The following is a 458092-nucleotide window of genomic DNA, read 5'->3' on the forward strand; positions in this document are numbered from 1 at the left end:
GACACCGACCGTGCGAGGTGTTCAGAGCGGGGCGCCGCATACAGCTCGGCAGTGAGGCTGGCGGGCTGGCGGGCTGGCGGGCTGGCGGGCTGGCGGGCTGGCGGGCTGGCGGGCTGGCGGCCAACCTAGCCCGGGCAGACCGCCTCAGCTCGGCGCCCGCTCGGACCGGCGGCCAACCCGGCCCAGGCAGATCGCCTCAGCCCAGCAGCCCGCTCAGCCCAGCCCGGCGCCCGCTCGGACCGGCAGTCAGCCCAGCCCAGGCAGACCGCCTCAGCCCAGAGGCCACCTCGGACCGACGGTCAGCACAGCCCCGGCAGCCGGCTCGACCCAGCAGCCCACTCAGCCCAGCCCAGCGCCCAGCTCAGCCCAGCGGCCAGCTCAGCCCAGGCAGACCGCCTCAGCCCGGCGCCCGCTCGGACCGGCAGGCCCGCTCAGCCGAACGGCCGGCCCGGACCGACGGTCAGCACAACCCCGGCAGCCCGCTCGGCCCGGAGGCCGGCTCGACCCGGCCGTGTTCATCCGGTGGGCCCCAGGCCCAGCCGCGTCACCACCTCCGCGTCGGCGAGGGCACGCGCGGCCTCTCTCGCCTCGGGCGCGTTCGTGGCGGAGAGTGCTGCTTCGGCGATGGCCTGGCAGCGGGCGAGGGTGTGGTGGCGGAGGGCGTGGCGGACGGCGGGGAGGGCGGGGGCGGACATGGAGAGGCTGGTGATGCCCATGCCGGTGAGGGCCAGGGCCATCAGGGGGTCGGCCGCTGATTCGCCGCAGACGCCTACCGGTTTGCCCGTCGAGTGGCCGGCGCGGGCGGTCGTGGCGGCGAGGGCGAGGACGGCGGGCTGCCAGGGGTCGAGGAGGTCCGCGAGTTCGCCGCGGAGGCGGTCGGTGGCCATCGTGTACTGGGCGAGGTCGTTGGTGCCGAGGGACACGAAGTCGACCTCGGCGAGGATCGCCGCCGCCTGGAGCGCGGCGGCCGGTACCTCGATCATCACGCCGACGGTCCGGATGCCGTGGGCGCGGGCGAGCCGGGCGAACGTCCGGGCCTCGGCGGGTGTGGCGATCATCGGCGCCATCACCCAGACACGGGACTGTTCCGCCGCCGGCAGCGCCCGGGTGGCCTCGCCGAGCGCCGCGAGCTGTTCCTCCAGCAGCTGGGGGTGCGTGCGGACGAGCCGGTAGCCGCGTACGCCCAGCGCCGGGTTGTCCTCGTCGTCGTGGGCGGCGAACGCGAGGGGTTTGTCGGCGCCCGCGTCGAGGGTGCGGATCACGGTCTTCGCGCCGGCGGTCGCGGCCAGGGCCCGGGTGTAATGCGGGAGTTGCCGCTCGCGTGGGGGCGCGGTCGCGGCGTCCAGGAAGAGCACCTCGGTGCGGAAGAGTCCGACGCCCTCGACGGCGGCGGCGTCGAGCTGCTCGATCTCGTGCGGGGTGCCGACGTTGGCGAGCAGCGGCACGGGGTGGCCGTCCGCCGTCGCACCCGGCGCGGTGTCCTCGGCGAGGAGGCGTTCGGTCTCGGCCCTGCGGTGGACCGCCTCGGTGAGGGCGCGGTCCGGGTCCGGGGTGACGGTGCCGTTCGCGGCGTCGACGGCGACGAGGGTCCCCTCGGGGATCAGGGTCGCGCCGGTGGCGCGGACGACGCAGGGGATGCCGAGCTGCCGCGCGATGATCGCGGTGTGCCCGGTGGGGCCGCCCGCCTCTGTGACGAGGGCGGCGACCTGTTCCAGGTCGAGGGCGGCGGTGTCGGCCGGCGAGAGGTCGGCGGCGCACACCACGGACCGCTCCCGCAGGGGCGGCAGTCCGGGGGCGGGGTGTCCGAGGAGGCGTGCGACGACGTGGTCGCGGACGCTGCGCAGGTCGGTGGAGCGTTCGGCGAACAGTCCACCGGCGGCGGTGAGCATCGCGACGACCTCGCCGACCGCCTCGTCCACGGCGGCTGCCGGGCCCTGGCCGTTCTCGATCCGGGCGCGCACCATGTCGGCGAGTTCGGGGTCGGCGGCCATGTCGGCCGTCGCGGCGAGCACCTCGCCGAGTGCGCCCGGTGCGGCGGCGGCCCGCTCGGCGAACTCGCCGGCCACCTCCGTCAGTGCCGTCAGTGCGGCGGCGATCGCCTCGGGGCCGTCCGCCGGGCCGGCGAGCCGGTGTGCTTCCGGTGGGAGGGCTGGGGCGGGGCGGACCAGGGCGAGCGGGGCGATGACGGCGGTGCGGCCGACGCCGATGCCGGACACGGTCCTCGGCGGGTGGGGGGCGGTGCCCATCACCGCTCGTCGAGTTCGGTGGCGAGCAGGGCGGCGAGGTGGTCGAGCGAGGGCCCGGCCGTCTCGTCGTCGGAGGCGAGGATCACGGTCTCGCCCTCCTGGAGGCCGAGGCTCATCAGCATGAGGGTGCTCTTCGCCGGTACCGGGTTCCCGTCCGGTCTGCGGATGCTGACCGGGAGGCCGGCCGTGGCGGCGGCGCGCGCGAAGGCCGCCGCGGGGCGGGCGTGCAGGCCCTGGGAACACAGGACGGTGGCGTGTCGCTCCGGCATTCCTGACTCCTTCTGTCTCTCGTTCGGTGGGGAATTCCGTGGGTGATATCGACGATTTCTCAGGCCGTCATGGAGGGGACCGGGATCGGCGGGACGAATCCCACGTCGAGGACCGCTGTGCGGTTATCGGTGATCTCGACGGTCGTCACACTGCAATTGCCCAGTCCGGCGCGGCCGTCGTGTCCGAGGTGCGCGAGGTAGGTGACGAGGGTGACGCCGTGGCTGACGACGAGGACGTCACCCTCCGGATGGGTGCGTACGATCCGTGCGAACGTGCCGGTGACGCGGGCGAGGTAGTCGGCGGCGGGTTCTCCGCCCGGCAGACCGGGGTGCGTTCCGTCGATCACACTCGCAAAGAACGTGTGCGGGTCGACCTGTCCGTACAGCTCCGGTTCCGGCCGGGCCTCCAGCTCGCCGAACGAGTACTCCCGCAGTCCGTCGTCCGTCCGCAGGGGCAGGCCGTCGTGGTGGCGGAGGATCTCCCGCGCGGTGGCCGTCGTCCGGCCGGACGGGCTGGACCAGGCGGCCGTCAGCTCGATCCCGGCCAAGTGGGCGGCGGTCGCGCGCAGTTGGGGACGGCCGTCGTCGGCCAGCGGTGAGTCGCACCAGCCCTGGAGGCGGCCGGCGGCGTTGTACTCGGTGCGGGCGTGGCGTACGAGGTGGAGTCTCATGAGCGCGCGCCGGCCGGCTCGGGGGTCGTGACCTGCCGGCGTATCCCGTCCAGGGCCGTCATCACCGCGACGCTCTCGTCCAGCGGCATGAGCGGGCTCTCCAGGGCGCCCTCCCGGATGCGGCGTTCGACTTCGAGGGCCTGGAAGTGCAGGCCCCGGCCGGGGAAGGCCGGCGGTTCGAAGCGGCGTACGGGAACGCCGGGGCGGCCCGCGTCGTAGACCGTGAACCCGGTGGAGGTGAACCAGTAGGGGGCGATGTCGATCCAGCCGTCGGTGCCGACGAGGGCGGCGCCGTTCGGGCCGGGGGTGTCCATGGCGGTGAGGGTGGTGGAGGTGCGGCCCTGTCCGTGGCGCATCAGGACGGACGCCCGGGTGTCGACGCCGGCCGGTGTCGTGGCGCCCTCGGCGGTGATCTCGTGGGGTGCGCCCAGGAGGTGGAAGGCGAGCGAAATGCCGTACACGCCGAGGTCCGCGACGGCTCCGCCGCCGAGCGTGGGGTCGTGGTGGCGGCCGGTCGGGGAGTCGTCCAGTTTCTGGAAGTGGTGGGTGACGACGCCGCGCAGCTCGCCGATCGTGCCGCGGGCGAGTTCGGCGCGGAGCTCGGCGGCAGTGGGCAGGAAGCGGGTCCACATCGCCTCCATCGCGAACACCGAGCGGCGGCGGGCGGCGTCCACGACCCGCCGTGCCGAGGGCGCGTCGGAGGTGAACGACTTCTCGACGAGCACCGCCTTGCCCGCCTCGATCGCGAGGACGGCCTGGTCGGCGTGGAAGGGCTGGGGGGTGGCGATGTACACGGCGTCCACGCCGGGGTCGTCGACGAGCCGCTCGTAGGACCCGTGGGAGACGGGAACGCCTCTCTCGCGGGCGAAGCGCGCCGCGCGGTCCGGGTCGCGTGCCGCCACCGCCGTCACCCGCAGGCCGGCGGCGAGGAGGTCGTCGGCGAAGACCCGGGCGATCTTGCCCGCGCCGAGGATTCCCCAGCGAATCCCGTCCGTTCGCATACACAACTCCTCGCTGCCGTTCGACCGGGTCCGGGCAACAAAAAAGACCCGGGCGCGGCTGTCGTACGACAGCTCGTCCCAGGTCTCGCCCGGCTCACACCGGTAACAATCCGTGAACCGCACCGTAACGTCGGGGCGCGCGGGGCGTCAACAGGCAGACGTGCCCGAAAACGGTCTTGCGCGATCTATGGACAGGGAATAGCCCGGGGTCTACTGTCTCGCCCCAAGGCGTACCTCGGTACCCCTTTTCGAAGCTGGGATTGTTACTGGGCCGCAGGCAAGACCCGAGCTGAGATCCGCTGTTCCTGCCGTTCACCGGTGTTCTCCGGTGTTCACAGGAACGGCATTCAGGATCTCGGCTCGGGTCTTTTTGTTTTCAGGAGGAGCCGTGGCAACGGGCAGCAAGTACGAAGTGATCGCCGAAGACGTCCTGCGGGGAGTCGGCGGCAAGGAGAACGTCAGATCCGTCGCGCACTGCGCGACGCGGCTGCGTTTCGTCCTCGACGACCGTTCCAAGGTCGACAAGGAGGCCGTCGAGTCGACGCGCGGTGTGATCGCCGTAGTCGAGGCGGGCGGTCAGTTCCAGGTCGTCGTCGGCAACACGGTCGGCAATGTGTACGAGGTGCTCGTGGAGCGCGGCGTCCCCGAGGCGGGCGGCGGCTCGGCCAAGGGTTTCCTCCCCCGGGCGATGGAGCTGGTCACCAGCATCTTCACCCCGTTCCTTTGGACCCTGGCGGCGGTCGGACTGCTGAAGGCGCTCCTCGCGGTGGTCGTCGAGTTCAGTCCCTCGTTCAAGGGGACGTCGACGTACGCCATCTGGTTCACGGCCGCCGACGCCGCGTTCCAGTTCCTGCCGGTGATGCTGGCGGTGACCGCCGCGAAGCGGTTCAAGGCGAACCAGTTCACGGCGATGGGGATCGCCGGCTCGCTCATCTACTCCGCGACGATCGCCGTCGTCCCCGGCGCGGACGGCACTGCGCAGACGCTTCTGGCGTTCGACCAGGCGGGGGGACAGCTGACGTTCCTGGGTGTCCCGGTCGTCATGGGTACCTATCTGTCCTCCGTGATCCCGATCATCATCGCGGTGTATGTGCAGTCGCGCATCGAGCGGTGGCTGGAGCGGGTGATCCCGACCGTGGTGCGCAACTTCACGGTTCCGCTGGTCACCCTCGCGGTCGTGGTCCCGGCCGTGTTCCTGGCCATCGGACCGGTCGCGAGCTGGGTCGGTGAGGGTGTCTCCTCGGGGGTCGAGCGCCTGTGGGACCTGGCTCCCTGGGCGGCGGGCGGGGTGTTCGGCGGCCTGTGGCAGGTCCTGGTCATCTTCGGTCTGCACTGGGCGTTCGTCCCCGTCATGGCGCAGGAGATCTCCTCCAACGGTCACTCCGTGCTGATCGGCGCGGTGTTCCCGGCGGTGCTGGCCCAGGGGGCGGCGACCTTCGCGGTCTTCCTGCGGACCCGCAACCGCGACCTCAAGGCCGTGGCGGGTCCGGCCGGCCTCTCCGCGTTCGTGTCCGGCATCACCGAGCCGGCGATCTACGGCGTCACCCTGCGCCTGAAGCGGCCCTTCGTGTTCGCGTCCATCGGCGGCGCGGTGGGCGGCGCGATCGCGGCGGCGGGGAACTCGGGGGCGGACGGCTTCGTCGCGCCCGGCGCGCTCACCCTCGCCTCGACGCTGGGCGTCGGCAGCTTCGCCCTCCAGCTGACCGGCTGTGCGATCGCCGTGGCCATCGGCTTCGTCCTCACACTCGTCCTGGGCTTCAAGGACCTGCCCGAGACGCCGGGGACAGCGGCCGGCGACAGCCCCGAGGCCAGGTCCGGGCAGGCGGCGGACGACGGCTCGGTGACCCTCACGGCGCCGGTCGCCGGCCGGGTGATCCCGCTGTCCGAGGTCCCCGACAAGGTCTTCGCGTCCGGCGCGATGGGCTCGGGCCTCGCGGTGATCCCCTCCGAGGGCAAGGTCCACGCGCCCATCGGCGGGACCCTCGTCAGCGTCATGCCGCACGCCTTCGGCATCCGCAGCGACGCCGGCGTGGAGGTGCTCGTGCACATCGGCCTCAACACCGTCGAGCTCAAGGGCCGGGGGTTCACCCCGGCGGTCGTCCAGGGCCAGCGGGTGGAGGCGGGCGACCTGCTCACGGACGTCGACCTGAAGACGATCACCGACGCTGGCTACGACCCGCTGACCGTCCTGATCGTGACCGACGCGGCCGGCCACTCCGCGGTGGTGCCGACCGCCACCGGCGAGGTCCGGGCCCGGCACGCCGCCCTCGACCTGATCGGCTGACCACCTCCCTCACCCCCGGAGAGAACACATGACCGGCCCCACCCCCCTGCCCTTCCCCGAGACCTTCCTGTGGGGCGGCGCGACCGCCGCCAACCAGATCGAGGGCGCCCACGACGCCGACGGCAAGGGCCTGTCCATCCAGGACGTCCTGCCCAAGGGCCTGATGGCACCGCGGACCTCCCGCCCCACCCCCGACAACCTCAAGCTGGAGGGCATCGACTTCTACCACCGCTACGCCGAGGACATCGCGCTCCTCGCGGAGATGGGCTTCAAGGTCTTCCGCTTCTCCATCGCCTGGAGCCGGATCTTCCCCAACGGCGACGACGAACTCCCCAACGAGGCCGGTCTCGCCTTCTACGACCGGGTCCTCGACGAGCTGGAGAAGCACGGCATCGAGCCGCTCGTCACCATCTCCCACTACGAGACGCCCCTGGCCCTCGCGGAGAAGTACAACGGCTGGACCAGCCGGAAGATGATCGGCTTCTACGAGCGCTACGTCCGTGTCCTGTTCGACCGCTACGGCCGGCGCGTCAAGTACTGGCTGACCTTCAACGAGATCAACTCGCTCCTGCACTTCCCGATCATCGGCGGCGCGATCCTCACCCCGCCCGAGGAACTCTCCCGCCAGGACCTCTTCCAGGCCATCCACCACGAACTGGTCGCCAGCGCCCTCGCCACCCGCATCGCGCACGAGACGATGCCGGACGCGCGGGTCGGCTGCATGATCCTCGCCATCCCCGTCTACCCGCTCACCCCCGACCCAGCCGACGTGCAGGCCGTGCTGGACGCCGACCACGCCAACCTCCTCTTCGGCGACGTACACGTACGCGGCACGTATCCGGGCTACGCGCTGCGGCACATGCGGGAGAACGGCATCGAGCTGGACATCACCGACGAGGACCGCGAGATCCTCAGGAACACCGTCGACTTCGTGTCGTTCAGCTACTACATGAGCGTCTGCGAGACCGCCGACCCCGAGCGGCGGCAGACGGGCGAGGGCAACATCATCGGCGGGGTCAGCAACCCGGCGCTGCGGGCCAGCGAGTGGGGCTGGCAGATCGACCCGGCCGGCCTCAGGATCGTCCTCAACCAGTTCTGGGACCGGTGGCAGAAGCCGCTGTTCATCGTCGAGAACGGGCTGGGCGCCAGGGACGAGCTGGTCGAGGCCGACGGCGTGCCCACGGTCCACGACGACTACCGCATCGCCTACCTCAACGACCATCTGGTGCAGGTCGGGGAGGCGATCGACGACGGCGTCGACGTCCTCGGCTACACCCCGTGGGGCTGCATCGACCTCGTCAGCGCGAGCACCGCGCAGATGAGCAAGCGATACGGCTTCGTGTACGTCGACCGCGACGACGACGGCGAGGGCACCCTCGCCCGGCACCGCAAGAAGTCGTTCCACTGGTACGCCGACGTCATCCGGACCAACGGCGCGAGCCTGGACCGGGGCGACGGGAGACTCTGACCCCGGCAACCCCCGTGGCCGTGCCGGGAAAGGGGACTATTGTTCTCCTTCCGGCGCGGCCAGATAGGACTCACGCAACGATGCGCGTCAAGAAGGTGTTCAACAACAACGTCGTCCTCGGCGTTGACGAGCACGGCGCCGAGACCGTTCTCATGGGCCGGGGGCTCGGCTTCCAGGTCAGGCCGGGGGACGGGCTGGACGCCGGCAGGATCGAGCGGCACTTCGTCCCGCAGGCCATGCCCGCCGAGCGGCTCGCCGCGCTGGCCGCAGCGATCCCCCTCGACGAGATCGAGGTGATGGAGGAGGTCGTGGCCGACGCCCGGGAGCGGCTGGGCGCGGACATCAGCGAGCACGTCCTGCTGCCGCTGGCCGACCACGTCCACCTGGCGCTGGCCCGGGCCCGCGTGGGAACCCAGATCGAGTACCCGCTCAAGTGGGAGATCGAGAACCTGTACCCGGCGGAGGCCGCCACCGGCAGGGCCGCCCTCGACATCATCGAACGGCGCCTCGGGGTCCGCCTCGACGGGGACGAGGCGCTCCCCCTCGCCCTGCACTTCGTCAACGCCCAGATCGGCTCCGGCTCCGGCGGAATCGCTGCGACGATGCAGATGACGCAGTGGCTGCGGGTCGCCCTCGAAACGATCGGCGAGCGCCACGGCGTCGAGATCGACCAGCACTCCCTCGCCGCCGCCCGCTTCATCACCCACCTGCGCTACCTCTTCCTGCGCGCCCGGGACGGCAAGCCGACCCCGGAGGTGGGCGACGGCATCGGCGAGGCCGTCCGCCAGGCCAAGCCCCTCCAGTACGCCACCGCCGAACGCCTCGCGCACAAGATGGAGGAGATGTTCGCCTGGACCGTCGGCCGCGAGGAGATCCTCTACCTCGCCCTGCACGTCAGCCGGCTGACGGCACGCGACGACTCGACGGAGGACACCCGTGCCGACACCTAGCGACGACGCCGAGACGGCGGCGGCACTTCTGCGCGCCGTCGGCGGCCGGGAGAACGTCACCGGCCTGACCCACTGCTTCGTCCGGCTCCGCTTCCGACTCCGCGACCCTGCGGCGGCGGACGTCGAGACCCTCACCGCACACCCCGTCGTCGCGTACGCCACCTGGCAGCTCGACGAACTCCACATCGCCCCACGCCGCGGCCTCTTCCGCCTCTACGAGGAACTGGAGAACCTCCTCGGCGAGCCGGCCCCGGACTGAGGCACGGGTGTCCGGGGCCGCCACCCGCGCCGCTACGGTACGGCGACCTCGATGACCTGGCCGTCCGTCGTGGCGACGGCACTGCTGCTGCTCAGGGCGTCGTAGCAGCCGTGGACGGCACGCCGATGATGACGGAGTCCGCGTGCCACGAGGGGTCCCCGACGCCGATCGTGATCCGCAGGGTCACCGTCACGTCGTCGGCCCGGGTGGCCGACGAGCGGCGGCGACGGTGGCGGTCCGCTTCGTACGGAACATGTGTGGCTCCTTCTCAGTTGTGGGGCCCGGGTTGCGCACACACGGCTGTCATATCTTTCAACAAACTTCGTCACAACAGCCTCGAATCCGAATGACGGACCGTCAACTCACTCTGACTGAAAGACAGTTGCTCAGAACGAATGCCAGAGCGCCACGGCCAACTGGGCGTCGATCGCCTCCATCGTCGTCAGGTAGCCGTCGCCGATGCGGTAGTGGGGGGTGACGTGGTTGCGGGTCGACTGGAGTGCGGCGATGGACAGGCCGGACCAGTTGTTCTCGAAGTCCACGGCGTTCACGTTGAGGAACGGGCCGCCGCCGGTCGGCCGGTTGCTGCTGATGACCGACGATGTGCCCGTGGTGTAGGACTGGCTGTTACGGATCGCGTCGCTGACGCGGTTCGCGATGAAGTCGAACCGGGCACCTTCGGCGAACGCCTGCGTCAGGATCAGCAGCGCCCGTGCCTGGTCCCGGCCCGCCGAGGTGTAGCGCGCGCTGCCCAGCTCGCGGATCGAGCCCTGGATGGTGGTCAGGGAGATGCCCAGGCTGTCGCGGCTGATGGCGGCGTGCCTCTCCATCCCGTTGTAGTTGACCCAGTCGTCGAGTTCGTTGGCGCGGGCGCCCGCGTAGGTGCTGGGCCCCTCGCCGAGCCGGTAGTACTGGTTCGTGGCGTCGTTGCGCCAGCCGACGATGTACAGGTTCCTCGCGTTGAAGACCAGCGTGACGCTGTTGTGCTCGTCCATGACCAGGGAGACCGGGAAGTAGTCGTCCACATTGCGGGCGAGGGTGATGCCGCCGTAGAGCGGAGTGCCGTTCACCCGCCGGCGGAGGTCGTCGATGATCCTGTCGTAGCGGTGGGCGATCTCCGAGTGGACACCGGTCGCCATCTCGTAGCTGACGCCGTCGGTCGGTGTGGTCGCGGAAGCCAGTTTGACGTCGTCGCCGAGCGAGGTGTGCGGCGCCTGGGAGAGACCGGTGACGGCGAGCGCGCCGACGAGTACGGCCGGGATGACGGTTCTGGGGCGGATCTTGCCCAGGACGGAGGATCGGGACATGGCGCTGTACTCCTGTGGTGTGGGTGGGGATGGTGTGGTGCGGGTCCGTCAGAGGGTCGAGCGCAGGTGGCTGACCGTGACGAAGTGGAAGCCCTGGGCCGTGAGGACGCGCAGGATCTCGGGGACGGCGGCGACCGAGGTGGGGTGGATGTCGTGCATCAGGACGACGTCGTTGCGTTCGGCCTTGCCGATGACGGTCCGCGCGACCTTCGTGGCGTCGCGGTACTTCCAGTCCTCGGTGTCGACGTCCCACAGCACGGGCGACAGCGTGGTCGCGGCCTTCACGTGGGCGTCGACGGCGCCGTAGGGCGGGCGGAAGACGGTGGGCTCCTTGCCAGTGGCGGCCTTGATGGCGGCGCTGGTCCGGTTGAGCTGGTAGGCGATCTGCTCGGAGGTGAGCTTGGTGAGGTCGGGGTGGCTCCAGGAGTGGTTGCCGACCTCGTGCCCGGCGCGGGCCTCGGCGCGCACCAGGTCGGGGTGGGCGGCGACGTTCTGGCCGACGGTGAAGAAGGTCGCGCGGGCCTTGTACTGCGCGAGATGGGTCAGCAGGGTCCCGGTCTCCGGGACGGCCGGGCCGTCGTCGAAGGTCAGCGCGATGCACTTCACCTGCGCGCAGTCGGTGTCGTCGTCGCCGGATGCGGTGTGGGTGGGGACGGCCGGCTCGGGGGTGTGCGTGGCGCCGAGGTCGAGCGTGCTGCTCGGCGTCCCGGTCTGCCGCTGGACGCGCGCGCCGAACGCGGACAGCCAGGGCGTGACCGTCGCGCTGGGCAGGACGACGACGTAGACCCCGGCGGCCGGGACGCCGACGTCACCGCGGTCGAAGGTCAGCCGCAGTCCCCCGTTGGCGGTGAACTCCATGTCGTCGAGTACGGCGGCCCGCTCGGCCTGGTCGGCGAACGTGCTGTCGAGCGCGGTGCCGTCCACCCCGTCCCGCCCCTTGAGCCGGCTCTCGACCTCGGTGAGAAAGGCGTCCCGGGAGGCGTCGGCGATGAGCCCGAGGGCCGTCCGGTAGGCGCCGGCCTTCCCGTCGTACCAGTACGTCGCGCTCGACAGCCCGGAGCCGGCGGCGCTGGTGTCCTGGGTGGTGAGCCGGACGCCGAGGACGTCGCCGGAGGCGACCAGGAAATGGAGGCTGATGTTGAACTCGGGGCCCTCCGCGCCGGACGCGCACCCGGCGGAGCGGAACGTGGCCAGGCGCCGCTCCACGTCCTTCTTCATCACGGCCGTCATCGCCTCGGCGCCCGGCACCTCCGGGTAGCTCGTCGCGAACGCGCAGGACTGCTGCTCGCTGCTGTCGCTGACGATCCTCAGGCCCTTGATCTTCGACGGGTCGACGACATGGACGGAGCCGGCGGTGGCGGCGGACGCGGACTCCGCGGCGGAGGACCTCACGTCCGGGACACCGGACGAGCAGGCCGCCGTCAGCGAGAGGGCGCCGATCAGCAGGACCGACGGGACGAGGGAGTGAGTGCGCATGGGACCAGAACCTGAGGGAGGAGTGGGGCCGACGTCACCGGCGGGGTGAATCGGTTGTTCTGGTCAGGACTGTGCAGGTCGGAGACGTTTTTCAGCGACGGGAGCAGACCCCTGAAAAATCGGGGCGGCGGGCGTTCCCCGCCGAGCACCGGTGGTTCGCCCGCCCGTTCAGCACAGTTTCCGGTACGGCGCGTCGGGGACGTACGTCCGCCACTGGGCCTCGCTGAGCCCGCCGCCGGTGCGGGCGCAGATGGTGTGGATGGCCTGCTTCGGGGCGAGGGGGAGATGCCACAGGGGGACGTGGGGGCTGGTCGCGTAGAGAGTTGCGGTGTCCGGGGTGAAGGCGAGGGAGGTGATGCCGTCGCCGGGTGTGGGCTGGTCGCCGCCGAGGGGCTGGCCCCCGGCGGTGTCCCACAGCCGCAGGGTTCCGCCGCTGCCGCCGACGGCGAGGGTGGCGCCGTCGGCCGAGAAGGCGAGCGCCTTCACCGCTTCCGGCTCGCCCTGGGAGACCGTGTCGGCGGTGCCGGTGAGCGCGCCCGTGCGGTCGCGCAGGCCGCCGTCCCAGAAGGTGACGTGCCCGGTGCCGTCGCCGACGGCCAGCAGGGTGCCGTCCGGGCTGAACGCCAGGGCGGTCACGTCGCGCCCGTCGGCGAGCGCGCGTCCCGTGACCTTCGCGGAGTCCGGGTCGGCGTACTGGCCGTCCGAGCCGACGACCAGGTCTCCGTCCGGCCGCACGGCGAGGGTCTGGCCGGAGAGACCGCGCAGGGTGGCCGTCTGACGGCGGCGCCGGACGTCCCACACCTCCGTCATGTGGTCGTCCGTGGAGGCGCGGGCGACCAGCAGGGTCCGGCCGCCCGGCCCGAGGGCGAGCGCGGTCGCGGGGCGGTCGGCGGCACCGGAGGTGTCCAGGACCGTACGCGCCTTGTGCGCCCGGACGTCCCACACGGTGAGGCGCAGGCGCAGCGAGCCGTGCGCGGAGTACGTGTCGGCGACGGCCAGCTCCCGTCCCTCCGGGCTGAAGGCGAGGAGCGGGACCTCCCCGCCGGACTGGCCCGGCAGGGTGCCGAGGGAGCTGTGGGCGAGGACCGCGCCGGTGCGGGTGGAGAGCAGATCGAAGCGGTAGCCGTCGCCGGAGCGGGCGAGGGTGGCGAGCGTGGCGCCGTCCGGGCTCAGCACGCCGGAGTCGGTGGCGGCGGAGTGCCAGGGGGCGCCGAGCGAGTCGGCCAGGTCGAGGGTGTGGACGGTGGCGCCGTCCAGGTAGCGCAGCAGGTGCCGCCCGCCCGGGTCCCAGGTCAGGCCGGCGGTGTCGGCCCCGGCGAGGGGCTGCCGGAAGATCTGGGTGCCGCCGGTGGCCAGGCGCCACACGGCGAGTTCGCGGCCGTCGGAGGTGGCGAGGAACTCGCCGTCCGGGGAGAGGCCGGCCTCGGTGAAGCCGGCGTCCTGGGCGCTGGCGAACTCGTCGAGCGTGCGCCCGCCGCGGACGTCCCACACCCGGACCGTCGTGCCGTAGACGGCGGCGAGCCGCTTGCCGTCCGCGCTGAAGCGGAGCTGGCGGGTGCCGTTGTCGGCGCCCGAGCCGGTGCCGCACAGCAAGCGGTCGGTCTTCTCCCAGTCGCCGGTGAGGCGTTTTCCGCGGGCCGTGTCCCAGAGTTGGAGCGGGCCGTCGGCGGGGCAGAGGGCGAGCAGCCGGCCGCCGGGGCCGACGGCCGCCGCAGAGAGGGTGCGCGGGAGGCCGGTGGTGAAGAGGGTCTCGCCGTCGGACGTGCGGTGAAGCCGGACCGTGCCCGGCCCGTCCACCGGCCCGGTGAGGTAGGCGCTCCCGTCGGGCGCGCTGCTCTGGAGGGCCGTGCCGCCCAGTTCGGCGGCGGAGGCGTCGCGGGGGAGGTTCCACAGTTTCTCGGCGCCGTCGGGTCCGATGACGTCGAGGTAGGCGGAGCCGGGGCCCGCGCCGGCCACCTCGGTGCCGGTCGGCAGGCGGTGGGTGGCCGTGGCCCGGTGGGCGGCCACGTTCCACAGGGTCACCGTGGCGCCGTCGACGCTGAGCAGGGTCCGGCCGCCGTCGGTGAGGAAGCGCCGGACGTCGTTGCTGGAGCGGGGGTCGGTGAAGGCGTCGCGCTGCGGCTGGGCCAGGGCGCCGAGCAGGGCCGAGCGGGACTCGGTGAGGGGGGCGATCCGCCAGGCCGCGACCCCGAGCAGGGCGGCGGTGCGGGGGTCGGTGGAGCGCAGTCCGTCGGCGACGGCGGCCACGCGGCGGGCGGCGGCCTTCGCGGCCTCCTCCTGGCTCACCCGGTCGCGCTCCCAGGCGATCAGACCGGCGACCAGTGCCAGCACGAGCACCGCGGACAGACCCACGATCAGGGAGCGGGTCCGGCGCAGCGTGCGGTTCTCTGCCTGGCGCTCGGTCTCGCGGGCGGCGAGGGAGGCGGTGAGGAAGGATCGTTCGGCGGGGGTGAGGTCGTCGTCGGGCGCGGGAGCGGTGCCGCTGCCCGGCACGGGGACGGTGAGGTCGCCGTCGGGCGCAGGCGCGGTGCCGCTGCCCGGCACGGGGACAGTGAGGTCGTCGTCCGGCGCAGGCGCGGTGCCGTCGCCCGGGGCGAGCGCGGTGAGGTCGTCGTCCGGCGGAAGGGCGAACAGTTCCTCCGCGCGGGCCAGCCGTGCGCCCCGGTACAGCGCGCCGGGGTCGTGTGCGAGGTCCGCCCAGCCGCGTGCCGCCTCGCCGAGGCCGCGCTGGGCGCGCAGCCGGTCCCGGTCCTCCTCGATCCAGCCGGTGAGCCGGGGCCAGCCGGTGATCAGCGCCTCGTGGGCGAGTTCCACGGTGTCGCCGTCGAGGGTGACGAGGCGGGCGTCGGCGAGGTGCTCCAGTACTTCGGGCGCCCCGTCGCCGAGTTCGGCCCGGGAGGCGGGGCGACGTGTGTCGGCCGTGCCGTCTCCGGGCGCGATCAGCCGGAGCAGGATGCGGCGCGCGGTGCGGGCCCGGTCCGGCGGGAGTTCGCCGTACACGTGCTCGGCGGTGGCCGCGATCGCGCCCTGTACGCCGCCCGTCTCCTCGTACGCCGCCAGGGTCAGCAGCCGGGCCCGGCGGCGGCGCCAGGTCTCCAGGAGGGCGTGGGAGAGCATGGGGAGGGCGCCGGGGCGGTCGACGACCTCGTCGACGACGCGTGAAGTGAGCGCGCGTTCCACGTTCAGGCCGGCTGTGGCGGCCGGGCCGGTGATGACCTCGCGCAGTTCGTCCCGGGTCATCGGCCCGACCAGCAGACTGGCCCGGCAGACCGCGTCGGCCAGGTCGCGGTGGCCGGCGCAGTGGCCGTAGAAGTCGCCCCGGACCGCGATCACGACCCGCAGGCGGCTCTCCGGGCGGCGGGAGGCGAGGAGGAGGTCGAGGAACCGGTCGCGTTCCCCGCGGTCCGAGCAGAGGGTGAACAGCTCCTCGAACTGGTCGACGATCACCCAGGTGTCGAGGTCGCCGTCGCGCGGGACGAGCGCCTTCTCGTGGGCGGACGCCGGCCGCTCCCCCGGGGTGAGCACGCGGATCACGGCGGGCCGCCGGTCGCCCTCCTCCTGCCGCAGCCGGGGGATGAGCCCCGCCCTCAGCAGGGACGACTTGCCGCTCCCGGACGGTCCGAACACCGCCGCGAACCGGTGTCCGCGCACCAGCTCCACCGCCTCCGAGACCAGCGCGTCCCGGCCGAAGAACAGGTCGCTGTCGTCCGCCTCGAAGCGGGCCAGCCCCCGGTAGGGCGGCCGTTCGTCCGGCGCGGGCTCCCTCAGCAGCGCGTCCGTGTCCCGCCAGCGCCGCTCCCATTCCTCCGGGTCGGCGTCCAGCGCCTCGGCGTACGCCCGCACCACCGCCAGCGACGGCAACTGCTCGCCGGCGGCGGCCTGCGACATCGCGGTGATGGAGTACCCGGCGCGCCCGGCCATCTCCCGGTACGGCGGTTTCCCCGCCTTCTCGCGGAGTTCGCGCAGCTCGTACGCGAACCGCTGCACGGGCCCGGCACCGGGGTCGACCGGCTTCTCACGTCGTCCCACGAATGCCTTCCCGGTGTCCGAGGCCAGCTTTGAAACGCTTCAGGAGCGAGCTGCCGCCCAAGGTACGTTTCCGGCCGATCCCCTCGCAATTCGCGTCCGCATGATGTGCCGGGGAGGGGTGGACACCCTTATTAACACCCGGGTCGGCGGCGGGGTGAGGTCAGGTGGAAATCCGGATTGTCCGGCGGGGACGGGGACACGGACGCTTCGGGGCGAGCACTTTCACTTTGCCGAAGGGAACTGTTGTGTCGACCGAAGCACGGGGCGGACTCCCCCGCCGATCGATCCTGGCCGCCATGGTGGCCGCCGGCGTCGTGACGGGCGCGGGCGGACTGGTGCTGGCCGGCGCGCGCAGCGCCGTGGCCGCGCAGGGCGCGGACATCAGCTGGCAGATCACCAGCGAGCCCGCCGACGCCCGGGTGCAGTACGCCACCCTGATCAACGGCATCCGCCAGGCGGTCTCCGACCACCGGGTGCGGCCGGACGGCGGGCGGCCCGTCGACGTCACCGCGAGCGACGGGACGAACCAGTTCATCACCGTCGACCTCCAGGCGGAGGACCGGCCGGAGTTCCTGCGGCTCTTCGTGCGCCGCTCGGACGCCTACATCCTGGGGTTCCGGCCGGGTGCCACGAACGGCGAGGGCACCGTGCAGCTGGCCGACGCCTTCTTCACCCTCGAAGCGGGCGTGCAGTTGCCGGGCGCCACCGCCACCAACACCCAGACCCGTTTCAACGGGCACGCGAGCTACAGCAGTCTGCCCACCCGCAACGGCATGCAGATCTCGCCCACCTCCCTCAACAACGCGGTGCTGACCCTGCACAACGCCTCCACGGTCAAGATGGACGACGCCGAACCGGCGCTCCTCCAGCTGATCGTGGCGCTCGCCGAGGGCGCGCGGTTCCGGGAGCAGGCGGCCGAGACCGCGACGGCCTTCGGCCGGGGTCTGCCGTTCACCGTCACCCCCCAGCACATGGACCGGCAGAACAACTGGGCCAGGGCGAGCACCGCCCTCCTCGGCGCGATCGCGCTGGGGGAGGCGGTCCTGACGCCCGAGATCGAGATCGGCGAGGTCGTCTACGCGACCGTGCGCGCCCTCACGGCCCTGCTCATGCTGGCCCACCACTCGGGCAAGAACACCCGGGGGCGGGGTCTCGCGGAGGGCACCACGTCCTTCGTCGCGGCCGACGGGACCGGTGACCACCGGACCGTGCAGTCCGCGATCGACGCCGCTCCGTCGGGCGGGAGCCCGTACACCGTGTTCGTGGACAAGGGCGACTACCACGAGGTGATCACGGTCCCCGCGAACCGGCGGTGGCTGACGCTCATGGGGGTCACCGGCGTCGCCGAGGACGTCGTCGTCCACAACACGAGGGCGCACGGCATGCTGAAGCCGGACGGCACCCAGTGGGGCACCGAGGGGAGTGCCGTCGCCACGTTCAAGGCGCCCGACCTGACCGTGCGGGACCTGACGGTGTCCAACACGTTCGACCCGGTGGCGCATCCGGAGGTCGACGAGTTCGAGACGCAGGCGGTCGCGGTGGCCGCCAAGGGCGACCGGCAGGTGTACCGCAACGTCCGGATACTCGGCCGTCAGGACACCCTGCTGGTGAAGGGGGAGACGCCGACGACCGAGGCCCGGCAGTACTTCGTCGAGTGCTTCATCCGGGGCAGCGTCGACTTCGTCTTCGGCAACGCCACGGCGGTGATCGACCGCTCCACCCTGCACATGCTGCCCTGGCCCGGCGGCACGATCCTGGCGCCGAACACCGACTCCCGGAAGAAGTACGGCATCCTCGTCACGGGCTGCACGATCGCCTCGACCGCGCTGCCGAGGACGATGTACCTCGGCCGCCCGTGGCACAACGCGCCCGAGGTCCAGCCGCAGGCGGTGGTCCGCGACACGCTCGTGGCGGGGGCCGTCAACGACCCCCAGCCCTGGACCGACATGACGCCGGACTACCACTGGTCGCAGGCCCGGTTCAGGGAGTTCGACAACTCGGGCCTGGGAGCCGGTCAGGGGGCGAACGCGCCCAAGCTGACCGCCGCCGAGGCCGCCGACCACACGGCGGAGAAGTACCTGGCCGGCTCCGACCGCTGGAACCCGCTCGCCGGCAACGGGGTGGGGGGTATCGGCTGACCTGCTACATGCCGCGCACCTCGTTCGTCGTCCACCAGATCGCCAGCTGGGTGCGGCGGGCGAGGCCGAGTTTGGCGCGGATGTTGTCGATGTGGCCCTCGACCGTGCGGGCGGAGAGGACGAGTTCGGCGGCGATCTGGCGGTTGGTCATCCCCTCGGCGACGAGGGCGGCCACCTGCCGTTCCCGGGCGGTGAGGCGTTTGAGTGCCGGTGGGAGGTCCGGGGAGAGACCGTGGCGGACGGCTCGCTCCGGGCTGTCGCACAGGCCCCGGCTCTCCTCGAACAGCTTCGTGTAGACGGCCGGGCCCAGGGCGGCGACGGTGTCCTCGACACAGCGGGCGTGGTCCTCGGCCATCCTCGGCCCGAACGCGGAGAGGGAGCTGCCGGCGTCGTGCCAGAGGGCGGCGGCGGCACCGAGCAGCCCGGCGGCGCGTTCGTGGCCGCCGCGCTCGGCGGTGGCCCAGGCGAGGAGTTCCAGCATCCGGGCGACCATCGCGTGGTCGTTGAAGCCCCGCATGCACTCCAGCGCCGCCCTGGCCCGCTCCTCGGTCGCCGCGCTCTCCCCACGGGACCAGGCCGCGTGCCCCAGGGCGAGGAGGACCTATGCGCGCCCCCACCGCTCGCCGTTCGCCTCGGCGGCGGCGATCAGCCGCTCCCCCGTCTCCGTCGCCCGGGGGTCCCCGGCGTACGCCTGGACGCAGGCCAGCGAGAGCAGCCAGGACGCGGCCTCGCGTTCGTCGCCCAGCTCCGTCACGGCGCCGAGCGCCTCCTCGTAGCGGGCGATGCTCTCCGCCAACTCGCCCCGGTAGTGCGCCGACACGCCCCGGAAGCCGCTCACCTGGGCCCGTGTCCAGGGGTCGGCCAGCCGTTCGGCGAGTGCGGCGGCCTCGTGCAGGAAGCGGTCGGCCGCCGCGAGGTCGCCCTGCGTCTGCGCCAGCCAGGTCGCGGTGAACAGCGCCCGCACGCGGGCCGGGGTGGGTTCGGGGGCGGCGGACAGGGCGCGGTCGAGCTGGGTGCGGCCCTCGTCGAGGAAGCCGCCCACGAACCAGTGCCAGCTCAGCGCGGCGGCCAGCGCGCACCGGGCCTGCGGGTCGGCGCCGGGGGTCAGGGCGGCGAGCAGGTTCGGGTGTTCGGCGCGCAGCAGGGCCAGGTTCTCGGCCTGGTCGGCGCCGTACCAGTGGCGGTCGATGCGCCGGGCGAGGGCGAGGAAGTACGCCTGGTGCCGGTGGACCAGCTCACTCTCCTCCCCGGACTCCGCGAGCCGCTCCCGGCCGTGGCGCCGGATGGTCTCCAGCAGCCGGTGGCGCGGCAGTCCGTCGACCTCGCAGGTCAGGACGACGGACTGGGCGACGAGCCGGTCGAGGAGGTCCGGCACCTCCGCGCGGTCGATGCCGCCCTCGGGGCCGGGGCCGGCGCAGACGTGTTCGGCGGCCTCCAGGTCGAAGCCGCCCGCGAAGACCGTCAGCCGGTTCCAGAGCAGCCGTTCGGCGGGGGTGCACAGTTCGTGGCTCCAGACGATGGTCCCGCGCAGCGTGCTCTGGTGCGGCGGCCTCGTCGGGCAGCCGCCGGAGAGCAGCGCGAAGCGGTTCTCCAGCCGGTCGGCCACCTGGGTCACCGTGAGGGTGCGCAGCCGGGACGCGGCGAGTTCGATGGCCAGCGGCAGTCCGTCCAGACCGGCGCACAGGCGGGTGACCTCCGCCCGGTTCGCGTCGGTGACCCGGAAGCCGGGACGTACGGCGCCGGCGCGCTCCTCCAGGAGGGTGGCCGCGTGTTCGGGGGGCATCGGCGGGACGGTGTACACGTACTCGCCCGTGAGGGCCAGGTTCCGGCGGCTCGTCGCGAGGACGCGGAGTCCGGGGGCGGCCCGCAGCAGGGTCTGGGCGAGGCGGGCGCAGTCGTCGGCGAGGTGTTCGCAGTTGTCGAGGACGATCAGGGCGCGCCGGTCGGCGAGGTGGCGTGCGAGCCGTTCCGTGACGGGCCGCATGCCCTGCTCCGGCATCCGCAGGGTGGTCGCGACGATCTCCTCCAGGGCGGCGGGCTCCCGCAGCGGGGCCAGGTCGACGAACCACACGCCGTCCTCGAACACCCCGCCGACCTGGCCGGCCACCTCCAGCGCCAGGCGCGTCTTGCCGATCCCGCCCGCTCCGGTGAGCGTCACCAGGCGGTACGTCTCCAGCAGCCCGGTGACCTCGTCGGCCTGCCGCCGGCCGCCGACGTAGCTGGTGAACGCGGCGGGGAGGTTTCCTGGCGGCGCCGTCCCGGTCGTCTCACTGTTCCCCGCATACGGACCGAAGGTCATGCGCGGGCCCGGACGGGGAGGACGATCGCGGAGGGGTGTTCCGGGTCGTGGTGGACGCTCTGGTCGGCGGCGCGCAGGACCGTGGCGGTGGCGTGGGGTTCGCCGGTGCCGGGGTTGCGGGCGTAGCGGGGGAAGGCGCCGCTGGAGACCTGGACGCGGATGCGGTGGCCGCGCCTGAAGAGGTGGGCGGTGGGCCACAGTTGGACGGTGACGGCCCGCGTCCCGTCCGCGTCGGTGAGGCTGACCAGCCCGTCGCAGACGTTGCGGGAGCGGCCCCCGGGGTCGACGTCGCAGAGGCGGACGAAGACGTCGGCGTGGGGGAGGCTGGAGCGGAAGAAGATCTCGGCGTCGACCTCTCCGATGATCTCCACGTCCTCGTCGAGGGCGGGGGTGGTGTAGGTCAGGACGTCCGGGCGGGCCTCCAGCGCGGTGTTGTCGGCACGGCCGCCGCCCGTGAGCATCCGGACGCCGCCGACGGCCGGGGTGGGGTCCGCGGGGTCGTAGCGGTAGCGGTCGGGCTCGGAGGCGGCCGGGGGTTCACCGGCGAGTCCGCCGCCCGGCTGGAGGTGGAAGCGCGTCGGTTCGTAGCCCTTGGGCGGCCAGGTGTCGGCGTCGCGCCACGCCTCCTCGCCGGTGACGTAGAGCCGGACCGGGGCCCGCTGCGGCGGCTCGACGCCGCGGGCGTGGGCGAGACCGAAGGCGACCGTCTCGTCGATCGCCCCGTTGTCCAGGCCGCTGTGGGTCCACGGGCCGATCGTCAGGCGGGCCGGGCGTCCCGCGTCCTGGAGGCTGCGGAAGTCGCGCAGCTGGGCGGGGAGGAAGATGTCGTACCAGCCGGCGATCGAGCTGACCGGTACCGTCACCGCGGCCACCCGGTCCCGGTGGTCGCAGCCGTCCCAGCGCGGGGAGTCGGCGTCGTGGGCGAGGATGTCCTGGATGATCTGGCTGCGCTCGCCGATCGCGGCCGTGTCGGCGCGGTCCAGCGGAAGCGTCCTGAGCGCCCGCCCCGTCCTCCGGGTCTGGAACGGCATGCGCAGGACGGCGCCGCGCCGCTCCTGGGTGCCGATGAGCGCGCCCCACACGACCGGCGTCTCCAGCGAGAACCCGTCCGCTCGCAGGAACTCCATCGCCAGCGTCGACGCCGTGAACTGCGGGATCATCGCCTTGACCTGCGGCGGCAGCCGGTCGGCGACGGCCCACTGGACGTAGCCGAGGTAGCTGGGCCCGCACAGCACGACCGCGTCGCCGCACCAGGGCTGGGCCACCAGCCAGTCGAGGGTGGCGAGCCCGTCCTCGCGTTCCTGCCGCATCGGGTCGAAGTCGCCGCCGGAGCCGAACGTGCCGCGCGTGCTCTGCAACAGCACCTGGAAGCCGCGCTCCGCCAGGGGCCTCGCCTGGAGGGCGGCGAGCATGCCGCGCCGACCGTAGGGGCAGCGCAGGAGGGCGGTGGGCAGGCCCTCTCCCCCGGTGCGCGGCGCCCAGCGGTCCGCCAGCAGTTCCACGCCGTCGGGCATCGGCACGCGCAGCTCACGCTGGACGACGAGATCCCTCGTCAGCGGCTCGGACAGCTTCATCCTGCGCTGGAGCAGGGAGTTGATCAGGTTCACCGGGCGTGCCTTCTTTCTGCGGGGTGCCGCCGGGAGGGAACTTCAGTGCGGGAGCGGTGAACTCGGCGACACGGAACAGCCTGTCGACCAGTCCTTCCACGTCGAGGGGGTCGGGTCCGTCGACCACCCAGGCGGTGACCAGCGCGCTCGCTCCGCCCGTCAGGTACTGGGCGAGGTCCTCGGCCGTACGCGCGTCGAGATCCGGGTACAGGCTCCTGACCGAGGTGTGGTTCAGCGCGTCGAAGAACGCGTGGAGCGTCCGGTTCATCGCGTACGCGCACGCCCCGGTCAGCATCGGGCGGTAGAACCGCCGGTGGCGCGCGAAGTGCCGGGCCATGTCCAGGGCCTGGGGGCGCAGGGACGCGGGGAAGTCCTCGCCCGTCCCTGACGGCACCTCACGTTCCAGCAGGTCGCGGGCCGCCTCGGTGAAGAGCCGCTCGCGGTCGCCGAAGTGCATGTACAGCAGCTTGCGGCTGACGTCGGCCGCCTCCGTGAGGTCCGTGACGGGGACGGACGTGGTCCCCCGCTCGGACACCAGCCGCACCGCCGCGCCCATCAGGGCCGCGCGTGAACGCTGGACCCTGCGGTCCTGGGGCTTGGACGGGGGGACGGAGGGTGTCGCCTTCGGGTCATCCACACGGCGATAGTACACACCTGTACCCAAAGGTACAGATGTAGAACAGTGTGGATCGCTCGCAACGCCGAACCCTGAAGGCCCTCAAGTTTTCGTACGGATTCGACAAATCCCAGCAATCATTTATTGATTCAACTATTCCCTCGGAGTTCATGGACACGCGTCACCTGACTTCGTAATCTCGAAACGCGGAAGAAGAGATTCTTCCGGCCGTCGACCGACCCACACGGAGGTAGTCAAGTGACGCAGATCACGCACGCCGAACCGTTGATGCTGGGAAGTCTGGAAACGCCGAGGATCACGCCGGTCGGCGCCCTCGACGACGAGCAGGGAATCGACGGAATGGGCCTGGAGAGCCAGTCCCCCAAGCCGTTGATGGCGATCATCTACAACGGTATCTGACCTCCTAGAGGTCGCGAGAAAGGCTGGCACCGATATTTCTCCGGTGCCAGCTTCCGCCGGTCTCTGTTTTTCCGGGTGCCCCGTCGAGAGGGAGAACCAGAACATGCCGAGGCGAATATGGGTGGCGGAGGGCGTCGCGAGCGACGGGGACGTGTACGGGCGCGCCCTGCACGGGCCGGACGGACGCGGCGCGGGCGGAGCTGCCGCCGAGCCGGGGGTGCGGCGCGGAGCGGGGACGATCCTCAAGAGCCATCTCGGCGACATCCCGTCCTGCCCCTGCCTGGCCGCACTGATGCCGGACGCGCGCCCGCCCGCCCCGGACGGCCCGCCCACCCCCGATGGTCTGCGCGCCCCCGACGGTCTGCGCGCCCCCGACGGCCTGCACGTCCCGCAGACCCCGCCCACCCCGCAGACTCTGCCGGCGCCGGAGGCCCTGCCGACCTCGCAGACCCTGCCGGCCCCGGAGGCCGTCGATGTCTGAGACGAGCCTGCGCGAGGGCGCCGAGGCCAATTTACGGGCGGTGTTCGGCGGCGCCGACGGCTGTTTCCTCACCGACGACCCGGGCCTCGCCGCATGGCTGACGGAACACGGACTGCGGGCGTCGACCTTCGCCGGGGTGCTCTCCGGCCGGCAGGCCCCACCGCCCCGCGCCGTCGCCGTCCCCCTGGACTACCGGCGCCTTCCGTCCCGGCTCGCACTGCGGGACATCCTCTCCGCGAGCAGCGTCCTGTGGATGTCCCTGGCGTCCTTCTCCGGGGACCCGGAGACCGCCCGGTACGCCATCGAGAAATTCTCCGAGATCGATCTGGACGACGCGGTGGCGATGAACCGGCGGATCATCACACGGCTTCTGCTGAGCCGTACCGAAATCGGCGTATCCGGCCCCGGAACCGAACTCACCCTCCGCCTCCCGGAAACACTCCAGCTCTCCAGCCGCACCCGCACGGAACTCCTTCCCGACGAGCATTCCACCATCGGAAACTATTTCGAGGTGGCGATGTCCCCGACGGATCTCGCGGGCCGTGTCGACACGGAACTCTCGATTTCCGGGACACTGCGCATCGATTCCGTCCTGGTCGCCAGACACCGGGAACTCCGGGGCGCCCGCGCGGACCGTTTCGAAGCCGCCAAGGAAATCGCCGAGGACATGCGAAAGGCGTGTCCCCTGTACGTCACGGTCGAGGACAACCGCTTCGTCGGCGGCTTCGGCCCCTGGGCGGACGGCATCGACGACACCAGCGGCCCCGCGTACCGCACCGCGGTGACGGAGATCGCCGTCGGCACGGGACTCCTCGACCCGGCCCGGGTCGACTGGAGTCTCAACTGCCTGCTCAACGAGGGCGCCGCCGGTATCCACCTCGGCGTCGGCAACGGCCTCGACGGCATGCACTTCGACTTCATCTCCACGGAGGCCCGCCTTGTCTCCCGCTGACACCCGACTGCGCCTGGTGGACTCCCTCCACCTCCAGCCCGAAGCCGACGGCACCGCGCACGTCGTGGACGACCGCACCTTCACGACCGCGCGGGTCAACCACTCCGCGCGCATCCTCCTGGAGGCCCTGCGCGAACCCCGCACCCGACGCGACCTCCAGTCCGTCCTGGCCCGGGCAGCCGGTTGCCCGCTCGCCGAGACGGTGACGCCGGTGGCCCGGCTGGTGGGGGAACTCACGGCGTACGGATGGGTCACGGAGGACGAGGAAGAGGGCACGCACGAAGCCGATGCCGGGGAGGGGGCGCGATGACCCCCAGGACCTTCGTCCCCCTGACACCGGCCCCCTCCCCCGCCCCGCGGTCGACGCCCGCCCAGCGCGCGGCCTGCCCGGTGGCGCTGGTCAACATGCCGTTCGTCTCCGTCTACCAGCCGTCCCTCCAGCTCGGTCTGCTCAAGTCCCTGGCAACCGAAGCGGGCTTCCGCGCCGAGGACTTCTACTTCAACCTGGAGTTCGCCCAGCTGATGGGCAACCGCGTCTACGAGCAGCTGGCCCATCATCGCGGACGGCTGTTCGGCGACTGGCTGTTCTCCGTCGCGGCGTTCGGCGACGAGGCGCCGGACCCCGAGGGCCTGATGCCGGAGCACTTCGCGCGGGACACGGACGGGCTGCTGGCCGATCTGGGGCTGACGCGCGAGCAGCTCCTCGGCATCAGGGACGAGGGTGTTCCCGGCTTCGTCGACGCGATGCTGGCGAAGACCGACTGGGGCAGGTTCCGCGTCGTCGGGTTCACGTCGACGTTCCAGCAGAACGCGGCCTCCTTCGCCCTGGCCCGGCGTATCAAGAGGCGTTTCCCCTCGACGCTGGTGATCTTCGGCGGCGCGAACTTCGAGGGGGACATGGGGCGGGAGCTCATGTCCCGGCTGGACTTCATCGACTACGCGTTCGACGGGGAGTCCGACGACTCCTTCCCGGAGTTCCTCGACGTGGTGGCGGCGGGCGGTGATCCCTCGTCGGTGGCGGGAGTCCTGGCGCGCGGCGACGTCGCCTCCGACCCCACCGACAGACCGCCGTTCGACCGCCTGGACCGGCTGCCCGTCCCCGACTTCGCGGGCTACTTCGCGCGGGCGCTGGAGCTGGGGGTGATCTCGGAGGAGTCCCGCCGTCTCGTCGCCCTTCCGTTCGAGAGCTCGCGCGGCTGCTGGTGGGGCCAGAAGCACCACTGCACGTTCTGCGGTCTCAACGGGTCGACCATGGGTTTCCGCTCCAAGTCGTCCTCGCGCGTGCGGCGGGAACTGGCGGAGCTGGCCAAGGCGTACGGCAGCCTGCGTTTCGAGGCCGTCGACAACATCCTCGACATGAAGTACTTCGGCGACCTGCTTCCCGAACTGCGGGAAGAGGGGTACGACTACCAGTTCTTCTACGAGGTCAAGTCGAACCTGACGCGGGAGCGGATCAAGGCCCTGCGCGACAGCGGGATCGTGCACGTGCAGCCGGGTATCGAGTCGCTGGACAGCCGGATACTCAAGCTGATGCGCAAGGGGATCACCGGACTCCAGAACGTCAACATGCTCCGGTGGGGCATGTACTACGGCATCGACATCGCCTGGAACATCATCTGGGGCTTCCCCGGCGAGGAGGCCGCCTTCTACGCGGACCAGCTCGAAACGGTGCGCAGGCTCCGCCACCTCCAGCCGCCGACCAGCACCAGCCGTATCTGGATGGAGAGATACAGCCCGCTCTTCTCGGACCGGGCGACGTTCGCCGCGAACTACGTCCGCCCGGAGGCGAGTTACGCGTACGTCTACCCCGCCCGGATCGACCTGGACCGGATCGCCTACTTCTTCGACTACGAGATGACGGACGCGCTGCCGGACACGGCCTACCAGCCCCTACGCGACGAGGTCCGGGCGTGGCAGGGGGCCTGGCGGGAGAGCGCGAAGCCGTCGCTCGTCTTCTGGTCGTCGCCCGGGCAGATCCACGTCGACGACTTCCGTGACCAGGCGGACCGCAGGTCCTACCGGTTCCAGGACGACTCCGCCGCGCTCTACCGCGCGTGCGGCGACCGCCCGACCAACGCCCGGCAACTGAGGCAGACCCTGTCCCTCGACCTGTCCGCCGAACAGATCGAGGACATCCTCTTCTCCTTCGTCCGGCAGGACCTCATGCTCCACGAGGACGGCGCCTTCCTGAGCCTCGCCCTCCCGGCGAAGCCCCGGCCGCCGACCCTGGTGACCCCGAAGCAGTGGCCGACGCTGGAACCGGACACGTAGGTGGACCCGGCCGGGGGTTCCGAGGCAGGTTCCACACCCCTTGACAGGCGGCTGCGCGGCTGGATTACTAGGCCGTGCCGCACGCTAACCGAATGTTCGGTCGGGACACGGGGTGGCGGGAGTCATGGCACGGACCACTCGGCCGAACCGCCGGGCACGGCCCCGGGGCCGCCGTGCTCCGCACGACCGTGACTCCGGGCACCACGACGAAGGAGTCGCGATGAGCAGCGAGCCGACGGCCATGGCGGCCCCCGCGCCCCGCACGGGCGCGCCCCTCCCCCACGACCTGCTGGACGACGCCGAGCGGCTGACCCGGGACCAGTTGCGAGAACTCCAGCTGGACCGCCTGCGATCGACCCTGCGGCACGCGTACGACAACGTGGAGCTGTACCGGAAGAAGTTCGACGAGGCGGGGGTGAGCCCCGACGACTGCCGGTCGCTGGCGGACCTGGCCCGGTTCCCCTTCACCACCAAGGCCGACCTGCGGGACACCTACCCCTTCGGCATGTTCGCCGTGCCGATGGCGGACGTGCGGCGCGTCCACGCCTCCAGCGGCACCACCGGCCGCCCCACGGTCGTCGGCTACACCGAGAACGACCTCTCCGTGTGGGCGGACGTCGTGGCCCGTTCGATCCGCGCGGCCGGCGGCCGTCCCGGGCACAAGGTGCACGTCTCCTACGGCTACGGGCTCTTCACCGGCGGCCTCGGCGCCCACTACGGGGCCGAGCGGGCGGGCTGTACGGTGATCCCGGCGTCCGGCGGCATGACCGCGCGCCAGGTGCAGATCATCCAGGACTTCCGGCCCGAGATCATCATGGTCACCCCGTCCTACATGCTCACCCTGCTCGACGAGTTCGAGCGGCAGGGCGTCGATCCCCGGACCACCTCCCTGGAGGTGGGCATCTTCGGTGCCGAGCCGTGGACGGAGGAGATGCGCCGCGAGATCGAGGAGCGGACGGACATCCACGCCGTCGACATCTACGGCCTCTCCGAGGTGATGGGACCGGGTGTCGCCCAGGAGTGCGTGGAGACCAAGGACGGGCTCCACGTGTGGGAGGACCACTTCTACCCCGAGGTGGTCGACCCGCTCACGGACGCCGTGCTGGCGGAGGGCGAGGAGGGTGAGGTCGTCTTCACCTCCCTCACCAAGGAGGCCCTGCCGGTCATCCGCTACCGCACCCGTGACCTCAGCCGCCTGCTGCCCGGCACGGCCCGCCCCGCCTTCCGCCGGATACAGAAGATCACCGGCCGCTGCGACGACATGATCATCCTGCGCGGGGTCAACGTCTTCCCCAGCCAGATCGAGGAGATCGTGCTCCGCACACCCGGCGTCGCCCCCCACTTCCAGATCCAGCTCACCGCACGCGGTCGCATGGACCACATGTCCCTACAGGTCGAGGCCCGCCCCGGCACCGCCCCCGACCGACGCGAGGCCGCCGCCCGGACGATCGCCCAGGCCGTCAAGGACGGCGTCGGCGTCACCGTCGAGGTGACGATCGTCGCCCCCGAAACCCTGGAACGCTCCCTGGGCAAGCTGCGCCGGGTGAAGGACCTCCGCGGGGCGTGACGCCGCCCCTCACTCGACGAGCCGGACGGGTCCGGAACGCGGGGCGCCACGACGCCGTACGGCCGGCACGCGTGCGGGGCAGGCGGCGCGCGCCGGTCGCAGGCGGCCCGCCGGTCATGTCGTCCGCGGACGCGGTGGCGATGCCCTCTCCGACGGGCTACAGGTCGGCTCACCCCGGCGTGACTCGTCACCGCCTCCGGTCACCCGGCAGCGCCGTCAGCCGCAGATCCGCTCCAGGGTCAGGCCGAGGGTGAGGAGTTCGCGGTCGGCTCCGATCGGGGCGTCGATCTCCAGGCCCGTCGGCAGGCCGTCGGCCGCGAGGCCCATGGGGATGCTCAGGCCGGGGGCGCCGACGACGCTGGCGGGGCCGGTGTTGCGGATGAAGGTGGCGAAGGTGTCGACGGGCTCGCCGCGCAGGACCATGCCCTGGTCGCAGGTGGCCAGGTCCAGGGCGGTGGCCGGCACGGTCGGGAAGACCAGGGCGTCCAGGCCGTGGGCGGCGAACGTGTCCGTGTAGCCCGCGCGGAGCTGGCGCCGCCGGTCGAGGCACTGGCGGTAGATGTCCTCGGGGACCAGGCCAGGGGCGCCGTCCAGGACGCAGTTCTCGAACACCCCGCGCACGTCGGGTCCGGCGATGGCGGCGGCGAGCGCGGCGAGGTCGGTCTGCGGCCGGTACTTCGCCAGGTAGGCGGACAGCTCCACCCTGGTCTCGTACAGCACGATGGCCATGCCGGTGTCGTACTCGCCCTCGGTGAACGAGCCGACGTCGACCGGGACCAGGGACACGCCGGCCGCCGTCAGGTCGCGCAGGGTCGCCTCCCAGCGGGCGGCCACCTCGTCCTGGAGGCGTTCGGTGAAGTGCCCGGTCGGCACGCCCAGCCGGATCGAGCGCGGCGGCCGGACGGCGACCGGGGTGTCGTCGCCGGCGAGGACCCCGTCCAGCAGGGCCAGGTCCGCGACCGTGCGGGCCATGGGGCCGACGGTGTCCCGGGTGCTCGACAGCGGCGTCACGCCGTCCCCCGGGTAGCGCCCGAGCGTGGGCCGGAACCCGCAGATGCCCGTGACGGCCGCGGGGACCCGTACCGAGCCGCCCGTGTCGGTGCCGAGGCCGGCCCGGACCACTCCGGCCGCGATCAGCGCGGCGACTCCGCCGCTGCTGCCGCCCGCGAACCGGGCGGGGTCGTGGGGGTTGCGGACCGGGCCGTACGCCTGGTTGTTGCTGGTGATGCCGAGCGCCAGTTCGTGCATGTTGGCCTTGCCCAGGATCACGGCGCCGGCGTCGCGCACCAGCCGTACCGCGGAGGCGTCCCGGGCGGGGACGAAGTCGCGCAGGGCCGGGGTGCCGGCCGTGTTGGGCAGCCCGGCGACGTGGATGTTGTCCTTGACGGCGAGGGTCATGCCGGAGAGCGGGCCGGCCTTCCCGGCGGCCTCGGCGGCGTCCGGGTCGAGGGTGATGAAGCCGCCGAGATGCGCCGCTTCCCCGGCACGCGCCAGGGACGTCCGCACGTCCGGCTCCGCCGTGGTGGTCTCGCCCATGGTCCGCTCCCTCGCTCAGCCCCGACACTCATGTCATCATTCGTTCACGCGATGACATGTTGAAGGAAAAGGGCCCCGGCTTCAAGGTCCGGCCGCGGGTAAGGTCGACGCGTACCCGTACGTGGGCGCGTCGGTGTCGCGGAGGAAAGGTCCGGGAAGTGATCGACCACAGCCACGAGAGCGACTTGGTGTTCCGCGCCCTCAACGACGCGACCCGCCGGGCGATCCTGGCCCTGCTGGCGTCGGAGCACGAACCGTCCGCGGGTGACATCGCGGCGGCGTTCCCGGCGATCGGCCGCACCGCCGTCTCGGCGCATCTGAGGGTCCTGCGGGACGCGCGGCTGGTCTCCGAGGTCCGCGACGGCAAGCACCGGCGGTACCGGCTGGGCCCCAACCGCGCGGACGCGGCGATCGCGTTCCTGCGCCAGATCTACGAGCAGGCGCTGCCCCCGGAGCGGGACGCGGCGTCGGACCACCGGCCGGAGGGCGGACTCCGCGCGGTGGAGAACGGATGACCGCCGCGGGCACGCCACCCGGCCCGGCCCCGGCCCGCTGAGGAGTGACCGTGCACGAGATCGTCCTCGTCAACGAGACGCACCTCCCGGTGCCGCCGCACGAGGCGTTCGGCATGTTCGGCCGGACCGGCGACGCCGGCTGGCTCTTCTCCGCGCGGTTCGAGCACGCGCGCCCCGGCGCGGCGGTCGGCGTCGACGTGCCCCTGCCGTTCGCGGCCCCGGGCGGCGAGGCGACCGTGCGGGGCACGGCACGCATCGTGGAGATGCGGCCCTGCCGGCGGATCGTGCTGGAGCACGAGACGCCGTGGACCGGGCGGATCACCCTCACCTTCACCGGCGAACCCGGCGGCACCCGCGTCCGCACGGTCACCGAACTCGGCCGGGGCGCGCTCGACTGGATGACGGGCGACCCGGGCCGGCCCGCCGCCGAGAGCGACCCCGCCGGACCGTGCGTCGCCCTGCTGACCAGCATGTCGGGCAGCGCCGGCCTCTTCGGCCGGGCCGCCGCCAACTGCGCGGCGCTGGCCGTCGAGGAGATCAACGCGGACGGCGGCGTCGACGGCCGCCCGGTACGGATCGAGGTGGTCGACGACCACACCCACGCCGGCACGGGACTGGCCCGGCTGCGCGCGCTCGACCGGCGGTGCGCTCTGGCGGCCGTGGTGGGCGTGCACAGTTCGGCGACCTTCGACGCGGTGAGCCGGTACGCGCGGGCGTCGGGGCTGCTGTACCTCTACACCGCCGCGAACGAGGGCAGCCCCGTGCAGGACGGCACGCTGTTCCGGCTCGGCGAGTCGGTGACGGACCAACTCGCCGAGGCCGTCCCGGCGTTGATGCGGGAGAGCGGTGGCCGCTCCTGGTACCTGATCGGCAACGACTACTCCTGGCCCCGGGCGGTGTGCGCGCGGGGCCGCCGGATCGCGGAGGAGCAGGGCGGCGGTGTCGCCGGTGAACGCCTGGTCCGGTTCGGTGAGTCGTCCTTCGACGACGTGCTGGCGGACATCGAGGCGTCCGGCGCGGAGCTGGTGCTGTCCAGTCTGGTGGGCTGGAGTTCGATCGACTTCGAGCGGCGCCTCCACGCGGCGGGGCTGCGAGACCGTGTCCGTACGCTCGCTCCCCTGCTGGAGGAGAGCACCCGCGAGCATCTGGGCGCCGCCGGCAGCGGGATCTGGTCCTGCCTGCCGTACTACTCCGCCCTGGACACGGCGGAGAACACCGCCTTCCTGCACCGCTACCGGGCCGCCTTCGGCCCCTGGGCGCCCGCGCCGTCGGCGCTCGCGGAGTCTGCGTACGAGGGTCTGCACCTCTTCGCCCGTGCCGCGCGCGCGGCCGGGTCGACGCACGGGGGCGACGTCTCCCGGGCACTGCGGGGGCTCGCGCAGAGCGGGCCGCGCGGCCGGGTCTCGGTGGGTGAAGACGGGCGGCTGCGGCAGAACATGTACCTGGCCGAGGCGACCGCCACGGGGTTCGCGATCCGTGCGCAGGTGGGGTCGGGCACGGGCTGAGGGTCACCGGGGGTCGGCCTGGGCATGACAATATGAGGTTCCGCTCCGACAGGACTCCGGAGGTGGCGGATTGCCGAGTGCCCCCAGCCGCAAGGAACCACCCGGCCACCGGGAACCACCCGGCCGCGGGAGACCCGGGGAGACGAGCCGTACGGCCCCGCCGCCCCATGTCCCGCGCCCCGCACCCGACTTCGTCGGCCGGAGTGACCAACTCGCCGCCCTGGGCGCGGCCTTGGTGCACGGGCCGGCGTTCGTGGTGATCGAGGGGGAGCCCGGGATCGGGAAGTCGCGGCTCGTGCGGGAGGCCGTGGGCGGGTCGGGTGTGCTGATGGCGGCCTGTCCTCCGCTGCCCGAGCCGTTCACCCTCGGCGCGGTCGTCGATGGACTGCGCCGGCTGTGCCCCGGCCCGCCCTCCGGGCTCGAACTCTCGCCGCTGGCCGGGGTGTTACGGCCGCTGCTGCCTGACTGGGCCGCGCTGCTGCCGCCCCCGCCGGAAGGGCTGGACGACCCGCGGGCGACCCGGCACCGCATCCTGAGCGCGCTCACCGAACTGGTCGGACGCCTGGGCGTCGGGGTCCTGGTCGTCGAGGACGCGCACTGGGCGGACACGGCGACCCTGGAATGGCTCCTCACCCTCACCGCCACGGCCCACAGCGGCCTCTCCGTCGTCGTCACCTACCGCCCCGACGAGGTGGCGCCCGGTTCGCTGCTGTCCCGGCTGACCTCCCGGACCCCGGCGGACGTCACCTTCGTACGGATGGCCCTGGAGCCGCTGGACCTGGCCGGGACCCGGGCGCTGGTCGCCTCCATGTTCGACGCGCCCGAGGTGTCGCCGGAGTTCGTGTCCTTCCTGCACGAGCACACCGACGGAGTCCCGCTCGCACTGGAGGAGTACGTCCTGCTGCTGCGCGACCGCGAGGACGTCGTGCGCCGCGACGGAGCCTGGATACGCCGGGTGCTCGGCGAGCTGCGGGTGCCCGCGACGCTGCGGGACTCGGTGCTGGAGCGGGTCGCGCGGCTCGACCCCGGCGCGCGCGGTGTCCTGGAGGCCGCCGCCGTCCTGGACGCGCCCTCCGGGAGTCGCTGCTCACCGAGGTCGCCGGCCTGCCGGCCGAGGACGGGCTGAGGGGGCTCGCGGCGGCGCTCGGCTCGGGGCTGCTGCGCGAGTGGACGCCCGGCGCGTACGGCTACCGGCACGCCCTGGACCGGCTCGCCGTCCACGAGTCCGTCCCCGCCCCCGACCGGCGCCGCCTGCACGCGCGGGCCGCGACGCGCCTGCGCGGGCTGCGGCCGGAGCCCGTCGCCCGGCTGCTGCGGCACTGCCGGGAGGCCGGCGACGTCGCGGGCTGGTGCCGGTACGGGGAGGCCAGCGCCGAGGTCGCGCTGGAGTCCGGCGACGACCGCGCGGCCGTCCTCACCCTGCTGAGCCTGCTCACCGCCGAGGGCCTGCCGACGGCCGACCGGTCGAGGCTGGTGCGCACGATGGGCGGCGCCGCCGTCTTCGGCGCGCGGGACGTCAGCGACCTCACCCGGAGCGTGCTGGACGCCGTCCGGCGGGTCCTGTCGTACGACGACCTGGCGCGGCCGGAGCGCGGTGAGATCCAGTTGCTGCTGGGGCGGCTGCTGCGGGACGTCGGGCAGGAGCCGGCCGCGTTCGACGCGATCGAGGCCGCCGTCGGCCATCTCGACGACCGGCCCGAGCTGGCCGGTCCCGCGATGTCCACGCTGGGCATGCCGCTGGTGCCGCACTGGCCCGGGGCCCGGCACCGGACGTGGCTCGCGCGCGCCACGGAACTCCTGCCGCGCATCGCCTCGCCGTCCGACCGGCTCCGGGTGACGACGAACCGCGCCTCCGCGCTGCTCCTGCTCGGCGAGGAGGAGGGCTGGCGGGCGGCCGACGAGATCCGGCGGACGGCGGACTCGGTGACGGAACACCGGCTCCTCGCCCGGTTCCTCTTCAACGTCGGCCAGATCGCCATCACTTGGGGCCGCTACGCAGAGGCCCGCTCCCGGCTGACGGCGGCGGCCGAACTCGTCGCGGAGACCGGGTACGGACGGCTGACAGCGACCGTCCGCGTCCCGTTCGTCTACCTCGACTTCTGCACGGGGAACTGGGCCGGCCTGGACGAGACGGCCGCCGCGCTCGCCGCCGACCGCAACGCCAACCCGTACGGCACCCGCCTGGTCCGGCAGATCCGGGCCGTCCTCGCCCTCGCCACGGGCGACGGCGCGAAGGCGCGGCGCGAACTGCGCGAGATCGCCGGTGAACTCGCCGAGACCGGCCTGTGCGAACCCGAGGCCGGCCTCTCCGCCGCCGCGCTCGCCCGGTCGTACGTCGCCGACGGCGAGTGGGAGGCGGCCCTCGACGTCACCGGCCGGGTCGTCGGACTCGCCGCCCACAAGGACGCCTGGCTCTGGGCCACCGACGTTCTCGCCCCCCGCCTCGACGCGTTGACCGGCACGGGCCGCCTCGACCGGGCGGAACGGCTGCTGCGGCGGTATGGGGAGGGGACGGGGACGGGTGAGGAACGGGGCGCGGGCGGGATCGGCACCACCGGTGACCCCGGCGGGGGCGGCGTCGAAGCGACCGGCGAGCGGCACACGGGCGAGCCCCTCGCGGGCGGCGTCGGGGAGGCGGCCGGGACCGGCACGGGCGGCGAACGGCCCACGGACCGGACCCCCACGGACGACGACCGGCACGCGGACGGGATCGGCACGACCGGCCGCCGGCACCCGGACGACACCCACGAGACCGACCCGGCCGGCCACCGGCACGCGCCCGCCGCCGCAGCCGCCTCCACGCTCGGGCACGCGATCCTCGCCGAAGCCCGGGGTGACCTCGGCCGGGCGGCCGGGGGCTTCGGGGTGGCGGCCTCGCTGTGGGCGCAGCTGCCGCGCCCGTACGACGAGTTGCTCGCGCTGGAGCGCCGGGGCCGGTGTCTGGTGCGGCTCGGGGACGTCGACGGCGCCCTGGTGGTGCTCGGCGGGGTGCAGGAGCGGCTGTGGGCCCTGGGGGCGCGTACCGACGCGGACCGGGTGGCCCGACTCCTGCGGGAGCACGGCGTGGAGGTGTCCCGTCCCTGGCGCAGGGGCCCGCGCGGTTACGGCAGCCGGCTCTCCCCCCGGGAGCGGCAGGTGGTGGCGTTGGTCGCGCGGGGGCTGACCAACAGGGCGGCGGCGGAGGCCCTGTTCGTGTCGCCGAAGACCGTCGCCACGCAACTCAGCTCCGCGATGCGCAAGTTGGGGGTGTCGTCGCGGACCGCCGTGGTCCGGGCGGCCGTCGAGACCGGCGTACTGGCCCTGGACTCGGACGAGTTCGGGGAGTCGGCGGCGCGCGGCTAACTTTTCGGTCGGCTGACCGATCGCCGTGGGGCGGGGCGGGGCGCCACGCTGTCGTGTCATGCGAGTCGACCCGCACGGACAGCCGCCCGCCCCCGAGGAGGGGGACGGGCAGAGCGAACAGGACGAGCTGAGCGAAGAGAACGCAGAGGACGGTGACCGGTTCGAGCCTCTCTGAACCGGCCGCCCCTCCCCCACCTTCCGCCCCCGGAAAGGGAACTCTCCTTGACACCCCCCGCATCCCGCCGCCCCCGGCTGACGGCCGCCGCCCTCGCCGTCACCCTCACGGGCGCCGTACTCGCCGCGTCCCCGCCCGCCGCCTCCGCGGTCCCGCCGGGCCCCGCCTCCGACCCCACGTCGATCACCCTGATCACCGGCGACGTCGTCCATGTCACCGCGCTCGGCGGCGGCCGGCGCTCGGTCGAGGTGCGGGCCGGCGAGGGCCGTTCGGACGTCGTCTTCTACCAGCGTGAGGAGGCGGACAGCTTCAGTGTCATCCCGTCGGACGCGCTGGGGATGGTGGCCGACGGCACCCTGGACGCCCGGCTGTTCGACCTGGACGTCCTCGCCCGAGGCGGCCCCGCGAGCGGCGCCCTCCCGCTGATCGTCGCGCACACCGGCGCCGGTACGCCCGCGACGCTCGCCTCCGCCGACGGCGCCGGCGTCCGTCACGAGCTGCGGAGCATCCACGCCACCGCCGTGGAGCAGGACCACGACAGGGCGGGCGCCTTCTGGGCGGACCTCGTCCGCGCGTCGGGGACGGGCGGCTCTGAAACGGGCGGCGCCGCCCGGCTCAGGTCCGGTCTCACGAAGGTCTGGCTGGACACCCCGGTCAAGGCCCTCGACGACGTCGGCAACGTCCAGATGGGCGTCCCGGCGGCCCGCGCCGCCGGATACACCGGCGCGGGCGTGAAGGTCGCCGTCCTCGACACGGGCTGGAAGCGCGACCACCCCGACCTCGTGGGGAAGGTGACCGCGGAGAAGAACCTGCTGAACGGCTCCGCGAACGCCGACGACGACAACGGCCACGGCACCCACGTGGCCGGGATCGTCGCGGGCAGCGGCGCCGCCTCGGGCGGCCGGTACGAGGGGGTCGCCCCGGGCGCCTCGCTGCTGGTCGGCAAGGTCATGGACGCCGGCGGCAGCGGCTTCGGCTCGGACATCATCGCCGGGATGGAGTGGGCGGTGGCGCAGGACGCCGACGTCGTCAACCTGAGCCTCGGCAGCCGGGCCCCGAGCGACGGCACGGACCCGATCTCCGAGGCGCTGAACACGCTGTCGGCGGGGAGCGACACCCTCTTCGTCGTGGCGGCCGGGAACACCGGGCCGGGTGTCACCACCATCGGGACGCCGGGCGCGGCCGACGCGGCGCTCACCGTCGGCGCCGTGGACTCCACCGGCGCCATCGCCCCCTTCTCCAGCCGTGGCCCCCGCCTCGGGAACGGCGCCCTGAAGCCGGACATCACCGCTCCCGGCGTCGCCGTGATCTCGGCCCGCGCCAAGGGCACCCCGGTCGGCGACGTCGACCCCGCCGGACCGCAGGGACCGGTCGACGACAACTACACGGCCCTGTCGGGTACGTCCATGGCGACCCCGGCGACGGCGGGCGCGGCGGCGCTGCTCGCCCAGCGGCACCCCGGCTGGGACGGTGAGCGGCTCAAGGACGCCCTCATGTCCACGGCGAGCCCGCAGCCGGGGCAGAGCGTCCTCGTCCAGGGCAGCGGGCTGGCGGACGTCGCCCGGGGCACCGGCCAGTCCGTGACCGCCTCGCCGGCGACCGAGACGTTCGGCGAGTTCACCTGGCCGCACGCCGCGCACAAGGCCGAGACCCGGACGGTCACCTATCGCAACGACGGTGACACGCCGGTCACGCTGACGGTCCGTCCCACGCAGAGCGCGCCGGAGGGGGCGACGGCACCGGAGGGCACGCTGCGGCTGTCGGCCGGAGAGGTCACCGTCCCGGCCCACGGCACCTCCTCGGTGGACGTGACGATCGACCCGACGACCGGTGTACCGGCGAGCGGTGGGTCGTACGGATGGCGTCTCGAAGCGGTGTCGGCCGACGGCGGGACGCGGGTGCAGACGCTGGTCGGGGCGCGGTTCGAGGAGGAGAGCTACTCGCTCGGCCTCACCGCCGTCGACCGGAACGGGAACACGCCGATCGCGCCGTACTGGACGGCGGTCGTCGTCCACCGGCTCGACCGGACCGGCTTCGCGCCGAGCGCCGTGATCAACACGGCCGTCCCCGAGGCGAGCCTCCGGCTGCCCCGGGGCAGGTACGCGCTCACCGCCCTCACCACCACGATCGACCCGGACACCCGGGCGGTCACGGACACCACGCTCGAAGGGCGGCCCCTGGTCGATCTCGGAGCGGACGTGTCGGTGCGGTTCGACGCCCGCAAGGCCCGGCCCGCGTCCGTGGGCGTCCCGGACGACGCGGTCACCCCGCTGTTCCGGGACTTCGGCGCCCAGACCACCGCCGTCGGCCCGGCGGGCGACCGGGAGAACTCGTCGTTCGGCGTCTTCACCCCGTACTACTCGACGACGCCCCTGTCCGCCGTACCGACCCCGGCCGCGCGGCGGGACGCGTCCTTCCGCTACTACTACCGCACCACCCTCGCCACGACGTCCGACCCCGAGGCGATCCTCGCCGACCCAGTCTACTCCCTGCTGGAGGAGAAGAAGGGCGGCATCCCCGAGCGGCTCGCCTACGACGTCCCGGTACGCCGGCTCGCCAGGGTGAACGCCGTCTACGGCAAACGGGACGGCTCGCGGGCCGGGGCGGCGCGGATCGTCTCGGGGTTCGTGGGCGGGCAGACCAGCCTCGTCTCGGTGGTGCGCAACGTGCCGCTGGCCGCGCGGCGGGTGGAGTACTACAGCGCCGACCCGGACGTCACCTGGACCGGCGTCCTCGGGCAGTACATGACCCCCGACGGCAGCAGTTACTACTCGCTCGGCCGCCAGCAGTCCGGCCCGCGCGCCTACCGGCCCGGCACCACCACCGAGGAGCACTGGAACCTCCCGGCGGTCGGCCCGGCGCTCCCCGCGAACGGGCAGTTCCTGAGCCGCGCCGGCAACCGCATCACCCCCGCGCTGTCCCTGTGGGGCGACTCGGACCCGTACCACTACAACTGGAACGACCGTGCCTTCAGCCGGGGTTCGGCGACCCTCTACCGGGACGGCGCCCTCGTCGGCCGCCTCAACAGTCCCTGGGAGGACGAGACGAGCTTCGACAACTTCACCTCTTTCTGGGACGTGCCCGCCGCCGGCTCCGCCTACCGGCTCGACGTCACGGGCACCCGCAGCACGAGCTGGCACGGCCAGCGCTCGCAGCGGATCGAGGCGAGCTGGACGTTCACCTCGGCGGCGACGCAGGAGCCGACCGCGCTCCCGCTGACCGTGCTGCGCTTCCAGCCCCGCACGAACCTCGACGGCGTGGCCCCGGCCGCCACCGAGACCGGCCTCCCGTTCACGGTCCAGCAGCAGGGGCCGCGCGGGAACCGGAGCCTGGCCACGGTGAAGGTCGAGGTGTCCTTCGACGACGGCGCCACCTGGACGACCGTCTCCGCGCGGGTCCACGGCTCCGCCGGCCTGGCCACCGTGACCCATCCCGCGGCCGGCTGGGTCTCCCTGCGCGCGGGCGGCACGGACCGTGCGGGCAACACCTTCACCCAGACGGTGATCCGGGCCTACCCGCTCGGCTGACCTTCCAAGTCAGGCCAGTTCATGCGGATTGGACCTGCCGCGGGGCGCGGACGCTCCGCTGGGATGGTCACCGGTCCTACGGTGGGCGCGCGATTCCCCGTGCGCCCACCGCGCCGCTGACGAAAGGCCCTCATGCCCACTCCGCGCCCGCGCCCCTTCGCCCAGGTCGACGTGTTCTCCGCGACCCCGTATCTCGGCAACCCGGTGGCGGTCGTGCTCGACGCGGCCGGTCTGGACGAGGGGGCGATGCGGCGCGTGGCCCGGTGGACGAACCTGTCGGAGACGACGTTCGTGCTGCCGCCCGAGGACCCGCGAGCGGACTACCGGCTGCGGATCTTCACGCCCGCCGGTGAACTCCCCTTCGCCGGGCACCCCACACTCGGCTCCGCGCACGCCTGGCTCGAACACGGCGGGGTTCCCCGTACCGAGGGCCGCGTCGTGCAGGAGTGCGGGGCGGGGCTGGTGACGCTGCGCCGCGACGACGGACTCCTGTCCTTCGCCGCGCCGCCCACCCTGCGCAGCGGGGCGCTGGAGGAGGAGTACCTGGAGCGGCTCGTCACGGCGTTCGGCATCACCCGCGACCGGGTCGTGGCGCACCAGTGGGTCGACAACGGCCCCGGCTGGGCGGTCCTGCGGCTCGCCACCGCCCAGGAGGTCCTGGCCCTCGAACCCGACCTCTCGCAGATCCCCACCGCCATGGTGGGTGCTGTCGGCGCCCACCCCCCGGGCTCGGAACACGCCTTCGAACTGCGCGCCTTCGCCCCCGCCGCCGGCGTCGCCGAGGACCCCGTCTGCGGCAGCCTCAACGCCTCCGTCGGCCAGTGGCTGACCGGCACGGGAGCGGCACCCGCCCACTACCGGGTCTCCCAGGGCGCCCGTCTGGACCGGGCGGGCGACATCACCGTCACGGCCGACCCCGACGGCACCGTCTGGGTCGGCGGGACGACCATCACCTGCTTCCGGGGCACGGCCGCTCTCTGAGCCCAGGGGGTCATGTCAGGGCGAGGTCGATGATGTGTTTGCCGCGGGTGTGGCCCGTCTCGACCGCGCGGTGGGCCTCCTGGACGGACTCCAGGGCGTGGATCTGGTCGATGACCGGGCGGAGGGTGCCGCTGTCGACGTGCTCGGCCAGTTCTTCGAGGTCGTGGCGGAGCGGGCGGGCGGCGCTGATACGGACGCGGGGGCCCGGCAGGAGGGACGAGGCGATCGCGTAGGGGAAGGAGCGGGCGGGGAGGACCGCGGCGCGAGCGGTGCGGTGGAGGCGGTCCAGGTGTGTGCGGAGGCCCGCGCCGTGGCAGGCGAGGAGCGCGTCGTGGTCGCGCACGCGGACCGCCGGCGCGGGCGCCGCGTGGTCGATCACCCGGTCGGCGCCGAGTTCCCGGCAGAGCGCGTGCTTCGCGGAGCCGGCGACCGCGGTGACGTCCGCGCCCATCGCCTTGGCCAACTGGATCGCGGCCGTGCCGACGCCGCCGCCCGCCCCGACGACGAGGAGCCGCTGCCCCGGCCGCAGGCGTACGACGTCCCGCAGCGCGTGCAGCGCCGTGAGGCCGACGAGGGGCAGCGCCGCCGCGTCCCGGAGGGGGACGGTGACCGGCGCGGGCGCGACCCGGTCGTACTCCACCTCCACGTAGTCGGCCGCCGCGCCGGTGGACCGGGTGAGCGCGAACGGCCCGAGCCAGCCCCAGACCGGCTGCCCGGGGTGGAGGTCGCCCGCGCCGGGGCCCGCCTCGGTGATCTCGCCGGAGAAGTCCGAGCAGGTGCCGCGCGGGAGGCGCGGCCAGCGGGATCGGCGGGAGGTGATGTCGCTGGGGTTCACGCCGGCCGCCCGGACCTTGACGACCAGTCGGCCGGGACGCGCCGTCGGGATCGGGAGGGTGCGGACGCGGAGCACCTCCAGTCCGCCCGCCCGGTCGAACTGCGCCGCGCGCATGGTGGTGCCGGGCGGCGTCACGGGGTGTTCCGGTCGGTGGCCGGTTCCGTGCGCAGGCCCACGAGTTCGGCCGACCGGTCCCACAGGCGACGGGCCAGTTCGGGGTCGTGTGCCTGGGGGTTGCGGGGTTCCTCGCGGGTGAGGCGGTGGTAGTAGGCGCCGTTGACCGACCGGGCGTCGGCGGAGGCCAGGTGGAACAGGGGCTGGGCGCCCTGGGCGGGGCTGAGGAGCAGGCGCCGGCCCACCCAGGAGTCCATGACCAGGAGCTGGAAGCGGCTGTCGCGGGTGACCTCGGTGGCGACCGCTCCGGGGTGGAAGGCCGAGGTGGTGACGCCGGTGGTCGCCGCGCGCCCGGCGAGTTCGCGCATGAACAGGAGGTTGGCGAGCTTCGACGTGCCGTACGCCTTGAGTTTGGCGTACCGCTCCGGGGTGCCGTCGAGGTCGTCGAGGTCGAGGTGGCCTCCGCGGTACTGGCTGCTGCCGGTGTTGATCACCCGAGGGTCGGGGGACGCCGCCAGGCGGTCCAGGAGGAGGTTCGTCAGGAGGAAGGGGGCCAGGTGGTTGACCTGGAGGCTCAGCTCGTGGCCGTCGGCGCTGATCCGGTGCTCGGCGAAGATCGCGCCCGCGTTGTTGACGAGCATGTCGATCCGGTCATGGGCGGCCAGCAGTTCGCCGGCCACCTCCCGCACGCTGTCGAGCGAGGCGAAGTCCGCCGTGTGCGCCCTGGCTCCGATCCTCGTCGCGACCGCCGCCGTCTTCTCCCGTGACCGGCCCACCACCGCCACGGTGGCGCCCAGTTCGGCGAACCGGCGTGCCGCCTCGGCGCCGATCCCGGCACTGGCGCCGGTGATCACCACCACTTTGCCGCGCAGTGCCCGCACCGCGCCGTCCGTCTCGTTCATCGCTCCCCTGCCTTCGGATGGTCGTGTTGGTCGTCCGTGGTCCTACTGGGCCCCGGCGTTCCGCATGAGCTGGCCGCCCGCATCGAGTCGGACGGCCGCGTCGATCAGCTCCCGCACCCTGGCCGCCGGGACCGGAGCCCCCGGGTTCTCGAACATCCAGCGCCGCGCGTCGCTCCCCGTCAGCCCCTCGGGCGGTTCCGGCAGGTACGGCCGGACGTAGACCGGGGTGCCGGGCTCGCTGCGCCAGCTGTCGGCGAGCGGGCCCGTGTCGACCACGTCGTAGCCGAGGGCGTCAAGCAGTCGCGCCGCCTCGGCGTTGGCGGACAGGTCGTCGCCCGCGATCGGCAGGGCGCTGCGGTCGGGGGCGCCCTGGGGGCGGGCGGCGGTGCGCAGGTTGCCGTAGCCGATGTTGTTGCACGCCTTCACGACCCGGGAGCCGGACAGGTGCCGCTGCACCAGGGCGCTGGAGGTGAGGGCGGCCGAGTCGAGTTCGGGGAGGTGGCCGTCGCGGTCCGGGTAGTAGTTCATCGTGTCGATCACCGTCTTGCCGCGCAGTGCCTCGGCGGGGAGGAGCCGGTGGGCGTGGAGCGGGACGGTGGCCACGACCAGGTCGCCGGCCCGCGCGGCCTCGGTGGGCGTGGCGGCGCGGACCTGCGGGCCGAGTTCGGCGACAAGGCCGTCCAGGGTCTCGGGGCCGCGGGAGTTGCTGATGATCACGTCCAGGCCGGCGGCGGCGCCGAGCCGGGCGAGGGTGGCGCCGATCATGCCGGCGCCGATGATTCCGAGGGTCTTCGTCATGGGGTGGGGTCTCCGAAAAGGGTGGGGGAGGGCCGTCGGGCGTGCGCCTCGTACGCGTGCCGCCGGGCCTCGACGGCCGTGCCGACGGAGGCCCGCGTCGCCGATAGCTGACTATCACCGGCACGCCACAGCGAACCCCATCCCCTGCCGATAGTCAACTATCGGCGTTACTCTTCTCCCCATGCCCGCCGACACGTCAAGCCGCAACCAGGCCGTCGCCGCACGGAATTCCGCACGCATCCTGCGGGCCGCGCGCGAGGTGTTCGCCCGGCGCGGACCGCAGGCGATGCTGGAGGAGATCGCGCGGGAGGCCGGCGTGGGCATCGCGACCCTCTACCGGCACTTCCCCAGCAAGGAGCAGTTGGTCCAGGCGGCCCTCCGGCAGGCCGTCACGGAGGAGCTCGACCCGGCCATCACCGCCGCCCTCGGCGACGACGACCCGAAACACGGCCTCGCCACCCTGCTGGAGGCGACCCTCACGATGGCCGCCCGCGAGCAGAACACCCTGGCCGCCGCGGGCAACTCCGGCGTGCTGACCGCCGAGGCGACCGCCCCGTTCCTCGACGCCCTCGCCCTGCTCACCCGCAGGGGCCAGCAGGCCGGCACCCTCCGCGCGGACGTCGTCCCCGACGACCTGCACCGGATCATGGGCATGCTCGTCAGCGTGCTGTGGAGCAACGAGCCCGGCAGCGCGAACTGGCGGCGCTACGTCACCCTCCTCCTGGACTCCCTCTCCCCCCTCGGCGCCACCCCCCTCCCCCCACTGCTCCCCGGCACCAAGTGTCGCCAGGGAACGCCGAGTTCACCGGAGACCGAGGGGAACGACACCTCGCTCTGACCGCGATCGGGGGCAAGCGGGGGATTTCCGAACAAAAGCCACCACTTGCCTGTCAATGTGCTGTCCACTCGACCCGACCCGCGAGAAATCTGCGACGTTTCCGTACGCACGGGACCGTTACCACGGGTACGGTCAAACCGCACACAGGAGCACATCCCCATGCGCCTCGATCCCCCCACACGCGCCGCGCTCGTCGGAGCGCTCGGCCTCACCACGGCACTGTCGCTCGTCTCCCCGGCGAGCGCCGCGACCAACCTCAGAGGGGTGGAGCCCTTCAACACGGACAAGCTGCTCATGTCCATGTGCACGGGCTCGACCGACAAGCAGTACTTCTTCATCAACGTGAACACCGGCGAGCTGACCAGGAACCCCACGAACGGCATACCGGCGGACAGCCTGCCCCACCCCATCGAGCGGTTCGAGGGCTGGTGCACCTACCCCAAGGCGTCGAGCTGGACATGGACCGGCCAGGAGACCCAGGTCGGCAACTCCCTGCGCAACTGCGGCAACAGCTCCCAGCTGAGCCAGAGCATCCAGATGAACGGCACCACGACCAGTACCACCACCAACAGCGTCAGCGGCTCGGTCGGCGTCCAGTGGACCATCATCGACAAGGTGCTCTCCGTCAACGCCGGCGCCGACTACACCCGTAGCTGGTCGTACGCGAAGGCGTCGGGCTGGGCCACGACCACCACTCTGACCGCCGCCCCCAGGACCACGGCCTGGATGTCGCTGGCCCCGGTGATGCGCACGGTGCGCAGCAACCCGGTGTTCTGGGTGGACCGCTACTCCTGGGGCAGGAACGGCGGCGGTCAGATCAACGTCGGCACCTGGCGGGACCGGGGCTACCGGGACATCAAGTCCCACGGCGCCTACTACGACGCCATCGGCAACGTCCTCGACGGCAACGGCAAGCCCGCCGGGACGTACGTCGCCCGCGACCGGCCGGTGAACAGCTCCGACAAGTGCTGATCCCGCCCGGTCTCAGCGCGCCCCGGCCGGCCGGGGGAACACGCGGGACTGTTTGACGATGCCGAAGGCGAACTCGGTGTCGATGGAGGCGATTCCCGGGATCGAGTGGAGCGGTCCGCGGACGAGACGCTCGTACTCCTGGAGGTCCTCGACCACGATCCGCAGCAGGTAGTCGGTGCTGCCGGCCATGAGGTAGCAGTCCTGGATGTGGGCGATACGGCGGACGTGCTCCTCGAAGACGCCGACGCTGTCCGTCGTGTGCCGCTCCAGCCTGATGCGGACGAACGCGGTGACCGGCAGTCCGAACGCCGCCTGGTCGACCAGGGCCGTGTAACCCTGCACGACCCCGGACTCCTCCAGGCGGCGCACCCGGCGCAGGCAGGGGGACGGTGACAGGCGTACGCGGTCGGCGAGGTCCTGGTTGGTCAGCCGGCCGTCCTCTTGCAGCTCCCGGATGATGGCGCGGTCGACCTCGTCCATTCCCCACTCCTTTGGCAGATCCTGCCTTTGGAGCAGGCATTATCGGCAGAACTCGCAATCATATGCCCTCGATATTGGCATAGCTTTCCAGGAAAGGAGCCCCTCAAGAGGAGATGCCGTGTCGAGATCGCTCGGGCCCCTGGCCCTGGCCGCGACGGTCTGTCTGTGGAGCACGTTCGCGCTGAGCGGGCGGGCCCTCGCGTTCTCCACGCTCCAGCCGGCCGACGGCGCGCTGCTGAGGTTCGGCGTGCCGGTGGTGCTGCTCGCCCCGGCGCTGTGGAGGCGGCGGGGCCAGTTCGCGGCGATGCGTCCCGCCCCGGCCGTCAAGATCGTCGTCGGCGCCGGTGTCCCCTTCTATCTGGCGGCGACCTACGGCGGCGGGCTGACGTCCGCCGCATTCGTCGGGGCGCTCGTACCGGGGATGGTCCCGCTGTTCGCCGCGCTGCTCGGCGGGGTCCTGCCGAGGGGGTCGCAGGCTGCCGGGCTGTGTCTGATCGGGCTCGGGGTCGTGGCGCTGGTGGCTCCCGAGGTGGCCGGCGTGGACGGGCCGACGCTCGGCGGGGTGGGGCTGCTGCTCCTGGCGAGCGGGCTGTGGGCCGTCTACACGGTGGGGCTGCGGGAGACGAACCTCGACGCGGTGGCGGCGACGGGCCTGCTGTGTGTGCCGACGTTCGCGGGCATCGCCGTCCTCGTCCTGACCGGCGCGCTGCCGAGCACCCTTCCGCAGGCCGCCCCGCGTGACGTCCTCATCTTCCTGCTGGTGCAGGGGATCGGGACCGGTGTCTGTTCCGGCCTCTTCTACACGGTCGCCGTCCAGCGGCTCGGGCCGGCCCGGTGTACGAGTGTCGGGAGCCTCAGCCCGATCCTGACGGCCGTCGCGGCGGTGCCGCTGCTGGGCGAGGCGCTGACGGTGCCGGTGACGGCCGGGACCGTGCTGATCGTCGGCGGGGTCGTCCTGGCCAACCGCGCGGCCAGGACGAGGGCGCCTCGGGTCTACGGGTCAGCGGCGGGGGTGGACCACCATCGCCGATCCGCCGCCCCGGCGCTTCGGCTCGGCGACCGCCTGGACCTTGCCGCCGGGCAGGAACTCCAGGGCCGCGACCGCCCCGATCTCCGGGGAGGGGGTGAAGGTGCTCGGCGCGAGGACGAAGCGGTGTCCGATCCGCTCCAGGGCCGCGCGCTCGGGTGAGTCGAGGAACGCCGGTTCGGCGTCGGTCGTCGCCCTGTTGCGCTGCGAGACGCGCGGCGCGGCGACGGCTTCCGGCAGGGTCATGCCCAGGTCCACACGGTTGACGAGGGTCTGGAGGACCGTGGTGATGATCGTGGCGCCGCCGGGTGAGCCCACGGCGAGCAAGGGCTTGCCGTCACGCAGGACGATCGTCGGGGACATGCTGCTGCGCGGGCGCTTGCCGGGGCCCGGCAGGTTGGGGTCCGGCACCCCCTCGGTCAGCGGCGTGAAGTCGAAGTCGGTCAGTTCGTTGTTGAGCAGGAAGCCGCGTCCGGGGACCGTGATGGCCGAGCCGCCGGTCTGCTCGATGGTGAGGGTGTAGGAGACGACGTTGCCCCAGCGGTCCGCCGTCACGAGGTGGGTCGTGGAGGGCCCCTCGTAGGGTTCCTCGCTGCCCCGGCCCGTGGTGCAGCCGGTGTGGGCGGCGCGCGGGTCGGCCGGTGCGAGGGGGCTGGTCAGCGCGGTGCCGGGGCTGATCAGGCAGGCGCGGTCCTTCGCGAAGCCCTTCGAGAGGAGGGCCTGCGTGGGCACGTCCGAGAACGCGGGGTCGCCCACCCAGCGGTTGCGGTCGGCGAAGGCGATCCGGGCGGCCTCCAGGTAGTGGTGCAGCGCCTGGGTGCGGTCCGCCGTCGACAGACGGAAGTTCTCCAGGATGTTCAGCGCCTCCCCGACGGTCGTCCCGCCGGAGGAGGACGGCGCCATGGAGTAGACGTCCAGGCCCCGGTAGGCGATCCGGGTGGGGTCGCGGCGCACGGTCGAGTGGGCGGCGAGGTCGCCGCGCTCCATCAGCCCCGGGCGGACGACCCGGTCGGCGCCGGCCGCCACGGGCGGGTGCTGGACGGTCCGTACGATGTCGCGGCCGATGTCGCCCCGGTAGAGCGCGCCGACGCCCTCGCGGGCGAGTTCGCGGTAGGTCCTGGCGAGGCCGGGGTTGCGGAACCGGGAGCCGACCACGGGGAGTTCGCCGTTGGGCAGGAAGAGTTCGGCGGTGGAGGTGAAGTCGCGGAAGCGGTCCTCGTTCAGCGCGGTCTGGGCGCGGAACTCGTCGTTGACGACGAAGCCGTTCTCGGCGAGGCGGGTGGCGGGCTTCAGCGCCGACGCGAGCGGGATCGTGCCCCAGTCCTTCAGGGCCCGTGCCCAGGTGGCGGGGGTGCCGGGGACGCCCACGGACAGGCCGGAGTTGACGGCTTCCGCGAAGGGGACGGGCTTGCCGGTCGCGGGGTCGAGGAAGGAGTCGGCGCGCATGGCCGCCGGGGCGGTCTCGCGGCCGTCGATCGTGCTGACCCTGCGGGTCGCGGCGTCGTAGCGGACGAAGTAGCCGCCGCCTCCGATGCCCGCCGAGTAGGGCTCGACCACGCCGAGCGCGGCGGCGGTCGCGACGGCCGCGTCGACCGCGTTGCCGCCCTGCCGCAGGACGTCCAGACCGGCCTGGGAGGCGTAGGGGTTGACGCTGGAGACGGCGCCTCCGCTGCCGACGGCAACCGGCTGCTTCGCCGGCGGGGTCGCGGTGCCGGTGGCGGACCCGGGGCCGGTGGCTGGCCCGGTACCGCTGTCGGGCCGGGCGGTCGGGGTTCCGGCGGCGTTCGCGGAGGTGAGACACGGCAGGAGGAGCGCGGCCGTGGACACGGCGACGACAACGGCACGGCGGGCAGCCAAGAGAGCCTCCGGTGGGACTTCTGTGCGGGCGTTGGCCGAAACCCTGGCAGCGTTCGGGCAGGTCAGCAACGGGAGGCCCGGGGATTTGCGCCAGATCTGAGGTTACCGAAAGGTAATTTCCATTCGGCGTGGGCACGGGCCGGGATATTTGACCCTGTCGGCGGTCCGGGGCTCGACGTAAGAATCCGGCAAGAAACAGGAGCCCCCTCTCGACTCTCAGGACGGCACGCACATGGCAACAGGACATGCCCGCAAGAAGACGCGCTCCAGGACCGTCGCCATCGGCATCGGCTCGGTGCTGGCTGTCGCGGGCGGCGTCGTCGCCGTCCCCGCCGCGATGGCGGCGCTCGTGCCCCCGCCGGCCTCCACGCCGTTCCAGCTCAAGGGGGCCGAGACCTTCGACACCGACAAGATGATGGCGACGCTGTGTCCCGGCCCGACGTCGGATCTGCCGTTCCAGGACGTCGGGTTCTTCTTCATCAACCTCAAGACCGGTGACACCCTGCGGGACGAGGCGAACGGCATCGGGGACATCGGCAAGACCCCGGCCGGCACCGATCCGCTCGCCCGGGTCTCCGTGCACTGCGAGTACCCGGTCACCAGCACGAAGGACTCGGTGGGCGCCGCCACCGACACCTCCGACCTCGTCATCAACTGCGGAAACGCGGCCCAGGCCGGTCAGCAGGTCACCCAGAGCCTCACGACCAGCAGCAGCGTCACCCACAGCGTGAGCGTCGGCGGCGAGTTCAACTTCAACATCATCAAGGACGTCCTCTCGATCGGCGGCGGCGTCGAGGTGACCACCGAGTGGTCCTTCGGCGAGGAGATCACCAAGAGCAAGACCAACACCATCGACGTCCCCCCGCGCACCGCCGCCTTCCTCGAACGCGTCCCGCAGGTGCGCACCGTCGTCAGCACCCCCGTCGCGGTCCTGGAGCGGTTCGTCACCGTCACCCCCGACTCCGTCAAGACCGAGAACGGCTGGCGCGGCAACGGCAGCAACCGCGTCACCTCCTCCGGTTTCTCCATGTCCGCGACGGGCGACGTCCTCGACAAGAACGGCTTCCCGGCCGGCGCGATCCGCGCGAAGGACCGGCCGGTGACGGACGCGGACTGCGCCTGAGGGGACGTCGGCTCTCGACGTGGGTGGCTCGCACGGACGGCTGCTCGCCCGCGCCCCTCGTCACAGCAGCAGCGCGAGGGCCGCGGCCATCGTGATGTACCAGTGGACGAGGAGGGTGTAGGTGGTGTGGTCGGCGGCACGGCAGCTCTCCTTCCGCGAGAGCCTCCGGCCCACGACCGCTGACAGCGCCGCCTGGACGAGGGCCAGACCGAGCAGTGCGGAAGGACGACCGGGCAAGGAGTACCCGGCGGCGCAGACGACGAACGCCGTTCGGAGATAGGCCCGCACCCGACGCCGGCCCAGGCTCACAGCCAGGGTCCGGCGGCCCACGGCGGCGGTCACCTCACTGGAGTGCCGCGACCAGCAGCACCCCGGCCCACCGCATCGGACCTCCCCCGGAGAGGGACTCTGATCGAGTTCTGCCGGAGTCAGCCGTTGACGACGCTCATAACGTGCGGCATCTCGTCCCGGTCCTGCGCAAGATGCCGCCGGCCGCACCGGTGACGGTCACCGTTCCCGTCGTGGTTCTCATCGGAACCGCACCTCTCGTGTGGCCGGTCGAGGGTCTGCTCCACAACTGTCCAGAAAGGCGCACGCGGTCCGGCGGTGACGCGTGCGCCGCCGAAGAGGTGCGACCCGGAACCGGACGCGCCACCCGCGCCGTCGCACGAGCCGCGCACACCCTCGACGCGGGGGTTCACGGTCGGCGGCGGGCCCTCGGCAGGGGGATCGGGGGGACTCCCTCCGTGACCGTGTTTCTGACGGTGCCGATGCCCTCGACGGTGAGGGTGACGGTGTCGCCGGGGGTGAGCGGGGGTGGCCACAGGGCGCCGTTGCGGCCCCAGAGTTCGGCGAGGCAGCCGCCGTTTCCGCAGGTGCCGGAGCCGAGGACGTCGCCGGGGCGGACCCAGGTGCCCCGGGAGGCGTGGGCGACCATCTCCTCGAACGTCCAGGCCATGTTGCTCAGGCGGTCCCGGCCGACGGTCTCGCCGTTGACGGCGGCGGTGAGGGCGAGGTCGAGGAAGCCCTCCGCGTCGCGGTCCGCTTCGAGTTCGTCGGCGGTGACCAGCCAGGGTCCAAGGGTGGTGGCGGTGTCCTTGCCCTTGGCCGGTCCGAGCTTCACCTTCATCTCGCGGCCCTGGATGTCGCGGGCGGACCAGTCGTTGAGGATCGTGTAGCCGATGATGTGGTCGCGGGCCTGCTCGGGGGTGAGGTCGCGGCCCGCCTTGCCGATGACGGCGGCCACTTCGAGTTCGAAGTCGAAGCGACGGCAGCCGGGCGGCAGGGGCACGTCGTCGTGGGCGCCGATCATCGCGTAGGGGTTGGTGAAGTAGAACGCCGGCGCGTCATACCACTCCTCGGGCACGGTGTCGCCGTATCCCTGGGCGACCCCGGCGACGTGGCTCTCGAACGTCATGTGGTCGCGGACGGTGGGCGGTTCGAGGGGCGGGAGCAGCCGGACGTCGGCCAGCGGCACCGGCAGCGTCCGGTGCAGGGCGCGCAGGGTGGCCTCGCGCAGCGGCTCCTCCCCCTCGACGATGAGGTCGAGGAGGTCGACGGGGTACTCGAAGGGGTGGACCTGCCGCCCGGCGACGACCCCGGAGCGGCGTTTCCCGTCGTGGAGGAAGGTCGCGAGCCTCACGCCGCCGTCTCCTTCGCGCCGGCCGTACGGGAGGCGCCGGGCCGCAGTCCGACGAAGACCAGCGCGATGGCGGCGGCGACCGCGCACGCGGCGGCGGTGAGCAGCAGGCCGGTGTCGTAGCCGTGGGCCAGGGCGTCCGTGGTGAGCGGCGCGAGCTTCCCGCTCAGCGGGCCGAGGTCGGCGGTGTGCAGGGCGAGCGGTCCGCCGTCGGCCAGCACGGCGGAGGCGATCCCGTGCTCCTGCGGGGTGAGCCCGGCGCTCGCGAGGCCGCCGGTGATCCGGTCGGCCGCCATCCCGAGGGCGACGGCCCCGACGATCGCGGGCCCGAGGGTCTGCCCCAGATCGCGCACCAGACTGGTGGTGGCCCCGGCCATCCCGGTCAGCCCCGGCGGTACGACGTTGACGGCGGCGGCGGTGATCGCGGCGACGACCAGCCCGAAGCCGACGCCGTTGAGGACCAGCGGCCCGAGCAACGCCCCGAGGCCGGTCTCGTGGACGGGGACCTCGCGCAGCCAGAGCTGGGCGGCGGCCAGCGAGGTGAAGCCGGTGACGAGCATGGGCCCGGGGCCGACCCGGTGCAGGAGCCGCACCAGCACCGGCCAGATGAACGGGGTGATCCCCTGGATGACCACGAAGGGCAGCGCGGCCCGCAGCGGGCTCTGGTGCTGGATGACGCCGAGGCGGATGCTCAGGTCGTAGGCGCCGCCGAGGAACCCGAACATGCCGATCACGGCCATCGCGGCGGACGCGGCGAAGGCCGGGATGCGGAAGAGCTCCAGCCGCAGCATGGGGGCGGCGGCGCGGTTCTCCACCGTGACGAACGCGGCGAGGAACACGGCGAAGCCGATGAAGGACAGGACGACCGGCGCCGACCCCCAGCCGTCGGAGGGGCCCTGGATGATGCCGTACAGCAGCGCGAGCAGGGCCAGGGCGATCGTGATCTGGCCGGGCCAGTCCAGGGAGCGTCCCTCGGGCGCGCTGGACTCGTCCGCCAGCAGCCAGGCGGCGACGGCGGTCGCGACGGCGAGGATTCCGGTCACCGCGAACGCCCACTGGAACGCGGCGTGTTCGACGATGCCGCCGGAGAGCAGCGGTGCGACGAGGGCGCCCAGCGACAGGGCGGTGGTCCAGGAGGCGAGCCCTCTGGCGCGGGCGGCCGGGGTGGTGGTGACGGCGGTGATCATCGTCAGGGAGGCGGGGAAGAGCGCGGCGGCGCCGATCCCGGACACGGCCTGGCCGGTGATCAGCTGGGCCGCCGAGTCCGAGGTGGCGGAGATCAGGTAGCCGACGGCGGCCAGCAGGGACGCGCCGACCACCAGTCGCTTGCGGCCGTACAGGTCGCCCACGACGCCGAAGGTGAGCGCCAGGACGGCGGCCGGTACGAGGAACGCGTCGCTGATCCAGGTCAGTTCGGCGCCGGACGCCTGGAGGGCGCGCTGCATGCTGCCGTTGATCGCGGCGGGCAGGACCAGCCCGATCTGCGCCAGGCAGACGGCCAGACAGCCGGCGACGATCGTGCCGGTGTGGCGGGCCGGGGTGTCCGGAGCGTTTTCGGGGGGCGCGGCGGGTGGGTCGTAGGCGGGGGTGGCGGCCATGGCTTCTCCTTTGAAGACGGGCGCGGGGATCTGAAGTGGGGCGCGGGCGCGGCGAGTCGGGTGGCGGTCAGCCGGCGGCGTGGCACAGGTCGGCCATGCGGCCGAAGAGGCCGGGGCCGTCGAGTGCGGGGAGCGTGGGGTCGAGTTCGCGGTAGACGGTGTGGACGTTGACGCCGAGGCGCTCGCTCTCGTCCAGTGCGGCGAAGCGGCCGAGGCGGATGTCGCGCGCCGCGTCCTGGGCGGGCATCCCGGCGGTGAAGCGGGCGCTCGCCTGCTCGTGGACGAATGCGAGGTAGTCGCGGATCTCCCGGACGGCGCGTTTCGTGGTGACCGGGCCGTGGCCGGGGACGACGGTGTCCGCGTCGAGGCCGAGCAGGAGGTCGCAGGCGGCGAGCCAGCGGGCGAAGGGGCCGTGCCAGACGATCGGGGTGGCGCCCGCGAAGACGATGTCGCCGGTGTAGACGACCCTGGCGCGCGGTACGTGGACGATCGTGTCGCCGGCGCTGTGCGCGGGGCCGACGTCGACGAGGCGGACCTCCGTGCCGCCGACGTCGAGGACGCACTCGCCGTCGAAGAGCCGGCTGGGCAGGACGGGTTCGATGCCGGTGTGGTCGAAGCGGCCGAAGATCCGGCGGGCGAAGGTCCCGGCGGGGGTGTCGAGGCCGCTCAGGGCCCGCGTCTCGGCGGGGCCGACCTGCCGCATGTCCGTCACCGATCCCCGGGCGGCGACGATCTCGGCGTGGGCCACGAGCTGGTTGCCGAACCAGTGGTCGCCGTTGCCGTGGGTGTTGACGACCGTGGCGATCGGCGCGGCCCCGGTCAGCGGCGCCAGCGCGTCGAGCATGGCCCGGGTCAGGGGGAGGTCGTAGAGGGTGTCGACGAGCAGGGACGCGCGCCGGCCGGTGATCAGGCCCGCGTTGCTCATCCCCCAGCCGGTGTCGCCCGCGATCCAGGCGTGGCAGCCGCCGCCGAGGGCGATCCGGCCGGTGCGGGAGGTCACGGACGTCATGGCGCCCTCCTTCGTCGCGTCCCGCGGCCGACACCGCGAGACTCTCATCCATCACTGGACTTCAGTCCAATGCTGGCGAGGAATCTAGGGAGCTGCCGGGGAGAGGTCAAGAGCCGTGCACGCCTGTGCTGTACTGGGGCCCATGAAGACCGGGGACACGACGGCCGGGAGCGGGGCGGCGGTCGGCCGCCAGGAACGCAGGCGCCGGGCGCTGCACGACCAGCTGTACGACACCGCCGTCGGCCTCTTCGTCCGCCAGGGGTTCGAGGCGACGACGATGGACCAGATCGCCGAGGCGGCCGACGTGGCACGGGCCACGGTCTTCAACCACTACTCCCAGAAGGTCGGGTTCCTGGAGGAGTGGGGGGTCCGCCGACGGGCCCGGGTCGCGCTGATCCTCGGCGCGGAGCACGCGGAGGACCTCCCGGTCGGCGACCGGCTGCGCCGCTACCTCACGGAGATGGCCGACCTGAACATCGCCTCCCGCGCGGAGACCGCCGTCCTCATGGACGCCTCGGCCCGGTACGGCCGCCTCCTCCAGACGCCCTCCCTGGAGGTGGAGCTCGCCCGGATCGTCGAGGAGGGCCGAGGGCGCGGCGAGGTCAGGGCCGGCGTCGACTGCGAGCAGGCGGGGGCGCTGCTGGCCATGTGCTACTTCTCGACGGTCCTTCGCTGGACCCGCGAGGACCCGGCCCCCTTCGACCTCCACGACCGGCTCGGCGGCACCCTCGACATCGTCCTGATGGGACTCCTGGTCGGCTGAGCCGCGCCCCGGCGCCCGTCACCGGGGCGTGGTCACCGCCCTGTTCATCGCCCTCGCCGCCCGGGACACGACCTGCCCCCGTTCCGGAGTCCGGCTACACCACCGGCTGGTCCAGGGGTGGTGCGGGCAGGAGGCCGGCGGCCTGGCGGACGGTGGTGACGGCGGAGCGGTGGTCGGTGGTGCGGGTGGCGAGGGCGATCTGTACGGGTGGGCCGTCGAGGGGGACGAAGCGGACGGCGGGGTGGGGGTAGAAGCGGGCGGCGGCATCCGCGTGCAGGGCGAGTCCGCCGGTCGTCGCGACGGCCGTGGGGATGGCGGCGGGGCTGCGCAGGGCGTCGGGGTGGTGTGCTCCGTCGGCGGCGGGCCCGGACCAGGCCGCGGTGGCGGAGTCGGGGAGGGCGGTGGGCAGCCAGGCGCTGTCGGCGACGTCGGCCTCGGTCAGGTGGTCCACCTCGGCGAGCGCGGAGCGGGCGGGGACGACGGCGACCCGTCGCATGGTCATGGGCATGGGCCGGCCCGCGTTCGCCGCGGCCCGCCGGCACGGCATCGAGCCGACCCTGTCCTGCGACGTCGTCTCCCTCGGCACCGGCGACCTGTTCACCCAGACCCGGATGGGGCTGGCCTTCCAGCGCTGGGCCGACACCGAGGCGGTCAACCTCGGCGGCGGCGACCCCACCGCCGTCTCGGTCACCGCGCACGACGCGCTGCGCTGGTCGACCGTCAACGCGGCCGACGCGGTCGGGATGGCGGACCGGATCGGCAGCCTCACCCCCGGCAAGCAGGCCGACGTCATCGTCACCGGCGGCCCGGGGCTCTCCCAGCACCCGCGCTTGGACCCGGCCGGGACCCTCGTCTTCCAGACCACCCCCGCCGACGTCCGGCACGTCCTGGTCGCCGGCCGCTTCGCCAAACGCGACGGCCGCCTCACCGGCGCCGACCTGCCCACCCTCCTCACCCAGGCCGACACCTGCGCCGAACGCGTCCTCAGCCGCATCGCCGCCTCCGCCGGACCCCTGCCGGGAACACCACCGCAGGGCTGGGACGCCGTCATCGCGGCCTCGGCCGAACTGCACCGGGCCGCGCCGCCCTCCAACAGGGTCAGGACGTGAGGATCTGCCACTGCTGATGTGTCAGGGACGCGTACGGCTGCTGCTCGATGTTGGTGCCGTCGGCGGTGCCGCCCTCGTCGACGCCGAGGCAGAGTCCGCTGTAGCGGTTGATGAGGAAGTGGTACCCGTCACCGGTGGGTGTGACGGCCCACTGCTGCTGGGGGACGTCGAAGTCCGCGTAGACGGCGACGTTGCCGCCGTCTACGCGGGAGAGGCCGGCGACTTCCATGAGCTTGCCGCTGTTGACGCCCTTGATCTCGTAGTAGCCGTCGCCGGTGGCGGCGAAGGTCCACTTCTGGGTGGCGTTGTCCAGCCAGGACCACTGCTGGATGTTCGTGCCGTTCGCGGTGCCGAAGCCGGCGACGTCGGCCACCTTGCCGCTGTTGCGGTTGACGAGCCGGTACACGGTGCCGTCGCCCGGCAGCACCCTCGACACCAGCGCGGGCTCGGCCGTCCGGCCCCCGATCCGGACGCCGCCGACGTTGGCGTAACCGCCGGTGGCCGCGTTCGCCTGTATCCGTACGAAGCCCACGTTCCGGGCGGGCCACTCGACGATCTTGGTCTTCCGGTTCCCGGCCCAGGTGCCGGCCGCGACCTGCGTGAAGTTCGTGCCGTCGGTGCTGGTGGAGACGGTGTACGAGGTGATGTCGCCGTCGGTGGAGTCGTTGCGGTTCCACTGCTTGGGCAGGTACTCCAGTGTCGAGACGCCGCTCCACACACCGCCCAGGTCGATCGTGAGCGACTGGGACAGGGGCGAGGACAGGCCCCAGGTCGACCAGCAGGTCTCGTAGCGGACGTCGCTCAGCCCGTCGATCGCGTTGAGCGGTCCCTCGCCGGTGCGGAAGGCGGTCGCGTACGCGCTGACCGGGGTGACGGGGTGCTCGGCGCGCAGCGGTTGGGTGGGGAGCGCCGGCCTGGAGGTGTCGGGGCTCCACGCGGCGCCGACCTCGGCCAGCCGGTTGACGACGTTGGTGTCCAGCAACCCGTTGCGGTTGGGCGGGCAGTTCAGGATGAACGAGGTGTACTTCGGTTCCAGGTCGGCGAGGTGCGACACGATCGCGTCCCGGCTCATCAGGCTCTCGGTCGGCGTGGAGGGGTGCCAGAACCAGCCGTTGCTGATGGTCTGGCCCTGCATTCCGGCGTAGGTGTTGCCGGTCGGCGCCGTGACTCCGAGCGGTTCCTCGAAGAAGATCGCGTCGCCGAGGAAGGGCTCGGCGAGTCCGCCGATGTCGAGCATGACGCAGTCCGGCTGCAACCGTTTCACCAGCGAACGGATGCGCTGGTAGGAGACGGCCTGCTGGCCCATCTGCCACGCGTAACCGTCGGTCATGAACATGTCGATGGTGCCGTAGTTGCTGAGCAGTTCGGTGATCTGCCCCAGGATGAACGTCATGTCACCGGGCTGGATGGCGTCGGTGACTTCGAGCCCGGTCACGTTGTGCCGGTTCTCCCACGCCTCGACGCCGAAGGTGCGGTCCCAGATCGAGAAGTAGAACCCGACCTTCAGCCCGCGCGCCCGGAAGGCGTCGCAGTACGCCCGCACCACGTCGTGCCGGTAGGAGCTGTTCGCGACGTTCTGGGTGCCGTAGGCGCTCGGCCACAGGGCGAAGCCGTCGTGGTGCTTGGTGGTCAGGATGCCGTAGCTCATCTTCGCGGCGGCTGCCGCGGCGGCCCACTGCCCGCAGTCGACGCTCGGGGGAGCGAAGAGGGCGGGGCTCTGGCCGGGTTCGGCCCACTCCTGGTCGGTGAACGTCCCCAGACTGAAGTGGTTGAACATGCCGAACCGCAGGTCGGCCAGCCTGCTCAGATTGGTCTGCGGGTCGGCGGCGGACGCCTGCGGGAGGAGGCCGGAGAAGCCGGGAACGAGCGGCAGGCCGGTCATGGCGGTCGCCGCGCCGGCGGCGCCGAGGAACGTACGGCGGGTGATTCTTCCTGCGGACATGCTCACTCCTGTGGACCGATGGGGCGGAGGCATGGATGCCAGCCGGGCCTGTGCAGTCACCCATTGACATCGGATGTATTAACGGGCACCGCCCCATGACCTGTCTAGAGGTCGAGAGAAAACCGCAGAACAAAACCCCTACGACGAACCGAACTTCGCGGCCTGACCGGCAAAACATCGGATGGTTCGATCAGGCTCCGGCGTTTTTCAGTGGCCGTGACGGGCTGCTGAAAAACTGTCCGCTGCTCAAGACTCTCTCTCGGGCCGGTGGCGCACCCCCCTGTCGTCACCGGTCCACCGCAAGCGGCCCCAGGCACTACCCCCCCCCTGTGCCCGGGGCCGTTTCGCGCGTCGTCGCGCGCCGCGCGGTTCGACGACCGGCGAAGAGAGAACTCCTGTGCAGAACAAGAACCGGCCGCGTGAACGCGGCCGTCCGGCCGTGGCCTGCGGCGTGCTCGTGCTCCTGGCGGTGGCGGGGCTCGCCCCGACGGCGGCCCTCGCGGACGCCGTCCGGACGCCCCCGGCGAGCGGCCCGAACCCTCCCGGCGCCCGCGTCACCCTCATCACCGGCGACACCGTCCGGGTGAGCGGCGGCACCCGGGTGACCGGCGTCGACCGGGGCACGGGCCGCACGAAGGTCGCGTACTCGGTGCAGAGCTTCGGCGGGCACACGTACGTCGTCCCGGACGACGCGGCCCCGCTGGTGGCGAGCGGGCGCCTGGACCGGCGGCTGTTCGACGTGACGCGGCTGGTCGCGGACGGCTACGACGACGGCCACCGCCGTACGCTGCCGCTGATCGTCTCCTACCAGGGTTCCGCGAAGGTGAAGGACGGGGCGAAGCGGTCGCTGCTGTCGGCGGACGTCGACGTCGAGCGCGCGCTGCCCGCCGTCGGCGGTGAGGCGCTGACGGCCGAGAAGGCGGACACCCCCTCGGTGTGGGAGGCGCTGACCCGGCCGGCCGGGGACGCCGTCACCGCCGAGCCCGGTATCGCCCGGGTCTGGCTGGACGCCAAGGTCGAGGCCCTGACGCCGAGCGGCGCCGGCCCGGACCCCGCGCAGGGCACCGCGCAGATCCACGCGCCGGACGCCTGGAAGGCCGGTTACGACGGCACGGGCGTCAAGGTCGCCGTCCTGGACAGCGGGCTCGACGCCACCCACCCCGACCTGAAGGGCGCCGTCGCTGCGTCGAAGGACTTCACCGGCGAGAACACCACGGACGACGGGGCGGGCCACGGCACGCACGTCGCGTCCAGCGTCGTCGGCTCCGGGGCCCGCAGCGGCGGTAGGTACAAGGGGGTCGCGCCGGGGGCGAAGCTGCTGGTCGGGCGGGTGCTGAACGACCGGGGCGGCGGCGAGGAGTCGGGGCTGATCGCCGGCATGCAGTGGGCGGTCGGGCAGGGCGCCAAGGTGGTCAGCATGAGCCTGGGCGGCACGGACACGCCGGGTACCGACCCGGTGGAGCAGGCGGTGAACGACCTGTCGGCCTCCTCGGGGGCGCTGTTCGTCATCGCCGCCGGCAACGAGGGGCCCGCCCCGGAGACCGTCGGCACGCCCGGCGCCGCGTCCGCCGCGCTCACCGTGGCCGCCGTCGACGCCAAGGACCGGCTCGCCGACTTCTCCAGCCGGGGCCCGGACGCGAGCGGCGAGCTGAAGCCCGACCTCTCCGCGCCCGGCGTGGACATCGTCGGCGCGAAGGCGGCGCACGGCAGCCAGGGCGACCCGGTGGCCCCCGGCTACGTCAGGCTGAGCGGTACGTCGATGGCGACCCCGCACGTCGCCGGTGCCGCCGCGATCCTCGCCCAGGAGCACCCGGACTGGTCCGGGCAGCGCATCAAGGCCGCGCTGATGGGCTCGGCGGTCCCGCTGAACGGCTCGTACTCCCCCTTCCAGCAGGGCACCGGACGCGTCGACGTGGCGCGCGCCGTCCGCCAGACCGTGCTCGCGGACACCCCCTCGCTCTCCTTCGGCCTCCAGCAGTGGCCGCACACCGACGACAAGCCGCTCGCCAGGACCCTCACCTACCGCAACACCGGCACCGCTCCCGTCACCCTGGACCTCACCACGGCGACCGACGCCCCGGCCGGCATGTTCACCGTGTCCCCCACCCGCCTCACGGTCCCCGCCGGCGGGACGGCCGCGGCGACGGTCACCGCCGACACCCGCACCGGCTCCCGGGACGGCGCCTTCAGCGGCACGGTCACGGCGAGGGCGGCGACCGGCGAGAGCGTCCGCAGCACGTTCGGGGCGGTCCGCGAGGCGGAGTCGTACGAGCTGACACTCAAGGCCGTCGGCCGCGACGGGAAGCCCACGGCCCCGCACCGCCTGAACGTCGTCGGACTCGACAACGGCAAGACGTGGCTGTCCGCCGACGACGGCACCGCACCGGCCTCGCAAAGCACGACGAAGATCCGCGTCCCCAAGGGCCGTTACCTCGTCTCGGCGCAGCTGACGCGTTCCACGGGCACCGCCGAGGAAGTGACCCAACTGGTCGCCCCCGGCCTGCCCGTGAACAAGGCGACCACGCTGACCCTGGACGCCCGGACCGGCAAGCCCCTCCAGGTGACCGCCCCCGACCCGCGCGCCCGCCTCACCGGCGGCTCCGTCGTCTTCGGCGCACGCGGCGCCACCCGCGCCCTCGACTACGCGGAGAGCCTCGGGCTCGGCGATAACTCCCCCTACGACCGTGTCTACCTCGGCCGGGCCGGACCGTCCGTCCCCGCCGGGAACTTCCTCGCCCAGGCCGGCGGTATCTGGCAGCGCGGCGCCACCGGCGACCTCTACGACCTGGTCGCCACCCGCCGGGGCGGCTACTTCGACGGCCTGACCCGGACGTTCACCAGCCGTGGTCTGGCCACGGTCCGCACGCCGATCGGCTCCGACGTCAAGGGCGCCCAGACCGCCCCCAGGTCGTCCTGGAGCACGCCCGGCTGGCCCGGCGTCTCCGACGTGCTGGGGGGCTCCTCTGCCGCCTACCGGCCCGCGCCCGCCGCGTCCGTCGTCCGGCACGTGAGCACCGACGCCGGTCTGCGCTGGGACCTGGGCGCGGTCCTCACCACCGACAGTTCCCCGTTCCTGAGCGTCCTCGACGCGGCCCTCCCCCGCCGGTACGAGCCCGGCCGCAGCTACCGGGAGACGTTCAACACCGGCGTCTTCGCCCCGGTCACCTCCGCGTCCACCACCGTCGGCGAGCCCGGCGCGATCCGCACCCGGAACGGGTACGCGGTGTGCGTGCCGCTGCTCGGCGACGGAGCGGGGCACATCAACAACCCCGACGCGAAGACGCGTTACCACCTCACCTCCGGGTCCACCACCATCGCCGACTACCCGATCGACCCCTGCGGCATCCCCCTGACGGGACTGCTGCCGCGCAAGGCGACGTACCGGCTCGCCGTCGACACCGTCCGCCCGGCCGGCGCGGTCACCGTCGGCACCCGGGCCTCGGTGGTGTGGACGTTCACGTCGGCGCCCACCACCAGCGACAGGCCGGTCCGGCTGCCCCTCTCGGTGGTCCGCTTCACCCCGCAGCTCTCCCTGGCCGGCACGGCGAAGGCGGGCGTCCGGCTCACCGTGCCCGTCAGCGTCCAGGGCCCGGCGGCGGACAAGGGCGCCGTCAAGTCCCTCACGGTGCAGGTGTCCTACGACGCCGGCCGCACCTGGAAGGCCACACCGGCGCACACCGGGAAGAACGGCGCGCGGTACCTGACGCTCGCCCATCCCGTGAAGCCCGCCACGGTCGGCCTCCGGGCGACCCTCACCGACCGTGCCGGCAACACGGTGACGGAGACGCTGCCGACGGCGTACCGGACGGTCAGGTGACCTGATCCGTACGCCGGACAACGGGAAACCCCGGGCCGAGGCCCGGGGTTTCCTGCTGTGCGGACGCCGTGCGTCAGTTGATGTTCCAGACGGTCGGGAGGGTGTCCGGGGCGCGGTAGAAGTCCTGCCTGACCTTGTCGGGGCCGCAGTTGGAGGACTGGCGCCAGTCGAACGCGACCGTCTCCCCGGGCTGGACGTTCAGGTTACGGATCGTCGCCGTACCGCCCAGTGTGAAGCTCGCCTCGACGATGCTGCCGCTGGAGATGGAGGTGACGAACACGCACCGCGCGCCCGTGGGGACCTTCTGGCTGGCGACGTTGACCGTGATGACGGCGGCCGAGGCGGGGGTCGCCGCGAGGGCGACGGTGGCGGCCGAGGCGAGGGCCACGGTGACGAGCATGCGCTTGCGCGTGAGGTTCCGCATTGTCTTTCCGTTCTTTTTCTTGAGTGGGGGGAATGAGGCGAGTGGGGGAATTCAGCTACAGAGGCGGAAATGGTGCTCGGCGGTGTTCGCGCCGAGGGCCAGTTGCGTGCAGTTGAGGTTGTTCTCGCGGACGTCGTCGTCGGCGGAGAAGCGGTAGGTGACCGCCGTCCTGGGGCCGCTGCCGCACGTCGTGTCGCCGTAGCCCTGGACGGTGATCTGGGAGCCCGCGCTGACGCGTGCCTGGGTGGTCGTGAGGTTGCCGCCCCTGGTCGGGACGGCGCAGACGCGGGCTTCCAGGGAGCCGCTGCCCCCGTTCGTCCGGGAGACGATCAGCACGCTTCCGCTGCCGGAGGGGATGTTGGCGTTGACGATCGCCGCGTTCCAACTGCTCGCGGCGGACGCCGTACCGGTGCCCGCGACGGCGGCGCCGAGCAGGGCGAGGCCCGCCACGCCGATACCGATGGTTTTCCTCGACATACCGTTTCTCGACATACCGATGGAGCCTGCTTTCTTGAGGGGGGATTTTGTGCGCCCATTCTCATTTCTCGTGGTGCGGGAGAATGGAGTCCTGTGCCGGTCCGGCGATGGCGAGCAATTCCCCTCTGAGCACGTCGAGGAATTCCCGCTGCCGGTCCTTGAGGTAGAAATGGCCGCCGGGAAAGGTGTGGCGCGCGGTCGGGCCGGTGGTGCGGTCGGACCACGGTGCCGTCGCGGCCGGTGCGGTGAGCGGGTCGTCCTCGCCGGTGAGGACGGTGAGCGGGCAGGAGAGGCGTTCGGCGGGGCGGGGCTCGTACGTCTCCATCGCCTTGTAGTCCGCGCGCAGCGCCGGCAGGACCAGGCGGGCGAGGTCCTCGTCGTCGAAGAGCCGGGCGTCCGTGCCGCTGATGCGGCGGACGTCCGCGAGGAGCGCCCGGTCGCTCTGGTCGTGCAGGTGCGCGCCCTCGTGCGGGACGGTGGGCGCTCTGCGGCCGGAGGCGAAGAGGCCGAGCGGGGGCGTTCCGGCCCGCTCCAGCAGGAGGGCCGCCTCGTAGCCGACCCAGGCGCCCATGCTGTGGCCGAACAGGGCCAGCGGGCGCCGGTCGTCCAGCGCGAGGACGGCCTCGACGACCCACGCGGCCGTCGTCCGCAGATCGTCCAGCGGGGGTTCCCGGTAGCGGTCCTGGCGGCCCGGGTACTGCACGGCCAGGACGTCCACGTCGGGGGCGAGTTCCCGGGCCATGGGGGCGTAGTAGGCGGCGCCCGCACCGGCGTGCGGCAGCCACAGCAGCCGTACGGCCGCGTCCGGGGCGGGGTGGTAGCGGCGCAGCCAGAGGGCGGCGGTGGTCAGGGGCATGGTTCTCCGTAGGGTTTCGGGGTGGTCCGGCGGCCGTCAGACGTGCCAGGACCGGAACGTCCGCAGCCGGTCGAGGCCGACGACGGCCCGCACCCGCTCCGCCTCCGGGTCGCTCTCCCCGAGGGCCGCGACCAGCCGGCGGGCCGGCAGGTTGCGCGGGGTCCGCTCGGCCGTCAGCCGCACGGCGGAGCAGCCGAGCCGTTCGGCGCGGTCGGCGAGCCACTGGAGCAGGTGCTCCTCCACCCCGCGCCCCAGTGCCCGGCAGCTGAGCAGCCAGGCCGGGACGTCGAGGGTGTCGCCGTCCACGCGGAGCGCGAGCAGCCCGATCTGGCCGTAGTCACCGAACCGGTCCCGGGCGGCGGCGATCCACACCTCGCCCTGCTCCCGGTGCGTACGCAGCTCGTCCCCGTCGCCGGACCGGCCGCGCAGCGTGAACTGGTTGGTCCGGCGCACGAGTTGCTCGCCGCGCCCGAGGTCGTCGTCCTCCAGCGGCCGGACGTCGACCTCCAGCCCCAGACCGGCGAGGAACTCCTCGAAGCCGGCGCGCTCGCGCACCGCGTCCCGGTCCTGTTCCTGGCGGTAGAACTCGGCGCGCAGGGTGTCCTCCACCGTGGCCGCGCGGGGCACGGTAGGCCACAACCGCCGGACGAACGCCTCCAGTTCACCGGCCGGCGGGCAGGTCACCGACAGGACCTGCGGGAGCGCCGAGCGCATCGCGGCGATCTCGACGGGGTTGTCGTCGAGGAAGAGGAACGAGTCGAGCCCGAGGTTCAGTTCGCGGGCGGCCTGCGCGAGCCGGTCGGACTTACGGCCCCAGGTCGCGGAGAGCACGCTGAAGTGCTCCGCGCGCAGGAGGCTGTCGGGACGTTCGAGGACCGTCTTCACGGTCGTCTCGTCGTTGTTGCTGACCAGCACCAGCAGCGCCCCGGCGGCCCGCCAGCTCAGCAGCCGCCGGGCGAGTGCGGCACGCGGCCCGCCGAGGTCGACGCCCTCGGCGCCGGCCTCGCCCGCCACGCCGCTCCACAGGGTCTCGTCGCCGTCGACGGCGATCACCTTCGGCGGGGTGCGGCGGACGGCCCGGTGGACGTCGGTGAGGGTGAGCGCCACGGCCGCCTGGAACTCGGGGGTGAACGGCAGGTGCGCGAGGGCTTCCGTGCCGGGGTCGAACCGGTCGGTGACGTGGTGGTCGCGGGTCCAGTCGTCGGGGTGGAGCAGGGCGATGCCGGGTGTCTCGTCGAGGTCCGCGGCGAGGTCGGCCGTCCAGCGGGCCAGGCGCTCGTCGGTGTCCCGGACCGGCAGGAGGCCGACGACCAGCGGGGTGCCCGTCCGTTCGGCCGTCTCGCGCAGGGCCGTCGCGTACTCGGTGCGCAGTGCGGTGAGCCGGGTGTCGTCGAGCGGTCCGAAGCGTTCCAGGTCGGCGGCGCGCAGGAGGACCGTGCCGAGGTCGGCGGCGGAGCGCGCGAAGACTCCGGAGGGGTCCTTCAGCGCGGCGAGGACCTGGTGGTACGGGGCCTCCAGGACCGTCACCGGCTCGGTCTGCGCGGCCTCGTACATCAGGGGCAGGTCGCCGAGGGCGAAGGTGGCGGCGAGGGCGAGGCGGGTCCCGGCGGCGGTCGGCTGGGGGCCGTCGTCCCAAGTCACCGTCTCGGGGTCGGCGGCGGCCTCGTCGAGCAGCCGCAGGTACTCCTCCCCCAGCGCCTCGCAGTCCTCGGCGTCGATGATGTCGAGGCTGTGGTCGAGCCGTACGCGCCCGGCGTCCGGGGTCACGGTGACCATGAGGTCGACGTCCGAGTAGCCGGTGCCTGCCGGCAGCACCTCCAGGGCGGAGAGTTCCGCCGAGGTGACGCGGACGTAGTTGAAGTAGACCTCGACCAGGGGGGCGTCCGGCCGGTACAGGCCCTGCGCGGCCAGTTCGGACAGGGCGTCGGAGAACATCGCGCCCTTCTCCAGCACCCGTTCCAGGCGTCCGTCCGTGCGCCGCAGCGCCTGGGCGACGGTCTCGCCGGGCGACGCCTGCGCCGGGAACGGCACGGGCACCCCGAAGAAGCCGACGGCGTGGGGCGCGTCGACGTGGATGCGGGTGTCGACGGGCACGGCGACGACGAACCGCTCGCGCCGCCGCCTGCGGGCGAGCAGGACGGTGAGGGCGCCCAGGCAGAAGGCCGCCGGGGTGACGGCGAGCCGGCCGGCCTGTGCGGTGACCCGGCGCATGAGCGCGGGGGGCATGTCCAGGGTGAGGCTGCCCGCGCGGTAGGTGCGCTCCTTCGGGCGCGGCCGGGTCAGGGTCAGGTCGAGGCGCCGGCTGCCCTCGAACTCCCGGCGCCAGGTGTCCGACGCGGGGGCGGTGGCGCGTGCCGAGTCGTGGTCCGGCTGTGAGTCGAGCAGCAGGTCGATGTCGCGGTTGGTGGCGGTGGCGTCGAGGCGTGTGCCGGAGAGTTCGGCGTCGATCTCCCCCGTCACCAGCAGCAGCGACTGGAGGTCGGCGACGGCGTGGTGGGCGCCGAAGACGAGCGTCTGTCCCTGGGCGCCGCCGTCGAGGAGTTCGAACCGCCACAGCGGGGCCGTCGCGAGGTCGAACGGCGGTTCCAGCAGCTCCCGAAGCCTCCGCTCCACTTCGAGCGAGCCGCCGCTGTCCCCCAGATCGGTCCAGCGCAGCAGGGACCCGGCGGCGTCCCGGTCCACCCGGAGCCGGCGCTGTGAACCGGCGCCGGTGACCACGGCCGTCCGCAGCGCGGCGTGGCGGGCGGCGAGCCGGCCGACGATCCCGGTGAGCCGTTCCGGAGTCGTCGGCGTGGTCAGGCGGACCGCCAGGCCGATGGCGTGGGCGGCGCCGGGCACCCCCTGCTGCGCGGTGCGGAGCAGGCGGACGACGTCCCGGGTGAGCGGCCGGAACTCGGTCTCGGGAAGCTCGGTGTCCGCGCTCGGCCCGCCGGTGTCCCCGGAGTCCACCGCCGGTCCGCCCTGTTCGGCCAGCGCGGCGCGCAGGTCGGCGGCGAGGGAGCGGAGGTCGGCGGCGGCGAACACGGCCGACGTGGGGAGGTCGGCGCCGAGGTCGCGCCGGAAGGCGTTGCGCAGGTGGACGATCATCAGGGAGTCCAGGCCGAGTTCCTTGAGCCTCGTGCCGGGGCCGATGTCCGTCAGGCCGCCGGCGATCTCGCCGACCGTGGCGCGGAGGTAGGTCTCCAGCAGTGCGGTCCGTTCCTCCTCGGTGCGGGCGGCGAGGACCCGGGCGACCAGCGCGCGGGTGCCGGGCACGGTGTCCCGGTCGGGGACCAGGTCACGCAGAGCGGGCCGGGTCCGTGCGGCCGTGGGGTCGGCGGCGAGGGCCTGCCGGTCCAGGGCGGCGGGGACGAGCTGGCGGCGGCCGGAGCCGAGCACCCGGTCGAACAGCTCGCCGCCCTCCTCCGCCGTGAACGCTTTCAGGCCCTGCCTGTTGTTCGCCGGGCCGCCTCCAGCGGCCATGCCGGTGTCGCCCCAGGCGCCCCAGTCGAGGCTGAGGGCGGGGCGTCCCGCGAGGGCGAGGTGGTGCGCCCAGGCGTCCAGGAAGGCGTTGGCGGCGCTGTAGTGGCTCTGTCCGGGCGAGCCCAGCACACCGGCGACGGAGGAGAACAGCACGGTCGTCCGCGCCTCCGGGACGAGTTCCGTGAGCAGGGCGGTGCCGAGCACCTTGGGCGCGAGGACCTTGAGGACACGGTCCCTGGTCAGGTTGGGCAGGGTCGCGTCGTCGAGGACACCGGCGGTGTGGACGACGCCGGTGATCGGGCCGAGTTCACGGCGCAGGGCCGTGAGCGCGGACGTCAGGGCGTGCCGGTCGGTGACGTCGGCGCGGACGTGGGACACGGTGACGCCGCGTTCCCGGAGCCCGGTGAGCCACCGTTCGGCGTCCCGGTCGGGGGCGCCTCTGCTGACCAGCCCGAGCCTGCGCACACCCCGGCGCACCAGGCGTTCGGCGACGGTCCGGGCGAGAGCGCCGAGGCCGCCGGTGACGAGGTGGGCGCTCTCGGCGGTGAATGCGTCGCCGGGGGTGTCGGGGCGGGTGGGGGTGAGTCGCGGGACGAGGCGTTCGGCACCGCGCAGCGCGAGCGCCGTCTCCTCGTCGGGGTCGCGGAGTTCGGCCCACAGGGCGTCCTCGCCGCCGACGGGCGGCAGATCGATCAGGGTGGTGTTCAGCTCGGGGTGCTCCTGCGCCACGGTCAGGCCGAATCCCCAGGTCAGCGCCTGCTGAGGGGAGGTCACGTCGGTGCTGCCGAGGGCCGGTCGGCTGCCCCGGGTGACGAGGAAGAGGCGGGGTGTGCGGCCTCGGGGGCGGGCGGTGAGGGCGCGCACCAGGTGCAGGGTGGTGAGGCAGCACAGCCGGGCCGCCGCCTCGGCGGACTCGGCGGAGGCGACCGGCGAACCGGCCGCAGCGTCAGCCACCGGGGTGATCGCCGGGGCGTCCAGCGCCGACAACTGCACGACCCTCTCCGGCGGTCCGTCCGGGAACGCCTCGTCGAGGAGCCGTTCCAGATGCCCCGGGTCCTCCGGGTCGACGACGTAACGGCCGGCCCCTTCGGCGGAGTACTCCGTCCCGCTGCGGACGACGACGTGCGGCGTCGCGCCGAGCAGTTCGGTGAGCCGGTCGGCGGTCCCGGTGGCGTCGGCGAGGACGAGCCAGGGTCCCCGGGCGGGTGCCTGCCGAGTCCCGGCCCCGGTGCGGCGGGCGGGCCGCCAGCGGACCTCCATCAGGGCCCGGTCCAGCGGGGAGAGGGCGGCCAGTTCGAAGCCCTCGATCTCCAGGACGGGACGCTCCCGCTCGTCGAACAGGGAGATGTCCAGGGTGACCGAGTCGCCCTCGGCGGAGCGCAGCCGGCAGGCGGTCCACACCGGGGTGGCGCGGTTGCCCGTGTGCCGGAGGCGGCCCAGTCCGGCGGGGACGAAGGGCCGTCCGGTGGGTACGCCCGCCGGGAGCGCGGCGACGTGGAAGGCGGCGTCGAGGACCGCCGGGTGCAGCAGGTACCCGTCGCGCGGCCGGTCGGCGAGGCGGCCGAGGGCGGCGCGGGGACCGAACCGGGCTTCGGTGAGGCCCCGGAAGGCGGGGCCGTAGTCGATGCCGGCGGCGGCCAGTCCCGCGTAGAGGGCGTCCGTGTCGGACGGGGCCGCGCACTGCTCCCGCAGGTCGGCCGGTGTCAGGCCGGGAGCGGGGGCGCCGGGTTCGAGTCGTCCGCCCGCGTGATGCGTCCAGGGCCCCTCCGTGCGGGAGGCGAGGGTGAAGCCGCGCGCTCCCTCGGAGTCGGCCTCGGTGACGACCAGTTGCAGGTCCACGGGCGTACCGGGCTCCAGCCGGAGCGGCGTTTCGAAGCGCACGCCCGCCAGAACGAACTCCCCCTGGACCCGGGCGGCGGCAGCCAGGGCCATCTCCAGGAACGCGGCGCCGGGCAGCCACACCTCGCCGGAGATCCGGTGGTCGGCGAGGTAGGCGAACCGGCTGTCGCCAAGGTCGAGCCGGGTCTGGAAGACGTGCCGGTCGGAGCCGTCGCTCGGTTCGACGTGGGTGTCGAGCAGCGGGGAGCCCGTGTCCGCGCCGACGGGGCGCGCCGGCGCCGGGGACAGCCAGTGGCGTTCCCGGGCGAAGGCGTAGGTCGGCAGGTCCGTACGGCGGTCCCCGGGGAACGGCACCGACCAGTCGGGCCGGTGTCCGGCGGCGTACAGCCGGCCGGCGGCGCGCTGGAGCCGGTCGTGCCCGCCCTGCGCGCGGCGGAGCGAGGCGACGGTGACGGCGTCGACGCCGGCCGCCGTGGCGACCGCCTCGATCGAGGGGCCCAGCGTCGGGTGCGGGCCCAGCTCCACGAAGTGGCGGTAGCCGTCGTCGAGCATGCGGCGGACCGTGTCGGCGAACCGGACGGGCTCGCTGAGGTTGGCGTACCAGTACGCGGCGTCGAGTCCGTCGCCGGGCAGCGGCTCGGCCCGGACCGTCGAGTACAGGGGGACGGCCGTACGCGTGCCCCGGACGTCGGCGAGCGCGGCGAGCAGGTTCGCGCGCGCCGGTTCCATCAGCGGGGTGTGCGAGGCGAAGGGCGTCGACAGTGTCCGGGCGGGGATGCCCTCCTCGTCGAGCCGGTGCCGCAGTGCGGCGAGCGCGTCGGCGGCGCCCGAGACGGCCGTGGACGACGGGCTGTTGACGGCGGCGACGAAGAGCCGGCCCGCGAAGGGCGCGAGGTGCCGCTCGGTCTCCTCCCGGGTCAGCTCGACGGACAGCATGCCGCCCGCGCCCTCCAGCGGTACGACCGCTCGCGCCCGGCTCGTCACCACGGTCACCGCGTCGTCGAGACCGAGCGCGCCGGCGACGTACGCGGCGGCGATCTCGCCGAGGCTGTGCCCGGTCACCGCGTCCGGGACGACCCCGAGGGCACGCCAGGCGGCGGCGAGCGCGGCGTTGACCGCGAACAGCACCGGCTGGAGCACCTCGGTGCGCTCCAGGGCGGCGCCGGTCGGGTCGCGCAGGGCGTCGAGGACGGACCAGCCGGCCTGTCGGCGCACGGCGTCGTCGATGCGCGCCAGCTCCTCGCGGAACGCGGGTGATTGGGCCGTCAGGTCGAGACCCATGCCGGCCCACTGGCCGCCGTGCCCCGGGAGGACGAAGGCCGTCTTGCCGTCGACATGGGCGGGCGGCGACGACTGCCCGGCGGCGAGGGCGTCGAGGCCCGCCGCCAGCGTCTGCGGGTCGGGGGCGACGAGGGCCGCGCGCCGTTCGAAGTGGCTGCGGTGGCGGGCGAGGGTGTGGGCGACGTCCACCGGGTCGGCACCGGTCCGCACCAGGTCGGCGAGGCGGGCGGCCTGGGCGCGCAGGGCGGTGTCGGTGCGGGCGGACAGGACGAACAGGCCGTCCCCGGCGGCGGGTTCGCGCCGAGGCGCCCGCTCGGGGGCCGGCGCCTCCTCGACGACGACGTGCGCGTTCGTCCCGCTGATCCCGAAGGAGCTGAGCCCGGCCCGCCGGACCCGCTCCCCCGAACGCGGCCAGGCCACCGGCTCGCGCAGCAGCTCAAGTCCGCTGCCGTCCCACTCGACGTGCCGGCTGGGCGTGCCCGCGTGCAGGGTGCGCGGGAGGGTGCCGTGGCGCAGCGACTGCACCACCTTGATCAGCCCCGCGACCCCCGAGGCGGCCTGCGCGTGCCCGATGCTCGACTTGAGCGAGCCCAGGTACAGCGGGCGCCCGTCCGGCCGGGAACCGCCGAAGACCGCCGCCAGGGCACCCGCCTCGATCGGATCGCCGAGGGTCGTGCCGGTGCCGTGCGCCTCGACGTGGTCGATGTCGGCGGGTTCGAGCCCGGACAGCTCCAGCGCCCGCCGGATCACCCGCTCCTGCGCGGGCCCGTTGGGCGCGGACAGCCCCTGGCTGCGCCCGTCCTGGTTGACGGCGGTGCCCCGCACGACGGCGAGCACCTCGTCACCGTCCCGCCGGGCGTCGCCCAGCCGCTTCAGTACGACCATCCCGGCGCCCTCGGCCCACACGGCGCCGTCGGCGTCGTCGGAGAAGGAGCGGCAGCGTCCCGTGGGTGACAGGCCCCGCAGCCGGCTGAACTCCACGAAGGTGCGCGGGGTGATCATCAGCGTGATGCCGCCCGCCAGCGCGAGATCGCACTCCCCGAGGCGCAGCGCCTGTGCGGCCAGGTGCAGGGCCACCAGGGACGAGGAGCAGGCGGTGTCGACGGTCATGGCCGGTCCGTGCAGGCCGAGCGCGTAGGCGAGCCGGCCGGAGGCGACGCTCAGTGCGGAGCCGGTGCCGACGTAGCCGTCGAGCTGGTCGAGGCGCGAGTCGGCGAGGTAGCCGCTGTCGAACATGCCGAGGTAGACGCCGGTGGCGCTGCCGGCGAGGTCGGCGGGGACGATCCCGGCGCGTTCCAGGGACTCCCAGGCGGTCTCCAGCATGAGCCGCTGCTGCGGGTCCATCGCGGCGGCCTCCTTCGGGGTGATGCCGAAGAAGCCCGCGTCGAACAGGTCGATGTCCGCGAGGAAGCCGCCCTCACGGGCGTACGTCTTTCCGGCGGCCTGCGGGTCGGGGTCGTAGAGCGACTCGACGTCCCAGCGGTCGGCGGGGAACGGGCCGACCGCGTCCCGGCCCTCGTCGAGGAGGCGCCACAGCCCGTCGGGGTCGGAGATGCCGCCGGGCAGCCGGCAGGCCATGGAGACGATCGCGACGGGCTCGTCGGTGCGGGCCGGGGTGCGGGCGGTGGCGGGGCGGGCCGCCGGGCGGGCGGTCACGGCGAGCGCGGTGTCGAGGAGGTACGCGGTGAGGCGGGCCGGGGTGGGGTGGTCGAACAGGAGGGTGGCGGGCAGCCGGGCGCCGGTGCGGTGGCCGAGGCGGTTGCGGAGTTCGACGGCCATGAGGGAGTCGAGCCCGAGTTCCCGCAGCGGCTCGTCGGGGCGGACGCCGTCCGGGGAGGGCATCCCCAGGACGCGGGACGTCTCCTCGCGGACCAGCTTCAGGACGTGCTCGGCGCGTTCGGTCTCGCCGAGGGCGGCCAGCCGCTCGGCCAGGCCGGGGCCGGCGGTCTCGTCGCGGGCGGCGGTGCGCCGGGCGGGCTCCCGGACCAGGCCGCGCAGGAGGTGCGGGACCGGGCGGGGCAGCCGGGCGGTGTCGAGCTTCGCCGGGACGACGGCGGTACGGCCGCTCGCGAGCGCGGCGTCGAGGAGCGCGAGGCCCTCCTCGGCGGTCAGGGCGCCGCTGCCCTCGCGGGCCAGCCGTCCGCGTTCGGCGTCGGTGAGGTGGCCGGTCATGCCGCTGGCGGGCGCCCACAGGCCCCAGGCCAGCGACAGGGCGGGGCGGCCGGCGGCCCGGCGGCGTTCGGCGAGGGCGTCCAGGGCGGCGTTGGCCGCCGCGTAGTTCGCCTGGCCGGGGTTGCCGACGACACCGGCGGCGGAGGAGAAGAGCACGAACCGCGCGAGGTCCAGCTCCGCCGTCAGCTCGTCCAGGACGAGCGCGGCCTCGGTCTTGGGCCGCAGCACCTTCTCCAGCCGCTCCGGGGTGAGCTGCTCGACCACACCGTCGTCGAGGACCCCGGCGGCGTGCACGACGGCGGTGAGGGGGTGCTCCTCCGGTATCTGCGCGAGGAGGCCGGTGACGGCCTCCCGGTCGGCCACGTCGCAGGCGACCACCGAGACACAGGCCCCCGACTCCCCCAGTTCGGCGGCGAGTTCGGGCATGCCCTCGGCGGCGGCGCCCCGTCGGCCGACGAGCAGCAGCCGCCGCATCCCGTGCTCGGCGACGAGATGCCGGGCCACCAGCCGGCCCAGTGTGCCGGTGGCGCCCGTGATCAGCACCGTCCCCTCGGGGTCGAGGGTCCGGGGCACCGTCAGCACCACCTTGCCCACGTGCCGCGCCTGGCTCAGGTACCTGAGCGCCTCCGGGGCCCGCCGTATGTCCCAGGTGGTCACCGGCAGCGGGGTCAGCGCCCCCTCGCCGAACAGCCGCAGCACCTCGGCGAGGATCTCCCGCGTGCGTCCGGGCCCGGCCTCCCTGAGGTCGAACGCCCGGTAGCTGACGCCGGGACGGTCGGCGGCGACCTGTCCGGCGTCCCGGATGTCGGTCTTCCCCATCTCGATGAACCGGCCCCCGTCGGCCAGCGTCCGCAGCGACGCGTCCACGAACTCACCGGACAGCGAGTCCAGCACGACGTCCACGCCCCGCCCCGCTGTCGCGTCACGGAAGCGCCGCTCGAAGTCGAGGTCCCGGGAGGAGGCGATGTGTTCGCCGTCCAGTCCCTGGCCGCGCAGTGTCCCCCACTTGCCGCTGCTCGCCGTCCCGAACACCTCGGCGCCGAGGTGCCTCGCGACCTGCACGGCCGCCATCCCCACCCCACCGGCGGCGGCGTGGATCAGCACCGACTCCCCGGCCTTCAGGTCCGCCAGGTCCACGAGCGCGTAGTACGCCGTGAGATACGCCAACGGCACCGAGGCCGCCCGGACGTACGACCAGCCCTCGGGAACGCGGGCCAGCATGTGGACGTCGGTGACGGTCACGGGGGCGAAGGCGTCGCCGGGGGCGAGGCCCAGCACCCTGTCGCCGGGGGCGAGTCCGGTGACGTCCGGGCCGACCTCCAGGACGTCACCGGCCAGCTCCCAGCCGAGGCCGGCCCGGTGTTCGACCATGTCCAGGGTGATCAGCACGTCCCGGAAGTTGAGGCCCGCCGCACGGACCGCGATCCGGACCTCGCCCGCCGCGAGCGGGCGGGCCGCCTCCTCGTACGGGACGAGCGCGAGGCCGTCCAGCGAACCGCCGCCGGTCGCCGCCAGCCGCCAGGTGGGGGTTCCCGCAGGGGGTGCGAGCGTGCCGTGTCCGGTGACGGAGGCCAGCCGGGGAGCGAGCAACCGTCCGCCGCGCAGGGCGAGTTGGGGTTCGTCCGAGGCGAGGACCGCAGCCCCCGCCGACTCGGCCCCCTCCGCGTCGGTGTCGACCAGCACGAACCGCCCGGGATGCTCCGCCTGCGCGGAACGCACCAGCCCCCACACCGCCGCCTGCGCCGGATCGGGCCCCGGATCGGCGGGCCCGGTGACGACGGCCCCCCGGGTGACCAGCACCAGACGCCCGTCACCGCCACCGAGCCGCTCCTGTACGACGGACAGCACCCGGGCCAGCGTCTCCCCCACCGGAAGCCCCGTGGGGACCGGCACCACGGCCGTGCCGTCGGGAAGCGCGTCCCCGGCGAACCGGTCGGCCACGACGGTCCAGCCGACCTCGTACAGCGAGTCGAGCCGGGGCCCGGCGGTGAACCGCGCGCCGCCCGCCTCGCGCAGCCGCAGCGCGTCGACGGTGAGGACCGGGGCGCCGGTGGTGTCGGCCGCGAGGACCTCGATCTCGTCGGCCCCGGTGCGGCGCAGCCGTACGCGCAGCCGGGAGGCGCCGGAGGCGTGCAGGCGGATGCCGGACCAGGCGAACGGCAGCAGCGGGGGGCCGCCCTCGGGGCAGGTGAACCAGTCGCCCGCGCGCAGGGTGTGCAGGGCCGCGTCGAACAGCGCCGGGTGCAGGCCGAAGCCGTCGCCGCCGCCGCCGTCGGGGAGTGCCACCTCGGCGTAGAGGCCGTCGTCCGTCTGCCAGGCCCGGACGAGGCCCCGGAAGGCGGGCCCGTACGCGTAGCCGGCCTCGGCGAGGCGGTCGTAGAGGTCCTCGACGGGGAGGGGGCGGGCGGCGGGCGGGGGCCATGACGTCAGGGTGTCGACGGGGGTGGGGGCGGCCGGGGCGAGGGTCGCGGTGGCGTGCCGGGTCCAGGTGGGGGCGGTCGTCGCGTCGGGGCGGGAGGAGAGGGTGAGGTGGCGCCGGCCGTCCGGGGCAGGGGCCTCGATCCATGCCTGGAGGCGGAGGGTCTCGCCCGGGGCGAGCGACAGCGGGGTGTGCAGGGTGAGTTCCTCCACCACCGGGCAGTCCGTCCGGTCGCCGGCGAGGACGGCCAAATCGGCGAAGGCCGTGCCGGGAAGCAGGGCCGTGTTGGGGAGGAGGGCCGTGCCCGTCACCCGGTGGTCGGCGAGCCAGGGGTGGGAGCGGAGCGAGAGCCGTCCGGTGAGCAGGAGTTGTCCGGTGTCGGCGACGGCCACGGCGGCGGTCAGGAGGGCGTGTCCGGTGCCGTCGAGTCCAGTGCCGGCCGCTCTCGCGGCGGAGTCGGCCGTGCGGTCGAGCCAGTACCGGCGCCGCTGGAACGCGTACGTGGGCAGCGGCACCGGGCGGCCCCCGGCGTGGAGGGCGGCCCAGTCGACGGGGACGCCCGAGGTGTACGCCTCGGCGAACGCGGTCAGCAGCCGGTCCCGGCCGCCCCGGTCGCGCCGCAGGGTCGTGACGACGACGGCGTCCGCGCCCGCGTCCTCCACGGTCTGGGTGAGGCCGAAGGCGGCCACCGGGTGCGGGCTCACCTCGACGAAGGCGTCGCATCCGGCGGCCAGCGCGGAGCGTACGGCGGCCTCGAAGCGCACGCACTGCCGCAGGTTGCGGTACCAGTAGGCGCCGTCCATGGTCGCGCCGGTCTCGGGTTCGCCGGTGACGGAGGAGTGGACGGGGACGCGTGCGGGCTGCGGGGTGATGCCGGCGAGGAGGGTCGCGAGGCCGTCCTCGACGAGTTCGACGTGGTGGGAGTGGGAGGCGTAGTCGACGGGGATGCGCCGGGCCTGGACCTCCCGGCGTGCGCACTCCGCGAGGAACTCCTCGACGGCCGCCGCGTCGCCGCTGACCACGGTCGACGAGGGGCCGTTGACGGCGGCGACCTCCAGCCGGCCGGGCCAGTCGGCCAGCAGGGCGGCGGTCCGCTCCCGGGGCAGCGGGACGGACACCATGCCGCCCTCGCCCGCCAGGTCGGTCAGCGCCCGCGAGCGCAGCGCGACGACGGCAGCCGCCTGCTCCAGGGTGAGGACGCCCGCGACGTGCGCGGCGGCGATCTCGCCCTGGGAGTGGCCGACGACGGCGGCCGGACGCACCCCGGCCGCCTCCCAGAGGCGGGCGAGGCCGACCATCACGGCGAAGGAGACCGGCTGGACGACGTCGACCCGCTCCAGCCACCCGTCCTCGGCGGGGGCGCGCAGCACCTCCGTCAGCGACCAGTCGACGTGCGGGGCGAGGGCCGCCTCGCAGTCGGCGATCGCCGCCGCGAACACCGGTTCCGAGTCGAGGAGTTCGGCTCCCATGCCGGGCCACTGGGCGCCCTGGCCGGGGAAGACGAAGACGCTGCGGTCGCGGGGGCGGGAGGCGGTGCCTCGTACGGTGCCGTCGGTGTCGGCGCCCTCGGGGTCGGTGCCGTCGGCCACGGCGGTCAGCCGCGCGGTCAGCTCGTCGCGGGTGGCGCCGATGACGACGGCTCGGTGGCCGAAGGGGGTGCGGGCCGCGAGGGACACGGCGATGTCCGCCGCGTCGTGCCCGTCGTCCCGTGCCGTCGTGTCGCGGAGGCGGGCCGCCTGTGCGGACAGTGCCTCGGGGTCGCGTGCGGACAGCGCCCAGGCGACCGTGGCGGGGGCCGGCTCCTGCGGGGCCGGTTCCCCTTCCTCCTCCGCCAGTTCGAGGATCACGTGCGCGTTGGTGCCGCTCATGCCGAACGAGGACACGGCGGACCGGCGCGGCCGTCCCGTCTCGGGCCACGGCCGGGACTCGGCGAGCGGCAGGACCGTGCCGTCGCTCCAGTCGACGTGCGGGGTCGGCTCGGTGAGGTGCAGGGTCGCGGGGACGGTGCCGTGGCGCATCGCCATGACCATCTTGATGACCCCGGCGACACCGGCTGCGGCCTGGGTGTGCCCGAGGTTGGACTTGAGGGAGCCCAGCAGCAGGGGCCGGTCGGCGGTCCGGCCCCTGCCGTAGGCGGCGATGAGCGCGGCGGCCTCCAGGGGGTCGCCGAGGGTGGTGCCGGTGCCGTGGGCCTCGACCGCGTCGACGCCGTCTGGGGAGAGCCCCGCCGAGGCCAGGGCCTGCCCGATGACCCTCTCCTGGGCGGGTCCGTTCGGCGCGGTCAGCCCGTTGCTCGCGCCGTCCTGGTTGACGGCGGCGCCCCGGACGAGGGCGAGCACGGGGTGGCCGTGGCGGCGGGCGTCGGAGAGCCGTTCCAGGACGAGCACGCCCACGCCCTCGCCCCAGGCGGTGCCGTCGGCGGCGGCGGAGAACGGCTTGCACCGCCCGTCCGGGGCGAGCCCCTTCTGCCGGCAGCCCTCGACGAAACTGCCGGGCCCCGACATGACGGTGGCGCCGCCCGCGAGGGCGAGGGAGCACTCGCCCCGGCGCAGCGACTCCACCGCGAGGTGCAGGGCGACCAGCGACGACGAGCACGCGGTGTCGACGGACAGGGCGGGCCCGTTGAAGCCGAGGGCGTAGGAGATCCGGCCCGAGGTGACGGAGGCGTGCGTGCCCGTGCCCAGATGGCCGTCCGTGCCGCCGACCGGTTCGTCGAGGCGGGGCCCGTAGTCGCCCGCCATCACGCCGACGAACACCCCGGTGTCGGAGCCGCGCAGCAGCGCCGGGTCCAGGCCGGCCCGCTCCAGGCCCTCCCACGAGGTCTCCAGCAGGAGCCGCTGCTGCGGGTCCATGGCCTGCGCCTCGCGCGGGCTGATCCCGAAGAACGGGGCGTCGAACTCGGCCGCCGGGTACAGGAATCCGCCGCGCCGGACGTAGCTGGTGACGTCCCCGTCCGCCGCGAACAGGGTGTCCAGGTCCCAGCCCCGGTCCGCCGGGAAGTCCCCGGTCGCGTCCACCCCGTCGGCGACCAGCCGCCACAGCTCCTCGGGCGAGGTGACCCCGCCCGGGTAGCGGCAGGCCATGCCGACCACGGCGATCGGCTCGGTGGCCCGCTCCTCCAGGTCGTTGAGCCGGCGCCGGGTCCGGGCCAGGTCGGTCGTCGCCCGCTTGAGGTAGTCGCGCAACGTGTCTTCGGTCGCTGCCATGGGTGTGTTTCCCGGGTTCTTCTCAGTCGTGGGGGGAGAGGTTCGAGCAGAGGCGCGCGGCTCAGGGCCGCTGGTCGAGGAACGCGAACAGCTCCTCGTCCGACGCGAACCCGTCCTCGTCACCGGCGTCGGCGCTCGCCTCGGCCGCAGCGCCGTCCAGTCCGGCGAGCGTCCGGCGCAGAATCCGTACGAGGCCGTCGTGGGCGTCGGCGTGGCCGGCGGCGCTGCGCAGGACGCGTTCCACGTCGTCCAGGGACGCCTCGGCGGGGGCTCCGGCCGGGGCCTCGGCCCGCAGTTTGCCGAGGATGTGGCCGGACATGGCGGTGACCGTGGGGTGGTCGAAGACGACCGTGGTCGGCAGGCGCAGGCCGGTCGCGGTGGACAGGCGGTTGCGCAGTTCCACCGAGGTGAGGGAGTCGAACCCGAGTTCGGTGAAGGCGCGGTCGGTGTCGACGGCGGCGTCCGCGTCGTAGCCGAGGGCGCCGGAGACGTGGCCGCGCACGAGGTCGGTGACCGTCTGCCGGGCGGCCTCCTCGGGCAGTCCGGCGAGACGCTCCGCGAGACCGGGTCCGGTGCCGGTGCCCGTGTGCGCGGTGGTGGCCGGGCTCGCCGCGCGCCTGCGTGTCCCGGCGAGTCCGCGCAGGGGTGCCGGAAGGTCGGCGCCCGAGGCGGCGCGGTCGCGCAGGGCCGTCAGGTTCCACTCCGAGGCGACGACGGCGGGTTCGGGGCCGCGCAGTGCCGCGTCCAGGAGGGCGAGCCCCTCGTCCACGGCGAGCGCGGGGGTGCCGCTGCCGGCGAGGCGGGCCTTGTCGGCGTCGGTGAGGGAGGCGGTCATGGCGGACTCGGGCGCCCACAGGCCCCAGGCCACCGACACGGCGGCGTGTCCGTGCCGGGCGCGGCGCACGGCGAGGGCGTCGAGCGCGGCGTTGGCGGCGGCGTAGTTGCCCTGTCCCGCGTTGCCGATGACTCCGGAGATCGAGGAGAACAGCACGAACCGGGCGAGGTCCAGGTCCCGGGTCAGCTCGTCCAGGACTAGCGCGGCGTCGGTCTTGGGCCGCAGCACCGTGTCCACGCGCTCCGGGGTGAGCTGTCCGAGGACGCCGTCGCTGAGGACTCCGGCCGCGTGCATGACGCCGGTCAGCGGGTGCTCCGCCGGTATCCGCGCGAGGAGGCCGGCGACGGCGTCCCGGTCGGCGACGTCGCACGCGGCGACGGTGACGGTGGCCCCCGACTCCTCCAGTTCGGCGGCGAGTTCGGGCATGCCCTCGGCGGCGGCGCCCCGCCGGCCGACGAGCAGCAGGTGCCGTACCCCGTGCTCGGCCACCAGGTGCCGGGCGACGAGCCGGCCGAGCGTGCCGGTGGCGCCCGTGATCAGGACCGTCCCCTCGGGGTGCGGCTCTCGGGGCGTCGTCAGCACCACCTTGCCGACGTGCCGTGCCTGGCTCAGGTACCGCAGGGCCTCCGGGGCCTGCCGGACGTCCCAGGTGGTCACCGGCAGCGGGGTCAGCACCCCCTCGCCGAACAGCCGCAGCACCTCGGCGAGGATCTCGCCCCGGCGTTCGGGTCCGGCGTCGTGCAGGTCGAACGCCTGGTAGCGGACCCCGGGATGGTCGGCGGCGACCTGCCCGGCGTCCCGGATGTCGGTCTTGCCCATCTCGACGAACCGGCCCCCGTCGGCCAGCGTCCGCAGCGAGGCGTCCACGAACTCACCGGACAGCGAGTCCAGCACGACGTCCACGCCGCGTCCGTCCGTCACCTTGAGGATCTGCTGCTCGAAGTCGAGGTGCCGGGAGGAGGCGATGTGCTCCTCGTCCAGCCCCTGCCCCCGCAGCGTCCCCCACTTCCCGGCGCTCGCCGTCCCGAACACCTCGGCGCCGAGATGCCTCGCGACCTGCACGGCCGCCATCCCCACCCCACCGGCGGCGGCGTGGATCAACACCGACTCCCCGGCCTTCAGGTCCGCCAGGTCCACGAGCGCGTAGTACGCCGTCAGATACGCCAACGGCACCGACGCCGCCCGGACGTACGACCAGCCCTCAGGAACGCGGGCCAGGTCCCGGTGGTCGACGACGGCGAGCGGCGCGAAGGCGTTGCCGGGGACGGCGCCGGCGACCCGGTCACCGACGGCGAGCCCGGGGACGTCCGGCCCCAACTCCAGTACCTCACCAGACAGTTCCCAGCCGAGGCCGGCGTCGTGCTCCATACGGCCGAGGGTGATCATCACGTCGCGGAAGTTCAGCCCGGCCGCGCGCACGGCGACGCGGACCTCGCCCGCTCCGAGCGGGCGTTCGGCGTCCTCGTGGGGTACGAGCGCGAGCCCGTCCAGCGAGCCCGTGCCGGTCGCCTCCAGCCGCCACGCGGTGGCCGCCGGCTGCGACAGTACGGCCGGGCCGGGGTCGCGGGTGAGGCGGGGCACCCGGGGGACGCCGTCGCGCAGCGCCAGCTGCGGTTCGCCGGTGGCCACCGCGCCGAGGAGTCCTTCGTCGTTCCCGGCGCCGTCGAGGTCCACCAGCACGAACCGGTCGGGGTTCTCGGACTGCGCGGTGCGCACCAGACCCCAGACGGCGGCCTGGGCGGGGTCCGGCGGACCGCTCTCCGGGCCGGTCGCCACCGCGCCCCGGGTCACCAGCGCGAGCCGGGTGTCCGCGAGCCGCTCCTCGGTGAGCCAGCGCTGGAGCAGCGCGAGCACGGCGTGGGTGGTCTCGTGCGGGGAGCCGTCGCCGCAGCGCACGACGACCTGGTCGAGGCGGGTGGCGGCGGCCGTCAGCTCGTCCAGGTCCGCGTAGCCGGGGAGGCCGGGGACCGGGGTGCCGAGCGCCGCCCAGCCGGCGGTGTCGGGGCGGGGTGCGGGGACCTTCTCCCACCCGACGCGGTACAGCCGCGAGGAGGTGTCCGGGGCGGCGGTCGCGAAGCCGGCGGGGACCGCGCGGACGCGGAGCTGCTGCGCGGCCAGGACCGGCCGGCCGGAGCCGTCCGCCGCCTCGATCGCGAGTCCGTCCGGCCCGTCGGGGGTCAGGCGGACCCGCAGGGCGGTCGCGCCGGTCGCGGCCAGGGTGACGCCCTGGAAGGCGAACGGCAGCCGCAGTTCGGCGGAGTCCGAGCCGATGACGTACGGGTGGAGGGCCGCGTCGAGGAGGATCGGGTGGACGCCGTGGCCCTCGACGCCGATGCCGTCGGCGAGGGCGATCTCCGCGAGGATCGTCTCGCCGTCCCGCCACACCCGGCGGACGGCGCGGAAGGCGGGGCCGTAGTCGTAGCCGGTCTCGGCGAGCCGGTCGTAGGCGGCGTCGAAGTCGACGGGGGTGGCGTGGGCCGGCGGCCAGGCGGACGCCCAGTCGCAGGCGGTGGCCGGGGTGGTGTCCGGGGAGACGGTGGCGGTGGCGTTGCGGGTCCAGTGCCGGTCCTCGGCGGTGCGGGAGTACACCCGTACGCTCCGTGTGCCGTCGTCGCCGTCCGGGCCGCCGACGACGATCTGGACGTGCAGGTCGCCTTCCTCTGGGAGCACGAGGGGGGCCTCGAACATCAGCTCGTCGACGCGGGCGCAGCCGGTCTGTTCGGCGATGTCCAGGACGAGGTCGAGGACGGCCGTGCCGGGGACGATGAGCCGGCCGCCCATGCGGTGGTCGGCGAGCCATGGCAGGTCGGTGAGGGAGAGGCGTCCGGTGGCCACGGCGCCGTCTCCGTCGGCGAGGTCGAGCAGGGCGCGCAGCATGGGGTGGGCGGCGGAGCGCAGTCCGGCGGAGGTGACGTCGGCGGTCTGCTGGTCGGTGACCCAGCTGCGCCGCTTGTCGAAGGCGTAGGTGGGCAGGTCGACGCGGACGCCGCCGTCGGCGAGGGCCGCCCAGTCGACGGGGACGCCCGCGGTGAACGCCCCGGCGAGCGCGCCGAGGAGGGCGTCGGTCTCGTCGCGGTCGCGGTGGTGGAGGGCGGTGACGGTGGCGCCGTCGCGGGTCAGGCAGTCCTGGGTCATGGCGGCGAGCACGGCGCGCGGGCCGACCTCCAGGTAGGCGGTGACGCCTCGGGACTCCAGTTCGCCGACGACCGAGCGGAACATGACGGGGCGCCGGATCTGCTCCAGCCAGTAGGCCGGCTGCCCCCAGTCGGCGGTCACGTCGGTGCCCACGAGGTCGTTGACGTGCGGGAGTTCGGGTTCGTGGAAGGTGAGTCCGCCGAGGACCGTCTCGAAGTCCGCGAGCATCGGCTCCATGAGCGGCGAGTGGAAGGCGTGCGAGACCGTGAGGCGCTTGGTGCGCCGGCCCTGTCCGGCCCAGTGCGCGGCGAGGGCGAGGCAGGTGTCCTCGTCGCCCGAGATCACCACGCTGTCCGGCCCGTTGACGGCGCCGAGGCCGACCAGGTGCTCCTTTCCGGCCAGGGTCGGCAGTACTTCCTCGTGGGAGGCGCTCACGGCGACCATGACGCCGCGTGCCTCCAGCGCCTGCATCAGCCGGCCCCGTGCGGTGATCATGCGGGCGGCGTCGGGCAGGTCCCACACGCCCGACACGTACGCGGCGGCGATCTCGCCGACGGAGTGTCCGGCGACCTCGTCCGGGACGACGCCCAGGGAGGCGAGCAGCCGGAAGGCGGCCACCTGGTGGGCGAACAGGGCGGGCTGGGTGTACCGCGTCTCGTTCAGCGGTTCGCCGGGGCCGGTCCACATCACCTCGCGCAGCGGCCGGTCGAGGTGCGGGTCGAGGGCGGCGCAGACCTCGTCGAAGGCGGCGGCGAACACCGGGAAGACGTCGTACAGTTCACGGCCCATGCCGGGGCGCTGGCCTCCCTGGCCGGTGAAGAGGAAGGCGGTCTGGGCGGCCGGACGCGCCTTGCCCGTGACGGTCCTCGGGGTGTCCTGGCCGGTGCGGAGGGCGGTGAGTCCGGCGAGGAGTCCGTCGCGTCCCCGGCCGAGGACGACCGCGCGGTGGTCGAAGCGGGAGCGGGTGCGGGCCAGGGAGTGGGCGAGGTCGACGGTCCGCAGGGTCTCGTCGGCGGTGACGAGGGTGTGGAGGCGGTCGGCCTGGCCGCGCAGGGACGCCTCGGTGTGGGCGCTGAGCACCCAGGCGAGCGGCCGGTCCGGGGACCGCTCGTCCCGCAGGGGCGGTTCGGTGGCGGGCGGTTCCTCGATGACGGCGTGCGCGTTGGTGCCGCTGATGCCGAAGGAGGAGACGGCGGCCCGGCGCGGCCGTCCCGTCTCCGGCCAGGGGCGGGCCTCGGTGAGGGGGACGACGGTGCCCGCGCTCCAGTCGACGTGCGGGGTCGGCTCGGTGAGGTGGAGGATCGCGGGGAGGTGGCCGTGGCGCATCGCCATCACCATCTTGATGACGCCCGCGACGCCCGAGGCGGCCTGGGTGTGGCCGACGTTGGACTTCACGGAGCCGATCAGCAGCGGCCGTCCGGCGGGCCGGTCCTGCCCGTAGGTGGCGATCAGCGCGGCGGCCTCCAGCGGGTCGCCGAGCTGGGTGCCGGTGCCGTGCGCCTCGACGACGTCGACGTCGGCGGGGGCGAGCCCGGCGACCTCCAGGGTGCGCCGGATGACCTGTTCCTGGGCGGGCCCGTTGGGCGCGGTGAGGCCGTTGCTGGCGCCGTCCTGGTTGACGGCGCTGCCCCGGACGACGCCGAGGACCCGGTGGCCGAGGCGGCGGGCGTCGGAGAGCCGCTCCACGACGAGCATGCCGGCGCCCTCGGCGAACGCGGTGCCGTCGGCGGCGGCCGAGAACGGTTTGCAGCGGCCGTCGGGCGACAGCCCCTTCTGCCGGCTGAACTCCACGAAGGTGCCGGGCCTCGACATCAGCGTGACGCCTCCGGCGAGGGCGAGGGAGCACTCGCCGCGCCTGAGGGCCTCGGCCGCGAGGTGCAGGGCGACCAGGGACGACGAGCAGGCGGTGTCGACGGACAGGGCGGGCCCGTTGAAGCCGAAGGTGTAGGCGATGCGCCCGGAGGCGACGCTCGACTGGGACCCCGTCATGAGGTGTCCGTCGGTCCCGGCGACGGGCTTGTCCATCCGGGGCCCGTAGTCGCCGGCCATCAGTCCGGTGAAGACGCCGGTGTCGGAGCCGCGCAGTCCGGCCGGGTCGATGCCGGCCCGCTCCATGGCCTCCCACGACGTCTCCAGCAGGAGCCGCTGCTGCGGGTCCATGGCGAGCGCCTCGCGGGGGCTGATCCCGAAGAACGGCCCGTCGAATTCGTCCGCGTCGTGCAGGAACCCGCCCCGGCGGACGTAGCTGGTGCCGGAGCCGTCACCGGCGAACAGCACCTCGGGGTCCCAGCCCCGGTTGGTCGGGAACTCGCTGGTCCCGTCCACGTCGTCGACGACGGCCCGCCACAGCTCCTCGGGCGAGGTGATGCCTCCGGGGTAGCGGCAGGCCATGCCGACGATGACGACGGGGTCACCGTCCGCCGGGGCGGGGGTCGCCCTCAGGGGCGCGGAGGGCTCGGGGCGGGCCTGTGCCGTCAGCCGCTCGTGGAGGTGCTCGGCGAGCCGCTGGGGGGTGGGGAAGTCGTAGGTGAGGGAGGCGGGGAGGGTGAGTCCGGTCGCCGCGCTCAGCCTGCGGCGCAGTTCGAGGGTGCCGAGCGAGTCGAGGCCGAGTTCCTTGAAGGGCCGGGAGGGCTCCACGGCACCACCCGCGCCGCCGGCACCGGTCACGATGTCGCCGACGACCCGCAGGAGTTGACGTACCGACTTCGCCTCGGGCCCGGCGGTGTCCGCCGCAGCCGGTCCGGTCAGCCAGTGGCGGCGGCGCTGGAAGGCGTAGGTGGGCAGGTCGACGGCGCGGGCCGCCGGACCGCTCAGGCCCTCCCGCCGGACCGGCACCCCGTGCACGTACGCCTCCGCCAGCGAGCGCAGCAGGCGTGGGGTGCCGCCGTCGTCGCGGCGCAGGGTGCCGACGGCGGCGGCCCGTATTCCCGACCGCGCGGCGGTCTCCTCGACGGCGTCGAGCAGCAGCGGGTGGGGGCTGCACTCGACGAACGTGCGGACGGAGCGGCCGAGCGCGGTGTCGACGGCCCGGGTGAACTCCACGGGTTCGCGCAGGTTGCGGTACCAGTACTCGGCGTCCAGCGCGGCGGTGTCGAGGAGTTCGCCGGTGACGGTGGAGACGAACGGGACGAGGGTGGTGAGGGGGCGGATCGGGGCGAGCGCGTCGAGGATCTCCTCGCGCAGCTCCTCGACGGCGGCGGAGTGGGAGGCGTAGTCGATCGGCAGGACCTTGGTCCGGTGCCCGGCCTCCTCCAGGACGGCGCTCAGCGCGGCCAGCGACAGCGACGGGCCGGAGACGACGGTGGCGGCCGGTCCCGCGACCACGGCGACCGAGACGTCGGGGGCGTGTGCGGAGAGGAACCCGGTCACGGTGTCGCGCGCGGCGGCCACCTGCATCATGCCGCCGCCCCGGCCGGCAAGGCGGGCCACGGCACGGGCGCGCAGCGCGACCACCCGGGCGGCGTCCGGCAGGGTGAGGGCGCCGGTGACCGTCGCGGCGGCGATCTCGCCCTGCGAGTGCCCGACGACCAGGCCGGGTTCGACGCCGTGGGAGCGCCACACCTCGGCGAGGGAGACCATCACGGCCCACAGCGCGGGCTGGACGACGTCGAGGCGGTCGAGGGCGGGCGCGTCGGGGTTGCCGCACAGCACGCCGAGGAGGGAGAAGTCGGTGAACGGGGCGAGCGCGTCCGCGCAGTCGGCGAGGCGGGCCACGAACACCGGTGAGGTGTCGAGGAGTTCGCGGGCCATCCGGGGCCATTCGGAGCCCTGGCCGGGGAAGAGGAACGCGGTGGGTCCGGGGAGGGCGGTCCCGGTGACGGCGTGCGTGTGCGGGGTGCCGGCGGCGAGGGCGGCGAGGGCCTCGGCGCGGTCCGGCGGGAGCAGTACGGCGCGTTGGGCGAACTCGGTGCGGGTGCCGGTGAGGGAGGCGGCCACGGCGTCCGGGGAGAGGTCCGGGTGCGTGCCGAGGTGGGCGGTGAGGGCGGTGGCCTGTCCGCGCAGGGCGGCTGCGGAGCGGGCGGTGAGAATCCAGGGGGCGTCGGCGGCGGGTTCGGCCGCCGGGGTCTCGGCGCGGGGGGCGGGCGGTTCGGCCAGCACCAGGTGGCAGTTGGTGCCGCCCATGCCGAAGGAGCTGACGCCCGCGATGAGCCGGTCCCGGCCGGCGCCGGGCCACGTCTGCTGCTTCACGGCCATCCGCAGGCCCAGCTCGTCGAGGGGGATCTCCGGGTGCGGGGCGGCGAAGTGCAGGGTGGGCGGGATTCGGCGGCGGCTGATGCCGAGGACCACCTTCAGGAGTCCCGCGATGCCCGCCGCGCCCTCCAGATGGCCGATGTTCGTCTTCACGGACCCGACGAGCAGCCGGCTGTCTCCGCTGCGGCCGGCGCCGAGGACCGCGCCGAGCGCGGCGGCCTCGATCGGGTCACCGACGGGGGTGCCGGTGCCGTGCAGCTCGACGTACCCGACCTCCTCGGGCCGTACCCCGGCGCGGGCCAGCGCCGTGCGGACCACGTCCGCCTGGGCGATCGCGCTCGGTACGGTCAGGCCCTCGCCACCGCCGTCGTTGTTGACGGCGCCGCCCAGGATGACGCTGAGCACCGGGTCGCCGTCGGCGAGCGCCTTGGACAGGGGTTTGAGGACGACGAACGCGCCGCCCTCGCCGCGCACGTACCCGTTGGCCCGGCTGTCGAAGGTGTGGCAGCGGCCGTCCGGGGAGAGCGCGCCGAAGCGGGCGATGGTGTCGGTGGTCTCCGGCAGGAGGTTGAGGTTGACGCCGCCGGCGAGGGCGACGTCGATGCCGCCGTGGCGCAGGCTCTCGCAGGCGGCGTGGACGGCGACCAGGGAGGAGGACTGCCCGGTGTCGATCGTCATGCTGGGGCCGCACAGCCCGAACAGGTAGGAGACGCGGTTGGCGACGATGCCGCGCTGGGTGCCGGTGAGGGCATAGGAGCCGGAGTCCTCGGGGGTGAGGCGGCCGTGGAGGGTGGCGTAGTCGTCGGCGGTGGTGCCGACGAACACGCCGGTGGCGGTGGCGCGCAGGGTGGCGGGGACGATCCGGGCGTGCTCCAGGGCCTCCCAGGCCAGTTCGAGGGCCAGCCGCTGCTGCGGGTCGGCCGCCGCCGCCTCGTAGGGCGGCATCCCGAAGAACTCGGCGTCGAACGCGTCCACGTCCTCGATGAACCCGCCCCTGCGGTGCCCGGCCGCCGTGCCGGCCGGCCAGCGGTCCTCCGGGGCCTCCCCCACCGCGTCGTGGCCCTCGGCGAGCAGCCGCCAGTAGGCGTCGGGGCCGCCGGCGCCGGGCAGTCGGCAGGAGACGCCCACGACGGCGATCGGCTCGGCGGTGCGCGGCGGGGCCGGCGTGGTGCCGGCCGGGACCTCGGCAGGGGTGGTCGATGCGTCCATGGCGGTGCGGCCTCGGGTTTCCGTGCGGGGGTGGGCGCGCGAACGGCGCTGGTGGGGGGAGGTGGTTCGGCGGCCCGGCGGGGCTCGTGGCACCCGCCGGACCGCCGGGTCAGGGGTGTCCGGCTCAGCGGTGTCCGGCGAGGAAGCCGGTGATGTGCCCGAACACGTCGAGCGCGGCGCCCCGGCCGATGAAGGGGTCGACGTGGCCGTAGCCGGGGATCTCCGTGTACCGGACGTCCAGCTGGGGGTGCCGGGTGGTCAGGACCTCGTGGCAGAGCTTGTTGGAGTCGGCCCAGAGCTTGTTGCGGGTGCCGGACAGGAGGAGGACGGGGCAGTCGAGGCGGTCCGCGTGGTCGAGGGCGTTCTCGGGCAGGGCCGCATAGCGGCGGTCGCGCTGGTTCCAGCGGGTGACGGAGTGGGCGAGTTCGTTCTGCCGCAGGTGGGGGACGGTGAAGAAGGGGGCGGGGCCGAAGAGTTCGGCGAGCCGGTCGTGGGTGTCCGGGTGCAGGTTGTCGTGCTCGAAGAGGGAGGCACCGGTGCCCCAGGCCGAGTTGTGGAGGATCTGGCAGGTCGGGTCGGGGCAGTGGGCGCCGCGTGCGGCGAGCGCGAACAGCAGGCTCTGCCGGGAGCGCAGCCCGGCCCGCCGGATGTCGACGACCTGGTGGCTCGCCCGCCCGCGCAGCAGTTCGGCGCCCAGGTGCATGGGGAGGCGGGCGCGGCCGTACAGCTTCGGCGTGAGGAAGACGCCCTGGGCCACCACACCGGCCAGGCCGGTCACCAGTCCGGCCGCCATGCTCATCCCGAGCGTCATCGCCCCGATGCAGTGGGCGACGGCGAACAGCGGGCGCCCGCCGATACGCCGGCGGACCTCGGCGACGGCCTCCGGGATGTCGTACAGGGAGACGTCGTCGTAGCTGTAGCGCGGGCCGTGTTCGTCGTACGGCAGGCGGCGGCTGCCCCGCCAGTCCAGGAGCCAGGGTTCGTAGCCGGCGTCGAGCAGGACGGCCGCGAGGCTGCGGGTCTCGGGGAGGGTGAACATGTCGGAGGACGCGGTGTGGCCGTGCAGCAGGAGGACGGCGGGGCGGCTGTCGTCGCCGTGCGGGGCGAGGCGGGCGAGGGCGAGGCGGGTGCCGTCGGAGGCGTGGAAGGGGATGTCCTCGACCGTGGCGCCGTCGAGGTCCGCGCGCAGGGGGCGCGGGGAGGGGGTGCGCGGCGGTTTCATCGGGTCGGCTCCTCAAGGCGCTCGGGGCGGTCGCGGCGCAGGTCCAGGAGTTCGGCTCCGGCCCGCAGCAGGGGTTCCGCCAGCCCCTGGCCGAGCTGGGCGCCGAACCAGGCGAGCCAGGTCGCCTTGGCCAGCCGCCGTTCCCGGGAGGACAGTCCGGGGCGGACCCGGATGCCGTCGATCTGTTCGCGTACGTAGCTGTCGGCGGGGACGACCATGACGCCGGACGCGCTCGCCGGTCCGCCCTGCCTGCCGATCTCGACGGCGAGCGTGCGGGCCTGCCGGAGCAGGTCGCGGCGGGCCCGCGCGGTCTTGCGGCCGTCGAGCCACCACTCGCCGCCGTCGGTGTCGCGCAGCCGCAGCCGGTAGCCCAGCAGCGGATGGCGGATGCCGGTGCCGTACGGGACGCCGTCCTGGGGGCGGACCACGACGTCGCCGTCGACGACGGTGAGCGGTTCGGCGTGCAGCCGGGCGCAGGTCACGGTGCCGTCGCGGACGTCGATGCGGCGCTCCCGCAGGAGCTGGTACATGCTCGCGACGGACAGCGTCAGCTTGAACTCGGCGTCGCTGTCGGCGGGTTCGCCGGCCGGCCCGAGGGTGCCGCGCATGGTCTCGGAGAACCACAGGTAGGGCGGGTCGGTGCGGTCGGGCAGCCGGCTCAGTCCGCGTTCGGCCATCCGTTCCACGGTGCGCAGTTGGGCGGGCGCGTCGTAGACGGCGGCGGGCGGGAGTCCGCGCCGGGCGACGAAGGCGTCGGTGCGGTCGGCGGTCGCGGCCGGGCCGAACAGGGACGCCTCGCAGAGCTTGAGCGCGGTGGGGCTGTCCAGCACGCGGACGAGGAAGTCGAGTTCGGGCACCGGGTCGGCTTCCATGCGGGCGCGGAAGTCGGCGCGCCAGTCGTCCCAGCCGAGGACGTCGACGTTCATGCCGGCGAGCCGCATCTCGCGGACGGTGCCGTCCAGGGTGCCCGCGCGGCCGGTCAGGTTGTAGGTCTGCCCCCACGCGTCCGGGTCGCACACGACCGCGGCGGCGACGCGGCTGACCCAGTCGACGGGGGCCACGTTGAGGGCGCGGAACGCGGGGACGGTGCGGAAGCGGGAGAAGGCGGCGGAGAACCCGGTGCTGAGGTCGTGCGGGTTGTGGGCGCCGGTCTCGGTGTGGCCGGCGATGCCGCCGGGGCGCAGCAGCGTGACGGTCAGTCCGTGTTCGCGGGCCCGGCGCAGGGCCGTCTCGGCGGCCCACTTGGACTTGTCGTAGCCGGCCACGAGCCGGTCGACGCGGGCGAGCGGGTCGTCCTCGCCCATGGCGGTGATGCCGACCTCGTTGAAGACGGCGACGGAGGAGATGTGGTGCAGGGGTTTCACCGGTCCGGTCACGGCGAGTTCGGCGAGCGTGAGCGGGCCGTGGACGTTGGCGCGGCGCAGGGAGGGGTAGCCGCGCAGGAAGTCGACGGCCGCGCCGACGCTGACGACGGCGTCGGTCTCCTCGGCGAGCGTCCGCCATTGTCCGCCGGTCAGGCCGAGGCGCGGCTGTCCGAGATCGCCGGGCAACGCGGTGACGCGGCGCCGCAGTTCGGCGGACCAGGGCAGGTGGAAGCTCCGGAGGGCGTCGGCGAGCCGCTGTTCGGCCCGCTCCTCGTCGGCGGCCCGCACGAGGCAGACGACGTGTGCGTCGCTGTGCCGGAGCAGGTCGAGTAGGAGGTGTCCGCCGAGGAAGCCGGTGGCTCCGGTCAGCAGGACGCGGCGGGGCGCCCTCAGCGGCGGGGCGTCGACGAAGGGCAGGGTGTCGGCGCGGGCCAGGTCGCCGAGGACGAGACGCAGGTCCTCGTCGGCGGGGAGCGCGGCGGCGGGGGCCGTCTCCCGGGGGGCGGACCGCGTCACGGGGGCCGGGGGCTCGTGTCCGCCGGGCTGTCCGGCGAGCCAGAGTCCGGCGAGCCGGCGCGGCCGGGCGTCCGCGAAGACGCTGTCCAGTTCGATGCGGACGTCCAGGTCGCGGGCGAGCCTGGCGACGAGTTCGACGGCGGTCACGGACGAGGCGCCCGCGTCGAAGAGGTCGGTGTCGGCGTCCAGGGGGGTGCCGCCGAGGAGTTCACCGGCCGTGGCGGCGATGGCCGACGCCAGCCGGTCCACGTCCCAGGGCTCGGCGGGCGCGCCGGTGCGCCGGGCCGGCTCGGGGGCCTTGCGCCGGACCCGGGAGAGCAGACCGTCGACCGAGTCCCGCGCGGGGCGGGCCCCCTCGATGGAGTGGGCCTCGTGTGCACGGTCGGCGCCGGGTCCGGCGGCTGCTTCGTTCATCGTGTCCTCGTCGCGCATCTGATCATCGGAGGTCAGTCTCACCGTCGGAGTGCGCCGGACACAGCCGCACGACTTGGTAGTACCGGCCGGTAGCGTGGGCTCCCGGTGTTCGACGGGCCGCGCGGTACCTGTCATCTTCCTGTCGACCCCGCAGGGCGGTTGACCAGCACATGTACGCTGCGAGGGCAGGGGGGAGATTGTCGGCTGTTTCCGAGCCTTTTGCGTGCGCTTTCCATGGCTGCCGCGGTTTCCGGAAAAGCCCCCCTGAGCACAGAGGTGAATTCCAGCGTGTCGTTCATAGCCGCGTCCCCGAGAATTCTGGAGAGCGTGCGAGAGGAATGGTCCGACGTCTCCTGCCGTGCGAGTTCCCTCATCGCCCGGTCCCGGTCGAGCTGGCTGCGTGGGGACATCGCCGGCTCGCTCGCGGAGATCGAGGAGGCCAGGCGCGTCGCCTGCCCGGCCGGGTCCTGCTGCCGGATGCCGCTGGCGTCACGGGAGGCGACCACCTTGATCATGCTGGGCGACCTGGCCGGGGCGCGTCGCGTCCTCGACCGTGAGGCGCCCCTGGGGCCGGACCGGACGGAGCCCACCTGGGACCGCCCGCTCACCCTGATGCTCCACGCCTACCTGGCCCTCGCCTCGGGCGATGTCGAGCGGACGGCTGCGCTGGCCGAGGACTCGCTGCGCACCGCCGACGCGTGCGGCCTGCGCCTGTGGCACCACCTCGGCCACTCCCTGCTGGCCGTGGTCAACGTGCGCAGGGTCGACATCGGCGCGGCCATGGCGTGCGTGACGCAGCTCGGCGAGTGCGCCATGCTCGGCCGCGCCCAGCACACGGCCGGCCAGTGCGCCTGGATCACCGCCGTGGTCTACCGGGCGAAGAACGACGTGGACGGCGCGCTGCGGCTGTCGGCGGAGCTGACCGGCCCCGGCCAGGTGAGCCGCGAACTCCTCCTGTCGCAGCCCGGCGCCGCGCCCTGGCTGGCACGTTTCACCTTGGGCGTGGGCCAGGCCGGCCTGGCCCGCCGGACGCTGCGCACGGCCACCGAACTCGCCGACCGCAACCCCCGCTTCCCGACCGTGACGACGGCCGCCGTGCACACGCGCGGCCTCGTCGAGAACAGCCTCGACGACCTGGTCCACGCGAGCCGCGCCCACCGCGACGTCTGGGCGCGGGCGTCGGCCCTGGAGGACATCGGCACGTTCCTCTCCGCCGACCCCGCCCGCCTCGACGACGCGAGCCACGCCTACGACCGTGCCGCGACCGCCTACCTCACCGCGGGGTCCACCTACGACTACCTCAGGGCGAAGTCGAAGATCCGGGGCCTGGGCAAGGCGGCGCTGCCCTCGCTGGAGGCGGCGGAGCGGCGGCTCGCGTTCACCCAGTTGACGAGGGGCGAGTACGACGTCGCCAGACTGGTGGCCCAGGGCATGACGAACGTCCAGGTCGCCCGCGTGCTCTCGCTCTCCCCGCACACGGTCGCCTTCCACCTCCGCAAGGTGTTCAGGAAACTGACCGTCTCCTCCCGGGTGGAGCTGGCGCACATGTGGGGCGCGCGGACCTCCGCGGAATCCGGCTGAGCCGCCCGGCCCGCGGCGTCAGGACCTGGCCGGCCTCACCTGCGTGTCAGTGCCGTTCACGCGCACGGTGACCTTCCGGCGGTCCGGCGCCCGGTCGGCGACGATCCGGTAGGACGTGACCCGGCCGTCGCGCCACGCGCAGCTGACCTCGTAACCGCCCCGGGCGCGCAGCCCGGTGAAGGAGCCGCGGCCCTTCCAGCCGTCGGGGAGGGCGGGCAGGAGGTGGAGCACGCCGTCGTGGCTCTGGAGGAGCATCTCCGCGACGGCGCCCGAGATCCCGAAGTTGCCGTCCATCTGGAAGGGCGGGTGGTTGCAGAACAGGTTCGGCAGCGTGTTGTACGTCAGCAGTCCGCGCAGCATGATCTGGGCGCGGTGCCCGTCGCCGAGGCGGGCGAAGAGCGCGGCCCGCCAGGGCCAGGTCCAGGAGCGGCGGCTGTCGCCCGACACCGTCGCGGCGGTGAAGGGCACGCCGTCCTTCTCGCCGCAGCGCGCCTTGAGGGAGACGAGCGCGGCGGCGGCGAACTCCGGTGTCCCCGGGGTGATCTGGCGGCCGGGGTAGACCGCGAAGAGGTGCGAGGTGTGGCGGTGGATGTCGGTGGGGCTGTCGATGTCCTCCTGCCACTCCTGGAGCTGGCCCCAGCGCCCGATCCGGTTCGGCGCGAGCCGTGCCTGCATGTCCGCGATCTTCGCCCGGTGGGCGGGGTCGGTGTTCAGCACGGCCTCGCAGTCCAGGTAGTTCTGGAACAGGTCCCAGATGATCTGCTGGTCGTACATGACGCCGTCCTCGCGCGGCCCGTGCTCGGGGGACCAGCCGTTCGGGGCGACGAGGAGTCCGTCCTCGCGTTCCTTGAGGTGGTCCTCCCAGAACGCGCAGATCTCCTTGATCATGGGGTGCGCGACGGTCCGCAGGTACTCCAGGTCCTGGGTGAACGCCCAGTGTTCGTAGAGGTGTTGGGCGTACCAAGCGCTTGCTACGGTGTTCCACTCCCAGGCGTTGCCGCCGAAGACGCTCTGGCTGGTGCGGGCGGTCCAGCCGCGGGTGTCCGCGCCGAAGGCGTTGCGGGTGGCGATCCGGCTGGGCACGGCGACCTGGCGGACGAACTCGACGAGCGCCTCGTGGCACTCGGGCAGGTTCGTGGTCTCGGCTCCCCAGTAGTTCATCTGGATGTTGATGTTGGTGTGGTAGTCGGAGGCCCAGGCGGGCTGGTTGCTGTCGTTCCACAGGCCCTGGAGGTTGGCGGGCAGGCCGCCGGGGCGCGAGGAGCTGATCAGCAGGTACCGGCCGTAGTCGAACATGGCCTGTTCGAGGGTGGGATCGTCGCCGCCGGCCGCGTAGCGGGCCAGCCGGGCGGCCGTCGGCAGGGCGACGACGGCGTCCTCGGTGGTCCCCCAGTCGACGGAGACCCGGTTCATGAGGGCGTGCACCTCTGAGGTGTGCCGGGTGCGGAGCTTGTCGTACGCCGTGCCGGCCGCCCGGCCGAGCGCGCGGTCGACGGCCGGCCGGGGGTCGCCGCCGCGCCAGCCGGCGGCGGCGTCGAGCTTGTAGTCGGTGCGGGCGTCGAGGAGCAGGGTCAGGGTCGTGCAGCCCGTGAACCTGAGCACCGAGCCCTCCGCGGCGAGGCTTCCGCCGGTGTGCGCGGCCCGGACCGAGCACGCGTGCTTGAGGCCGTTGCCCATGACTCCGGAGAAGCCGAGCCGGCCGGGGCCGGCGGTCGTCGGCGCGTCGTCCTGCGCGGACGCCAGGGAGATGGTCCCGGAGAGTCCGCCCGCGCGTTCCGACGTGTACCGCAGGACGAGGACGTCGGCGGAGCGGCTCGCGAACGCCTCGCGCCGAAAGCGCTGTCCCGGGGCGCCGAAGCGGGTGGTGTGGACGCCTTCGCCGAAGTCCAGGGCGCGCTGGTAGTCGACGAGGACGGGCTGCGTACGGGTGTCGAACCCCCGGCCCTGCAAGGCCACTTCGGCGAGCTGGAAGCCGGTGGACGCGTCGTCGGGGGTGAAGGTGAGCCGGTAGGCGCGGTACGCCGTGGTGCCGGCGACGGGGAAGGTCCGGGTCTCGCCCCGGCCTCCGAGGGGCGCCGTGAGCCGCTGCGTGTCGAGCGTGACCCACGCCTGTCCGTCCTGCGAGCCCTGGAGGGTCCAGCGCCGGGGGTCGTCGCCCGGGCGGTCCGGGGCCGCCGTCAGGGTGTACGAGGTGACGGCCGCCGCGCCGGTCAGATCGGCCTGCCAGACGACCGTCCGCGCGGCGCCGGCGACGCGCCAGACGGTGGCGGGGTCGCCGTCCACCGAACGGGAGACGCCCGTGTCCCGGGAGCGCCCGCCCGGCGAGGACACGTACACCGGGCCGACGCCGGGGCCGAGTTCGACGCCCGTGAGGCCGATCTCGCTCACCTGGAAGTGACTGACCCCCGCCTTCGGGACGAAGTCGAACCGGTAGAAGCGGTACGACCCGCTGTCGGCGCAGGTGAACTCCTTCGTCTGGAACCGGCTCTCGAAGGGCGCCGCCAGCGTCCGGCTGTCGAGCACGTCCCAGGTTGCGCCGTCGGCGGAACCGGAGAGCGTCCACTGCCGGGGGTCGCGGTCCGGTACGTCGTTGGCGCTGGTCAGCCGGTACGACGTGACCACGGCGGGCGCGGGCAGCTCGACCTGCCACGTCACCTTCGCACCGGGCCCCTCGATGCACCACTTGGTGCTCGACGTGCCGTCGTACGACTTGTCGACCCCCTCCGCCGAGGAGGAGCTGTACGGGCCTCCCGGGGCCGTGACCTTCGGCCGGGCCCCGCGCGTCCCGAACGCGACGACGAGGTCCCCGAAGTTCCGGTACGACCCGAAGCCGGTCATGCTCGTGTCGAACGCGCTGTCCGGCCGGCCGGCGAGGGCGTTGTCGTAGTCGTTGACCCCGCCCCACAGGCTCTGCTCGTTGAACTGGACGCGGTCCTCGAAGGGGTCGGCGAAGAGCATCGCCCCGAGTCTGCCGTTGCCGATCGGCAGGGCCTGCGACTCCCAGTCCACGGCGGGCACCGTGTAGGTCAGCGCCCTGCGCGACAGGACGGGCCACCGGGAGTCCGCCGGCCCCTCGCGGCCGACGGCGGCAGCGGGTTCCGCGAGGAGACCGCCGGCGAGCGGGGTCAGGGCGAGGGCACCGCCGAGCTTGAGAACGCTTCGTCGCTGCGGTGCGGACGCGTCAGTCACGGCGGATCTCCCCGGCGGTGGTCGGCTCCTGTGGTGAGCGTCATCATCATCAGGAGAAAGGTTGGATGTCTAGAGGTCTGCAATGCCTCAGCACCCGCATCTCTGCCGGGACTTGGCGCCACCACTCCAGATACATAGGAGGTATTCGCGAGAGTGGCCCCGTCTGGTGCCCCCGCGACTCATGACCCGGCCGCGGCTTCGTGCTTGTCCGGCACAGGTTCCCCGGCTATGGTCCACGGACGCGCGCCACTGACGCGCGTAAGTAGCCGCTGTCATGATTTCGAAGGACACCCGTATGACCGAGATCGATCTGTCCGGCCTGTCCCTGGAGCAGAAAGCCGCGCTGCTGGCGGGGCAGGACTTCTGGTCCACCCACCCCGTGCCGCAGGCCGGTCTCCCCTCGGTGGTCCTGACCGACGGACCGCACGGCGTCCGCCGCCAGGTCGGCGAGTTCGACCACATGGGCATCTACGAGAGCCTCCCCTCGACCTGCTTCCCGCCCGCCGTGGCCGTCGGCAGCAGCTGGGACCCCGAGGTCGCCGCGCGCATCGGGGCCGCGGTGGGACGCGAGGCCCGCGCGCTCGGCGTGCACGTCGTCCTCGGACCCGGCGTGAACATCAAGCGGTCCCCGCTGTGCGGCCGGAACTTCGAGTACTACTCGGAGGACCCGCTGCTCTCCGGCCGGCTCGGCGCGGCCCACGTCCGCGGCCAGCAGGACCAGGGCGTCGGCGCCTCGCTGAAGCACTTCGCGGCCAACAACCAGGAGACCGACCGGATGCGGGTGAGCGCCGAGGTCGACGAGCGCACCCTGCGCGAGATCTACCTGCCGGCCTTCGAGCACATCGTCACCGAGGCCGCGCCCGCCACGGTGATGGCCGCGTACAACAAGGTCAACGGCGTGCACGCCGCGCAGAACCGGTGGCTGCTGACGGAGGTGCTGCGCGAGGAGTGGGGGTTCACCGGAGCCGTGGTCTCCGACTGGGGCGCGGTCCACGACCCCGTCGCGTCCCTGCTCGCGGGGCTGGACCTGGAGATGCCGGGCCCCTCCGCCGAGAACACGCGGCGCGTGGTGGCGGCCGTGCGCGCGGGCGAACTGGACGAGTCCGTGCTCGACACGGCCGTACGGCGGGTGCTGGCGCTCACCGGGCTCGCCGTCGAGCGGTCCGAGGAGGTCGAGCGGCCGGAAGGGTTCGAGCGGTCCGAGGGGTTCGACGTCGACGCGCATCACCGGCTGGCGCGGGAGCTGGCCGCCGAGTGCGCGGTCCTGCTGCGCAACGAGAACGGTGTGCTGCCGCTGGGGTCCGGTCAACGGCTCGCGGTGGTCGGCGCGTTCGCGGCGACGCCCCGCTACCAGGCCGGCGGGAGTTCGCATCTGCGGCCGACGCGGCTGGACAGCGCCCTGGACGAGATCCGGGTGCTGGCCGCCGGGCGGGGCGGGCGGGTCGAGTTCGCGCCCGGGTTCGCCCTGGACGGCTCCGGGGACGCCGCCGCGCTGCGGGAGGCGGCGGTGGCCGTGGCGCGCTCCTCGGACGTGGCCGTCGTCTTCGCCGGGCTCGCGGAGAGCGAGGAGTCCGAGGGGTTCGACCGGGACACCCTGTGCCTGCCCGCCGTCCAGGTCGAGCTGATCCGGGCCGTGGCCTCGGCGGCGGCGCGGACGGTCGTGGTGCTGTCCAACGGCGGGATCGTCTCGCTGGAGGGCTGGCACGACGACGTCGACGCGATCCTGGAGGGGTTCCTGCTCGGGCAGGGCGGCGGGGGCGCGATCGCCGACCTGCTGTTCGGCGAGGCCGAGCCGGCGGGCCGGCTCGCGGAGACGGTCCCGCTGCGCCTGGAGGACAACCCTAGCTTCGTGAACTTCCCCGGCGAGCAGGGGCAGGTCCGCTACGGGGAGGGCGTCATGGTGGGCTACCGCTGGTACGGGACGACGGGCGCCCCCGTGCGCTACCCGTTCGGGCACGGCCTGTCCTACACCGCCTTCGAGACGGGCGGCCTCACCGTGGAGAGCACCGGCCCCGACTCCGCCCGCGCCACGCTCACCGTCACCAGCACCGGCACCCGCGCGGGCGCGCACGTCGTCCAGGTCTACGTCGCCACGCAGGCCGGACCGGTGAGGCGGCCGGCGCGTGAGCTGCGCGCCTTCACCAAGGTCCGCCTCGCACCCGGCGAGTCCCGGACGGTCGCCTTCGAGCTGGGCCGCCGCGCCTTCGCGTACTACGACGTCCAGGCGGCCGGCTGGGCGGTCGCGCCCGGCGAGCACCTCGTCCAGATCGGGGAGAACGCCGCCCGGGTGGTCGCGGAGGCGTCCGTGTCCCTCGCCGGGGACGCCGTCGCCCAGGAGCTGACCCTGGAGTGCACGTTCGGCGAGTGGATCACCCACCCCGTCGTCGGCCCCACCCTCCTCCAGGAGCTGACCGCCGCCGCCCCGGAGGGGCAGGGCGCGCAGATCGACGACCGGCCCGAGCTGCTCCAGGCCGTGCAGGACGTGCCGATGAAGCGGGTGGTGGGCCTGGTGGGCAGCGCCCTGGACGAGACGCTGGAGCGGCTGATGGAGCGGACCCGTGCCACCGGCCGCCGCTGAACCGCCCCAAGGGCTGATGCGCGTCAGTGACATCGTCACGGGGCGCGTATCATCGGGGTGCCCGCCGAGACCGCGGCGGGTGGCGGGCGGCGCGCGACGGGCGGGACACGCGCGGCGCGGCGCCGACGGCTCGGACGGATCAGAGGGTCATGACACGCCCCGCGAAACGGATCACCAGCGCCGATGTCGCCCAGGCGGCCGGCGTCTCGCGCACCACCGTCAGCTACGTGCTCAACAACCGGCCGGGGCAGACGATCCCGGAGGAGACCAGGAAGCGGGTGCTGGCCGCCGCCGAGCGGCTCCAGTACCGGCCGCACGCCTCCGCCCGCGCGCTGGCCGCCGGGCGCAGCGACATCGTGCTGCTGTCGATCCCGGACCTGCCCATCGGCCCGAGCATCAGCCGTTTCGTCGAGGAGCTGACCGTCGCCCTCGCGGACCACGGTCTGACGCTGGTCACCCATCTGATGGCCGAGCGCGGCAGGCCGCTGCCGGACGTGTGCGCGACCGTGGGCGCCTCGGCGGTGCTCGGGTTCGAGGGGTTCGACGAGGCGACCGTCAAGGCGCTGCACGGGCTCGGTGTGCGGGTCGTGCTGCCGCCGACGGACGCCCATCTGTCCGCGATGCCCCCGCTGGGCCGGATGCAGGCCGAGCACCTGATCGGCCGGGGTCACCGCAGGATCGGCTATCTGCTGCCCTCGCCGGCGCGGTTCCGGCGGATGGGCGAGGAGCGGCTCCAGGGGGTCGTGGAGGCGTGCGCGGACGCGGGGGTCGCGGCCCCGGTCGCGCTCGGCGCCGCCGACCTGGACGTCGTGCCGCTGACGCATGTGGTGCGGCGGTGGCTGGACGAGGAGGTCACCGGGGTGTGCGCGTTCAACGACGAGCACGCCATCGCGCTGCTGGCCGCCATGCGGCACATGGAGCTGGCGGCTCCGGACGACCTCGCGGTCGTGGGGGCCGACGACATCCCGATGGCCCGGTTCGCGGCGCCCGCGCTCTCCACGGTCTACTTCGACCTCCAGGAGGCGGGCAAGCACCGCGCGGAGGCCGTCGCGGCGGGTCTGAGCGGCCGTCGTCCGGTGCTGGACGGGCCGGGGGCCAGCCTGCGGCTGGTCAAGCGCGCCTCCTCCTGAGCCCGGGGCCGTATCCCTCGGCGTATCGCGTTACCAGCTCGTTACCTCCCTGCGTCTTGCCGTCACGGGTGTGCTGCGGTTTTCTACTTTCGCGCGTCACTGACGCGCATCACTAACGCAATACGCCGGAAACCCACCCCCACACCCCCCACCGACAGGAAGTCGCCGAGAGACGACTGAAACGTTTCACAGAGCCGTGAAAGGTGCCCCATGTCCTCCACCGAGACCACCCCCGACGCCGAGCGGGCCGAGAGAGCGGGCTTCTCCGCCCGCCACCTCCTCGCCCTCGTCGCCCTCCTCTGGACCGTCGCGCTCAACCCCATCGCCGGTCTGCTCGCCGGCAGCTCGCAGGCCGAGGTCGCCGTCCACTTCCGCACCACGCAGATCGCCTGGTTCACCCTGGGCTCCGCCCTGCTCGGCACCTTCCTGACGCCGTTCGCCATGAAGGCCGCCGCGATGTACGGCAAGAAGCGCGTCATGGTGGTCGCGACCGCCCTCGGCCTGCTCGGCGACACGATCGCCGCCCTCGCCACCGACTACTCGACGCTCATCGCGGGCCGCGTCATCGCCGGCGCCTACGGGGCCACCGTGTTCATCGCCTACGCCCTGGCCCGCGACATCTTCCCGCGCAGGCTGGTCGGCACGGCGAGCGGCGTCCTCGCCGCCAGCATCGGCCTGGTCGGCCTCGGCGGGCCGTTCCTGTCGGCCTTCCTCATCGACCACCACGGCTTCCGCGGCGCCCTGTGGTTCATCGTGGCCTCCACCGCCGTCTGCCTGCTGATCCAGCTGCTGTGGGTGCCCGAGAGCCCCCTGCGGGAGACCGCGCGCCGGATGGACTGGATCGGCGGACTCCTGCTCGGCGGCGGCCTCAGCGCGATCGTCTACGGCATCGGCGAGGGCTCCGCCTGGGGCTGGACCAGCGGCAAGACCCTCACCTGGATCGGCCTCGGCGTCCTCGCCGTCCTGCTGTTCCTGCCCTTCGAGTCCCGCGCCGCCGACCCCCTGCTCCCCCTGTCGCTGATCCGCCGGCGCCGGGTGTGGACCGTCTTCCTGGCCGCCTCGGTCGGCGCCGGCGCGACCTTCGCCGTCGGCACCGTCACCATGATCCTCACGCTCATGCCGCACATCCCGACCGTCTCCGACGGCCTCGGCTGGTCCGTCACCAAGAGCGCCGCCGTGCAGTCGCCGATCAGCGTCCTGGTGATCGGCACCGCCGTCGCCACCGGCTGGCTCGCCCGCCGCGTCGACACCCGCGTCCTGCTCGCCGTCGGCGGCGCCCTCACCACCACCGGATACGTCGTCGCCTCCCAACTCCACACCGAGATCTGGCACTTCGTCCTGCTCGGGCTGATCTCCGGGCCCGGTATGGGGCTCGTCGTCTCCGTCCTGCCGATCATGGTCATCGAGTCGGTGGCGCCCGAGGAGCAGGCGCTCGCCAACGGCTCCCAGTGGCTCGTCCAGAGCGTGATCCAAGTCGTCGTCAGCCAGCTCGTGTTCACGGTCATGGCCCAGGACGGCGTCGTCATGAAGGGCACGCAGTTCTACCTCGACGGCGGGTACGCGAACGGGTTCCTGCTGGTCGCCGGCGCCTGCGGCCTCGGCACGCTGCTGGTGGCGCTCATCCCCAGGGCCCGCCGCACCGACACCGCCGAGGCCGGGCAGCCCGCCTGAGCCTCCCGGTCCCGCCCGGCCCTCACCCGACCCTTCCGGCCCCACCCGGCCCGCCCGGTCGCGGCCTCCACCGAACAGACAAGGCAAGCAATGATCCGCACCTCCTTCAACGCCGACTGGCAGACCCGACGGAAGGTGAACCCCTTCGCCGAACTGTCCGGCCCCGTGGCCCCGTTCGAGGCCGTCACCCTCCCGCACGACGCGTTGATCGGCCAGGACCGCGTCGCGCCGGACGGCGCGGTGACGATGGAGGGAGGTGCGGGCGCCTACTTCCCGGGCGGGGTCTTCGAGTACCGCAAGACGTTCTCCGTCCCGGAGGAACTGCGCGGCGAGCGCGTCCAGTTCGAGTTCGAGGGCGTCTACCGCGACGCCACCGTCCACATCAACGGCGCCTACGCCGGCCAACGGCCCTACGGCTACTCCCAGTTCCTCGTCGACGCCGACCCCTTCCTGCGCTACGGCGAGGACAACGAGATCCGCGTCGAGGCCCGCGCCCACCAGGACGCCCGCTGGTACACGGGGGCCGGGATCTACCGGCCCGTCTGGATGCTGACGGGCGGCCTCGTGCGCATCGCGCCCGACGGCATCCGCGTCACGACCCTCGACGTCGAGGGCGAGCGGGCGGTCGTCGAGGTCGCCACCCGGGTGCGCAACGACTCGATCGCCCTGCGCACCCTCGACCTCACGGTCAACCTGCGCGACGCCTCCGGCGACACCGTGACGGGCGACGTCACCCAGGTCACCGTGCTGCCCGGCGAGGACGCCGTCGTCCGCACCCGGCTGTACGTCCGGGAGGCGAGCCTGTGGGACGTCGACAGCCCCAGCCTCTACGGCTGTCACGTCACGCTGGGCGCCGAGGGGGAACCGGTGGACAGCGACAGCGTCGAGTTCGGCATCCGCTCGCTTCGGCTGGACCCCGAGCAGGGGCTGCGGATCAACGGGCGGACGGTGAAACTGCGGGGCGCCTGCGTCCACCACGACAACGGGCCGCTCGGCGCGGCCACCTACGCGCGCTCCGAGGAGCGGCGGGTGGAGCTGCTCAAGGACGCCGGGTTCAACGCGATCCGGATGTCCCACCACCCGATGAGCCGGGCCATGCTGGACGCCTGCGACCGCGTGGGCATGCTGGTGGTGGACGAGACCTTCGACGTGTGGACGTCCGCGAAGAGCGGGTTCGACTACAGCCTGCACTTCCCCGAGTGGTGGGAGCGCGACGTCGAGGCGATGGTCGCCAAGGACTACAACCACCCCAGCGTCATCATGTACTCGATCGGCAACGAGATCCCCGAGGCGGGCTCCCCGACGGGGGCCGCGTGGGGGCGCAGGCTGGCCGAGAAGGTCCGCTCCCTCGACTCCACCCGCTATGTCACCAACGCCGTCAACGGGTTCCTCGCGGTGATGTCCGAGCTGGCCGCTCTGCGGGGACAGCGCGCGGAAGGCGCCGAGGAGGGCGGGGGTGTCAACTCGCAGATGGCCGACGCCGGGGACATGATCAACTACGTCAGCGCCTCCGACCTGGTCACCCGGCGCACCGCCGAGTCCTTCGCCGTCCTGGACGTCGCCGGCATGAACTACGCCGAGGCCCGCTACGCCCTCGACCGCGAGCTGTTCCCGAACCGGATCATCCTCGGCACCGAGACCTTCCCCACCCGGATCGACGGCAACTGGAAGCTGGTGCGCGAACACGGGCACGTCGTCGGGGACTTCACCTGGACCGGCTGGGACTACCTCGGCGAAGTAGGCATCGGCCGCCCGCAGTTCGCCACCCCGGAGCAGCCCCGCCCCGAACACACCGCCCCCTTCCCGCACCTCCTCGCGGGCTGCGGCGACCTCGACATCACCGGCCACCGCAGGCCCCAGTCCTACTACCGGGAGATCGTGTTCGGCCTGCGCGCCGAGCCGTACATCGCGGTCCGGCGCCCCGAGCACCACGGCCTCACCCCGATCGGCGGGCCGTGGGCGTGGAGCGACAGCATCGCGAGCTGGACGTGGCCGGGCTTCGAGGGGAAGCCGGTGACCGTCGAGGTGTACTCCGACGCCGACGAGGTCGAACTCCTCGGCAACGGCAACTCGTTCGGCCGCCGCCCGGTCGGCGCCGGGCACCGATTCCGCACCGAGTTCGAGATCGTGTACGTCCCCGGCGAACTGGTCGCCGTCGCCTACCGGGACGGCGTCGAGACCGGCCGCACCAGCCTCACCTGGGCCCACGGCCCGATACGGCTGACCGCCGAGGCCGACCGCGCGGTCGTACGGGCGACCGGCGGCGATCTGGCCCACATCGCCCTCACCCTCACCGACGCCGCCGGCACCCTCCACACCGCCGCCGACCGTCCGGTCACCGTCGAGGTCTCCGGCGCCGGGGAGCTGATCGGGTTCGGCAGCGCCGCCCCCGCGTCGGAGGAACGCTTCGACGCCGACGCGCGGTACACCTACGAGGGCCGCGCCCTGGCCGTCGTCCGGCCCACCGGTCCCGGGAAGATCCGGGTCCTCGCGACCGCGCCGGACTGCGAGCCGGCCGAGGCCGTCGTCACCGTCGAATGAGGCCGGCGGCGCCGCCGGCCGAGGAACACCCCTTGAAGGAACGTCCGTTGGAGGAACACCCGTTGATCGACAGGAAATCGCTGGTCCGCCGGCACACCGTCCGGCTGACCGAGTCCGACCCCGCCCACGTCCTCACCGTCGGGAACGGCGACTTCGCCTACTCCTGCGACATCACCGGCATGCAGTCGTTCCCGGCCCACCACGACCAGGGTGCCGCGATGGCGGAGCGCCGGCTCGCCGTGAACACCGCGACCATGAGCACGTGGGGCTGGCACGCCATGCCCAACCCCGGGGGCTACACGCTCCCGGACGCCATGTCCGAGCACGACACGGCCCGGGGGACGGTGAGTTACCCCGACAGGTTCGGGATCGCCGCGATGATGGGCGGTGACCTGCCCGAGGAGATGCGGCCCGGCGCCTGGCTCAGCGCCAACCCGCAGCGGCTCGACCTCGGCCGGATCGGTCTGCTGCTGCGCCCCGCGCCCGACGCGGAGCCCGAGACGGGTCCCGAGGCGCTGCGGGACACCGAACAGTGCCTGGACCTGTGGACCGGCACGGTCGGCAGCCGCTTCACCTACGCCGGCCAGGAGACGGCCGTCACGACCGTCGCCGACCCGCGAGGGGCCCGCGTCGCCTTCCGGATCGAGTCCGCGCTGCTCGCCGACGGCCTCGCCGGCGTCGTCCTGCGCTTCCCCTACGCGAGCGACGGCTTCTTCCAGACCAGCGACTGGACCGCGCCGGAACGCCACCGCACCGACCTCGACCAGGTCACCGGCACCGGGTGCGTGCTGCGCCGGACCGTCGACGACACGACGTACACCGTCCGCCTCACCTGGTCGGCCGGGACCGTCCGGCCGACGGGGAACCCGCACGAATTCCTGCTGACGACGGACTCGGACACGCTGGAACTCGTCGCGGCCTTCTCCCCGGACGGGGAGACTCCGGACGGCCAAGCTCCGGACGCTGAAGCCACTGAGGGTGAACTCCCCTCCCCCGGCGCCGACTTCGCCTCCCTCGCGACAGCCTCGGCCGCGCACTGGGCGGACTTCTGGACCTCCGGCGCCGCGATCGACCTCGACGGCAGCACCGACCCCCGGGCCGCCGAGCTGGAACGCCGGGTCGTGCTCTCGCAGTACCTCACGGCCGTCAACTGCTCCGGCACCCTGCCGCCGCAGGAGACCGGTCTGATCACCAACTCCTGGCACGGCAAGCACCACTTGGAGATGCACTGGTGGCACGCGGCCCACTTCGCCACGTGGGGCCGCCCCGAACTCCTCGAACGCGGCCTGGACTGGTACCTGTCGATCCTCCCCGAGGCCCGCGCCACCGCCCGCCGCCAGCGCTACGACGGCGCGCGCTGGCCCAAGCAGACCGGCCCCGACGGCCGCGAAAGCCCCTCGGACATCGGGGTGTTCCTCGTCTGGCAGCAGCCGCACCCCCTCTATCTCATCGAACTCCTCCACCGCGCCCGCCCGGACGGCGAGTTGGTGTCGCGGTTCGCCGAACTCGTCGAGGACACGGCCGCGTTCATGGCGTCCTTCGTCGAGGAGCGCGACGGTACGTACCATCTGCCGGCGCCGCTGCTGCCCGCGCAGGAGTTCTACGACGCGACGTCCACGGAGGACCCGACCTTCGAACTCGCCTACTGGTGGTGGGGGCTGGAGATCGCCCAGCGCTGGCGCGAGCGTTCCGGACGTGAGCGGGACAAGGGGTGGCAGCGCGTCCAGGACGGACTGGCCCTCCCCCACCGGCGCGACGGCCGCTACACCGCGATCGCCACCGAGCCGTACCTGAAGCGGGACGACCACCCGGCGCTGCTGTGCGCGCTCGGCGTCGTACCGGGCACCCCGCTCGTCGACCCCGAGGTCATGGCGGCGACCCTCCAGGACGTCCGGGCCGACTGGGAGTGGAACAGCGCCTGGGGCTGGGACTTCCCCGTGATGGCGATGACCGCGACCCGCGTCGGCCGGCCCGATCTCGCGGTGGACGCGCTGCTCATGGACACCCCGAAGAACCAGTGGCTGCCCACCGGCCACACCCCGCAGATCGGCAGCCTCCTGCCGGTCTACCTCCCCTCCAACGGCTCGCTCCTCGCGGCCGTCTCCCTCATGGCCGCCGGCTGGGACGGGTCGGACGGCGACTGTCCCGGCTTCCCGGCGGAGGGCTGGTCGGTGCGCCACGAGGGCTTCACCCCGTGGCCGTGACCCCGCCGCCCGCACCCGACGACAAGGAACCACGCATGAGCGCAGCACTGACCGGCCGCAGCACCCTGGGCGACTGGCTGGCGGACCCGGCCGGCGGCCCGCTGGTCCGGGACCTGCTCACCCGGCTCGGCCAGGACGCCTCCCAGGTCGGCACGGCCCGGGTGTTCTCCCTGGACCGGCTCGTCGAACTCAGCCAGGGCAAGATCACGCGGCCTCAGGTCGACGACCTGGTCCGCGCGGTCAACGGCGGCCGGCTCGTCACCTCCGACGAGCCGGCCGGCCCGGCCGACGTCCCGCGCCCGGTGCGCCGGGGCCTGACGCTCGACGGCATCCAGATCCGCGACCCGTTCGTCCTGCACGACCCGGCCGGCTCCGTCTACCACCTCTACGGCAGCACGGACCCCAACATCTGGGACGGTCCCGGGACCGGCTTCGACACCTACCGCAGCACCGATCTCCGGCACTGGGAGGGCCCGTTCGCCGCCTTCCGGCCGCCCGCCGGGTTCTGGAGCGAGGGCTCCTTCTGGGCGCCCGAGGTCCACGCGTACCGGGGCCGCTGGTACATGTTCGCCACCTTCACCGCCCCGGACGGCTACCGCGGCACGCAGATCCTCGCCGGTGACACGCCCCAGGGGCCGTTCACCCCGTGGAGCGAGGGAGCCGTCACCCCGCGCAAGTGGCAGTGCCTCGACGGAACCCTGCACGTCGACGAGTCGGGCGCGCCCTGGATCGTGTACTGCCACGAGTGGACCCAGATCCACGACGGCGCCGTCTTCGCCCAGCGCCTCGCCGAGGACCTCCGGCACACCACCGGCACCCCCGTCCTCCTCTTCAACGCCTCGGACGCCCCCTGGGCGAAGCCGCTGCCCGGGGTGACGACGGCGTTCCCCGCGTACGTCACCGACGGGCCGTTCCTCTTCCGGCTCGGCGGCGGACACCTCGTCATGCTCTGGTCCAGCCACGGCGAACAGGGGTACGCGATGGGCCTCGCCCACTCCGCGTCGGGGCTGGTCACGGGCCCGTGGACGCAGGACGAGCACCCTTTGTGGCCCGCGGACGGCGGCCACGGCATGGTCTTCCGGCTCGGCGACGGCTCGCTCGCCCTGACCCTGCACCAGCCGAACACCACCCCCGACGAACGGGCCGTCGTCCGGCGTCTCGTGGAGCACGGCACCACGCTCACCATCGAGGACACCCCGACCTCTCTGTGACCTCGCCCGCCCTCCCCTCTCTCCGCTCCCTCCCCTCCCTCCCCGCCCCGACACGAGGTCCCCATGACACTGTCCCCTCCCCCGGCCGATCCCCTCCTCAAGGCCCCGGCCGAACAGGACTCCCTCGAAGCCGAACAGGACTCCACCGAACAGGACTTCCCCGAAGCGGATAAGTCCTACGTCTGGCTGATGGTCCTCGCCGTCTTCGGGGTGTTCATGGCGATCGTCACCCCGATGGCGATCTCCCTGGCCATCCGGGTCGACCAACTGGCCCCCGGCCACGAGGAGTACCTCGGCTATCTCACCGGCGCGGGCGGTGTCACCGCGATCCTGACGGCCCCCCTGCTCGGCATGCTGAGCGACCGCACCCGCAGCCGGCTCGGCCGCCGGCGCCCGCTGCTGATCGCGGGGACGGCCGTGGGTCTCGTCGCGCTGCTGGTGATGGCCCTGGCGTCCACCGTGCTCGTCCTCGCGCTCGGCTGGATGCTGGCGCAGGTCGGGTGGGGGACGGTCCTCGGGCTGCTGACCGCCTCGCAGGCCGACCGGCTGCCCGAGGAGCAGCGGGGCAGGGTCGCCGCGCTCACCGGTGTCGTCCAGCAGCTGGCCCCGGTCAGCGGGGCGCTCCTCGCCGGGGCGCTGTCGGGGAGCGGTCTGCTGATGTTCCTGGTGCCCGGCGCGGTGGGGGCCGTGTCCATGGTGTTCTTCGTCCGCTTCGTGCACGAGCCGGACAGCCGTGACCTGCCGCTGCCGCGGGAGCGGCTCGGCGTCCGCGCGTTGGCGGCGGCCTACGTGTTCGACCCGCGCCGCAGCCCCGACTTCGCGTGGAACTGGCTGGGCAAGTTCCTGTTCATGTTCGGGCTCACGCTGACCTCGACGTTCACGGCGTTCTTCCTGGCCGCGCGGACGGGTGTGGGGGTGAAGGACGTCGCGGGCACGGTCGCGGTGCTGGGCGGCGCCGGGGTCTTCGCCACCATGCTGGGCGCGATCGGCGGCGGGTTCCTCTCGGACCGGCTGCGCAGGCGGCGGGTGTTCGTGCTGATCGGCGCCTGCGTGTTCGCGACCGGCGCGGTCACCATGGCGCTGGCGCCCTCACTGCCCGTGATCATCGCCGGGGCGGTCCTCGGGAACCTCGGGCTGGGCCTGTTCGCGACGGTCGACCAGGCCGTGATGCTGGACGTGCTCCCGGAGCGGGAGACCAGCGCCGGGCGCTACTCGGGCATCTACGGTTTCTCGACGACTCTCGCGCAGGGGCTGGCGCCGCTGATCGCGCCCCTGGTCCTGCTGATCGCGGCGGACGGCGGCAAGAACTACACCCTCCTGTACTTCATCGCCGCGACCTTCACGCTCCTCGGCGGGTCCGTCATCGCCACCCGCGTCAAGTCGGTCCACTAGAGCGGCCGTTCCGAGCCAGGAGAGGGCAGACATGGGCCGCCGGATCATCGGTGTGAAGGACGTCGCGCGGGAGGCCGGGGTGTCGCTCGGCACCGTCTCCAACGTGCTCAACCGCCCGGAGATCGTGGCCGCCACGACCCGTACCCGGGTCCTGTCGGTGATCGACTCCCTGGGATACGTGCGCGCCGAGGGGGCGCGGCTGCGCGAGAGCGCCTCCCGGGTGCTGGCCGTCATGGTCCCCGACCTCACGAACCCGTTCTTCGCGGCGCTGGCCTCCGGCGTGGAGCGGGCCGCCCGGGAGGCCGGCCTGAGCGTGATGGTGTGCACCGGGGCGCGCGATCCGGCCGAGTCGGCGCGTCACATGGCGCTGATGTCGTCGCACCAGGTCCGGGGCGCGGTGCTCTCCTGCGGGGAGGGGATCGGGACGACGGTGTCCGCGTTCCGGCGCAACGCCGTCCCGTTCGTGGTCGCCGACCAGCACGCGCCGCAGCCCGGCGCGTCCTCCGTCGGGGTCGACGACGTGACGGGCGGCCGGCTGGCGGTCCGGCACCTCGTCGAGCGGGGGCACCGGTCGATCGTCCATGTCAGCGGGCCGGACCGGCTCCAGCAGATCCGGGACCGGCGCCGGGGGGCCCGCGCCGCGGTCACCGCCGCCGGTCTCGCGCCGACGGCTCTGCGGGAGCTGTCCTGCGACGGCCTCACGGTCGCCGCGGGCAGGGAAGCGGGCCACCGCGTCCTGGCCCTCGCCGACCGGCCGACGGCCGTCCTCTGCGCCAACGACCTGCTCGCGCTCGGTGTGATGCAGGCGCTGTACACGGCGGGGCTGCGCATCCCCGACGACATCGCGCTGGTCGGCCACGACGACATCGAGTTCGCGGGTTCCGCCGTCGTCCCCCTCACCACGGTCGCCCGGCCCGCCGCGGCGATGGGGCTGCACGCGGGTCGCCTGCTCGTCGAGGACACGTGCGGGGGCGGGCCCCGGGAGCCACGCCATGTGGTGCTGCGGCCCGAGCTGGTGGTGCGGGAGTCGACCGGGGGGTGCCGTTCGGCGGGCGCCGGCCTTTGAGCGGGGCCGCGTCACGTGTTGTGCGTGCCCCGGGCGGCGAGGACGACGGCGCCGCCACCGCCGCCGGACCCGGGGGTCGCGGAGGGGCGGCGCACGAGTGGACCGTCGAAGGTCAGCGGGTGGCCTTGGCCGCCTCGATGATCACGTCGGCCACGGCGTCGGGCTGCGAGATGGACACCGCGTGGGAGCCCTCGACGCGGGTGATGGTCGAGCCGGCGCGCTCGGCCATGAACTCCTGGGCCGCGCCGGGGATGGCGTTGTCCTGGGTCGCGACGACGGCCCACGAGGGGAGGGTGCGCCAGCCGGGGGTGCCGGAGAGTTCGGCCGTCAGGGCCTGGACGCGTACCGAGCGCTGGGTGACCGCGAGGAGGTCCGTGACCTCGGCGGGGAGGTCACCGGCGATGACGTCCTGGTAGTGCTCGGGGAGGATGCGCAGCTCCGGCTCGCCCTCGAACTCGAAGGCGACGGTCGTGTCCGGGCCCATCTTCGCGCCCTCGAAACGGCCCGCGTTCTCCAGGCAGCTCTCGCCCTCGTCGGGCTGGAACGCGGCGACGTACACGAGCCCCTCGACGTTCGACGCGTCCCGCGCGGCACGGGTGATGATCGCGCCGGCGTAGGAGTGACCGACCAGAACGACGGGGCCCTCCACCGACTTCGCGACGGTCGCGGCGTACGAGGCGTCGTACTCCAGGCCGCGCAGCGGGTTCGCCACGGCGAGGGTGTCGTAGCCCTGCGCCTGGAGCTTGGCGATGACGCCGCGCCACATGCCGGAGTCGCCGAACGCGCCGTGGACCAGGACGATCGTGGGGGTGGTGCTCATGGCTGTGTTGCCTTCCAGAGAGGGAGAACGATCGGTCTTTCTATCCAGGGAGACTAGTCGTTCTCTCTGCGGGCTGCAACGTGACGTGGGCGACGATCCGGAACGACCGGTCTTTCCTTACGATGGGTGGATGACGACCGCCTCGCAACCGCACCCCAAGGACCGGCTCCTGCGCACCGCGTCCCGCCTTTTCTACGCGGAGGGCATCCAGGCCGTGGGCATCGACCGCCTGGTCACCGAGGCCAAGGTCACCCGCGCGACCTTCTACCGGCACTACCCCAGCAAGGACGACCTGGTCTCCGCGTACCTCACGGCGACCGCCCAGGACATCCGCGCGGCGGTGGCCGAGGCGCGTGAGGGGAAGCCGCCCCGGGAGGCGGTCCGCGCGGTCATGGCCGTCCTCGGTGACGCCACGCTCGAAGACGGCTTCCGGGGCTGCCAGTTCCTCAACGCCGCCGCCGAGTACCCCGACCGCGCCCACCCCGTCCGCGCCGTCATCGACGACCAGCGCACCTGGCTCTCCGGCGTCCTGCGCGACCTCTCCGCCGCCATGGACCACCCCGACCCCGACCACGCCGCCCGCGTCCTGGTCCTCCTCCACGACGGCGCCTTCCAGGCCGCCGAGCTGGACAACGCCCGCAACGTCCGCGAGACCCTGCGCCGGGCGGTGGACGAGGTGTTCCCCGAGGGGAAGAGCTGACGGCGCCCCGGGCTCACCCCACACCGCCCCCTCCTTAGCGGCCCCCGCTCACCCCACGTCGACCCCTCTCGGCGGCCCCCACTCACCCCACCCCGCCCGCCCCCTCCCCAGAGGTGAAGCGCCTGCGGTAAGCCGACGGGCTCATCGCCGCGTGCGCCCTGAACCGGCGGGCGAAGAGGTTCGCGTCGGGCCAGCCGACCTCGCGGCCGACGTGCCCGACCGGCAGGTCGGTGCGGAGCAGCAGCGCGGCGGCGGTCTCCACCCGGTACTGCGAGAGGTAGGCCATCGGCGGCAGTCCGGTGGCCGTCTTGAACTGCCGCGCCAGATACCCGGCGGACACGTGCAGCTCACCGGCCAGTTCGGCCACGGTCCAGGGCCGCGCGTACCGGGACTCCAGCAGCCGCATGGCCCGGACCACCACCGGCGGGGTCCGCGCGCCGGGCCGCCCGTTCGGACTGCGTTCGGCGGACGCCCGCGCCAGCACGCCGAGGAACAGGGTGAGGTGGCCGATGAGGTCGCCCCGGCGCTGCGGGGCGGGGGCGTGCCGCAGCGTGTTCAGGGCGTCGAGATGCCGCAGGCACTCCTGGAGGGCCGTCTCGCCGAGGCGCAGGGCGAGCAGGCCGTTCCGGTCCGCCGAGCGCGGTCCCGTCCAGAGCAGGTGCCCGAGCAGCGGGTCGTCCCGCATCCACTCCAGCTCCCGCAGCAGGAGTTCCGCGCCGAAGCAGCAGACGTAGAGATCCAGGCCCCGGCAGTTCTCGTAGCCGTGCCACGGCCCCGGACGCAGCAGCATGACGTCCCCGACTCTCAGCCGGTGCCGCCCGGCCGAGGAGTGGTGCTCCCCCTCGCCGGCGGTGACGACGACCACCTCGACGAAGCTGTGGGTGTGCGGCGCGAAGGCGTCCTCCATGAGGTGGTGCCCGGCGTAGACCTGCACTCCGTGCGTGAGGGAGAACAGGCCCCGCGCCTGGGCCGTGGGCGGCGGTTCCATGGGGCCGGACACACCTTCGGTCGATTGTGTGAAACGCTTCAAATCACCGCCGAAGCTAGGTTTCGCCCGCTGCCCTGTCAAGGGCTTCCTCCTGCTTGACGGAGGGGTGATCCGCTTCCTACGGTGACACCGCCCACCGGATTGAAGCGTTTTACTGGAGAGGCGGGAGCCGCACCATGTCCGCAACCCCCCTGACGGTCTCCGCCCCCGCCGTGGAACACCGCACGAGCGCCCTGGGCATCGGCGAGGACCGGCCGAGGCTGTCCTGGACCGTGGAGTCCGCCCCGGAGAACTGGCTCCAGGACGCCTACGAGATCGAGATACGGCCGTCCCACGGTCCGGCGTGGAGCAGTGGCCGGGTGACCGGCGGCGACTCCGTGCTGGTGCCGTGGCCCGGCGACGCGCCGGCGCTCACCTCGCGCGAGCGGCGGACCGTACGGGTGCGGGTCTGGGGCCGGGACGGGACGTCTTCCGGGTTCGGTCCCGCCCTGGAGCTGGAAGCGGGGCTGCTCTCCCCCGGCGACTTCACCGCCGCGATGATCGCTCCGGCGGTTCCGGAACTGCGGCGCCCCGTCATGCTGCGCACGTCGTTCACCCTGCCCTCCCGGCCCGTGCGGGCCCGCCTGTACGTCACCGCCCAGGGCCTGTACGAGGCCGAGCTGAACGGCGTACGGGTGGGTGACGAGGTGCTGGCCCCGGGCTGGACCAGCTACCACCACCGGCTGCGCTACGCCACCCACGACGTGACCGGGCTGGTGGGCGAGGGCGCGAACGCGGTGGGGGTGTGGCTGGCCGAGGGCTGGTTCAGCGGCAGGTTCGGCATCCGGGGCGGCCGGACGCAGATCTACGGCGAGCAGCCGGGGCTGCTGCTGCAACTGGAGGCCGAGTGCGCCGACGGCACGCGGGTGACCGTCGGCACGGACGACGGCTGGCGGTGCGCCCACGGCCCGATCCTGACGTCCGGTCTGTACGAGGGTGAGCGCCACGACGCCCGCGCCGAGCCGGACGGCTGGTCGCGTCCCGGTTTCGACGCCGCCGGCTGGCAGCCGGTCCGTGAACTGGACTTCGACCGCTCGGTGCTGTGCGCCCCCACCGGCCCGCCCGTCCGCCGGGTCGAAGCCCGCTCCCCGGAACGCGTCCTCACCTCCCCCACCGGGCGGACGATCCTCGACTTCGGCCAGAACCTCGCGGGCCGCGTACGGCTCCGGGCCCAGGGCCCGGCGGGTACGACGATCACCCTGCGGCACGCCGAGGTCCTGCAAGGCGGGGAGCTGTACACCCGCCCGCTGCACTACGCCGACGCCACCGACACGTACGTCCTGCGCGGGGCCGGGAGGCCCGAGGTGTGGGAGCCCCGGTTCACCCTGCACGGCTTCCGGTACGTCGAGGTCACCGGCTGGCCCGGGGAGCTCGACCCGGCGGACGTCACCGCGCAGGTGGTGCACACGGACATGCGGCGCACCGGCTGGTTCGGGTCGTCCGACGAGCTGCTCGACCGGCTGCACGAGAACGTGGTGTGGAGCATGCGCGGCAACTTCGTCGACCTCCCCACGGACTGTCCGCAGCGCGACGAACGTCTCGGCTGGACGGGTGACATCCAGGTCTTCGCCCCCACGGCGTCCTTCCTCCACGACTGCGCCGGCCTGCTGACGTCCTGGCTCGCCGACCTCGCCCACGACCAGGACGCCGACGGCACCGTCCCCTTCGTCGTCCCCGCGATCCCGCTCCCGCACTGGACCCCGGCGTGGCCGGCGGCCGTGTGGGGGGACGCGGCGGTCCTGGTGCCCTGGACCCTCTTCCGCCGCTTCGGGGACCGGGGCGTCCTGCGTGCCCAGTACGACAGCGCCCGCGCCTGGATCGACCTGGTGGCCTCGGAGTGCGACGCGGACGGTGTCTGGCGCCGCAGGGGGCAGCTCGGGGACTGGCTCGATCCGGCGGCGCCCCCGGAGGACCCGTGGCAGGCCCGCACCGATCCCCTCCTCGTCGCGCAGGCGTACTTCGCGCACTCCGCCCGGACCCTGGCCCGGATAGCCGGTGAACTGGGGGAACAGGCCGACCGGGACCGCTACGACGCCGTGGCGGACGAGGCGCGGGCCGCGTTCCGGCGTACGTACCTCACGGCTGAGGGCGGGCCCACCTCGGACACCCAGACCGCCTGCGCGCTGGCCCTGCGCTTCGGTCTGCTGCCCGACGCGGAGACCGCCGAGGCCGTCGGCCGGCGGCTGGCGGAGCTGGTCGCCCTGGAGGGGGACCGGATCGCGACCGGGTTCGCGGGCACCCCGGAGATCTGTGACGCGCTCGCCGAGGCAGGGCAGTACGACACGGCGTACCGGCTGCTGACGCAGCGCGCGTGCCCGTCCTGGCTGTACCCGGTCACGCAGGGGGCCACCACGGTCTGGGAGCGCTGGGACAGTCTGCTGCCGGACGGGACGGTCAACCCCGGGGAGATGACGTCGTTCAACCACTACGCCCTCGGTGCCGTGGCGGACTTCCTGCACCGCACGGTCGCGGGCCTGGCCCCGGCCGAGCCCGGCTACCGGCGGCTGCGCGTCGCCCCGCGGCCGGGCGGGGGGCTGACCCGTGCCGAGGCCCGGCACCTCACTCCGTACGGAGACGCTCGCGTCGGCTGGCGTCTCGCGGACGGCCTGCTCACCGTCGAGGCCACGGTGCCGCCCAACACCACCGCCGACCTCGACCTGCCGGGCCTGCGGGAACACCTCGGCAGCGGCACCCACCGGCGCACCCTGCCCTGGCCGCCACCGTGACCGCCACCGAGATTGAAGCGTTACAATCACCGGCATGCAGGGGGCGAAGACGGCCGAAGGGCACGGGAGATGAGCGCGGTCGGCGGCGTCGGCATCAAGGACGTCGCGCTGCGCGCCGGGGTGTCGATCGCCACGGTCTCCAACGTCCTGAACCGTCCCGAGCGGGTGGCGCCGGCCACCCGTGAGCGGGTCGAGCACGCCATCGACGCCATGGGCTACGTCCCCAACGCGGCGGCCCGCCAGCTCGGCGGGAGCCGGGGCAGCCTCGTCGGGCTCCTCCTGTTCGACGTGCGCAACCCCTTCATGACGGACATGGCGCGCGGCGCGGAGGACCTCCTGCACACCGCCGGCCGGGCCGTCACCCTCTGCAACACGGACGTCCGGCCCGAGAAGGAGCGGCGGTACGTCGACCTCCTGTGCCAGCACAACGCCGCCGGCCTCCTGATCACCCCGGCCTCGGTCAGCGGTGCCTGGCTGGCGGGGCTGCGTGAGCGCGGTCTGCACGTCGTCCTCCTCGACAACTCCGAGGCCCTGCCCGACGTGTGCTCGGTCGCCGTGGACGACGTCGCGGGCGGGGACGCGGCGGTGACGCACCTGATGGCGCGCGGGCACGAGCGGATCGCCTTCGTCACCGGCCCCGCGCACATGCGGCAGTCGGTGGACCGGCTGGCCGGGGCGCGCCGGGCGCTGGAGCGGGCGGGCCGGGCCGCCGACGGCCTCCAGGTGATCCACACGACCGCGTTCACGGTGGACCAGGGGCACCGCGCGGCCGAGCAGCTCCTGACGGCCGGCGCGCGGGCCACGGCCGTGTTCTGCGCCAACGACCTCCTCGCGCTCGGCGTCCTCCAGACCGCCTCGCGGGCGCGGCTGCGCGTCCCCGACGACCTCGCGATCGTCGGCTACGACGACATCGACTCCGCCGCGACCGCCGGCGTCCCCCTCACCACGGTCCACGTCGACGGCTACGCCCTCGGCCGGGCCGCCGCCGAACTCCTCCTCGACGAGGACCACCCCGACCACACGCACCGCCGCCTCGTCTTCCCGCCCCACCTCGTGGAACGCAGCTCGACCTAGGCCCGGATCAGCAGGGCGACGCCTGCGGTGACCGCGCCGAGGGTCAGGGCGGCGGTGCCGTGGGTGAGGCGGTGGGCGCGGAGCCAGGGCAGGGCGCGGTCGGCGGCGAGGCGGCCGGGGCCGGTGAGGGTGAGGCCGGCCGCCACGGCGGCGAGCAGGAGTTCCAGTTCGACGCCCTGCGGGGCGAAGAAGCCGCCGCCCCACTTGACGGCCGTCGCGTTGATCATCGTTCCGACGACGGCGGCTCCGGCGAGCGGGGTGAGCAGTCCGAGCGCGAGGCCGAGTCCGCCGAGGGTCTCGGTGAGACCGGCGACGAGGGCCATCGTCTGCGCGGCGGGGTAGCCGCTCATCGCGAAGAACTGGCCGGTGCCTTCGAGCCCGGCGCCGCCGAACCATCCGAAGAGCTTCTGGGTGCCGTGCGCGGCCATGGTGACGCCGAGCACGAGCCGGATCAGGAGCAGTCCGGCGTCGTAGGCGTTCGAGGTGGTGGCGGGGGTGGTGCGGAGGGTGCTGGTCATGGGTGGTCTGCCTCTCCGGGCGTCGATGATTTTCATGGTGATGATTCGCATGCGAACTATACACATAGAGCTACTTGTGGCGGCAACCATTTAGCGTCGTATCATTCATGCGTGGAAGACAAAAGCACTCTCGACGCCGAGCAGGAGCGCGCCTGGCTCGCGCTGCTCAAGGGGCACCCCTTGCTGGTGAACCACCTGGACGCCGGTCTGCGGGAACACGCGGGCCTGTCCCTCATCGACTACGGGATGCTGGCGACGCTGTGGGAGGCGCCCGAGCGCCGCCTGACGATGGCGGCGCTCGCCCGCTCCGTGGTCTACAGCCGCAGCGGGCTGACCCGGCTGGTCGACGGCCTGGAGAGCCGGGGCCTGGTCGTCCGCGAACGCCTCGCCACGGACCGCCGGTCCTGGTACGTGGTGCTCACGGACGCCGGCCTGAAGGCGTTCGAGGACGCCCGCCCCCGGTATCTCGCGGACGTCCGTGACCACTTCGTCGCCCTGATCACCCCGGCCCAGCTCAAGGCCGTCGCCGCCGCCTACGGGGCCGTCATCGCCGATCTGGCCCCCGACCACGAGGAGTTGCGCCAGTACCACCCCGCCGCCGGGGACTGAGCCGCTCCGGCCCGCAGGGCGGTGACGCTGCGCACCTGGTGCCCCCGGCCGTCTCGCCAGGTCAGCGAACCGAACGCCCACGCCCCGTAGGCGGCGTCGGTGCGCGTGAAGGTGACCGTGTACGTCGCCGAGGCGCCCGGCGCGACGACGAGCCGGCGCGGTGAGACGGTGACGTCGAAGCCGGGCGGCGCGTCGACCGCAACGGTGTAGACGGACGGCCACCGCGCCACGTTGGTGACGGTGCGGGACACGCTCTGGCGGCCGGTCAGGTCACCCACGGAGACGGTCGGGTGGTTGAGATCGCTCGGGTCGGTCTTCCGCGCGGTCGCGCAGGCGTCGCTCCCGTCGCCCGTCACCGGGCTGTGGCCCAGCGCGCAGACGTACGCGATCCAGTCGGCGGACGTCGAGTCGTAGACCAGCCCCGGGTCGTCGGCCCTGGAGGGACGTGCCTGACCGGCTCCGAAGTCCAGCGGGGTGCCGGGCGTGCCGTCCTCGCGGCGGATCGGCCCGCCATCGTCGTCGGCGGTCGTGGCGGTGGTCATCAGGGCCGACTTGACCGCCATGGGAGACCAGTCGGGGTGCAGGGATCGCAGCAGCAGTGCCATGCCCGCGATGTGCGGAGCGGCCATCGACGTGCCGGACATCAGCCCGTGCTCGCCGGTGTAGGCGCCGTCCTCGCCGCCCGGGGTCGTCCCCGCGACGACGTCGACGCCGGGGGCCGCGATGTCCGGCTTCAGCAGGTCGCCGCCGCTCACCGGGTCGGGGCCGCCTGCGGAGAAGGCCGCGATCCGGGGTGCCGGTTGCCGGGTCGCCTCGGCCGCGCTCAGCCCGGCCGTGGCCCCGGCGGTGGCGGCGTACGCCTTGACGGCGAGACCGGTCGCGTTGTCGACGTGCACCCCGGGAACGGCGTGGACGTCGGCGAACCGGGCCTCGCCCGCAGTCGCGTCGTAGAGGACCATGCCCGCGCCGCCCGCGGCCTTCACCTGGGCGCTCTTGTCGACCCGTGCGTTGTCCCCGCGCCGGCACAGCACGATCGCGCCCGCGACGGACGCGGGGTCGAGGGTGTCCGGTTTGCACAGTTCGGCCTGTGCGGGGTCGGCACCGGCGCGGGCGGCGCGGGCCGCGTCGACGAGCCGGGTGGCGGCCACGGCCGAGGCGCCGACGCCCGCGCCGGTGTACGAGGTGCCGTCGCCGAGGGTGAGGGTGGTGCGGAACGCGACGTCGTGGGTGGAGGCGGCCACCGAGGTCACCCAGGGGGCGACGGGCTCGACCGTGCCGGGTCCGTCGTTGCCCGCGGCGGCGGAGACGAACACGCCCGCCTTCGCCGCGTTGAACATCGCGGTGACGATGGGGCCGGTGAGGGTTCTGCCGACCCCCACGGAGTAGTTGATGACGTCGACGCCGTCCGCCACCGCCTTGTCGTACGCGGCGACGATCCCTGTCGAGTCGCAGCCCTCGCTCCAGCACACCTTGTAGACGGCGATCCGGGCGGCGGGGGTGAGCCCGGAGACCGTTCCCGCGATGCCCGTTCCCGGCACGGTCGCGGGGACGTCGAGGTTTCCGGCGGCCGTGGTCGCGGTGTGGGTGCCGTGGGAGTCGGCGTCCATCGGGGAGGCCCAGTCCCGGTCCGTGGGGCTGTCGACGCCGGCCCGGAAGTACTGCGCGCCGATCACCTTGTTGTTGCAGGTGACCCGGTGCGCGGGGTCGGCGCCCGGATCGCAGCCGCCCTTCCACTTCCCGGCGATCACGGCGGCGTCGGGGCGCGGTTCGGGCAGCGCCCCCAGCGACGGGTTGCGCGGGTCGATGCCGGTGTCCAGGACGCCGACGATCATTCCCGCACCCGCCTCACGCTGCCCGCCGGGGACACGGGAGTAGAGGCCGTCCCTGCCCTTGAGGCCGAGGAACCCGGCGGTGTCGGGGACGGCGACCGGTGTTCTCGTGGGGTGGGAGGCGAGGGGGTAGATCTCCTTGCGGGTCAGGGAGGTGACCTCGGGCGAGCGGGACAGCCTGGTCGCCTCGGCGGCGCTCAGCTCGGCGGTGAAGCCGTTCAGGACGTACTGGTAGGTGTACAGGGGCTTGATGCCCGGTACCCGGTCGAGCACCTGGTCGCGTTCGTGTGCGAGGCGGCCGAGGTGGTCGCGCACGGCCCGGGTGCCCGTGTCGAGGCGGTGTCCGGGGCGGGGCGCGGTCCGGTGGTCCGTCGCGACCGGGCTCGCCGCGAGCTGCACGAGGTAGGTGCCCGCCGGGTACGACGTTCCGGCCTGCGCGGCGGGGCGGTCGGCCGGGGCGGCCCGGACGGGTGAGGTCGAGGACAGTGCGAGGCCGCAGGCGAGGAGGGGGACCAGCACTCTGGCCGCCGTGGCGGTGAGGCGGCCGGCGTGGGGGGTGTGGGGGATCACGTGCTTCCTGTTTTCTCGAAACTTCCGCGCCGGGTCCGCGCGGTGGGTGTACGGCGTCGGTGTCAGCGGACGCGGTGGCCGGCCCGGTAGACCGCGCGGACGTCCATGACGGCGGCGATGTCGTCGACCGGCGAACTGCCGAGCACCAGGAGGTCGGCGTGGGCGCCGGGGCGCAGGACGCCCTTGTCGCCGCCGCGTCCGACCGCTTCGGCGGCCTCGGCGGTGGCGGACCTCAGCACCTGGACGTTGGACATCCCGGCCCGGGCGAGTTCGGCCAGCGCGTGGGGGTAGACGCTGTGCGGCTTGGCGGGGACGATGCCGGCGTCGGTTCCGGGGACGACCCTGGCGCCGGAGGCGATCACCTTGGCCGCGAGGTCCCACAGGGCGCTCTCGCGGGCCGCGACGGCGGGCGGGACCGGTGATCCGGGCAGGGTGCCGACGGTCAGGCTGACGAAGACGCCCCGCCGGACCACCTCGTCCAGCAGCTCCTCGCGCAGGCTCACGCCGTCGGCGGAGAAGAAGGTGAAGTGCTCGACGGTGTCGAACCCGGCGCGTATCACGTCCTCGACAGCCTGCGCGGCGTGGACGTGGGCGGCCGTCGTGAGCCTGAGCCGGTGCGCCTCCTCGACGATCAGCCGCAGGTCGGCGAGGCCGTACTGCTGGTGGAGGGGGCTGGAGCCGGGCGTCATGTTGCCGCCGCTGGCCATCACCTTGACCACGTCGCAGCCCCGCTCGGCACGCTCCCGTACGGCGGCCCGCAGTGCCTCCGCCCCTTCGGCCTCGCCGCCGAGGAAGTGGCAGTGGCCGCCCCGGGTGGTGATCGGCGGGCCCGACGCGACGATCTCGGGGCGCTCGGTCTCCGGGACCGTCTCGCGCAGTGTCACCGCGAGGTAGTCGCGGTCCCCGAGGTCCCGGACGGTGGTGACACCGGCGTGCAGCGCGCTCGTCGCGGCGGCGCGCGCGGTCTCCAGCACGGTGCCGGACGCCTGCGACGTCACGTGGGCCACGGCGTCCGGGCCGGCGTCCCAGCACAGATGGACGTGCGCGTCGACGAGGCCGGGCAGCAGCCAGCCGTCCGGGCCGAAGTCCTCGACCGTCGCGTGCTGCGGTGGTGCGGCGCCGGTGAAGTCCACGTCACGGATCACTCCGTCCTGGACCAGCACCAGGCCCGGCCCTCTCACCTCCCCGCCGTCGAAGACGTGTCCCGCCCGTAGCGCGTGAAGCCCTGAGTGCACGATGGCCGACCTCCCGGCGAATGCCGTGTGATGGGAACGGACGTCAGATGATCATCTGAACGGCGGCCCATGCTGGCAGAGCGCCGACCGGGGTCCGGCGGCGATTCGACGGGTTCGGGCCTGCCGCGAGGGCGGCGACCTGCTTGAACTCTCACGAACCCCTGGGAACCCCGAGGTCGGTTTCGTGCTGACTGTCGTACGCCCTGTGCTAGCCGCCCCTGACGGCGGGTCACATGCCGTGCGTGGCCTTGAGCTGGAGGGACAGGACGAGCCTGGTGTTGGCGTCGGCGAGGTCGATGCCGGCGGTCTGTTCGATCTTGCCGAGCCGGTAGCGCAGGGTGTTGGCGTGGATGTGCAGCGCCTCGGCCGCGGTGCGGACGTTGCCCTGGTGTTCCAGCCAGGCGTGCAGCGTGGGTACGTAGTCCGTGCTGTGCGCGGCGTCCTGGCGCCTCAGCCGCCACAGGGGTGTGGTGGTGTCCAGGTCGGCGACCGTCGTCGGTTCGAGGAGCCGGATGAGGGCCGCGCGGGCCCAGCACTCCTCGAAGGCGAGGGGGGTGCCGGGGTCGGGTGCGAGGCGGGCGACGGCGAGGGCGCGTTCGGCCTCCTTGCGGGCGCGGGGCAGTTCGGCGCGGTCGTCCGTGGCGGAGCCGATGCCCGCGTGGACGGGCAACGGGCCCTGGGGTCCGTCGTCCAGGAGGTCCCGTACCCAGTCCCGCACGGTGTCCACGGTGGTGCCGCGCGCGCCGGTCATGGTCAGGACGAGGTACCAGAGGTTGGAGAGCTGTCCGGCGTGCACGGTCATGCCGCCGACGCGGGGCATGAGGGCCAGTCCGTGTTCGAGGCGGGAGCGGGCGACGGCGCGGGCGGACGGGTCGCTCGGGTCGATGGAGAGCGCCGCGACCCAGTGGGTGCCGTCGGGGAGGTCGATCGAGTCGCCGGAGCCCGTGACGGTGGGTCCGCCGTGCAGGAGGACCGCGAGCTGCTCCATCTCGACGTGATGGGTGCGGTGGGCCTCGGTGCGGCGGCGCATCAGGTGGACGGCGACGCGCTGGCCGGCGCGGGCGAACGCCGCCACCCGGCGGTCGTCGGCGCCTTCGGTCACCGCCCACATGGAGCCCAGGGCGAAGCCTCCCGCGCGCAGTCCCACCGCGAGCCGGTCGGCGGCGCCCTCGATGACGCCGCGCACCACCACGGGCGCCTCGCTGCGGCTGATGGCCTGCCGCACGCCCTGGGCGGCCAGCGCCTGCGAGAACCGCTCGGGGGCACGCCGGTTGAGCAGCGTCTCCGCGCGCACCGCGTCGCCGCCGGCCTGGTCGCTGGAGTAGGCCAGCAGCCAGCCGGCGGGGTCCTCGACGGTGACCGGTCCGCCGATCGCGTCGGCGGCGAGGTCGGCGAGCTGGAACAGGTCGTGGACGAGGTCCGCCCCCTCGGCCGGCCCGGTGCCCAGGTCGTCGGTGTGGCGGGCGATCTCGCCCTGGAGGAGGGCCACCGCCTGCAACCAGTCGATGCCGTCGTTGAGCACGAGGATGCCGCAGCCGTGTCCGGCGGCGGCCCGCAGCAGTTCGGCGTCGTCCTGGGCCCGGCACTTGGCGACCACGGCGGCGGCGACGCCGCTCAGGCGTCGCAGGAGTTCCGCCAGCACGGTGACGTCCTCCGTGCCGATGGCGAGGACGATCTCGCTGCGCGCCGGGTCCTGGACGGAGCCCGTCTCATGCACGCGCACCCCGCTGACCGGGAGCGACGGCTCGGGCAGGAGGACGGCGCGCAGGACGTCGCCGCCGAGCGAGGCGGCCACGGTCTCCAGCCGGGGGCCCGCCGCCCCCGGTTCGGGTCGGGTCGCCATGTCAGATCGCCGTCATGCCGCCGTCGGCGACGACGGCCGACCCGGTCATGAACGTGGACAGGTCGGAGGCGAGGAACAGGGCGACGGAGGCGATCTCGTCCGGCCGGCCCTCCCTGCCGATCGGCTGCCAGGACGGCAGGGTGTCGCGGACGGCCTCGATGCCGCCCATCCGTTCGGCGTGGGCGAGGTTGATGGGGGTGTCGACCCATCCCGGGCAGATGCAGTTGCAGCGCACTCCCGAGGTGGCGAAGTCCCGCGCCACCGCCTTGGTCAGCATCAGGACGCCTCCCTTGCTCGCCGTGTAGCCGGCCAGGACGGGTTCGGCGACGAGGCTGTTGACCGATCCCATGTTGATGATCGAGCCGCCGCCCGCCCGCAGCAGGGCCGGCACCGCGTACTTGCAGCCGAGGAAGACGCCGCGGAGGTTGACGGCGAGCATGCGGTCGAAATCCTCGACGGTGGTGTCCAGCACGCTGCCGGGGATGGAGAGCGCCGCGTTGTTGACCATCGTGGTCAGCCTCCCCCAGGTCGCCTCGGCGGCCTCGACGGCGGCGGCGACGTCGTCCGCGTCGGAGACGTCGGCGCGCAGCGGCCGGACCGCCTCCGGGTCGTCGCACAGGTCGGCGGTGCGCCGCACCCCGGCCTCGTCGATGTCCGCGGCGAGGACCTTCGCGCCGGCCGCGACGAACGCGCGGGTGATGGAGCGCCCGATGCCGCTCGCCGCGCCGGTGACGACCGCGACCTTGCCGTCCAGAGTGATCACCGCATGCCTCCCGTGGCGGACCTGTTTCGGAGAGTCCCACCGATCCGGCCGCGCATCGTTGGGGGATCGGCCAATGACAGGGCGGGCGAAACGCTCGAACATTGTGCCATCCCGCGCGGCGAACCCGCAGGCCGGACCCCGTCGGCCGCCCGGCCGCGAGCATCACCCCGTACGGATGGCTTCCGTCGTTGTCCGATCGGACAACCCACCGTGCGGATCGCGCTCCCCAGGAAAGTGAAGTCGAGCCCATGGCCAATGCCCCCGACAGCACCCCCTCCCCCGCCCCCGGCCGCGTGGCCGACCGGGTCTGTGTCGTGACCGGCGCCGGTTCCGGCATCGGCAGGGCCATCGCCCACCGGCTGGCCGAGGAAGGCGGGCTGGTCCTGTGCGCGGACGTCTCCGAGGAGACCGCGCTCAAGACCGCGTCCGAGATCACCGAGGCCGGCGGAACGGCCGAGGGCCGCGCCGTGGACGTCTCCTCCAGCGCGGCCGTCGACGCGATGGTCCAGGCCGCCGTGGACCGCTGGGGACGGGTGGACGTCCTGGTCAACAACGCCGGCGTCAACCTGCCCGGGCTCCTGCACGAGGTCCCCGACGACGTCATCGACAAGACCCTCGACGTCAACGTCAAGGGCCAGCTCTACGGCTGCCGGGCGGTCATCCCGCACATGCTCGCGCAGGGCGGCGGCTCGATCGTCAACATCTCCAGCGTCAACGGCCTGGTCAGCGAACCGTTCCTGACCGTCTACTCGGCGTCCAAGGGCGCGAGCGTGATGCTCACCAAGGGCGTGGCGCTCGACTACGTCAAGCAGGGCATCCGCTGCAACGTGATCTGTCCCGGCTGGGTCGACACCCCGATCAACCACGCGCACGCGGAGCTGCTCGGCGGGCTCGACCACGTCTACGACACCATCGACTCGTTCCAGCCCATCGGGCGCCCCGGACACCCCCGGGAGATCGCCAACGTCGCGCTCTTCCTCGCCTCCGACGAGGCGAGTTTCATGACCGGCAGCGTCGTCGCGGTCGACGGCGGCATGACGTCCCAGTGACCCTCGCCCCTCCAACAGCACCAGGGGACCCCATGGCTTCCGACAACACAGAGCAGAGCGACGCCGCCAGACCGTCCATGAGCGACGACGAGGCCCGCCTGCACGAACTCGGCTACGCGCAGGAACTCGAACGCAGCATGTCGGCGTTCTCCAACTTCGCCGTGTCGTTCACGATCATCTGCATCCTGTCCGGCTGTATGACCCTGTACGGCTTCGGCATGAACACCGGCGGCCCCGCCGTCATGGTGTGGGGCTGGCCGATCGTCGGTCTGCTCACCCTCACGGTCGGCCTCGGCATGGCGGAGGTCTGCTCCAGCTATCCGACCGCCGGGGGCCTCTACTACTGGGCCGCCAAGCTCGCCAAGAGCAACGGGCCGGCCTGGGCCTGGTTCACCGGCTGGTTCAACTTCCTCGGCCAGGTCGCCGTCACCGCCGGCATCGACTTCGGTCTCGCCCAGTTCCTCAACGCCTTCCTGGACCTCCAGTTCGGCTTCGCCGCGACCCCCGGGCACACCGTCCTGCTGTTCGGCATCACCCTCCTGATCCACGCGTTGCTGAACGTGCGCGGCGTCAGGGTCGTCGCCCTGCTCAACAACATCAGCGTGTGGTGGCAGGTCGCCGGTGTCGCGGTGGTCGTCCTCGCCCTCGCCGTGTTCCCCAGCAGGCACCAGTCGGCCGGGTTCGTCTTCGGCCACTTCGTCAACAACACCGGCTGGGGCTCCAGCCTCTACGTCTGCCTGCTGGGCGTGCTCCTCGCCCAGTACACGCTGACCGGCTTCGACGCCTCCGCGCACATGACGGAGGAGACGCGCGACGCCGCCCGCTCCGGCCCGCGCGGCATCGTCAACTCCATCCTCATCTCCCTCGTCGCCGGCTGGATTCTGCTGATCGGCGTCACCTTCGCGATCCAGAGCTACGACGGCGCCCTCGGCAGCAGCACCGGGGTGCCGCCGGTGCAGATCTTCCTCGACGCGCTCGGCGCGACCGGCGGCAAACTGCTCCTGCTCATCGTCATCGGCGCCCAGTTCTTCTGCGGCATGTCGTCGGTGACCGCCAACTCCCGCATGATCTACGCCTTCTCCCGGGACGGCGCCCTGCCCGGCTCGAAGATCTGGCACCGCATCAGCGAGCACACCCGCACGCCCACCAACGCGGTCTGGCTCGCCTCCGGCGGCGCGTTCCTGCTGGGCCTGCCCTACCTGATCAACCCGACCGCGTACGCCGCCGTGACCTCGATCGCGGTGATCGGCCTGTTCATCGCCTACGTCATCCCCATCTACCTGCGGCTGCGCCAGGGCGACGACTTCGTCGCCGGTCCCTGGCAGCTGGGCCGCTGGAGCAGGCCCGTCGCGGTCGTCGCCGTCACCTGGGTGGCGTTCGTGACGGTCCTCTTCATGCTCCCGCAGGTCAGTCCCGTCACGGCCAAGTCCTTCAACTACGCGCCGATCGCCGTACTGATCGTGCTCGGGTTCGCCGGCGTGTGGTGGCTGGTGTCGGCGCGGAACTGGTTCACGGGTCCCCGGGTGCAGGGGTCGGCGGCGGAACTCGCGGCCATCGAGCGCGACTTGACGGGCGGCTGACCCGCAGCCGGGTTCAGAGCCGGTTCGCCCCGGTCAGCAGGGGCGAGTAGGACGGCCGCACGGCGGGCAGCGGAGGATTCAGCGCGCTGAACTCCGCTGCCGCGTGCACGATCCGGCCGTCGACCATGGTGAGCACCGACTCGATGCCGGGGATGCGCGCGTCCGGGACCTTCAGGTAGTCCTCGGTGAGCACCGCGAGGTCGGCGAGGGCTCCGGGCGTGAGCGTCCCCTTGTCGCCGTTCTCCTTCGACAGGGTGGCGCTGCCCTGGGTGAGCAGCCGCAGGGCCTCGACCCGGTCCAGCGTGTTCTCGGGACCGTAGAGGCGGGTGCCGCCGAGGGTGCGGCCCGTGGTGATCCAGTACAGGGCGATCCACAGGTTGTCGCTGGCCGCCCGGGTGGCGTCGGTGCCGAGGCCGACGGGGACGCCGCTGCGCAGGAAGCGGCGGACGGGCGGGGTGTGGGCGGCGGCGCGCGCCCCGTAGCGCTGCCGGAACGTCTCGCCCTGGAACGCCATCCGGTGCTGGACGGCGATCGAGCCGCCGAGTCCGGCGATGCGGTCGATCGTCGCGTCGGTGAGGGTCTCGCCGTGGTCGATGATGAAGCCGCTCGCGGGTCCGGTGGGGCCGTAGACCCGCTCGATGTTGTCCAGCAGCCGTACGGCGGACTCGTCGTACGTGGCGTGGAGGCGGAACGGCCACTCGTGTTCGGCGAACAGCGCGAGGATGTCGCGCAGCCGGGCGTCCATGGTGGGGGTCAGGTTCGGCCGGGGTTCCTCGAAGTTCTCGAAGTCGATCGCGTCGAACACCACGACCTCGCCCGCCCCGGCCATCGTGAGGAAACCGTCGCCGCCGGGCTTCGTCGTCGCGACGAACTCCTTGAAGTTGTCGAACTCGCTGCCGGGGGCGCGGGGGTAGAGGTGGTAGCCGATCCGGACGGTCAACTCCCCTTGCGCGTGGAGCTGGTTGACGACGCTGTAGTGGTCCGGGTAGAGGGTGCCGCCGCCCGCCGCGTCGGTGATGCTGGTGACGCCCCGGGCGTTGAGGTGGCGCATGTAGAGGCGGGTGGAGAGGACTTGGCTCTCCGGGTCGAGGGCGGGCAGCCGGGCCAGGGTGGCGTTCAGGAGTACGGGGCTGGGCTTGGCCAGCAGCAGGCCGGTGGGGTTACCGGCGGCGTCCAGCTCGATCTGGCCGCCGGGCGGGACGGGGGTGTCGCCGGTGATCCCGAGGAGTCGGACGGCGGTCTGGTTGAGCAGCGCGCGGTCGTACAGGTGCAGCAGGAGTACGGGTTTGTCGGGGACGGCGGCGTTGAGTTCGGCGAGGGTGGGCAGGCGCTGCTCGCGGAACTGCCATTTGGTGAAGCTCCCGACGACGCGAATCCACTGCGGCGCGGGGGTGCGGTCGGCCTGGAACCTGATCAGGCGCAGGGCGTCGGCGACCGAGGTGACGCCGGCCAGGGACAGTTCGCTGGTGTAGATGAGACCTTCGCGGATCATGTGGGTGTGCGAGTCGTTGAGTCCGGGGACGACGCGCCGGCCGCGCAGGTCGATCACGCGGGTGCCGCGTCCGGCGAACCGGCGTATCTCGGCGTCGCCGCCGGTGGCGAGGACGCGCCCGTCGCGGACCGCGAGTGCGGACACCGAGGACTTCGCGCGGTCCAGGGTGGTGACGCGGCCGTTGACGAGGATCACGTCCGCCGTGCGCCTGGCCGGCTTCGCGGTCGCGGTCTGTGTTCCGGGCAGCGTGGCGGCGACCGCTCCCGCGCCGGCGACGGCCAGCGCGCCGCGTCGGGAGAGGTGCCGCCCGGAGGCTGTTTCGTCGGACATCCTGGGGCCTTTCTGCGCTCGGAGCGTGGGTCCGGTCACCGGTTCGGGTCGTTCGGGCCGCCGGGGAAGGGGGCGTAGTCGGTCCAGAAGCTGTAGAGGAGGGCGCGGGCGCTGCCCTCGACGTAGAGGTCGGCTCCGGCGAGTTCGGTGAGCCAGTGCTTGGGCATCTGCTCGGCGGTCTGCCGGGCGAGGGTGCCGTAGAAGAGCTGCGAGCCGCCCCAGGCGTTGCCGGGTTCGAGGCGGGAGAAGTCGACCCTGCCCTCGATGAAGACCTTGCGGGCCGTGCGGTAGAGGTCGTCGAGGTACTTGCCGTAGGTCTCGATGTCGCGCCGGGTGCCGTAGTGGTGGGCGTGGCCGCCGACGAACGTGCGGAAGTCGTAGCCGAGCACGATGTCGGAGACGGTCATGTAGAGGGGAACGTCCGGTGTGTGGCCGAGCTGGAAGTAGGGCGCGTACCGGGGGGCGATGACGTCGACGAGCATCAGCACCTTCTGCCGGGGCGCGAAGATGAAGAGGTCGCCGGGTGAGTGGAAGTTGCCGTGGTGGTCGAGGACGAGGCGCTCGCCGCCGGTCCTGAGGACGTAGCGGTCGCCCTTGACCGTCTTGGTGGGGACGGGCCGGCGCGGGTCGGCGGCGCGCTTGATGCGCGCGGCGGCCTGTTCGTGGGCGATGTAGACGGGGCTGGTGCCCTTGCGGTTGGCGGTGAGGAAGGTGGCCGCGCCGCCGGTGTGGTCGCCGTGCGAGTGGCTGTAGACGAAGTGGGTCACCGGCAGTTTCGTGACCTCGGCGATGGCGGCCTTGACGAGGGCGCCGTTGGGCGCGTCGACCACGACGACGCCCTCCCCGGTGACGAGGAACATGGAGTTGGAGCCGCCCGCGGTGCGCACGCCGTAGGCTCCGCCGCCGAGGTCGTCGAGGAGGTACCCCTTCGCGGGGTACACCGGCATCTTCGCCGCCGCCGGGAGCGGCAGGTAGGTGGAGGCGTCCAGCGGGTCGAGGACGTAGCCGGGGTGTTCGATGTCCGCGCGGGCGGCGCCGGGGAGGTTTCCGGCGGCTGCGGCCGTGCCCGCGGGGAGCAGTCCGGCGGCCGTGACGCCGCCCGCCACGGCGATGGCCCCTCCGAGCATCTTTCTGCGTGTCAGCTTCTCAGCCATGGGTCTTCCTCCTCGCACACCCCAAGGGTGCACTGCGAATGGTCCGTGTGACGATGATACTCACACGAACTATCTCCGCTCGCAATACTTTCCCGGACGCTGATTGACAACCCGATCCCCCCGCGTTGTCATGAACACATGATCAGCCCCGAGACCGGCCGCCCAGCGCTGCTCGGTACCGCTCGGGCCGAACTCTCCGCAGGCGCCGGGGTGTTGTTCCACGGCCCCGCCGGAATCGGCAAGTCCGTCCTGCTGCACACCCTCGTGGCCGAGGTCCGCGGCGGCACCGTCCTACACTGCGCCCCCGCCGAGGACGACGCGCGACTCCCGTTCGCCGGGCTCCTCGACCTGTTCGCGCGCGTCCCGGACAGCCGGCTGGAGTCGCTGGCGCCGCCGCTGCGGGCGGCGTTGAGGGGGGTGCTGCTGCGGGGCGAGGAGCCCGAGGACGGCCGGGGACGGCTCGCCGTACGGGTCGCCGTGCTCGACGTCGTGCGCGAACTGGCCGCCGAGGGGCCGGTGTCGCTGGTCCTGGACGGGCTCCAGTGGCTCGACCCCGACAGCGCCGGGGTGCTGGCGTTCGTCGCGCGGCGAGCGGACGGCCTCGGTCTGCGCGTCCTCGCCGCCGAACGCGTCGCCGACGGGGAGCGGCCCGAGCGGCTGGAGTGCTGCCCGCCGGGGACCGCCGTCCTGCGCGTCCCGCCGCTCACCCCGGACGAGGTCGCCCGCGTCGTCCGCGCCGGTCTCCCCGCCGACGTGCTGCGCGCGCTCCAGGACACCGCCGCCGGAAACCCGTCGTACGCGCTGGAGTTGCAGCACTCCCCGCTGCTCGGCCCGCTGCCGCACGTCCCCCGCGGGCTGCGCGCCCGGCTGCTGGCCGGCCTCCCGGACACCGCACGCCGCACCCTCCTCGTCGCGAGCGCCGCCGAACACCCCACCCTCACCGTCCTGCGCGCCACCGGCAGCCCCGAGGACGGCCTCACGGACGCCGAACGGCTCGGCGTCGCGACGGCCGGCGCCGACGGGACCGTACGGTTCGCCCATCCCGTGCTGCGGGCCGCCGTCTACACCGACGCCTCGGAGCACGAGCGCCGCCAGGCGCACTCCCTGCTGGCGCGCGCGGTCACCGAACCGGTCGAGCGGGCCCGGCATCTCGCCTACGCGCGGCCGTACGAGGACGAGGACACCGCGCGCACGCTGGTGTCAGCGGCGGAGTACGCGCGCGGGAAGGGCGAACCCGACGCGGCGTTCGCGCTGGCCCGGCTCGCCGCCGACCGCACCCCCGGCGAACGCGACGCCGAGCGGGCCGAACGGCTGCTGCTCGCGGCCGGGTACGCGTGCGACGCGGGCCGGCAGGAGGAAGCCGGCGAGGCCGCCGAGGCGGTGCTCGCCGCGTCGGGGCGCGCACGGCAGCGGGCGCGGGCCCGGGTGGTGCTGCTGCGCAGCGCCGGCCAGGCCCTGGAGGGGACGCACGGCCTGATCGAGGAGGGGCTGCGGGACGCCGCCGGGGACGCGGAGGCCGAAGGCTGGCTGCACCACTGGGCGGCCGTACGGGGGCTGCTGTGCGGGGAGTTGGCGCCGGCGGCCCGGCACGCGCGGCAGGCGGCCGTCCTCGGCGACACGGACACCCGGGTCGGCGCGCTCGCCACGCTGGCGCGGGTGCTGTCGCTGGCCGGCGAGCCGGTCGCGGCAGGCGCGGCGATCGACGAGGCGCTCGCGCTGACGGGCGGTCACGGCAGCGGTCCCGACGGCTGGGGGCTGATCCGGATGCGCGCGATCCTCGCCCTCGACTCCGACCGGGTCGGCGAGGCCCGCGAGCAGGTCGCCGGGCTCCTCGCGGTGATCGGGGAGGTCGCCGGGGTCGAGGAGACGACGGCGACGCTGGTCGCGCTGGCCCGTATCCAGGTGCGGGCCGGCGACTGCCACGGGGCGCGCCTGACCGCCGCCCGCTGCGAGACGGACGTCCGGACCGCCCCGGCGCTGTACGCGCAGGCCCTCGCGGCGACCGTCGGCGGCGGCGTCGACGAGGCCCGCCGGCTCGCCGGGGAGGCGGTCGCCGCCTCGGAGGCCGACGGCGACCGGCTGTTCCTGGTGCGCGCGCTCGCCGTCCTCGGCCAGGCCGAACTCCTCACCGGCGACCCGCGCGGCGCGGCGGCGGCCGTCGAGGCGCTCCAGCGGGTCCGCGAACTCGGCACCGCGATGGGCGCCGCCGACCCGCCGCTGCTGCACTGGTACGGGGACCTCGCCGAGGCACTGGTCGTGCTCGGCGAGTGCGAGGAGGCCGGTGCCGTCCTCGACGAGGCCCGCGCGCGGACGTCGGCCGGGATGCCGGGGAGCGCGCTGGCGGCCCTGGAGCGGGCCGAGGGGCTGCGGGCGGCGGGGCTCGGGCACGCGAAGGAGGGCGTCGTACGGCTGCGGACGGCCGTCGAGCGGCTGCGACGGCTGCCGTTGCCGGTGGACCTGGCGCGGACGCTGATCGCGCTGGGGACCGTCGAGCGGCGGGCCCGGCACAAGAGCGCGGCGCGCGCGGCGCTCGGCGAGGCGCTGGAGACGGCCACCCGGATCGGCGCGGTGCCCCTCGCGGTGCGGGCCGGGGAGGAGCTGGCGCGGCTGGAGTCCGGGGAGCGCGGCGAGAGCCCGGGGCTGACGCCGACGGAGGCGCGGATCGCGGAGCTGGTCGGCGGGGGCGCCACCAACCGGGAGGTCGCCGCGAAGCTGTTCATCAGCGTCAAGACCGTGGAGGGCGCGCTGTCGCGGGTCTACCGCAAGGTCGGGGTGCGGTCGCGGACGGCGCTCGCGCACGCGATGGCGGTCGCCGTGCTGGCGTCCGGCGCCGCCGTGGACGCGCCCGACGACGACCGGGTCGTCGTCCCCGTCGTGACGGCCGGTCAGGCGAGCAGGGCGCACAACCGGCGTTTCGACACACGCCGTTGACGTGACATCGTCCGTTAACACGTGACGCAAGGGTTCCCCCGCTTATGGGGGTGGGGCCGTTCTTCCTACGGTGAAGCCGTTCCGCTTCGGGACACCACCCCCACTCCCCGGAGGACCCGGTGAAGTCACGCCTGAAACTGCTCGGTCTGGTCGCCGTACCCGCTCTCCTGACGGTCGCGGTCCCCGCCGCCCACGCCGCCGACGCCCCGCACACGGCGCGTGCCGCGATCGCCGGTGACGTCCTCAAGGGTCTCGGCCACGACGCAGCCCGCACCGGCCAGGTCGCCGCCGGCAAGCGGATATCCGTGGCCGTGAGCCTGACTCCCAGAGGCGGCACGGCACTCGACACGTTCGTCGCGAAGGTCAGCGACCCGAAGTCGGGCGCGTACGGCCACTACCTGACGAAGGCCCAGTTCGCGGCGCGCTTCGGGCGCAGCGACGCCGAGGTCAAGCAGGTCACCGACTACCTGCGGGCGCAGGGCCTGACGGTCGGCAAGGTGCACGCCGGGAACCTCCTCGTCGACGCGAGCGGTACGGCCGCGCAGCTCCAGAAGGCGTTCGGCACGACGCTCGCGACGTACAAGGACGCGGCGACCGGCCGCGCCTTCTACGCCAACTCGGCGGCGCCGACGCTGCCTTCCGCCATCGCCTCGCTCGTCAGCGACGTCGCCGGGCTCAACAACCGCGTCCAGCTCCACCACCAGGCGGTCTCCCGGACCGTCACCCCGAAGGACGGCCCCGGCGGCGGCTACACCCCGGCGCAGCTCAAGGGCGGCTACAACGTGTCCGGCACGTACACCGGCACCGGGCAGAAGATCGCGCTGCTGGAGTTCGACGGGTTCCAGCAGTCCAACATCACCAAGTACGACAACAACTACAGCCTGGGCTCCCCCACGCCGACCGTGCAGAAGGTCGACGGCGGGTCCGGGGCGCTCGGTGACGGGCAGGTCGAGGTCGAGCTGGACATCGAGGTGCTGCACGCGATCGCCCCCAAGGCGAACGTGACGGTCTTCGAGGGGCCCAACTCGGACGCCGGGGAGGTCGACACGTACCAGGCGATCGTCGACAGCGGCATCCCGACCACCTCGATCAGCTGGGGCGCGGCCGAGTCGGCGCGCACCACGTCCAACATCAACGCGGTGGACGCGGTCTTCAAGGCGGGCGCGGCGCAGGGTCTCGGCTTCTACGCGGCCTCCGGCGACGACGGTTCGGACGACGCGAACGACGGCGGGACGTCCGTGGACTTCCCCGCGAGCGACCCGTACGTCACGGGCGTCGGCGGCACGCGGCTCACCGTCACCTCGGCGAACGCCTTCAGCAAGGAGGTGGCCTGGTCGGGCGGCGGTGGCGGCAAGTCCTCCGTCTTCAAGATCCCGAGCTGGCAGACCGCCGTCCAGAAGAGCGCGGGCGGCGGCTTCCGCCAGGTCCCGGACGTCGCGGCGCACGCCAACCCGACGCCGGGTGTCTCGATCTACTCGCAGGGTTCCTGGTCCTCGGTCGGCGGCACCAGCGCGGCGGCCCCCGAGTGGGCGGCCTTCGCGGCCCTCTACAACCAGCAGGCGTCGGCGGCCGGCAAGGCCAACCTCGGCTTCGCCAACCCCTCCCTGTACGCGGCCAAGGGCACCGGCTTCCACGACGTCACCAGCGGCAGCAACGGCGCCTACTCGGCGGCGACCGGCTGGGACTTCACGACCGGCTGGGGCTCGTACAACGCGGCGACGCTGGCGACGAAGCTGCTCGGCTGAGACCGGCGAGGGCTGACGTCGGCAAAGGCTGACGCCGACGGGGGAGAGAGCGGGGACCGGGTTCACTCCCGGCCCCCGCTCTCGTGCACCGGCAGCCGTGGGGGTGGCTTCCGGGATCGTGGGCTCAGCGCAGCGGCGCCCGACGGGTCGCGAGGCTGAGGAGGTGCTCCAGCGGTCCCCGGCGGAAGAAGCGGGACCAGAGCCCGGCGAACAGGACGGCCCCGGCGATGAACGACAGCAGCAGCGCGGTGGACGCGGACTGCGGCGGCGCGGCCGACTCACCGGGGAGGGCGAGGATGACCAGGATGTGGCCGACGTAGAGGGTCAGCGACATGGTGCCGACGGCGATGACCGGGGCGGCCGGCTTCCGCAGCCACTCCAGGCGTTCCACGGCCAGCGTCGCGCACAGGATCACGGTGATCGCGATGCCGAGGCTGCCGACGAGGTCGAACGTGGAGCCGCTGTGCGGTTCGGCCGCGAGCAGCCCCCACGCGTCGTTCCACAGCCCGCTGCCGACGGGCATGTCGAAGGAGGCCGGCCCCGAGGCCGCCGCCTTCGCGAGGTCCTCGGGGGACGGTCCCCCGCTCATCACGTGCCCCGCGCCGCCGGTCACCCGCAGCAGCAGCCACGAGACCCCGTACCCGAACGCGATCATCGCGGCGCCGGCCGCGGCGAGCCGTTTCCGTACCGTGCCGGAGGCCAGGTCGAGGCGGCCGAGGGTCATGCCGGTGACGACGAACGTCATCCAGGTGACCGCCGGGTAGAGACCGGTGAGGACGAGGTCCAGGACGCCCACGCCGCTCAGGCGGGCGAGGGGGTCGTACGCGTCGATCGTGCGGACGGCCGACTCGGTGAGCAACGCGCGCAGGGCGAAGGCGAGTTGGGGGGTGACGGCCGCGAGGGTGACGGCGATCGCCGCGAGGGTCCTGGCGCGCAGCTTCAGCAGGGGGAGGGCGAGCAGGAAGTACAGGGCGTAGAAGTTGAGGATGCCCGCGCCGCCGAAATCGGTCATGGCGAGGGCGGTGCCGACGACGAGGAGGATCGCGGCGCGGATGACGATGCGGGTTCTGGCCTGCCGGCCGGCCGCGCCGGTCTTCGGCTCGCGGCGGCCGGCGATCAGCATCAGGGAGAACCCGGCGAGGGTGGCGAACAGGGCGGAGGCCCGGCCGCTGGCCAGCTCCAGGAACCAGTCGCCGACTCCGCCGCCGGGGGTGGGGAAGGGGCCGACGTGCACGGCGAACATCCCGAACACGGCCAGGGCTCGGGCGAGGTCCACACCGACCAGCCGTGCCGTCGACGCGGTGGGGCGCGTCGGCGTGGCGGAGTCGGGTGTGTGCGGGGGGTGTAAGGGCGCCTTGCCGGCGCTGTCGATCTCGGTCACCGCTCCAACCTGGCGCGGGTGCCGGGTGGCGGGCCATCCGCCGGTCGGTGGGAGGCACCCCGCCGACCGGCGGGGGCAGGCCGGCGGACGTCAGCCCCTGTCCGCCGTTTCGAGTTTCTCGAAGAAGAACTCGTGCTTGAGGAAGGAGACGTCGTACTCGTGTCCGGCCTGGGGCGGCAGCAGTTGGGACGCCTGGAAGAGGCGCCAGCCGTCGTGGAGGGCGGCGAGTCCGGTGGGGTAGGGGGGTTCGTCGCTGTCGCCGGTCGTGGGGTGGGTGGCGGCGGTGCCGTCGTAGCGGGACCAGCCGACGACCGGGGAGTCCAGAGCGGAGGTCGACAGGTAGAGGACGAGGACGTGCTGTCTCATGCGTGGCTCCTGAGGGCGGGGCGGTTGGTGACGCGGGTGACCCAGTACTCGACGTCGAAGGAGTCGTCGCCGGTCAGGGCCCGCCACAGCAGGACGCGGTTGTAGATCTCCAGGCGGGCCGAAGCCTGCTCGTACCAGGGCAGGTACGCGCCGAGTTCCTCGGTCACCGCCGGGTCGTGGAGGTCGGCGGTGTCCCACAGCCGCACCTGCGGCACGGTCGGGTTGAGGCGGAGCTTGTACATGTACCGCCGGGTCGCGGTGTCGTTGCGCCGGCCGCTGTGCCAGATGCCGTGGTGCACGAGGACGACCGTCCCGGCCGGGCAGGTCAGCCGGGTCTGGCCCCTGAGGTTCTGGACGCGGCCGACGTCCGTCTCGTTGATCCGGCGCAGATGGCTGCCGGGGACGCTGAGGGTGCCGCCCATCTCGGCGGTCACCTCGTGCGGGTAGTACATGAGCTGGATGTCGAAGGCGTCCGGCCGTACGTCGATGATCGCGTCCCCGTGGAGGGGCTGCGCGTGTCCCTCGTGCGGTTCGCGGACGTGGACCGCCTGGTGGTCGAGGGTCGGACCGGGTCCGACCAGGCTCTGTACGGCGCCCGCGACGGCGGGCAGGGCGAGGAGGTCGTGGACGAAGGTGTCCGGGGCGAACGCCTCCGCGAGCGGGGTGCCGTAGGGCACGCCGGGGAGGTCCGTGTCGAGGGCCGCGACGGCGCGTGCGTTGATCCCGGCCGGCACCACGCCGTCCAGCCGCAGGAATCCCTGCGCGACGAAGCGCGCCACCTGGACCGACGTCAGGAGTTGTCTGCTGGTTGACATACGACGAACGTACGGGCGCCCGGGGCCCCGGTCGTGGGCTGGAATCGTCGACTGCTGGTAGTTTTCCGTCCTCGTGGATCATGTGACGCTCCGGCTCGACGAGCCGCCCACCGTCGTCGGCGCCGGGATCGGGGTGCACGGCGTCGCCACCGCCCATGACGTGTTCCGGCTGCCGGGGCTGTGGCAGCTGCACCTCTACCACTACGAGGGCACCCTGTCCCTCGGCCGGTCGGTCCACCCGATCCGTCCCGGCCACGTCAGCCTGGTGCCGCCCGACACCGAGGTGCGTTTCCGCTACCGGGGCAGGTCGGAGCACCTGTACGTCCATCTGCGGCTCCCGGCGGGCGGTACCGCGCGGACGGTGCCCGTGATGCGGGACGCCGGCGCCGAGAGCCCCCGGCTGGCCGATCTGCTGCGGCGCGCGGTGACGGCGGTCCCGACGTCGCCCCAGCAGGCCGCGGCCGAGGTGTGGGCGGCGCTGTGGCGGATCGCGGAGCTGCCGGGGAGCGAGGGGGACGGGCAGGCCCACCCCTTCGTCGCCGCCGCGCGCGCCCATGTCGAGGAGCACCTCGCCGGACCGCTGTCCGTGCCGGACGTCGCCCGCGCCGTGGGGATCTCGCACACCCACCTGACGCGGGTGTTCCGTGCCGAGACCGGCCGTACCGTCGTCGCGTACATCCGCCACCGGCGGCTCCAGCGGGCCCGGCACCTCCTGCTGTCGTCCACCCTGTCGGTGACCGCCGTCGCGGCGGCGGTCGGCATCGCCGATCTCCAGGCGTTCAACAAGGCGTGCCGGCGGGAGCTCGGGGCGAGCCCGCGCGAGATCCGGGCCGGCTCCCCCGGCTCCCTGGCGCCCCGTGGTACCGGGTAGGTACCATGCGGCGTATGCCCTCACTGAACGTGACTTTCACCGACGAGGAGATGGAAGGCGTCCGCGCGGCGGCCTCGGCCGAAGGCAAGAGCCTCAAGCAGTACCTGCACGACCTCGGGGTCCGGGAGATGCGCCGCAAGCAGTTCGTGGCCGGCGCCGCGTCGTGGGCGGACAAGCTGCGCGAGGAGTTCGACCTCGCCTTCCCCGACGAGGTGCCCCCTTCCCAGCGCGGCGACGGGATCGCCGCCGCCTGATGAGCGAGACCCTGTACATCGACGTCTCCTGGCTGCTGGACGTCCAGGAGGCCGCCCTCGGCAGTGACGACGTGTCGGTGACCGACTACTCGGCCCTCGTCGCGGCCGTCGCCCGGCACAGGACGCGGATGCCGACGCTCGCGGCGTCGAACCCCGACGCCGCCTGGCGGGCCGCCGCCCTCCTGCACACCATCGCGCGCCTGGAGCCGCTGCCGCACCGCAACAGCCTCTTCGCGGCGTTCGTCGCGACGCAGTACCTGGACCAGTCCGGTGAGGGCATCAACCCTCCCTACGGAGCCCTGTCCGAGCTGATCCGCAAGTGCCGCGAGACGCGCCTCACCATCTACACCGTCGCGGACGAGCTGCGCTCCTGGCGGATATAGACGCGCGGATATGGACGCTCAGTAGCCGTAGATCATCTTGTAGGCGACCTCCGGCAGGAACTGCCCGGCCGAGGAGCCCGCTCCCACCCCGCAGTTGCCGTCGGACTCGCCCGGCGCCTTGATCCACAGGAGCATCTCGGCGCCGCCGCCCGTCTGCGTGGGCGTGCCGATGCGGCGGCCGGAGGGGTTGCACCACTGGCCGTTGGAGCCGTTGCCGTTGCGGCTGGTGTCGACGACGAACGGCTTCGTGTACCCGTAGCGGGCGCTGAGTTCGCGGTTGACGGCGTTGCCGTAGGTGGTGTTCTCGGCGGTCGTGAAGTAGTTGGAGATGTTGAGCGAGAAGCCGTGCGCCTGCCGCAGTCCGGCGTTGTTCAGGCGCTGGGCCATGGTCGCGGCGTCGGCCCAGCCGGGGTTGCCGGAGTCGAGGTAGACCCAGGCGTTCGGCGCCTGCCGGGCGAACGCGGAGAGCGCCCCGGTCAGCATGTTCTGCCGTTCGGTGATCTGCGCCTGGTTCATGCAGCCGTAGTCCCCGAGCGAGTCCGGTTCGAGGATGACGACGGCCTCCCGGCCGCCGATGCCGCCCGCGAACTGGGAGATCCAGGCCGCGTACGCGGACGGCGAGGAGGCCCCGCCCGCCGAGTGCCCGCCGCAGTAGTCACGGTTGTAGACGTTGTAGGCGACCATGATCGGCAGCTTGCCCGCGCCGGCCGCCGCCCCCGCGTACGCGCCGGCGGCGGTCCCGACGGCCCCGCTCCAGGCACCGAACCAGCGGGCCGTCGGGGTGTTCGCGAGGGACGAGTTGATGGCGGACGCCCGCCCGTCGTTCGGATTGGCGGCGACCCACCGTTTGGCGCTGGAGTCGGGGTCCACGTAGAACCCGTTGGCCTTGACGGCCGGTCCGGCCGCCTGGGTGGAGGGGGCGGCGGCGAGCGCCAGCGGCAGAGCGGCCAGCAGGGTGAGGAGTCGGCGGTGCATGACGGGTACCTCGGCTTTCCGGCGAGGGAGCGCTCCCAGAAGGGAGCGCTCCCCGCCACTCGGTCGGGTCAGGAGGGCGTGCCGCCCATGGTGGTGAGGACGGAGTTGTACGCGGCCTTCTTACCGCCGCCGGAATTGAAGAGGAGGGGGTTCTCGCCGCTGCGCCAGGAGTCGCTGTCGCGGATGCCCCAGACGGTGATCCCGTTGCAGCGGGCGACGTTGAGGCAGGCGCGGACGGCGTTGGCGTAGGCGGTGGTGCCGGCCTGGGCGATGTCGAGTTCGGTGATCTGGACGTCGACGCCGAGGGCAGCGAAGTTCGCCAGGGTGGTCTGGAACGTGGCCGGGGGGCCGCCGGTGCCGAAGTGGGCCTGGAAGCCGACGCAGTCGATCGGCACGCCGCGGGACTTGAAGTCGCGGACCATCCGGTAGACGCCCTGGGTCTTGGCCGCGTTCCAGTCCTCGATGTTGTAGTCGTTGTAGCAGAGCTTGGCGGCGGGATCGGCGCCGCGCGCGGTACGGAACGCGGTCTCGATGAAGCCGTCGCCGAGCCGGTCCTGGAAGACCGAGGACCGGTGCCGGCCGCTGCCGCCGTCCTCGAACGCCTCGTTGACGACGTCCCACGAGTGGATACGGCCCTTGTAGCGGTTCGCGAGCTGCGTGATGTGGTTGTTCATCACGTCGCGGACGGTGTTCGCGTCACCGATCGACTTGACCCAGCCCGGCAGTTGCTGGTGCCACACCATCGTGTGGCCGCGCAGCTTCTGCCCGTGGGAGGACGCCTGGCTCGCGATCCGGTCGCCGGGGCCGAAGTTGAACGAGTTCCGGGACGGTTCGACCGTGTCCCACTTCATCTCGTTCTCGGCGGTGACCTGGTTGAACTCCCGGTTCAGGATGCCGGTGTACGTGCCGTCGCCGAGCCGCCCGGAGGCGACGGCGGTGCCGAAGTACCGGCCGGACTGGGCGGCTTGGGCGCCGAGTGTGGACGCCTTCAGCGCGGGCGCGTCCTGCGGGGCCGCGGTCGCGGCGGTGCCGCCGGCCAGCAGGGTGACCGTGGCCAGGGCGCCCAGGAGGGCGGGGTGTCGTGTGCGGGGATTCATCGTTCTCCTCGAACGGTTGGGGGTCGTGCGGAGAGAGAGGAGCGAATCGACGCGTCGAGCAAACTGGATGATAGAAGGCCCAGAGATCCCGTCAATACGTCTCGCATGATTCGATGTCATGAGCGAAATGTTTCGACGACAGGGACGTTCACATCCGTCGAACGCTGTTGACAGCGCAGGGAGTCTCCCTGAACATCCGTGAGACCCGCGATCCGAAATCGACTCGAAATTTCGAACAATGTGCCGGGTCTTATGTGGGGTGCGCTTCGCTCGCCCGGATCATTCATCCACTGTCTGGTGGGAGTCCCCATGCTCGGACGCCCGCTCCGCCTCCTGGCCGCCGCCGTGCTGACGGCCGCCGCGTCCCTCGTCGCCACGGCCCCCTCCCCCGCGTCGGCCGCCCCCGGCAGCCCGGCGCTCACCCCGCCGCTGGGCTGGAACAGCTGGAACAGCTTCGGCTGCGGCTTCACCGAGGCGCAGGTCCGGCAGGCCGCCGACGCGATGGTGTCGTCCGGCATGCGCGACGCCGGGTACCGGTACGTCGTCGTCGACGACTGCTGGTTCGACCCGCAGCGCGACGCGTCCGGCGCCCTGCGCGCCCACCCCACGAAGTTCCCCGGCGGGATGAAGGCGCTCGGCGACTACCTTCACGGCAAGGGCCTCAAGTTCGGCATCTACCAGGTCCCCGGCGACCGCACCTGCGCCCAGACGACGGGCGCCTTCCCCGGCTCCACCGGCAGCCGGGGCCACGAGGCGCAGGACGCCGCGACGTTCGCGTCCTGGGGCGTCGACTACCTGAAGTACGACTGGTGTTCCTCCAGCGGCACCCGTGACGAACAGGTCGCCCGGTTCACGCTCATGCGCGACGCCCTGCGCGCCACGGGCCGGCCCATCGTCTACAGCGTCAACCCCAACAGCTTCCACGCCATCACCGGCGACACCTACGACTGGGGCCAGGTCGCCGACCTGTGGCGGACCACCGAGGACCTCCTCGACATCTGGCAGAACGGCAACACCAACAGCTACCCGATGGGCGTCGGCAACGTCCTCGACGTCAACGCCCCGCTCGCCGCGCAGTCCGGGCCCGGCCACTGGAACGACCCCGACATGCTCGTCGTCGGCCGCCCCGGACTGACCCTCGCCGAGTCCCGCTCCCACTTCGCCCTGTGGTCGCTGATGGCGGCCCCGCTCATGGCCGGGAACGACATCCGGACGATGTCCGCCGACATCAGCGCCGTCCTGCGCAACCCCCGCCTCCTCGCCGTCAACCAGGACCCGCTGGGCGCGGGCGGACGCCGGGTGCGCGACGACGGTGCCACCGAGGTGTTCGCCAAACCCCTGGCCGACGGGTCGGTGGCCGTCGGTCTGTTCAACCGGGGCGCCACGACCGCGACGATCGCCGCGACGCCGGCTCAGGTCGGCCTGTCCGGCGGGCCGTTCACCCTCACCGACCTGTGGACCGGCGCCGCCTCGAACACGGCGGGACCGATCACGGCGAGCGTCCCCGCGCACGGCGTCGTCGCGTTCCGGGTGACCGGCGGCACCCCGCTCGCCTCGACCGCCGGCCGCCTGCGCCATCCGGCGTCGGCCCGCTGCCTGGGCGTGACCGGCTCCTCCACCGCCGCCGGGGCCGCCACCGCGCTCCGGGGCTGCGAGACGGCCGCCGACCGGCAGTGGACCAGTTGGGCGGGCGGCGAGATCCGGGTCTTCGGCGACAAGTGCCTGGACGCCTACGACCAGGGCACCGCCGACGGCACCCGCGTCATCACCTGGCCCTGCAACGGCCAGGACAACCAGAAGTGGACCACCGCCGCCGACGGCACACTGCGCAACGTCCACGCGGGCAAGTGCCTCGACACCGACCGGGGCGGCACCGGCGAGAACACCGCGCTGGTGCTGTGGACCTGCGACAACCGCGCCGGGCAGCGCTGGACGCGCGGCTGACCGGACCCCGTACCAAGTCCCCACAGAAAAGGGAGAGTTCACCGATGACCAGGACACGCACCGCGTTATGGTCCGCCGTCGTGGCGGCGCTGCTCGTGCTGGGGGCGGGAGGCCCCGCACCGGCCGCCGCACCAGCCGCAGCACCGGCGGCGCCCACCTCCGGCTGCGGCAAGACACCCACGCTGACCAGCGGGACGTACACGATCCAGAGCGGCGGCAAGACCCGCAGCTTCATCCTGAAGGTCCCGGACGGCTACGACCGTAACCGCCCCCACCGGCTGGTCCTCGGCTTCCACTGGCTGGGCGGCACCTCCACCGACGTCTCCACCGGCCGCACGGTCGAGACCGGCACCTGGGCCTACTACGGCCTCCAGCGGCTCGCGGACAACAGCGCGATCTTCGTCGCGCCGCAGGGCCTCAACAACGGGTGGGCCAACTCCGGCGGCGAGGACGTCACCTTCACCGACGACCTGCTGCGGCGCGTCGAGGACGGGCTGTGCGTGGACACCGCCCAGCGCTTCGCCCTCGGCTTCAGCTACGGCGCCGCCATGTCGTACTCGCTGGCCTGCTCCCGCGCCACCGTCTTCCGCGCGGTGGCCGTCCAGAGCGGCGGGCTGCTCAGCGGCTGCAACGGCGGCGGCCAGCCGATCGCCTACTTCGGTGTGCACGGCCTGCGGGACAACGTCCTCGGGATCTCCGGCGGGCGTACCCTGCGCGACCGGTTCGTGCGCAACAACGGCTGCACCGCGCAGAACCCGCCCGAGCCCGCGCAGGGCAGCCTCCAGCACCGCGTCACCACGTACGCGGGCTGCTCGGCCGGACACCCGGTCGCCTGGGCCGCGTTCGACGAGGGGCACATCGCCGCCCCGCAGGACGGCGCCCCCGGCGACAGCGGCTCCCGGACCTGGCTGCCGGCCGAGATCTGGCGCTTCTTCTCCCAGTTCCGGACCGCCTGACCCCGACCGCCGGACCCTGACCGCGTGACCCCGACCTCCCGGGGGAGGAGAGACAGGGCTCTCCTCCCCCGCGCCCGCCCCGGTCATTCGCCCACGACGGCCTCGACGACGAACCGCGCGTCCCGCGAGGACCGGCCGACCGTCAGGGTGTACGCCCCCGGCTCCACCGCCCAGCGCCCCTCGCCCGTGTCCCAGTGCCGCAGCGCCCGCCGGCCGACCGGCACCGTCACCTCGGTCTCCTCCCCCGCCTCCGCCTCGACGACGGCGAACCCGGCGAGCCAGCGGACCGGCCGCTCGACCGCGCTGTCCGGGCGGCTCGCGTACACCTGCACGACCTCCTTCCCGCGCCGCGCACCGCTGTTGCGCACCCGGACCGCGACGGACTCACCGGAGCCGGCCACGTCGGCGCCGAGGTAGTCCCACGTCGTGTAGCCGAGCCCGTGTCCGAACCCGTACAGCGGCCGGACGCCACCGCGATGGCCGACGTACAGCCCCTCCTCGTAGACGAGAACCCCGTCGACCGGGCGCGTGGACGGCAGGCCCTCCTCCGTGGCGGGCCACACCGTGGGCAGCCGGCCCCCGGGTTCCGCCACGCCCAGCAGCACATCGGCGAGTGCGTTGCCGAACTCCTGGCCGGGGAACCAGGCGAGGAGGACGGCGGCCACCTCGTCGGCCCACGGAAGCAGCACCGGGGAGCCGGAGTTGACCACGACGACGGTCCGGGGGTTGACGGCGGCCACCCGGCGGACGAGTTCGTCCTGCTGGCCGGGCAGCGCGAGGCTCTCGCGGTCGAAGCCCTCGCTCTCGACCTCCTCGGTGGTCCCGACGACGACCACGGCGACGTCCGACTCCCGGGCGAGCTCCACGGCCCGCTCGATCTCCTCCTCGTCGTCGCCGTACGGCGTGCGCAGGTTGAGCTGGAAGGAGGTGACCCCGGCACCGGAGCGGTGGCCGCCCGAGCCGACGTCGTGCACGAGGACGACCTCGGTCTCCTCACCGGCCGCGAGGTCGACGTCGTACAGGTGCTGCGGCGGTGTCAGGAACGCCTCGACCAGGTCGGCGCCCTCGGAGACCGCGAGGACCGTGTCGAAGGCCGGCGTGCCACCGACGGAGAGCCGGAAGCGGCCGACCCCGGAGGCGCCGATGCCGTACCGGCCGGGCTCCGCCGCCCGGATCACGGTGTGCACCTCGATGCGGGCGACCCGGTCGGAGGGGATGCCGGGGCCGTAGGAGCCCATCCACAGGTAACCGCCCGTCGCGCGCCGCTCGGTGGCGAGCAGGGTGCCGTCCTCGGCGAGGAAGCGCAGCTCGGCGCCCCCGCCGTCGGGCTGCCTCAGCGACGACGCGCTCGCGGCCGGCACCCGGGTCCCGGACCGCACGCCGACCGCGTGCGCCACTTCGGCGGCGCCGTCGAGAGCCGACCGGATGCCGTCCAGCGGCGAGACCGTGTACGGCGGGTAGACCGTGGCGCTGCCGCCGCCGAGCGTGCGCGCCTGCGCCGCGTTGGGGCCCAGGACGGCGATCCGGCTCAGCCGGCCCGCGTCGAGCGGCAGGACGGCATGTTCGTTGCGGGCGAGGACGAACCCGGCCGCAGCCGTGGCCCGCAGCTCGGCCGCGATGCTGCGGGCGTCGTGGCGGGGGGCCGGCGCGGCGGCGGGCAGTCCGTCCAGCGCGCCGACCCGGGCGGCCAGCCGCAGCAGCCTGCGCGCCTTGTCGTCGACGGTCTCCTCCGCCACCTTCCCCTCCCGTACGGCGGCGACCAGCGCGTCCCCCCAGGGTCCGACGGGTCCCGGCATCAGCAGGTCGAGGGCGGCGTTCGCGGCGGGTATCGTGCTGCGGCCCGCGAACCAGTCGGTCATGACGAGCCCGTCGAAGCCCCACTCCTCGTGGAGGATCTCGCGCAGCAGCGGACTCTCCGTCATGGAGTGGCCGTTGACGCCGTTGTAGGCGGCCATCACCGCCCACGCCCCGCCCTCGGTGACGATCGTCTCGAAGGGGGCGAGGTACAGCTCGCGCAGGGCGCGTTCGCCGATCCTGGCGTCGAGGGTCATGCGCTGGGTCTCGGAGTCGTTGCCGACGAAGTGCTTGACGGTCGCGCCGACGCCGCCGCCCTGGACGCCCCGGACGAAGCCGGTGCCGATGCGGGCGGTGAGCAGGGGGTCCTCGCTGAAGCACTCGAAGTGCCGGCCGCCGTAGGGGGTGCGGTGCAGGTTGACGGTCGGGGCGAGCAGGACGTCGACGCCCTTGCGGCGGGACTCGGCGGCGAGGAGTCCGCCGAGGCGTTCGACGAGCGGCTCGTCCCAGGTCGCGGCGAGCGCGGTGGGCGAGGGGACGTTCGCGGAGGGGCTGCGTTCGTCCCAGAGTTCGCCGCGCACCCCGGCGGGTCCGTCGGAGACGACGAGGCGGCGCAGGCCGACGGCGGGTTCGGGGTGCAGGGACCAGAAGTCGGCGCCGGTCAGGAGGCGGACCTTCTGCTCCAGGGTGAGCGCGGCGAGACGGCGCTCCAGCTCGGCCTCGTCGGGGGTGGCGGGGTTCACGGGTTCTCCTGAGGTGCTGGGGCCGGCCGGTCGTGGCCGTGGTAGGCGAAGCGGTCGAAGGCGACGGTTCCCTCGGTGGCGTACATGCCGATGACGCGGCCGGTGAAGGAGGCGGCGGTCTCGGCGGACACGTACCGGCCGTCGAGGGCGGCGAGTTCGGCGAAGCCGTCCCCCGAGTCGGCGCTGAGACGGACCGTGTCGGGTCCGAGCCCCTCGAAGCCGGTGCCGGTGACGGGTTCGGCCGTCACGCGCAGGACGACCGGTCCCGGCGCGAGCGGCTGCTCCCAGGTCTGGACGACTCCGCCGATCCTGGCGCGGGCGCGCACGAATCCGCCGCCGGCCTCGATGTCGTAGTGGTGGGACTCGTCGACGCGCAGGCTCAGTCCGCCGGTGCCGTGGGTGGTGTCGAGGTGGGCGGTGACCTCGGCGGTGTGGTGCTGCTGGCGGTGGCCGACGAAGCGGGGGCGGGGGTCGTCGAGGGTGGAGCCGTCGGCGTGGACGACGAGGTGTCCGGGGCGTTCGGTGAGGGAGGTCCAGTCGGTGTGGAGGGTGCGCACCGACAGCCAGCGGGGGTCCAGGACGGCCGCGTCGAAGTCGTCCACGAAGCCGGACCCGGCGTCGGGGGCGGACTGTTCGACGGGGCGGGGCACCGGCCAGCCGTCCCGCCAGTCGACCTCGGTCACGAAGGTCTCCCGGCCGAGCGCGGAGAAGGCGCGGGTCAGTCCCCGGGGCCGCATGCCGAGCAGGAGCATGGCCCAGCCGCCGTCGGGGGTGCGGACGAGGTCGCCGTGGCCGGTGTTCTGCACGGGCCGGTCGGTGCTGCGGGCGCTGAGGACGGGGTTGGCGGGGCAGCCCTCGAAGGGTCCGTCGGGGCGGTCGGCGCGGGCGACGCTCACCGCGTGCCCGCGTTCGGTGCCGCCCTCCGCGATGACGAGGTACCAGGTGCCGTCGATGTCGTAGAGGTGCGGGGCCTCCGGGAACATCAGTCCGGTGCCCGACCACAGGGGGCGGGGGGTCTCCAGGGCGTGGCCGGTGTGCGGGTCGATGCGGACCTGGAGGATGCCGAGGTGCTGTCCCGCGTCGGCGCCGTCGAGCTGGAGTCCGGAGTAGGTGACGTAACAGGTGCCGTCGGTGTCCCAGGCGAGGTCGGGGTCGATGCCGGAGACGCCGTGCAGGGGGACGCCGTCGGACCAGGGGCCTTCGGGGCGGTCGGCGGTCAGGAGGATGCTGCCGCGTCCCATCGCGTCGGTGACGACGAGCCAGAAGCGGCCGTCGTGGTGGCGGAGGGTGGGGGCCCAGGCGCCGCCGAGGGTGGGGGTGCCGGCCAGGTCGAGCTGCCCGGGGCGGGTGACGGCGTTCCCGATCTGCCGCCAGTGTGTGAGGTCGCGGCTGTGGAAGAGGGGGATGCCCGGGAGGTACTCGAAACTGGAGCAGGCCAGGTAGTAGTCGTCGCCGGCGCGGGTGACGCTCGGGTCGGGGTGGAAGCCGGGGACGGCCGGGTTGCGCGCGGTCATGCGAGGGGTCCCTGCGCGGCGGCCAGCCGGAGCCGTTCGGCGCGGCGCGCGGCCTGCCGCTGCGGGTCGGGGACGGGGGCGGCGAGCAGGAGGCGGCGGGTGTAGGGGTGGGAGGGGGTGGTGGTGACGGTGGCGGCGTCGCCGGTCTCGACGAGGGTGCCGTGGTGCATGACGGCGACCCGGTGGCTGATGCGGCGGACCACGGACAGGTCGTGGGTGACGAACAGGTAGGCCACGCCGGTGCGTTCCTGGATCTCGACGAGGAGGTCGAGGACGTGGGCCTGGGTGGAGAGGTCGAGGGCGCTGACGGGTTCGTCGCAGACGATGACGCGGGGGTCGCGGCACAGGGCGCGGGCGATGGCGACGCGCTGGCGCTGGCCGCCGGAGAACTCCCGGGGCAGGCGGTGTGCGGCGTCGGCGGGGAGGCGGACCTGGTCGAGGAGGTCGGCGACCCGGCGTTCGGCGTCCGCTCGGGAGACGCCGGTGACGAGGAGGGGTTCGGTGAGGATGGCGCCGACGGTCATCGCCGGGTTGAGGGAGGTGTAGGGGTCCTGGAAGACGACCTGGATGTCGCTGCTGAGGGTGCGGCGCTCCTTCTTGCCGAGTCCGGAGACGGTCCGGCCGGCGTAGCGGATGGTCCCCGAGGTGACGGGGGCGAGTCCGAGGACGGCGCGGCCGAGGGTGGTCTTGCCGGAGCCGGACTCGCCGACCAGCCCGAGGGTCTCGCCCGCCCGGAGGGTGAGGGAGACGCCGTGCAGGGCGCGGAAGGGCTGCGCGCGGCGGGTGCGGCCGGGGTACTCGACGACGACGTCCTCGACGGCGAGCAGCGGCTGTTCACCGGTGTCGGTCGGGGCGTGGGCGGTGCTGGTCATGCCGCTCCCTCCGGTGCGGTGCGCTGGGCGGGGACGGAGGTGAGCGCGGGGCGCGGTTCGGTGCCTTCGAGGGTGGAGTCCAGCAGCATGCGGGTGTAGGCGTGCTGGGGGTCGGCGAAGAGCCGGTCGGCGGGCGCGGACTCGACGATCCTGCCGTCGCGCATGACGGCGACGCGGTCGCAGATGTCGGCGACGACGCCGAAGTCGTGGGTGACGAGGATCATCCCCATCCTCCGTTCGTGCTGGAGGGTCCGGAGCAGGTCGAGGACCTCGGCCTGCACGGTGACGTCGAGGGCGGTGGTGGGTTCGTCGGCGATCAGCAGGTCGGGGTCGCAGGAGACGGCTCCCGCGATGAGGACGCGCTGGGCCATGCCGCCGGAGATCTGGTGGGGGTAGGAGGCGTAGACGCGGGCCGGGTCGGCGATGCCGACCTGTTCGAGGAGGTTCAGCACCTCGGCCCTGGCCGCCTTCGCGGACAGTCCCCGGTGGCGGCGGACCGGTTCGGCGAGCTGGGCGCCGATCCGGAAGGAGGGGTCGAGGTTGGACATCGGCTCCTGCGGGACGTACGCGATCCTGCGGCCCCGGTAGCGGTTCATCGCGGCCCGGTTGAGGCCGGTCAGCTCCTGTCCGTCGAACTCCAGCCGGCCCGCGCCGACCAGCGCGTCCGGCGGCAGCAGGCCGAGGACGGCGAACGCGGTCTGGCTCTTGCCGGAGCCGGACTCCCCGACGAGACCGAGGACCTCGCCCCGGCGGACGCTGAGGGAGACGCCGTCGACGACGGTCTTCTCGCCGCCGGCGGTCGGGTAGGAGACGGTGAGCGCGTCGACCGTGAGGAGCGCGTCGGGGTCGGCGGGGGTGTCCGGGCGCTGCGGCGGACTCACCGCGGAGGACGGGCGTTTCCTGGTCCGGGTGGTGGTGCCGCCGCCGTCGAGGGCGTCGCGCAGGGCGTTGCCGAAGAGTCCGGAGGCGGCGACGGTCACGGTGATCGCGAGGCCGGGCCACAGCAGCAGCACGGGCTTGTTGTAGATGTTCGCGAAGGCATCGTTGAGCATGGCTCCCCAGCTCGCCTCGCTGGCCGAGCCGAGGCCGAGGAACTCCAGGCCGGACTGGATGATGATGCCGAGGCCGAACATGTTGGCGGCCTGGATGATCGTCGGCGCCTGGACGACGGGGAGGATGTGGCGGCGCACGATCCGCGGGTCGGCGAGTCCGGAGACGCGCGCGGCGTCGACGTACAGCTCCTCGCGGACGGAGATCACCGAGGCGCGGATCAGGCGGAACACGCCAGGTGACAGGAGGACGCCGAAGACGGCCATGGCGAGGTAGGTCTGCTGGCCGCTGACGGACATCACGACGAGCAGCAGGATGATCGCGGGGACGGCCATCAGCAGGTTCGCGACCCAGCTGGCGAGCGCGTCGAACCAGCGCCGGTAGTACCCGGCGAGGAGTCCGGCCGGGACGCCGAGCAGGAGCGCGACGCTCACCGCGACGAGCGCGCCGAGCAGGCTGGAGCGTCCCCCGTACAGCAGCCGGGCCAGGACGTCCCGGCCGACGCCGTCCCCGCCGAGGGGGTGGGCGGAGCTCATCGGGGCGAGGGTGTCGTCGAGCGCGGAGCGCACCGGGTCCTGGCTGGTCAGCAGCGGCGCGCAGAGGCTGGCGAGCGCGACGAGCAGGAGGACGGCGAGGCAGGTCACGGCGAGCGGGTCGCGCAGCAGTCGTCTGCCGAGGCCGGCGCGGGGCGGTGTCCCGGCGTCCTGGGGTGGCTGGGTGGGGATCATCCGACACGCACCTTCGGGTTGAGCCATCCGTACGCGAGGTCCATCACGATGTTGACCACGACGACGAGGGCGACCATGACGACGACCAGGCCCATGATCATCGGGGTGTCGCCCTGTGATCCGGCGGTGTTGATCTCGCTGCCGACGCCGGCCAGGCCGAACACCTTCTCCACGACCACGGCGCCGCCGACCAGTCCGATGAACTGGAGGGCGAGGACCGTCAGCGCGGCGGGGGCCGCGTTGCGCAGGGCGTGCCGCAGCAGGAGGCTGCGTTCGCTGATGCCCCGGCTGCGCAGGGTGCGGACGTAGTCGGTGCGCAGGACGTCGACCATGGAGCCGCGGACCTGCTGGGCGGTGGCCGCGATCGCGCCGACCGCGAGGGACACGGAGGGCAGGGTGACCGAGCGCAGCCAGTCGCCGGGCGAGTCGGCGAACGGCACGTAGCCGGTCGCGGGCAGCCAGCCGAGCTTGACCCCGACGACGACGGCGAGCACGAGCGCGACGAGGAAGCTGGGGACGGCGAACCCGAGCACGGCGAGGGACTGCACCAGCCGGTCGAGGGCGCCGGGGCGGACGGCGGCGGCGATGCCGAGGAGCGTGCTCAGGAGCGCCGACAGCAGCAGCGCGCCGAGCACGATGGACAGGGTGACCGGCAGTTTGTTGCCGATCGTGGACGTGACCGTCTCGCCGGTGAACCAGGACCGGCCGAGGTCGCCCTGGACGGCCGCGGTGAGCCAGTCCCAGAAGCGGACGGCGACCGGCTGGTCGAGGCCGAGTTCGGCGGCCTTGGCGGCGACCTGTTCGCGGCTCGCGGTCTCACCCGCGACGGCCCGGGCGGCGTTCGTGCCGTCGAGGCCCATCATCGCGAACGTCAGGGCGGCGATCACGAGGACCAGGGTCAGGCCGGCGGTGACCCGGCGGACCAGGAAGACCAACATGACGTGTTCCTCCGTCTCAGCGGGTCAGCCGGCGCGCCGGAAGTTGTAGATCGGGGGCACGGCGGCGAACGCCTGCGGGGTGAAGGTGATGCCCTTGGTCGTCGCGTAGGCGTTCTGCACGGAGTCCCAGGGGGCGTTCCACGCCTGCTCGACGAGGTGCGTGTTGAGCTGCTTGAACAGGGCGTCCTGGGCGGCGCCGGTCGCGGACTGGGCCTTCTTGACGAGGGCCTCGGCGGCGGGGTCGTCAGTGTGCCGGACGTTCCACAGGGCGTCCTTGGCGACCTCGATCTGGATGGTGTCCCAGGGCCGGAAGGAGGCCAGCACCATGTAGGACATGGCGTACTTGCCGGAGAGGAGTTCGGTGATGAGCTGGCCCGTCGGGATCTTGTCGATCTTGACCTTGACGCCGATGTCGGCGAGCTGCTGGGTCATCGCGGCCTGCTGGTCGGGGAAGATCGCGGAGACGTCCGGCATGGTGACCGAGAAGCCGTTCGGGTAGCCCGCCTCGGCGAGGAGCTGCTTGGCCTTGGCCGGGTCGTAGGTGTAGCGGGAGTCGAGGGACTTGTCGAAGGCGGAGCCGGCCGGGTTGAACACCTGGGTGGTGGGGCTGCCCATGCCGCCCTTGACGGTCTTGACGATCGCGGCCCGGTCGAAGGCGTAGTTGAGGGCCTGGCGGACGCGGACGTCGCCGAGGGCCTTGACCATCTTCCCCTCGCGGTCCCAGATGTAGAGGCCCTCGACGTCACCGGAGGTGTACTTGGTGACGTTCAGTCCGCTGCTCTGCGCGGGGGCGATGTTCTTGGCGCTGGTGAGGACCGCGCCGTTGATCTGTCCGGAGCGCAGCGCGTTGAGGACGGCGGTGGCGTCGGTCAGCGGCTTGAGGACGATCTTGTCGAAGGGGAACGCGGACTTGTTCCAGTAGCCGGGGTTGCGGACGAACGTGTAGGTGCTGCCCGCGGTGGTGGCCGACTTGTCGAGGGTGTACGGCCCCGATCCGACCGGCTCGGACTTGAGGGTGCCGGCGGTGATGGCCTTGGGGCTGGCGATCATTCCGGCGACGTTGCCGAGGTTGGCCAGCAGGGAGGGGTCGGGGGCGGAGAGCTTGACGGTGACGGTCGTCGGGTTGACGACGTCGACCGCGCTGACGCCCTTGAGCTGGCCGGCGGCCTCGTTGGTGCCGCCCTTGGTGTGCAGGAGGTTCGCCTTGACGGCGGCGGCGTCGAGGGCGGTGCCGTCGGTGAACTTGACGCCGGTGCGCAGGGTCAGGGTGAGGACCGTGCGGGTGGCGTCGTAGGACCACTTGGTGGCGAGGTTGGCGGTGACGTCGGCGGTCGGGGTCAGGCGCAGGAGGGAGTCGTACACCGGCTGGTAGTACTGGGTGTTGTTGCCGAGTCCGGCGTCGGCCAGGTCCCAGGGCTGGGCCTGGACCAGGGGGGCGAGGGTGAGGGTGCCGCCGCCGGCGGAGGAGCCCGAGCCGGTTCCCGAGCCGCCGCAGGCCGCCACCGACAGCGCCAGTGCGGCTGCCATGGCCGTCAGAGTGATTCTTCGCATGGGGTACTCCGCGTTCGTGAAGGGCGGCGGGGCGAGGCCGCCCGCGGTGTGTGGAGACGAGGGGTGAGGGGGGAGTGCCGCTCGGAGGTGGGGCTGCCGCTCGGAGGGGGTGCCGGCCTCAGGGGGCGTGCACCGCTGCGCGAGGTCCGGGGCCGGGCCGTGGAGGGGCCGACCTAGCCACTGATACGTAAAAGCGTAAGAAACGTGTGCGTAACGTAGACGCCACGTGTCCTGGGTCGCAAGACCCGCGGAGGTGTTCTTTTCGGAGGGGGTGTGCGCCGGGTCAGGCGGACTCGCGCACCACGAGCGTCACGGGGACCGTCTCCGGCAGCTCGGCCGGACGCCGGCCGTCCAGCCGGCCGACGATGACCTTGACGAACCAGCCCACGACGGCGTCCATGTTGTTGTCGACGGTCGTCAGGGGCGGGGTCGCGAACGGCGCCAGCTTGTCGTTGTCGACGCCGACGACCGCGAGGTCGCCGGGAGCCGTCAGGCCCACCCGGCGCGCCCCGGCGAGCAGGGCGAACGCCGTCTGGTCGTTGTAGGCGCACACACCGGTGACCGCCGGGAGGGCCGTGTGCCAGCGCCGGGCGGCCTCGGCGGCGGCCGGGACACTCAGCGGCACGTCGTACACCACCGGGGGTTCCAGGCCCGACGCGGCGCACTCCTCGCGGGCCCCGGCGAGCCGCAGTTCGAAGAAGTCCCGCACCCTGGGGTCGCCGGGCGCGGCGTAGCCGATGTGCCGGTGTCCGGTCTCGACGAGCCGTCTGACCTGCATCGCGCCGATCCGGCGCTGCGGGATGACGAGGCACTCGCCGTGCTCCGGGGCCTCCAGGGCGATGGTGACCACGTCGATGCCCGCCGAGCGCATCCGGGCGGCCTCCTCGTCGGGGGCGCCGTAGGTCATGATCACGACGGCCGGCGTCAGCTCGCCCCACAGGGCCTTGAGCGGGGAGTGCCGCTCGCGCCGGGTGACGAGGGTCAGGCCGTGCGGTTCGAGGGCTTCGCCGAGCCGCTCGACCAGGGCCGTGAGGGTGTCCCCGATCGGGACGCCCGGCAGGAACATCAGGACCAGGTCGCTGCGGCCCAGGCGCAGGGCGCGGGCCGCCGCCGACGGCTTGTAGCCGAGCCGGGCGACCGCCGCGAGCACCCGCTCGCGGGTCTGGTCGGAGATCTTCTGGCCGGCCGCGTCGTTGAGCACGTAGCTGACGGTGGCCTGCGAGACGCCCGCCTCCTTGGCCACGTCCGTCGCCGTCACCCGGCCGGTCCTGCCCGCCATCGACGCCTCCTGAGGAGCGTTCGGAAGGTCGCCGGGGTCCCGCTCGTGCCGCGGTCGCCGCGCTCCGGCGCTGAATCGTATAACGCGGTGCCGCGACGGCGACCTGTCGTGCCGGATTTCGTGCGCTCACGTCTCCTCGCCTCCCTCGGTGCCGGGGCCGTCCGGCCGCTGCCCCTCGGCCCACAGGCGGACCGCGATGTAGGGGCGGGCGGGCAGCGGCAGGGTGAAGACTCCCTCGTAGGTGCCGGGGAGCCGGGTGACGGTCATGTTCCAGGTGTCGATGACCTCGGCCTCCCAGCGGGTGCCGGGGGTGAGGACGAACGTGCGCCGGCGGGGCTGGTTGAAGCCGAAGTAGGTGATGAGGCAGCGCCCTTCGACGCCGCCGACGGGGACGTCCCACTCCGAGGGGAGGGGGTCGATTCCGTCGCCGGGGGTCTGTTCGAGGAGGTCGCGCAGGAAGGCGATACGGGCCGGGCTCTCCCCCTTGAGGACGCCGCCCTTGGCCCACCACAGGATCTCGTCGTCGGCGAGGTAGGTCTCGCCGTGGGCGACGTACCCGCCCCGGACCGCGCCCTCCCAGCAGCGCCGGACCATCTCCTCGGGCGTGAGGTTCCCCCAGCCCTGGTCGATGTCGCCCTCGTAGCCGCACTCGTCGACCACGACCGGCTTGCCCCAGCGGGTGCGCCAGTCGTCGGTGTTCTCGGCGGTCCGGTAGACGTCGACGCGCTGCACGCTGGAGTGGGTGACCCAGTCGACGGAGTTGTCCCAGAACTCCTGGCAGTTGTGGACGCCGAGGAGGTGGCCGTGCGGATCGTGGGCGCGGACGGTGGCGGCGGCGCGGTGCCAGTGGGCGGTGTCCTTGGACCACATCAGGTCGTACTCGTTGGCCAGGGACCACCACACGTTGGGGTACGCGGCGAGCCGGGAGACGACGTACCTCAGGTACCGGTCGTCGGCGACGGGCCCCATGTCGGAGAAGCCCCACCGGTCGTAGGGGTGGAAGAGGATCAGGTCGGCCTCGATGCCCAGCTCGCCGAGCTGCTCGATGCGCTGTTCGAGGCGGCGGAAGTACGCGGGGTCGGGGCGGGTGAAGTCCCAGCCGTCCTCGCGTGAACCGGCGAAGGGGTAGCGGGGAGGCTCGTTGGTGTTGAAGAGGTACGCCTTGGGGAAGACGCACATCCGCACCTTGTTGAACGGGCTGCCCGCGAGGGTCCGCAGGGTCTGTTCCTCCAGCGCGTCCCCCTGGTGGGTCCAGGCGTAGGCGGTGGTGCCGACGGGGAGGTGGCGGGTGCCGTCGGCGTGCCGGAAGTGGAAGCCGTGGACGCGGACCGGCCCGTGGTCGCCGGGCAGGGCCGGGCCGCAGTCGAGGGAGCCGGTGAGCGTGTCGAGGGAGCGGGCGTTGCTGGTGGTGCGGAACGTCCAGGTGCCCTCCTCGTCCGGGAGGAAGCGGATGCGGTGGACGCCGTCGCCGTCGTGGAAGCCGTGCGCGGTGAGGGTGCGCTCGCCCAGGCGGAACTCGGCGGTCAGGGTGACGTCGGTGAAGGGGTTGCCGTGCGCGGGGCCGTGGAGTTCGAGTTCGACGGTGCGCCAGCGGGTGGCCGTCGCCGGGGCGATCAGGCGTGCGCTGCCGGGCTCGACGTCGTCGGGTTCGTAGTCGGGGGACGGGGCGTCGGGGGTCTCCGGCGGGCGGGGCGGGTCGCCTGCCGTGTCGTCGACGGCGGCGAGTTCGGTGTAGAAGGCGTCGCGGGCGGCGGGGTCCGCGCGCATCCCTTCGAGGAAGCCGGTGACCTGCTCCAGGGGGGCGTAGCGGAGCTGGACCTCCAGGGGGGCGTTGACGATGCCGGTGAGGTGGCGGCGGACCACCGCCTCGGCCTGCTTGTTGCGCAGGACCTCACCGAGGGTCGACGTGGGGCCGTAGGGCATCACTCACCTCCGAGGAGTGCGCGGCGGACGATGCGCTGGACGGTCATCGCGTCGTGCGCGGACTGGGCGGCGCGCAGTTCGCCGAGGGGCAGGGCGGCGGCCTTGTCCTCCAGGGCGCGCAGGGTGGCGACCGATTCGGCGACGGCGCGGCGCGGGTCCTCGCGGTAGGGGAAGAGGTCGAGCTTGAGGGGCTCGCTCCAGCCGATCTCGCGGACGACGTGCAGGAACTCCAGGGTCTCCACGAGGTGGAGGGCGCCGGCGGTGAGGTCGTCGTCCCACTCGCGGTAGTTGTCGTCGAGTTCGATGTCGACGAGGCGGCCCATGGAGTGGGCGAGGGTGAGGACCTCGGCGGGGTTCTCCTTGGCGAACAGGGAGTGGCCGAAGTCGACGACCAGGCCGACGTTGTCGGCGCCGGTCTGCTCGATGGCGAGGAGGCTGGCGGCGGCCGTGGACCAGAAGAGCCGGTTGCGGGGTTCCTTGAGCTTGTACTCGATGGCGAAGGTGACGTCGGGGAAGTTGCGGGCGACGTCCCGGATGCCCTCGACCGCGTGCCGGCGCAGGGTCGCGTAGTCGACCTGGAACGGGTAGTCGTAGCCGTCCTGGCCGGGCCAGAACTTGACGTAGCGCGCGTTCAACTGGCGGGCCACGTCCACGGATTCGTGGGCGAGGTCGAGGGCGCGGCGCCGGGTGTCGGCGTCGGGGGCGGTGAACGAGCCGCTGCGGAAGCCCCGGTCGTAGATGACGGGGGTGATGTTGACGGCGCTCAGGCCGTGCGCGGCGAGGGACTTGGCGACGTCGTCGACCGTCACGCCTTCGTCGAAGGGGTAGTTGAGGTCGAGTCCGACCAGTTCCCCGGATTCCGCCGCGAGTTCGATGGTGCGCAGGGTGGGGACGGTGGGTCCGTAGCCGTCGGTCGCGTAGCGGTCGATGATGCGGCCGAAGGTCCACATTCCGCCGGTGAAGGTACGAGGGACCTGAGGTGATGCCACAACAACTCCTACTGAATATTAATTCAGGCTTCGTTGCCTTGATGGCCGGGACCGTAGATCTGGCCGAGCGGCGATGTCAAGAGAAAGCGCAGCAAGGACAGAACCCTTGACGGCGCACGACAAAGCGCCGCATCATCCGGCCACATAGAAATTTAGTGAGTGAATGGATATTCAGATGCTCACCGTTGATCTCTCCGCCGCGGCGGACCACCGCGCACTGCGCGAATCCCTCCGCACCGCCGCCCCCGAGGACGCCACGCGCCTGCTGCGGGAGATGTCCACCGAGGTACGGCTCAAGGTCATCGGCATGATCGACCGGGCCGGTCTGGGACACATCGGCGGCGACCTCTCCGTCACCGACATCCTCGTCACCCTCTTCGGCGCCGTCCTGGACGTCGACCCCGCGCGTCCCGACGCCCCCGGCCGCGACCGCCTCATCCTCAGCAAGGGCCACTGCGCCGCCGCCCTCTACGCGACCCTCGCGAGCTGCGGCTACTTCCCCGAGTCCGAGCTGGCCCGCTTCACCGCCCCGTACTCCCCGCTCAACGGCCATCCCGACCGCCGCAAGGTCCCGGGCGTCGAGACCAACACCGGCCCCCTGGGGCACGGCTTCCCGGTCGCCGTCGGCTGCGCGCTCGGCGCCCGGCTGCGCGGGGACGCCTCCCGCACGGTCGTCGTCCTCGGGGACGGCGAGCTCCAGGAGGGCAGCAACTGGGAGGCCGCGATGACCGCCGGCCACCAGCGCCTCGCCCGGCTGTGCGCGGTCGTCGACCGCAACCGGCTCCAGCAGGGGGCGCGCACCGAGGACACCGTCACGCTCGACCCGCTGGCGGAACGGTTCGCCGCCTTCGGCTGGGAGGTCCGCGAGACCGACGGGCACGACCACGCCGCCCTGCTCACCGCGTTCGCCCCCTCCACCACCGGCCGGCCCGTCGCCGTCGTCGCGCACACCGTCAAGGGCAAGGGCGTGTCGTTCATCGAGGACCGCGTCGAATGGCACCACAAGGTCCCCACCCCGGCCCAGGTCCGGGCCGCCGTCGAGGAGCTGACCCGTTGACCGAGACCACCGTCCCCCGCACCACGTCCCCCGAGGCCCCCGTGTACGACTGCCGCACCGCCTTCGCCGAGGAGCTGATCGCCCTCGCCCGCGAGGACGAACGCGTCGTCGCCGTCTGCAACGACTCCGTCGGCTCCAGCAACCTCGCCGCGTTCCGCGAGGAGTTTCCCGACCGGCTCATCAACGTCGGCATCGCCGAGCAGAACATGGTCGGCGTCGGCGCCGGGCTCGCCAACGCCGGTCTCGTCCCCTTCGTCTCCTGCGCCGGGCCCTTCCTCACCGGGCGGGCGCTGGAGCAGATCAAGGCGGACTGCGCCTACAGCGGGTTCCGGGTGATCCTGTGCGGCCAGAGCCCCGGCCTCGCGTACGGCGAACTCGGGCCCACCCACCACTCGGTGGAGGACCTGTCGTGGCTGCGTGCCGTGGCCGACCTCTCCGTCGTCGTCCCCGCCGACCGCGCCCAGACCCGCGCCGCGCTGCGCTGGGCCCACGCCCACGACGGCCCCAGCTATCTGCGCATCCCCCGCTTCAAGGTCCCCGACGTCACCCCGCCGGACGCCCCCTTCGCGTACGGCCGCGCACAGGTCCTGCGCGAGGGGGACGACGTCACGCTCGTCGCCATCGGGACGATGGTTTCCCGCGCCCTCACCGCCGCCGGCCTGCTCGCCGGGCAGGGCATCTCGGCGCGCGTCCTCAACGTCCCGTTCGTCGACCCGCTCGACGAGGACGAGATCCGCCGCGCCGCCGACGGCACCCGGGGACTCGTCGTCGCCGAGGAGGCCACGCTCAGCGGCGGCCTGGGCGCCGCCGTCGCCTCCGTCACCGGCCAGCACCGCCCCCTGCCGCTGCGGCTGCTCGGCGTCACCGGCTTCGCGCCCACCGGGAGCGCCGAGGGACTCCTCGAACACTTCGGGCTCACCGCCGACGGCATCCACCGCGCCGCGCGCGACGTCCTCGGCCTGGCGGCGTCATGACGGACCGCCCCCTGCTGCTCGCCGTCGACCAGGGCACCTCCGCGACCAAGGCGCTCCTCGTCGACGGCACCGGCGCCGTCGTCGCCTCGGCCTCCGCCCCGCTCTCCGTCGACCACCCGCGCCCCGGCTGGGTGGAGCAGTCCCCCGGACAGATCTGGGACAGCGTCGTCGAGGCCGTCGGCAAATGCCTCGCCGGACACGACCCCGCCCGGGTGGCCGGCGTCGGCCTCTCCACCCAGCGCGAATCGTGCCTGCTGTGGGAGCGCGCGACGGGACGCCCGCTCGGCACGCTCCTCGGCTGGCAGGACCGGCGGACGGCCGACCGGTGCGCCGAACTGCTCGCCGACGGCGCCGGGGACGACGTCCGCGCCGTCACCGGGCTCCCGCTCGACCCCATGTTCAGCGCGCTCAAGGCGCAGTGGCTCCTCGACACCCACGACCCGGACCGCTCCCGCTCCCGGCGCGGCGAACTGTGCCTGGGCACCGTCGACTCCTGGCTCCTGTGGCGGCTGAGCGACGGCGCCGAACACGTCGTCGAGGTCGGCAACGCGGCCCGCACCCAGCTCCTCGACGTCCGCACCCGTGACTGGGACGCGGACCTCCTGGACCTCTTCGACGTCCCCCGCGAGGTCCTCCCCCGCATCACCCCCTCGACCGGCCCCTTCCCCGCCGTACGCGGTCTCGCCCCGCTGGCCGACGGCACGCCCGTCGCCGCCGTGCTCGGCGACTCGCACGCCGCGCTGTTCGGGCACGGTGTGTTCGTCCCCGGGAGCGTCAAGGTCACCTACGGCACCGGGTCGTCGGTGATGGGCCTGATCGCCGGACCCGACCGGGCCGCCGGCTCCCCGCTCTGCCTCACCCTCGCCTGGGACGACGGCACCCCCGCGTACGCCCTGGAGGGCAACATCCGCTCCTCCGGCGCCACCCTGCGCTGGCTCGCCGGACTCCTCGGCACCGACGAGGCGGACCTCGCGGCGCGGGCCGCGCCGGACTCGGCGGGCGTCCGGCTCGTCCCGGCGTTCGGCGGGCTCGCCGCGCCCTGGTGGGACAACGACGCCACCGGCCTGCTGTGCGGGCTCACCTTCGCCACCGGCCTCCCCCAACTCGCCCGCGCCGCGCTGGAGTCGGTCGCCTTCCAGGTCGAGGACGTGGTCGCGGGGCTCGACACCGCGTCCGGCCGGGTCGGCGCGCTGCTCGCCGACGGCGGCGCCACCGACAACGCGGCCCTCATGCAGCTCCAGGCCGACACCTCGGGACGCGTCGTACGGCGCCCCCGGGCCCGGGACGTGTCCGCGCTCGGCGCCGCGCACCTCGCGGGCTGCGCGCTCGGCGTCTTCACCAAGGACCGGCTCGCCGGGCTCGCCCGCGCCGAGGACGTCCACCGTCCGCGCGGCACGGCCGCAGAGCGGGAACGGGCGCTGGCCTCCTGGCACGAGGCGGTGGCTCGCGCCCGCGGCCACCGGGGGCCGTGACAACCACTCAGTCGGCGGACTCCGCAAACAGTAAGGTGCGTCCTGTGCTTCAGCCACCTGACCCCACCAGCAGCGAATCGGCCGACCGGCTGAGGCTGATCGTCCGTGTCGCGCGCATGTACCACGAGCGCGGGCTGCGGCAGGCCGAGATAGCCAAGGCCCTCGGCCTCTCGCAGGCCGGGGTCTCCCGGCTGCTGCGCCAGGCGACCGAGACGGGCGTGGTCCGTACGATCGTGGTCTCACCGGCGGGTATCCACAGCGAGCTCGAAGACGCGCTCGCCGGCCGCTACGGTCTCGCCGACGTCGTCATCGTCGACGGGGACGACGTCCTGGACCACCCCCGCACCCTGCTGCGCGCGCTCGGTTCGGCGGCGGCCACGTATCTCGACACCGCGTTCCGCACCGACGACGTCATCGGCGTCTCCACCTGGAGCGAGACCCTTCTCGCGGCGGTCGCGGCGATGCAGCCGGCCCGGCCGCAGGGCGCCGACAAGGTCGTCCAGCTGATGGGCGGCATGGGCGATCCGCAGGGCCAGGTGCAGGCCACCCGGCTCACCGCGCGCCTCGCCGAACTCACCGGCGCCACCCCGCTGTTCGTCCGCGCCCCCGGCCTCGTCGGCTCCGCGCAGGCCCGGCTCTCCCTGCTGCACGACCCGGCGGTCCTGGAGGTCAGCCAGGCGTGGCAGCGGCTGACGTCCGTCCTCGTCGGCATCGGCAGCCTCCAGCCGTCCCCCCTGCTGCGCCTCAGCGGCAACGCCGTCGCCGAGAACGAGATCACCCGGCTGCGCGGGCTCGGCGCGGTCGGCGACATCTGCCAGCGCTTCTTCGACGAGGACGGCGTCCACGTCGACGCCGGACTCGGCGAACGCACCATCGGCGTCTCCGTCGACCAACTCCGCAGCGTCTCCCGCCGGATCGCCGTCGCGGGCGGCGACAGCAAGTACACCGCCGTACGCGGCGCGGTCCGGGGCCGCTGGATCACAGCCCTGGTCACCGACATCAGCACGGCACGCAGGCTGCTCGAAGAACCGTGAGGGACGGGGGAGTTGAGCTCTGAGGACCGTGCCTCGAAGGGCCGGGGCCTGCGGAACCGGGGCCTGCGGAACCGGGGCCTGCGGGACGCGGCCCTCGACGACCGCCGCCGCGTGCCCGGCCCCCGGCCCCACGCGGCTGACGCGGGCTCCGCCACGAGAACGGGCGTCGGCCCCGAACCCGCACAAGTACCCACCGCCGCCGAAGACATCGCCCCCTCCGAGCCGCACGCACACCCGCCGCCAAAAGCATCACCGCCGCAGTCCGATCCCGGCCCGCCCGCGCGCCTCCCCTCACCCCCGAGCCCGCACTCGCCCAAGTCATCACCCCCGCAGCCCGGCCACGTCCCCTCACCCCCGTCCCGTCCGCCACCCCCGAGAGGCCGGCCATGACGAACACTCACCCGCAGGTCACAACCCTCCGCTTCGAACATCACCGCGAACCCTTCGGTATCGGCGAGACCCACCCCCGGCTGTCCTGGACGGTCGCCACCGACACCCCCGGCTGGCGGCAGGCCGCGTACGAGGTCCGGGTGCGGGACGCCGACGGGAGTGTGGTCGGGGAGTGGGCGTGCGGGTCCGGTGGATCCGTCCTCGTGCCCTGGCCCGCCCGCCCCCTGCGCTCCCGCGAACGGCTCCTGGTCGCCGTACGCGTACGCGGCGAGAGCGACGGCGAGCCCGGGCCCTGGTCGGACGACACTCCCGTCGAGGCGGGGCTCCTGCTACCCGGCGACTGGAGCGCCCGGTTCGTGTCGCCGGCGGTGGACGACCGGCAACCCCCGCTGCTGCGGGGCGGGTTCGAGGTGCGCGGCCCGGTGGTGTCGGCGCGGCTGTACGCCACCGCGCTCGGTGTGTACGAGCTGGAGCTGAACGGCGTCCGGGTGGGCGACCACGTCCTGTCCCCCGGCTGGACCCACTACCCGAAGCGCCTGCGCTACCAGACGTACGACGTGACCTCCCTGGTCCGCGACGGCGACAACGTGCTCGGCGCGCTGCTGGCCGACGGCTGGTACCGGGGCCGGCTCGGCTTCGACGGAGGCCGCGCCGACATCTACGGCGACCGCCTCGCCCTCCTCGCCCAGCTCGAACTGGCCTACGCCGACGGGACGACACAGACGTACGGCACCGGCCCGCACTGGCGCGCCTCGACCGGCCCGGTCACCGCGTCCGGCCTCTACGAGGGCGAGACCCACGACGCGCGCCGCGAACGACGAGGCTGGTCGGCGCCCGGTTGCGACGACCGCGACTGGCTCCCCGTCGACGTCCTCGACGGCGAGGACCTCGCCCGCCTGGTCTCCCCCGACGGACCCCCCGTACGCCGGATCGAGACCGTCTCCCCCGTCGCCGTCCTCACCTCCCCCGCCGGCCGCACCCTCCTGGACTTCGGCCAGAACCTGGTCGGCCGGCTCCGCATCCGCGTCAGCGGCGAGGCGGGCCGGGCGGTCACCCTGCGCCACGCCGAGATCCTGGAGGACGGCGAGCTGGGGGTGCGCCCGCTGCGGGGCGCGGCGGCGACGGACACGTACGTCCTGCGCGGCGAGGGCGTCGAGGAGTGGGAGCCCCGGTTCACCTTCCACGGCTTCCGGTACGCGGAGGTCGACGGCTGGCCGGAGGGGCTCGCGCTCGACGTCGTCGCGGTCGTCTGCCACACGGACATGCGGCGCACCGGCTGGTTCACGGCGTCCGATCCGCTGCTGGAGCGGCTCCACGAGAACGTGGTGTGGAGCATGCGCGGCAACTTCCTCGACGTCCCCACGGACTGTCCGCAGCGCGACGAACGGCTCGGCTGGACCGGTGACCTCCAGGTCTTCGCGCCGACCGCGTCGTTCCTCCACGACTGCGCGGGCCTGGTCCGCTCCTGGCTGAAGGATCTCGCGCTCCAGCAGAGCCCGGAGGGGTATCCGCCGCTGTGGGTACCGGGGTTCGAGCTGACGTTCCCGGAGCGGCCGTTCGCCGCCTGGGGGGACGCGGCGGTGATCGTGCCGTGGGTGCTGTACGGCCGGTTCGGCGACGCGGGTGTCCTGCGGGACCAGTACGCGAGCATGAAGGCGTGGGTCGACGGGATCGCCGAACTCACCGGCGAGCGCCAACTCTGGGACGAGGGCCTCCAGTTGGGCGACTGGCTCGACCCGTCCGCCCCGCCGGACCGCCCCTTCGAGGCCCGCACCGACGGCCACCTCGTCGCCACCGCCTACCGGGTCCACTCGGCCGACCTCCTCGCGAGGACCGCCACCGTGCTCGGCGAGCACGAGGACGCCGCCCGCTATGGGGAGTTGGCGGACGCCGTCCGGGCCGCGTTCGGCAAGGAGTACGTCACTCCCGGCGGCCGGCTGGTCAGCGACTCCCAGACGGCGTACGCGCTGGCGCTGCGGTTCGCGCTGCTGCCGGAGCCGGAGCAACGGGAGCGCGCCGGACGCCGGTTGGCGGAGCTGGTGCGCGACGGCGGGTTCCGGATCGGCACCGGGTTCGTGGGGACGCCGCTCATCTGCGACGCGCTGTGCGAGGCGGGCGCGTACGACACGGCGTACCGGATGCTGCTGGAGCGGGTCTGTCCGTCGTGGCTCTACCCGGTGACCATGGGGGCGACGACGATCTGGGAGCGCTGGGACAGCATGCTGCCCGACGGTTCGGTGAACCCGGGTGACATGACGTCGTTCAACCACTACGCCCTCGGCGCGGTCGCCGATCATCTGCACCGCAGCGTCGCCGGGTTGGCGCCGGCGGCTCCCGGCTACCGCGCGCTGCTGGTGCGTCCGCGTCCCGGCGGGCGGCTCGCGCATGCCTCGGCGGCGCACGAGACGCCGTACGGGAGGGCCGAGGTGGCGTGGTCGCGGGAGGGCGGGGAGCTGACCGTGCGGGTGGTGGTCCCGCCGAACACCACGGCGCGGGTCGAGCTGCCCGGCGCCTCGGAGGGGGTGGAGGTGGGGTCGGGGCGCCATTGGTTCCGGACGCCGTTCCGGCCGGTGGACGAGGACGTGTGGGAGGAGACTCCGGCGCGGTACTGACGAGCGGAGGTTCTCCGGGCGGTTCAGGTCGCGGTGTGGGCCGCGCCGCCGCGCTCGATCTGGGGGCGTAGTCGCTCCAACAGGCCGTAGAGCAGGGTGCGTTCGTCCGGGTCGAGGGTGTCGACGGCGCCGTGGGCCTGCATCGTGCCCCGGATGGTGCGCAGGACGGCGCGGCCGGCGTCGGTGGCGACGACGTTCTTGACGCGGCGGTCGGTGGGGCTGACCTCGCGGCGTACGTGGCCGCCCGCTTCGAGGCGGTCGACGATGCCGGTGATGTTGGAGGCGTCGCAGGCGAGGGCCTCGGCGATCTCGCGCATGGAGGCGGGGTCGCGGTGGACGTGGGTGAGGACCTTGACCTGCATGTGGGTGAGGCCGTGCGGGGCGGCGGCGGACGCGAAGTCCTGGCACACCGCGCCGCCGACCGCCGAGAGGAGCTCCAGCAGTTCGACCTTGGAGGGGGCGGACGGCTTCACGGAGGCGGGCGCGGGGGTGCTCATGCCTGCGGAGCCTACCCGGATCACTTGAGAACTTACATACTTGACCACCTCAAGCATCGGTCCTACTGTCGGCTGCGCACCGATCCTTGAACACCTCATCCTTCGAGGTCTTCAAGCATTCCCCTGTGACCGGCCGAAGGAGTCCGCCCCCATGGGCACGTCCACTGGCACCCCTCCCCCGCATCCCCGCCCGCCCGACCGGGCCGTCGTTCTCACCCTCGGCCTGGCCTCGATGCTCGTGTCGATGATGCAGACGCTCGTCGTCCCGATCCTGGGTCTCATCCAGTCGAGCCTGCACACCACGCCGGCCGGCGCCGGCTGGGTCACCACCGTGACCCTGCTGTCGGCCGCCGTCTTCACCCCGCTGCTGGGCCGCTTCGGCGACCAGCACGGCAAGAAGTCCACCCTCGTCGCCGTCCTCGTCGTCCTGATCTCCGGCACCGTGCTGGCCGCCGCCACGCACTCCCTGCCCTGGCTGATCACGGCGCGGGCGCTCCAGGGCGCCGCGACGGCGATCTTCCCGCTGGCGCTGTCGATCCTGCGGGACGAGATCCGCCCGGAGCGGCTGCACGGCGCGATGGCGGCGGTCAGCGGCGCCTTCGCGTTCGGCAGCGGGATCGCGCTGGTCGCCGCCGGACTGCTGACCTCCGGCGCGCACCCCGACTACCGGGACGTGTTCTGGCTGACCACCGCCCTGTCCGTGGTCACCTTGGTCGCCGTCGTCCTCGTCGTCCCCGCCACCCGCCACACGACGAAGGGCCGTACGGACGTCCCCGGCGCCGTCGCCCTCGCCGCGGCGCTGGTGCTGGTCCTGCTGCCGGTGACGCAGGGGCACGAGTGGGGGTGGTCCTCGGCGCGGGCGGTCGGCTGCTTCGCCGGGGCCGTCGTCGCGGCGGCGGTGTGGGTGCTGATCGAGCTGCGGGTGCCCGAACCGCTGGTGGACATGCGGATGTTCGCCCATCCGCCGGTCCTGCTCTCCAACGTCGTCGGGCTCCTGGTCGGCTTCGGGATGTTCGCGCTCTTCGTCGGGGTGTCCGCGCTGGCGCAGCTCCCGCCGGGGCTCGCGGGGTACGGCTTCGGGGCGAGCGTGCTGCGCGCGTCGGTGGTCTACCTGCTGCCGGTCTCCCTGATCTCCCTGGTCCTCGCGCCCGTCGGCGGCCGGCTCGTCACCCGGTACGGCCCGCGCGCCGTCCTGCTGGCGGCGTCGGGGCTCGGCACGGCGGGCTTCGCCTGGATCGTCGCGGACCACGCCCACACCGTGTCCGTGGTCGCCGGCAGCGTCCTGATGGGGGCCGCCGGGAGCCTCGGGTACGCGGCGATGCCCGCGATCACCGTCGCCAGCGTCCCTCTCCACCAGACGGGTGTCGCCAACGGCATCAACTCCATCGCCCGCTCCGCCGGGGGCGCCGTCGGCAGCGCGGTCGTCACCACCGTCCTCGCCTCCCGGACCCTCCCCGCGCACCCGGGCCTGCCCGCCCAGTCGCAGTTCACCCTGAGTTTCGTCCTCGGCGCGGCCGGCCTCGCCCTGATCGCGCCGACGGCCTGGTTCGGCCTGCGCCGCATCGGGCCCGCACGGCACCACACCGCCGAGGCCACGAGCCCGGCCGAGCCCGAGATGTGCCCCGCCAAGTAGGGACCCCCCATGACCGACCGCACACCCCCCTTCCACCGGCTCACCGGGACGCGGCTCCACCACGTCCCCTTCGGTGAGCACCGCGTCGCCGTCCACGAGGCCGGGACCGGGCCGGAGACCGTCCTGCTCGTCCACGGCATCCCCGACTCGTCCGCGGTCTACCGCCACCAGATCCCCGCCCTCGTGTCGGCGGGCCTGCGGGTGCTCGCGCCGGACCTCCTCGGCCACGGCGACTCGGACATCCCCGAGGGGACGGAGCACTACACCACCGCCAAGGACGAGGAGTCCCTGTGGGCCGTCGCCGACGCGCTCGGCGCCGGCACCTTCCACCTCGTCGGCCACGACCGGGGCGCGCTGCCCGTCTGGTCGATGGCCGCCGCCCGGCCGGACCGGGTGCGGTCCCTCACCGCGCTGTCCGTCGGCCATCCGGGCGCCCGCCGGGCGTCCGGTCACGAGCAGCGGCAACTGTCCTGGTACAGGCTGCGGCTGCTGCTGCCCGACGCCGAGGACTGGCTGCGCGGCGACGCCGAGGGCGAGGGCGGGCCCTGGTCCACGTTCCGCTGGTGGATGCGCCACCACCCCGAGACGGACGCCTGGATACACGACCTGGAGCGGCCCGGCGCACTGCGCGCCCTCGTCGACTGCTACCGCGCCAACGCCCACCCCGCGTCCGTACGGCGCGTCGTCCCCCGCGTCTCCGTCCCCGTCCTCGGCGTGTGGCCCAGCGGTGACGCCTACTGCGGGCTGGAGCAGATGGCACGCTCCGGGGAGTGGGTCGACGGGCCGTGGCGCTTCGAACACCTCGACGGCGCCGGTCACTTCCTCCAGCTCGACCGCCCGGACGCCGTCGGCAGGCTCGTGCTGGAGCACATCGAGGCGTATCGCGCGCGGGACGCGGCATGATCACGCACAGGTTCATCGAGACGAACGGCGTCCGGCTGCGGGTGGCGGAGGCGGGGGAAGGGCCGCTGGTGGTGCTGCTGCACGGGTTCCCCGAGTGCTGGTACTCGTGGCGGCACCAGATCCCGGCGCTGGTCGCCGCCGGTCACCGTGTCGTCGTCCCCGACCAGCGGGGGTACGGGGAGAGCGACCGTCCCGGGGCCGTGGACGAGTACACCATGCTCCACCTCGTCGGTGACGTCGTCGGGCTCGTCCAGGCGCTCGGGGAGCGGGAGGCCGTCGTCGTCGGGCACGACTACGGGGCGCTGGTGGCCTGGCAGACGGCGCTGCTGCGGCCGGACGTCGTGCGCGGGGTCGTCGGGCTGAGCGTGCCGCCGAACTACCGGGGGGAGGCACCGCCCTTGCGGACGACGCGTGAGCGCTACGCCGGGCACTACTACTGGAACCACTTCGAGGAGCCCGGGGTCGCGGACGCCGAGTACGGGCGCGATCCCCGGACGACGTTGCGCCGCATGTTCTACAACCTGTCCGGCGACAACCCCGCCAACGACCCCGTCCCCATCCCCCTGATGATCCCGCCCGGCACCAGCCTCGTCGACCGCCTCCCCGAGCCCCCGGCCCCCTCCCCCTGGCTCACCGAGGCCGACCTGGACGTCTTCGCCGACTCGTTCCGCGCCTCCGGCTTCACCGGCGGCCTCAACTGGTACCGCGCGATGGACCGCACCTGGGAACTCACCGGCGCCTGGGCCGGCGCGACCGTCCGGCGGCCCGCGCTGTACGTCGTCGGGGAGCGCGATCCCGCGCGGGTGCTGCCGGGGATGGAGGAGTTCGTCGCGGCGCTCCCCCTGCCCAGGGCGACCGTGCCCGGAGCCGGTCACTGGGTCCAGCAGGAACGGCCGGAGGAGGTGAACGGGATGCTGCTGGAGTTCTTGGAGGACCTGCGCTGACCGGGGTTCGACCCCTCGGCCCACTCACCCGGGCGCGGCCCCCACCCCCCGTCGCGCGTCCAGCACCCGCAATCCCGCGTTGACCACCAGCCGCACGGCGATCGTCACCGCCGCGACGGCCAGTGACGTCCACGACGGCTGGGCGGCGAGGCGGATGAGGCCGGCGGCGAGGAGGAAGTCGGTGAGCAGGGCGACCGTCGGCTGGACCCGGCGCAGGCTCACGGCCGCGCAGGCGGCGGAAAGGAGCCCGAGAAGCGTCACGAGGAGGGCCGCCTGCCGCAGAAGCGTCGTCATGAGGGGACCGCCGGGCCGGCGGCGCTCCCCCCGCCCGGCGCCCGCTCGACCTCCTCGCGCTCCTTCTCGATCTCCTTGCCGAGGAAATAGTTCAGGGCCGTACGGATGGCCGCGATCGCGGCGAGCTGCCCGATCTCGGTGAACGTCGGCGCGACCGCCGTCCGCAGGATGTCCCCGGCGAGCTGGAACTCCAGCCCCAGCGTCAGGAACCGCCCCATCGACAGCCGGATGCGGTTGAACTCCCACCGGGGTTCACGCACCGGGGCCCGCCCCCAGGGAATCGCCCCCTTCAGGAGCTGCACGAAGGCCCACAGCGCGCCGATAAAAATAACCAGCGCACCGGCGAACTCCACCAGATGCACCAGCGTGTCGACGACGTCCTTCAACGTCGACTCCGGCAGCAGATACCCGTCCGCGTGCGCCACACCTCACTCCCTCCGGAAGCCGGCGAAGGCTCCACGCCCATGGTCGTGCGGGGCACCGGCGGCGGCGATCCACGTACGGCCACCTGGCCTCCGCGCGCTCACACCATGAGGAGCGCCTTGACCGCGCGCCGTTCGTCCATCGCCCGGTACGCCTCGGCCGCGTCGGCGAGGGGGAGCGTCAGGTCGAAGACCCTTCCGGGGTGGATCTCGCGCCGCCAGATGAGGTCGACGAGTTCGGGGAGGTACGTGCGGACGGGCGCGGGTCCGCCGAAGAGGTGGACCTGGGACATGAAGAGCTCCTCGCCGCTGAGGGCGACGCCGTAGTTGAGGCCGACGAAGCCGACGTGTCCGCCGCCCCGGGTGGAGCGGATCGCCTGCTGCATGGACTCCTGCGTGCCCACGGCCTCGATCACGGAGTGCGCGCCGAGCCCCCCGGTCAGCTCCTTGACGCGGGCCACCCCTTCGTCGCCCCGTTCGCTGACGATGTCCGTCGCGCCGAACTCCAGCGCGAGCTTCTGCCGGGAGGTGTGCCGGCTCATCGCGACGACCCGTTCCGCGCCGAGCCGCCTCGCGGCCAGCACCCCGAGCAGCCCGACCGCGCCGTCCCCGACGACGGCGACCGTCTTACCGGGCCCCGCCTCGGCGGCGACGGCACCGAACCACCCCGTCCCGAGGACGTCGGAGGCGGCGAGCAGGTGCGGGACGAGATCCTCGTCGGGGACGCCCGGCAGTGGTACGAGGGTGCCGTTCGCGTGCGGGATGCGCGCGTACTCCGACTGGGTGCCGACCTGCGCCATGAACACCCGGTCGACGCACGAGGACGGGTACCCGGAGCGGCAGATCGCGCAGACGCCGCAGGAGGCGACGAACGAGCCGATGACGTGCTGGCCGACGGAGACGTTGGTGACCTCGCTCCCGGTCTCCACGACGACGCCGACGTATTCGTGCCCCATCGGCGTGGGGCCGTACAACGCCTCGACCCCCCGGTAGGGCCACAGGTCCGAGCCGCAGACGCAGGCCGCCGTGAGTCTGATGATCGCGTCGGTGGGGGCGAGGATCTGCGGGTCGGGGATCTCTTCCACCCGGACGTCGCCGGGGGCGTGCATGACTGCCGCGCGCATGGGGTCACTCCTGATCGTTTCGGTTGTCGTGCGACCGGCCCGCGCCGATACCGGCGAGCGCGATCGTGGGAAAGAGGGTGAGGACGGCGACGGCGGCGCCGACCGTCGCGGGTCCGACCGCACCGAGCCCCGATCCGAGGCCGATCCCGGCGAGCCAGGACCCGGCGGCGGTGCCGAGGTTGAACGCGGAGACGGTGAGCGCGGAGCCGAGCGTCGGCGCGCGTCCCGCGAAGCGGACGGCCAGCGAGATCAGCACCGGGTTCGCGCCGAGGCCGAAGAACCCGAGGAGGACGATCAGCACGGTCACCGGCACGGCGGAGCCCGACAGCAGCCGGACCGCGAGCAGGATCACGGCGGTGGCACCGGCCGCGACCACGGTCGTCGCGTACGGGCGGACGTCCCCCAGCCGGCCCCCGGCCAGGGACCCCGCCAGCGCGCCGGCGCCGAACCCGACGAGCACCAGCGGGACGAGCGCCGAGTCGATCCCGGCGCCGTCGGTGAGCAGCGGGGCGACGTACGCGTACGTCCCGAGCACGGCGGCGTTCGTCGTCGCGCACGCGGCCAGCGTCAGCCACACCCGCCCGGACCGCAGCGCGCCCAGCTCGGAGCGGACCGACACCCCGCGCTCGCCGGGACCGGCGGCCGGGACGTGCCGGACGATCAGCGCGACGGCGGCCGTCCCCAGCGCCGCGAGCACCCAGAACGGTCCCCGCCACCCGAGGAACTGCCCGGCGAACGCGCCGAGGGGGACGCCGACGACGTTGGCGAGCATCGCCCCGGACCCGACGACCCCCAGCGCACGGGAGCGCGCGGCGGGACCGGCGGCTCGCGCGGCCACCACGTTGGCGACCGACCAGAACGCCCCGGTCGCCAGCGCCGTCACGAACCGCGCCGCGAGCAGCACCCCGAAGCCGGAGCCGGCGGCGACGACGGCGTGGCCCGCCGCGAAGACCGCCAGCGCGAGCGTCAGGGTCAGCCGGTTCGGCAGGCGCAGCGTCAGCATCGCGGTCAGCGGGGCGCCGACGATCATGCCGACCGCGAACACGGTGATCAGCAGGCCGGCGCGGGCCACGCTCACGTCCAGGTCCCCGGCGATCTCCGGGAGGAGACCGGCCACGACGAACTCGGTGGTCCCCATCAGGAAGGTGCCGAGCGCCAGGGCGTGGACGACGGACGGCAGCCGGTCCCGGCCTCGGGCCGGTTCCTCGACGGGAGCCGGCGCGGCTCCGGCTCGTGTGCTCATGGTGCGGTCTCCACAGGTCTTCGCGGGTCTTCGCGGGTCTTCGCGGGTCCGGTGATCTCGGTGCGCGCTCCACGAAACCGCCTCCCCCGCGCCCCCGGGAGCCCGCGTTTATCGGGGGGACAGGCTCAACCCCCCTTCGCGTCGTCGCGGGCCGTAGCGTGGACGGCATGGAGAGCGAGCCCGGCGGCCACGCCCGCAGACACCCCGACAACCGCGCCGACATCCGGGACTTCCTGGCCGCGCGCCGCGCTCAGCTCACCCCCGAGCAGGTCGGCCTCCCGGCCGGCGGCCGGCGCCGGGTGCCGGGGCTGCGCCGGGAGGAGGTCGCCGTGCTGGCCGGGGTGAGCACCGAGTGGTACACGCGCCTGGAGAAGGGGCACATCGGCGGCGTCTCCGAGGACGTCCTCGACGCGGTCGCGCGGACCCTGCGGCTGACCCCGGCCGAGCGGACGTACCTGTTCGACCTGGCCAGGGCCGCGCGGCCGGGCGGTGCGGCGCCGCGTCGCCGCAAGGCCGTCGAGGTCCCGCCGCGCGTGCGGTGGCTGCTGGACTCGGTGACGCTGTCGGCCGCGTTCGTCACCGACGGCCGCCTCGACATGGTGGCCACGAACGCGCTGACCCGCGCCCTCTTCTCCCCGATGTTCGACAGCCCCACCGCCGACGGGCACGGCCGGCCGAACTTCGCCCGCTTCTACTTCCTGGACCGCGCCTCCCGGGAGTTCTTCCCGGACTGGGAGGGCGGGGCCGACGCGACCGTGTCCCTGCTGCGCGCGGAGGCGGGCCGCTGCCCGGACGACCGCGCCCTGCGCGAGCTGGTCGGTGAACTGTCCACCCTCAGCGCCGAGTTCCGCACCCGGTGGGCCGCGCACACCGTACGCATCCACCACGGCGGCGTGAAACACCTCCGGCATCCCGAGGCCGGTGCGCTGGAGCTGACGTATCAGCCGCTGGACCTGCCGTTGTCGGAGCACGAGATACACGCGCTGACGCTCTACACGGCGCGGCCGGGCAGCGCCTCGGAGGAGCGGCTGAAGCTGCTGGCGAGCTGGTCGGCGACGCGAACGGGCGGCTGACGCAAGGGGATTGCGGCGGTACCCCCGACAAACGCGCTCTGCCTCGGCCCCGGCCGGGCGGGTTTCGTGGGTGAGGTCAAGAGCTCGCGAACCCCAAGGAGCAGCAGCCATGACTCCGCAGGCCCGGCCCTGCCGCCCGGCGACACCTCCAACGGCGCCGACAACTGGTACACCAGCGACAAGGTGACCGTCCGGAAGGTCACCTTCAAGAACCAGTACCAGATGACCGTCGTCGGGAACCTGTTCGTCCCGAAGAGCCTGAACCGCCGGACGAAGGCGGCGGCGCTGGTCGTCGGCCACCCCATGGGCGCGGTCAAGGAGCAGAGCGCGAACCTGTACGCCACGAAGATGGCCGACCAGGGCTTCGTCGCCCTCTCCATCGACCTGTCCTTCTGGGGCGAGAGCCACGGCCGCCCCCGCAACGCCGTCGCGCCGGACATCTACGCCGAGGACTTCAGCGCGGCCGTCGGCTTCCTGCGCGCCCAGCGGTTCGTGGACCGGGAGCGGGTCGGCGCGATCGGGATCTGCGGGAGCGGCAGCTTCGTCATCGGCGCGGCGAAGATCGACCCCCGGATCAAGGCCGTCGCGACGGTCAGCATGTACGACATGGGGGCCGCGAACCGCGACGGCCTGAACCACTCGGTGAGCGTCGAGCAGCGCAAGGCGACGCTCGCGCGGGCGGCGCTCCAGCGGGACGTCGAGTTCGCGGGCGGCCGGACCGAGTACACCAGCGGGACGCCGGAGAGGCTCGACGAGAACTCCACGGACGTCGACCGCGAGTTCTTCGGCTCCTACCGCACGGCGCGCGGCCACCACCCGAACACGACCACGCACCCCACGCTGACCAGCAACAGCAAGTTCATGAACTTCTACCCGTTCGAGGACATCGAGACGATCTCCCCGCGCCCGCTGCTCTTCGTCACCGGCGACGTCGCGCACTCCCGTGAGTTCAGCCACGAGGCGTACCGTCGCGCGGCCGAGCCGAAGGAGCTGGTGATCGTGCCGGGCGCCGGGCACGTCGACCTGTACGACCGGGTCGGTCTGATCCCGTTCGACAGGCTGACGTCGTTCTTCCGGACGCACCTGAGGTGACCCGGTGAGGCCCCCTCAGCCGTGGGGCCGGCCCAGGAGGATCGTGGCCCGGTAGAGCGCGGTGGCGGTGGGGCTCGCGGGGAGCGGTGGGAGGGGTGCGCCGGGTACGGCGTAGGAGCGGAGCATGTGGCCGACGAGCCGGCGCCAGGCGTCGGGGGCGGCGCCGGTGGTCGCGGCGACGACTCCGGCGTTGGCCATGAGGAGGAGGACGAGGTCCTCGGGGGTGAAGTCGTCGCGCAGCCGGCCGGCGGCCTTGGCGCGGTCGATCAGGGTGACGAAACCGTCGTACGCCTCGGCGCGGCGGGACTCCAGGGTCTTCGCGGCGGGGAAGGTCATGGTCAGGACGTCGGCGAAGCCCCGGTCGGCGGCCTGCATGGCGCAGACGGCCTCGACGTAGCCGGTGAAGCCCTGCCAGGGGTCGGGGTCGGCGAGGCAGGTGCGGACGGCTTCGGCGTAGGCGTCCATGCGGTCGGCGAAGACCGCTGTGATGAGCGCCTCGCGGGTGGCGAAGCGGCGGAAGAGGGTGGCTTTGCCGACGCCGGCCTCGCGGGCGACGGAGGCCATGGAGACCCTGAGTCCTTCGGTGGCGTAGAGGCGGCGGGCAGCGGCGAGGACGCGGTCGCGGTTGCGTTCGGCGTCGGCGCGCAGTCCCGGGCCTTCCCCGGATTCGACGGAGGGGTCTGCGGATGCGGTCATGCCCCCATCCTAGCGAAGTGGAACAGGCGGACCACTTACGGTGTTACGCTGACGACAGGAAACGGTCCACCCGTTCCACTTATCCCTTCCCGCAGCCCTGACCAGGAAGAAGACCCACCATGCCCACTCTCGCCATCGTCGGCGCCGGCCCCGGCATGGGCCTCGCCATCGCCCGCACCTTCGGCACCCGCGGCTACGACGTCGCCCTCCTCGCCCGCACCCCCGAGAAGCTGGACGCCCTCGTCGCGACACTCGGCGAGGAGGGCGTCACCGCCGCCGCCTTCCCCGCCGACGTCCTCGACCGCGACTCCCTGGCCTCCGCCCTCGACGCCGCCCGCGCCCGCTTCGGCTCCGTCGACGTCCTGGAGTACTCCCCGGCCCCCCACTCCCCCGTCCCCGGCTTCACCACGGCCGCCCCCAGCGAGGTGACCGTCGACAACCTCCAGCCGCAGATCGAGTACACCTTCTACGGCGCCGTCGCCGCGACCCGCGCGGTCCTCCCCGCGATGCGCGCGGCCGGCGCCGGCACGCTGCTGTTCACCAGCGGCGGCGGCTCGGTCGACCCGGTGCCGATGTTCGGCAACGTCAACGCGGCGGGCGGCGCGCTGCGGAACTGGGTGATCAACCTCCACAACGAGCTGGCCGGCAGCGGGATCTTCGCCGCGCACGTCGCGATCGCCACCTGGATCGGCGAGGACGGCCCCGAGGGCTTCCCGTCGGCCACCCCCGAGCAGATCTCCCCGCTGTACTGGGAGCTGCACGAGAAGCGGGACCGCCCGGAGGCGGTCTTCACCGGCTGACCCGCACAAGGCCGGGCGGCGGACGCGACGCCCGGACATGCCGGTTACGCTGCATTCATGTGTCCCCGGCATAGCGCGAGCCCGTGATGGCGGCCTCCGTCCCGACGGGTGCGTCCGGCATCGAGCTGCGGCACCTGAGGGCGTTCACCACAGTGGCCTGGCACCGTTCGTTCACCCGGGCCGCCGAGGAGCTGCTGATCACGCAGCCCGCCCTCAGCCGTACCGTCGCCCAACTGGAGGCGGGCCTCGGGGTGCGCCTCCTCGACCGCTCCTCGCGCGGCGTCGCGCTCACCGGCACCGGCGCCGGGTTCCTCGTGCACGCACAGCGCACGCTGGCCGCGTTCGACGCGGCCGTCGCCGCCGCGCACCACGCGTCCGTCGTCCGGCTGGGCTTCAGCTGGCTGCTGCCCGACCCCTGGGCACAGCGCGCCATCGCCGGTTTCGAGCGCGCCACCGACGCCCGCGTCGAGCTGGTGCGCTGCGACGACCCGCTCGACGCCCTCGACCGCGAGACCGTCGACGTCGCGGTGGTGCGCGGCGGCCGGCCGGTCGGCGCCTCCGCCCGCACGCTGCACCTGTACGACGAGCGGCGCGTCGCCGTCCACGCCCGCACCCTGGCCGGGCCCGACGCCGACGCCGTGCGCTGGCAGGACGCGCACGAGTGGACGCTCGTCGTCAACACCGTCAGCGGCACGACGGGCCCCTGGTGCTGGCCGGACGGGGGCGGGCCCCGGCGGTACGTGGAGACCGCGAACTTCGACGAGTGGCTCGAATCGGTGGCCGCCGGACGCGGGATCGGCATCGTCCCCGAGGTCGCCGAGCGCCGTATCCACCACCCCGCGCTGCGGTTCCTGCCGCTGACCGGAGCGCCGCCGAGTCCGGTCCGCCTGGCCTGCCGCCGGGAGACGGGGACGGCGTCCGCGCTGTCGCGCCGGTTCCTGGAAGCGGCGCTGGACGCGGCTGCGACCTGCGTCCATGCAGGTGAGGCATAGCCCCGGCCGGAGCGGCATTTCCGCACACCGGCCCGGCCTCCCTACGGTCTAGGGCGGAGGGACCTGCCCCCCTCCGCCCGTCCCGACCGAGGAGCGCCCCAGCATGTCGTCCCCGTCCCCGCTGCCCCGTCGCGACGGTTCGGCGATGGTGATCGGCGGCCCCACCACCGTCCTCGACCTCGGCGGGCTGCGGATCGTCTCCGACCCGACGTTCGACGCCCCGGGACCGTACGGCTACCTGACCAAGACCGAGGGTCCGGCGCTCTCCGAGGACCGGCTCGCGGACACCGACCTGGTCCTGGTCAGCCACGACAACCACGCCGACAACCTCGACGACCGGGGCCGCTCCTTCGCCCTGGCCGCCCCGCTGCTCCTCACCACGACGAGCGGCGCGCAGCGCCTCGGCGCCCCGGCGACGGGCCTGGCCCCCTGGGAGACGTACCCGCTCCGGCGCCCGGACGGCGGCGAGCTGACCGTCACCGCCGTACCGGCCGTGCACGGGCCCGAGGACGGTGAGCGGGACGCTCAGGGCGAGGTCAACTGCCAGGTCGTCGGCTTCGTCCTGGCCGGCGCCGGCCTGCCCAGCGTCTACGTCAGCGGCGACAACGCCTCGCTGCGCACGGTCGCCGAGATCGCCCGCCGTGTCCCCCGCCTCGACGCGGCCGTCCTGCACGCCGGCGCCGCCCGTGTCCCGGGCAAGTTCCGGGGACGCGCGCTGAGCCTCGACAGCGTCCGCGCGGCGGCGGCAGCGGCGGTCCTCGGCGTCCCCGTCGTGATCCCGGCGCACTGCACGGGCTGGGCCCACTTCACCGAGGGCCCCGAGGCCGTCGAGCGCGCCTTCGACGACGCGGGCCTCACCTCAGTCCTGGTCACGGCCGCCCACGGCACGTGGCTCCCCCTCACCCCCTGACCCCCACCCGCAAAGGAACCCCGCCATGCCCCTCGTACGCATCGACCTGATCCGCGGCCGTGGACCCGAGAACGTCCGGGCCATCGCCGACGCCGTCCAGCAGTCCCTGATCGACGTCCTGAAGATCCCCGTGCGCGACCGGTTCCAGATCATCACCCAGCACGACGCGGACGAGATCATCGCCGAGGACGCCGGACTCGGCTTCCGGCGCACCCCCGGCGGCACCGTCATCGTCCACATCTTCACGCAGCGCGGACGCTCCGTGGCGGACAAGCAGCACCTCTACAAGACGCTCGCCGCCCGGCTCGCCGAGGCCGGGGTCGCGGGCGAGGACCTGTTCATCAGCTACTTCGAGAACGGGCCCGAGGACTGGTCGTTCGCCGACGGCCGCGCCCAGTACGTCGAGGGCGACCTCCCCGTCCCCGGGCGCTGACCCCGGCGCGGGTCAGGACCGCCAGTAGCCGTTGGCGGCGGCGATCGTCTGGAACTCGATCGCCACCACCTGCGCGGCGGCCACGAGGCTCTCCGGGGTCGTCGAGTAGTTGGGCCGGCCGCCCTTCAGGACGTCCAGGTCGGGCTGGATGTTGTGCACGGTGTGCCGGGCCAGTGTCAGTGCCAGTGCGCGTCCCTCTTCCGGGGAACTCGTGATCAGCGAGTTGCCGGGGACCAGGACCAGACCTTCTTCGGGTACTCGGTTCATGACACCAATGTCGCCTCGCTCCCGGCCCCGGACGACCCCTGACACGCTCCGCGCGGCCGAAGGAGTGACCGGCCCCGCTCCGGCCCCCGCAGCCGATTCGAGCCATACCGCCCGTTTCATGGGGGATGGCCCGCCGAAACGGGTATCGGAGAGGTATGGGTGCTCGTGCGCGGACCCGGGTGCGTGGCTGGCGGTGGCGGAGCAACCCGCTGCGCCGCCCGTCGGACGTCGTCGAGGGATGGACGGCGCTGGCGGTGGCGGTGCTGCTGCTGGTGGCCGCCCCGCTCGCGGGCGTCCTCGCGGGAGTGTGGGCGCAGCGCGAGGGCCGCGGTGTCGCCGCCGAACTGCGGACCGAACGGCGCGAGGTGCGGGCCGAGGTCGTCGGCCGGGTCCCGGACACCCCGGCCTCCGCGAGCGGCCGGGAGCAGTCCTACCGGGTCTCCGTCCGCTGGACCCCGCCGGGAGAGCCGTCCCGTACGACGACGGCTCCCGTCCCGGCCGGCACCCGCTCCGGCGACGTCGTGGCCGTCTGGCTCGACTCCCGGGGACGCGGCGTGCAGCCCCCGCCGAGCGACGCGGTGATCTGGCAGCAGACCCTGTCCGTCGCCCTCTGCGCGGCGGGCGGCACCGCCGGGGCCGCCGCCCTCGGCTACGCGCTCTTCCGCCGTGCGTCGCTGCGGCACCGGCTGGCGGAATGGGAGCGGGACTGGGCGCGCACCGAGCCGCTCTGGACCCGGCGCCGGGCCTGAACCGGCCGCGTGACCTGCGGGAACCGAAAACTTTCGGGCTCTGGTGACCCTCCCCCGCGGCACGTACGGTGATGCCGTCCGGCAACTCCTGCGAAGGCGGTCCCGATGCCCCTGTTCGACCTCACCCTCGAAGAACTCCACGAGTACCGCAGCGACTCCGTGGCACCGGAGGACTTCGACGCGTTCTGGACGAAGACCCTCCAGGAAGCCCGCGAGCACGACCTCGCCCCGCGCTTCGAGCCGGTCGACACCGGACTGACGACGGTCGACGTGTACGACGTGACGTTCGCGGGGTTCGGCGGCCACCCGGTGAAGGCGTGGTTCACCGTCCCGGCGAACGCCACCGCCCCGCTCCCCCTGATCGTGGAGTTCGTCGGCTACGGCGGCGGACGCGGCCTGCCCCACGAGCACCTGCTGTGGGCGTCGGCGGGCCACGCCCACCTGATCATGGACACGCGCGGCCAGGGCAGCGCCTGGGGCGGCGGGGGCGGCACCCCCGACCCGGTGGGCGGCGGTCCGGCGTACCCGGGGTTCATGACGCGCGGCATCGACGCGCCGGAGAACTACTACTACCGGCGGGTGTTCACGGACGGGGTCCGCGCGGTGGAGGCGGCCCGCTCGCACCCCCTCGCGGACGCCTCCCGGACGGTCGTCCTCGGCGGCAGCCAGGGCGGCGGCATCAGCATCGCGGTCGCCGGACTCGTACCGGACCTGGCGGGAGCCGCTCCCGACGTGCCGTTCCTGTGCGACTTCCCGCGCGCCGCGGTCCTCACCGACCGCCACCCCTACCGCGAGATCGGCCTCTTCCTGAAGACGCACCGGGGGCGTAGCGCGGACGTCCAGCGCACACTGGCCTACTTCGACGGCGTCCACTTCGCCACCCGCGCCACCGCTCCCGCCCTGTTCTCGGCGGCCCTGGAGGACCAGACGTGCCCGCCCTCGACGGTCTTCGCCGCGTTCAACGCCTGGCCGCACGACGACAAGCGGATCGAGGTGTACGACTTCAACGACCACGAGGGCGGCGGCCCCTTCCAGGAGGAGACCAAGCTGCGCTGGCTGCGCGCGCTCACGTCACGCTGAGGGACTTCGCCACCTTCACGACCGCGTCGTCCGCGACGGCCGGCGGCGCCCCCGGCGTACCGGCGGCGGTCGCGTACGTCAGCACCCAGGTCCGGGTACCGGCGTCCCACACGGTGAACGTGATCCGCTGCCCGGTCTGCGTCTGGTAGGCGGTCTCCCGGAACGCCCGCGTGCCGAGGCCGGTCACCGTGTCGACCCGTACGCCGCTCATCCCGGCCGGTGCCGGGTCGGCGCGCAGGGAGTGCGCGGCGGCGAGTTCGGCGGCGTAGGCGCGGGTGGCCGGGGTGAGGGAGACGGTCGCGGCGCCGTCGGCGGCGGTGTAGGTGCAGACGTCCGGCGCGGGGCCCTGGTCGGGGGCGACCTGGGAGGTGAGGCGGGCCCCGGTGACGAGGCCGCGGGCGGCGTCGGCGGTCAGGACGGCGCACAGCCGGGACGGGGGCAGCGTCTTCATCTCGGGGGAAGGTCCGGAAGAGGTCGCCGGGGAAGGGGAGCCGACGGCCGAGGACGTCGGGTGGGACGTGGAGTCGCAGGCGGCCAGCAGCGCGCAGGCGAGCACCGCGAGCACACCGGCGGCCTGGGAGGGACGACGCACCATCATGGGACCCGATCCTGTGTGGGGAACATTTCCTGGGGGGGGGGAGGCGCCCCGCCGGCTAGCGGGGCGCCTCGGTGGTCCGGGGTCAGGACCAGACGTGGTACGTCCCGTAGTCGCTGACGGCGATGTTGCTCGTCCAGCTTCCCCAGCGCTCGTTCGGGTACCAGTCGTAGAAGTGCGGCTTGGCGGTCACGTCGGTCGGGCTCGGCAGGCAGGACCTGCCGGTCGAGTGGTAGACACCGACGTAGACGCCCTGCGTCCAGCGGCGCTCGACGACCTGGATCGGCGCCGCGAACTGGCCCGGCCTCATGGTGATCTGCCAGGTGTACGAGGTGGTGGTGGAGCCGCTGCGCTCGTAGTTCGGGGTGATGGAGGCGAGTTCGCTCAGCGCCTTGCTGAAGACGGCCGGGACCTTGAGGCTGAGGCCGACCGAGTACTTCCACCCGGTCGTCTTCGACTTCGACCAGGCGTAGGTGCAGCTGGGTACGTTCCAGGGGCACTGGTACGTGAGGTGGTTGAGGTCGCCTCGCCACACCCAGTCCTGCCAGGTCTTGCGGGCCTGCTGCACGGCCACCGACCGGGTCTGGTGGTCGGTGGACCAGTTGCCGGCGATGTCGGCGTTCGCGGGGGTGGACGAGTTCCCCAGGCACTCCTGGCTGCTCGCCGAGGCGACGCCGGGGGACGCCAGCACCACGAGCGGGGCCAGGCCCAGCGCCATCAGCCCGGCGAGCCTGTTCCTGAGGCCGGCCGTACGGCGTTCGGTCTTCACGCTTGGTTCTCCTCCTGCGTCGTCGGCCCCGTCGGCCGGATCGACCACGAGACTCGCCGCCCGGGAGTTGTCCGGGAACCCGTCCCCAGGGCCGATCAACCTCACGCCCCGGGAATTCATGATCGTTAACCCGCCGGTCATCTCCCGTGCCCCTCACGCCCCGCCGCAGACCCGCCGGTAGGGCGCGTCCGGCGCGTACGTCCGCCACTGGGCCCGGGTCAGCCCCGCTCCCCCGGCCCGCGCGCAGACCCGGCCGACCGCCGTCGCGGGGTCGACGGGGTACCGCTGGAGGGGGACGTGGGCGCTGCTCGCGTACAGGGTCGTGCCGTCGCCGGCGAAGGCGAGGGAGGTGATCTCCTCGCCGGGGGTGGTGACCGGGCCGCCGAGGGGCTGCTGGGTGGCGGTGTCCCAGAGCTGGAGGCCGCCCGTGTCGAGGCCGACGGCGAGGGTGCGGCCGTCGGGGCTGAACGCGAGCGCGCCGACGCCGCCGGGGGTGAGGACGCGCAGGATGCCCACTCGGTGGCGCAGGTTCCCGTCCCACAGCGTGACCCGCCCGGTCCGGTCGCCGACGGCCAGCAGGGAGCCGTCGCGGGTGAAGGCGAGCGCGCCGGTCTCGTCGCCCTGCGCGAGGTCGCGTGGGACGCCCTTCCCGGAGCGGAGGTCCGCGGTCTCGCCGTCCCCGACCAGCGTCCTCTCGTCGGGGCTCACGGCGAGGTGCGTCCCGGTCGCCCCGGTCAGCGCCAGGGTGCGGCGCCGGCGGGTGAGATCCCACACCTCGTCCCGTTCACCGCCCGAGGAGGTGGCGCGGGAGACGTACAGGGCGGACCCGAGAGCGACCCGCAGCACCGGGTCGCCGGGCAGATCGAGGGAGGCCAGGGGGCGTTCGCGGCGGACGTCCCACACGTTCAGCGGCTGTGCCGTCGCCGTCCGCCCGGGTGCCGAGACCCCGTACGCGAGCCGGGTGCCGTCGGGGCTGAACGCGAGCAGCGGGAGGGTGTCGCGCGGGACGACGGGGTCGGGGGAGGCGGGGAGGGGCAGTGGCGGGAGGGTGCGCAGGAGACGGCCGTCGGCGGTGGCGCGCAGTTCGACGGTGTAGCGGTCGCCGGTGCGCCGGGCGACGGCGCCGGTGCGGCCGTCGGGGCTCAGGAGGACGCCGTCGGCGGCGGGGTGCCAGTCGGCGGTGACGGCGGCTCCCGGGTCGACGGTGTGGACGGTGCCGCCCTCCAGGTAGCGCAGGATGGTGCCGTCCCAGGCGAGGCCGCCGTAGAGGTGCTGGTTGTCGAGGGAGGCGCGGAAGACGGGGGCGGTGGTGTCCGTGAGGCGCCACACGCGCAGTTCGTGCTGGTCGGCGGTGGCGAGGAAGGTGCCGTCGGGGCTGAAGGAGGCTTCCTGGGCGCCGGTGTCGGTGATGTCCGCGGTGGCGGTGACGTCCGCGATCCGGCGTCCCGTCACGGTGTCCCAGACGCGGAAGCCGGCCGGGGTCGCGGCGGCCAGCCGTCCGGCGCCGACGGCCACGAACGCGGTGTCGCCGTCGCAGACGCGGTCCTGGGTCCAGGCGCCGGGCAGGGCGCGGCCGGTGGCGGTGTCCCACAGTTGCGGGGTGCCGCCGGAGGGGCAGACGGCCGCCCGCGCGCCGTCCGCGCCGAGCGCGGTGAGCGGCGTGTCCTCGGTCCCGGTCGCGAACAGGACGTGCCCGTCGCCGGCCGCCCGCAGCCGGACCCGGTCCCCCTCGGTGACGAGCACGGCGCTCCCGTCGCGGGTGGAGCGCAGGTCGGAGGCGCCGGTGAGGGGTCCGCCGGCCCAGCGGCCGGTGGCGGTGTTCCACAGGCGTACGCGGCCGGCGTCCCCGGTGACGGCGAGCAGGGGTCCGGCGGCGGTGACCGTGCCGGAGGGGACGCGGCCGGAGGCGAGCGCGCGGTGGCCGGTGACGTCCCAGGTGTGCCAGGTGTGCGCGTCGGCGCCGAGGAGGGTGCGCCCGTCGCCGAGGAGCGCGCGCGGGCCGTCGCCGGGCGCGGGGTCGGTGAAGGTGTCGGTCTCCGGCTGGTCGAGGGAGCCGAGGAGGGCGCGGCGGGTCTCGGGGAGCCGCGCGATGCGCCAGGCGGCGGCGCCGAGGAGGAGCGCGGTGCGCGGGTCCGTGGTGCGCAGGGCGTCGGCCACGTCGGCGACGCGCCGGGCCGCGTCACGGGTCCGCTGCACCTGGTGGTCGGCGTACTGGCGCCACACCACGACCCCGGTCGTCAGCGCGACCACGAGCACGGCGGCCAGCGAGCCGGCCAGGACGCGGTGACGGCGTACGGTCCTGGCGGCGGTCCGGCGTTCACGGGCGCGGACGTCGAGCGCGGCGGTGAGGAAGGACCGCTCGGGGGCGGTGAGCGCGAGGTCCGCCGGGTGGTCAGGGAAGAGTTCCTCGGCACGCGCCAGCCGGGTCCCCCGGTACAGGGTGCCGGGGTCGCGGTCGTGGTCCAGCCAGGTGCGGGCCGCCTCCGCGAGCATCCGGTGGTGCAGGAGCCGTTCGCGGTCCTCCTCGATCCAGCCGCGCAGGCGTGGCCAGCGGGCGACGAGGGCCTGGTGGGCGAGGCGTACGCCGTCCTCGTCGGCGGTCAGCAGGCGTGCGCCGGTGAGGCGTTCCACGACGGCGGGGACGTCGGGGTCGGTGCAGTGGGCGAGTTCGGCGCGGGTGAGGGGCCGGCCGGTGTCCGGCGCTCCCTCGCCGGGGACGACCATCCGCTGGAAGAGGCGGCGGGCGGCGCGGGCCTGTGCCGGGGTGAGGGCCGCGTACACCTCCTCGGCGGCGGTGACGAGCGCGCCGCGCACTCCGCCGACGGCCTCGTGTCCGGCCAGGGTCAGCATGCGGCCCCGGCGGCGGCGCCAGGTCTCCAGGAGGGCGTGGGACAGCAGCGGCAGGCCGCCGGGTTCGTCGGCGGTCTCCTCCAGGAGGCGGGCGGTGAGGGCGCGTTCGACGATGAGCCCCGCGCGCTGCGCCGGCCCGACCATCGCCTCTCTCAGCTCCGGTGCGGTCAGGGGGCCGAGGGTCAGGGTCGCGCCGCGCAGGGTGTCCGGTCCGGCGCAGCGGGCGCGGAAGTCGGCGCGGACGGCGACGACGACGCGCAGGCCGGCCGCCGGGTCGTGGGCGCGCAGGAGGTGGCCGAGGAAGGCGGAACGTTCCTGCGGGTCGTGGCAGAGGGTGAGGACCTCCTCGAACCGGTCGACGATCAGCCACCGTTCCCGGCCGTCCTTCTCGAAGAGCCGGCCGTGTGTCGTGGCGGGTGTCGCCCCCGGTGCGAGCAGCCGCAGCTCCACCGGCCGGCCGCACTCCGCGATCTGCGCGCGCAGCCGGGGTATCAGTCCGGCCCGCAGCAGCGACGTCTTCCCGCTCCCGGACGGCCCGGACAGCACCACGAGCCGGTTCTCCCTGCTCAGTTCCGCGATCTCGTCGAGCGTCCGGTCCCGGCCGAAGAACAGGTGCTCGTCGTCCGGGGCGAACGGGGCGAGCCCCCGATACGGCACCCACGCCTCGCCGGGAGCCCGGTTCACCTCCCGCTCGGCGTCCGTCCAGCGCCGCTCCCAGTCGGCCGGATCACCCCCGCACGCGAGGACGTAGCCCCGGACGACGGCCCGCGTGGGCAGCCGCTCCCCCGCCGCGGCCTGCGCGAGCGTGCTCGTCGAGAACCCCGCCGCCTTCGCCATCGTCCGGTACGACGGGTTCCCCGCCTCCCGCCGCAGCGTCCGCAGCTCGTGCGCGAGCCGCTGGACGGGGCCGTCCTGCGGGTCCAGCGGCCTTTCGGGACGACCCATGCGCCCATACCTCCCCATGACCCAACAAAGCGGTACGACGATACGAGAGGGGCGGGAGCCGTCGCGTGATGCCGGGGTGACCAACAGGTGACGGCGTCCCGGCGGACCGCTCCGGGGCACGGAGTCGGCGTCCCCTTCCGGACCGCTCCCGCCTCTTCCCCTCCGTCCGACCGGTCGGTACGTTCTGGGGCCGGGGGTATTCGATCACCGACGGAGGACATATGACCGAGGTGCACGGCCACTGCGACGAGCGATTCGCCGGGGTCCGGGCGGCGTTCGAGGCGAACTTCCGGGACCGGGACGAACTCGGCGCCGCCGTCGCGGTGTTCGTGGACGGCCGCCCGGTCGCCGACCTGTGGGGCGGCTGGGCCGACCGCGCCCGCACCCGCCCCTGGGAGCGGGACACAGTCGTCAACGTCTGGTCCACGACCAAGGGCGTGACCTCGCTCTGCGCCCACCTCCTCGCCGACCGCGGGCTCCTCGACCTCGACGCCGAAGTCGCCCGCTACTGGCCCGAGTTCGCCGCGAACGGCAAGGAACACGTCCTCGTCCGGCACCTGTTGTCGCACCGCTCGGGACTCGCCGGACTGCGCGACCCGCTGAGCGAGGCGCAGCTCTACGACTGGGAGTCGACCGTCTCACGGCTCGCGGCGGCCGAACCGCTGTGGGAGCCGGGCAGCGTCTCCGGCTATCACGCCCTGCTGTTCGGGCACTTGATCGGCGAGGTGATCCGCCGTATCACCGGACTGCTCCCGAGCGCCTTCCTGGAACAGGAGATCACCGGCCCGCTCGGCATCGACTTCACGATCGGGCTGCCCGAGAAGGAGTACGGGCGCGCCGCCGAGCTCATCTCGCCGCCCGCCATGACCAGCACCCAACAGGCCGCGCTGCTGGCCGCGTTGACCCCGGTCTCCGTCGCCGCGCTCGCCAACCCGCCGCTGGGCGCGCCCGCGGCCAACTCCCCCGCGTGGCGGGCCGCCGAGATCCCGGCGGCAGGCGGCCACGGCACCGCGCGGGCCGTCGGGGAGCTGTACGGGCTGCTCGCCGGGCAGCGGGGGCTGCTGTCGCCCGAGGCGGTCGAGCGGGTCCGGGAGGGTCAGGGGAGCTGCCGTGACCTGGTGCTGGGGGCGCAGCTCGGGCGGGACACCGAGATCGGGCTCGGGGTGTGGCTGAGCGGGGAACACGGGTCGTACGGGCCCGATCCGCGGGCGTTCGGGCACGACGGGTTCGGCGGTTCGTGCGGGCTCGCGGACCCGGACGCGGGGGTGTCCCTGGGGTACGTGATGAACCGCATGGGTCCCCATATCGCCGACGATCCACGGAAGTCGGCGTTGGTCGACGCCGTCTACGCCGCCTTGTGACCGACGACCAGACGCGCGCGGGGGCTGCCGTCGTCCCGGGTGCCGAACTCCGGCAGCGCCCGCAGGCCGACCCGGAACCCCGCGTCCGTCAACTCCCGCCGTACGTCGCCGAGTCGGAAGGTCCGGTAGTACATCACGAACGGCGGTCGCCACAGGGCGTTGCGCACCCGCATGACCCCGTCGAAGCCGAGGAGCGCCCAGTAGGCGGGCGTCGACGCCTTCGGCGGGGCGCCGACGGGGAACGCGAAGGTGCCGCCGGGGCGCAGGGCGGTGTGCACCTGGCGGAAGAGGCCCGGGAGTTCGGCGGGCAGGAAGTGCCCGAACGCGCCGAAGCTGACGACGAGGTCGAACGCGGAGACGAACGGCAGCGCGCGGGCGTCGGCCCGCACCAGCCGGGCTCCAGGGCGGGAGGCCCACTCCGGTCGGGCCGCCTGCCCGGACGCCCGCTCCAGCATCCCGGCGCTGAAGTCGACGCCGGTCACCCGCTCGCACACCTCCCCGAGCACACCGAGCCCCGCCCCCGTCCCGCAGCACAGGTCGAGCCCGTCACCGAACGGCCCCATATCCTTGAGTGCCCCCGCGGTCGCGTCGAGCACGGAGTCGGGCGTACGGAACGGCGTGTGGTCGAACTTCGGGGCGAGGAGGTCGTATCCGTGCTCGACGGACGACATCGCCTGGACGGCGAGCTCACGCAGACGGGGACCTTCGGGGCTGAACACCCGGCCCAGCCTAACCACTCCTGAGGAAGAGGTGATCCGATGCGCGCGTTCCGCGAAGCCGTCGAAGCCGGAGACATGGAAGCCGCCATCGCCCTGCTGGCGGACGACATCGTCTTCAACAGCCCCGTCGTCCACAAGCCCTACCAGGGTCGAGCCATCACCGCCGCGATCCTGCGCGCCGTCGCCCAGGTCTTCCAGGACCTCCGCTACGAACGCGAGTTGAACGACGGCACCGACCACGCCCTCGTCTTCACGGCCCACATCGGCGACCGCGACCTGACGGGCTGCGACCTGATCCACGTCAACGAGAACGGCCTGATCGACGAACTGACCGTCATGGTCCGCCCGTTGTCCGCGGCCCAGGCCCTCCAGGCCGCGATGGCGGCCCGCTTCGAGGAGATCGCGGCGGACGCGGCGGGCTGAGCGTGGGCACCGGCACCCCTGACACCCGCCTGATCGTCCTGCGCGGCAACTCCGCCTCCGGCAAGTCCTCCGTCGCGGCGGGTGTCCGGGAGCGGTTCGGGCGGGGGCTCGCGCTCGTCACCCAGGACAACCTGCGCCGGGTGGTCCTGCGTGAACACGACCGGCCGGGCGCGGCGAACGTGGGGCTGATCGACATGGTCGCCCGGTACGCGCTGGACGCCGGGTTCCATGTCGTCGTCGAGGGCATTCTGTACGCCGCGCACTACGGCGAGATGCTCGCCGGGCTCGTCGCGGACCACCGGGGGACGACGCGCTGCTACTACCTCGACGTGCCGTTCGAGGAGACGCTGCGGCGGCATGCGACGAAGCCGCCGATGCCGGGGGTCGGGGAGGCTCGACTGCGGGAGTGGTACCGGGAGCGGGACCTGCTCGCGGGCGGGATCGAGACGGTCGTGCCCGCGGACAGTGGGCTGGGGGAGACCGTGGAGCGGGTCGTGCGGGAGAGCGGGCTCGGTGGGGCCGGGGAATGTTCGGGGTCGATTCGGGGTTGACAGACCCGGGTACCCCCAGTGGTACATTGCGGAGAGCACTTGTGTACGCCCCGTCGTGGGCGCCGGTGCGGTTCCCTTTCTTTCTTCTTCGCCCCGTGGAACCGGGGTGTCTCTCAGCCGCCGGAAGCGTGTGTCGGCTTCCGAATCTCGCGGCGTTCTCCCTTCCCCACGCATGCCATATGCCTGTCCGTCCGCGAAAGGACCGACCCTCATGACCACCACACTCGAACACCCCCAGATCCAGCAGCAGCCCCCGGCCCGGCTCGTGGCCGGCGTCCTCGACGTCGACGGCGGCGGGAAGGGGTACCTGCGGGGCCCCGGTCTCCTGCCGGAGGCGGAGGACACGCAGGTCCCGGCGGCGCTGATCCGCCGTCACGGCCTGCGCAAGGGCGACCTCGTGGAGGGCCTGCGCGACCGGCGCGGGCTGACCGAGGTCAGCGGCGTCGACGGCCGTACGCCCGAGCAGGCGCGCGGCCGGCGCAGGTTCGCCGAGCTGACGCCGCTGCACCCCAGCGAGCGGCTCCGCCTCGAACACCCCGCGTCGGGCCTCGCGGGCCGGGTCACCGACCTGTTCGCGCCCGTCGGCAAGGGCCAGCGGGGCCTGCTCGTCGCCCCGCCCAAGACCGGCAAGACGGTCCTGCTCCAGCAGCTCGCGGCGGCCGTCGCGGGCAACCACCCGGAGGCCCGCCTGATGGTCCTCCTCCTCGACGAACGCCCCGAGGAGGTCACCGACATGCGGCGCTCGGTGCGCGGCGAGGTGTACGCCTCGACGTTCGACCGGGCGGCCAAACAGCACACCGCCCTCGCCGAACTCGTCGTGGAACGCGCGAAGCGGCTCGTCGAGGCCGGCGAGGACGTCGTGATCCTCCTGGACTCCCTGACCCGGCTGTGCCGGGCCCACAACAACGCCGCCCCGAGCAACGGCCGCACGCTCAGCGGCGGCGTCGACGCGGGCGCCCTGCTCGGCCCGAAGCGGTTCTTCGGCGCCGCCCGTGCCGTCGAGGAGGGCGGCTCGCTGACGATCCTGGCGACCGCCCTGGTCGAGACGGGCTCGCGGGCCGACGACTACTACTTCGAGGAGCTGAAGAGCACCGGCAACATGGAGCTGCGCCTCGACCGCGAACCGGCCTCCCGGCGCCTGTTCCCCGCCGTCGACCTCTACACCTCCGGCACCCGCCGCGAGGAACTCCTCCTCACCCCGGCCGAGTTGGCCGCCACCCACGGCCTGCGCCGGGCCCTCGCCTCCCGGGACACCAGCAGCGGGCTGGAGACGCTCCTCGACCGGATGCGCAAGACACCGGACAACGCGACGTTCCTGCGCCAGGTGCAGCCGACGCTCCCGGGGGCGTGAGAACGGCCCGCGAGGACGGGGGCGTCGCAGGGCGGCCGGCGAGCGGGCGCCCGTACGGCATCCGGGTACTCACCGGCCCCCGATCGGCACGGGCAGCACGCCGATCCGCATGATCGTTTCTACGTTGACCATATGACGATCGGATTCTCCTCCCGGGCCGCCATGACGGCCTGCGCGTTGTGTACCGCGGTCTCCTTGGCGGCGGGCCCGGTGGCGCTCGCGGCGACCGGCTCCGCTCCGGGGGTACGGGGAGCGCCGGACCGATCGTACGCCGCTGACTCCCTCGGGTCCCCCGCGACCTCTGTACGTCTCGCAGCGCCCGGAAGTCCCCCAGCGCCCGTCCGCCCGTCGGCGTCCGCCGCGCCCGGCGCCCCCTCCCCCGCGCTCCTGCGCCGCCCCGGCACCCACGTCCACCCCCGCCCCGGCGCCCCCGCGCTACCCGGGGTCTCCGCGCTCTCGTGGGTCGTCGCCGACGCGGACTCGGGGGCCGTGCTCGCCGCCTCGGACGCGCACCGCAGGCTGCCCCCGGCGAGCACCCTCAAGACCCTGTTCGCGCTGACCGTGCTGCCGGTGCTGCCGGCCGGCATCCGGCACCGGGTCTCGGCGTCGGAGCTGGAGGGCATCGGCGCGGGCAGCAGCCTGGTCGGGGTCGCGGAGGGCCGTACGTACACGGTCGCCGACCTGTGGCGCGGGGTGTTCCTGAACTCGGGGAACGACGCCGTGCATGTCCTGTCCGCGCTGAACGGCGGCTGGGAGACGACGGCGCGGCGGATGCAGGCCAAGGCTCGGGCGCTCGGCGCGCTGGACACGCACGTGCTGTCCCCGGACGGGTACGACACGCCGGGCCAGGTGTCGTCGGCGTTCGACCTGGCGGTGTTCGGGCGGGCGGGGCTGCGCAACAGCGACTTCGCGCGGTACTGCGGGCTCGCGCGGGCCCGGTTCCCCGGGGGCGGGGGCTGGTCGTACGAGATCGCGAACACGAACCGGCTGCTGACCGGGGAGGACGGGGTCGCGGAGTATCCGGGGCTCGTCGGGGTGAAGAACGGCTACACCACCAACGCCGGGAACACGCTGGTCGCGGCGGCCCGCAAGGGGGGCAGGACGCTGGTGGTGACGGTGATGAACCCGCAGTCCGGCGGGGGTTTCACGGTCTACGAGGAGGCGCGGGACCTGCTGGACTGGGGGTTCGCGGCGGCGGGCCGGGTGGACCCGGTGGGTTCGCTGGACGCGCTGCGGGCGCGGCCCCGGCCGGGTCCGGGAGTGCGTCCGGCGGTCGCGGCGGCGGCCTCCGAGGGGGACGGCGGTGTGCCGGGCTGGCTGGTGGCGGCGGCGGTCGTGGGGGCGGCGGCGCTGGGCGCGGGCGGGGTGTCGTTCGTGCTGCGGGCCGGGAGGCGGCGCTGACCGGTCGGCAGCCACAGCAGCAGGCCCAGGGTGATCCAGACGTACAGGTTGCTGCCGACGAAGCCGTCGAGGCCGGACGCGTCGTGGAACCAGATCCACACGACGCTGGTGCACATGACGGCGTACAGAGTTGACGCGATCCGGATGTGTCCGGCGCGGATCAAGATGACGAACGACGGAATCAACCAGATCAAGTGATGCACCCAAGTGACCGGACTGACCAGACAGGCCGTCAATCCGGTCAATGCGAACGCCGTTCGCCAGTCCCCGGCGCGGCGCACCCGGCGCACCCACACCGCGAGCACCAGGAGCACGACGATCGCCCACACGGCCTTGCCCTCGACGCCGAGGCGGGCGAGGACCCCTTGGAGGGACTGGTTGGAGACGTAGTCGAGGCGGCCCACGCGCGTGGTGTCCCACAGGGCGGTCGTCCAGTAGAACCGTGACGCGTCCGGGGCGATCAGCGCGGCGAGCCCGGTCGCGCCGACGGCGACGGCGGTCGCGATCCCGGCCGCCCGCCATCTGCGGGTCACCAGGAGCAGCCCGATGAACAGCGCGGGCGTCAGCTTCACCGCCGCCGCGAGGCCGATCCCGACACCCGCCCAGCGGTCCCGGCCGGTGGCCAGCAGATGCGCGTCCACGAGGACGAGCGCCAGCAGCAGGATGTTCACCTGGCCGAAGCTGATCGTGTCCCGGAGCGGCTCGAAGAGCGCCAGCACGCACAGGGTGAGGCCGACGCCGTACCAGCCGTGCCGGCGCCACTCCCGGCCAGCGAGGAGGCGCAGGACCAGGGCGAGGGCGGCGAGGTTGAGCAGCAGGGCGAGCGCGATCGCCGTGTGCAGGCCGGTCAGCGCCATGGGGAGCATCGCGACGGCCGCGAACGGCGGGTAGGTGAAGCCGTACGGCGTGTCGGGGACCCGGTAGTCGTAGACGCGTCCGCCGTGGTGGACCCAGTGGTCGATCGTCCCGTAGTAGACGCGCAGGTCGAACCAGTCGCGCAGGAGCGGCACGGTCGCGGTGAACGCCGTGACGGCGGCGGCCAGCGCGAGGAGCAGGAGCAGACGGCCGCGGTCGGTCTCGGGGAGTCTCATGGTCCTCGGGGTTCGTCGGGGCATGCCGCCGCTCGGGGTCACGTCGTCTCTCGGTGTCACGCCGTACGGCTCCGCAGCGGGCCGGAGGCGAGGCGGGCCTGCCACAGGACGACGACCGCGAGGGCGCCGCCGGAGACGGCGAGCAGGACCTGTCCGGCGTCGGCGGGGCCTCCGTCGGGCAGGACGGCGAGGGCGAGCACCCCGGCCACGGCGACGGCGGTACGGTGCCGTACCGACGTGTCGGGCGCGGCGGCGGCGATCAGGAAGAGGCCCCACAGCGCGTACCAGGGGCGGATCGCGGGCCCGAACGCGGCGACGGCGGCGAGGCTGAGGCCGAGCGCGTAGACCGGGCGGGGCCGCAGCCGCCACCAGATCACGGCGACGAGCGCGGCGGTGATCGCGAGGCCCAGCGCGTGCCAGGCGGGCACGGCGAGCGGCGCGAGGTCGCTGCCGGCGCGGGTGAGGAGGGCGCCGGTGGCGCGGCCCAGGAGGCTCGTGAGGGCCCAGTTCTGGGGGGAGACGGGGGTGCTGAGGGCGCTGATCCAGCCGTATCCGGTGCCGGTGGCGGCCGTGACGGCGACGGTCGTCGCGGCGGACACGGCGAGGGTCTTGGCGGTGGCGCGGACCGGGCTGTGCTGGAGCATGACGACCGCCGCGAGGCCGAGCGCGGCGGGCGCCTTGACCAGGGCGGCGAGGGTGACGAGGACCGCGCCGAGCGCGAACCGTCCGCCGAGGGCGGCGACCAGGCCGATGCCGAGCAGGCCCAGCATGATCGCGTCGTTGTGGGCGCCCGCGACCAGGTGCAGCAGCACCAGCGGGTTCAGCACCCCGAGCCACAGGGCGACCGCCGGGTCGGCGCCGCAGTGCCGGGCGAGCCGGGGCAGCGCGGCGGCCATCAGCGCGACCCCGAGCAGCGCCACGAACCGCATCCCGTACAGCCCGGCGGGCAGCTCCCCGCGCGTGAGGCCCGCGAGGACCCCGGCGAGCCCCATGAACGCGGGCCCGTACGGCGCCCCGGTGTGCTGCCACAGCGGCGCGACCTCGTCGGCGAGCGGGCCGCCGAGGCTGGAGGGGCCGTAGGAGTAGACGTCGATGTGGGCGTCCACCATCGCGCCCTGCGCGAGGTAGCTGTAGACGTCCCGGCTGAACAGCGGCGGCGCGACGATCAGCGGCGCCGCCCAGACGGCCAGGACGAGGACCAGCGCGCGGGTGGACGGCCGGTCGTCGCCGCGCACCCGGCGGCCGAGCGTCACCCACGCGGCCGTCAGCAGGACGAGCCCGAAGTAGACGCCGACGAGGCCGAGTACGGCGTGCGGCGAGGAGGGCGCGAGGAGTTCGCGCGCGGGGAGGGCGCCGGCGGTCTCCCCGCCCAACGCCAGACAGGAGGTACCGGCCAGGCCGAGCACCTGGCAGCGGCGGAGAGCGGGAGGGAAAGCCTTGGCCAGCACCCTGCCAGCGTGGCGAGACAGTGTGGCCGCCAGGCGACGCCCCGCCTGCGGGGCGGTGGTCTGTGCGTGACCGGGGCGTGAGCGGGGGCCGGGGTACGCCGGACGGTCGGCTCCCGTACGCCGGGCGCTCGTCCCGGGTTCGGGACCGGGGGTACGGGGGTGGCGTCACCGGGGTGCGCGGGCGGGGTGCCCGCTCCGGCGCGCGAGGCCCCCGTACCCCGCCGGTTGGCCGGTCAGGCGAAGCGTGAGCTCGGGACCGGGCCCGTGCTGTGTATCCGCGCGCGGTCGCCCCGCGACCAGGTCGGGCGGACGGCCGCCACGAACTCCGTGAACCCCTCCCGGGGGTCGTCCGGGGCCGTGCCGTCGCCGGCGTCGGGGGTGGGGTCGGCGGCGACGATCAGCTCGGCCAGCTCCTCCTCCGGGCGGGTGTCGGCGCCGCCGCGCTCCACCTCGCCGTCCTCGCCCAGGCGCAGCGCGTCGCCCCAGGGCGCCACGATCGACTCGTGGAGCAGGGTCACGCTGTCCGGGGTGACGGCGGGCGGGTCGGTCCAGCAGCTCGCGTGCTCGTGCAGCACCTGTCCTGGAGCCCGCTCGAACAGCGCGCCCAGGGCCTCGGCGCCCTGCTCCGCCTCGGCGGTCTCGTTCAGGTCGTAGGCGATGACGACGGTGTTCTCACGGCCCGCCTCGAACGGTACGGCGGGCAGCCCGAGCAGTTGCGCCGCCGCCAGCCCCAGAATCCGGCTCGACCGGTCCGGCAGCAGCGACACGGACGCCGGACGCGCCTCGGCCGCCTCCAGCAGCGCCACGAGCCTGGACAGGCCGCGGTGGCACTGGTCGTACGTGTCCTGGAGGAAGGCGTAGCGGCCGGTCATGCCCGCGTCGTAGCCGTACGGCGAGAGGGTGCCGAGGAAGGTGCCGCCCATGACGTACTGCCAGCCGCGCAGGTCGGTGCGGTCCAGGGGGCTCACCGCCTCGACGGCCGCCGCGCGCTCCAGGACCCGGTTCTGCCGGGCGCGTGTCGGCAGCCACATCTCGTCCTCGGGGTCGCCGAGCAGGGCGTGCTGGCGGCGGGCCAGGGGGAGGTCGCCGGCGAGGACGGCGTTGAACACCAGGAGGTAGCGGTCGGGCCAGTCGTCGAGGGTGTCCTCGTGCGCCAGGAGGAGGTCCGCCGCCTCGCGGTGCCGGGAGCCGTCCTCGTACGCGGCGACGAGTTCCCGCAGGAGGGGCTTCGCGCCGGGGGCCAGGTTCAGGGCCTCGCGCAGCGCGGGGACCGCGAGGGCGGCGATGCCGCGTTCGATGCAGGCGTACCCGAAGTCGTAGAGCGGGCGCGGCTGGCCGGGGCCGGCGACGACGGCCCGGGCCGCGTCGCGCAGGTCGTCGAACCCGGCCTCGTCCGCCGCCCGCCCGGTGACCAGGGCGACCTCGGCGAGCGGCGCGCTCTCGGCGACGGCCCGCAGGACGCGCAGCGCGCCCGGGATGTCGCCCTGGTCCAGGCGTTCCCATGCCTTGAGGGTGTCGGGGGACTTGGGGCGGCGGAGCTTGCGGGAGAACATGCGTGCGATCTTCGCCGGGGGCGGGCCGGGCTTCAAGGGGATTTCCCGCGAGGGGGCGCGGCGCCCGCAAATCCGGTTGCCGTCGGCCGGTCCGGGCCGATAAGAAGATCGCATGCTCACAGGCGAGAAGGTGGCACTCCGGGCCCGGCACGAGGACGACCTCCCGGTCCTGCGGACCGAGCTCTTCAACGACGTCGAGAACGCCTCGCGCGCCGAGAGCCGGCCCTGGCGGCCGGTCGCCCCCGACGCGAAGGACCCCCGCCTCGGGGCGGACACCAAGGACCCCGACTCGCACGTCCCGTTCTCCGTGGTCGACCGGGAGACCGGCTCCCTCGTGGGCGTCGCGAACCTCTGGGGCATCGACACCCACAACCGCCTCGCCCACATCGGCCTCGGCCTGCGCCCCTCCTGCCGCGGCAAGGGCTACGGCACCGACGTCGTCGCCGTCCTCTGCCACTACGGCTTCACCGTCCGCGGCCTCCGCCGCCTCCAGATCGAGACCCTCGCCGACAACACCGCCATGCTCCGCGCCGCCGAACACAACGGCTTCACCCGCGAGGGCGTACTGCGCTCCTCGGCCTGGGTGATGGGGGAGTTCCTGGACGAGGTGCTGCTGGGGTTGCTGGTGGAGGAGTGGAAGAGGGGCGCACGGGGCTAGGGCCGGGGGAACGTGACGTCGGTGAGTGCCTCGCAGCCATCCGGTGGGTTGGTCATCTTCCTGAACGGCACGTCGAGTTCCGGGAAGTCGAGCATCGCCGAGTCGCTTCTCACCGTGCGGCTGCCGGGATGGCGGCTGGTCGGTGTCCACTGCGCCCTGCCGGAACTGGAACGACGCGAGCGGGAGCGCGGGGACCGGACACCGGGACTGGCCGCACGCCAGCTCGCCCAGGTCCACGCGCACGGCCTCTACGACGTCGAGTGCGACACGAGCGTCGACGGGCCGGCCGAGTGCGCTCGGCGGATCAAGGACTTCCTGCCGCGCCGTTCGACGCCCACCGCGTTCGAGAGGCTCAGGACGAGTCTCCCCGCCGAGCGGACGCCGGCCGGCTGAGCCGCGGTCCTGTCTCACGCCCCCTCGTCGAGGTGGGATACCTGGTAGTGGCCGAGGTGCCACTCGTGGCCCGTTCGGGTCGCCAGGGTCGAGAGTTTGACCGTGAGTGCCGGGCGGTCCGTGAAGGAGAAGGTGACGTCGAGGTAGCCGAGGACGAGGTTCTCGGCGGGGCGTCGGGTCTCCAGGACGCGGTACTCGGCCGTCATGCCGGGCGGCTGGGAGGCGTAGTAGTCGGCGACGCCCTGCCGGCCGACGCTGTAGGGGTGCAGGCCCTGGAAGATCGCGTCCTCGGTGAACAGGGCGGCGACGCGCTCCGGCTGGTGGGCGTCGACCGCGGACTTCCAGCGGTCGAGGAGGGCGCGCAGGATCGTCTCGTCGTCGGTCGTACCGGTCATGTCCGCTCCTCGGTGGTCGGTGTGGCGGGATGTCGGTGTCCGGGTGCTCATACTGCGCCCGGCGTGCGGGATGTCGCGCGAGCGAGGGTTTCGGTTGTGGCGGGGGTTTCGGTTGTGGCGGGCGCTCCGGTTGTGGCGTCGGGCAGGTGACGGGCGCACCCTGGACTCGTCACCGACGAGCGGAGTACGTCATGCGAGAGTTCCTGGTGGAGATCACCACTGCCGTCCCCGAGGGCACCGGTCAGGACGAGGTCGACCGGCGGCGGGCCGCCGAGGCCGTCCGTGCGCGGGAGCTGGCCGCCACCGGGCATCTGGCCCGGCTGTGGCGCCCGGTGGGCGAGTTGCGCAGCATCGGCGTGTGGCGGGCCGCCGACGAGGACGAGCTTCACGAGAAGGTGCTCGGCACCCTTCCGCTGCGCCCCTGGATGTCCGTCAGCGTGACCCCACTCGAATCCCACCCCAACGACCCGGGCAGGGCCGAGAACGAGAAGTGAGCTGTACGGTCCCGGGGAGCCGTGCCGTCCGTGTCGCCGTTCCGCCGCCGGCCACCGGCTTCGGCCGGAGAACGGCACACAGCACTTGCGGAAGGTTCAGAATCGAACGAGGACGCGGGCGCGCTCGCCCCGCGCCCGGCCGACTGACGTGGAGTCGCTCATGACCACCGCACGGGACCTCGCGATCGTCGCCCTGGGCGCGGCGCCTGACCGGCCCGTCGAGCGGGGCGACCTCTCGCTCGTGCTCGCGGGAGCCGAGCTGTTCGACCTCGTCGAGGCGGGAGCCCTCGTCCTGGACGGCGAACACATCGTCCCGAGCGCCCAAGCACCCACGGGTGACCGACTGCTGGACGAGGCCGCCGGGAAACTCGTACGGCAGGAACCGTACGAGTCCGTGTCGGACTGGCTGTGGCGTCGGGGCCGGGACCTGTCCTCCACGTACATCGAGGACTTCGAACGGGTCGGGCTGACGGCCCGGCCGCGCGGTCGACACGTCCCGCTACGGACGTCCCGCAGCGAACTCGTCGACTCGGCCGCCCGGTGCCACGCCGAGCAACGCTGGACGGCCGGCGAACCTGTCCTCACCGCCCTGGGCGCGGCGGCCGGCCTCGGCGACGAACCCGCCCCGGACACCCAGGCCCTCACCGACGAGACCACCTCGACGGTCCTGGCCGCCGTCGGCGACGCGGTGATGGAACTGGAGGCCGTACGGCGACGCAGGGAGATCGAGGACGCGGCGTTCGACAACGTGTGGCGGGGTTACTAGATCGCGGTCGCCCCGAGAAGCGGGCGGTTGTCCTGGAGGGCGGGGGCGGTGTCGTCGCGGGCGAACTCGCTCCGGGCCTCCGCCCGAGTCTCCGCGGAGTCGATGCGCTGCCCCGCCCCGCAGCACGGCGTCCGCCGATCATTACCATTCGGTAAGTTCGTCGTCGAGAAGGGCAGCACAGTGCCACGCGTGTTTTCCGTGAGTGACAGCGTCGTCATCGATGTCCCGCCCGAGCGTGCCTACGACGCGGTCTCCCGGCCCGCGGACATGGGTCGCTGGAGTCCGGAGAACCTCGGCACCCCCACCGGGTCGTCCGGCGAGCCGGCGGCCCTCGGAGCCCGTTTCGTGGGGCTGAACAAGCGCGGCCGGCTGCGGTGGGCTACCGGATGCACGGTGACGGCCGCCGATCCGGGCCACCGGTTCGCCTTCCGCGTGCACACGATCGGCATCACCCGCCCGCGACTGCGCTTCCCGATAGCCACCTGGGAGTACCGCTTCGAACAGGCCGGTGACGGTACGCGCGTGACGGAGACCTGGACCGACGACCGGCGCGCCTGGCCCGCGCCCGTCGCCCACACCTTCGACCGGATCGCCACCTCGGGCAGCACCTTCGCCGAGTTCCAGGCCCGCAACATCGCCACCACCCTCAGCAATCTCAAACAGGTACTGGAGACCGAGCACACGGGCTGAGGCACGCCGAGGGGGGATCATCGCCTCGGCACTGATCGTGAGGATGCGACGGCGGAGGTCTCACTCGATGGCGGCGGCCTTCCCGACGGCATGGACGGCGCCGTCGCCATCGGCGGTGAGCCGTCCCGGGTGAGCCGCTCGTCCACAGGCAACGGACCCCTGAGCGGAACCCGCGAGGCCGTGGGCGAGAGCGGCGGCGGTCGGGGCGGTGACAGCCGCGAGTGAACTTCCCCTCCTCGGCGAGGGCATCCGCGGGCTTCCCCCCTCTACACCAGGCCGAGTCCTCTCAGCCCCGCCCCCTACGCCAGCGGCGACCCGCTCCCCGCCACCACCTCCGGGCGGAGCAGGGCGGTGAGGGAGTCGGCTGGGAGGAGGCCCTTTTCCAGGACGAGTTCGGCTACGCCGCGGCCTGTTTCGAGGGCTTCCTTGGCGATGGCGGTGGCGGCCTCGTAGCCGATGTGGGGGTTGAGGGCCGTGACCAGGCCGATGGAGTTCTCGACCGTCTCGCGGAGGCGCTCCGTGTTGGCGGTGATGCCGTCGACGCAGCGTTCGGCGAGGGTGAGGCAGGCCGCGCGGAGGTGGGTGATGGACTCGGAGAGGGAGTGCAGGATGATCGGCTCGAACGCGTTGAGCTGGAGCTGACCGGCCTCGGCGGCCATGGTGATGGTGACGTCGTTGCCGATGACCTCGAAGGCGACCTGGTTGACGACCTCGGGGATGACGGGGTTGACCTTCCCCGGCATGATCGACGAACCGGCCTGAACGGGCGGGAGGTTGATCTCGCCCAGACCCGCGCGCGGCCCGGAGGAGAGCAGGCGCAGGTCGTTGCAGCTCTTGGAGAGCTTGACGGCGACCCGCTTGAGGACGCCGGACATCTGGACGAACGCCCCGCAGTCCTGCGTCGCCTCGACGAGGTTCGCGGCGGTGACGAGCGGCAGGCCGGTGATGTCGGCGAGATGACGGCGCGCGGCCTCGGCGTACCCGGCGGGAGCGTTGAGGCCGGTGCCGATGGCCGTGGCGCCCAGGTTGATCTCATGGATCAACTCGACGGCCTCGTCAAGACGACTGCGATCCTCGTCAATCATGACGGCATAGGCCGAGAACTCTTGACCGAGCGTCATGGGAACCGCGTCCTGCAACTGTGTACGGCCCATCTTGAGCACATCACGGAACTCGACGGCCTTCCGGCCGAACGCGTCCTGGAGTACAGCCATCGCCTTGAGCAGTCCACGTACCGCGAAGACCGTCGCCACCTTGACGGCGGTCGGGTAGACGTCGTTCGTCGACTGGCCCAGGTTGACGTCCTCGTTGGGGTGGAGGAACCGGTACTCCCCCTTGCCGTGCCCGAGCAGCTCCAGCGCCCGGTTGGCGATGACCTCGTTGGCGTTCATGTTGGTCGAGGTCCCCGCACCCCCCTGGACGACGTCGACGACGAACTGGTCGTGCAGCCGCCCCGCCCGGATCTCCCGGCACGCGGCGACGATCGCGGCGGCCTTCTCGGGCGCCAGCAGCCCGAGTTCCTCGTTGGCGAGGGCGGCGGCCTCCTTGACGGCGGCGAGGGCGTCGATGAGGTGCGGGTAGGCGGAGATGGCCGTACCGGTGATGGGGAAGTTCTCGGTGGCGCGCAGGGTGTGGACGCCCCAGTACGCGTCGGCGGGGATGTCACGGAAGCCGAGGAGGTCGTGCTCGCTGCGGGTGACGGCGGTCATGGTGAGGGACGTCCTCTTTCAGGTGGGTGAGGGTGAGCGGTGACCAGGGGTGCGGCGCGCACACTCGCCGCACCCCTGCCGCGGACGCCGCGCGCGCCCCGCACATGGGCGGGCGCGGCGTCCGGTGGGGCGCTACGCGCAGGCCGGGAGGGTGACCGGGTCCAGTGCGCGTACCGCGCGGACCTCGCCGACGGGTTCGCCGCCGCCGAGGAGCCGCTCGCCGGCGAACGCCGTGAGGCGGGCCGGTTCGACGCCCGCGCGAACGAGCGCGGCGGCGGTGACCGGCACACGCGCCCGGTTCGCGCCGTCGGAGATCTTGACGGCGACCGCGCGCCCGTCGGGCAGGGCGGCGACCTCGACGCCCTCGAAGCCGTCCTTGGCGAGCAGCCCGGGGACGGCGTGCATGAGGGCGGCGACGTCTCGGTCGGCGCCGGAGGCCATCTCGGGGAAGTCCCGCATGGCGTCGGCGACCTTGGCCTCGGGGGTGCCGGGGACGGCCGTGGTGATGCGGGCGGCGGCGCGGGCGAGGCCGTGCAGGGAGACGGAGAACAGGGGCGCCCCGCAGCCGTCGACGCTGACCTGGGCGATCCGCTGCCCGGTGAGGTCCTCGACGATCTCGGCGATCGCCTGCTGGAGGGGGTGGGCGGGGTCGAGGTAGCCGTCGAGGGGCCAGCCGTTGAGCTTGCAGGTGTAGAGCATCGCCGCGTGCTTCCCGGAGCAGTTCTGCGCGAGCCGCGAGGGGCCCCGGCCGGCCCTGATCCACTCGTCGCGTTGGACGGCGCCGTAGGGCATGTCCTCGACGTTGCGCAGGTCGTCCTCGGAGAGTCCGGCCAGCTCCAGGATGTGCTGGGACCCGACGAGGTGGCGTTCCTCGCCGGAGTGGCTGGCGGCGGCGAGCGAGAGGAGCCCGCCGTCGAGGGGGAGCCCGGCGCGGACCATGGCGACGGCCTGGACGGGCTTGAGGGCGGAGCGGGGGTAGAAGGCGGCCTCGATGTCGCCGAGCTGGAGGGTGACCTCGCCGTCCGCGCCGAGGACGACGACGGAGCCGTAGTGGACCCCCTCGGTGACCCCGCCGCGCACCAGGTGGGCGACGGGGGCGTGGAGGGGCTCGCGGATCAGGGGGGCGTCGGTGGGGGTGCTGCTGAACATCACTGCCTGCGGGTTGTCGTGGGCCGGTGTGCGGGTCACGCGTCGGCCTTGGCGGCGGCGCGCTTCAGGCGTCCCCGGATGGCGTACCAGCCGGCGACGAGCGCTCCGACGATCAGCGGCAGGCACAGCACGGTGGTGCGTCCGGCGCCGCCGTCGGCGTACATGAGGACCAGGACGGAGGCGAGGAACGCCAGGGTCACGAGTTCGGTCCAGGGGGAGCCCGGCAGCCGGTAGTCGGGGCGGGTGAGCTCGCCCTTCTGGGTCTTCTGCCAGAAGAGCAGGTGGCAGACCATGATCATTCCCCAGGTGGCGAGGATGCCGATGGCCGCGAAGTTGAGGACGATCTCGAAGGCGTCGGCGGGGACGACGAAGTTGAGTCCGACGCCGAGGACGCAGACGCCGCTGGTGAGGAGGATGCCGCCGTAGGGGACCTGGGTGCGGCTCATCTTCGCGGTGAAGGCGGGGGCGGAGCCGTTGACGGCCATGGAGCGCAGGATGCGTCCGGTGGAGTAGAGGCCGGAGTTGAGGGAGGACATGGCGGCGGTGAGGACGACGAGGTTCATGACGCCGCCGGCGGCCGGGATGCCGATGTTGGACAGGACGGTCACGAAGGGGGACTCGCCCGACTTGTAGACGTTCCAGGGGAGCAGCATCGACAGGAGGACGACGGAGCCGACGTAGAAGAGGCCGACGCGCCACATGATCGAGTTGATCGCCTTCGGCATGATCTGCTCGGGGTTCTCGGTCTCGCCCGCCGCGACGCCGACCAGTTCGACGGAGGCGTAGGCGAAGACGACGCCCTGGATGATCAGCAGCATGGGCAGCAGGCCGTTGGGGAAGACGCCGCCGTTGTCGGTGATCAGGGACGGGCCGGGGGTGTGGCCGCCGACGTCGTGCTGGGTGACCAGCAGCCAGATCCCGATCAACATGAAGATCACCAGCGCGCTGACCTTGATGATCGCGAACCAGAACTCCAGCTCGCCGAAGATCTTGACGGAGATGAGGTTGACGGTCAGCACGACCGCCAGGGCGATCAATGCGAGCACCCACTGCGGGATGTCGGAGAACATGCCCCAGTAGTGCGTGTAGGTGGCGACCGCCGTGATGTCGGCGATGCCGGTCGTCGCCCAGTTGAGGAAGTACATCCAGCCGGCCGTGTAGGCGCCCTTCTCGCCGAGGAACTCGCGGGCGTACGACACGAAGGCCCCGGAGGAGGGCCGGTACAGGACGAGTTCGCCGAGGGCCCGCACGACGAGGAAGGCGAAGATCCCGCAGACCGCGTAGGCGATGAAGAGGGAGGGCCCGGCGTCGGCGAGCCGGCCGCCCGCGCCGAGGAAGAGGCCGGTGCCGATGGCCCCACCGATGGCGATCATGTTGACGTGCCGGTGTTTGAGGGACTTGCTGTATCCCTCGTCTCCGGCGTCGACGTGCGGGGACGAGGGGCGCGTCTCGTCTTTGAGGTGCTGTTCGCTCACGCCTCGGGTCCGCCTTCCAGGGGAGTTTCCGTGCGCTCGGGGCGCACGATGTCGGTGAGGGACGTCTCGACGCGGTCGAGGTGATGGCTCATGGCCTCCACCGCGTCGGGCTCGGAACCGTCCATGAGCGCCTCGACGATGGCGCGGTGCTCGCGGTTGGACTGTTCGCGCCGGCCGCCCAGTTCGTTGAGGAAGGCCGACTGACGCGCCAGTGCGTCGCGGATCTCCTCGATGACCCGGCGGAAGACCGGGTTCTGGGCGGCTTCGGCGACGGCGAGGTGGAAGAGGGTGTCCATCGCGACCCAAGCGGTGGTGTCCGTCTCCCGCTCCATGCGGTCCAGGAGGTGGGCCAGGTGGTCCAGGTTCTCCGGGGTGCGGCGCAGGGCGGCGTACCCGGCGACCGGGATCTCGATGTGGCGGCGCACTTCGAGGAGGTCGCTGGCCGCGTAGTCGCCGAAGGTGGGGTCCTCGACGGTGCTCGCGATCACGAAGGTGCCCTTGCCGGTCTTGGCGACCGTCAGGCCCATCGTCTGGAGGGCGCGCAGGGCCTCCCGCAGGACGGGCCTGGACACCTCCAGGGTGCGGCAGAGCTCCGCCTCGGAGGGGAGCTTGTCGCCGATGGCGTAGTCGCCGCGTTCGATGGCGCGGCGAAGGTGGGTGAGGACCGCCTCCATCGCGCTCACGCGACGGGGCCCCGAACCACCTGTCTGGCTGTCTGACAGGTTCACGGGAGTGATGGTGCGGCTGAGCGACAGGCGGTGTCAAGACGAACGAAAAGAAAAATTCACCGGACGTGGGGGCTGAAAGCCTCTCCCACGCCCGGTGGTCTGATCAGGCGCTCAGCGCACCCGTGGCGAGCAGTCCGAACAACAGGACGCCGACGACCAGGCGGTAGACGACGAACGCGTTGAAGGAGTGCTTGGCGACGAACTTCAGCAGCCAGGCGATCGAGGCGTACGCGACCGCGAACGAGACGACCGTACCGACCGCCAGGGGGGCCGCGCCGACCCCCGCGCCGAGGGCGTCCTTCAGCTCGTACAGGCCCGCTCCGGTCAGCGCCGGGATGCCGAGGAAGAACGACAGGCGGGTGGCCGCGACCCGGTCGAGGTCGAGGATCAGCGCGGTCGACATGGTGGCGCCGGAGCGGGAGAAGCCGGGGAAGAGCAGCGCGAGGATCTGCGAACTCCCCACCAGCATCGCGTCCTTGAACGACGTGTCGTCCTCACCGCGCTTGTGCCGGCCCATCTGGTCGGCCGCCCACATGACGCCGCTTCCGATGATCAGGGAGGCGGCGACGACCCACAGCGAGCCGAGCGCGCCGTCGATCAGCGGCTTGGCGGCGAGGCCGACGATCACGATCGGGATCGTCGCGTAGATGACCCACCACGCGAACTTGTAGTCGTGGTGGTGGCGCTCCTCCTTGTGCGCGATCCCCCGGCCCCAGGCGGACACGATCCGCACGATGTCCTTGAAGAAGTACACGAACACGGCGGCGATCGCCCCGACCTGGATCACGGCGGAGAAGCCGACGACCGAGGGCTTGTCGACGGGGATGCCCATCAGCCCCTCGGTGATCTTCAGATGGCCGGTCGAGGAGACGGGGAGGAACTCGGTCACTCCCTCGACGACTCCGAGGACGACTGCCTGGCCGACGGAGATGCTCATGGAATCCAGTTCTGCGGGAAGCGGGAAGACGGAAGGGAACGCCTGAGGGCGACAGCTGTGCGGCACAGTCCTACCAGCCCCGAGTAGGGCTCCGTGCCCCCTGTTTCCGCCCGCTCTCCCGCTACGACCAGAACGTCTGCCCGATCCAGAACCCCCCGAAGGCCGCCCCGAGCCCCGCCACGAGACTGCCCGCGACGTTGGCGAAGGCGTACAGCCCGGCACCCGTCTCGGCCAGCCGGAGCGTCTCGTAGGAGAACGTCGAGTACGTCGTCAGCGCGCCGCACAGCCCGGTCCCCAGCAACAGCCGCAGATCCGGCCCGGCGGAGGCGGCCCCGGTGAGCGCGCCGAGGACGAGGCAGCCGACGGCGTTGACCGCGAACGTGCCCCACGGGAACACCGAATCGTGCCGGGACTGCACCGCGCGGTCGGTGAGGTAGCGCAGGGGCGCGCCCACCAGACCGCCGACGGCGACCAGCAGCCAGTTCACAACTATTTCTTACCCTTCTTGTCCGGTTCGCCGGATTCCGCCGGGCGCCCGGTGTACGTGACGACCTCGCACGGCTCCAGCGTCACCAGCCCCTCGGTGACGAGCGCGTCGAGCTGCGGGAGGAAGTCCCGGACCCGTTCCTCGGTGTCGACGATGACCACCGCGACCGGCAGGTCCTCGCTCAGGGAGAGCAGCCGGGTGGTGTGCACGCGTGTTTCCCGTCAACCTCGTCATGTCTGCCTCCTCGCGAAGAGACGGCGTGTCGCGGTGGCTGCGAGCCAGACGGCGGCCAGGGCGGCGCACAGGGTGCCCGCCAGGTAGGCGAAGGCGGTCACGGGGTGGCCGTCTCCCACCAGTTTCCGGAAGTCGACGGCGTACGTCGAGAACGTCGTGAACCCGCCGAGCACCCCCGTCCCGAAGAACGGCCGCACCAGCCGGTGGACGGTCAGGATCTCCGTGACGAGGACCAGGAACGCGCCGATCACCGCACACCCGACGACGTTGATCCCGAACGTCGCCCACGGGAAGCCGCCCGCGCGCGCCGGCCAGATCAGCCCCGTGCCGTACCGGATCAGGGAGCCCAGCACACCGCCGGCGGCCACCACCGCGACCACCGGGAGCTGTCCTTCGCGCGGGCTCGGTGCCCCGGGCGCTGTCATGTCGTACGTCTCCTGCCCGGCCGCAGTGATCACGGCCGGGCTCAGCGTAACTCCGCCGGTGGCGTCCTAGACGGGCGCGCAGACGGCGATGCCGCGCTCGTTCAGGCTGCCGAGGACGAGCAGGCCGTCCGTCGTGCGGCAGACGCCCGTGACCATGCGGAAGCCGGAGCGGCGGCGGGTGAGGTGGTGGACGGTGCGGCCGGTGTCGTCGACGGCGAGGACGCCGACCGTGCCGGAGGGCCGGTAGGGGGCGTGCAGGGCGAGCCGTGCGGCGCGGCGGCGCAGCGCCGGGGAGGCACGGTGCAGGAGGTCCAGCGCGCGGACCCGGGGGCCCGCGAGGGCGATCCACACGAGGCCGTCGGAACCGTCGCGCCACAGGTTGTCGGGGTGGCCCGGGAGGTTCTCCAGGAAGGGTTCGGCGAGGCCGGTACGGGGGCCGGTGAGCCAGTACCTCGTCAGGCGGCGGGCGCCGGTCTCGGCGACGATCAGGAAGGAGCCGCAGCCGCTGAGCGCGAGGCCGTTGGCGAACTGGAGCCCGTCCAGGAGGACTTCGGGCGTGTCGGCGCCCGGGGAGAGCCTCAGGAGGCGGCCGGTGCCGGTGTGCCCGACGAGGTCGCCGAGCCACTCCCCCAGCGCGAACTCCCGGCTGGAGACGGTGAGATAGACGGTCCCGTCGGGGGCGGCGACGGCGTTGCTGCAGAACCTGAGCGGCTCGCCCTTGGCGGACTCGGTGAGGACGCGCACCCGTCCGTCGCCGGTGTCCAGGCGCAGCAGGGCGCCCTCCGCGTCGCACACCAGCAGGCCGCCGTCCGGGAGGAGTTCGAGGCCGAGGGGGCGCCCGCCGATCTCCCCGACGTGCTCGACGCGGGCCGCGCCGGGGTCGTCGAGGCCGGATATCCGGAAGATCCTCCCGTCCGCGACGCCGGTGAGGACTCTGCCGTCCGCGTCCGCCACGACGTCCTCGGGGCCGTGGCCCGGGAGGGTGACGTACCGGAGGGGGACGAGAGCCGCGCGACGGTCCATGAAAGGGGCGCCCTTCCTGTCGGGAGAGGCAATCCTCCCAGCGGGCGCGGGTGTCCATGCGCGCGGGCCGGGGGCTTTGCCGGGGCTTTCCCCGGGCCGGTCTCCCCCGTCCCACGAGCCCGTCGGCGTTACCGCTGCCAGCCCTTCTCGAACATGCGGGCGGCCTCGGCGATACGCATCTCGTCGCGCCGGTAGTACGTCCGCAGGCCGACCTTCTCGGCCCGCAGGAGTCCGGCGCGCGCGAGGAGGACGAGGTGGTTGCCGGCGACCCTCCTGCGGACGCCGAGCTTGTGGGCGAGCGCGCCGGCGGTGACGCCGCGTTCGGGGGACGCGCCGCGCCGCGCGGGGAAGTGCAGGTCGGGCTCCTTGAGCCATTCCAGAATGTCCAGGCGCCGTCCGGCCACGGGAGTCCTCAGCATGTGACCTTCTCCTCCGTCCTCGCGTCGGGGCCTCCTCCTACCGCGTGTGTCCACTCTCCCGCAGTCAACGCCCCCGCGTCCCGCACTCCGTGACGCTTGGCCGGGACACGCCGTCCGGCCTGCGGGAAAGGCGCACGCGCGCGGGGCGTTCGGCTCGGTTCCGGATGACCCGGGGGCCCCGGAGCGAGGGAGCGGGCCGGAGGCGCGTCTGCCGGACCCGTGGCCGCCGGGGTCCTACGGTGTGGGGACGAACGCCCGCCCACGCCTTTGGGGAGACCCCGTGCGCATCCATCTGACCAACGTCTTCGTCGACGACCAGGAGAAGGCCCGCCGCTTCTACACCGACGTCCTCGGCTTCGTGACCAAGCACGACGTCCCGGTGGGCGCGGACCGGTGGCTGACGGTCGTCTCCGCCGACGCGCCCGAGGGGCCCGAACTGCTCCTGGAGCCGTCGGGGCACCGCGCCGTGGGCCCGTACAAGGCGGCGCTGTTCGAGGACGGCATCCCGGCGGCCTCGTTCGCCGTGGACGACGTGCGGGCCGAGTTCGCACGGATGTCGGGGCTCGGGGTGCGGTTCACGCAGGAGCCGGTGGACGCGGGGCCGGTCGTGGTGGCGGTCCTGGACGACACGTGCGGGAACCTGGTCCAGCTCATGCAGACGAAGTAGGGCCCGGCCGCGCGGGGTGCGCGCGGCCGGGCCCCTGGTGTCGTCGGACCGGGTCAGGTGACGGCTACCGGTGCTTGAACCACGACATCGAGGCGAGCGCCTTGTCGTCGTAGCCGAACAGCGCCTGGTTCTCCCAGCCGTTGCCCGAGGAGGCGTCGGCGGGGTCCCAGCCGTTGCCGGTGACGGCGGTCCAGGTCGCCTCCCAGTAGAAGACGCCCAGGCCCCGGCCGTTCGGGACGGCCTCGACGATGCTGGTGACGTCGTTCATCCAGCGGGTCTGGCCCGCGACCGTGGCCGGGTAGCCGCTGACCAGCTCGCTGCTCAGGTCGATCTGGTTCTCCAGGGAGTCGTCCTGGGCGAGCGTGAACGGGTACGCGGTCTCGGCGACGAAGACCGGCTTGCCGTAGCGGGCCGCCGCGTCGTCCAGGGTGGTCTGGAAGTCCGAGAGCGGGCCGTGCCAGTAGCCGTAGTACGACAGGCCGATCGCGTCGAACTTGACGCCGTTGGAGACGGCGCTGTCGAACCACCAGCGGGTGCCGGACAGGTCGCCGCCCTTGGCGAGGTGCAGGGCGACGGTGGTGGAGGAGCTGACCGCCTTGACGGCGTCGTAGCCGCTGTTGAGCAGTCCGGCGAGCTGGGACCAGTTGCTGGTGGAACCCTCGTTCCACAGCATGCCGCCGTTGATCTCGTTGCCCACCTGGACCATGTCGGCGGTGGTGCCCTGTGCCTTGAGGGCGTTCAGGACGTCGAACGTGTGGTTGTACACGTCCGTCTTGAGCTGGCTGTAGCTGTGGCTCGCCCAGGCGGCGGGCTTGGACTGGGCGCCCGGGTCGGCCCACTTGTCGGAGTAGTGGAAGTCGACCAGCAGCTTCATGCCGGACGCCTTGACGCGCTTGGCCAGGGCGAGGACGTGCGCCTTGTCGTTGTAGCCGTCGGCGGGGTTGACCCAGACCTTGAGGCGCGCGTAGTTCATGCCGGCGTTCTTGAGGATGCCCACCGCGTCGCCGGTGGAGCCGGAGGCCGTCTTGTAGACGCCGCCCTTGGCCTCGCTCTTGGGGAGGGAGGAGATGTCGGAACCGTGGATCGATGTACCGGTGGTCCCTGCACTGAACGTCAGGTCGTCAACGTTGATCCAGTTACCGGCGTTCGCGTCACTGTTGATGCTGATGGTGCACTGGTTGTTCGTCACGTTGATCGGCGTGACGATCCGTATCCAGCCGCTGGACGACACCGGGATGTCGGTGCGCTGCTCGGCGCTCCCGCAGTCCTTGAGCGCGATGTACGCCGCGTTCTGCCCGCCGCCGGAGCGGACCCACGCGGTGAGGGTGTAGTTGCCGTTGGTCAGCCCCGACAGGTACTGGTACGTCTCCACCTTGTAGGCGGAGGACGCCCACTGGGTGAGCCGGTAGCTGCCGCCGTGTCCGCCGGACTCGGTGAAGGAGGCGGAGTTCTGGCCGGCCGCAGAGTAGGTGGACCAGCCGGCGGGGGTCGCGGTGCCGGTGCCGCCGGACTCGAAGCCGCCGTTGGTGAGCGTCGAGGCGGCGGCAGCGGTCTGCGCGGGCAGGGCGGTGAGGGCGAGGCCCGCCGTCAGCGGCAGCAGGAGGGCCTGGAGAGTGCGTCTGGGATGGAACATCGTCGTCCGTCGTCCCTTCGACGTGATGGGGGTGGGGTGTCCCGCACCTGACAAGGCGGAGCCTCCGGGGAGGCCGTCCCGCCGGGTGCGAGGCCCCCCTCCGCCCGCGGCTCGCGGCTCCACGGGCGAAGGGGGAGTCTGGGGCGGGTCAGCCGTCGAGGCGTACGACCCGTACGGCGCCGGCGGGGACCGCGAGGTGTCCGGCGGTGGGTTCGCCGGTCAGCAGTTCGGTGCCCGGCGCCCGGAGGGGCACCTTGGCGTCGGCGTCGGAGTGGTTGATCGCGAAGAGGTAGTCGGCGCTCTCGCCGGAGCGGCGGACCACCTCGACGTCGCGGGGCAGGTCGCGCGGGGTGATCCCGGCGTCGCCCTCGGCGCGGGCCAGCAGCGTGTCGAGGCCGTCGGCGCCGAGGCGGGTGGAGACGTACCAGGCGGTGCCCTCGCCGAGGCGGTGGCGGGTGACGGCGGGGCGGCCCGCGGCGAGGCCGTCGGCGAACGTCCAGAGCGTCTCGGCGCCGCGCGGGACGACGAACTCGCTCCACACGTCACCGGTCAGCTCGGCGCCGCCCTGGCCGGTGAGCCGTACGGACTCGCCCTCCAGGAGCGGGGAGAACTCCTCGACGGTGAGGCCGAGGACGTCGCGCAGGGCGCCGGGGTAGGCGCCGTCGTGGACGGCGTCGTGCTCGTCGACGATGCCGGAGAAGAAGGAGACGACGAGGGTGCCGCCGCCCTCGACGTAGGCGCGGAGGTTGTTCCCGGCGGCCTCGGTCATCAGGTAGAGGGCGGGGACGACGACGAGGGGGTACGAGGACAGGTCGGACTCGGGGTGGGCGAAGTCGACGGTGAGGTGGCGGTCGTACAGGGCCTCGTAGAACGCGTCGGCGCGCTCGCGCGGGTCGGCGTCCTCGCTGGGGCGCCAGGCGAGGTTCTGCGCCCACCAGGACTGCCAGTCCCACAGGACGGCGGCGTCGGCCTCGGTGCGGGAGCCCTTGACGGAGGCCAGCGAGTCGAGGGAGGCGCCGAGTTCGACGACCTCGCGCCAGACCCGGGTGTCGGTGCCGCCGTGCGGGACCATCGCGGAGTGGAACTTCTCGGCGCCGCGCCGGGACTGGCGCCACTGGAAGAACATCGCGCCCTCGGAGCCGCGGGCGACGTGCGCGAGGGAGTTGCGGGCCATCTGGCCGGGCGCCTTGGCGGGGTTGCGGGGCTGCCAGTTGATGCCCGAGGTGGAGTGCTCCAGCAAGATCCAGGGGGCGCCGCCGCCGACGGAGCGGGTGAGGTCGGCGGCCATCGCGAGGTTGACGTGGGTGCGGCGGCCGTCGGTGATCAGGTAGTGGTCGTTGGTGACGATGTCGACCTCGCGGCCCCAGGCCCAGTAGTCGACGGAGTCGCACTGACTGAGGGCGGTCATGAAGTTCGTCGTGACCGGGACGCCCGGTGCGAGGCGGTGCAGGATGTCGCGCTCGGCGCAGAAGTTCTCGCGCATCGTGGCGTCCGCGAACCGCTTGAAGTCGAGGGCCTGGCCGGGGTTGCCCACGGTCGGCGCGGTGCGCGGCGGGGTGATGTCCTCGAAGCTCGCGTAGCGCTGGCCCCAGAAGGCGGTGCCCCAGGCCGCGTTGACGGCCGCGACGGTGCCGTACGTGCCGGCGAGCCAGCGGCGGAAGTGGGCGGCGCAGGAGTCGCAGTAGCAGGCGGAGACCGGGACGCCGTACTCGTTGTGGACGTGCCACATCGCGAGCGCCGGGTGGTCGCCGTAGCGCTCGGCGAGCTTGGTGGTGATGTTCGCGGCGGCGGCGCGGTAGTCGGCGTTGCTGTGACAGATGGCGCCGCGGGAGCCGAAGGCGTAGCGGGTGCCGTCGGCGTCGACCGGGAGGGCCTCGGGGTGCTCGCGGTAGAACCAGACGGGCGGGACGACGGTGGGGGTGCCGAGGTCGACGCGGATGCCGTTCTCGTGCAGCAGATCGATGATCCGGTCCAGCCAGCCGAAGTCGTACTCGCCGCGGGCCGGCTCCAGGAGGGCCCAGGAGAAGATGCCGACGCTCACCATCGTGACGCCGGCCTCGCGCATCAGGCGGACGTCCTCCTGCCAGACGCTTTCCGGCCACTGCTCGGGGTTGTAGTCCCCACCGAAGGCGAGCCGGGTGAGGCCCTTGGGGTTGGTCTCCGGCATGGATCTCTCCCGTTTAATCGATCATTTGGGAACGTTCACAGACGGCTGCGGCGTTCGGAGCCCAACATAACCGCACAGCAACAACCATTGACAAGTGTCCGGGATGTTTCTCTACTGTGAACGCTCACAGAAGCATGACAGGGCCTTGCGACGGGCAGGGTCCACGGTCATGTGATCGCATGGCAGGTCCCCGCGCGAGGCGGGGGCCCAGGGTCAGGGGAGAGTTCCATGCCGAACACGAAGCGCCGTCGCCTCGTGGCAACCGCCATCGCCGTCACGCTCGGCGCCACCGCGCTCGCCGCGTGCGGGTCGTCCGACGACGACGGCGGGTCCGAGTCCTCCGGTCCGGTCTCGCTGACGTACTGGACCTGGACGCCCGGCATGGACAAGGTCGTCAAACTCTGGAACGACGGCCCCGGCAAGGCCGACCAGATCAAGGTCACCGTCCAGAAGCAGGCGTCCGGCGACGACCTCGTCGCCAAGATCCTCACCGCGCACAAGGCGGGCAACGGCCCCGACCTGGTGCAGGCCGAGTACCAGGCGCTGCCGACGCTGGTCTCCAACGACGCCCTCGCCGACATCTCCAAGAACGTCGGCGACGCGAAGTCGAAGTTCGCCGACGGCGTCTGGCAGCAGACCACGCTCGGCACGGACGCCGTCTACGCGATCCCCCAGGACATCGGCCCGATGATGTTCTACTACCGCGAGGACCTCTTCAAGCAGTACGGCCTGACCGTCCCCACCACCTGGGAGCAGTTCGCCGAGACGGCCCGCGCGCTGAAGAAGAAGTCCCCGGACACCGACCTGACGACGTTCTCCGCGAACGACTCGGGCCTTTTCGCGGGCCTCGCCCAGCAGGCCGGCGCCAAGTGGTGGACGACCTCCGGGGACAAGTGGAAGGTCGGCATCGACGACGCGGCGACGAAGAAGGTCGCCGACTTCTGGGGCGGCCTCGTCAAGGAGGGCGCGATCGACAACCAGCCGATGTACACGCCCGCCTGGAACAAGGCCCTCGACACCGGCAAGCAGATCGCCTGGGTCTCCGCCGTCTGGGCGCCCGGCACGCTGGCCTCCGCCGCCCCCTCCACCAAGGGCAAGTGGGCCGTGGCCCCGCTCCCCCAGTGGTCCGCGAGCGAGAACGTCACCGGCAGCTGGGGCGGCTCCTCGACCGGCGTGACGACCGACTCGAAGAACAAGAAGGCCGCCGCGAAGTTCGCCGCCTGGCTGAACACGGACGGCGACGCCCTCAACGCCCTCGCCAAGGAGGGCGGCATCTACCCGGCGTCGACCTCCGCGCAGCTCTCCGGCGCCTTCACCACCCCGCCGGAGTACTTCGCCAACCAGCCCGACTTCTACAAGGTCGCCGCGAACGTCGCCAAGACCACGGCGCCCTCCGCGTGGGGCCCGAACGTGAACGTCGCGTACACCACGTTCAAGGACGCGTTCGCCGCCGCCGCGAAGAACAAGTCGGACTTCTCCGCCGCGCTGGCCAAGATGCAGTCGGACACCGTCGCCGACATGAAGAAGCAGGGCTTCGAGGTCTCCGAGTGAAAACCGCACGCCGGCAGTCGTACGGGGTCAAGTCGGCCCCGTACGGCTTCCTCCTCCCCGCGATCGTCCTGTTCGCCCTGTTCTTCGCGCTGCCCATCGGGTACGCCGTCTACCTGAGCTTCCGCAAGGTCCACGTCTCGGGCCTCGGCCTCGGCTCGGGGGCCCGCAAGGAGATCTGGGCGGGCCTGGAGAACTACTCCGACGCGCTCTCCGACAGCGAGCTGCTGCACGGCGCGCTGCGCGTCGTCGGGTACGGACTCATCGTCGTCCCCGTCATGCTCGGCCTCGCGCTGCTGTTCGCGCTGATGCTCGACTCGGACAAGGTGCGGTTCACGCCGTTCACCCGGCTCGCGATCTTCCTGCCGTACGCGATCCCCGGTGTCGTCGCCGCGCTGCTGTGGGGGTTCCTGTACCTGCCGGACGTCAGCCCCTTCTACTGGGTGCTGGACAAGCTGGGGATGCCGCAGCCGGATCTGCTGGACGGCGGGCCGCTGTATCTCGCGCTGTCGAACATCGCGGTGTGGGGCGGGACCGGCTTCAACATGATCGTCATCTACACGGCGCTCCAGGCCATCCCGGTCGAGGTGTACGAGGCGGCCAGGCTCGACGGGGCGACGCCGCTCCAGATCGCGCTGCGGATCAAGATCCCGATGGTGGCGCCCTCGCTGGTGCTGACCTTCTTCTTCTCGATCATCGCCACGCTCCAGGTGTTCAACGAGCCGACGACCCTCAAACCGCTCACCAACTCCGTGTCCACGACGTGGAGTCCGCTGATGAAGGTGTACCAGGACGCCTTCGGCAACGGTGACATCTACCGGGCCGCGGCCCAGGCCGTGATCATCGCGTTCGCCACGCTGCTGCTCTCCTTCGGCTTCCTGCGCGCCGCGAACCGCCGTTCCAAGCAGGAGGAGGGAGCCCGATGAGTTCTCTTGCCGTCCAGAAGGTCCCCTCGGCCGCCGACGCGACGGGGACGGCGCAGGGCAAACCGCCGCTGCGCAGCCGGATCTCGCTGATCCCGACGGTCACCCTGCTGATCGGGGCGGTCTACTGTCTGCTGCCCGTCGCCTGGGTGGTCATCGCGTCCACCAAGTCCGGCAGCGAACTCTTCTCCACGTTCACGTTCTGGCCGGGTTCGGGCTTCGTCGACAACGTCAAGGAGCTCAACGCCTACCGGGACGGCGTCTACTGGCAGTGGATGGGCAACTCCGCCCTGTACGCCGGGCTCGGCGCGCTCCTGTCGACGGTCGTGTCCGCGTTCAGCGGGTACGCGCTCGCGATCTACCGGTTCCGGGGCCGCGAGTCGATGTTCAGCATTCTCCTCGCGGGCGTGCTCATGCCGCCGATCATCCTCGCCATCCCCCAGTACCTGCTGATGGCGAAGGCCGGCGTCACCGACTCCTACATCTCCGTACTGCTGCCGCAGATCCTCTCCCCCTACGGCGTCTACCTGGCCCGCATCTACGCGAGCGCGGCCGTCCCGGCGGACGTCGTCGAGGCCGGGCGGATGGACGGCGCGAGCGAGTGGCGGATCTTCACGCGGATCGCGCTGCCGATGATGGTGCCCGGTCTGGTGACGGTGTTCCTGTTCCAGTTCGTCGCGATCTGGAACAACTTCCTGCTGCCGTACATCATGCTCAGCGACGACACCAAGTTCCCGATCACGCTCGGGCTGTTCACGCTCCTGAAGCAGGGCGCGGCGGCTCCCGCGCTGTACACGCTGGTGATCACCGGCGCGTTCCTCGCGGTGATCCCGCTGGTGGCGCTGTTCCTGGTCATTCAGCGGTTCTGGAGCCTGGATCTGCTGTCCGGGGCCGTAAAGTCATGACCATGAGCACTCCGGGGGGCAGGCGCAAGCCGCCGACCATCCACGACGTGGCGCGCGAGGCCGGTGTCTCACGGGGCACCGTCTCGCGGGTCCTCAACGGCGGCCACTACGTGAGCCCTTCGGCCCAGGAGGCGGTCAACGCCGCGATCCGCAGGACGGGTTACGTCGTCAACCGGCACGCCCGCTCGCTGATCACCGGCCGCTCCGACTCCGTCGGCTTCCTGCTGACGGAGCCTCAGGAACGGTTCTTCGAGGACCCCAACTTCAATGTCCTGCTGCGGGGTTGCACCCAGGCCCTGGCCACGCATGACGTACCGCTGCTGCTGATGCTGGCCGCGACGGAGGACGAGCGGCGGCGGATAACGCGGTACATCACCGCCGGGCACGTCGACGGGGTGCTCCTCGTCTCCAGCCACTCCGGCGACCCGATCGCGCAGGAGCTGCGGGAGGCGGGCGTACCGCTCGTCGCCTGCGGGAAGCCGATCGGCATCGGGTCGAAGGTGTCGTACGTCGCCGCCGACGACCGTGACGGTGCCCGCGACATGGTCCGCCACCTGCTCTCCCTCGGCCGCCGCCACGTCGGCGTCGTCACCGGCCCGCTGGACACCCCCGGCGGTGTGGAGCGGCTCGCCGGGTACCGGGAGGTCCTCGCGCAGGCCGACATCGCGTACGACGAGCGGCTCGTCGTCTCCGGGGACTACAGCCGGGCCAGCGGTGAGGCGGGGGCGCGGGCGCTGCTGGCGCGGGCGCCCGAGCTGGACGCCGTGTTCGTCGCGTCCGACCTGATGGCGCAGGGCGTGCTCGCGGTGCTGCGGGAGTCGGGGCGGCGGGTGCCGGAGGACGTGGCCGTCGGCGGGTTCGACGACTCGCCGGCCGCCGTCGCCGCCACGCCCGCGCTGACGACGATCCGCCAGCCGTGGGACCGGATCAGCAGCGAGATGGTGCGGGTGCTGCTGGCGCAGATCGGCGGGGAGGACCCGGCGGCGGTGATCCTGCCGACGGAGCTGGTGAAGCGCGACTCGACGTGAGGGGTACGTCGGGGTGAGACGGGAGGGCGTGCCCGCGCCGGGGAGGGCCGGGCGCGTCCTCCTGCGGTGTCCCGGGAGTCCGGGAAAGGGGGCGCGGGCCACGGGGGAGCTCGCGCCCCCTTCGCGTGCCCCGGCCCGCCGGTGCCCGACGCGTACGACCGGTCAGGATCGGAGAAGCGGTTCCCCGGCGGTCGGCCTAGCGTGAGAGCACAGCACAGCCGAGAACGCGAGGAGCACCCCATGTCCGCCGGACTTCAGACGATCATCTACCCCGTCAAGGACCTGACCGGTGCGAAGGCCGTGTTCGGCGCGCTGCTCGGCGTCGAGCCGTACGCGGACACCCCGTACTACGTCGGCTACAAGGCGGCGGGCCAGGACGTCGGCCTCGACCCGAACGGCCACGCGAAGGGCATGACGGGCCCGGTCCCGTACTGGCACGTCACCGATCTCGCCGACCGCCTCGCCGCCCTGCTGGCCGCCGGCGCCGAACTCCTCCAGGACGCGCAGGACGTCGGCAACGGCCGCCTCGTCGCCTCCGTGAAGGACGCGGACGGAAACCTCGTCGGCCTGCTCCAGGACCCGGTGTCCTGAGCCCGCGCCACCCCTGTATGCACCCGCACAAGTTGCACGATCATCGGCACGTCATTTCGGTGTTACGGTCGGTTCATGGCAGCGAACGCGACCGCGGCGGACCTTGAGGGCCGTTGGCGGGACATCCTGGCCGTGCACGCCCGTACGCTCTGCGAGATCGACCGCGCCCTGCACCCCCACGGTCTCGGTGCCAGCGACTTCGAGGTCCTCGACCTCCTCGCCGCCGAGACCCCGCGCCACGGCGACCAGTGCCGCGTACAGAACCTGGTCGGCCGGGTCCACCTCAGCCAGAGCGCCCTGTCCCGGCTGATCGGGCGGCTGGAGAAGGACGGCCTGGTGGAGCGCTCGATGTGCGTGACGGACCGGCGGGGGGTGTTCGTGTCGCTGACGGAGCGGGGGCGGGCGCTGCACGCGCGGGTGCTGCCGTTGCAGCGGGCGGCGTTGGAGCGGGGGTTGGGGACGGAGCGAGGGGCCGAGACGGGGCCCGGGTCGGAAACAGGGCAGGGGGCGGAGACGGAGCAGGGCTTGGGGACGGAGCAGGGGTCGGGGCCGGCGTCCGAGCCGGTGTCCGGCTCAGCGACCGTGTCGGCCTGACCCCCTCGGCGGCTCCCGGCCTACCCCCTCGGCGCCCCCGGCCTAGCCTCTCAGCAGCTCGCGGACCGCCGCGAACGCCGCGTTCGCCGTGGCCGGGTCCGTGCCGGGGCCGGCGAGGGCGCTCATGGGGATCGGGGGGACCTCGGGGAGGCCGGGGCAGGGGGTGAGGCCGTCGGGGGCCTGGCCGACGGCGGCGAGGAGGGCGACGCCCTGGCCGGTGCGGGCGATGTCGAGGACGCCCGCGAGGTAGCCGGCGTCACCGACGACCGTCGCGGGGACGCCGTGCTCGGCGAGGGTGGAGATGGCGCGGCGGCGGATCGCGCAGGGGTCCTCGATGGCGACCAGCGGGACGGGCGCGGGGGCCGGGGGGCGCTGCCAGCCGGGGCGGGCGTGCCAGGTCAGCGGGAGGGCGCCGACCGGGGTGCCCTCCGTCGCCGCCGCTTCCGTGACGTACACCGCCACGTCGACCGTGCCGCGTTCCACCGCCTCGACGAGGCGGGCCGAGCGGTCGATGCGGTAGCGGACGCGGCAGCCGGGGCGGACCTCCTGGACGGCGGCGGTGAGGCGGGGCAGGAACTGGTCGGCGGCGTGCTCGGTGGAGCCGATCGTGACGGTGTCGCTCTCGATGTCGAGGAGCGTGCGGACGGCCTCGTCGTGGACGGCGAGGATACGGCGGGCCTGTTCGAGCAGGCCGCGCCCGGCCGGGGTGAAGCGGGTCCCCCGGCCCTCGCGTTCGACGATCCGGCGGCCGAGGGTCTTCTCCAGTTTCCGCACGTGCTGGCTGACCGCGGACTGGCTCAGGGCGAGCGCGTCGGCGGCGCGGTGGAATCCGCCGTGGTCGGCGATCGCGGTGAGGCTGCGCAGGGCCACTATGTCGAGCACGGGTCGGGACATGCCCTGACGGTAGCCGCCCGGCGTGATCGATCGCGACTGCTGATCGGTTTCGATATCGAATCGTCGTTGGACGCTTCCGGTCACGAACGGTCATCATGAACGCATGCTGTTCACGACCCCTTCCGCTGCCCTTCTGACGCAGCGCCGAGTCATCGACTTCGGCGTCGCGTGCAGCGCGCGCTGTCGCTGAACCTCTTCCTCCCCCGGCTGATCCGTACGCGCTGACCGGCGCGTGACGGCCGCTGTCCCCTGCGTTCTTTCTTCTTTCACGGGAGTGGTCCACCCATGCCCTCTGCCATCCCCTTCTCCTGGGACGAACCCGAAGGTCTCGCCGCGCGCGGCACGCTGATCGTGCTGGCCGGCCGCGGTGAACACGGCGGTGTGTACGAGCGGTTCGGCCGCCGGCTCGCCTTCGACGCCTACCGGGTCCGCGCCCTCGGCGACGCCTCCACCGACCCGGCGGTCCTCGACGAGGCCGCGAAACTCCTCGCGGACGAGTCGCTGCCGGGCCCGAAGGTCCTGGTCGGCTCCGACACGGGAGCCGCGTACGCCGCACAGCTCGCCGCCGCCCACCCGGGCGTGGCCGCGCTGATCCTCGCCGGTCTCCCCACCCGCCCCTGGAGCGCGGGGAGTTGGGAGGAGGAGGCCGAGGCCCGCACCGCCTGCCCGACCCACCGGGGCCGCCTCACGAACGACCCCGCCTTCCGCCGGGGAGCCCTCGACGCGGCCCCGGACACCCCACGCCTCGACCTGGTCGACGTCCCGGTCCTGGCCCTGCACGGCGCGGACGACACGGTGAGCCCCCTGGAGGCGGCCCGTGCCGTATACGACGGCCACGGCGCGGAGTTGGTGACGTTCCGGGGCGGCCGGCACGACGTCCTCAACGACGCCCTGCACCGTACGGCCGCCGCGACGGTCGTCCTCTTCCTGGAACGCCTGCGCCTCTCCCCCGACCTGACGCCGATCGCCGTCACCTCCGTCTCCGCCTCCGCCTCCGCCTCCGGGGAGCCCTCATGAGCGTCACGGTCTCCGTCGAGGAGCTGGCCGAGCAACTCGCCTCCCCCCGACCGCCGGTGGTCCTGGACGTCCGCTGGTCCCTGGGCGACCCGCACGGCCGCGCCCACTACGCCGACGCCCATATCCCGGGCGCCGTCTACGTCGACCTGGACACCGAGCTGGCCGCCCCGCCGACCCGCGAGGCCGGCCGCCACCCCCTCCCCGACCCCGCCGACTTCCAGGCGGCGGCCCGGAGTTGGGGCATCACCGAGGGCGCGCGGGTCGTGGTGTACGACGACCTCGGCAACACGGCGGCGGCACGGGCCTGGTGGCTGCTGCGCCATTCCGGTGTCACCGAAGTGTCCCTGCTGGACGGCGCGTTGGGCGCGTGGCGGGCGGCGGGTCTGCCGCTGGAGTCGGGCGTCCCGGCGGCCCCGGCCCCCGGTGACGTCGTCCTCACGTTCGGCGCGCTGCCCGTCACCGACGCGGACGGCGCCGACGAACTCGCCGCCGACGGGCTGCTGTTGGACGCGCGGGCCGGGGAACGCTACCGGGGCGAGGCCGAGCCGGTGGACCCGCGGGCCGGGCACATCCCGGGCGCGGTGTCGGCACCGACCGGGGAGAACCTCACGGCGGACGGGCGGTTCCGGCCGGCCGGGGAGCTGCGGAAGCGGTTCGAGGAGAAGGGCGCCGACGACACCGTACGGATCGGGGTGTACTGCGGGTCCGGGGTGACGGCCGCGCATCAGATCGCGGCGCTGGAGATCGCCGGGTTCCGCGCGGCGCTCTTCCCGGGGTCCTGGTCGGCGTGGTCGGCCGATCCGGAGCGGCCGGCGGCGACGGGCGGCGGTCCGGGGGGTGCGCCGTGACGGCGGTCGAGATCCCCTCCCCCACGGCGGACCGGGTCACGCTGCGCGGTACGGCGAAGTCGGCCCGCCGTCTCGACGTGCCGCGTTCCGTACGGCGTTCGGCGGGGCCGGTCGGGCTGGTGCTGCTGTGGTTCCTCACGTCGGCGACCGGGCTGCTGCCGGAGTCGGTGCTGGCCTCGCCGGTCGATGTCCTCGGGCAGGCCGTCGACCTGACGAGGTCCGGTGAACTGCCCAGCGCCATCGCGGCGTCGGGGCGGCGGGCGGCGACCGGGTTCGTGATCGGGGCCGTCGTCGCGCTCACGCTGGCGCTGCTGGCGGGCCTGTTCCGGCTCGGGGAGGACGTCATCGACTCCTCGATGGGCATGTTCCGGGCGATCCCGTGGGTCGGTCTGATCCCGCTGTTCATCGTCTGGTTCGGCATCGAGGAGACCCCGAAGATCGCACTGGTCGCCCTCGGGGTGACGTACCCGCTGTACTTCAACATCTACGGCGGTATCCGCTCGACGGACGCGGGGCTCGTGGAGGCCGCGCGGATGATGGGGCTCGGGCGGCTCGGGCTGATCCGGTACGTGATCCTGCCGAGTGCTCTGCCCGGTGCCCTCGTGGGGCTCCGGTACGCCCTCTCCACGGCCTGGCTGGCGCTGGTCTTCGCCGAGCAGGTCAACGCGGACGCCGGGCTCGGCTACCTGATGAGCAACGCGCAGCAGTACTTCCGCACGGACGTGATCGTGCTGTGCCTCGCCGTGTACGCGCTGCTGGGCCTCGCCTGCGACTTCGCGGTGCGGGTGCTGTCGCGCCGGCTGCTGCGATGGCGGGCCAACTTCGAGGGGGAGGCGTAGAGATGGGCAACAGCGTGGAGATCAGGGGGCTTTCGAAGTCCTTCGACGGCAACACGGTGCTGCACGACCTCCGGCTCGACATCCGGGACGGCGAGTTCGTGGCGCTGCTCGGGCACAGCGGGTGCGGGAAGTCGACGCTGCTGCGGATTCTCGCGGGGCTCGACGAGGAGATCGAGGGCGAGGTGACGGTCCCGCTGCGGCGCAGCGCGGCGTTTCAGTCGCCGCGCCTGCTGCCGTGGCTGAAGGTGTGGCGCAACGTCGTCCTCGGGCTGCCGGGGCGGGCGGACCGCGCGCTCGCCGAGCGGGCTCTCGGCGAGGTCGGGATCGCCGAGCGGGCCGACGTGTGGCCGAAGACGCTCTCCGGGGGCCAGGCCCAACGCGTGTCGCTGGCACGGGCGTTGGTGCGCGAACCCGAACTCCTGCTGCTGGACGAGCCGTTCGGGGCACTGGACGCGCTGACCCGCGGCAAGGTGCAGCAACTCGTCGCCCAGCTCTGGCAGTCGCACGGCTGCGCGATTCTCCTCGTCACGCACGACGTGGAGGAGGCGCTGCTCCTCGCGGACCGGATTCTCGTCATGGACGAGGGCCGGATCGCGCACGAACTCACCGTGGACCTCCCCCGCCCCCGCGACCTCACCGCCCCCGACTTCGTGTCCCTGCGCGCCCGGCTCCTGGGCTGGCTCGGCGTCACCCGCACTCTGGAAGGAACTCCCTCGTGATCCGCAGACTCACCGCCGCCGCCCTCACCCTCACCGCCCTGCTGTCGCTGACCGCCTGCGGCGGCGACGCGGACGCCTCCTCGGCCAAGGGCCGGGTCACACTGACGATCGGCGACCAGGCCAAGACGCTCCAGACGATCGTCGCCGCGTCCGGCGCGCTCAAGGGCGCCGACTACCAGGTGAAGTGGGCCGAGTTCGAGGGCGCGGCCCCTCTCTTCCAGGCCGTCCAGGCGGGCGCCGCCGACACGACATTCGCGGCCGACCTGCCGACGCTCCAGGCGCTCAGCGGGGGCGTCAAGTTCAAGAACGTCGCCGCGCTGAAGAACGACGGACGGCACGTCGGGATCGTCGCCCGCAAGGACTCGGGCATCGACAGCGTGGCCGACCTGAAGGGACAGAAGGTCGTCGTCTCCTCCGCGAAGGGCAGCATCGCCGAGTACCTCCTCGCGAACGCCCTCCGGCAGGCGGGGCTGAAGTACTCGGACGTGCAGGTGCAGTACCTCCTGCCGACCGACGCGCAGGCCGCGTTCGCCTCCGGGAAGATCAAGGTCTGGGCGGTCTTCGGGGTCTACCAGGCCGTCGCCCTCGAACAGGGCGGCAAGCTCCTCATCGACGGCGCCGACGGCCGGGTCAGCGGATACGGCTTCATCGGCGCCTCCGACAAGGCCCTCGCGGACACCGCGAAGAAGACCGCGCTCGGCGACTTCCTCAAGCGGCTCGGTACGGCCCTGAAGTGGACCAGCACCCACCAGGACGCCTACGCGCAGGCCATCCAGGACCGCAACGGCGCGGACGCGTCGGTGGCCAGGACCCTGGCGTCCGCCGCGTACAGCCAAGTCCTGCCCGTCACACCGGAGATCGACCGGACCGTGCAGGGCGTGGCCGACCTCATGAACGGGATCGGGGTCCTGGAACCCAACGTCGACGTGGCCTCCGCCGCCGACACGTCCGTCCTCAAGTGAGCCGTTTCCCCTAGGGAGTTGACCATGCCTGTCGAGTTCATCAGCGCCGTCCACACCGACGCGGGCGCCTCCGGCCCCGCCGCCTCCAGCCGTACCGGCCTCGACGTCGGCCATCTCCGCAGGTACGCGCGGGCGTTGGACGACGGCGGCTTCGACCACACGCTCGTCGCCTACCACTCCGCGTCCCCCGACGCGTTCCAGATCGCCCAGTTCGTCGCCACGCACACGGAACGCGTCCGGCCGATCCTGGCCCACCGGCCGGGCGTCGTCTTCCCCACCCACGCGTCCCGCGCGCTCGCCACGCTGGATCAGATCAGCCGGGGGCGGCTGACCGTGCACATCATCTCCGGGGGCAGCGAGGAGGAGCAGCGGCGGGAGGGCGACTATCTCAACAAGGCAGAACGGTACGAGCGTTCGGACGAATACATCCAGATCCTGCGCAAGGTGTGGGAGTCCGAGGGGCCCGTCTCGCACGAGGGGAAGTACTTCCGGTTCGAGGGGTACCACTCCGACGTCAAGCCGGTGAACGGGCTCATCCCGATCTCCGTCGGCGGGTCCTCGCAGGACGCGTACCGGGTCGGCGGGCAGCAGGGGGACATCTTCGGGCTGTGGGGTGAGCCGCTCAAGGAGACGGCGGAGCAGATCTCCGCCGTGAACGCCGTCGCCGACGCGGCGGGGCGCCCTCGCCCCCGTATCTGGGTCTCCTTCCGGCCGATCATCGCCCCCACGGACGAACTCGCCTGGGAGAAGGCGCACCGGACCCTCGGCGTGCTCAAGGACCAGGCGCGGAACACGGAGTTGCTGCGGCACTACCGGACCGACGGGCGTCCGGCGAACGTCGGTTCGCAGCGGCTCCTCGACATCGCCGAGCGGGGGGAGGTCCACGACCGCTGCCTGTGGACGGCGCCGGCCGTCGCGACCAACGCGGCCGGTGCGTCCACGGCGTTGGTGGGGTCGCCGGAGACCGTGGCGAAGGCGTTGCTGGACTACGTGGACATCGGGTGCGAGCTGCTGTCGATCCGGGGGTACGACCCGCTGAACGACGCGATCGACTATGCGCGGTTCGTTCTGCCGCTGGTTCGGCAGGAGTTGGCGCGTCGGCCGGAGGCGGGGTTCAAGGCCGCCTAGGCGGAGGGGTTCAACTGCCGGTGAGCGACTGCCGGTTCGTCGTGGCTGATCGCGCAGTTCCCCGCGCCCCTAAAAGACAAGAGACATCGGTCCCCCCCTATTCATGAGGAGCCCTCCATGCCCTCCCGCCGTCTCCCCCGCGCCTCCCTTCTCCTCGCCACCCTCCTCCTGCCGTTGGCCACCGCCTGCGGCGGCGATGCTCAGGCCGATTCCGATGTCACCCTCCGCGTCGGCGCCACCGGCTGGAAGGTGGAGGAGGCCGTCCTCAAGTTCGCCCACCTCGACGACACCCCCTACGACGTGAAGTGGAGCCTCTTCCAGGGCGGCGACAAGCAGCTCGAAGCCGTTCGGGCCGGGGCCCTCGACCTCGCCTCCTCCAGCGAGATCCCGCCGGTCTTCGCGGCGGCCGACGGGAAGCCCAACTTCAAAGTCGTGGCGGTCCAGTTGGGGGCCACGCTCAATCAGGAGGTCGTCGTCCCGAAGGGTTCGAAGGTGACCGACATCGCCGATCTGAAGGGGAAGACCGTCGGGTACGTCAAGAACACCACCGCGCATTACTTCCTGTACGAACTGCTGAAGCAGGCCGGTCTCAAGTGGACCGACGTGGACGCCAAACCCCTCCTCCCCAACGACGGACTGGCCGCGCTGAACGGCGGCTCGATCGACGCGTTCGCGTCGTACGGGACGTCGGTCATCACGGCGCACCAGCAGGGCGCGACGACCGTCGGCTCGGGCGCGGACATCCTCTCGGGCAACTTCCTGTGGTCCGCGAAGGACAGCGTGCTGAAGAGCGGGAAGCAGAAGGAGGCCGCCGCGGACCTGATCGCCCGCATCTCGAAGGCGTACGCGTACGTCCGGGACGGCAGGGAGGCGGAGTTCGCGAAGGTCATCGCGCGGAACACGCACCAGCCGCTCGCGCAGGCCGAGGCCGACCTCGTCGCCCAGCAGAAGCAACGCCCCACGCGGGCCCGGACGGTGGACGCGGCGGCGACCGCGTCGGAGCAGAAGGTGGCGGACGTGTTCACGGAACTCGGCGCGCTCGACTCCCGCCTGGACGTCGCCTCGTTCTGGACGACGGACCTCAACTCCGAGCTGGAGAAGGCCCTGTGACCGAGCGCATCGCGGAACTCGCCGCCGAGTACGACCGCTCCGCCGCCTTCCCCGCCGAGTCGCTGCGCATCGCCCACACCGCGGGCCTGCTGACGGCGACCGTCGGGGAGCGGTACGGCGGTCAGGGCGCGGGCGTCGAGGAGTCGGCGCGCATCCTGCACCGGCTGGGCCGCCTCGACCCGTCGGTGGCGCTCATCGCGGCGATGACGCTGGCGACGCACGCGCGGCAGGCGGAGCACCCGCACTGGCCTGCGGAGCTGTACGCGCGGGTGGTGAAGGAGTCGTTCGCGCGGCCGGTGCACATCAACCACGCGCGCGCGGAGCCCGAGCTGGGCTCCCCGGCGCGGGGCGGGCTGCCGGCGACGCGGGCCCGGCGGACCGCCGGGGGGTGGGCGATCGAGGGGACCAAGCGGTTCGTGACCGGCGCGGAGGGGCTGGACTGGTTCCTGGTGTGGGCGACGACCGACGAGGCGGAGCCCCGGGTGGGGACGTTCCTGGTGCCAGGCGGCTCCCCGGGGGTCGGGATCAGCGGGCGCTGGGACCAGTTGGGGCTGCGGGCGAGCGGGAGCCACGACGTGACGTTCCGGGGCGTCGAGGTGCCCTACGAGCACGTGATCGGGCTCGGGCCGTACGGTCCCGCCGCCGAGCAGGACAACCGGGCAGGGGCGGCGCTGCATCTGCCGCTCGCGGCGCTGTACCTGGGGGTGGCGCGGGCGGCGCAGGACTTCTTCCGGACCTTCGCGCACGCGCGTGTGCCGGCCAACCTGGGGCATCCGGTGGCGCGTACGGAGCGGTTCCGGCGGGCGGCCGGGGAGATCGAGGTGCTGTTGGACGGTGCCGAGGAGCTGGTGTTCGGCGGGGCGGCGCGGCTCGACGCCGGGGACTCGTCGTACACGCCGGAGCAGGCCCTCGGGGCGCGGGTCCTGGCGGACCGGCACGGGGTCGCGGCGGTGGGGCTGGCGGTACGGCTGCTGGGGAATCCGGGGCTGGCCCGGGGGAACCCGCTGGAGCGGCACTTCCGGGACGTGCAGTGCGCGCCGGTGCACGCGCCGCAGGAGGACGTGTCGCTGCTGGCGATCGGCGGGAAGGCGCTGGGGCTGTGAACAAGCCGATCCCCACGGGCACGCCGATTCCCACGGATACGCCGGTCCCCGCAAGTACGCCTACGGCTACGCCGGCCTCCACACCGACGTCGGCACCCCCGGCCTCCCCCGCCGTCGCCCCCGCCCAGGTGCTCGGCCTCCTCGCCCGCGACCTCCCGCCGGACCGGCTCGCCACCGACCCCCGGGTCCTCGCCGCGCACTCCACCGACCGCTCGGGGACCCGGCCGGACGGCCTGCCGCTGGCGGTGGTGCACGCACGCCGCGTGCAGGACGTCAGCACGGTGCTGCGACACGCCCACTCCCTGGGCGTGCCGGTCGTCCCCCGGGGCGCCGGGACCGGCCTCTCCGGGGGCGCGTCGGCCGGTGAGGGCTCTCTGGTGCTCGACCTGTCGGGCCTGGACCGCGTCCTCGAACTCGCCGTCGAGGACCAGCTCGCGGTCGTCGAGGCGGGTGTCGTCACGGCCGACCTGGACCGGGCGGCGGGTGCGCACGGTCTGCGGTACGCGCCCGATCCGGCGAGCGCCGCGTGGTCGACGATCGGCGGGAACATCGCGACGAACGCGGGCGGGCTGCGGTGCGCGAAGTACGGGGTGACCCGGGACAGCGTGCTCGGCCTGGAGGCGGTCCTCGCGGACGGGACGGTCGTCCGGACGGGCCGCCGTACCGTCAAGGGGGTCACCGGGTACGACCTGACGGCGCTGCTGACCGGGTCGGAGGGGACCCTCGCGGTGATCACGTCGGCGACCGTGCGGCTGCGGCCGGTGCCGGTCGCGTCGGCGACGCTGGCGGCGTGGTTCGCGTCGTTCGAGGCGGCGGCCGAGGCGTCGTACGCGATCGCCCGCGCGGGCGTCGTCCCGGCGCTCGCGGAGCTGCTGGACGGGCCGGTGCTGGAGGCGGTCGACCCGGCGCTCAGGGCGCGCGGGGAGGCGTTGCTGGTGGTGCAGTGCGACGGGGCCGGCGCGGGGGTGGAGGCGGCGGCGGTCGCGGAGGTGCTGGCGCCGCTCGCGACGGCCGTGGAGCGCACCGAGGACCCGGCGGAGGCGGAGGCGCTGCTCGCGGCGCGCAGGCAGGCGCTGCCCGCGCTGGAGCGGCTGGGGCGGCCGTTGATCGAGGACATCGCCGTCCCCCGGTCGCGGCTCGCGGAGGCGGCCCGGGAGATCCGGACGATCTCGGCGCGCCACGGCGTCCCGGTGTTCACGCTCGCCCACGCGGCGGACGGCAACCTGCACCCGATCGTCGTCGTGGACCCGTCCCTGGACCGGCTCCCGGACGCCGCCTGGGAGGCCGCCGGGGAGATCTTCGCGCTGGCGCTGCGGCTGGGCGGGACGCTCACCGGGGAGCACGGCGTGGGCGTCCTGAAGCGGCAGTGGGTCGCGGAGGAGCTGGGACCGGCCGCGTACGGGCTCCACCGGCGGGTGAAGGAGGCGCTGGACCCGCTGGGCATCCTGAACCCGGGGAAGGGGTTCTGAGCCGCCCGAGGCCCGCTCGGAGCCCCTTCCCCGGGAAGCTCACCGCCCCAGCAGTGCCCGTACCCCCGCCACCGTCGTCACCTTGATGAGCGGCTGGTAGAGGTCCATCACGTCGAGCGCCTTCGCGTGGGCCGTGTCGTTGGCGCCGGCGCAGGCGTCGGCCGCGACGAGGACCTCGACGCCCGCGTCGGCGGCGGCGAGGGCGGTGGACAGGACGCAGCAGTCGGTGCTGACGCCGGCCAGGACGAGCCGGCCGTGGGGGGCGACGCGGGCGGCGAGTTCCGGGGTCCACTTGCCGAAGGCGGAGCCGTCCAGGACATGGGGGGCCAGGTCGCAGAAACCGTCCGTCAGATGCCACAGCGGCGCGTCGGGCGGCTGGAGGGCGAACGGCCATTGCGCGTAGTACGCGCGCCACGCGCCGGACGGCTCCCCGGGGGCGACGAACCGGGTGAACGTCACCGCGTCGCCGAAGGCCGACAGCAGGCGCCGTACGCCGGTCGCGGCCTCCCGGTAGCGGGGGACGGACCAGGGGCTCGTGGGGTCGGCGAAGACGTGCTGCATGTCGATGACGGCGAGGTGGGTCATATCGCGGCCTCCCTGGCGTGCGCACGGGCCGGGGCGGTGCTGCTGTGCTGCGGGTCCGTCATCGTCAGCTGTCTGCCTGTCTTCCGGGGCGGGCGCGAGGGGTCGTCCGGATCAGTCCTACCCGGCCGGGGGCCCTCGCGACCGCGCGGATCTCAGGCTCCCATCTCGGTCCAGGCGAACCCGTCGGCGCGCAGCCCGCGCGCGATGGCGGCGGCAGCGGCGTGCAGGTGGGGCGCGGTGCGGGCGGGCTGCACGCTCTCCGGGGGCCCGACGACGCCGATCGCGGCGACGACGCTCCCGCGCGCGTCCCGGACGGGTACCGCGTGGCTGCTGCGTCCCGGAGTGAACGTGCCGTGGACGAGCGCGTGCCCCTCCCGGCGCACCCGTACGAGGCCGCGGCGCAGTTCGCTGACGTCGGTGACGGTGGCCGGGGTGCAGGCGCGCAGGGGCGGCACCAGGGCCTCCTGCTGGGCGGTCTCGCCCGCGTGGGCGAGGAGGATCAGGCCGACGGCGGTGGCGTGCAGGGGGAGGCGGCGGCGTTCGCCGGGGCCGCAGGGCCCGTGGTGGCTGTCGTCGCCGACGAAGGCCAGGCAGACGCTCTCGCAGCCGTCGCGGATGGCGATGACGGCGGAGGCCGAGGTCTGCTGGTGCAGGGCCACCAGGTGGGGGTGGGCGGCGTCGACGACGTGGGAGGCGCGCGGCGCGAGGGAGGCGGTCTCCCACAGGCGCAGGCCGATGCTGTAGCCGCCGTCGGCGGAGCGTTCCAGGGCGCCCCAGGCGTGGAGTTTGTTCACGATGCGGTAGACCGTGGCGACGGGCAGTCCGCAGCGGCGGCTGATGTCGCTGAGGGACAGCGTCCGGCTGTCCGGGTCGAAGGCGGCAAGGATGCTCAGCGTCCGGTCGACGACCGAACGCTCCGGGGAGGAGTGGGGAGTGGTCATCCCGTTCAGATTCCTTTCACCTTCATGGCAAGGGTGCTCAGGAGACGCGTGTTGACACGTGCGCGCACCAAGCAGCACGTGAGGAACCAGAGGTGAGATCCGGCATCGGGCGACCACGTCTATGATTGAACCCTCAAGCGCAAGGAGAAAGGTCGATTCCGGAACGCCCATGGTCGATTTCGCATCGTTACCGATCCCTGTCGTCCCCTTCACTCCCGCGTGCAGGCCGGGGCTCGGTCTCGCGCTCACGACTCTGGGCGCGCTGCGCGGCTTCGGGGACCCTGAGTTCTTCGCGGCTCCGCATCGGCTCGACTTCCATCAGATCCTGCTGGTGACGGAGGGAAGCGGAACCTACTCCATCGATTCCGAGTGCTTCGCGTGCCGTCCCGGGACGCTGCTGTGGACCCGCCCCAACCAGGTGATCGCGTTCACGCCGCAATCGGACATGGACGCGGCGGTCATCATGTTCACGGAGTCGTTCCCGCTGCGCATGAGCGCGCACATGGCGATGCTGGACGACGTCCTGCGGCCCTCGCACTGGCGGCTGCGCAGCGACGAACTCGTCGCGTTCCGGCGGGTGCTGGACATGCTGGAGGAGGAGTTCGAGCGGCCCGACCAGGGGCTCGGCGAGGAACTGCTCAAGCATCTGCTGGCCGTCGTCCTGCTCCACATCGACCAGATGTGCCGGCTGCGCCACAAGGAAGTGGGCGCCTTCAGCGGCGAGTACGGCGAACTGTTCCTGCGTTTCCGCCGCGAGCTGGACCGTTCGTACCGCACGACCCGGCTGGTCGAGGAGTACGCGGAGGCGTTGAACTGCTCCACGCGCGCGTTGTCACGCGCCTGCCGGGCGATCGCCGGGACGTCCACGAAGGACGTGATCGACGCCCGGGTGGCGCTGGAGGCGCGCCGGCTGCTGATGCACACGGACCTGCCGATCAACGCGATCGCGCGGCAGCTCGGATTCTCCGAGGTGACCAACTTCGGCAAGTTCTTCGTACGGCGCGTGAATATGACACCGGGGGCCTTCCGGCGCGAGTCGAAACGCGCTTGATCGTTCGGCCGCTCCATTAAGCGGCGGTCTACGCCCGTAAACCAGGATTTCTTTTCCACTCTTCGGAAGAACGCTTGTTCCGGATTCGGCGACGTGGCAAAACTGGGCCCTGCGTGCTTCGGGCGACCAACCGTGGCACGAGCCTTCCCGAACGAGGCGGCACGACGGGGCCGAGGCGTCCCATGTCCTCGGCCCCGCGTGTCAGGCGGCTGCCGTCGCCGCCTCCCGGGTGTGCCGCGCGGCGGTCCACCAGCCGGGGTGGTCGCGGTACCAGCGGACCGTGTCCGCGAGCCCCCGGTCGAAGGAGACGGCCGGCGTCCAGCCGAGTTCCTCGCGCAGCCGGCTGTCGTCGAGCGCGCGCCGGGGTGTGCCGGTGTCGCGGTGGTGTGCCGCGCGCGTGCCGGTGAGGGTGTGCAGCCGTTCGGTGAGGGCGGCGGGCGCGACCGGTTCACCGCCGACGTGGTAGGTCTCCCCCGCGCGGCCCCGGTTGAGGACCAGGTGGACGGCCCGGCAGTGGTCGTCGACGTGCAGCCACTCGGACGGTCCCGGGCGGTCCTCGCGTCCCCGGGGGCGGGTGCCCTCCAGGAGGGCGGTCAGCCTGCGGGGCAGCGGGCGGTCCGGGTGCTGGCGGGGTCCGTAGCAGGGGGCGGAGCGGGTGACGGACAGGTCGACGCCGTGGGTGTGCCAGGCGGAGCGGGCGACGAGGTCGGCGGCGGCCCGGGAGGCCGCGTACGGCGTGTCGGGGCGCAGGGGCTGGTCCTCCGTCCAGGGGCCGCCGTCCGTGCGCGGGCCGTACACGTCGGCCGTGGAGACGACGACCGTCCGCTCGACGCCGCTGCCGCGCAGGGCGTCGAGGAGGGTGTGGGTGCCCAGCACGTTGGTGCGGACGAGTTCCGCGGTGTCCGCGTGCGTGGCGTCGGCGAAGTGGACGACGGCGTCGTGTCCGGGGAGCAGTTCCCGCAGCAGGAACGGGTCGCCGACGTCGCCCCGGACGGCCTCCACGCGCGCGTGGCGCCGCGGTACGGGCCGTAGGTCGAAGGCGGTGACCCGGGCCCCCTCCCAGCCGCGGTAGGCGTCGGCCAGGAGGGCGTCGACGAAGTGGGAGCCGGCGAACCCGGCGGCCCCGGTGACGAGGATTCTCACGCGCGGCCCCCCGGGCGGTGCGCGGCGACGAGCCGCTCCAGGACGGGGACGACGTCCCGGGGCGCCGGTGCGGCGAGCGTCTCCTCGTAGAGGCGGCGGGCGCCCTCCTTGAAGGACGGTTCGTCCAGGAGGCGCGTCAACTGCTTGAACAGGGTGTCCGGGTCGAGGGCGTCGGTGTCGGCGACGAGGCCCGCGCCGGTCTTCTCGACGTACCGGGCGGTCTGCGGTTCGTCCCAGGCGACGACCGGGACGACGAGCTGGGGCACCTGGTGGGCGACGGCGGCGGTGAACGTGCCGGTGCCGCCCTGGTGGACGATCGCGGACGTCGTCGGCAGGACCTGGTTGAGGGGGATGTAGTCGACCGTGCGGACGTTGGCGGGCAGTGTGCCCTCGCCGGCCGACCCGCCCCTGCCGAGGGTCGCGACGACCTCCACGTCGAGTTCCGCGACGCGCTCCAGGAACTCCGGTGCGGGGAAGGTGCTGTGCCCGCCGATCATCCGGCGGCTGACGCCGAAGGTGAGGACCACGCGCGGGCGCTCCGGGGCGCCGTGCAGCCAGTCGGGCAGCGGGGAGGAGCCGTTGAAGGGCAGGCGGCGCACCGGGATCGCGGGCAGCCGCAGCGGGGGCCGCATCGAGGGCGGGACGAGGTCGAGGGTCCAGCGGCCGAGGAGGATGTCGTCGGTGAGGTCGAGGCCGTGGCGGGCGAGGTGGGGGTCGAGCCAGTTCAGCCAGGTGTGGCGGCCGGGGGTCTCGGCCTCGGTGAGTTCGTGGAGGGCGGCGATGCTGTCGAGGCCCCAGACGAGGCGGGCGTGGGGGGTGTCCGTCACGCGCGCGGCGATCGCCGCGGGGATCATCAGCTTGTCCCACAGGATCAGGTCGGGCCGCCAGGAGCGGGTGAAGGCGATCAGCTCGTCGAGGAACGAGCCGTCCTCGCCGGTGTCCGGGTAGGCGAAGGAGAACATGCCGCCGAGGAGGGCGCGGGCGGCGTGCCAGTCGGCCGCCTCGCCGGGGTGGGCCGGGTCGAAGCGCCAGGCGTCGGCGAAGGCCATCAGCCCCTGCTGCATGGCCTCCGGGGGCGGCCCGTCGGCCGCGGGGCCGAGCGGTACGGCGGTCAGGCCGGCCTCGGTGATGTTGTGGACGATCTCCGGGTCGAGGGCGCCTTCCTGGCAGGCCACGACGACCTCGTGCCCGGCGCCCTGGAGCGCGTGCGCGAGGGGGACCATCGTGTGCAGGTGGGCGGTCGCGGGGAACAGCGTGAACAGGACGCGCATGGCGGGGCTCCGATCGGGTGAGGTCGGTCGAGGGGGGTCAGTCGAGGCTGAGCAGGCTCTGCGCGGTGAAGGGGCGCAGGTCGTCGTGGCGGCCGTCGCGCAGCTTGGCGGGCCAGCCGGGGTCGGACAGCAGCAGCCGGCCGACGGCGACGAGGTCGAACTCGTCGCGTTCCAGGCGGTCGACCAGCCCCGCGAGGTCGGCGTTGTCGGCGCCCTTGCCCTCGATGAGGGTGGTGAGGAACTCGCTGCCGGTCAGGCCCACCGAGCCGACGGCGATCGTCGGCAGGCCGGTGAGTTTGCGGACCCAGCCGGCGAGGCTCAGTTCGGAGCCGGTGCCGGGGAAGCCGGGCAGCCAGAACCGGCGGGCCGAGCAGTCCAGGACGTCCACCCCGGCGCGCACGATCGGGTCGAGCAGTTCCGCGAGCTCCTCCGGCCCCGAGGCGAGCCGGGCGTCGAAGTCGTTCACCGTCCAGTGGGAGATCCGCAGGATCACCGGGAAGTCGGGGCCGACGGCCGCCCGGCAGGCGGCGACGACCTCGGCGGCGAACCGGGTGCGGCCCTGGAGGCCGCCGCCGTACCCGTCGGTGCGGGGGTTGGTCTCGGGGCGCAGGAACTGGTCGATCAGGTAGCCGTGGCCGCCGTGGAGTGCGAGGCCGTCGAAGCCGAGGCGCCGGGCGTCGGCGGCGGCCCGGCCGAAGGCGGCGACGATCTCGGCGATCCCGGACTCGGTGAGGGTCGCCGGGCCGACGGCCGGGACGTGCGGGTCGGGCACGTCGTCGCCCTTGCGTTCGAGCCCGGCGTGCCACAGCTGGGGGACGATCCGGCCGCCCGCCGCGTGCACCTCCTCGACGACCCGGGCCCAGCCCGCGAGGGCGTCCTCGCCGTGGAAGCGGGGCACGGTCGGCGTCGGCGCGGACGCCGGGTGGCCGACGACGGTGCCCTCGGTGACGATCAGGCCCGCCCCGCCCCTGGCCCGGCGCGCGTAGTAGGCGGCGATCTCGGGGCCGGGGACCCCGCCCGGCGAGAAGTTGCGGGTCATCGGCGACATCACGATCCGGTTCGGAAGATTCAGGGAGCCGATCGAGAAAGGCCGGAACAACGCGGAGGTGTCAGTCGTTTCGGGCATAAGGGTGCTCCTGGGGAGGGCGGTGGGGCGGATGGGGTCAGGCGAGAGCGGCGGTCCGCGCGGTGTCCTCGTACGCGAGGTCGACGGCGTGCGCGAGGCTCATCCGGGTCGGCAGGCCGAAGATGTCGACGACGGTGGCGAGCCGTTCCTCGATCGTCCCGCCGACGACGTGGTAGGGGATCGCGAGCTCGTCCAGGCTGGTGCGCAGCAGTTCGTCGGACATCCGCCGGAACCGCTCCGAGACGGGCCGGTGACCGTCCTCGACGAGGCCGAACTCGACGGGCAGGTGCACGAAGACGTCGTACGCCTGGCGCGCGTGCCGCTTGAGGACGGCGCCCATGGAGTCGACGACCTCCTCGTAGAAGTCGGGCGGCGCGGCGGTCGCGTCGTAGCCGTCGGTGGGGTGGATGCCCGCGCGGACGCGTACCTTCCCGTAGACCCACTCGTGCAGCGAGGAGCCGTCGGAGAGGAACCCTCCGGCGAGGCGGGACTCGTGGACGGCGCGCTCGGTGTAGCGCTGGATGCCGAGCTGGATCAGCTCGGGCGCCGAGCACTCTTCGAGCCGTTTGCCGGGGAGGGCGTCGGCGAGGATCTCGCGCATGGTGCGCGCGTGCGTGCGGGGGATGCCGGTGAGGTGGGCGAGGGCGATCGTGGTGGTGGTCTTGCCGGTGCAGTAGGTGCCGGAGACGGCGATCCTGCGCGCCGGTACGGGAGAGGTCATCGCGTTCCTCGGTCGGGGAGTCGGTGGGTCACCGAGAAGGTGCCGGTGATGCCGTGGAAGCCGTAGGCCAGGTCGCAGACCCGCCACCGGTCGGCGTCGATGTCGACGAGCCGGGTGTCCGCCACCCGCGCGTGCACCGGGAAGGCGCGGTCCACGGCGCGCAGCGGCAGGTCGGTGGCGAGTTCGGCGCGGCGCAGCCAGAGGGTGTCGCTGCCCCCGCGCGTGAGGCCGTCGAGTTCGTACATCAGCACCTGGGCGAGCTGGCCCATGACGGCGATCGCGTCGACCATCGAGGCGCTCGGCGCGTACGCGGCCTCCAGTCCGGTGCCGGCGCTCTCGCCGGGCGCCGGGGTCAGGGCCGCCTCGGCGTCCGCGCGGCCGGCCGCGGCGTCGACGGCGAGGCGGGTGACGCGGTGGGCGCGGTGCCGGAACAGCTCCGCGTAGTACTGCCCCGCCGGGTCGCCGAGCGCCGTGTCCGCGTCCTCGTACAGCGCGTCCTGCGGCGGGCGGTAGCCGTCCTGGTCCTCGTGCTGGACCTCGCAGCGCACGTCCATCGAGCCGATGGAGACCCGGACGACGGAGGTGCGCAGCCCGTCCGCGACGGTGACGGACTCGGCGGGGCGGGCCGTGCCGTGCACCGGGAGACGCGCGAGGTCTTCCTGGGGACGGCCGCCGGCCCGGATCACGACCCGGCGCAGCCACATCCGGGAGCGGGCGCCCGTGTCGAGGACGTAGGCGTGGGTGAGGAGGAGTTCGGCGGTCCGCGCGGCGAGGACGAGCGCGTCGATGCTGCTGAGGTGCGGGACGAGACCGCCGGTGCCCTTCGCGGACCAGTCCGCCGGGTAGGCCACCGACGCGGTCGCGGTGACCTCCGTGGACTCCTGGTCACCGGTCAGGGCGAGCGCGGTCAGGCGCTGGCGCACGCGCCGGAAGCCGCTGCCGAAGAACCTCTCTCCGGCGGGGCCCAGGTAGTCCTGGATGTCCCCGACGACCAGTGGTCCGGCGGTCACCAGCGCCTCCCGGGGGCGGGACGGGGGCGGTTGAGGTGCGGGGCGGTCATCACCGCCATGAACATCTCGTGCGTGGTGGGGAGTTCGGGGTCCGGGGGCGGCGGGACGGGCACCGGGGCGGGGGACGGCGTGGGCATGGGGGGCTCCTGCGGGGGCGGGTGGCTGGGGAGCGGGCATGCGGGGGCGGAGGCGGGGACGGGCGGGGCGGCGGCTGCCGTCGGGCGCGGGGGCCGGGTGAGCGGCCGGGCGGAAGGCCGGGCGGGGTGCCGGACGGGGTACCGGGGGTCAGTGCCCGGGTACCGGGGCGGCGGTCGCCAGGAGGGCTTCGGCGACGGCCGCGTGGTCGGGGCCCTCGGGTTCGTCGAGGCGGGCCCACAGGTCGCGCAGGCGGGCCTCGGCGGCGGTGCAGTGGATGTCCGTGAGGTCCTGGTCGCCGTCGTGCGCGGTGGCGGCCAGGACGGCGGCGGTGCCGAGGAGTTCACGGGCGACGAGGCCGAGGAGGAGCAGCGGGTACTGGCGGCTGCGGGGCTCGGAGGCGACGGCGCCGGCGACCGTGCGGGCGGCTGCGGGGAAGCGGGCGAGGTGGGCGGTGAGGGTGTCGAGGTGGTGGAGGTTGCGGGGGGACAGGAGGGTGCGGGGGGACGGCTCGCCCTCGACAGGGCCCGCGCCGGGTTCGTCCGGAGTGTCGGGGGCGTCCGGCGTGTCCGCAGCAGCGGGGGCGGCCGAGGTGTCCGGGTTGCCGTGCGCCTGCCCGGCGAGCAGCGCGTTCGCCGCCTGGACGTCGGACAGGAAGTCCACGCCGCCCGCCGTGCGCAGGACGCGGGCGTCCCGGTAGGCGCGTTCCAGGGGCACCGGGAGAGCGCCCCGGGCCCGCTTGGAGCGGGCCGTCTCCATGCCCTCGCCGCCCATCAGGGAGAGCGTGCGGTCGACGACCCGCGCGCAGGCGTCCGTGCAGATGTTCCGGGCGGCGTGGCGGTCGAACCAGCGGTCCTGCGGGGCGGGGCCGCCGAGACTCCAGCGGATCACGCTGTCCATGAGCCGGACGTCGGCGGCGTTCTCGGCGAGCGTGCGGCGGGTGAGGTCGTACTCCCCGAGGCCCGCCCCGTCGATCTTCCGGCGCGCGGTGAACTCCACCGACCAGCGCAGGCAGTTGCGGGCGATGGCCAGCGCGGGGGCGGCCTGGATGAGGAGGCGGGCCGTCATCACCGCCGACGCGAACCTCGGGGTGCGCCGGGGATCGCCCTCCGGGACGGTGACGAGGTGCTCCTCGGGCACCCGGACGCCGTTCAGGGTGAGCCGCCCGTTCGGCAGACCCCGTACGCCGAGGTGCTCCAGTTCGTCCTCGACGCGGAAGCCGGGGTCGGTGGTGTCGACGACGGCGAGACCGACGCGCGGGGCGTGGGCGTCGCCCCGGACGGTCACGGTGACGCCGAGGAGGGTCGCGACGGGGCCGTTGCTGATGAACAGCTTCTCGCCGTCCAGGACGTAGCCGTCGCCGTCGAAGGCGGGCGTCGCCGTGACCGTCGGCCACCGGTTGCCCTGGCCCTCGGGGTCGGTGTCGGCCCAGCCGGAGATCATGCCGGAGGCGATGTGCCGGCGGATCAGGTCGCGCAGCGGGCCGTCCGGCAGCGCGGGGAGGAGGGAGGCGCCGACGCCGATGCCGTTGTGCACGCCGAGGAGGAAGCCGACGGCCGCGGAGCGGGTGGCCGCCGCCTCGACGACGCGGAACACGTCGTACGTGCCGAGGGCGAGCCCGCCGAGCTCCTCGTCGGCGCCGAGCCTGAACGCGCCCACGTCGTGCAGCGACTTGAGGAAGCCTTCGGGCAGCTCGCCGTCCCGTTCGACGGTTTCGAGGTCGGTCTGCGTGTCGAGGAACGTGAGGAGCCTCGCGGCGGCGGCGTCGGCCCTGAGGCTCGCCGCGCGGTCGAGGCGCGGCCGGGTGGTCCAGCCCGCCCAGTCGGGGCGGCCGTCGAGCAGGGCGGTCAGGAAGGTGGGGGTCTCGGCCGGCGCGGGGTCGCCGGTGCCCGTGGTGTCCGTCGTCATCTACAGCCCCCGTACCTGTCCGGAGACCGTCTCGTCCGCCGTGCGGATCGTGTCGAGGAGGCCGTGCAGGCGCAGGCCGGTCTCGAAGTCGGGGACCGTGCGGGAGCCGGTGCGGATGTCGGCGGCGAGCGCGGAGTACAGCTCGGCGACGTTGCGTACGGCGGTGGCGGGGACGTCGGGGGTGGCGCGGTCCGGGGGTGTGTCGACGTGCCGCCAGGCGGCGCCGGGTGCGGCCGTCTCGTACAGGTGGATGTCGCTGACCTGGATGCCGTGCCCCGCCGCGGGCCCCTCGGAGACGACGGCGAGGCTGCCCCGGGTGCCGGAGAACTCCAGACGGGTGCGGGCGTCGCCGCTCTTGCCGTCGTGGATGTGGACGCTGACGGGGACACCGGTGCTCAGCAGGCCCTGCACCATGACGTGGTCGGGGCTGGTGACGCCGACGCTCTCGGCGGTGTCGGAGACGGTCAGCCGGGGCTGGCGTACGCACAGGTCGGCGGAGAGGCGGCTGACCGGGCCGGTCAGGTACTCCAGGAGGTCGAGGGTGTGGCCGCCGGCGACCTCCAGGGTGCCGGCGCCGTTCCTGCGGTCCAGGGTGTAGACGGCGTCGGAGGTGATCGTGCCGCCGACGCCCTTGGCGCGGGCCGCGTACACGTTCACGCCGGTCACCCGGCCGATCGCGCCCCGCGTGAGGAGGGAGCGGGCGTGCCGTACGGCGGGGGCGTGGCGGGCCTGGAGGCCGACGGCGTGGTGGACGCCGGCGCGGGCCGCCGCCTCCGCCATCACCTCCGCCTCCTTCGTGGTGCGGGCGAGCGGCCACTCGCAGTAGACGTGCTTGCCCGCGTCGAGGGCGGGCAGGACGAGGCCGGCGTGGTCCGGGGTCTTCACCGCGACGACGACGAGGTCGACGTCCGGGTGGCCGCTGAGCCGCGCCGGGTCGGTGAACGCGTGGGCGGCACCGGCGAGTTCGGCCGCCCGGCGGGCGCTGCCCGTGCGGGTCGTGGCGACGGCGGTGATCTCGAAGTCCGGCAGCGCGGTGAGCGCCGGCAGGTGGGCCGCGGTGGCCCAGCCCCGGTCGGGGGAGGCTCCGATGACACCCACGCGGATCGGTTCGGTCATGGCTGCTTCCTGGGGACGAGAGGCGGACGGGGAGAAGGGCACCGGGGCGGGGGCCAGGGGCCGGGGGAACCCGTGGGTTCGCCCCGGTGCCGGTCGGGGTGGTGTGCGGGGGCCTCAGGAGAGCGCCGTCAGCTCCTCCGCGAGGATCTGCACCGACGTCGTGATCTGCGCCTCCGTGTGCTCGGAGGTGATGAAGAAGCGGAGTCGGGCGAGGCGTTCCTCGACGGCCGGGTGGAGGATCGGGTTGGCGCTGACGCCGCGCGCGTAGAGGCGGTCCGCCAGCAGGAGGGCCTTCGCGGAGTCGCCGGTGATGGCGGGGACGATCGGCGTGCCGGAGCTGGTGCCGACGTCGACGCCGGCCTCCGCCGCGAGCTTCAGGAAGAGCGCCGCGTTGTCGTGGAGCCGGGTGACCCGCTCGGGCTCCTCCCGCATGAGGCGCAGCGCGGTGAGCGCGGCGGCGGTGGACGCCGGGGGCAGTCCGGCGCTGAAGACGAACCCGGGGAGGGTGTAGCGGAAGTGCTCGATCAGCTCGTGCCGCCCGGCGACGTAACCGCCGCAGCTCGCGAGGGACTTGGAGAGGGTGCCCATCCAGACGTCGACGTCGTCGGGGTGGACCCCGGAGAACTGGGCCATGCCGCCGCCGGTCTTGCCCATGACGCCGATGCTGTGCGCCTCGTCGACCATGAGGAGCGCGTCGTGCTTCTGCTTGACGGCGACGAGGGCGGGCAGGTCGGCGGTGTCGCCGTCCATGCTGTAGACGCCTTCGACGACGATCAGGACGCGCCGGTAGTTGCCGCGGACGTGGCCGAGGAGCCGGTCGAGGGCGACGAGGTCGTTGTGCGGGAACGGCTGGCGCGCGGCGCCGGACTGCCGGCAGCCCTGGATGATGCTGTCGTGCGCGAGGGCGTCGTGCAGGATCAGGTCCTCGGGTCCCATGAGGTGCCCGATGACGGTGACGTTGGTGGCGTGTCCGCTGACCAGGCTCACGGCGTCCTGCGCGCCGACGAGTTCGGCGAGCCCCCGGTCGAGTTCCTCGTGCAGCGGGCGGTTGCCGGAGAGGATGCGGGCGGCGGAGACGGAGGAGCCGTAGCGGGCGACGGCCTCCTGCATGGCGGCGGCGACCTCGGGGTGCCCGGACAGGCCCAGGTAGTTGTAGCTGGAGAAGGAGATCAGCTCGTGGTCGCCGACCCGGCTGGTGTCGCGGATCGTGCCCTCGTGCCGCAGGAAGTACGGGTTGACGACGCCGGCCGCCTCCAGGTTCGCCTTGCGCTCCAGGGAGGCGCGGACCTCGGGGAAGAGCCGGACGTCGGCGCTCTCGCCGCGATCGGGGGCGGGCGCGGCGGGGGCGGGGGCGGCGGGCGTGGGCACCGGTGCCGGGGCGGCGGCCGGCTGGGGGCTGGGGATGATCGTCCGCCGCAGCGGCGCGGGCGCGCCCAGCCGGCTCTCCACGGTCGTGACGAGATCGCCGATGGAGGCGATCTCCATCATCTCGGCGGCCTTGACCTCCAGGTGCGGCCACTGCCGGCGCAGCCGGGTGGCGAGTTCGGCGAGCATGATCGAGTCGAAGCCGAGGTCGGTGGCGAAGACGTGCTCGGGGCGCAGGAAGTCCTGCGGGTAGGCGCTGACCTTGGTGATCGCGTCGAGGACGGTGTCCGAGACCGCGCCGGCGGCGGGCGCGGGGGCGGTCTCCTCGGCCGCTTCCCGAACAGGAGCCTGGGGCACGGTTGCCGGAACGGCGGCCGGGGCCGGCACCACGGGGAGCGGCAGACTGCGGGCGGCGGCCGGGTCGAAGGACTGGAGCAGGGACACCTGGGCGTGCAGGAACTCGATGAGTCCGCTCATCCTGGGCTCTCCGATCGGGTGGGGCGTGGCGGGGACGGGGGAAGGGATGACCGAACGCAGCGGCGCCTCGACGGCCTCGGCGGAGCGGCGGGCGACCTCGGCGCCCCGGGCAGCCGTCTCGCGCTGCGGGCGCCCGGTGCCGGTGCGGACGGTGTAGACGTCGGTCGCGAGCGGCGACGGCGGCAGCGACAGCAGCCGCCCGCCGGCCCCGGGGAAGAGCGGCGCGGTGTCGACGGGCGCCCCCGCGACGGCGAGCCGCCCGAGCGCCACGAGCAGCGCCCGGCCGTCGTCGGCGCGGGAGACGGTGAGCGGGAGGAGCGCGAGCCCGGCGCCCGCCTCGGTGCGGCGGGCCATCCGCAGGAGGGTGTCACCGCCGTAGATCTGGACGAGGAAGGCGGCGCCGGAGTCGGCGACGGTGCGGACGGCGTCGGTGAACCGGACGGGCGCGGTGTTGTGGCGGGCCCACAACTCCTTGATGGCGTCGGGGTGTTCGGCGCGGGCGCCGCTGACCCCGGAGACGAAGGGCAGCGCGGGCCCGCTGAGCGGGAGGGCGGCGATCGCGTCGGCCATGACGGCGTCGGCGGCGGCGACCAGGGGCGAGTGGAAGGCGTGCGAGACGCGCAGCCGGACGGCGGCGGTGCCGTGGGCGGCGCAGTGTTCGCGCAGGGCGTCGGCGGCCTCGGCGCTGCCGCTGAACACGACCTGGCCGTCGTGGTTGTAGCAGGCGGGCCAGACGCCCTCGACGGCTTCGGCGAGGCGCTGCGCGTCGGCGGCGGGGGCCTGGACGGCGAGCATGGCGCCGGTGCCGGAGGGGACGGCGGCGGCGAGGGCGGCGCCGCGTACGGCCATGAACCGGACGGCGTCCGTGGGGGCGAAGGCGCCCGCGGCGACGGCGGCCGGGAACTCGCCGACGCTGTGGCCCACCGCGAGGTCGGGTTCGACGCCGCAGGCGGCGAGGAGTTCGACGGTGGTGACGCCGGTGATGCCGAGGCCGGGCTGGCACATGTCGGTGACGGTGAGGGCGGCCTGCGCCTCGGTGTCGTCGGCGCTGTCGGCTTCGCCGTCCCGGGGCTCCCACAGCAGGCCGGGGAGGAGCGCGGCGACGGTGGGGGCGTCCTCGGCGGTGGCGGCGGCGAGTTCGGCGGCGCGGGCGGCGACCTGCGGGTAGCGGCGGGCGAGGTCGGCCAGCATGCCGGGGCGCTGCGAGCCCTGGCCGGGGAACGCGAACGCGATCCGGCGCTCCTCGGGCGGCAGGGGTTTCGCCGAGGCGTGCACTCCGGGGGCGAGTTCGCCGACGGCGCCGTCGGCGAGGCGGGTCGCGGCCAGCCGGAGCCTGTCGAGGAGTTCCTCGCGGGTCGCGGCGACGAACGACAGGCGGGCGGTGAGGAGTTCGCGGGTCGCGAGGGTGCGGGCGACCTCCTCGGGGGTGGCGGCCGGGTCGCGGACGACGGAGGTGTGCAGGACGTCCGCGTACTGGGCGAGGGCGGCGGTGCTGCCGGCGGAGAGCAGGAACAGCCAGGGCTCGTCCTGCCGTTCGCCGCTTCCTCCCCGAGCGGGAACGGTCTCGGGCGCGCTCTCCATGACGGCGTGCACGTTGGTGCCGCCGAAGCCGAACGAGCTGACGCCGGCCCGGCGCACCCCGTCGTGCGGCCACTCCTTCGCGGACGCCGTCAGGCTCAACCCGGCGCGCTCTAGCGGGAGTTCGCCGTTGACCTGGATCTCGGTGGGCTGCGGGGGGACGACGCCGTGGTGGACGGCGAGGGCGGCCTTGACGAGCCCGGCGGCCCCGGCGGCGGAGAGGGTGTGGCCGATGAGGGCCTTGGAGGAGCCGAGGTAGCAGGGCCGGTCGGCGCCCTCCTCGGCGCGCAGCATGCCGATCGCCTCGACCTCGGTGCGGTCCCCGACGGGTGTGCCGGTGCCGTGGGCCTCCAGGAGGTCGACGTCCCCGATGCCGACCCCGGCGTCCCGGTACGCGGCGCGCAGGGCCGCCAGCTGTCCCTGGGCCTGCGGGGTCATCGGGCCGCCGCCGCGCCCGTCGTTCGCGGAGCCGACGCCGGTGATGACGGCGTAGATGCGGTCGCCGGCCGCGAGGGCGTCCTCGACCGGGCGCAGGACGAGGGTGGCGCCGCCCTCGCCGAGGACGAACCCGTCGGCGCGTTCGTCGAAGGGCCGGCATCTGCCCGCGCGGGAGATGGCGCCGGCTCTCGCGAAGCCGATCAGGGGGGTCGGGGTGAGGCTGAGGTAGACGCCGCCGACGAGGGCGACGTCGCAGGCGCCGGACGCGAGGCTCTTGACGGCCGTGTCGAGGGCGACGAGGGCGGACGAGCAGGCCGCGTCCAGGGACATGGAGGGGCCGCCGAGGTCCAGGACCTCGCTGACCGTGCAGGGGATCATGTTGGCGAGGCAGCTCGGGATGGTGAAGGGGTTCATCGGCATCACCGACGAGCCCGTCGCCTCGTGGAGCCGGTCCATCAGCTCCGGGTCGCCCTCGCCGTTGTGGAGCGAGCCGTCCGCGAGGAGGCTGGCGGTGATCCGCGAGACGCTGATGTCCCGGTGGTCGATCGAGGAGACGCCGCAGAAGACGCCCGTCCGCGACCGGTCGAAGCCGTTCTGCTCCCAGCCGGTGTCCTGGAGGGCCTCGCGGGCGAGGTCGACGAAGAGTTTCGCCTGCGGGTCCATGACGCGGGCCCGGCGCGGCGGGATTCCGTAGTGGGCGGGGGCGAAGTGGTCGACCGCGTCCAGGAAGGCGACCTGGTCCGTGTAGACGGCGTGCGGATCTCGGAAATCACCGGGCCGGTGATATACGGAGTGGTCCCAGCGGGCGGCGGGGACAGCCGCGAACTGCGGTTCCGCTTTCACCAGGATCTGCCAGAACTCGTCGATATTGGCGGCTCCGGGGAATCGGCACGACATGCCGACGACAGCCATTCCAGCCATTGACCGGTACCTCGATCCAATGTCGATTCTGAAAATGCCCTGGAAGCCGACGCCGGATGCCGTCGTGCCGTATTCCGGACCGTTCCTCGGAAAACACCGGACGACAACTTCAGAAACACCGGGATTACCGCACCCCGGGCTCCCGACGTCGACACGCAGAGCTTGCATGCGACCCTGGAGCGCACACAACCCGCCTTCTCATCGAGCGGAAAAGATACCGGCGCGTAACCCTCGGGAATGAGGTTCCGTTCACGCGTGATGGTTTTCAAAGGGGGCGGAAAGGGGGCGCACAGGAGGGCGCACGAAGAGAAAAGAGGGCGCCACCGGGGGTGCGGTCACCCCGGGTGCGCCCTCGCCCGCCGGCGTCGTACGCCTACGTCTGCGGCGACAGCCCCACCTGGCGGGCCAGGGCTCGCGCGCCCTGGGCGAAGAGGGCCTCGCGGTCCTCGATGACGCGGTTGAACTGGCCGAGGACCTCGAAGCTGACGAGGCCGAAGAGCTGGGCCCAGGCCGCCGCGGCGGCGGTGACGGCGGAGGCGGGGAGGTCGCGGCCGGCGAGCAGGCCGTGGACGTCGGGGCTGAGGACCGCGGCGGCGTCGGCCTCGCCGCCGGTCTCGGTGAGGGTCAGGGTGCCCGCGCGGTGGGCCGTCTCCAGGACGTTCAGGAGGACCAGGGCGACGCGGGAGGCGGGGGCGACGGTGTCCTGGGGGGCGTCGTAGCCGGGCACCGGGGAGCCGTAGATCAGGGCGTACTCGTGGGGGTGGGCCAGGGCCCAGGCGCGGACGGCCGCGCAGACCGTCTGCCAGGTCTCCCACGCGGGCGCGTCGCCGGCCTCGCCGTACGCGGACTCGGCGGCCCGGCCGATCGCGTCGTACGCGTCGACGATGAGGGCCGTCAGCAGGTCGTCCCGGCTGGGGAAGTAGCGGTAGAGGGCCGACGAGACCATGCCCAGCTCGCGCGCGACGGCGCGCAGGGAGAGGCGGCCGGGCCCCTCGGTGGCGAGGTGTTCGCGGGCCTGCTCCTTGATGGCCTGGGCGACCTCCGCGCGGGCTCGCTCCTTGGCTCCTTGGATGACGTCCATACCGTGCAGTCTGCCATCCCGCAAAGCACTGACCAAGACTGAGAGCAACGCTCTTGCTTTGAGACAGTGCTCACTGCAACACTGCTCCAGGAAAAGAGCAGCGCTCCAGAATGGGAGCGCCTCCCTGCCCTCCCCCACCCGGGCCTCGCGGCGGAGCGTCCCCCCAGGTCAGCCGCCGTGCCCGACTCCCCCCCACCCCTTCCAGGCCGTAGCCGCAGAGGAAGAAAGGACCCACGTGATGGTCACCTCGGTGCCATCCGGGAACGACAGGACGAACCGCCGCGGTCCGTGGTTCACCCTTCTCGCCGGAATGCTTTTCCTGCTGATCACCGCCGCCGCGAGCGCCGGTGTGCTGGACAACCTCAAGTCGGGCGGCTTCGACGACCCCGGCTCGGACTCGGTCGCCGCCGCCGAGGCGCTGGAGCGCTCCTTCCCGGACAGCCAGCCCAACCTGGTCGTGCTGGTGAAGGACGCGAAGGGCGGTGTCGACTCGGCCGCCGCCCGCGCGAAGGCGGGCACGATCGCGACGACGGTCGCCGGGACGGACGGCGCGCGCGTGGTCGCCTCCTACTGGTCGACCGGTGACGCGACCCTGCGCGCGGACGACGCGGGCCTGGTCCTCGTCCGCGTGGACGGCGACGAGAACGCGTCGATGCGCACCGCCGAGAAGCTGCACGAGAAGCTCTCGGACCCGAAGGGCGCGGTCGCGGTCTCCTTCGGCGGGATCACCGCCATCAACAACGACATGAACAGCCAGGTGGAGAAGGACATCATCGCGGCGGAGACGATCGCGATCCCGATCACCCTGCTGCTGCTCGTGCTGGTCTTCCGGGGCCTGGTCGCGGCGCTGCTGCCGATGCTGCTGTCGGTCCTGACGATCGTCGGCGCGCTGGCGGCGGTGAACATCGGCGCCCAGTTCACCTCGGTCTCGGTGTTCGCGGTCAACCTGATCACGGCGCTCGGGCTCGGCCTGTCCGTGGACTACAGCCTGCTGATCGTCACCCGCTACCGCGAGGAGCGCGCGGCGGGCCGCACGAACGCCGAGGCCCTGCGGATCACGCGGGCGACGGCGGGCCGTACGGTCGCGGTCAGCGGTGGTGTGGTCGGCGCCGCGCTGGCCACGCTGTTCGTCTTCGACCAGTACTTCCTGCGCTCGTTCGCGCTGGCCGGCATCGCGGTGGTGCTGTTCGCGGTGCTCGGTTCGCTGTACGTGCTGCCCGCGACGCTCGTCCTGCTGGGCGACCGCATCGACAAGCTGGCGGTCAAGCGCCGCAGCCCGCGCCCGCGGCGGGAGCCGGCGCAGACGTTCTGGGGCCGGATGGCGGGCCTCGCCTTCAAGCGCCCGGCGCTGCTGGCCACCCCGGTCATCGCGCTGCTCCTGCTGATGGCGGTGCCGTTCACGAACGCCCAGTTCGGCGTCCCGGACGAGCGCGTCCTCCCGGCGGCGACCGAGAGCCGTGTGGTGACCGAGGCCGTGCGGGACGACTTCGGCGCGGGCGACGACCGCGCGCTGAACGTCGTCTCGGAGGACTGGACGGGTACGCCCGCGCAGCTCCAGCGGTACTCGGCCGCGCTGTCGAAGGTCTCCGGTGTCACGCAGGTGATCGGGGCGGCCGGCGTGTACAAGGGCGGCGACCGGGTCACCGTGCTGCCCGACGCCGTGGCGGCCGGCTACCAGAAGGGCGACGCGGTCCGCATCCAGGTCCAGTCGGACGTCGTGCCGTACTCGGAGAAGGGCGGCGATCTGGCGCGCGCGGTCCGGGCGGTCGATCCGGCGGGCGGGGCGGTCCTGGTCGGCGGGCAGGCGGCGCAGCTCGTCGACATCACGCACTCCATCGCGGGCAAGCTTCCGCTGGCGATCGTCCTGATCGCCGTCTTCAGCCTGCTGTTCCTGTTCCTGCTGACGGGCAGCGTGCTGATGCCTCTGAAGGCGCTGGTGTTCAACACGCTGAGCCTGGTGGGCATCCTGGGCGTCGCCGTCTGGATCTTCCAGGACGGCCATCTCTCCGGCGCCCTCGACTTCACGGCGTCCCCGCTGGCCGTGTCGATGCCGGTGCTGATGTTCTGCATCGCCTTCGGCCTGTCGATGGACTACGAGGTGTTCCTGGTCGCCCGCATCAAGGAGCGCTACGACCGCACCGGCGATCCGGAGGGCTCCGTGCGCGAGGGCCTGGGGGCGAGCGGGCCGGTGATCACCGCCGCCGCGGCCATCCTCGCCGTCTCCTTCTTCTCGATGCTGACCTCGGGCGTGTCCCTGATCAAGATGTACGGCCTGGCCACCGGCCTCGCGATCGTCATCGACGCCTTCCTGGTGCGCGGTGTGCTGGTACCGGCCTTCATGCGGGCGGCCGGGAACTACAACTGGTGGGCCCCGGCGCCCCTCAGGGCCGTCCACCGGCGCTTCGGCATCAAGGAGTCGCTGGAGGAGGAGCCGCCGCCGGCCCCGGTGCGGGTACCGGAGCGCGAGACGACGGGAACGGCCCGATGACCACTGCCCTGCCCCGGCTGCTCAACGCGGCGGACGCCGCCGCCCGCGCCGCCAACGCGCACAACACCCAGCCCTGGGAGCTGCGCCACCGCGGCGACCACATCGAGGTCGGCTGGCTCCCCGAGTACGCCCTCGGCCCCAGCGACCCCTCTCACCGCGACCTCAGGCTGTCCCTCGGCACGTACCTGGAGACGTTCCTGATCTGCGCGAACACCGAGGGCACGGCGGTCCGCTTCGAGGCGGACTACGACGCCGGGGCCACCCGCGTCGGCCGGATCGTGCCCGCCGAACGCGCCGTGCCGGACGTCGACCGGGCCGCCGCCGTGGAGCGCAGGCGGGTCTGGCGCGGCCCGTGGAAGGCGGACCGGGTCGCGCCGGAACTCCTCGAACAGGCGCAACTGGCCGCCCGGGAGGCCGGTTTCCGGATCGCCGTCGTCCCCACGGCCACCGCGCGCCCGCTGCTGATCCGCGCCTACCACTGGTTCTTCGGCCACGAGGGGATCGCGGCGGAGCTCCTCGCCTGGACCCGGCTCTCGCCGAAGCACCCCGCGTACGCCGAGGACGGGCTGAACGACGTGATGCTCGTCCTGAACAAGGCGGAGCGCTCGGCGATGGGCGTCCTCTTCTCCCGTCCCGTCTACCGCGCCCTGCGCCCGCTGGGCCTGGTGAAGCTGCTGACGGCGCTGTCGTCCAGCGCGACCAGCGGCGACGGGGACGTCCTGGTGATCCTCGGCACGGACGCCGGTCCGGCGGACGAGGTCGAGGCGGGCCGGCTGGTGACCCGGCTGTGGCTGGACCTGTTCCGGCAGGGTGTGTACGTCCATCCGCAGAGCCATGTCATCGACTGTCCCGGCACGCACGACGAGCTGGCCCGGCTGTGCGCGGCGGAGCCCGGTGAGCGTCCGCTGGTGTTCTTCCGGGTCGGCCATCCGGCGAGCGATCCGGCGCTGCGGCCCCGGCATCCGCGGCGCTGAGGGGCGGGCGGAAGGGACGGGCACCCCTGTCCCTTTCGCCACCCTCTGTTAATGATCACGACACCAGGGGTGATCTTGCACGAATTCGCCGCCGTGCGGTAATTGCGTGACGCAGCGGAATCACCCGCCTGTGAACGCGTGAAGAACAGCTCCACATCCCCCTTCCCCAGACCTCTTGAAAGTGCAATTATCAAAGCGTTTCCGCGGAAGGGAAATGTCGAATGCAAGCACCCCCCACTCCCGACAGTCGCTCGGTCATCGAGAGGACATTCGACGTCCTCGGGGCTTTCGACGCCGGGAACGTCACCCTTTCAGTGAGTGAAATAAGCAGGCGGGCCGGCATACCGGTCGCCACCACCTATCGAATAGTTTCGAAGCTTCTCGACTGGGGAGCGCTGGAACGCATCGGCGAGAACAGATACACCATCGGGCTCCGGTTATGGGAGGTCGCCTCGCTGTCACCCCGGCATGCCGCTCTGCGGCACGCCGCGATTTCCCCCATGGTCGACCTGCACGCACAGACCCATTCCGTGGTGATGCTTTCCGTGGGCGACCGGTACGAGGGCGTCTGGCTGGAGTCCGTCTCCGGGGCGGCCGGGCCGTGCCACAAGACCTGGTCGACGGGCAACCGCTTCCCGCTGCACGCCACGGCCTGCGGGCTGGTCCTGCTCGCCCAGGCCCCGGCCGCCGTCCGCGAGCACGTCTACGCGGCCGGACTCCCCGCGTACACCGACCTCACCACCACCGACGCCGGTGTGCTGCGCGGCCAGGTCGACCAGGTGACACGGCGTGGATTCGCCGTCTGCGGCGAGGAGTTGACCGAGGGGATCGCCGGCATCTCCGTCCCCGTCCTCGACGCGAACGGGGCCGGTGTCGCCGCCCTCGGGCTCGTCACCGAGTCCCCCGTCGAGGACTCCGCCCGGCACATCGCCCTCACCCTCGAAGCGGCCCGCCGCATCTCCCGCGCCCTCACCCGGCGCACCCGCGAGAGCGAGCCGGCCCCCACCGCCTCGCGCGCGGGACGCGGCCGGAACGCCACCCGCCCCGACCCGGCCTGACCGGCCGCCCCCGCCCCTCGCACCACGCGCAGCCGCCTGCCCCACCCGCTCCCCTCCCCACCAGGCACTCTCCCCGACACAGGAGCAGCACGTGATCGCCACCCGTGACGAGATCCACGCCGGCCTCGCCGACATCGTCAGCGACATCTCCGGAGTCCCCCGCGGCGACGTCCTCGTCGACCGGTCCTTCCGCGACGACCTCGACGTCGACTCGCTCTCCATGGTCGAGGTCGTCGTCGCCGCCGAGGAGCGGTTCGGCATCTCGATCCCCGACGAGGCCACCACCGACCTCAGGACGGTGGGCAACGCCATCGAGTTCCTCCTCGCCAGCCGCTGACGGACCCGCAGGTCCCTTCCCGCTCTGGAGTGATGCACATGATTTCGTCAGACCGCCGCGTGGTCGTCACCGGACTCGGCGCCACCACACCGCTGGGCGGCACCGTCGCCGACACCTGGCAGGGACTCCTCGAAGGCCGCTCGGGAATCCACCGGCTCGACCACCCCTGGGTGGACGAGGTCGTCGTCCGCATCGGCGCCGAGGTCGCCGTCGAACCCGCCGAGGTGCTCCCCCGCACCGAGCTGCGCAAGCTGGACCGCTCCGCCCAGTTCGCCCTGATCGCGGCCCGCGAGGCGTGGGCGGACGCCGGTTTCACCGGACCCGCGGGGGACGGCGGCGAGGCCGACCCGGACCGGGTGGGCGTCGCCCTCGCGACCGGCATCGGCGGGGTGACCTCGCTGCTCCAGCAGTACGACATCCTCAAGGAGCAGGGCTTCCGCAAGGTCTCCCCGCACACCATCCCGATGATGCTGCCCAACACGCAGGCCGCGAACGTCGGTCTGGAGATCAACGCCCGCGCCGGGGTGCACGCGACGGCGAGCGCCTGCGCGTCGGGCGCCGAGTCCATCGGGTACGCGATCGAGATGATCCGCTCGGGGCGGGCCGACGTCGTGGTGGCGGGCGGCACCGAGGCCGCGATCCACGCCCTGAACATGGCCGCGTTCGGGAACATGATGGCGATGTCCAAGCGCAACGACGAGCCGCAGCGCGCCTCCCGCCCCTACGACACGGACCGCGACGGGTTCGTGATGGCCGAGGGGTGCGGGGTCGTCGTCCTGGAGTCGGCGGAGCACGCCGAGCGGCGCGGGGCGCGGGTGTACGCGGAGGCGGTGGGGCAGGCGATGTCGTCGGACAGCCACCACATCACGCAGCCCGAGCCGTCCGGCCGGGGCATCGCGGCGGCGCTGTGCACGCTGCTGGACTCGACGGACCTGACGCCCGCGCAGATCGTGCACGTCAACGCGCACGCGACGTCCACGCCGAAGGGTGACGTCGCGGAGGTCAAGGCGCTGCGGAAGGTGTTCGGCGACGAGACCGACCATTTCGCCGTCTCGGCGACGAAGTCGATGACCGGGCATCTGCTCGGCGGCGCGGGCGGGGTGGAGACGGTGGCGACGGTGCTGGCGCTGCACCACCGGCTCGCCCCGGCGGCGGTCAACATCGACAACCTCGACCCGGAGGTGGACGCGGACATCGTGCGCGGGGAGCCCCGGGCGCTGCCCGACGGGCGGATCGCCGCGCTCAACAATTCGTTCGGGTTCGGCGGGCACAACGTGGTGCTGGCGTTCCGGACGCCGTGAGGCACACCGCTCCGACGGGCCGGTTCCCTTTCCGACGAAGGGGGCCGGCCCGTCCGCCGTGTTCAGGCGTTCCGGCGGGCCGACTCGTTCTGCTGGGCGAGGCGCCTGAGGGCGAGGAGGGCGGGTTCGAGGAGGACCGTGAGCAGGAGGGCACGTTCGGCGGCCTCCAACGGGTCCTCCAGGCCGTCGAGCTGATCGAGGTCGAGGACCGCGGTGCGCTCCGCGAGGCGGGCGTAGGGCAGGAGGGTGTGGCGGTCGACGGGGGCGCCGAGGGAGCGCAGTGCGGCGATGGCCTCGGCGAGGGCGGTGCGGGCGGGGGCGCCGGTGTGCACCTCCCAGCCCAGCTCGGCGACGAGCGCGTCGACCTCGGCGGTACCGGCGGAGGCTTCGGAGGGTTCGTCGGCGAGGCTGATCGCGCCGAGGACGAGGCCGAGCAGGACGTGCGGGTCGCCGGTGTGCCCGCCGACGGCGTCGAGGACCTGGCGGGCGGTGCTGACCGGCAGTCCGCGCACCCCGGTCAGCGCCCGGATCAGCCGCAGCCGCCGCAGGTGCTGTTCGTCGTACTCGGCCTGGGTCGCGGAGGTCTGACGGCCGGGCGCGAGCAGGCCCTCGCGCAGGTAGTACTTGATCGTCGTGACGGAGACGCCGCTGCGACGGCTCAGCTCGGACATGCGCATCGGTGGTGCTCCGCTCTGCCTTGTGGCCTTACGGTCTTGCGACTCGCAATTGGATACCTCTACTGTCTAACATAGATAGTGCAGCTATCCAATATCGGCTCGCACCTCTCCGACGCCCAAGGACACAGCCATGCCCACTCTCCGCTGGCACACCCCGGCCCCGCCCGACACCGGCGCCTTCCTCATGGCCTCCCGCTTCGAGGTCCGCACCCTCGCCGACGTCCCCCGCTTCCTGCTGAAGTCCCTCGCGGCCTGGAAGCAGGTCAAGGGAGCCCCGGGCGCGTACGGCGCCTCCCTGATCGCCGAACCCTTCAAGCGCACGTTCTGGACCCTGTCGGCCTGGGAGAGCAAGGACGCGCTGTACGCGTACGCCCGCGCCGAGCCGCACCGGTCGGTGACGAAGGAGACGCGCTCCACGATGAAGACCTCCGTCTTCACCTTCTGGGAGGCCCCGCCCGTCCTCGACTGGACGGACGCGAGGAACCGGCTGGCCGAGGAGGCGGCGAAGTGACGCTCACCGACATCCCCGAGGCACCGGCGGCCGAGGCCCGCCGTATCCCCCTGTGGCTGGCGGTCGTCGCCGCGAGCGTGCCCATGTTCATGGTCGCCCTGGACAACCTGGTCGTCTCCACCACCCTGCACACCCTCGCCGTCGATCTGGAGGCGAGCACGCAGGAGCTTCAGTGGTTCGTCAACGCGTACGTTCTCGGTTTCGCCTGTCTGCTGATGACCGGTGCGGCGCTCGGGGACCGGTTCGGGCGGCGGCGGGTGTTCGTGGCCGGGATCGCGCTGTTCACGCTCGCCTCGGCCGGCTGCGGACTGGCCGACAGCAGCGGGCAGTTGATCGCGTTCCGGGCCGTCCAGGGGTTCGGGGCGGCGGCCGTGATGCCGCTGTCGCTGACGCTGCTGTCGCAGGCGGTGCCGGACCGGCTGCGAGGGCTCGCGCTCGGCGTGTGGTCCGGGGTGAGCGGGCTCGCGGTGGCGATGGGCCCGGTGGTCGGGGGCGCGGTCGTCGAGGGGCTGGACTGGCGGTGGATCTTCTGGGTCAACGTGCCGGTGTGCGTCGTCGCGATCCCGCTCGTGTACGTCGCCCTGCGCGAGAGCAGGCTGCCGGGGACCCGGCTCGACCTGGGCGGGATGGTCCTCGCGGCGACCGGGCTGTGCGCGGTGGTGTGGGGAACCGTGCACGGCGAGCCGGACGGCTGGACCTCGGGGACGGTGCTGGGCGCGTTCACGGCGGGCACCGTCCTGCTCGCGGCGTTCGTCGCCTGGGAGGCGCGCGCCCCGCAGCCGATGCTGCCGCTGTCGTTCTACCGGATACGGGCGTTCACGCTCACCAACGTCGTCTCGGCGGCGATGTACTTCGGCGTGTTCGGCTCGCTCTTCCTGCTCTCGCAGTACCTCCAGATCGCGCCGCCGCGCACCCCGCTCGAAGCGGGGGTGCGGACCCTGCCGTGGACGCTGATGCCGATGGTCGTGGCGCCGGTCGCGGGGCTGCTGACGGACCGGGTCGGGGGCGGGCGGCTGATGGCGCTCGGGCTGTTCCTCCAGGGGGCGGGGCTCGGCTGGATCAACCTCGTCGCCGGCACCGACACGCCGTACTCGGCGCTCGTGTGGCCGATGGTGGTGGCCGGGATCGGGATGGGGTTCGTGTTCGCGCCGACGGCGGCCGTGGTGCTGGGGTCGGTGGACAAGGAGTACGCGGGGAAGGCGTCCGGGGCCAACAGCACGGTCCGGGAGGTCGGGGGCGCACTCGGGATCGCCGTCCTCGGCACGGTGTTCGTGGCGCACGGGGACAGCGGGAGTCCGCAGGGGTTCGTGGACGGGCTGGGGCCGGCCGTGTGGGTGGGGGTCGCGGTGGTGTTCGCAGGGGCGGTGTGCGCGCTCGGGATTCCCAGGAAGCAACCGCACTAGCCCCCCCCCTCTTTGCTCATATGAACACCTGGTTACCATATGAGCACCGCAGATGAGCGCCGTCTAGCTCGAAAGAGAGCCCTGTGACTGTCAACGAGGACTCGTTCACCAACTGGATGAACCGTGAGGAGACCGCCGAGTCGATGATCCCGGTCATCGGGAAGCTGCACCGTGAGCGGGACGTGACCGTCCTCGTGCACAGCCGCTCCCTGGTGAACAAGTCGGTCGTCAGCATCCTGAAGACCCACCGGTTCGCCCGGCAGATCGCGGGCGAGGAGCTGTCGGTCACCGAGACCATGCCGTTCCTCCAGGCGCTCACCACGCTCGACCTCGGCCCCTCGCAGATCGACCTCGGGCTGCTGGCCGAGAGCTACCGGGCCGACGGACGCGGCCTGAGCGTCGAGGAGTTCACGGCGGACGCGGTGGCCGGGGCGACCGGCGCGAACAAGATCGAGCGCGGCAGCGGCCGGGACGTCGTCCTGTACGGCTTCGGCCGCATCGGACGCCTCGTGGCCCGCCTCCTGATCGAGAAGTCCGGCTCCGGCAACGGCCTGCGGCTGCGCGCGATCGTCGTGCGCGGCGGCGGCCCCGGCGACCTCGTCAAGCGGGCCTCCCTGCTGCGCCGCGACTCGATCCACGGCCAGTTCCAGGGCACGATCACCGTCGACGAGGCGGCCGGCACGATCACCGCCAACGGCAACGAGCTCAAGGTGATCTACGCGAACGACCCCTCCGAGATCGACTACACGGCGTACGGCATCACGAACGCGATCCTCATCGACAACACCGGCAAATGGCGCGACCGCGCGGGGCTCAGCGAGCATCTGCGGCCCGGCATCGACAAGGTGCTGCTGACCGCGCCCGGCAAGGGCGACGTCCCGAACATCGTGCACGGCGTCAACCACCACACCGTCAAGCCGGACGAGCGCATCCTGTCCTGCGCGTCCTGCACGACCAACGCGATCGTGCCGCCGCTGAAGGCGATGGACGACGCGTTCGGCGTGGAGCGCGGGCACGTCGAGACGGTCCACTCCTTCACCAACGACCAGAACCTGCTGGACAACTTCCACAAGTCCGAGCGCCGGGGCCGCTCCGCGCCGCTCAACATGGTCATCACCGAGACGGGCGCCGCCTCCGCCGTCGCGAAGGCGCTGCCCGACCTGAAGGCGAGGATCACCGGCAGCTCGATCCGGGTACCCGTGCCGGACGTCTCCATCGCGATCCTCAACCTCCAGCTCTCCCGCGAGACGACCCGCGAGGAGGTCCACGACTACCTCCGCGAGGTGTCCCTGACCTCCCCGCTGCGCCGCCAGATCGACTTCACGACCGCGCCGGACGCCGTCTCCAGCGACTTCATCGGCTCCCGGCACGCCTCGATCGTCGACGCGGGCGCGCTGAAGGTGGAGGGCGACAACGCGATCCTCTACCTCTGGTACGACAACGAGTTCGGGTACTCCTGCCAGGTCGTGCGGGTCGTCCAGCACGTGTCGGGCGTCGAGTACCCGACGTTCCCGGCGACGGCCGTCTAGAGCGGGGCCCCTTCCCGCAGGCACAGCGTCGCGCCGGTGCGCGCCGCCTCGTACAGCGCGCGCAGGGTGCGCAGGTGGGGCGGCGTCAACACGCCGTCCAGCTCGGCGAGATGGCGGAAGGCGTGCCGGTCGTGCTCGTCGCTGAGGCGGACGGCGGCGCCGGGGGCCAGGGTGCCGCCGTGGAAGTAGCAGTCCAGGACGGGGCCGCAGCCCTCGACGTCCGCGCGGTGGTCGATGCCGATCAGGCGGGGGCCGCCGGGGAGGGCGAGGCCCGCCTCCTCGCGCAGTTCGCGGCGGGCCGCCGTCCAGGGGTCCTCGCCGTGGTCGAGCATGCCGCCGGGCAGCCACCAGTGCCCGGCGGCGGGCTGGCCGGGCGCGTAGCGCAGGAGGAGGACGCGGCCCTCGCCGTCCAGGAGGAGGACGCAGGACGCCATCAGGGTCTGCGGCTGGGTCCGCACCCACTCCTCTCTCGGCAGCCACGCTCCGGGCGTCTCGACGGTGACGGTCTCGTCCACGGCGGGTTCCTTCCTGCGCAGGGGTCGGGTCGCTGTGGTCAACGACCGAGTCACGCGCGGGGGACGGTCTCCCGCACCCAGGGCTGTCCCGTACCCCGGGCTTTCCTGTACCCCGGGTGTGAGGTTGGTAAGGCTTGCCTTATAAGGTGTGCTGGTCCCCGGCCGCAGTACAGGCATATGTCCGTACACCGGGGGCACGTTCGTTCCCCGTACGACAGGACACCCATGCGCACCACCTCCCGCGGTCTGTTCGCGGCGCTCGCTCTGACCCCGCTGCTGGCCGGCTGTTTCTCCTCGGGCGGGTCGCAGTCCGCGCAGGGCTCCGGGGACGGCCGGCTGCGGGTCGCCCTCGCGGTGCCGCCGGTGCAGGCGCTGTCGCCGTACAGCAACGACGCGACGGTCCTGAGCAAGCTGTCGGTGACCGAGGGCCTCACCGCGCTGGACGAGAACGGCGCCGCCGCCCCCGCGCTGGCCACCTCCTGGACGCAGGCGAACCCCACGACCTGGACGTTCACCCTCCGCAAGGCGACCTTCCAGGACGGCACCCCGGTCACCGCCGAGTCCGTCGTGAACGCCCTCGGCCACGCGAACTCCGCCGCGACCAAGCCCCGCGTCCTCAGCGACGTCACCCTGACGGCGAAGGCGGCCGGCGCGAGCACCGTCACCCTCACCACGAAGACCCCCGACCCGGTCCTCCCCCTGCGCCTGGCGAGCCCCGCCCTCGGCATCCTCTCCGCGAAGGCGTACGGCGCGAACGGCGCCGTCACCCCGGTCGGCACCGGCACCGGCCCCTTCACGATCACCAAGCTCACCGGCAAGACGAGCGCCACCCTCGACCGCTACGACGGCTACTGGGGCGGCAAGGCGAAGGCCCCCGGCGTCGACGTCACCTGGATCGCCGACGGCACCGCCCGCGCCAACGCCCTGCGGAGCAAGGACGTCGACGTCGCGGAGTGGATACCCACCTCGCAGGCGAAGCTCCTCGACGCGGCCACCCGGCACGAGGTGCCGTCCGTGCGCACCGACAGCCTCGTCCTCAACACCCGCTCCGGCACGTTCGCGGACGCCGGTCTGCGCGCCGCCGCCCGTACCGCCGTGGACGGCTCCGCGCTCGTCGGCTCGGTGTTCGGCGGGTACGCGGACGCCGGGCAGGGCCTGTTCGGTCCCGCCGTGTCCTGGGCGAAGGCCGACCGGGTCGCCGTGACGGGCCGGCCGGCCGCCGCGAAGGTCGCGAAGGGGACGACCGTACGGCTCGCCACCTACACCAACCGGGCCGAGCTTCCCGAGGCGGCGACCGTGCTGCAACAGCAGCTGGAGAAGGCCGGGTTCACGGTGAGGCAGGACGTCCGCGAGTACACGCAGATGGAGGCGGACCTGCTCGCCGGGAAGTACGACGCGCTGGTGTTCTCCCGGGTGACGCTCCTCGACACCGGGGACGCGGTCGCCTACCTCGCGAGCGACTTCACGAGCGACGGGGTGTACAACATCGCCGGGCTGAAGGACGCGAAGGTCGACGAGGCGATCAAGTCGGCGGCTGCGGAAGGGGATTCGGCCGCGCGGCACAAGAAGATCATGCGGGCGGAGGCGGAGATCCTGCGCACGGACGCCGTGGTGCCGCTGGTGCACGAGAAGGTCGTCCAGGGGATCGCCGCGAACGTCGAGGGCGTGCTCCTCGACCCGCGTGAGCGTTCGCTCGTCGACAGCGGCACCCACCTGAAGTGACCTCGTGGTGACCGACTCCCGCACGCTCGCCGGCCGGCTCCTGGCCGGCGCCGCCCTCCTCGCCGCCGTCACCTCGCTGCCCTGGCTCTCCGGAACGGACCCCGCGCTGACGGTCCTTCGCGCGCGCTCCGGCGACCAGGACCCGACGCCGGGGCAGTTGGCCGCCGTCCGGGAGCAACTCGGGCTGGACGAGGGCCCGTTGACGCATCTCGTGCGCTGGCTCGGCGGGGACGCGGGGACGTCGTGGGTGTCCGGGGAGGCGGTGTGGCCGCAGGTCTCGGACGCGTTCGCGGTGTCGGTGACGATGATGCTGGGCGCGTTCGCCGTGACGGCCCTGGTGGCGGCACTGGTGTGCGGGCGGAGCGTGTGGCTGGGGGCACGGGGGCGGCTGCGGGACGCGGGGAGCGGGGTGCTCGCCGCCGTGCTCGCCGCGCTGCCGAAGTTCCTGCTGGCGTCGCTGCTGGCGACGGTGTGCGGGGTGTGGCTGGGGTGGCTGCCGGCCGGCGGGTGGGAGGGGCCGTCGTCGATGGTGCTGCCCGCGCTGGCGCTGGGGGTGCCGTCGGGGGCGATGATCGGCGGGCTGCTCCGGCAGGCGCTGCCGGGGGCGTTCCGGGAGCCGTGGGCGCGGGCCGCGCACGCCTTCGGGCTGTCACGGGGGTACGTCGCGCGCAACGCGCTGCGGCGGGCGCTGCCCGGGGTGCTGCCGGGGCTCCTGCCGACCGTGGTGGGGCTGGTCGGGGGTTCGGTCGCCGTCGAGAAGATCTTCAACATCCCGGGGCTCGGGCGGCTCGCGCTGGACACGGCGCTGGCGCAGGATCTGCCGCCGCTCCAGACGGTGACGCTGGTGCTGGTCCTGCTGGGGGTGGGGGCCGGGCTGGCGATCCGGGGGGTGTGCCGGGCGCTGCTCGGACCGGCGCTGCGGGACGGGGCGTTGCCCGCGCTGCCGGTGGTGGGGACACGGCCCCGCAGGGCGCTCGCCGCGGGGTGTGCCGTCGTGCTGCTCGCGCTCGTCGTCGCCGGGCTGCTGCGTGATCCGGCTCAAGTGGACACGGCGGCAAGGCTGTTGGCGCCGTCGGCCGACCATCCGCTGGGGACGGACTCGCTCGGGCGGGACATGCTGGCGCGGCTCGGGCACGGGGCGCTGCGGACGGCTTCGGTGGCGTTCGCGGTGACGGGGGTGAGCGTGCTTGCGGGGCTGCTCCTCGGGGTCGTGGGGCGGGTGGGCGCGGGGCTGACGGAGGTGGTGTCGACGCTGCCCGCCGTGCTCGCCGGGCTGCTGACGACCGCCGTGACCGGGCCGTCGGTGTGGGGGGCCGCGCTCGCGGTGTGCCTGGTCGGCTGGGCGCCGTACGCCGCGCAGGCTTCGGCGTTGCTGGCGCAGGAGCGGGCCGCCGGGCACACGCTCGCGTCGCGTTCGCTGGGGGCGGGGGCCGGGCATCTGCTGCGCCGCCACCATCTTCCGGCAGTGCTGCCCGCCGTCGTCCGCAACGCGTTGCTGCGGTTGCCGACGACCGTGCTGGTCCTCGCGTCGCTGGGGTTCCTGGGGCTCGGGGAGCAGCCGCCGGCGCCGGAGTGGGGGCGGCTGCTGTCGGAGAACCAGCCGTATCTGGAGCTGGCGCCGTGGACGGTGGCGGGGCCCGCGGGGGCGTTGGTGGTGCTGGCCGTCCTCGCCGTGTCGGTGGAGAGATGGGCGAGACGGGGCGGGCGCGGCTGAGGTGTCCGGGGTGCTGCGTGGTTCAGCGGGTCGCCGCCTCAGGAACCAGTACCGGCCGCGTTGCGCGTCTCATGTGTAGGAGCCGTGAAGGCGCTCCAACTGGGGTTATGTGCGCGGGAGTTCGCCAAGAGGCCGCGCCCGGCGCCCTGTTCACTGGCCAGAACCTTACGGTCCGCGTTCGCCGGTGGGGGCAACTGGCTTTCGGCCAAAGGGTGTTCGCCTAGGGTGGCGTTCTGATCAGCGTTGTTCACCATCCGCAGGAGGCTTTGCCGTGTCGGACACCCCGGACACCCACTCCCCCGCAAGCCAGGCCCAGGAGGCACGTTCCCGGATCGACACGTCCACGCCCCACTCGGCGCGGTTCTGGAACTACTTCGTCGGCGGCAAGGACAACTACGAGGTCGACCGGCAGATCGGCGACCACATCAAGGAGATCTTCCCCGGCCTGGTCGACGTCGCGGTGACGAGCCGGCACTTCCTGGGCCGCGCGGTCACCCACCTCGTCACCGAGGTCGGCATCCGCCAGTTCCTCGACATCGGCACCGGCCTGCCCACCGCCGACAACACCCACGAGGTCGCGCAGCGCGCCGCCCCCGAGACGAAGATCGTCTACGTCGACAACGACCCGATCGTCCTCGCCCACGCCAACGCGCTGCTGACCAGCACGAAGGAGGGCGTGACGGCGTACCTCGACGCGGACATGTACGACCCGGCGGCGATCCTGGAGAAGGCGTCCGGGACGCTGGACCTCTCGCAGCCGGTCGCGCTGATGATCCTCAACACGCTGGGCCACGTCGGCGAGTACGAGCAGGCGCGCACGCTGGTCCGTGACCTGATGGCCGGGCTGCCGTCCGGGAGCCACCTGGTCATCAGCGACTCGACGTCGACCAGCGAGGGCATGATCGCCGCGTCGGACGCGTACAACGAGAGCGGCGCCGTGCCGTACTACGTGCGCAGCGTCAAGGAGATCGGCGGGTTCTTCGACGGTCTCGACCTGCTGGAGCCGGGCGTCGTACAGGTCACGGAGTGGCGGCCGAACGCGGACACGCGGCGGGTGTACGTGGACGCGTACGGGGCGGTCGGCCGCAAGGCGTAGTCCGTGTGAACCGACAGGCGGGGCCGGGGAGTTGTCCCGGCCCCGCCTCTCTGTCAGTACGCGTAGCCCGACTTGCCGGCCTTCGTCGCGGTGACGTGGGTGACGCCGCTGCCCGGCGGGAGGGTGGTCGTCGTACCCGGCGGGCTGACGAGTGTCCCGTCGCCGAGCTGGGCGGCGGTGTTGGCGCCCCAGCCGATCACCGAGCCGTCGTCGAGCGCCGCGAGGGTGAAGTCGGGGCCGCCGGCGATCTCCTGGACCCCTTTCAGGATGTCGACCGGGACGGCGCTGGTGCGGTTGGCGGTGGTCCCGTCGGCGAGCTGCCGGGTGTCGTTCTTCCCCCACGCCTGGACGCTGCCGTCGTCGAGGACCGCGAACGACGAGGAGTGGGTGGCGAAGATCTTGGCGACGGTGTCCAGGTAGGCGACGTCGACCGGTTTGGGGCTGTCGGTCTTCAGGTCGTCGCCGAGCTGCCCGTCCGTCCCCTTCCCCCACGCCTTGACGACGCCGTCGGCGGTGAGCGCGAGGACGTGGTCGCAGCCGACGGAGATCGCGTCGACGTCCGTGAGGTCGGAAATCTGCTGCGGGGTCTCGCGGTTGGCCGTACCGCCGGTGCCGAGACGGCCGTTGGCCCCCGCGCCCCAGGTCCAGACCGTGCCGTCCTGGCGCAGGGCCACGCTGAACTCGCAGCCCGCGCCGACGTCCTTGACCCGGTCGAGGCTCTGCACGGTCGTCGGGGTCTTGTAGGGGTTCGTGGTGTCCTGGCCGGTGCCGAGCTGCTTCTTGGCGTTGCTGCCCCAGGCGAGGACACGGCCGGCCTTGACGGCGAGGACGTGGTCCGATCCCGCCGAGAGGTCGCTGACGCCGAACAGGCCCGCGACCGTGCCCGGGAACGGCTGGGCGGTCGTCGTGCCGTTGCCGAGCTGCCCCTTGTCGTTGGCGCCCCAGCTCTTGACCGTGCCGTCGTTGAGGAGGGCGACGGCGAAGGCGTCCTTGTTGGCGCCTCCCCCGGCGAAGACCTCGCGGACGTCGTCGCGGGCGACACCGACGACGGCGGCGGGGGTCTGCTGGGCGAGGACGCTGCCGTTGCCGAGCTGGCCCTGCGTGTTGTCGCCCCAGGCGCGGACCCAGGGGTCGGCGGGGCCGGCGGCGTGGGCGGGGGCGGCGGTCAGGAGGGTGGTGGCGAGGGCCACGAGGAGGAGGGGTCTCACGGTGCTGCCTTTCGGTTCAGTAGGCATAGCTGCTGTAGGCGGAGGGGCCGGCCGAGACGTGGGTCATGCCGCTGCCCGGCGGCAGGGCCGTGACCGGGAGCGGGGAGGACGTGGTGGTGCCGTCGCCGAGCTGCCCCTGGGCGTTGTCGCCCCAGGCCATGACCGAGCCGTCGTCGAAGGCCGCGAGGGTGTGGCCGTAGCCGCCGGCCATGGACGTCACCCCGGTCAGCCCCGGGACCGGCACCGGTGTGGTCCGGCTGGTCGTCGAGCCGTCGCCGAACTGGCCCCGGCCGTTCCAGCCCCACGCCCGCACCCCGCCGTCGTCCAGGACGGCGAAGCTGTGGTAGCCGGCGGCGTGGACGGCCGCCACGTCCGCCAGGTGCCGGACGTCCACGGGGACGGGGCTCGCCGTGGTGTCGTCGTTGCCGAGCTGGCCGTTGAGGTTGTAGCCCCACGCCTTCACCCGGCCGTCGGCGAGCAGGGCCAGGCTGTGGTGGCAGCCGGCGGAGACGGCGGCCACGTCGTCGAGACCGGGCACCAGCCGGGGGGTGTTCCGGCTGGTCGTGGAGGAGTCCCCGAGCTGGCCGTGCTGGTTGCGGCCCCACGTCCATACGGTGCCGTCCTCCCGCAGCGCCACGACGTGGTCGCAGCCCGCCGCGACGTCCTTCACCTTGGAGAGGCTCTGCACCGCGACCGGCAGGTTCTGCGGCGTCGCCGCCGTGCCGTCGCCGAGCTGCCCGTGCGCGTTGGCTCCCCAGGCCACCACCCGCCCGCCGCGCACGGCGACGGCGAACCCGGCCCCGGCGGCGATCTCGGACACCCCTGAGAGCCCGCGGACCGTTCCCGCGTACGACCGTGAGGCGGTCGTCCCGTCGCCGAGCTGGCCGGTGGTGTTCGAGCCCCAGGCGCGGACCGTGCCGTCGTTCAGCAGGGCGACCGCGAAGGAGCTGGCGTCGTTCCAGCCGCCGCCCGCCACCTCCCGCACGTCGGCCCGCGCGATCCCCCGGACGGCGGACGGCGTCTGCTGACCCTGCGTGGTGCCGTTGCCGAGCTGCCCGGCGCCGTTCATCCCCCACGCCTGCGCCCAGGGGTCACCCGGCTCGGCGTGTACCGGTCCGGCGGCGCCGATCAGCAGCACCGCCGCCAACGCGACGGCCTCAGTACGCATACGTCGTGTTACCCCCGAGCGACACCGCCACGTTCTTGATCGCCGACCCCTCCTTGAGGATCTTCACGGAGTCGTAGCGGGACACGGTCGTGCCGTTGCCGAGCTGCCCCTCGCTGTTGTTGCCCCACGTGAAGACGTCGTCGGCGGTCACCGCGACCCCGTGCCGGGCGCCGGCCGCGAGGTGCTGGACGCCTTCCAGGCGGGGGATCTCCACCGGGGCGGTGCGGTTGGTGCGGGAGATGTTGTCGCCGTCGGCCTGGTCCCCTTCGAGGAGCTGGCCGTACTGGTTGTTGCCCCAGCCGTGGACGTGACTGTCGCTGGTCATCGCGTAGTTGTGGAACGCGCCGGCCTCGATGTCGGAGACGCCCTCCAGCCAGTCGACGTCGACGGGGACGGTCGAGGACTTGGTGGAGGAGTTCCCGAGCTGACCGTAGAGGTTGTAGCCCCAGGACTTGACCGTGTCGTCGGCGGTGATCGCGAGCGCGTGGTAGCAGCCCGCGTCGATCTTGACGATGTCCGAGAGACCGGTGACCTGGCGGGGTACGGAGCTGGTGGCCCGGTTGCCGGTGCCGAGCTGGCCGTGGATGCCCCGGCCCCACGCGTAGACCTTGCCGTTCTCCAGGAGGGCGAGGCTGAAGTCGCAGCCGGCGGAGATCTGCTTGACCTTGGGCATGCCCTGGACCCGGTCGGGGACGGTACGGCTGTCCCCGGTGCGGTTGTTGCCGAGCTGGCCGTACGCGTTGTCGCCCCAGGAGTAGACCTGGCCGGAGGTGTCGAGGGCGAGGGCGTGCCGGCCGCCGGCGGCGATGTCCTTGATGTTCGTCAGGCGGGGGACGGTCGTCGGGACGGTCTGGTTGGTGTTGCCGCCGTTGCCGAGCTGTCCCGAGGAGTTGTGGCCCCACGCCTTGACGGTCGTGTCGGTACGGGCGAGCGCGAAGGAGTCGGCGGAGGAGGTGCCGCCCGCCGACATCTGGTCGACGTCGCCCCGGAAGAGGCTGGTCACGGAGGCCGGGGAGAGGCTGTCGGAGAGGGTGCCGTTGCCGAGCTGGCCGGTGCGGCCCGCGCCCCAGCCGAGGACGGTGGGGTTGCCCTCGTTGGCCGCGGTGGGGGGTGCGAGGGCGAGGGTGGCGGCGAGGGTCGTGAGGACGGCGAGCGTTCTCCAGGGGGACATGGCTGTGCTCTCCTTCTCGTCGGATTCAGGTGGGGCGCCCTCCAGCAGCCTTCCGGCAAACGATCACCGTCGCGAGCCGAGATGTTCGAAACACCTGATTGACGGACGTCCGTTCGAGTTGCCCGGCGCGGCGGTTCCCGGGCGGGGCGGGAAACCGGCCACTCAGGGGCCGTGGGCCGATGCGGTGAACCATGATCGACACGCACACCCCGCAGGGTTTTCCATGCGTTTGTCCGATTACCGTCTGACCCGCTTGTTCGAATCCCTCTCTTCTCTCCCCGGGAGCCGCCATGCCCGCACGCCGTTTCCTGTGCGCCTGCGCCCTCGCGCTGGCCGTCTGTTCCGCCGCCTACGTGTCCCCCGCGCACGCCGCCGTGTCCACCGCCGCCTCGGAGTGCGCCCCGGACGACGAGCAGTGCAACGACGACCAGGAGTCGGCGCAGAAGATCGAGGAGCAGCAGAAGAAGACCGAGGCGGACGCGAAGGACGCGCAGAAGCAGATCGACGCGGTCGGCAAGGACCTCAAGGAGTGCCCGCCGGGGTCGGCGTCCTGCATGGAGAAGCTCGCAGGGTCGGGGAGCGCCGAGAAGGACGGCATCGAGGACATGACCTCGACGATCTCCGGATTCAGGACGGAGCCCGGCGACAACGCGTCGTCCTCGTCGACGACCGTGTGCTCCGGTTTCGCCGGGACGCTGCCGGCCGGTGCCGGCGACACACCGTTCCCCGCCGACCAGTTGTGCTCACTGCTCGGTTCCTGAGCCACCCCGACAAGGAGAGTCCCGTGCGCCGTCCCCTCGCGCTGATCGTCCCCGTCCTGACGTCCCTCGCCCTGGCCTCGCCCGGTCACGCCGCCCAGCTGCCGCCCGGTGAGGGCGATCCCGGCCCGATGCCGGCCGCGCGGGCGGTAGGGCCCGACGGGAAGCCGGCGAAGGTCGCCGACGTCCTGGAGTACTGCGGGACGAAGAAGTCCGCGTGCTCCTTCCGCATCAACCGCGTACTCACCCGCGAGTTCGCCACCGCCGTCCGCTCGCTGGGCAACTCGGTGATCAACTGCACGCAGAGCGACATGAGCGTGGACCGCACGGTCACGCTGCGCACCAGCAGCACCGACAACATCGGCGGCGAGATCTCCGGGAAGGTCAACGTCGAGGGCACGGTCTCCGCGTCCGGCGAGGTGACCACCAACCTCTCCAACGACATCACCAGCAACCACAAGACGCCGAACCTCAAGGACGGGCCGACCTCCGAGAACGGCACGAAGACGACGGTGGCCGGGGGTGCGAAGCTCACCGGGTCGATGAGCGCGAAACTCGCGTTCGAGGCCGCGTTCAAGGCGACGTACTCCAAGTCGTGGACGGTCGACAACACCGAGGCGACGACGTACAAGACGACCGTCAAGGCCCACGACATGCTCGTGTTCGGGGCGAGCGCGGCCATGCGGCGCGTCACCGGGAACCTGATCACCGACATCGGCAGCAAGATTCTCGGGATCTCCGTCGACAGCCCCTCGATGGTCAACACGAGTTCCTTCGTCGCGCAGACGTACGCGACGCCGAACGGCGTGTGCAGCGGCACCCGGCCCGCCGGGAACACCGCAGCCGGCGGCAACAACACCCCCTGAGCCAGGAGTTCTGTCATGCGTCTGCTCGTCGTCCCCGTCCTCGCGTCGCTCGCGCTCACCGCGCCCGCGTTCGCGGCCCCCGCCGAACAGCCCGTCCCCGTCCTCAACGGCGACTTCGCCGACCCCGCGATGAAAGGCGACGGACCCACGACCGTCGGCATCGACAACTGGACCGGCGCGAACCAGCGTTACTCCCCCGCCGCGTCCGGCCGCACCGACACCTCCCACGGCGTCGCCCTCCAGAAGGACGGCAACACGCTCCAGCAGCGGCTGCGCGGGGTGCGTTCGGGGGCGCAGGTGACGGTGTCCTACGAGGACAGTCCGGCCGTGTCGAAGGAATGCCTGCCCGCCGAGGTCGAGAACGGCCAGCCGTACACGGTCGACGCGAGCGGCGGCACCGTCCAGGACGTCACCACTGCGGGGGACCCCGGCCGGGTCAAGGGCACGCCCGGCGGCGGGCGTTGGACGCAGCGGTCGTACCGCTTCACGGCGTCCGAGAACGAGCCGCTGCTGACGTTCACGTCCAGGGTCGCCAACTCCAAGACGCACATCACCTGTTCGCCGATGGTCGCGCGGATCAGGGCGGTCGAGGTGCCGCCCGCCGTGGACCAGACCGTGGACCGGACGGCCCTCGGCACATCCGAGGCGTTCAAGGGCAACGAGAAGGAGAAGTGGCTGCACAACGCGCTGGCCGCGTGCAACGGGGAGAACGCGTGCGAGTTCCGGCCCGACCGGCGCACCTCGTTCCGGTACTACGGGCAGTCCCGGGTGCTCGGCGAGACGTTCGTCAACTGCACCCGCAACACCCTTGAGCACACCCGGGTGCTGAGCTTCGCCGAGCGCAGCCACGACAGCGTCGCGCAGACGTACGCGGACGCCGGGCAGTCGCTGGAGGAGGTCGCCCGGCTGCCCACCTCGGGCGACCGGACGGAGGACGAGAAACGGCTCAAGTCCCGTCCGCTGGCGGCCCAGTTCGCGCTCGCCTACGAGAAGGCGTGGCAGCGTCCGTGGCAGTGGTTCAGCAGCGACCAGCGCACGGTCGTCGAGCGCGTCCAGCCCGGTGAGGTGAGCTGGGTGGAGTTGCAGCCGACCCGGGAGCGGGTCGAGGGGTGGTTCGTCAGCAAGAAGGACGACTATCGCGTGCACGCCGTCGTCGACGGCCCGTCACGCGCCGTCCCGGACCGGCTGCTCCAGCGTACGGGGCCGATGACCGGCGCCGAGAAGCAGCGCTGCATGGCGGCGCGGCCGATGACGACGACTCCGGTGGGCGCGGACGCTCCGGCGGCGTCGGCGGACAAGGGGCTGACGGGGCCGCCGGCGCCGACCGCTCCCGGAGTACGGCGCCTGGGCTGACGGTCGGGGGGTGGGGAAGGCTCACCCCACCCCCTGGCCGCTCACCCCACCCCCCGGCCGCTCACTCCCCCCGGGCCGCGAGTGCCGCCTCCGCCTTCTTCCGGTACACCGCCAACTTCTCGGCGGGGGCGACGACTTGGTGGCTGCGGGACTTCACGGAGACGTCGTGGCCGGCGGCGGTGGCGCGCAGGGCGCCGACCGTCGCCCGGTCGCGGGGGACGTGGGTGAAGGGGTCGAAGGAGTACCAGCGCATGGCGTTGAGGTGGGTCATCTTGTCGGTCTCGGTGTCGGTGACGCCGTTCGCGGTGAGGACCTCGTGCAACTCCTCGGGCGCGTTCGGCCACATGGAGTCGGAGTGGGGGTAGTCGGCCTCCCAGCAGATGTTGTCGATGCCGATCTCGTTGCGGAGCTTCACGCCGATCGGGTCGGAGATGAAGCACGTCAGGAAGTGCTCGCGGAACACCTCGGAGGGGAGCTTGCCTCGGAAGTCCTGGAGGGTCCAGGTGGCGTGCATCTCGTAGGTGCGGTCGATGCGTTCGAGGAAGTAGGGAATCCAGCCGGTGCCGCCCTCGGACAGGGCGATCTTCAGCGTCGGGTACTCCTTGAGGACCCGCGACCACATCAGGTCGGCCGCCGCCTGGACGAGGTTGATGGGCTGGAGGGTGATCATCACGTCCGGCGGTGCGTCGGCGGAGGTCACGGCGAGCCGCCCGGAGGACCCGATGTGCAGGTTCATGACCGTGCCGCAGTCGGTGAGGGCCTTCCACACCGGGTCCCAGTACTCGGTGTGGAAGCTGGGGTAGCCGAGCGGCACGGGGTTCTCGGGGAACGTCAGCGAGTGGCACCCCTTCTCCGCGACCCGGCGGATCTCCCGCGCGCACAACTCGGCGTCCCAGATGGCGGGGAGGGCCATCGGGATGAACCGTCCGGGATGCTTGGCGCACCACTCGTCGATGTGCCAGTCGTTGTAGGCGCGCACGAGCGCGAGGGAGAAGTCGGAGTCCTCGGTGGCGAAGAGGCGGGCCGAGAAGCCGGGGAACGAGGGGAAGTTCATCTGGGCGAGGACCCCGCCCGCGTTCATGTCGGCGACCCGCTCGTCGACGTCGTAGCAGCCGGGCCTGATCTCGTCGAGGCCCTGCGGCTCCATGCCGTACTCCTCCTTGGGCCGCCCGGCGACCGCGTTGAGCGCGGCGTTGCCGATGCGGTTGTCGCGGAACTGCCAGACGTCGGTGCCGTCGTCGTTGTGGACGAGGCGGGGGGCGTCCTTCTTCCAGCGGTCCGGGAGGTGGTTGGCGAAGAGGTCGGGGGGTTCGATGATGTGGTCGTCGACGCTGATGAGGATCATGTCGTCGCGGTCCATGAACACGCTCCTTGGACTTAGTCGGAGGCGGGCAGCGCTTTGGCGGCCTTGACGGTCAACGGCTCGCCCCCGTACGTGAGTTCACCTGTCCCGGAGGCCGTGCAGAGGAGTTCGAGGGTGTCGCCCGCGTCGACGTACCGCTTGCCGATCAGGACGTCCGGGGTGCCGGGGGCGACCGGTGGGGCCGTCAACTGGGCGGCGGGCAGCAGGGGTTGGCCGGCGCACTCGATGGCGCCGGTGAGTTCCTTCGGGGCGCGGATGACGATGACGCGGGCCGTCGAGGCGGGCGAGGCGAGTTGGTCACCGGGGCGCGGGGCCTGCTGCGTGGGTGTCGGTGCGGGCGTCGGCCCGGGTGCCGTCGCGGGGGTCGGTGCCGGGGTCGGCGCGGGGGGCTCCATGGTGCGGCTCTCCTTCCGGGAGGGTCAGGGGGGTCAGCCGGTCGCCCAGCCGCTCGATGTCGTACGACTGTCTGGCCAGCCAGAACCGCAGGAACCCGGTGAGCGAGTACCGCAGGAACAGGGCGGCGCCGACGACGGCCGCGCTGACTCCGCCGAGGCCGATCGCGAGGGCGTCGCCCTGGCCGAGCGTCGAGTCGGTGGCGTGGGCGAGGGGGAAGGCGAGAGCGCCGAGGACGAGCCCGGCGAGCATCAGCAGGACACCCGTCCGCAGCCACAGGGCGTTCCGGGCGGTGGCGGGGTCGGGGATCTTCAGGTCGGCGATGTCACGGACGAACCGGTCCGCGCGGGCGTCCTGCGTCATGGGGCGCTCCCCAGGTAGTAGGAGGAGAGTTCGGCGTGCAGGGAGCCGTCCGGACTCCCCTGCCACTGGACCTGGCCGCGGGCGAGGACGGCGGCGTGATCGGCGATCTTGAGGACGGCGGCGGCGAACTGCTCGACGACGAGCACCGCGACCCCCTGGCGGGCGATCTCGGCGACGCGTTCGTAGAGTTCGGCGACGACCAACGGGGCGAGCCCCATGGACAGTTCGTCGAGGAGGAGGACGGCCGGGTCGGTCGTCAGCCCCCGGGCGAGGGCCAGCATCTGCTGCTCGCCGCCGGAGAGGGTGCCCGCGGCCTGGGTGCGCCGCGCGCCGAGGACCGGGTAACGGGCGTACGCGGCCTCCTCGATGTCCTCCTGGCGGCGCCCGGTGAACGTCATCATGCGGAGGTTGTCGCGCACGGACAGGTTCGGGAAGACGCCTCGGCCCTCGGGGATCAGGCACACCCCGGCGCGGGCGAGGTCCCCGGCGCGGACGCCGGTCGCGTCCCGTCCGCCGAGCAGCAACCGGCCCCCGGTGGGCGGGTGGACGCCGGCGGCGACCTTCAACAGGGTGGTCTTTCCCGCCCCGTTGGGTCCGAGGAGGGCGACGATCTGTCCGGGGTGGACGGCGAGGTCGACGCCGTGCAGGACGGTGATCCCGTCGTACGCGGCCCGGATTCCGGCGAGTTCCAGCAGGGCGGTCATGACTCCCCCAGGTAGGCCGCGAGCACCGTCCGGTCCCGCTGGACCGCCTCGGGCGGCCCGCAGGCGACGACCCGGCCGAGGTCGAGGACGTACACGTCGTCGCAGACCGTCATGACGAGGTTCATGTCGTGCTCGACGAGGAGGACGGCGGTCCCGTCGTCCCGGGCGAGGGAGCGCAGCAGTTCGGAGAACCGCTCGGTCTCCTCCGGGTCCTGTCCGGCGGCGGGTTCGTCGAGGAGGAGGACACGGGGGTGGAGGACCAGGGCGCGGCCCACTTCCACGAGGCGGGCGATGCCGGTGGGGAGCGCGTCGGCGGGGGCGTCGGCGAGGTGGGTGAGGTTGAGGCGGGTGAGGACGTGGTCGACGGTGCGGGCGGGGTGGCGGCGGGAGAGGTGGCGTTCGGAGCGGAGTTCGGGGCTCAGGCCGGGGCCGTGTCCGGGGTGGGGTTCGGGATGGTGCCCGGGGCTCAGCTCAGGGCGGCGTTCGCGGCTCAGTTCGGCGGCGACGAGGAGGTTGTCGCGGACCGTGAGCCTGCCGAAGAGTTCGAGGTGCTGGAAGGTGCGGGACATGCCGCGCCGGGCGCGGCGGGCGGGGCCTTCGCGGGTGATGTCGTGTCCGTCGAGGGTGACTCGGCCGGTGCGGGGGCGGCGCAGTCCGGAGACGACGTCGAACAGGGTGCTCTTCCCGGCGCCGTTGGGCCCGATGAGTCCGGTGACTCTTCCGGGTACGGCGGAGAGCGACACGTCGTCGAGGGCGCGTCGGCCGCCGAACGTGACGGTGACGTGGTCCGCGGTCAGGATCGCCGCGTCAGCCTGTTGCTGTGGCACGGTCCAGCACCTCCCTGTCCTCGGGGCGCCAGGGGCGGCGTATCCCCCACCACTCGACGGGGACGTCCCCCGCCGGCTTCGGCCTCGCCCGGACCGCCGCCCTGGCGCGCAGGGTGACGGCGACGGCGAGCGCGCCGATCAGAGCCGGCCACCCGGGCAGCGCTCCCGTCGCGACCAGCGCCCAGGCGAGGCCCAGCACCCCGGCCAGGACCGGCATCAGCACCCGGTCCCGGGCGAGCGGCGTCCACTCCTCGCGCATCCCGGTGAGGACCCCGCTCGGGTTGTGGGCGAGGCCCATTCCGGCGAGGGCGATGAGGAGGGCCGACAAGTCGTGGGCCCAGGAGCCGAGTTCGTCGAAGAGCTGGGTCGGGACGACGAACGCGATCCCGGTGAAGACGCCGGTGCCGACCGCCCCGAGCCCGCCGATCACCGCGATCAGGAAGATCGGGAGCCCGGCGATCATGTTGAACTGCTCGGCGGTGACGGTCTGTTGCTGCATCCCGTACAGCGCCCCGCCGAGCCCCGCGATCCCCGCCGACAGCGCGAACACGGCGACCCGCGCCCCCAGCAGCCGTCCGCCCAGCGTCGCGTAGGCGGCCTCGCTGTCCCGCAGGGCGATCAGCCGCCGCCCGAACCGGCCCCGGCGCAGCGCGGCCACGCCGAGGGAGGTGAGCGCGAGCAATACGGCGGCCAGCATGAGGAGTTGGCCGGGGCTGGTGAGGTGCCGGCCGAAGAGGTCGGGGCCGGTCACCGACACCGAGCCCTGGTCGAAGAGGGTGATGCGCAGGCCGAACACGTCGAACGCGGGGAGGGTGAAGATCCACCGGTCGAGGATCACGGCGAACGCCGTCGTCCCCAGGGCGAGGTAGATCCCGGAGAGCCGCAGCGCGGGCAGCGCGATGAGCGCGCCGACGGCGGCGGCGACCAGGACGGCGACGGGCAGCGCCCACAGTTCCCCGTCCGCGCCGAGGTGCCCCCACACCACGGCTCCGATACCGGCGATGGACAGCTGGCACAGCGAGATCTGGCCCGCGTACCCGGCGAGCGGGACGTAGGAGAGGGCGACGATGCCGAGCGAGAAGACCGTGCCGTACGAGATGACCTTGTCCTCGGACAGGACGGTCACCAGGACGACCGCGAACAGGACGACGCAGCCCGCGAAGACGAGCGAGCCGCGCGCCTTCGGCAGCGGGACGTGCGCCAACTTGCGGTCCCTGCCGCGCAGTCGGCGGTGCGGGAAGGCGAGGAGGGCGAGCAGGAGGAGCAGGGCGGGGGCGGCGAGGCGCAGGCCGGGGAGGTAGTCGTTCTGGGGGAGGTAACCAGCGAGGTACGCCTCCATGAGGCCGACGACGACCGCGCCGAGGAAGGTGAGCGGGAGGCTGCGCAGCCGGCCGAAGACGGCGGCGGTGTACGCGGAGACGATCAGCAGGGAGAGCTGCTGGGCGTCGAGCGCGACCGTCGGCGCGATCAGGATGCCGCCGACGGCGGCGAGTTGGATGCCCAGCACCCACGCGAGCCGTCCGGCGCGCAGCGGGTCGGCGCCGGTGAGCCCGGCGAGGGCGCGGTCGTCGACGGAGGCCCGCATCTCGGTGCCGGCGCGGGTGCGGTGCAGCAGGAACCACAGCGCGGCGGCGATGGCGAGGGCGGCGGCCATGGTGATCGCCTGGTGCCAGGTGACGGCCGCCGGGCCGAGGTCGATCGCGGGCCGGTCGTCGAGGAACGGGCTGAGCGGACGAGGGGTGTTGGGGTCCCAGATCCAGCGGGCGAGGGCGATGCACCCGGTGAGCAGGGCGACCGTCATCACGAGCCGCTCCGCCTCCCCGAGCGCCTGGACGGGCCGCATCAGGACCCGCTCGACGAGCAGTCCGAAGGCGGGTGCGAGGACGAGCAGGACGGCGGCGAGGGCGAGCGGAACCGGCCACCCCCAGCCGACGGCGAGCTGCCAGTAGGCGAACGCCGCGAACATGCCGGCCGCGCCGTGCGCGAAGTTGAAGACTCCGGCCGTGGTGTGGGTGAGCACCAGGCCGCTGCCGATCACGGCGTAGATCGCCGCCGTGGTCAGACCCACCACCGTGAAGGCCAGGAACTGATCCATGGCTTGGAAACTAGCTTCTCTCTATTGGAGAATCAACCATTCGTGCACGATACTCCTTTGCGAGAATCACGTTCTCATCAGCCTTCACAGGAGGGTGCCACGTTGAGTCCCACCACCGACCTCGTAGAGATCGAGCAGCTCCTCGCCCGGTACGCCGTTGCGATGACGCGCGGTGACGTCGACCGGGTGCTGAAGGTCTTCACCCCGGACGGCACGTACAGCGCCTTCGGCGACACGTATCCCCTGGACGAGTTCCCGGCGCTGGTCGCCGCCGCCCCCAAGGGCCTCTTCCTGGTGGGCACTCCGGCCGTCGACCTGGACGGCGACACCGCGACCGGCACCCAGCCCCTGTGCTTCGTCGAGCACTCGGAGCACGAGATGCGCATCGGCTACTACAACGACACGTACGTCCGCACCCCCGAGGGCTGGCGGCTGCGGACCCGCTCGATGACCTTCATCCGGCGCAGCGGCAGCCACGACTCGGGGCGCCCGCACGCCTTCACCCGTTCATGAGGGTCGCCGATTTCCGTGCGGGGCTGCGGAGTTGGCTGGACGAGCGGGACCTGTCCGGCGAGGGGGCGCACGATCTGGACGCCCAGGTCGCCCAACTCGCCCGGGTCCGGCGCGCGTTGTGGGACGCCGGCTGGATGCGGTACGGCTGGCCCGCCGAGGTCGGGGGACTCGGCGGGCCCGAGGTGCTGCGGGCCGTGCTCGGCGAGGAAGTCGCCGCACGGGACCTCGCCGAGCCGGGCATCTGGTCGATGGTCGAGGTGCTCGTCCCGACGCTGATCGACTACGCGCCGCCCGCGCTCGCCGCCGAGCTGGTCCCCCGGCTCCTCGGCGGCGCCGAGCAGTGGTGCCAGGGGTTCTCCGAGCCGGGTTCGGGCAGCGACCTGGCGTCCCTGTCGACGAGGGCCGTACGCGACGGCGACGGGTGGGTCGTCTCCGGCCAGAAGGTGTGGACGAGCCTCGCGCAGTACGCGGCCCGCTGTGTCCTGCTCGCCCGCACGGGCGGCCCGGGGCACGCCGGGATCAGCGCGTTCCTCGTCGACATGGACTCCCCCGGCATCACCGTGCGCCCGCTGCGCACGATGCACGGCGTCGACGAGTTCGCGGAGGTGTTCCTCGACGGCGTGCGGGTCCCGGCCGGGCGCCTGCTCGGGGCGGAGGGGGACGGCTGGCGGCTCGCGACGGACCTCCTCCCCCACGAGCGCTCCACCTGCTTCTGGCACCGGATCGCCCACCTCCACAACCGGCTCGACCGCCTCCTCGCCGCCGGCTGCGAACCCGACGCCGACGCGCTCGGCGCCGTCTGGCTCGGCCTCCACACGGCCCGCTGCCGCTCGGCGGCCACCCAGCGCAGACTGGCGGACGGCGGACGCCTCGGCCCGGAGACGTCCGTCGACAAGATCCTCCTGGCGACCGCCGAGCAGCGCCTCTACGACACCGCCCGCGACCTGCTGCCGGGCGTGATCGAGCTGGGCGAGTCGCCGTGGCGGACGGAGTACCTGTACTCGCGGGCCGCGACCATCTACGGCGGTACGGCCGAGATCCAGCGCAACATCGTCGCCCGCCGTCTGCTGGACCTCGGGAAGGAGTGAGGCACGTGGATGTCACGGAACGCGGCCTGTTGGAGGAGACCCTCCGCAAGGCCCTCGCCACGGGAACCGGCCTCGGCGAGCTGGGGTGGCCCGAGATGCTGGACGAGGAGGGGGTCGTACCGCTGCTGTTCCGGCTGCTCGGGGAGACGGGGGCCTGGGTGCCGGTGGTGAACGACGTGGTGCTGCGGGAGGCGGGGCGGGAGCTCGGGGGAACGGCGCCGCTGCCGTTCGCCGGAGGGGGATGGGTCGAGTGGGGACGGGAAGCGCCGTTCGACGTCCGGCGGGTGTCGGGGGGTTCGGCCGTTCCCCTGGGGGACGGGCGCCGGGCGTTGGGGTGGTGGCTGCTCGGGACCGGGCACGCGATGCTCGGCCTGGCTCGGCAACACGTCCTGGACCGGGAGCAGTTCGGGCGTCCGCTGGCCTCGTTCCAGGCGCTGCGGCACCGGCTCGCGGAGACGTACGTCGCGCTGGAGGGGGCGGAGGCGGCGCTGGAGGCCGCCGACGGGGACACCGGGGCGCTGCTGGGCAAGGCCGCCGCCGGGCGGGCCGCACTGCTCGCCGCCCGGCACTGCCAACAGGCCCTTGGCGGCATCGGGTTCACGGCCGAGCACGCGCTGCACCGGCATGTGAAGCGGGCTCTGGTGCTGGACGGGCTGCTCGGGTCGGCTCGTGAACTGACCCGGGAGGCCGGGGAGTTGCTGCTGCGCGAGGGGCGGGCGCCGCGTCTCGTCGACCTGTGATCGCGTCTCGTCGATCTGTGACCGGGTTTCGTCGACCTGTGAGGGGTGTCATGACCGACTGGAACGATCTGCTGGGCTGCCTCGAACTCGCCACCGTCTCGCCGGGGGTCTTCGAGGGGCGTTCCCAACAGTTGGAGTACCGCAGGCTGTTCGGGGGGCAGTTCCTCGCGCAGTTCGCGCGGGCGGCGGTGCTGGCCGCTCCGGGGAAGGAACTCAAGTCCCTGCACACGCAGTTCACCCGCGAGGGGCGGACCGGGGAGCCGGTGCGCTACGAGGTGGACGTCGTGCAGGAGGGGCGGACCTTCGCGACCGTGCGGCTGGTGGCGCGGCAGGGGCACGGGGTGGTGGCGGTGGCGAGCGCGAGTCTGCACGGGTGGGAGGCGGGGGTTGCACGGCAGACGGTGGAGGCGGTGCCGAGGCTGCCGGGGGTGGAGCGGGGGGTCGAACTCGGGCTGCTTCCCTGGGAGTCGCGGGCCGCGAGTGATCTCGACACGGTGAAGTCCGAGGCGCCGGTGTACGAGCTGTGGACCCGGATTCCGGCGGTGCGGCGGGAGGTGGTGCCCGCAGTGCTGTCGTACGCGACCGACCTGACGCTGATCGGGACGGCGTTGCGGCCGGTGGACGGGGTGACGCAGGGGGGCTCGGGGAGCGTGTTCGCGTCGGCGGTGACGTCGCACACGGTGTGGTTCCACCGGCCGTTGGAGAGCGGGGGGTGGCTGCTGCTGCGGCAGGAGAGTCCCGTCGCGGCGCACGGGCGGTGCTTCGGGCGGGGGGATGTGCTGGGCGAGGGAGGGGAGTTGGTCGCGTCGTACGCGCAGGAGGGGTTGTTGCGGTTCGGGGGCTGAGGAGGACGGCGGACAGGGGCTCCGGTTGTTCGGGGCCCCTCTCTCCGTGTGTCCCGGGCGCCTTCGCGTGCTCAGGGCGCGGGCACCTCCACCACCACCGCCGACCCCATCCCCCCGCCCGCGCACATCGCCGCGACGCCCAACCCCCCGCCCCTGCGCCGCAGTTCGTGCACGAGCGTCACCAGCATCCGCGCCCCCGTCGCCGCCACCGGATGTCCGAGCGAGCAGCCGCTGCCGTTGACGTTGACCGCCTCGGGGTCGAGGCCGAGCCGCCGGATCACGGCGACGGGGACTGACGCGAACGCCTCGTTGATCTCGAACAGGTCGACGTCGGAGACGGCGTACCCGGCCCGCCCGAGCGCCTTGGGAATGGCCAGTACGGGAGCGAGCCCGGTGTCGGCCGGGTCGACGCCCACCGAGGCCCAGGCGCGGACGGTCGCCAGGGCGGGCAGCCCCAACTGCTCGTCCGCCACGGCCAGTACCGCCGCTCCGTCGTTGGCCCCGCAGGCGTTGCCGGCCGTGACGGAGAACCCCTCGATCTCGGGGTGCAGCACCTTCAGCGAGGCGAGCCGCTCCGCGCTGGTGTCCCGGCGCGGGTGCTCGTCGGCGGCGAAGTCCCCGACGGGTACGGTCTCCTCCTTGAACCGCCCCTCGTCCAGGGCGCGTACGGCGTTGCGGTGCGAGCGCAGCGCCCAACCGTCCATGTCGGCGCGGCTGATGCCGGCCTTGACGGCGGTGTTCCAGCCGACGGTGATCGACATGTCCAGGTTGGGGGCGTCGGGCCGGTCGGGGTGGGTGGGCGGCATCCAGGGTTCGCCCCGGACCGTCAACTTGGGTGCCGTGGAGAGCGAGTTGACGCCTCCGGCGAGGATCAGCCGGTCCATGCCGGACCGGATCGAGGCGGCGGCGGTCTGGACGGCCGCGAGGCCGCCCGCGCAGTGCCGGTTGAGGGCGAGGCCGGGGACGTGGGGCAGTCCGGCGGTGAGCGCGGCGTGGCGGGCGACGACTCCGCCGCCGTAGTGGGACTCGGCGAGGACGACGTCGTCCACCAGCCCGGGGTCCAGGCCCCGGGCGGCGGCCGAGAGCACGACGTCCGCCAGTTCGTGGGCCGTCGTGTCTTTGAGGCTCCCCTTGAAGGCGGTGCCGATGGGGGTACGCAGGGCGCTCACGATCACGGCTTCAGGCATCGGCGGACTCCTCCTCCGGGTCGGCCAGTTCGGCGACGAGGGTGCGGCGCAGGATCTTTCCGGTGGCGGTGCGGGGCAGTTCGGGGCGGAAGACGACCGTGTCGGGGGTCTTGGCGGAGCGCAGCCGGCGCCGCGCGAAGGCCCGGATCTCCTCGGGGTCCCCGGAGCCGACGAGGACGGCGACGAGCCGCTGCCCCCACTCCGGGTCGGGCAGCCCGAGCACGGCCGCCTCCTGGACGCCGGGGTGGCGCAGCAGGACGTCCTCGATCTCGGCGGGGGCGATGTTCTCGCCGCCCCGGATGATCGTGTCGTCCGCCCGCCCCTCGACGAACAGATACCCCCCGGCGTCCAGGCGCCCCCGGTCCCGCGTCGCGAACCACCCTTCGCCGTCAAGGCCGTTGACGCCTTCGTACTCGCCGGAGATCTGCTCCCCGCGCACGAACACGAGCCCGCTCTCCCCGGGTTCGACGGGTACGCCGTCCTCGTCCCGGATCTCCACCTCGACCCCGGGCAGCGGACGGCCCGCCGACCCCAACCGGGCCTGGATCAGCGGGTCTTCGGAGGCGAGGGCCCGCCGGTGGTCGTCGGGGCCGAGGACGCACAGGGACGACGAGGTCTCGGTGAGCCCGTAGGCGCCGACGAACCCGGTGCCGGGGAAGCGGCGCAGCGCGCGTTCCACGACGGGGCGCGGGCAGCGGGCGCCGCCGTAGGCGAGGCTGCGCAGGGTGGGGACGTCGGCCGGGGTGTCGTCGGCGGTCAGGCGGGCGAGCATCGTCGGGACGACCATCGCGTGCGTGACGCCCTCGCTCCTGACGGTGCCGAGCCAGTCGTCGGCGTCGAAGTCGGGGAGGTAGACGATGCGGCGGCCCGCGTAGAGGTTCGTGAGGAGGTTCATCAACCCCGCGACGTGGTACGGCGGGAGGGCGACGAGAGTGGCGTCCGCCGGGTCCGCCGAGCCGAAGTCCTGCGTGTTGAAGACGTAGGCGAGGAGGTGGCGGTGGCGCAGGAGAGCGGCTTTCGGGGCGGCCGTGGTGCCGCTGGTGTAGAGGGTGACGGCGGTGGCGTCGCGGTCGTCCGGGGTGGGCTGGGGGTCGGGGTCGCCGGTCGGGGTGAGGAGGGCGTCGAGGTCGTCCTCGGTGAGGAGTGCCGCGCCCGGGTGGCGGTCGACGAGTTCCATCAACTGGGCTTCACCGAGGCGGTAGTTGAGGGGGACGAACGGGACCCCGGCGAGGGCCGCGCCGAACAGGGCGACCGGGTAGGCGAGGTGGCTGCGGCCGAGGTGGAGGACCGCTGTGCGGTCACGGAAGCGGGCTGCCGCGTGGTGGGCGAGGCGCTGGAGGTCGGCGGCCGAGAGGGTGCGTCCGCCCTCGGTGACCGCCGGCCGGTCCCCCGCCGAGGCGGCCATTTCCAGGATCACGGCTATGTTCATGAGAATGGCATTCTCATACACTCAGAGCCTCACTCGCAAGAGAGGGGAACTTCTGTGCAGATCGAGGGTGTCGCAGCGCTGGTCGTGGGCGGCGCGGGCGGGCTGGGCGAGGCGACGGTACGGCGGCTGCACGCGTCGGGCGCGCGGGTCGTCGTCGCGGATCTCGCCGACGAGAAGGGCAAGGCGCTGGAGTCGGAGCTGGGGGTGCGGTACGTCCGGACCGACGCGACCGACGGGGACTCGGTGGGTGCCGCCGTCGAAGAGGCCGTCTCCCTGGGCGAGTTCAGGATCGCCGTCGACTGCCACGGCGGTCCCGCGAGCGGGGGGCGGCTGGTCGGCAAGGACGGCTCGCCCATGCCTCTCGCCGGGTTCCGCACGACCGTCGACGTCTACCTGACGGGCGTCTTCAACGTCCTGCGGCTGGCCGCCGCCGCGATCGGCCGCACCGAGCCGTACGGGGCGGACGGGGGGCGCGGGGTCGTCGTCATGACGTCGTCCATCGCGGCGTACGAGGGGCAGATCGGGCAGCTCCCGTACGCCGCCGCCAAGGGCGGGGTGAGCGCGATGACGCTGGTCGCGGCGCGCGATCTGTCGCCGCTCGGGATACGTGTCGTGTCGGTGGCGCCGGGGACGGTGCTGACGCCCGCGTACGGGAAGGCGGCGGATCAGCTGGAGGCGTACTGGGGGCCGCAGGTGCCGCATCCTCGGCGGATGGGGCGGCCGGAGGAGTACGCGGGGCTGGTGCGGCATCTGTGCGAGAACGACTATCTCAACGGTGAAGTGGTGCGGTTGGACGGGGCGTTGAGGTTTCCGCCGAAGTAGGTGCGTGCGCGCGGGCGGGAGGGTTCCGCCCGGCGCGTGGCGGGGAAACCGACCGTCGCCCGGCGAAGAAGCCGGCCTCCGAGTGGCGGGGAGGCCGGCCGGTGTGTGGCCTCAGCCGTCGATCTCCTGGCGTGCCTTCGCCCACAGCCACCCCGCGTACGCGTGCATCGCCTCGCCCATCCTCGCGTTCTGCTTCCCCGTGAGGGCGCGGGCGTGGCTGCCCTCCAGGAGAGCGGCGAGGCGGAAGCAGGCGAGGACCTGGTACCAGCGGAAGCCGGAGACGTCGCGGCCGGTCAAGTCGCCGTAGTGGGCGACGAGTTCGGCGCGGCCGGGGATGCCGTCCCAGGGCCGGAACTGCGGGTCGCTGCCGGGCGGGTCGCCCTTCTCGCGCCACGCCGTGAGCAGCCACGCTAGGTCGAGGAGGGGGTCGCCGAGGGAGGCCATCTCCCAGTCGACGATCGCCGCGAGGCGTGGTGCGTCGTGGGCGAACATGACGTTGGCGAACTGGAGATCGCCGTGCACGATCCCCGTGGCACCGCTCGGCGGGGTGTGGGCGGTGAGCCAGTCGGCGACCGCGTCGACCTCGGGGGACTCGGTCTCGCGGTAGCCGGGGGTGTCACGGTAACCGTGCAGGATCTTCAGGTACTTGGGGGTCTGCCGCGCCAACCAGCCCTCTGGTTTGCCGAGTTCACCGAGGCCGTGGGCGTACGGGTCGACCTTCGCGAGGCGGGCCGCGCCCTCGACGAACGCGAACGCGACCGTGCGCCGCCAGTCGGCGTCCTCCGCGTAGCGGCCGGGGAGTTGACCCCTCGGCATGAAGCCGTCGATCTTCTCCAGGACGGAGAAGGGGGCGCCGAGGACCCCGGTGTCCCGCACGCTCGCGTACAGGCGGGGGTGGGGGACGTCGGTGCCGGCGAGCGCGGCGAGGACGGTGCCTTCCCGGCGGAAGGCGTCGGAGGCGCCCGCTGCGAGGTGGCGGCCGGGGCGGCGCAGGACGAGTTCGGTGCCGTCGGCCCGGCGGAGGGTGTGGAGCTGGTTCTGGGCGCCGCCGGTGAGGGGGTCGAGGGCGGTGACGGGGCCGGAGCCGGGGAGGGCGGCGAGGCCGGGCCAGGTGTTGAGGAGGGTGAGGTCCGAGGGGGGCTGATCGGCGCTGTCCATCGGGGTGCCGTCGTCCATGGGGGTGTCGTCCGCCTTCTCGTGAGGTGCGGTCACCAGCCCGCCGCCGTCTCCGGGAGTCGCCCCGCGTACTTGGCGCGGGCCGCTTCGAGGCGGGTCGGCAGGTGGGCCGTGCCGAAGTACGGGTCGTCCGCCGGGGTCGCCCGCTTGAGCAACAGGCGTGCCACGACGTCCTGGTGGGCCTCGGTGGGGCCGTCGGCGACGCCGAGGGTGGGGCCGGAGAGCCACATCTTGACGAGGGGGAGTTCGTTGGAGACGCCGAGCGCGCCGTGGATATGGAGGGCGCGGTAGGCGACGTCGACGAGGATCTTCGGGGTGGCGACCTTCACGCCCGACACGTGGAGCCGGGCCTCGCGGGCGTGGTCGCGGTCGCCGGTGCGGGCGGCGCGGTCCATGTGCCAGGCGGCGTGCAGGACTTGGAGGCGGAACTGCTCGATCTGCACCCAGCTGTCGGCGAGTTGATGACGTACGGCCTGCTGGTCGGCGAGGGGTCCGCCTCGGGTACGGCGGGACGCGATCCGTTCCGTCATCATCTCCAGCGCCTTCCCGCACTGGCCGACCGAGCGCATCGCGTGGTGGAGCCGGCCGCCGCCGAGGCGGGTCTGCGCGATGAGGAAGCCGGAGCCGGGTTCGCCGAGGAGGTTGTCGGCGGGGACCCGGCAGCCGGTGAAGCGCAGGTAGGCGTGGACGCCCTCGCCGAGGGGTTCGCCGCCCATGCCGGTGCCGCGCACCATCTCCATGCCGGGTGTCCCGGCGGGGACGAGGATCATCGAGGCGCCCTGGTGGACGGGGACGTCCGGGTCGGTGACGACCATCGCGATCACGAAGGCCGCGAGGGGGTAGTTGGACGCGAACCACTTCTCGCCGTCGATCACCCACTCGTCGCCGTCCCGCACGGCCCGGCACGTGAACCCGCCGGGGTCCGCTCCCCCGGTCGGCTCGGTCATCGCGAACGTCGACACGATCCGCCCGTCGAGCAGCGGCTCCAGGTACTCCTTGCGCTGCTCCTCGGTCGCGTAGTGCGCGAGGATCTCCGCGTTCCCGGAGTCCGGGGCCTGCGTGCCGAAGACCATCGGGGCCCAACTGGAGCGGCCCAGTATCTCGTTGAGCAGTCCGAGGCTGACCTGGCCCATGCCCATGCCGCCCAGCGAGGGCGGCAGATGGGCGGCCCACAGCCCCCGCTCCCGCACCTTGCGCTGCAACGGGCGGACGACTTCGCGGAAGACCTCGCTGTCACGGTCGTACGGATCGGCGTTGCCCGGGAAGAGCACGTCGAGCGGCTCGATCTCCTCACGGACGAACCCGGCGGCCCAGTCCAGCTTCTCCTGGAACTCGGCGTCGGTACTGAAGTCCCACATGACGCACCCTCCATCAGAATGGTGTTCTGACGCTAGCAGAATGCCATTCTCACCACCAGGGACCGGTCGGCTACCGGAGTCGGGGTGCGCGGACCCCCGCCAGCAGGAAGCCGACGAGGTGCTCGATCTCGGCCGGGCCCGGTACCTCCTCGGTGAACAGCCAGTACTGGAGGGCGGCGACGACGGCTCCGGCGACGGTGCGCGCGGTGCGCAGCGGGTCGGCCGCGCCCAACTCGGCGGCGGGCTGGGCGAAGAGCGCGGCGAGGGCGTCCACGAGGGCGACGGTGACCTGTCCGCCGTGCGGCCCGGCGCCGCTGCCGTTGGCGAGAACTGCCCTGATTTTGCGGGCCAGTTCGGCGTCGGAAGCCTGCCTGACCAGCGCACCGAGCCCGGCTCTGAGGCGGGCCTCGGGGCTGTCGTCGGCAGCCCGTGCGAGACACCTGCGGACCTGCTCGACGACCGCCCGCGCACCCCGCTCGACGATGGCCTCGACCAGGGCGTCCTTGCTGCCGAAGCGACGGTAGAAGGCGTCGTTGGACGAGCCGGCGGCGGCGACGATGTCGGCGACCCGGGGCCGCCGTCCGCCGCCCGCCACCATCAGCGCGAGCCCGGCGTCCAGCAGCGCCTCGGCCTCGGCGCTCTCTCGATCCACCGGCCTCAGAATGCTATTCTGCATGCTTGAGAATCTTACTCTCACTCAGGAGAACGCTCCAGGAGGCGGGATGGGATACGCGGACGACCTCTTCGACCTGACCGGCAGGACCGTCCTCGTCACCGGCGGCAGCCGGGGGCTCGGCCGCGCGATGGCCTTCGGCGCGGCCCGCTGCGGGGCGGACGTGGTGATCGCGAGCCGGACGTACGAGGCGTGCGAGGCGGTGGCGGCGGAGATCACCCGCGAGACCGGGCGGGCGGCGCTCCCCCACGCCGTCCACCTGGGGCGGTGGGACGAGCTTCCGGGGCTGGTGGACGCCGTCTACGAGCGGTTCGGGCGGCTGGACGGCGTCGTCAACAACGCCGGGATGAGTCCGGTGTACGACGACCTCACCACCGTGACCGAGAAGATGTTCGATTCCGTACTGAACCTCAACCTCAAGGGGCCGTTCCGGCTGTCGGTGCTGGCGGGGACCCGGATGGCGGAGGCGGGTGGGGGGTCGATCGTCAATGTCAGTTCGACGGGGTCGATCCGGCCCCGGCCGGGGATCGTGCCGTACGCCGCCGCGAAGGCCGCGCTCAACAGCGTGTCCGAAGGGCTCTCGCAGGCCCTCGGGCCGGGGGTGCGGGTCAACACGCTCATGTGCGGGCCGTTCGCGACCTGGGCCACGCGGGGCTGGCAGGACGATCCGGAGCGGCTCGCCGAGGGGGTCCGGCCGCACGCGCTCCAGCGGATCGGGGAGCCCCGCGAGATCGTCGGCGCGGCCCTGTACCTGCTGTCCGACGCGTCGTCGTACACGACGGGCGCGATGCTGCGGGTGGACGGGGGGATGCCTTAGCCGATGCCCTGGCCGGCGCCCTGGCCGGTGCCCTGGCCGGTGAACGCACCTGGTCAGCGGCTGTCCGCCGACTGTGTCATCGTGTCCCCACGGAACCCCGTACCTGTGTTCGGCATCCATACAGGTGAACGGGGACGGCGGACGGATCACACGGGAGCGGCACGATGCACTGGCGGATCAAGGGAGTGGCGGCGGCCTGCGCCCTTCTCGTCGCGGGCCTGGGGACGGGCTGTACGACCGAGTCCTCGGCGGACTCCCGGCCGGCGGACTCGCCGTCCGGTTCCGGTGCCGCGTCGTCGAGTGCGGCGCCCTCCGCGAATCCCCGGGCCGCCGTCGAGGCCGCCTACCGGAAGTGGGGGCTCAAGCCGCTCGCCGAGGCGCCGGAGCCGCCCGCGACGAAGCCGGTGCAGCTGAAGTCCGGCGGGCAGATACCGGTGATCAGCGAGATACCCACCAAGGAGAAGATCGTCTTCCTGACGTTCGACGACGGGACCGAGCAGGACCCCGAATTCATCACGATGATGCGGGAGTTGAAGCTCCCGATCACGATGTTCCTCACGAACGCCGCGATCAAGAACGACTACGGCTACTTCACGAAGCTCCAGTCCCTCGGCAACCCCGTCGAGAACCACACCCTCACCCACCCCAACCTCCCCACGCTCGGCGCCGCCGCCCAGCAGGAGGAGATCTGCGGCCAGCAGACCAAGCTCAAGGACCACTACGGCACCGCCCCCCGCCTCTTCCGCCCGCCCTACGGCAACTGGAACGAGGCCACCCGCACCGCCGCCGCCTCCTGCGGACTCCAGGCCATCGTCCTGTGGCGCGAGTCCATGCAGATCAAGAACATGCAGTACCAACTCCCCGGCAAGAAGCTCCGCCCCGGCGACATCATCCTCGCCCACTTCCGCGGGCCGTCCGAGCTCAAGGGGCGGACCATCACGCAGATGACGGTCAACATGCTCCGGCACATCGAGGAACAGGGATTCACGGTGGCTCGGCTGGAGGACTACCTCTGACCCGCCCGCGCCCCCTCGGTCCGCCGCGACCATGACATCGTGCCGACGTGGAACACCTCATCGGCACCCAGCACCCACCCCACCGCCTCACCGACCCAGCGGAGACGATCACCGTGCTCGAAGCGGCGGTGCCCGGCCTGCTCCGGCACCGCCGTACGGCCCCGGAGCCTCCCGACTGGGCTCGCATCGAGGGTGCCCTGGGGCTTCGACTGCCGCCGGACTTCCGGCTGCTGGCGGAGCTGTACCCCACCTTCGTCCTCGCCGGCTTCCTCCACGTCCCGCTCCCCGCACCGGCTCACGAGAGCCGCTGGCTCGACGGTGTCGACCACGAGCTGGAGATCGTGCGGGACTGGTGGGAGGACGGGTCGTCGATCGGCCTGTCTCCGCATCCGGCGCCCGGCGGGCTGCTGCCGTGGGCGAGTTCGTACTCCGGGGACGTGTTCCTGTGGACCACGGACGAGCCCTGGCGCGTCACGGTCGCCTCGCGGAATCTGGAATGGTGGCACTACTCCGGTGGGGCCGTGCAGTTCGTCGCGGAGTGGGTTTCCGGAGGGCTGGAGCCCTGGGCGTTGCCTGAACTCGGCGCCGCGGTGCAGGTGTTCAGGTGAAGTCGCCGTGTTCGCCGAGGCCGGGTGGGGGGCCGTAGACGGGTTCGTGGCCGGTGACGTGGATGGGGGTGCCGACGAGGCGGTAGTCGCCGGCCTGGACGATCGCGTCCGGCGCGTCGGCGAGGGCCTCCGGGAGGGTGTGTACGGCCGAGGCCGGGACGTGGAGGGGGCGGAGGCGGGATTCCCAGGAGGTGGCGGTGTCGGTGGAGAGGGCTTTGGTGACGGCGGCGGTCAACTCGGCTCGGTGTGAGGCGCGTTCGGACATGGTGGTGAAGCCTTCTATGCCCGCCTCGGTGGCGAAGGCGTGCCAGAAGGTGTCGTGGGTGATGAAGAGGGAGAGGTGGCCGTCGGCGGTGGGGAAGAGCTGGGCGGGGGCGTAGTAGGCGTGGGCGCCGCCGAGGCGGCGGGGGGTCTTGCCCTCGTTGAGCCAGGCAGAGGCGTGGTAGTTGAGCTGGGAGAGCATCACGTCTCGGAGGGAGACCTCGACTTGGCCGCCGCGTCCCGCGACCACCTGTGCGAGGAGGCCCAACGCCGCTGTCAGGCCCGCCGAGTTGTCCGCCGAGGAGTAGCCGGGGAGCTGGGGCGGGCCGTCGGGGTCGCCGGTGAGGGAGGCGATGCCGGTGGCGGCCTGGACGACGTAGTCGAAGGCGGGGGCGTCGCCCGCGTCCATGCCCCAGCCGGTGAGGGCGACGCAGACGATACGGTCGTTCCAGGGCTTGAGGGCCTCGTACGTGAGACCGTAGCGGCGGACCGCCGAGGGTTTCAGGTTGACGAGCAACGCGTCGGCCCCGCGCACGAGTTCATGGAGGCGGGCCTGCCCCTCCTCGGCGGCGAGGTCGACGCGGATCGACCGCTTGCCCCGGTTGAGACTCGCGAAGTACGCGTCGGACACCTGCCGGGAGAGATCCCCGCCGGGCGGCTCCAACTTGGTGACCTGGGCGCCCAGATCCGCGAGGAGCATCGTCGCGTAGGGCCCGGCGAGGATGTGGCCGACCTCCAGGACGCGCAGCCCGGCCAGCGGGCCACGCGTCGCGGACCCGCCGTCCGTCACCGGCCCGCCATCCATCGCGGGCCCACCATCCGTCGCGGGCCCGCCGCTCCCCTCGGCCCCACCGCTCACCGCAACCCCGCCGCGATCGCCGCGACGGCGTCACGGGTACGGAGCTTGGAGGCGACCAGCTCGTCCCGCCCCTTGCCGATCGGCAGGAGCCGTACGGACAGGTCGGTGACCCCCGCGTCCGCGAACCGCCGGAAGCGGGCGGCGATGGCCTCCTCGTCCCCGGCGGCGCACAGGTCACCGACGTCGCGGGCGTCGCCGTACTCCAGCAGGCGCTGGTAGTTGGGGGACACCTCCGCCTCCCCGAGGATACGGTTGGCGCGCTCGCGGGCGGCGTCGGCCTCGTGCGGCGCGCACAGGCAGACGGGGATGCCGGCGACGACACGCGGCGCCGAACGCCCGGCCGCCTCGGCCGACTTGGTGAGGGTGGGGACGACATGCTCGCCGACGGCCCGCTCGTCCGCCATCCACAGCACCGTCCCGTCGGTCAACTCCCCGGCGATACGCAGCATCACGGGCCCGAGCGCGGCCACCAGCACCGGCAGCGGGGAGTCCGGCGAGATGCTCAGCGGATTGTGCACCCGGAAGTGCGCGTTCTCGACGTCCACCGAACTCCACCCGGCGAACGCGGCGTTGAGGACTTCGAGGTAGGACCGGGTGTACGCGGCGGGCTTCTCGTACGCGACCCCCAGCATGTCCCGGACGATCCAGTGGTGCGAGGCCCCCACCCCGAGCGCGAGCCGGCCGCCGGCCGCCGCCTGCACGGACATCGCCTGCCGGGCCAGCACGACCGGGTGCTGGGCGTGCACGGGCACGACCGCCGTCCCCAGCTCGATGCGTGAAGTCGCCTGCCCCATCAGGGAGACGGCGGTCAGCGCGTCGAAGTCGGTCGGCACCTGCGGCACCCACACGGTGTCGAACCCGGCCTCCTCCGCCCAGCGCGCGTCCTCTACCATCCGCTGCGCCTTGTACGCGGCGTCCCCCCGCTCGGGTCCGCTCATCACTCCGACTCGCATGTCACTCCTGTCCTGTGGTGAGCGCGCGGATGTCCGCCACGATGTCGTCCAGCGAGGTCCCGGTCGGATACACCCCGACGGCCCCGGCCTCCCGCAGCCGTTCGACGTCCCCGGCGGGGATCGTCCCCCCGACGACGACCGGGATGTCCTCTCCCCCGGCCGCCCTGAGCGCCTCCAACGTCCGCCGGGTGAGGGCGAGATGGGCGCCGGAGAGGATGGACAGCCCGACGAGCGCGACGTCCTCCTGTACGGCGGTGGCGGCGATGTCGTCGACGCGGTGCCGGATGCCGGTGAACACGACCTCGAACCCGGCGTCCCGCAGCCCGCGCGCGACGAGCTTGGCGCCCCGGTCGTGTCCGTCGAGTCCGGGTTTGGCGACGAGTACCCTTACCGGGCCCGCATTGTGAGGGATCATCAGAACACCACCGGCTGCCGGAACTCGCCCCACACCTCGCGCAGGGCCCCGGTCATCTCCCCGACCGTGCAGTACGCGTTGGCGCAGTCGACGAGCGGCCCCATCAGGTTGACGTCGCTCAAGGCGGCCTGCTTCAACTCCGCGAGCCGCGCCCGTACTTCGGCCCCGCTGCGGTCGGCCTTGACCTGCGCGAGGCGTTTCAGCTGGCGTTCGCGGCCGTCGGCGTCGAGTTCGTAGGTCGCGAGGTCGGGCGGCGGTTCGTCGACGGTGAACCTGTTGACGCCGACGACGGTCCGCTCGCCGGAGGTGACGGCCTGGTGCAGGCGCCAGGACTCGTCGGCGATGAGTGTCTGGAGGTAGCCGTCCTCGATGCAGCGGACCATCCCGCCGTGCGCCTCCAGGTCGGCCATGATCCGCTCGACGCGTTCCTCGGTGGCGTCGGTGAGGGCCTCCACGAAGTACGAACCCCCCAGCGGGTCGGCGACCTTGGTGACCCCGGTCTCGTGGGCGAGGATCTGCTGGGTGCGCAGCGCGAGCGTCGCGGACTCCTCGCTGGGCAGCGCGAACGGCTCGTCCCAGGCGGCGGTGAACATGGACTGCACCCCGCCGAGGACGGACGCGAGGGCCTCGTAGGCGACGCGGACGGTGTTGTTGCGGGCCTGCGGCGCGTACAGCGAGGCCCCGCCGGCGACGCAGCCGAAGCGGAACATGCACGCCTTGTCGGTCGTCGCCCCGAACCGGTCGCGCACGATGGTCGCCCAACGGCGGCGCCCGGCACGGTACTTGGCGATCTCCTCGAAGAACTCGCCGTGCGTGTAGAAGAAGAAGGAGATCTGCGGCGCGAACTGATCGATCGTCATACGCCCGCGTTCCAGGACGGTTTCGCAGTAGGTGACGCCGTCGGCGAGGGTGAACGCCATCTCCTGGACGGCCGTCGCGCCCGCGTCGCGGAAGTGCGCCCCGGCGACGGAGATCGCGTTGAAGCGGGGGACCTCGGCGGCGCAGAACTCGATGGTGTCGGCGATGAGCCGCAGGGAGGGTTCGGGCGGCCAGATCCAAGTCCCCCTGGACGCGTACTCCTTGAGGATGTCGTTCTGGATGGTCCCGGTGAGTCTCGCGCGCGGGATGCCGCGTTTCTCGGCGGCGGCGACGTAGAGCGCGAGGAGGATCGCGGCGGTGCCGTTGATGGTGAAACTGGTGCTGATCCGGTCGAGGGGGATCGTGTCGAAGAGGATCTCCGCGTCGGCCAGGGTGTCGACAGCGACGCCGACGCGGCCGACCTCGTCGGTGTACTCGGGGTCGTCGGAGTCGTAGCCGCACTGGGTGGGCAGGTCGAGGGCGACGGAGAGACCGGTGCCGCCCTGGTCGAGGAGGTAGCGGTAGCGCCGGTTGGACTCCTCGGGGGTGCCGAAGCCGGAGTACTGGCGCAGGGTCCAGGTGCGGCCCCGGTAGCCGGTGGGGTAATTGCCGCGTGTGAAGGGGTGGTTGCCGGGGTCGGGTGGTTCGACGGGGCGGTCGGCGGGGCCGTACACCGCCTTGAGGGGGATACCGGAAGCGGTCGTGGGATCGGTCATCGCAGCTGGTCCTTCAGCACCTTTCCGGTGGCGGTGAGCGGGAGTTCGGTGCGGAACTCGACGTACCGGGGGACCTTGAAGCCCGCCATCCGCTCCTTCGCCCAGGCGATCAGCGCGGCTTCGGTGACCTCGGCGCGCGGGACGACGTACGCCTTGCCGACCTCGCCCATGCGAGCGTCGGGGACGCCGACGACGGCGACCCGGGCGACGGCGGGGTGGCGCAGCAGGTAGTTCTCGATCTCGGCGGGGTAGGCGTTGAAGCCGCCGACGACGAACATGTCCTTCTTGCGGCCGACGATCCTCAGGCGCCCTTCGGCGTCCAACTCCCCCAAGTCGCCGGTGTGGAGCCAGCCTTGGGCGTCGACCGCGTCGGCGGTGGCCTTCGGGTCGTCGAGGTAGCCGCGGGTCACGGAGTAGCCGCGGACGAGGACTTCGGCGTCGTCAGCGATCCGCACCTCGACGCCCGCGCAGGGTCGGCCGACGGTGGTGGCGATCGCCTCGTAGGAGTCGCCGGGGCGGGAGGCGGTGACAGTGCCGGCCTCGGTGAGGCCGTAGCCGGTCATGAGGTGGGTGAAGGGGAGTTCGGTGGTGATGCGGCGGACCAGTTCGACGGGGATGTCCGCCGAGCCGGTCACCGCGACCCGCAGCGACCCCAAGTCCCGTGTGCCGTCCGCCTCCAGGAGGGAGTGGTAGAGGGTGGGCGGCCCCGGCAGGACCGTCACCTTCTCGCGCTCGACCAGTTCAAGGACCCGTTCGACGTCGAACACGGCGACCGGCAGCATGGTCGCGCCCCGGACGAGGGAGGCGACGATGCCCGCGTGCAGGCCGAAGATGTGGAAGAACGGGTTGACCATCAAGTACCGGTCCCCGGTGCGCAGTTGCGCGAGGTCGCACCACTCCGTGTAGAGCCTCAGGATCTGCGCGTGCGTCGTCATGACACCCTTGGGCCGTCCGGTCGTCCCCGAGGTGAAGATGATGTCGGCCAAGTCGTCGCCGTCGACGGCGAGTTCGAGCGGCTCCCCGGAGGCGAGGAAGTCGTCCGTCCCGAGGTCGATCACGCGGACCCCGGGCGGGCCGGTGAACTCCCGTTCCAGGAAGCCGTTCTGGACGAGCAGCAGTCGCGCGCCGCTGCGGACGACGATGTCGTGGGCCTCCTCGTCACGGAACCGCGTGTTGACGGGGACGACGACGGCGCCGGCGGTGAGGATGCCGAGGACGGCGACGATCCACTCGGCGGAGTTGGGCGCCCACAGCGCGACCCGGTCGCCGGGCGCGACGCCCGCCGAGGCGAACGCCCCCGCCGTACGCCGGACTTGGGCGGCGAGGTCGCTGAACGTGAGGCGCAGCTCGCCGTCGACGACGGCCTCGGCGGCGCCGTACGACTCGGCGGCGAGCCGGACCAGTTCGGGGATGCTGCGGGCGCCGGTCATGCGTCGATCAGCCGGGCCAGGTTGCCGCCCATGACCTTGGCCTTGTCCTCCTCGGAGAGTTTCACGAGGTGGTCGACGTAGGTGACGGGGTCGGCGAGGCCCTCGGGGTGGGGGTAGTCGGAGCCGAACAGGACGCGTTCGATGCCGACGAGGTCGCCGAGGGCGGCCATGTCCTCCTCCCAGAAGGGGCTGATGTGGATGTTGCGGCGGAAGACCTGGACGGGGTCCTCCTGGAACTCGTGCGGCATCTTCTTGTGGACGTCGGCGAGGCGGGCGAGGACCGGTTCGACCCAGGAGGCGCCGTTCTCGATGACGGCGACCTTGAGGTCGGGGAACCGGGAGAGCGCGCCGTGGCAGATCAGCGAGCTGACCGCGTCCTCGATCGGCCGCCACTCGTTGACCTGCCGGAACGCGTTGGGCTTGAACGGCAGGAACTCGCGCCGGTTGCCCTCCCAGTCGTTGGCGTAGTTCGCGTACCCGGAGTCGGAGGAGTGGAAGGCGACGAGGACGCCGGTCTCCACGACGCGCTTCCAGAACGGGTCGAACTCGGGCAGCGCGAAGGAGCGGGTGCCGCCGTGGCCGGGGACGGGCGCGGGGCGGATCAGGATCGCGCGGGCCCCGCGTTCGACGACCCAGTTCAGCTCGGCGATCGCCTTGTCGACGAGGGGGAGCGTGATGACGGGGACGGTGAAGATGCGGTCCTTGTAGGCGAAGCCCCAGGTCTCGTGGAGCCACTGGTTGAGGGCGTGGATGACCGCGTGGATCAACTCCGGGTCGTCCTTCATGCGTTCCTCGATGAGGCTCGCCAACGTCGGGAACATCAGGCTGCGTTGAATGCCGAGGTCGTCCATCAGGGCCAGGCGCGGGGCGGGTTCGCGGAAGGCGGGGATCGCGCGCATCGGTTCGCCGAAGATCTCGCGGCGGGTCTTGCCGGTGGGGTTGCCGACCTTGAAGTACTCCTCCATCGCGCCGGGGCGGGCGACGACGTCGAAGGTGGGGTTCGGGATGTACTCGCTGATCTGGCCCCGGATCGCGATCTTCGTCCGGCCCCGGACGGTGACGTACTCGATGGCCCCGTCGTACTCCTTCGGCAGGTAGCGGGTGAGCGCTTCCTGGGTCTCGTAGAGGTGGTTGTCCGCGTCGAAGAGCGGATAGGCGAGCGAACGCGAAGGCATGAGATCCTCCTTGACGGATTGAGAGAATCGTATTCTCACAAGGTGCCGGCCGCAATGCGCTCACGGAGGACGAACTTCTTCACCTTTCCGCTCGCGGTGCGCGGCAGGTCGGCCAGCGCGTGGATCTCCTCGGGCCACTTCTGCCGCGCCAGCCCCGCGTGTTCGAAGTGCAGGCGCACGTCGGCGAGGCTCGGCGCGGACCGTCCGTCGAGCATCCGCAGTACGGCCGCGGCCCGTTCACCGAACCGTGGATCGGGGACGCCGACGACGGCCGCCTCGGCGACGCCGTCCAGCGCGAGCAGGACCTCCTCGACCTCAGGGGCGCTGATGTTCTCGCCGCCCCGGATGATGACGTCCGCCTTGCGGCCGGTGATGGTGAGCCGGCCCTCCGCGTCCGACTCGCCCAGGTCTCCGGTGCGGTACCAGCCGTCGGCGTCGAACGCGGCCCGGGTCAGGGCCGGATCGGTGTAGCCGAGGCACAGGTCGGGGCCCCGGGTGAGGATCTCGCCGTCCTCGGCGAGCCTCAACTCGACGCCGGGCAGCGGCAGTCCGTCCGTGTGGAGGCGTTCGGCGGCCGGGCCGTCGTAGGGGGTGCAGGTCACGGAGGGGTGCTCGGTGGAGCCGTACGCGCGGAAGACGGTGATGCCGAGCGACTCCAGGCGGGTCGTCACGGCGGAGGGGACCGAAGCGCCGCCCAGGCCCGCGTACTTGAGGCGGGCGACATGGGCGGGGGTGCAGTCGGGGTGGTCGAGCAGGCTCGTCATGTAGTAGGTCGCGCCGCCGCCGACGGCGAGCCCCTCGTCCCGCAGCAGGGCGAGCGCCTGCGCCGGGTTCCAGGTGTCGCCGAGGTGGACGGGCGTGCCGTCGAGGACGGGGATGAGGAAGGCGTTGACCATGCCGATGAAGTGGCCGACGGGGGCGACGGTGAACTGCCGCCCCCGGTCCGGGGGATAGCTCGCGGCGAGCTGGCGGGTCTCGCAGCCGAGGGTGCGGTGGCTGTGGACGACGCCCTTGGGGTCACGGGTCGTCCCGGAGGTGAAGGCGATCAGCGCCGGGGCGCCGGGGTCCACCGGCAGGACGCCCGACAGCGGTTCGCCGGCGAGGAGTTCGTCGAAGTCCCGGCCCACGACACCGGTCACGGGCACGTCCGCCGCGAGCACCGGATCGAACGCCAGGTGCCCGAAGCGCTCCGGCGCGAAGTACGCCTTCGGCCGGGTGGCGCGCAGGATGTAGCCGACCTCCTTCGGGCCGTAGAAGTGCACGATCGGTACGACGACGGCGCCGAGGAACGCGGCGGCCCAGAACACGGCGGCGGCCTCGACCCAGTTGGGCAGCTGCATCGCCACGGTGTCGCCCGGGCCGACGCCGCGTTCCCTCAGGCCGGCCGCGAGTCTGCGGGCGAGCGTCTCGACGTCGGCGAACGTGCCCTGCCAGGGCCGGAGTTCGGAGTGGACGCGGAACTCGACGCCACCGGCCTTGGCGAGACCCTCGGCGAGCAGGTCACCGAGAGTCCGGTCGGTCCACCAGCCGGAGCTCTCGTAGTGGGCGGCGAGCGCGGGCGGGACCGTCCGCAGGGCGTCCGGGGGAATCGTCGTCATGGCAGCTCCTCACGAGGGCCGTGTACGAGAGACAAGAGCCGTGTACGAGAATTGCACTCTCCCATGGCGAGAAGGTAAGTTCCATACATGGCACGCGACCACGGCTTCCATCCGGTGCGGATCACCCGGATCGTCGACGAGACGCCGGATGTGCGCACCTTCACCCTCGACGCCGACTTCCCCTACCGCGCAGGTCAGTTCCTCACGTTCAAGGCGTGCGGGACCCTGCGCAGCTACTCGATGTCCAGCTCGCCCGACACGGACGGCGAGCTGTGCGTGACCGTCAAGCGGGTACCGGGCGGCCTGGTGTCGGGGTGGATGCACCGCGAGCTGAGGCCGGGTGACACGCTGGAGGCGACGCTTCCGGCCGGGACGTTCTGCCTGCGGGACGAGTCCGCCGGGCGGCCGTTGGTCGCGTACGCGGGTGGCAGCGGCATCACGCCGGTGTTCTCACTGGCGAAGAGCGCCCTGGCGACAACCACCAGACCCGTGCGGATTCTGACGGCTCATCAGAGCGCGCCGGCCGAGATATTCGAGCCGGGACTGGCCGAGCTGACCGCGCGGCACTCCCGACGGCTGGAGATCCTGCGGCACTTGGACAACCGGGACGGACTGGTCACCGAGGACGAGATCCGGGGCCTGGCCGACCCCGGCGCCGATCACTACCTGTGCGGACCCGAGCCGTTCATGGCGCTCGTGGAGAAGGTGCTGCTCGCGGAGGGGGTGTCGGCCGAGCGGATCTTCGTCGAACGGTTCGCCTCCGCGCCGGAGCCGGCGTCCCCGGCCGTCCCCGACACCGGTTCCGTCACCGTCGTCCTGCGCGGGGACAGCCGTACCGTCCCCCAGCGGCCCGGCGAGACGCTGCTCTGGAGCGCGCGCCGGGCCGGGTTCATGCCGCCGTTCTCCTGCGAGGCCGGGGACTGCGCGACCTGCATGGCCCGGATCACCGCGGGGGAGATCAAGATGCGGGTGAACAACGCCCTGGACGCCGACGAGGTCGAGGAGGGCTGGGCGCTGACGTGCCAGGCCGAGCCGACGACCTCCGAGGTGACCGTGGTGTACGAGGACTGACCCCCGAACGACCGGAAGGCCGCGCATGGTTGAGCTGGAGCTCCAGGACGGGCTGGCTGTCGTCACGATCGACCGCCCGCACGCCCGCAACGCCATCGACCCCGCCACGATGGGCGAGTTGGAGAAGGCGCTCGACGGCGCCGAGGGCGCGTGGGCGCTCGTCGTGACGGGGGCCGGTGACAAGGCGTTCGTGTCGGGCGGGGACCTCAAGGAGCTGGCGAAGCTGCGGACCCTGGAGGAGGCGGCCGGGATGGCGCTGAGGATGCGGGCGCTGTGCGACCGGATCGCCGCGTTCCCGGGGCCCGTCGTCGCCGCGCTGAACGGGCACGCGTTCGGGGGCGGAGCCGAGGTCGCCGTCGCCGCCGACATCCGGGTCGCCGCCGACGACGTCCGCATCGCCTTCAACCAGACGAAGCTGGCCATCGTGCCCGCGTGGGGCGGGGCCGAGCGGCTCGCCCGGCTCGTGGGGCCCTCGCGGGCGCTGCTGCTCGCGGGGAGCGGGCGGGTGCTGGGCGCGGCGGAGGCGGAGCGGCTGGGGCTGTTCGACGTCGTGCTGCCGCGGGCCGGATTCGCCGACGGGTGGCGGGAGTTGGCGCTCTCGCTGGCCAACCGGCAGGCGGGGGAGGTCAAGCGGCTGACGACCGGTGCCCGTACGCCGGACGAGGCGGCCGACGCCTTCGCCCGGCTGTGGGTGGCGGAGGAACACTGGGAAGCGGCGGAGAAGGTGATGTCCCGTGGCAAGTGAAGTGCGCGTGGAGGAAGGGCCGTTCGGGCCGGAGGTGCACCCCGAGGGCGCCTCGCCCGCCGACCGCACCCTGCTGTATCTGCACGGCGATCCGCGGCTCGCGGGCACCCCGCAGGACGCGCTGCCGACGGCGCGCGAACTGGCGCGGCGCACCGGCCAGTCGGTGGTGTGCGCCCGCTACCGGCCGCGTTTCCCCCTGGCGTTGGACGACGTGCACGCCGCGTGGGAGCACTGCCACGCGCGAGGTCCGGTGGCGGTCGCCGGCAAGCGGCTCGGCGCGACCCTCGCCGCGGCCCTCCTGCTGCGCCTGCGCGACACGGACGCGACGCCGCCCACCTGCGCGGTCCTGACCTCGCCGATCCTGGACTTCACCCTGGACGCCCCCAGCCTGTACTTCAACGCGGCGGCCGACCGTACGGTGGACGCCGACACCCTGCGGCTGCGCGCCGCCGCGTACATCGGTCTCACCCCGCCGACCGACCCCCTGCTCAGTCCCCTGCACGGCAATCTGCACGGTCTTCCGCCCGTCCAGGTGCACGCGGCCGGGACCGAGGTCCTGCTCGACGACGCCCTCTCCTTCGCGACCCGCGCCGCGCACTCGGGGGTCGCCGTGGACCTGCGGATCTACGAGGACGCCTCGGCGCAGGGGCTGCGCCAGCTCACGGCGGCGGCGGAGTTCCTGCGGGAGTGGTGCGGGACGGCTCGGCTCACCACCCCCGGCCTCACCCCTTGACGCCGCCCTCCTCGACCCCCCGGAAGAAGAACCGCTGCAACCCGAAGAAGAACACCAGCACCGGCGCCACCGCGACGATCGTCCCGGCCGCCACCACCCGGGGGTTGTCGAAGAACGTGCCCCGCAGCGCGTTCAGGCCGACGGTCAGCGTGTACTTGTCCTGGTCGGACAGGACGATCAGCGGCCACAGGAAGTCGTTCCAGGACCCGACGAACGCGAAGATCGCCACGACCGCCATCGCCCCCTTCACCTGCGGTACGCAGATCAGGGCGAACCGTTTCCACACGTTCGCCCCGTCGATGACGGCCGCCTCCTCCAGCGCGAGGGGCAGCGCGAGGAAGGCGTTGCGCATGAGGAGGACGTTGAGGGCGGCGACGGCCGTCGGGAGGGCCACGCCCAGCAGCGTGTCGTTCAGCCCGAGCGAACGCATCAGCAGGAACTGCGCGACGATGACCGTCTCCCCCGGCACGAGCAGCGCGGCGACGAACACGGACAGCGCGAGTCCGCGCCCCCGGAACCGCAGCCGGGCCAGGGCGAACCCGGCGCAGGTCGCCCCGGCGACGTTCGCGGCGACGGAGATCAGGGCGACGAGCGTGGAGTTGAGGAGGTAGCGCGGTACGGGGACGCGCTGGACGACCTCCCGGTAGTTCCCGAACGTCGGGTCGCTCGGGAGGAGTTGGGGTGGCCGCGTGTACAGGTTGTCGCCCGCGCCCTTGAAGGACAGGGAGAGCTGCCACAGGAACGGGCCGACGAGGACGACGAACACCGCCGTCAGCAGCACGTACCGCAGCACACCACGGCCCGCCCTCACTCCGCGTCCCCGTCCCGCCGCTGCATGCGCAGCTGCACGACCAGCAGCGCGAGCGTGAGCACGAACATGACGACGCTGACGGCCGTCGCGTACCCGGTGTCGGCCGAGAGGCCCGTGCCCTCCCGCTGGATGAGCATCGTCATCGTGATGTCCTTGCCGCCCGTCCCGCCGGTGTTCCCGGAGAGCACGTACACCTCGCTGAACACCCGGAACGCGGCCACCGACGACAGGACGCCGACCAGTGCCATCGTGGAGCGGACCCCGGGGACCGTCACCGACAGGAACGACCGCACGGCCCCCGCGCCGTCGACGGACGCGGCGTCGTACAGGGCCCGCGGGATGTGGGCGAGGGCGGCCAGGTAGATGACCATGTAGTACCCCGCGCCGGTCCACACGGTCACGAACATCGCGCTGATCAGCAGCAGCCAGCGGTCCGCGATGAACGGCACCGGCTCCGAGACCAACCGGGCCCAGGACAGCGCCTCGTTGACGAGTCCCCGGCTGTCGAGCAGGTTCGTCCAGATCAGGCCGACGGCGACGGCCGACATGACGACCGGGGTGTAGAAGGCGCTGCGGAACACCCCGACGAGCCGCCCGGGCCGGCTGACGAGGGCCGCCAGCAGGAGGGGGAGCACGACCATGAACGGGACGACGCAGACGACGTACAGCGTGGAGTTGAGCAGGGCCGTCCAGAAACGCGGATCGTCGCTCAGGCGGCGGTAGTTGTCGAGCCCGACGAACCGGCCGCCGCGCACCATCGTCGCGTCGGTGAAGGAGAGGACGACGGTGTTGAGGAACGGGAAGAGGACGAAGACGGCGGTGACGGTGAGGCCGAGGGCGAGGAAGAGCCAGGGGGCGGACCACCGGTGGTGGGTACGGCCGGCCGCTCCCCTTCCCTCGGCCTTCCGGGGTATGCCGGCGGCGTCGGTGTCCGCCTCCGTCATGACGGGTGCCGTCACGCCCGGCTGAGCTTCTCGTTGCAGAACGCGACCGTGTCGTCGAGGGCCTTCTTCGGTGACTTGTCGCCCTTGAGCGCGAGGGCGACCTGTTCGCGGAGTTCGTCGACCATCGCCTGGGAGAAGGCGGGCGGCCAGTACACGACGGCCCGGCCGACCTGCGCGGCGGCCTCGACGCGGACGCGGCCCTCGTCGGTGCCGTCGTCCTTCGTGAAGTACGGGTCGTCCAGGGTGTTCACGGTCGCGGGGAAGATCGCCGCCCGGTGGGCGAAGGCGAGTTGGTTGGCCTTGTTCGTCGCGAACTTGGCGAAGGCGACGGCCGTCGCCGCGTTGCGGGTCTTCGAACTCACCGCGAGGGACTCGATGTACATGTTCGGCGCGGCGTTCGCGACGATCGGTCCGACGGCGACGCTCTTGTAGATGTCGGGGGCGTTCTTCTTGAAGTCGGCGAGGTTGTAGGCGCTGCCGGGGAGCCAGCCGAGCTGTCCCGCCTTGAACTTGTCGACCTCGCCGACCTGCTTCTCGTTGAGGATGTCCTCGGTGAGCGCGCCGGAGTCGTACATCTCCTTGTAGCGGGTGAGGAGTTCGACGCCCTTGGCGCTGTTGAAGGTGAACGCGGTGGCGTCCTTGTTCATCAGCTCGACGCCGTACGTCCCGAACGTCTCGATGACGGGGGTGCGGCCGAGCATGGAGTACGCGCCCTTCGCGGACGCCGCCATCCGGTCGGCCTGGGTGAAGAGTTCGTCGTAGGTACGGGGGAGGTTCTTGGGGTCGAGTCCGGCCTCGGCCATCAGCTTCGTGTTGAAGAAGGAGGGGCCGGTGTTGAGGTAGAAGGGGTAGCCGTAGGTGCCGCCGTCGATGCCGGGCCAGGTCATGGCGTTCCAGGCGGCGGGCAGGAAGTCGGCCTTCGCGGTGGGGTCGGCCTTGGCGACGTCGAGGAGCATGCCGGCGCCGGCCAGGGTGTAGCCGGCCTCGGGGCCGAGGTCCATGACGTCGGGGAGGGTGCCCGCGGCGGCGTCGGCGGAGAGCTTCTCGGAGTAGCCGTCGGCGGGCTGGTCGATCCACTTCACCTTCGCGCCGGGGTGTTCCTTCTCGAAGGCGACGGCGAGGGCGGTGAAGTAGGCGGCGTAGTTGCCTTTGAGGTTCCAGGTCTGGAAGGTGATCGAGCCGGTGACCTTGCCGTCGACCGGGCCGTCGGTGGTGCCGCCGGAGTCGTCTCCGCCGCCCACTCCGCACCCGGCCAGGATCAGGATCGCTCCGGCGATGCCGAGACGTCTCATGCGTGAACTCCCTCGCGTCGGTCGGTCGGTTCGGCGAGTTCGCGTGCGATTGCCGTCCCGGGCGGGGCGGTTCACGGCCTCGGGCGGGGGGTGGCGAGAGCCGACACTAAGGCGCTTAAGTTGAGGGTGTCAACGGTAGGGACGGGAGTTGCTGACGCTGCGTCAATCTGCTTGATCTTGAGGCGAGTTACCGCCGGACGGGTTGCCCCCGGCCGGGTCACCGCAGGGCGGGTCGCCCCCGGCCCGTCCCTCACCGAGCGTGCTGGCGCGAGCCACCAGCGCCGGCACCAGTTCCGCCGGCTCCGGCATCGGCGCCCCGTCCAGCAGGCACAGCAGCCGCCGGGCGACGTCCGCGCCGAAGCCGACGGCGTCGCGCCGCAGCGCGGTGAGCGCGGGTCGGAGCGCCGTGCAGACCGGGGTGTCCTCCCAGACGACGACCGCCACGTCGTCCGGAACGCGCAGGGCGTGCCGGCGGACGACGCCGAGTCCGGCGACAGCGAGGACCTCGTTGTCGTAGATCAGCGCCGTGGGCCGGGGTGCGGTGGTGAGCGCGGTCTCGGTCGCACTCTCGCCGGCCGCCGCCGAGAAGTCGGTGGAGAGCGTGCGCAGGTGCTGGAAGCCCAGCTCACGGCCGGTGCGCTCGAAGGACTCGATGCGCCGGTGCACGTGCAGCATCCCGGGCGTACCGGACAGGTAGGCGACCCGGTCGTGGCCGCGTGCGCGCAGGTGGTCCATGACGGCGCGCATCCCGGCGGCGTCGTCGACGGGCACGGAGGGCAGGTGGCCGCCGGGGTCGGGGCCGCCCGCGACGACGCCGGGCAGGCCGAGCGCGGCGACGGCGGCCGGGCGCGGGTCGTCCTGCCGCAGGTCGACGAGGACGACGCCATCGACTCTTCGCTCGTCGCGCCATCGGCGACAGGTCGCGATCTCCTCCTCGACCGAGGCCACGACCTGGAAGAGCAGCCCGTAGTGGCGGGCGCTCAGCACGGTCTGCATGCCGGTCATCAGACGGTGGAAGAAGAGTTCGGTGCCGACGTCGCGCGGGTCGCGGGCGACGACGAACCCCACGGTGGACGAGCCGGCGCCGGTCAGGGCGCGGGCGGCCGGGTGCGGGGACCAGTTCAGCTCCTCGACGACCTCCAGGACCCGTCTGCGGGTGGCCTCCGAGACGCCGGGCCTGCCGTTCAGCGCGAAGGAGGCCGCGGCCTCCGAGATCCCGCACCGCTCGGCGATGTCACGCAGGGTGGGACGGCGGCCCTCGGCACTCATGGGAACCCCGTTGATCGAATTCTGATGTGTCGTCAACTCCGTCTTGCGGAGCCGACTTTAGCGCTTTAGTGTCGGCTCTCGCCCTACCGAGGAGAGCTCTCGCCCTACCAAGGAGAGGGGACCCCCCATGCCCGTCGACGCGTCAGGCCCATTACCGAGATCCCTGCGGCGCCGCAGCCTCCTGCAAGCTGCGGGCGCCGGACTGCTGGCCACCGCCCTCCCCGCGACAGCCGCACACGCGCAGTCCCTCGCGGCGGCGGGCTTCGGCCCCGAACCCCCTTTGATGCACGGCTACTCGGGCCCGCAGATCAAGGCGTGGAACCCGGACACCGACCGGCACGCCCGCTATCTGCGCTCCCGGGTCCCGCTCGCGGCCCGGATCGCCGCCTTCGAACCGACCCAGTCCCGCCGCGGTCTCGACCCCCGCCCGAGACTCGCGGTCCTCGCCAACGACTACGTCCAGCCGAGCTGGGAGACCGAGGGCTATCCGTACGGCCCGGTCGCCGAGGCGTACGCCCTGCGCTTCTGGCAGTACCCCGACCTGTACGCCTCCTGGCACGGCCTGCCGCTCGACGGCCGCCACACCGAACCCAACCCGCCCTACGGCCTGTTGAACCTCCCGAACCCCGGCTACACCGACGCCGCGCACCGCAACGGCGTGCTCAGCCTGGGGTGTTGGTTCTGGCCGCGCCCCGAGAACTTCGCGGACATCGTCGAGAGGACCCCTCAGGGCACCTTCCCCCTCGCGGACCAACTCATCGCGATGGCCCGCTACTTCGGCTTCGACGGGTACTTCGTCAACCAGGAGGCCACCATCACGGCGGCCCAGGCGAGGCTCCTGATGGAGATGCTCGGCTACCTCGCCCGCAAGGCCCCGCCCGGCTTCCACCTCCAGTGGTACGACTCCCTCACGGTCGACGGCCGCATCTCCTACCAGAACGAGTTCAACACGGTGAACTCCCCCTGGGTCGTGAACGGCGGGCAGCGCGTCAACAGCAGTGTGTTCCTGAACTACTGGTGGAGTTCGGCCAAGATCCAGGCGTCCCGCGGCCACGCCCTCTCCCTCGGCCTCGACCCGTTCGACGTCGTGTACGCGGGCAGCGAGATCGGCATGTACCGCTTCGCCCAGCCCTACGACCCGCGCGCGATCTTCCCCGAAGGCGGTGAACCGCGCACCAGTTGGGCGTTCCTCGGCTCCGAGATGGTCTGGTACACGGTCGACGGCGACAAGTCCACCCTCGCGAACCAGGCCCCCGTCTACGCCCGCGAGCGCCAGCTCTGGTCCGGCCCCGCCGAGGACCCCTCCCGCACCGGCCGCACCCGGCAGCCCGACAGCGGTCGCCCCCTAGACCCGGCGGGCTGGGACGGCACCGCCCACCACATCGTCGAGAAGTCCGTGATCGGCCGCCTGCCCTTCGTCACGCGCTTCTGCACGGGCACCGGCGAACGGTTCTTCATCGACGGCGTCCAGACCGGCGACCGCCCGTGGTTCGACATCGGCGTCCAGGACCTCCTGCCGACCTGGCAGTGGTGGATACGCGACGCGGCGGGCGCCCCGAGCACCGCGATCCGCGCGGACTACGACCACACCACCGCGTACGACGCCGGCGACTCCCTGCGTCTCACGGGCGCCCTCGGCGCGTCCGCGTCGGCTGTCGTGCGCCTGTACAAGACCCGGCTGCCGCTCACCTCCGCGTCGACCGCCTCGTTGGTGCACCGGGGTACGACCGGGGCGGCGGCCCTGCGGCTCGGGCTCGTCTTCGAGGACACGCCGGCCGACACGGTGTGGCTGAACGCCGGTCCCGTGGGCGCGAGTTGGGCACGCTGGACGGCCGACCTCGGGGCGTGGGCGGGGCGGACCGTCGTCGCCGTGCACGTCTCCCTGCTGGCCGGGACCGGCGGGGCGGCCGGGATCGCCGTGAACCTCGGGGAGCTGCGGATCGCGGACAGTGGTCCGGACCCGGCGCCGGGGTGTCCCACCGGCTTCGCCGTCGACCGGGCGGTGCGGGTGGGCGACACCGCGAGTGTCTATCTGACCTGGGATTTCACGCCGGACGACGTGGCCCGGTACGACATCTTCCGGCGCACCGCGTCGGGGCGGCGCTGGCTGGGGCGGACGTACGACGGCGCGTACTGCGTGTCGCCGCTGGCCCGGGAGGGCGACGGGGCGACGACCCTGCTCGAACTGGAGGCGGTGTCCGTGACGGGCCGCCGCAGTTGTGCCGCCACGACCGGGCTGACCTGGTGAGAGGGATCGGCATGGGCCTCCGCCGGCTGACCGTCGCCGCACTCGTCCTGTCCTGCCTGCTCGCGGCTCCCCCACCGGCCTCCGCGACCACCACCGCTGCCGCCGCCCTCCCCGAAGTCACCCCCCGCCCACAGCAGTTGGCGGCCAACGGCGCCCCGCTGACCGTCCCGTCCCGGGTCCGCGTCCTCACCGCCGGTCAGCCGGACCGGCCCACCCGCGACCTCGTCGTCTCCGTCCTGCGGACGGCGGGCGCGACACAGATCGAGGAGAGTCCCCTCCCGGACACGGGAGTCGGGGCCGGCGACCTGACCGTGGTGATCGGCGGGGCCACGGACTCGCGGGTGACGGACGCGCTGCGGGCGGCCGGCGGCACGCTCCCCTCCGCTCCGCTGCCCGCCGAGGGCTACGCGCTCGCCTCCCGCGCCGCGCCCGGCGGCGGCTCGGTGGTCCTCGCGGGCGCCGACGCGAGCGGCACGTACTACGCCGCCCAGACCCTGCGCCAGCTCGTCTCCGGTACGACGGTCGCGGGCGTGACCGTCGTCGACCATCCGCTGATGCCGTTGCGCGGCGCGATCGAGGGGTTCTACGGCAGCCCGTGGACCCACGCGGAACGCCTGGACCAACTCGCCTTCTACGGCGCGCTGAAGATGAACACGTACCTGTACGCGCCCAAGGACGACCCCTACCACCGCGAACGCTGGCGCGACCCCTACCCCGCGCAACTCCTGGCCCAGCTCGGCGAGTTGATCCGCCAGGCGGCCGACCACCACGTCCGCTTCACGTTCGCGCTCTCCCCCGGCGTCTCCATCTGCTACAGCTCCGCCGCCGACCGCGCGGCCCTGGAGGCCAAACTCCAGGCGGTGTACGACCTCGGGGTACGCAGCTTCTCCGTCCCGCTGGACGACATCAGCTACACCCGCTGGAACTGCGCCGGCGACAGGACGGCGTACGGAGCGCCCTCCCAGCAGTCGGCGGCCCGCGCCCAGGTGGATCTGCTGAACCGCCTGCAACGGGAGTTCCTCGCCACCCGGCCCGGCACGCAGCCGCTCCAGATGGTCCCGACCGAGTACGGAGACGTCACCGAGACGCCGTACAAGAAGACGATCCGCGAGCAACTCGACTCCCGCGTCGAGGTGATGTGGACCGGCACCGACACCGTCCCGCCCCGGATCACCGTCCAGGACGCCTCGCGGGCGGCTGCCGTGTGGGGCCGCAAGGTCTTCCTCTGGGACAACTACCCCGTCAACGACTACGGCCAGGCCGAGGGCCGTCTCCTCCTCGCCCCCTACTCCGCCCGCGAACCCGGCCTGCACGCCCAGCTCTCCGGCCTCGTCCTCAACCCCATGAACCAGGCCGCCGCCAGCAAGGTCGCCCTCTTCGGCGGCGCCGACTTCACCTGGAACGACGCCGGTTACGACGCGCAGCGGGCGTGGCGGGCAGCCGCCGCGTACCTGTCGGACGGCGCCCCCTCGACGGTCGAGGCGCTGCTCGCGTTCTTCGACGTAGAGCACCTGGCGCCGACGTTCGGCGCGGCGCCCTGGCAGCCACAGGCGCCCCAACTGGCCGCGCGCCTCACGGAGTTCCGCACCGCCTGGACCTCCGGCGCCAAGGAAGCCGCCCTCCGTACCCTCCGCCCCTACGCCCAACTCCTCGCCTCCACACCGGCCTTGATCCGGACCGGCGTGACGGACCAGGGCTTCGTCGCCGACTGCGCCCCTTGGCTGGACGCCCTGGACCTGTGGTCCACGGCCTTCATCCGCACCCTCGACGCCCTGACCGCCCGCCTCTCCGGCGACGAGACCGGCGCGCAACGCCTGTTCACCGAGGCGTCCACACTGGTCACCAGGGCCGGCGCCATCCAGACCATCCCCGGCGAGACCCGCCCTCAGGGACCGGTGCGGGTGGCGGACGGGGTGCTCGACGTGTTCCTCACGGAGGCGCGGACCCTGCGCTGACCTCAGGAGAACACCCCGCACACCACGTCATCCGACCGGGCGCGGATCGATCGGCGAGAGCACGCCGAGGCGTTCCTCGATCTCCTGGGCGGCGGCCAGGCACAGGTCCTCCCGGAACGCCCGCCCGATGATCTGGACGCCGGTCGGCAGGCCGTCGTCGACTCCGGTGGGGACGGCGACCGCCGGGACGCCCACGAAGCTGGTGACCGTGCAGAGGCGCATGCAGCGGGCGACGCGTTCGTGTCCGGCGGCGTCACGTGACTCCAGTCCGGGTTCGACGGGCGGCTCGGTGAAGACGGGGCCGAGCAGCAGCGGGTACGTGTCGAGGAACTCGGCCCAGGAGCGGCGGACGCCGAGCCAGGTGCCCATCAGCCGCGTGAGTCCGGCGGCGTCCACGGGGGGATTCCGCTCCATGGCCCACCGGATGTAGCGGCTGCCGTCCGCGCCGAGCAGTTCCCGCACCGCCGGCCACGTCGGCGCGAACTCGGTGGCGGTGATACGGCCGTACGCCTCAAGGGCCTCGTCCAGCCTCGGGACGTCCGCGACCTCTCGTACGTCGTAGCCCGCGTCGCGCAGCGCGTCCGCCGCCGTCATGAGGGCGGCGTGGACCGTGGGGTGGACGCCGTGGCCGCCGGGGTCGGGGACGAGCGCGACCGTGACCGGTGCCGGGAGCGGCGGGCCGTAGAGCGGCACGGGTACGGCGCGGGGGTCGCGCGGGTCGGTGCCGGCCAGTGTCTCGTAGGCCAGCCGCAGGTCGCCGACCGTTCGGGCGAGAGGTCCGTCGGTGACCAGGATTTGGGAGGCGGGTCCGGGGTCGTCCGGGCCGAGGACGCGGTGGTCGGCGGGGAACCGTCCGGTGGTGGGTTTCAGCCCGGCCACTCCGCAGAACTGGGCGGGGATGCGCACCGAGCCGCCGGAGTCGTTGCCGAGTCCGAGTGCGGCCATGCCGGTGGCGACGGCCGCTCCGTCACCGCCGCTGCTGCCGCCCGGGGTGCGGCCCCGGTGCCACGGGTTGACGGTGTCGCCGAACAGCTCGCTGCGGGTGTGCATCCCGGCCAGGACCAGGGTCGGCATGTTGCTGTGCCCGATCGGCACGGCTCCGGCCGCGCGGAGCCGGGCCACTGGGGGCGCGTCGGCCGGGGCGACCAGGTCGCGGAAGCGTGCCGCTCCGAGGGTGGTCGGCACCCCCTCGATCGCGGTGGTCTCCTTCACCGTGAACGGCACACCGGCCAGCGGCCCGAGTTCCTCGCCCGCCGCGCGCCGTCCGTCCACGCGTGCCGCGCCCGCGCGGGCTCGTTCGGCCGTCACCTGGGTGACCGCGTTGACCCGCGGATTGACCTCGGCGATGCGTTCCAGGTGGCTGTCGACGAGTTCGGCCGCCGATATCTCTCCGCTTCGGACCGCTTCCGCCTGGGCGGCGGCCGTCATCGTCCACAGGGCGTTCTGCCTGATCATCGCGTTTCCCATCCGCATGCCGGGGTGCTGGTGTCCGCACCCTAGCCCGGAACCGATACGATCGTATCGAAATAAAGGGAGGGTGGTCGGGCATGCCCAAGCAGGTGGACTACGAGAGCCGGCGTCGGCGGATCGCCGAGGCCGTCTGCCTCCTCGCCGACGAGCACGGGCCGGAGGGGGTGAGCATGCGCGACGTCGCGGCCCGCGCGCAGGTCTCGCTGGGCGCCGTGCAGCGCTGCTTCCGCACCAAGGGGGAGATGCTCCTCTTCGCCGTCGGCCATGTCGGCGACCGCGTCACCGAACGGGTCCGGGCCCGCCTCGCCGCGCACCCGGACGGGTCCCCCGCGAGCGCCTTGGGCCACGCGGCCGACGAACTCGCCCTGCTGCGCGAGGAACACCGAGCCGAGGCACGGATCTGGCTCGCGTTCGTCGCGCAGGCCGCCGTCAGCGAGCCGTTGACGGGCCCGCTCAGAAGCAGCTATACGGCGCTCCAGGCGCTCCTCGTCCGCCTCGTCTCCGAAGCAACCGGGAGCGGCAGCGGCTCGGCCGACGGGGGTGTGGCACCGCCGGACCCGGGGCACGAGGCCCGTGCCCTGCTCGCCCTCGCCGACGGCCTCACCACTCACGTACTCATCGGTCACCTGACCGCGCAGGAGGCGGCGGGGACTCTGCACGCGCATCTGCTCAGTCTTTACGCACGGGCCGGTACACCCGCCCGCCCTTCATCACGAACGACACCTTCTCCGTGACCCCCACGTCCGCCAGCGGATCGCCGGGTACGGCGATGACGTCCGCCAGCAGCCCCGGCTCCAGCCGTCCCCGGTCCTCGGCGTCGATGAGTTCGGCGGCGACGGTCGTCGCGGCGCGCAGCGCGTCCAGGGGACGCATGCCCCGGGCGACGAGGGCGGCAAGTTCGAGGTGGCCCCGGCCGTGGGGGACGGCGGGGGCGTCGGTGCCGAGGGCGATGCGGACTCCTCGGGCGATGGCGCGGGACGTCGACTCGCGGGCACGGGGGAAGACTTCGGCGGCCTTGGCCTGAAGGGCGGGGTCGGCGTGGGCGGTGTTCATCGACTCGGTGAGGGAGGTGGTCGCCACCAGGAACGTGCCGCGCTCCACCATCAGGTCGAGGGTCTCGTCGCTCGCGAGGAAGCCGTGTTCGAGGCAGTCGACGCCCGCGTGGACGGCGGCGCGCATGGCGGTGTCGCCCATGCAGTGGGCGGCGACCTTGAGACCGGCGCGGTGGGCCTCGTCGACGATCGCGCGCAGTTCCTCGTCCGAGTACTGCTGGGCGCCGGCGGGACCGGTGTGTGACATGACACCGTTGGAGGCGCAGACCTTGATGACCTGCGCGCCGTACTTGATCTGGTGGCGGACGGCCTTGCGGACCTCCGCGACCCCGTCGGCGATCCCCTCCTCGACGGTCAGGGGCAGCACGCCGGGCGCGAACGCCTGGAACATCGTCGGGTCGAGGTGGCCGCCGGTCGGCGCGATGGCGTGCCCGGCCGGCACGATCCGGGGCCCGTCGACCCACCCGAGGTCGACGGCCTTCTTCAGCGCGACGTCGAGCAGCACCCCGCCGGTCTGCACGAACAGCCCGAGGTTGCGTACGGTCGTGTAGCCCCGGCGCAGGGTGCGCCCCGCGTTGGCGACCGCGCGCAGCGTGCGCAGCGCGGGGTCCTCCTGGACCGGGATGAGGGGGCTGCGGTGGTCGGGGCCGCCGAGGAAGAGGTTGACCTCCATGTCCATGAGGCCGGGCAGGAGGGTGACGTCCCCGAGGTCGCGGACGACCGTGTCCTCGGGGAGCCGGTCGGGTTCGCCGACGGCGGTGATGTGCTCGCCGGTCACCAACAGGGCGCCGGGTTCGACGAGTTCACCCTTGTCGAGGTCGAGGAGGCGGGCGGCCCGCAGCAGGGTCGGCGGGCCGGCGGCGCGGGCCGGCGCCATCAGACGGCCGGTTCGACGACGGCGTCGATCGCGGAGGGCCCGCTGTCGGGGACGCGCGGCTGGCCCCACGCCTCGACGGGGAACGCGACGGTGACCAGCGAGCAGAACGCCCACAGCAGGTGCTTGTCCTCGTCGCCGATGCCGTCGAGAGTGACGTTCTCCAGATACTCGGTGCCCGTGTCCAGGAGCGGGAACGCCACGTCGTAGAAGGCTTGGAGCTCCTCCATCGTGCTGGCGATCCGTTTCGCGTAGCGGGCCTTCTCGCCCTGGAGGGCCCAGTCCGCGAAGGGCTCCAGGGCGGCGAACTCGGCGGGGAAGACGTTGCTCATGCCGGAATCCCTTCTCAGGAGGCGGTGGACGGCTGCTTGGCGTGCGCGTCGACGAACTTCCGTACGGTGGTGTGGAGATGGCGCAGCAGGACCTCCTGGTCGCACAGCGGGAACTCGTCCAGCGTGCGGGTCTCCAGCATGGTCTGGGTCGCTTCGAGGGTGTTGCCGTCCTGGAGGCCGTACTCCTTGAACGAGACGACGGCCAGCTCCTGCTGGAGTCGCTGGAAGGCGTTCGTCGGGGGGACGAAGTAGCAGGTGCCCTCGAAGATGTGGGTGTTGTAGGAGGTCGGCCAGTAGTGGTAGGTCAGCACCCAGTTGGGCCGCCACATCAGCAGCATGAAGTTGGGGAAGAAGACGAAGGAGTCCATGCCCCAGACCTTGCTGCGGGTCGGGTTCACGGCGGGCGGCAGCTGCTCGGTGGTGAGCCCGATGTCGGGGGCCTCCCAGGGCCCGAACAGGCCGCTGCGCAGGGCGCGTTCGATGGGCTTGACCATGGCGCGCTCCTTCGGCGGGGCGATGCCGCCCCAGGAGGAGACCATGCTGTGGGGGCCGTCGATGTCGTAACTGAGGGCCTCGTACCCGTACTTCTTGATCTTCGCGGCCTCGTCGGAGACGTACTGGCCGGAGTGCAGGATCGGCGCGTGGTAGAACTCGGCGAACGCGTCGATGAACAGCTTCCAGTTGGAGCCGATCTCCGCGCGGTACTTGTGGACCTGGGTCAGCTTGTCGAAGGGGTAGCCCTCGATGCCGGCGCCGAAGCGGCCGAGGTACTCGCGCAGGGGGGTGGTGTTGTCCGGGTCGAGGTTGACGAAGACGAACCCCTCCCAGATCTCGGTCTGGACGCCGAGCAGGCCGTAGCGCGACTTGTCGACGGAGAAGAACTCCGACTCCTGCTGCACGAAGGCGAGTTTGCCTTCGAGGTCGTAGCGCCAGGCGTGGTACTTGCAGGTGAAGGCGCGGCAGGTGCCCTTGGTCTCGTCGCGCGGATTGTCGTCCCACACCAGTTTGTTGCCCCGGTGGCGGCAGATGTTGTGGAAGGACCGGACCACGCCGTCGGTGCCGCGCACGATGATCAGCGAGGTGCCGGCCGCGTCCAGCTCACGGGTGAAGTACGAGCCCTTGCGGGGGAGTTGCTCGACCCTGCCGACGTTCAGCCAGGTCCGGCGGAAGATCGCCTCGCGCTCCTGCTCGTAGTACTCCGGCGAGATCGAGTCCGCGTAGGAGACCGGCTCCGTGTCGAGCTCGAAGTGCTCGGTCCAACTGCCCTCGGCGGGCTTCGGGAAGTGCGCCATGAATCGGAACCTCCGGTCGGTCGACACCGCAAAGGTAACAGGGATCTCTCTTTTTGAGAATGCCATTTCCGCAAAGCGCACACTTACCCTGCCGCCTGCCGACCACCTCACCTCCAGCGCACCCCTGGATCGGAAACAAGGTTCTCGTATAGCGTGATCAGAACTCTCCTCCAGGGAGGCCCCCTTGGCGACCGCACGGCACGACCACTGGATCGACGGCCGCACCCACCCGCCGCGCGGCGGCGCCCGGCTGCCCACACTGGACCCCACGACCCGCGCGCCCGGCGACGAGATCGCCGCGGGCACCGCGCCGGACGTGGCGGACGCGGTCGAGGCAGCCCGGCGCGCCTGGCGGGACTGGGCCGACCGCTCCCCCGCCGAGCGCGGCGCGGTCCTGCACCGGATCGCCGAGGCCGTCGAGGCCGACGCCCCCGAGCTGTCCCGACTCGAACGGGCCTGCACCGGCAAGACCGAGGCCCAACTCCGCCTGGAGATCGGCATGTCGGCGGAGTACTTCCGCTACTACGCGGGCGTCGTCCGCGCCGCCGGACAGGGCCGGGTGATCGAGCAGGGCGCGGGCTCCCACACGTACACGCGCTACGAGCCGTACGGCGTCGTCGGGGTCATCACCCCGTGGAACCTGCCCCTGAACCAGGCGTGCCGGGCGCTCGCCCCGGCGCTGGCCATGGGCAACGCGGTGGTGGTCAAACCCTCGGAGTTCACGTCCACTTCGACGCTGCGCCTGGCCCGGCTCGCGACGGAGGCGGGCCTGCCGGACGGCGTCCTGAACGTCGTCACCGGCACCGGCCCGCAGGCCGGCGAGGCCCTCGCCGCGCATCCGCACGTCCGCCGGCTCGCCTTCACCGGCTCCGTCGCCACCGGCCGCTACCTCGCGGGCGTCGCGGGTGGCCGGCTGATCCCGCTGACGCTCGAACTCGGCGGGAAATCACCCCTGTTGATCTTCGCGGACGCCGATCTGGAGCGCGCGTCCGCCGCCGCGGTCACCGCGCTCGCCGCCAACTCCGGGCAGGTGTGCTCGGCGACGGCCCGGGTGCTGATCGAGGAGTCCGTGCACGACGAGGTCGTCGACCGGATCGTCACCGCCGCCGAGAAGCTGCGACCGGGCGTGGATTACGGGCCGTTGATCACCGAGGCGCAGTACGACAAGGTGCTCGGGTTCCTGGCTGGTGCGGGCACCCCGGCGACCGGTGGCGGTCCGCTCCCCGGGCCCGGTCTCTACGTCCGCCCCACCGTGTACGCCCGCGTCGACCCGGCCTCCCGGCTCGCCCGCGAGGAGATCTTCGGCCCGGTCCTCGTCACCACCGCGTTCACCGGCGAGGCGCAGGCGCTGCGCCTGGCCGACGACACCGAGTACGGGCTGACCGCCGCCGTCTGGACCGGCGACCTCACCCGGGGCCTGCGTCTCGCCGAGCGCATCGAGGCCGGCCAAGTCTCCGTCAACGGCGGCCCCTTGACCGTCGAGACCCCCTTCGGCGGCTACCGGCGCAGCGGCCACGGCCGCGAGAAGGGCCTCACCGCCCTGCACGAGTACGCACAGCTCAAGACGGTCAGCGTCGGCCTGCGGTAGCGGGTCCGGCGGCGCAGCGGAAGGAGCGGGACATGTACGACGCGCAGTGGCAGCGTGCGGCGTGGGAGATGCGGCGGAAGGTGATCGGTGAGCCCACGGGCGACACGACGGCCGACACCCCACCGGACACCCCCAGCACCCCCGGCACCCCCGGCACCCCCGGCACCCCCGGCACCCCCGGCACCCCCGGCACCGGTGGTACATCACACATCACACCCCACGGCTATCAGGACTACGTCACCGCCATGGCCTGGGGCGTCTGGGCGCGCGGCGGTCCGCTCACCATCCGCGACCGCAGCCTCCTGGTCCTCGCGATGACCGCGGCGACCGGCCGCATAAGCGCCTTCCGCACCCACCTGGAGGCGGCCCCGCGTGCGGGAGTGACCGACGCCGAGGTCGACGACCTCCTGTTCCAGCTCACCGCCTACTGCGGAGCCCCCGCCGGCCACGCGTTCGTGAGTGTTCTGCGTGAGGTGCGCGCCGCCCGGGAGGCCGGGTGACCAGGCCGGTCGTCGGTTTCGTCGGGCTCGGCAACATGGGCGGCGCCCTCGCCGCCAACGTCGTACGCGCCGGTCTCGAACTCGTCGCCCACGACGCGGCGGGCCCGGCCCGCACCCCGCTCGGCGCCCGCTGGGCCCCGTCCCCGGCGGATGTCGCCCGCGCCGCCGACATCGTGGTGCTGAGCCTGCCGGACGGCACGGTCTGCGCGGAGGTGGTGCGGCAGCTCGCGGGGGCGCGGGGGCGGCGGGTCACGCATGTCGTGGACACCTCGACGGTCGGGGTGACGGCGGCGCGGAACATGGCGGGGATCAGTGGTGTGTCATATGTCGACGCGCCCGTGTCCGGCGGGGTCGCGGGGGCCCGCAGGCGGACGCTGATGGTCATGTACGCGGGGACGGACGACGACTGCGCGCGCGTCGAACCGGTGCTGGCGGGTCTCAGCGACCGGCGTCGGCGGGTCGGGGACCGGCCGGGGCAGGCGCAGGCGCTGAAGCTCGCCAACAACTTCCTCTCGGCGACGGCGCTGGCGGCGACGAGTGAGGCCGTCGCGTTCGCCGTGCGCGCCGGGCTCGACATGGCCGTCGTGCTCGATGTCCTCGACGCCTCCAGCGGGCGCAGCGGCGCGACCGCCGAGAAGTTCCCGGACGAGGTCCTGACCGGACGTTACGCCTCCGGGTTCAGCAACGCGCTGATGGCGAAGGACGTGCGGCTGTATCTGCGGGAGGCGTCAGGGGCGCGGGCGGCGGTGACGGTCGCGGAGGTGACGCGGGCGGTGTGGGAGGCGTTCGCGGAGGCGGAGCCGGGGAGCGACTTCACGCGGATCTATCCGTTCACGGCGGGGACGGGCGGGGCGGCGGACTCCTGAGGGACGACGCACGCCGGGCAGTCCTCGCAGGCGGGCCGCGCCTCGGGCGTCCCCGGTGCGGGGCTCTCCCCGAGCAGTACGGCCATCGCCTCCCGCACGACCTCCGGGTACCGTCCCGCGTCCCGGTCCACCAGCCACAGCTGATGCACCCCCTCGACCAGCGCGAACACGGCGGCGGCCCCGGTCCGCGCGCTCAGCCCGCTCGGCAGCCGCTCCCCGTACCGCTCGGTGAGATGCTCGGCCAAGTGCTCCTGGATGGCCGCGCTCCGCTCCCGCACGTACGCCTGCGCGGGCTCCTGCCCGGTCACCGCCTCCGCCACCACCACGCTGTGCACCTGCGCGAACGACGGATGCAGCTGCTCGAACGCCACCGCCTCCGCGAAGTCCCCCGCCCAGTCCTCCCCGGCGCCCCGCTCGACGAGATGCTCCCGGTTGAGCCGCTCACGGAAATTGAGCACCTCGATCAGCAGCCGTTTCTTGCTGGGGAAGTAGTGCAGCACACCTTGCCGGGTCAGCCCCGCCCGCTCGGCGACCGCGTCGATCGACGTCCCTCGGAACCCCCGCTCGGCGAACACCTCCACGGCCGCCTCCAGAATCTCCTCCCGCCGCCCAGCCACCACGAAGGACCCCTTCCGCCATCGGAGCAGGTGCTTCCACACCCTATGTACGCGTACGGGGCATGGCGAGAGGGCGTCCTCGACTTGTCGACCCTCCGCCCTCTTTCAGGGCCGGTCGGACCGGGGTGAGCAGGCGGCTGCTACGGCCGGTGCGGTCGGTGCGGTCGGTGCGGTCGGCCAACTGGAGACGTCCCAGCGCCTGTTGGACGTGGTGCTCGACACGGCACGTACGACCGCCCCCTGATCCGGGCGCGGCCACACGCCCGTTCACGACGCCCCCATCGCCCCCAGCGCCGCCCGAGCGGCCCCCCGCACCGCTCCTTCGGCCCCCCGCTCCCCCGCGATCTCCTCCAGCAGCCGGACGTCCTTGGCCAGCAGGAGGCCCGCGTGCCCGGAGATCCGCTCCAGGGTCCCGCCCGCGTCGACCAGCCGCCCCAGTGCGAAACTCGCGGAGCTCCCCCGGGTCAGCATCTTCCCCAACTCCTCGGGATTCAGGCCCAGTTGTCCGCCGAGGGCGAGTGTGTCGGCGGCCAGTCCCAACTGGGCGGTGAACAGGAGGTTGTTGAGGAGTTTGGCGACCTGTCCGGTGCCGACGTCGCCGAGGTGGACGACCGGGTCGCCGTAGGAGGAGAACACCGGGCGGCACGACTCCACCGTCTCCGCCGGGCCGCCGACCATGACCAGCAGGGTGCCTTCGGCGGCGCCCCGGCCGCCGCCGCTGACGGGGGCGTCGAGGACCTGGACACCCTGGGCGGCGGCACGCCGGGCGAGGCGGCGGCAGGTGTCGGGGTGGACGGTGGAGTGGACGGCGACGATCCCGCCCGGCCGGAGCCCCGCGAGGACCCCTTGCGCGAGCTCCTCGACGTCCCGGTCGTCGACGACGCACAGGCACACCAGGTCGCTGGCGGCGGCCAGTTCGGCGGGCGATCCGGCGACCTTGGCGGCGGTGTCCGCGAACGGCGCGAGGGCGGCCGGCCGGCGGGCCCACAGCGTCGTCGCGAACCCCGCCTCGACGATCCGCCGGGCCATCGGCGCGCCCTGGCTGCCGAGGCCGATGAAACCGACACGCATGCCCACGCTCCCTCAACTCGTCCTCTGCGGACGCCAGAAGACGCCCAGCAGTCCCGCCGTCGCCGACACTCCCACGCCGACGACCACACCGGCCCCCGCCCACCCGGTGACCGAGATGTCCGCCGCGTGGTCGAGCGCGTACTCCCCCGGCCCCCACGCCCCGAGGCCGACCGCGAGGGCGCCGAGGACGAGGACGTACTCGTAGCCCTCCTTGAAGACGAAGAACCCGTTGGGCCGGTGGGCGAGGAGACCGGCGACGAGCATCACGGACAGCACGGCCGCACAGGCGAGGGAGGTGAACAGACCGGCCAACAGCAGGGCGCCCGCGCCGAGTTCGGTGAGGACGCTCAGCCACGCCTGGAGCCGGGGCCGGGCCAGTCCGAGCCCGGCGAACCAGCGGGCGGTCCCCTCGATCCGTCCGCCGCCGCGCCAGTGGTTCCAGCCGTGGGCGATCATGACGGCGCCGAGGACGGCCCGAACGAGCAGCAGGGCCAGGTCAGTTGCCATCGGCGGACTCCCCCGGCAGGGCGCCGACCCCGAGCGCGCACTCCTCGACGAAGGCCAGCACCCGCAGGTGGTAGGCGAGGGAGGTGCGTCCGACGCTCGTGTTGTGCCCGGCGCCCGCCTGTTCGTGCCGGACGACGCGCGGCGACCCGGTGAACACGGACGCGAGGTCGGCGAGCCCCTCGGGGCCGTTCAGCCAGACCTGTTCGTACTCGGCGAGCGTGATGTGCACCGGCACCCGCACGTTCGCGGCGAGTTCGGCGAACTCGGCCTCCCAGCCCTCCCGGTGGCCTTCGTAGGCGGGTGAGGCGGAGCTGATGCGACGGCCGCCGTAGACGTCGGGCGGATAGGCGTGCGGCGGGTCCCACAGGGCGCGGCGGAGGTTGGGCCGGGTGCGGACGGGGTCGCGGCGCCACTCCTCCATCGCGGCGACGGACCGGGGGTGGTGGGTGCGGCCCATGCCCGCCAGCTCGATCCCGAGGAGGTCGGTGCCGCGCGGGTCTGCGGCCATCCGGACGGCGAGTTCGCAGCCCGCGGAGTGGGCCCACAGGAAGACGCCGAGCCCGCGTTCCCGGCCGTCCAGCAGTGCGGCGACGGCGGCGTACGCGAAGTCGGTGCGCTGTTCGGGCTCGCGCAGCCGTTCCTCGTACGGTGCCGAACTCCCGTACCCGGGGCGGTCGACGGCGACGACGGTGAACCCGGCGGCGGCTGCGGTGCGCAGCAGGGAGAGGCGGGGGTGGTCGGGGTGGTCGAAGTAGGCGGAGCTGGTGGCCCCGCCGTGCAGCGCGACGACGACCGCGCGCGGGGCCGGCGCCTCGGCGACGAGCGCGGAGGCGGGGGCGCCGCGCACGTCGGCCACTTCACGGCGTACGGCGACGGCGTGTTCGGGGTGCGTGGAGGTCATGCGTCCGTCCTGAGCAGGAGTACGCCGCTGGGGGTGAGCCCACCGGTGGAGACGACGGCCGTGCGGGCGCCGGTGACCTGGCGGTCGCCCGCCTCGCCGCGGAGTTGGAGGACGGCTTCGTGGAGCAGCCCCATGCCGTGGGTGCGGCCGTGGGAGAGCTGGCCGCCGTGCGGGTTGAGGGGGATGACGCCGTCGAGGGCGATGTTCTTGCCGTCGGCGAGGAAGTCGTGGGCCTCGCCGACGCCGCAGAAGCCCAACCCCTCTATCCAGGAGAGGCAGTTGAAGGTGAAGCCGTCGTAGAGGAGGGCGACGTCGACGTCGGCGGGCCGGAGGTCGGTGCGGGTCCACAAGTGGGCGGCCTGGCCGAGGACTTGTGGTTCGTGGGTGAGGCTCGCCTGGTCCCATTCGGGGCGTTCGACGAGCTGGGTGCCGACGGCTTCGATGTGAACGGCCTTGCCGGGGAGGTCGGTTGCGGCGTCGGCCGCCGAGACGACCACGGCGGTGGCCGCGTCGCAGGGGACGTCGCAGTCGTAGAGGCCGAAGGGGGTGGCGATGGGGCGGGCCGACAGGTAGTCGTCCATGGTGAGCGGGGTGCGGTAGATCGCGTCGGGGTTGCGGGCGGCGCCCGCGCGCTGGTTGAGGGCGATCCGGCCGAGGGTCTCGCGGGTGGTGCCGTAGCGGTGCATGTGGCGTTGGGCGCCCATGGCGAGCATGACGGCGGGCGAGACGGCCCCGAAGGGTTTGAACCAGCCCTCGAATCCCGCCTGTTGGGGTGCGGGGAGCTTGCCCTGCTTGATGAGTTCGGCGTACGTGGACTCCCACACCGTGCGGAAGCAGAGCACGTGCCGGGCCAGCCCGGAGGCGACGGCGAGCATCGCGGAGATGACGGAGCCGCCGGGGCCGAAGGTCTCGCCGCCTCCGCTGTACCAGACGGGCCGCAGGCCGAGCGCGGACTCCAGGGCGGTGACGCCCCCTTCGCCGAAGCCGCCGAAGGGGCCGGCGCCGGGGTAGGTGGCGAGGCCGTCGATGTCGTCGAAGGTGAGTCCGGCGTCGGTGACGGCCTTCTCGCAGGCGTCGACGGTGAGCTGGAGCGGCGGCACCATCAGGCGGCGGCCGGGCCGGGTGGCCCCGGTGCCGGTGATGACGGCTTTGTCCTCGAACTTGCGGACGGGGGACCGCAGATGAGGGGTGACGGGTTCGTCCGGGGGCAGCGGTGCCGGTTCCCCCTGTTCCGCGCTCGGCCGGAACAGGGGGAGCCATGCCTCGCCGGCCCGCTCGAAGACGGCCTCCATCCGCATCCCGATCCGCAGCTCTTCCGGCGCGCAGTCGACGACGTTCGTCGTCAGCCGCACCCCCGCGTCCTCCTCGATGGCGACCTGCGCGACCACGAACGGCGACGGCAGCCCGGGGAACGGGAAACGGTGGTTGACGCTGAAGCCGATGAGCGTGGCCCGCCCCGATACCTCACGGACCGTCAGATGCCGTCCCCGGCACCGCCGGCAGACCGGCTGGGGCGGATGGACGATCGCCGAGCAGTCGGCGCAGGACCGGAAGCGGAGCCGCCCGTCCCGGCCGGAGGTCCAGAAGAACTCGGTCTCCTGGGTGATCTGCGGCTGTGGACGGGCGGCTCCGGCGGCGCCGCTCAACGGATCTTCGCCTCCGCCTTGCGCCTGGTCACCGGCTCCGCCAACCCCTGTTCGTCACACGCCTGTTGGAGCGTGACGAGGGTCTCCGCCAGGCTCGGGCCGAGCCGCTTCCCGGGGGTGAAGGTCGCGGGCAGGTGGCGCATGCCCTGGATGACGCCGATGGTCTCGTAGTGCACGGCGCCCTCGGGGTCGCACACGAAGTCCGGTATGCGGTCGAGGACTTGGAGGAGCATCCGCTTGAACACGGTGCGGGCGACGTTCGATCCGATGCAGCGGTGGATGCCGAGGCCGAACGAGGCGTGCCGGTTGCCGGGGCGGCCGAGGTCGACGGTGTCGGGGTCGGGGAAGACGGCGGGGTCCCGGTTGGCCATGGCCCACGACAGCCACAGCCGGTCGCCCTCCTTCAGCTCCTTCCCGGCGATCACGCAGTCCTCGGCGACGGTACGGCCGTCCCCGGGCGCCGGGGCGAAGTAGCGCAGGAACTCCTCGGTCGCCGGGCCCAGCAGGGTGTCCCGGTCCCGGCTCAACCGCTCGCGTTCTCCGGGGTGTTGGGAGAGCCACTCCAGGGCGTGCGCGGTGAGCGCGGTGGTGGTGTCGAAGCCGCCGCCGATCAGCAGGGCGAGCGCGCCGACGAGGTCGGACTCGCTGGGGTCGCCCTCCATCTTCAGCAGGGCGTCGACGAGCCCGGGGCGGGGGTTGGCGCGGATCTCCTGGAGGGTGGCCCCGATGTCCCTGATCATCGCCATGTGGGTCTCGATCACCCGGGCCATCTCGGGGGAGTTCGGCGGGGTGTAGACGCCCGCGTGGGCGGGTTCGTTGTACATCTCCCACTTCTTGAGCGGGATGCCCATCATCGCGAGGGTGAAGACGGCCGGGACGATGTTGGCGAGGTCGTCGACGAAGTCGATGCGGCCCGACTCGATCCTCTCGTCGACGCAGGCGCGCGCGACCTCGTCGATGAAGGGAATCCAGCGGGCGATGGCCGCCGGGGACAGGTAGGGGTTCAACGCGGTGCGGTACTCGCGCTGTTCGGGCGGGTCCATCTCCAGGAAGCCGCCGCGCATGCCCCGGCCGCGCGGCGCGGAGGGGATGTTGATGCCCCGGTAGCCTCGGCGTTCGCCGTGGATGTCGTGGTCGTTGGAGAGGGCCTGCCCGGCGCGGGCGAAGGCGAGGAGCTCCCGGTTGCCGGCGGCGACCCAGTGGCCGCCGTAGGTGTCGGACCAGGCGATCGGGCAGCCGGCGTGGAAGGCGCGGGTCTGTTCCTCGAACTCGTCGCGGTACTCGGGGGCGTGGCGGTCGAAGTGGACCTGGGGGTGTTTGCGGGCCTCGTCGTCGGTCATCTGGTCGGTTCCTCTCAGCGCGCGCCGATTCAGAACACGCCGATGGCGCGTTCGGGGCAGGAGCGGACGGCTTCGACGACCTTCTCCTGCTGGTCGTCGGGGACTTCTTCGTCGATCGGGGAGGAGTGGCCGTCGATGTCGCTCAGTTCGAAGACCTCGGGGGCGTGCATGAAGCACAGGGTGTGGCCCTGGCAGCGCTCAGGGTCGACGCGGACCTTCACGTGTATCGGCTCCCGTTCAGGTGAGGTCGGAGAGGGACTTGCCGACGGAGGCGAGGGTGGCCGGCTGCCCGTAGTCGGTCTTGTACTTGTAGACGCTGTCGTCGCAGCGGTAGAGGCCCTGGTTCGGCTCGAAGCCGGCGGGCTTCCAGCCGTCGGTGGTGGCCTCGACGACGGAGTAGCACTTGGGGGGTTCCTTCGAGGTGAGGTCGAAGGGGGCCTGGAGGCCGCCGGCGGTCCAGTCGGTGTTCTTGGCGGCGTTGTCGTACACGCACTTGCGGGTGAGGGCCGTGCAGTCGCGGGCGGAGGTCGCGAACAGCAGCCAGGCGGAGAAGGCCCGCAGGACCGGGTAGGTGACCTCCTTGCCGGGCGCGTACTTCTTGAACAGGTCGATCACCTGCTGGGTGGCCGGGTTGGCGGCGGCGCTCTCCAGAGGTGCGGTGCCGAAGAGTTCGGCGTAGTTGTGCTGCTTGGCGAGGGCGGTCCCGGCGAGCTGGGTGAAGGCGGGGCCGTACGCGTTGGAGTTGGCGTCGATCCAGTCGGGGGCGTACCCGATGTTGGTGAGGGCCTGCTCCAGTTTGGCGAGGCTCGCGAAGTCCCCCAGGAACACGAGGCCCTTGACGCCGCCCTTCTTGACGGCCTGGGCGTACGGAGTCCAGTCGGCGACGCCGGTCGCGGGGTAGAGGTCGCTGTAGGAGACGTGTCCGCCGAGGCCGCTGACGGCTTCCTTGAACTGGCCGGTCATGACCTTGGTGACGGGCGAGTCGCCGGAGATGATGCCGACCTTCTGCGCGGAGGCCGGGTACTTCTCCTTCAGGAGCCAGGTGTAGTACCCGGCGTACTGGAAGTATCCGGCGGTCGGTCCGGAGGCGATGAGCTGGAGGTCGGAGCCGATGGCGCCGATCTGGCTGGACTGGCCGGGGAAGTTGGGGAGGAGGCACTTGAGGCGGTCCTGCACGCCGAGGCTGTCGAGGGCGGCGCCGCCGCCGACGAGCGCGAAGTCCGACTTGCAGGCTTCCAGCACGCGTTGGCGTACTTCCATGAGCCGGGTGTCGCGGGTGACGGGGTCGATCGTGCGGCCGTTGATGCCGCCGGCCGCGTTGCACCACTCGGTGAACACCTTGGCGGCGTCGGTGAATTCGGACTTCTTGGTGAAGCCGACGTCGGACATGACGCCGACCTGGATCTTCTTGGCCGTGACGCCCTGGACGTCCGAGGCTCCCGCCGTGCCGGGTCCGCAGACGTTCTTGAGGGTGCCGAAGTCCGCCGAACTCACCGTCGTCGGCGTCGACTTGGGCGCCGAGTCGGTGGGGGTATCGTCGTCGGATCTCGTGGAGCAGCCGGCGAGCAGCACCGCGACGGCGGTGAGCGAGCCGATCAACAGCCTGCGCATGGTGGCCTCCTGGGGCCAAAGGGTGTTCAGGTGACCGCGCCGCTCGCCTTCAGGGCGAGAATGCGATCCCAGTCGTAGCCGAGGCCGGTGAGGATCTCCTCGGTCTGCGCGGCGAACTCCGGTGCCGCGCCGAGCGTGGTGTCCTCGACGTCGAACTGGACGGGGCTGGCGACGAGTTCGAGGTCGCCGGCCTGTCCGATGTAGCCGTTGGCGCGTACCTGTGCGTCGGCGGCGGCTTGCAGGGTGTCCTGGACCGGCGCCCACGGCCCGTCCAGCGCGGCGAGGTCCTTCGACCAGTCGGCGAGGGTGCGGGTGGCGACGGTCGCGCGCAGTTCCTTCACCGCGTCGGCGGTGTGCTCGGCGATCGACTCGGCGGTCGCGAACCGGGGATCGTCCGCGAGGTCGGGCCGGCCGAGGCAACGGCACACCGTGGCCCAGAACTTGGCGGGCTGGAGCATGACGAAGGACAGGTACCGGCCGTCGGAGGTGCGGTAGAGCCCGGTGAGCGGGTTGGCGGGAGAGGCGTGCGCACCCGGCTTCGTGCCTTCCCAGGCGCGGTCGAGGTGGAGGGAGAGCCCGATGGAGTGGCCGAGCGACCACAGGCCGCTGCCCAGCAGCGAGACGTCGACCACCGGTGCCTCTCCGGTGCGTTCGCGCCGCAGGAGCGCGGCGGCGATGCCTCCGGCGAGGTTGGTGCCGGAGATGGTGTCGCCGTAGGCCGGGCCGGGCGGGGGGACCATGCCGTCGGTGCCGGGCGGGGTGATGCTGGCGGCGGTGCCCGCGCGGCACCAGAACGCGGTCATGTCGTAGCCGCCCCGGTCGGACTCGGGCCCGCGCGGGCCGAGGGCGGTGCCCCGGGCGTACACGATCCGGGGGTTGACGGCTTTGACGTCGGCCACGTCGATCTTCAGGCGGGTGCGGGCGCCGGGCAGGAAGCTGGTCAGGAAGACGTCCGCGCTCCTCGTCAACTCCCTCAGGACTTCCTGCCCTTCGGGGGTCGACATGTCCAGCCCGATGGAGCGTTTGCCCCGGTTGGCGTGGGCGACGTTCGGGTTCGGGTCACCCTCCACGACGAACGTGCCGGTCCGGCGCAGTCCGCGCTGCGGGTCGCCGGTGACCGCGTGCTCGACCTTGACGACGTCGGCGCCCCAGTCGGCGAGGACGGCCCCGGCCGACGGGACGAAGCCGTACATGGCGACTTCGAGGACCCGGATTCCCTCCAGTGGTTTCACCCGGCCACCCGCGCGAACGACTTCTCCTCCAGGAACTCCTCGAACCCGCTGCGCCCGCTCTCGCGCCCCACCCCGGACTGCTTGTACCCGCCGAACGGCACGTCCGGGGCGAAGTAGTTGCCGCCGTTGATGGAGAACGTGCCGGTGCGGATGCGCCGCGCGATCCGGATCGCCCGCTCCTCGTCGGCGCTGTGCACGGCCCCCGACAGCCCGTACTTCGAGTTGTTCGCGATGCGTACGGCGTCCTCCTCGTCGTCGAAGGGGATGACGGCCAGCACGGGCCCGAACACCTCCTCCTGGGCGATCTCGCTGTCGGGGTCGACGTTCGCGAGGAGCGTCGGCTCGTAGAAGTGCCCGGGGTCGATGCGCTGTCCGCCCCGGACGAGCGTGGCGCCCGCCTCGACAGCCCGGCGGACCATGCCGTCAACCTTGTCGCGCTGCTGCTCGCTGATGAGGGGGCCCATGTTCGTCTTCACGTCGGTGGGGTCGCCGACGTTGACGCGGTCCAGGCCCGCCGAGACCAACTGGACGATCTGGTCGTGGTGCTGACGGGGCACCAGGAGCCGTGAGGTGAGGGCGCAGCCCTGCCCGGAGTGCGAGCAGATCGTGAACGCGGCGAACATGGCCGTCTTCACGAAGTCGGCGTCCTCCATGACGATCATCGCGGACTTGCCGCCGAGTTCGAGGAAGACGCGTTTCACGCTGTCGGCGGCTGCGGCCATGATGGCGCGGCCGGTGGTCGTCGCGCCGGTGAAGGTGACGACATCGACGTCCGGGTGCGTGGTGAGGATTGCCCCCACCTCGGGCTTCGAGGAGCTGAGGACGTTGACCACGCCCGGCGGTATGTCCGTGTGCTCGGCGATCAGTTCACCGAGCGCGAGGGTGGTGAGCGGGGTCTGCGGGGCGCCCTTGAGGACGACGGTGCAGCCGGCCGCGAGCGCGGGGGCGAGCTTGGCGAGGGCGAGCTGGTTGGGGAAGTTGTACGGCAGGATCGCGGCGACGACCCCGGCGGCCTCCTTCTCCACCCAGCGGTGATGCCGCTGGCCGCGCGACTCGATCTCGCCCAGGTCCTCGGTGAACTCGTAGGACTCCAGCAGGTCGGCGTAGTACTTGACGATGCCGATGGGCTCGTCGAGCTGGGGGCCGTGGGTGAGCTGGCGGGGTGCGCCGACCTCCGCGATGGTCAACTCGCGGAGTTCCTCGCGGTGTTCGTCGAGGGCGGCGTGCAACTGGCGCAGACAGCGCACTCGCAGTGCGGTGTCCGTCGCCCAGTCGGTGGTGTCGAAGGCGCGGCGGGCGGCGGCGACGGCGGTCTCGGCGTCGGTCACGGTCGCCTCGGGGGCGTGGCCGAGGAGGGCGCCGGTGGCGGGGTTGTGGGAGTCGAAGGAGGTCTCGGCGGCCTGGAGTTTGCCGTCGATGAGCTGGGACTTGACGATCGGCCCGGTCACAGCCGTACCACCGATCCGCCGTCCACCGAGAGGATCTGGCCGGTGATCCAGGCCGCGTCGTCGGAGAGCAGGAAGAGCAGGGCGCCGGCCTGGTCGGCGGGGGTGCCCATGCGCTTGAGGGGGAACTGCTGGACCATCGCGGTGCGGTGGGCCTCGGGGATGATGCTGCGGGCCGCCTCGGTGTCGGTGGGGCCGGGGGCGATCGCGTTGACACGGATGCCGCGCGGGCCGAGTTCGGCGGCGAGGTCGACCGTGAGGTGGTTGAGGCCGGCCTTGGCGAGACCGTAGAAGCCGGTCGCCGTCCAGGCGGCGGTGGAGGACTGGTTGACGATCGCCGCGCCCTCCTCGAGGTGCGGCAGGACGGCGCGGGTGACGTGCAGCGCGCCGAGCAGGTTCACCTTGAGGAACCTGTCGAGGTAGTCGTAGTCGACGGTGACGATGCCCTCGCGCCGCATGCCGTGGAAGATCGCCGCGTTGTTCACCAGGCAGTCCACGCGCCCGAGTTCGGCGATCACGGTGTCGGCGAGGGCCTGCGCGGAGTCCGGGTCGGCGACGTCGACGCGGACGAAGAGCGCGGCGTCCCCGATCTCCTTGGCGACCCGCTGTCCCTGGTCCTCGTTCAGCTCGGCGACCACCACCTTCGCGCCCTCGGCGGCCAGCGCCTTCGCGTACCCCTCCCCGATGCCCTGCCCGGCGCCGGTGACGACCGCCACCTTGTCCTTGAACCGCATCCCGGACCTCCTCGCTCCACTGAGCTCGACTGATCCGGAAACTACATTCTCTATTTATGCGAATCAAGGATTCGGACAAGAGAATCTGATGCTCTTGACCTTCCGGTCCCGACCCCCTGGAGAATAAGGTTCTCACGAACAGAAGGGGTGTTTCCATGATCGAATCGAAGGCGTTGAGCCCGGCGCTCGGAGTGGAGTTCACCGGCGTCACCGACCCCCTCGACGACACGTTCGTCCTGCGCGCCGCCGAGGCCCTCAAGTGGCGCGGCGTCCTGCTCGTCCGGGGCCTCCACCTCGACGACGCGGGGCAGTTGGCGTTCAGCCGCAAACTGGGGAAGGTGGTCGAGCTGCGCGGCCGGGAGATCTTCCCGATCTCCCTCGACCCGGAGAAGAACGCGACCGCCCAGTACCTGCGGGGTGCCTTCTTCTGGCACCTCGACGGCACCACCGACACCGTCCCCGTCAAGGCGACCACCCTCACGGCCCGGCACGTCGCCGCCGTCGGCGGGGGAACCGAGTTCTCCAACACCTACGCCGCCTACGACAACCTCTCCGAGAAGGACCGCGCCCGCTACGACGACCTCCGGGTCGTCCACAGTTTCGAGGCCGCCCAGCGGCTCGTCGTCCCCGACCCCACCGAGGAGCAGCTCGCCGCCTGGCGCACCCAGCCCGGCCAGGAGACGTCCCTCGTCTGGCGGCGCCGCGACGGCCGCCGCTCCTTCGTCACCGGCGCCACCGCCGGCCAGGTCGTCGGCATGTCCGCCGAGAGCAGCCGCGACCTCCTCGCGGAGCTCCTCGACTGGACCACCCAGGAACGGTTCCGCTACGCCCACGACTGGACCGTCGGCGACCTCGTCGTCTGGGACAACACCGGCATCCTGCACCGCGCGCTGCCCTACGAGGAGACGTCCGAACGCCTGCTGCACCGCACGACGATCGTCGGGGAAGAGGCGTTCGCGTGAGCGGGGCAGGAGACGCCGGGAGCGCCCCCGACCCTCACCCGACCCCCGACCCTCACCCGACCCCCGGCCCTGACCGGCCCCCCGCCCCTCGCCGGACCGCCGTGGTGACCGGCGGCGCCTCCGGGATCGGCCGGGCCGTGGCCGACCGGCTCGCCCAGGACGGCCTGGACGTCGCCGTGTTCGACCTCTCCCCCACCGCCGACGGCTACGCCGTGGACGTCACCGACCGCACCGGCGTCGACAAGGCGATGGACGCCGTACGGGAGCGGTTCGGGCCGGTGTCCGTGCTCGTCAACGCGGCCGGTCTGGACGGGCACGCGCGCTTCGGGAAGCTCGGATTCGCCGAGTGGCAGCGGGTGCTGGACATCAACCTGAACGGGGTCTTCCACTGCGTGCAGTCGGCGCTGCCCGACATGTGGGAGGGGCGCTGGGGGCGGATCGTCAACATCTCGTCGTCCAGCGCGCATTCGGGCCAGCCGTTCATGGCGCACTACGTCGCCGCGAAGTCGGCGGTCAACGGGCTCACCAAGTCCCTCGCCCTGGAGCTGGGGCCGCGCGGCATCACCGTCAACGCGGTGCCGCCCGGCTTCGTCGACACGCCGATGCTGCGGTCGGCGGAGGCCCGGGAGCGGCTCGGCGGGACCGTCGAGGAGCACATCGCGCGCACCCCGGTGCGCCGGGTGGGCCGGCCCGAGGACATCGCGGCGACCTGCTCGTTCCTGGTCCGTGAGGAGGCCGGGTACATCACCGGGCAGATCATCGGCGTGAACGGGGGCCGCAACACATGACCCGGCTGCCCCCGATGCCGTACGAGCAGTGGGACGAGGAGGTGCTGAGGCCCCTCACGGGCGGGCGGCAGATCCCGCCGTCCAACGCGCTCGGCCTCCTCCTCCACCACCCCCGCCTCGCCAAGGCGTTCCTCACCTTCAGCACCCAGCTCGTGTACCGGGGGACGCTGCCCGCCCGTACCCGTGAACTCGCCGTCCTGCGCGTCGCCTGGCGCCGCCGCTGCCGGTACGAGTGGGCCCACCATGTCCTGATGGCTGCTCAGATCGGCATCACCGAGGCCGAGTTGGCCGACATCCGCGCCGGCGCCGACACCCTCGTCAACCGCGCCGTCGACGAACTCGACACCACCTCCACCCTGTCCGACGCCACCTACCGCGAACTCGCCGAGGAACTCGACGAACTCCAGCTGCTGGAGCTGGTGTTCGTCGTCGGCACGTACGCGACGCAGGCCATGGCGTACAACACCTTCGGCGTCGAACCGGACGAAGGCATGGACGACCAGGGCATGGACAGCCAGAACAGCCGAGCCTGACCATCGGGCCGAACCCCCACGGTCCCGCCGTCCCACGCCTCCCCGTCCCCCGCCACCCCACCTCGACCCCGCCCCCATCTACCTCCCCGTCCCCCGCCCCCCCACTCCCGCCCCGCCCCGCCCCCGGCAAACTCAGTCACCCCCACGTCCGAGCCGTGCACTGACGCAACCCCCCGTCCGCCGGACGACATCGGCGACCCGGTCCAGCCGATGCCCGGGCCCGACGACGGCGAAGAGGGCCGCGACGGGCGTGTCCCCCGAGCAGTGCAGCGGCGCCGCGACACAGTGCGCCCCGGCCGTCAGCACCCCCCGGTCGACCGCGAACCCGCGCGCCCGGATCTCCCGCGCCTCCCGCGCCCAGGCGGCCGGCACCGGGCCGGGCGGGAACCGGTGGCCGGGGGCCGCGGCGCACACCTTCCCGGCGGCGGTGTACCAGGGCCGGGCGGACAGGTCCGCCGGCACGGGGGACGACTCCTCCTCGCCGGGGAACCAGTCGACCAGCAGCGTCCGGTGCCCGCGCAGCACCGCGGTCCCCACCGCGGCCCCGGTGAGCGCGGCCAGCCTGCGCGCGGGCCCGGCCGCGGCCGTCCGCAGCTCCGGGTGCGGCTGCCAGTCCTGCCCGAGCCGGCACATCCGCCAGCCGATGCGGTATCCCCCCGCGTGCCGTTCGACCGCGCCCAGGGCGGCCAGTTGCTCCAGCAGCCGGTGTGCCGTCGTCTTGGGCAGCCCGCTCTCGCCCGCCAGCCGGGTCAGCCCCGCTCCCTCCAGGCGTTCCACCGCCGCCAGCAGCGCGAAGGCCCCCTCCAACACACCCCGCCCGGCACCGTCCGCCGACGGCCCCGCCGTACGGTCCGCGTCCGGCCCGTCCGCGGTGCCGAGACGCACGGATACGCTGCTCCCGCTCATCGTTCCCCCCTGTTCCCCGAGTTCCTCGCGCGCGGTGGTGGTCGGACCTCCGGCGCATCGCCATGCTGGGGGACGAGGGTGGGTCGAGATGTTGTCGATAGGTTGTCGTGTCCCGCCGTCGAGGCTGTCCCGGCCCCGCCCGTGGGCGGACTCGGCGGACAGGGAGAGTGCGAGGGGGGTCGATGCCTCACTTACGGTTGCTCGGACCGGTGGAGCTGGCCACGCCGGAAGGGACGGCGGAGGTCGGACCGCCGCAGCGGCGTGCCGTGCTCGCGGCGCTGGCCGTGGACGCGGGCCGCCCGGTGGCGCCCGACGTGGTGATCGGACGGGTCTGGGGCCCGGACTCCCCGGAAGGGGCGCGGCGTTCGGTCTACGCGCACGTCGCCCGGCTGCGCCGGCTCTGCGAGGAGACCGCGGGCGGAGGCGACGGGATCAGGGTGACGCGCCGCTCCGGCGGGTACGTCCTGGAGGCCGACCGGGACCTGATCGACGTCCACCGGTTCCGCCGGCTGGTCGGCGAGGCGCGCGGCCCCGGGCTGCCGGACGGCGTGCGGGCACGGCTGCTGGGCGAGGCGCTCGGTCTGTGGCGGGGTGAGCCGCTGAGCGGGCTGGACGGCCCGTGGGTGGTGCAGACGCGTGAGGCGTGGCGGCGTGAGCGCGTGGAGGCGACCGTCATGTGGGCGCGGCTCCAGGCGGCCGAGGACCCGGCCGTGGCGATCGGCCCGCTGGCCGCGCTGCTCGACGAGCATCCGCTGACGGAGCCGCTGGCGGAGATGCTGATGCGGACGCTGTACGCGGCCGGCCGGGGCGCCGAGGCGCTGGACCGGTACGCCTCCGTGCGGCGCCGGCTGGCCGAGGAGCTGGGCACGGAGCCCGGTCCGGCGCTGCGTGCCGCCCACGAGGCGGTGCTGCGGGGGCAGCCGCCCGCGCCGGCCGGGCCGCCGGTGCGGGCGGCGGCGGGGCACCAGCGGGTGGTTCCCGCACAACTGCCGTTGGCGGTACGGGGGTTCACCGGGCGGGCGGCGGAACTCGCCCGGCTGGACGGGTTCCTGACGGCGGCCGGGCCGACGGCTCCCGTGGTGATCTCGGCGGTGTCCGGCACGGCGGGGGTGGGCAAGACCTCGCTGGCCGTGCACTGGGGGCACCGGGTGCGCAAGTCCTTCCCCGACGGGCAGTTGTACGTGAACCTGCGCGGGTTCGACCCGACCGGCTCCTCGCGGGACCCGGCCGAGGCGCTGCGCGGTTTCCTGGACGCCCTGGAGGTGACCCCCGCCAGGATGCCCGCAGGGCTGGACGCCCGGGCGGCCCTCTACCGGACCCTGCTCGCCGACCGGCGGATGCTCGTCGTGCTGGACAACGCCCGGGACGCCGGCCAGGTCAGGCCCCTGCTGCCCGGATCGCCCGGCTGTCTCGTCCTCGTCACCAGCCGCAACCGCCTCACCGGCCTGGCCGCGGCGGAGGGCGCCCACCTGTTCGACGTCGACGTGCTCTCGCCCGCCGAGGCCGCGTCGATGCTGGCCGACCGGATCGGCGGGCCGCGTACGGCGGCCGATCCCGCCGCCGTCGCCGGGATCACGGCCCGGTGTGCCGGTCTGCCCCTGGCGCTGGCCGTGGTCGCGGCCCGGGCCGCCGCCCGGCCGAACCTGCCGCTCGCCGCGCTCGCCGACGAACTGCGCGACGGGAACGGCCGTCTCGACGCGCTCGACGGGGGCGATCCCGCCACCCGGGTGCGTGCCGTCCTCTCCTGGTCCTACCAGGCCCTGAGCCCCGCCGCCGCCCGGCTCTTCCGGCTGCTCGGCCTGCATCCGGGACCGGACATCTCCGCCCCGGCGGCGACGAGCCTGGCGGGCGAACCCCCGGCGCGCACCCGTCTGCTGCTGGCCGAACTGACGGACGCCCACCTGCTCGCCGAACCCGTACCGGGCCGCTACTCCTTCCACGACCTGCTGCGCGCCTACGCCGGTGAGCTGGCCCGTGCCGTGGACGACGCGCAGGCGCGCGGCGCGGCGACGCACCGGATGCTCGATCACTACCTGCACACCGCGCTGCGGGCGCAGCTCCTCCTGGGGCCGCCGGCCGACCGTGTGGTGCCCGCGCCCGCCCGGCCCGGTGTCCTGCCCGAGGAACCGGCCGGCCGGGACGCCGCCATGGCCTGGTTCACCGCCGACCATCCCGTGCTGTCCGCCGCGCTCGGCCAGGCCGCCCGGGACGGATTCGACACGCACGTCTGGCAGTTGGCCGCCGCGCTGAGCACGTACCACCAGCGCGGGGTCCTGTGGGCCGAGTGGGCCGCCGCGCACACCGCCGCGCTGGCGGCGGCCGAGCGGCTGGACGACCGGGCGGCGCTGGCGTGCGCGCTGCGCAACATCGCGAACGCGGAGTCGGCGCTGGGGCGTCAGACGGACGCCCGCGCGCGCCTCGACCGCGCCGTGCGGCTGTACCGGGAGCTGGGCGATCCGGCGGGCGAGGCGCACGCCCACCTCGCCCTGGGCAGGGTCTCGACCCGGCAGGACCGCCGCGCCGAGGCGCTGACCCACTCGCGCCGGGCGGTGGACCTCTTCGCCGTCGCGGGGGACCGGGGCTGGCAGGGCATGGCGCTCAACAACGTCGGCTGGGACCACACGATGCTCGGCCGCCACCAGGAGGCCGTCGCCTACGGCCGGCGGGCGCTCGCCCTGCTGGAGGGGGCGGGCCATCTCTCCGGCGAGGCCCACACCTGGGACACCCTCGGCTACGCCCACCACCATCTCGGCGAGTACCCGCAGGCGGCGGCCTGCTACGAGCGGGCCGCGCGGCTCTTCCACGAGCTGGGGGACCGCTACTTCGAGGCGGACATCCTCGCCCACCTCGGCGACACCCTCCACGCCGCCCGGGACACCGGCGCGACCCGCGACGCCTGGACACGGTCGCTGGCCCTCTTCGAGGAACTCGCCCACCCGGACGCCGCCGCCCTCCGCGACCGGCTCCGCCACCACCTGGACAAGGACCCGTCCGTCACCGTGCTGCCTCCGCGCGACTGAACGGGACCGGGCCCTCGGCAGGCGCCGGCCGGACGCTACGTGGTCAGCTCCGGGAGGGCCGCCGTGGAGGTCAGGTAGCTGGTGAGCCGCACGGCCTGGGTCGAGGCGTACGCGTAGGTGGACGTGGGCAGCGCCGGCAGCGGCTGCCGGTATCTGAGGCCGGTGACGGTGACCCAGTCCAGGCCGATGTTGCCGTTGAACGCCGTGCACTGGAGCTGTGCCTCGACCGAGGTGGCGCCGGGTTCGGCGTCTCCCCACAGGGGGGTCGCGAAGCAGCGCGGTGTCAGCCGGGTGACGACGGTCTGGTTGGCGGAGACGAGCGTCGACCTCAGCAGGTCGGTGCTCAAGCCCGCGTACGTCCGGGCGAAGAGGGCGATCGGCCCGACGGTGTTGAGGGCGAACCCGAGCTGATCGACGGAGCCGAGCTGTCCGACGTTGCTGATGTCCGACTGCGCCAGGGTCGCGCAGGACGTGGCGGACATGGCGAACGCCTGGAGGTTGTCCGGGGAGAGCCGGCGGATGTCCGCGACCTCGATGACGGCGCTCCTCGCACACGCCTGCACGTCCGCCGTCGCGACGGCGTCGACCTCGTTGAGGATCTCCGTCTTCGCCACGCTGATCGCGTTCTCGATCCGGGTGGTCGCCTCGTCGAGAGTGAGTTTGTGCCCGAAGAAGTTCTGGTACGCGTCGTACGCCTGCTTCACGTAACCCAGGTAGCCGGTGAAGTCCGAGACCGTGTCCGCGCGGGCCGACGGCGCGCCGGCGAACGTGACGATCACGGCGGTCGTCAACGCGGTCACGGCGCCCACCAGTCGCGTGCCCATGGATCTGGTCGTCCCAGTCATCGTGAGGGAGCCCTCTCAGTAGCCGGATGCTCCGGCCCAAGGTCCCGCCCGCACGGCCGCCCGTCACACCGGGTTCCGCTGGACGGACCGCGGCTCGGGTGCGACAGGCGGTCGTGTGCCGCACCAGTACGCGGTTCAGCGGGCGGCGGCGCAGTCGTACAGCGTCTCGGCGGTGCCCGACCCGCCGTAGGCCGAGGCCGGGACGGCTGAGCAGGACGACCGTGCCCATGCGGTGATCCGGGCGGAGTCCGTCGTACCGGAGTCGGCCCGGCCGGTGCCGGCCAGGAGGTAGCGGAGCGCGCCCGAGCGGACGAGCTGCCGGAATCCGGTCTCCGTCGGGAACGGCACCCTGCCGCTGAACCCGCCCAGCGGCAGGACGTGGGCGCCGGTGGCGAGGATGTACGGGGACGCCGTGCTCCAGTTCGTGGTCGCGAAGACGTACGACGCCGAGCCCTGGCGGGCCCGCGTGTAGGTGAGCAACTCCCGCTGGGGCGTGGTGAGTCCGCCGTCCGATCCGATCCCCCCGAAGCCGGCGGCGCCCGTACCGGCCACGCTCCCGAAGCCGGCCGTCCCCCGGCCGCCCGCACCCCTGCCTGCCGCGCCGCCCGCGCCGCCGAAGCCTCCGGTGCGGGCCGTGTCCCCCGTGCCGCCGCCCCACCGCAGCCGGTCCGGCCGCCCGCCCGCCGTCACGAACGCCCCCGAGGACAGGCCCCGTTCGCCGGAACGCCCGGACGTGCCGCGACCTCCGTACACGCTCGACGGACCGACCGCCCCCATCCCGGTGCTGCGATACGAGGGGTTGAACACCTGCGCCACCCACGCGCCCGGCGCGATCAGCACGGCGGCGAGGGCGGCGGCGAGCCCGGCGAGCGCGAGCCGGCCGCCGGAACGGGCACGGAACCCGCCATCGGCCCGGCCATCAGCCCAGCCATCTGCATGGTCGTCGGCCCGGCCACCCGCACGCAGCCCCACCACCGCCAGCAGCACGACGGCCACCACCCCCAGCATCCCCACCACCGGCGCGACCCACGGCAGAGCCGACCTGAACTCCCCCGCCAGATACGCGCTCCACCCCGCCGTCCCCGCGACGGCCGCCGGCAGCGCCACCGCCCGCCGCCCGCCGGCCCGGCAGGCCCGCCACATCGCGACGGTCCCGCCGCCCGTGAGCGCGGCGAGCGGTACCGCGATCACGCCCATGTAGTACGTGTGCCCGCCCACGCTCCCCGCGCTGAAGACCAGGAAGAACGTGGCGAGCCAGACGCTCCAGAGCAGGAACCCGGCACGGGTCCGGTCGGTGCGGGACCGCCCCCGGCTCCACAGCAGCCCGCAGAACGCGCCGATCGCGGCGAACGGGTACAGCCACCCGGTCTGCGAAGCGAGCGAGGCGCCGAACATCTTGCCCCAGCCGTCCTGCCCGCCGAAGCCGGCACCGCCGCCCGCACCGCCGCCCGCACCGGCACCGGCACGAACACCGGCACCCGTCCCCTCACCCGCATCCGCACGTGCACCCACCCGCGCACCCGCACTCCCCCCGGCCTCCTCCCGGGCACCGCCCCCCGCGCGATGCCCGCCACCCCCCTGCGTCCCGCTCACGCTCCCGGTGGAAGCCGCGCTGATCCCCAACGACGAGAACCGGTTCAGGAAGTTGTACCCGACCACCATGCTGAACGCGGAGTTGTCGGTCGTCCCGTCCACGTACGGCCGGTCCTTCGCCGGCACCAGCGTCACCGCCACCACCCACGACAGCGACACGGCGACCGTCACCACGGCGGCCACCCCGAGGTGAACCGCCCTGCGCCGCAAGGGAATCGGCGCCGAGACCAAGTACACGACCGCCAGCGCGGGCAGCACGGCCCACGCCTCCAGCATCTTGCTCTGGAACCCGACCCCGACCCACACCCCGGCGATCAGCAACGGCCGCAGACGTCCGTCCCGCGCGGCCCGCTGTGTCGCCTCCGCCGCGAGCAGCACGCACAGCGTGAACGCCGGGTCCTCCACCGCCGTGCGGAACAGGCCCACGGAGACCGGTGTCAGCAGGAACGCCGTGCAGGCGACGAGCGCGGCGTCGACGCCCGCCCAGCGGGACACGATCCGGTGCAGGACGAGGAGGCTGATCACGCCCTCGACGACCTGGGGGAGGACCAGGGCCCAGGGGTGGAAGCCGAAGATCCGCGCGGAGAGGGCCTGCGGCCACAGGAACCCGGGGAGTTTGTCGAGCGTGATGGAGTTCCCGGGGTCGAAGGAGCCGTAGAAGAACGCCTTCCAGTTCTCCGACATGCTGCGCGCGGCGTCGGCGTAGAACGCGTGGTACGAGCTGTGGCCGATGCCCCACGTGTAGAGCACGGCGGCGAGCAGGACGAGGGCCAGCAGCGCGGGGCGGGCGTAGGCGGGCTGGCCGGAGGGGGAGCGCCAGGGCGCGCGCCGCGGGGGCACGGTCGGAGCGGGGACTGTCGTTGCCATGCACAGCAGTGTTCGGCACGCCCTGGCCGGGCCCTTCCGAATCACCCGCCTCCAAGGGAATTCTCATCGTCCCGAGGCCGGCCCTTTAATCGCGGGGTCCGCGCTTCAACCTGTGCGGGGGCTTTCATTGCCTGCCGATCGCCAGGACCAGAACCGGACTTGGGATACGGCACTTTCAGGACGTTTCCGCAGAGATCGCCAAGAACAGTCCCAAAGTGGGCTCCGCCGAACCTATGCTCTACACCGCCTGTAGAGAATCTACTCGACACGACCGCACGGCATGACCGCACAACACGACGGAACGAGGAGACATGGCCGAGATCGACCTGAGCAAGGTGCTGGACAAGGCGTGGGCGGACAAGAGCCTCCCGGAGATCATGGCCGCGCCGGTGGCCGCGCTCAAGGGCGTCTCCGACCGGCAGGGCGACCTCCTCCAGGAGGCGTTCGGCATCAAGACCGTCGCCGACCTGGCCTCCCTCAAGTACGCCCGCTGGGCCCAGGCGCTGGCCGACCTCGACACGGCCAAGTGACCTCCACGGCCTGACCTCCACAGTCCGACCCACGGGTCGGGGCAGCCGGACTCCGGCCGCCCTGGCCCGTTTCCGCTGTTGAGAGCGGACGACGGGCGAGCGATCATGATCGGCGGTGAGAAGCCACGCGTGATCGACAAGAGGGGGGTCCCATGTCCGAGCGAGGTCCGCGCCTGCGGGCAGCACTGGAGGAGGTCCCGGCCTACCGGCCGGGCCGGTCGGCGCTGCCGGAGGGCGGCGAGGTGTGGAAGCTGTCGTCCAACGAGAACCCCTTCCCGCCGCTGCCGGGCGTGCTGGACGGCGCCGTCGCCGCGGCGGCCGGTTTCAACCGCTACCCCGACCTGGCGTGCACCGGACTGCGGGAGGAGCTCGCGCGGCGGCTGGACGTGCCCGTGGAGCATCTCGCGACCGGCACCGGATCGGTCGGCGTGACCCAGCAGCTGCTCCAGGCGACGGCGGGTCCGGGGGACGAAGTCCTGTTCGCCTGGCGGTCGTTCGAGGCGTACCCGGTGCTCACGAGCATCGTGGGGGCCCGGTCGGTGAAGGTGCCGCTCGCCCCCGGGGAGGTGCACGACCTGGACGCCATGGCGGACGCGGTGACGAGCCGGACCCGGCTGGTCTTCGTCTGCAACCCCAACAACCCGACCGGAACCCTGGTGCGCCGACCGGCACTTGAGCGTTTCCTCGACCGGATTCCCTCGGACGTCCTGGTCGTCCTGGACGAGGCGTACCTGGAGTTCGTGCGGGACGACGAGTTCCCGGACGGCGTCGAGCTGTACCGGGACCGGCCCAACGTCTGTGTCCTGCGCACCTTTTCGAAGGCGTACGGCCTGGCCGGACTGCGGGTGGGGTACGCGGTGGCGCACGAGCCGGTGGCCGCCGCCCTGCGCAAGACGGCCGTCCCCTTCGGGGTGACGCAGCTCGCCCAGGACGCCGCCGTCGCGTCGCTGCGGGCGGAGTCCGCGATGCGGGAGCGCGTGTCGTCCCTGGTGGCCGAGCGCGACCGGGTGTACGCCGCCCTCGTCGACCAGGGCTGGACCGTCCCCGAGACGCACGCCAACTTCGTCTGGCTGCGCACCGGCGAGCGGACGGACGCGTTCGCGGCGGCGTGCGAGGGCGAAGGGGTGCTGGTGCGGGCGTTCACGGGCGAGGGCGCCCGGGTCAGCGTGGGCAGCGCCTCGGCGAACGACCGCTTCCTGTTCGCGGCGGAGCGGTTCCGCAAAGGGTGAACAGTTGGTCAACTGCCGCCCGGTACGCCCCACTTGGGGACGCCTTGCGGTGAGAACGGTCCTTGATCGTCCGTGACTCCGTGACTACTGTGTGCTCGGTTCGAGGAATTCACTTCCCACGGGGGGCAGTTGATGGCTCACGACACGGGGGCTCGGCCTGCCCCGCCGGGCGGGCTCGGCGGGGCGCGGCGGTGAGGGCTCAGGCTTCGGCGTGGACCGCCGACCGGGACCGGATCGCTCCGCCCAGCATCCACTGTCCGGCGGCGGCGAGCGCGCACAGCGCTCCGCAGGCGTACCAGAGGACGGGCGCGCCGATCTCCAGCAGCCGGGTGCCGCCGAGCGGTGCCGTGAACGCGCCGACGCCCCAGGCCATGCCGTACCAGCCGTTGTACCGGCCGCGCAGGTGCGCGGGCGCGAGATCGGCGACGAGCGCGGCGCCGATCGAGGTGAGGAGCACCTCGCCGACGGTCCACAGCACGACCGCGCCCGCGTAGCCGGGGGTGGTCGAGACCCAGGCCGTCGCCGCGTTCCCGGCGCCCATCAGCAGCATGCCGAGCACCAGCCCGTGCGTGCGGTCGAGCCGGCCGAGCCGGTGGCCGAGCAGGGGCTGGAGCACGACGATCGTCAGACCGTTCAGCGCCATGACGAAGCCGTACGACGACGTCGGCAGTCCGTCCTGGCGCATCGCGAGGGGGAGGGTGGTGAGCGCCTGCATGAACACGAACGCGCACAGCAGCACGATCAGGATGAAGGCGATCATGACCCGGTCCCGCAGGATGTCGGCGCCCCGGCCCTCGGCCTTGCGCGCCGTACGGCCCTCCTCCTCGGGGACGCCGAACCAGACCAGCGCGCCGAATCCGGCGCACGTCAGCGCGTCGATCCAGAAGAGGATCTGGAAGCCGTCGCGTGCGAGCGCGCCGCCGAGCGCCATCGAGAGCGAGAAGCCGAGGTTCACGGCCCACAGCAACAGGCCGAAGGCGCGCGGGCGTTCCTCGGCGGGGACGAGGTCCGCGACGATCGCCTGGGAGGCCGGCCGGAAGAGGTCGGTGACCAGACCGAGCAGGAAGGCGAGGGCGACGATGGCCGCCGTGTGCTGCGCGTAGCCGAGGGCGAGCATGGCGAGACCGGTGGACACCGTGCCTCCGGTGAGCGCCACTCGGCGCCCCCAGCGGTCGGCGATCACTCCGCCGAGCGGCTGGGAGAACACCCCGCCGACGCCCAGCACGGCGAGGACGTAGCCGACCTCTGTGGCGGTGAGGCCCCGGTCCGCGGTCAGGTAGAGCGCGAGGAACGGGTGCACCATCGTGCCGAAACGGTTTATCAGAGTTCCCGACCAAAGAATCCAAAAGGATTTGGGGAACCCGCCGAACCGAGTCCGAATGATCTCCGATGTCCGGCTGGACCGACCGTCTCGCGGTGTCTTGAGTACTGACATGGGTGAGATCTTCGCATCTTTGAAATATTCCGTCGAGTGCCGCCGTGCGACAATGAGTTCAGCATTCGAGACACTCTTGACGTGTCCCTGAAAGCGCGTCGACACTCTTGGTCGCCATCGCAAATGCAGGAGATAGAGGAGGGCGGGTGGGCAGCTTTGCCATGTCCGAAAACAGACGCCATGTAATTCTCGTCGATACGTACGAGACGGCTTCTCACGGGGTGCCGCAGACGGCCCGCCACATAGCTCCCGCATTTCGCCGTGCGGGGGTCGACTGCGTACGCGTCCAGAGTTCTCCGCAGCCGCCGGCCGTCTACCGTTCGGCCAGCCCCACGCTGGAGAACTATTCGGCCAACATCGTGCACGACGGCGATCTCGCGGAGACCGTCAGGGCGCTGCGCCCGTACCGGCCGGTCGCAGTGGTCGCGGGCGGCGAGTACGGGGTGGCGTTCGCCGACGTCCTCGGCGAGGCGCTCGGGCTGCCCGGGAACGGGACGGAGCTGAGCCGGGCGCGGCGCGACAAGGCCGCCATGGCGGAGGCGGTGCGCGCGGCCGGACTGCGGACGGCCCGGCAGCTACGCGCGGAGACCGAGAGCGAGCTGGTCGAGTGGCACGCCAAGCTGGGCGGACGGATCGTCGTCAAGCCGCTGAGCAGCGCGGGCGGGGACGGGGTCGCGTTCTGCGACACCCCCGAGGAGTCGGCGGCGGCGTTCCGCCGGATCGTCGGCTCGGACGACATCTTCTCGGTGCCCAACGCCGCGGTGCTCGCGCAGGAGTACCTGGTGGGCACCGAGTACATCGTGAACACGGCGAGCCTGGACGGGCGGCATCACGCCGCCGAGATCTGGCGCAGCGCGCGGCTGAGCGTGAACGGCATCCGGGATCTCTCCGGGGGCTGTTATCTCGTGCCGCGCGAGGGGGAGGTCCAGGACCGGCTCGTCGAGTACTCCTTCGGGGTGCTGGACGCGCTCGGTGTCAGACACGGGCCGGCCCACGTGGAACTGAAGATGACGCCCGAGGGGCCCTGTCTCATCGAGGCGGGTTCCCGGCTCTCCGGGGCCGATCTGCCGCATTACGCGAGTCTGGCCGCCGGGGAATCGCAGCTCGACTGGGCCGTGGATTCCTATGTGCGGCCGAAAAGATTCGCCGCGCGCCGGGGGCAGCCGTATACGATCGACCAGTTTTTCGCCTGGGTTCCCCTGATATCCCCGGTGGCCGGGCGGCTGAAGAAACTCCGGCACACCGATGACATTCGCGCGCTGGAGAGCTTCCGCGAGATGTGGGAGCTGGCGCGGCCGGGGGCGGAAATAAGACAGACCGTGGACGACACCACGTATCCGGCGATCATCAATCTGATGCACGCCGTGGAAGAAGTCGTCCTGCGGGACATGGAAACCATTCGATATCTCGACGGGGTGGGACTTTATGAACTCGACGGCTCTGCGGACACCGGACCTGCGTGAATCGCCCGCGTTCAGCACGGACGTCGCTCCCGAGCCGCGGTACGCGTCCGTGGCGACGCTCGCGGACGATCCGGCCGGGCTCACGTGCAGTGTGACGGTCGGGATGCGGTGGGCGCGCGGCGGCAGGGCGGGCCGGCTCGCCGGTTATCCCGCCTTCGAGATCGCCGCCGAGCGCGTGAAGGCGGGTGAGCACGACGCGCTGCTGGTGGCGGGGGCGTATCCGGAGATCCGTACGTTCTTCTTCGACCCGGAGCTGCGGGCGGTGGAGGCGTTCGTCAGTCCGCTGCCGGACATGGTGTTCGCGGCGCCCGTGGACGGCGCGTCCGCCGAGCGGTACGACGTGGTGCACTACCACCCGGCCACCACCCGGCTCTTCGAGTCCAGGGTGAGCGCGCTGACGGACGCCGGTCTGCACGCCACGTCCAACAGCGCCGCCTGCCGGGCCGCGTTGGGGAGTTCCTCGCGGGCGGCGGCCATCACGAACCAGACCTGCGCCGACCACTACGGTATGAAGACCCTGGAGGTCCTCTCCGTGGGCACCCCCATGAGTTTCGTCGTCTTCGAGCGCAGGAACTGAGCGCGGGAACCAGCAGGAACTAGCAGGAACAAGTGGTCATGCCTGAAGTACTCCGCACGGTCATCGCAGTGGACAAGTCCCTGGAACCGGGCGCCGTCGCCAACGTGTCCGCGATCGTCATGGGCCAGCTGGCCCGGCTCGAACCGGGGATCTACGCCGACGACGTACGCGACCGCGCGGGCGTGCTGCACGCCGGCATCCGCTTCAACACGGTCGTCCTGAGCGGCCGTACCGGCCATCTCGCCCAACTCGTCGAAGCGGCCTCGGCTCAGGGGCTGCGTCCCGTCGTCTTCACCTCCGAGGGCCGCACCCTGAGCAACAGCTTCGACACCTATCGCGCCCTCGTCACCGACGCCTCCCCCGCGGAACTGGGCATCTGCGCGGTCGGCGTCACCGGCGAGGACACGGCCGTCCGCGCCCTGACCAAACGCTTCAGCGTCTACCGGGGCTGACGGGCCGGTGAGGGGGCCGCCTCCGGGCGACCGGCCCCCTCACCGCCCCCTTACGATCACCGCGTGAGCACTTGGAGACGGAGCCTGGACGCGGCGGGCATACGCGAGGCCGGGCTGCGGCGCGACTACAGCGGCCGGCGACGGACGGTCGCCCGCTTCCGGCGTACGGCGTACATCGCGACACGCCTCCTGCTGCCGCCCTCGACGCTCCCGCACGCCGTGGTCGCGACCGCGTTCATGCACCACGCGGACAACCTCCTGGACACCGGCCCCAAGGACGAGCGCGCGGCGGCCTGGGACGCCTGGGAACGCCGGGTACGGAACGCCCTGCGGACAGGCACGTCCGAGGACCCCCTGCTGCGGGCGATGTCCCACACGGTCACCGTCCGCCCCCGGATGCGGGAGGCCGTCGAGACGTATCTCACCACCGCCGTCGCCGAGTTGGACTTCACCGGCTTCACCGACGAGGCCGACTACCAGACCTACGTCGACGCCTACGTCCTCCCCGCCTTCATGCTGGTCGCCACCCTGGTCGGCCCCGAGGACGACGACCGCGCGTTCCGGGCCGCCTGCCGTACCTTCATCGACGGCAGCCAGCGCCTGGACTTCGTCAACGACCTCGCCGAGGACCTCCAGGAGGGACGGCTCGGCATACCCGCCGACACCCTGGAACGGTTCTGCCTCACCCCCGAGGACATCGCCACGAACAAGTACCCGGACACCGCACGGTCGTTGATCGAGTACGAGACAGCCGCGGCCCGCACCCTCCTCCGACAGGCCGCCGGACTACCCCACTTGGCACCGCCCCCGTTCCGCCCTCTGCTCGGCGCCCTCGTCCGCATCGAGCTGCTGACCGCCGACGCGGCCATGCGCCGCGGCACCCGCCTCCTGCGCGGGCCGGCGAGCCCGTCACCGGCCGGAGCGCTGCGCGTACTGTCCAACGCCCGGCGCGACAGGCGCACTTCACGCTGAGGACGGAAGGCTGACGTGTCGTCGGCGGGACCGCGTCGTTGACCGGGCATGAGTATCCGAACCCTCCGCACCACAGCCGCCGCGCTCGCCTGCGCGCTCCCCTTCCTGCTGGGCGCCGCCGCCCCGTCGTCCGTGCTGCCGGTCGACTACTGTGCCGGCGCCCCGGACGCGAACTACTCACACCCGGGCTGGGACCGGCCCGAGTTGTACGTGGAGTGCCTCAACGGCGCGAGCCGGGTCGACTCCTGTCCGTCGGGCCTGGTCTACAACCCCCGGCCGCGTCCGCTCGGCATGTGCGACTGGCCGGCCTCCACCGACCCGACGCTGAAGGTCTACCCGCCCAACTACCAGCCCTAGCGGAACAGTTCGTCACCGGTACCCGTAGGCGTCCAGGATCGCCCCGTACCGTTCCTCGAAGAGTTTCTCGTGCTCCGGGGTGAAGTGGTCGCGCCATGCGCCGATCCGGCCCCGGTGGAACGAGTAGGAGCGGTCGTTGAAGAGGCTGTCGGCGAGGGCGGCGGGGTCGTGGTCGCCGGCGTCGAGGAAGCGGGCGACGCGCAGGGCGGCGCCGGTCTGGAGTTCGCGGGAGCCGCCGCCCCGGGGGCCGACGAGTTCTTCGAAGGAGACCTTGCAGACGGCGGGGTGGCGCAGGAGCCAGAGGCTGTTCTCGAAGGCGTCGGCGCCGGGGAAGCAGGGGTCGGTGAGGGCGATGGTGAGGCGTTCGCCGAGGGTGGGCGCGTTCTGGAGGATGCCCCGGTAGACGCGGTGGTCCGTGAAGCGGCCGACGTCGCGTCCGCCCGCGTCGGCGAGGAAGTTCACCATGGAGAGCAGGACGTCGCGCGGGTCACGGTAGTTGAGGACGATCCTCGGGGTTCCGGTGTCCAGCCACTCGTCCAGGAAACCCTCGTCGATCCGGCGCGCGTCGAGTCCGTGGAGGAACCAGCAGACCCCCTCGGGGGTATCCGCGAAACGCGCGGGCGTCCGGGCGAGCGCCCGGGAGACCAGCTCCGGCGGCGGCGCCTCCTCGGCGGGCCCGCGCCAGGGCAGGTCCAGCCGTACCCGCCAGGCCGCGTAGTACGCGTCGGCCGCCTCCGCGATCGCGGCGTCGACGACGGCCCGGTCCTCGCTCGTGGTGAGCGCCCGGAGCTCGTCCTCGCCGTACACGGCCGTCAGGACCCGCCACAGCGTGTCCCCCTTGAGCACCGGCCGGACGTCGTCCCCGGCCGAGACCTCCCCGTACAGCGTGTACCCGACCCGGGTCGCCAGTTCCCTCAACACGTGTGTCCCCGCTTTGCGCAGGGACACCACGAGGGCGTGCGGTGCCGCCATGTCGTTCGTCAGCTACAGCGTCCGGGGATGTTGGCGCCGGGCTCGCAGTAGTCCTGGGTGCGGACGACGGTGCCCTGGTCCAGCGCGCCGCGGAAGGCGCTGCTGACGGACGCGGTGTCGGGGGTGGTCGTGGTCGTGGCGGCCGAGGCGGTCGCGGGGATGCCGAGCAGGGTGACGGCGGCGGCGCCCACGGAGAGCGCCAGAGCTGAGGTCCTCATGGGGGGAGACCTTTCGTGGGGGGTGCGCGGGCTCGGGAACCGAGGGCGCGCGGTCATTCAAACACTCAAGTACTGGAACTTTCAAGGGAATCCGGACTCCACGCCGCCGCCCCACCGTTCGCCGCCCGCGCCAGCCGCCCGCACCAGTCTCCCGAGCGTCCGCGCATCCCCCAGCAACGGCCCGTCGAACTCCCGGGACCCCGTACTCACCGCGTCCAGCACCCGCCCCAGAAACACCGCCATGCTGTCGGCGGGCGGCACCCGCACCACCCGCTCCCCGCCCCCGTCCCGCACCCTCACCTCCGTCTCCAGGCCGGGCGGCATCGAGAACGGCCGCCGCACATCGACGACTTGACGCCCGCCGAGCAGCTGAAGGGTGTTCTGGTACACCCCGGTGAACCCGAAGTGCCCGACGACGCTCCGCCCCTGCGCGTACCGGGCCAGCACGCTGTACGACAGCACGAGCCCACCCTCCCGCTCCCCCACCACGACGCTCACCTCCTCCGGCTCCAGCCCCCACAACACCCGCCCCAGCGAGGCGAGATAGGGCCCGGTGTCGAGCAACGCCCCGCCTCCGCGCACCGGATCGTGCCGGAAGTCGTCCACCGGGACCGGCGGCGTGAACACGGCCACGACCTGCCGGGTGTCCGCCGCGAACCCCTCGACGACCCGGAACACCGGGTGGAACGAGTAACAGGTCGCCTCCGCGAGCACCACCCCCGAACGCCGCGCCGACTCCACGGTCCCGGCGTCGACGCAGGCCGGCTTGTCGACCACCACATGCCACCCCCTCTCCACCAACTCCCGTACGACGACGCCGTGTTCACCGTTCTCCAGCGACACGTACGCCAGCCCCGGCGCGCACACCTCCACCGCCGCACGCCAGTCACCGTAGAGGTCCCGCGCCTTGACGACACCGGCCAGGTCCCCCGGCGTCGCGTGCCGGCTCGCGACGTCGACAGCGGTGATCCCCGGCAGGGACGCGACGGCGGGCAGCACCCGGCGCCGGGCGAACCGGGAGAACCCGATCAGCAGCAACTCCACGCCCTCACCCATAGATCCGCCCGGCCACGGCGGCCTTCGCGTCCCGCAGCTCCCGCAGCCGCCCGGCCTCGTACCCACCGCCCACCGGCCGCTCAGGGATCTCCCCCCGCTCCAGCAGCCGCCACCCGGAACCCCCGTCGATCAGCGACCGGTGCTTCGTGCCGTAGTAGTCGGGCCGCACGTCCAACGCCACCCCCACCGCCCCCGCCGCCGCGGCCACCAGATGCGGATGGAACCGCGTGCTGATCCAGCACTGTCCGGCCCGCGCGGGCAGCCCCCGGGCGAGGACGTCGTCGAGGGAGTACCGGCGCACGACGGGCAGCGACTCCTCGGCCAGCGCGAGCACTTCACGGTCGATGTCCGGCGAGCACTCCAGCAGCCCCACCTCCCTCACGCCCCACACGCGCAGCACCTCCGCGACCCACCGCACGGTCTCCCCCGCCGCCCCCTCCGCCGTCAGCGACTGCACACTCACCATCACCTCCGGCACCTCCTCCCCCACCCGCAGCAGACGCGCCCCGAACCCGAGAAACACGTCGTCCGCCAGGACGGCGTCCTCGGCGACCCCGGCGTACGACGCGGACGGCGCGTCCCGCACGTCCACGACGTCGAACCGGTCCAGCAGGGACCGCACGAGCCCGCCCCCCTCGACAGGCGGCCACAGCCCCTGCCCGGTCGCGGCGATCCGCGCGCCACCGCTCTCGCCCCCGGCGACGATCCCCGCCAGCAGCCCGCTGAAGACGGGCCAGAGCCCGTTGAGGAACCCCCCGCCCGCCAGATGGATCACCCGCGCCCCGTCCAGCCCGCCCGCCGCCTTCTCCGCGACCCGCGCGCAGACGACCGCCGGATCGTCCTCACCCCACTGGCTCAGACAGAGCTGCCACAGGACGTTCGTGAACCGGGCACGCGGATGGATGCCGGTGAGCCGGGCGGCGGCGTTCTCGGGATACAGGCAGTCGACGACGACGTCCGTGTCCGGGGCCCGCTCGGCGAGGTACCGCAGCCACGTCGCCGCGATCAGCTCGTCCCCGTAGTTGGGGATGCCCGCCGCGCACACGAGGTGGTGGGCGCCGCTCATGAGCCGAGGTGGATCGCGGCGAGTTCCTCCAGCCGGGACACGCAGTGCGTCGGCGGAGGGTCGGCCATCAGGTCGTCGTACAGCCGCTCCGCGCCCTCCCAGAACCCGGGTTCTTCGAGGACCCGCAGGAGCGCCTCGCAGAGCGTCCCCCCGTCGAGCCCGTCGAGTTCGAGGGCGAGCCCCGCCCCGTACGCCACCACCTGCCGCGCGGTCGCCGTCTCGTCCCACAGCGGCTGCGGGACGACGATCTGCGGCACCCGGCAGGCGGCAGCGGCGGCGAACGTGCCCCGCCCGCCCTGGTGGACGATGGCCGCACAGCTCGGCAAAAGCTGCTCGAACGGAACGTATCCGACAGCGTGCACGTTGTCGGGGAGAGGGCCGAGTTCGCCGGTGAGAGTGAGAAGGAGGTCGGCGTCCAGACCGGCGGCGGCGTCGAGGAAGTCGCGCAGGGGAAAGGCGCTTCCGGGCAGGCGGACCTCCTGGCGGGTCATGCCGAGGGTGACGACGACCCGGGGCCGGACCCGGGGTTCGTGGAGCCAGGGCGCGTACTCGGCCGGACCGCCGTAGGGGATGCGGCGGACGGGGACGGTCGGGCCGTGGGCGGGGTAGGGATGGGGGCGGCTGAGGTCGACGGACCAGTCGCCCAGCAGGGTCCGTTCGGTGAACTCCAGCCCGTACGGGGCGAGAAGCGGCGCGAGCCACCGCGCGCCCGGGTCGCCGGGCGACGCGGCGCGCAGGCGGGCGCGGAGCATGGCGACGGTGTCGGCGCCCCAGACGAGCCGGGCGTGGGCGGCGCCGCAGGTCCGGGCGGCGACGGGGGCGGGGAACATGAGCATGTCCCACAGCACCAGGTCGGGCTTCCAGGCGCCGGTGAAGGCGACCAGTTTCCGCAGCAGGCCGTGCCGTTCACCGAGCGGGACGTCCGGCGCGTACACCTGCGTGCACAGGAAGCGCACCGCCTCGTGGAAGCGGTCCCAGTGCGCCGCGTCCGGGTCGTCCGGGTCCAGCGCGAGGAACCCGGACTCGTTGTGGTCCCCCGGCCGCACCGGCGAGATGTCGCCCTCGCCGCCGAGCGGTACGGCGGTCAGGCCCGCCTGCGCGATGTGCCGGGCGGCGTCCCGCTCGGGCCCCCAGTCGGCGGTGACGACGATCTCGTGACCGGCGCCGCGCAGCGCCCAGGCGAGCGGGATCACCGCGTTGAGGTGCGCTTTCACGGGCAGGACGGCGACGACGATGCGCATCTCGGGGTTCTCCGTTGCGGTGCGGCCTGATCGGGCTCCCCCGACCTTTCCCGGGCCCGCGTCCGATCGCGCATTCGATTAGGCCGGTCGAGTTCACATCGGGGACGGCACTGCGACACACGGGTTACAAGTCCGCTCCGCCGGGGTCCGCGCGCGCCGGACGGAGAACGGATGGGGTGGACGAGAGGAGCGTGGACCATGACCGCACCCATGACCCGGGTGGCCGTCGTCGGAGCCGGATTCCTGGGCGGTGCCCTCGCGGTGGGGGCCGGGCACCGCGGCTGGGACGTCACCGCGATCGGGCGTTCCGATCCGTACGCGCTCAGCGAGCGGCCCTCCCCGAGGTTCGTACTCGGCGGCGGGGCCGAGGAGTTGCCGGCCGTGCTGGGCCGGGGTGTCGACGCCGTCGTGGTGGCGGCGGGGGGCCGGTTCCCGGTGCCGTCGGCGGACGAGCCGGAGGCGGACGTCGTGGAGACGCTGTCGCTGATCGTGGGCGTCTGCGAGGCGGTACGCGCCCTCAGCCCCGCCACCCGGATCGTGTTCCTGTCCTCGGCGGGCGGCGTCTACGCCCCCGGCCCCGACCCGCGCACGGAGTCCCATCCCGCCCGCCCCGTCTCCCCGTACGGCATGTCGCGGCTGGTGGCGGAGGAGTACCTGGCCTTCTACCGCCGGGTCCACGGCCTGCCGTGCACGGCGCTGCGCTGCTCCAACGTGTACGGGCGGCTGCTCCCGGAGTCGCGCGGCCAGGGCGTGGTGTCGGCGGCGTTCCGCTGCGCGCTCACCGGCAAGCCGTTCGTCCTGCACGGCACCGGGGCGCAGCGCCGGGACTTCCTGCACGTGGACGACTTCACGCGGGCCGTCCTCGATCTGCTGGCGCTGCCCGGGGAGCTGCCCTCGACGGTCAACGTCGGCTCGGGCGTGGGGTGTTCGATCGCGGAGGTGGTCGACCTGGTGTCGACGGCGACGGAGCGGCACTTCCCGGTGGAGCCGGGGCCGAGCGCCGGCACCGACACGGGGAGCCTCGTGGTGGACGCGTCGCTGCTGCGCTCCCTCGTGGGGTTCGCGCCGCTGCATCCGGCGGCGGGCCTCGCCCTGATGGCGCGCGCCCTGCGGAAGGAGTCCGCGGCATGTCCGTCCTGATCACCGGCGCCCGGGACTTCCTGTCCTCGGCGCGCACCGCCGAGACCCCGCTCACCCCGGACCCGGAGGCGTTCCTGCGCGAGCGGGCCGCCGCGTCCTCGTTCCGGGTGGAGCAGATCCCGCTGGACTCGCTCACGGACTGGCGTCTCGGGGAGCACCTCGGGCACGCCTCGGGGCGTTTCTTCACGGTCGAGGGGCTGGCCGTGCGCACCACGTTCGGTACGACGCCGCGGTGGTGCCAGCCGATCATCGTGCAGCCCGACATCGGAATCCTGGGGATTCTGGTGAAGCGCATCGACGGCGTCCTGCACTTCCTGATGCAGGCGAAGATGGAGCCGGGGAACACCGCGCTGGTGCAGTACTCGGCGACGGTGCAGGCGACGCCGAGCAACTACGAGCGGGTGCACGGCGGTCGGGCGACGCCGTATCTCGACTACTTCCTGCGGCCGGGCGGCCGGGCCGTCGTCTTCGACCATCTGCTGTCGGAGCATTCCTCCTGGTACCTGTACAAGCGCAACCGGAACATGATCGTGGAGATCCCGCCGGACGAGGAGGTGCCGGTCGGGGAGGAGTTCACCTGGCTGACGCTGGGCCAGCTGCGGCGGATGCTCGCGCTGGGCGACCGGGTGAACATGAACGCGCGGACCGTCCTGTCGTCGATCACGTACGCGTCGTCGGGCACTTGGGCTGACGACGACGTCGTCGTGTCGCATCAGCGGCAGACCTCGGACGGTGACGTGGCCTCGGCGATGACGTGGCTCATCGACCAGAAGGCGCGGTTCGAACTCGACGTGCGGCGCACGAGTCTGCGGGCCATGCCGGGCTGGGTGTGCGACGGGCACAGTGTGCGGCACGCCGAGGGCCGGTACTTCCAGATCATCGGTCTGTCGGTGGGGGCGACGAGCCGTGAGGTGGCGTCCTGGACGCAGCCGATGCTGCGGCCGAACCCGGGCAACGTCGCCGCGTTCGTCTGCCAGCTCCGGGAGGGCACGCTCCAGTTCCTGGTGCAGGCGATGGCCCAGCCGGGGGCGACCGACCGGGTGGAGCTGGCGCCGACGGTGCAGCTGACGCCGGGCAGCTACCGGGGGCTGGAGGATCTGCCGCCGCTGGCGGGCCTGTTGGAGGGCGATCCGGCGTGGCGGGTCGTGGACTCGGTGCAGTCGGAGGACGGCGGCCGGTTCCAGAACGCCGACACCCGGCATCTGGTGGTGCGGGTCCCGGAGGGCCTGGCGGTCGACGCGCCGCCCAACTACCGGTGGATGTCCCTGGGGTTGCTCAACCGGCTGATGCGCCTCGGCTACTACCTGAACGTCGAGGCGCGCAGCCTGATGGCCTGCCTGCTGTGAGCTACGCGCCCTCGTACCGGGCCAGTTCGCTCGCCCGGAACGTGGCCCGGTCGTGGACGCCGATGACGTACTTGTCGATGTCCCGGAAGTAGAAGACCCGTTGCCCCAGGTCGTCGGTCAACGGCCCTTTGATCACACCGGCCTTGTAGCGCACCCGCTCATGGAAGTCGTCGAAGTCGTCGACGGTCAGATACAGCACCCCGGACAGTCCGACCGGGGTGTCCGCGAGCGGGGGCAGCCACTCCTTGAGGTCGGCGTTGCTGTGCAGCAGCCCGCAGAACTCGCCCTGGTAGAGCAGGAGATGGACGTCGTCGCCGGGGCGGGCGAGACTGGAGTCGACGTCGAAGCCGAGACTCCGGTAGAAGCCGATGCTGACGGCGGTGTCGCGGACGCTGATGCAGGGCGTGAACGGCATGACGGCCTCCTGGCGTTCGGCGGGACGGAACTACTCTGCGGGGTGCTGCTCGTCGGCGGGATAGAACTGCCGCGCCCATCTCCGGTACCGGCCGATGGGCCCGTCCCCGGGCGCGAGCCGGGGTGTGGGCCGGTAGCGCTGGTACTGCCACACCGGGAGGTCGGGGAGGCTGCCGGCGGCGTGGATCGCGTAGAACACCTCGCGCAGGAGGCGTGCCCCGAGGGCGCCCGCGAGGCCGGTCGACGCGGTCGTGGCCGTCGCCGCGAACCGGAACTGGGTCCGCCAGGGCCCGACCGGGGTGGGCAGCGCGAAGAACCGGGTGCGGGCGCCGGCGAAGGGCAGCGCGCTCTCGATGACGGTGAGCCCGAGGCCGTGGACGGCGAACGTGTACTCGGCGGTGACCCGGCCGAGGCGCGGGAGTGTGCGGACGACCTGGAATCCGCCCGTGCAGACGGGCCCGTCGAACGACGCCTCGGGCTCCTTCGCGAGGGTCGCGCCGTGCAACTGCTCCAGGTGCCCGAAGTCGATGACGTTCTCGGTCATCTGCTGCGGATGGCTGGCGACCTCGTACATCCGCGCCCGGGGCCGCTGCCAGCCCTCGACGGGGATCTGCGGCGGCTCCCACGCCGGAGCGCCGCCCCTGCCGAGCCAGACGAGGACGAGCCCCCCGGTCTCCCGCACATGCAGCGTCCCGAGCGCGGCCCGGGGTACCCCCCGCCCGTACGGCGTCCGCAGGCAGGGGCCGTCGAGGCTGAACGCGAACCGGTGGAACCCGCAGGTGATCTCCTCGCCCGACACGGCGCCCATGACCCCGAGATGCGCCCCGAGATGGGGGCAGTGGGGCCGCAGCGCCCGCAGCACCCCGCTCGCGCCCCGAGCCAGGACGACGTCCTCCTCCCCGAGCCTGCGGGTGAGCAGCGCGCCGGGCCGGATCTCGTGCCCGAGGCCGACGCAGAACCAGCCGTCGGGCAGCGGGAGTTCGGCCTCCCGGGCTGGGGTCGCGCCCCGGCCGTCCCTGAACAGCCTCAGCTGCCTGTTCACCGGCGTCACCACCGCACCGGCAGCTCGGCCAGCCCACCGGTCAGCGTGTCCTGACGGGTCGTCAGCGTGTCGGGGTCCGCGTCGAGGCGCAACTCGGGGAAACGCGAGGTGAGTTGGGTGAGGACCGTGTGGAGTTCGAGCCGGGCCAGGGGTGCGCCCAGACAGTAGCGGGCGCCGTGCCCGAAGGTGACGTGGGCGCCTGCCCGCCGGGTGATGTCGAAGAGGTCCGGGTCGGGAAACGCGTCCGGGTCGTGGTTGGCGGCGCTGTTGCCGAGCAGGACGAGGTCCCCGGCGCGGACGGCGGTCCCGTCGATGTCGAGGTCCTCGCGCGCGTACCGGGGAATCCCGCCGCCCGTCCCCGTCGTCGAGGCGCGCAGGATCTCCTCGACGGCGCCGGGGATCAGCTCGGGGCCGGTGACGAGCGCCCGCCACTGCTCGGGGTGGGCCAGCAGCAGGAGGACGCCGAGGCCGAGGTGGACGACCGTCGTCTCGTGCCCGGCGAACAGCAGGGCCATCGACAGCCCGGCGATCTCGTCGTCCGGGACGCCCTCGGTGGCGGCGAGCCGGGAGAGCACGTCGTCGCCGGGTTCGAGGCGTTTGCGGGCGACCAGCTCACGGCCGTACGCGAAGAGTTCGAGCATGCCGCGCTGGGCGCGGTCCGGGTCGCCGAGGGCGGCGGCGTCGGCGGTGAGCGTGCGGAAGCGGGCGCGGTCCGCGTAGGGGACGCCGAGGAGTTCGCAGACGACCAGGATCGGCAGGGGTTCGGCGAGTGCGGTGTGCAGGTCGGCGGGCGGGCCGAGTGCGGTCAGGTCGTCGAGGAGGCGGGCGGTGAGGGATTCGACGCGGGGGCGCAGGGCCCGCATGTTCCGGGGGGAGAAGTGCGGTTGGAGCAGGGTGCGGATGCGGGCGTGGTCGGCGGCCTCGGTGGCGTGGTTGCCGAGGAGGCCGTTGAAGAGGGTCTCGTCGGTGCGGGCGGCGGTCCGCGGGTTCGGGTGGGTGCGGCCGAGCCGGTCGTCGTCCAGGAGGCCGCGCACCTGCGCGTGGCCGGTGACGAGCCAGGCCGGGTCGCCCGTCGCGGTGCGCACGGCGTGCACGGTGCCCTCGGCGCGCAGTTCGCGCAGCCGGGGCGCGATCCGCAGCGGGCTGCCCTGCGCGAAGGGCAGCCGGGTGACGGCCGGGCTCACTCGGCGAGCGGTCGGCGGGCGACGACCAGGAGGTAGCCGAGTAGGGCGGGGTCCATCAGCGCCTGCGGGTCGAAGTAGCAGCGCGCCTCGATGTCGTCGTCCGCCAGGTCGAGCCCTCGCGCGCGCTCCGCGAGGAGGGCGAACGACCTCGGGACGGTCTCCTCGCTGATGTCGGTCATCTCCACGAACTCCAGGCCCACCGACCTCAACAGGGCGGGATAGCCGTCGAGTTCGGCGAGCGTCGAGCCCATCGCGGCGCGCAGGGACGGGTCGTCGTCGCGGTGCGCGGGCCGCCGGAAGAAGTCGGTCAGCACGAGCCGGCCGCCGGGCTTCAGCACCCGCCGCACCTCCCGCAGCGCCTGCGCCCGGTCCGGCATGTGCGGCATCGATTCGAGGGCGAACGCCGCGTCGAACGTGGCGTCCGCGTACGGCTGCCGCATCGCGTCCGCCTGCTGGAAGACGACCCGGCCGGTGAGCGCGGCCTCTCGCGCCAACACGTCGGCCCGCTCGACCTGTTCACGGCTGACCGAGATGCCGGTCACCCCGGCCCCGGTGCGCCGGGCGATGCGGACGGCCGGGGCGCCGACCCCGCAGCCGACGTCGAGGAGCCGGGACCCGGCGCCGATGCGCAGCCGGTCGGTCATGACGTCGGTGAGCCGGTCCATGGCCTCGTCGTAGGTGAGCGGGCTGTCCGGGGTGTCCCAGTAGCCGAGGTGGGCGTTGAAGCCGTCCCCGCCCGTGAGGCCCGCCGCGAGCACGGTCATGCGGTCGTACATCCGCCCGACCTCCTCGGCCACGGGCACGGTCCGCGCTGTCGCCTGTTCCGCCATCTGTCCTCCACTCGGCTGTGCTGTCCGCATTCCTGTCTCCGGCGCCCGCCCACCGAAACGCCGCCCTCCGCGAGAGGCACCGTCAGGGTGAATCGCTGACGCCGTATGGATACTTCACCGGCCCGGGGCGCACCGGGCGGGGCGCGGACGGGTACGTCCGCGTCCTGCCGTCGACACGAGGAGAGCCCCGTATGTCCGCACCCGCCGACTACCCGTTCAACGAAGGCCCCGGCCTCGACCTGTCCGAGCGCTACGCGGAGGCCCGCCGGGGCCCGGGGCTGCGCCGGGTACGGCTGCCGTACGGCGATCCGGCGTGGCTCGTCACCCGCTACGCGGACGCCCGCAGCGTGCTCGCCGACCCGCTGTTCAGCCGGGCCGCGTGCGTCGCGAACGACGAGCCCCGCGAGGCGCCGGGCCAGGTCAACCGGGGTCTGCTCGCGATGGACCCGCCGGACCACACCCGGCTGCGGCGGCTGCTCGCGAAGGCGTTCACCGTGCAGCGCATGGAGCGGATGCGGCCCGAAGTGCGGGCGCTGGCCGAGCGGTTGGCCGACGACATGGTCGCCGCCGGTCAACCCGCCGATCTCGTCGAGTCGTTCGCGCTGCCGCTGCCCGTCACCGTGATCTGCCGGCTCCTCGGGGTGCCCGAGGCGGACCTTCCCCTGTTCCGCCGGTGGAGCGACGACGCGGTGTCGAGTTCGGTCAGCGCGCAGGAGGCGGAGGCGAGCATCCTCCGGTTCCACGCCTACATGTCCGACCTCGTCGCCGAGCGCCGCGAGCGGCCGGGGGACGATCTGATGACCGCGCTCATCGAGGCGCGGGACAACGAGGACCGGCTCTCCGAGGCCGAGTTGTTCGAGCAGTGCGTGGGTCTGCTGATCGCCGGTCACGAGTCCACCGCCACGTCGATCCCCGCCTTCCTGTACACGCTGTTCCAGCACCCCGAGCAGATGGAACGCCTGCGCGAGGAGCCGGAGTTGATCCCGGCCGCCGTCGAGGAGCTGCTCCGGTACGTCCCGCTGCGGGGCGGTGCCCTCGCCGCCCGGTGGGCCACCCGGGACGTCGAGGTCGGCGGGACGCTCGTGCGCGAGGGTGAGCCGGTCGTCGTCTCGGTGGGGTCGGCGGACCGTGACGCGGAACGCTTCCCCGACCCCGACACCCTCGACTTCGAGCGGCCCGCCAATCAGCACATGGGGTTCGGGCACGGCGTCCACTACTGCCCCGGATCGGCTCTGGCCCGCCTGGAGATCCAGGAGGCCCTGCGCGCCCTGCTGTTGCGGGTGCCCGGACTGCGCCTCGCCGGAGGGCTGGTGTGGCGGTCGCGGATGTCGCTGCGGGGGCTCAGGGAGATGCCGGTGGGGTGGTGAGCGAGGGGCGAGGACGGCGGCTGCGGTTCGACGGCGTCGTCCCGCCCCTGTTCCCGGACTCTTTTGTCTCACCTGCCCGTTCGTGACGTACTCCGCACTCGTTCCCGCAGGGACATCGGGAGGGAGCGAGGGGTGGAGGAGAGGCGGGGGGCCATGCGGGTGTGGGCTCCGGGGAGGGGGTCGAGCTGCCAGCGGGCGACGATCGAGGCGAGGGCGAGGGTCGCCTCGGTCAGCGCGAAGACCTCGCCGATGCACTTGCGGGCGCCGCTGCCGAAGGGGGTGAACACCCCGCGCGAGGGCCGGCCCGCGTCGTCGCCCCAGCGGTCGGGGTCGAAGCGCTCGGGCTCGGGGAAGAGGTCGGCGCGGTGGTGCACGATGTGCGGGCTGTAGAGGACGATCGACCCGGCGGGCAGCCGGTGTCCGGCCAGTTCGGCGGCCCGCGTGGTGATGCGGGTGAACAGCCAGCCCGGCGGGTACAGCCGCAGCGTCTCCATCACGACCCTGCGGGTCAGCTCCAGGCGGGGGATGTCGTCGTGCGTGGCGACCCGGCCGTCGAGGACCGTGTCGACCTCGGCGTGCAGCCGTTCCCGGATGCCGGGGTCGCGGCCGAGCAGGTAGAGCGCCCAGGACAGCAGGGGCGCGGTGGTCTCGCTGCCGCCGAGGTAGAACGTGAAGACCTGGTCGTGGATCTCGTCCTCGGTGAGGCCCTGTCCGTCGTCGTCGCGGACGGCCAGCAGGATCGACAGCAGGTCGCCGTGGTCGACGCCCGCGCGCCGGTAGTCGTCGGTGAGCTGCGCGACGTACCGGCGCAGGCGGGCGCGGGCCCGGTGGAAGCGGCGGTTGCCCGGGGTGGGCAGCCGGTTCAGGACGGACCACGGGAGCAGCATCCGGCGCATCATGCCGGTCATCACGTCGTGCATGCACAGCCGCAGTTCCGCGAACGTCTCGTCGTCGAGTTCGGCGGCGAACAGGGTGCGGGTCGCGAGGTTCGCGGTCAGCTCGTTCATCGTGGCGAGGGCGTCGATCTCCCGGCCCTCGGTCCAGCCGTCGAGCATCGCGGTGATCTCCGAGGACATCACCTGCGCGTACCCGGGGAGCCGTTCTCGGTGGAACGCCGGTTGCAGGAGGCGGCGTTGGCGGCGGTGCTCCTGGTGCGGGCAGGTCGCGAGCCCGTTGCCGGCGACGGTCCGTACGAGGTCGAAGATCGCGCCGCCCTTGTCGAACGTCCGGTCGTCCAGCAGGACCTGGTGGACGAGCCCGGGGTCGCACAGGACGTGGAACGGCACCGGTCCGAGCTTGATCCTCACGAGGTCGCCGTGCGCGGGGAGCGAGGCGAGGAAGGGCAGCGGGTGCCGGGCGAGCGGCAGGGCGTGCCCGAGGACGGGCAGCGCGCCGGGCGCGGGCGCGACCCGGGCGGGGGCGGTGCGTACGGGGGTGACCCGGGCGGCGCCGGTCATGCGCGGTCGCCGTCGCGCACGGCCCCGCCGTCGTCCCGTCTGCGCGCGACCCAGCACCCCATGACCACCTTGCCCTGGAGGCAGCCGTCCCGCAGCGCGGGCAGCGACCGGGCGAGCAGGCTGTCGAAGCCGTCCGCCGTGAGGTCGGGGCGCTCGTCGCCGTCCGCGTACGAATCCGGCGCGGCCGGCGCCCAGTTGGGGCCGGTGTCGCCGTGGTCGTCGTACCGGGAGACGGACTCGACGTCGAAGCCGGCGGCCTCCAGGTACCCCTTCAGCTCGCCGAACGGGATGACGTGCGGGATGGCGAAGCCCTGGCACATGGGCTCCACCCAGCGGGCGTACTCGGCGTCGGTGAGGCCGTCGGCGCAGAACCAGTCGGCGCCGACGAAGGCGCCGCCGGGGCGGATCACCTTGGCGATCTCGGCGTAGACGTGGTGTTTGTCGGGGGCGTAGCAGAGGGCTTCGATGGAGAAGACGCCGTCGAACTCCCCTGCTTCGAAAGGCAGGTTCATCGCGTCGGCCTCGACGAACGTGAGCCGCTCGCTGCCCGCGTGCAGTGCGCGGGCGACCTGGACCTGGTGCCCGCAGATGTTGACGCCGGTCACCTCGGCGCCGGTGTGTGCGGCGACGGTCGCGGCGGGGCCGCCGATGCCGCAGCCGACGTCGAGAAGCCGGGACCCGGCGGTGAAGCGGGCCTGGTCGGCGAGCCAGCGCTGCATCGTGTGCTGGGCGTCGGGGAGTTGCTGGCCTTCGGTGAACCAGGCGAGGTGGAAGGAGTCGGACCAGACGTCCCGGCAGACGTCGGTGACCTGTTCGTAGTAGCGGTCGACGACGCGGGCGTAGTGGTGTTCGCGGCCCGAGGGGGTTCTCACCAGCTCCAGGTATTCGGCGTTGTGCATGCGGGGTCCTTTCGGGAGGCTTCTTCTCAGGAGGCCGGTGCGAGGGTGAAGAATCGTTGCTGCCACAGGGCGTGCAGTTCGGTGCGGGTCTCCTCGGTGAGGGGGCCGACCGGACTGGTGCCGTCCGCCCGCTCCAGCACGGCGAACAGTTCGGGGGACACGGCCGCCCGGGGGCCGGTGGCGTAGTCGAGGAAGATCTCGTGGGTGACGGCGCCCGGTGCTTTCACGGTTCTGACCAGGCGGGTGACGGGACGGAACGTCAGGACGAGGCCGTCGAGGGCGGCCAGGAATCCGGGGCGTCTGCGGACGACGAGGTCGTCGACGACCGCGAGGTCGAGGTCGGTGGTGAGGAGGCAGGTCAGGACGTCCTCGACGCTCTGGACGATCGGTTCGGCGTTGTTGTTCATCGACGTGTTGAGCAGGACCGGGGTGCCGGTGAGGGCGCCGAAGCGGGTGATCAGGCGGTGGACCCGCTCGTTCGCCTCCGCGTCGACGGTCTGGACGCGGGCGGTGCCGTCGACGTGGGTGACCGCGCCGAGGTGCTCGCGGTGTTCGGGGCGGACCCGGACGACGAACGACATGAAGTCGTGGTGCGCGGTGGTGTCGGTGAGGTCGAACCAGGTGCCGGCGGCCTCGGCGGTGACCATCGGGGCGAACGGCCGGAAGCTCTCCCGTTTCTTGATCATCGCGTTGATGCGGGTCCGGTTCTCCGCCGGCCGGGGGTCGGCGAGGATGCTGCGGTGGCCGAGCGCGCGCGGCCCGAACTCCGAACGCCCGTGGGCCCATCCGACGACGGCGCCGTCCGCGAGCAGGCGGGCCGTGGTCCCGACGACGTCCGCCGGGCGCTCGTACTCCACGAGTGCGCCCCATGCCCGGACCGTCGCCTCGACGTCGGATGCGCCGCCGAGCGCGGGGCCGAGGCTCGCGGTCCGCATCCGTTCCTTGAGGCGGATCGTCCCGGACAGCGACTCCTGCGCCAGCAGCGCCGCGCCCTCCGCCGTGCCCGCGTCGTGGGAGGCGGGGTGCACGAACATCTCGGTGAACAGGCCCGAGCGCAGGATCGCGCCGTTGAGGCTGCAATTGTGGGCGACGCCGCCGCTGAACACGAGCCGGGTGTGGCGGGTGGCGCGGCGCCAGTGCGTCAGCACGTGCAGGACGATCCGCTCCAGCATCTCCTGGAGTCCGGCGGCGAAATCCTTGTGGGCCTGTTCCAGGGGTTCGTACGAGCGTCTCGGCGGCATTCCGTGGGCGAAGAACAGGTTGCTCACGTATTCGAAGGCGAGGGCGTGCGGCGGGAATTCGTAATCGCCGTCCGGGCCGAGCGTGTACATCGAGTCGAAAACCGGGCGGTAGGTTTCGGGGTCTCCGTAGGGGGCGAGTCCCATCACCTTGTACTCGTCGCCGAAGCGGAAACCGAGATGCCTGGTGGCGTTCAGGTAGAGCAGGCCCAGCGACTTGTGCATGGCGAATTTCGTCAGGGGCTCCAACTCGCCGCCGGTGGCGCCGAACACGGTTCCGGAGGAGTCCTCGCCCATGCCGTCGAGGACGACGACGAGGGCCTCGGACATGCCGGAGCGGGTGAGGCCGGACATCGCGTGGGCGCGGTGGTGCGAGGCGTGGAAGAGCTTCGCGTCGGGGAGTTCCCAGTTCAGGGCCTCTTGGAGGCGGTCCTTGATCAGCTGCCGCGAGGAGCGGAGGGGGACGGCGGGGTGGTCGGCGTAGAGGCCGTTGAGCATGAGGTCGAGGTACTGCTCGGGGAAGTAGTAGCCGACGGCGTCGATGTCGGCGGGGGTCGCACCGGCCAGTTCGAGACAGGCCCGGACGGCGTTGACGGGGAATTTCGTCGTGTGCTTGATCCGGTTGAGCCGTTCCTCCTCGACCGCCGCGATCAGTACGCCGTCCTGGACTAGGGCGGCGGCGGCGTCGTGGTACATGTACTCGCGCAGACCGGGCACGATATCGGAGTCCTCCGGAGAGAAGTTTCCGTTCAATCCGATCGTCAGCATGTTCGACAACGTAAGGTCGCCGAACATACCCCCGCAATTCGAACAAGAGACGATTCGGCAGCTGTACACGTTCGGCCGAATGCCGCACGTCCGCCGGGAGCCCGGTCCTCCCGCGCAACTCCGGTAACTTTCATGGGATTTGACCCGGTACGTCACATCTTTCGAACTTTGCCCCAACCCGCCTTCTTACGGTCGATACGCTGGGAAGGCACCTCCCTGTCGAAGCGCGCGGAGAGGAAAAGACCCATGCAGGTACTGCCGCACGTGGACTTCTTCGGAACCTGCGAAGAGGCCATCGAGTTCTACCGGACCGCCCTCGGGGCGAAGGTCGAGTCCCTGAGCCGTTACAGCGATCTGCACGCGGACCACGAGGTCCCCGAGGAGCTGGGCCACAAAGTGCACTTCGCCACGCTCAGGATCGGCGAGGGTTTACTGACCTGCGGTGACGTGATGCTGGAGCCCATCGACCACGGCGGCCACTCCATCCTCCTCGTCGTCGACTCCCCCGAGCAGGCCCAGCACCTCTCCGACGCCCTCTCCTCGGGCGACGGCACCGTCCACTTCGACCTCCGCGAGACCTCCGGGGGCGACCAGGCCGCCGGGGTCTACGACAAGTTCGGCGTCCGCTGGTACTTCCACGTGCCGACGGACGACTGACGCGCGACCGGCGGACGGCTCACCGGCGCCCCGGGACCGACCGGCCGCCGGCGTCTGGAGATGAGGCACCGGCCGGGGCGCGTTAGCCTCGACCGGTGGCCGATACGAACCGATTCATCACCAAAAGCGCACAGGACGTGTACGGGGTTCCGGAGGCGGTGCGGGAGCTGTGGCGGGAGGCTCCCGTACGGGAGTTCACCGGCGAGAACGGGGTGAACGGCTGGCTGGTCACCGGGATGACCGAGGTACGGGCCGTGCTGTCCGACCCCGTGTTCAGCCGCGCCGAGGCACGCCGGGCCGGCGCGGTGGACGAGCTGTCGAGCGTCTCGGAGGACAACGCCCCCACGGACTCGCGGCTGCACCGCCTGTTCACGGGCGCGTTCAACGCGGGCCGCAGCCGCGCCACCCGGTCCGGCGTCCGGCGGATGGTGGACGGGCTGCTCGCGCCGCTCGTCGAGGCGGGCCCGACCGCCGACCTCGTCGCCGGGCTGTGCCGTCCCCTGCCGCTCATGGTCGTCTCCGAGATCCTCGGCTGCCCGCCCGGGGACCGGGAGCGCGTCGCCCACTGGGCCGAGCGCGTCACGGCCTTCCGCACGTACCCGCCCGAGGAGTCCCAGCAGGCGTTCCAGGCACTCATCGACTACATGACGGACCTGGTCGGCACGGAGCGCCGCACCCCCGCCCCGGACCCCGACGGCGGGGGCCTCCTCCAGGACCTCGTCACCGCCTGCGACGAGCAACACCTGCTCAGCGAGAAGGAGTTGGTGCACAGCGCCTGCGGTCTCCTCCTCGCGGGCAACGAGACCACCGCCGCCGTCCTCGCCAAGGGTCTGCTCGCCCTGCTCGACAACCCCGACCAACTCGCCGCCCTGCGCGCCGACATGACCCTGCTGCCGGCCGCCGTGCAGGAAGTCCTGCGGTACGTCCCGCTGAGCCCCCGCCCCTACGACGGCCAGGTCCGCGCCACCACGTCCGACGTCGAACTCGGCGGCGTCACCATCCCCGCCGGCGGTGTCGTCTTCGTCAACGCCCCCGCCGCGAACCTCGATCCGGACGCCTTCCCCGACCCGGGTCGCCTCGACATCACCCGCGAGGGCGCCGCCCGTCACGTCACGTTCGGGCACGGCCCGCACTACTGCCTGGGCGCCCAAGTCGCGCGTACGGAACTGGAGGTGGCGTTCGCCGGTGTCCTCGCCGCCTTCCCCGGGCTGGAGTTGGCCGTCCCGGCGGCGGAGCTGGCGCAGACCGACGGCGGGCTGGTCGTCGGGCTACGGGAGTTGCCGGTCACCTGGCGGGATGGCACGGCGGACCGTACCCGTCCATAGTGGGCGAAAGTACCGTGATCGTAAGGAGGACGGAATGACAGACCGGGTCGCCGAGGAGGTCGGGCGGCAGTACGACCGCCTGACCGAGGACCTCGCCGTGTTCATGGGGGACGACCTCCAGCAGGGCTACAGCGCGCACCTCGGCTACTGGGACACCCCGGAGAGCCGGGCCACGTTCCAGGAGGCCATGGACCGGCTGACCGACCTCATGACGGAGCGTCTGCGGATCGGCCCCGGGAGCCGGCTGCTGGACGTCGGCTGCGGAGCGGGCGCCCCGGCGGCCCGGATCGCCCTGCGCACGGGCGCCGAGGTGACGGGCGTCTCGGTGAGCCAGGAGCAGATCGCCCTCGCCGACGCGCTCGCCCGCACACTGTCCCTCACCGACCGTCTGTCCTTCTCCCGCGCCGACGCGATGCGACTGCCCTACCCGGACGCCTCCTTCGACGCGGTCCTCGCCCTCGAATCGATGCAGCACATGCCCGACCGCGCCCAGGTCCTCCGCGAGATGCGGCGCGTCGTGCGCCCCGGCGGCCGGATCGTCCTGACCGACTTCTACGACCGCCTCCCCCCGGTGCCGGTCGCGCCGGAGTCCATGCACGCCACGACCCTCAGCCCCGACGACTACCCTCCCCTGCTGCGCTCCCTCGACCTCCGGCTCGTGGAACTCCTGGACATCACCGCCGAGACCGTCCCCCGCTCGCTCGCCTGCCTGGCCGAGGTCGCACAGGGCCTCGACCTGGATCTGGACGCGGCAGCCGGCCTCGGCTACTACATCGTCGTCGCCACCGCGCACCGCTCTCCGGCGGACGGCCCCGGCGCGCGCGGAGCCGCCTGAAGGCCCGCTGTCAGGCGGCCCCCGCACCGTCCGACGATCAGCCGTCCGGCGATCAGTCCTCCGGTGGAAACACCCCCTCCCCCGTCTCCGCGTCCACGATCGAGATCGCCTCGATCGGGCAGGACTCGGCGACTTCGAGGACCTCCTCGGAGGCGGGCAGCACGCTCTCCCGCGCCTCCCCCTGCCCCCGCTCGTCGAGGACGAACCGGTCGGGTGCGGAGGCCGCGCACAACCCGGTGCGTACGCAGGCCCGTTTGTCGACGGTGACGGCCCAGCGCGCGTCGGCCATCACGCCTCCCCGACGACGAGCGGCAGGGTCTTCCAGCCGCGCACGGTCGAGGTCTGGGCCAACTCGGCGTGCTCCCAGTCGACCTGCCAGCCGGGGAAGCGCTGGAGCAGTTCCTCGGCCGCCACCCGGCCCTCCAGCCGGGCGAGGCCCGCGCCGAGGCAGTAGTGCGCGCCGACGCCGAAGCTCAGGTGCTGGGTGACGCGGTGGATGTCGAACCGGTCGGGCTCGTCGAAGCGCCGGGGATCGCGGTTGGCGGCGGCCTGGACGAACAGGATCGCGCTGCCCGCCGGCACGGTACGGCCGTACAGCTCGACGTCCTGTGTGACATACCGCGCGGTGAACGGGCCCGTCGGCTCGAAGCGGAGCACCTCCTCGATGGCGCCCGGGATCAGCGAGGGGTCGGCGGCGAGTTCGCGGCGGGCCTCGGGATGGCGGGCCATGAGCGCGCCGAACCAGCCGATCAGCCGCCCGGTGGTCTCGTTCCCGGCGCCCGCGACGACCGTGCAGTAGGTGAGGACCTCCTCGTCGGTGAGGGTGCGGGTGACGCCGTTCTCGTCCTCGAACTCGGCGGTCATCAGCTCGGTCATGAGGTCGTCGGAGGGGTGGTCCTTGCGCCAGTCGATGTACTCGCGGAACCCCTCGGTGCTGAGGATCTCCTCGTGGTCGATCTTCCCGGTGCCCTCGGTGTTCAGCGTCTCGTCGGTGCGGTCGCGGAACGTGGGCTGGTCGGACTCCGGGATGCCCAGCAGCATGCCGATCACCCGCATCGGCAGCTCCGCGCCGACCGCCTCCACGAGGTCGAACCGCTCGGCCCCGGTGACCGGTTCGAGCGCGCGCCGGCAGAACGCCCGCACCTGCGGCTCCAGCGCGGCGAGGCGGCGCGGGGTGAACAGCCGTGCCAGCAGCCGCCGGTGGATGTCGTGGACCGGCGGGTCCTCGAAGATCAGGGTCCCCGGCGGGAGTTCGACGTCCGCCTGGACGATCTCCAGGATGTCGCCCCGCGCGGAGGAGTACGTCCGCCAGTCGGCCAGGCCGCGCTGGACGTCGGCGTGCCGGCTGACGGCGTAGAAGTCGTGGGTCTCGTTGTGGTAGAGCGGGGCCTCCTCGCGCAGGCGGGCGTAGATCGGGTAGGGGTCCTGGGCGAGGGCGGGGTCGTAGGGGTCCCAGTAGAGCGTCTCGGCGGCAACGGCCATGGTGCGTCTCCTACTTGAGCGATTTATCGGCCGAACGGCGGGCGCGGGCCCGCTACTTGAGCAGGGCGCCCGCGTCGACCGGCAGGGTCGCGCCGGTGATGAAACGGGACTCGTCGCAGGCGAGGAAGAGGACGGCGTGGCTGACGTCCTGGGCCTCCACCCAAGGGGTCGGCAGGACGTGCATCCCCTGCGAGACGGCCGCGAAGTCGTCGGCGGTGGGGTGTTCCAGGTCGGGGCGGAACATCCGGTAGGTCGCGTCGTGCATCACCATCGGCGTGTTGACCTGGGTGGGGTGGAGGGTGTTGACGCGGATGCCGTGCGGCCCCAACTCCCTTGCCAGGCTGCGCATCAGGCCGACGACACCGTGTTTCGCGGCGATGTAGTGGCCGATGTTCTCGTACCCCTTGAGCCCGCCGACGGAGCTGGTGAGGATCAGCGAGCCGCCCCGGCCGCCGGCCACGAGGTGCGGGATCGCCACCTTCGCCGACAGCCAGACACCGGTCAGGTTGACGTCGATCATGTCCCGCCAGGTCTTCTCGCGCATCGCGTCGAGCGTCGCCCCGTCGCTGCCGAGGCCCGCGTTGGCCACGACGATGTCGAGCCGCCCGAACTCGGCGACCCCGCGGTCGACGGTGTCCTTGAGGGCGTCGTGGTCGCGGACGTCCGCCTTGACGGCGACGATCCCGCGGCCCGTCTTGCGCACCAGCTCGGCGGTCTCCTCCAGATCCTCGGGGGTGGACATGGGGAACGTGACGCCGTCGAGCTGTTCGCAGACGTCCACGGCGATGATGTCGGCGCCTTCCTCCGCGAGCCGCACGGCATGGCTGCGGCCCTGACCGCGCGCGGCTCCGGTGACGAAGGCGACCTTGCCTTCCACTCGTCCGGGCATGACTGTGCCTCGATTCCTCGGTACGACGACAGGGGTGCGGGAGAGGTGCGCCGCCGGCCGGGAAAAGGGGGGTGCTGAACAAGTGTTTAACACCGGCCCGGAGAGCCGTCAAGGACAATGGCGCGCATGACCGCACCCCGCCGCATGGGCAGCGAGAACTCCGAGACACGGCACCGCCTGCTCGACATCACCCAGCGTCTGATGCTCAAGGAGGGGTACGCCGCCGTCGGCGTCCGGCGCGTGGCCCGCGAGGCGGGAGTGGCCCCGGCCCTCGTCCTGTACTACTTCCGCACGCTCGACGACCTGTTCCTCGCGGTGCTGCGCCGGCTGGCCGACCAGGAGTACGAGGCCCAGGAGCGCGCCCTCGACCCGGCCCGACCCCTGCGCTCGCTCTGGGAGTTGTCGAGCCGCCCCGGTGCCGCCCTGATCACCGAGTTCACGGCGCTGTCCAACCACCGCAAGGAGATCCGCGCGGAACTCGCCGCGCACTCCGACCGGTACCGGCGGGCCCAGATCGAGCTGGTGGCCCGGCGGTTCGCGCAGGCGGGCACCGGGTTCCCCGAGGTGCCGCCGGCCGCGATGGTCGTGCTGACGACCGCGCTCGCCCGGATCATCGGACTGGAGGAGCAGATGGGGCTGACGACGGGGCACGACGAGGCGCGGGAGCTGATGGAACGCCTACTGCGGCTCGCGGAGGGCCCACGGGAGCCCGGCGAGCGGGAACCCGACCGGCAGGAATCTGACGCACGAGAACCCGGCGGCCAGGAACCCGGCACAGGGGACTAGTAATCTCCGTGAGCGAGAACTACATTCTCACCCGGAGAGAGGTGCACCGTCCCGATCGAGGATGCCATGACCCTTCGCGTCGTCCAGTGGTCCACCGGCACCATCGGCCTGCGCTCCCTGCGCGCCGTACTCGGCCATCCCCACTTGACGCTGGCCGGCGTCCACGTCCACTCACCCGACAAGTCGGGCCTGGACGCGGGTGAGTTGTGCGGCTCCGGCCCGACCGGCGTCACCACGACGACCGAGCTGGACGACATCCTGGCCCTGTCCCCCGACTGCGTGCTCTACATGCCGCACGCCCCCGACCCCGACGACCTGTGCGCCCTGCTCGCCTCGGGCGCGAACGTCGTCACGACGACGGGCGGCTTCCACCATCCGCCGAGTATGGACCCGGCGTTCAGGGAACGCGTCGAGGACGCCTGCAAGCGCGGCGGCACCTCCCTGCACAGCACGGGCAGCAGCCCCGGCTTCATCACGGAGGCGGTACCCCTCGTCCTGGCCTCCCTGCAACGGCGATTGACGAAGCTGACGATCCACGAGTACGCCGACCTGTCCAGGCGCCCTTCCCCGGGGCTCCTGTTCGACGTGATGGGCTTCGGCCGACCAGCGACCGCCGCGTACGACGAACACCGCCTGGCCCACCTCACGTCGAGCTTCGGCCCGTCCCTGCGCCTGGTCGCCGACGCCCTCGGCCTCCCCCTGGACGACCTGCGGGCGAGCGGCCAACTGGCCCTGGCAGAAGGGGCGTCGACGATCGCGGCTGGGACCCTCGAAGCCGGCACGGTCGCCGCGCAGCGCACGACGATCACCGGTCTCCGCGACGGCCGCCCCTTCCTGGAGTTCAACTCCACCTGGTACTGCACCACCGACCTCTCCCCCGCCTGGGAGCTGCGCCCCACCGGCTGGCGGATCGTCGTCGACGGCGACACCCCGCTGGACGTGGACCTCACCTTCCCCGTCCCGCTGGACCGGCTGGCGGAGGTCTCCCCCGGCTACACGGCCCACCGCGCGGTGAACGCGGTCCCGGCCGTCTGCGCGGCGGCGCCCGGCATCCGTACGACGGTGGAACTGCCGTTGTTCACGGCGGCCCTGGGCTGAACAGCCCAGGGCCGGGGCCCTACTTGAGCTTCTGCTTCATCTCGTCGAGCCGGGTGAGGATCGGGAACCCGCTCACGCTCAGCGCGTTGCCGTGTCCCGTCTGGTGGATGTCGAACACCGCCTGGAGCGCGGCGTAGAACCCCTGGACGTCCTGCGTCTGGTTGACGGCCCGCTTGGCCTGCCGCAGCCCGAACGAGGGCATCGCGGCGATCTGCCGTGCCAACTCCAGGGCGGACGCGTCGAGTTCACCGAGGGGTACGACCCGGTTGACCATCCCCACCTGTTCGGCCTCCCGCGCACTCAGTGGACGCCCGGTGAACAGGATCTCCTTGGCCTTGCGCGCCCCCAACTCCCAGGTGTGCCCGTGGTATTCGACGCCGCCGATGCCCATGTGGACGACGGGGTCGGAGAACTCGGCGTTCTCGGCGGCGACGATCAGATCGCAGGGCCAGCAGAGCATGAGCCCGGCGGCGATGCACTTGCCCTGCACGGCGGCGACGGTCGGCTTCGGGATGTTCCGCCACTTCAGCGCGTACTCCAGATACCGGCGCGTCTCCGCGTCGTAGATCCACTCCAGGGTGATCTCCCCGGGCCCCGGCCAGCGGTCCTTGAGGTCGTGCCCGGCGGAGAAGTGCCGCCCGTTGGCCCGCAGGACGATCACCTTGACCCCCTCGTCGCGGGCGGCGCGGGTGAGGGCGGCGTCGAGGTCGTCGAGGAGGGCCATGGTCTGGGCGTTGGCGGCCTCGGGGCGGTTCAGGGTGACGACGGCGACCCCGTCGTCCCCGGCGTCGTACAGGATCTGGTCCATGACCGGCGTCCTCTCACTGTCGCGGCAGGCCGAGGATGCGCTCGGCGATGATGGTGCGCTGGATCTCGCTGGTGCCGCCAGCGATCGTCCCGGCGAAACTCCGGGCGTACCGCTCGAACCAACTCGCGCTGAACGCCTCGTTGTTCATGTGGTGGTACGGCCCGGTCCGCGCCGGATGCGGCAGCCCCTCGGCGCCGTGCGCCTCCAGCGCGTGCAGCGAGGCGCTCTGCACCGCCTCGGAGCCGAACAGCTTGAGCACGGAGATCTCGAACGGGTTCCGGTCCGGGCCGAGTTGGCGGTAGCCGAGGAGCCGCAGCGCGGTGAGGTCCATGAGGAGGGTGGCGTACCACTCCTGTCCCGCGCCGACGTCGGCGGCGTCCCGGACGAGTTCTTCGAGCCGTTCCGCGTACGACAGCCACAGCAGCGTCCGCTCGTGGCCCAGCGAGCCGTTGGCGACCTTCCAGCCCTCGCCGAGCGGCCCGACGAGGTTCTCTCGGGGGACACGGACGCCGGTGAGGAACACCTCGTTGAAGTCGAGGTCGTCCTCGGCCGCGATCGACCCGAAGGGCCTGCGGACGACGCCTTCGGTGTCCGTCGGGATCAACAGGGCGCTGATTCCCCGGTGTTTGGGCGCGTCGGGGTCGGTGCGGACGAACGTGAGGAGGACGTCGGCGTCGTGGGCGCCGGAGGTCCAGATCTTCTGGCCGTCGACGACGAACACGTCGCCTTCGAGGCGCGCCCTCGTCCGCAGGGACGCGAGGTCGGAGCCGGCCTCGGGTTCGCTCATACCGAGCGCGGCGGTGGTCTCGGCGCGCAGGATCGGTACGGCCCAGCGGCGTTTCTGCTCCTCCGTACCGAAGGTGAGGAGGGAGGCGGCGATGATGCCGAGGCCCTGCGGGTTGAAGCTGTGGTAGATGCGGCGGCGGGCCAACTCCTCCAGGTGGGCGAGCTGTTGGGGGAGGGTGGCGTGCTGTCCGCCGTACTCGGGGGGCTGGCCGGGCAGCAGCCAGCCGTGGTCGAAGAGGGTGCGCTGCCAGTCGCGGGCCCAGCCGGGGACGTCGGCGCTGGAGCGGGAGCGTTCACGCGCGTCGGCTTCGGCGGGCAGGTGCGCGTCGAGGAACGCGGTGAACCGGTCGCGGAACGCGCTGACTTGAGGGTCGTCGGCGAGCTTCATACGGGGAGCAGTGCCTTCCTGTGGACGGAGGCGGTGCCGAGCAGCAGATCGCAGGACTGGGCGCGTTTCAGGTGGAGTTGGAGTTCGTTCTCCCAGGTGAAGCCCATCGCGCCGAAGAGCTGGAGGCCGCCGCGCAGGACGGTGCGCTGGCACTCCCCCGCCGCCGCCTTCGCCATGTGGGCGGCGCGGGTGCGCTGCGGGTCGTCCTCGGCGATGGTCAGCGCCGCGTAGTGGGTGAGCGCGCGGGCGCGTTCGATGGCGACGTGCATGTCTGCGGCCTGGTGCTGGACGGCCTGGAAGGAGCCGATCGGGTGCCCGAACTGGTGGCGCCGCTTGACGTGTTCGAGCACCAGGTCCAGCACCCGGCGGCAGGCGCCGACGGCGGTGGCGGCGAGTCCGGTGAGCGCGAGGTCGGGGACGCCGGTGGCGAGCGGGCGGGCGTCGACGTGGGCGACGTGCAGCCGGGGGTCGAGGACGGGGACGCGCTGCGCGGCGAGCCGGTGGCCGGGGACGACCACGACGCCCTCGGGGGTGAGGAGCGCGATCTCGTCGGCGCGGTCGGCGTCGAGGACGTAGCGCCCGATGCCGTCGAAGACCGCCGTACCACTGCCCTCGGGCAGGCGGCCGGCGAGGGGGGCGAACCAGGTGGCGGTGGCGAGGAACGGGGTGGGGTCGGCGGCGTACCCCAACTCCTCCAGTATCAGGGCGAGTTCGAGGGGTGGCGCGTCCAGCCAGCCCAGGCTCAGATAGGTCTCCCACTGCTGTCGTTCGGGGCGTTCACGCACCTTCGCGACCGTCTCGCGCACCGTGCGGCGCAAGAGCCGCTGCTCCTCGTCGAGTTCGAACTCCACGTCCGTCCTCCGCATCCTGAGCCACTGCCGGACAAGCTGTGCGAGAATAGCATTCTCCATTATGGGAAGTAAGAGTCTCGCAGCCGACAGGAGGGTCCCTCGCCGTGGACTTTGAGCTGACCGAGGACCAGGAGACGATCCGCAAGGCGGTCGCCGGTCTCCTGCGCGACTTCGACGACCGCTACTGGCAGGAGCACGACCGCGACCACGCCTTCCCCGAGGAGTTCTACGCCGCGATCGCGGGCGGCGGCTGGCTCGGCATCACGATCCCGGAGGCGTACGGCGGGCACGGCCTCGGCATCACCGAGGCGAGCATCCTCCTTGAGGAGGTGGCCCGTTCGGGCGGCGCGATGAACGCGGCCAGCTCGATCCACATGTCCATCTTCGGCATGCACCCGGTCGTCGTGCACGGCTCCGAGGAGCTGAGACGCCGTACGCTCCCCCGGATCGCGCGCGGCGACCTGCACGTCTGCTTCGGCGTGACCGAGCCGGGCGCGGGCCTGGACACGACGCGCATCGCGACGTACGCGCGGCGCGACGGCGACCACTACGTCGTCAGCGGGCGGAAGGTCTGGATCTCCAAGGCCGTCGAGTCGGAGAAGATCCTTCTCCTCACCCGCACCACCCGGCTGGAGGACGCGGCGAAGCGCACGGACGGCATGACGCTGTTCCTCACCGACCTCGACCGCTCCCGCGTCGAGGTCCGCCCGATCGCCAAGATGGGCCGCAACGCGGTGACGTCGAACGAACTCTTCATCGACGAACTGCGCGTGCCCGTCGCGGACCGGGTCGGCGAGGAGGGCCAGGGTTTCCGCCATCTCCTCGACGGCCTCAACCCCGAGCGCATGCTGATCGCCGCCGAAGCCCTCGGCATCGGCCGGGTCGCGCTGGACCGGGCGGTGCGGTACGGCCGTGAGCGCGAGGTCTTCGGCCGCCCGATCGGCATGAACCAGGGCATCCAGTTCCCGCTGGCCGACTCCCTCGCCCGGCTGGACGCCGCCGAGCTGGTGCTGCGCAAGGCGACCTGGCTGTACGACAACGGGCGGCCCTGCGGGCGGGAGGCCAACACCGCCAAGTACCTGTGCGCGGACGCCGGTTTCACCGCCGCCGACCGCGCGCTCCAGACCCACGGGGGCATGGGGTACGCCGAGGAGTACGACGTCGCCCGGTACTTCCGCGAGGCACGGCTGACGCGGATCGCGCCGATCAGCCAGGAGATGGTCCTGAACTATCTGGGCGAGCACGCGCTGGGACTACCGAGGAGTTACTGATGACCTTGTTCGACCTCACCGGCCGATCCGCCCTCGTCACCGGTGCCGCCGGTGGCATCGGCGCGGCCGTCGCCGGGGCGCTGGCCCGGGCGGGCGCGTCCGTGCTGGTCACGGACGTGGACGGGGACGCGGCGGCGGCCGTCGCGGGCAAGCTGTCCGCCGCCGGGCTGATCGCCGACGCCGCCCGGCTGGACGTCCAGGACCGGGCGCAGGCCGAGGAGGCGGCCTCCCGAGCCGCGGCCCTGACCGGCGGAACCCTGCACGTCCTGGTCAACAACGCCGGGGTCACGGCCCCCGCGATGTTCGAGAGGCTCTCGGAGGACTCCGTGCGCCGCCTCGTCGACATCCATGTCCTCGGCGCCTTCCACTGCGCGCAGGCCGCGCTCCCGTTCCTCGCCGAGGACGGCACGGGCCGCATCATCAACGTCACCTCGTCGGCGGGCCTGACCGGCACGCTCGGCCAGGTCAACTACTCGATCGCGAAGGCCGGCATCATCGGCCTCACGAAGTCCCTGGCCCGCGAGCTGGCCCGCCGGAGCATCCTCGTCAACGCGCTCGCCCCGCTCGCCGCCACCCCGATGACGGCGACCATCCGTACCGACCCCAAGTTCGCGGACCGCATGCTCGCCCGCATCCCCCTGGGCCGCTGGGCCGAACCCGACGAGGTGGCGGGGGCGTTCGTCTTCCTCGCCTCCGACGCGGCCTCCTTCGTCACCGGCCAAGTCCTGCCCGTGGACGGCGGGTTGGTCATGTGACAGGGCACCGGCCGCTGTGTCGAATGGTCCGGCCGGAAGCTGTCGCACGACGAGAGGCCCGACCCGTGCCCGACGCCGAACCCCGTTCCGCCGTACCGAAGTTCGGGACGCTCACCGTGCCCAAGGCGTCCGATGTGCTGGCCGCCGAGGTGCGGGAGCGGATTCTCTCCGGGGAGCTGAGCGAGGGCACGCTCCTGCCCGCTGAACGGCAGTTCGTGGAGCAGACGGGGCTGAGCCGGGCGACCGTGCGGGAGGCGCTGCGGGTGCTGGAGGCGGAGCGGCTCGTGGAGATCCGGCCGGGGCGCGGGGGCGGGGCCTTCGTGCAGCGCCCCGGGCGGGAATCGGTCGCCGGCGCCGTCCAGTTGGTGATCCGGGGGCAGTGCATCCGCCCCGACGCCCTGCACGAGACCCGCGAGGCCGTCGAACCGGCCTGCGCGGCGCTGGCGGCCGTCCACCGCACGGACGCCGACCTCGCGGAACTGGACGCCGCCTACCGGGAGTTGACCTCCGCAGGGTCCGACGTCGCGCGTTTTCTGCGGGCCGACGTCCACTGGCACGACGCCGTCGCGCGCGCCGGCCGCAACGAACTCCTCATCGGTTTCGTCAGCGCCCTCTCCGAGGCCATCCACGCCGCGACCGGCCTGGAGCCCTTCCTCGACACCGGCACCCGCGAGGCGACGGTCCGCGCCCACGCCGGTGTGACGGAGGCGATCCGCGCGGGGGACGCGGAGGCCGCGCGGCGCCGGATGAGCCGGCATGTGTGCGGGCTCGCTCGGGTGGGGGGCTCCACGCACGGCAGCTCCCCGAACGACGGCTCCGCAAACGAGAATTAGATTCTCTATTTTACGCAACGCCATTGACAGAATCGGTCCGGCCTTTCCTATCATCGGCGCCATGACCGACGTGAGCCCCGTCCTGACCGTGGCCGCCGACGGCGATGTCCGTGTCGTCACCCTCAACCGCCCCGAGCGCCTCAACGGCGTGTCGGAGGAGCTGCACCGCAGGCTGTCGGAGGTGTGGAGAGAGCTGGCGGACGACGGGAAGGCGCGCGCCGTCGTACTGACCGGAGCCGGCCGGGCGTTCAGCGCGGGCGGCGACTTCGACCATCTGCGCCGCCACCACACCGACCCGGAGCTGAGGGAGCGCTCGATCCGGCTGGACCGGATCATCCAGACGGAGATGATCCGCTTCCCCCTGCCGGTGATCGCGGCGGTCAACGGCCCCGCCGTGGGCCTGGGTTGCAGCCTCGCCCTGGGCTGCGACCTGGTCCTGATGGCGAGGGACGCCTACCTCGCGGACCCGCACGTCTCGGTGGGCCTGGTCGCGGGCGACGGCGGAGTCACCCTGTGGCCGTGGCTGACGAGCCTGCTGAGGGTGAAGGAGTACCTGTTCACCGGCGACCGCATCCCCGCCCCGACCGCTGTCGAACTGGGCCTGGCGAACCGGGTGGTGGCGCCCGAGGCCCTCATGGACGAGGCCCTCGCCCTGGCGCACCGCCTCGCCGCCCAGCCCGCCGAGGCCCTGCGCGCGACGAAGGCCGCGCTCGCGGCGGTGGTCGAACAGGTCTCCCGGGGCGGCATGGAGGCGGCCCTGCTCGCCGAGCGCGCCACGATGACGAGCCCCGACCACATCCGGATCGTCGAGCAGCTCGCCCGCAAGGGGGACTGAGCGTGCAGCCGGAGGAGTTCACGCTGGTCCGCGATCTGATCCGGTCCTTCGCCGCCCGCCACACGGTGGCCTCGGCGGACGAGATCACCCCCAAGTCCCGCGAGACGGCCCAGGATTCGCTCGACTCCCTCGGCCTGGAGGGACTCCACGAGGCCGCCACCGTCCAGGAACGCGCCCTGCTCGCCGAGGAACACGCCCGCACCCCCCTGACGACCTCCTTCCTCGGGACGACCCTCCTGGCCCCCGAACTCCTCCGCCTCACCGGCACCGAACTCCCCGGCCGCCCCACCCTCGCCGTCACGGACACCCTCGCCTGGGACTGCGACGGAGCCGACAGCGCCCTGCACGTCGACCCCCGAGGCACGGTCATCCTGCGGACGCTGGGCCCACCGGCACGCACGGCCGACCTCCTGCGCACCACCCGAACTCTCACAGCCCGAACCCTCACCACCCCGACCCCCACACCCCGATCCCTCACCGCACCACCCCTCACCACCGCCCCCGAACCCCTCGCCCGCCTCACCCCCGACGCCCGACACCACTGGCACGCCTACACCTTGGTCATCGTGTCCAGCGAACTCACCGCCACCGCCCGCGCCTTGGTCGGCCACGCCACCGCCCACGCCCGCGACCGCCACCAGTACGGCCGCCCCATCGCCTCCTTCCAGGCCGTCCAGCACCTGTTGGCCGACGCCACCGTCCTCGTCGAGGCGTGCACGAGCGCCACCCGGTACGCCGCCTGGTGCCTGGACCACGAACCCCCGGCCCACGCCCTGCGGGCCGCCCGCGTCGCCAAGGCGGAGGCCAACTCCTCGGCCGTGGAGGCGGTGTACGCGGCGATGCAGGTGTTCGGCGGCATCGCGCAGACCTGGGAACACCTGGCCCACCTCCACCTCCGCCGGGTCCTGGTGGACGCCGCTCTCTTCGCCGGCACCCCGGACCTCCTGTCCGCCCTGGCAGCCCCGGAGGCGACCCGATGACGGACGACACGCCCCTGCACTTCGGCGACCCGGCCGACCTGGAGGCCCTCCGCCACGACTTCCGCGCCTGGCTGGCGGACCATCCTCTCCCCGAACGCGCCCCGGACGAACCGGTCCCGCACTTCCTGCACCGCTGGCACCGGCAGCTCCACTCCGGCGGCTGGGTCGGCCTGGACGTCCCCGAGGAGTACGGCGGCCACGGTCTGACGGCCCTTCACCAGGTGGCGATCAGCGACGAGTTGGGCGCGCTCGGCGCCCCCGGCGTCCCCCGTGTCGGCTACCTCGCCCACGCCCTCCTCAAGTTCGGTTCCGAAGCCCAGCGCCGCACCCTCCTGCCCCGCATGCTCTCCGGCGCCGACGTCTGGTGCCAGGGCTTCAGCGAACCCGGCGCGGGCTCCGACCTGGCCGGCCTCAGCACCCGCGCGGAACGCGGGCCGGACGGCCACTACACGGTCAACGGGCAGAAACTGTGGACGAGTTACGCCCAGTACTCCGACCGGTGCCTGCTGCTGGCCCGCACCGACCCCGAAGGCCCCCGGCACACGTCGATCACCGCCTTCGCCCTCCCCCTGGACCGGCCCGGCGTCACCGTCCGCCCCCTGCGCGCCGCCAACGGCGACGACGAGTTCTGCGAACTCTTCCTGGACGACGTCCGGCTGGAACCCCACGAACGGGTGGGCGCCGAGGGCGACGGCTGGCCCCTCGCCATGACGACGGTGTCGTACGAACGCAACGCCCTCGACACCGGCCACCTCTCCAAGTACCGGCTGCTGATCGGGCGCCTGCGCGCCGAGACCCGCGAACGCGCCCTGCCCGACGGCCTGTTGTCGGAGATCGGGCGCTGCGTGGTCGACTACGAGGTCCTCGTCGCGCACGCCCGCCGCCGCACCGCCGAACGCCTCGCGGGCCGGCCCGCGGGACCGGAGTCCTCGGTGGACAAGCTGCTGATGACACGCGCCGAACAGCGCCTGTACGACACGGCGTTGAAGGTGTTCCCCGGGGAGGTGACCGGCCCCGGCGGCGAGGTGTTCGGCGACTACCTGTACTCCCGGGCCGCGTCCGTCTACGGCGGGACCTCCCAGATCCAGCGCGACATCATCGCCAAGCGCCTGCTGCGCCTGAACGGAGCCTGAAGCGTGCGCCACGACCTCGAACTCCTCAGCATCCCCCACGTGATCAGAGTCGCCGCACACCGCCACGGCGACGCCACGGCCCTCGTCGAGGGTGAACGCCGCATCTCCTTCCGGGAGTTGGCGGACCTGATGATCCGCTCGGTGCGCTCGGCCCTCGCCCTGGGCATCGGCCCCGGCGACCGGGTCGGCCTGTGCGCCCCCAACTCGGCGGAGTGGATACTCGCGGCGGTCGGCATCCAGGGCGCGGGCGGCATCGTCGTCCCCCTCAACACCCGTTTCAAGGCCGGGGAGCTCGCCTACATCCTGCGCAGGTCGGGGGCGAAGGCCCTGTACGCGACGCCCTTCCTGGGCCGCGACCACGTGGCGGAACTCCGCGCACACGAACCGGAGTTGCCCGCCCTGCGCTGCACGCCCGCCCTCTTCGAGCGGGCCGACGAGGTCACCCCGGAGGCCGCGCACGCGTCGATCGACCGGCTCACCCCGGACGACGTCTCCGACGTCATGTTCACCTCCGGCACGACCGGTCACCCCAAGGGCGTGATCCTCACGCACGGCCAGTCGCTGCGGGCCTACGGCTGGATGTCGACGGAGTACACGTTCACCGCCGGCGACCGCTTCCTGGTCGTGCCGCCGTTCTTCCACTGCTTCGGCTACAAGGCGGGCTGGCTCGCGTCCTTCCTGCACGGCGTGACGGTGATCCCGATGCAGGTCTTCGACGCGGCAGCGGCGTTGGAGATCATCGAACGGGAGCGGGTGAGCATCCTCCTGGGCCCGCCGACGATCTTCCACGACCTCCTCGACCACCCCGACCGCCCCCGCCGCGACCTCTCGTCCCTGCGGGTGTCGATGACCGGCGGGACGACCATCCCCGAGTCCCTCGTCCACGCCATGAAGAAGGACCTCTCCTTCGACATCGTGCTGAGCGCCTACGGACTCACCGAGTCCACCGCGCTGGTCACCTCCACCCGTCTCGACGACACCGAGGAGACGGTGGCCCGCACCACCGGCCGCCCCATCCCCGACGTCGAAGTCCGTATCGCCGACGGGGAGATACTCGTCCGCGGCTACAACGTGACGCGCGGCTACTGGGACGACCCCGAGGCCACCGCCGCCGCGATCGACCCCGACGGCTGGCTCCGCACCGGCGACGTCGGCGTCCTCGACCCGGCGGGCAACCTCCTGATCGTCGACCGCAAGAAGGAGATGTTCATCGTCGGCGGCTTCAACGCCTACCCGGCCGAGATCGAGCGACTCCTGCTCACCGACGACCGGTTGGCGCAGGTCGCGGTCATCGGCGTCCCCGACGAACGGCTCGGCGAGGTCGGCTGCGCGTACGTCGTCCCCCGGGCCGGCGCCGACCTCACCGCCGAGGACGTCGTCGCGCGGGCACGCGAGCACATGGCCAACTTCAAGGTCCCGCGCCACGTCCGCTTCGTCGACCACCTCCCGCGCAACGCGAGCCTGAAGGTCCTCAAGCACGAACTGCGCGCCCGTTTCGGGGAGTCCTGAGATGCCGGGCCCGCTGGCCGGGGTCACGGTCGTCACCCTCGAACAGGCCGTGTCCGCCCCCATGTGCACGCGCACGCTGGGCGACTTCGGGGCCCGCGTCATCAAGGTCGAGAACCCTGAGGGCGGCGACTTCGCCCGCCACTACGACGACGTCGTCGGCGGCCTCGGCGCGCACTTCGTGTGGGCGAACCGGGGCAAGGAGTCCCTGGCCCTCGACCTCAAGTCCCCGGCGGGCATGCGGGTGTTGCACCAGCTCCTGGCGACGGCGGACGTCCTCGTCTCCAACCTCACCCCGGGCACGACCGCCAAACTCGGCCTCGCCCCCGCCGACCTGGAGATCCGCCACCCGCATCTGATCGCCGTGGAGATCGACGGCTACGGTCCCGGCGGCCCCCTCTCCCACAAGCGCGCCTACGACCTGCTGATCCAGGCCGAGTCGGGCGCCTGCTCGGTCACCGGCACCCCCGGCGCCCCCGCGAAACCCGGCCCGCCCGTCGCCGACGTCACCAGCGGCCTGTACGCGGCACTGTCGGTCCTCGCCCTGCTGTACTCCGGCCGGCGCGCGCCCGTCCAGGTCAGCCTCTTCGACACGATGACCGAACTGATGGGCTACCCCCTCACCTACACCCGCCACTCGGGCGTCGAACAGCAGCCCCTCGGCATGAGCTCCCCCGCCGTCGCCCCCTACGGCGCCTACCGCACGGCGGACGCGCAAACGGTCGTCCTCGGCACGACCAACGACCGTGAATGGGACCGCCTGGCAAGGGAGTTGATCGACCGCCCCGACCTCGCGGACGACCCCCGCTTCCGCACGAACGCCGGCCGCACGGCCCATCGCGCCGTCCTGGAGGAGGCGATCGGCGACTGGTGCGCCCGCCACACCCTGGCGGACGTCCAGCACCGCGCCGACACCGTCGGCATCGGCAACGCCCGCTACAACACGGCCAAGGACGTCCTCGCCCACCCCCAGCTCACCGCCCGCGACCGCTGGCGCGAGATCGACACCCCCTCCGGACCGGTCCCGGCACTGCTGCCGCCCCCGGTGATCGCCGGGTTCGACCCGCCGATGGGGGCGGTGCCCGCGCTGGGCGAGCACACGGACACGATCCTCGGCGAACTCGGTTACGGCGCGGGGGAGATCGCCGATCTCAGGGAGCGGGGTGCGGTGCGATGAGTGTGCTGCTGGTCGACGACACGGACGGCGTGCGCACCCTGACCCTCAACCGGCCGCACAAGCGCAACGCCCTGGACGCCGAGTCGTGGTCCGCGCTGCGCACGGCGCTGGTCGAGGCGGGCGAGGACAGGGCCGTACGGGTGCTCGTCGTCACCGGTGCGGGCGGTGCGTTCTGTTCCGGGGCCGAGGTGCCGGTGACCGTCAGTCCGGCTCATCCCCTGTACCGGATGCGGACGTTGACGGACGTGGCGCTGCTGCTGCACGACCTGCCGGTGCCGACGGTCGCCAAGGTGACCGGGGTGGCCGTCGGCGCGGGCTGGAACCTCGCGCTCGGCTGCGATCTGGTCGTGGCGACCCCCGAGGCGTCGTTCTCGCAGATCTTCGCCCGGCGCGGCCTCTCCCCCGACCTGGGCGGCTCCTGGCTGCTGCCGCGACTCGTCGGACTCCAACAGGCCAAACGGCTCGCCCTGTTGGCGGAGACCATCGACGCCGAGGAGGCGCGGGCGCTCGGGCTCGTGACGTGGGTCGTGGACGCCGGCGAGGTGGACGCGTTCACCGCCGAGGTCACCGCCCGGCTGGCCGCCGGTCCGCCCGTCGCCCTCGCCCAGACCAAGTCCCTGCTCAACCAGACCGGTTCGCTGCGGGATGCGCTCGCGGGCGAGGCCCGCGCCCAGGCCGTCAACTTCGCCTCCACGGACGTCCCGGAGGCGTACGCCGCGTTCAGGGAGAAGCGCGCACCGCGTTTCACCGGCGCCTGGGCACCCTCCGCACCGGCCTCCTCGCCCCCGACTCCCCCTTCACGAACGGCCTCACGATCGGAGAGCGCATGACCCGGGAAGCCGTGATCGCCGCTGCCGTCCGCACCCCCGTCGGCAGACGCGGCGGAGGGCTCGCGGACATCCACCCCGCCGGCCTCTCCGCCACTGTCCTCAGGGCACTCGCGGACCGCACCGGCATCGACCCCGCCGAGGTGGACGACGTCATCTGGGGGTGCGTCTCCCAGATCGGCGACCAGGCCGGCAACATCGCCCGCTACTCCGTCCTCGCGGCGGGCTGGCCGGAGTCCGTGCCGGGCACGACCGTCAACCGGGCCTGCGGATCGAGCCAGCAGGCCCTGGAGTTCGCCGTCCAGTCGGTCCGCTCCGGTCACCACGACGTGGTCGTGGCGGGCGGCGTCGAAGTCATGAGCCGCGTCCCGCTCGGCGCGGCCAAGGCGGGCGGAATGCCGTACGGACCCCAAGTCCTGGCCCGTTATGACGACTTCTCGTTCAACCAGGGGGTATCCGCCGAACTCATCGCCCGTAAATGGGGGTTCGATCGCGTCCAGGTCGACGAGTTCGCGGCCTCGTCCCACCGGAAGGCGGCAGCCGCGCAGAGCACGTTCGACGAGGAGATCGTCCCCGTGGCGGGCGTCGCGAGGGACGAGGGCATCCGGCCGGGCAGCAGCGTGGAGACCCTCGCGAAGCTGAAACCGGCGTTCCAGGAGGACGGTGTCATCCACGCGGGCAACTCCTCCCCGATCTCGGACGGTTCGGCCGCCCTTCTCGTCACCACCCCGGAGAAGGCACGGGAGTTGGGCCTGCGCCCCCTGGTCCGCTACCGCGCGGGCGCCGTCACCGGCTCCGACCCGGTGCTGATGCTGACGGGCCCGATCCCGGCGACGGAGAAGGTCCTGCGGAAGGCGGGCGTCGCCCTCGCGGAGGTCGGCGTCTTCGAGGTCAACGAGGCGTTCGCGCCGGTCCCGTTGGCCTGGCTCGCCGAGACCGGCGCCGACCCCGCCCGCCTCAACCCGCTCGGCGGGGCCATCGCCCTGGGCCATCCGCTGGGCGCCTCGGGCGCCGTCCTCATGACCCGGATGATCCACCACATGCGCGCCCGCGGCATCCGCTACGGGCTCCAGACGATGTGCGAGGGCGGCGGCACCGCCAATGCCACGCTCGTCGAACTCGCTGACTGACAGGGGGTGTCGCCGTGCGCCGGGAAGTGTTCACCGCCGATCACGAGGCGTTTCGCGAGCTGGTGCGGGACGTGGTCGCCAAGGAGGTCGTGCCGCACTACGCCGAGTGGGAGAAGGCGGGCCGTCTCCCACGCTCCTTCTTCGAACAGCTCGGCGCGCTGGGCCTGTTGGGGATGGCGGTGCCCGAGGAGTACGGGGGCGGCGGGCAGCCCGACTACCGCTACAACGTCGTCCTCCAGGAGGAGGCGGCCCGCGCGCTCGTCACCCTGGGCACGGTCCGCACCCAACTCGACGTCGTGCTCCCCTACTTCCTCGCCTACGCGAACGCCGAGCAGCGCCGCCGCTGGTTCCCGGGGCTGGCCGCGGGCCGGCTCCTGACGGCGATCGCGATGACCGAGCCCGGCACCGGCTCCGACCTCGCGGGCATCCGCACGACCGCCGAACGCGACGGCGACAGCTACGTGTTGAACGGTGCGAAGACCTTCATCACCGGCGGCCTCCTCGCCGACCTCGTGATCGTCGTCGCGCGCACCGGCAGCGACCCCGGCGACCGGCGTGCGGGGCTCACGCTGCTCGTCGTGGAGGACGGCATGCCGGGCTTCACGCGCGGCCGGGTGCTGGAGAAGCTGGGCATCAAGACGCAGGACACGGTCGAGCTGTCCTTCGACGGCGTACGGGTGCCGGTCGCGAACCGGCTCGGCGAGGAGGGCGCCGCCTTCCGCTACCTGGGCCACAACCTGCCGCAGGAGCGCATGACGGTCGCCGTCGGCTCGGTCGCGCAGACACGGGCCGCGCTCGACACGACCGTCGACTACGTCAAGGAGCGCCGGGTGTTCGGCAGCCCGGTCGCCTCCTTCCAGAACACCAAGTTCGAACTGGCCTCCGTCGCCACGGAGTTGGAGGCGGCACAGGCCCTCCTCGACCGGGCCGTCCTCGACCTCGTCGACGGCCGGCTGTCCGGCGCCGACGCCGCGAAGGTCAAGCTCTTCTGCACGGAGGTCCAGGCCCGCGCCGTCGACCGCTGCCTTCAGCTCTTCGGCGGATACGGCTACATGCTGGAGTACCCGATCGCCCGGCTCTACGCGGACGCCCGCATCACCCGCATCTACGCCGGCACGAGCGAGGTCATGAAGGTCATCGTCGCCAAGTCCCTCGGATTGTGAGCCACATGAGCCCCGGCAGCCCCATGGACGACTTCTCGCACCGCCCCGGCGTCGCCTTCGTCGCGGGCGGCACCGGCGCGATCGGCGCCGCCGTCGTACGGCTCCTGGCGGAACGCGGCAGCCAGGTGGTCCTCACCTACCGAAGCGACAAGACGGCGGCCGACGCACTCGCCGACGAGATCGGCCCCCACGTCACGGTCGTACAGCTCGACTTGACCGACGAGGACGCCACGGCGCAAGCCGTCACCGCCCACCCGGTACACACCCTCGTCTACGCCGCCGGCCCCCACGTCCCCATGACCCACCTCAGCAAGGTCACCCCCGCCCAGTACCGTGCCCAACTCGAAGGCGACGCCGTCGCGTTCTTCAATCTCGTCCACCCCGCCCTGCCGCTGCTCAGGGAGAGCAACGGCAGCATCGTGGCCGTGACGACGGTCGCCACCCGCCGCTACCCCGTCCGCGACGGCCTGTCGTCCGGCGCGAAGGGTGCCGTCGAGACCGTCGCCCGCGCCCTGGCCGCCGAGGAGGGCCGCTACGGCGTCCGCGTGAACTGCGTGGCCCCCGGGATGCTCACCGACGGCATCGCGGGCCGTCTGATCAGCAGCGGTGAACTCGACGAGGCGGCCCTCGCGGTGACCCGGCGCAACATCCCGCTGCGCCGGTTCGGGGCGGCGCGGGACATCGCGGAGGCGGTCGCGTTCCTCGCCTCGGACCGGGCCGGGTTCATCACCGGCCAGGCCCTCGGCGTGGACGGCGGCTACAGCGTCTGAGCGGGGTTCTCGAACCAGGCCGGGCCGTCCTCGGCCTGCGCCTGCTTGATCCGGGCGACCGCGAACTCGGGCAGTCCGGGCGGGAGTTCGTCGGGGGCGAACCAGCCGACCTCCAGGGACTCGTCGTCGTTGACGCGGGCCTCGCCGCCGGTCGCCCGGCAGCGGATCGTGATGTCCATGAACTGGACGACGTCGCCGTTGGGGTAGGTGTGCTCCTCCAGCGCCTGGACGAGCACGACGCGTTCGGCGACGCAGTGCACCGCCGTCTCCTCGTGGACCTCGCGCACCGCGCACACGGCCGGCTGCTCGCCCGGCTCGGGGATGCCGCCGACGACCGACCACTCGCCCGTGTCCGAGCGGCGTCCCAGCAGGACTCTGCCCTCGTCGTCGAAGACGATGGCGGTGACCCCGGGGAGCCACAGGAGCTGGTGTCCGGCGGAGGCTCGGATCGCGCGGATGAAGTCAGGAGTTGCCATGCCCCGACCCTAACCGGCCGATCTTGGTGGACCGGCCGGTGTCGGGAGGCGTACGCCCGGTGTACGGCTACGCGTCACCGGTGCGCCGGGCGCGCAGCCCGGAGCCGATCGCCCAGCCGAGGCCGCCGGCGGCGACGAGGACGAGGAGCATCTCGGGGAGGATGCCCATCCTGGTCGCGGGGGTCTCGGAGGAGCGCAGCGGCACCTTCTGGACGAGGGAGTCGGCGACGAACATGCCGGTCTTCTGGGTGATCCGGCCGTCCGGCATGATGATCGCGCTGACGCCGCTGGTGACCGGGACGACGACGGTGCGGCTGTGCTCCACCGCGCGCACGCGCGACATCGCGAGCTGCTGGTAGGTCATCTCGCTGCGGTCGAAGGTGGCGTTGTTGCTGGGCACGGAGATGAGCTGCGCGCCGTGCGTGACGGTGTCGCGGACGTCCCAGTCGAACGCGGCCTCGTAGCAGGTGGCGATGCCGACCTTCGTGCCGCCGATGGTGAACACGCCGGGTTTGGTGCCCCGGGTGAAGTTCGAGGCCATCGCGGTCCAGTTCGGGTTGATCGCCTTGACCAGCCCCTGGAGCGGCATGTACTCGCCGAACGGCTGGATCTGCCGCTTGTCGTAGGTCTGCGTGGGGCCCTTCGCCGGGTCCCACAGGATCTGCTCGTTGAACAGCTTGCCGTCGCGCTGGACGACGCCGCCCACGGAGACGGGCGCGCCGATGGCCTCGACGGCCTGCTCGATGACGGCGGCGGCGGTCGGGTCGGTGAAGGGGTCGACGTCGGAGGAGTTCTCCGGCCACAGCACGAAGTCCGGCTTCGCGGTCTTCCCGGCCTTCACCTCGGCGGCCAGCCGCTCCGTCTCGCGCGCGTGGTACTCCAGCACGGCACGCCGCTGGGCGTTGAACTCCAGGCCGAGCCGGGGCACGTTGCCCTGGATCGCGGCGACCGTGACGGTGCCGTCCTCGGCCTTGTCGCTGACCAGCGAGCGGGCCGCGACGGCGCCGACGACGGGCACGGCGACGCTCAGCAGGGCGACGGCGGCGGCCGGACGCGTCACCACGCGCGCGAGGCGGCGTTCGCGGACGAGGCGGACGACGTCGTACAGGCCGAAGCCGCACAGGACGACCGCGAAGCCGAGCACCGGGGTGCCGCCGACGGCCGCGAGCGGCAGGAAGATCCCGTCGGCCTGGCCGAAGGCGATCTTGCCCCAGGGGAAGCCGCTGAACGGCGCACGCGCGCGTGCGGCCTCTCCGGCGGTCCACAGGGCCGCCGACCACAGGGGCGCCCCGGGCAGCCGGGAGACGGCGGCGACGCCCACGCCGACCAGGCCGACGAAGACGGCCTCGATCGCCGCGAGGGCGAGCCACGGCAGCGGGCCGACCTCGACGCCGGTCCACTTCAGCAGCGGGACGAGGAAGCCGAGGCCGAAGAGGTAGCCGAGCCCGAAGGCGGGCTTCCAGCTCCGCTCGCGCAGCACCCAGGCGAACGCGGCGAACGCGGGCAGCGCGAGGAACCACAGGGGGCGCGGCGGGAAGCTGACGTAGAGCAGCGCTCCGGAGAGCACGGCGACGACGGCCGGGAGGAACCGCAGGAGGCGGCGGCCACGCGGAGCGGGCGCGGCCTCGGGCTCCACCTGTCCGGAGGGCCCTGCGGGGGGTGCGGTGACGGTCACTCCGGGAGTGTACGGCGGGTGACGTTCGGGCCGACAGGACGGTTCTCACAGCTCGGACCGTCACGGACATGACACACCTTCTCCGTGACCTCCCTCCTGTCCGCACAGGTCATCCACAAACCCCCGCCCAGCCGTTACGGTGTGCGCAGCCCTGGTGGACGCGTGGTCGGGCACGCGGCCGGGGCGAGGACGGTCGGGGGACCGGGTTCGGGGGGCTGGGTGGGAACAGCGGGACGGACGTCCGTGGCCGGCGACGGCACGGACGGCGACAGACGAAGCGGCTCCGACGCGCTCGGTACGGCGGTGCTCGCGGCCTGTGCCGTGTGGGCGCTGGTGTCGGCGGGGGCGAACGACGGGCGGGCCGAGGGGACGCTCCTCGCGGTGCTGGCGGTCGCCGCCGGGTACGCGGCGGGCCGGATCTCCGGCGCGCTGTCGCCGGTCGCGGTGCCCTGTGCCGCCGCGTTCGCGGGGCTGGCGCTGACCGTCGCCGCGCCCGAGCTGTCCCCGGGTCCGGAGAGCGCCGCCCCGCTGGGCCGGGCGGGCGCCGAGGCGGCCGTCCTGACGCTCGTCGCGGGTTCGGCGTGCTGCGCGGCCTGGGCCACGCCCGCGCCGGCGCTGCGGCTCGTCCTGCGGCTCCTGGGGGCCTCGGCGGCGGTCACGGGGGCGGCCCTGGGGTCGGTGGCGGCGGTCGTGACGTGCTGCGCGGTCCTGCTGGCCTCGCTCGGCGCGGGGCGGGTGAGCCGGGGTACGGGGGTCGCGGGGCTGGTCCTGGGGACCGCGCTGCTCTCGGGGCTGACCTGGGCGGTCGCCGCGGGCGCGGTGCGCGGCGGGCTCGCCGAGGCGCTCGCCGGGCCGCTCACCCCGCGCCGGATCGCCCTGTGGCGGGAGGCGCTGGACCTGGCCGAGAGCCATCCGGGCCTCGGCACCGGACCGGGCAGTTTCGCCGAGCTGAGCGCGACGGCCGCCCAGTCGCCCCTGTCCGACGGCCACCCGCACTCCGCGCCCCTGCAACTGGCCGCCGAGCAGGGTGCCGTGGGCGTCCTCCTGCTGGCCGTCGCCTTCGCCTGGCTCCTGCACGCCCTGTGGCGCTCCCCGCGCCCCACGCCGGTCGTCCTCACCGCGGGCGCCGCCCTGACCGCCCTCGCGGCCCTCGCCCTCGTCGGCAACGTCCTGAGCTTCACGACCGTCTCGGTGGGCGCGGGCCTCCTCGCGGGCATCGCGACGGCCCACCCCCTGCCGCAGGAGGCACGGGGGCCGGGCGGGACGGTGCGGGCGTACGAGGAGGACACCGCCGGCTGAGCGGGCGGCCCGGCCGGGAGGTCAGTGCGCGACCCCGGGCCCGGCCGGTCGCAGCCGGTCCCTGATGACCCGTACGGCCGCCTCCGCGTCGTCCACGGTGATCGTGAACGTGTGCCCGTCCCACAGCCGCAGCACGACCCCTTCGCCCCGGCGTACGACGACGGCGGTGCCCTTCTCGGGACGCCACCGGTAGCCCCAGCCGCCCCAGTGCCGGGGCGTGACGTGGGGGTCGAAGTCGGCGTCGGCGACGAGGGCGAGGGGGATGCGGCGGCGCGGCAGGCCCATGTGCCCGCAGCGCACTTCGAGGCAGTCGCGGTCGACCTTGAGGCCGACGTGGAGGAAGGCGAGGGTGCCGAAAAGGACGAGGAGTCCGGCGGCGATGCAGCCGACCACGGACATCGCGAGCGGCGCCACGCCCGACGTCCAGGCGGAGTCCACGGCCAGTTCGATGCCGAGCGCGAGGCAGGCGGCGCCGGCGAGCGCGGGCAGCCACTGGAAGCGGTTCGTGGCCCGTCCGGTCCACACGTCCGGATGCGGGGTCTTCTCGTCGCGGGGGTGGTCCCTCATGCCTACGAGGTTACTCACGTTTCGCCCGCCGGGTAGCGCGTCCCACAGAGTGGCTGCTCCGGGTGGGGGGCGTGCGGCTAGGAGGTCGCCGTGGGGACCGGGAGGGCGCGTCCCTCCGCGTAGGCGAACGCGGCGTCCGGGAGGACGCCTTCGCGTCCGTTGAGGAGCACGGTCAGGCCGCCGGTGGCGGGGGCGTCGGGTGCGGGGGCCGCTCCGACGCGGCGCAGCGCCTGGGCGGCGACGGCTTCGGCGGAGGCGTGCAGGACGAGCGGGGGCCGGCCGGGGCGCTGGAGGGCGGCGCGGATGCGTTCGGCGAGGAGTTCGTAATGGGTGCAGCCCAGGACGACGGTCCTTACCTCGTCCGGGGTGAGCGCGGCGGCGGCGTCGATCGCGGCGGCGACGGCGGGTTCGTCGGCGTGTTCGACGGCCTCGGCCAGTCCCCAGCAGGGCACCTCGGCGACGTCCACGCCGCCCGCGAAGTCCCGGATGAGGCCGCGCTGGTAGGGGCTGCCGGTGGTGGCGGGGGTGGCCCAGATGGCGACGGGTCCGCCGAGGGCGGCGGCGGGCTTGATCGCGGGGACGGTGCCGACGACGGGGACGCCGGGCTCCAGGAGGGCGCGCAGGGCGGGCAGGGAGTGCACGGTCGCGGTGTTGCAGCCGACGATCAGCGCGTCCGGCGCGTGCGCCGCCGCCGCCTCGGCGACGGCGAGGGCGCGCGCGGTGACGTCCTCGGGGGTGCGCGGGCCCCAGGGCATGCCCTCGGGGTCCAAGGAGAGCACGAGATCGGCGTCGGGCCGCAGGCGCCGTACCGCAGCGGTGGCCGCCAGCAGGCCGATTCCGGAGTCCATGAGCGCGATCTTCACCCGGCCACGATAGACGATGGCCCGGTCGCGGCCCCTGGTGTGGGGCACACTGCGCGGGTGAGCGCCATCGTGTGGACCGCCGCCCTGTCCCTCGTCTCCTGGCTGTGGCTGCTGCTGTGCCAGGGCTTCTTCTGGCGCACGGACGTGCGTCTGCCGCCCGCCGCGCGGGAGCCCGCCGACTGGCCCGACGTCTGTGTCGTCGTCCCCGCGCGGGACGAGGCCGCCGTCCTCCCCGAGAGTCTGCCGTCGCTGCTCGCGCAGGACTATCCGGGACGGGCGGAGGTCTTCCTCGTCGACGACGGCAGCTCCGACGGCACCGGGGACCTCGCGCGGGAGCTCGCGGAGCGCTGCGGGGGGCTGCCGCTGACGGTGTCCTCGCCGGGTGAGCCGCCGGCCGGGTGGACGGGGAAGCTGTGGGCGGTGCGGCACGGCATCGCGTGCGCCCGCGCGCGGGAGCCCGAGTTCCTGCTGCTGACGGACGCCGACATCGCGCACGCGCCGGACAGTCTGCGCACGCTGGTGGCGTCCGCGCGCGCGGGCGGCTACGACCTGGTGTCCCTGATGGCGCGGCTGCGGGTGGAGAGTCTGTGGGAGCGGCTCGTCGTCCCCGCCTTCGTGTACTTCTTCGCGCAGCTCTACCCGTTCCGCCGGATCGGCCGCAGGGGCGGTCGTACGGCGGCGGCTGCGGGCGGCTGTGTGCTGCTGCGCACGGAGACGGCCGTACGCGCGCGTGTGCCGGATTCGATCCGGCAGGCGGTGATCGACGACGTGGCGCTCGCGCGGGCGGTGAAGGGCGGTGGCGGGCACATCTGGCTGGGGCTCGCGGAGCGCGTCGACAGTGTGCGCCCGTATCCGCGGCTGGGCGATCTGTGGCGGATGGTCTCGCGCAGCGCGTACGCCCAGCTGCGGCACAGCCCGCTCCTGCTCGCCGGTACGGTCCTCGGGCTCGCCCTGGTGTACCTGGTGCCGCCCTCGGCCCTGGTCGCGGGCCTCGCCGCGGGGAACGCGCCCGTCGCGGTGCTGGGCGGCGTCGCGTGGGCGGTGATGACGGCGACGTACGCCCCGATGCTCCGGTACTACCGGCAGCCCCTGTGGCTCGCTCCGCTGCTGCCGTTCACGGCGTTCCTGTACCTGCTGATGACGGTCGACTCGGCGGTGCAGCACTACCGGGGGCGGGGGGCGGCGTGGAAAGGGCGGACGTACGCGCGTCCGGACGCCGTCGCGGACGAGGGATGAACCCTTTTTATTTGAATACTCAATAAGGGGTCTCCCGGTAATTCACCCGCCGTCCTCACTTCCTCCCGGGCGTCCAGTTCATGCCCCACCCATAAGCGCGGTCGATGGTCCGCTGCGGACTCACCCCCCGCTCCGGCACCAGATACCGCGCCTCCCTGCGCACGACGAGATCGCCCCCGGTGTTGGTGATCAGCGCGAGCGCGCACACCGTCGAGGGGACCGTGCACTCGTCGAGCGAGAAGTCGACCGGCGCGCCGTGCTGCGGTCTCAGGGTGACCGTCGCGTGCAGGTCGGCGAAGGAGCGCGCGCCCGCGTAGATCGTCACGAAGACGAGGACGCGCCGCAGGTCGGCGGTGTGGTCGAGGTTGACGGTGAGGTTCTCCCCCGCCGCCACGGCCCCGGTGCGGTCGTCGCCGTCGAGGTGGATGTACGGCGGCCTCTCCAGCGCGCCGAAGGCGTTGCCGAGCGCCTGGACGACGCCCTTGCGGCCGTCGGCGAGTTCGTAGAGGGCGCAGAGGTCCAGGTCGAGGCCGGTGTGCGCGGAGCCCGCGCGGGACTGCCAGTTGAGGTTGACTCGCAGGGCGCCGGAGGTGCCGCCCTGTTTGGTGAGCGAGACGGAGGGGGCGGCCTTCGTGAGGGTGACTTTGGTGAGCCGTACCGGAGGGGCGGCGGGGCGCTGGGGTTCGTCGACGGTGATGCCGTAGTCCGTCGCGAGGCCCTCGAGGCCGCTGTCGTACCCCTGGCCGACCGCGCGGAACTTCCAGGCGCCCTGACGGCGGTACAGCTCGCCGAGGACGAAGGCGGTCTCGACGCTCGCGCCGGTGCTGTCGAAACGGGCGACGACGGTCCCGCGCGCGGCGTCACGGACCTCGACGTACAGGCCGGGGACCTGCCCGAAGGCGCCGCCGTCGGCGGAGGCGGCGAGCAGGACGGTCTCGACGTCGTCCTCCACGCGCGCGAGGTCGACGAGCAGCGTGTCGGTGACGAGCCCCCCGGAGGTGCTCCTGCCCTCGTACCGGACGGTCCCGGAGGCGTGCGCGGGCTGGTTGTAGAAGACGAAGTCGCCGTCGGAGCGGACCTTGCCGCCGACGAGGAGCAGCGCGGAGGCGTCGACGTCGGGGACGCCGGGGCCCGTGCGCCGCCCGCACTCGATCCGCAGCGCCGTCGTCGGCACCGGGACGTTCGCCCCCTTGGACATCGACGGCATCGCCATACGGCCCCCTTCAACTCCCGCCGGGGGCACCGGAACACGCGCGTTCGGCCCCCGGAAACCCTGCCGGAACTTGCTCTTTACACAATTCCAACCCGCATTGTCGCCCCTTTTTCCCACGTTCGCTCGTATTGGGGATACAGGGCCACTCCCGACGCGGAAAACAACCCGCATACCCGTCTCCCCAACCGGCTCTTCGTGGGCTTACCTTAGGTCCCATGACCTCCCCCCGCTCCACCTATGGTGGCGGCTACTACTCGTCCGCCCCCTTCCCGGACACCCCGATCTACGACTCCCTCGTCGCCGAACGGGGCACCCCGCAGATCGCCCCGATCCGGGTCCCGGCCGCATACGACGTGCCGAGCGTGCCGAGTATGCCGGGGATGCCAGGGATGCCCGGCATGCCGGGCGCCAACCTGCCCGCGCTGCCGTCGGCGCTGCCGGCCCTCCCGGCGGGCCCCTCGCAGGCCCCGTACGGCTATCCGCAGGCGCAGCAGCCCGCCCCCCTCCAGCAGGCCCCGGCGGCGTACGTCCCGCCGCAGGCCGGCATGCAGCGCGGGTACCCGGCGCAGCAGGCGCCGATGCAGCCCCAGCCGGCCCCGATGGGCGGCGGGTCGATGGGCGGCCCCATGGGCGCGATGGGCGGCATGAACCCGATGGCGGGCGGCACGGGCTACGAGGCGATGCGCCCGGCGGCGCCGCGCCCGAACCCCGCTCCCTACCAGGACCCGTACAACAACCAGCAGCAGTACCGCGGTTACTGAGCGTCCCGGGATCGGTCCCGCCTGCTGGCAGGATTGATCCCATGCGGAATGCGGAGCTGCTGTCGATCCACGTCCACCCGGTGAAGGCGTTCCAGGGGGTGAGCCCCCTGGAGGCCGAGGTGGAGCCCTGGGGGCCGGTCGGGGACCGGCGGTGGGCCGTGGTCGACGACGGGGGGAAGGTCGTCACCCAGCGCCAGCAGCCGCGGCTCGCCCTCGCCGCCGCCGAGCCCTTGCCCGGTGGCGGCGTTCTGCTGTCCGCGCCCGGTCTCGCGCCGCTGGAGGTCGCGGTCCCCGAGCCGGTGGGCACGGTCGTCGTGGAGATCTTCCGCGACAAGGTCGAGGGCGTCCCCGCGGCGCCCGCCGCGCACGCGTGGTGCAGCGCCTTCCTCGGCGCGGACGTCCGCCTGGTGCACATGGACGACCCGGCGACCCGCCGCCCGGTCGACCCCGAGTACGCGCTCCCCGGCGAGACGGTCGCCTTCGCCGACGGCTACCCCCTCCTCGCGACCACGACGGCCTCGCTGGACGCCCTCAACTCCCTGATCACACGCGGGGAGCACGCCGCCGAGGGCCCGCTGCCGATGGACCGGTTCCGGCCGAACGTCGTGGTCGGCGGCACCGAGCCATGGGCGGAGGACGGCTGGTCGCGTCTGACGATCGGGAAGGTCGCGTTCCGGGCGGCGAAGAAGTGCGGCCGGTGCGTGGTGACGACGACCGACCAGACCACCGCCGAGCGAGGCAAGGAGCCGCTCGCCACCCTCGGCCGGCACCGCCGGATCGGCGGGAAGCTGGTCTTCGGCCAGAACCTGGTGCCGCTGACGCGCGGCGTGATCCGGGTCGGCGACCCCGTGCGGTTCCTGGGCTGAGGAACGCGCCGGAATTTCCTCCTTCGTCCCGGGAACCAGCGGCCGGACCTCGGGCGTTGACGCTTCGTGAGAAGTTCATGAGAGGCCCCGGCCGCAGGTGATTTCACTCTCTCTTCGACCGGGTCCTTCGATGAACGGCTGTCCCGGGGGTTATGACGGAGCGGAAAGGGGGTGCGAGGCGGTGCGAGCGATCCGCGGACTCTGGCGCTGGCGGCACAACCCGGTGCGCCGTACGACGGACCTGGCCGAGGCGTGGCTGGCGGCCGGCGCCCTGCTGCTGGTGCTCGTCGTCGCGCCGGTGGCGGGCCTGATCGTCGGCTCCTTCGTGGAGGACGCCCTCCTGACGTCGGTGCGCGCCCAGCAAAGCACCCGGTTCGAGACGACGGCGACGGTCGTGAAGGAACTGAAGGGCTCCGCGTTCGTGACGGACCCGGAGGCCGTCTCCGGCCGGGACTCCCGCAGCCGCGTCGAGGCCGACTGGACGGCCCCCGACGGCAGCGCGCACCACGGCTCGGTGACGGCCGCGCTGGACACCCCGCACCCGGGCGACCGCTTCTCCCTGTGGACCGACGACACGGGCCGTCCGACGGGCCGCCCGCTGGACGTGCCGACGGCGCAGACCCACGCCGTGCTCGCCGGATTCGGTGCCGCGCTGTGCGCGGCGGGCCTGGTCGAGGGCGCGCGCCGGGGCGTCGTCTGGACGATGGTGCGCCGCCGCTACGCCCGCTGGGACCAGGCATGGGACCGCGCGGGCCCGGACTGGGGCCGTACCGGCACCGGCAGTTGACGACACCGCGCCGGGGCGTGCGGGCGGTGTCACGCCAGTGGTCAACTCACCACCCGCGCGCACGCTACGGTGGACCAGCCGACCTTCTTCGGCATCGACCCGCGTATCACGAGGTGGGGGCACAGCATCGTCATGGCACAGGGCACGGTCCAGGTGACGCACTCCGGTACATCGCGGTGGCGGCGCCGCACGGGTGAGTACGCCTCGCTCGCCGCCGCCCTGGAGGCCGCGGCCGACGGGGACGTCCTCACCGTCGCCCCCGGCACCTACCGGGAGAACCTCGTCGTCGAGCGTGCGATCACCCTGCGCGGCCCCGAGGGTGCCCCCGGTTCGGTGCGGATCGCCCCCGCCGACGGGGTGCCGCTGACGGTCCGTGCCTCCGCCGTCGTCCAGGACCTCCACGTCGAGGGACAGGACGCGACGTCGCCCGCGCTGCTGGTCGAGGAGGGCACGCCGGAGCTGCTGGACGTCCGGGTCGTGACCCGCTCGGCGGCCGGCATCGAGGTGCGCGGCGGGGCCCGGCCGACGGTCCGGCGGTGCACGGTCGACAACCCGGCGGGCATCGGGATCGCCGTCCTCGACGGCGGTGGCGGGGTCTTCGAGGAGTGCGAGGTGCTGGCGGCCGGCCAGTCCGGGGTCTCCGTACGCGGGGGCGCGCACCCGCGCCTGGAGCGCACGCGCGTGCACCACACCTCCGGCTCGGGCGTCAGCGTGACGGGCGACGGCACGGCGCTGGAGGCGGTCGGCTGCGAGATCTACGAGGTGCGCGGCAGCGGCGTCCAGATCACCGCGCGCGCCACCGCCCACTTCACCGACTGCGGCGTCCACCGCACCACCGCCGACGGCGTCACCCTCGACACGGACGCGGTGCTCACCCTCGCGGACTGCCGTATCCACGACATCCCGGAGAACGCCGTGGACCTGCGCTCGCGCAGCGTCCTGACCCTGACCCGCACCTCGGTACGGCAGTTCGGGCGCAACGGCCTGTCGGTGTGGGACCCGGGCACGCGGGTGGACGCCAACCAGTGCGAGATCTTCGACAGCACCGGCGACTACCCGGCGGTGTGGGTGAGCGACGGCGCGACGGCCGTCCTCGACTCCTGCCGCGTCCACGACGTCCCGGACGCCCTGTTCGTCCTGGACCGGGGTTCCCGCGCGGACGTCGTCGACAGCGACCTCACGCAGGTCCGCAACACGGCGGTGTCCGTGAGCGACGGCGCGACCGCGCAGCTCGACGACTGCCGTATCCGCGAGGCCGCGACGGGCGCCTGGTTCCGCGACCACGGCAGCGGCGGCACGCTCAACAACTGCACGGTGGACTCCGTCCAGACCGGTGTCATCGTCACGAAGGGCGCCGACCCGACGGTCGAGCGGTGCACGGTCGACTCGCCGGCCGAGGCCGGGTTCTACGTGTCGGCGGGCGGCAGGGGCTCCTTCAACGGCTGCAAGGTCACGGGCAGCGGCGGCTACGGCTTCCACGTGATAGACGGCAGCCGCACGACCCTGCGCAAGTGCCGTACGGAGCGGTGCGCGCGCGGCGGCTACGAGTTCGCCGAGGCCCCGGACTCGGCGCCGGGTTCGGGCCCGCTGGTCGAGGACTGCACGAGCGACGAGAGCGGCGGCGTACGCACCCCCGCGGCGCCCTCGCTGGCGCCGCGCGAGACGGCCGTGCAGACCGTCACCCACACCCCCGGGCTGCTGGGCACGATCCCGGACCAGCGGCCGGTGGCCGCGCCGGAGCCGTCGGTGTCCGAGCAGACGATGGAGATCAAGGCGCCGAAGGACGTCCTGTCCGAACTCGACGCGCTGGTCGGTCTGGACAGCGTCAAGCGCGAGGTGCGGGCGCTGATCGACATGATCGAGGTCGGCCGGCGCCGACAGCGCGCGGGCCTCAAGGCGGCTTCCGTGAAACGCCACTTGGTGTTCACGGGCTCCCCGGGCACCGGCAAGACGACGGTCGCGCGCCTGTACGGCGAGATCCTCGCCGCGCTGGACGTCCTGGAGAAGGGCCACCTGGTCGAGGTGTCCCGGGTCGACCTGGTCGGCGAGCACATCGGGTCGACGGCGATCCGCACGCAGGAGGCGTTCGAACGGGCGCGCGGCGGTGTCCTGTTCATCGACGAGGCGTACGCGCTGTCGCCGGAGGACGCGGGCCGGGACTTCGGCAAGGAGGCCATCGACACGCTGGTGAAGCTGATGGAGGACCACCGCGACGCGGTCGTGGTGATCGTCGCCGGCTACACCGCCGAGATGGAGCGCTTCCTCGCCGTCAACCCCGGTGTGGCGTCCCGTTTCTCACGGACCATCACCTTCGGCGACTACGGCCCCGAGGAGCTGCTGAGGATCGTCCAGCAGCAGGCGGACGACCACGAGTACCGGCTCGCGGGCGGCGCCCCGGAGGCCCTGCTGACGTACTTCGCGGAGATCCCGAAGGGTCCCGCGTTCGGCAACGGCCGTACCGCGCGCCAGACGTTCGAGGCGATGGTGGAGCGGCACGCGAGCCGCGTCGCGCAGGTCGTGGAGCCGAGCACGGACGAACTGACCCTGCTGTACGCGGTCGATCTGCCCGAACTGCGCTGAGCGGCAAGGGAGTTCACCCAACGGGGTTACGGGGGAAAACCCCACCCCCGATCATGCCGACCGCCGGATGGTGACCCGTCCGGCGTCCGGACAGCATGATCGGCATGACGACTTCACGGGTTCTCGCCCTCACTCTCGCCGCCACCGCGACCGCCCTGGCCCTCACCGCCACCCCCTCCTCCGCCGCCTCCGCCGAGCCCCCGGCCCTCGACTGGCACCCCTGTAACCTCGCCGGCCAGGAGTGCGCGGACCTCTCCGTCCCGCTCTCCTACGACGACCCGGACGGCCCTCAAGCCACCCTCGCCGTCTCCCGGTTGGCGAGCGACCGCCCCGAGGCCCGGCGCGGCACCCTGCTGGTGATCCCCGGCGGTCCGGGCGGCTCCGGCATCCAGCGGCTGACCCGGCAAGGGGCGGCGTTGCGGGCGGAGTTGGGCGGCAGCTACGACCTCGTCAGCTTCGATCCGCGTGGGGTGGGCGGGAGTTCCCGGACAAGCTGCGAACTCCCCGCCGAGGACCGTCAGTTGGTGACACTGAGGTCCTGGCCGGCGGCGGACGGGAGCATCGCGGCGAACGTGGAGCGGGCCCGTCGTACCGCGAAGTCCTGTGCCGAGCACGGCGGGGCGCTGCTGCGCAGCCTCAGCACGCGGAACGAGGCGCGGGACATCGACCGGCTCCGGGAGGCGCTCGGCGAGGAGAAGCTGTCGGCGTACGGGGTGTCGTACGGGACGTACGTGGGGGCCGTCTACGCGCAGACGTACCCGCAGCGCACGGACCGTTGGGTGCTGGACAGCAACGACGACCCCGACCCCGGCCGGGTCGCCCGGGGGTGGCTGGCGAACATGGCGCTCGGCGCCGAGGACCGTTTCGCGGACTTCGCGGTGTGGGCCGCCGACCCGGCCCGGGGCGAGCTACGGATAGCCGAACACCCCGACGGTGTAAGGAAGTTGTTCCTGTCGATGGCCGCCGAGCTGGACCGCGCTCCGCGCGAGAGCACCACCCCGGGTGTGCCGCTGACCGGGAACCGGCTGCGGCAGTCGATGCAGACCGTCCTCTACAGCGACGCCTCCTTCCCCCAACTCGCCCGGCTCATGCGGCAGGTGACGGACCCGGCGGCCACCCCCGTGCTCACCCCGGACGTCGCGGCGCCGCTCGCCGACGAGGACGCGGCCGTCACCATGGCGGTCATCTGCAACGACGTCCGCTGGCCCCGCTCGGTCCCCGCGTACGAGCGGGCCGTCGCCGAGAACCGCACCGCGTACCCGCTGACCGCCGGGATGCCGGCGAACATCACACCGTGCTCGTTCTGGAAGGCGCCCGCCGAGAGCCCCGTCCGGATCACCGCCGACGGCCCGTCGAACGTCCTGATGATCCAGAACCGCCGCGACCCGGCCACCCCGTACGCGGGCGCCCTCAACCTCCGTACGGCGCTCGGCGACCGGGCCCGGATGGTCACCGTCGAGGCCGGCGGCCACGGCGCCTACCTCACCTCCGGCAACACCTGCGGCGACGGGCTCGTCACCCGGTTCCTGACGACCGGCGAACGTCCCGCGCGGGACGTCGTCTGCGACTAGAGCCGTTCCCGTCTGCTGCCGAGGCCCAGCCTCGCCAGCAGGCGGGCTCGTTCGTGGGCGAACTGCGGGTCGGCCTGGTAGTCGGAGTGGCCGAGGAGGGGGGCGGGCAGCGGGTGCTGGATGGTGCGGCCGTACTCCAGGGGGTCGGCGAAGGGGGCGCAGTCGACGTCCGGGAGGCGGACCGGGCCGCCTATCGGGTCGGTGAGGCGGTACAGGTTGCGCCAGCAGTCGACGTCCGCGTGGAGCGCCTTGAGGGAGTCCGGGCCGAAGTGGGCGGGGAACCAGCGGCCGTAGAGGCGCTCGATCGGCGAGCCGTAGGTGAGCAGGGCGACCCGCCCCCGGTCGGCGGGCGCCAGCTGCCAGGCCGCGGCGGCGGCGAGGACGCTGCCCTGGGAGTGTCCGGAGATGACGAGCCTGCCGCCGGTCTCGCGGGTCCAGGCCGTCATCCGCCAGGTGAGGTCCGGGACGGCGCGCTCGGCGTAGCAGGGCGGCGCGAAGGGGTGCGCGGCGCGCGGCCAGAACGTGCCGACGTCCCACAGGATGCCGATCGTGCGCCGGGCGTGCGGGTCCTTGTACGCGCGCCGCCCCCAGGTGACGAACGTCAGGAACACGAACCCGATCAGCCACGACCCGAGCGCCTGCCCGGTACGCGCCGCGCCCTCGACGAACGGGTACGCCCCGACAGCCGCCCCCACCGGCGTCTTCCCGCAGACCAGCGCCCCGACGACGGCCCCCGCGCCGAGCAGCAGCGTCACCCCGGAGGTCACGCCGAGCAACAGGGGCGCCCGGTCGGTGAGCCCGGCCATCGCCCGCGCGCGGGCGATCGCGCGCGTGCGCGCCGGGTCGCCGTCCTCGACGCCGTACTCCTTCTCCACGGCCGGCTCCTGCGCCTTCGCCCCGCTCATCGCCCGCTGCCCGAGGAACGAGCAGAGGGCGAGGACGACGACGAGGACGGCCGGGATGACGGACGCCTGCCAGGTCAGCAGGACCGGCGGCCCCGGCAGGACGCCCCCGGTGCCGTCCAGCCAGTCCGCGACGCGCTGGGCGACGCCCCCGGACATCACGCCGCCGAGCGCGCAGGCCAGCATGACGACGGCCGGACCGCCGAGGCCGCGCAGGGCGCAGCGGTGCTCGGCGTCCCGGTCGTACAGCGCGCGGGCGACGACCGCGAGGACGACGGCCACCGCCCCCTGGGCCACCGCGATCCCGCCGAACGTGACGTCCCCGGGCAGCCGCCCCGCCGACGTCCAGCCGGGCCGCGACCAGCCCGCGTACACCAGGGCGCACACCAGCAGCGCGAGCGAGCCGAGCGGCAGGCGGCGTACGAGGTGGCGGTCGATCTTGTGGTCGAGGCGGTTCTCGGTGCGGCCCCTGCCGCACACCACCCACACGACGCTGACGGCGCCCACGACGAGGGCGGCCTCCAGGAGGTGCCCGAAGGCGTCCAGGAGGGCCGGGCCGCCGCGTTCGTGGTCCCGGCGGGCGGCGGCCGTGCCGACGGTCGCGGCGACCGTCAGGAGGCCCGCCGCCGTGTGCGCGGCGCGCAGCCGGGAGACCAGGCGGCGGCCGTACCAGAAGCCGGGGCGGCTGAGGGGCGTGGCGTGGCCGGCGGTGTCGGCGTCGTCCGGGCGGGGCAGCGGCTCCTGCGACTCGTACGCGCGCCAGGTGCGGTGCGAGAGGTACCACAGGAGGGCGACGAGGGCCGCCGGGACGACCGCCGCGAGGGCCAGGCGGCGGCCGGGCTGGCCCCACCAGCCGCCGGGTTCGAGGAAGCCCAGCCAGGTGTGGCGCTCCGCGCACGCGCGCGTGCCCGCGCACTGCCAGGCGGTGAGGTCGAGGGCGACCTCGCAGACGGCGGCGACCAGCAGGACCGTCAGGGAGAGCGCGGCGAGCCGCACGAGGAGGCCGTACAGGCGGACCGCGCGGGTGGCGGAGCGGCCCGCGGGGCGCATCCAGTGGGCGAGGTTGACGACCATGAACGGGAGCAGCAGCAGCCACAAGGCGCGGGTGCCGTTGCCGGAGGTGAGGTTGGACCAGACGTACGCCTCCGGGACGGGGCGGTCGTCCGGGCGGGTGTCCGCGTCGACGTCGTCCGCGCGGCGGTAGACGGCCGCCGTGTCGTCGCCCGTGATCCGCACCGTGCGGGGGTCGTCGAGCATCTTCTCGGGTGTGGAGCCGCCCACGCCGTGGACGAGGAGTTCGAGAGCGGCCACCGGCTCTTCGGGTGGCCCTTGTTCCGGTGGTTTCTGTTCCGGCGGTTTCTGTTCCCGTGGTTCGGCAGGGCTCGGCACCCCGCCCGTGATGAGACGTTCCACTGTCCGCACTTCCCCCGTGACGCGCCTTCGGCATCTTCGTGTGCTCGACCAGGATGGCCGCTACGGCCCTTGTGCACACCTGTTGTCACGGAATCTCCCCGTTCCGTGAGGCAACCGTGACGGGACGGGGTGCGGAAGCAAGCGCTTGTGGTTCTCGCGGGCTCCTCAAGCGGCCCGCGACAGCGCCTGCGACGTGCGAGGATGGACCGTCCCGACCCGACCGGGCGGGGTTCGACGCGGGAAGGACCGGAGCGTACGTGAGCGAGAATCAGAACCTCCTCGCGGAGCAGCGCCGCGCCCTCATCCTCGACGAGGTCCGCCGCCGCGGCGGCGTCCGGGTCAACGAACTCACGCGCCGGCTGGGCGTGTCGGACATGACGATCCGCCGCGACCTCGACGCGCTCGCGAAACAGGGCGTCGTGGAGAAGGTGCACGGCGGCGCCGTCCCGGTCGTCGAGGCCAGCACCCACGAACCGGGCTTCGAGGCCAAGTCCGGCCTCGAACTCACGGCCAAGGAGGACATCGCCCGCACCGCCGCCGCACTCGTCACCCCCGGCAGCGCGATCGCCCTCTCCGGCGGTACGACGACCTTCGCGCTCGCCCACCGCCTGGTGGACGTGCCGGACCTGACCGTCGTCACCAACTCGGTGCGCGTCGCGGACGTCTTCCACGTCGCGCAGCGCACCTCCGGGCCGCGTCAGGGCGCCGCGACCGTCGTCCTCACCGGCGGGGTGCGCACCCCCTCCGACTCCCTCGTCGGACCGGTCGCCGACCAGGCCATCGCCGCGCTCCACTTCGACATGCTGTTCCTCGGCGTGCACGGGATATCGGCCGAGGCGGGGCTGTCCACGCCCAACCTCGCGGAGGCGGAGACCAATCGGCGGCTCGTGCACTCGGCGCGACGGGTCGTGGTGGTCGCCGACCACACCAAGTGGGGTGTCGTGGGCCTGAGTTCGTTCGCCTCGCTCGACCAGGTCGACTCGCTGGTGACGGACGCGGGGCTGCCGGCGGCGGCTCGCGCGGAGATGTCCGAGTACCTGCGGGTCGTGGTGGCGGGGGAAGCGGTCCAGGCCGTGGACATGTGATTCTGACGGTCCGTCAACTAAGGTGGGCGGCCCGGTCGTCGAAGGGGTATCTGCCGTGGAACGTCATCTCGCCCCGGTGGGGCTGGAGTTCGTCGAAAGCGCGCCCGTGCGGTTCGTCTTCGCCCAGGAGATCTCCTCGTCCCCCGAGGCCGTCTTCCACGCGCTCGCCGACGATGTCCCCGGCTGGGCCGACTGGTTCGGGCAGGTGAAGGCGGCGCGGGCCCTTGAGGGCGGCGAGCGGCGCGAGATCCGCCTCGTGGGCGGGACGCGTTTCCAGGAGACGATCCTCGCCGCCAAGCCCTGCGAGGTGTACGCGTACCGGGTCGACACCACCAACGCCCCTGCCCTGCGGGCGCTCGTCGAGGAGTGGCGGCTGATCCCGGTGGGCGGCGGGACCCGGGTGCGGTGGACGTTCGCGGCGGACGGGGCGCCGGGCGTGCGGCTCGCGCTGCGGGGGGCCCGGCCGGGGATGGGGTGGGCGTTCCGGGGGGCGGTGCGGGCGCTGGAGCGGCGGCTCTCCTCCTGAGTCACTCCTGCCATTTCCCCGTCGCCAGCAGGGTCTCGATCACCTCGCTGTACGGCGTGATGTCCAGCCCCTGACCGGCGAGCCAGTCGTCGGAGTAGTACTTGTCGAGGTACCGGTCCCCGGGGTCGCACAGCAGCGTGACGACGCTCCCCTGCCGGCCCTCCGCGACCATCTCGGCGACGATCTTCAGCGCGCTCCACAGCCCCGTCCCCGTCGAGCCGCCCGCCTTGCGGCCGATGGCCCCCTCCAGGGCACGGACGGCGGCGATGCTCGCGGCGTCCGGGACCTTCATCATGCGGTCGATCGCGCCGGGCACGAAACTCGGCTCCATCCGGGGCCGTCCGATGCCCTCGATCCGTGAGCCGCAGTCGCAGGTGACATCGGGGTCGCCGGTCGTCCAGCCCTCGTAGAAACAGGAGTTGTCGGGGTCGGCGACACAGATGCGGGTGTCGTACTGCATGTAGTGCACGTACCGGGCTATCGTCGCCGAGGTGCCGCCCGTCCCGGCCGTCGCGACGATCCACGCCGGTTCCGGGAAGCGCTCCAACTCCAGCTGGCGGAACACCGATTCGGCGATGTTGTTGTTGCCGCGCCAGTCCGTGGCCCGTTCCGCGTACGTGAACTGGTCCATGTAGTGCCCGCCGGTGCGCTCCGCGAGGCGCGCGGACTCCTCGTACATCGTGCGCGGGTCGTCGACGAAGTGACATCGGCCGCCGTGGAACTCGATCAGCCGGCACTTCTCGGCGCTGGTCGTGCGTGGCATGACGGCGACGAACGGCACCCCGATCAGCTTCGCGAAGTACGCCTCCGACACGGCCGTCGAACCGCTGGACGCCTCGACGACCGGGCGGCCCGGACGAATCCAGCCGTTGCACAGGCCGTACAGGAAGAGCGAGCGGGCGAGGCGGTGCTTGAGGCTGCCGGTGGGGTGCGTCGACTCGTCCTTCAGGTAGAGGTCGATGCCCCATGCCTCGGGCAGCGGGAACCGCAGCAGGTGCGTGTCCGCGGAGCGGTTGGCGTCCGCCTGCACCTTGCGCACGGCGTCCTTCAGCCACGCCCGGTACGCGTCGTCGCTGTGGTCGGTGTCCAGGGTCGCGGACTGCTGGGGGGTGGTCACGGCGGGGCTCCTCACATGCTCGCTCAGACGGCCGTCACCCCGATCATAGACACCCGCCACACGCTTCCCACCTGCATAAACACGCCTTTGAGCGCCTCAAAGGAACCCTCAGGGGGCGCACTCGCGCGAGTGCTCCGGGCGGGCCCTCGCCGACCCGCCCCGTCCCCTGGTGCCGCTCGCCCCCGGGAGGCAGACTGCACGGCACCGGGGGCGAGCGGAAACGATCAGCCACGGGGTGCGTGATGGGTGATGTGTGATGTGTCATGTGTGATGCGGTACCGGCGGGTGGGTGGGGCGGGGGCGGCGCGAGGTGGGGGCACGGCCTGGGGCTGGGGCGGGAGCGGGGGCCGGGGCGAGGGCGGGTGGTACATCACATGTCACTGACGACGTGGTGGTACATCACATGTCACGTACGGCGCACCCCGCCCCGTCCTCCAGAGTTGCGCCCCCGTTCCCCCTGAGCCACCCTGAACTCACCTCACTCTGGGTTTACCGGCGATAACGCTGCGAACCAGCCCGCCGGCCACGAACGCAGCCGGCCGCTGTGCGGGACCGCGCTGCTGGAACGATCCGAACTCCGTGTTCCTCCGGACCTCACGTCGGGGAGTCGCAGCCGTGATCAGCAACCCGAACAGGCACTGCACGGTGGAGCTGCAAGCCCTGCCGTCGCGGATCGGCCAGGTCCGCAGAATCGTTACCGCACACCTGCGGTACTGGCAGCTGGACCCCCTGATAGACCGGGCCGCGCTCGGTGTGACGGAGCTGCTGGCCAACGTCCACCGGCATGCGCGGCCGGACAAGACCTGCGTGGTGGAGATGGAGCTGCTGCTCGGGCAGCTGACCGTCTCGGTGCGCGACCGCGACCCCCGGCTGCCGGTGATGTCCGCCGCGGACGACCTCGACGACATCGACACCCTCGCCACCTGCGGCCGGGGGCTCGCGATGGTGGCGGCGGTCAGCGAGAGCTGGGGGGCGAGGCAGGAGGGGGAGGACGGGAAGGTCGTGTGGTTCACGCTGTCGGCGACGGGGGTGGTGGAGCCGGCGCGGAGCGTGATGGGTGATGTACCACCGTGCGACCTCGGCGCACCGGCCCTGACCGTGTCCGCGCTCACCGCACCGGCCCTCACCGGGCCCTCGCCCACCGCATCCTCGCGCGCCACGCCCTCGTCCACCGCCGCGGAACCCGCCATCGGTCCGCACCGCTGGGCGGCCCGCGTCTAGCACCCGCTCCTCGGCACCTCCCGAGGAGCCTGCCCGTGCCGGCCGACAGCAGGTGAAGCGGGCCGACGCCTAAGGTGGTCGGGTCCCGGCCGCCGGGTCGGGTGCGGGCCGGGGAGGGGTGGTCGTCATCGAACGGGTCGAGGTCAACGGTGCCGAGGCGGACGGCGAGGATCTGCGGTTTCTCGCCCGGGCAAGCTACGCGCACTTCAGCTCGATGCAGGTGCGGGGCGGCGCGGTCCGGGGCCTGGATCTGCACCTCGGGCGGCTGGAGGAGAGCGCGCGTGAGCTGTTCGGCAGGGGTGTGGACGGTGAACGGGTGCGGTCCTGCCTGCGGCACGCGCTCGCCGGGGGTCCGGGTGACGTGTCGGTGCGGGTGACCGTCTTCTCCCGGAGGGTGGACGCGGTGGCGCGCGGGGAGGACGTGGAGCCGGAGATCGCCGTGACGACGAGCGCGCCGGTCGAGGCCGAGTCCGTTCCGGTGCGGCTGCGGTCGGTGGCGTACGAGCGCGATATGCCACACATCAAACACGCCGGGACGTTCGGTCTCGTCCACCATCGGCGGCAGGCGGCCCTCGCCGGGTACGACGACGCGCTGTTCACCGACCGGCAGGGCCGGATCTCCGAGGCGTCGGTGTGGAACGTCTGCTTCTACGACGGTGAGCGGGTCGTCCGGCCCGAGGCGCCCGCGCTTCCGGGCATCACCATGCAGTTGCTGCGCCGGGGCCTGGAGGCCAAGGGCGTCCCGTCGGAGCAGCGCGAACTGCGGCTCAGCGACCTCACGCCGAGGCTGTCCGCCTTCCTCACCAACTCGATCTCCCCGATCCTCCCGGTGGCCTCCGTCGACGGCGTGCGGCTGACGGTCGACCCGGGCGCCACGGCCCTCCTCCTCGCCTGCTACGAGACCAACCCCTGGCAGCCTGTGTGACATACGGGCGTGCCGGTCGCATCGGCCGCGACCGGCACGCCCCGAACCGGCCTCACTCCACGGCCACGGCTCCGAGCACGTTCAGCCGCGCCGCCCGCCGCGCCGGCCCGAGCGCCGCCAGCACGCCCGCGGCCACACCCACCAGCGCGACGATCCCGAGCCGCGACACCGGCACGGCGAACGCGAACTCACTGTCGCTCGCCCCGTCGGAGGCCCGCACGAGCACCCATCCGAGGAAGCCGCCCAGCGCCAGCCCGCCCGCGGTGCCGAACGCGGCGACCAGGACGGACTCCCAGCGGATCATCGCCCGCAGCTGCGCGCGGGTCTGGCCGACCGCCCTCAACAGGCCGAGTTCCCGGGTGCGTTCGTGGACGGCGAGGGTGAGGGTGTTGGCGATGCCGAGCAGGGCGATGAGCACGGCGAGTGCCAGCAGGGCGTAGACGAGGGTGAGCATCATGTCGATGCCGCCGGCCGAGGACTCGGCGTACTCGTCCCGGGTCTGCACCTCCGGATCGCCGTACCGCGCGGCGACTTGCTCGACGGCCGCCTTGCCCTCCCGCTCGCCGACGCCCCTGCGGAGGGTCACCGCGACCAGGGTGTCGTGGTCCTGGGTGCGGTGCGGGGACCATGCCTGGCGGGTGACGACGTAGTCGCCGACGAGTTCCGAACGGCCGTACAGGGCACGGACGGTGAAGGCGAGGCGCTGTCCGTCGGCGAAGGCGAGGCGGACCTCGGAGCCGACAGTGAGGTGCCGTTTCCGGGCCTCTGTGCGGGTGAGGGCGATGCCATCGGCTCCGAGGGTATTCATGTCGCCCTGGATTGTGCCGAGTTGGAAGGTGCGGGCGAGGGCCGCCGGATCGGTGACCGTCAATTCCCGTCCCGCGCCGTTCACTTCGGCGACCCCCTTGCCGAGTCCGACGGCCGTGTCCACCTCCGGGAGCCTGTCGAGCGCCGGTGCCAGGCCGGGGCTCAGTCCGCTGCCGCCCGCGCCGAACGCCGGTGCGCTGACGGCGAGATCGCCGGCGAAGGAGCGTGCGACGGTGCGGTCCATGGTCGCCTTGAGCGAGGCCCCGAACACGGTGAACAGGGACACCACGGCCACTCCGATCATCAGCGCGCTCGCCGTCGCGGCCGTCCGCCGGGGACTGCGCAGCGCGTTGCGCAGGGCCAGCGCCCCGGTGACACCGCGCGCCTTCCCCAACAGCCCGCCCAGCACCCGGATCACGCCGGACGACGCGACCGGACCGAGCACCACGAAGGCGGCCAGAACCAGTACCCCGCCGACTCCCGCCGTCCACCAGGACGGTACGACCAGCACACCGGCCGACAGCGCCAGCAGCCCGACCCCGACGAGGGCCCGCCGGCGTGACGCCCCCGTCGCGTCGACCGCGATCTCGCGCAGCGCCGCCAGCGGTGCCGTGCGCCCGGCCCGTACGGCGGGGCCCAGCGCGGACGCCAGGCACACCCCGATCCCGACCAGCAGCGGCAGGGTGAGCGACAGGGCGCCGATCACCAACCCGCCGTCGGGGAAGGGGAATCCGATCGCCGGGAACAGGGCCTTCAGTCCGGCGGCGACCCCGATGCCGCCCGCGAGTCCGGCGGCGGACGCGGTCAGCGCGACCGCCGTCGCCTCGGCGAGGGTGGTGGCGGTGACCTGGCGCCGGGAGGCTCCGACGGCCCGCAACAGGGCGTTCTCGCGGGTGCGTTGGGCGACGACGATCGCGAACGTGTTGTGGATGGAGAACGTCGCGACGAGCAGGGCGATTCCGGAGAACACCAGCAGCAACGTCGTGAAGACGTCGAGGAACTGACGGGAGATCATGTCGGTGTCCTCGCGCGCGGACTCCCGGCCGGTGATGGCCTCGACTCCCTTGGGGAGTACGGGAGTCAGGCGCCGTACGAGGTCCTGTTGGCTCACTCCGTCCGCCGCCCGGACGAGGATGCTCGTCGCCAGACCGGGGCGTGCGGTGAGGTGGCGCTCGGCGTCCGCGCGGGTGAGGCCCGTGTAGGTGACCTGGCCCATGCCGTCGGCGCCGCCGAAGGTCGCCAGGCCCACGATCCGGACCCGTACGGGGTCGGGGGTGCGCAGGACCGTCGTGTCACCGAGGCGCAGTCCGCCCTTCTTCGCGGTGGCGCGGTTGACGACGGCTTCTCCGGGGTGTTCGGGGGCGCGGCCCTCGGCCAGGCGGTACGGGTTGAGGCGCGGGTCGGTGATCCAGTTGCCCGCGAGGGTGGGCGGGCCCTTGCCGCCGATGGGTTTTCCGTCGCGGCCGAGGAGTTGCCCGGCGCCCTGGATGTCGGGTTCGGCCGCGGCGACGCCGGTGATGCGTGATATGTCACGCACCAGCGCCGTCGGCACCGGCCGCCGTACCCCCTCCCTGTCGCCCGGCGCGGTGATCGCGTCCGCACCGCGTACGACGGCGTCCGTGCCGGCGGTCGCGCTGCCGAACATCGAGTCGAAGCCGGCGCGCAAGGTGTCACCCATCACCAGCGTGCCCGTGAGGAAGGAGACCCCGAGGAACACCGCGAGAAACGTTCCGGCGAACCGGCGCCGATGGGCACGCAGCCCGGCGAAGCCGAGGCGGAACGCGGTGCGGACGGGGGCGGGGGCGGGAGTGGCGTCGGTGTCGGCTTCGGCACGCGCCGGATCGGTGTGGACGGTGTCGCTCATGACCGTGCCTCCTCTGCCCGTGCCCGCACCGCTTGTGCGGCGACGGCCCCCGGCGCCCGCGACCGTGAGCCCCCTCCGGCCCCGGCTTCCGCGCCCCGGGCCTCCCCCGCTCCCACCTCGAACGCCTTGACCCGGTCCAGGACCCGTTCCGCGGTCGGCGTCTGCATGCGGTCCACCAGCCGACCGTCCGCGAGGAACACGATCTCGTCGGCGTGCGCGGCGGCGAGCGGATCGTGGGTGACCATCACCACCGCCCGCCCGGTCTCCCGCGCCGTGCGCCCCAGGAGCCCGAGGACCTCCTGGCCGGCGCGGGAGTCGAGGTTGCCGGTCGGTTCGTCGGCGAAGACGACGTCGGGGCGGCCGGCGAAGGCGCGGGCCACGGCGACCCGCTGCTGCTGGCCGCCGGAGAGCTGCGAGGGGCGGTGCCGCAGCCGGTCGCGCAGGCCGACGACGTCGATCAGCGCGTCGATCCACTCCCCGTCGCCGGGCCGCCCCGCGAGGTCGAGGGGGAGCCGGATGTTCTCGGCGACGGTGAGCGTCGGCACCAGGTTGAACGCCTGGAACACGAACCCCACCCGGTCCCGGCGCAGCGCCGTCAGCCGCCGGTCGTCGAGTGCGCCCAGCTCCGTCCCGCCTATCCACGCGGACCCGGAGGTGAGCGTGTCGAGCCCGGCCGCGCAGTGCATCAGCGTCGACTTGCCCGACCCCGAGGGCCCCATGATCGCCGTGAACCTCCCGGCCGGAAAGTCCACGCTGACCCCGTCCAGAGCGCGTACGGCGGTGTCGCCGGCGCCGTACACCTTCACGGCGTCGGTGACCCGTGCGGCGGATGTCGCGGTCATGCCGCATCGCCGCCCTTGCGCCCGAAGTGCTCCTCCAGGACGGAGAGGCGGCGCCAGTACTCGTCCTCGTCGATCTCGCCGGAGGCGAAGCGGCGGCCGAGGACGGCGAGGGGGGCGTCGCCGAGGCGCGTGTCGCCCAGAGGGCGGGGGCCGTGGCCGATACGCCGGCGCCAGCCTGTGCGGCGCAGGACGGTGACGACGAGGGCCACGGCGGCGGCCCAGAACAGGGGGAACAGCAGAATCCAGGGGCCGGGGCCGCCGTATCCGTTCGCGAGGGTGGTCATCTCCGGTCATCTCCTTCGACAGCGGTTCGTCCGTCGCTGTCGAGGCTCTCGCCGGGAGGGGGGTGGGGGCGTCGCACGGTGGGCGGTACATCACGTACCTCCCGGGGAGTATGTGATGTACCACGCGCTACTCCCCGGCGGTCCGAGGGTGGTCCGGCGATAGTCCGGCGGCGGTACGAGAACGCGGTTCCCACGCACCCGGTTCCCACACACCCGATGCCCGGCGACCGGCGACCGATGGCTGCCGCCCGGTCAGTCGCCCGGCTTCTCCCCGGCGGCGAGGTCCGACCCGGCACCCCCACCGGCACCCGGCCCGGCGTCCGCCTCGAAGCTCGCGAAGTACGCCGCGGCCATGTCCTCCTCGCCGTGTCCCGCCGCAGCCGCCCGCGCCAGCCGCTCGGCGGCGGCCTCGGCCACGTCGAGCCTGACCCCGCCGGCCCGCCCCGCCTCGACGATCAGCCGGGCGTCCTTCTCGGCCGTCGTCACCCCGAACTGGGCCGGGGACAGCCGGTCTTCGAGGATGAGGGCCGACTTGGCGTGCAGGTAGCCCATGTCGAGCGGCCCGCCGGCGATCAGCGCGAAGAAGTCCTGCGGGTCGACGCCCAGTGTCTGGGCGAGGGAGAGGACCTCGCCGGTGGCGGCGGTGGCGGCCAGGACCCAGCTGTTGGCGACGAGCTTGAGCCGGGTCGCCGCGCCCGGCTCCTCGCCGGTCCACACGGTCCGGGCGCCCACGGCGTCGAACACCGGGGCGACGGCGGTGCGGTGTGATACAGCACCGGCCGCCAGCACCGTGAGCTGCCCCGCTTCGGCCGGCTGCCGGGTGCCGAGGACCGGTGCGTCGAAGAACACCAGGCCGTGGTCGCGCGCGAAGTCCGCCAGCTCCGCCACCGAGTCGAGTCCGGCGGTGGTCGACTGCGCCCACAGTGTCCCCTCCCCCAGCCCCGGTGCTGCATCACGCATCACGTCCAGCACCGCGCCGCCGTCGTACAGCATGGTTACGACGGCGTCGGCGCCGCGTACCGCCTCGGCCGGGGAGTCCACGACGGTCACCCCGTCGCCGGCCAGCGGTTCGGCCTTGGCCCGGGTGCGGTTCCAGGCACGGACGGTGTGTCCGGCGCGGGCGAGGTTGCGGGCCATCGCGGCGCCCATGATGCCGGTGCCGAGAACGGTCACGGTGAGTTGCTCGGGCATGACGTCAGCTCCTGATACGGCGGGGATGTCCAGGTCATCCTCCCCACTGACACGCGTACCGCGCGAATCCGGACGGTCCCGCCCGCTCCGTGGTGGGCCACGTCAGACCGCCGAGCCCTTTAATTGACCAATCGTTCTCGAAAGACTTAGCCTCTCCGTATGGCAAGGACCAAGGAATTCGACCCGGACGCCGTCTTGCAGGCCGCCCTGGAGCTCTTCTGGCGGCGCGGCTACGAGGCGACCTCGATGGCCGACCTCGTCGAACATCTCGGCATCGCCCGCGCCAGCATCTACGCCACCTTCGGCAGCAAACACGACCTGTACCTGAAGGCTCTCGACCGGTACGGCGAACTCAACGCCCCCGTCCTGGTACGGGAGTTGTCCGCGCCGGGTCCCGCGCTGCCCGGCGTGCGGGCCGTCGTGCGGCGGTTCGCCTCCGAGGCCACGGCTGAGCCCAGCCGCGCCTGCGGCTGCTTCGTCGTCAACACCGCCGTCGAACTCGCCCCGCACGACCCCGACGCCGCCCGCCGCGTCGACCTCGGCTGGGAGCACCTGGAGACGCTGCTGCACTCCGCGCTCGTACGGGCCCAGGCACAGGGCGAGTTGGCGCCGGGCCGTGATCCGCGCGCGCTCGCCCGCATGCTGCTGGTCCTGCTCCAGGGCCTGCGCGTGGTCGGCAAGGCGTCGGCCGACCCGACGGCCCGGGTGCGGGACGCGGCGGAGCAGGCACTGACCCTGCTCGACTGAGCCCGTCACGGATTCCTCTTCGCCTTCCCCTGTCCTAATTAAAGACCCAACGGTCTCGAAAGGATCGTCATGTCCGCACAGCGTTTCACCGGTCGTACCGCGCTCATCACCGGTGCCGGTTCCGGAATCGGCAGGGCCCTCGCGCTCGCGTTCGCCGCCGAGGGCGCGAACGTCGTGGTCGCCGGGCGTACCCGGTCCGCCCTGGAGGAGACGGTCGCGCTGGTCGAGGAGGCTGGCGGAGTCGCGGTCGCGCGAGTCGCCGACGTGACGGACGCGGCCGGTGTCGACGCGCTGGTGCGAGGTGCCGTCGAGCGGTTCGGGTCGCTGGACGTCGCGGTGAACAACGCGGGCATCATCCGCGCCGGACGCTCGCTCGCCGACACCGATCCGGCGGACTGGCAGGCGGTGATGGACACCAACCTGACCGGCCTCTTCCTCGCCCTGCGCGCCGAGATACGGCAGATGCGGGCCCAGCCGGGCGGCGGCACGATCGTCAACGTCGCCTCCAACCTCGGGGCGCACGCGCAGAAACCGGGCGTGACGGCCTACTCCGCGAGCAAGGCCGCCGTCGCCTCGCTCACCCGGGGCGCCGCCCTGGAGCACATCGGGGACGGTGTCCGCATCAACTCCGTGAGCCCTGGGGTGACTCGGACCGCCATGTCCTTGCTGCCGGGTGAGTCGGAGGAGGGTCGAGCGGCGCGGATGAAGGAGCAGTCACCGCTCGGCCGGGCCGTCACGACCGCTGAAGTCGCCCGCGCCGTCCTGTACTTGGCGTCGGACGACGCGGCTCCCGTGGTCGGCGCGGATCTGGTGATCGACGGCGGCACGACGCTCTGACCGAGGCCGAGAGGCGGCACCGGCACCAAAGCGGGACCGAAACTCAAGCCCGGGAGCCCGCGATCCGTTCGCGCCCTGAGCCGGTCACTCTCTCACCCCCGCTCACCCCCCGCCTCCCGCCGCCCCCCTCACCCGCTCAACGCCCCCAACGGATCATCCAGCACCGGCTGCCACGCCAACTCCGCCGCCCCCACAAGGCTGTTGTGGTCCAGCGAGCAGGCGAGGATCGGGACGCTCCCGCTCCGCCCCCACAGGCTGCGATCGGCGACGACGGCGCGCAGGCGTTCGGGGTCGGCGTCGAAGAGGGTGCGGTGGAGGCCGCCGAGGATGATGCGGTCGGGGTTGAGGATGTTGACGAGGCCGGCGAGTCCCAACCCGAGCCGGTCGATGAGGGATTCGGCCGCCGTACGGACCACGGGATCGCCGTACTCCTCGCGGACCAAGCGGCTCGCCTGGTGCAACAGCGAGCCCTCGGGCCCGGGTTCACGACCGGCGGCGGTCAACAGGGCGAGCGGGTCGGCCTCGACGTCGAGGCAGCCGCGGCTGCCGCAGTAGCAGGGGCGGCCCTCGGGGTTGACGGTGAGGTGCCCGACCTCCAGGGCGAGTCCCGAACTCCCCGTGTGCAGACGGCCGTCGAGGACGAGGGCACCGCCGACACCCCGGTGTCCGGTGGCCACGCAGAGCAGGTCGCGGGCGCCCCGCCCGGCGCCGTGCCGGTGTTCGGCGAGCGCGGCGAGGTTGACGTCGTTCGCGGCGAACGCGGGCCCCTCGACGCCGACCGCGCCGATCCGCTCCGCGAAGATCTCCCGTACCGGAGCCCCCACCGGCCAGGCGAGGTGCAGGGGGTTGAGGGCGAGCCCCTCGGGTTCGGCGACGGCGGAGGGCACGGCGAGCCCGGCGCCGACGCAGCGGCGCCCGCTGGCCCGCAGCAGGTCGGCCCCCGCCTCGACGACCGCGCTGAGGATTTTCACCGGGTCCGCGTCGACGACCTCGCAGCCCGGGGTCGTCGCGACGATCCGGCCGCCCAGCGCGACCAACGCGGCCCGGAAACCGTCGGCATGGACCTGCGCGGCGAGCACCACCGGCCCGTCGTCGGCGAGTTCGAGGCGGTGCGAGGGACGGCCCTGGGAACCGGCGGCGGCCGTCGGGTGGGCGTCCACCCGGATCAGACCGAGCGCCTCCAGCTCTGCGGCGACCGCCCCCGCGGTGGCGCGCGTCACCCCGAGCTCGGCGGTGAGGACCGCGCGCGTCGGCGCCCGTCCGGTGTGCACGAGCTCCAGCGCGGGCCCGAGCGCACCGCGCCCCCGGTCCAACCGCGCCCTTGAGGTGGTCCCTTCCCCCGCCGGCCGGGGGTCCGCCTTGCCGCTCATGAGGGGGAGTCTCCCATGATCCGCTCTCCGCCGTGGCCGTGCGCGAATCCGCTGACGCGCAGCGTCACGTTCAGCCGCCCGACGAGCCCGAGCCCGGCCGGCGCCGTCCCCGGCAGCACCTTCGGTACCGCGTGATATGCCATGCGTGACACACCACCGAACACGAACAGATCCCCGCTGCGCAGCTCGACGTCCGTGTACGGCCGCCCCCGCGTCTCCGTGTTCCCGAACCGGAACACGCACCGGTCCCCCAGGCTCAGCGACACCACCGGCGCGTCCGAGCGTTCGTCGGCGTCGCGGTGCATGCCCATCCGGGCGTCCCCGTCGTAGAAGTTGACGAGCGCGATGTCGTACGCCGGGGAGGAGCCCGGTGATGTGTGACACGCCGCCGAGGAGCCCGGTGGTGTGTGATGTGCCGCCGAGGTCCCCGGTGGTATGTCATACGCCACCGCCACGGCCCGCTCCGCCAGCTCCCCCAGCCACGCGGGGAAAGGTTTCACCGGGCTGCCGTCCCCGTCGGCCGCGGTGCGGGAGTACGCGTACGGGTACCAGTGCCAGCCCAGGCAGACCTGGCGGGCGGTCATGGCGGCGCCGCCCGGTGTGCGGACGGTGCGCAGGCCGGCCGGTGGCCGGGCCCACTCCCGGCAGGCTTCGAGCAGCTCGCGCTGGGCGGCGGCGTCCAGCCAGTCGGGCACGTGCACGGCGCCCGGCGCGATCTGCGCGCGTTCCCGGGGAAACAGCTCGGCGTCCATCGGACCATCCTGCCGCACCCGGCCTGAGCTGCGGTTCGGCTAGCCTGGCTGACGATGAACGACCGTATGACGACGCCGTGGGGCGAGCTGGAGCTGAGCCGCTTCCCCGAGGACCCGCGCGACCGGCTGCGTGCCTGGGACGCCGCCGACGCGTATCTGCTGGCGCATCTGCACGAGCAGGCGGTGCCCCTGACCGGCACGGTCGTCGTGCTGGGCGACCGCTGGGGCGCGCTGGCCACCGCGCTCGCGCAGGCCGGCCCGACGCAGATCACCGACTCCTGGCTGGGTCAGGAGGCGACGCGGGCGAACCTCGCGCGGGCCGGTGTCGCGACCGGCGCCGTGCAGCTGCTGACCACGCAGGACCCGCCGCCCGCCCGGGTCGATGTCCTGCTGGTGCGCGTGCCGAAGAGCCTGGCGCTCCTGGAGGACCAGCTCCTGCGGCTCGCGCCCGCTCTCCACGCGGGCACGGTCGTCGTGGGCACCGGCATGGTCAAGGAGATCCACACCTCCACGCTCCGCCTGTTCGAGCGGATTCTCGGCCCCACCCGGACGTCCCTGGCCCGCCAGAAGGCCCGCCTGATCTTCTGCGCGCCGGACCGGGAGCTGAAGCGCCCGGCCAACCCGTGGCCGTACGGCTACACCCTCCCGGACGACGTCGGGGTCCTCTCCGGTCACCCGGTCGTCGGTCACGCGGGCGTCTTCTGCGCCGACCGCCTCGACATCGGCACGCGCTTCTTCCTCGCGCATCTGCCCGGTACGCGGGGCGTGCGCCGGGTGGTGGATCTCGGCTGCGGGAACGGCGTGGTAGGTACGGCGGTGGCGCTGGCCAACCCGGAGGCCGAGGTGCTGTTCACGGACGAGTCGTTCCAGGCGGTGGCGTCGGCGGAGGCGACCTACAAGGCCAACGGGGTGCCGGGGCACGCGGAGTTCCGGGTCGGGGACGGGCTCGCGGGGGTGCCGGACGCGAGCGTGGACGTCGTCCTCAACAACCCGCCGTTCCACTCCCACCAGGCGACGACCGACTCGACGTCGTGGCGGATGTTCAGCGGGGCACGGCGGGTGCTGCGGCCGGGCGGGGAGCTGTGGGTGGTGGGCAACCGGCATCTCGGATACCACGTCAAGCTGCGCAAGCTGTTCGGGAACAGCGAGGTCGTCGCCGGGAACCCGAAGTTCGTGGTGCTGAGGGCGGTCAGGGAGGGCTGAGGACGCGGATGATCCGGGCGGCGGTCCGGGTCATCGCCTCCCGTCCCGCGCCGAGGTACGCACGGGAGTCCACGGCGTGCGGATGCTCGGCCAGATGCACGCGAATCGCGTCGGTCAGCGCGAGGTTGAGGGCCGTGCCGACGTTCACCTTGGTGATGCCGCCCACGACGGCCGCGGTGAGTTCGCCGTCCGGGACACCTGAGGAGCCGTGCAGGACGAGCGGTACGTCGACGGCGCGGGCGAGCCGTGCCAGCAGGGCGTGGTCGAGGACGGCCGTGCGGCTGGTCATGGCGTGCGTGCTGCCGACGGCGACGGCCAGCGCGTCCACCCCGGAGTCCGCGACGAACGTCCGCGCCTCGTCGGGATCGGTACGGACCCCGGGCGCGTGCGCGCCCCGCTTCCCGCCGATCTCCCCCAACTCGGCCTCGATCCACAGCCCTTCACCGTGCGCCCAGCCGACGGCGGCCCGCGTCGCCGCCAGGTTCTCGCCGTAGGGCAGGTGCGAGGCGTCGTACATCACCGAGCTGAACCCGGCGTCGGCGGCCTGCTTCAGCAGCGTGTCGTCGCGGACGTGGTCGAGGTGCAACGCGACGGGTACGGCGGCCTGTTCGGCGACGGCGAGAGCGGCGCGGGCGAGGGGGCGGACGTCGCCCCGGCGGAACGCGACCGCGTTCTCGCTGACCTGGAGGACGACCGGCGAGCCGAGGGACTCGGCGCCCTCGACGACCGCCTCGACGTGCTCCAGGGTGATGATGTTGAACGCGGCGACCGCTCGACGGGCCGCGGCGGCTCGGGTGACGAGGTCGGCGGTGGTGGTGAGGGGCATGGGGCGACTCCTCAAGGGGTGAGGATCTGCTCAGGGGGCGGAGGTCCGCTCAGGGCGTGAGGATCACCGAGCGCGTCAGATGCCGGGGCCGGTCGGGGTCCAGCCCTCTGGCCGCCGCGACGGCCACCGCGAGCCGCTGGGCCCGGACCAGTTCGGCCAGCGGGTCCAGCTCCCCGCCCACCCACAACGCGCCCGTCCCACGCACCTGTCGGGCTAGCCCTTCGGGTGCCTGGCCGAACATCCAGGTCGCCGTCCCCGCCGTGCTGACGCTGATGGGCCCGTGCCGGTACTCCATCGCCGGGTACGCCTCGGTCCACGACAGCGACGCCTCGCGCATCTTCAGCGCCGCCTCGCTCGCGAGGCCGACGGTCCAGCCGCGCCCGAGGAACGTGAACTGGCCGCATTCCACGAGCCCTTGGGGAAGCGGCTCGGCAAGTGCCGTACGGGCGTCGGGGATCGCGGTGTCGGGGTGGAGGCCGAGGTGGGCACGCAGGAGGGTGAGGGCGGTGGTGGCGAACCGGGTCTGGACGACGGAGAGTTCGTCGGCGTGGTCGAGGACGATCACGGCGTCGGCGGCGGCCGTGACGGGGGACGACGGGTCCGCGGTGACGGCGGTCGTGCGGGTCCGGCCACGCCCTTCGCGGACCCGCCGCAGCAGCTCCAGCACCTCCGTCGTCGTACCGGAGCGGGTGAGGGCGACGACACGGTCGTAGGGGCGGTCGTGGGGGAACTCGGAGGCGGGCCAGGCGTCCGTCTCGCCGCCCCGGAGGGCCGCGGCGGCCTGCGCCATGTAGTACGAGGTGCCGCAGCCGACGATCGCGACGCGTTCGCCGGGGGCGGGCAACTCGGTGGTGTGGTGGGCGGCTTGGGACACGGCACGGGTCCAGCACTCGGGCTGGGAGTTCAGTTCGTCCTCGACGTGGGTCATGGCCCCGCCTCTCCCGGCGACGATCGTCCTCGCACGGTACGGCCGCCCGGCACACCGCTTCAAGAACGCCTCACGCCCCGGGAACGCCTCACGCCTCCGAGACCGGCGCCAGCCCCTTCGCGACCGGCCCCTTCAGGAACGCCTCACCCACCCGCTCCCCGGAAGAAGTCGAGCATCAACCGGTTCACGGCGTCCGGCCGTTCGAGATATCCGTAGTGGCCGCAGTCCTTGACCTCCCGGTACACCGCCCCGGGAATCGCGTCGGCGACCTCGCGGCTGAGCCTCGGCGGAAGGGCGAGGTCGTCGGCGAACCCGATCACCAGGCAGGGCGTCCCGATCTGCCGGTAGGCGGCCAACCTCCCCTCGGGGGCGTTGAGTTCGAGCTGGACCCGGCTGCCGGGCCCGGTGTCCTCGCGGGCGAACTCGAAGAGGTCCAGCCAGTCCTGGAGGCGCTGTTCGTCGCCGAGGGTGGCCGGCGAGAGGTTGCGCAGGGCGCGGTTCCAGGCGGTGTAGGCGGCGGGGAGCGTCAACCCGCCCGCGTGCAGGGCGCGTTCGGCGTCGATGGCGGCCCGGCGGTAGGCGTCGGTGCGGCCGTGGGTGGCCATCAGGACGCCCTGGCTGACCAACTCGGGCCGGGCGAGCATGAGTTCCTGGACGACGTACGCACCCAGGGAGGTGCCGACGACCCGGCAGGGGCCGAGGCCGAGCTGTTCGATGAGGCCGGCCGTGTCGGCGACCATGTCGTCGATGGTGAACCCCTGCGGGCTCGGGTCGCTCGGCGGGATGCCCCGGTTGGTGAAGGTGATGACGCGGTGCCCGGCCGCCTTCAGCGCGGGGACCTGGTGGAGGTGCCAGACGCGCCCGGCGGCGCCTCGGCCCATCACCAGGACGACGGGGTCGCCGCTGCCCTCGTCGTCGTACTGGAGCCGGATTCCGCCGGTCCGCAGGTCAGGCATGGTCCTCCTTCGCGGTGCACGTGCTCCCGCACAGTCAACCAGCTCGCCTGCGGGCCGGGGCCGGGGACCGGCACGGGAGAGCCGGTCCCCGGCGGGCGGTTCACCAGGTGTGCGCCACGTCGATCACGACCTTGTCCGTCAACTGCTGGACGCGGAACGGCAGTCGGGCCCGGACACCGAGCCCCATCAGGGTCTCGCCCTCGAAGCTGCTGGCGAAGCGGGTGTCGCGGAAGGTGGTGTAGCCGCTGACGTCGACCCCGGGGAGGGGCTGGCGGGCACGGCCGGGGTAGGTGGGCGTGCCCGTCTCGTAGTCGTAGGACGGCGCCACCAGGCGGATCGAGAGGATCGCGCCGCCGGAGACCGGGATGAGGTCGCCGGTGCCGTCCTGGTAGAGGGCGTCGACGTAGCCGACGCGGTAGCCGACGCCGGTGCCGCCGCCCGGGACGTCGAAGACGATCCGGTCGTAGCAGTCGTGCCGGCCCGTGCGGGCGTCGGTCAGCGGCTTGTACTTCGTCGAGGAGACGTTCTTGTCGAGGCTCCCCCAGCCGGTGGGACAGGCGGTGATGCCCTGCCCCTCGGCCGCGGTCGCGGTGGTCGCCGCGGTGCCGAGTGCCGTGACGGCGAGAGCCAGAGCGGCAACTGCCGCTGCTGTGCGTCGCATTGCTTCCCCCAGTGCGGGTGGTGTGACAGTGACGCGACGTAAGACGTCACAGCCCCGCGAAAGGTTGGGTTCACGAACGGGGCCCGTGCACACGGCACTTCGCGCACGGGCCCCGTCAACCGCTACTCCGCGTGGGCGAGTTCGATGTCGTGGCCGTCGAGGTCACCGGCGAGGCTGACGCCCGTCGCGCGGGGCGGGTAGCCGGTCGCGATGACGGTGTACTGCCCGCTGTCGAGGTCGGAGAAGGCGTACGCGCCGTCCGTGCCGGTCGTGGTCGTGGCGACGACGTTCCCGGCGGCGTCCACGAGGGTCACCCGGGCGTCGCCCAGCGGGAACCCGGCGCCGCGCACGATCCCCCGCACGTGCGCGCCGGGCTGGAGCTCGGCCTCGATGCGGGTGACGCCGGTCCCGGCGATCTGGACGGGGAGCGCGAGGGGCCGGTGCTTGGGCGAGCTGACGGCGACCGTCACCGCGCCCGGCACCAGTTCGGCGAGCGCGAACTCCCCGAGCCCGTCGGTGCGCGTGGTCGCGAGGACGTCCCCGCGGACGTCGGTCACGATCACGACCGCCCCCGCGACCGGCGCCCCGCCGTCCGCGGCGCGCACGACCCCGGCGAGCCCGCTGGTGCCGGTCAGGAGGATGTCGTACGACACGGGCGTCGCGCCGGCGACGACGGTGGTCGCCTGCGGCTGGAGTCCGTCGGCGGCGGCGAGGAGGACGTACGTGCCCTCGCCGGGCGCCTGGACCTCGTAGGTGCCGTCGGCGTCCGCGACCGCGCGGCCCAACTGGCGTCCGTCCAGGGAGATCAGCGTCACGGCGGCGCCGGGGACGGGGACGTTCTCGGTGCCGCGCACCTGGCCGCGCACCGGACGTCCGGTGCCGCCCGGGACGCCGTCGCCGAGGTTCGGGACGGTCGCGACGAGTTCGGCGACGGCGCGGGAGAGGGGAACAGCCACCGCGGCGCCGACGGCGCGGGCGTCGGGGGTCGTCACGGCCCGCGGACCGGCGCCCGCGGATGCCGGTGCGTCCGCTCCGTACGACTCCGGTGCGTCCGCCCCGTACGACTCGGGTGCGGATGCACGTGCATCCGGCGCACCCGCCGCCACCCCGATACCAGTATCCGCCGCCGCACCACCCCCGGCCCCAGCCCCAGCCCCGTCCCCGGCCCCGGCCACCTCCCCCACCGTCCGCCTCCGCGGAATGAACGCCGCGACCCCGAACGCGAGCACCGCGGCCCCCGCCCCCACCCCCATGACCACCTTGAACCCGTTCTCCGACGGCAGCGCCACCCCGTGGAACCCGGTCGTCATCTGCGCGAGGATCACCCCGGCGACGGCGCTGGCGGTCGACGTCCCGATGGACCGCATCAGGGTGTTGAGGCTGTTCGCGGCGGCGGTCTCGCCCGGCTCCACCGCCCCCATGATCAGCGCGGGCATCGCCCCGTAGGCGAACCCGATACCGGCGCCGACGACGCAGGACACCACGACGAGCTGCCACACCTCGGACATCATGACGACGCCGAGCCCGTACCCGGCGGCGACGATCACCGCCCCGATCATGAGCGTGACCTTGGCGCCCCACTTCTTGGATATGAGCGCCGACACGGGGGCCATGGCCATCATCACGAGCCCGGTCGGCGCCATGACGAGCCCCGCGTCGAGGAGCGACTTGCCGAGCCCGTACCCGGTGGCCTCGGGGAGCTGGAGGAGCTGCGGGAGGACCAGGGACATCGCGAACATGGAGAACCCGAAGGCCATGGACGCGAGGTTGGTGACGAGGACCTGGCGGCGGGCGGTGGTGCGCAGGTCGACCAGCGGTTCGGAGACGCGCAGTTCGAAGAGGCCCCACCCGACGAGGACCACGACGGCGGTGGCGAACAGCCCGAGCGTCGTCCCGCTGGTCCAGCCCCAGTCGGCGCCCTTGGAGATGCCGAGCAGCAGGCAGATCAGCCCGACGGCCATCCCGACGGCGCCGGGCAGGTCGAAGCGCCCGCCGGTCCGGACGCGTGACTCGGGCACGAACACCGGTACCAGTACCAGCGCGACGACGCCGAGCGCGGCGGACGTCCAGAACAGCAGGTGCCAGTCGAAGTGGTCGGCGATGAGCGCGGCGGCGGGCAGTCCGAGGGCGCCGCCGATGCCGAGGGAGGCGCTCATGAGGGCGGTCGCGGAGCCGAGCCGTTCGGCGGGGAGTTCGTCGCGCATGATGCTGATGCCGAGGGGGATGACGCCGGAGGCGAGTCCCTGGAGGGCGCGGCCGACGATCATCGGGGCGAGCTGGTCGCTCAGCGCGGCGACGACCGAGCCGACGACCAGCGTGAGGAGGCTGACGAGCAGCATCCGCCGCTTACCGTACATGTCGCCGAGGCGGCCCATCACGGGGGTGGCGACGGCCGCCGCGAGGAGGGTCGCGGTGACCGCCCAAGTGGCGTCCGAGGCCGAGGCGTTCAGGAGTTTCGGCAGTTCGGGAACGATCGGGATGACCAGCGTCTGCATGAGTGAGACGACGATCCCGCCGAAGGCGAGGACCGCGACGACGAGATTCGCCCGGGGCGCTGGTTCCACCCCCGCCGCCACGGATCGGGGTTGTGCGTGGGACATGGTCGGGCCTCCGTGGGGGATGTCGGGCCGGTTCGCCGTCGACGAATGTACGCCTGATTGATTGACTTAAGCAACCAGAGAGTGGGGGGATTTTGTGGGGAAATAAGCCGGGCGTGCGCTCCGCGTTCGGAGCACACGCCCGGCCGGTCGGATCAGCGCGTCAGAGCGACTTCTCCAGCCGCTCCGCCACCACCCGGACGAACTTCCCGGGCTCCTTCGGCCGCCCGCCCTCGGCGAGGACGGCCAGCCCGTACAGCAGCTCGGCGGTCTCGACGAGCCCTTCGCGCCGCGCCTCCTCCTGGTACGCCCGGTTCAGCCCCTGCACCAGCGCGTGCCCGGCGTTGAGTTCGAGGATGCGCTTGGCGGCGGGGATCTCCTGGCCCATGGCGCGGAACATGTTCTGGAGCGCCGGTGTGACGTCGCCGTCGTCGGAGACGACGCACGCCGGGGAGACGGTGAGCCGGGCGGAGAGGCGGACGTCCTTGACCTCGTCGGTGAGCCGCTCCTTCATCCAGTCGAGCAGCCCGGCGTACTCCTCGGCCTGTTTCTCCCGTTCCGCGCCGGCCTGTTCGCCGTCGTTCGCGTCGAGGTCGATCTCGCCCTTGGCGACGGACCGCAGGCTCTTGCCCTCGAACTCGGGGACGGCGTCGACCCACACCTCGTCAACTGCGTCGGTGAGCAGCAGGACTTCGATGCCGCGTGCCGAGAACGCCTCCATCTGCGGGGAGTTCTCGATGCTCTCGCGGGACTCGCCGGTCAGGTAGTAGATGGCCTCCTGGCCGTCCTTCATCCGCGAGACGTACTCCTGAAGCGTCGTCAGCTCACCGGACTCCGCAGGGGAGTTGGTGCTCTCGAAGGAGCAGACCCCCAGCAGCGCGTCCTTGTTGTCGGTGTCGCTGAGAAGCCCTTCCTTCAGGACGGCCCCGAACTCCCGCCAGAACGTGGCGTACTTGTCGGCCGCGTTGGTCCGCATCTCCTTGACGGAGGAGAGGAGCTTCTTCGCGAGCCGCCGCTGGATCATCAGGATGTGGCGGTCCTGCTGGAGGATCTCGCGGGAGACGTTCAGCGAGAGGTCGGCCGCGTCGACGACACCCTTGACGAACCGCAGGTACGGCGGGAGCAGCGCCTCGCAGTCGTCCATGATCAGGACGCGCTTGACGTAGAGCTGGAGGCCGCGGCGGTAGTCGCGGGTGAACAGGTCGTGCGGCGCGTGCTCGGGCAGGAAGAGCAACGCCTGGTACTCGAAGGTGCCTTCGGCCTGGAGGCGGATGGTCTCCAGGGGGGCGCGCCAGTCGTGGCTGACGTGCTTGTACAGCTCGTGGTACTCGTCGTCGGTGACCTCGTCGCGCGAGCGCGCCCACAGGGCCTTCATCGAGTTGAGCGGCTCCGCCTCGGCGTCGAGGCGGATCGGCCAGGTGATGAAGTCGGAGTACTTCTTGACAATCTGCCGGACGGTCCAGTCGGCCGTGTAGTCGTGCAACTGGTTGTCGGGGTCGGCCTCTTTGAGGTGCAGCGTGACGGCCGTGCCCTGCGGGGCGTCGTCGACGCGCTCCAGGGTGTACGTCCCCTCGCCGCGCGACGACCAGCGGGTCCCGGCGCTCTCGCCGGCCCGGCGGGTGAGCAGCGTCATCTCGTCGGCGACCATGAACCCGGAGTAGAAGCCGATGCCGAACTGCCCGATGAGGCCCTCGACCTGCCCCTCGGACTCCGCCGACGCCTCCGACTCCTTCAACTCCTTGAGGAACGCGGCGGTTCCGGAGTTCGCGATGGTGCCGATGAGCCTGCCGACCTCGTCGTACGACATGCCGATGCCGTTGTCGCGGACGGTGAGCGTACGGGCGTCCTTGTCCAGCTCGATCCCGATGTGCAGGTCGGAGACGTCCGCGTCGAGGCTGTCGTCCCGGAGCTTGTCGAGGCGCAGCTTGTCGAGCGCGTCGGAGGCGTTGGAGACGAGTTCCCTGAGGAACACGTCCTTGTTCGAGTAGACCGAGTGGATCATCAACTGGAGAAGCTGACGCGCCTCTACCTGGAACTCAAACGTTTCGGTCGCCATGTCGAGCGTGTCCTCCCACGTACCGTGCCCACCGGTTCACACAAAGCGAGAGCAACTCTAAAACACCAAGTGAGGGCCGCATCACAGGCTTCCGGCCGACCTGGGCCGGGAGTGACCGGAGACACCCTTGCCCCGGGTGCGGGTCACTCCTAGCCTGAGTTTGTGCCGCTGATAAACAAACTCCGCTCGCGCAGCGTCGCGCCGAGCAGCGACCTGCGCCTGCTGCGGGCCGTCCTGACCGCGTTCTTCGCCGTGGACGGCTTCATGTTCGCCGGCTGGGTCGTCCGCATCCCCGACATCAAGCAGCAGACCGGCGCCTCGGCCTCCGCCCTCGGGCTGGCGCTGCTGTGCGTCTCGGCCGGGGCGGTCGTCACCATGCTCTTCACGGGACGGCTCTGCCAGCGCTACGGCAGCCATCTCGTCACGGTCGTCTGCGCGGTCCTCCTCTCCCTGTCGATCACCCTGCCCCCGCACGCCCACTCGGTCCCGGCCCTGGGCGCCGTCCTGCTGCTGTTCGGCGCGGCCTACGGCGGCATCAACGTGGCCTTCAACAGCGCCGCCGTGGACCTCGTCACCGTCCTGCGCCGGCCGATCATGCCCAGTTTCCACGCCGCGTTCAGCCTCGGCGGCATGCTCGGGGCGGGCCTGGGCGCCCTCGTCGCGGGCGTCCTCTCCCCCGCCTGGCACCTACTCCTGCTCGGCGTCATCGGCCTCCTGGTGACGGCCGTCGCGGGCCGCATGCTCCTGCGCCTGCCACCCGCACGTGCAGCCGCACAGGAGCCGTCCGCACGTGCGACCGCACAGGAGGACACCGGAGCCGTACGACCGTCCCGGCCCGCGAAAACCACCCCCCGCACCCGGCGTCTCGTGATCGTCTTCGGTCTGATCGCCGGCTGCACGGCCTACGGCGAGGGCGCCCTCGCCGACTGGGGCGCCCTGCACCTGCGCGAGGACCTGGACGTCTCCGTCGGGGCCGCGGCCGTCGGGTACTCGTGTTTCGCGCTGGCCATGACGGTCGGCCGACTCTCGGGGACGACGCTCCTGGAGCGGCTCGGGCGCAGCCGTACCGTCGTCGCGGGCGGGACGGTCGCGGCGGCCGGAATGCTGCTGGGCGCGCTGGCCCCGGCGTTCTGGGCGGCGCTGATCGGTTTCGCGGTGGCGGGCCTCGGGCTCGCGAACCTCTTCCCGGTGGCCGTCGAGCGGGCGGGCGCGCTGGCCGGGCCGCACGGCGTCGCCGTCGCCTCCACCCTCGGCTACGGCGGCATGCTGCTCGGGCCGCCCGCGATCGGCTTCATGGCCGACTGGTTCTCGCTGCCCACCGCCCTCACCAGCGTCGCCGTCCTCGCGGCACTGGCCGCGCTGATCGGGGCGGCGACCGGGCGCGCTGAGCACCGTACGGCGGCCTGAGGCGCGGCAGTCCGGCGCGCGGAACACCCTGCGGCGGCCCGAGCGACCACACTCGTGCACATGCAGACGACCGAGTTCATTCACGCCCTCGACCGTGAGGGCCTCGCCCTGGCCGCCGCCGCCGAGACGGCCGGAGTCGACAGCACCGTACCGACCTGTCCCGGGTGGCGGGTGCGGGAACTGGTGGAGCACACGGGGGCCGTGCACCGCTGGGCGCGCGCGTACGTCACCGAGGGGTTCGCCGCACGACGGCCGCTCCCCGAGGTGCCCCGGCTCGACGGGCCGGAGCTGCTGGAGTGGTTCCGCGACGGACACCGCCTGCTCGTCGCCGCCCTCACCGACGCCCCGCCGGACGTCGACTGCTTCGCCTTCCTGCCCGCCCCCTCCCCGCTCGCCTTCTGGGCCCGCCGCCAGGCCCACGAGACGGCCGTGCACCGCTACGACGCCGAGTCCGCCACCGGCGCCCAACCCGCCCCGGTCACCGCCGAGTTCGCGGTGGACGGCATCGACGAGATCCTGCGCGGCTTCCACGCCCGCGAGAGGAGCCGCGTCCGCACCGAGCCGCCCCGCGTGCTGCGCGTGCACGCGACAGCCTCAAACGACTCGGGCGACGCGGTGTGGACCGTACGTCTCTCCGCCGGTCCCCCGGTAACAGAACGCGCCGACACCGCCGAACCCGACTGCGAACTCTCCGGTCCCGCACCCGAGTTGTACCTCGCCCTGTGGAACCGGCAGCCGTTCCCCGAGGTGCGCGGGGACGCGGCGCTCGCCGCGCTGTGGACGGAGCGCTCGGCCGTCTGACCCTGTGCCAGACTGGGCCGTATGACGGGGTACGGGGGGCGCCGGACGCAGGCCGACCGGGACGCGATCACGGTGGAGATCGGGTACGCGCTGTTCAGCGCGGTGTTCGCGGCGGCGGTCGTGTTCGGGGCGGTGGCCGGCCCGGCGCTGCTCTTCGACCTGCCGGGGCTCGCGGAGAGCGTCCTCCTCAAGGCGGGGATCGTGCTGCTGCCGGTGGTGTTCATGGCCCGGGTGATCAGCGTCCTGCTGCGGCTGCGGACGGCGGATCAGCCCGGCCGACCCGGCCCGCGTCACCTCGACCGCCCCGGCCTCGATCAGCCCAGCCACCCCGGCCGCACCAGCCCCGACTCGTAGGCCAGCACGACGAGTTGGGCGCGGTCGCGGGCGCCGAGCTTCACCATCGTGCGGCTGACGTGGGTCTTCGCGGTGAGGGGGCTGACGACGAGGCGGCGGGCGATCTCCTCGTTCGACAGGCCGATCCCGACCAGCGCCATCACCTCCCGCTCCCGTTCGGTGAGCGGCGCGAGGGCGTCGGCGCCGGAGGGCTGCTTGGAGCGGGCCGCGAACTCGGCGATGAGCCGCCGGGTCACGCCGGGCGAGAGCAGGGCGTCCCCGGCGACCACCGCCCTCACGGCGCGCAGGAGTTCCTCCGGTTCGGTGTCCTTGACGAGGAAGCCCGAGGCGCCGGAGCGGATCGCCTCGAAGACGTACTCGTCGAGTTCGAAGGTGGTGAGGACGACCACCCTGACGTCCTGGAGAGCCGGGTCCCCGGTGATCCGGCGGGTCGCGGCGAGGCCGTCCAGCAGGGGCATCCGGATGTCCATCAGGACGACGTCCGGCGCCGCCTCCCGCACGGCGCGCACGGCCTCCTCCCCGTCCGCCGCCTCACCGACCACCTCGATGTCGGCCTGCGCGTCGAGCAGGGCGCGGAAACCGGCGCGGACGAGCGACTGGTCGTCGGCGAGCAGTACGCGGATCACTGGTGTTCCTCCTTGGGGGGTTCCGGAGCCTTGGGGGGTTCCGGAGCCTTGGAGCGCCTCGGAGCCTCGGGGGTTTCCGCCGCGGGCGTCCGGGGAAGCGGCGCGGCAGGCGTCGTACGGGGCCCTCCCGGGCGTGTCCCCCGTACCGGCAGCTTCGCCGTCACCCGGAACCCGCCGTCGTCCCGGGTGCCCGCCTCGATGCTGCCACCGAGGGCCGCCGCGCGTTCGCGCATTCCGGCGAGTCCGTTGCCGCTGCCGCCCGCGTCCGCGCCGGTGGCCGGCCCGTCGTCGTCCACGACGAGCCGCAGCGCGCCCCCCTTGTCCGCCGTGCCGAGCCGCACGCGCGCGTGGCGCGAGCCGGAGTGGCGGACGACGTTGGTGAGGGCCTCCTGGACGATGCGGAAGGCGGCGAGGTCGGTGCCCGGGGGGAGGCGGGGCGGGGTGCCGTCGACCTGGACGGCCAGTCCCGCGCGGGCGGCCTGTTCGACGAGTTCGGGGAGGCGGCCGAGGCCGGGGGCCGGGGTGCGCGGGGCGGCTCCGGGGGCGCGGAGGGTGTCCAGGACCTGGCGGACCTCGCCGAGGGCCTCCTTGCTGGCCGCCTTGATGGTGGTCAGGGCCGTGCGTGCCTGTCCCGGGTCGGTGTCGAGGAGGGCGAGTCCGACGCCCGCCTGGACGTTGATGACGGAGAGGCTGTGCGCGAGGACGTCGTGCAGTTCGCGGGCGATCCGCAGGCGTTCCTCGTCGGCGCGGCGCCGGGTCGCCTCGGCCTGTTCGGCGCGCCGGCGTGCCCACTGTTCGCGTCGCGCGGAGGCCAGTTCGGAGACGGTCACGACCACCGCGGCCCAGGCGGCGACGGCGAGTTCCTGTCCCAGGGGCGCGGCGCCGTCGCCGCCCGGGGGCAGCCACCGGTACAGCCACTGGGCGATCAGCAGGTGGACGGCCCACAGCGCGCCGACGGCGGCCCAGGCGGCTTTGCGGTGTCCGGTGACGACGGCGGAGAGACAGGCGAGGGCGACCGCCAGGAACACCGGTCCGTAGGGGTAGCCGCCGCCGAGGTACAGGGCCACCGCCAGCGTCGTACCCCAGACGACGGCCACCGGGTGGCGCTTGCGCCACAGGAGGAGTCCGGCGGCGACGGCGAGCAGCACGCGCGCGTAGACGTCGAGAGGGGCGCGGGTGCCCTCCTGGCCGTGGGCCGCGTAGGTGGAGCCGATCAGCACGAACGCGGTGACGAACGCGGTGGACCGCCAGGGCCACCGGTCGCCGTCCTCCCAGGTCCGTGCCCACTGCGGCGGTCCGCCTCTGCGCCGTTCGTCCATACCGGCCACGCTAGACGGCACGGCCCCGGCCGCACGTCCGCCGGGCGGAGCGGGCCGGGGTACTTCCCGGGGAGTACGCGGCTCTCCCGGTCGGCTACCGCCCCGGGAAGAAGTCGGCGCTCTGGACGTACTCCATGGCCGCGGTGAACACCGGGTCGTCCAGCCGGCGTTCGAGTTCCTCCGCGGTCACGTCCTCCACGCGCGTGTGAATCCAGTACAGGTTGCCGAGGGGGTCGCGGACGCGGCCGACGCGGTCGCCGAAGGAGAGGTGGGTGACCTCGGTGACGGAGGTGGCGCCGGCCTCGACGGCGCGGCGGTGGACGGCGTCGGCGTCGTCGACGTAGAGGCGCAGGAAGCCGGGGGTGGGCGGCCATCCGGGAGGGGCGTCGAAGGCCATGACGACCGAGTCGCCGATCCGGACCTCCGCGTGGTCGACGGCTCCGCGGGCGCCGACGAGGCAGGACAGTTCCTCGGCGCCGAACGCCTCCTTGAGGAAGGCGATCAGCCGCACGGTGTCGGGGGAGATGATCCACGGCGTCACGGTCGTGTAGCCCTGGGGGACGGGCATGGGTGCCTCCTTGTGGTCGGTTCGGCGGCCACGCTAGGCATCCACTAGGCCAGTTCCCGTCCCACTAGGCCGACCCCGCGCGCGAGGCGGGTGACGGCCTCCCGGAAGAACGGGTCGCGGTCCTCGACGACGCGGTGGAACTGGCCGAAGAGCTCGAAGCCGACGAGGCCGTACAGCTGGGCCCAGGCGGCCACGAGAGCGGCTGCGACGCCCGGGGGGAGGTCGGGGGCCAGGTCGGCGGCGATGCGCTCCGCCTCGGGGCGCAGGGCGGGCGGGAGGGGCGGTTCGGTGAGGGCGCCCGCGTGGTGGGCGTCGCGGGTGAGGGCGATGAGGAGGAGGCCGACGCGGGCGGCGGCGGGGACGGTGGAGTCGGGGGCGCGGTAGCCGGGCACGGGCGAGCCGTAGATCAGCGCGTACTCGTGGGGCCGCGCGAGCGCCCACGCGCGTACGGCCTCGCAGACGGCGACCCAGCGGCGTACGACGTCGTCCTGGGCGACCTCGGCGTGGGCCTTCTCGGCGGCCTCGCCGAGGCTGTCGTAGGCGTCGATGATGAGGGCCGTGAGGAGGTCGTCGCGGCTCGGGAAGTAGCGGTAGAGGGCCGAGGAGACCATGCCGAGCGCGCGGGCGACGGCGCGCAGGGAGAGCTGGGCGGCACCCCCGGCGGCGAGCTGCCGGCGGGCCTCCTCCTTGATGGCGGCGGTCACTTCGACCCGGGCGCGGGCGCGGGCCCCTGGGGAGACGTTGCGGCTCATGCGGGTCAGTCTTCCACCAAAACGGAGCGGTGCACACATTGGAGAACGCCGAACAAAAGAGAGAGCACCGCTCTTGCAATGGGCGCACGCCTCGTGCAGACTCGGAGACACGAACCGAGAGCACTGCTCTCTGAAACCCGGGAGTCACCATGTCGCAGCCGTACTACCTCAAGGGCAGCCCGCTGAACGTCCGCTTCAACAACGTCGTCGGCTGGCTCGCCCGGCACGGCTTCAGCCTCGCGGGCACCGCCGAACTGTCCGTGAAGGGGCGCAAGAGCGGGCAGATGCAGCGCGTGCCGGTCAACCCCCACACGCACGAGGGCGGTCAGTACCTGGTCTCCGCGCGGGGCCACTCGCAGTGGGTGCGCAACATGCGCGCGGCGGGCGGCGGCGAGCTGCGCGTCGGCCGCAAGGTGCGCGAGTTCACGGCCGTGGAGGTGCCCGACGCGGAGAAGCCCGAGGTCCTGCGGAGCTACCTGAAGAAGTGGGGCTGGGAGGTCAACCAGTACTTCCAGGGGGTGACGGCGAAGTCGTCGGACGAGGAGATCGCCGCCGCCGCGGGCGACCACCCCGTCTTCCGGATCACCGTCAGGGGGTGACCTCCTCGTCGGTCTCCTCCGGCTCCGCCGCCTTCGGCCGCGGCTCCACCCCGGTCAGCACGCGCTGCGCGAGCGGATGCGTACGGATCAGCTCGCCCAGGGTCGTCTTGCCGCGGGTGATCTCCGCGAACGCGCGCCAGGCGGGACGGAAGCCGGTGAGAGCGGCGTGGAACAGGCCCGGACGGCGCTCGAAGGCGGCCAGCATGCGCTTGCCGACGCTCATCTCGACGCCGAGGCCCGCCTTGATCGCGAACGCGTAGTTGAGGGCCTGCCGGCGCGTGTCCACCGCGTCGTGCGCCTCCGCGATGCGCACCGCCCACTCCCCCGCGAGCCGCCCCGAGCGCAGCGCGAAGGAGATGCCCTCCCGGGTCCACGGCTCCAGCAGGCCGGCCGCGTCGCCGCAGACCAGCACGCGCCCGCGCGACAGGGGCGAGTCGTCCGCGCGGCAGCGCGTCAGATGGCCCGAGGAGACGCTCGGCTCGAACCCGGCGAGACCGAGCCGCCCGATGAAGTCCTCCAGATACCGCTTGGTCGCGGCGCCCTCCCCGCGCGCGGAGATCACGCCGACCGTCAGGGTGTCGCCCTTGGGGAAGACCCAGCCGTAACTGCCCGGCATCGGGCCCCAGTCGATGAGGACGCGGCCCTTCCAGTCCTCGGCGACCGTCTCCGGCACCGGGATCTCCGCCTCCAGACCGAGGTCCACCTGGTCGAGCTTCACGCCGACGTGCGCCCCTATGCGGCTGGCGCTGCCGTCGGCGCCGACCACCGCGCGCGCCAGGAGCGTCTCGCCGCCCTGGAGGACGACGGCGACGCTGCGCCGGTCCGGGACGGCCGAGCCGTGCTGCTCGACACGTGACACCGTCACGCCCGTGCGCAGCTCGGCGCCCGCCTTCTGGGCGTGCTCCACCAACTGCTGGTCGAACTCGGGGCGGTTGATGAGCCCGAACAGCATCTGGCGCGAGCGGCGCGTGCGCGTGAAGCGGCCGTTGTTGGAGAACGTGACCGCGTGCACCCGGTCCTTGAAGGGGAGCTCGAAGCCGGGCGGCAGCGAGTCCCGGGAGGGGCCGATGATGCCGCCGCCGCACGTCTTGTAGCGGGGCAGTTCGGCCTTCTCCAACAGCAGCACGCGCCGCCCGGTGACGGCCGCCGCGTACGCGGCCGAGGCGCCCGCGGGCCCCGCGCCCACCACGACGACGTCCCACACCCGACGCGCGTCCTCGGTCTCGCTCACGTCGTCCGCCGAAGAGTTCTCGCTGCTCACGATGGTCTGCTGCTCCCGATCCGGCCGCCTGTCGCACCTGTCCACCCGCATCCTACGGCGGAGATCACCGAGGCCCTCCGGTGAGGCCCGGCGGGCCCGAGCGCGTACGCTCGCTGCGAGATCCCCCGCCGTACGGACCCGTACGGACGTGTGCTCACCCCGTACAACGTCGCACCCACGAGGAGCGTGCCCATGTCGTCGAAATCGGTCGCCGAGACCGTCGCCTCCCTGATGCCCAGGGCGAAGGCGGAGCTGGCCGAGCTGGTGGCCTTCCGGTCCGTGGCCGACTTCGAGCAGTTCCCGCGCGCGGAGAGCGAGGCCGCCGCGGCGTGGATCACCGGCGCGCTCACCGCGGAGGGCTTCCAGGACGTCGCCGTCCTCGACACCCCGGACGGCACCCAGTCCGTCTACGGCTTCCTGCCGGGCCCGGAAGGCGCGCGGACGGTCCTGCTGTACGCCCACTACGACGTGCAGCCCCCGCTGGACGAGGCCGCCTGGACGAGCCCGCCCTTCGAGCTGACCGAGCGCGACGGGCGCTGGTACGCGCGCGGGTCCGCCGACTGCAAGGGCGGGCTGATCATGCACCTGCTCGCGCTGCGCGCCCTCAAGGCGAACGGCGGCGTCCCGGTGCACGTCAAGATCATCGTGGAGGGCTCGGAGGAGCAGGGCACCGGCGGTCTGGAGCGGTACGCCGAGGCCCACCCGGAGCTGCTGACCGCCGACACGATCGTCATCGGGGACGCCGGGAACTTCCGGGTCGGGCTGCCGACGGTCACCGCGACCCTGCGGGGCATGACGATGCTCCGGGTGAGCGTGCGCGCCCTCGAAGGCAACCTGCACTCCGGCCAGTTCGGCGGCGCCGCCCCGGACGCCCTCGCCGCGCTGATCCGGGTCCTGGACTCGCTGCGCGCCGAGGACGGGTCGACGACCGTCGCCGGGCTGACGTCCGACGCGCGCTGGGAGGGCCTCCAGTACGACGAGGCGCAGTTCCGGCAGGACGCCAAGGTGCTCGACGGCGTCGAGCTGATCGGCTCCGGGACGGTCGCGGACCGCATCTGGGCGCGTCCCGCCGTCACCGTCCTCGGCATCGACAGCCCGCCGGTCGTCGGCGCCACCCCCTCCGTGCAGGCGTACGCCCGCGCGCTGGTGAGCCTGCGCGTCCCGCCGGGCACGGACGCCGCCGAGGCGACCAAGCTGCTGCGCGCCCACCTGGAGGCGCACACCCCCTGGCACGCGCGCGTGGAGGTCGAACAGGTCGGCCAGGGCCAGCCGTTCAGCGCCGACACCACGAGCCCCGCGTACACGGCGATGGCCGACGCCATGGCCGTCGCCTACCCCGGCCAGGAGATGCAGTACGCCGGCCAGGGCGGCTCGATCCCGCTGTGCAACACCCTCTCCGCGCTCTACCCGCGCGCGGAGATCCTCCTCATCGGCCTCAGCGAGCCGGAGGCGCAGATCCACGCGGTCGACGAGAGCGTGTCCCCGCAGGAGCTGGAGCGGCTGTCGGTGGCGGAGGCTCTGTTCTTGCGGAACTACGCGGCGAGTTGATCGACTGGCGCGTATGCGCCTCACCGTCCACGCCGCCGTGTCGGCCGCCCTCGCCCGCCTCGACGACGCGCGGCTCACCGCCCTCCTCGACGCGGGCGAGCCGCTCGGCACCGGCGTGGGCGGCAGCACCGCGCGCGTGACGGTCGCCGGTCACCCGGTGTTCGTGAAACGCCTCCCGCTGACCGGCGCCGAACGCGACCGCTCGACAGCGGACGTCTTCGGCCTCCCGCCCGCCTGCCACTACGGCATCGGCGCCGTCCCCAGCCCCGGGTTCGGCGTCTGGCGGGAGCTGTCGGTGCACGAGACGACCACCCGGTGGGCCCTCTCCGGCCGCTTCCCGGGCTTCCCCCTGCTGCACCACGCGCGCGTACTGCCCGTCCCCGCCCCGGTGGACTCCCCCGACGCCGACCGGGCGGTCGCCTACTGGGGACCGGCCGTCCGCCCCCGGATCGAGGCCCTCGGTACGGCCCCGGCGAGCCTGACGCTGTTCCTGGAACACTTCCCGGCCACGCTGCACGACTGGCTGCGCGCCCACGTCCACGGACCCCGTCCGGACGAGGCGTGCGCCTGGGCGGAGCGCGAACTGACGGCCCTGACCGGCTTCCTGGGCACCACGGGCCTCGTCCACTTCGACGCCCATTTCCGCAACATCCTCACCGACGGCCGCCGCCTCCACCTCACCGACCACGGACTGGCGCTCTCCACCGGCTTCGCCCTCTCCCCGGCGGAACGCGCCTTCCACACCGCCCACCGCGCCTACGACGACGCCTACACGCGCGCGTACCTGGCCCGTTGGCTGGTCACCGAGTTCCACGGCCGCGCCGACCGCCTGGCACGCCTGCACGCGTACGCGCGGGGCGAACGCCCGGAGGGCATGCCGGACGGCGCGGCGGCGGTGGTCCGGCGGCACGCGGCCGTGGGGGCGGTCATGGACGCGTTCGAGTCACGGCTCGGGCAGGACCCGTCGGCCGTCTTCCCGGCGGACGCGGTACGCCGGCTGTACGCCGCCGAGAGCGCCTGACCGGCCGGCCGCGCAAGGCCCCTGAGGGCCGCTCAGCAGCCCTCTCCGGCCACGGGGACGCCCGACTCCAGGTAGATCGCCGCGCCCCGCTCCCGGGCCCGCAGAGCCCAGCGCAGGCGTTCGAAGCGGTCGGGAGGGAGGAGGCCGACGGCCTCGTCCTCGGTGACGAAGCGCCAGGCGCGCAGTTCGGGGCCGGGGAGGGAGAGTCCGGCGACCGCGGCGGCGTCGAGGCGTCCACCGTCGAAGAGAAAACGCAGACCGCCGTAGCGGGGGCGGCGCGGCGGCTCCCAGTCGACGACGAGGAGCCCGGGAAGCTCCGTGAGCCGGACGCCGGTCTCCTCCTCGACCTCGCGGACACCGGCGCGCGCGGGCGCCTCACCGGGCTCGACGACACCGCCGGGGAACTCCCAGCCGGGCTTGTAGGTCGGGTCGACGAGCAGGACACGGTCGTCCTCGTCGAAGAGCAGCACGCCCGAGGCGAGCGTCTCCGCCGTCGGCTCGGGGGTCTGGACGATGTCGCACACCGGGACGGTGCCGGTGCCGACGGCCTCCGCTATCCGCAGGGCCGCCTCGTACGGCGTGAGGGCGCCGGAGTCGATGAGATGCGCGTCGGCCGTCAGCCAGGCGGCGAGCGCGGCCCGGTACGGCTCGATGTGGTCGTACGACCACTGCCGGACCCGTATCTCGCCGTCCGGGAGGTCCGGCGGGATCGGGCGGTTGGCTATCCGCTCACGCAGGATCGTTTCAGCCGGGGCGAGAAGCACGTGTCGTACCGGTATGCGGCGAGCGGCGAGCCCGCCGAAGATCTCGTCGCGGTACTCCTGGCGCAGCAGCGTCATCGGCACGACCAGCGTGCCGCCGACCTCGCCGAGCAGCGCGGCGGCCGTGTCGATCACGAGCCGGCGCCAGATCGGGAGGTCCTGGAAGTCGCCGACCTCGGCGAGGTGCTTGGCCGGAAGAAGCTGGGTGAGCGCCCCGCCGACGAACTCCGGGTCGAAGAGCGTGCTGTTCGGGATCAGATCGTTCAGTTCCCGTGCGGTGGTCGTCTTCCCCGCACCGAACGCGCCGTTGATCCAGACGACGGTCACGTTTCCCCCTCTTCCGTAGGCCCCCTGAGGCTTGCCCGCTCCACCCTGCCACGGAAACCAGTTCCCGTTGAGGACCAGGTGAAAGCACCGGGGCGCCGGCCCCTCAAGGACCGGCGCCCCGCGCCCCGCGACGGTTCGCGTCAACCGTTCTGCCCGAGGGCGTTGTCGTCGACGGCCAGGCTGTCGTCGGCCACCGTGTGGTCGAGGCTGCTGAGCGTGTTCCCCAGGTCGAACCCCCCGGGCTGGTCGTGGTCCGCGCCGTGCGACGGCGTGATCGCCGCGACGACGAATCCGGTGGCGAGGGAGGCGATGGCCAGCATGCTGCGCTTCTTCATGCCCACTCCAACGCCGGCGCCGGGGCGGAGGTCACGCACGGGGTGCGGGGAGGGGGCCGGGCGCGCACGCACGCGTGGCGGACCGGCTGCTCGACGAGGGCGCCGGATTCGTCGACCGCAGGCGCGCACGCACGCGTGGCGGACCGGTTCGTACGGGGCGTTCACGCGCGCGTGCCGGGCAGGGCGATCCGTGCCCGGCACGCCGTACGCGCGCGTGCCTCACACCCCCGCGGCAGCCGCCCCCTCCTGCCGCACCAGTGCCGCGGCAGCCGCCCCGACCAGTCCCGCGTCCGTGCCCATCTGGGCCGGGACGATGGTGAGGCCCTGGACGAAGGACAGGGTGGCGTAGTCGGCGAGATGGCGGCGCAGCGGGCCGAAGAGGACGTCGCCGGCCTTCCCCACGCCCCCGCCGATCACGACGATGTCGATCTCGACGAGTGTCGCGGTCGCCGCGATGCCCGCCGCGAGGGCCTGGGCGGCGCGGTCGAACGACGCGAGGGCCGCCGGGTCACCCGCGCGCGCGGCGGCGGCGACCGCGGCGGCGGTGGCGTCGCCGTCGGGACCGGGGCGCCAGCCGTTGTCGAGGGCGCGCCGGGCGATGTTGGGCCCGCTGGCGATGCGCTCCACGCAGCCGCGCGCGCCGCAGGGGCAGGGGTCGCCGTCGAGGTCGACGGAGATGTGCCCGATGTGACCGGCGTTCCCGGTCGGCCCGGGGTGCAGCCGGCCGTTCAGCACGAGCCCGCCGCCGACGCCGGTCGAGACGACCATGCACAGCGCGTTGTCGTGCCCCCGCGCGGCGCCCTGCCAGTGCTCGGCGGCCGTGATCGCCACGCCGTCGCCGATCAGCTCGACCGGCAGCTCACCGGTGACCCCGCGGACCCGCGCGACGAGCGGGAACCCGCGCCAGCCGGGCACGTTGACCGGACTGACCGTCCCCGCGGAGGCGTCCACGGGGCCCGCGCTGCCGATGCCGACACTGTGGACGCGGTCCCACAGCGGCGACGACGTCAGCTCCCCGAGCACGCCCTCCACGGCACCCATCACGGTCTCGCCGTCCTCCCGCGCGGGAGTCGGCCGCTGCGCGCGGACCAGGATCGTGCCGTCGCCGTCCACCAGGGCTCCGGCGATCTTGGTGCCGCCGATGTCGAGCGCGGCCACGAGGTCGGTGTGCATCAAAGTCTCGGTTCTCCCCAGTCGACCGTCGAAAAAACGCCGGCCGGTCCAGCTGTGGGGGACGCGGACCGGAGAAGGCGATGGACAGTGTCTCCCGCATCTGACAACGTTGTCCAGGCTCTATGCTCGACGCCACATCCTCATACAACCCCAGGGATCGCGCGACCCCCGCAAACCCGGACATCGCCGTATCCCCGAGGCCGACAGGAACAGGACCCCGCATCGTGCCAGAGACGCCCCGACGCGCCACCCCCCTGACCACCGCCCGCTACGGCAACCGTCCCACCATGAAGGACGTCGCCGCGCGCGCGGGAGTCGGCCTCAAGACCGTCTCCCGCGTGGTCAACGGCGAGCCCGGCGTCACCCCCGAGACCGAGCGGCGCGTCCAGGAGGCCATCGAGGCGCTCGGCTTCCGCCGCAACGACAGCGCGCGGGTCCTGCGCAAGGGGCGGACGGCGAGCATCGGGCTGGTCCTGGAGGACCTCGCGGACCCGTTCTACGGCCCGCTGAGCCGCGCGGTCGAGGAGGTCGCCCGCTCGCACGGCGCCCTGCTGATCAACGGCTCCAGCGCCGAGGACCCCGACCGGGAGCAGGAACTGGCGCTGGCGCTGTGCGCGCGGCGGGTGGACGGGCTCGTGGTGATCCCGGCCGGTGACGACCACCGGTATCTGGAGCCGGAGATCAAGGCGGGCGTCGCGACGGTGTTCGTGGACCGGCCGGCCGGGCGGATCGACGCCGACTGCGTCCTGTCCGACAACTTCGGCGGGGCCCGGGAGGGTGTCACCCACCTCGTCTCGCACGGGCACCGGCGTATCGGGTTCATCGGTGACATGCCCCGCATCCACACGGCCGCCGAGCGGCTGCGCGGTTACCGGGCCGCCCTGGAGGACGCCGGGATAGCCGCCGAGGACGCGTGGATGTCCCTCGGTGTCACCAGTCCCGAGCGGGTGCGCCGCGCGGCCGAGGAGATGCTGTCCGGGCCCTCGCCGGTCACCGCGATCTTCGCCGGCAACAACCGGGTGACGGTCACCGTCATCCGCGTCCTCGCCGAACACGCCCGCCGCGTCGCCCTCGTCGGCTTCGACGACCTCGAACTCGCCGACCTCCTCCAGCCCGGCGTCACCGTCGTCTCCCAGGACGCCGCGATCATCGGCCGCACCGCCGCGGAACGCCTCTTCCAACAACTCGAAGGCACCCACATCGCCCCCGAACGCATCGTCCTGCCGACCCGGCTGATCACCCGGGGGTCGGGGGAACTGGGGCCGGCGGACTGAGGGGGTGCGCCCCCGGCGTGCGGGGGCGTCGTCGGCGGATGAGCTGGAGACCCTGGTTCCGATGTACTGGGGCATCTGATAGTGCTGATCCCCGAGGTGGGGCGGGTGGTGCTGGAGTGGACGGGCATCGGGGAGGCACGGCTGCTGGACGCGGTGGGGTCGGCGCGTTCCCCGCAAGCCGGCGCACTTGCGGCGGCTGACCCGTTCGGTGGTCTGCCTGCCGGTCACCCACCTGAAGCGCCTGGGAGGGTCCGAGTGGCCGTCGTGAGCCGTGAGCGGTGGCTGACGGTCGCGTACCTCACGGTGCCGACCGTGCCGGGCAGTCTTCCGGCCTGGAGGACCGCGGACGGCGGCGGGTGATCCCGGTTCCAGCGATGCCGCGGTCGGTCCGTCCCGACTCGCCGACCAGTCGACAATCCGCTGGTCGCACTCCCCCGGCTCCACACCGGCGAACGCTTCCGCCGACGCGACCGGACGATCCTCGATGCGCTGTGCCGTCCACAGGGTCGACTCGATCGGACCGCAGGGATGTGCAGCGGAACATCTCGCGTGTGATGTCCTACCGCCCCACCCCGCCCCCAGTCCGGTATGACACATCACATGCCACCACCCCCCACCCTCACCTCCCTCGGCCTGGCCCGAGCCCCCCGTGACCACCCCCTCACCTACCCCGGCCCCTGGCCCGCCGCCTCCGCTCTCCTCCAAGGGGACCGCCTCCTCCCCCTGGACCGTCTGACCCACCCCGGCCGCACTCCGGTCCTGGCCGTCGGGTCGAACGCGTGCCCCGGGCAGCTCCGGCACAAGATGGACGAGTTCGGGATCGCCTCGCCCATCCCGATGACGAAGGCACGCGTCGCGGGTCTCGAGGTCGGCGTCTCGGCGCATGTGAGCCGGCTGGGGTACATCTCCGCGTCGCCGGTCGACGCCCCGGGCGCGGTAAGGGAGTTGTTCGTCATCTGGCTGGACGACGAGCAGCTGAGGGTCGTCGACGCCAGTGAGGGGGCGGACTCGCCCGAGGGGAACTACGCCCGAGTGCCGCTCCCCGGACCGGAGTTCAGGGTGGAGCTGGAGAACGGCCACGTCCTGCCGGGGACCTACGCCTACGTGAACCGGCACGGAGTCCTGCACGACGGCACGGGCGCCCCGCGCCGCCACCTCGACCAGCGCACCCTGATCACCGAACTCCTCAAGAAATCGGCGGAGTTGAGGCGCCTGTTCGGCGGCACCCCGGAGGAGTTCTGCGCGCGGGCCCGAGCGGACGCGGACCTGTGCGAGCGGGGCACCCGGCTGCTGAGGGAGGAGAAACTGGTCACGGCGTCCGGGCTGGAACACCTGTACGCCCCGAGGAGGCGCGGCCGAAACGCTACGCCGCAGGTCAGATCGGCGGGGCCACCGAGCTAGGGTCGAAGACACGGCGTCGCGTGCCGGTCACCGTCCCGGTGCGGCATGGAGGCGCCCGTGAGATTGCCTGACGGAGGCATTCCACATATGTCGGTAGAACTGAACCACACCATCGTGCACTCCCTGGACCAGGAGAAGTCCGCGCACTTCCTCGCGGACATCCTCGGGCTGAAGGTCGGCCCGCAGCTCGGCCCGTTCCTCCCCGTCGGCACCGCGAACGGTGTGACGCTGGACTTCCTGACCGTACCGGCGGAGTCCATCACCATGCAGCACTACGCCTTCCTCATCTCCGACGAGGAGTTCGACGCGGCCTTCGCCCGGATCGAGGAGGCGGGGATCGAGTACTTCGACGATCCGCACGCGAGGCGGTCGGGCCGGATCAACCACTACTACGGCGGCCGTGGCCTGTACTTCATGGACCCGTCCGGTCACGCGATGGAGATCATCACCCGCCCGTACAGCAACGAGGAGTAGCCCTCGGCGGCGTGCGGCACCACCGGCCGGTCCCTCGGGCCGGCCGGTCCCGCCGCCCGGGGGCCACGGCACGTGAACAAGCCGAGTTCCGGCGCCACTTCAGCACCACCGCCCCCTCCCGGGGCCACCGGCCGGCCCCTCACCCCGCCTTCCGCCGCCCCGCGAACCCCTCCAGCTCCCCGCGCGTGAGCCCGCTCGCCTCCGCCACCTCCTCCGCGTCCAGCGCCCCGCAGTCCAGTCCGCGCAGCAGGTATCCTCCGAGCGCCTTGGCGGTGGCCGGTTCGTCCATGACGTCCCCGGTGGTGCGGCTGGCGTAGCGGGAGAGGCGGGCGGCGGCCTGGGCGAACCCCTCGCGGTAGAAGGCGAAAACCGCGGCGTACCGGGTGGGGAGGTGGCCGGGGTGCATGTCCCAGCCCTGGTAGTAGGCGCGGGCGAGGGCGCGCCGGGTCAGCCCGTAGTGCAGGCGCCAGGCGGCGTGGACCTGCTCGGTGGGGCCGACCGGCAGGACGTTCGTGGAGCCGTCGCAGACGCGTACGCCGGTGCCCGCGGCGGCGACCTGCATGACGGCCTTGGCGTGGTCGGCGACGGGGTGGTCGCTGGCCTGGTGGGCGGCGGAGACGCCGAGGGAGGCGCTGTAGTCGAAGGTGCCGTAGTGCAGGCCGGTGGCGCGGCCCTCGGCGGCGTCGATCATGCGGGCGACGGTCGCGGTGCCGTCGGCGGCGAGGACGGCCTGGCTGGTCTCGATCTGGATCTCGAAGCCGATCCGCCCGGTTTCGAGGCCGCGCGCCCTCTCGAACGCCTCCAGGAGCCGGACCATGGCGGTGACCTGCTCGGGGTAGGTCACCTTGGGGAGGGTGAGGGTGAGCCCCTCGGGCAGTCCGCCCGCTTCGACGAGGCCGCTGAGGTAGATGTCGAGGGTGCGGATGCCCCGGTCGCGGACGGCGGCCTCCATGCACTTCATGCGGATGCCGGTGTACGGCACGGCGGTGCCGTCCCGGTGCGCCGCGGCGACGAGGCGGGCCGCCCGCGCGGCGTGCCGGTCCTCCTCGGCGTCGGGGCGGGGGCCGTAGCCGTCCTCGAAGTCGATCCGCAGGTCTTCCACCGGTTCGCGCTCCAGCTTGGCGCGCACGCGTGCGTGGACGGCTTCGGCGAGGTCGTCGGCGAGGCCCAGTACGGCGGCGAAGGAGGCGGCGTCCGGGGCGTGTTCGTCGAGGGCGGCGAGCGCGCGGTCGCCCCAGGTGCGGACCGTGTCGGCGGCGAAGGCGTCACCGGGGACGTAGACGGTGTGGACGGGCTGGCGGGTGCCGGGGTCGCCGGGGTAGCGGCGGGCCAGTTCCTCGTCGACCGGGGCGAGGCGGGCGCCGATCTCCTCGCCGACGGCGCGCCCCAGGCTCGTCACGACCGGCTCCTGCTGCCCTTGCCCCATCCCGCACCCTCCTGTTTTCCGCTCTACGGAATCAACACTCCAGCGACGGAAGCCAACAACGGATCTTCCCGCAGGTCAACACCCCGTCCACGGAGCGGCCCGCCCCGCCGCGGACCACCTCGTACCCCTTCATCGTTCCTACCCCCTCCAGCGGTTCACCCCCACTGATCCTCTTCTTCACCGGGACCCTCTTTCGCCCGGCGGTTCGCGCCCTCATCCTGATCCCCAAGGGGAGGGGGCGCACATGACGGGCACCACCGGAGTGACGCGGCGCACGGGGTTACGGACCGCGGTGGCGGCGGCCGTGGCCGTCCCGCTGCTGGGCACGGTCGGGGCCTCGCAGGCCCACGTCGACCGCGCCGGCTCTCCCGGACCGTCCGTGCGGCCCCGGCCCGTGCAGCCCGCTCCCCCGCTGAAGGTCATGACCTTCAACCTCCGTTTCGCCAGCACCCGAGAGCCCAACAGCTGGGCCGCGCGCCGCCCCGTGACCCGGGAACTCCTCCTGCGGGCGGCCCCGTCCGTCGTCGGCACCCAGGAGGGCGTGGACGGGCAGATCCTGGACATCGCCGCCGACCTCGGACCGCGGTACGCGTGGATCGGTACGGGACTCGAGGGCCGTACCGAGGACGAGTCGCTGGCCGTCTACTACGACACCGCGCGCCTGCGGCCCGTCTCGCACGGCACGTACGCCCTCTCCGACACGCCGGACGACCTGACGTCGAACACCTGGGGCGCGGCGTTCGTCCGGATGTGCACCTGGGTGCGGTTCCGGGACCGACTGGGTCCCGGCCGGGAGTTCTACGTCCTGAACACGCACCTGGACCACCGCAGCCAGTACGCACGCGCGCGTGCCGCGTCCCTGATCGCCGACCGCATGGCCGCGCTCCGCCTCCCCGCGCTGCTGATCGGGGACTTCAACGCCGCGGCCCACCAGAACGAGGTGTACGACACCCTGGTGGACGGCGGGCTCGTCGACACGTGGGACAGCGCCCTCACGCGCGGGCCGTCGTTCGGGACGTTCCACAACTACCGGGGGCTCGTGGCGGACGGCCGGCGCATCGACTGGGTGCTGGCCACCCCGGGGATACGCGCCCGCCGGGCCTGGGTGGACACGTACACGCGCGGGGGCCAGTACCCGAGCGACCACCTCCCGGTGTGCGCGGACGTGGATCTGGCGTAGGCCCCGGAAGGCAAGGAGGCCCCGCGACCGGGAACGCCGGTCACGGGGCCTCGCGAGTACCGCTCGGGGATCAGCCCTTGCGGGTGTTGATCTCCTCGGTGAGCTGCGGGACGACGTCGAAGAGGTCGCCGACGACGCCGTAGTCGACGAGGTCGAAGATCGGGGCCTCGGGGTCCTTGTTGACCGCGACGATCGTCTTGGACGTCTGCATGCCCGCGCGGTGCTGGATCGCGCCGGAGATGCCGTTGGCGATGTAGAGCTGCGGCGAGACGGACTTGCCGGTCTGGCCGACCTGGTTGGTGTGCGGGTACCAGCCGGCGTCGACGGCCGCGCGGGAGGCGCCGACGGCCGCGCCGAGGGAGTCCGCGAGGGCCTCGATGATCGCGAAGTTCTCGGAGCCGTTGACGCCACGGCCGCCGGAGACGACGATCGCGGCCTCGGTCAGCTCCGGACGGCCGGTCGACTCGCGCGGGGTGCGGCCGGTGACCTTCGTGCCGGTCGCGGCGGCGGAGAACGACACGTCCAGGGCCTCGACGGCGCCGGCGGCCGGGGCGGCCTCGACGGCGGCGGAGTTGGGCTTGACGGTGATGACCGCGGTGCCCTTGACGGCGCGGGACCTGGTGGTGAAGGACGCGGCGAACACGGACTGCGTCGCCACCGGGCCCTCGTCACCGGCCTCCAGGTCGGTCGCGTCGGTGATCAGACCGGCCTCGATGCGCAGCGCGAGGCGGGCGGCGATCTCCTTGCCCTCGGCGGAGGAGGAGACCAGCACGGCGGCCGGGGAGACGGCGGCGTGGGCGGCCTGGAGGGCGTCGACCTTGGGGACGACGAGGTAGTCGGCGTACTCGGACGCGTCGTGCGTCAGGACGCGGACCGCGCCGTGCTCGGCGAGGACGGCGGCCGTGTCGGCGGCACCGGCGCCCAGCGCGACGGCGACGGGCTCGCCGATGCGGCGCGCGAGCGTCAGCAGCTCAAGGGTGGGCTTGCGGACGGCGCCGTCCGCGTGGTCGACGTAGACGAGGACTTCAGCCATGGGAATGCTCTCCTGCGAAACGAAGTTGAAGGGCGGTCGGCAAGGGGCGCGGATGAACCTCCGCCCCACGCAAGGGGCCTAGATGAACTTCTGGCCCGCGAGGAACTCGGCAAGCTGCTTGCCGCCCTCGCCCTCGTCCTTGACGATCGTGCCGGCGGTGCGCGCCGGACGCGCGGTCGCGTCGTCGACCTTGGTCCAGGCGCCGTCCAGGCCGACCTCCTCGGCCTCGATGTCGAGGTCGGACAGGTCCCAGGACTCGACCGGCTTCTTCTTGGCGGCCATGATGCCCTTGAAGGACGGGTAACGCGCCTCGCCCGACTGGTCGGTGACGGACACGACGGCCGGCAGGGACGCCTCCAGCTGCTCCGAGGCGGCGTCGCCGTCGCGGCGGCCCTTGACGACGCCGTCCTCGACCTCGACCTGGGAGAGCAGGGTGACCTGCGGGACGCCGAGGCGCTCGGCCAGCAGGGCCGGGACGACACCGCCGCCGCCGTCGGTGGAGGCCATGCCGGAGACGACCAGGTCGAAGCCGGCCTTCTCGATGGCCTTGGCGAGCACCAGGGAGGTGCCGATGACGTCGGTGCCGTGCAGGTCGTCGTCCTCGACGTGGATCGCCTTGTCGGCGCCCATGGAGAGGGCCTTGCGCAGGGCGTCCTTGGCGTCCTCGGGGCCGACCGTCAACACGGTGACCTCGACGTCGTCGTCCGAGTTCTCGGAGATCTGGAGAGCCTGTTCGACCGCGTACTCGTCGAGCTCGGAGAGCAGACCGTCCACGTCGTCACGGTCGACGGTCAGGTCATCGGCGAAGTGCCGGTCGCCGGTGGCGTCGGGCACGTACTTCACAGTGACAACGATCCTCAAGCTCACGCCGGCTCTCCTACTGCATCGTCAGTTCTCGGCTGCCTACTTACAGGCAGCATAGGCGCCTGAAGAGGCCGTTCCCGATCGGGGGCGGCCCGCCTCCGTCCGGAATATTACTCACCAGTACAACCAGTTCATGCCCGCTAAGCAAGCGCTTTGAACTGTGACCTTCGCAACGCAGCGTAACCGGAACTCGACGGTCCCGCAGGAGGGCGGGAGAGCGATCTCAGTCACGCAGCGCGTTGAACCGCCCCTGGTGGTACAGCAACGGTCGTCCCGCGCGCGTGGGGTCGCCGAGAACGACCTCCGCGAGCACGATGCGGTGGTCCCCGGCGGGCACGCGCGTGTGCACGCGGCAGACGAGCCAGGCGAGGACGTCGTCCAGCACGGGCACCCCCTCGGGGCCCTCGTGCCAGGAGGTGGGGGCGCCGAAGCGGTCGGCGCCGCTGCGGGCGAAGGTGGCGGCGAGGTCGGTCTGGTGCTCGCCGAGTATGTGCACCCCGACATGCCTGGCGCGGGACACCGCGGGCCAACTGGAGGCGCCGACACCGATACCGAAGGAGAGCAGGGCGGGCTCGGCGGAGACGGAGGTGAGGGAGGTGGCGGTGAATCCGACGGGACCGTCCTCACCGGTGGCCGTGATCACGGCCACACCGGCGGCGTGCCGGCGGAAGACGGAGCGCAGGAGGTCGGGGGAGGCGAGCTGAGCGGCGGCGAGGTCGGGCGAGGCCGTCATCGGGTTGTCCTTCGGGAAGAAGTGACGAGCTGGGTCCGGGGTGCTCAGCGGCCCGGACAGCGTGCGCTCGCGGTGCTCCGGGCCAGGTCGACGTGGACCCGTCCGTAGAGAAGGAGTTCCTCAGGCATGACGTCAGGCTGACGATAGGTGGCATGTCCAGTCAAGGGCGTTCCGGGATCTGGAAGCTGCCGCTCCGTCACACCGCCTCCCCCAGCGCGGCGATGACGTCCGCCTTGCGCGGCTGCCCGCTGGCACGCCGTACGACGTTCCCGGCGGCGTCGAGGACCAGCACCGTCGGCGTCTTGAGGATGTCGAGTTCGCGCACGAGGTCGAGGTGTTTCTCCGCGTCGATCTCTATGTGGGCGACGCCGGGGACCATTTCGGCCACTTCCCCGAGAGTGCGCCTCGTCGCCCGGCAGGGGGCGCAGAAGGCGCTGGAGAACTGGACGAGGGTGGCCCGCTCGCCGAGTTCGCCGCCGAGCCGGCCGACGTCGAGCCGTCTGCCGTCGTCGCGTCCACGCACGCGCACCCTCCCGCCGCGCCGCCTGTGCAGCACTCCGTAGGCGCTCGCCGCCGCGAGCACCGCCACGCACACCATGAGTCCGGTCATCTGCTGCTCAAGCGTTCACGAGACTGCAAACATTCCCGACTCCTCAGGGGATTTCCGGTGCGGAATGCTGGATTCATGGACATCGACGCACGCGGGCCCCGCTTCGGCGCGGCCGTCACGACCGTCGTTCTGGCGGTCGTCCTGATCACCGGCAGCGCCTGGCTCCTCGCCTGGCAGACGCTGGCGTTCGCGCTGGGCGCGGCGGGCGGAGTGGCCCGCTCGCCCTACGGCTGGGCCTTCAGGACCCTCGTACGGCCCCGGCTCGGGCCTCCGTCGGAGTTCGAGGCGCCGGAGCCGCCGAGGTTCGCGCAGGCCGTGGGGCTGCTGTTCGCGGGCGTCGGGCTGGCCGGATTCGGCCTGGGTGTGGAGTGGCTGGGACTCGCCGCCACGGGGCTCGCGTTGGCGGCGGCGTTCCTCAACGCGGCGTTCGGGTACTGCCTGGGCTGCGAGATGTACCTGCTCGTCCGGCGCGTCGCGGTCCGCGCGGAGTAAAGAAAGGATCAAAGCCCGAGGTGGATCAAGGTGTGGACGTGACGAGAATCTCCGACTCCGCCGGGAACCAGGACTGGCCCGCCGCACGTTCTTGGGGCACGATCTGCGACATGCCGTAAACCTACGGCTGCGTAACTTGCCCGCCGGGAGTTCCCCTTCCCAGGCCGAGTGAAGGAAGGGTCCGCCTCACCCATGGCAGAGCTTGTCTACCGTCCCGCAATCGGTCTCGCGCAGACCCTTTTCAAGGTCTGGGACCTCAAGATCGACCTTCGGGGCTCGGAGAACATCCCGCGGTCGGGCGGTGCTGTGCTGGTGAGCAACCACATCAGCTACCTGGACTTCATCTTCGACGGCCTGGCGGCGCTCCCGCAGAAGCGGCTGGTGCGCTTCATGGCCAAGGAGTCGGTCTTCCGGCACCGCGTCTCCGGTCCGTTGATGCGCAACATGAAGCACATCCCGGTGGACCGCAAGCAGGGCGAGGCCGCCTACCAGCACGCGCTGGCCTCCCTGCGCTCCGGTGAGATCGTCGGCGTCTTCCCCGAGGCCACCATCTCCCAGTCCTTCACCCTGAAGACGTTCAAGTCCGGCGCCGCGCGGCTCGCCCAGGAAGCGGGCGTCCCGCTGATCCCGATGGCCGTCTGGGGCACCCAGCGCCTCTGGACGAAGGGCCAGCCCCGCAACTTCAAGCGCAGCCACATCCCGATCACGATCCGCGTCGGCGAGGCCCTCGAAGCCTCCAAGGACAAGTACGCGGGCGCCATCACCCGCCAGGTCCGCGAGCGCGTCCAGGAGCTCCTGGAGGCCGCCCAGCGCGCCTACCCGGTCCGCCCCAAGAACGCGAGCGACACCTGGTGGATGCCGGCCCACCTCGGCGGCACGGCCCCGACCCCGGAGCAGCTGAAGGCAGCCGAGACCCGCTGACCCGGCCGGAACCGGAACCAGCACCGCTACCCGGGCGTCTCCCGCTCCGGGTGGCGACCGGCGCCGTCCTCCGGCGCACCCAGGGGCGGGATGAACTGGCTGGGCAAGTACTGGCTGAAGGTCTCGCTGCTGAGCATGTCGAGCCTTCTCGCCGCGGCCGTCTTCACCGCGTCCGTCGTGGCCGGTGACAACGAGTCCGACTACCAGGACCTCGCACTGTGGCTGGGCATGGCCCTGGCCGTGATGGTCGTCCTGGTCACCGCGAGCGAGACCGTCCTCAACGAACGCGAGAAGAACAAGGCGCGCAACGAGGCGGTCCGTACGGCGGCCCAGCTCCGCCTCCTCTACAACAACGTCCTCGCGCAGATGTCCGCGCCGCTCGGGCACCTCGCCAAGGAGCATGCGGACGCGTACGGCGCCACCGGGGCGACCCCTCCGACCGCGCTGACCGACGCGCAGCGCGACGACCTCAAGACGGTGCTGCGGTCGGTCCTGACCGGGGCGGTGACGCTGACGGCGCCCATCGACTCGGCGGGCCTGCCCACGGCCCGCAGCGCGTTCTACCGGTTCCAGGCCGGTACGAACCACCGGTTCACCCGCGAACCCCAGGACTGGGCCGGCCGGCCGACGCCGCCTCGCCTCATCGTCGACGGCCAGGACGGCGGCCACTTCCTGCACGGCATCCTCCAGCCGCGTACGGCCTTCCACGCGGGGACGGCCACCGGACTGGTCAGCGTCCTGCGACCGCTGAGCACCGAATACCGGTCCGTGATCGCCGTACCGGTGATCGCGGGCGACCGGGAGTTCGGCGTGCTCGCCGTCGACGCCCCCGGTGCCGGCGATCTGACCGTCGCCCATGTCCGCCTGCTCCAGTGCCTGGCCGACATACTGGGCGCGACACTGGCACTGGCCTGAGAGCGGAGGTCCGGATGGCAGCGCGGGACCGCTTCCGTCTCCGTCCTGCGCGACGTCGTCGCCAGGGCAACTCCGAGCCTGAACCGGGCTCTGTGGAACACCTGACGCAGATGCTGCGCCGCTACGAGGCGGAGACGGGCGAGGAGTTCGACGAACGGGTCGCCCAGGAGAGCGGGACGTTCGGCTGGGAGACCTTCTCGCTGATCGTCCTCCTCGTCGGCGCCCTGGTGTGCGCGCTGATCACGGCGCTCCAGGGGCTGACCTCGTGGGCGTACGGCTGTGCCGGGGGCGCGGGCGTGTTCGCGGCCGTGGTGGCGCTCAGGGCGTGGGCCGCGGCCCGCCGACGCCGTCCTCCGGCTCCTCGGGGTGACGCAACGCGGTAGGCAGCGTGCGCCACAGGGTCGTGCGGTCGGGGGCCGCTCGGAGCGCTTCCAGGACGACCGGATGGGGCTCCGCATAGAGGGTCGGGTAGTCGAACTCGCCCTCCCGGGCATCCGGTACCCAGGCCAGTCGCTCCCCCGTGAGGGAGAACTGCGCGTTCACCCCCGGCTTGTTGCCGCGGGGGTCCTGTCGGTGCCAGGCGCCCTTGAAGCGGACGGCGATCAGGCCGTGGACGACGTGCCCGGGGGTGTCGTCGGCGCGCAGGAGCTGGTAGCAGAGGGCGGTGGGGATGTCCTCGGCGCGCAGGAGGGCCGCGAGGGCGTGCGCCTTGGCGTGGCAGATGCCGGTGCGCCGCTCCAGGACGTCGGAGGCGCGCCAGGTGACACGGGGGTCCTGGGCGTCCTGGGAGTGGGGGATCTCGTCACGGACGTACTCGAACGCGGCCTGTGCATAGGCATACGAGTCGGGTACGTCTGCGGCGAGCCGGGCGGCGGTCTGCCGTACGACGGGATGGTGGTGGTCGACGACCTCGTCGGCCGCGAGGTACGCGGACAGGTCGGGGGTGTTCTGGATCAGCTCCATGCCTGTTGAGGATAGGAACTCACCTGCCCGATCGTCAATTCTTTTACGCTCACACGCATACTTATGCAGCGACAGTCGACCGGCCTCTCAGCGCGCCATCTCCTCCTTCAGCGCCGCCACGAACTCGTCCACGTCGTCCTCGGACGTGTCGAAGGAGCACATCCAGCGCACGACCCCGGCCGCCTCGTCCCAGAAGTAGAACCGGAACCTCTCCTGGAGGCGGACGCTCACGTCGTGCGGGAGGCTCGCGAAGACCCCGTTGGCCTGGACCGGGTAGAGGATCTCGACGCCGTGCACCGCGCGGACGCCCTCGGCGAGGCGCTGGGCCATCTCGTTGGCGTGCCGGGCGTTGCGCAGCCAGAGATCCTTGGCGAGCAGCGCCTCCAACTGCACGGAGACGAACCGCATCTTGGAGGCGAGCTGCATGGACAGCTTGCGCAGGTGCTTCATCTGCCGGACGGCGTCCTGATTGATCACGACGACCGCTTCGCCGAACAGCGCGCCGTTCTTCGTGCCGCCCAGGGAGAGGATGTCGACGCCGACGGCGTTGGTGAACGTCCGCATGGGGACGTCGAGGGAGGCCGCCGCGTTGGCTATCCGCGAGCCGTCGAGGTGGACGCGCATCCCGCGCGCGTGCGCGTGGTCGCAGATCGCGCGGATCTCGTCCGGCGTGTAGAGGGTGCCGAGTTCGGTGGACTGGGTGATCGAGACGACCTGCGGCATCGCGCGGTGCTCGTCCTCCCAGCCGTACGCCTGCCGGTCGATCAGCTCGGGCGTCAGCTTGCCGTCCGGGGTGGGGACGGTGAGCAGCTTCAGGCCGCCCATGCGTTCGGGCGCGCCGCCCTCGTCGACGTTGATGTGGGCGCTCTCCGCGCAGATCACGGCGCCCCAGCGGTCGGTGACGGCCTGGAGCGCGACGACGTTGGCGCCGGTGCCGTTGAAGACGGGGAACGCCTCGGCCGTGGGGCCGAAGTGGCTGCGGATCACCGACTGGAGGTGCTCGGTGTAGTCGTCCTCGCCGTAGGCGACCTGGTGGCCGCCGTTGGCGAGCGCGAGGGCGGCCATCACCTCCGGGTGGGCGCCCGCGTAGTTGTCGCTGGCGAAGCCCCGGACCTCGGGGTCGTGGTGGCGGCGGGCGTCGGTCTTCGGAGGGTTCACGGCTGCTCGGTGAGCCACAGGCGCTGTCCGTTCACTTCGGCGGCGGACCGCTCCCAGACTCCGGCGACGGCCTCGGCGAGGTCCTTGACGTCGGTGAAGCCCGCGAACCTGGCGTTGGGCCGCTCGGCGCGCATCGCGTCGTGCACGAGCGCCTTGACGACCAGGATCGCGGCGGCGGAGGTCGGGCCCTCCTCGCCGCCGGCCTTGCGGAAGTAGTCGGCGAGGGCCAGCGTCCACGCCTCGGCGGCGGCCTTGCCCGCGGCGTACGCGGCGTTGCCCGCAGTGGGGGCGCTCGCGCCGGCGGCGCTGATCAGGACGTACCGGCCCCGGTCGCTGCGCTGGAGCGCCTCGTGGAAGGCCAGGGAGGTGTGCTGCACGGTGCGGATGAGCAGCAGCTCCAGGAAGTCCCAGTCGTCGAGGCTGGTCTTGGTGAAGGTCTCGCTGCCGCGCCAGCCGCCGACGAGGTGGACGACGCCGTCGACGCGCCCGAACTCCTTCTCCGTGCGCTCGGCCCAGCTCCGGGTGGTCTCCAGGTCCAGCAGGTCGACGGTGTCGCCGACGACGGTCGCGCCGCCGTGGGCGTACCGGGCCGCGTCCACGGCCGCCGCGAGGCGTTCCGCGTCGTTGTCGGCGCCCACGACGGTCGCCCCCGCCTCGGCCAGCCGCATCACCGTCGCCTGCCCGGCGGGCCCGCCGGCACCGGCGACCACGATCACCGCACCGCTCAGCGTCCCGTTGCCCATGTTCCTCGCCTCGCTCTTGTCGTCCACGCTCTTGCCGTCCGCCGCCGCGCCACCGCTCACGCGGCCGTGCGCTCCACACTGGCGGCGGTGATCCCCTTGGAGGAGGCGATCACACTCTTCAGCTTCTTCGCCAGTGCCTCATAGAACATGCTCAGCGGAAACTCGTCCGGCAGCACGTCGTCCACCAGCCTGCGCGGCGGCTGGGAGAGGTCGAGGGCGTCGGGGCCCTTGGCCCACTTGGACGCCGGGTGCGGGGAGAGATAGCGGGCGACCAGGTCGTACCCGGCGAACCAGTGGACGAGCTTGGGGCGGTCGATGCCGTCCTTGTAGAGCTTCTCGATCTCGGCGCACAGGTCGTTGGTGACCTTCGGCGCGCGCTCCCAGTCGATGTGCAGCTTGTTGTCGGTCCAGCGGACGACGTCGTTGCGGTGCAGGTAGGCGAAGAGGAGCTGCCCGCCGAGGCCGTCGTAGTTGCGGACGCGGTCGCCGGTGACCGGGAAGCGGAACATGCGGTCGAAGAGGACCGCGTACTGCACGTCGCGGGCCTGCGGGACGCCGTCCGCGTCGAGTTTCACGGCCTCCTTGAAGGCGGTGAGGTCGCAGCGGAGTTCTTCGAGGCCGTACATCCAGAACGGCTGGCGCTGCTTGATCATGAACGGGTCGAAGGGCAGGTCGCCGTGGCTGTGGGTGCGGTCGTGGACCATGTCCCACAGGACGAACGCCTCCTCGCAGCGCTTCTGGTCGTGGACCATCGCGGCGACGTCCTCGGGCAGGTCGATGCCGAGGAGGGAGACGGCGGCGTCGGTGACGCGGCGGAAACGGGCGGCCTCGCGGTCGCAGAAGATACCGCCCCAGGAGAATCGTTCCGGCGCCTCGCGGACGGCGATGGTCTCCGGGAAGAGGACGGCCGAGTTGGTGTCGTAGCCCGGGGTGAAGTCCTCGAAGGTGATGCCGCAGAACAGCGGGTTGTCGTAGCGGGTGCGCTCCAGCTCGGCCAGCCAGTCGGGCCAGACCATGCGCAGGACGACCGCCTCGACGTTGCGGTCCGGGTTCCCGTTCTGCGTGTACATGGGGAACACGACGAGGTGCTGGAGGCCGTCGCGGCGGTCGGCGGCGGGCTGGAAGGCCAGCAGCGAGTCCAGGAAGTCGGGGACCGGGAAGCCGCCCTCCGCCCAGGCCGTGAGGTCCGCGACGAGGGCACGGTGGTAGGCCGCGTCGTGCGGCAGCAGCGGGGACAGCTCCCCGACCGCCTCGATCACCTCGCGCACGGCGCGCTCCGCCTCGGCGTGCGTCGGGGCGCCCTCGGCGTCGAAGTCGATCGAGCCGTTCGCCGACTGCCAGGGGCGGATGCGCTCCACGGCGGCCTTCAGAACCGGCCACGCGGCCTGCTCGACCACCCTGACCTCGGAAGGAAGCTCCTCCCTCGCCATCGCCCGCACAAGAATTTCCGTCATGTCCCATCCTCCACGGGAGAACCTCGCGTATGGACACCGTATGCGTATGGCATTTCCGTGAGCAAGAAGAACCTCGGGAAATTATCCTGCGCGCCCTCATGGTCACCGCATTTTTTCCTGCCGTACACGCCCGATACGGAGAGTTCCGCCGAGCGCGTGGGACCGCTCCCGGGGTCCGCGCGCGCCGGGGCGAGGCGGCGGGGAGGGGGCCGCAGGGCCTAGGCTGCGAGGCGCACTGGCGTCGACGGAGAGCGAGACGGGCCTTGGAGTTCGTGACCATGGGACATCGCGGGGTGATGGGGGTCGAGCCCGAGAACACGCTGCGGTCGTTCGTGGCGGCGCAGGCGGCGGGGCTCGACGGGATCGAGCTGGATCTGCATCTCAGCTCGGACGGCGAGCTGGTGGTGATGCACGACGCCGACGTGGACCGCACGACGGACGGCAGCGGGCCGGTCCGGGAGCACACGCTCCAGGAGCTGCGGGCGTTCGACGCGGGGCGCGGGGAGCGCGTCCCGACGTTCGAGGAGGCCCTGGACGCCGTCTCGGTGCCCCTCCAGGCGGAGATCAAGGACGCGCAGGCCGCGCAGGCGCTCGCGGAGGTCATGCTGAAGCGGGAGCTGGTGGACCGGGTCGAGGTGTCGTCGTTCCACGACCAGGCGCTCGCCGAGATCACGCGGCTCGTGCCCGGGGTGCGGACCGCGCTGATCGGCGGGCGCTACGGCGCGGACATCGCCGACCGCGCGGTGGACGTGGGAGCGCGCACACTCTGTCTCAACATCCGCCGGCTCACGCTGGAGACGGTCGAGCACGCCCGTAAGCACGATCTGCGGGTCCTCGCGTGGGTCGTCAACACGCAGGACCAGCTGCGGCTGGCGCGCGCCTTCGAGCTGGACGGGGTGACGACGGACTACCCGGAGATCAAGGGGAGTTGAGCCGAGGACGGCGTTGATCCGGTGGGCGGCTGATCGAATCGTTCAGGGTCTCGATCGGCCGGCGGGACCGGGCAGCGCCTGATCCCCGGTCAGGGCAGCGCCTTGACCAGCAGCTCGAACTCCAGACCGGCCCGGCGCGGGACGCCGAACCGCTCGTCCCCGTACGGGAACGGGCTCGTGCGGCCGGTGCGGCGGTAGCCGCGCCGCTCGTACCAGGCGATCAGCTCCTCCCGCACCGAGATCACGGTCATGTGCATCTCGGTGACGCCCCACGTCTCGCGGGCCTGCCGCTCGGCCTCCGCGATGATCAGCTTGCCGAGGCCCGCGCCCTGGAGCACGGGGCTGACCGCGAACATCCCGAAGTAGGCGTGCTCGCCCCGGTGTTCGAGCTGACAGCAGGCGACGACCGCGCCGGCCCGCTCGACGACGAGGAGCCGGCCCTCCGGTTTCGCGATGACCTCGCGCACGCCCTCGGGGTCGGTGCGCCGGCCGTCGAGTATGTCCGCCTCGGTGGTCCAGCCGACCCGGCTGGCGTCGCCCCGGTACGCCGACTCGATCAGCTTCACCAGCGCGTCGACGTCGGTGTCGGTGGCGTCGCGGTAGGTCAGGTCCGTCATGCGTGTCCGTCCTGGGGTGCTGTGGGGCTCTTGCGGCGGGGCGTCGCCGAGCCTAGCTCTCCCGTAGGGTGCGGATACATGGTGCATGTACTGAGCAGCCGTGTCCTCCTCCACCCCGCCGACCCCGAGCGCGCCCGCCGCTTCTACGGCGAACAGCTCGGCCTCGGCGTCTACCGCGAGTTCGGCACCGGGCCCGAGCGGGGGACGGTCTACTTCCTCGGCGGCGGCTTCCTGGAGATCGCGGGACGCACCGACGCTCCCCGGGACCCCGAGACCCGGCTGTGGCTACAGGTCCCGGACGTCTCCGCCGCCCACGACGAGCTGGCCGCGAAGGGCGTGCCGATCGTCCGCGAGCCGGTGAAGGAGCCCTGGGGACTGATCGAGATGTGGATCACCGATCCGGACGGGACACCGATCGTGCTGGTGGAGGTTCCGGCGGATCATCCGATTCGGTATCGGCCGGGGATCTGAGACGGGGGGACGGAGGCAGAGGGGGCTGGGAGCGGAGCGGCTGTGCGAGCGGGGCCGGGCCCCCTCATCGACGGCCGGGCGCGGGGCGGGCTTCCGGACGGCCGGGGCTCGGGTGCGTACTCCCCCACGGCGGCCGGGCCCAGGTGCGGGTGCTGTCGGCTGTCGGCTGTCGGCTGTGGGCTGCCGAGGCGCAGGGCGGAGGTCTGCTTGTGCCCCGCGAGCGGGCTGGAACCGCCCTCAGCGGCCGGGACGCGGGGGAGAGCGCCCTCCCGGGCCGCCGGAACATGGGCCCGGCTTCCCAGTCGGCGGGGCGCAGGTTTGCCCTCTCGGAGGGCCAGGGTTCAGGCTTGGCCTCCTGGGTGGCCAGGGCGGGGCCCGCTCTCGGGCGGGGGGGGCGCAGGCTCGGTTTCCCGGGTGGTCGGGTCCCGGGTCTCGGGTGGGAGGCGAGGGCTCGGCTCCCGGATGGCCCGGGTGTCGGCGAGGGCTTAGCGTGCTGGGAGGGGGTGTTTCGGGGGCTTGGGAGGAATGTGATGAAGCTCGACGCTCCCGTGCCCGGCGGGCCCTGCTGGACCGAGCTGGGGACCAGTGATCTGGAGGCGGCGAAACGGTTCTACGAGGGGCTGTTCGGCTGGCGGACGGAGACGGACTCCCGGGAGGAGGCCGGTGGCTACACGATGGCGTACCTCGGGGAGGCCGCCGTGGCCGCGTTGACGCCGCTGTACCAGCCGGAGCGGCCGGTCGCCTGGAGTGTGTCGTTCGCGGTGTCCGACGCGGACGTCAGCGCTCGTCTGCTCGGTGAGGCGGGCGGGAGGGTGCTCCTCGGGCCGATGGACGTGTTCGACCTCGGCCGGTTCGTGGTCGCCGCCGATCCGGGCGGCGCGGTCTTCCAGCTCTGGCAGGGCCGGAGCTTTCCGGGCGCCGGGGTTTTCAACGCCCCCGGCGCACTCGGCTGGGCCGAACTCCTCACCCGTGACACGACCCGCGCCGAGTCCTTCTACACGACCGTCTTCGGCTGGACCGTCCGCCCTTCCGACCGCTACCCCCAACTGGGCGTCGGCGGCGAGGACTTCGGCGGCATGCTGGCCATGGACGACCGCTTCCCGCCCGAGGTCCCCCCGCACTGGCTCCCCTACTTCGCGGTGAGCGACGTGGCCGACTCGGCCTCCGTCGCCGCGAGTTCGGGCGGTGCGACGCTGATGGCACCGATGACGGTCCCCGAAGGCCCCCGCATCGCCGTCCTCCGGGACCCGCAGGGCGGCGTGTTCGGCGTCTACGAGCCCCTGACCGACTGACGCCCCGTCAAACGAGCGGTGTCACCGTCACGTTGTCCAACACCGGCGCGTACGCGGACCGTTGCCCGTACGCGTTCCGGGACCGCCCGTCGAAATCGGGGAGTTCGTCGGCGGTGAAGGTGAGCGTGTTGGCGCCTTCCCTGAGGGTGACCGGGATCGACAGATCGTCGAAGTTGTTGAAGTGGAAGGTGGTCGGGAACAGCACACGCCGGGGCGTCTCCCCGTTGACCGACACGTCGGCGTGCCGGCACAGCGGGTCGGGGTTGTAGTGCGTCGAGGGCGCCTGCTCGCCGTTGGAGTACCGGAAGGTGAGGGCATGCCGCCCGCCGCGCTCGGCGGTGACGGTAAGCGTGAGCGCGTTCCCCGCACCCCCTCCGACCCCGTCGACCGCCTTGCCACCGGAGGCGTACGGATACGCGCCGGTGACCCGGGCGGTCCCGGTCAACTCCCCCTCCTCGGCCTGGTGGACGACGGCGGGCAGCCGCCCCTCCGATGCGCTCAACACCAGCCGGTCCACGACGAGTTCCTCCGCCCCGGCACTCACGGTCACCCGATTCACGCCACCCCCCAGAAAGACCGGTACGACGCCGTCGCGCAGCTCTCCGAGATCCTCGCCGTCGACCGCCAGCCTCCCTCCCCGGCCGCCGAGCAGCTCCACGGCGACCCCTGCCTCGCCCGCCTCCTCGGCGTGCACCCAGAAGGTGACACTCCCGCCCCGGCTCAGGACGACGGCCCCCGGACCGGAGGCGCCGGGCCTCGCGAAGTCGGTGCGGGCACCTTCGCCGAGCGCGGCGAACTCCGCCTCGTACACGGCGTGTTCGGCGCCCCGCCCGTCGCGCAGGACCAGGTCGAGACGGTCGATCACCGCGTCGCCCCTGGTGGTGCCGAGGTCGGGGTCGTGGGCGGCGAGCGTGAGGTTGTGGCGGCCGGCGGCGAGGGTGACGCGGGTGTCGGTGCGGCCCCACACGGCCCACTGGTAGCCGACGGGCAGGAGCAGTTCGCGTGCCTGTTCTCCGTCGACCCTCAAGTAGACGTTGGTGGGCCCGAGTTCACGGACCAGGTCGGCCTTGTTGTAGGAGTTCGCGTAGATCCGCACGTCGTACTCCCCGTCGACGGGCACCTCGACGTCGAAGCTCAGCACCAGATCGGAGCCGGTACGCAGGCCGCCCACGTGATATCCGCCGGAGGTGGCGAACTTCCCCACGTCGGCGGGCGATCCCTCGGGCCCGTTCCGCGTCCAGCCGTCCCCGCTGTGGCCCGCGTCCTCGGCCTCGTACGACGCACGCCAGCCGATCGACGCGGGCAGCGGCGTCGCGCCGTTGCCGCCGGGCGAGAGGGTGAGCCGGTAGGCGGACATCGCGTCGAGATCGGCCAGCGGGAGGCTCACCCGGCCGTCTGTGACGGCGAGTTCAGTGTCCAGCAGGCGCAACGGCTGCGCACTGGCGCCGAGTTGGCCCGTCCACGGGATCTCCTCCAGACGGGCGTGGACGGCTGTCCCGAAGACGGCCGGGTCGATGCCGGTGACGGCGATCTCGGCGGCCCCCTCGCCGCCGCCGAACAGCACGCGGGACTGGCGGCGTCGGCGGTCGAGGACGGCGACGCCCTGGAGGGTGTACTGGACGTCGGGGTGCGGGGCGGTGACCTGGACGGTGTCGCCGGTGAGCGTGCCGTAGGCGTGCAGCAGCCACCACTGGCCGTTGGCCCGGTTGGCGCCGACAGCCGAGTCGTTGAGGTTTCCGGCGATGTTCCAGTACGCCATGTCGGCGTCGACCTTGTAATCCTCGATCGCGGCGATCCACTGGATCATCTGGCCGGGCACGGAGAGGTGGTAGTTGTGGGCGTACTCGTTGATGTTGACGGGGAGCGGGCCGATGCCCAACTCGCGTTCGATCCGCCGGTACTTGTCGACCGCGCCGCGCACCTCGCCGGGTGAGGAGAGTTCGTGCCAGGTGATCACGTCGGGCAGGACGCCTGCGTCCCTGGCGAACTCCAGGAAGCCCCGCACCTCGTCATAGAGGAGGCAGGTGTTGGGGCCGGCGATGCGCGCCTGGGGGTCCAACTCCTTGATCAGGGCGTGGACTTCGCGCCAGGCGGTGAAGAAGGCCGCCGGGTCGGTGCGCCAGGAGACGCCGTCGTGGCTGAACTCCCCGTCGCCGAACATGTTGCCCTCGGGCTCGTTGAACGGGACGTAGACCAGGTGGGAGCGTGACTCGCCGAGGGTCAGGGCGAGTTCGACCTGCCGGCGGACGCGGTCCTTGAGGTCGGCGAGGCGTTCGGCGCCGGTCGCGCCGGGCCATTCGTAGGGGAAGCCCCGGTAGCTGTCGGGGATGTAGACGTAGATCTCCTTGCCGCCCGCCTGCACGAACGGCGGGAGGATCTCCAGGGCGTCGGCGCCGGGGTGCTGGACGCCGTCCTGGGCCTTCGTCGACACCGTGCGCAGCGCGATGCCCTCGATGAGGTTGCGGCTGGGCACGCCGTCGCCGTAGACGCCGTAGAGCGTGCCGCTCGCGCCGCCGTGGAACGGGCCGGTTGCGGCGGCCAGGTCGACGAGGAGGGTGTCGGGTGCGGGTTCGGGTGACACGGGGTTCCTCCGGGGCGGGTGCTGTCCAACGGGTGCCTCTGGCCGTCCGGCAAGCCTCGGCGTCCGACAGGTCGAACGGTGGTCGGCTTCTCGAATCGGCCTGGTCGAACGTAAGGAGAGGTGGCGGTTCACGTCAACGGGTGGACGCGACGGTTCCGCCCCGGCGCGTCGCCCACCCCCTTCACGCCCCCTCATGCACTTCTGCGCTCGCGTGCGCGCCGCCCGGCCCGGGCATCGCTCCCTTCGTACGGAACGCACGGGACGGGACACGCCAGAACGAGGGCGGCTCGGCGCGCGACAGGCCGCCTCGACAGGACACGGCACGGGGAGGTGCACGTGCACGGACCGGCTTCGCTCGGCTGGCTGTTGGTGGCGTTGTGCGCGGCGACGGGGGCGTACTGCCTGCTGCGGATGCGCAGCGCGGACGAGGAGCAGCGGCGGGCCGCCGGCGGCGAGGCGGTGATGGGGTTCGGGATGGCCGCGATGGCGGTACCGGCCGGGGTGTTCACGCCGCCGGGGTGGGCGTGGCCGGTGTATCTGACGGTGTTCGGGGCCGCGGCTGCGCATTCGCTGTGGACGATGCGATCGCTGTCGACGGCACGGGCGGGCGGGCACCATCTGCATCACCTGGTGGGGACGCTGGCGATGGTCTACATGGCGGCCGTGACGGCGCTCTCGCCGTCGCACGTGCATGCGCACGGCAGTTCGGGGGTGCCGCTGCTCACGGGCGCGCTGCTCGTCTACTTCGCGGTGTACGTCCTGACGTCGGGGGCACGGCTGGTGCCGGTGGGGGTGGACTCTGGTGCGGGCGGCGGCGGGAGCGCCTCGGGCGCCGGGTGGGGTGACCGGCCGGAGCTGGCGCGGGCGTGCCGGCTGTCGATGGGGATCGGGATGCTGGCGATGCTGATCACGATGTGAACGGTGGGGCGGGGCGAGGGGCGGGGGAGGTGTCATGTGCGACGTGTCATGTGTGACGTGTGATGCATGACCTGCGACGCGTGATGCATGGTGTGTGACGCGTGACGTGTGATGTACCACCCCCGCCACGACACACCACCCCGCACTTCAATCGTGATCTACGCCACTTCACGCTCCCTCCCCGCCCTCCCCGCTGTGTCCCACCTCATAGGCTGCTGCCCATGACGGTCCCCGCGGTCCTCCTCCTGCTCGGTTTCGTGACCGCCGTCGCGGCTCCACGGCTGCTGGCCCGGGCGGACTGGCCGGACCGGGAACCGGTGGTCGCGCTGTGGGCCTGGCAGTGTGTGGTCGCGGCGGTGCTGCTGTGCTGCGCGCTGTCGATGACGCTCAGCGCGGCGGCGGCCTGGCAGGCGGTGCGCGGTCATGTCTTCGCCCCGGCACCGCGCGCGGTCGTGGAGGCGTACGCCCTGACGACGACGGGCCCTTGGGCGGCGGCGACGGCGGTGTCGCTGGCGTGCGCCGGGCTGTGGAGCGGGGCGATGCTGGTCCGGGAGATCGTGCGCGGACGGCGCCGACGCCGGGCCCGGCGTGCGGAACTGCGGCTGCGGGTACCGCTGTTGCCGGGTGAGCGGCCGGGCGACGAGCGGCTCGTGGTGCTGGAGGGCGACCGCCCCGACGCCTGGTTCCTCCCCGGCGCGACACCCCAACTCGTCGTCACCACCGCCGCGTTGCGCCGTCTCAAGGGGCGCCAGCTGGATGCCGTGCGCGCCCACGAGCAGGGGCACGCGCAGGCGCGGCACGACTGGCTGCTGCACGCCTCGGGCGCGCTGGCGAACGGGTTTCCGCAGGTGCCGGTGTTCGCGGCGTTCCGCGACGAGATGCACCGCCTGGTCGAACTCGCCGCCGACGACATGGCGTCCCGCCGCTTCGGCCGGCTCACCACGGCGCTCGCGCTGGTCGAACTCAACGAGGACAGAGGCGTGTTCGGCCCCACCCCGACCCCGGACGCGCACCTCCCCCAGCGGGTGGACCGCCTCCTCACTCCCCCGAACCGCCTCCCCCCGTCCCACCGCCTGCGCCTCACGGCGGTCGCGACCCTCGTCCCGGTGATCCCGGTCCTCATCACCCTGGTCCCGGGCCTGCACGCACTGCGCTGACCCGGACACCGCACCCCAACACCGCGCCCCCACACCGGCACCACCACCGAAACCAGTCGGCGAACCGCCCCTCACCCACCCCCCTCACCGACCCCACGCACCCACCCGCCGACACCCCACCGCCACCTCCCCTCCCACCCCCGTTCGCCTCTCCCACCCCCCATCGGCGAGGATCGACCCATGCACCCCCCACCTCTCGCCTCCCCGCCCCGCCCCCCGACCCACCCCGCGGCCACCCGAGCCGCACTCCTCCTCGGCACCTCCTTCGCCCTGCTCCTCGCGCTGGTCTGGGCGCAGTGGACGCCGGTCATCGACGCCGACGGTGATATGTCACGCACCACACACCGCTGGGCCGTGGACTCCCCCGCGGTCACGCAGGCGTCGCGGATTCTCACGGACTGGGTGTGGGACCCGCTGACGATGCGCCTGCTGCTCGGCGCGGTGGCCGTCGGTCTCGTGGTCCGGTGGCAGGCGTGGGGCACCGCGGTGTGGCTCGCGGTGGCCTCGGCGGTGGGGACGATCGTCCAGCAGGCCCTGAAGAGCGCGGTCGGCCGGGATCGCCCGGTGTGGCCGGACCCGCTCGACTCCGCGCACTACGCGGCGTTCCCCTCGGGCCACGCCCTCACCGCGACGGTCGCGTTCGGCCTGCTGCTCTGGCTCCTGCACGTGCACGGCTGCTCGCGCGTCGTGTGGCGCACGGCGGTCGCCGTGTCCGCCGTCTCCGTCGCCGGCGTCGGCCTGACCCGGATCTGGCTGGGCGTGCACTGGCCGACGGACGTGCTCGGCGGCTGGCTGCTGGGCGCGCTGATCGTCGTCCTCGCGATCGAGGCACACCGCCGCCTGCTGTCCGGCGACCCACGCCGCTGACCCCACACCGAACACCCCGCCCACAACGCCGACCCGCCTGCCCGCCCGTACCAACGCCCCGCCCGCCCCGCCCACCTCGCCGATCCTCACAAACGAACGCGGGTATTCAGCCACTCCCGCCCCACACACCCCCCTACGCTCCCCCTCACGGCCCGGGAGATTCCCGCAGGCCGTTGCGTACAGGGGGTCAAGTGTCCGCATTCTCCAAGCCGTCCGAGCTCTCCAGACGGTCCCTTCTCGGCTATTCCGGCACGACCGCGGCGGGTGCCGTCCTCGGTACGGCGGCGGCAGCGCAGCCCGCCCAGGCCGCGACCGCGCAGGCGAGCGCGCAGGAGACGGCGTCCACCGTCGCGTTCCCGCCGGGCACCCTCTTCACCGGGGACACCAGCATCGCCGACACCGACGAGATGCTGACCCTGAAGTTCAGCGTCCACATCCAGAGCGGCAACGCCCGCGCCATCGACCCCGTCGAACTCGCGGACCTCCTCAGCGACTTCGCGGTCTCCAGGGGCTGGCCGGCGATCACGTTCTACGGCACTCCCCCGCCCGCCGCCCTCAACTGACCCCCAGGTCAAGCGCCCTGCGCCGGACACCGCCCCGGGTAGAGTCCAGCGCATGAGCGCAGTGCTGTTCGACTTCTCCGGGACCCTCTTCCGTATCGAGTCCACCGACTCCTGGCTCCGCGCCGTTCTCGACGACGCCGGACTCACGCTGTCCGACGCCGAGTTGGCCGAGTACGCGCGCGCCCTGGACGAGGTGGGCGCGCTGCCCGGCGGCAGCGGGGGCGCGCGGGTGCCGGAGGAGCTGGCGCAGGTGTGGGCGGTGCGGGACGAGAGCGCCGAGGCGCACCGGGCGGCGTACACGGGTCTGTCCCGGCTCGTCCCGCTGCCCGACCCCGCGCTCCACGACGCGCTGTACGAGCGGCACATGACGCCGGCCGCCTGGACGCCGTATCCGGACGCGGTCGAGGTGCTGGGCGCGCTGCGGGAGCGGGACGTGCGGGTGGGGGTGGTGAGCAACATCGGCTGGGATCTGCGTCCGGTGTTCCGCGCGCACGGTCTGGACCGGCTCGTCGACGCGTACATCCTGTCGTTCGAACACGGCGTGCAGAAGCCGGAGTCGAAGCTGTTCGCGATCGCCTGCGGGGCGCTGGGGGTCGATCCGCGGGCGACGGTGATGGTCGGGGACGACCGGAGGGCGGACGGCGGGGCGGCGGCGCTGGGCTGCCGGGTGCACTTCGTGGACCATCTGCCGGTGACCGAACGGCCGGACGGGCTGCGGCCGTTGCTCCAGTTCGTGGGCTGAGGCGGCTGTCGCGTCCTGGTTCGGGCGATCCCCCGCATCACCCGACCCAGGACGTGACGGCCGGTCACACCGCGTCGATTATAGTTGGCTGCCGGCCAGTCAACGCAGGAGTTACAGGATGTCCCCGCGCAGCGCATCGGTCAATGAGGAATTGCGACGGCGTTCCCGGGAACGGCTGCTGCGGGCGGCGCTGGAGCTGGTCGGGGAGCGCGGGTACGACGCGACGACGCTCGGGGACATCGCGGACCGTGCCGGATCGGCGCGCGGGCTGGTGTCGTACTACTTCCCGGGCAAGCGTCAGCTCGTGCAGTCGGCCGTGCACCGGCTGATGCACCGGACGTTGCAGGAGGCGCTGGAGTGCGCGCCGTGCACGCAGGACGGCGGGGAGCGGATGGCGCGGGCCATCGACGCGGTGCTGGGGCTGGCCCGGGACCGTACCGTGCTGATGCGCCAGCACATGGCCGGGCTGCTGGACGCGGAGGGGTTCGTGCAGTGTCCCGAGCAGCGCCGGCTGGCGGAGCTGCTGCGGGACACGGTCGTACGGCACGGCTCGCGGGACGTGGACGCCGACTACCCGATGCTGCGCGTGCAGCTCATGGGCGCCGTCTACGGGATGGTGCTGCCGAACGTGCCGCTGACGCTGGAGACGCTGCGCGCGGAGCTGTTCGCGCGGTACGGGCTGGAGTGGGCGCAGGGGTTCCCGCCGGGCACCGAGACGCCCGGCGGGTCACGCGACCCCGACCTGTCACGCTATTTCGACACGGATCACCAGCCGAAATAGTCCGGCTGTGTCTGGACGTTCAGCTCGTCGAGCCGGACCCACTTGGCCGGATCGGTGCGCCGGTCGTCGATCCGCAGGACGTCGAAGCCGTTGCTGATGTCGTTCGAGTAGATGTACCCGTTGTAGTAGTACGCGGACCACGAGCCGCCGCTGGTGAGCGTGGTGGCGTTGTCGGGGCCGCGCTCGAAGTAGGCGATCTCCCTGGGCCGGCTGGAGTCGGTGAACTCCCAGACGGAGACGCCGCCTTGGTACCACGCCTGGACCATGATGTCGCGGCCCTTGACCGGGATCAGCGAGCCGTTGTGGGCGACGCAGTTCTCGGTGCTGGCCTGGTGGCGGGGGATCTTGTAGTAGCTGCGGAAGACGAGCTTGCGCTTGTCGCCCTTGCCGACGATGTCGTAGATGCCGTCGGCGCCCCGGTTCGGGCCGATCTCCGCGTTGCAGGTGGCCGCTCCGCCGCCGCCCAACTCGTCGGTGAAGACGACCTTGTTGGCCTTCTGGTTGAAGGTCGCGGAGTGCCAGAACGCGAAGTTGACGTTGTCCTGGACCTGGTCGATGACCTTGGGGTGCTCGGGGTCCTTGATGGACAGCAGGATGCCGTCGCCCATGCACGCGCCGGCCGCGAGGTCCAGCTCGGGCAGGGCGGTGATGTCGTGGCAGCCGGTGGTCTTGGAGACTCCGGGGTTGGTGGGCGAGCCCGGGTTGCCGCCGCCGTCGGGGCCCTCGCCGGGGAACAGCACCGGGAAGCCGACGACGGCCGCCTTCTCGGGGGCGTTGCGGGGCACCTTGATGACCGAGATGCCGTCGTGCGGGGGCTGGCAGTCGGGGTAGGCGGCGTTCGGGGAGTACGAGGAGACGTAGATGTAGACGTTCCTGCGCTCGGGCACCAGGGTGTGGGTGTGCGAGCCGCAGGCGGTCTCCACGGCGGCCACGTACTTCGGGTTGCGCTTGTCGGTGATGTCGAAGATCTTCATGCCCTCCCAGGACGACTTCTCGGTCGCCGGCTGGGTGGTGCTGTTGCAACTGCTGTCGCTGCGCGAGGAGTCGGTGGACACGAACAGCAGGTTGCCGTCGACGGTGATGTCGTTCTGCGAGCCGGGGCAGAGCACCTGGGAGACGGTCCGGGGCGCCTTCGGGTTGCTGATGTCGAAGATGCGGAAGCCGTCGTAGTTGCCGGCGAAGGCGTACCTGCCCTGGAAGGCGAGGTCGGAGTTCTTGTCGAGCAGGACGTCCTTGGGGACGTTCGCCAGGTGCTTGATGTTGGCCGAGTGCACGATCTCGCCGACGCCGGGTATCTCGCCGGCGGCTATCGCCTCGGCGACGTCGGTCCGGTCGCTCTGCGACACCTTCCGCTCCGCGGTGGGTGAGTCCCCGGGGTCGGGGATCGCGAGCGCCGGGGCCGCGGTGAGCAGCGTGGCGAGCAGTCCGGTCACACCCGCCATGACTCCCAGACGTCTGCGCCGCGTTCGGGGGTCCTTCAACAGGGTCACTGTGTCCTCCCTCGTCGCCGTCCCTCTCGGAACGGTTCACGGTCTCCCGAAGTATCGTCTTAGTCATGCGCATACCAAAAGACGGCAACAAGCTCGTCACATAACTTTTCGATCAGCCGGGCACAGATCCGTGCTAGGACGTTCACAGCCGTTCCAACTCGCCCGCTTCTGGAGGTCGTTGTGCGCTTTCGCCGCGCGTCCGTGGTCACCGCCGCCCTGCTGGCGCTCGCTCTGGCCGGCTGCGACTCGGGGGCGGACGACGGGCCGAAGGGTGCGCGCGACACGGGGCCCTCGGTGCTGGTGCCGGGGAAGCCGGGCGAGGCGAACCGCACGATGTCCGCCGAGGAGGCCGCCGAGCACCGCGCCCAGGACGACACCCCGAACTCGGCGGACGTGTCGTACGCGCAGATGATGATCGTCCATCACGCCCAGGCGCTGGAGATGACCGAACTGGTGCCGGAGCGCTCGGAGTCGGCGTCCGTGAAGGGGCTCGCGGAGCGGATCTCGGCCGCGCAGAAGCCGGAGATCGAGGTCATGCGGGACTGGCTGACGTCGTACAAGAAGCCGCAGGAGCCGCAGGGTCACGCGGGGCACGAGGCGATGCCGGGGATGGCGACCGACGCCCAACTCGCCCAGTTGCGGGCGGCGAAGGGCGCGGCGTTCGACAAACTCTTCCTCACCCTGATGATCACCCACCACGAGGGGGCGATCACCATGGCGACGGACGTCAAGTCGCAGGGGAACAACATCCAGGCGGAGGAGATGGCGGACGACGTCGTCGCCCAGCAGACCAGTGAGATCGCCCGGATGCGCGGAATGCTCCGCTGAACGGCGCGCTGCGGCCGGCGTCAACCGCCTTGTTCAGCGCTTGACATGACGTGGAGTCAGGTATCCGGCGTCCCGGGCCTGCGCGATGAGCCGCAGGGAACGGCGTCTGCTGTGCCCGGTCGCGTCCATGATCGCGAGGACCGGGTCGACGCCCTCCTCCTGGGCGGCCCGGTACTCCTGGGCGACGAGCCAACGTCCCTCGGTGCCGCGCGGCCAGGCGGGCCGGGCCCGGCGCGGGCCGGGGTGCCCGGCCTCCTCGGGCTCCTCCCCGCCGCACACCTCGAACAGCGGGCCCTCGATCCAGTCGGCGAGGACGGTCAGGTCGATCAGGGACAGCGCGGGCTGGGCCCGGACGTCCTCGATGGAGACGGCGCCGTCGGACAGCACCGCCAGGACCTCGACCCACGCCCGGTCGGGGAAGGCGAGGCGAACGGTGTACCAGGCGGTCGCGCCGCCGCTCTCCCGCACTTCCCACGCGGGCCACACGGACACCTCGGCGTCCTCGGCGGGGCGATCAGAAAGATTAAGAAAAGATGCTTCTAGCACACACGCAACGTAACCGCATCATCACATTCCATACGAAAAGACACGCACACCGGTTCCGCCCGGCACCCTGTCAGCGCAGCCCGCCGGGTGTCATGCTGGAGGTTCTCCCCCGCGTGAGGAGTTCCGCCGTGCTGCGAGTCGCCGTCGTCGGTTCCGGGCCGAGCGGGGTCTACACCGCCCAGTGCCTGGTGGAGCGCGACCCCGAGGTCCGCGTGGACGTCCTGGACCGGCTGCCGTGCCCCTACGGCCTCGTCCGCTACGGCGTCGCCCCGGACCACGAGAAGATCAAGTCCCTCCAGAACAACCTGCGTACGGTCCTGGAGCACGACCGGGTCCGTTTCCTCGGGGGCGTCGAGGTCGGCCCGTCCGGTGTGACGGTCGTACGACTGCGCCGGATGTACGACGCCGTCGTGTACTGCGTCGGCGCGGCCACCGACCGCAGGCTCGGGATCGACGGCGAGGAGCTGCCGGGGAGCTGGTCGGCGACCGAGTTCGTGTCCTGGTACAGCGCGCACCCCGACGCCGTCGCCGACGGTTTCCTGACGGGCGTCCGGTCGGCCGTCGTGATCGGGGTGGGGAACGTCGCGGTGGACGTGACGCGCATCCTCGCGCGCGGCGCGGCGGAACTGAGCCCCACCGACATTCCGCAGTCGGCGCTCGACGCGCTGGCGGGCAGCGGGGTGCGGGAGGTCCACATGGTGGGCCGGCGCGGCCCTTCGCAGGCGCGGTTCACGACGAAGGAGCTGCGGGAGCTGGGCGGTCTGCCCGGGGTCGAAGTCGGGGTGGACGAGGGGGAGTTGGCGCTCGATCCGGGGTACGGCGACCCGTCCGGGCTCGCGGCGGCGCAGCGGCGGAACGTGGAGGTGCTGCGGGGGTGGGCGCGGGCCGGCGCGGGTGGTGCGGGGCGCCGGGTGCGGCTGCGGTTCTTCCTGCGGCCGGTCGCGCTCGTGCCCGACGAGCGGGGGCGGGTGGCGGCGGTGCGGTTCGAGCGGACGCGACCAGACGGGCCGGACGGGGCAGGCGGGGCGGGCGGGGTGCGGGGGACGGGTGAATTCGAGGAGATCGGGGCGGAGTTGGTGCTGCGGTCGGTCGGGTACCGGGGGGTGCCGCTGGCGGGGCTGCCGTTCGACGACGCGCTCGGCACGGTGCCGCATACGGCCGGGCGGGTGCTGCGGGACGGCGTGGTGTCGCCGGGTGAGTACGTCGCCGGGTGGATCAAGCGGGGGCCGACGGGGGTGATCGGGACGAACCGGCCGTGCGCGAAGGAGACGGCGACCTCGCTGCTGGCGGATGTGACGGCACGTCAACTGCCGGACCCGCTGCCGTTGTTGCTGGCCGGCGGGGTGGAGCCGGTCGGGTGGGAGGGGTGGCGGGCGATCGAGCGGGCGGAGGCGGCGTGGGGTGCGTCGCTGGGGCGGGGCGTGGTGAAGCTGCCGGACTGGGCGGCCCTGCGCGCGGCGGTGGCCCGCAGCGCCTGACGGTCGAGGCGTCGTAGGTCCCGGCGCACGGGATACATGGCGGCAACACCCCGGACATCAACAATCTGTTCAACCGTTTTACGGTCACGTGCTGTCGCTTTCCGTCCCCTTCCGCTCAGGAGTGCACATGACCGTCCATCCCGTAGACGAGGTGCCGCCGATACGCCACCTGGCCGCCTTCGGCCTCCAGCACGTGCTCGCGATGTACGCGGGCGCGGTGGCCGTCCCGCTGATCGTCGGCGGGGCGATGAAGCTGTCGGCGGCCGACCTGTCGTACCTGATCACCGCCGATCTGCTGGTGTGCGGGATCGCGACGCTGATCCAGTGCGTGGGGTTCTGGCGGTTCGGGGTGCGGCTGCCGATCATGCAGGGCTGTACGTTCGCGGCGGTGTCGCCGATGGTGCTGATCGGGACGACGGGTGGCGGACTGCCCGCGATCTACGGGTCGGTGATCGTGGCGGGGCTCGCGATCGTGCTGCTGGCACCGGTGTTCGGGAAGCTGCTGCGGTTCTTCCCGCCGCTGGTCACCGGGACGGTGATCCT

The 458092-nt window shown here is 72.9% G+C and carries 383 protein-coding genes and 6 pseudogenes (1 of these 389 cut by a window edge); 191 read left to right on the plus strand and 198 right to left on the minus strand.

What is annotated here, in order from left to right; translation table 11 throughout:
• Positions 1 to 515 precede the first annotated feature (515 nt).
• The 4 genes from ABZX85_RS11925 to ABZX85_RS11940 are packed head-to-tail and all read right to left on the minus strand — an operon-like array spanning position 516 to position 4187.
• Positions 516 to 2246 carry a putative PEP-binding protein gene (locus ABZX85_RS11925; RefSeq protein ID WP_355865458.1) on the minus strand — a complete coding sequence of 577 codons (1731 nt, stop codon included), beginning with the start codon at positions 2244 to 2246 and terminating at the stop codon, positions 516 to 518.
• Complete coding sequence (locus ABZX85_RS11930; RefSeq protein ID WP_355865461.1) at positions 2246 to 2515, minus strand: HPr family phosphocarrier protein; 270 nt, start codon at positions 2513 to 2515, stop codon at positions 2246 to 2248. Before ABZX85_RS11930 ends, ABZX85_RS11925 begins: the two co-directional genes overlap by 1 nt.
• Positions 2516 to 2574: 59 nt before the next feature.
• Complete coding sequence (locus tag ABZX85_RS11935) at positions 2575 to 3186, minus strand: histidine phosphatase family protein (RefSeq protein ID WP_355865464.1); 612 nt, start codon at positions 3184 to 3186, stop codon at positions 2575 to 2577.
• Complete coding sequence (locus ABZX85_RS11940; protein ID WP_355865467.1) at positions 3183 to 4187, minus strand: Gfo/Idh/MocA family oxidoreductase; 1005 nt, start codon at positions 4185 to 4187, stop codon at positions 3183 to 3185. Before ABZX85_RS11940 ends, ABZX85_RS11935 begins: the two co-directional genes overlap by 4 nt.
• A 388-nt stretch (positions 4188 to 4575) precedes the next feature.
• Here ABZX85_RS11940 and ABZX85_RS11945 point away from each other — a divergent pair, with 388 nt between their 5' ends.
• The 4 genes from ABZX85_RS11945 (at position 4576) to ABZX85_RS11960 (ending at position 9148) form a co-directional block, all read left to right on the plus strand.
• Positions 4576 to 6471, plus strand: coding sequence for a beta-glucoside-specific PTS transporter subunit IIABC (locus ABZX85_RS11945; RefSeq protein ID WP_355865470.1), 1896 nt, complete (start codon positions 4576 to 4578; stop codon positions 6469 to 6471).
• Positions 6472 to 6499: 28 nt separating this feature from the next.
• Positions 6500 to 7939 (plus strand): glycoside hydrolase family 1 protein, encoded by a 1440-nt coding sequence (locus tag ABZX85_RS11950; RefSeq protein WP_355865473.1) that lies wholly within the window; start codon positions 6500 to 6502, stop codon positions 7937 to 7939.
• Between the two features lie 80 nt (positions 7940 to 8019).
• On the plus strand, positions 8020 to 8889 hold the full coding sequence (locus tag ABZX85_RS11955; RefSeq protein WP_355865476.1) for a PRD domain-containing protein: 870 nt from the start codon (positions 8020 to 8022) through the stop codon (positions 8887 to 8889).
• Complete coding sequence (locus ABZX85_RS11960; protein ID WP_355865479.1) at positions 8876 to 9148, plus strand: PTS transporter subunit EIIB; 273 nt, start codon at positions 8876 to 8878, stop codon at positions 9146 to 9148. The genes ABZX85_RS11955 and ABZX85_RS11960 overlap by 14 nt, the downstream gene beginning before the upstream one ends.
• 386 nt (positions 9149 to 9534) lie before the next feature.
• On the opposite strand, the gene ABZX85_RS11965 is transcribed toward ABZX85_RS11960, so the two are convergent.
• The 3 genes from ABZX85_RS11965 to ABZX85_RS11975 all read right to left on the minus strand — a co-directional run bounded on the left by ABZX85_RS11965 (position 9535) and on the right by ABZX85_RS11975 (position 15960).
• Complete coding sequence (locus ABZX85_RS11965; RefSeq protein ID WP_355865482.1) at positions 9535 to 10455, minus strand: ribosome-inactivating family protein; 921 nt, start codon at positions 10453 to 10455, stop codon at positions 9535 to 9537.
• Positions 10456 to 10503: 48 nt separating this feature from the next.
• Entirely contained in the window at positions 10504 to 11931 is a 1428-nt protein-coding gene (locus ABZX85_RS11970; protein WP_355865485.1) for a polysaccharide deacetylase family protein, read from the minus strand.
• Between the two features lie 168 nt (positions 11932 to 12099).
• Entirely contained in the window at positions 12100 to 15960 is a 3861-nt protein-coding gene (locus ABZX85_RS11975) for a helix-turn-helix domain-containing protein (RefSeq protein ID WP_355865488.1), read from the minus strand.
• Between the two features lie 245 nt (positions 15961 to 16205).
• On the opposite strand from ABZX85_RS11975, the gene ABZX85_RS11980 reads away from it, so the two are divergent.
• Entirely contained in the window at positions 16206 to 18098 is a 1893-nt protein-coding gene (locus tag ABZX85_RS11980; protein ID WP_355865491.1) for a pectinesterase family protein, read from the plus strand.
• A gap of 4 nt (positions 18099 to 18102) precedes the next feature.
• On the opposite strand, the gene ABZX85_RS11985 is transcribed toward ABZX85_RS11980, so the two are convergent.
• The 4 genes from ABZX85_RS11985 to ABZX85_RS12000 form a co-directional block, all read right to left on the minus strand.
• Positions 18103 to 18615, minus strand: a complete 513-nt coding sequence (locus ABZX85_RS11985) for a helix-turn-helix transcriptional regulator (RefSeq protein WP_355865494.1) — start codon at positions 18613 to 18615, stop codon at positions 18103 to 18105.
• An 84-nt stretch (positions 18616 to 18699) separates the two neighbouring features.
• Positions 18700 to 20397, minus strand: coding sequence for an AAA family ATPase (locus ABZX85_RS11990; RefSeq protein ID WP_355865497.1), 1698 nt, complete (start codon positions 20395 to 20397; stop codon positions 18700 to 18702).
• Positions 20394 to 22004 (minus strand): CocE/NonD family hydrolase, encoded by a 1611-nt coding sequence (locus tag ABZX85_RS11995; protein ID WP_355865500.1) that lies wholly within the window; start codon positions 22002 to 22004, stop codon positions 20394 to 20396. Before ABZX85_RS11995 ends, ABZX85_RS11990 begins: the two co-directional genes overlap by 4 nt.
• A complete protein-coding gene (locus ABZX85_RS12000) occupies positions 21925 to 22641 on the minus strand; it encodes a TetR/AcrR family transcriptional regulator (RefSeq protein WP_355865503.1) in 717 nt (238 codons plus the stop codon). Before ABZX85_RS12000 ends, ABZX85_RS11995 begins: the two co-directional genes overlap by 80 nt.
• Before the next feature lie 237 nt (positions 22642 to 22878).
• On the opposite strand from ABZX85_RS12000, the gene ABZX85_RS12005 reads away from it, so the two are divergent.
• The 6 genes from ABZX85_RS12005 (at position 22879) to paaK (ending at position 28311) form a co-directional block, all read left to right on the plus strand.
• Positions 22879 to 23040: a hypothetical protein gene (locus ABZX85_RS12005; RefSeq protein WP_355865506.1), complete on the plus strand. Its 162-nt coding sequence runs from the start codon at positions 22879 to 22881 to the stop codon at positions 23038 to 23040.
• 103 nt (positions 23041 to 23143) lie between these two features.
• Positions 23144 to 23521, plus strand: a complete 378-nt coding sequence (locus tag ABZX85_RS12010; RefSeq protein ID WP_355865508.1) for a hypothetical protein — start codon at positions 23144 to 23146, stop codon at positions 23519 to 23521.
• The gene (locus ABZX85_RS12015) at positions 23514 to 24473 is read left to right on the plus strand and encodes a hypothetical protein (RefSeq protein ID WP_355865511.1); all 960 of its coding nucleotides are present in this window, start codon (positions 23514 to 23516) and stop codon (positions 24471 to 24473) included. The genes ABZX85_RS12010 and ABZX85_RS12015 overlap by 8 nt, the downstream gene beginning before the upstream one ends.
• Positions 24460 to 24783 (plus strand): hypothetical protein, encoded by a 324-nt coding sequence (locus ABZX85_RS12020; protein ID WP_355865514.1) that lies wholly within the window; start codon positions 24460 to 24462, stop codon positions 24781 to 24783. The genes ABZX85_RS12015 and ABZX85_RS12020 overlap by 14 nt, the downstream gene beginning before the upstream one ends.
• Positions 24780 to 26744: a RiPP maturation radical SAM C-methyltransferase gene (locus ABZX85_RS12025; protein WP_355865516.1), complete on the plus strand. Its 1965-nt coding sequence runs from the start codon at positions 24780 to 24782 to the stop codon at positions 26742 to 26744. Before ABZX85_RS12020 ends, ABZX85_RS12025 begins: the two co-directional genes overlap by 4 nt.
• Positions 26745 to 26964: 220 nt before the next feature.
• Complete coding sequence (gene paaK, locus ABZX85_RS12030; protein WP_355865519.1) at positions 26965 to 28311, plus strand: phenylacetate--CoA ligase PaaK; 1347 nt, start codon at positions 26965 to 26967, stop codon at positions 28309 to 28311.
• A gap of 216 nt (positions 28312 to 28527) precedes the next feature.
• Here paaK and ABZX85_RS12035 read toward each other — a convergent pair whose 3' ends face one another.
• Positions 28528 to 29847 (minus strand): amidase family protein, encoded by a 1320-nt coding sequence (locus ABZX85_RS12035; protein ID WP_355865522.1) that lies wholly within the window; start codon positions 29845 to 29847, stop codon positions 28528 to 28530.
• 158 nt (positions 29848 to 30005) lie between these two features.
• Between ABZX85_RS12035 and ABZX85_RS12040 the strand changes: the two genes are divergently transcribed.
• The 6 genes from ABZX85_RS12040 to ABZX85_RS12065 all read left to right on the plus strand — a co-directional run bounded on the left by ABZX85_RS12040 (position 30006) and on the right by ABZX85_RS12065 (position 39892).
• The gene (locus tag ABZX85_RS12040) at positions 30006 to 30362 is read left to right on the plus strand and encodes a metalloregulator ArsR/SmtB family transcription factor (RefSeq protein ID WP_355865525.1); all 357 of its coding nucleotides are present in this window, start codon (positions 30006 to 30008) and stop codon (positions 30360 to 30362) included.
• A 50-nt stretch (positions 30363 to 30412) separates the two neighbouring features.
• Entirely contained in the window at positions 30413 to 31867 is a 1455-nt protein-coding gene (locus tag ABZX85_RS12045) for a substrate-binding protein (RefSeq protein WP_355865528.1), read from the plus strand.
• Positions 31868 to 31937: 70 nt separating this feature from the next.
• A complete protein-coding gene (locus ABZX85_RS12050; protein ID WP_355865531.1) occupies positions 31938 to 32993 on the plus strand; it encodes an AAA family ATPase in 1056 nt (351 codons plus the stop codon).
• Between the two features lie 356 nt (positions 32994 to 33349).
• Positions 33350 to 35209 carry a helix-turn-helix transcriptional regulator gene (locus ABZX85_RS12055; RefSeq protein WP_355865534.1) on the plus strand — a complete coding sequence of 620 codons (1860 nt, stop codon included), beginning with the start codon at positions 33350 to 33352 and terminating at the stop codon, positions 35207 to 35209.
• Positions 35210 to 35431: 222 nt separating this feature from the next.
• Positions 35432 to 38911, plus strand: coding sequence for a S8 family serine peptidase (locus tag ABZX85_RS12060; RefSeq protein ID WP_355865537.1), 3480 nt, complete (start codon positions 35432 to 35434; stop codon positions 38909 to 38911).
• A 132-nt stretch (positions 38912 to 39043) separates the two neighbouring features.
• A complete protein-coding gene (locus ABZX85_RS12065) occupies positions 39044 to 39892 on the plus strand; it encodes a PhzF family phenazine biosynthesis protein (protein ID WP_355865540.1) in 849 nt (282 codons plus the stop codon).
• Between the two features lie 10 nt (positions 39893 to 39902).
• Here ABZX85_RS12065 and ABZX85_RS12070 read toward each other — a convergent pair whose 3' ends face one another.
• The 3 genes from ABZX85_RS12070 to ABZX85_RS12080 are packed head-to-tail and all read right to left on the minus strand — an operon-like array spanning position 39903 to position 42541.
• Positions 39903 to 40862: an NADP-dependent oxidoreductase gene (locus ABZX85_RS12070; protein WP_355865543.1), complete on the minus strand. Its 960-nt coding sequence runs from the start codon at positions 40860 to 40862 to the stop codon at positions 39903 to 39905.
• Positions 40859 to 41743: an SDR family NAD(P)-dependent oxidoreductase gene (locus ABZX85_RS12075; protein WP_355865546.1), complete on the minus strand. Its 885-nt coding sequence runs from the start codon at positions 41741 to 41743 to the stop codon at positions 40859 to 40861. The genes ABZX85_RS12070 and ABZX85_RS12075 overlap by 4 nt, the downstream gene beginning before the upstream one ends.
• Positions 41744 to 41785: 42 nt before the next feature.
• Positions 41786 to 42541 carry an NADPH-dependent F420 reductase gene (locus ABZX85_RS12080; RefSeq protein ID WP_355865549.1) on the minus strand — a complete coding sequence of 252 codons (756 nt, stop codon included), beginning with the start codon at positions 42539 to 42541 and terminating at the stop codon, positions 41786 to 41788.
• A gap of 181 nt (positions 42542 to 42722) precedes the next feature.
• On the opposite strand from ABZX85_RS12080, the gene ABZX85_RS12085 reads away from it, so the two are divergent.
• Positions 42723 to 43379, plus strand: coding sequence for a helix-turn-helix domain-containing protein (locus ABZX85_RS12085; RefSeq protein ID WP_355865552.1), 657 nt, complete (start codon positions 42723 to 42725; stop codon positions 43377 to 43379).
• Positions 43380 to 43538: 159 nt separating this feature from the next.
• Positions 43539 to 44351, plus strand: coding sequence for a hypothetical protein (locus tag ABZX85_RS12090; protein ID WP_355865555.1), 813 nt, complete (start codon positions 43539 to 43541; stop codon positions 44349 to 44351).
• Between the two features lie 12 nt (positions 44352 to 44363).
• Here the strand turns inward: ABZX85_RS12090 and ABZX85_RS12095 are convergent, their stop codons facing one another.
• Positions 44364 to 44831: an Lrp/AsnC family transcriptional regulator gene (locus tag ABZX85_RS12095; protein WP_355865558.1), complete on the minus strand. Its 468-nt coding sequence runs from the start codon at positions 44829 to 44831 to the stop codon at positions 44364 to 44366.
• Positions 44832 to 45252: 421 nt separating this feature from the next.
• On the opposite strand from ABZX85_RS12095, the pseudogene ABZX85_RS12100 reads away from it, so the two are divergent.
• Positions 45253 to 45783: pseudogene (locus ABZX85_RS12100) on the plus strand (EamA family transporter); the annotation flags it as partial.
• A gap of 48 nt (positions 45784 to 45831) precedes the next feature.
• Here the strand turns inward: ABZX85_RS12100 and ggt are convergent.
• Positions 45832 to 47715, minus strand: coding sequence for a gamma-glutamyltransferase (gene ggt / locus ABZX85_RS12105; protein WP_355865561.1), 1884 nt, complete (start codon positions 47713 to 47715; stop codon positions 45832 to 45834).
• Between the two features lie 232 nt (positions 47716 to 47947).
• On the opposite strand from ggt, the gene ABZX85_RS12110 reads away from it, so the two are divergent.
• A complete protein-coding gene (locus ABZX85_RS12110) occupies positions 47948 to 48838 on the plus strand; it encodes a hypothetical protein (RefSeq protein ID WP_355865564.1) in 891 nt (296 codons plus the stop codon).
• A gap of 60 nt (positions 48839 to 48898) precedes the next feature.
• Here the strand turns inward: ABZX85_RS12110 and ABZX85_RS12115 are convergent, their stop codons facing one another.
• From ABZX85_RS12115 to ABZX85_RS12130, 4 genes are all read right to left on the minus strand, one after another.
• Positions 48899 to 49168, minus strand: coding sequence for a hypothetical protein (locus ABZX85_RS12115; protein WP_355865567.1), 270 nt, complete (start codon positions 49166 to 49168; stop codon positions 48899 to 48901).
• Between the two features lie 367 nt (positions 49169 to 49535).
• Positions 49536 to 50480, minus strand: coding sequence for a fumarylacetoacetate hydrolase family protein (locus ABZX85_RS12120; RefSeq protein ID WP_355865570.1), 945 nt, complete (start codon positions 50478 to 50480; stop codon positions 49536 to 49538).
• Entirely contained in the window at positions 50477 to 52075 is a 1599-nt protein-coding gene (locus ABZX85_RS12125) for an MFS transporter (RefSeq protein ID WP_355865572.1), read from the minus strand. The genes ABZX85_RS12120 and ABZX85_RS12125 overlap by 4 nt, the downstream gene beginning before the upstream one ends.
• Positions 52076 to 52142: 67 nt before the next feature.
• Positions 52143 to 53084: an MBL fold metallo-hydrolase gene (locus tag ABZX85_RS12130; RefSeq protein WP_355865575.1), complete on the minus strand. Its 942-nt coding sequence runs from the start codon at positions 53082 to 53084 to the stop codon at positions 52143 to 52145.
• A gap of 142 nt (positions 53085 to 53226) precedes the next feature.
• Between ABZX85_RS12130 and ABZX85_RS12135 the strand changes: the two genes are divergently transcribed.
• Complete coding sequence (locus tag ABZX85_RS12135) at positions 53227 to 53847, plus strand: helix-turn-helix domain-containing protein (RefSeq protein WP_355865578.1); 621 nt, start codon at positions 53227 to 53229, stop codon at positions 53845 to 53847.
• Positions 53848 to 53941: 94 nt separating this feature from the next.
• On the opposite strand, the gene ABZX85_RS12140 is transcribed toward ABZX85_RS12135, so the two are convergent.
• Positions 53942 to 54349 carry a hypothetical protein gene (locus ABZX85_RS12140; RefSeq protein ID WP_355865581.1) on the minus strand — a complete coding sequence of 136 codons (408 nt, stop codon included), beginning with the start codon at positions 54347 to 54349 and terminating at the stop codon, positions 53942 to 53944.
• A gap of 4 nt (positions 54350 to 54353) precedes the next feature.
• Between ABZX85_RS12140 and ABZX85_RS12145 the strand changes: the two genes are divergently transcribed.
• A complete protein-coding gene (locus ABZX85_RS12145; protein ID WP_355865584.1) occupies positions 54354 to 54956 on the plus strand; it encodes an amidohydrolase family protein in 603 nt (200 codons plus the stop codon).
• Here the strand turns inward: ABZX85_RS12145 and ABZX85_RS12150 are convergent.
• On the minus strand, positions 54946 to 56898 hold the full coding sequence (locus ABZX85_RS12150) for an alpha-L-fucosidase (protein ID WP_355865586.1): 1953 nt from the start codon (positions 56896 to 56898) through the stop codon (positions 54946 to 54948). The two genes, ABZX85_RS12145 and ABZX85_RS12150, sit on opposite strands and share 11 nt — an antisense overlap.
• Positions 56899 to 57295: 397 nt before the next feature.
• Here ABZX85_RS12150 and ABZX85_RS12155 point away from each other — a divergent pair, with 397 nt between their 5' ends.
• Positions 57296 to 60715 (plus strand): S8 family serine peptidase, encoded by a 3420-nt coding sequence (locus tag ABZX85_RS12155; RefSeq protein ID WP_355865589.1) that lies wholly within the window; start codon positions 57296 to 57298, stop codon positions 60713 to 60715.
• A gap of 73 nt (positions 60716 to 60788) precedes the next feature.
• On the opposite strand, the gene ABZX85_RS12160 is transcribed toward ABZX85_RS12155, so the two are convergent.
• From ABZX85_RS12160 to ABZX85_RS12190, 7 genes are all read right to left on the minus strand, one after another.
• Positions 60789 to 61139, minus strand: coding sequence for a hypothetical protein (locus tag ABZX85_RS12160; protein WP_355865591.1), 351 nt, complete (start codon positions 61137 to 61139; stop codon positions 60789 to 60791).
• A 51-nt stretch (positions 61140 to 61190) separates the two neighbouring features.
• Positions 61191 to 61616, minus strand: a complete 426-nt coding sequence (locus tag ABZX85_RS12165) for a hypothetical protein (RefSeq protein ID WP_355865594.1) — start codon at positions 61614 to 61616, stop codon at positions 61191 to 61193.
• Between the two features lie 61 nt (positions 61617 to 61677).
• On the minus strand, positions 61678 to 62472 hold the full coding sequence (locus tag ABZX85_RS12170; RefSeq protein ID WP_355865596.1) for an alpha/beta fold hydrolase: 795 nt from the start codon (positions 62470 to 62472) through the stop codon (positions 61678 to 61680).
• Positions 62473 to 62508: 36 nt separating this feature from the next.
• Positions 62509 to 76851 (minus strand): SDR family NAD(P)-dependent oxidoreductase, encoded by a 14343-nt coding sequence (locus ABZX85_RS12175; RefSeq protein WP_355865599.1) that lies wholly within the window; start codon positions 76849 to 76851, stop codon positions 62509 to 62511.
• Positions 76852 to 76912: 61 nt separating this feature from the next.
• Positions 76913 to 86221, minus strand: coding sequence for a type I polyketide synthase (locus ABZX85_RS12180; protein WP_355865602.1), 9309 nt, complete (start codon positions 86219 to 86221; stop codon positions 76913 to 76915).
• 124 nt (positions 86222 to 86345) lie between these two features.
• A complete protein-coding gene (locus ABZX85_RS12185) occupies positions 86346 to 87443 on the minus strand; it encodes an alpha/beta fold hydrolase (RefSeq protein ID WP_355865608.1) in 1098 nt (365 codons plus the stop codon).
• Positions 87440 to 89755, minus strand: a complete 2316-nt coding sequence (locus ABZX85_RS12190) for a thioester reductase domain-containing protein (protein ID WP_355865611.1) — start codon at positions 89753 to 89755, stop codon at positions 87440 to 87442. The genes ABZX85_RS12185 and ABZX85_RS12190 overlap by 4 nt, the downstream gene beginning before the upstream one ends.
• Positions 89756 to 90064: 309 nt before the next feature.
• Here ABZX85_RS12190 and ABZX85_RS12195 point away from each other — a divergent pair, with 309 nt between their 5' ends.
• Positions 90065 to 91318: a LuxR C-terminal-related transcriptional regulator gene (locus ABZX85_RS12195; protein WP_355865614.1), complete on the plus strand. Its 1254-nt coding sequence runs from the start codon at positions 90065 to 90067 to the stop codon at positions 91316 to 91318.
• 18 nt (positions 91319 to 91336) lie between these two features.
• Here ABZX85_RS12195 and ABZX85_RS12200 read toward each other — a convergent pair whose 3' ends face one another.
• A complete protein-coding gene (locus ABZX85_RS12200) occupies positions 91337 to 94507 on the minus strand; it encodes a glycoside hydrolase N-terminal domain-containing protein (RefSeq protein WP_355865617.1) in 3171 nt (1056 codons plus the stop codon).
• 295 nt (positions 94508 to 94802) lie between these two features.
• Here ABZX85_RS12200 and ABZX85_RS12205 point away from each other — a divergent pair, with 295 nt between their 5' ends.
• The 8 genes from ABZX85_RS12205 (at position 94803) to ABZX85_RS12240 (ending at position 108300) form a co-directional block, all read left to right on the plus strand.
• Positions 94803 to 97085 carry a glycoside hydrolase family 3 C-terminal domain-containing protein gene (locus ABZX85_RS12205; RefSeq protein ID WP_355865620.1) on the plus strand — a complete coding sequence of 761 codons (2283 nt, stop codon included), beginning with the start codon at positions 94803 to 94805 and terminating at the stop codon, positions 97083 to 97085.
• Positions 97086 to 97234: 149 nt separating this feature from the next.
• On the plus strand, positions 97235 to 98215 hold the full coding sequence (locus ABZX85_RS12210; RefSeq protein WP_355865623.1) for a LacI family DNA-binding transcriptional regulator: 981 nt from the start codon (positions 97235 to 97237) through the stop codon (positions 98213 to 98215).
• A gap of 210 nt (positions 98216 to 98425) precedes the next feature.
• Positions 98426 to 99886 (plus strand): MFS transporter, encoded by a 1461-nt coding sequence (locus ABZX85_RS12215; protein WP_355865626.1) that lies wholly within the window; start codon positions 98426 to 98428, stop codon positions 99884 to 99886.
• A 90-nt stretch (positions 99887 to 99976) separates the two neighbouring features.
• Positions 99977 to 102427 (plus strand): glycoside hydrolase family 2 TIM barrel-domain containing protein, encoded by a 2451-nt coding sequence (locus ABZX85_RS12220; protein ID WP_355865629.1) that lies wholly within the window; start codon positions 99977 to 99979, stop codon positions 102425 to 102427.
• 32 nt (positions 102428 to 102459) lie between these two features.
• Complete coding sequence (locus tag ABZX85_RS12225) at positions 102460 to 104631, plus strand: hypothetical protein (RefSeq protein WP_355865630.1); 2172 nt, start codon at positions 102460 to 102462, stop codon at positions 104629 to 104631.
• 35 nt (positions 104632 to 104666) lie between these two features.
• A complete protein-coding gene (locus ABZX85_RS12230) occupies positions 104667 to 105842 on the plus strand; it encodes a glycoside hydrolase family 43 protein (RefSeq protein ID WP_355865632.1) in 1176 nt (391 codons plus the stop codon).
• Positions 105843 to 105905: 63 nt separating this feature from the next.
• Complete coding sequence (locus tag ABZX85_RS12235; RefSeq protein WP_355865634.1) at positions 105906 to 107234, plus strand: MFS transporter; 1329 nt, start codon at positions 105906 to 105908, stop codon at positions 107232 to 107234.
• A 31-nt stretch (positions 107235 to 107265) separates the two neighbouring features.
• Positions 107266 to 108300 carry a LacI family DNA-binding transcriptional regulator gene (locus ABZX85_RS12240; RefSeq protein ID WP_355865636.1) on the plus strand — a complete coding sequence of 345 codons (1035 nt, stop codon included), beginning with the start codon at positions 107266 to 107268 and terminating at the stop codon, positions 108298 to 108300.
• 112 nt (positions 108301 to 108412) lie between these two features.
• Here the strand turns inward: ABZX85_RS12240 and ABZX85_RS12245 are convergent, their stop codons facing one another.
• Positions 108413 to 109120 (minus strand): alpha/beta hydrolase, encoded by a 708-nt coding sequence (locus ABZX85_RS12245; RefSeq protein ID WP_355865639.1) that lies wholly within the window; start codon positions 109118 to 109120, stop codon positions 108413 to 108415.
• Positions 109121 to 109250: 130 nt separating this feature from the next.
• On the opposite strand from ABZX85_RS12245, the gene ABZX85_RS12250 reads away from it, so the two are divergent.
• A complete protein-coding gene (locus ABZX85_RS12250; RefSeq protein ID WP_355865641.1) occupies positions 109251 to 109820 on the plus strand; it encodes a TetR/AcrR family transcriptional regulator in 570 nt (189 codons plus the stop codon).
• Positions 109821 to 109902: 82 nt separating this feature from the next.
• On the opposite strand, the gene ABZX85_RS12255 is transcribed toward ABZX85_RS12250, so the two are convergent.
• Positions 109903 to 110808 carry an AraC family transcriptional regulator gene (locus ABZX85_RS12255; RefSeq protein WP_355865644.1) on the minus strand — a complete coding sequence of 302 codons (906 nt, stop codon included), beginning with the start codon at positions 110806 to 110808 and terminating at the stop codon, positions 109903 to 109905.
• 176 nt (positions 110809 to 110984) lie between these two features.
• Here ABZX85_RS12255 and ABZX85_RS12260 point away from each other — a divergent pair, with 176 nt between their 5' ends.
• Positions 110985 to 113573 (plus strand): glycoside hydrolase family 78 protein, encoded by a 2589-nt coding sequence (locus ABZX85_RS12260; protein WP_355865647.1) that lies wholly within the window; start codon positions 110985 to 110987, stop codon positions 113571 to 113573.
• A gap of 69 nt (positions 113574 to 113642) precedes the next feature.
• A complete protein-coding gene (locus ABZX85_RS12265; RefSeq protein ID WP_355865650.1) occupies positions 113643 to 114647 on the plus strand; it encodes a LacI family DNA-binding transcriptional regulator in 1005 nt (334 codons plus the stop codon).
• Here ABZX85_RS12265 and ABZX85_RS12270 read toward each other — a convergent pair.
• Positions 114644 to 115165, minus strand: coding sequence for a DoxX family protein (locus tag ABZX85_RS12270; protein WP_355865653.1), 522 nt, complete (start codon positions 115163 to 115165; stop codon positions 114644 to 114646). The two genes, ABZX85_RS12265 and ABZX85_RS12270, sit on opposite strands and share 4 nt — an antisense overlap.
• A 111-nt stretch (positions 115166 to 115276) precedes the next feature.
• Between ABZX85_RS12270 and ABZX85_RS12275 the strand changes: the two genes are divergently transcribed.
• Positions 115277 to 115774, plus strand: a complete 498-nt coding sequence (locus ABZX85_RS12275) for a MarR family transcriptional regulator (protein WP_355865655.1) — start codon at positions 115277 to 115279, stop codon at positions 115772 to 115774.
• On the opposite strand, the gene ABZX85_RS12280 is transcribed toward ABZX85_RS12275, so the two are convergent.
• From ABZX85_RS12280 to ABZX85_RS12295, 4 genes are all read right to left on the minus strand, one after another.
• The gene (locus ABZX85_RS12280; protein ID WP_355865658.1) at positions 115699 to 118173 is read right to left on the minus strand and encodes a S8 family serine peptidase; all 2475 of its coding nucleotides are present in this window, start codon (positions 118171 to 118173) and stop codon (positions 115699 to 115701) included. The two genes, ABZX85_RS12275 and ABZX85_RS12280, sit on opposite strands and share 76 nt — an antisense overlap.
• Positions 118174 to 118235: 62 nt before the next feature.
• Entirely contained in the window at positions 118236 to 119408 is a 1173-nt protein-coding gene (locus ABZX85_RS12285) for an amidohydrolase family protein (protein WP_355865660.1), read from the minus strand.
• 229 nt (positions 119409 to 119637) lie between these two features.
• Positions 119638 to 121251 (minus strand): helix-turn-helix domain-containing protein, encoded by a 1614-nt coding sequence (locus ABZX85_RS12290; RefSeq protein ID WP_355865663.1) that lies wholly within the window; start codon positions 121249 to 121251, stop codon positions 119638 to 119640.
• A 1-nt stretch (position 121252) separates the two neighbouring features.
• Complete coding sequence (locus ABZX85_RS12295; protein WP_355865666.1) at positions 121253 to 122014, minus strand: SDR family oxidoreductase; 762 nt, start codon at positions 122012 to 122014, stop codon at positions 121253 to 121255.
• Between the two features lie 248 nt (positions 122015 to 122262).
• Here ABZX85_RS12295 and ABZX85_RS12300 point away from each other — a divergent pair, with 248 nt between their 5' ends.
• Both ABZX85_RS12300 and ABZX85_RS12305 read left to right on the plus strand, forming a co-directional pair.
• A complete protein-coding gene (locus ABZX85_RS12300; RefSeq protein ID WP_355865669.1) occupies positions 122263 to 123063 on the plus strand; it encodes a glucose 1-dehydrogenase in 801 nt (266 codons plus the stop codon).
• A gap of 32 nt (positions 123064 to 123095) precedes the next feature.
• Entirely contained in the window at positions 123096 to 124643 is a 1548-nt protein-coding gene (locus ABZX85_RS12305) for an amino acid permease (protein WP_355865672.1), read from the plus strand.
• A 13-nt stretch (positions 124644 to 124656) separates the two neighbouring features.
• Here ABZX85_RS12305 and ABZX85_RS12310 read toward each other — a convergent pair whose 3' ends face one another.
• On the minus strand, positions 124657 to 126465 hold the full coding sequence (locus ABZX85_RS12310) for an amidohydrolase (RefSeq protein ID WP_355865674.1): 1809 nt from the start codon (positions 126463 to 126465) through the stop codon (positions 124657 to 124659).
• A gap of 35 nt (positions 126466 to 126500) precedes the next feature.
• Positions 126501 to 127619, minus strand: coding sequence for an MBL fold metallo-hydrolase (locus tag ABZX85_RS12315; RefSeq protein ID WP_355865676.1), 1119 nt, complete (start codon positions 127617 to 127619; stop codon positions 126501 to 126503).
• 138 nt (positions 127620 to 127757) lie between these two features.
• Between ABZX85_RS12315 and ABZX85_RS12320 the strand changes: the two genes are divergently transcribed.
• Both ABZX85_RS12320 and ABZX85_RS12325 read left to right on the plus strand, forming a co-directional pair.
• A complete protein-coding gene (locus ABZX85_RS12320) occupies positions 127758 to 130550 on the plus strand; it encodes an AAA family ATPase (RefSeq protein WP_355865678.1) in 2793 nt (930 codons plus the stop codon).
• A 119-nt stretch (positions 130551 to 130669) separates the two neighbouring features.
• Positions 130670 to 132295: a S53 family peptidase gene (locus ABZX85_RS12325; RefSeq protein ID WP_355865681.1), complete on the plus strand. Its 1626-nt coding sequence runs from the start codon at positions 130670 to 130672 to the stop codon at positions 132293 to 132295.
• Positions 132296 to 132419: 124 nt separating this feature from the next.
• Here ABZX85_RS12325 and ABZX85_RS12330 read toward each other — a convergent pair whose 3' ends face one another.
• The 3 genes from ABZX85_RS12330 to ABZX85_RS12340 all read right to left on the minus strand — a co-directional run bounded on the left by ABZX85_RS12330 (position 132420) and on the right by ABZX85_RS12340 (position 134857).
• Positions 132420 to 133676 carry a DUF418 domain-containing protein gene (locus tag ABZX85_RS12330; protein WP_355865684.1) on the minus strand — a complete coding sequence of 419 codons (1257 nt, stop codon included), beginning with the start codon at positions 133674 to 133676 and terminating at the stop codon, positions 132420 to 132422.
• 90 nt (positions 133677 to 133766) lie between these two features.
• Positions 133767 to 134042 (minus strand): hypothetical protein, encoded by a 276-nt coding sequence (locus ABZX85_RS12335; RefSeq protein ID WP_355865687.1) that lies wholly within the window; start codon positions 134040 to 134042, stop codon positions 133767 to 133769.
• Positions 134039 to 134857 (minus strand): phytanoyl-CoA dioxygenase family protein, encoded by an 819-nt coding sequence (locus ABZX85_RS12340; protein WP_355865690.1) that lies wholly within the window; start codon positions 134855 to 134857, stop codon positions 134039 to 134041. Before ABZX85_RS12340 ends, ABZX85_RS12335 begins: the two co-directional genes overlap by 4 nt.
• 82 nt (positions 134858 to 134939) lie before the next feature.
• Here ABZX85_RS12340 and ABZX85_RS12345 point away from each other — a divergent pair, with 82 nt between their 5' ends.
• The 3 genes from ABZX85_RS12345 to ABZX85_RS12355 are packed head-to-tail and all read left to right on the plus strand — an operon-like array spanning position 134940 to position 136365.
• Positions 134940 to 135728, plus strand: coding sequence for a helix-turn-helix transcriptional regulator (locus ABZX85_RS12345; protein ID WP_355866690.1), 789 nt, complete (start codon positions 134940 to 134942; stop codon positions 135726 to 135728).
• Positions 135729 to 135742: 14 nt separating this feature from the next.
• A complete protein-coding gene (locus ABZX85_RS12350) occupies positions 135743 to 135982 on the plus strand; it encodes a hypothetical protein (protein ID WP_355865693.1) in 240 nt (79 codons plus the stop codon).
• Positions 135982 to 136365: a toxin Doc gene (locus tag ABZX85_RS12355; RefSeq protein ID WP_355865696.1), complete on the plus strand. Its 384-nt coding sequence runs from the start codon at positions 135982 to 135984 to the stop codon at positions 136363 to 136365. The genes ABZX85_RS12350 and ABZX85_RS12355 overlap by 1 nt, the downstream gene beginning before the upstream one ends.
• Positions 136366 to 136383: 18 nt before the next feature.
• Here the strand turns inward: ABZX85_RS12355 and ABZX85_RS12360 are convergent, their stop codons facing one another.
• Positions 136384 to 137340 (minus strand): glycoside hydrolase family 6 protein, encoded by a 957-nt coding sequence (locus tag ABZX85_RS12360; RefSeq protein WP_355865698.1) that lies wholly within the window; start codon positions 137338 to 137340, stop codon positions 136384 to 136386.
• A gap of 74 nt (positions 137341 to 137414) precedes the next feature.
• A pseudogene (locus ABZX85_RS12365) lies at positions 137415 to 138437 on the minus strand (endo-1,4-beta-xylanase); the annotation flags it as partial.
• Between the two features lie 309 nt (positions 138438 to 138746).
• On the opposite strand from ABZX85_RS12365, the gene ABZX85_RS12370 reads away from it, so the two are divergent.
• On the plus strand, positions 138747 to 140381 hold the full coding sequence (locus tag ABZX85_RS12370; RefSeq protein WP_355865701.1) for a ricin-type beta-trefoil lectin domain protein: 1635 nt from the start codon (positions 138747 to 138749) through the stop codon (positions 140379 to 140381).
• 44 nt (positions 140382 to 140425) lie between these two features.
• A complete protein-coding gene (locus tag ABZX85_RS12375) occupies positions 140426 to 141337 on the plus strand; it encodes a hydrolase (RefSeq protein WP_355865704.1) in 912 nt (303 codons plus the stop codon).
• An 83-nt stretch (positions 141338 to 141420) separates the two neighbouring features.
• Here the strand turns inward: ABZX85_RS12375 and ABZX85_RS12380 are convergent, their stop codons facing one another.
• From ABZX85_RS12380 to ABZX85_RS12420, 9 genes are all read right to left on the minus strand, one after another.
• Complete coding sequence (locus ABZX85_RS12380; protein WP_355865707.1) at positions 141421 to 143874, minus strand: glycoside hydrolase family 3 C-terminal domain-containing protein; 2454 nt, start codon at positions 143872 to 143874, stop codon at positions 141421 to 141423.
• On the minus strand, positions 143871 to 145388 hold the full coding sequence (locus ABZX85_RS12385) for a glycoside hydrolase family 43 protein (protein WP_355865709.1): 1518 nt from the start codon (positions 145386 to 145388) through the stop codon (positions 143871 to 143873). The genes ABZX85_RS12380 and ABZX85_RS12385 overlap by 4 nt, the downstream gene beginning before the upstream one ends.
• Positions 145385 to 146260, minus strand: coding sequence for an ATP-binding cassette domain-containing protein (locus ABZX85_RS12390; protein ID WP_355865712.1), 876 nt, complete (start codon positions 146258 to 146260; stop codon positions 145385 to 145387). The genes ABZX85_RS12385 and ABZX85_RS12390 overlap by 4 nt, the downstream gene beginning before the upstream one ends.
• On the minus strand, positions 146257 to 148038 hold the full coding sequence (locus ABZX85_RS12395; RefSeq protein WP_355865715.1) for a dipeptide/oligopeptide/nickel ABC transporter permease/ATP-binding protein: 1782 nt from the start codon (positions 148036 to 148038) through the stop codon (positions 146257 to 146259). Before ABZX85_RS12395 ends, ABZX85_RS12390 begins: the two co-directional genes overlap by 4 nt.
• Positions 148035 to 148976 carry an ABC transporter permease gene (locus ABZX85_RS12400; protein ID WP_355865718.1) on the minus strand — a complete coding sequence of 314 codons (942 nt, stop codon included), beginning with the start codon at positions 148974 to 148976 and terminating at the stop codon, positions 148035 to 148037. Before ABZX85_RS12400 ends, ABZX85_RS12395 begins: the two co-directional genes overlap by 4 nt.
• Positions 148977 to 149000: 24 nt before the next feature.
• Positions 149001 to 150503 carry an ABC transporter substrate-binding protein gene (locus ABZX85_RS12405; RefSeq protein ID WP_355865721.1) on the minus strand — a complete coding sequence of 501 codons (1503 nt, stop codon included), beginning with the start codon at positions 150501 to 150503 and terminating at the stop codon, positions 149001 to 149003.
• A gap of 307 nt (positions 150504 to 150810) precedes the next feature.
• Positions 150811 to 151806: a LacI family DNA-binding transcriptional regulator gene (locus ABZX85_RS12410; RefSeq protein WP_355865724.1), complete on the minus strand. Its 996-nt coding sequence runs from the start codon at positions 151804 to 151806 to the stop codon at positions 150811 to 150813.
• A gap of 126 nt (positions 151807 to 151932) precedes the next feature.
• Entirely contained in the window at positions 151933 to 153729 is a 1797-nt protein-coding gene (locus ABZX85_RS12415; protein WP_355865727.1) for a DUF5605 domain-containing protein, read from the minus strand.
• Entirely contained in the window at positions 153729 to 154718 is a 990-nt protein-coding gene (locus tag ABZX85_RS12420; protein WP_355865730.1) for a TIM barrel protein, read from the minus strand. Before ABZX85_RS12420 ends, ABZX85_RS12415 begins: the two co-directional genes overlap by 1 nt.
• 175 nt (positions 154719 to 154893) lie before the next feature.
• Here ABZX85_RS12420 and ABZX85_RS12425 point away from each other — a divergent pair, with 175 nt between their 5' ends.
• The 5 genes from ABZX85_RS12425 (at position 154894) to ABZX85_RS12445 (ending at position 162257) form a co-directional block, all read left to right on the plus strand.
• Positions 154894 to 155775, plus strand: coding sequence for a transketolase (locus tag ABZX85_RS12425; RefSeq protein WP_355865733.1), 882 nt, complete (start codon positions 154894 to 154896; stop codon positions 155773 to 155775).
• Positions 155772 to 156749, plus strand: a complete 978-nt coding sequence (locus ABZX85_RS12430) for a transketolase C-terminal domain-containing protein (RefSeq protein WP_355865736.1) — start codon at positions 155772 to 155774, stop codon at positions 156747 to 156749. The genes ABZX85_RS12425 and ABZX85_RS12430 overlap by 4 nt, the downstream gene beginning before the upstream one ends.
• Positions 156746 to 158221: an FGGY family carbohydrate kinase gene (locus ABZX85_RS12435; RefSeq protein WP_355865739.1), complete on the plus strand. Its 1476-nt coding sequence runs from the start codon at positions 156746 to 156748 to the stop codon at positions 158219 to 158221. Before ABZX85_RS12430 ends, ABZX85_RS12435 begins: the two co-directional genes overlap by 4 nt.
• A 44-nt stretch (positions 158222 to 158265) precedes the next feature.
• Positions 158266 to 159255 carry a sugar-binding domain-containing protein gene (locus ABZX85_RS12440; RefSeq protein WP_355865742.1) on the plus strand — a complete coding sequence of 330 codons (990 nt, stop codon included), beginning with the start codon at positions 158266 to 158268 and terminating at the stop codon, positions 159253 to 159255.
• A 386-nt stretch (positions 159256 to 159641) separates the two neighbouring features.
• On the plus strand, positions 159642 to 162257 hold the full coding sequence (locus tag ABZX85_RS12445) for a glycoside hydrolase family 78 protein (protein WP_355865745.1): 2616 nt from the start codon (positions 159642 to 159644) through the stop codon (positions 162255 to 162257).
• A 23-nt stretch (positions 162258 to 162280) separates the two neighbouring features.
• On the opposite strand, the gene ABZX85_RS12450 is transcribed toward ABZX85_RS12445, so the two are convergent.
• Positions 162281 to 162754 carry a MarR family transcriptional regulator gene (locus tag ABZX85_RS12450; protein WP_355865748.1) on the minus strand — a complete coding sequence of 158 codons (474 nt, stop codon included), beginning with the start codon at positions 162752 to 162754 and terminating at the stop codon, positions 162281 to 162283.
• 151 nt (positions 162755 to 162905) lie between these two features.
• On the opposite strand from ABZX85_RS12450, the gene ABZX85_RS12455 reads away from it, so the two are divergent.
• Genes ABZX85_RS12455 through ABZX85_RS12465 form a run of 3 tightly spaced genes read left to right on the plus strand, consistent with a single transcriptional unit; the run spans position 162906 to position 166234 of the window.
• Positions 162906 to 164387, plus strand: coding sequence for an MFS transporter (locus ABZX85_RS12455; protein WP_355865751.1), 1482 nt, complete (start codon positions 162906 to 162908; stop codon positions 164385 to 164387).
• 9 nt (positions 164388 to 164396) lie between these two features.
• Positions 164397 to 165290: an alpha/beta fold hydrolase gene (locus ABZX85_RS12460; protein ID WP_355865754.1), complete on the plus strand. Its 894-nt coding sequence runs from the start codon at positions 164397 to 164399 to the stop codon at positions 165288 to 165290.
• Entirely contained in the window at positions 165287 to 166234 is a 948-nt protein-coding gene (locus ABZX85_RS12465) for an alpha/beta hydrolase (RefSeq protein ID WP_355865757.1), read from the plus strand. The genes ABZX85_RS12460 and ABZX85_RS12465 overlap by 4 nt, the downstream gene beginning before the upstream one ends.
• Positions 166235 to 166258: 24 nt before the next feature.
• On the opposite strand, the gene ABZX85_RS12470 is transcribed toward ABZX85_RS12465, so the two are convergent.
• The 4 genes from ABZX85_RS12470 to ABZX85_RS12485 all read right to left on the minus strand — a co-directional run bounded on the left by ABZX85_RS12470 (position 166259) and on the right by ABZX85_RS12485 (position 169317).
• Positions 166259 to 166528: a hypothetical protein gene (locus ABZX85_RS12470; RefSeq protein WP_355865760.1), complete on the minus strand. Its 270-nt coding sequence runs from the start codon at positions 166526 to 166528 to the stop codon at positions 166259 to 166261.
• Complete coding sequence (locus ABZX85_RS12475) at positions 166525 to 166953, minus strand: DUF1622 domain-containing protein (RefSeq protein ID WP_355865763.1); 429 nt, start codon at positions 166951 to 166953, stop codon at positions 166525 to 166527. Before ABZX85_RS12475 ends, ABZX85_RS12470 begins: the two co-directional genes overlap by 4 nt.
• Positions 166954 to 167051: 98 nt before the next feature.
• Positions 167052 to 168074 carry a zinc-dependent alcohol dehydrogenase family protein gene (locus ABZX85_RS12480; protein ID WP_355865766.1) on the minus strand — a complete coding sequence of 341 codons (1023 nt, stop codon included), beginning with the start codon at positions 168072 to 168074 and terminating at the stop codon, positions 167052 to 167054.
• Between the two features lie 4 nt (positions 168075 to 168078).
• Positions 168079 to 169317 carry an MFS transporter gene (locus tag ABZX85_RS12485; RefSeq protein WP_355865769.1) on the minus strand — a complete coding sequence of 413 codons (1239 nt, stop codon included), beginning with the start codon at positions 169315 to 169317 and terminating at the stop codon, positions 168079 to 168081.
• Between the two features lie 167 nt (positions 169318 to 169484).
• Here ABZX85_RS12485 and ABZX85_RS12490 point away from each other — a divergent pair, with 167 nt between their 5' ends.
• Both ABZX85_RS12490 and ABZX85_RS12495 read left to right on the plus strand, forming a co-directional pair.
• Positions 169485 to 170390 carry a helix-turn-helix transcriptional regulator gene (locus tag ABZX85_RS12490; protein WP_355865772.1) on the plus strand — a complete coding sequence of 302 codons (906 nt, stop codon included), beginning with the start codon at positions 169485 to 169487 and terminating at the stop codon, positions 170388 to 170390.
• A gap of 66 nt (positions 170391 to 170456) precedes the next feature.
• Complete coding sequence (locus ABZX85_RS12495; RefSeq protein ID WP_355865774.1) at positions 170457 to 171482, plus strand: alpha/beta hydrolase; 1026 nt, start codon at positions 170457 to 170459, stop codon at positions 171480 to 171482.
• Positions 171483 to 171497: 15 nt separating this feature from the next.
• Here the strand turns inward: ABZX85_RS12495 and ABZX85_RS12500 are convergent, their stop codons facing one another.
• Complete coding sequence (locus ABZX85_RS12500) at positions 171498 to 172178, minus strand: helix-turn-helix domain-containing protein (RefSeq protein ID WP_355865777.1); 681 nt, start codon at positions 172176 to 172178, stop codon at positions 171498 to 171500.
• 119 nt (positions 172179 to 172297) lie between these two features.
• On the opposite strand from ABZX85_RS12500, the gene ABZX85_RS12505 reads away from it, so the two are divergent.
• From ABZX85_RS12505 to ABZX85_RS12520, 4 genes are all read left to right on the plus strand, one after another.
• The gene (locus ABZX85_RS12505; protein ID WP_355865780.1) at positions 172298 to 172978 is read left to right on the plus strand and encodes an SDR family NAD(P)-dependent oxidoreductase; all 681 of its coding nucleotides are present in this window, start codon (positions 172298 to 172300) and stop codon (positions 172976 to 172978) included.
• Between the two features lie 86 nt (positions 172979 to 173064).
• Positions 173065 to 173970 (plus strand): LysR family transcriptional regulator, encoded by a 906-nt coding sequence (locus ABZX85_RS12510; RefSeq protein ID WP_355865783.1) that lies wholly within the window; start codon positions 173065 to 173067, stop codon positions 173968 to 173970.
• A gap of 103 nt (positions 173971 to 174073) precedes the next feature.
• Positions 174074 to 174880: an MBL fold metallo-hydrolase gene (locus tag ABZX85_RS12515; RefSeq protein WP_355865786.1), complete on the plus strand. Its 807-nt coding sequence runs from the start codon at positions 174074 to 174076 to the stop codon at positions 174878 to 174880.
• A gap of 25 nt (positions 174881 to 174905) precedes the next feature.
• Positions 174906 to 175313: a tautomerase family protein gene (locus ABZX85_RS12520; protein ID WP_355865788.1), complete on the plus strand. Its 408-nt coding sequence runs from the start codon at positions 174906 to 174908 to the stop codon at positions 175311 to 175313.
• A gap of 12 nt (positions 175314 to 175325) precedes the next feature.
• Here the strand turns inward: ABZX85_RS12520 and ABZX85_RS12525 are convergent, their stop codons facing one another.
• Positions 175326 to 175580: a hexameric tyrosine-coordinated heme protein gene (locus ABZX85_RS12525; RefSeq protein ID WP_355865791.1), complete on the minus strand. Its 255-nt coding sequence runs from the start codon at positions 175578 to 175580 to the stop codon at positions 175326 to 175328.
• A 155-nt stretch (positions 175581 to 175735) separates the two neighbouring features.
• Here ABZX85_RS12525 and ABZX85_RS12530 point away from each other — a divergent pair, with 155 nt between their 5' ends.
• Both ABZX85_RS12530 and ABZX85_RS12535 read left to right on the plus strand, forming a co-directional pair.
• On the plus strand, positions 175736 to 176329 hold the full coding sequence (locus tag ABZX85_RS12530; protein WP_355865794.1) for a DUF3592 domain-containing protein: 594 nt from the start codon (positions 175736 to 175738) through the stop codon (positions 176327 to 176329).
• Between the two features lie 105 nt (positions 176330 to 176434).
• Positions 176435 to 177409 (plus strand): acetylxylan esterase, encoded by a 975-nt coding sequence (locus ABZX85_RS12535; protein ID WP_355865797.1) that lies wholly within the window; start codon positions 176435 to 176437, stop codon positions 177407 to 177409.
• Here the strand turns inward: ABZX85_RS12535 and ABZX85_RS12540 are convergent.
• From ABZX85_RS12540 to ABZX85_RS12550, 3 genes are all read right to left on the minus strand, one after another.
• Positions 177396 to 178007 carry a hypothetical protein gene (locus ABZX85_RS12540; protein WP_355865799.1) on the minus strand — a complete coding sequence of 204 codons (612 nt, stop codon included), beginning with the start codon at positions 178005 to 178007 and terminating at the stop codon, positions 177396 to 177398. The genes ABZX85_RS12535 and ABZX85_RS12540 overlap by 14 nt on opposite strands.
• A gap of 82 nt (positions 178008 to 178089) precedes the next feature.
• Positions 178090 to 178773 (minus strand): hypothetical protein, encoded by a 684-nt coding sequence (locus ABZX85_RS12545; protein WP_355865802.1) that lies wholly within the window; start codon positions 178771 to 178773, stop codon positions 178090 to 178092.
• Positions 178774 to 178926: 153 nt separating this feature from the next.
• Positions 178927 to 182568, minus strand: coding sequence for a hypothetical protein (locus tag ABZX85_RS12550; RefSeq protein ID WP_355865805.1), 3642 nt, complete (start codon positions 182566 to 182568; stop codon positions 178927 to 178929).
• Between the two features lie 221 nt (positions 182569 to 182789).
• Between ABZX85_RS12550 and ABZX85_RS12555 the strand changes: the two genes are divergently transcribed.
• On the plus strand, positions 182790 to 183929 hold the full coding sequence (locus tag ABZX85_RS12555) for a serine hydrolase domain-containing protein (RefSeq protein ID WP_355865807.1): 1140 nt from the start codon (positions 182790 to 182792) through the stop codon (positions 183927 to 183929).
• Here ABZX85_RS12555 and ABZX85_RS12560 read toward each other — a convergent pair.
• Positions 183914 to 184648 carry a class I SAM-dependent methyltransferase gene (locus ABZX85_RS12560; RefSeq protein ID WP_355865810.1) on the minus strand — a complete coding sequence of 245 codons (735 nt, stop codon included), beginning with the start codon at positions 184646 to 184648 and terminating at the stop codon, positions 183914 to 183916. The two genes, ABZX85_RS12555 and ABZX85_RS12560, sit on opposite strands and share 16 nt — an antisense overlap.
• Positions 184649 to 184687: 39 nt before the next feature.
• Here ABZX85_RS12560 and ABZX85_RS12565 point away from each other — a divergent pair, with 39 nt between their 5' ends.
• The 4 genes and pseudogenes from ABZX85_RS12565 to ABZX85_RS12580 all read left to right on the plus strand — a co-directional run.
• A complete protein-coding gene (locus ABZX85_RS12565; RefSeq protein ID WP_355865813.1) occupies positions 184688 to 185071 on the plus strand; it encodes a nuclear transport factor 2 family protein in 384 nt (127 codons plus the stop codon).
• 2 nt (positions 185072 to 185073) lie between these two features.
• A complete protein-coding gene (locus ABZX85_RS12570) occupies positions 185074 to 185622 on the plus strand; it encodes an AAA family ATPase (RefSeq protein ID WP_355865816.1) in 549 nt (182 codons plus the stop codon).
• Positions 185623 to 185794: 172 nt separating this feature from the next.
• Positions 185795 to 186973, plus strand: a complete 1179-nt coding sequence (gene rho / locus ABZX85_RS12575) for a transcription termination factor Rho (protein WP_355865819.1) — start codon at positions 185795 to 185797, stop codon at positions 186971 to 186973.
• A gap of 162 nt (positions 186974 to 187135) precedes the next feature.
• Positions 187136 to 188041 (plus strand): annotated as a pseudogene (locus ABZX85_RS12580) (D-alanyl-D-alanine carboxypeptidase); the annotation flags it as partial.
• An 83-nt stretch (positions 188042 to 188124) separates the two neighbouring features.
• On the opposite strand, the gene ABZX85_RS12585 reads toward ABZX85_RS12580, so the two are convergent.
• From ABZX85_RS12585 to ABZX85_RS12595, 3 genes and pseudogenes are all read right to left on the minus strand, one after another.
• Positions 188125 to 189465 (minus strand): glycosyltransferase 87 family protein, encoded by a 1341-nt coding sequence (locus ABZX85_RS12585; RefSeq protein WP_355865822.1) that lies wholly within the window; start codon positions 189463 to 189465, stop codon positions 188125 to 188127.
• Positions 189466 to 189521: 56 nt separating this feature from the next.
• Positions 189522 to 190994 (minus strand): annotated as a pseudogene (mptB, locus tag ABZX85_RS12590) (polyprenol phosphomannose-dependent alpha 1,6 mannosyltransferase MptB); the annotation flags it as partial.
• 152 nt (positions 190995 to 191146) lie between these two features.
• Positions 191147 to 192466 (minus strand): hypothetical protein, encoded by a 1320-nt coding sequence (locus ABZX85_RS12595; RefSeq protein WP_355865824.1) that lies wholly within the window; start codon positions 192464 to 192466, stop codon positions 191147 to 191149.
• Positions 192467 to 192578: 112 nt separating this feature from the next.
• On the opposite strand from ABZX85_RS12595, the gene ABZX85_RS12600 reads away from it, so the two are divergent.
• Positions 192579 to 193124, plus strand: coding sequence for a GNAT family protein (locus tag ABZX85_RS12600; protein WP_355865827.1), 546 nt, complete (start codon positions 192579 to 192581; stop codon positions 193122 to 193124).
• A 12-nt stretch (positions 193125 to 193136) separates the two neighbouring features.
• Positions 193137 to 193517, plus strand: coding sequence for a hypothetical protein (locus ABZX85_RS12605; protein WP_355865830.1), 381 nt, complete (start codon positions 193137 to 193139; stop codon positions 193515 to 193517).
• Positions 193518 to 193531: 14 nt separating this feature from the next.
• Here ABZX85_RS12605 and ABZX85_RS12610 read toward each other — a convergent pair whose 3' ends face one another.
• Positions 193532 to 193912 (minus strand): SgcJ/EcaC family oxidoreductase, encoded by a 381-nt coding sequence (locus tag ABZX85_RS12610; protein WP_355865833.1) that lies wholly within the window; start codon positions 193910 to 193912, stop codon positions 193532 to 193534.
• Between the two features lie 191 nt (positions 193913 to 194103).
• Here ABZX85_RS12610 and ABZX85_RS12615 point away from each other — a divergent pair, with 191 nt between their 5' ends.
• From ABZX85_RS12615 to ABZX85_RS12625, 3 genes are all read left to right on the plus strand, one after another.
• Positions 194104 to 194406, plus strand: coding sequence for a muconolactone Delta-isomerase family protein (locus ABZX85_RS12615; protein WP_355865835.1), 303 nt, complete (start codon positions 194104 to 194106; stop codon positions 194404 to 194406).
• Between the two features lie 160 nt (positions 194407 to 194566).
• Positions 194567 to 195172 (plus strand): GPP34 family phosphoprotein, encoded by a 606-nt coding sequence (locus tag ABZX85_RS12620; protein ID WP_355865838.1) that lies wholly within the window; start codon positions 194567 to 194569, stop codon positions 195170 to 195172.
• A 180-nt stretch (positions 195173 to 195352) separates the two neighbouring features.
• Positions 195353 to 195862, plus strand: a complete 510-nt coding sequence (locus tag ABZX85_RS12625; RefSeq protein ID WP_355865841.1) for an SRPBCC family protein — start codon at positions 195353 to 195355, stop codon at positions 195860 to 195862.
• A 299-nt stretch (positions 195863 to 196161) separates the two neighbouring features.
• Here ABZX85_RS12625 and aspA read toward each other — a convergent pair whose 3' ends face one another.
• The 10 genes and pseudogenes from aspA to ABZX85_RS12675 all read right to left on the minus strand — a co-directional run bounded on the left by aspA (position 196162) and on the right by ABZX85_RS12675 (position 204448).
• Positions 196162 to 197571 (minus strand): aspartate ammonia-lyase, encoded by a 1410-nt coding sequence (aspA, locus tag ABZX85_RS12630; RefSeq protein WP_355865844.1) that lies wholly within the window; start codon positions 197569 to 197571, stop codon positions 196162 to 196164.
• A gap of 132 nt (positions 197572 to 197703) precedes the next feature.
• On the minus strand, positions 197704 to 198720 hold the full coding sequence (locus tag ABZX85_RS12635; protein WP_355866692.1) for an asparaginase: 1017 nt from the start codon (positions 198718 to 198720) through the stop codon (positions 197704 to 197706).
• Between the two features lie 35 nt (positions 198721 to 198755).
• The gene (locus ABZX85_RS12640; protein ID WP_355865847.1) at positions 198756 to 200195 is read right to left on the minus strand and encodes an amino acid permease; all 1440 of its coding nucleotides are present in this window, start codon (positions 200193 to 200195) and stop codon (positions 198756 to 198758) included.
• Positions 200192 to 200869: a FadR/GntR family transcriptional regulator gene (locus ABZX85_RS12645; protein WP_355866695.1), complete on the minus strand. Its 678-nt coding sequence runs from the start codon at positions 200867 to 200869 to the stop codon at positions 200192 to 200194. Before ABZX85_RS12645 ends, ABZX85_RS12640 begins: the two co-directional genes overlap by 4 nt.
• A gap of 157 nt (positions 200870 to 201026) precedes the next feature.
• Entirely contained in the window at positions 201027 to 201860 is an 834-nt protein-coding gene (locus ABZX85_RS12650; RefSeq protein WP_355865850.1) for an undecaprenyl-diphosphate phosphatase, read from the minus strand.
• Between the two features lie 121 nt (positions 201861 to 201981).
• The gene (crcB, locus tag ABZX85_RS12655) at positions 201982 to 202347 is read right to left on the minus strand and encodes a fluoride efflux transporter CrcB (RefSeq protein ID WP_355865853.1); all 366 of its coding nucleotides are present in this window, start codon (positions 202345 to 202347) and stop codon (positions 201982 to 201984) included.
• A 2-nt stretch (positions 202348 to 202349) separates the two neighbouring features.
• A pseudogene (locus ABZX85_RS12660) lies at positions 202350 to 202556 on the minus strand (DUF190 domain-containing protein); the annotation flags it as partial.
• Between the two features lie 21 nt (positions 202557 to 202577).
• A complete protein-coding gene (locus ABZX85_RS12665) occupies positions 202578 to 203006 on the minus strand; it encodes a CrcB family protein (protein WP_355865856.1) in 429 nt (142 codons plus the stop codon).
• 66 nt (positions 203007 to 203072) lie between these two features.
• Complete coding sequence (locus tag ABZX85_RS12670) at positions 203073 to 204029, minus strand: SMP-30/gluconolactonase/LRE family protein (RefSeq protein WP_355865858.1); 957 nt, start codon at positions 204027 to 204029, stop codon at positions 203073 to 203075.
• Between the two features lie 128 nt (positions 204030 to 204157).
• The gene (locus ABZX85_RS12675; protein ID WP_355865861.1) at positions 204158 to 204448 is read right to left on the minus strand and encodes a helix-turn-helix domain-containing protein; all 291 of its coding nucleotides are present in this window, start codon (positions 204446 to 204448) and stop codon (positions 204158 to 204160) included.
• 280 nt (positions 204449 to 204728) lie between these two features.
• Here ABZX85_RS12675 and ABZX85_RS12680 point away from each other — a divergent pair, with 280 nt between their 5' ends.
• Positions 204729 to 205115 (plus strand): VOC family protein, encoded by a 387-nt coding sequence (locus tag ABZX85_RS12680; protein ID WP_355865864.1) that lies wholly within the window; start codon positions 204729 to 204731, stop codon positions 205113 to 205115.
• Positions 205116 to 205179: 64 nt separating this feature from the next.
• Here ABZX85_RS12680 and ABZX85_RS12685 read toward each other — a convergent pair whose 3' ends face one another.
• Positions 205180 to 206748: a glycosyl hydrolase 53 family protein gene (locus ABZX85_RS12685; RefSeq protein WP_355865867.1), complete on the minus strand. Its 1569-nt coding sequence runs from the start codon at positions 206746 to 206748 to the stop codon at positions 205180 to 205182.
• Between the two features lie 148 nt (positions 206749 to 206896).
• The gene (locus ABZX85_RS12690) at positions 206897 to 208915 is read right to left on the minus strand and encodes a beta-galactosidase (RefSeq protein WP_355865870.1); all 2019 of its coding nucleotides are present in this window, start codon (positions 208913 to 208915) and stop codon (positions 206897 to 206899) included.
• Positions 208916 to 209143: 228 nt separating this feature from the next.
• Here ABZX85_RS12690 and ABZX85_RS12695 point away from each other — a divergent pair, with 228 nt between their 5' ends.
• The 6 genes and pseudogenes from ABZX85_RS12695 to ABZX85_RS12720 form a co-directional block, all read left to right on the plus strand.
• Positions 209144 to 210466: an extracellular solute-binding protein gene (locus ABZX85_RS12695; protein WP_355865873.1), complete on the plus strand. Its 1323-nt coding sequence runs from the start codon at positions 209144 to 209146 to the stop codon at positions 210464 to 210466.
• Positions 210463 to 211389, plus strand: coding sequence for a sugar ABC transporter permease (locus ABZX85_RS12700; protein WP_355865876.1), 927 nt, complete (start codon positions 210463 to 210465; stop codon positions 211387 to 211389). Before ABZX85_RS12695 ends, ABZX85_RS12700 begins: the two co-directional genes overlap by 4 nt.
• Positions 211386 to 212291, plus strand: coding sequence for a carbohydrate ABC transporter permease (locus ABZX85_RS12705; protein ID WP_355865879.1), 906 nt, complete (start codon positions 211386 to 211388; stop codon positions 212289 to 212291). Before ABZX85_RS12700 ends, ABZX85_RS12705 begins: the two co-directional genes overlap by 4 nt.
• Positions 212288 to 213319, plus strand: coding sequence for a LacI family DNA-binding transcriptional regulator (locus tag ABZX85_RS12710; protein ID WP_355865882.1), 1032 nt, complete (start codon positions 212288 to 212290; stop codon positions 213317 to 213319). The genes ABZX85_RS12705 and ABZX85_RS12710 overlap by 4 nt, the downstream gene beginning before the upstream one ends.
• A 240-nt stretch (positions 213320 to 213559) precedes the next feature.
• Complete coding sequence (locus tag ABZX85_RS12715; protein ID WP_355865885.1) at positions 213560 to 213910, plus strand: glyoxalase; 351 nt, start codon at positions 213560 to 213562, stop codon at positions 213908 to 213910.
• A 75-nt stretch (positions 213911 to 213985) separates the two neighbouring features.
• A pseudogene (locus ABZX85_RS12720) lies at positions 213986 to 214345 on the plus strand (MarR family transcriptional regulator); the annotation flags it as partial.
• A gap of 201 nt (positions 214346 to 214546) precedes the next feature.
• Here ABZX85_RS12720 and ABZX85_RS12725 read toward each other — a convergent pair.
• Positions 214547 to 215398, minus strand: coding sequence for a LysR family transcriptional regulator (locus ABZX85_RS12725; protein WP_355865887.1), 852 nt, complete (start codon positions 215396 to 215398; stop codon positions 214547 to 214549).
• 285 nt (positions 215399 to 215683) lie between these two features.
• Between ABZX85_RS12725 and ABZX85_RS12730 the strand changes: the two genes are divergently transcribed.
• The 9 genes from ABZX85_RS12730 to ABZX85_RS12770 all read left to right on the plus strand — a co-directional run bounded on the left by ABZX85_RS12730 (position 215684) and on the right by ABZX85_RS12770 (position 224593).
• Positions 215684 to 216415: a lysophospholipase gene (locus tag ABZX85_RS12730; protein ID WP_355865890.1), complete on the plus strand. Its 732-nt coding sequence runs from the start codon at positions 215684 to 215686 to the stop codon at positions 216413 to 216415.
• The gene (locus ABZX85_RS12735; protein WP_355865893.1) at positions 216412 to 217263 is read left to right on the plus strand and encodes a sulfurtransferase; all 852 of its coding nucleotides are present in this window, start codon (positions 216412 to 216414) and stop codon (positions 217261 to 217263) included. Before ABZX85_RS12730 ends, ABZX85_RS12735 begins: the two co-directional genes overlap by 4 nt.
• On the plus strand, positions 217260 to 218102 hold the full coding sequence (locus ABZX85_RS12740; protein ID WP_355865896.1) for an ABC transporter permease: 843 nt from the start codon (positions 217260 to 217262) through the stop codon (positions 218100 to 218102). Before ABZX85_RS12735 ends, ABZX85_RS12740 begins: the two co-directional genes overlap by 4 nt.
• A gap of 2 nt (positions 218103 to 218104) precedes the next feature.
• Positions 218105 to 218821 carry an ABC transporter ATP-binding protein gene (locus ABZX85_RS12745; RefSeq protein ID WP_355865898.1) on the plus strand — a complete coding sequence of 239 codons (717 nt, stop codon included), beginning with the start codon at positions 218105 to 218107 and terminating at the stop codon, positions 218819 to 218821.
• Positions 218818 to 219783, plus strand: coding sequence for an ABC transporter substrate-binding protein (locus ABZX85_RS12750; RefSeq protein ID WP_355865901.1), 966 nt, complete (start codon positions 218818 to 218820; stop codon positions 219781 to 219783). The genes ABZX85_RS12745 and ABZX85_RS12750 overlap by 4 nt, the downstream gene beginning before the upstream one ends.
• A 24-nt stretch (positions 219784 to 219807) precedes the next feature.
• A complete protein-coding gene (locus ABZX85_RS12755) occupies positions 219808 to 220911 on the plus strand; it encodes an LLM class flavin-dependent oxidoreductase (protein ID WP_355865903.1) in 1104 nt (367 codons plus the stop codon).
• 117 nt (positions 220912 to 221028) lie between these two features.
• On the plus strand, positions 221029 to 222021 hold the full coding sequence (locus tag ABZX85_RS12760; RefSeq protein WP_355865906.1) for an ABC transporter substrate-binding protein: 993 nt from the start codon (positions 221029 to 221031) through the stop codon (positions 222019 to 222021).
• Positions 222018 to 223124, plus strand: a complete 1107-nt coding sequence (locus ABZX85_RS12765; protein ID WP_355865909.1) for an acyl-CoA dehydrogenase family protein — start codon at positions 222018 to 222020, stop codon at positions 223122 to 223124. The genes ABZX85_RS12760 and ABZX85_RS12765 overlap by 4 nt, the downstream gene beginning before the upstream one ends.
• 128 nt (positions 223125 to 223252) lie before the next feature.
• A complete protein-coding gene (locus tag ABZX85_RS12770) occupies positions 223253 to 224593 on the plus strand; it encodes an FAD-linked oxidase C-terminal domain-containing protein (RefSeq protein WP_355866698.1) in 1341 nt (446 codons plus the stop codon).
• 39 nt (positions 224594 to 224632) lie between these two features.
• Here ABZX85_RS12770 and ABZX85_RS12775 read toward each other — a convergent pair whose 3' ends face one another.
• Together ABZX85_RS12775 and ABZX85_RS12780 are read right to left on the minus strand one after the other, a co-directional pair.
• The gene (locus ABZX85_RS12775; RefSeq protein ID WP_355865911.1) at positions 224633 to 225178 is read right to left on the minus strand and encodes a cysteine hydrolase; all 546 of its coding nucleotides are present in this window, start codon (positions 225176 to 225178) and stop codon (positions 224633 to 224635) included.
• A 152-nt stretch (positions 225179 to 225330) separates the two neighbouring features.
• The gene (locus ABZX85_RS12780; protein ID WP_355865914.1) at positions 225331 to 226119 is read right to left on the minus strand and encodes an IclR family transcriptional regulator; all 789 of its coding nucleotides are present in this window, start codon (positions 226117 to 226119) and stop codon (positions 225331 to 225333) included.
• 169 nt (positions 226120 to 226288) lie between these two features.
• Here ABZX85_RS12780 and ABZX85_RS12785 point away from each other — a divergent pair, with 169 nt between their 5' ends.
• Positions 226289 to 227170, plus strand: coding sequence for an AraC family transcriptional regulator (locus ABZX85_RS12785; protein WP_355865917.1), 882 nt, complete (start codon positions 226289 to 226291; stop codon positions 227168 to 227170).
• Between the two features lie 201 nt (positions 227171 to 227371).
• Here the strand turns inward: ABZX85_RS12785 and ABZX85_RS12790 are convergent, their stop codons facing one another.
• From ABZX85_RS12790 to ABZX85_RS12835, 10 genes are all read right to left on the minus strand, one after another.
• A complete protein-coding gene (locus tag ABZX85_RS12790) occupies positions 227372 to 228313 on the minus strand; it encodes an NAD-dependent epimerase/dehydratase family protein (RefSeq protein ID WP_355865922.1) in 942 nt (313 codons plus the stop codon).
• On the minus strand, positions 228310 to 229584 hold the full coding sequence (locus ABZX85_RS12795) for a nucleotide disphospho-sugar-binding domain-containing protein (RefSeq protein WP_355865925.1): 1275 nt from the start codon (positions 229582 to 229584) through the stop codon (positions 228310 to 228312). Before ABZX85_RS12795 ends, ABZX85_RS12790 begins: the two co-directional genes overlap by 4 nt.
• 37 nt (positions 229585 to 229621) lie before the next feature.
• Complete coding sequence (locus ABZX85_RS12800; protein ID WP_355865927.1) at positions 229622 to 230710, minus strand: NADH:flavin oxidoreductase; 1089 nt, start codon at positions 230708 to 230710, stop codon at positions 229622 to 229624.
• 37 nt (positions 230711 to 230747) lie between these two features.
• A complete protein-coding gene (locus tag ABZX85_RS12805) occupies positions 230748 to 231431 on the minus strand; it encodes an AAA family ATPase (protein WP_355865930.1) in 684 nt (227 codons plus the stop codon).
• Positions 231428 to 232441: an AvrD family protein gene (locus ABZX85_RS12810; RefSeq protein ID WP_355865933.1), complete on the minus strand. Its 1014-nt coding sequence runs from the start codon at positions 232439 to 232441 to the stop codon at positions 231428 to 231430. The genes ABZX85_RS12805 and ABZX85_RS12810 overlap by 4 nt, the downstream gene beginning before the upstream one ends.
• Positions 232438 to 232578 (minus strand): hypothetical protein, encoded by a 141-nt coding sequence (locus ABZX85_RS12815; protein ID WP_355865936.1) that lies wholly within the window; start codon positions 232576 to 232578, stop codon positions 232438 to 232440. Before ABZX85_RS12815 ends, ABZX85_RS12810 begins: the two co-directional genes overlap by 4 nt.
• Before the next feature lie 148 nt (positions 232579 to 232726).
• The gene (locus ABZX85_RS12820) at positions 232727 to 234484 is read right to left on the minus strand and encodes an acyl-CoA dehydrogenase family protein (RefSeq protein ID WP_355865938.1); all 1758 of its coding nucleotides are present in this window, start codon (positions 234482 to 234484) and stop codon (positions 232727 to 232729) included.
• Positions 234485 to 235600: a Gfo/Idh/MocA family oxidoreductase gene (locus tag ABZX85_RS12825; protein WP_355865941.1), complete on the minus strand. Its 1116-nt coding sequence runs from the start codon at positions 235598 to 235600 to the stop codon at positions 234485 to 234487.
• A gap of 114 nt (positions 235601 to 235714) precedes the next feature.
• Positions 235715 to 240379 carry an aminotransferase class I/II-fold pyridoxal phosphate-dependent enzyme gene (locus ABZX85_RS12830; RefSeq protein WP_355865944.1) on the minus strand — a complete coding sequence of 1555 codons (4665 nt, stop codon included), beginning with the start codon at positions 240377 to 240379 and terminating at the stop codon, positions 235715 to 235717.
• A 373-nt stretch (positions 240380 to 240752) separates the two neighbouring features.
• Positions 240753 to 241460, minus strand: coding sequence for a TetR/AcrR family transcriptional regulator (locus tag ABZX85_RS12835; protein ID WP_355865946.1), 708 nt, complete (start codon positions 241458 to 241460; stop codon positions 240753 to 240755).
• 310 nt (positions 241461 to 241770) lie between these two features.
• Here ABZX85_RS12835 and ABZX85_RS12840 point away from each other — a divergent pair, with 310 nt between their 5' ends.
• From ABZX85_RS12840 to fabF, 5 genes are all read left to right on the plus strand, one after another.
• Positions 241771 to 243948 carry an MMPL family transporter gene (locus ABZX85_RS12840; RefSeq protein WP_355865949.1) on the plus strand — a complete coding sequence of 726 codons (2178 nt, stop codon included), beginning with the start codon at positions 241771 to 241773 and terminating at the stop codon, positions 243946 to 243948.
• A complete protein-coding gene (locus ABZX85_RS12845) occupies positions 243945 to 244922 on the plus strand; it encodes a hypothetical protein (RefSeq protein ID WP_355865951.1) in 978 nt (325 codons plus the stop codon). The genes ABZX85_RS12840 and ABZX85_RS12845 overlap by 4 nt, the downstream gene beginning before the upstream one ends.
• A gap of 221 nt (positions 244923 to 245143) precedes the next feature.
• Positions 245144 to 245980 carry an IclR family transcriptional regulator gene (locus ABZX85_RS12850; protein WP_355865954.1) on the plus strand — a complete coding sequence of 279 codons (837 nt, stop codon included), beginning with the start codon at positions 245144 to 245146 and terminating at the stop codon, positions 245978 to 245980.
• 91 nt (positions 245981 to 246071) lie between these two features.
• Positions 246072 to 246317, plus strand: coding sequence for an acyl carrier protein (locus tag ABZX85_RS12855; RefSeq protein WP_355865957.1), 246 nt, complete (start codon positions 246072 to 246074; stop codon positions 246315 to 246317).
• 38 nt (positions 246318 to 246355) lie between these two features.
• Complete coding sequence (gene fabF / locus ABZX85_RS12860) at positions 246356 to 247618, plus strand: beta-ketoacyl-ACP synthase II (RefSeq protein ID WP_355865960.1); 1263 nt, start codon at positions 246356 to 246358, stop codon at positions 247616 to 247618.
• A 62-nt stretch (positions 247619 to 247680) separates the two neighbouring features.
• Here fabF and ABZX85_RS12865 read toward each other — a convergent pair whose 3' ends face one another.
• Positions 247681 to 248295, minus strand: a complete 615-nt coding sequence (locus ABZX85_RS12865) for a MerR family transcriptional regulator (protein WP_355865962.1) — start codon at positions 248293 to 248295, stop codon at positions 247681 to 247683.
• A gap of 130 nt (positions 248296 to 248425) precedes the next feature.
• Here ABZX85_RS12865 and ABZX85_RS12870 point away from each other — a divergent pair, with 130 nt between their 5' ends.
• From ABZX85_RS12870 to ABZX85_RS12880, 3 genes are all read left to right on the plus strand, one after another.
• Positions 248426 to 248806: a DUF3291 domain-containing protein gene (locus tag ABZX85_RS12870; RefSeq protein WP_355865965.1), complete on the plus strand. Its 381-nt coding sequence runs from the start codon at positions 248426 to 248428 to the stop codon at positions 248804 to 248806.
• Positions 248803 to 250209 (plus strand): MFS transporter, encoded by a 1407-nt coding sequence (locus tag ABZX85_RS12875; RefSeq protein WP_355865968.1) that lies wholly within the window; start codon positions 248803 to 248805, stop codon positions 250207 to 250209. The genes ABZX85_RS12870 and ABZX85_RS12875 overlap by 4 nt, the downstream gene beginning before the upstream one ends.
• Positions 250210 to 250292: 83 nt before the next feature.
• Positions 250293 to 251738 carry a glyceraldehyde-3-phosphate dehydrogenase gene (locus tag ABZX85_RS12880; protein WP_355865971.1) on the plus strand — a complete coding sequence of 482 codons (1446 nt, stop codon included), beginning with the start codon at positions 250293 to 250295 and terminating at the stop codon, positions 251736 to 251738.
• Here ABZX85_RS12880 and ABZX85_RS12885 read toward each other — a convergent pair.
• Positions 251735 to 252253, minus strand: a complete 519-nt coding sequence (locus ABZX85_RS12885) for an NUDIX hydrolase (RefSeq protein WP_355865974.1) — start codon at positions 252251 to 252253, stop codon at positions 251735 to 251737. The two genes, ABZX85_RS12880 and ABZX85_RS12885, sit on opposite strands and share 4 nt — an antisense overlap.
• A gap of 225 nt (positions 252254 to 252478) precedes the next feature.
• On the opposite strand from ABZX85_RS12885, the gene ABZX85_RS12890 reads away from it, so the two are divergent.
• From ABZX85_RS12890 to ABZX85_RS12900, 3 genes are all read left to right on the plus strand, one after another.
• Entirely contained in the window at positions 252479 to 253975 is a 1497-nt protein-coding gene (locus ABZX85_RS12890; RefSeq protein ID WP_355865976.1) for an ABC transporter substrate-binding protein, read from the plus strand.
• A gap of 7 nt (positions 253976 to 253982) precedes the next feature.
• Positions 253983 to 255689, plus strand: coding sequence for an ABC transporter permease subunit (locus tag ABZX85_RS12895; RefSeq protein WP_355865978.1), 1707 nt, complete (start codon positions 253983 to 253985; stop codon positions 255687 to 255689).
• A gap of 271 nt (positions 255690 to 255960) precedes the next feature.
• Complete coding sequence (locus tag ABZX85_RS12900) at positions 255961 to 256785, plus strand: SAM-dependent methyltransferase (protein ID WP_355865981.1); 825 nt, start codon at positions 255961 to 255963, stop codon at positions 256783 to 256785.
• A 53-nt stretch (positions 256786 to 256838) separates the two neighbouring features.
• On the opposite strand, the gene ABZX85_RS12905 is transcribed toward ABZX85_RS12900, so the two are convergent.
• The 3 genes from ABZX85_RS12905 to ABZX85_RS12915 are packed head-to-tail and all read right to left on the minus strand — an operon-like array spanning position 256839 to position 260332.
• Positions 256839 to 257993: a chromosome condensation regulator RCC1 gene (locus ABZX85_RS12905; RefSeq protein ID WP_355865983.1), complete on the minus strand. Its 1155-nt coding sequence runs from the start codon at positions 257991 to 257993 to the stop codon at positions 256839 to 256841.
• A gap of 16 nt (positions 257994 to 258009) precedes the next feature.
• Positions 258010 to 259161, minus strand: a complete 1152-nt coding sequence (locus ABZX85_RS12910; RefSeq protein WP_355865986.1) for a chromosome condensation regulator RCC1 — start codon at positions 259159 to 259161, stop codon at positions 258010 to 258012.
• Positions 259151 to 260332 (minus strand): sialidase, encoded by a 1182-nt coding sequence (locus ABZX85_RS12915; RefSeq protein ID WP_355865988.1) that lies wholly within the window; start codon positions 260330 to 260332, stop codon positions 259151 to 259153. The genes ABZX85_RS12910 and ABZX85_RS12915 overlap by 11 nt, the downstream gene beginning before the upstream one ends.
• Before the next feature lie 290 nt (positions 260333 to 260622).
• Here ABZX85_RS12915 and ABZX85_RS12920 point away from each other — a divergent pair, with 290 nt between their 5' ends.
• Genes ABZX85_RS12920 through ABZX85_RS12930 form a run of 3 tightly spaced genes read left to right on the plus strand, consistent with a single transcriptional unit; the run spans position 260623 to position 263309 of the window.
• Positions 260623 to 261093, plus strand: a complete 471-nt coding sequence (locus ABZX85_RS12920; RefSeq protein ID WP_355865991.1) for a hypothetical protein — start codon at positions 260623 to 260625, stop codon at positions 261091 to 261093.
• 23 nt (positions 261094 to 261116) lie between these two features.
• Positions 261117 to 261956 carry a hypothetical protein gene (locus ABZX85_RS12925; protein ID WP_355865994.1) on the plus strand — a complete coding sequence of 280 codons (840 nt, stop codon included), beginning with the start codon at positions 261117 to 261119 and terminating at the stop codon, positions 261954 to 261956.
• A gap of 15 nt (positions 261957 to 261971) precedes the next feature.
• Complete coding sequence (locus ABZX85_RS12930) at positions 261972 to 263309, plus strand: hypothetical protein (RefSeq protein ID WP_355865996.1); 1338 nt, start codon at positions 261972 to 261974, stop codon at positions 263307 to 263309.
• Positions 263310 to 263370: 61 nt separating this feature from the next.
• On the opposite strand, the gene ABZX85_RS12935 is transcribed toward ABZX85_RS12930, so the two are convergent.
• The 6 genes from ABZX85_RS12935 to ABZX85_RS12960 are packed head-to-tail and all read right to left on the minus strand — an operon-like array spanning position 263371 to position 269054.
• Positions 263371 to 264669, minus strand: coding sequence for an amidohydrolase family protein (locus ABZX85_RS12935; RefSeq protein ID WP_355865999.1), 1299 nt, complete (start codon positions 264667 to 264669; stop codon positions 263371 to 263373).
• Between the two features lie 17 nt (positions 264670 to 264686).
• On the minus strand, positions 264687 to 265067 hold the full coding sequence (locus ABZX85_RS12940; protein ID WP_355866002.1) for a hypothetical protein: 381 nt from the start codon (positions 265065 to 265067) through the stop codon (positions 264687 to 264689).
• Positions 264970 to 265428, minus strand: coding sequence for a hypothetical protein (locus tag ABZX85_RS12945; protein ID WP_355866005.1), 459 nt, complete (start codon positions 265426 to 265428; stop codon positions 264970 to 264972). The genes ABZX85_RS12940 and ABZX85_RS12945 overlap by 98 nt, the downstream gene beginning before the upstream one ends.
• The gene (locus ABZX85_RS12950; protein WP_355866007.1) at positions 265425 to 266132 is read right to left on the minus strand and encodes an ABC transporter ATP-binding protein; all 708 of its coding nucleotides are present in this window, start codon (positions 266130 to 266132) and stop codon (positions 265425 to 265427) included. The genes ABZX85_RS12945 and ABZX85_RS12950 overlap by 4 nt, the downstream gene beginning before the upstream one ends.
• On the minus strand, positions 266129 to 266959 hold the full coding sequence (locus ABZX85_RS12955; protein WP_355866010.1) for an ABC transporter ATP-binding protein: 831 nt from the start codon (positions 266957 to 266959) through the stop codon (positions 266129 to 266131). The genes ABZX85_RS12950 and ABZX85_RS12955 overlap by 4 nt, the downstream gene beginning before the upstream one ends.
• Positions 266940 to 269054, minus strand: a complete 2115-nt coding sequence (locus ABZX85_RS12960; protein WP_355866013.1) for an ABC transporter permease — start codon at positions 269052 to 269054, stop codon at positions 266940 to 266942. Before ABZX85_RS12960 ends, ABZX85_RS12955 begins: the two co-directional genes overlap by 20 nt.
• 102 nt (positions 269055 to 269156) lie before the next feature.
• Between ABZX85_RS12960 and ABZX85_RS12965 the strand changes: the two genes are divergently transcribed.
• The 4 genes from ABZX85_RS12965 to ABZX85_RS12980 are packed head-to-tail and all read left to right on the plus strand — an operon-like array spanning position 269157 to position 272240.
• Complete coding sequence (locus ABZX85_RS12965) at positions 269157 to 269567, plus strand: nuclear transport factor 2 family protein (RefSeq protein WP_355866016.1); 411 nt, start codon at positions 269157 to 269159, stop codon at positions 269565 to 269567.
• Positions 269564 to 270655, plus strand: coding sequence for an acyl-CoA dehydrogenase family protein (locus tag ABZX85_RS12970; RefSeq protein ID WP_355866019.1), 1092 nt, complete (start codon positions 269564 to 269566; stop codon positions 270653 to 270655). Before ABZX85_RS12965 ends, ABZX85_RS12970 begins: the two co-directional genes overlap by 4 nt.
• Positions 270656 to 270660: 5 nt before the next feature.
• On the plus strand, positions 270661 to 271395 hold the full coding sequence (locus ABZX85_RS12975; protein ID WP_355866022.1) for an acyl-CoA dehydrogenase family protein: 735 nt from the start codon (positions 270661 to 270663) through the stop codon (positions 271393 to 271395).
• Positions 271396 to 271445: 50 nt separating this feature from the next.
• The gene (locus ABZX85_RS12980) at positions 271446 to 272240 is read left to right on the plus strand and encodes an acyl-CoA thioesterase domain-containing protein (protein WP_355866025.1); all 795 of its coding nucleotides are present in this window, start codon (positions 271446 to 271448) and stop codon (positions 272238 to 272240) included.
• Between the two features lie 71 nt (positions 272241 to 272311).
• Here ABZX85_RS12980 and ABZX85_RS12985 read toward each other — a convergent pair whose 3' ends face one another.
• Positions 272312 to 273427: a thiolase family protein gene (locus tag ABZX85_RS12985; protein WP_355866028.1), complete on the minus strand. Its 1116-nt coding sequence runs from the start codon at positions 273425 to 273427 to the stop codon at positions 272312 to 272314.
• Positions 273420 to 274856, minus strand: coding sequence for an AMP-binding protein (locus tag ABZX85_RS12990; protein ID WP_355866030.1), 1437 nt, complete (start codon positions 274854 to 274856; stop codon positions 273420 to 273422). The genes ABZX85_RS12985 and ABZX85_RS12990 overlap by 8 nt, the downstream gene beginning before the upstream one ends.
• Positions 274857 to 274910: 54 nt before the next feature.
• Here ABZX85_RS12990 and ABZX85_RS12995 point away from each other — a divergent pair, with 54 nt between their 5' ends.
• Positions 274911 to 275678: an SDR family oxidoreductase gene (locus ABZX85_RS12995; RefSeq protein WP_355866033.1), complete on the plus strand. Its 768-nt coding sequence runs from the start codon at positions 274911 to 274913 to the stop codon at positions 275676 to 275678.
• A gap of 111 nt (positions 275679 to 275789) precedes the next feature.
• Here ABZX85_RS12995 and ABZX85_RS13000 read toward each other — a convergent pair whose 3' ends face one another.
• The 3 genes from ABZX85_RS13000 to ABZX85_RS13010 all read right to left on the minus strand — a co-directional run bounded on the left by ABZX85_RS13000 (position 275790) and on the right by ABZX85_RS13010 (position 278888).
• A complete protein-coding gene (locus ABZX85_RS13000; protein WP_355866036.1) occupies positions 275790 to 276890 on the minus strand; it encodes a phosphotransferase family protein in 1101 nt (366 codons plus the stop codon).
• Positions 276887 to 278212, minus strand: coding sequence for an acyl-CoA dehydrogenase family protein (locus tag ABZX85_RS13005; RefSeq protein WP_355866039.1), 1326 nt, complete (start codon positions 278210 to 278212; stop codon positions 276887 to 276889). Before ABZX85_RS13005 ends, ABZX85_RS13000 begins: the two co-directional genes overlap by 4 nt.
• A gap of 70 nt (positions 278213 to 278282) precedes the next feature.
• Complete coding sequence (locus tag ABZX85_RS13010; protein WP_355866042.1) at positions 278283 to 278888, minus strand: TetR/AcrR family transcriptional regulator; 606 nt, start codon at positions 278886 to 278888, stop codon at positions 278283 to 278285.
• 46 nt (positions 278889 to 278934) lie between these two features.
• On the opposite strand from ABZX85_RS13010, the gene ABZX85_RS13015 reads away from it, so the two are divergent.
• From ABZX85_RS13015 to ABZX85_RS13025, 3 genes are all read left to right on the plus strand, one after another.
• On the plus strand, positions 278935 to 279702 hold the full coding sequence (locus ABZX85_RS13015; RefSeq protein ID WP_355866045.1) for a glucose 1-dehydrogenase: 768 nt from the start codon (positions 278935 to 278937) through the stop codon (positions 279700 to 279702).
• 164 nt (positions 279703 to 279866) lie between these two features.
• A complete protein-coding gene (locus ABZX85_RS13020; RefSeq protein ID WP_355866048.1) occupies positions 279867 to 280718 on the plus strand; it encodes a polysaccharide deacetylase family protein in 852 nt (283 codons plus the stop codon).
• 47 nt (positions 280719 to 280765) lie between these two features.
• Positions 280766 to 281326, plus strand: a complete 561-nt coding sequence (locus ABZX85_RS13025) for an SMI1/KNR4 family protein (protein WP_355866051.1) — start codon at positions 280766 to 280768, stop codon at positions 281324 to 281326.
• On the opposite strand, the gene ABZX85_RS13030 is transcribed toward ABZX85_RS13025, so the two are convergent.
• The 7 genes from ABZX85_RS13030 to ABZX85_RS13060 are packed head-to-tail and all read right to left on the minus strand — an operon-like array spanning position 281319 to position 289591.
• Positions 281319 to 282392 (minus strand): CoA transferase, encoded by a 1074-nt coding sequence (locus ABZX85_RS13030; RefSeq protein WP_355866054.1) that lies wholly within the window; start codon positions 282390 to 282392, stop codon positions 281319 to 281321. The genes ABZX85_RS13025 and ABZX85_RS13030 overlap by 8 nt on opposite strands.
• Before the next feature lie 50 nt (positions 282393 to 282442).
• The gene (locus ABZX85_RS13035) at positions 282443 to 283399 is read right to left on the minus strand and encodes a TIGR03564 family F420-dependent LLM class oxidoreductase (protein WP_355866057.1); all 957 of its coding nucleotides are present in this window, start codon (positions 283397 to 283399) and stop codon (positions 282443 to 282445) included.
• A gap of 1 nt (position 283400) precedes the next feature.
• A complete protein-coding gene (locus tag ABZX85_RS13040; RefSeq protein WP_355866060.1) occupies positions 283401 to 283814 on the minus strand; it encodes a cobalamin-dependent protein in 414 nt (137 codons plus the stop codon).
• Positions 283814 to 285388, minus strand: a complete 1575-nt coding sequence (locus ABZX85_RS13045; RefSeq protein WP_355866063.1) for a methylmalonyl-CoA mutase family protein — start codon at positions 285386 to 285388, stop codon at positions 283814 to 283816. Before ABZX85_RS13045 ends, ABZX85_RS13040 begins: the two co-directional genes overlap by 1 nt.
• A complete protein-coding gene (locus ABZX85_RS13050) occupies positions 285385 to 286818 on the minus strand; it encodes a FadD3 family acyl-CoA ligase (protein WP_355866066.1) in 1434 nt (477 codons plus the stop codon). Before ABZX85_RS13050 ends, ABZX85_RS13045 begins: the two co-directional genes overlap by 4 nt.
• Positions 286815 to 287993: an amidohydrolase family protein gene (locus ABZX85_RS13055; protein ID WP_355866068.1), complete on the minus strand. Its 1179-nt coding sequence runs from the start codon at positions 287991 to 287993 to the stop codon at positions 286815 to 286817. The genes ABZX85_RS13050 and ABZX85_RS13055 overlap by 4 nt, the downstream gene beginning before the upstream one ends.
• A gap of 35 nt (positions 287994 to 288028) precedes the next feature.
• Positions 288029 to 289591, minus strand: coding sequence for an AMP-binding protein (locus ABZX85_RS13060; protein WP_355866071.1), 1563 nt, complete (start codon positions 289589 to 289591; stop codon positions 288029 to 288031).
• A gap of 87 nt (positions 289592 to 289678) precedes the next feature.
• On the opposite strand from ABZX85_RS13060, the gene ABZX85_RS13065 reads away from it, so the two are divergent.
• From ABZX85_RS13065 to ABZX85_RS13075, 3 genes are read left to right on the plus strand one after another with little or no spacing between them, the layout of a single operon-like run.
• The gene (locus tag ABZX85_RS13065; RefSeq protein WP_355866074.1) at positions 289679 to 290662 is read left to right on the plus strand and encodes a ferredoxin--NADP reductase; all 984 of its coding nucleotides are present in this window, start codon (positions 289679 to 289681) and stop codon (positions 290660 to 290662) included.
• A 25-nt stretch (positions 290663 to 290687) separates the two neighbouring features.
• Positions 290688 to 291407: an enoyl-CoA hydratase/isomerase family protein gene (locus ABZX85_RS13070; protein WP_355866077.1), complete on the plus strand. Its 720-nt coding sequence runs from the start codon at positions 290688 to 290690 to the stop codon at positions 291405 to 291407.
• Positions 291397 to 292140, plus strand: coding sequence for an alpha/beta hydrolase fold domain-containing protein (locus ABZX85_RS13075; protein ID WP_355866080.1), 744 nt, complete (start codon positions 291397 to 291399; stop codon positions 292138 to 292140). The genes ABZX85_RS13070 and ABZX85_RS13075 overlap by 11 nt, the downstream gene beginning before the upstream one ends.
• Here ABZX85_RS13075 and ABZX85_RS13080 read toward each other — a convergent pair.
• The 4 genes from ABZX85_RS13080 to ABZX85_RS13095 form a co-directional block, all read right to left on the minus strand.
• A complete protein-coding gene (locus ABZX85_RS13080) occupies positions 292130 to 292951 on the minus strand; it encodes a carbohydrate ABC transporter permease (RefSeq protein WP_355866082.1) in 822 nt (273 codons plus the stop codon). The two genes, ABZX85_RS13075 and ABZX85_RS13080, sit on opposite strands and share 11 nt — an antisense overlap.
• The gene (locus ABZX85_RS13085; protein ID WP_355866085.1) at positions 292948 to 293910 is read right to left on the minus strand and encodes a sugar ABC transporter permease; all 963 of its coding nucleotides are present in this window, start codon (positions 293908 to 293910) and stop codon (positions 292948 to 292950) included. Before ABZX85_RS13085 ends, ABZX85_RS13080 begins: the two co-directional genes overlap by 4 nt.
• Positions 293907 to 295187: a sugar ABC transporter substrate-binding protein gene (locus tag ABZX85_RS13090; RefSeq protein WP_355866088.1), complete on the minus strand. Its 1281-nt coding sequence runs from the start codon at positions 295185 to 295187 to the stop codon at positions 293907 to 293909. The genes ABZX85_RS13085 and ABZX85_RS13090 overlap by 4 nt, the downstream gene beginning before the upstream one ends.
• A 162-nt stretch (positions 295188 to 295349) precedes the next feature.
• Complete coding sequence (locus ABZX85_RS13095; protein WP_355866091.1) at positions 295350 to 296456, minus strand: LacI family DNA-binding transcriptional regulator; 1107 nt, start codon at positions 296454 to 296456, stop codon at positions 295350 to 295352.
• A gap of 283 nt (positions 296457 to 296739) precedes the next feature.
• On the opposite strand from ABZX85_RS13095, the gene ABZX85_RS13100 reads away from it, so the two are divergent.
• Entirely contained in the window at positions 296740 to 298704 is a 1965-nt protein-coding gene (locus tag ABZX85_RS13100; protein WP_355866094.1) for a hypothetical protein, read from the plus strand.
• A gap of 11 nt (positions 298705 to 298715) precedes the next feature.
• Positions 298716 to 300659, plus strand: a complete 1944-nt coding sequence (locus ABZX85_RS13105) for a beta-N-acetylglucosaminidase domain-containing protein (RefSeq protein ID WP_355866097.1) — start codon at positions 298716 to 298718, stop codon at positions 300657 to 300659.
• A 27-nt stretch (positions 300660 to 300686) separates the two neighbouring features.
• Here ABZX85_RS13105 and ABZX85_RS13110 read toward each other — a convergent pair whose 3' ends face one another.
• A complete protein-coding gene (locus tag ABZX85_RS13110) occupies positions 300687 to 302114 on the minus strand; it encodes an amidase (protein WP_355866100.1) in 1428 nt (475 codons plus the stop codon).
• Between the two features lie 92 nt (positions 302115 to 302206).
• Between ABZX85_RS13110 and ABZX85_RS13115 the strand changes: the two genes are divergently transcribed.
• Positions 302207 to 302863: a TetR family transcriptional regulator C-terminal domain-containing protein gene (locus ABZX85_RS13115; protein ID WP_355866103.1), complete on the plus strand. Its 657-nt coding sequence runs from the start codon at positions 302207 to 302209 to the stop codon at positions 302861 to 302863.
• Here ABZX85_RS13115 and ABZX85_RS13120 read toward each other — a convergent pair.
• The 3 genes from ABZX85_RS13120 to ABZX85_RS13130 are packed head-to-tail and all read right to left on the minus strand — an operon-like array spanning position 302799 to position 305679.
• A complete protein-coding gene (locus ABZX85_RS13120; protein WP_355866106.1) occupies positions 302799 to 304058 on the minus strand; it encodes an amidohydrolase family protein in 1260 nt (419 codons plus the stop codon). The two genes, ABZX85_RS13115 and ABZX85_RS13120, sit on opposite strands and share 65 nt — an antisense overlap.
• Complete coding sequence (locus ABZX85_RS13125) at positions 304058 to 304387, minus strand: hypothetical protein (RefSeq protein WP_355866109.1); 330 nt, start codon at positions 304385 to 304387, stop codon at positions 304058 to 304060. Before ABZX85_RS13125 ends, ABZX85_RS13120 begins: the two co-directional genes overlap by 1 nt.
• A 14-nt stretch (positions 304388 to 304401) precedes the next feature.
• Positions 304402 to 305679: an aromatic ring-hydroxylating dioxygenase subunit alpha gene (locus ABZX85_RS13130; RefSeq protein WP_355866112.1), complete on the minus strand. Its 1278-nt coding sequence runs from the start codon at positions 305677 to 305679 to the stop codon at positions 304402 to 304404.
• Positions 305680 to 305863: 184 nt separating this feature from the next.
• Here ABZX85_RS13130 and ABZX85_RS13135 point away from each other — a divergent pair, with 184 nt between their 5' ends.
• Genes ABZX85_RS13135 through ABZX85_RS13145 form a run of 3 tightly spaced genes read left to right on the plus strand, consistent with a single transcriptional unit; the run spans position 305864 to position 308633 of the window.
• Positions 305864 to 307267, plus strand: a complete 1404-nt coding sequence (locus ABZX85_RS13135; protein WP_355866115.1) for an aldehyde dehydrogenase family protein — start codon at positions 305864 to 305866, stop codon at positions 307265 to 307267.
• Between the two features lie 32 nt (positions 307268 to 307299).
• Positions 307300 to 307767, plus strand: a complete 468-nt coding sequence (locus tag ABZX85_RS13140; RefSeq protein WP_355866118.1) for a carboxymuconolactone decarboxylase family protein — start codon at positions 307300 to 307302, stop codon at positions 307765 to 307767.
• Positions 307764 to 308633: an NAD(P)-dependent oxidoreductase gene (locus ABZX85_RS13145; RefSeq protein WP_355866121.1), complete on the plus strand. Its 870-nt coding sequence runs from the start codon at positions 307764 to 307766 to the stop codon at positions 308631 to 308633. Before ABZX85_RS13140 ends, ABZX85_RS13145 begins: the two co-directional genes overlap by 4 nt.
• On the opposite strand, the gene ABZX85_RS13150 is transcribed toward ABZX85_RS13145, so the two are convergent.
• The 11 genes from ABZX85_RS13150 to ABZX85_RS13200 form a co-directional block, all read right to left on the minus strand.
• On the minus strand, positions 308591 to 309253 hold the full coding sequence (locus ABZX85_RS13150; protein ID WP_355866124.1) for a TetR/AcrR family transcriptional regulator: 663 nt from the start codon (positions 309251 to 309253) through the stop codon (positions 308591 to 308593). The genes ABZX85_RS13145 and ABZX85_RS13150 overlap by 43 nt on opposite strands.
• 264 nt (positions 309254 to 309517) lie before the next feature.
• Positions 309518 to 310321, minus strand: a complete 804-nt coding sequence (locus tag ABZX85_RS13155; protein WP_355866127.1) for an NAD(P)-dependent oxidoreductase — start codon at positions 310319 to 310321, stop codon at positions 309518 to 309520.
• A gap of 12 nt (positions 310322 to 310333) precedes the next feature.
• Positions 310334 to 310828, minus strand: a complete 495-nt coding sequence (locus tag ABZX85_RS13160) for a DoxX family protein (RefSeq protein ID WP_355866130.1) — start codon at positions 310826 to 310828, stop codon at positions 310334 to 310336.
• Entirely contained in the window at positions 310818 to 311729 is a 912-nt protein-coding gene (locus tag ABZX85_RS13165; RefSeq protein WP_355866132.1) for an alpha/beta fold hydrolase, read from the minus strand. The genes ABZX85_RS13160 and ABZX85_RS13165 overlap by 11 nt, the downstream gene beginning before the upstream one ends.
• Positions 311726 to 313375, minus strand: coding sequence for an OB-fold domain-containing protein (locus tag ABZX85_RS13170; protein ID WP_355866135.1), 1650 nt, complete (start codon positions 313373 to 313375; stop codon positions 311726 to 311728). Before ABZX85_RS13170 ends, ABZX85_RS13165 begins: the two co-directional genes overlap by 4 nt.
• On the minus strand, positions 313372 to 314715 hold the full coding sequence (locus ABZX85_RS13175; protein WP_355866137.1) for a cytochrome P450: 1344 nt from the start codon (positions 314713 to 314715) through the stop codon (positions 313372 to 313374). Before ABZX85_RS13175 ends, ABZX85_RS13170 begins: the two co-directional genes overlap by 4 nt.
• Before the next feature lie 29 nt (positions 314716 to 314744).
• The gene (locus ABZX85_RS13180; protein ID WP_355866140.1) at positions 314745 to 314936 is read right to left on the minus strand and encodes a ferredoxin; all 192 of its coding nucleotides are present in this window, start codon (positions 314934 to 314936) and stop codon (positions 314745 to 314747) included.
• Positions 314937 to 314952: 16 nt separating this feature from the next.
• Positions 314953 to 316326 (minus strand): ABC transporter substrate-binding protein, encoded by a 1374-nt coding sequence (locus ABZX85_RS13185; protein WP_355866143.1) that lies wholly within the window; start codon positions 316324 to 316326, stop codon positions 314953 to 314955.
• 26 nt (positions 316327 to 316352) lie between these two features.
• Complete coding sequence (locus ABZX85_RS13190) at positions 316353 to 317558, minus strand: CoA transferase (RefSeq protein WP_355866145.1); 1206 nt, start codon at positions 317556 to 317558, stop codon at positions 316353 to 316355.
• Positions 317555 to 319006 (minus strand): aldehyde dehydrogenase family protein, encoded by a 1452-nt coding sequence (locus ABZX85_RS13195; protein ID WP_355866147.1) that lies wholly within the window; start codon positions 319004 to 319006, stop codon positions 317555 to 317557. The genes ABZX85_RS13190 and ABZX85_RS13195 overlap by 4 nt, the downstream gene beginning before the upstream one ends.
• Positions 319003 to 319737: an SDR family oxidoreductase gene (locus ABZX85_RS13200; RefSeq protein WP_355866149.1), complete on the minus strand. Its 735-nt coding sequence runs from the start codon at positions 319735 to 319737 to the stop codon at positions 319003 to 319005. The genes ABZX85_RS13195 and ABZX85_RS13200 overlap by 4 nt, the downstream gene beginning before the upstream one ends.
• A gap of 155 nt (positions 319738 to 319892) precedes the next feature.
• Here ABZX85_RS13200 and ABZX85_RS13205 point away from each other — a divergent pair, with 155 nt between their 5' ends.
• From ABZX85_RS13205 to ABZX85_RS13215, 3 genes are all read left to right on the plus strand, one after another.
• Positions 319893 to 320699, plus strand: a complete 807-nt coding sequence (locus tag ABZX85_RS13205; RefSeq protein ID WP_355866151.1) for a TauD/TfdA family dioxygenase — start codon at positions 319893 to 319895, stop codon at positions 320697 to 320699.
• A gap of 104 nt (positions 320700 to 320803) precedes the next feature.
• Positions 320804 to 321487, plus strand: coding sequence for an SDR family NAD(P)-dependent oxidoreductase (locus ABZX85_RS13210; protein WP_355866153.1), 684 nt, complete (start codon positions 320804 to 320806; stop codon positions 321485 to 321487).
• Positions 321484 to 322020 (plus strand): carboxymuconolactone decarboxylase family protein, encoded by a 537-nt coding sequence (locus ABZX85_RS13215; protein WP_355866155.1) that lies wholly within the window; start codon positions 321484 to 321486, stop codon positions 322018 to 322020. Before ABZX85_RS13210 ends, ABZX85_RS13215 begins: the two co-directional genes overlap by 4 nt.
• 132 nt (positions 322021 to 322152) lie before the next feature.
• On the opposite strand, the gene ABZX85_RS13220 is transcribed toward ABZX85_RS13215, so the two are convergent.
• Complete coding sequence (locus ABZX85_RS13220; protein ID WP_355866158.1) at positions 322153 to 322905, minus strand: helix-turn-helix domain-containing protein; 753 nt, start codon at positions 322903 to 322905, stop codon at positions 322153 to 322155.
• A gap of 203 nt (positions 322906 to 323108) precedes the next feature.
• Here ABZX85_RS13220 and ABZX85_RS13225 point away from each other — a divergent pair, with 203 nt between their 5' ends.
• Entirely contained in the window at positions 323109 to 325946 is a 2838-nt protein-coding gene (locus tag ABZX85_RS13225; protein ID WP_355866161.1) for a BTAD domain-containing putative transcriptional regulator, read from the plus strand.
• A gap of 35 nt (positions 325947 to 325981) precedes the next feature.
• Here ABZX85_RS13225 and ABZX85_RS13230 read toward each other — a convergent pair whose 3' ends face one another.
• Positions 325982 to 326770 (minus strand): hypothetical protein, encoded by a 789-nt coding sequence (locus tag ABZX85_RS13230; RefSeq protein WP_355866164.1) that lies wholly within the window; start codon positions 326768 to 326770, stop codon positions 325982 to 325984.
• Positions 326771 to 326926: 156 nt separating this feature from the next.
• Positions 326927 to 329251, minus strand: coding sequence for a glycosyltransferase family 39 protein (locus ABZX85_RS13235; RefSeq protein WP_355866166.1), 2325 nt, complete (start codon positions 329249 to 329251; stop codon positions 326927 to 326929).
• Positions 329252 to 329562: 311 nt separating this feature from the next.
• Here ABZX85_RS13235 and ABZX85_RS13240 point away from each other — a divergent pair, with 311 nt between their 5' ends.
• Both ABZX85_RS13240 and hisC read left to right on the plus strand, forming a co-directional pair.
• Positions 329563 to 329781 (plus strand): hypothetical protein, encoded by a 219-nt coding sequence (locus ABZX85_RS13240; RefSeq protein ID WP_355866169.1) that lies wholly within the window; start codon positions 329563 to 329565, stop codon positions 329779 to 329781.
• 152 nt (positions 329782 to 329933) lie between these two features.
• Entirely contained in the window at positions 329934 to 331010 is a 1077-nt protein-coding gene (hisC, locus tag ABZX85_RS13245) for a histidinol-phosphate transaminase (protein ID WP_355866172.1), read from the plus strand.
• A 199-nt stretch (positions 331011 to 331209) separates the two neighbouring features.
• Here hisC and ABZX85_RS13250 read toward each other — a convergent pair whose 3' ends face one another.
• Positions 331210 to 332700 (minus strand): MFS transporter, encoded by a 1491-nt coding sequence (locus tag ABZX85_RS13250; RefSeq protein ID WP_355866175.1) that lies wholly within the window; start codon positions 332698 to 332700, stop codon positions 331210 to 331212.
• Here ABZX85_RS13250 and ABZX85_RS13255 point away from each other — a divergent pair.
• From ABZX85_RS13255 to ABZX85_RS13275, 5 genes are all read left to right on the plus strand, one after another.
• Positions 332607 to 333908, plus strand: coding sequence for an ATP-grasp domain-containing protein (locus tag ABZX85_RS13255; protein WP_355866178.1), 1302 nt, complete (start codon positions 332607 to 332609; stop codon positions 333906 to 333908). The two genes, ABZX85_RS13250 and ABZX85_RS13255, sit on opposite strands and share 94 nt — an antisense overlap.
• Positions 333871 to 334485: a hypothetical protein gene (locus ABZX85_RS13260; RefSeq protein WP_355866180.1), complete on the plus strand. Its 615-nt coding sequence runs from the start codon at positions 333871 to 333873 to the stop codon at positions 334483 to 334485. The genes ABZX85_RS13255 and ABZX85_RS13260 overlap by 38 nt, the downstream gene beginning before the upstream one ends.
• Before the next feature lie 38 nt (positions 334486 to 334523).
• Positions 334524 to 334937: a DUF2000 family protein gene (locus ABZX85_RS13265; RefSeq protein ID WP_355866183.1), complete on the plus strand. Its 414-nt coding sequence runs from the start codon at positions 334524 to 334526 to the stop codon at positions 334935 to 334937.
• A 63-nt stretch (positions 334938 to 335000) separates the two neighbouring features.
• Positions 335001 to 335909, plus strand: a complete 909-nt coding sequence (locus ABZX85_RS13270; protein ID WP_355866186.1) for a squalene/phytoene synthase family protein — start codon at positions 335001 to 335003, stop codon at positions 335907 to 335909.
• Between the two features lie 48 nt (positions 335910 to 335957).
• Positions 335958 to 336266 (plus strand): carbohydrate-binding module family 14 protein, encoded by a 309-nt coding sequence (locus ABZX85_RS13275; RefSeq protein ID WP_355866189.1) that lies wholly within the window; start codon positions 335958 to 335960, stop codon positions 336264 to 336266.
• A gap of 12 nt (positions 336267 to 336278) precedes the next feature.
• Here the strand turns inward: ABZX85_RS13275 and ABZX85_RS13280 are convergent, their stop codons facing one another.
• The 5 genes from ABZX85_RS13280 to ABZX85_RS13300 form a co-directional block, all read right to left on the minus strand.
• On the minus strand, positions 336279 to 337238 hold the full coding sequence (locus tag ABZX85_RS13280; RefSeq protein ID WP_355866192.1) for a hypothetical protein: 960 nt from the start codon (positions 337236 to 337238) through the stop codon (positions 336279 to 336281).
• Between the two features lie 8 nt (positions 337239 to 337246).
• Positions 337247 to 337456 (minus strand): hypothetical protein, encoded by a 210-nt coding sequence (locus ABZX85_RS13285; protein ID WP_355866195.1) that lies wholly within the window; start codon positions 337454 to 337456, stop codon positions 337247 to 337249.
• A gap of 81 nt (positions 337457 to 337537) precedes the next feature.
• Positions 337538 to 338500, minus strand: a complete 963-nt coding sequence (locus tag ABZX85_RS13290) for a Gfo/Idh/MocA family oxidoreductase (protein ID WP_355866198.1) — start codon at positions 338498 to 338500, stop codon at positions 337538 to 337540.
• 4 nt (positions 338501 to 338504) lie between these two features.
• Positions 338505 to 339578, minus strand: a complete 1074-nt coding sequence (locus ABZX85_RS13295) for a polysaccharide pyruvyl transferase family protein (RefSeq protein ID WP_355866201.1) — start codon at positions 339576 to 339578, stop codon at positions 338505 to 338507.
• Entirely contained in the window at positions 339575 to 340819 is a 1245-nt protein-coding gene (locus tag ABZX85_RS13300; protein WP_355866204.1) for a nucleotide disphospho-sugar-binding domain-containing protein, read from the minus strand. The genes ABZX85_RS13295 and ABZX85_RS13300 overlap by 4 nt, the downstream gene beginning before the upstream one ends.
• Before the next feature lie 198 nt (positions 340820 to 341017).
• Here ABZX85_RS13300 and ABZX85_RS13305 point away from each other — a divergent pair, with 198 nt between their 5' ends.
• Complete coding sequence (locus ABZX85_RS13305) at positions 341018 to 341959, plus strand: NAD-dependent epimerase/dehydratase family protein (protein WP_355866207.1); 942 nt, start codon at positions 341018 to 341020, stop codon at positions 341957 to 341959.
• On the plus strand, positions 341947 to 343305 hold the full coding sequence (locus tag ABZX85_RS13310) for an NDP-hexose 2,3-dehydratase family protein (RefSeq protein WP_355866210.1): 1359 nt from the start codon (positions 341947 to 341949) through the stop codon (positions 343303 to 343305). Before ABZX85_RS13305 ends, ABZX85_RS13310 begins: the two co-directional genes overlap by 13 nt.
• Before the next feature lies 1 nt (position 343306).
• Here ABZX85_RS13310 and ABZX85_RS13315 read toward each other — a convergent pair whose 3' ends face one another.
• The 4 genes from ABZX85_RS13315 to ABZX85_RS13330 are packed head-to-tail and all read right to left on the minus strand — an operon-like array spanning position 343307 to position 346775.
• On the minus strand, positions 343307 to 343720 hold the full coding sequence (locus ABZX85_RS13315) for a VOC family protein (protein WP_355866213.1): 414 nt from the start codon (positions 343718 to 343720) through the stop codon (positions 343307 to 343309).
• A 30-nt stretch (positions 343721 to 343750) separates the two neighbouring features.
• Positions 343751 to 344761 (minus strand): Rieske 2Fe-2S domain-containing protein, encoded by a 1011-nt coding sequence (locus tag ABZX85_RS13320; RefSeq protein WP_355866216.1) that lies wholly within the window; start codon positions 344759 to 344761, stop codon positions 343751 to 343753.
• Positions 344762 to 344766: 5 nt separating this feature from the next.
• Positions 344767 to 345945 (minus strand): cytochrome P450, encoded by a 1179-nt coding sequence (locus ABZX85_RS13325; RefSeq protein ID WP_355866219.1) that lies wholly within the window; start codon positions 345943 to 345945, stop codon positions 344767 to 344769.
• Positions 345942 to 346775 (minus strand): methyltransferase domain-containing protein, encoded by an 834-nt coding sequence (locus ABZX85_RS13330; RefSeq protein WP_355866222.1) that lies wholly within the window; start codon positions 346773 to 346775, stop codon positions 345942 to 345944. The genes ABZX85_RS13325 and ABZX85_RS13330 overlap by 4 nt, the downstream gene beginning before the upstream one ends.
• A 191-nt stretch (positions 346776 to 346966) precedes the next feature.
• Between ABZX85_RS13330 and ABZX85_RS13335 the strand changes: the two genes are divergently transcribed.
• Entirely contained in the window at positions 346967 to 348142 is a 1176-nt protein-coding gene (locus ABZX85_RS13335) for a cytochrome P450 (RefSeq protein ID WP_355866225.1), read from the plus strand.
• A gap of 68 nt (positions 348143 to 348210) precedes the next feature.
• On the opposite strand, the gene ABZX85_RS13340 is transcribed toward ABZX85_RS13335, so the two are convergent.
• The 3 genes from ABZX85_RS13340 to ABZX85_RS13350 are packed head-to-tail and all read right to left on the minus strand — an operon-like array spanning position 348211 to position 352504.
• On the minus strand, positions 348211 to 349599 hold the full coding sequence (locus tag ABZX85_RS13340; protein WP_355866228.1) for a cytochrome P450: 1389 nt from the start codon (positions 349597 to 349599) through the stop codon (positions 348211 to 348213).
• The gene (locus tag ABZX85_RS13345) at positions 349596 to 350498 is read right to left on the minus strand and encodes a methyltransferase domain-containing protein (protein ID WP_355866231.1); all 903 of its coding nucleotides are present in this window, start codon (positions 350496 to 350498) and stop codon (positions 349596 to 349598) included. Before ABZX85_RS13345 ends, ABZX85_RS13340 begins: the two co-directional genes overlap by 4 nt.
• A gap of 26 nt (positions 350499 to 350524) precedes the next feature.
• Positions 350525 to 352504 carry a carbamoyltransferase C-terminal domain-containing protein gene (locus tag ABZX85_RS13350; protein WP_355866234.1) on the minus strand — a complete coding sequence of 660 codons (1980 nt, stop codon included), beginning with the start codon at positions 352502 to 352504 and terminating at the stop codon, positions 350525 to 350527.
• Positions 352505 to 352750: 246 nt separating this feature from the next.
• Between ABZX85_RS13350 and ABZX85_RS13355 the strand changes: the two genes are divergently transcribed.
• The 3 genes from ABZX85_RS13355 (at position 352751) to ABZX85_RS13365 (ending at position 355321) form a co-directional block, all read left to right on the plus strand.
• Positions 352751 to 353161 carry a VOC family protein gene (locus ABZX85_RS13355; protein WP_355866237.1) on the plus strand — a complete coding sequence of 137 codons (411 nt, stop codon included), beginning with the start codon at positions 352751 to 352753 and terminating at the stop codon, positions 353159 to 353161.
• Between the two features lie 95 nt (positions 353162 to 353256).
• Positions 353257 to 354486: a cytochrome P450 gene (locus tag ABZX85_RS13360; RefSeq protein ID WP_355866240.1), complete on the plus strand. Its 1230-nt coding sequence runs from the start codon at positions 353257 to 353259 to the stop codon at positions 354484 to 354486.
• Between the two features lie 34 nt (positions 354487 to 354520).
• Positions 354521 to 355321 (plus strand): methyltransferase domain-containing protein, encoded by an 801-nt coding sequence (locus ABZX85_RS13365; protein ID WP_355866243.1) that lies wholly within the window; start codon positions 354521 to 354523, stop codon positions 355319 to 355321.
• Positions 355322 to 355373: 52 nt separating this feature from the next.
• On the opposite strand, the gene ABZX85_RS13370 is transcribed toward ABZX85_RS13365, so the two are convergent.
• The 3 genes from ABZX85_RS13370 to ABZX85_RS13380 are packed head-to-tail and all read right to left on the minus strand — an operon-like array spanning position 355374 to position 357692.
• Positions 355374 to 355610 (minus strand): ferredoxin, encoded by a 237-nt coding sequence (locus tag ABZX85_RS13370; RefSeq protein WP_355866246.1) that lies wholly within the window; start codon positions 355608 to 355610, stop codon positions 355374 to 355376.
• Positions 355610 to 356803: a cytochrome P450 gene (locus ABZX85_RS13375; RefSeq protein WP_355866249.1), complete on the minus strand. Its 1194-nt coding sequence runs from the start codon at positions 356801 to 356803 to the stop codon at positions 355610 to 355612. The genes ABZX85_RS13370 and ABZX85_RS13375 overlap by 1 nt, the downstream gene beginning before the upstream one ends.
• Positions 356804 to 356855: 52 nt before the next feature.
• Complete coding sequence (locus ABZX85_RS13380) at positions 356856 to 357692, minus strand: mycofactocin-coupled SDR family oxidoreductase (protein WP_355866252.1); 837 nt, start codon at positions 357690 to 357692, stop codon at positions 356856 to 356858.
• 126 nt (positions 357693 to 357818) lie between these two features.
• Here ABZX85_RS13380 and ABZX85_RS13385 point away from each other — a divergent pair, with 126 nt between their 5' ends.
• Both ABZX85_RS13385 and ABZX85_RS13390 read left to right on the plus strand, forming a co-directional pair.
• On the plus strand, positions 357819 to 358478 hold the full coding sequence (locus ABZX85_RS13385) for a TetR/AcrR family transcriptional regulator (protein ID WP_355866255.1): 660 nt from the start codon (positions 357819 to 357821) through the stop codon (positions 358476 to 358478).
• 66 nt (positions 358479 to 358544) lie between these two features.
• A complete protein-coding gene (locus tag ABZX85_RS13390; RefSeq protein ID WP_355866256.1) occupies positions 358545 to 359576 on the plus strand; it encodes a dihydrodipicolinate reductase in 1032 nt (343 codons plus the stop codon).
• 19 nt (positions 359577 to 359595) lie between these two features.
• Here ABZX85_RS13390 and ABZX85_RS13395 read toward each other — a convergent pair whose 3' ends face one another.
• From ABZX85_RS13395 to ABZX85_RS13405, 3 genes are read right to left on the minus strand one after another with little or no spacing between them, the layout of a single operon-like run.
• Positions 359596 to 360384: an enoyl-CoA hydratase gene (locus ABZX85_RS13395; protein WP_355866259.1), complete on the minus strand. Its 789-nt coding sequence runs from the start codon at positions 360382 to 360384 to the stop codon at positions 359596 to 359598.
• Between the two features lie 13 nt (positions 360385 to 360397).
• Positions 360398 to 361558 (minus strand): acyl-CoA dehydrogenase family protein, encoded by a 1161-nt coding sequence (locus tag ABZX85_RS13400; RefSeq protein WP_355866261.1) that lies wholly within the window; start codon positions 361556 to 361558, stop codon positions 360398 to 360400.
• A complete protein-coding gene (locus ABZX85_RS13405; protein WP_355866264.1) occupies positions 361555 to 362409 on the minus strand; it encodes an acyl-CoA dehydrogenase family protein in 855 nt (284 codons plus the stop codon). Before ABZX85_RS13405 ends, ABZX85_RS13400 begins: the two co-directional genes overlap by 4 nt.
• A gap of 104 nt (positions 362410 to 362513) precedes the next feature.
• Between ABZX85_RS13405 and ABZX85_RS13410 the strand changes: the two genes are divergently transcribed.
• The 12 genes from ABZX85_RS13410 (at position 362514) to ABZX85_RS13465 (ending at position 374789) form a co-directional block, all read left to right on the plus strand.
• Positions 362514 to 363680 carry an acyl-CoA dehydrogenase family protein gene (locus tag ABZX85_RS13410; protein ID WP_355866267.1) on the plus strand — a complete coding sequence of 389 codons (1167 nt, stop codon included), beginning with the start codon at positions 362514 to 362516 and terminating at the stop codon, positions 363678 to 363680.
• The gene (locus ABZX85_RS13415) at positions 363680 to 364435 is read left to right on the plus strand and encodes an SDR family NAD(P)-dependent oxidoreductase (RefSeq protein ID WP_355866270.1); all 756 of its coding nucleotides are present in this window, start codon (positions 363680 to 363682) and stop codon (positions 364433 to 364435) included. Before ABZX85_RS13410 ends, ABZX85_RS13415 begins: the two co-directional genes overlap by 1 nt.
• Positions 364436 to 364500: 65 nt before the next feature.
• Complete coding sequence (locus ABZX85_RS13420) at positions 364501 to 365268, plus strand: FadR/GntR family transcriptional regulator (protein ID WP_355866273.1); 768 nt, start codon at positions 364501 to 364503, stop codon at positions 365266 to 365268.
• Positions 365269 to 365329: 61 nt separating this feature from the next.
• The gene (locus ABZX85_RS13425; protein WP_355866276.1) at positions 365330 to 366103 is read left to right on the plus strand and encodes an enoyl-CoA hydratase/isomerase family protein; all 774 of its coding nucleotides are present in this window, start codon (positions 365330 to 365332) and stop codon (positions 366101 to 366103) included.
• Between the two features lie 2 nt (positions 366104 to 366105).
• The gene (locus ABZX85_RS13430; protein ID WP_355866279.1) at positions 366106 to 367083 is read left to right on the plus strand and encodes an acyl-CoA dehydrogenase family protein; all 978 of its coding nucleotides are present in this window, start codon (positions 366106 to 366108) and stop codon (positions 367081 to 367083) included.
• A complete protein-coding gene (locus ABZX85_RS13435; protein WP_355866282.1) occupies positions 367080 to 368216 on the plus strand; it encodes an acyl-CoA dehydrogenase family protein in 1137 nt (378 codons plus the stop codon). The genes ABZX85_RS13430 and ABZX85_RS13435 overlap by 4 nt, the downstream gene beginning before the upstream one ends.
• Before the next feature lie 3 nt (positions 368217 to 368219).
• A complete protein-coding gene (locus ABZX85_RS13440) occupies positions 368220 to 369725 on the plus strand; it encodes an AMP-binding protein (RefSeq protein ID WP_355866285.1) in 1506 nt (501 codons plus the stop codon).
• A 1-nt stretch (position 369726) separates the two neighbouring features.
• On the plus strand, positions 369727 to 370899 hold the full coding sequence (locus tag ABZX85_RS13445) for a CaiB/BaiF CoA-transferase family protein (protein ID WP_355866288.1): 1173 nt from the start codon (positions 369727 to 369729) through the stop codon (positions 370897 to 370899).
• Positions 370896 to 371729: an enoyl-CoA hydratase-related protein gene (locus ABZX85_RS13450; RefSeq protein ID WP_355866291.1), complete on the plus strand. Its 834-nt coding sequence runs from the start codon at positions 370896 to 370898 to the stop codon at positions 371727 to 371729. Before ABZX85_RS13445 ends, ABZX85_RS13450 begins: the two co-directional genes overlap by 4 nt.
• Positions 371726 to 372856: a thiolase family protein gene (locus ABZX85_RS13455; RefSeq protein ID WP_355866294.1), complete on the plus strand. Its 1131-nt coding sequence runs from the start codon at positions 371726 to 371728 to the stop codon at positions 372854 to 372856. Before ABZX85_RS13450 ends, ABZX85_RS13455 begins: the two co-directional genes overlap by 4 nt.
• A gap of 14 nt (positions 372857 to 372870) precedes the next feature.
• Positions 372871 to 374019, plus strand: coding sequence for an acyl-CoA dehydrogenase family protein (locus tag ABZX85_RS13460; protein ID WP_355866297.1), 1149 nt, complete (start codon positions 372871 to 372873; stop codon positions 374017 to 374019).
• A 5-nt stretch (positions 374020 to 374024) separates the two neighbouring features.
• Positions 374025 to 374789: an SDR family oxidoreductase gene (locus ABZX85_RS13465; protein WP_355866300.1), complete on the plus strand. Its 765-nt coding sequence runs from the start codon at positions 374025 to 374027 to the stop codon at positions 374787 to 374789.
• On the opposite strand, the gene ABZX85_RS13470 is transcribed toward ABZX85_RS13465, so the two are convergent.
• The gene (locus ABZX85_RS13470; protein ID WP_355866303.1) at positions 374777 to 375265 is read right to left on the minus strand and encodes an NUDIX domain-containing protein; all 489 of its coding nucleotides are present in this window, start codon (positions 375263 to 375265) and stop codon (positions 374777 to 374779) included. The two genes, ABZX85_RS13465 and ABZX85_RS13470, sit on opposite strands and share 13 nt — an antisense overlap.
• A gap of 67 nt (positions 375266 to 375332) precedes the next feature.
• Positions 375333 to 376940 (minus strand): apolipoprotein N-acyltransferase, encoded by a 1608-nt coding sequence (gene lnt, locus ABZX85_RS13475; protein WP_355866306.1) that lies wholly within the window; start codon positions 376938 to 376940, stop codon positions 375333 to 375335.
• A 243-nt stretch (positions 376941 to 377183) separates the two neighbouring features.
• Between lnt and ABZX85_RS13480 the strand changes: the two genes are divergently transcribed.
• Complete coding sequence (locus tag ABZX85_RS13480) at positions 377184 to 378239, plus strand: O-antigen ligase family protein (RefSeq protein WP_355866700.1); 1056 nt, start codon at positions 377184 to 377186, stop codon at positions 378237 to 378239.
• Between the two features lie 21 nt (positions 378240 to 378260).
• Here ABZX85_RS13480 and ABZX85_RS13485 read toward each other — a convergent pair whose 3' ends face one another.
• Together ABZX85_RS13485 and ABZX85_RS13490 are read right to left on the minus strand one after the other, a co-directional pair.
• A complete protein-coding gene (locus ABZX85_RS13485) occupies positions 378261 to 378806 on the minus strand; it encodes a hypothetical protein (RefSeq protein ID WP_355866309.1) in 546 nt (181 codons plus the stop codon).
• Between the two features lie 77 nt (positions 378807 to 378883).
• Positions 378884 to 379669, minus strand: a complete 786-nt coding sequence (locus tag ABZX85_RS13490; protein WP_355866312.1) for an aspartate/glutamate racemase family protein — start codon at positions 379667 to 379669, stop codon at positions 378884 to 378886.
• 57 nt (positions 379670 to 379726) lie between these two features.
• Between ABZX85_RS13490 and ABZX85_RS13495 the strand changes: the two genes are divergently transcribed.
• Positions 379727 to 380905, plus strand: a complete 1179-nt coding sequence (locus ABZX85_RS13495; protein ID WP_355866314.1) for a glycosyltransferase — start codon at positions 379727 to 379729, stop codon at positions 380903 to 380905.
• A gap of 55 nt (positions 380906 to 380960) precedes the next feature.
• On the opposite strand, the gene ABZX85_RS13500 is transcribed toward ABZX85_RS13495, so the two are convergent.
• Entirely contained in the window at positions 380961 to 382103 is a 1143-nt protein-coding gene (locus ABZX85_RS13500) for a TerD family protein (protein ID WP_355866703.1), read from the minus strand.
• 230 nt (positions 382104 to 382333) lie between these two features.
• Here ABZX85_RS13500 and ABZX85_RS13505 point away from each other — a divergent pair, with 230 nt between their 5' ends.
• The 5 genes from ABZX85_RS13505 to ABZX85_RS13525 all read left to right on the plus strand — a co-directional run bounded on the left by ABZX85_RS13505 (position 382334) and on the right by ABZX85_RS13525 (position 388683).
• Positions 382334 to 382879, plus strand: coding sequence for a DUF6643 family protein (locus ABZX85_RS13505; protein ID WP_355866317.1), 546 nt, complete (start codon positions 382334 to 382336; stop codon positions 382877 to 382879).
• A 41-nt stretch (positions 382880 to 382920) separates the two neighbouring features.
• Positions 382921 to 383745 (plus strand): MOSC N-terminal beta barrel domain-containing protein, encoded by an 825-nt coding sequence (locus tag ABZX85_RS13510; RefSeq protein ID WP_355866319.1) that lies wholly within the window; start codon positions 382921 to 382923, stop codon positions 383743 to 383745.
• A 181-nt stretch (positions 383746 to 383926) separates the two neighbouring features.
• Positions 383927 to 384532: a hypothetical protein gene (locus ABZX85_RS13515; protein ID WP_355866322.1), complete on the plus strand. Its 606-nt coding sequence runs from the start codon at positions 383927 to 383929 to the stop codon at positions 384530 to 384532.
• A 132-nt stretch (positions 384533 to 384664) separates the two neighbouring features.
• Positions 384665 to 387112, plus strand: coding sequence for a right-handed parallel beta-helix repeat-containing protein (locus ABZX85_RS13520; protein WP_355866706.1), 2448 nt, complete (start codon positions 384665 to 384667; stop codon positions 387110 to 387112).
• Between the two features lie 95 nt (positions 387113 to 387207).
• A complete protein-coding gene (locus ABZX85_RS13525; protein ID WP_355866325.1) occupies positions 387208 to 388683 on the plus strand; it encodes an alpha/beta hydrolase in 1476 nt (491 codons plus the stop codon).
• Here the strand turns inward: ABZX85_RS13525 and ABZX85_RS13530 are convergent.
• Positions 388680 to 390842 carry a hypothetical protein gene (locus tag ABZX85_RS13530; protein WP_355866709.1) on the minus strand — a complete coding sequence of 721 codons (2163 nt, stop codon included), beginning with the start codon at positions 390840 to 390842 and terminating at the stop codon, positions 388680 to 388682. The two genes, ABZX85_RS13525 and ABZX85_RS13530, sit on opposite strands and share 4 nt — an antisense overlap.
• Positions 390843 to 391255: 413 nt before the next feature.
• On the opposite strand from ABZX85_RS13530, the gene ABZX85_RS13535 reads away from it, so the two are divergent.
• Entirely contained in the window at positions 391256 to 392083 is an 828-nt protein-coding gene (locus tag ABZX85_RS13535; RefSeq protein ID WP_355866328.1) for a DeoR/GlpR family DNA-binding transcription regulator, read from the plus strand.
• Between the two features lie 55 nt (positions 392084 to 392138).
• Complete coding sequence (locus tag ABZX85_RS13540; protein ID WP_355866330.1) at positions 392139 to 392609, plus strand: SRPBCC family protein; 471 nt, start codon at positions 392139 to 392141, stop codon at positions 392607 to 392609.
• 1 nt (position 392610) lies between these two features.
• Here the strand turns inward: ABZX85_RS13540 and ABZX85_RS13545 are convergent, their stop codons facing one another.
• Positions 392611 to 393726: a PLP-dependent cysteine synthase family protein gene (locus tag ABZX85_RS13545; RefSeq protein ID WP_355866333.1), complete on the minus strand. Its 1116-nt coding sequence runs from the start codon at positions 393724 to 393726 to the stop codon at positions 392611 to 392613.
• A 615-nt stretch (positions 393727 to 394341) separates the two neighbouring features.
• Here ABZX85_RS13545 and ABZX85_RS13550 point away from each other — a divergent pair.
• The gene (locus tag ABZX85_RS13550; protein WP_355866336.1) at positions 394342 to 394947 is read left to right on the plus strand and encodes an ATP-binding protein; all 606 of its coding nucleotides are present in this window, start codon (positions 394342 to 394344) and stop codon (positions 394945 to 394947) included.
• Positions 394948 to 395065: 118 nt separating this feature from the next.
• Complete coding sequence (locus ABZX85_RS13555) at positions 395066 to 395872, plus strand: aminotransferase class IV family protein (RefSeq protein ID WP_355866339.1); 807 nt, start codon at positions 395066 to 395068, stop codon at positions 395870 to 395872.
• A 52-nt stretch (positions 395873 to 395924) separates the two neighbouring features.
• Here ABZX85_RS13555 and ABZX85_RS13560 read toward each other — a convergent pair whose 3' ends face one another.
• The 4 genes from ABZX85_RS13560 to ABZX85_RS13575 form a co-directional block, all read right to left on the minus strand.
• Positions 395925 to 398543, minus strand: coding sequence for an FtsX-like permease family protein (locus ABZX85_RS13560; RefSeq protein ID WP_355866342.1), 2619 nt, complete (start codon positions 398541 to 398543; stop codon positions 395925 to 395927).
• Positions 398540 to 399385 carry an ABC transporter ATP-binding protein gene (locus tag ABZX85_RS13565; protein ID WP_355866345.1) on the minus strand — a complete coding sequence of 282 codons (846 nt, stop codon included), beginning with the start codon at positions 399383 to 399385 and terminating at the stop codon, positions 398540 to 398542. The genes ABZX85_RS13560 and ABZX85_RS13565 overlap by 4 nt, the downstream gene beginning before the upstream one ends.
• Entirely contained in the window at positions 399382 to 399669 is a 288-nt protein-coding gene (locus tag ABZX85_RS13570; protein WP_355866348.1) for an SHOCT domain-containing protein, read from the minus strand. The genes ABZX85_RS13565 and ABZX85_RS13570 overlap by 4 nt, the downstream gene beginning before the upstream one ends.
• A 252-nt stretch (positions 399670 to 399921) precedes the next feature.
• Complete coding sequence (locus ABZX85_RS13575) at positions 399922 to 400860, minus strand: NAD(P)-dependent oxidoreductase (RefSeq protein WP_355866351.1); 939 nt, start codon at positions 400858 to 400860, stop codon at positions 399922 to 399924.
• A 159-nt stretch (positions 400861 to 401019) separates the two neighbouring features.
• Between ABZX85_RS13575 and ABZX85_RS13580 the strand changes: the two genes are divergently transcribed.
• Positions 401020 to 401607 carry a TetR family transcriptional regulator gene (locus ABZX85_RS13580; RefSeq protein ID WP_355866354.1) on the plus strand — a complete coding sequence of 196 codons (588 nt, stop codon included), beginning with the start codon at positions 401020 to 401022 and terminating at the stop codon, positions 401605 to 401607.
• A gap of 69 nt (positions 401608 to 401676) precedes the next feature.
• Positions 401677 to 402444, plus strand: a complete 768-nt coding sequence (locus ABZX85_RS13585) for a glucose 1-dehydrogenase (protein WP_355866357.1) — start codon at positions 401677 to 401679, stop codon at positions 402442 to 402444.
• Between the two features lie 128 nt (positions 402445 to 402572).
• Here ABZX85_RS13585 and ABZX85_RS13590 read toward each other — a convergent pair whose 3' ends face one another.
• Positions 402573 to 403814: an ROK family protein gene (locus ABZX85_RS13590; protein ID WP_355866360.1), complete on the minus strand. Its 1242-nt coding sequence runs from the start codon at positions 403812 to 403814 to the stop codon at positions 402573 to 402575.
• Positions 403811 to 404566, minus strand: coding sequence for an alpha-ketoglutarate-dependent dioxygenase AlkB (locus ABZX85_RS13595; RefSeq protein WP_355866363.1), 756 nt, complete (start codon positions 404564 to 404566; stop codon positions 403811 to 403813). The genes ABZX85_RS13590 and ABZX85_RS13595 overlap by 4 nt, the downstream gene beginning before the upstream one ends.
• Positions 404567 to 404632: 66 nt before the next feature.
• On the opposite strand from ABZX85_RS13595, the gene ABZX85_RS13600 reads away from it, so the two are divergent.
• The gene (locus ABZX85_RS13600; RefSeq protein ID WP_355866712.1) at positions 404633 to 405769 is read left to right on the plus strand and encodes a methyltransferase; all 1137 of its coding nucleotides are present in this window, start codon (positions 404633 to 404635) and stop codon (positions 405767 to 405769) included.
• Here ABZX85_RS13600 and ABZX85_RS13605 read toward each other — a convergent pair.
• The 6 genes from ABZX85_RS13605 to htpG all read right to left on the minus strand — a co-directional run bounded on the left by ABZX85_RS13605 (position 405756) and on the right by htpG (position 413793).
• Complete coding sequence (locus ABZX85_RS13605) at positions 405756 to 406595, minus strand: class II fructose-bisphosphate aldolase (RefSeq protein ID WP_355866366.1); 840 nt, start codon at positions 406593 to 406595, stop codon at positions 405756 to 405758. The two genes, ABZX85_RS13600 and ABZX85_RS13605, sit on opposite strands and share 14 nt — an antisense overlap.
• Positions 406596 to 406644: 49 nt before the next feature.
• Positions 406645 to 407523 (minus strand): sugar isomerase, encoded by an 879-nt coding sequence (locus ABZX85_RS13610; RefSeq protein ID WP_355866369.1) that lies wholly within the window; start codon positions 407521 to 407523, stop codon positions 406645 to 406647.
• A 143-nt stretch (positions 407524 to 407666) separates the two neighbouring features.
• Entirely contained in the window at positions 407667 to 408479 is an 813-nt protein-coding gene (locus ABZX85_RS13615; protein ID WP_355866372.1) for an alpha/beta hydrolase, read from the minus strand.
• Positions 408480 to 408579: 100 nt separating this feature from the next.
• On the minus strand, positions 408580 to 409140 hold the full coding sequence (locus tag ABZX85_RS13620; protein WP_355866374.1) for a hypothetical protein: 561 nt from the start codon (positions 409138 to 409140) through the stop codon (positions 408580 to 408582).
• Positions 409141 to 409262: 122 nt separating this feature from the next.
• Positions 409263 to 411740, minus strand: coding sequence for an MFS transporter (locus tag ABZX85_RS13625; RefSeq protein ID WP_355866377.1), 2478 nt, complete (start codon positions 411738 to 411740; stop codon positions 409263 to 409265).
• 160 nt (positions 411741 to 411900) lie between these two features.
• The gene (htpG, locus tag ABZX85_RS13630) at positions 411901 to 413793 is read right to left on the minus strand and encodes a molecular chaperone HtpG (RefSeq protein ID WP_355866380.1); all 1893 of its coding nucleotides are present in this window, start codon (positions 413791 to 413793) and stop codon (positions 411901 to 411903) included.
• A gap of 162 nt (positions 413794 to 413955) precedes the next feature.
• Between htpG and ABZX85_RS13635 the strand changes: the two genes are divergently transcribed.
• Genes ABZX85_RS13635 through ABZX85_RS13645 form a run of 3 tightly spaced genes read left to right on the plus strand, consistent with a single transcriptional unit; the run spans position 413956 to position 416355 of the window.
• Positions 413956 to 415200 carry an MFS transporter gene (locus ABZX85_RS13635; protein ID WP_355866383.1) on the plus strand — a complete coding sequence of 415 codons (1245 nt, stop codon included), beginning with the start codon at positions 413956 to 413958 and terminating at the stop codon, positions 415198 to 415200.
• A 60-nt stretch (positions 415201 to 415260) separates the two neighbouring features.
• Positions 415261 to 416001: a maleylpyruvate isomerase family mycothiol-dependent enzyme gene (locus ABZX85_RS13640; protein WP_355866385.1), complete on the plus strand. Its 741-nt coding sequence runs from the start codon at positions 415261 to 415263 to the stop codon at positions 415999 to 416001.
• Positions 416002 to 416022: 21 nt separating this feature from the next.
• On the plus strand, positions 416023 to 416355 hold the full coding sequence (locus ABZX85_RS13645) for a DUF6332 family protein (protein ID WP_355866388.1): 333 nt from the start codon (positions 416023 to 416025) through the stop codon (positions 416353 to 416355).
• Here the strand turns inward: ABZX85_RS13645 and ABZX85_RS13650 are convergent.
• The 4 genes from ABZX85_RS13650 to ABZX85_RS13665 all read right to left on the minus strand — a co-directional run bounded on the left by ABZX85_RS13650 (position 416316) and on the right by ABZX85_RS13665 (position 419620).
• Positions 416316 to 416981, minus strand: coding sequence for a response regulator transcription factor (locus ABZX85_RS13650; RefSeq protein WP_355866391.1), 666 nt, complete (start codon positions 416979 to 416981; stop codon positions 416316 to 416318). The genes ABZX85_RS13645 and ABZX85_RS13650 overlap by 40 nt on opposite strands.
• Positions 416978 to 418300 carry a sensor histidine kinase gene (locus ABZX85_RS13655; RefSeq protein ID WP_355866394.1) on the minus strand — a complete coding sequence of 441 codons (1323 nt, stop codon included), beginning with the start codon at positions 418298 to 418300 and terminating at the stop codon, positions 416978 to 416980. The genes ABZX85_RS13650 and ABZX85_RS13655 overlap by 4 nt, the downstream gene beginning before the upstream one ends.
• 94 nt (positions 418301 to 418394) lie before the next feature.
• Positions 418395 to 418868, minus strand: a complete 474-nt coding sequence (locus ABZX85_RS13660; RefSeq protein ID WP_355866397.1) for a VOC family protein — start codon at positions 418866 to 418868, stop codon at positions 418395 to 418397.
• Between the two features lie 44 nt (positions 418869 to 418912).
• Positions 418913 to 419620, minus strand: a complete 708-nt coding sequence (locus ABZX85_RS13665; RefSeq protein WP_355866400.1) for a TetR/AcrR family transcriptional regulator — start codon at positions 419618 to 419620, stop codon at positions 418913 to 418915.
• Between the two features lie 149 nt (positions 419621 to 419769).
• Between ABZX85_RS13665 and ABZX85_RS13670 the strand changes: the two genes are divergently transcribed.
• The gene (locus ABZX85_RS13670; protein ID WP_355866403.1) at positions 419770 to 420219 is read left to right on the plus strand and encodes a nitroreductase family deazaflavin-dependent oxidoreductase; all 450 of its coding nucleotides are present in this window, start codon (positions 419770 to 419772) and stop codon (positions 420217 to 420219) included.
• Here ABZX85_RS13670 and ABZX85_RS13675 read toward each other — a convergent pair.
• Positions 420209 to 421480, minus strand: a complete 1272-nt coding sequence (locus tag ABZX85_RS13675) for a geranylgeranyl reductase family protein (protein WP_355866406.1) — start codon at positions 421478 to 421480, stop codon at positions 420209 to 420211. The genes ABZX85_RS13670 and ABZX85_RS13675 overlap by 11 nt on opposite strands.
• Positions 421481 to 421672: 192 nt before the next feature.
• On the opposite strand from ABZX85_RS13675, the gene ABZX85_RS13680 reads away from it, so the two are divergent.
• Positions 421673 to 423028, plus strand: coding sequence for a dipeptidase (locus ABZX85_RS13680; protein ID WP_355866409.1), 1356 nt, complete (start codon positions 421673 to 421675; stop codon positions 423026 to 423028).
• Positions 423029 to 423041: 13 nt separating this feature from the next.
• On the plus strand, positions 423042 to 424049 hold the full coding sequence (locus ABZX85_RS13685) for a protein kinase family protein (RefSeq protein WP_355866412.1): 1008 nt from the start codon (positions 423042 to 423044) through the stop codon (positions 424047 to 424049).
• Positions 424050 to 424081: 32 nt separating this feature from the next.
• Here ABZX85_RS13685 and ABZX85_RS13690 read toward each other — a convergent pair whose 3' ends face one another.
• From ABZX85_RS13690 to ABZX85_RS13700, 3 genes are all read right to left on the minus strand, one after another.
• Positions 424082 to 425137 carry an NUDIX domain-containing protein gene (locus ABZX85_RS13690; RefSeq protein WP_355866415.1) on the minus strand — a complete coding sequence of 352 codons (1056 nt, stop codon included), beginning with the start codon at positions 425135 to 425137 and terminating at the stop codon, positions 424082 to 424084.
• A gap of 140 nt (positions 425138 to 425277) precedes the next feature.
• Positions 425278 to 425472, minus strand: a complete 195-nt coding sequence (locus tag ABZX85_RS13695; RefSeq protein WP_355866418.1) for a hypothetical protein — start codon at positions 425470 to 425472, stop codon at positions 425278 to 425280.
• A 219-nt stretch (positions 425473 to 425691) separates the two neighbouring features.
• The gene (locus tag ABZX85_RS13700; RefSeq protein WP_355866421.1) at positions 425692 to 426645 is read right to left on the minus strand and encodes an ROK family protein; all 954 of its coding nucleotides are present in this window, start codon (positions 426643 to 426645) and stop codon (positions 425692 to 425694) included.
• 224 nt (positions 426646 to 426869) lie between these two features.
• On the opposite strand from ABZX85_RS13700, the gene ABZX85_RS13705 reads away from it, so the two are divergent.
• The 3 genes from ABZX85_RS13705 to ABZX85_RS13715 all read left to right on the plus strand — a co-directional run bounded on the left by ABZX85_RS13705 (position 426870) and on the right by ABZX85_RS13715 (position 429794).
• Positions 426870 to 427919 carry a LacI family DNA-binding transcriptional regulator gene (locus ABZX85_RS13705; RefSeq protein WP_355866424.1) on the plus strand — a complete coding sequence of 350 codons (1050 nt, stop codon included), beginning with the start codon at positions 426870 to 426872 and terminating at the stop codon, positions 427917 to 427919.
• Positions 427920 to 428519: 600 nt separating this feature from the next.
• Positions 428520 to 429320 carry a hypothetical protein gene (locus tag ABZX85_RS13710; RefSeq protein WP_355866427.1) on the plus strand — a complete coding sequence of 267 codons (801 nt, stop codon included), beginning with the start codon at positions 428520 to 428522 and terminating at the stop codon, positions 429318 to 429320.
• 87 nt (positions 429321 to 429407) lie between these two features.
• Positions 429408 to 429794 carry a VOC family protein gene (locus tag ABZX85_RS13715; protein ID WP_355866430.1) on the plus strand — a complete coding sequence of 129 codons (387 nt, stop codon included), beginning with the start codon at positions 429408 to 429410 and terminating at the stop codon, positions 429792 to 429794.
• Between the two features lie 139 nt (positions 429795 to 429933).
• Here the strand turns inward: ABZX85_RS13715 and ABZX85_RS13720 are convergent, their stop codons facing one another.
• Positions 429934 to 431220 carry an aldolase/citrate lyase family protein gene (locus ABZX85_RS13720; RefSeq protein ID WP_355866433.1) on the minus strand — a complete coding sequence of 429 codons (1287 nt, stop codon included), beginning with the start codon at positions 431218 to 431220 and terminating at the stop codon, positions 429934 to 429936.
• A 244-nt stretch (positions 431221 to 431464) separates the two neighbouring features.
• Here ABZX85_RS13720 and ABZX85_RS13725 point away from each other — a divergent pair, with 244 nt between their 5' ends.
• Positions 431465 to 432400 carry an endonuclease/exonuclease/phosphatase family protein gene (locus tag ABZX85_RS13725; RefSeq protein WP_355866436.1) on the plus strand — a complete coding sequence of 312 codons (936 nt, stop codon included), beginning with the start codon at positions 431465 to 431467 and terminating at the stop codon, positions 432398 to 432400.
• Between the two features lie 70 nt (positions 432401 to 432470).
• Here ABZX85_RS13725 and ABZX85_RS13730 read toward each other — a convergent pair whose 3' ends face one another.
• The 4 genes from ABZX85_RS13730 to ABZX85_RS13745 form a co-directional block, all read right to left on the minus strand.
• A complete protein-coding gene (locus tag ABZX85_RS13730; protein ID WP_355866439.1) occupies positions 432471 to 433433 on the minus strand; it encodes an electron transfer flavoprotein subunit alpha/FixB family protein in 963 nt (320 codons plus the stop codon).
• A gap of 78 nt (positions 433434 to 433511) precedes the next feature.
• Positions 433512 to 434300, minus strand: coding sequence for an electron transfer flavoprotein subunit beta/FixA family protein (locus tag ABZX85_RS13735; RefSeq protein WP_355866441.1), 789 nt, complete (start codon positions 434298 to 434300; stop codon positions 433512 to 433514).
• A 220-nt stretch (positions 434301 to 434520) separates the two neighbouring features.
• Entirely contained in the window at positions 434521 to 435030 is a 510-nt protein-coding gene (locus tag ABZX85_RS13740) for a flavin reductase family protein (RefSeq protein ID WP_355866444.1), read from the minus strand.
• Between the two features lie 196 nt (positions 435031 to 435226).
• Positions 435227 to 435640, minus strand: coding sequence for a thioredoxin family protein (locus tag ABZX85_RS13745; protein WP_355866447.1), 414 nt, complete (start codon positions 435638 to 435640; stop codon positions 435227 to 435229).
• A gap of 75 nt (positions 435641 to 435715) precedes the next feature.
• On the opposite strand from ABZX85_RS13745, the gene ABZX85_RS13750 reads away from it, so the two are divergent.
• From ABZX85_RS13750 to ABZX85_RS13765, 4 genes are all read left to right on the plus strand, one after another.
• The gene (locus ABZX85_RS13750; RefSeq protein WP_355866450.1) at positions 435716 to 436132 is read left to right on the plus strand and encodes a DUF4395 domain-containing protein; all 417 of its coding nucleotides are present in this window, start codon (positions 435716 to 435718) and stop codon (positions 436130 to 436132) included.
• A gap of 192 nt (positions 436133 to 436324) precedes the next feature.
• On the plus strand, positions 436325 to 437053 hold the full coding sequence (locus ABZX85_RS13755) for a lysophospholipid acyltransferase family protein (RefSeq protein WP_355866453.1): 729 nt from the start codon (positions 436325 to 436327) through the stop codon (positions 437051 to 437053).
• Positions 437054 to 437143: 90 nt separating this feature from the next.
• The gene (locus tag ABZX85_RS13760) at positions 437144 to 437968 is read left to right on the plus strand and encodes a GAF domain-containing protein (RefSeq protein ID WP_355866456.1); all 825 of its coding nucleotides are present in this window, start codon (positions 437144 to 437146) and stop codon (positions 437966 to 437968) included.
• A gap of 92 nt (positions 437969 to 438060) precedes the next feature.
• Positions 438061 to 438351, plus strand: coding sequence for a hypothetical protein (locus tag ABZX85_RS13765; protein ID WP_355866459.1), 291 nt, complete (start codon positions 438061 to 438063; stop codon positions 438349 to 438351).
• Here the strand turns inward: ABZX85_RS13765 and ABZX85_RS13770 are convergent.
• The 4 genes from ABZX85_RS13770 to ABZX85_RS13785 all read right to left on the minus strand — a co-directional run bounded on the left by ABZX85_RS13770 (position 438287) and on the right by ABZX85_RS13785 (position 442286).
• Complete coding sequence (locus tag ABZX85_RS13770; RefSeq protein WP_355866462.1) at positions 438287 to 438931, minus strand: transglutaminase family protein; 645 nt, start codon at positions 438929 to 438931, stop codon at positions 438287 to 438289. The two genes, ABZX85_RS13765 and ABZX85_RS13770, sit on opposite strands and share 65 nt — an antisense overlap.
• Before the next feature lie 87 nt (positions 438932 to 439018).
• Complete coding sequence (locus tag ABZX85_RS13775) at positions 439019 to 440089, minus strand: low specificity L-threonine aldolase (protein ID WP_355866465.1); 1071 nt, start codon at positions 440087 to 440089, stop codon at positions 439019 to 439021.
• On the minus strand, positions 440086 to 440832 hold the full coding sequence (locus tag ABZX85_RS13780) for an SDR family NAD(P)-dependent oxidoreductase (protein WP_355866715.1): 747 nt from the start codon (positions 440830 to 440832) through the stop codon (positions 440086 to 440088). Before ABZX85_RS13780 ends, ABZX85_RS13775 begins: the two co-directional genes overlap by 4 nt.
• Before the next feature lie 56 nt (positions 440833 to 440888).
• Complete coding sequence (locus tag ABZX85_RS13785) at positions 440889 to 442286, minus strand: DUF6421 family protein (protein WP_355866468.1); 1398 nt, start codon at positions 442284 to 442286, stop codon at positions 440889 to 440891.
• 263 nt (positions 442287 to 442549) lie between these two features.
• Here ABZX85_RS13785 and ABZX85_RS13790 point away from each other — a divergent pair, with 263 nt between their 5' ends.
• On the plus strand, positions 442550 to 443218 hold the full coding sequence (locus ABZX85_RS13790) for a glycerophosphodiester phosphodiesterase family protein (protein ID WP_355866471.1): 669 nt from the start codon (positions 442550 to 442552) through the stop codon (positions 443216 to 443218).
• Positions 443219 to 443307: 89 nt separating this feature from the next.
• Here the strand turns inward: ABZX85_RS13790 and ABZX85_RS13795 are convergent, their stop codons facing one another.
• Positions 443308 to 443835 carry a GNAT family N-acetyltransferase gene (locus tag ABZX85_RS13795; protein WP_355866473.1) on the minus strand — a complete coding sequence of 176 codons (528 nt, stop codon included), beginning with the start codon at positions 443833 to 443835 and terminating at the stop codon, positions 443308 to 443310.
• A gap of 78 nt (positions 443836 to 443913) precedes the next feature.
• Between ABZX85_RS13795 and ABZX85_RS13800 the strand changes: the two genes are divergently transcribed.
• Together ABZX85_RS13800 and ABZX85_RS13805 are read left to right on the plus strand one after the other, a co-directional pair.
• A complete protein-coding gene (locus tag ABZX85_RS13800) occupies positions 443914 to 444306 on the plus strand; it encodes a VOC family protein (RefSeq protein ID WP_355866476.1) in 393 nt (130 codons plus the stop codon).
• A 530-nt stretch (positions 444307 to 444836) separates the two neighbouring features.
• Positions 444837 to 445598 carry a VOC family protein gene (locus tag ABZX85_RS13805; RefSeq protein ID WP_355866479.1) on the plus strand — a complete coding sequence of 254 codons (762 nt, stop codon included), beginning with the start codon at positions 444837 to 444839 and terminating at the stop codon, positions 445596 to 445598.
• Positions 445599 to 445605: 7 nt separating this feature from the next.
• Here the strand turns inward: ABZX85_RS13805 and ABZX85_RS13810 are convergent, their stop codons facing one another.
• Complete coding sequence (locus ABZX85_RS13810) at positions 445606 to 448179, minus strand: cellulosome protein (protein ID WP_355866482.1); 2574 nt, start codon at positions 448177 to 448179, stop codon at positions 445606 to 445608.
• A gap of 336 nt (positions 448180 to 448515) precedes the next feature.
• Between ABZX85_RS13810 and ABZX85_RS13815 the strand changes: the two genes are divergently transcribed.
• The 6 genes from ABZX85_RS13815 to ABZX85_RS13840 all read left to right on the plus strand — a co-directional run bounded on the left by ABZX85_RS13815 (position 448516) and on the right by ABZX85_RS13840 (position 453207).
• Positions 448516 to 449097, plus strand: a complete 582-nt coding sequence (locus ABZX85_RS13815) for a DUF5134 domain-containing protein (RefSeq protein ID WP_355866484.1) — start codon at positions 448516 to 448518, stop codon at positions 449095 to 449097.
• Between the two features lie 221 nt (positions 449098 to 449318).
• Positions 449319 to 450254: a M56 family metallopeptidase gene (locus ABZX85_RS13820; protein ID WP_355866486.1), complete on the plus strand. Its 936-nt coding sequence runs from the start codon at positions 449319 to 449321 to the stop codon at positions 450252 to 450254.
• A 180-nt stretch (positions 450255 to 450434) separates the two neighbouring features.
• Positions 450435 to 451121 (plus strand): phosphatase PAP2 family protein, encoded by a 687-nt coding sequence (locus tag ABZX85_RS13825; RefSeq protein ID WP_355866488.1) that lies wholly within the window; start codon positions 450435 to 450437, stop codon positions 451119 to 451121.
• A gap of 191 nt (positions 451122 to 451312) precedes the next feature.
• On the plus strand, positions 451313 to 451684 hold the full coding sequence (locus ABZX85_RS13830) for a twin-arginine translocation signal domain-containing protein (RefSeq protein ID WP_355866492.1): 372 nt from the start codon (positions 451313 to 451315) through the stop codon (positions 451682 to 451684).
• Between the two features lie 52 nt (positions 451685 to 451736).
• On the plus strand, positions 451737 to 452426 hold the full coding sequence (locus ABZX85_RS13835) for an HAD family hydrolase (protein WP_355866495.1): 690 nt from the start codon (positions 451737 to 451739) through the stop codon (positions 452424 to 452426).
• Between the two features lie 118 nt (positions 452427 to 452544).
• Positions 452545 to 453207, plus strand: a complete 663-nt coding sequence (locus tag ABZX85_RS13840) for a helix-turn-helix domain-containing protein (protein ID WP_355866498.1) — start codon at positions 452545 to 452547, stop codon at positions 453205 to 453207.
• On the opposite strand, the gene ABZX85_RS13845 is transcribed toward ABZX85_RS13840, so the two are convergent.
• On the minus strand, positions 453192 to 454697 hold the full coding sequence (locus tag ABZX85_RS13845; protein ID WP_355866501.1) for a hypothetical protein: 1506 nt from the start codon (positions 454695 to 454697) through the stop codon (positions 453192 to 453194). The genes ABZX85_RS13840 and ABZX85_RS13845 overlap by 16 nt on opposite strands.
• Before the next feature lie 180 nt (positions 454698 to 454877).
• On the opposite strand from ABZX85_RS13845, the gene ABZX85_RS13850 reads away from it, so the two are divergent.
• On the plus strand, positions 454878 to 455525 hold the full coding sequence (locus tag ABZX85_RS13850) for a DUF305 domain-containing protein (protein WP_355866504.1): 648 nt from the start codon (positions 454878 to 454880) through the stop codon (positions 455523 to 455525).
• Between the two features lie 33 nt (positions 455526 to 455558).
• On the opposite strand, the gene ABZX85_RS13855 is transcribed toward ABZX85_RS13850, so the two are convergent.
• Positions 455559 to 456017 carry a DUF6214 family protein gene (locus ABZX85_RS13855; protein ID WP_355866717.1) on the minus strand — a complete coding sequence of 153 codons (459 nt, stop codon included), beginning with the start codon at positions 456015 to 456017 and terminating at the stop codon, positions 455559 to 455561.
• A 182-nt stretch (positions 456018 to 456199) separates the two neighbouring features.
• On the opposite strand from ABZX85_RS13855, the gene ABZX85_RS13860 reads away from it, so the two are divergent.
• Entirely contained in the window at positions 456200 to 457549 is a 1350-nt protein-coding gene (locus ABZX85_RS13860) for an FAD-dependent oxidoreductase (protein ID WP_355866507.1), read from the plus strand.
• 127 nt (positions 457550 to 457676) lie between these two features.
• A protein-coding gene (locus ABZX85_RS13865) for a nucleobase:cation symporter-2 family protein (RefSeq protein WP_355866510.1) crosses the window boundary here: on the plus strand, positions 457677 to 458092 show its 5' end (the start). Its footprint extends 910 nt past the window's final position; 416 of the gene's 1326 nt are visible here — the first part of the coding sequence; its start codon is at positions 457677 to 457679; its stop codon lies beyond the right edge, outside the window.

It is taken from the genome of Streptomyces sp. NPDC004539, from assembly GCF_040610055.1.
GTDB lineage: Bacteria > Actinomycetota > Actinomycetes > Streptomycetales > Streptomycetaceae > Streptomyces.

Bases quoted from the DNA above. Each gene is read 5' to 3' on its own strand.
- ABZX85_RS11925 (WP_355865458.1), bottom strand. From the start codon at position 2,246: ATGGGCACCGCCCCCCACCCGCCGAGGACCGTGTCCGGCATCGGCGTC.
- ABZX85_RS11930 (WP_355865461.1), bottom strand. From the start codon at position 2,515: ATGCCGGAGCGACACGCCACCGTCCTGTGTTCCCAGGGCCTGCACGCC.
- ABZX85_RS11935 (WP_355865464.1), bottom strand. From the start codon at position 3,186: ATGAGACTCCACCTCGTACGCCACGCCCGCACCGAGTACAACGCCGCC.
- ABZX85_RS11940 (WP_355865467.1), bottom strand. From the start codon at position 4,187: ATGCGAACGGACGGGATTCGCTGGGGAATCCTCGGCGCGGGCAAGATC.
- ABZX85_RS11950 (WP_355865473.1), top strand. From the start codon at position 6,500: ATGACCGGCCCCACCCCCCTGCCCTTCCCCGAGACCTTCCTGTGGGGC.
- ABZX85_RS11955 (WP_355865476.1), top strand. From the start codon at position 8,020: ATGCGCGTCAAGAAGGTGTTCAACAACAACGTCGTCCTCGGCGTTGAC.
- ABZX85_RS11965 (WP_355865482.1), bottom strand. From the start codon at position 10,455: ATGTCCCGATCCTCCGTCCTGGGCAAGATCCGCCCCAGAACCGTCATC.
- ABZX85_RS11970 (WP_355865485.1), bottom strand. From the start codon at position 11,931: ATGCGCACTCACTCCCTCGTCCCGTCGGTCCTGCTGATCGGCGCCCTC.
- ABZX85_RS11985 (WP_355865494.1), bottom strand. From the start codon at position 18,615: ATGCGGGGCTTCAACGACCACGCGATGGTCGCCCGGATGCTGGAACTC.
- ABZX85_RS11990 (WP_355865497.1), bottom strand. From the start codon at position 20,397: ATGACCTTCGGTCCGTATGCGGGGAACAGTGAGACGACCGGGACGGCG.
- ABZX85_RS12010 (WP_355865508.1), top strand. From the start codon at position 23,144: ATGCCGAGGCGAATATGGGTGGCGGAGGGCGTCGCGAGCGACGGGGAC.
- ABZX85_RS12015 (WP_355865511.1), top strand. From the start codon at position 23,514: ATGTCTGAGACGAGCCTGCGCGAGGGCGCCGAGGCCAATTTACGGGCG.
- ABZX85_RS12025 (WP_355865516.1), top strand. From the start codon at position 24,780: ATGACCCCCAGGACCTTCGTCCCCCTGACACCGGCCCCCTCCCCCGCC.
- paaK (WP_355865519.1), top strand. From the start codon at position 26,965: ATGAGCAGCGAGCCGACGGCCATGGCGGCCCCCGCGCCCCGCACGGGC.
- ABZX85_RS12035 (WP_355865522.1), bottom strand. From the start codon at position 29,847: ATGGGCGAGACCACCACGGCGGAGCCGGACGTGCGGACGTCCCTGGCG.
- ABZX85_RS12055 (WP_355865534.1), top strand. From the start codon at position 33,350: ATGGGCGGCGCCGCCGTCTTCGGCGCGCGGGACGTCAGCGACCTCACC.
- ABZX85_RS12065 (WP_355865540.1), top strand. From the start codon at position 39,044: ATGCCCACTCCGCGCCCGCGCCCCTTCGCCCAGGTCGACGTGTTCTCC.
- ABZX85_RS12075 (WP_355865546.1), bottom strand. From the start codon at position 41,743: ATGAACGAGACGGACGGCGCGGTGCGGGCACTGCGCGGCAAAGTGGTG.
- ABZX85_RS12080 (WP_355865549.1), bottom strand. From the start codon at position 42,541: ATGACGAAGACCCTCGGAATCATCGGCGCCGGCATGATCGGCGCCACC.
- ABZX85_RS12085 (WP_355865552.1), top strand. From the start codon at position 42,723: ATGCCCGCCGACACGTCAAGCCGCAACCAGGCCGTCGCCGCACGGAAT.
- ABZX85_RS12090 (WP_355865555.1), top strand. From the start codon at position 43,539: ATGCGCCTCGATCCCCCCACACGCGCCGCGCTCGTCGGAGCGCTCGGC.
- ABZX85_RS12095 (WP_355865558.1), bottom strand. From the start codon at position 44,831: ATGGACGAGGTCGACCGCGCCATCATCCGGGAGCTGCAAGAGGACGGC.
- ABZX85_RS12110 (WP_355865564.1), top strand. From the start codon at position 47,948: ATGGCAACAGGACATGCCCGCAAGAAGACGCGCTCCAGGACCGTCGCC.
- ABZX85_RS12125 (WP_355865572.1), bottom strand. From the start codon at position 52,075: ATGGCCGCCACCCCCGCCTACGACCCACCCGCCGCGCCCCCCGAAAAC.
- ABZX85_RS12130 (WP_355865575.1), bottom strand. From the start codon at position 53,084: ATGACGTCCGTGACCTCCCGCACCGGCCGGATCGCCCTCGGCGGCGGC.
- ABZX85_RS12135 (WP_355865578.1), top strand. From the start codon at position 53,227: ATGAAGACCGGGGACACGACGGCCGGGAGCGGGGCGGCGGTCGGCCGC.
- ABZX85_RS12140 (WP_355865581.1), bottom strand. From the start codon at position 54,349: ATGACCATGCGACGGGTCGCCGTCGTCCCCGCCCGCTCCGCGCTCGCC.
- ABZX85_RS12145 (WP_355865584.1), top strand. From the start codon at position 54,354: ATGGGCCGGCCCGCGTTCGCCGCGGCCCGCCGGCACGGCATCGAGCCG.
- ABZX85_RS12150 (WP_355865586.1), bottom strand. From the start codon at position 56,898: ATGTCCGCAGGAAGAATCACCCGCCGTACGTTCCTCGGCGCCGCCGGC.
- ABZX85_RS12160 (WP_355865591.1), bottom strand. From the start codon at position 61,139: ATGCGGAACCTCACGCGCAAGCGCATGCTCGTCACCGTGGCCCTCGCC.
- ABZX85_RS12165 (WP_355865594.1), bottom strand. From the start codon at position 61,616: ATGTCGAGGAAAACCATCGGTATCGGCGTGGCGGGCCTCGCCCTGCTC.
- ABZX85_RS12170 (WP_355865596.1), bottom strand. From the start codon at position 62,472: ATGCCCCTGACCACCGCCGCCCTCTGGCTGCGCCGCTACCACCCCGCC.
- ABZX85_RS12175 (WP_355865599.1), bottom strand. From the start codon at position 76,851: ATGGCAGCGACCGAAGACACGTTGCGCGACTACCTCAAGCGGGCGACG.
- ABZX85_RS12180 (WP_355865602.1), bottom strand. From the start codon at position 86,221: ATGGACGCATCGACCACCCCTGCCGAGGTCCCGGCCGGCACCACGCCG.
- ABZX85_RS12185 (WP_355865608.1), bottom strand. From the start codon at position 87,443: ATGAAACCGCCGCGCACCCCCTCCCCGCGCCCCCTGCGCGCGGACCTC.
- ABZX85_RS12190 (WP_355865611.1), bottom strand. From the start codon at position 89,755: ATGCGCGACGAGGACACGATGAACGAAGCAGCCGCCGGACCCGGCGCC.
- ABZX85_RS12205 (WP_355865620.1), top strand. From the start codon at position 94,803: ATGACCGAGATCGATCTGTCCGGCCTGTCCCTGGAGCAGAAAGCCGCG.
- ABZX85_RS12210 (WP_355865623.1), top strand. From the start codon at position 97,235: ATGACACGCCCCGCGAAACGGATCACCAGCGCCGATGTCGCCCAGGCG.
- ABZX85_RS12215 (WP_355865626.1), top strand. From the start codon at position 98,426: ATGTCCTCCACCGAGACCACCCCCGACGCCGAGCGGGCCGAGAGAGCG.
- ABZX85_RS12220 (WP_355865629.1), top strand. From the start codon at position 99,977: ATGATCCGCACCTCCTTCAACGCCGACTGGCAGACCCGACGGAAGGTG.
- ABZX85_RS12230 (WP_355865632.1), top strand. From the start codon at position 104,667: ATGAGCGCAGCACTGACCGGCCGCAGCACCCTGGGCGACTGGCTGGCG.
- ABZX85_RS12235 (WP_355865634.1), top strand. From the start codon at position 105,906: ATGACACTGTCCCCTCCCCCGGCCGATCCCCTCCTCAAGGCCCCGGCC.
- ABZX85_RS12240 (WP_355865636.1), top strand. From the start codon at position 107,266: ATGGGCCGCCGGATCATCGGTGTGAAGGACGTCGCGCGGGAGGCCGGG.
- ABZX85_RS12245 (WP_355865639.1), bottom strand. From the start codon at position 109,120: ATGAGCACCACCCCCACGATCGTCCTGGTCCACGGCGCGTTCGGCGAC.
- ABZX85_RS12250 (WP_355865641.1), top strand. From the start codon at position 109,251: ATGACGACCGCCTCGCAACCGCACCCCAAGGACCGGCTCCTGCGCACC.
- ABZX85_RS12255 (WP_355865644.1), bottom strand. From the start codon at position 110,808: ATGGAACCGCCGCCCACGGCCCAGGCGCGGGGCCTGTTCTCCCTCACG.
- ABZX85_RS12260 (WP_355865647.1), top strand. From the start codon at position 110,985: ATGTCCGCAACCCCCCTGACGGTCTCCGCCCCCGCCGTGGAACACCGC.
- ABZX85_RS12265 (WP_355865650.1), top strand. From the start codon at position 113,643: ATGAGCGCGGTCGGCGGCGTCGGCATCAAGGACGTCGCGCTGCGCGCC.
- ABZX85_RS12270 (WP_355865653.1), bottom strand. From the start codon at position 115,165: ATGACCAGCACCCTCCGCACCACCCCCGCCACCACCTCGAACGCCTAC.
- ABZX85_RS12290 (WP_355865663.1), bottom strand. From the start codon at position 121,251: ATGGCGACCCGACCCGAACCGGGGGCGGCGGGCCCCCGGCTGGAGACC.
- ABZX85_RS12300 (WP_355865669.1), top strand. From the start codon at position 122,263: ATGGCCAATGCCCCCGACAGCACCCCCTCCCCCGCCCCCGGCCGCGTG.
- ABZX85_RS12305 (WP_355865672.1), top strand. From the start codon at position 123,096: ATGGCTTCCGACAACACAGAGCAGAGCGACGCCGCCAGACCGTCCATG.
- ABZX85_RS12310 (WP_355865674.1), bottom strand. From the start codon at position 126,465: ATGTCCGACGAAACAGCCTCCGGGCGGCACCTCTCCCGACGCGGCGCG.
- ABZX85_RS12315 (WP_355865676.1), bottom strand. From the start codon at position 127,619: ATGGCTGAGAAGCTGACACGCAGAAAGATGCTCGGAGGGGCCATCGCC.
- ABZX85_RS12320 (WP_355865678.1), top strand. From the start codon at position 127,758: ATGATCAGCCCCGAGACCGGCCGCCCAGCGCTGCTCGGTACCGCTCGG.
- ABZX85_RS12335 (WP_355865687.1), bottom strand. From the start codon at position 134,042: ATGAGACAGCACGTCCTCGTCCTCTACCTGTCGACCTCCGCTCTGGAC.
- ABZX85_RS12340 (WP_355865690.1), bottom strand. From the start codon at position 134,857: ATGTCAACCAGCAGACAACTCCTGACGTCGGTCCAGGTGGCGCGCTTC.
- ABZX85_RS12350 (WP_355865693.1), top strand. From the start codon at position 135,743: ATGCCCTCACTGAACGTGACTTTCACCGACGAGGAGATGGAAGGCGTC.
- ABZX85_RS12355 (WP_355865696.1), top strand. From the start codon at position 135,982: ATGAGCGAGACCCTGTACATCGACGTCTCCTGGCTGCTGGACGTCCAG.
- ABZX85_RS12360 (WP_355865698.1), bottom strand. From the start codon at position 137,340: ATGCACCGCCGACTCCTCACCCTGCTGGCCGCTCTGCCGCTGGCGCTC.
- ABZX85_RS12370 (WP_355865701.1), top strand. From the start codon at position 138,747: ATGCTCGGACGCCCGCTCCGCCTCCTGGCCGCCGCCGTGCTGACGGCC.
- ABZX85_RS12375 (WP_355865704.1), top strand. From the start codon at position 140,426: ATGACCAGGACACGCACCGCGTTATGGTCCGCCGTCGTGGCGGCGCTG.
- ABZX85_RS12385 (WP_355865709.1), bottom strand. From the start codon at position 145,388: ATGACCGCGCGCAACCCGGCCGTCCCCGGCTTCCACCCCGACCCGAGC.
- ABZX85_RS12390 (WP_355865712.1), bottom strand. From the start codon at position 146,260: ATGACCAGCACCGCCCACGCCCCGACCGACACCGGTGAACAGCCGCTG.
- ABZX85_RS12395 (WP_355865715.1), bottom strand. From the start codon at position 148,038: ATGATCCCCACCCAGCCACCCCAGGACGCCGGGACACCGCCCCGCGCC.
- ABZX85_RS12400 (WP_355865718.1), bottom strand. From the start codon at position 148,976: ATGTTGGTCTTCCTGGTCCGCCGGGTCACCGCCGGCCTGACCCTGGTC.
- ABZX85_RS12405 (WP_355865721.1), bottom strand. From the start codon at position 150,503: ATGGCAGCCGCACTGGCGCTGTCGGTGGCGGCCTGCGGCGGCTCGGGA.
- ABZX85_RS12410 (WP_355865724.1), bottom strand. From the start codon at position 151,806: ATGGCGGGCAGGACCGGCCGGGTGACGGCGACGGACGTGGCCAAGGAG.
- ABZX85_RS12415 (WP_355865727.1), bottom strand. From the start codon at position 153,729: ATGCCCTACGGCCCCACGTCGACCCTCGGTGAGGTCCTGCGCAACAAG.
- ABZX85_RS12425 (WP_355865733.1), top strand. From the start codon at position 154,894: ATGCTCACCGTTGATCTCTCCGCCGCGGCGGACCACCGCGCACTGCGC.
- ABZX85_RS12435 (WP_355865739.1), top strand. From the start codon at position 156,746: ATGACGGACCGCCCCCTGCTGCTCGCCGTCGACCAGGGCACCTCCGCG.
- ABZX85_RS12445 (WP_355865745.1), top strand. From the start codon at position 159,642: ATGACGAACACTCACCCGCAGGTCACAACCCTCCGCTTCGAACATCAC.
- ABZX85_RS12450 (WP_355865748.1), bottom strand. From the start codon at position 162,754: ATGAGCACCCCCGCGCCCGCCTCCGTGAAGCCGTCCGCCCCCTCCAAG.
- ABZX85_RS12455 (WP_355865751.1), top strand. From the start codon at position 162,906: ATGGGCACGTCCACTGGCACCCCTCCCCCGCATCCCCGCCCGCCCGAC.
- ABZX85_RS12460 (WP_355865754.1), top strand. From the start codon at position 164,397: ATGACCGACCGCACACCCCCCTTCCACCGGCTCACCGGGACGCGGCTC.
- ABZX85_RS12465 (WP_355865757.1), top strand. From the start codon at position 165,287: ATGATCACGCACAGGTTCATCGAGACGAACGGCGTCCGGCTGCGGGTG.
- ABZX85_RS12470 (WP_355865760.1), bottom strand. From the start codon at position 166,528: ATGACGACGCTTCTGCGGCAGGCGGCCCTCCTCGTGACGCTTCTCGGG.
- ABZX85_RS12480 (WP_355865766.1), bottom strand. From the start codon at position 168,074: ATGCGCGCGGCAGTCATGCACGCCCCCGGCGACGTCCGGGTGGAAGAG.
- ABZX85_RS12485 (WP_355865769.1), bottom strand. From the start codon at position 169,317: ATGAGCACACGAGCCGGAGCCGCGCCGGCTCCCGTCGAGGAACCGGCC.
- ABZX85_RS12490 (WP_355865772.1), top strand. From the start codon at position 169,485: ATGGAGAGCGAGCCCGGCGGCCACGCCCGCAGACACCCCGACAACCGC.
- ABZX85_RS12500 (WP_355865777.1), bottom strand. From the start codon at position 172,178: ATGACCGCATCCGCAGACCCCTCCGTCGAATCCGGGGAAGGCCCGGGA.
- ABZX85_RS12505 (WP_355865780.1), top strand. From the start codon at position 172,298: ATGCCCACTCTCGCCATCGTCGGCGCCGGCCCCGGCATGGGCCTCGCC.
- ABZX85_RS12510 (WP_355865783.1), top strand. From the start codon at position 173,065: ATGGCGGCCTCCGTCCCGACGGGTGCGTCCGGCATCGAGCTGCGGCAC.
- ABZX85_RS12515 (WP_355865786.1), top strand. From the start codon at position 174,074: ATGTCGTCCCCGTCCCCGCTGCCCCGTCGCGACGGTTCGGCGATGGTG.
- ABZX85_RS12520 (WP_355865788.1), top strand. From the start codon at position 174,906: ATGCCCCTCGTACGCATCGACCTGATCCGCGGCCGTGGACCCGAGAAC.
- ABZX85_RS12525 (WP_355865791.1), bottom strand. From the start codon at position 175,580: ATGAACCGAGTACCCGAAGAAGGTCTGGTCCTGGTCCCCGGCAACTCG.
- ABZX85_RS12530 (WP_355865794.1), top strand. From the start codon at position 175,736: ATGGGTGCTCGTGCGCGGACCCGGGTGCGTGGCTGGCGGTGGCGGAGC.
- ABZX85_RS12535 (WP_355865797.1), top strand. From the start codon at position 176,435: ATGCCCCTGTTCGACCTCACCCTCGAAGAACTCCACGAGTACCGCAGC.
- ABZX85_RS12540 (WP_355865799.1), bottom strand. From the start codon at position 178,007: ATGATGGTGCGTCGTCCCTCCCAGGCCGCCGGTGTGCTCGCGGTGCTC.
- ABZX85_RS12550 (WP_355865805.1), bottom strand. From the start codon at position 182,568: ATGGGTCGTCCCGAAAGGCCGCTGGACCCGCAGGACGGCCCCGTCCAG.
- ABZX85_RS12555 (WP_355865807.1), top strand. From the start codon at position 182,790: ATGACCGAGGTGCACGGCCACTGCGACGAGCGATTCGCCGGGGTCCGG.
- ABZX85_RS12565 (WP_355865813.1), top strand. From the start codon at position 184,688: ATGCGCGCGTTCCGCGAAGCCGTCGAAGCCGGAGACATGGAAGCCGCC.
- rho (WP_355865819.1), top strand. From the start codon at position 185,795: ATGCCATATGCCTGTCCGTCCGCGAAAGGACCGACCCTCATGACCACC.
- ABZX85_RS12585 (WP_355865822.1), bottom strand. From the start codon at position 189,465: ATGAGACTCCCCGAGACCGACCGCGGCCGTCTGCTCCTGCTCCTCGCG.
- ABZX85_RS12595 (WP_355865824.1), bottom strand. From the start codon at position 192,466: ATGTTCTCCCGCAAGCTCCGCCGCCCCAAGTCCCCCGACACCCTCAAG.
- ABZX85_RS12600 (WP_355865827.1), top strand. From the start codon at position 192,579: ATGCTCACAGGCGAGAAGGTGGCACTCCGGGCCCGGCACGAGGACGAC.
- ABZX85_RS12610 (WP_355865833.1), bottom strand. From the start codon at position 193,912: ATGACCGGTACGACCGACGACGAGACGATCCTGCGCGCCCTCCTCGAC.
- ABZX85_RS12615 (WP_355865835.1), top strand. From the start codon at position 194,104: ATGCGAGAGTTCCTGGTGGAGATCACCACTGCCGTCCCCGAGGGCACC.
- ABZX85_RS12620 (WP_355865838.1), top strand. From the start codon at position 194,567: ATGACCACCGCACGGGACCTCGCGATCGTCGCCCTGGGCGCGGCGCCT.
- aspA (WP_355865844.1), bottom strand. From the start codon at position 197,571: ATGACCGCCGTCACCCGCAGCGAGCACGACCTCCTCGGCTTCCGTGAC.
- ABZX85_RS12635 (WP_355866692.1), bottom strand. From the start codon at position 198,720: ATGTTCAGCAGCACCCCCACCGACGCCCCCCTGATCCGCGAGCCCCTC.
- ABZX85_RS12645 (WP_355866695.1), bottom strand. From the start codon at position 200,869: ATGGAGGCGGTCCTCACCCACCTTCGCCGCGCCATCGAACGCGGCGAC.
- ABZX85_RS12650 (WP_355865850.1), bottom strand. From the start codon at position 201,860: ATGAGCATCTCCGTCGGCCAGGCAGTCGTCCTCGGAGTCGTCGAGGGA.
- ABZX85_RS12665 (WP_355865856.1), bottom strand. From the start codon at position 203,006: ATGACAGCGCCCGGGGCACCGAGCCCGCGCGAAGGACAGCTCCCGGTG.
- ABZX85_RS12670 (WP_355865858.1), bottom strand. From the start codon at position 204,029: ATGGACCGTCGCGCGGCTCTCGTCCCCCTCCGGTACGTCACCCTCCCG.
- ABZX85_RS12675 (WP_355865861.1), bottom strand. From the start codon at position 204,448: ATGCTGAGGACTCCCGTGGCCGGACGGCGCCTGGACATTCTGGAATGG.
- ABZX85_RS12685 (WP_355865867.1), bottom strand. From the start codon at position 206,748: ATGTTCCATCCCAGACGCACTCTCCAGGCCCTCCTGCTGCCGCTGACG.
- ABZX85_RS12690 (WP_355865870.1), bottom strand. From the start codon at position 208,915: ATGCCGGAGACCAACCCCAAGGGCCTCACCCGGCTCGCCTTCGGTGGG.
- ABZX85_RS12695 (WP_355865873.1), top strand. From the start codon at position 209,144: ATGCCGAACACGAAGCGCCGTCGCCTCGTGGCAACCGCCATCGCCGTC.
- ABZX85_RS12705 (WP_355865879.1), top strand. From the start codon at position 211,386: ATGAGTTCTCTTGCCGTCCAGAAGGTCCCCTCGGCCGCCGACGCGACG.
- ABZX85_RS12710 (WP_355865882.1), top strand. From the start codon at position 212,288: ATGACCATGAGCACTCCGGGGGGCAGGCGCAAGCCGCCGACCATCCAC.
- ABZX85_RS12715 (WP_355865885.1), top strand. From the start codon at position 213,560: ATGTCCGCCGGACTTCAGACGATCATCTACCCCGTCAAGGACCTGACC.
- ABZX85_RS12725 (WP_355865887.1), bottom strand. From the start codon at position 215,398: ATGTCCCGACCCGTGCTCGACATAGTGGCCCTGCGCAGCCTCACCGCG.
- ABZX85_RS12730 (WP_355865890.1), top strand. From the start codon at position 215,684: ATGCCCTCTGCCATCCCCTTCTCCTGGGACGAACCCGAAGGTCTCGCC.
- ABZX85_RS12735 (WP_355865893.1), top strand. From the start codon at position 216,412: ATGAGCGTCACGGTCTCCGTCGAGGAGCTGGCCGAGCAACTCGCCTCC.
- ABZX85_RS12745 (WP_355865898.1), top strand. From the start codon at position 218,105: ATGGGCAACAGCGTGGAGATCAGGGGGCTTTCGAAGTCCTTCGACGGC.
- ABZX85_RS12755 (WP_355865903.1), top strand. From the start codon at position 219,808: ATGCCTGTCGAGTTCATCAGCGCCGTCCACACCGACGCGGGCGCCTCC.
- ABZX85_RS12760 (WP_355865906.1), top strand. From the start codon at position 221,029: ATGCCCTCCCGCCGTCTCCCCCGCGCCTCCCTTCTCCTCGCCACCCTC.
- ABZX85_RS12775 (WP_355865911.1), bottom strand. From the start codon at position 225,178: ATGACCCACCTCGCCGTCATCGACATGCAGCACGTCTTCGCCGACCCC.
- ABZX85_RS12780 (WP_355865914.1), bottom strand. From the start codon at position 226,119: ATGACCACTCCCCACTCCTCCCCGGAGCGTTCGGTCGTCGACCGGACG.
- ABZX85_RS12785 (WP_355865917.1), top strand. From the start codon at position 226,289: ATGGTCGATTTCGCATCGTTACCGATCCCTGTCGTCCCCTTCACTCCC.
- ABZX85_RS12795 (WP_355865925.1), bottom strand. From the start codon at position 229,584: ATGCGCGTCCTGTTCACGCTGTTCCCCGCGACCGCCCACCTGCACACG.
- ABZX85_RS12800 (WP_355865927.1), bottom strand. From the start codon at position 230,710: ATGCCCGAAACGACTGACACCTCCGCGTTGTTCCGGCCTTTCTCGATC.
- ABZX85_RS12805 (WP_355865930.1), bottom strand. From the start codon at position 231,431: ATGACCTCTCCCGTACCGGCGCGCAGGATCGCCGTCTCCGGCACCTAC.
- ABZX85_RS12815 (WP_355865936.1), bottom strand. From the start codon at position 232,578: ATGCCCACGCCGTCCCCCGCCCCGGTGCCCGTCCCGCCGCCCCCGGAC.
- ABZX85_RS12820 (WP_355865938.1), bottom strand. From the start codon at position 234,484: ATGACGACGGACACCACGGGCACCGGCGACCCCGCGCCGGCCGAGACC.
- ABZX85_RS12825 (WP_355865941.1), bottom strand. From the start codon at position 235,600: ATGACCGAACCGATCCGCGTGGGTGTCATCGGAGCCTCCCCCGACCGG.
- ABZX85_RS12830 (WP_355865944.1), bottom strand. From the start codon at position 240,379: ATGGCTGGAATGGCTGTCGTCGGCATGTCGTGCCGATTCCCCGGAGCC.
- ABZX85_RS12835 (WP_355865946.1), bottom strand. From the start codon at position 241,460: ATGGACGTCATCCAAGGAGCCAAGGAGCGAGCCCGCGCGGAGGTCGCC.
- ABZX85_RS12840 (WP_355865949.1), top strand. From the start codon at position 241,771: ATGCTTTTCCTGCTGATCACCGCCGCCGCGAGCGCCGGTGTGCTGGAC.
- ABZX85_RS12845 (WP_355865951.1), top strand. From the start codon at position 243,945: ATGACCACTGCCCTGCCCCGGCTGCTCAACGCGGCGGACGCCGCCGCC.
- ABZX85_RS12850 (WP_355865954.1), top strand. From the start codon at position 245,144: ATGCAAGCACCCCCCACTCCCGACAGTCGCTCGGTCATCGAGAGGACA.
- fabF (WP_355865960.1), top strand. From the start codon at position 246,356: ATGATTTCGTCAGACCGCCGCGTGGTCGTCACCGGACTCGGCGCCACC.
- ABZX85_RS12865 (WP_355865962.1), bottom strand. From the start codon at position 248,295: ATGCGCATGTCCGAGCTGAGCCGTCGCAGCGGCGTCTCCGTCACGACG.
- ABZX85_RS12870 (WP_355865965.1), top strand. From the start codon at position 248,426: ATGCCCACTCTCCGCTGGCACACCCCGGCCCCGCCCGACACCGGCGCC.
- ABZX85_RS12890 (WP_355865976.1), top strand. From the start codon at position 252,479: ATGCGCACCACCTCCCGCGGTCTGTTCGCGGCGCTCGCTCTGACCCCG.
- ABZX85_RS12910 (WP_355865986.1), bottom strand. From the start codon at position 259,161: ATGCGTACTGAGGCCGTCGCGTTGGCGGCGGTGCTGCTGATCGGCGCC.
- ABZX85_RS12915 (WP_355865988.1), bottom strand. From the start codon at position 260,332: ATGTCCCCCTGGAGAACGCTCGCCGTCCTCACGACCCTCGCCGCCACC.
- ABZX85_RS12920 (WP_355865991.1), top strand. From the start codon at position 260,623: ATGCCCGCACGCCGTTTCCTGTGCGCCTGCGCCCTCGCGCTGGCCGTC.
- ABZX85_RS12930 (WP_355865996.1), top strand. From the start codon at position 261,972: ATGCGTCTGCTCGTCGTCCCCGTCCTCGCGTCGCTCGCGCTCACCGCG.
- ABZX85_RS12935 (WP_355865999.1), bottom strand. From the start codon at position 264,669: ATGGACCGCGACGACATGATCCTCATCAGCGTCGACGACCACATCATC.
- ABZX85_RS12940 (WP_355866002.1), bottom strand. From the start codon at position 265,067: ATGGAGCCCCCCGCGCCGACCCCGGCACCGACCCCCGCGACGGCACCC.
- ABZX85_RS12945 (WP_355866005.1), bottom strand. From the start codon at position 265,428: ATGACGCAGGACGCCCGCGCGGACCGGTTCGTCCGTGACATCGCCGAC.
- ABZX85_RS12950 (WP_355866007.1), bottom strand. From the start codon at position 266,132: ATGACCGCCCTGCTGGAACTCGCCGGAATCCGGGCCGCGTACGACGGG.
- ABZX85_RS12960 (WP_355866013.1), bottom strand. From the start codon at position 269,054: ATGGATCAGTTCCTGGCCTTCACGGTGGTGGGTCTGACCACGGCGGCG.
- ABZX85_RS12970 (WP_355866019.1), top strand. From the start codon at position 269,564: ATGAGGGTCGCCGATTTCCGTGCGGGGCTGCGGAGTTGGCTGGACGAG.
- ABZX85_RS12980 (WP_355866025.1), top strand. From the start codon at position 271,446: ATGACCGACTGGAACGATCTGCTGGGCTGCCTCGAACTCGCCACCGTC.
- ABZX85_RS12985 (WP_355866028.1), bottom strand. From the start codon at position 273,427: ATGCCTGAAGCCGTGATCGTGAGCGCCCTGCGTACCCCCATCGGCACC.
- ABZX85_RS12990 (WP_355866030.1), bottom strand. From the start codon at position 274,856: ATGAACATAGCCGTGATCCTGGAAATGGCCGCCTCGGCGGGGGACCGG.
- ABZX85_RS13005 (WP_355866039.1), bottom strand. From the start codon at position 278,212: ATGTGGGACTTCAGTACCGACGCCGAGTTCCAGGAGAAGCTGGACTGG.
- ABZX85_RS13010 (WP_355866042.1), bottom strand. From the start codon at position 278,888: ATGCAGAATAGCATTCTGAGGCCGGTGGATCGAGAGAGCGCCGAGGCC.
- ABZX85_RS13015 (WP_355866045.1), top strand. From the start codon at position 278,935: ATGGGATACGCGGACGACCTCTTCGACCTGACCGGCAGGACCGTCCTC.
- ABZX85_RS13020 (WP_355866048.1), top strand. From the start codon at position 279,867: ATGCACTGGCGGATCAAGGGAGTGGCGGCGGCCTGCGCCCTTCTCGTC.
- ABZX85_RS13030 (WP_355866054.1), bottom strand. From the start codon at position 282,392: ATGGATGGCGGGCCGGTGACGGACGGCGGGTCCGCGACGCGTGGCCCG.
- ABZX85_RS13035 (WP_355866057.1), bottom strand. From the start codon at position 283,399: ATGCGAGTCGGAGTGATGAGCGGACCCGAGCGGGGGGACGCCGCGTAC.
- ABZX85_RS13040 (WP_355866060.1), bottom strand. From the start codon at position 283,814: ATGATCCCTCACAATGCGGGCCCGGTAAGGGTACTCGTCGCCAAACCC.
- ABZX85_RS13045 (WP_355866063.1), bottom strand. From the start codon at position 285,388: ATGACCGATCCCACGACCGCTTCCGGTATCCCCCTCAAGGCGGTGTAC.
- ABZX85_RS13050 (WP_355866066.1), bottom strand. From the start codon at position 286,818: ATGACCGGCGCCCGCAGCATCCCCGAACTGGTCCGGCTCGCCGCCGAG.
- ABZX85_RS13055 (WP_355866068.1), bottom strand. From the start codon at position 287,993: ATGCCTTCGCGTTCGCTCGCCTATCCGCTCTTCGACGCGGACAACCAC.
- ABZX85_RS13060 (WP_355866071.1), bottom strand. From the start codon at position 289,591: ATGACGACGATTCCCCCGGACGCCCTGCGGACGGTCCCGCCCGCGCTC.
- ABZX85_RS13065 (WP_355866074.1), top strand. From the start codon at position 289,679: ATGGCACGCGACCACGGCTTCCATCCGGTGCGGATCACCCGGATCGTC.
- ABZX85_RS13070 (WP_355866077.1), top strand. From the start codon at position 290,688: ATGGTTGAGCTGGAGCTCCAGGACGGGCTGGCTGTCGTCACGATCGAC.
- ABZX85_RS13090 (WP_355866088.1), bottom strand. From the start codon at position 295,187: ATGAGACGTCTCGGCATCGCCGGAGCGATCCTGATCCTGGCCGGGTGC.
- ABZX85_RS13095 (WP_355866091.1), bottom strand. From the start codon at position 296,456: ATGAGTGCCGAGGGCCGCCGTCCCACCCTGCGTGACATCGCCGAGCGG.
- ABZX85_RS13100 (WP_355866094.1), top strand. From the start codon at position 296,740: ATGCACGGCTACTCGGGCCCGCAGATCAAGGCGTGGAACCCGGACACC.
- ABZX85_RS13105 (WP_355866097.1), top strand. From the start codon at position 298,716: ATGGGCCTCCGCCGGCTGACCGTCGCCGCACTCGTCCTGTCCTGCCTG.
- ABZX85_RS13110 (WP_355866100.1), bottom strand. From the start codon at position 302,114: ATGATCAGGCAGAACGCCCTGTGGACGATGACGGCCGCCGCCCAGGCG.
- ABZX85_RS13115 (WP_355866103.1), top strand. From the start codon at position 302,207: ATGCCCAAGCAGGTGGACTACGAGAGCCGGCGTCGGCGGATCGCCGAG.
- ABZX85_RS13120 (WP_355866106.1), bottom strand. From the start codon at position 304,058: ATGGCGCCGGCCCGCGCCGCCGGCCCGCCGACCCTGCTGCGGGCCGCC.
- ABZX85_RS13125 (WP_355866109.1), bottom strand. From the start codon at position 304,387: ATGAGCAACGTCTTCCCCGCCGAGTTCGCCGCCCTGGAGCCCTTCGCG.
- ABZX85_RS13130 (WP_355866112.1), bottom strand. From the start codon at position 305,679: ATGGCGCACTTCCCGAAGCCCGCCGAGGGCAGTTGGACCGAGCACTTC.
- ABZX85_RS13140 (WP_355866118.1), top strand. From the start codon at position 307,300: ATGTACGACGCGCAGTGGCAGCGTGCGGCGTGGGAGATGCGGCGGAAG.
- ABZX85_RS13155 (WP_355866127.1), bottom strand. From the start codon at position 310,321: ATGCGTGTCGGTTTCATCGGCCTCGGCAGCCAGGGCGCGCCGATGGCC.
- ABZX85_RS13160 (WP_355866130.1), bottom strand. From the start codon at position 310,828: ATGGCAACTGACCTGGCCCTGCTGCTCGTTCGGGCCGTCCTCGGCGCC.
- ABZX85_RS13165 (WP_355866132.1), bottom strand. From the start codon at position 311,729: ATGACCTCCACGCACCCCGAACACGCCGTCGCCGTACGCCGTGAAGTG.
- ABZX85_RS13175 (WP_355866137.1), bottom strand. From the start codon at position 314,715: ATGACCGACGACGAGGCCCGCAAACACCCCCAGGTCCACTTCGACCGC.
- ABZX85_RS13185 (WP_355866143.1), bottom strand. From the start codon at position 316,326: ATGCGCAGGCTGTTGATCGGCTCGCTCACCGCCGTCGCGGTGCTGCTC.
- ABZX85_RS13200 (WP_355866149.1), bottom strand. From the start codon at position 319,737: ATGCGGTTCAAGGACAAGGTGGCGGTCGTCACCGGCGCCGGGCAGGGC.
- ABZX85_RS13205 (WP_355866151.1), top strand. From the start codon at position 319,893: ATGATCGAATCGAAGGCGTTGAGCCCGGCGCTCGGAGTGGAGTTCACC.
- ABZX85_RS13215 (WP_355866155.1), top strand. From the start codon at position 321,484: ATGACCCGGCTGCCCCCGATGCCGTACGAGCAGTGGGACGAGGAGGTG.
- ABZX85_RS13225 (WP_355866161.1), top strand. From the start codon at position 323,109: ATGCCTCACTTACGGTTGCTCGGACCGGTGGAGCTGGCCACGCCGGAA.
- ABZX85_RS13230 (WP_355866164.1), bottom strand. From the start codon at position 326,770: ATGGGCACGCGACTGGTGGGCGCCGTGACCGCGTTGACGACCGCCGTG.
- ABZX85_RS13235 (WP_355866166.1), bottom strand. From the start codon at position 329,251: ATGGCAACGACAGTCCCCGCTCCGACCGTGCCCCCGCGGCGCGCGCCC.
- ABZX85_RS13240 (WP_355866169.1), top strand. From the start codon at position 329,563: ATGGCCGAGATCGACCTGAGCAAGGTGCTGGACAAGGCGTGGGCGGAC.
- hisC (WP_355866172.1), top strand. From the start codon at position 329,934: ATGTCCGAGCGAGGTCCGCGCCTGCGGGCAGCACTGGAGGAGGTCCCG.
- ABZX85_RS13255 (WP_355866178.1), top strand. From the start codon at position 332,607: ATGTCCGAAAACAGACGCCATGTAATTCTCGTCGATACGTACGAGACG.
- ABZX85_RS13250 (WP_355866175.1), bottom strand. From the start codon at position 332,700: ATGCGGGAGCTATGTGGCGGGCCGTCTGCGGCACCCCGTGAGAAGCCG.
- ABZX85_RS13260 (WP_355866180.1), top strand. From the start codon at position 333,871: ATGAACTCGACGGCTCTGCGGACACCGGACCTGCGTGAATCGCCCGCG.
- ABZX85_RS13265 (WP_355866183.1), top strand. From the start codon at position 334,524: ATGCCTGAAGTACTCCGCACGGTCATCGCAGTGGACAAGTCCCTGGAA.
- ABZX85_RS13275 (WP_355866189.1), top strand. From the start codon at position 335,958: ATGAGTATCCGAACCCTCCGCACCACAGCCGCCGCGCTCGCCTGCGCG.
- ABZX85_RS13280 (WP_355866192.1), bottom strand. From the start codon at position 337,238: ATGGCGGCACCGCACGCCCTCGTGGTGTCCCTGCGCAAAGCGGGGACA.
- ABZX85_RS13285 (WP_355866195.1), bottom strand. From the start codon at position 337,456: ATGAGGACCTCAGCTCTGGCGCTCTCCGTGGGCGCCGCCGCCGTCACC.
- ABZX85_RS13295 (WP_355866201.1), bottom strand. From the start codon at position 339,578: ATGAGCGGCGCCCACCACCTCGTGTGCGCGGCGGGCATCCCCAACTAC.
- ABZX85_RS13300 (WP_355866204.1), bottom strand. From the start codon at position 340,819: ATGCGCATCGTCGTCGCCGTCCTGCCCGTGAAAGCGCACCTCAACGCG.
- ABZX85_RS13305 (WP_355866207.1), top strand. From the start codon at position 341,018: ATGACCGCACCCATGACCCGGGTGGCCGTCGTCGGAGCCGGATTCCTG.
- ABZX85_RS13310 (WP_355866210.1), top strand. From the start codon at position 341,947: ATGTCCGTCCTGATCACCGGCGCCCGGGACTTCCTGTCCTCGGCGCGC.
- ABZX85_RS13315 (WP_355866213.1), bottom strand. From the start codon at position 343,720: ATGCCGTTCACGCCCTGCATCAGCGTCCGCGACACCGCCGTCAGCATC.
- ABZX85_RS13330 (WP_355866222.1), bottom strand. From the start codon at position 346,775: ATGGCGGAACAGGCGACAGCGCGGACCGTGCCCGTGGCCGAGGAGGTC.
- ABZX85_RS13335 (WP_355866225.1), top strand. From the start codon at position 346,967: ATGTCCGCACCCGCCGACTACCCGTTCAACGAAGGCCCCGGCCTCGAC.
- ABZX85_RS13340 (WP_355866228.1), bottom strand. From the start codon at position 349,599: ATGACCGGCGCCGCCCGGGTCACCCCCGTACGCACCGCCCCCGCCCGG.
- ABZX85_RS13345 (WP_355866231.1), bottom strand. From the start codon at position 350,498: ATGCACAACGCCGAATACCTGGAGCTGGTGAGAACCCCCTCGGGCCGC.
- ABZX85_RS13350 (WP_355866234.1), bottom strand. From the start codon at position 352,504: ATGCTGACGATCGGATTGAACGGAAACTTCTCTCCGGAGGACTCCGAT.
- ABZX85_RS13355 (WP_355866237.1), top strand. From the start codon at position 352,751: ATGCAGGTACTGCCGCACGTGGACTTCTTCGGAACCTGCGAAGAGGCC.
- ABZX85_RS13365 (WP_355866243.1), top strand. From the start codon at position 354,521: ATGACAGACCGGGTCGCCGAGGAGGTCGGGCGGCAGTACGACCGCCTG.
- ABZX85_RS13370 (WP_355866246.1), bottom strand. From the start codon at position 355,610: ATGGCCGACGCGCGCTGGGCCGTCACCGTCGACAAACGGGCCTGCGTA.
- ABZX85_RS13375 (WP_355866249.1), bottom strand. From the start codon at position 356,803: ATGGCCGTTGCCGCCGAGACGCTCTACTGGGACCCCTACGACCCCGCC.
- ABZX85_RS13380 (WP_355866252.1), bottom strand. From the start codon at position 357,692: ATGCCCGGACGAGTGGAAGGCAAGGTCGCCTTCGTCACCGGAGCCGCG.
- ABZX85_RS13385 (WP_355866255.1), top strand. From the start codon at position 357,819: ATGACCGCACCCCGCCGCATGGGCAGCGAGAACTCCGAGACACGGCAC.
- ABZX85_RS13390 (WP_355866256.1), top strand. From the start codon at position 358,545: ATGACCCTTCGCGTCGTCCAGTGGTCCACCGGCACCATCGGCCTGCGC.
- ABZX85_RS13395 (WP_355866259.1), bottom strand. From the start codon at position 360,384: ATGGACCAGATCCTGTACGACGCCGGGGACGACGGGGTCGCCGTCGTC.
- ABZX85_RS13400 (WP_355866261.1), bottom strand. From the start codon at position 361,558: ATGAAGCTCGCCGACGACCCTCAAGTCAGCGCGTTCCGCGACCGGTTC.
- ABZX85_RS13415 (WP_355866270.1), top strand. From the start codon at position 363,680: ATGACCTTGTTCGACCTCACCGGCCGATCCGCCCTCGTCACCGGTGCC.
- ABZX85_RS13425 (WP_355866276.1), top strand. From the start codon at position 365,330: ATGACCGACGTGAGCCCCGTCCTGACCGTGGCCGCCGACGGCGATGTC.
- ABZX85_RS13435 (WP_355866282.1), top strand. From the start codon at position 367,080: ATGACGGACGACACGCCCCTGCACTTCGGCGACCCGGCCGACCTGGAG.
- ABZX85_RS13445 (WP_355866288.1), top strand. From the start codon at position 369,727: ATGCCGGGCCCGCTGGCCGGGGTCACGGTCGTCACCCTCGAACAGGCC.
- ABZX85_RS13450 (WP_355866291.1), top strand. From the start codon at position 370,896: ATGAGTGTGCTGCTGGTCGACGACACGGACGGCGTGCGCACCCTGACC.
- ABZX85_RS13455 (WP_355866294.1), top strand. From the start codon at position 371,726: ATGACCCGGGAAGCCGTGATCGCCGCTGCCGTCCGCACCCCCGTCGGC.
- ABZX85_RS13465 (WP_355866300.1), top strand. From the start codon at position 374,025: ATGAGCCCCGGCAGCCCCATGGACGACTTCTCGCACCGCCCCGGCGTC.
- ABZX85_RS13470 (WP_355866303.1), bottom strand. From the start codon at position 375,265: ATGGCAACTCCTGACTTCATCCGCGCGATCCGAGCCTCCGCCGGACAC.
- ABZX85_RS13485 (WP_355866309.1), bottom strand. From the start codon at position 378,806: ATGAGGGACCACCCCCGCGACGAGAAGACCCCGCATCCGGACGTGTGG.
- ABZX85_RS13500 (WP_355866703.1), bottom strand. From the start codon at position 382,103: ATGTCCAAGGGGGCGAACGTCCCGGTGCCGACGACGGCGCTGCGGATC.
- ABZX85_RS13505 (WP_355866317.1), top strand. From the start codon at position 382,334: ATGACCTCCCCCCGCTCCACCTATGGTGGCGGCTACTACTCGTCCGCC.
- ABZX85_RS13510 (WP_355866319.1), top strand. From the start codon at position 382,921: ATGCGGAATGCGGAGCTGCTGTCGATCCACGTCCACCCGGTGAAGGCG.
- ABZX85_RS13520 (WP_355866706.1), top strand. From the start codon at position 384,665: ATGGCACAGGGCACGGTCCAGGTGACGCACTCCGGTACATCGCGGTGG.
- ABZX85_RS13525 (WP_355866325.1), top strand. From the start codon at position 387,208: ATGATCGGCATGACGACTTCACGGGTTCTCGCCCTCACTCTCGCCGCC.
- ABZX85_RS13530 (WP_355866709.1), bottom strand. From the start codon at position 390,842: ATGCTCGACGACCCCCGCACGGTGCGGATCACGGGCGACGACACGGCG.
- ABZX85_RS13560 (WP_355866342.1), bottom strand. From the start codon at position 398,543: ATGAGCGACACCGTCCACACCGATCCGGCGCGTGCCGAAGCCGACACC.
- ABZX85_RS13565 (WP_355866345.1), bottom strand. From the start codon at position 399,385: ATGACCGCGACATCCGCCGCACGGGTCACCGACGCCGTGAAGGTGTAC.
- ABZX85_RS13570 (WP_355866348.1), bottom strand. From the start codon at position 399,669: ATGACCACCCTCGCGAACGGATACGGCGGCCCCGGCCCCTGGATTCTG.
- ABZX85_RS13575 (WP_355866351.1), bottom strand. From the start codon at position 400,860: ATGCCCGAGCAACTCACCGTGACCGTTCTCGGCACCGGCATCATGGGC.
- ABZX85_RS13580 (WP_355866354.1), top strand. From the start codon at position 401,020: ATGGCAAGGACCAAGGAATTCGACCCGGACGCCGTCTTGCAGGCCGCC.
- ABZX85_RS13585 (WP_355866357.1), top strand. From the start codon at position 401,677: ATGTCCGCACAGCGTTTCACCGGTCGTACCGCGCTCATCACCGGTGCC.
- ABZX85_RS13590 (WP_355866360.1), bottom strand. From the start codon at position 403,814: ATGAGCGGCAAGGCGGACCCCCGGCCGGCGGGGGAAGGGACCACCTCA.
- ABZX85_RS13595 (WP_355866363.1), bottom strand. From the start codon at position 404,566: ATGGACGCCGAGCTGTTTCCCCGGGAACGCGCGCAGATCGCGCCGGGC.
- ABZX85_RS13600 (WP_355866712.1), top strand. From the start codon at position 404,633: ATGACGACGCCGTGGGGCGAGCTGGAGCTGAGCCGCTTCCCCGAGGAC.
- ABZX85_RS13605 (WP_355866366.1), bottom strand. From the start codon at position 406,595: ATGCCCCTCACCACCACCGCCGACCTCGTCACCCGAGCCGCCGCGGCC.
- ABZX85_RS13610 (WP_355866369.1), bottom strand. From the start codon at position 407,523: ATGACCCACGTCGAGGACGAACTGAACTCCCAGCCCGAGTGCTGGACC.
- ABZX85_RS13615 (WP_355866372.1), bottom strand. From the start codon at position 408,479: ATGCCTGACCTGCGGACCGGCGGAATCCGGCTCCAGTACGACGACGAG.
- ABZX85_RS13620 (WP_355866374.1), bottom strand. From the start codon at position 409,140: ATGCGACGCACAGCAGCGGCAGTTGCCGCTCTGGCTCTCGCCGTCACG.
- ABZX85_RS13625 (WP_355866377.1), bottom strand. From the start codon at position 411,740: ATGTCCCACGCACAACCCCGATCCGTGGCGGCGGGGGTGGAACCAGCG.
- htpG (WP_355866380.1), bottom strand. From the start codon at position 413,793: ATGGCGACCGAAACGTTTGAGTTCCAGGTAGAGGCGCGTCAGCTTCTC.
- ABZX85_RS13640 (WP_355866385.1), top strand. From the start codon at position 415,261: ATGCAGACGACCGAGTTCATTCACGCCCTCGACCGTGAGGGCCTCGCC.
- ABZX85_RS13645 (WP_355866388.1), top strand. From the start codon at position 416,023: ATGACGGGGTACGGGGGGCGCCGGACGCAGGCCGACCGGGACGCGATC.
- ABZX85_RS13655 (WP_355866394.1), bottom strand. From the start codon at position 418,300: ATGGACGAACGGCGCAGAGGCGGACCGCCGCAGTGGGCACGGACCTGG.
- ABZX85_RS13660 (WP_355866397.1), bottom strand. From the start codon at position 418,868: ATGCCCGTCCCCCAGGGCTACACGACCGTGACGCCGTGGATCATCTCC.
- ABZX85_RS13665 (WP_355866400.1), bottom strand. From the start codon at position 419,620: ATGAGCCGCAACGTCTCCCCAGGGGCCCGCGCCCGCGCCCGGGTCGAA.
- ABZX85_RS13670 (WP_355866403.1), top strand. From the start codon at position 419,770: ATGTCGCAGCCGTACTACCTCAAGGGCAGCCCGCTGAACGTCCGCTTC.
- ABZX85_RS13680 (WP_355866409.1), top strand. From the start codon at position 421,673: ATGTCGTCGAAATCGGTCGCCGAGACCGTCGCCTCCCTGATGCCCAGG.
- ABZX85_RS13685 (WP_355866412.1), top strand. From the start codon at position 423,042: ATGCGCCTCACCGTCCACGCCGCCGTGTCGGCCGCCCTCGCCCGCCTC.
- ABZX85_RS13695 (WP_355866418.1), bottom strand. From the start codon at position 425,472: ATGAAGAAGCGCAGCATGCTGGCCATCGCCTCCCTCGCCACCGGATTC.
- ABZX85_RS13700 (WP_355866421.1), bottom strand. From the start codon at position 426,645: ATGCACACCGACCTCGTGGCCGCGCTCGACATCGGCGGCACCAAGATC.
- ABZX85_RS13710 (WP_355866427.1), top strand. From the start codon at position 428,520: ATGCCACCACCCCCCACCCTCACCTCCCTCGGCCTGGCCCGAGCCCCC.
- ABZX85_RS13715 (WP_355866430.1), top strand. From the start codon at position 429,408: ATGTCGGTAGAACTGAACCACACCATCGTGCACTCCCTGGACCAGGAG.
- ABZX85_RS13720 (WP_355866433.1), bottom strand. From the start codon at position 431,220: ATGGGGCAAGGGCAGCAGGAGCCGGTCGTGACGAGCCTGGGGCGCGCC.
- ABZX85_RS13725 (WP_355866436.1), top strand. From the start codon at position 431,465: ATGACGGGCACCACCGGAGTGACGCGGCGCACGGGGTTACGGACCGCG.
- ABZX85_RS13730 (WP_355866439.1), bottom strand. From the start codon at position 433,433: ATGGCTGAAGTCCTCGTCTACGTCGACCACGCGGACGGCGCCGTCCGC.
- ABZX85_RS13740 (WP_355866444.1), bottom strand. From the start codon at position 435,030: ATGACGGCCTCGCCCGACCTCGCCGCCGCTCAGCTCGCCTCCCCCGAC.
- ABZX85_RS13745 (WP_355866447.1), bottom strand. From the start codon at position 435,640: ATGACCGGACTCATGGTGTGCGTGGCGGTGCTCGCGGCGGCGAGCGCC.
- ABZX85_RS13750 (WP_355866450.1), top strand. From the start codon at position 435,716: ATGGACATCGACGCACGCGGGCCCCGCTTCGGCGCGGCCGTCACGACC.
- ABZX85_RS13755 (WP_355866453.1), top strand. From the start codon at position 436,325: ATGGCAGAGCTTGTCTACCGTCCCGCAATCGGTCTCGCGCAGACCCTT.
- ABZX85_RS13760 (WP_355866456.1), top strand. From the start codon at position 437,144: ATGAACTGGCTGGGCAAGTACTGGCTGAAGGTCTCGCTGCTGAGCATG.
- ABZX85_RS13770 (WP_355866462.1), bottom strand. From the start codon at position 438,931: ATGGAGCTGATCCAGAACACCCCCGACCTGTCCGCGTACCTCGCGGCC.
- ABZX85_RS13780 (WP_355866715.1), bottom strand. From the start codon at position 440,832: ATGGGCAACGGGACGCTGAGCGGTGCGGTGATCGTGGTCGCCGGTGCC.
- ABZX85_RS13785 (WP_355866468.1), bottom strand. From the start codon at position 442,286: ATGACGGAAATTCTTGTGCGGGCGATGGCGAGGGAGGAGCTTCCTTCC.
- ABZX85_RS13795 (WP_355866473.1), bottom strand. From the start codon at position 443,835: ATGACGGACCTGACCTACCGCGACGCCACCGACACCGACGTCGACGCG.
- ABZX85_RS13800 (WP_355866476.1), top strand. From the start codon at position 443,914: ATGGTGCATGTACTGAGCAGCCGTGTCCTCCTCCACCCCGCCGACCCC.
- ABZX85_RS13805 (WP_355866479.1), top strand. From the start codon at position 444,837: ATGAAGCTCGACGCTCCCGTGCCCGGCGGGCCCTGCTGGACCGAGCTG.
- ABZX85_RS13820 (WP_355866486.1), top strand. From the start codon at position 449,319: ATGACGGTCCCCGCGGTCCTCCTCCTGCTCGGTTTCGTGACCGCCGTC.
- ABZX85_RS13825 (WP_355866488.1), top strand. From the start codon at position 450,435: ATGCACCCCCCACCTCTCGCCTCCCCGCCCCGCCCCCCGACCCACCCC.
- ABZX85_RS13835 (WP_355866495.1), top strand. From the start codon at position 451,737: ATGAGCGCAGTGCTGTTCGACTTCTCCGGGACCCTCTTCCGTATCGAG.
- ABZX85_RS13840 (WP_355866498.1), top strand. From the start codon at position 452,545: ATGTCCCCGCGCAGCGCATCGGTCAATGAGGAATTGCGACGGCGTTCC.